The following is a 461,373-nucleotide window of genomic DNA, read 5'->3' as shown; positions in this document are numbered from 1 at the left end:
TCACCACGCCGCAACCGCTCAGTGCAACACTGGCGACGACGGCGGCGGTCAGTCCGCGCAGCCGGGCCATTCCGGGCAACCGCGATGTGGCTGCTTGCTGGAGATCTGTCATAACTTCTGCACCTTCTTTTCTTATTTTCGAGAGAAACGGGCCGTCCGGTCTGTCACCCGCACTCTGTTACAGTATGTAACCAGGTGCGCATTATGGCGGACAACCCCGTGTTTTTATGAGAACCGCACCGCAATTGGCAGCGAAGGCTGCCCTGACTTCCCCGGCGCGGGTTTGCACAAACGCACCGGAACCACTATAGATTGGTTCAGCCGGCGGCTGGCTTGCCGCCGGTGTATAACCAAAACAACGACAACAAGGAGTACCCGATGCGCAAACCTGAACTGGCAGCCGCCATTGCCGACAAAACCGGCCTCACCCGCGATAAAGCCAGCGAGGTGATCAATGCCTTCACGGACCAGATTTCGGCTGCAGCCTCCAGGGGCGAAGACACCACGCTGATCGGCTTCGGCACGTTCAACATTCGCGCCCGCGAAGCCCGCGATGGCCGCAACCCACAGACCGGTGCCACCATCCGGATTCCTGCCAGCAAGACCGTCGGGTTCAAGGCCGGCAAGGCCCTGAAAGACTCGATCAGCTGATCGGATCGGGCCCGCGGCTGCGGGCCTTTTCACCGTTTCTCTTCAGCATTTCTGCGCAAACCCTTCTCAGGACGCACACTCGGATCGGGCACCGTCCACGCGGCAACGAATGGCCTTCATCAGTCTGATCGCCCGCTCGTCATAGACACCGTCTTCCAGCAATGACAGGCGCACGTTGCGCAGCATCTTGTCGTACTCCGCCGTGTCTTCCTGTGGCAGGTGCATCCACACGTCGTCCGGGATTTCCGCTTCAGCCTGAGCAATGATTTTGTAGGCTTCATCGATGCGCTTGATCGACTGGTCCCGCACCATCTGGCCGGCCGCATCCGGGAAACGGTCACGGTGGATGATCACCTGGAAATTCATGTAGGCCAGGGCGTACTTGAACACGCCACCGTTCGGGGTCACGCCCTTATAGAGTTCAAGGGGGGTGTAGGCCACAGCCGGCGCATAGGCCAGATCCACGCTGCCGTTGTTGAACTTGCCGGCAAAGTTGGCGGAGTTGGACCCTACCACCGAGGCGCCTACATGACGCACCATGCGCACCGAGGCGCTATCAAAGTCGAGAGTCGCTATACGCTTGCCCTGCAGCTTTTCCACCGAATCGATGGCGCGGTCACGGGTGTGCAGGTAAACCGCCCCGCCGGGGAACACCCCGGCCACCTCGTAAGGTCCATCAATCAGAAGCTCGCGGGCCTTGGGCTGACTGAGGGTGTTGTACAGCAGGCGCATTTCCTCTTCGCCAGGCACGGCGCCCATGGCCTCGAGAGAACCGGTGAACTTGTTGAATTCACGGGCGCGGGTTCCGGTCAGCAGCACCGCATCGCATTGGCCGGCCTTGAAGTCTTCCGCGGCCACTTTCTCATCCGTGTAGGCGCGCAGATTCAGCTTGATGCCTTCTTTGAGGGCGACGGGCTGGAAAGTTTTGGTGATGGCGAACAGCGGGCCATTGGCACCCACCGGGTCAAACACACAAAAGCTTCTTTCGAGAGGGATTTCCTGGGCCTGGCTGACAGGCGCCAGCAAGAGACTGACACACAACGCGGCCGCGGCGGCCACCCTGTGCGGGAGGTTAGCTGATTTCACGGGGATAACTCCTGAATTATTATTGTCAGACGTCAGACACATCCTGTTGTATCCGATCATCGTGAGCTCCTTGACCGAGGTTAGGTCGGTCCCCACAAGAATACGTTGGCACAGGTGCCTGCCTTCAAGGGCTTTTCAGCAAAAAGGTGAGAATCTGTGATGGGTTCGACAGAGGTTGGGCAACCTCTGCCGCATTTCCGGAATGGGCAGCCCTCAGCGGGCATCCCCGCCCCAGGCCAGGTGCCCGTTGCAAAGCGTAAGTCGGACCACACCGGGCAATGCATTGCCCAGGATCGGCGCGTGGCGCCCGGCCGAAACCAGGGTGTGCGGGTCCGGCGTCCAGCGGGCATCCGGGTCGAACACGCACAGGTTGGCGGGCTCATCCTCCGCCAGAATGGCCGTTTCACCGAGGATGGCCGCGGGACCACTGGTCAGCGCCGCCAGCAGGCGAGGCAGGCTGAGTTCGCCACGGTCTACCAGCATCAGCCCCATGGACAGCACGCTCTCGATGGTGGACAGCCCCGCCTCGGTGGCCCCCAGCGGCGCCTGTTTGGCCGCAGAATCGTGAGGCTGATGCTGGCTGACGATGGCATCGATCACGCCGTCACGAACACCGGCCAGCAACGCCTGCCGGTCAGACTCGGCCCGCAGCGGCGGGCGCACGTGAAAACGGCTGTCAAAGCCGGCCAGAGCATGTTCGGTGAACAGCAACTGGTGCATGGCCACATCCGACGTCACCGCAATACCACGACGGCGGGCGTCCGCCACCATGTCGACACTGCGCGCCGAAGACAGCTGGCTCAGGTGCAGGCGAACGCCGGTTTCCTCCGCCAGCAGCAACATCTCCATCACGGCGGTGGTTTCCGCCACTTCCGGAATGCCGAGCAACCCGAGCCGCGACGCCACCAGACCGTCATGGGCGTAGCCGTCGGCGGCCAGAGCCTGATTCTCCGGGCTGAACATCACGGTCATGCCGAAGGTCTGGGCGTAGGCCATGCAGCGACGCAGAATACGCGCATTGCGAACCCCGCGACTGCCATTACCGAGGGCAACACAGCCGGCACCCGCAAGCCCTGCCATATCGCTCAGCAGCTCACCGTCGAGGCCACGGGTTATGGCGCCAATGGGCAGAACCCGAATGGGCGAACGGGCCTGGGCACCGTCACGGATCAGATGGGTGACCGCTCCGGAATCGTTAACCGGCGAGGTCTCCGGCGACGCGCAGACAGTGGTGAAACCACCCTTTGCTGCGGCCCGGGTTTCCGAGGCTATGTTGCCTTTCTGGCCATTGCCGGGTTCCCGCAGGTTGCAACACAGATCCACCAGCCCCGGCGCCACGATGCTGCCGGCGGCGTCGAACACCTCATCAGCGCTGACGGTGTCTGCCGCCGCGCCCAACGCAGTGATCACGCCGTCGGCGACCACCAGTGACGCCTTGGTCAATTCCTCACGGCCGGGCAACATCAGACGGCCATTGGTTATCTTCAGGGACAGCCCGGGGGTGTCATTGGTTACGCTCACGCCTGCGCCCTCCCGGCCTGTTTCTGATTACGCTCAGCGACCTGCCCACCCATGGCCATGGACATGACCGCCATACGGATAGCGATGCCGTTGGTGACCTGGTCCAGAATCACCGATTGCGGCCCGTCCGCCACCGCGGACTCAATTTCCACCCCGCGATTGATCGGCCCCGGGTGCATCACGATGCACTGGGGATGGGCCAGTGCCAGCTTGGCCTGATTGAGGCCGTAGAGGCGGTAGAACTCCCGCTCGCTGGGCAGCAGGGCACCCTCCATGCGCTCTTTCTGCAGCCGCAGCATGATCACCACGTCGAGGTCCTTCATACCCTTCTGCATGTCATATTCCACCGAGCAGCCGAGGCTCTCCACGTCGCGCGGCAAAAGCGTACCGGGGGCGATCACCCGCACTTCCGCCGCGCCCAGTTCGTTGAGCGCGCGGATCTGGGAGCGGGCCACACGGGAATGCAGCACGTCACCCACCACCGCGACTTTCAGGCCTTCGAAGCCACCCTTGTGCTGGCGGATGGTGAGCATGTCGAGCATGGCCTGGGTCGGGTGGGCATGCCGACCGTCACCGGCGTTGATGATGGCCACGCCCGGGGTCACGCTCTCGGCTATAAAGTGCGGCGCGCCGCTCTGGGAATGCCGCACCACAAACATGTCACTGGCCATGGCTTCGAGGTTCAGCAGGGTGTCCGAGAGGGACTCGCCCTTGGAGGTGGCGGAGGTGTTGATGTCCAGATTCAGCACGTCGGCCGACAGCCGCTTGGCCGCCAGTTCGAAGGTGCTGCGGGTGCGGGTACTGGATTCGAAAAACAGGTTCACCACGGTGCGGCCCCGCAACAGCGGCACCTTCTTGATGCTGCGCTCGCCCACTTCGATGAACGAGTCGGCGGTGTCGAGGATGTCCGTCAGCAGGGCGCGGTCGAGCCCGTCGAGGGTGAGGAAGTGACGCAGCTGGCCGTCTGCGGTCAGCTGCAGGGATCGGTTGGGTGCTTGTTCTACAGTCATGGGTCGCCTGTTCGCCTGTGCGCGTGGTCGTTTCGCGGTGGTTACTGCCCGGTTTCCTGCAATTCGATGTGGAGCGGCTCGGGGCCGCGGAGTTTCACCCGCTGGTGACTCTCCAGGGCCAGCACCTCGCCGGTGACATCCGGCTGGATCGGCAATTCCCGCGCCCCCAGGTCCACCAGAGTGGCGAGAATGATGCTGGCGGGCCGGCCATAATCGAAGACCTCGTTCATGGCGGCGCGAATGGTGCGCCCGCTCATAATGACATCGTCGATCAGGATGATGTCGCGGTCCTCGGTGCTGAACGGCAGGCTGGAGGGCATCACTTTCGGGTTCAGTCCGATGCGGCTGAAATCGTCGCGATAGAAGGAGATATCCAGTTCGCCATAGGGCTCTTCCAGGCCCAGACGTTTGCGCATGACATCCGCCACCCAGACACCACCGGTGCGGATACCGATCAGTGCCGGCGACGCCACACCCCGTGCGGCCATAATCTCACGCAGGCCGGCTTCGAGTTCATCCAACAGCCGGTTCATATCAAGCAATGCGGTCATCTATTCCCTCACTGTTGGCGAAACCAGGTTTCCAGAATCAGTACGGCGGCGCGATCGTCCACGCCGTGGCGACCGAAGTCGCGGCTGCCACCACTGGCCATGACCTCGCCCTTGGCTTCAAAACTGGTCAGGCGCTCATCCACCATTTCCACCGGTACATGGAAGCGGCCGTGCAGCCGTTTCCCGAATTTTCGGGCGCGGGCACACATGTCGTTTTCACTGTCATCCATATTCAGGGGCAGGCCAACCACCACCAGATCCGGCTGCCATTCTGCCAGCAACCGGGCGATCACCTCCCAGTCGGGGATGCCGTCACGGGCAGGTATCATGGCCTGGGGCTGGCCGGTGCCAAGCATCTGCTGGCCGGTGGCCACGCCAATGCGGCGGGTGCCGAAATCGAACGCCATCACCCGCTGGTTACCCGTCTCAGGCATGGCCGATCGACTCGCTCAGCTGGTTCAGATCAATGCCGATCAACTTCAACACCGCGCTGTAGCGCTCTTCCCACGGTGTGCGGAACAGCAGGTCAGTGGTGGCCGGGCAGGTCAGCCAGGCATTGCTGCCCAACTCTTCCTCCAGCTGACCCTCACCCCAGCCGGAGTACCCCAGGGCCACCAGAAATTCGTCCGGGCCTTCGCCACCGCCAATGCCTTCCAGAATATCCCGCGACGTGGTCAGCATGACGTCGTCGGTCACCCGCGCCGTGTTATGCCAGGTGGTGCCCGGACCGTGCAGCACGAAGCCGCGCTCAGGCTGCACCGGACCACCACTGAACACCGGCAGATCGAGCTCGCCGCCGTCCATGTCCAGCTGTTCGAGGATCTCACCCAGGTGAATGTCCAACGGCTGGTTGATCATCAGCCCCAGTGCGCCGTCGTCGGAATGTTCGCACAGGTAAATCACCGCACCGTGGAAGCGCGGATCTTCAAGATAGGGCGACGCCACCAGAAAGTGGTGCCGCAGACTGTTGGGAGAGTGTTTCGATGCCGTCATCCGGATGTCAGCCCCCGCCGCTGGAAAGACCAGGTTCGAATGATTTCCAGTTCATCCGCCTCTTCTCGCATTTCGTCCGGAAATGGCGCAAAGGGCGCAGCCATGCGGACGATGCCGATGGCGGCATCGTCCAGCACGGTGCTTCCGGACGACTGCAGGATAACCAGTTCCTTGATTGTGCCATCCTTCTTCAGAGACACCAGCATTCGCAGCGTACCGTAAATGCCTGCACGTCGGGCTTCCGTGGGGTAATTGATATTGCCCACGCGGGTCACCTTGCTGATCCAGTTCTGCACGTACCAGGCGTTACTTGAGCGCAGGGTGGAGGCAGCGGTCACCCGCATCACCCGCGGTTTCTTCGCGTAGGCCTGGCGCTGGGCATCCAGACGCGCCTCCAGGCTGGCAATCTCCAGACTACGTTCCATCAGACTCTTTTTTTGGCGCACCGGCAAGGGCTCATCGGTGGCTTCCACGGTTTCGTCTGGCTGGCTCACCTGACGCCGGCTGGCGGCCTGCGTCTGCACCACGGCCTGCTCCCGGCGGGTAACCGGTTCGGTCTGTGCCGGTGGCTCCGGCTGCACCTCGGCGATCTCGGGCTGGCTCACGTCCGTGGGCTGGGGCGAGGTCATCTCCCGCGCATCCTCCTCGGTGCCACTGCCCTGTTGGCTGGTCTGGGCAAGGAAATCCGCCTCGTCGGGATCGGTCTCGTCGTCAAACTGGGACAGGGTGATTTCCATGGTCTGCGCCGACGAGCGCGGCGACTCCGGCGCAAAGGTTATCCCCAGAACCACCACCGCATGAACCGCCAGCGCCATAAACAGCGTGAAGGAAAACCGGTCGAAATCGCTTACCTGTCCAGCCATTGCTACTTCAACCGCCCCTCAATGGCGCCCATCAACTGATCGGCAATGTCGATGCCGAAGGCGGAATCCAGCTCGCGAATGCAGGTGGGGCTGGTAACGTTGATCTCGGTGAGGTAATCACCAATCACATCCAGCCCGACGAACATCAGCCCCTTCTCTTTAATCACTGGCGCCACACGGTCACAGATCTCGCGGTCCCGCGCGGTCAGCTCACGGCCTTCGCCCCGGCCGCCGGCAGCGAGGTTGCCACGGTTCTCGCCATGGGAGGGAATACGTGCGAGGGCATAGGGCACCGGATCACCATCAATCAGCAGAATGCGCTTGTCGCCGTCGCTGATTTCCGGGATGAATTTCTGCGCCATCGCCTGATGAGCACCGTGCTGGGTGAGGGTTTCAATAATGACCCCCAGATTGGCGTCGTTTTCCTTGATGCGGAAAATCGAGCGCCCGCCCATGCCGTCCACCGGCTTCATGATGATGTCTTTATGTTCGGCGTAGAACTCCCGGAACCGGGCCGATGAACGGGTCACGATCAGCGGCGGTGTCAGGTCTTCAAACTGGGCGGCAAACAGCTTTTCGTTGCAGTCCCGCAGGGTGGCCGCAGGATTCACCACCAGCGCACCCTGCTGCTCGGCAGCTTCGAGGATGTAGGTGGCCATCAGGAATTCGCGATCCACCGGCGGATCCTGACGCATCAGGATCACGTCCAGGTCGCCCAGTGCCCGGTCCTGCGAAGCGCCGAAGGCATACCAGTTCTCCGGATCCATGTGCACCGTCAGGTCACGGGTATGCGCCCTCGCCTGCCCGCCCTTCAGATACATGTCCGGCAGCTCCATGTATTCGATTTCCCAGCCGCGTTTCTGAGCGGCAAGCAACATGGCCAGAGAGCTGTCTTTCTTGAAGTGGATCTTCTCGATGGGGTCCATCACGATCCCGAGTCGGACTGTCATAATGCCTCTTGAGCTCCAGGGTTTAAAAACACGAACCGGTCAGCAGAGCGAAGGATTGAATAAGTGCTATGCTGTGAACACAGATGGTATTGTACCCGAGCTTTGAATGCATCCGGAGAAATCCGCTGTGTATTACGTGACGTTGCGGGCAGAAGTACATTTAGTCACAAAGTTGTGCTTTTTATCCGGCGATCGATCCTCTATAAATAAGCGGGCTTTATAGAAGAACCTTAAGGTTTGTGTTAAAAACCACGTTTAAAATAATGACAGTCGCAGAGCGCAAGGCAGTTGGACAATGGATGACAACTTCGAGAATCTGAAGATTATGGTGATCGACGACAGCAAGACCATTCGTCGCACCGCAGAAACCCTTCTGAAAAAGGTCGGCTGTGAGGTCATCACCGCAACTGACGGCTTTGACGCTCTGGCGAAAATCGCCGATTCCCAGCCGGATATCATCTTTGTCGATATCATGATGCCCCGCCTGGACGGTTATCAGACCTGCGCCCTGATCAAAAACAATTCCTCTTTCAAAAAGACGCCGGTCATCATGCTCTCCAGCAAGGACGGTCTGTTCGACAAGGCCAAGGGCCGCATTGTCGGCTCTGACCAGTACCTGACCAAACCGTTCAGCAAGGACGAGCTTCTCAACACCATCCGCCAGTATGTACCGCAGGCGGAACAGTAAATCTGCCGAAGTAAAGAAACTCTGAGGAAATCATGGCCCGCATTCTGATTGTTGATGACTCCCCCACCGAGGTTAAAAAAATCTCAACCATTCTGGAAAAGCACCAGCATGAAGTAATGACTGCTGATAACGGTGCTGATGGCGTCGCCAAAGCGCGCGCTGAAACTCCGGATCTGGTTCTGATGGACGTAGTCATGCCTGGCCTGAACGGTTTTCAGGCCACCCGGCAGCTCACCCGCGCTCCGGAAACTGCCTCTATTCCGGTGGTTATTGTCACCACCAAGGATCAGGAAACTGACCGCGTCTGGGGTACCCGTCAGGGCGCCAAAGGCTATCTGGTCAAGCCTGTCAATGAAGATGATCTGATCACGACCATTAACAGTCTGATTGCCTGATCCCTAACCGTGGAGTAAGCATGTCCGCCCAGGCCGCCCCTTTTGCCGTTCTGACGGATATCGCCCAGCGCAGCCGGTCCATGGCGGCCGGTCTGCCGGAACAGCAAGAAGCCGTCGAACTCTGGAACGGCATCGGCTTTGTGCTGGCAGGGGAGCGCTACGTCGCGCCCATGGGCGAGGTCACTGAAATTCTCCATGTGCCCCGGTTTACGCACATTCCGGGGGTTCAGCCGTTCATGATGGGCGCCGCCAATGTTCGTGGCCGCCTCCTTCCCCTTGTTGATCTTGCTGGTTTCTTCGACATCCCCCGATCCTCACGCAGTCTGCGGGAGCGCCGGGTGCTGGTGGTGGAACAGGGTGATGTGTTCAGTGGACTGGTGGTCGACAGCGTGTCCGGTATGCAGTATTTCGCCAGGGACAACTTCGTGGCTTCGCCCGAAGGGGTTCCCGGCAGCGTTCAGCCGTTTGTGAATGGCGGTTATGAACGAAACGAAGAAGTCTGGAAAGTGTTCTCCGCCGCCGACCTGGTGGATGACGAACGGTTTCTGGACGTTGCGCAGTGGTAAGGATGATGACAATGGCAGGAGCATCATCCCTGCTGCCCAAGCTCGCAAAAGCAAACTTGCCAATATAATGAAAAGGCCGGGAGCCAGAAAATGAAAAACACAGCCGGAAGATTCAGTATGGGACAGGAGGGCAACAAACTCGTTGCCGGCCTGATTGCCGCACTGATTGCACTCACCGTCCTGCTTGTTGTGGTTCTGTTCATAATCAACAAGGACAGCCAGAACGATCAGGAATACATCGCCCACGCCTCCGAGCTGCGGGTACTGTCACAGGAGATCGCCAAGAACGCGACCGAAGCCGCCGGTGGCACCGCCTCCGCGTTCGATCAGTTGCGTCGTTCCCGTGACGAGTTCCAGCAACTGTGGTCCTACGTGGTTGATGGCAACCCGGAAACCGGCCTGCCTCCCAGCGAGATTGCCCGCCAGAGCAGCGTGCAAACCAACTGGGACGTGGTTCGTGACAACGCCGACAGCATCCTCTCCACCCGCGATGCGGTACTCGGCCTCCACGAAGTGGCACGCACCCTGAACGAAACCATTCCCCAGCTGCAGGTGGAATACGACGACATCGTACAGATCCTGCTGGACAACAACGCGCCGGCCGAACAGGTGGCACTGGCCCAGCGTCAGTCACTACTCGCGGAACGGATCGTACGCTCGGTCAACAACGTTCTTTCCGGTGATGAAGACGCGGTTATCGCCGCCGACCGTTTTGGCCGTGACGCCAGCCTGTTTGGCCGCGTACTGCAGGGCCAGGTGGAAGGCAATCCCGCCATGGGCATCTCCCGCGTAGACGACGAAGACGCCATCTACGGCCTGGAAGCGGTCGGCGAACTGTTCGAGTTCGTGTCCCAGAACGTTGACGCCATCCTTGAAGCTTCTCCCGACCTCTTCAAGGTGCGTACCGCGGCCTCGGACATCTTCCAGAATTCCCAGATCCTGCTGGACGACATCTCGGTTCTGGCCAACCAGTTTACCGGGCAGGCCGGCTCCCGGCTGATCAGCCCGACACTGGCGTTTATCCTGCTGGCCGCCATGGTCGGTATCGTTGTCCTGATCGGTGTAGTGCTCTACCGCGAAGCCCAGGAGCGTCTGGCAACCACCCAGGAACAGAATGAGCAGAACCAGAACGCGATCCTGCGACTGCTGGACGAACTGGCCGACCTGGCCGACGGTGACCTGACAACGGAGGCCACGGTTACCGAGGACTTCACCGGGGCCATCGCCGACTCCATCAACTACGCGATCGACCAGATGCGCGGCCTGGTTCAGGCGATTCGTGGCACCGCGGTACGGGTAGCCTCCGCCGCCCAGGAAACCCAGGCCACGGCCATGCACCTGGCGGATGCTTCCGAGCACCAGGCCCAGGAAATTGCCGGCGCCTCCGCTGCGGTTAACGAGATGGCGGTGTCCATCGACCAGGTATCTTCCAACGCTGCGGAATCCTCCGCGGTTGCGGAGCGGTCGGTTGCGATCGCCAAGAAAGGCGCGGAAGTGGTACAGAACACCATCCGCGGCATGGATAACATCCGTGAGCAGATCCAGGAAACGTCCAAACGGATCAAGCGCCTGGGTGAATCTTCCCAGGAAATCGGTGATATCGTATCGCTGATCAACGACATCGCCGACCAGACCAACATCCTGTCCCTGAACGCAGCAATCCAGGCCTCCATGGCCGGTGATGCGGGCCGGGGCTTCGCGGTGGTAGCGGACGAAGTACAGCGACTGGCGGAACGTTCCTCTGCAGCCACCAAGCAGATTGAAGCACTGGTTAAAACAATCCAGTCCGACACCAACGAAGCCGTTATCTCCATGGAACACACCACCGCCGAGGTGGTCCGTGGTGCCCGTCTGGCACAGGACGCGGGTATCGCCCTCGAGGAAATCGAGAACGTATCCATGTCTCTGGCGGAACTGATCCAGAACATCTCCAACGCTGCACGTCAGCAGTCGTCTTCGGCAGCACACATCTCCAACACGATGAACGTTATCCAGGAAATCACCTCCCAGACCTCCTCCGGTACCAACGCGACCGCGAAGTCCATCGGGAACCTGGCAGAAATGGCGTCCGAGCTGCGGTCCTCCGTTGCCGGCTTCACCCTGCCCGAGGAAGAAGGGTCGGAACAGTACGAAGAGGAAGACAGCGACGTCCCGGTGGTGGGCTGATCACACTGCCGAGGCGACTGACGGTTTATGGCTGAAACACGCAACGACCTGTCAACTGCCGAGGGCATCTGGTCCCTGCGCCGACTTCCCTATATGGATGAGGCGCAGTTCAGCCAGTGGCAAACACTGCTGGAACACCGAACCGGGATTACGCTTTCCTCCGGTCGCCGCTCGTTTCTCGAGACCAATCTCGGGATCCGTATGCGCGAAATCGGGTGCAGCAGTTATCAGGCCTATTACGAGAAAATCGTCTCCGGCCCCGATGCCATTGTCGAGTGGGCAACTCTGGTTGACCGCCTGACCGTTCAGGAAACCCGGTTCTTCCGGGATCCCGATGCCTTCCGGTTCGTCTCGGACTTTGTCCTGACCCGGCCCCGAGAACAGCTGAAACGGCGACCACTGGAAGCCTGGAGCGTGGGCTGCTCCACCGGAGAAGAGCCCTACACGCTGGCGATGGTGCTGAACGAATGCATGACCCAGCTGGAACTTCCGCCGCTGTTTGGCGTGACCGGCTCGGACATCAGCAAACCGGCGATTGAGAAAGCCCAGAAGGGCCTGTTCAACGCCCGCAAACTGGCGGGTATGAATGACGATCTCAAGGCCAGGTATTTCCGGCCGGCGGAGCGGAACTCCGTGGAAATGGTTGAGGGCATCCGCGAGCGGGTGTGCTTCACCCGACTGAACGTGCTGGACCTGAATCAGGCACCCATGCACGGCATGAACATTATCTTCTGCCAGAATCTGCTGATTTACTTCCGGCGCTGGCGCCGGCGGGAAATCGTCAAGCGACTTGCAGAGAGGCTGGCGCCCGGGGGGTTGCTGGTCCTGGGCCAAGGGGAGCTGACCGACTGGCAGCCCCCTGGCTTACAGAGGGTACCCTCGGAACATGTGCTGGCGTGGATCAAACGCCAGACTGACGAAGAATAACCGGAGTGGTTATGGGCAATCACCATGACAGCATCGCCCTGGACTGGGTTCGGGGCGAAATACAGGACACGCTGACCCAGGGTCAGCAGGCACTGGAAGCGTATGTCGAAAACCGCGACGATACCGCGCGGCTTCGCTTCTGCCTCAACTACCTCCATCAGGTGCACGGCACCCTGCAGATGGTGGAGTTGTATGGCGCTGCCCTGCTGACCGAGGAAATGGAGAAGCTCACCCAGGCGGTACTGAACGATACCGTTACCAACGTGGACGATGCCGTTGAAGTACTGATGCAGGCCATCCTGCAATTGCCCCAGTACCTGGAGCACCTTGCCAGCAGCAAGGACGACTTTCCCATGGTGCTGTTGCCGCTGCTTAACGACCTGCGTGCCGCTCGGGGTGAATCCCTGCTGTCGGATACCTCACTGTTCAAGCCGGACCTGGGCCCGTCGCGGCAACGTGCCGCCGCCAATGCCTCCCAGCGATTGCAGGACCCCAAAGTACTGGGTCACATCCGCAAGCTGCGCCAGATGTACCAGTTTGCCCTCGCCGGCGTGGTGCGCGAAGCCGACCTGGACGCCCATTTCGATTACATGCAGAAGGTCATCCAGCGCCTGATCCGTCTGTGCCAGAAAACGCCCCGCGGCGAACTCTGGAAGGCCGCCGGCGCGTTCGTGGAAACCCTCCAGCAACACGCCAACCCGGTCAATACCGCGGTCAAATCCCTGCTGCGGGAACTGGATGCGGAAATCCGCCGCCTCACCGATGAGCATGTGGACATTCTGCAACAGGCGGTGCCCGAGGCAATGCTCAAGCACTTGCTGTATTACGTGGCCCGCGCACGTGATCTCGACACGCCGCTGGTGTCCGACCTGCGCCGCCGTTATCAGCTGGATCAGGCATTGCCGTCCGAGGATGACGTGGACGCCGCCCGCACTCGGGTCTCCGGTCCCGGCCGTGAAGCCATCCACTCGGTGGTCAGCGCCCTCAACGAAGAGCTGGCCAAACTCAAGGATCAGCTGGATCTGTTTGTGCGCGCTGAACTGCGCCAGAACGATGAGCTTGAAGACCTGCTACCGGGCCTGAAACAGGTGGCCAATACCCTGGCGGTACTGGGCCTGGGCATTCCACGCCGGGTGGTGAACGAGCAGATTGAACTGGTGGAACGACTGGCCCGCCAGTCCGACGTCGTCGACGACGGCACGTTGATGGATATCGCCGGCGCCCTGCTCTATGTCGAAGCCAGCCTGGCCGGCCTGGACAGCGATCGTTACCAGCAAACCGGTGAGTCCGCCGATGGCGAACAGACCGTCAACATGGGCAGCCGCGAGCTGGGTGAAGCCAGTGAAGCGCTGCTGCGGGAATCCCGCAACACCCTGGAACAGGTGAAAACTGCAATCGTGAATTTCATCGCCTCCCAATGGGATGTGCGGGAAATCGAACACGTGCCCGGCCTGTTGCACAGCATTCGCGGCGGCCTCGGCCTCATTCCCCTTGAGCGGGTGGCCGACATGCTCGGTTCCGCCGAGCGCTACATCACCGACGTGCTGCTCGGTGGCCGTCAGGTACCGGACTGGAAACAGCTCGATACCCTGGCCGACGCGGTGACGAGCATCGAGTACTACCTTGAGCGTTTGGCCGAGGGTATCAGCGATAACGACAGCATTCTCCATGTGGCCGAGGACAGCCTGGCGTCGCTGGGCTTCCCGGTGGGCGCCGAACCGACCTGGCAGCAGGCCGGAGATAAAGACGTTCCCTTAGTGGAGACAGAGTTACCAGTGCTGGAAGAGCAGCCGGTGGCCGCAGAAAACAAGACCTCCGACGACGAACTGCTGGACGACGAGATTCTCGGCATCTTCGTGGAAGAAGCTGAAGAGGTTCTTGACACCATTCACGAGTTCTATCCACGGCTGCGCCAGAATCACGACGACCGTGAGGCCCTGACCGAAGTTCGTCGCGCGTTCCATACCCTGAAAGGCAGTGGCCGTCTGGTGGGCGCTGCCAGCATTGGTGAGCTGGCGTGGTCGGTGGAGAGCCTGCTGAACCGGGTGATCGATCAGACCATCAAGCCCAACGACGAGCTGTTTTCACTGATTGACGACGTCAATGCCCGCCTGCCCTCACTGATTCGCGAATTCCGCGAGGGTCAGAGCGGTGGCGACGTGGCACAGCTGATCGAGCGTGCCGAAGCCATGTCCACCACGCGCATATCCGATGGTGAACATGCGGCAGACACCGCCGTTGCGGAACCCGCCCCCGAGGTCGGCGAAGCACCGGTCGCCGCCGCATCGGCGTCAGCCGAAGACGATGACGACCTTATTGACGACGAGATTCTCGAGATCTTTATCGAGGAAGCCGGCGAGGTCCTGGACACCATTCGCGAATACCTGCCGATGCTGCTGCGGCAACACGACGACCGCACCGCGTTGTCGGAAGTTCGCCGTGCATTCCACACCCTGAAAGGCAGCGGTCGCATGGTCGGTGCCCTGGTGGTGGGTGAGCTGGCCTGGTCGGTTGAGAACATGCTGAACCGGATCATCGATGGCAGCATCTTCATGAACGATGACATCGCCACCCTGCTGGACGACGTCACCGCTGTGCTGCCGACACTGGTGGAAGATTTCGAAAAACGCCGCGCAGCAAGCGTGGACATTAGCGCACTCGAGGCCCGCGCCATCGCCCTTGCCAACGGCGAGATTCCCGACGCGACCAGCATGCCGGCGTCGGAACCGACCGACACCAGCGCTTACAGTGATTCTGAAGAACTGCTGTCGCTGATCTCCGATGTCGACGACAACGGTGTTGATCCGGTTCTGCTGGGCATTTTCGAGAGCGAAGCGCAAACGCACCTGCAGACACTTCAGGCATTTCTGGAAGGCGCGGGCGAAAAGGCCACCGTGGCCTACACCGACGATCTGTCGCGGGCACTTCATACCCTCAAGGGCAGCGCACACACTGCCGGCATCGCGCCCATCGCTGCGGTCATTACGCCGCTGGAGCGTTTCGTCAAGGAGGCGCGGGCCCAGAATAAGCGGGCCGATCGTGAAGTCACCGGGCTGATTGCCGACGCCTGTGAATTCCTCAATCAGGGCCTGAGCCAGCTCAGAGCGGACCCGCAAGCACCGCTGGCGGGCACCGACGACTATCTCGAGCGACTGGCACAGATTTCTGCCGACACCCTGCGCAGCTACACCAGTGACGACAACAAGCAGACCAGCCAGCCGTCCGCACCGCAACTCGTGCAATTGTTCCTCAATGAGGGGCTGGACATTCTGCTCGACGCCGACCGTATTCTGGACGACTGGGCCGCGGACCCGGGGCGGATTGCTGCGGTTGAAACTCTGCGCACCGAGCTCCAGCAGCTCACCGCAGGTGCCCGAGACACTGGCCTGGCCGATGTGGCCGGCCTGTCGGCGGCCTTGTCACAGACGTACGAGCAGGCCGCCAGCGGCAATGTGACGCCGGACGACACGCTCTTTACCGCCGTGCGCGCCGCCCACGAACAACTGATCAACATGATGGATCAGGTCGCCGCGGGCCTGGCCACCGAGTCGGGGGATGAACTCATCGGCGAACTGGAGGCCCTGGCTGCCGACGCAGGGGAGCCCACGCCGAAGGAACCCGACCCGTTCGAGCAAGAGTTCACCAACGACCTGGAAGAGATCGATCTCAGTTTCGACCTGGACGAAGCCGAGCTGCCGACCCTTGCCGTTGATGAACCGCCTCAGGAACAACACGACGCCGACACTGACGACGAAACGGATCAGGAACTGGCAGAAATCTTCCTGGAAGAAGCCCGTGACCTGATCAACAGTTCCGCGGAAACGCTCCAGAGCTGGAGCGACAACACGGGCAATTTCGACCAGTTACGCCTGCTCCAGCGGGATCTGCACACCCTCAAGGGGGGTGCTCGTCTGGCGGACATTCCCGCGGTCGGCGACCTGTCTCACGAACTGGAAACCCTGTTCGAGGGGCTGACCGAGCAACGGCTATCGATTACTGATGAACTGTCCGACCTGCTGTTCCGCAGCCATGACCGCCTCGCCGGAATGGTAGACGCACTGGAACAACAGGAAACCCCGCGCCCGGCGCCGGATCTGATCGGTGAAATCCATCAGTACATGGACAGCGCGACGGGCTCGCGGCCGGTGACCGATGTCAAAACCTCGGAGCCCGACACGGATGACGAACTGCCGCTGCCGGATCTGGACGAATCCGCCGAAGGTGACGACGAACCGACACCGGATCAGGCCGACGACGAGCTCCAGGCCTCTGATCTGTCTCACATGGACCCGGAACTGATCGGCATCTTCCTGGAAGAAGCCTACGACCTGATCAATTCCACCGGCAGCGCCCTGCACACCTGGAGTGAAGATCCCTCCAATCGGGACGTTGCCGCCGAGCTGCAACGGGATGTGCACACCCTCAAAGGTGGCGCCCGCATGGCCGGTGTCGATGCCATCGGCGACCTGACCCACGTTCTCGAGGATCTGTTCGAGAAGGTGGCGGAAGGTCAGCTGGACGCCAGTGACGCCATGAACGATCTGCTGTTCGCCTGTCATGACCGCCTCGCCCAGATGGTGGAACAGGTCGCCACCCAGCGACCGTGCCCGCCGGCAGACGAACTGGTAATGCAGGTGAAAGCGATTCTTGCCGGTGAATCCCTGGCGGAAGAGGATCTGACCGAAACAGCGGAACCGGCCGAAGCGCGGCCGGAGCCTGCAGACAGCGACGACTTTGATCTGTCGCCGGGCATGGCCGAGGCCATTCCCGAGGCCACCGACGACGAACTAATCGGCATCTTCCTCGATGAAGGCCTGGAGATTCAGGGCGCCATCAGTGAGTGCCTGGCCCAGTGGCGCGAGGAACCGGACGAGCTCACCGGGGTGACCCAGCTGCAACAGGAGCTGCACACCCTGAAGGGCGGTGCACGACTGTCGGATGTGGATCCGATTGCCGATCTCGCGGAAGCCTGGTCCGATGCCCTCGACCCGCTGATCAGCGGCGACAGCAATCAGGCCATCCTGCTGACCCTCAGTGACCGGGCGCTCACCCGCCTGAAAGAGATGCTGACCAGCCTGGAAGAAGGCGGAAAGCCGGTTGCCGATAACGATCTGTGGCGTGCCTTCCGCGACGCCCATCGGGACGCAGAGAACACTCACGCTGAGCCGACGGAATCCGAAGAGACCGAGGTGGATCCGGAAGTCCTGGAGATTTTCCTGGAGGAAGCCGGGGAAATTCTCGACCAGCTCGAGCACCTGCTCGATGACTGGCGCAAGGAACCGACCAACCACCATTTCAATCAGGAAGCCCAGCGGGCACTGCACACACTCAAGGGGGGCGCGCGGCTGTCACAGCTGCGCGAACTGGGCGACAAGGCCCACGCCTTTGAGACCCGGCTGATCGATCTCGGTGGCAACGCCCCGGACGACAGCACCTGGCAAGCCATCACCGCGGACAACGACACCATCGTGGCGTTAGTGGGCGGTATTCGCCAAAGCGTTGAACAGGGCAGCCCGATGCCGACCCCGGCACCGGAACAAAAACCGGAACCGCCCACCGACACGCCGGCCCCCGCCGCGACCAAACCAGCGGAACCGGCGCCGGCTCCGCAGACCGGAAAAGGCCTGGCCAAGCCGCGCAAAAAAGCCGCTGAGGCGCAACGTGCCGCCCAGGAAACCATCCGGGTCTCGGCACCGTTGCTGGACGAACTGGTCAACCTGGCCGGCGAGACCAGTATTACCCGTGGCCGCCTCGAGCAACAAAGCAGCGATTTCAGCCACACCCTGGATGAAATGGCCGCCACCATCGAGCGTCTGCGCGAGCAGTTACGGCGCATGGAAATCGAGACTGAAACCCAGATCCTGTTCCGTGCGGAAAAGGAACACGGGCCGGACTACGGCGACGATTTCGATCCGCTGGAAATGGACCGATACTCTTCGATCCAGCAGCTGTCGCGGGCACTGACCGAGTCGTCGTCAGACCTTGCCGACCTGCGGGAAACCCTGTCCGACCGGATGCGAGATACCGAGACCCTGCTGGTGCAGCAGTCACGCATCAACACGGAACTCCAGGAAGGTCTGATGAAGACCCGGATGATTCCGTTCTCCTCGATGGTGCCGCGCCTGCGCCGGATCGTTCGCCAGATCAGCGGCGAGCTGGGCAAGAAGGTGGAATTCGACGTCCGCAACCCGGAAGGGGAAATGGACCGCAATATCCTCGAGCGGATGATTGCACCGCTGGAGCACATGCTGCGCAACGCCCTGGACCACGGCATTGAAACGCCGGCCGATCGCAAAAAATCCGGCAAGCCGGACACCGGTGAAGTCACCCTGTCACTGACCCGCGAGGGCGGTGATGTGGTGCTGCGGATGATCGACGACGGTGCCGGCATTCCGTCCAGCGTGATCCGTGACAAGGCCATCCGCCAGGGCATGTTGGGCAAGGATGAAGAGCTGAGCGAGCGGGAAGTCCTGCAGTTCATCCTGCAACCGGGCTTCTCCACTGCCCAGCAGGTCACCCAGATTTCCGGCCGCGGTGTCGGCATGGACGTGGTGGCCAGCGAGATCAAACAGCTTGGCGGCAGCCTCGACATTGACTCCACCGTCGGCAAAGGCACCACCTTTACGGTGCGGCTGCCGTTCACCGTGTCGGTCAACCGTGCACTGATGGTCTCCACCGGTGAGGATTTCTACGCGATACCGCTGAACACCATCGAGGGTATCGTGCGGGTCAGCACCTATGAGCTCGAGGAATACTACAAGCCGGACGCCCCGATGTACGAGTACGCCGGCCAGCAGTATCGCCTGCAGTACCTGGGCAACCTGCTGAACAGTGACCACCACCCGAAACTCCAGGGCCAGGCCCTGCCGTTGCCGGTCATTCTGGTGCGCGGTGCGGAACAGCCTATGGCCCTGCAGGTGGACAACCTGATGGGCAGCCGTGAAATCGTGGTTAAATCCCTCGGGCCGCAGTTCAGCTCGGTACGGGGCGTGTCCGGTGCCACCATTCTGGGTGATGGTAACGTGGTGGTGATTCTCGACCTGCCGGCGATGATCCGCTCCGACATTCTGTCCGAGCGCCAGCGTCTGGCCAGCCTTGAGAAAGCCCGCGAATCCGCCCGCTACATTGAGCGCGCCACCGTGGTAATGGTGGTGGACGACTCGGTGACCGTGCGGAAAGTCACCTCGCGCCTGCTGGAACGCAATGGCATGGAAGTGGTGACCGCGAAAGACGGTCTCGATGCGGTTGCGCAGCTGCAGGATCACAAACCGGACATCATCCTGCTGGACATCGAGATGCCACGCATGGACGGCTTCGAAGTGGCAAGTTTTGTGCGCCACGACGACAACCTGCGCGACACCCCGATCTGCATGATCACCTCGCGAACCGGGGAAAAACACCGCGAGCGGGCATTGGCCATCGGCGTAAACGAGTATCTCGGCAAGCCGTTCCAGGAAACCGAGCTGCTTGAGACCATTTCCCGGCTGACCGGTAATCAGTGATGACCGGCCTTGCCGGCCGGCTCAGGGTCGGGATCGTGTCGGATATCGTCCTGCAGCGTCACCGTCTGCAGGCGGCCACGTCAAAGTTCGGCCTGGAGGTGTGTTTTTCCGGCGATCCGGAGCGTCTGCAGGGTTACCCGGAATTTCCGGAGGCCAGCCTCTGGCTGATCACTCTGGAAGACGAAGCCGACCACCCGGTACTGTTCGATCACCTGTTGGAAAACACCGATGTACCCGTGCTGTTCGGGCTGGACCCGGCACCCAAGCCAGGCTCCATCGACTATTTCCGCTGGGAACGGCGGCTGCTGAACAAACTGGAACAACAGCTGGGCCACCTGGAGGAGCTGGATTCGGAAGCGAGTCTGGAAGAACTCGCCGGGCAGGCGCCAACGGACACCCCGGCGCCCGTGCTGTCGCAATGGATCATACCGGCAGCGCCGGATTCCATAGCCGAGGAGATCTGGATTCTTGGTGCCTCACTGGGCGGTCCGGCGGCGGTCAAAACCTTTCTTGATTACCTGCCTGCAGGCCTGCCTGTGGGTTTCGTATACGCCCAGCACATCGATGGCAATTTCACCGAGGTTCTGACCCGGGTACTGGGCCGCCACGCCCACTATCAGCTGAAAAAAGCGCGCACCGGCTACCGCATCCGAAACGGCGATGTGGTGATGATGCCAGTGGAGCGGGAGTGGAACCTCGATGAGGCCGGTGCGCTGGCCGAAAAGGACTCGCCGTGGCCGGGCCCCTACGGGCCCTCCATCGACCAGGTCCTGCTCAACGTTGCCGATCATTTCGGCGCCCGCTGCCATGCTATCCTGTTCTCCGGAATGGGTAACGATGGCGCTATTGCCGCCCCGATGCTGAAGGCTTATGGCAGCAGGATCTGGGTGCAGGAAAGCAAAAGCTGCGGCAACAGCTCCATGCCGGACTCGGTCGCCGCGACCGGGTGCGCCTCCTTCTGTGGCACACCCGAACAACTGGCGCGGGAACTGGTCAAAACGATTGAAGAATCCTGCCTGCTTAAAGGCCGGCAAAACAGGGATTCCGCCTGAGGACATGAGTAATGAGTGAAAACAGCCAAACCCTCTCCTGCGTTATCATCCCGATGAACGGCCGACAGCTTTTGTTGCCCAACGTGACCATTGCCGAGGTGGTGGATTACGCCAGCAACGATGCCGGTGCCAACACGCCGGAGTGGCTGGTGGGCCACCTCGACTGGCGAGGACTGGCGCTGCCGGTAATTTCCTATGACGCCGCCAACGGCGCAACGCTCACCATTCCCGGTGACAATCGCGGCCGTATCGTGGTGCTGAACACGGTCAGCGACCACCACCAGCGAGTGCCTTTCATGGCGCTGGTAACCCAGGGCATTCCCAGCCAAACCCGCCTGACCGAAGAGCAGATTCGCCGTCTTGATGGCGAGGCAGGGCCTGCCGATCTGATGCAGGTGGTGGTGGAAGGGGATACTGCGTGGATTCCGAATCTGGAGTACCTGGAATCGCTGGCGGCAGACGCTGTTCGCTGATTGAAGCGCTGACCGGATCTGGCGGATGGCACTGTCCTTTGCAAATGTTATAATGTTGCAAATTTTCCAGGACAGCGCCCCATGTCTGCCAACGCTCTTCCCTATCGCCCCCACAATCACGATGCCTGCGTTTCCCGGGCACTGGCCGATGCCCGCGCCATTTGCCAGCAGAACAACGCCCGGCTGACACCGACCCGGGAACGGGTGCTTGAGCTGATATGGCAGTCTCACAAGCCACTGGGTGCCTACGATGTATTGGCGGTACTGGCGGAAGATGGCCACAACGCCGCCCCGCCCACCGTGTACCGCGCCCTGGATTTTCTGCAGCAGCACGGGCTGGTGCATCGCATTGCCTCACTGAATTCCTTTGTTGGCTGCACCCACGCCGGCAAGAATCATAACGGTCTGTTTCTGATCTGCCGCCAATGCAGTAACGTGCTGGAGCTGACAGCCCCCGCAGTTGCAAGCGCGGTTTCTGAAGCCGCCTCGGCCGAAGCGTTCAGCCCCGAGGACGTTACCATCGAAGTGGCCGGGCTTTGCCCACGCTGCCAGGCGGACGCCGGCAATGACTGAACCGCTGGTAACACTGGATCAACTGACCGTTGCGTTTGACGGCCGCCCCATCGTGGATCGGGTCAGCCTTACGCTGCATCGCGGCGATATCATCACCGTGATCGGACCGAATGGCGCCGGAAAAACCACCCTGATCAAGGCGATTCTGGGCATACAGAAGGTCACCTCCGGCTCGGTCACCCTCGCCGACCGCCTCACCGTGGGCTACGTGCCACAGCACCTGAACCTGGAAACCACGCTGCCCCTGAGCGTGCAACGGTTTATGAGCCTGAGCGGTCGCAGCCTGCAGGAGTGCCAGGCGGCCCTGGACAAAACCGGCGTCGGGCACCTGATGGGCGCCTCCATTCATCACCTGTCCGGTGGCGAACGGCAGCGCTTGCTGCTGGCGCGAGCGCTGGCACGCAAGCCCGACTTTCTGGTGCTGGATGAGCCGGCCCAGGGTGTCGATATCAATGGTCAGGCGGCGCTGTATGACCTGATTCGTCAACTCCGCGACGATCTGCACTGCGGCGTCATCATGATTTCCCACGATCTGCATCTGGTGATGGCCGCCACCGACAAGGTGATCTGCCTCAACCAGCATGTGTGCTGCAGCGGCTACCCGGCGGACATCTCCCACGATCCTGCGTTCATCGAAACCTTTGGACAGCCGGTTGCCGACAGCCTCGCGGTCTACCATCACCACCACAACCATCACCACGATCTGCACGGCGATGTGGTGGACGCAGAGCGCCACCATGACCACAAGGAGTGCGGCCATGCCCATCATTGACGCCGTGCTTGATGACTTTTTCTGGCGCGCATTGATCGGCGGCCTGGGTGTTGCACTGGTCGCCGGTCCCCTCGGCTGCTTTGTGGTCTGGCGCCGGATGGCCTATTTCGGCGACACCCTGGCCCACTCGGCGCTGCTGGGCATCGCCCTGAGTTTCCTGATCAGCGTGCCACTGAACGTGGGCGTGATCATCACCTGCGTGGTACTGGCCATTGCCCTGGTGCTGTTCTCCCGCAGCCGCACCCTGGCCACCGACACCCTGCTGGGTATCCTCGCCCACAGCGCGCTGGCCATCGGCCTGGTCACCCTCAGTTTCATGCCGGACGTGCGGGTGGATCTGACCGGATTGCTGTTTGGTGATCTGTTAGCCATGAGCCGCAACGACCTGCTGTGGATCTACGGCGGCGCGGCGGTGATTCTGGTGTTGTTGGCCACGCTGTGGCGAGGTCTGCTGATGAGCACCATTCACGAGGAACTGGCGCGGGTTGAAGGTATACCGGTGGAACGTCTGCGCCTGGTGCTGATGCTGATGTTCTCGCTGGTGATTGCCGTGGCCATGAAGATTGTCGGCGTACTGCTGATCACTGCGCTGCTGATTATCCCCGCGGCCACGGCCCGCCGTCTGGCGCATAGCCCGGAACACATGACCCTGCTGGCCATGGTGTTCGGCTTCGTCGCGGTGGGCGGCGGGCTGAGCCTGTCCTGGCACCTGGACACTCCGGCAGGGCCGTCCGTGGTGGTCACCGCATTCAGCGTGTTCCTGTTGATCTACGGCAGCGCCCGCCCCGCACGTTCCTGAACGCGGACGTTTCGCTGCGGGCAACACTGGTCTAAAGTGTAGGACATCGCTGATCGCCTGAACGGACCCGGCCATGGACAGCCCTCGCTCCGCAAACCACTTCGAGAGAAGCCCGGTTCAACGCACCTGGTCACTGTGGCGCCCGTTTCTTTGGGTGCCCCTTCTGGTGCTGGCCTTCGGGCTCGCCGTCACCGCCAGCACGGCCTACTTGATGGCCGACCACACCCGCACGCTGGCTCAGCAGGCCTATTCTGCCCAGCACGATGCCCTGGTGTCGCGCCTGCACGCCCGGGCTGCCGCGCAATCTCCGGAACCAAAGATCGAGGACTGGCTGGCGTCGGTGTTTCCAGACGCATCGCCGAATCTGCTGACCATCCGGGTGGATACCCTGGAGCGACACAGCAAAACGCCGTTGTTCCTGCGTGGCACTTCGGCGCCCCTGGACGGCTCACTGTCGCTGCGCTCCGAGGTCAATCTGCCGGATCATCACTGGCTGATCACCACCATTCCCGACACGGCCGTGCTGAGGGCGCAAACCAACCGTGTACGCATCGTCACCTGGCTTGCCGGAGCATTGATCACCGCGCTCGGGGTGGCGCTGACACTGCTGTTATGTGCCCGCATCGTCCGCTTGCGTGGGCAACTTGGCGGGCAACAGGTGTTGACCGAAAAACTGGAACAGCAACTGGACAACAACCAGGTGGAGAAATCCATCCTGCGTCAGGCCCTGAACGACAGTGAACAACGCAGTCGCGACCTGGTGGCACTGTCGGGTGCCATCGTTGGTGAACTGGACGAGCAGGGGCGAATCGGCTTCGTCTCCGCAGAAGTGGCCGAATGGCTGCAACGGGCACCCGCTGACCTGGCCGGAACCCGCTTTGAGGAACTGGTGAGCGCCCGCTCCCAGCCCAACCTCCAGCGGACCCTGGAAGCCGCCCGCAGCGAAAAAGCGCTGCAGCGGATTGATCTGGATCTGCTGTCCGCCGGCCCCGAGGCCAACGCGGTTCCGGTGACACTTCGGGTTCTCGCGCTGCAGGATCCGCTCCATGGTTTCACCGGTTACCGCCTCAGTGCGCGACCCGGGATGCATTGAGCTCCTGCGCCATGAGGATCAGAATCCTGTGGTTCAGCCAGTACAGCTGCTGCATGGACTACCGTTGCCACTGGTAGTGAATTGCAATATCATCATATTCGATAAACTGCATATGCAGAAAAACATATATTAATCTGCTGCTTTGTCTTTAGCGACGCAGCCACGAAAGGTGCCACAACCTGTAATGGTGCAGAAGCAATCAATCCGCCAAGCCGTCAGCTACGACCCCGCGGCCGTGTTCAAGGCACTGGGGGAAGAAAACCGGCTGGCCATCCTGCTGATGATCGAGCAGCAGACAGAACTTTGCGTGTGCGAACTCACCACCGCACTGGCCGCACCGCAACCGAAAGTCAGCCGCCATCTGGCCCAGCTGCGTGAACTGGCCCTGCTGGATGACGAACGACGCGGCCAATGGGTTTACTACCGATTGCATCCGGCCCTGCCAGAATGGGTTCACCGGGTACTGCGAGACACCGCAGCGGCCAACTCCCCGTTTCTCGAACCGAGCCTGACGCGGCTGGCCACCATGCCGGACCGCCCCGTAAAAATGGACTGCGCCTGATGGGATTATTCGAACGTTACCTGAGCCTGTGGGTCGCCCTGGCCATCCTGCTGGGCATCACCACCGGCACCCTGCTGCCAGGTCTGTACGAGTTCGTCGCCAACCTGACCTACGCCCACGTCAACCTGATGGTGGCGGTGTTCATCTGGGCCATGATCTACCCGATGATGGTGCAGGTGGATTTCACCGCCATCAAAAACGTCGGCCGCAAACCCCAGGGACTGATCCTGACACTGGTCATCAACTGGCTGATCAAACCCTTCACCATGGCGGCGTTGGGTTGGCTGTTCTTCAAGGTGCTGTTCGCCGATCTGGTGGACCCGGCCACCGCCACCGAATACATCGCCGGCATGATCCTGCTGGGCGTGGCCCCGTGCACCGCCATGGTGTTTGTCTGGAGCCATCTGACCAAAGGCGATTCCGGCTACACCCTGGTGCAGGTGTCGGTGAACGACATCATCATGATCTTCGCCTTCGCCCCCATTGCCGCGTTCCTGCTGGGCCTGTCATCAATCACCGTGCCCTGGGAAACCCTGCTGCTGTCGGTGATGCTCTATGTGGTTGCCCCGCTCATTGCCGGCATACTGACCCGCCGACACCTGTTACGTGGTGGTCACAATAAACTGGAACACTGGCTGCAACACAGCAAACCCACCACCGTGTTGGGGCTGCTGGCGACCGTGGCGTTGCTGTTCGGCCTGCAGGCCGACCGGATTCTGGACAACCCCTACGCCATCGGCCTGATTGCCATCCCGCTGCTGATCCAGAGCTACGGCATTTTCTTTATCGCTTACTTTGCCGCGCGCAAAATGGCGCTACCCCATAACGTCGCCGCGCCGGCGGGGCTGATTGGCACCTCCAACTTTTTCGAGCTGGCGGTGGCCGTGGCCATCAGCCTGTTCGGGCTGACCTCCGGCGCCGCATTGGCCACGGTGGTGGGGGTACTGGTGGAAGTGCCGGTAATGTTGTCACTGGTCGCCTTTGCCAACCGCACCCGGCACTGGTTTCCACAACCGTCGGTCTGAAAAACAGGCAATCACAGGGTCAGACGCGGCTGATTCGAATTATCAGAGTTCAGGAGAACCCCCATGAGCAAGATAAAAGTAGGTATCAACGGCTTCGGCCGCATCGGTCGGCTCGCACTGAGGGCGGCCTGGGAATGGCCGGAGATGGAGTTTGTGGCCATCAATGACCCCGGCGCAGATGCCGGCACACTGGCCCATCTGCTGAATTTCGACAGCGTGCACGGACGCTGGGATCACGAGGCCAGCTCCGACGGCACTCACGTGGTGATCGGAGAGCAACGTATCCGCGTGACCCATAACAAAACCATCGGCGAGACCGACTGGTCCGGCTGCGATCTGGTGATCGAGGCCAGTGGCATCAACAAAAAGGTCAGTGTGCTGCAAGCTTACCTGGACCAGGGCGTGAAGCGGGTAGTGGTGACCGCACCGGTGAAAGAGCAAGGCGCGAAGAATATCGTGGTGGGCGTGAATGACGACATTTTCGACCCGGCCAACGACCGCATCGTGACCGCCGCCTCCTGCACCACCAACTGCCTGGCGCCGGTGGTGAAGGTGATCCACGAAAATCTGGGCATAAAGCACGGCTCCATCACCACCATCCACAGCCTGACCAACACCCAGACCATTATCGACGCCCCCCACAAGGACCTGCGCCGGGCGAGGGCCTGCGGCAGTTCCCTGATCCCCACCAGCACCGGCTCCGCCACGGCCATTATCGAGATTTTCCCGGAGCTCAAGGGCCGCCTGGATGGCCATGCAGTGCGGATTCCGCTGATCAACGCATCACTGACCGACTGCGTCTTTGAAGTGAACACGCCCACCGACCGCGACACCGTGAACCAGCTGCTGAAAGCGGCGGCCGAGGGTGAGCTGAAAGGTATCCTGGGGTACGAGGAGCGCCCGTTGGTATCGATCGACTATAAGACCGACCCGCGCTCGTCGATCATTGATGCCCTGTCCACGCTCGTGGTCAACGGCACCCAGGTGAAGTTGTACGCCTGGTACGACAACGAGTGGGGCTACGCCAACCGTACCGCCGAGCTGGCGCGCCGGGTAGGCTCTGCCTGACATGAGGGCCGCCATCCGACAGTATCTGGTCATCACCGGCAACTACTGGGCCTTCACCCTCACCGATGGCGCCCTGCGAATGCTGGTGGTGCTGCATTTCCACCAGCTGGGTTACTCGCCCCTGGAAATCGCGCTGCTGTTCATCTTCTACGAGTTCTTCGGGGTGGTCACCAACCTGGTGGGGGGGTATCTGGGCGCACGCCTGGGCCTGAACCTCACCATGAACATTGGCCTGTTCCTGCAGATCGTGGCGCTGGCCATGCTGGCGGTGCCGGCCGCCATGCTCACCGTGCCCTGGGTGATGGCCGCCCAGGCCATGTCCGGCATCGCCAAGGATCTCAACAAGATGTCTGCCAAAAGCGGCATCAAGTTGCTGGTGCCGGATGAACAGCAAGGCACTCTGTATAAGTGGGTGGCGATCCTCACCGGCTCCAAGAACACGCTCAAAGGTGTGGGCTTTTTCCTCGGCGGTGTATTACTGATGACCGCCGGTTTCACGGGTGCCGTGATCATCATGGCGGTGGCCCTCGGGCTAGTCTGGCTGACCAGCCTGTTCCTGTTGAAACAGGAGCTGGGCAAGAGCACGGCCAAACCCAGGTTCCGAGAGATCCTGTCAAAGAGCCGCGCCATCAACGTGCTGTCCGCCGCCCGAATGTTCCTGTTCGGCGCCCGGGATGTGTGGTTTGTGGTGGCGTTACCGGTGTATCTGAACACGGTGTTCGGCTGGGATCACTCGCAGGTCGGTGGCTTCATGGCCAGTTGGATCATCGGCTATGGCTTCATTCAGACCCTCGCGCCAAAGATCACCGGTAGCAGCAATACCCACACCCCCGGCCGTGGTCCCGCCGTTGCCTGGGCGGCGGCACTGGCCCTGATCCCCGCAGCCATCGCCTCAGGGCTGACCGCCGACCTGCCCCCGCAACCGGTAATCATCGGCGGCCTGCTGCTGTTTGGCGTGCTGTTCGCCGTTAACTCGTCACTGCACAGCTACCTGATCGTCAGCTTCGCCCGCGGCGACGGCGTCTCGCTCGATGTCGGCTTTTACTACATGTCCAACGCCGCCGGCCGGTTGCTGGGCACCGTGCTTTCCGGTTGGGTCTACCAGAACCACGGCCTGGAAGCCTGCCTGTGGATCTCCGCAGCTCTGGTAGCCACCGCCGCCGCCCTGGCCGCCGGCCTGCCCCAAAAACAAGCGATCCGCCCCCAACAAGCGTAGAACCAACGGTCAAACACCCCAGTTGAAACAAGGGCCGTTGGGGGCCACCGAGTCAAAAAATTAAAAGAAACCCCGTTTCTCCTTTTTGACTCGGTGGCCTCCAACGGCCCGAAACTCCCAGGTTACCAGACCACACGGCCAACCAAATCAGAGCGGCCGAACCACCTCAGCCAAGCGCCCGCGCTCAACCAGCTCCATAAACTCATCCCCCAGCCGGTCACTCTCCACAATCGCCCGGCGCCAGGCCCGCTCGCGCCCCGCATCGTCGCCGACGTACTTCTCGAAATCCTTCCGGTCCGGCAACTTGCGATCCGGCAGTGACGCCAGATACTCCTGAGAGGGCGCCACCAACAGCACATCCTGCAGCCGCGTGGCATCCCCCCGACGCCAGGGCAACGTCTTGTCGAACCAGCCCGGCACCACCTTATCGGTAAAGTGCGGATACAGGATGATCCCCGGCTGCTCATAGGGCAGATCAAGGTGATAGTCCAACAATCCGCCGTCGCGGTAGACACCCTCCGGCGCCCCGGGGATATTGCGCACCCCCGCCATCACCAGGGGAATAGACGCGGACGCCAGCAACGACGGCAGCAGATTGTCCCGCGTCAGCGCCACCTCGTGGCTGGGGAAATCCACCAACTTCGACACCGGGGTTTTCAGCCGCGCGTCGTGAATAATGCCCCGCTCCATGTAACGGCCAAGATGGCGGCGACTCACCATATTGGCACTGATGGCATTCATGAGCCCCAGACTCAGCCGCCCGCGGGTGTCGTGCTCAAGCATGCCGCGGCTGCGCACCACCACCACATTCAAACGATAGAACGGGTGATTCAGCAGGTAGTCCTCGTGGCCGCCCAGCAGCTCTTCCAGAAACAGCACACTCTTGCGACTGACCTCCGCGGCGCTGACGCCCTTTGAAAACCGCTGGGAGGTGTACAACTCCGCCAGCTTTGCCAGCTGGGCTTTGGGGTTGTCCGTCGACGCCACCGCCGCAAACCGCCAGCTGCCAATCGAGGAGCCGATCAGCGAGCGCTCCTGCGGCACCCCGGGAAGCCAGTCGCCAAAAATCGCCTTGTCCAGTCCTGACAGCCCCAGCGCCTTAGGGCCACCGGCGGCGCCGGGAATGACATGCACATCTGCCGCCGACAATGGGTTGTCCTGCAGGCGTTGCAGAGCACGGCGGCCGGCGCGCACGGTTAATGCCGGCGCTCGGGTGTGGATGGCTGTCATGATGGTTCTCCCCAGTAATTTCGGGAGGAGTTTAGCGAACTGGCGGGTCAGCAGCCAGCCGGCTCTGAGCTCACGGCTTGCGGCGGAAATCCCGGTAGGCGGTAAACACATCCCAGGGGCTTTCGAAGTGCGGATAGTGGCCGACATTACGCAGGCTGACCACGTCAGCATTGGGCACCAGTTCACGGTAGCGTCGCGCCGTCGCCGCTCCGGACACCGGATCCGCCATGCCGGAGATTAACCGCATGGGCTGTTTTGCCTGCTGTAACGCGCCGACCCAACGATTGCGGTGACAGCGCCGCTCTTCCATGAAATGAATCAGTTGATGGAGAATGCCGCGGCCATTGTTGTAGGTCAGCAGGTGCCAGAAATCGTCCAGATCCTGACGATCGGGCGGATTGGCCGGCCCGAGCAGGCGGCGGAAATTACGTTCGAAGGTGCGGCGGGTCAAGCCACGGCTGATCAGGCCGCCCAGTGGGCTGTGCAGCAGTTTCTGAATCAGCAGGGGATGGTGCACTTCGGGAAACAGGGCGCCGTTGAGAAAGCACACGCTGGCGATGCGGAAACCGAGGCCACCCTCCTGTTCCCGGGCCAGCAACTCCTGGGTCACACTGCAGCCGTAATCGTGTGCAAGCAGATGCACGCTCGTTAGCCCCAGCCCTTCGATCCAGCCCTCGAACAGGTCGGCCTGATCCTCAATGCTGTAGTCGTAGCCGGCAGGCTTGTCGGAAAACCCGAAGCCCAGCATGTCGAGTACCAGGACATTGTGATTCTGGGTCAGCATGGGCCAGACCCGGTTCCAGTCCCAGCTTGCGGTCGGAAAACCATGCAACAGCACCAGCGGCTCGCCCTGCCCCGCCATGCGGCTGAATATGGCATGGCCCTCGTAGCTGAACCACTTACCGCCCTGTTGCCACCATTCCATTGTGCCTGTTTGCTGCTTCGCGTGGGCAGCCGCCGAATTACCGGCCATCACCTGATCCATGCACTGTTCCCGGAAAACCGTTACAGCCTGAAACTCTAGAACAAACCGCCGGGTACCGCCATAGTCGGTTGTGGAATTTGCGGGCGTCACCCCGGCCAGCGGTGGTCTTTTCCTGTCACCCGACCGTAAACCGTAGAGATGCCCGGCAATTTGCCTTAAGCTTTCGCCCTGATTCAGACACGGAACACCGGAACCGATTATGAGCACACCCCTTGACGATTTAGCGGGGCACTACCGCGACATTATTAACGGACTGGGCGAAGACACCGCCCGCGAAGGTCTTCAGGACACCCCCATGCGGGCTGCCAAGGCCATGCAGTTCCTGACTCAAGGCTATCAGCAGGACCTGAGCGAGCTGGTCAACAATGCGGTGTTTGAATCCGCCATGGATGAAATGGTGGTGGTTCAGGACATCGAGCTGTACAGCATGTGTGAGCACCATATGCTGCCGTTCATCGGCAAATGCCACATCGCCTACCTGCCCCAGGGCCGGGTGTTGGGGCTGTCCAAGTTTGCACGCATCGTCGACATGTATGCCCGCCGCCTGCAGATTCAGGAGAACCTGACCCGGCAGATTGCGGAAGCCATCGAGAGCGTGACCAACGCCAACGGCGTTGCCGTGGTCATCGAGGCCCAGCACATGTGCATGATGATGCGGGGCGTGGAAAAACAGAACTCCCGGATGAAAACTTCGATGATGCTGGGCGCTTTCCGCAAGTCCCAGGCAACACGAACGGAGTTTCTGAATCTCATCAGCCGCTGAGGCGGCACCGAAAACGCAGGAAATGGCATGACAGACGTCACCGGAGATCACCAGGCCACTGTACGCATCAAGAATCTGCTCCTTCGGGCCTACATCGGCATCAAGGAGGAGGAGATCAACAACCAGCAGGATGTGCTGATCAACGTCTGTTTGTCCTACGACGGCACCAACGCCATCAATGAAAACGACATTGCCGCCGCTCTCAACTACCGCACCATCACCAAGGAAATCATCCGCCATGTGGATGGCAACCGCTTCGCTCTGCTGGAGCGCCTGACCCACGAGGTGTTGGCGATTGTGATGGAGCACGCGGCCGTGACCTGGGCTGCGGTAGAAATCGACAAGCCCCACGCGTTACGCTACGCCGAGTCGGTGTCGGTGACTCTGGAAGCTCACCGCTCCAAACCCTGACTCACGGCCGCAAGTCGGCGCAGCACAAGAGCACCCGCACACCATGTCCCGATCCAACCCTGACCGGATGCGGCAGATTCTGTCGACCGTACGCACCATCGCCCTGGTCGGCGCCAGCGATAAATCCCACCGCCCCAGCCACGACGTCATGGCCTACCTGCAAAGCCGCGGCTACCGGATGATTCCGGTTAACCCGAAGCTGGCGGGTCAGACCCTGCTGGGGGAAATCGTGTATCCGGACCTTCACGCACTGCCGGTCAAACCCGACATGGTGGAGCTGTTTCTGGCTCCGGACCGCACTGGCCCGGTCATCGACGCCGCCATCGAACTCGAGGTACCGGTGGTGTGGATGCAGATCGGCGTGATCAACGAAGCCGGTGCCGATAAGGCAGAAGCGGCCGGGCTGATGGTGATCATGGATCGGTGCCCGAAACAGGAAATACCCCGGCTGGGGGTCCCGCCCGCGCGGTGACATCCGCACCGTCTCAGGGTCCCGGTGGCATTTCGTTACAAGAAGGCATATAACAAATACTGGTCGGCAACCGCAACGAACCCTCATAATCGGTCGATACCTGCCGATATGTTACGTTGTTGACGTACCGGAGCGGAGTCCAGCGTGGAGAAACCTGATTCAGTGACAAACAACGTCGTCAAGGGGCTGTTGCACCCTCTGTTGCCGGTGCTGATCATTCTGGTTTTTCTGGCCACCGCGTCCGGATTGAAATACGGCATCGAAAAACAGGATTGGAATCAGATTCAGTCCAGCCTCGACAACGAGGCCCAGGCCATGGCCACCAATCTGGAACGCGAGTTTCTGGTCCACCTGGAAGCCGTTCGCCGCTTAGCACGGCGCCTCGAAGCTAACCCTGACATGCCCGAAGAAATCTGGAGCCACGATGCTCGTAACTACCTTCAAGACTTCGGAATTTATCAGGCCATCGAGTGGATTGACCGGGACTTCATTATCCGCTGGCTTGAGCCCCTGTCCGGCAACGAAGACGTAGTCGGCTTCAATGTCGCGATCAACCCCGAGCGCCGACAGGCGCTGGAACAGGCCCAGGCCAGCGGCGAGATCGACATTTCCGGGGTGCTGAATCTGCGCCAGGGCGGCCGGGGGCTGGTCATTTACGTGCCGGTGTACGCCGGCGCCGACAATAAAGGGTTCGTTGCCGGTGTCTTCCAGATGGAGACCCTGGCTCGCCACTTGCTGACCAGCCGCGTGCTTGACGCCTTCCGGATACGCATCACCGACAATGGCAAACTTGCGCACGAACTCAACACCTCCAGCGAAACTGCACCGGCGTTTTCCCACTCGGTACCCGTGGCGTTACCCACGCTGGACTGGGCGCTAACAGTTACCCCGTCTGCGGCGTGGGTGGAATCCCAGCGCAGCGTCTGGCCGCTGGCAACGTTCATTTCCGTATTATTCATGGGCATTCTGACCAGCCTGACCACATTGCTGGTGCAGCTGATCCTCAAACGTAACCAGGCGCTGCTGAAAACCCGGCGGGAACTGGAATCCGAAATTGACCAACGCAAGGCGGTGCAGCAGGACCTGGCGCGACTGGAGTCTACCGATGCCCTCACCGGCCTGGCCAACCGCCGGTTCTTCATGGAAGACCTCACCCACACCCTCAATATTGCCGACCGGCAGATGCGACAGGTTGCTCTGGTGATGATGGATCTGGACCGCTTCCAGATGCTCAACGACTCGCTTGGCCACCAGTTCGGCGATGAGCTGCTGATCAAGGTGTCGGAACGGCTCAACGGCCTCAGCAACGAGAAAGTGTTGGTGGCCTATTCCGGTGGTGACGAGTTCATGATCTGCCAGCAGCACGTCGACGATCTTGACGATGTGATCAACCTGCTCGGCCAGATCAAGCAGATCTTTGCCGAACCCTTCGAGGTGCAGGGCGACGCTCACAGTGTGACCGCCACCATGGGAATCGCGGTCTACCCGCAAAGTGGTCTTGATGCCGATACCCTGCTGCGCAACGCCGATGTGGCGCTCTACCGGGCCAAGGATCAGGGCCGGAATACCTACCAGTTCTACACCGAAGGCATGCAGGATCGCGAGGTCATGCGGCTGGAGCTGGACAAGGACCTCAGCCAGGCTCTCGCCAACGACGAGTTCGTACTCTACTTCCAGCCCCAGTTGGAACTGGAAAGCGCAGAGATTCACAGCGTCGAGGCGCTGATCCGCTGGCAACACCCGCGCCGCGGCCTGCTCCCACCCATTGAGTTCATCCCCCTGGCCGAGGAAAGTGGCCGCATTACCGAGATCGGTCGCTGGGTGGTCATGGCCGCCTGCCGCCAGCTCGCCCGCTGGCAGGGTACCGACTTCGAGCATCTGCGGATTGCGGTGAATCTGTCGGGCCGCGAGCTGGACGACGAAGGCCTGGTGGACCATATCCGCGAGGCGCTGGAAAGCAACAGTGTGCCCTCCAGCCGGCTGGAAGTGGAGCTCACCGAAGAGATTTTCATCCAGAACATCGAGCACAACCGCGACCAGCTGTCGAAACTGCACCAGCTGGGCGTGCAACTGGCCATCGACGATTTCGGCGTTGGTTATTCTTCGCTCGGCTACCTGCGGGACTTCCCGGTGGATCTGCTGAAGATTGACCGCTCCTTTATCACCGAGGTCACCGAACGCCACGACGACGCCGTCATCACCCGCGCGGTGATCAACCTGGCGCACAACCTGGGCATCCGCGTGGTGGCCGAAGGGGTCGAAACCATGGAACAGCTGGTGTTCCTGAAAAACCAGCGCTGTGACCTTGCCCAGGGGTACCTGATCAGCCGGCCGGTGCCCGCCGCCGCGCTGGAGAAAGCCCTGTCCGAAGGCTCCATGATTACCGATACCCCGGCCCGGAGCGGATTGTAATCGTCACGCTTGTTCGCCAGAATTCCGGCAACACTTTCCGGGAATAACGCAATGACACAGACCTACCTCTCGCCCGAGCAGGACCGGGCACTGCGCCGCTGGGAGCGCTGGAACCGCAACTACTTTCTGTTCGCTTTCTTCGCGCTGGTAATCATTCTGATCTTCAGCAGCCAACTGGGATTATCCAGTGGCGACAGCTGGGGACCGCTGGGAGTTTTGCTGGCGGCCCTGGTGGCACCAATCATCGCCCTGCAACTGCGCCTTGCCTGCCCGGCCTGCGGCCACCGCATCGGCTGGCAGGCGAAGCTGATGGCGCCAGACCAGTGCCGTAGCTGCAGTGTCTTCCTGCGCGCAAGGAACACCTGAACGCCAACTGCCAATGTAACCCTTGACCTGTGAGTAGCTCACAGGTTTTAGACTATACTCATACCAAACCACCGTATGGGTAGAACGATGAAAGTCGTCGACATTGCCAAGGCCGCCGGGGTAAAACCCGACACTGTGCGCTTCTACACCCGCGAAGGGTTGCTCAGCCCGGCGCGTAATCCGGATAACAACTACCAGCAGTTCGATTCCGAAGATCTACGCCGCCTGCGTTTCGCCCGCAAGGCGCGGCAATTAGGCTTTTCATTACCCGAGATCCGGTCCATCCTGAATCAGGCCGATGACCACCATTCCCCCTGCCCGCTGGTGCGGGAGGTCTTCGAGCAACGGCTGGAGGAAGTGGAACGGGAAATCCGCGAACTCAACCAGCTGCGCGATCGCATGAAATCCGCGCTGACCGCATGGCAGGCCATGCCGGATGGCACCCCGGACGGCCACACCATTTGCCGTTTGATCGAACACTGGGATGAACCTGCCACCGTTAACGGCTTCAGGGAGTAAACCGACATGAATCAGACCGTCAAATTACGCCCCGCCCTCGCCATTTCCGGCGCCACCTGTCAGGGCTGCGCCAGCAAAATCCGTAAGGCGTTGCAGCCCCTGGTGAGCAACGGCGATCATGTCGCCGTCAATCTCGAAACCCAGATCGTGGCGTTGCCGGAAGACATTGATCTGGATGAAGCCGCGCGGCTGGTCAGCGACAGCGGCTATCTGGCAAAACCTCTGCCCCCCCACGGAGACGGTCACGGCGAAGAGCGGCAGGCCGGGCACGAGGAACACCCACACGAGTCCGAACCGGCTGCGGTCACCGTGGAGTCCACCGATGACCGGGAAGAACAGGCCGACACCCCGGCCGCCGGTGACCGGCAGATTCACCTGGCGGTCACCGGCGCCACGTGTGCGTCCTGCGTGAACACCATAGAGAAAGCACTGACGTCGGTGCATGGGGTAACCGCAGCCCACATGAACCTGGCAGACAACACCGCGACCGCCAGCGGTGATGCCGACCCCGCGGCCTTGATCAAGGCGGTGGAAAGCTCCGGCTACGGGGCCAGCGTGATCGAAGACGAAGACGCAGCCGACGACCGCCGCCAGCAGGACGATCGCAAGCAGTACAGGACCCTGCTGATCAAAATGGCCATCAGCCTGGGCCTGGGTGTGGCGCTCATGGTCTGGGGCATGGGCTTCGGATCGATGATGGTCAGCGCCGACAATCAGGTGACCTGGCTCAACCTGGGCGTGCTTACCCTGGGCGTGATGATTGCCACCGGTGGCCATTTTTTCATCGGCGCCTGGAAAGCCTTCCGCCACCATAACGCCAACATGGACACACTGATTGCTCTCGGTACCGGCACGGCCTGGCTCTACTCCATGGTGGTGACCAGTATCCCGGACGCCCTTCCGGAAATGGCGCGCCATGTCTATTTCGAAGCTTCCGCCATGATCATCGGCCTGATCAATCTTGGCCAGGCGCTGGAATTACGGGCCAAGGGCAAGACCTCCGAGGCGATTCGCCGTTTGCTGGACCTGCGGGCGAAAACCGCACGGGTGATTCGCGACGGTGAGGAACGGGACATGCCAGTGGAGGACGTACGCAAAGGCGATCATATTCGCGTACGCCCCGGGGAAAAACTGCCGGTCGACGGCGTGATTGCCGAGGGCAGCACCCGCATCGACGAAAGCATGCTGACCGGCGAGCCTATGCCCGTCAGCAAGGGTGAAGGCGACGACGTTTCCGCCGGCACCCTCAACACTCACGGCGCCATTATCTACGAAGCCACCCGGGTTGGCAGCGACACCGCACTGGCCCAGATCATCAAACTGGTGAAAAAAGCCCAGGGCTCGAAACCGGCGATCGGTCGTCTGGCAGACACGATCTCCTCGGTGTTCGTGCCCAGCGTGATGCTGATTGCGGTGGTGGCGGCGCTGGTCTGGTACAACGTCGGCCCGGAGCCTGCGGTGGTCCATATGATGGTGGCAGCCACCACCGTGCTGATCATCGCCTGCCCCTGTGCCCTGGGCCTGGCCACGCCGATGTCGGTGATGGTGGGTGTCGGCAAGGCCGCGGAATACGGCGCGCTGATCCGCCAGGGCGATGCGCTGCAAACCGCCGGCAAGGTGGACCTGGTAATTCTCGACAAGACCGGCACCATCACCGAGGGTCACCCAGCGGTGACTCGCCTGCACGCCAGCGATGGCGATGAGCAAGGTTTGCTGGCACTGGCCGCGGGCCTTGAGCGGCACTCCGAACACCCGCTGGCCGAGGCCATTATGGGCAAAGCCGAAAAAGGCAGCGTGCAACCAGAGAACGTCACCGGCTTCGAGGCACTGAACGGCAAAGGCGTGCAGGGCCAGTTTAATGGCCAGCCCCTGCGTCTGGGCAATCGCCGTTGGCTGGAGGCCGAAGGCCTGTCTGTCGAGGCGCTGGCCGAAGCGTCACAAGCCATTACCGAGGAAGCCGGCACGCCGCTGTTCCTGGCCCTGGGTACGGAGGTGCTGGGGGTGATCGGAGTGGCCGATGCCATCAAGCCGGACTCCAGAGCGGCCATCCGCCGCCTGCACGAGGCCGGGATCCGGGTGATGATGGTGACCGGCGATGTGAACGCCACCGCCAAAGCCATTTCGGCCAAAGCCGGCATCGACGACTACCGCGCCGAAGTGCTACCAGAAGACAAGGCCGAAGTGGTCAGCGCCATGCGCGGCAAAGGGTACACCGTGGCCATGGTGGGCGACGGCATCAACGATGCCCCGGCACTGGCGGCCGCGGACGTGGGCTTTGCCATCGGAACCGGCACCGATGTCGCCATCGAGAGCGCCGCCATCACCCTGATGCGGGGCTCGCTGCACGGCGTGCCGGATGCCATTGAGATATCCCGCGCCACCGTTCGTAATATTCACCAGAACCTGTTTGGCGCGTTCATCTACAACGCCCTGGGGATACCGGTCGCCGCCGGCCTGCTTTACCCCGTGTGGGGCATTCTGATGAGCCCCATCCTGGCAGGCGCGGCCATGTCGCTGTCGTCGGTCACGGTGGTCACCAACGCCAACCGTCTGCGGCTGTTCCGGACCAGCCAGACACCGAACACCGGTCAGCATGAGGAGCGGAACTGATGGAAACCTTCCTGGTCAACGCCAGTGGCGTGCTGTTGATGGCAGCGATTGTGTGGTGGTTCTGGCTGTCACCGTCCTCCGCTGGCGCTGCCGACGATCACAGCCATCATCATTGAGGAATACCCTATGACTCTGCGTAAAAAAGCGCTCGGCCTTGCCATTGCCTTCGGTTTCAGTGCCCTCGTCAGCAGCCCGTTGCTGGCAGCGGACGACACCGACAGTATCCATGTGTACAAGTCCCCCACCTGCGGCTGCTGCAGTGACTGGATCGATCACCTCGAAGACAACGGCTTTGAGGTCACGGCCACCGACACCAACGACATGGGCAAGATCAAGGCCGATGCCGGGCTGATTGCCGGGCTGGGCAGTTGCCACACCGCTTTTGTCGGTGACTATGTGATTGAAGGCCACGTGCCGGCGGATGACATCAAGCGCCTGCTGTCGGAAGCGCCCCAAGCCACCGGCCTGAGTGTTCCGGGCATGCCGGCAGGCTCACCGGGCATGGAAATGGGTGACCGCAAGGATCACTACAAGGTTATTCTGTTCAACGAGCAGGGCCAGACCCGGGTATTTGCCGAACACAACTGAGGCGCCACAGACCTGAATCGGGGCGTCGGGCTAGCTGACGCCCCGCCAGCGTTGCGGTTGTGTAAGAGGTCTGACGTGCCCGGCCATAACCGGTATACTTCGGCCCTGACACTCACAACTTCGCCAGCCAGGTTCCGTTCATGCTCAATGCCGACGCTCTCAGCCAGTTGCGCCAGCTGAAAACCGACATCAAAGAAAACAAGGTGGTCTTTCCCGGCACCGTCAAAGCCACCAACGGACGTTTCGGTTTCGTAGCGCTGGATGAGGGTCGGGACGTGTTCCTGCCGCCGGAAGAGATGCTGAAGGTGCTGCCCGGCGACCGCGTCAACGTCACCGAACAGGAAGGCGACAAGGGCAAGATCCAGGGCGTGATCGACGAACTGCTGGAAACCAGTCTCGACACCTTCGTCGGCCGCTATCTGATCAAGGGTAAAGGGCACTTCGTGGTGCCGGAAACCCCCGGCATCAATCGCTGGATCTTCATTCCGCCAAAAGAGCGGATGAACGCCAGTCCGGACGATTTCATCTACTGCCGCATTCACAAGCATCCGATCAAGGACGGCAAGGGCCAGGCCCAGATTCTCAAAGTACTCGGCAAACCCGGGGATGCCGGTATCGAGCGAGCGCTGACGCTGGCCACCTTCGATCTGCCGGATACCTGGCCGGAGGCGGTGCAGCAACAGGCGGAAGCTCTGAGTGAGGCCACCATCGAGGCGCGGACCGCGGATCGTGAAGATCGCACCGACCTGCCCTACGTCACCATCGACAGCCCCGGCACTCAGGACATGGACGATGCCCTGCTGGCGGAACCCAATGCCACCGGCTGGAAGCTGTCGATTGCCATCGCCGATCCTACCGCGGTGATCGAACCCGGCAGCGCGGCGGAGGCCGAAGCCTACCGCCGGGCAACGGCCATCTACTTCCCCGGTGAACCGCTGCCGATGCTGCCGGACAGCCTCAGCACCCGCCTGTGCTCGCTGATGCCGGAGGTCAAACGTCTGGCCCTGGTGTGCGATCTGCAGGTCAACAACGATGGCAGCCTGGGCGCGTACAGCTTCCACACGGCGGTCATCCAGTCCAAGGGCAAGCTCAGCTATGAGCTGGTGTCCAACCTGATCGAAGGCCGCGAAGACGACGATATCAAGGCGCTGCCGGACGCTGTCTCCAACAGCCTGGACCAGCTGCACCAGATCGCCACCGCCCTGCGCAAATGGCGCAACGAACACGCGCTACTGAGCGCCGATCGCCCGGAGTTCCGCCTGCGGCTGGACGAGAACAGACGGGTACGGCTGATTGAACCCTCGGTACAGAACGAAGCCCACCGGCTGGTGGAGGAATGCATGGTGGCTGCCAACCGCTGCGCGGCCGACTTCCTCAGTCAGCAGGCCAAAGGCCTGTTTATCCAGCATCCCGGCCTGCGGGATGACCGTGCCGACAACGTTCGCACCCTGCTCGAACGCTACGCACCGAACCTGTCAGGCGTGGATGCCACATCGGCCGCGGGTTTCCGCGAACTGATGAAACGCACCGACAATGTGAGCGCAGACGTCCCGGTCAAGGCCATCCTCTCCCGCCAGCTGGCCCGCGCGGAGCTGGCCTTTGACGCCGCGCCTCATCAAGGCATGGGGCTGGCGGCTTACACCACCTTCACCTCGCCGCTGCGCAAGTTCAGCGATTTCTACGTGCACCGTCTGATCAAGGCAGTGCTGTGGCAGGAAGCCATGGGCGAGCTAAGCGCCGAGCAGCTGGCGGAACTGCAGACCACCCAGATCCGCGCCCGCCAGGCCGCCAACAGTCTGGAAAGCTGGCTCAAGAGCGACTTTGCCAAAACCCTGGGCGACGACCCGATGACCGGTGTCATCAGCCGCACCGTGCCCGCCGGTTTCTTTGTGCGCCTGGACGCCAATGGCCTGGAAGGGTTTGTCAGTTGCCGCACCCTGGACGGCAAATACGGCTTCGATCCCGTCACCCTGCGCCTGATCCACAACAAGAACGGCCGGATTTTCCAGCTGGAACAGCCGGTCACCGTGACCTTCGCGGACGTGGATGAGGAACGGAAACAGATCAACTTCAAACTGGTGAGTGCCGAGGAAATCGTCGCCGGCAAAGATGCCGAGAGCACCGATACCGCAACTTGAAAAACCGAGGAGACGGGCGCATCGTACTCTTGAGGAGTTCATTTCACCGACGGAGGTGATCGCCCATGCCCATCAGCCCCGATGAGTTCCTGAAAAAGTACGGTTTCGACAAGGAAGAGGAAGAGCGAGACCACAGCCTGCGCCACAACGCCCTGGAGCATGCCAAACACCTGCGCCGGCCCCATGCCGGCACGCCCCATGACTGGGAAGAGTGGGAGCGCTACAAGCAGGAGCACCCGGAGGATGTGGAAGACAACGAGCGCTGACCCCATCAGCGCTCAAACTCGCCCCCCTGCGCCGACTCAGCGCCTGATTTTGCGAAATTTTACAATCTGCGCGCAACCTCATCTTTAATATAAAATTTAATGACTTGCATTCATTGTCGTCAAAGGCCACAACTCTTATCGGGCCAAACGATAGTCCTACCCTGCCTAGGGTATTCCCCGATCCCTCAACATGAAGTATCTGTAATGCAAAACAACGACTGCGTCACAATTCGCGGAATGTTGCAGCAAACATTGCGCGTCGTGCGATCGCATCATGAGACTCAGGTACCCAACCATGGAAAAAAGCTCCGCCCGCCAATGGAAAGCCGTTTTTACGGCAACACTAGCAACACTCGCGCTGTCAGGCTGTGCCGTCTATAAACTGGATGACAGTGCTCTCGATAAAAACGCCCAGGCCTATCAACAAACTACTCCCTTCACCACGGATTCCCCCATACTCGAACCATGGCTCATACCTGCGGCAGACGATTTACCGGCCGTGGAGGTTGTGCAGTCTCAGTCGGCCAATTACATCACCACATCCGGACTGAATTTTCTCGCATCGTTGCTCACCCTGACCTTGGTTCCCGCCGTCGATGGCCACGAGTACACCGACACTCTGCAGGTTGTTTGGGACGGCGAGACACTCGCCACCAGCTCGGCAAGCTACAGCATCAAGCAGTATTTCAGTGTCTACTTTCCGACGCCCATGCTTTTCCTCGGCTCACTCTATGAAACCGATCAGGCCGATCTTACGGACACCCTGGAGACCATCAGTGTCATTCATGCCCGCAACATCGCGGATACAATTGCCGGGCAGCAACCTCGGTTTGATCGAATAGCGAAAGACGATCCTGACGCCCTGGCAGCCTTTGTGAAAACCGGCGACGCTCCGTTATTCAATCCACTGGCAGTCGCCGGCATTGCCGCCCTTGCCCCCGTGGATAACCGCCTGGAGTACCATCGCACTTATGCTGAACTGCCCGGCTACATTAACGTGCTTCCACTGGAAGCGCAGGCTTGGCTGATTGGGCCTGACGGGCTAAAAGGCTGGCAAATCAAAGAAGCTCTGGATAATGGCGAGGAGGAAGCTGAGCTATTGCGCAAGGTCGTCAGCAGCTATCCGGCGGACTTGACTCAGTGGAACCAGGAAACCCGCAGAGTTGAGACCAGATACCGCACGGTGTTTGCTGACACCAATCCCCAGTTGGTCACAAACCTGCTGGAGACCTATGCCGAAAAGCGGGCCCAGTGGCCTTACTACCCCAACATGACTGACGAGCACCGTCGCACATTGGTGGAGAACGGTGTTCCGGCCAGCATCGTGAGCTACATGTCCAACACAGAGCGCTCAGCCGAGCTGATCGCAGCCGCGAAAACAGGCCCGCTGCAAGATGCCCAGGGGCAGATGCTCACCGAAGAGCAGCTTCTGGAAAGGCTGGTTCGCAAAGATAACGCTGGTCCCTACCTGAGCCCCTACACCAGCGATGATGTGTTCGCGGAATGGGTCAATCTCGCCAATAACGCGAGTATGGGGGCATCCGTCGGCACCGCCGCTGGCGCCATGGCCGGAGCCTATGCCGCTGAAAAGGCCCTGGATTTCGTGCCCTTCGGACTCGGTGGGCTGATCGGTGGCGCGGTGGGCGCTGAAATAGGCAAGGAAACCGGGCGGGAAACCGCGATCTCCGCATCCGGCGGCTGGGAAGCCATCAAGGCATCCTCAGACCGCAGCTTCGATTCGCTCACTGATATGGCCCGCTACCTGAAGCGAAAGTATGGCACCACTGCGAACTTCAACGACGCGGTGAAGGCCACCTCACAGATATACCCGGAGTTCGGTGCCGTACTGGCTTCCACTTACTGATCGGAGACTGACTATGAAGATGGATACCAAGACATGCCTGTTCACCGCTGTCGCGGCAACCACGCTCCTGCTAACCGGCTGCGCCGGCCAGATTGACAACACCCGTGGCAAAGCCACCGTGTACGAAGACGCCTCCACCACCGGGCGCGTGGGCGGTGTCGGCATCGAAAGCCAGGACATTGTGGCAGTCACCGACGAAATGATGCGCGACATGCTGGCCAACCGCATGCTGGCGGGCCGGGACATTCCGCCGCGGATCATTATTGATAACGAGTACATGCGCAACGAAAGCTCCTCAGTGGTGAACACCAATATGCTGACCGACCGTCTGCGCATTGAACTGAACCGCGCCTCCAATGGCCGGATGATTTTCGTGGGGCGTGAATACGCTGCCATGGTGCAGAAAGAACGCGACCTCAAGCGCGACGGCGCCGTGGATGGTGGCACCATCCGCGAGACCGCGGCACAGGCCGGTGCCGACTACCGTCTGGCCGGTCGAATCACCTCACTGGATGCCGCCGATCGCAGTGATGGCACCCAGTCACGTTACAGCCAGATCAGTTTCGAGATGGTCGATATGGAACTGGGCACCATCATCTGGAGCGGCCTCTACGAGATGCGCAAAGCAGGTCGGGACGATGTTGTTTATCGCTGAGCGCCGGCCGGCCCTGCTGGCCAGCGCCATTCTGTCGCTGTCGCTGGTGGGGTGTGCCACCGGCCCCAAGACCTACGATCGCTCGAGTCTGACTGCGGCCCAGGAACAGGTCATCGCCAGCAAACCCACGGTGGTACAGCAGGACTATCGCAACCTGTATGAGGAGGGGCGCCGGAACAAAGTGCTCAACCTGATGGAGATCGGCCTAAAGGCCTATCGTGCCGGCCACCTGGACGAAGCCAGAGCGGCACTGGATCGCGCCAGGGTCAGCATTGAGAGTATCTACGCCGATGACGACGCCGCCCGCAAGGCCCGCAGCGTCTGGTACGAGGAAGCCGAAAAAGACTTCAAGGGCGAGCCTTACGAGCGCTCCATGGTGTACCTCTACCTGGGCCTGATTTTTCTCGAGCAGGGCGATTATGGCAACGCCCGAGCCAGCTTTATCAGTGGTCTGCTACAGGACGCCTTTGCCGAGGAAGAGCAGAACAGTGCCGATTTCGCGGCGCTGATTTATCTTGCCGGCTGGGCTGCGCTGCGGATGGACAGCAACAAGCTGGCGGAAGAGCACTTTCAGGAACTGATGGCGTTCCGCCCGGATGCGCCCATTCCTGCTGACGACCATAACGCCTTGCTGATCGTGGAAACCGGCCAGTCACCCCGCAAACTGGGCGATGGCGTCGGCCATTACCAGCTGGTGTACCGCCGCGGCAAGGACTTCCCGGACGTGGGCGCGCAATGGCAGGCCGGCGAAACCTGGGAAACCTTATACCCGATGGAAGATATCTATTTCCAGGCGTCCACCCGCGGCGGTCGCGCCATCGACCGTATTGTTGAGGGCCAGGTCCAGTACAAAACCACCACCCGCGACATTGGCACCAACCTCAGCTCGGTCAGCCAGAACAGTCTGCTGGCGGGCGCCAGTGCCTCGGCTGGCGGCGTGCTGGGGGCCGGCTTTGCCGCCATCAGCCTGGTGAGCGTGGCGGCCCAGGGCATGTCCGCGGCGGCCAATGTGCGCGCCGATATCCGTTACTGGGAAGCGCTGCCAGACACCCTGCACATCATTCCACTGCGAGCGGAGCCTGGTCAGCAGGTCACCGTGCGCTTTCTCGACAAGAACGGCCAGCCGATTCCCGGTCTGACCGATACCACTGAGTTTCGCTTCGACGGCCGCGGCCAGGGACTGGCTCTCGCCACGTCCCGGCGACCCTGACAGGTACAGGAGAACACCGATGATCCGCACACTGATTGCCATCACTGCCGCAACCACCCTGCTGGTGGCCGGCTGCACCTCTCTGCCCAGCGACTCCACACGACTGGAAGGCCGCACCGCACCGGTGGAATACAACACCGTGGTGTTTACCGACTACGATCTCAGCCGCACCTGGACACAGGGCATTCTCGGCAGTGGCCAGACCTACCGCCTGTCGGTGGAGAACCATGGCCGGCGCCGCACCGAGACCGGCACCACCGAAGTGTATGCGGTGTTGCGCAACCACACCGACTTCGACTATCGCATTGAGGCGCGCACCCAGTTCTTCGATCAGGACGGCGTACCCGTGGATGCCAAACCGGTCTGGCAGCGCAGCACCATTCCTGCTAACAGCGTCAGTGCCTACAAAACCCTGTCCACCGGTACACAGTCGCTGCAGTACCGGGTTGAAGTGCGGGAGCTTGAATGATGAAACATGCCCTGATTGCACTGGTGGCCGCCGGCCTGTTGCCGCTGGCCGCCCAGGCCGCCACTGACCATGCCGCGGCCCCGATGAAGGCGGCGCCCCAGAAACCGCTGACGATGGATGATCTGCGCAATGAGGCCAACGCCTCCCAGCGTACCGAAACCGCGGAGGCCATCCTGCAGCGGTTCCGCGCCGGAGTCGGTAACGGCAATCCGCGCATGGCGGTGTTCTGGAACCGTGCGTTCAACGATCAGGTCAGTGACTGGGCCAGTCAGCGCCGGGTGGTGGTGTCCGGTCAGGGCAGCCTGAGGGGTGAGATTCCGGACGGCAAAGTCAATCTGGACGGCACGTCCAACGCCGCGGCGCAAGTGGAAACCCGCTCCGGCCGGCGCAGTGCGCCGATGGCGCCCGCGTTCGATCTCCAGAGCGGCTTCGTTTCCCAGCTGACGCAAGCCGGCGTCACCGTCGTTGACCGCGATGCCATCCTGCGCATCACCGATAACACGCTGGAGAACGGCGAATTCGCCCGCCTGTCACCGGATCAGGCCCGGCTGGAAATGCGCGCACTGGGTAAGCATGCGGATTATCTGATGGTGCTCAGCCAGGTCTCCGGCCGTGAGTTCCACGTTCGCGTTCTGGACGTCACCGATGGCGCCATTCGCGCCATGGTTAATTCCAACGGCGTGCCGCCGGAAACCGACGAAGACCGCCGCTGGGTCGCGACAGACCGGGGCTTCGAGAAGCTGGAACGACAGGTCTCCCTGCGCGATGTGGGCCAGGAACTGGCGCTGCAGACGCTGGATGCCATCAGTCAGTGAGTGGATCAGGAAAACAAAATGGCAGCATTCGTCTCACGCTCTTCAATCTCACTTTCGGCGATTGCCATCAGCGCTGCGCTGGTCAGTGGCTGCGCATCGGCCCCGACGTCGATGTCGTCCGCGAATCAGGACGGCGTCACGATGGCCCAGTTTATGGACAGCAGTCGCTGGGTGTGCACGCGCCAGACCTTCGCCGGCGAGACCATTACCATCCAGCCGCCCCGGGATCAGGTCACCGAAAGCATCGATGCCACAACCGCAGACTGGTATTGCAGTGGCGGCGGCTATTCTGCGGGGGCGGGCTTCGCGGTGCGGGAATTTCACGCCAATGTCACGGGCTACCCGGTTGCCGACACTGACCGTCCGGGCGATGGGTTGATCGGCGCCTCACTCCGTCAAGAGGCCGGTCAATTCGTTGTTGACTACCTGACACCGGGTGGCGCTGCCGCTCAAGGCGGTGAACTGCAGGTGGGTGACCGGATTTTAGCAGTTGCTGAAACCGCCGGTGATGACCTTCGCAGTGCTGAAGGGCTGGATTTGAGGCAGTTAGTCTGGCTGATCCGGGGCCAAGCGGGCAGTCAGGTCCAGCTCCAGGTGCAAGCACCCGGAGACGTTCACCCACGAGATGTCGTCCTCACGCGTGCACGGCCGGACCGAGATCAACGGCTGGCGGCTAAACAGCACCACGAGACAGCAAGACAGGAACAACAGGCCGCTGCCGCTCGGAATCTGGTGCTGCCCGACAATTCCGGCGCCTACCTGAGCCCCTATACCAGTGACGGCGTGACCGCCGAGTGGGTGAATAAGGCTCTAAATGCCAACCTGGGCGCCACCGCGGGGAGTGCCATCGGTGGCGTAGCGGGTGCCTACGCCGCCAACAGGGCCCTGGAAGCGATCCCCTATGCCGGTGTCTTCGGCGGCATGCTAGGAGCCGGCGCCGGTAAGTCGATCGGCCGGAACACTGCCATCGAAGCGTCCGGAGGCTGGGATTTTATCCGCACCACCTCCGATCAGAGTTTTCGATCGCTGACGGATATGGCCAGCTATCTGCGTACCACCTACGGTGCCGAAGCTTCGTTCAACGAGGTCATGCAAGCCGCTTCCCAGGTCTACCCGGAGCTGGCTGACGCCCTCGGGTCAAACTAGCGTCCGGCATCTGATGCGTAATCGCGCCCGCTTCGGTTTCCACATTGGCCGTGAGGCTTATCGGGCCAAAGCGATCACCATCCCCTGTTTCGGGTATCCCCCGATCTACCGGCATGAGGTAACTGTAATGCTCATCATTAATACTAAATTAGCGGATCGAGTGATGACCAAGAAAAAACTCCTATTCAGCCTTATCCCGGCTTCAACAGCGCTTACGGGTTGCGCGCCCACTCAGATGGTGAGCATGAACAACGGTATGACCGGCGGAACCATGGCAACGGTCAGTCATGTCGAACTGACAGAAATCTCGATGAACGACCAGGCGATGGTGTCAGGGCAACGTCAGACCTGTCTTCAGAGCGGCGCAATCGGTGAAAACCGCGCTTGCGCCAGCACGGCGCTACCCGCCATAGCCTCCAAGGCTATGTCCGATGAAGCCCTTGAAAACATTGTGCGCCGCGACAATCTGGGCGCCTTTGTGAGCCCGTACACATCCGATGGCGTGCTCGCGGAATGGGTCAATGTAGGCACCAACGCCAATATTGGCAGCACCGTTGGCTCGGGTGTTGGTGCTGCGGCAGGCAGCATGATTGCGGGTCAGTTACTGGATTCGGTGCCAGGAGCCAGTCTGCTCGGCGGCTTTTTCGGCTCCCAGGTAGGCAAAGACACAGGTCGAGACGCTGCCATTGCGGCTTATGGCGGCTTATGGCGGCTGGGAAGCCATACGTGCCTCATCTGACATGAGCTTCAACTCTCTCTCCGACATGGCCATGTATCTGACGCAAAAATACGGACAGGAGCCGACCTACGGCGATGCCATAAAGGTCACGCTTCAGTTATACCCTGAGCTGCAGAATGCACTTGCTGCAGCCTATTGATCGTCTCGGGCGGAATCTGGATTCCGCTTCGACGGCCGCAGGCTCTGGAGGATGCGTTCCCTCAGTAAGCGGTGTCGTTCAACATGTTGGTCAGCCGCTGATCCTTTGACCGCCACTGCTCCGCAAGCCAGTCTTTGACATTGCGGCGATGCTCGGCGTCCGCCGAGTAATCGCGCCCCTTCAAGTGCTCCGGGATGGTGACCGTCTGAATCTCCATTTTCACTTCCGTCACCCGGCCACAGATGAAATCCCAGAAGGTGGGCGCGCCATCGGGGTAGGCGATGGTGACGTCCACCAGGGTCTGAATGGAGTCGCCCATGGCATCCAGTACAAACGCAACGCCGCCGGCCTTGGGGGTGAGCAGGTGGGTGTAGGGTGATTTCTGTTTGTCGTGCTTGGCCCGGGTAAACCGGGTGCCCTCCACGAAATTCATCACGCTTACCGGGGTGTAGCGGAATTTTTCACAGGCGATGCGGGTGGCCTTGAGATCCTCGCCGCGCTTCTCCGGATGCTTGATCAGGTATTCACGGGTATACCGTTTCATAAACGGGAAATCCAACCCCCACCACGCCAGGCCAATCACCGGCACCCAGATCAGTTGCTGTTTCAGGAAAAACTTGAGGAAGGGGGCACGGCGGTTGAACACCCGCTGCATGGCAAAGATGTCGACCCAGCTCTGGTGGTTACTCAGCACCAGGTACCAGCTTTCACGCTGCAGATTCTCAGCCCCTTTCACATTCCAGCGGGTACCGTGGGTGAGCTTCATCCAGCCGGTGTTGCAGGCCACCCAGGATTCCGAAATCCAGATAATGACGCGGGTACAGAGCACGCGGAAGCCTTGATGGGGAACCAGCAGTTTCAGTAGCGCCGGAATGTAGAGCAGCAGGCACCAGAACAGGGTATTGAGTCCCAGCAGGATGGAGTTGATAACACCGATAACGGGAGCGGGCAGAAAGCTGAGCATGGTGGTCCTGTTGTGGTTGTTGTGTCCAGTGGGCAGCAATCATATCAATCACAGACGTCATTGGGCAGTGGCCCGAAGTGACCGGCGTGCCATCAGAATGTGACAATTGTGCCATGGCTCATTGCCGGCGGCGGCGGTAGCCTTCTCGCTCAGACTTCGGGGTCCGGGGTCTGGTGACCAATGCATTTACAGCGAGCTTCAATCCCATCATGGACATGCCCATGCCAAACCTTTTCAAGTCCGCTGCTGACAAGGCGGCCGGTCTTACCCGGCAGACCGCGCTTTACGCGGGTAATGCCTTCGATCGCGTTTTCCGCGCCGCCAGCCTGGTTCAGGCCGGGCAGACACCGTTCGAGACGCTGTACACCGACGGCTTGGTCAGCCTGCGCTATTACCCGCCGCTGGCGGAGGATGCCATCGAGCTGGATGGCAACACCATCGCGGTAGAGCGCACCGCTCACAAAACGCCCATCGTGATCGTGCCGCCGCTGGCGGTGAACATGCTGATCTACGATCTGTTTCCGCAGCGCAGCCTGGTGCGTTTCCTGCGGGCGAAAGGCTTCGAAGTGTATTTGATTGACTGGGGCATGCCCACGCGCCAACACAGTCACTACAACCTGCACACCTACGTGGCGGAGCTGCTACCGGCATACCTGAACCGGGTGCGTGAACACAGTGGCGAGCAGGAACTGTCGCTGCACGGCTGGAGCATGGGCGGCATGTTCACTCTGTTCTACTCGGCGCTGAGCAAGGATCAGCACATCCGCAACGCCGTGGTGCTGGGGCTGCCCATCGACAGCCACGCCTCCGGGCTGATGGGACTGATGTACCAGCGGGTGGCGGATGTGGCGGATTTTGTCCGCAAGCGCACCGGTTTTCGCATCCATGACGTCAAACCCCACTGGTTTCACACCCCCGGCTGGGCCAACACCATCGGCTTCAAGCTGACCAATCCGATCGGCAGTGTGATGGGCTACTGGGAGCTGATTGTGCGCCTGGGTGACCGGGAGTTTGTCAGCAACCACGCCACTACATCGGCGTTCCTGGATCGCATGGTCGCCTACCCTGGCGGCATCATTCAGGACACGGTGGTGCGCATCTGGATCGACAACCAGTTGTCGAACGGTGAAATCCAGATTGGTGAGGACGTTGCCCGTCTGGGGAATGTGAATGCCAACTTACTCGCCATCGCCGGTCAGGAAGATACTCTGGCAACTCCGGGCGCAGCCAAGCGGGTGATGGACCACGTCAGTTCCACCGACAAGGCGTTCCGGGTTGTGCCCGGCGGGCACATGGGGATTCTGGCGGGCAGCAAGGCGCCTTCGGAGAGCTGGCTGGAGTTGGCGGAGTGGCTGGCTGAGCGGTCTGACTGACGTTTTGCTGTTCCTGTCGGGGCCGGCAAAGCGTCTTCGAACGCAGGCAGGGAGAGGTAGGCGGCCCGGGTGGAAGTGGATTACACTTCGATCCATGAACAGCATCGATACATTGAATCTCGACACCCGGTCCCTGACCACCTTCCTCGCGGTGCTCGATGAGGGCAGCGTGTCCCGCGCGGCGGTTCGCCTCGGCGTCAGTCAGTCGGCGGTCAGCCATACCCTGGACCGTTTGCGGCAGTCGCTGGGTGATCCGCTGTTTGTGAAGTCCGGCCGCGGCATTGCGCCGACTCAGTACGCACTGGGGGCCGGGCCCCATATCCGGCAGATTCTGGACGATCTGCAGTCGCTGTCCAGCGGCCCACTGTTCACCCCGGCCACGGCCGAGTTCACCTTCACCATCGCGGCCAACGATTATCAGCGCGATCTGCTGCTGCCGGGACTGCTCCGCACGCTGCGTCAGGAGGCGCCAGGGATTCGGCTGCAGGTAGTTCCTTCCGGCATTCCCACGGCCGACATGCTGCGCAAGGATGTCTGCGATCTGATCATCTCGCCTCACGCGCCGGAAGCCACGGACATCATGCAGCGTGGCCTGATGGCAGACCGGATGGTGGTGTTCTACGATCCGGATCACCGGGCGCCGCCGCAGGACATGGCGGACTACCTGAAGGCCGACCATGTGTCGTTGCTGTTCGCCACCGGCGAAAAGCCGGCCCTGGAAACGTCGCTGAACACCCGCGGGCTGACCAGGCGTAATGCGGTGACGGTGTCCAACTTCTCCGGCCTGCCGGAGTTTCTGCGAGGCTCGGATATGCTGGCCACGGCGCCGGAACGGATGAGTGACCATTTACTCCGGGGCTTTGCCTGGGTGCCTCTACCCTTCGATTTCAAACCCTTCACCCTGCTGATGCTCTGGCATCGCCGCAATCAGAACGACCCCGCTCACCGCTGGCTACGCAACCAGGTGAACGCCGTGGCCGCGACCATGAATGGCCTTAACGATTAATCAATCGATTTTGCTCATACGTTGTATGAGGGTTCCGGTTGTTATCGGACATCGGTTCCAAGCGTAGACTTCTCTGACTTCGAGTAGGTCGCAGGTAGTAGGGAGGGGCTTGCTCATCTTTACATACGATCGGGAAATTTCATGCTTGCGCTGACCAGCGTTTGGACAACCATATTACTCGCCGCCGCTGTGGCTCTGGGGCCGTTGGCGACCGATATGTATTTGCCAGCGTTACCGCAGATTGGCGCCGATTTTGGCGCCGGTACCGATCAGGTGCAGCTGACACTGAGCCTTTACATGCTGGGCTTTGCCCTGGCGCAACTGGTCTGCGGCCCACTGGCAGACCGCTTTGGCCGCAAGCCCATCATGATTGGCGGCTTTCTGCTGTTTGCCCTCGCCAGTATCGGCTGTGCCTTCGCGACCAACATCGAAACCCTGATGCTGTGCCGCTTCCTGCAGGCCCTCGGTGGATCAGCCGGACCCGTACTCGGCCGTGCCGCGATTCGTGACATCTACACGCCACGTGAAGCCGCTCGCATCATGGCGATTCTGGCCAGCATCATGGCGCTGGCGCCCGCCGTTGCGCCAACCATCGGCGGGTTTATGGTTTCCGGCCTTGGCTGGGCGTCTATCTTTGTGGCACTGGCCGGATACGCACTGATCATGGCGGTGGTGGTGGCCTACGGCATTCCCGAGCCCATGCGCGCGGAACACCGCCAGCCACTGCGGATGTGCAGCCTGATGCGCAACTATCGCACCATCGCCACCGACATCAGTTTCCTCGGGTACACCCTGACCAACGCGCTGATCTTCTCCGGCCTGTTCGCCTTCCTGTCGGGCTCGTCCTTCGTGCTGATCGATTTTCTCGGCGTTGAACCCGAGCACTTCGGGCTGTTCTTCGCCTGCATCGTGGTGGGCTATATCACCGGCAACCTCACCGCCGTCCGCCTCGGCAGCGGGCTGATGCCGGATCAGATCCTGCTTCGCGGCCTGACCATTGCCGTTGGCGCGGGCGCGGTCATGGCCGGCCTCGCACTGGCTGAGGTCTACAGCGTGTGGGCCGTGATCCTGCCCCAGAGCCTGTTCATGATCGGCGTCGGCATGGTGCTGCCCCAGACCATGGCCGGTGCCATGGCCAACTTCCCCCACATGGCCGGTTCCGCCTCCGCCCTGTTCGGCTTCACCCAGATGGCCATCGCCGCCGTGGCCGGGGTACTCGTCGGCCACCTGCACAACGGCACCTCACTGGTCATGGCGACCGTTATCGCAGCCTGTGCGGCCGCTGCATTGGCCAGTTACCTGCTGCTCGTTCAACGCCATCCGGCAGTGGGCTTCGAGCCCGAGTCGGTTTCAACGCGTTAGCCAGAGGGATGGGCTTGAGCGTGTTTTGGGAAGTGCTACCCTGGCCGACGTCTCCCGAACTTGAGGTGCAAAACAATCCATTCTGCGCTAAACAGAGTAGGCTAGTCAGAACAAACCAGACAACAGGAGCATTCCATGAGCAACGTTAACCTTGACGGCAATCCCATCGAAGTCAGCGGCACCTTCCCCAAGGTCGGCGACAACGCCCCCGCACTGACCCTGACCAACACCAGCCTGGAAGACGTCAAACTCGACGCCTACGCCGGCAAGCGCAAAATCCTGAACATCATCCCCAGCATCGATACCGGTGTGTGCGCCGCCTCCACCCGCAAATTCAATGAACAGGCCAGTAGCCTCGACAACACCGTGGTTCTGGTTGTCTCTGCGGACCTGCCATTTGCCGCGGGTCGCTTCTGCGGTGCCGAAGGCCTGAAAGAGGTGATTCCGCTGTCCAGCTTCCGCAACTACAGTTTCCAGCAGGACTACGGCGTGGCCATCCAGAGTGGACCACTGGCCGGACTGTGCGCACGGGCGGTGATCGTCCTGGATGAGAGCGACAAGGTTCTGCACAGCGAATTGGTTGACGACATCAAGCACGAGCCGGACTACGACGCGGCGCTGAAGGCACTCTGATATTGGCCTGATCCTGTAGACTGTCGGGTTACGCTGCGCTGACCCGACCTACGGCGCCCTTCACGTTCCGATTCGAGCACCTGTCAACCAGTGAGTAACGCACCCGACACCCCCTCCCTTGCCCGCCAGCTCTTCACCATGACCTGGCCCATGTTGTTCGGGGTGCTCTCACTGATGACCTTCCAGCTGGCCGACAGCGTGTTTGTCGGCCAGCTTGGTCGTGATCCGCTGGCCGCTCTCGGCTTTACCGTGCCCATGCAACAGCTGGTCAGCGGTATGTACGTGGGTCTCGGCATTGCCACCACCGCCATTATCTCCCGCACCCTTGGTCAGGGTGATGACCTGCGCGCCCAGCGGCTGGGCGGTCTGGTGATCACGGTGGGTGCCAGTCTCGCGTTGTTGTTGTGTGCCTCGGTGTGGCTGTTGCAGGGCCCTATTCTGAACCTGCTGGGCGCGGAAGCCGCCCTGCGGCCGGTGATCAACCAATACTGGGCGCCCTGGCTGGTATCGGCGTGGACCGGCGCCATGCTCTATTTCGGATACAGCGTGTGCCGCTCCCACGGCGACACCCGTTTGCCCGGCTACCTGATGATCGCCACCAGCCTGCTCAACATTGCCCTTGATCCGTTGTATATCTTTGTCTTTGACTGGGGCCTGCCGGGGGCGGCCTGGGCAACCATTACCGCCTTCGGCATCGGCGCGCTGATCATTTACCCGGCGCTGCTAAAGCGACACTGGATCAGCTTTGAGCTGCGCCAGCTGAATCTGCTCAACACCCTGAAGCAGCTCAACGGCATCATGGCACCCGCCATGGTCAGTCAACTGATGCCGCCGGCGGCGGCCATGCTGGCCACTGCATTGGTGGCAGGATTCGGCTCGGCGGCGGTGGCTGCCTGGGGACTGGGCACGCGGCTGGAGTTTTTCTCCATTGTGGTGGTGCTGGCGCTGACCATGTCGATGCCGCCGATGATCGGGCGCATGCTGGGCGCCGGTGACATTGGCCAGATCCGCACGCTGGTGCGGCTGGCGGTGCGCTTTGTGGTGGCCTGGCAGCTGGCCATCGGACTGATCTGGGTACTGGCCTCCGGGCTGGTGGCGCAACTGTTCACCAGCGACGCCGAGGTGCAAGAGGTGTTGGGTAACTATCTGGTGCGGGTGCCGCTGAGTTACAGCGGGCTGGGGGTGTGCATGCTGATGGTGTCGGTGTGCAATGCCCTGGGGCTGTCGCTGCGGGCACTGCTGGTATCCACGCTGCGACTGTTCGTGTGTTTTCTGCCGCTGCTGTGGGTCGGGGCCCGGCTGGGCGATCTGACCGGGCTGATGAGCGGCGCGCTGCTGGGCAATCTGCTGGCCGGCACCATGGCCTATACCTTCTATCGTGCCGGCATGGCCAAACTGCAGCGCTCAGTCAAAGCGTGAGCGGAACGTCTCCGGCATCGGCACCACGGTCTTGCGCTGGTAATTGAAGAACACAAAACCGTACTTGGCCAGAGCCACCGGCTGCCCGCTGTCGGCTTTGCTGACACGGAACACGAAATCGCCACCGTACTTGTTGAAGTCCATCAGCCCCACTTCAAACCGCAGCATTTCCGGGAAGAAGGATTCCGACTGATACATAGTGGCCAGGTCAGTCACGATAATACCCACACCGTTCTGGTCGGCCTCCTGGATACCGTACTTCACCAGAAACTGGGCCCGCGCTTCGGAGAGCATGGAAATCAGTGCGTCGTTTCCCAGATGGTTGGCGCCATTGATGTCGGTGATGCGGACGGGCATCCGGGTTTCAAAACAAAACACGTCGTCCGGGAATGAAAGCTTTATACGAGCCAAGGTCGGGTACCTGTTTCTGTGCGAGTTCGGGTGAGAGCGGAATCATACGCTCTTGGACTTTAGTGGTCATCTCGGGACGCTCTGCCAGAAATGGGTTATCTTGCGTTTGAACTCATGCGCCTTTTGACTTGGAGGTGGTGAGGGCAGGAAAGGACTTTCCTACCCTCGTTCTAACCTTGTCAGCGCACTCAAGAATTAACAACGGAACGTCTATGGATATTCGCCCTGCTGCCACACTGGTTCTGACACGCGACACCACAGAAGGTCTGCAGGTGCTGCTGCTTCAACGTACCTGGGATGCGGTGTTCCTGCCTGGCTATTACGTGTTTCCGGGCGGTGCCGTGGATCAGCAGGAACCGTTGGCGCGGGAACATGCTCTGGGGCCGGCGGATGCGCAGATCAGTCAGACCCTGAGTCTGGATGAGGGCGGTGCGGATTACATGCTGGCCGCGGTGCGGGAGTGTTTCGAGGAGGCCGGGATTCTGCTGGCGGTGGACGCAGACGGGGCCACCATCGGTGGCCACCACCCAGTACACAAAGAGCGCCAAGCGCTGTTCGCCGGTGAGCGGTCACTGGCGCAGTTGTGTGCTCAGCACGAATTGGCCATTCCGCTGGATCGGCTGGCCTATCTGGGGCACTGGATCACGCCGCCGGGACCGCCACGGCGGTTCGATACCCGGTTTTTCGTGACCGTGGCGCCCGCAGACCAGACCGCCTGCCATGATGGCGTGGAGACCATCGATCATGTGTGGATGAGTCCGGCCGATGCGTTGGCAGAGCACCGCGACGGCAAGCGTTTGCTAGGGCTGCCAACGATCCGCACGTTGCGGATACTCAGCAGTTTCGAGTCCACCGAAGCGGTCATGCGCTATGCCCACGCCAACCCACCAGAGCCGTTCCCCGATCAGCCCTGGCCGGCGCTGAAAAAAGGCCAGCAGGTCATGCTGGAGCCGGGTTCGCCGGCTTATGACGAAGCTGCAAAACTGGATCCGGAGGGGGAGGGCTCGACCCACGCGGAGATCGTGCCGGGGCAGCCGGTGGAAGTGGCGGCCGGGGTGATCCGCTTAACAGCGCCGAACCCCGGGATGATGACCGGGCCCGGCACCAACACTTATCTGATCGGTCATGAGCGGTTCACCGTGCTGGATCCCGGTCCGGACCATGCGGCTCATATCGAGCGCATTCTGGAACTGACCGGCGGGGTCATTGATCAGGTGGTGGTAACCCACACCCATCTGGATCATTCGCCGGCCACAGCGGCGCTGAAAGCCCGTACCAACTGCCGGGTGTTCGGGCTGTCGGCACCCGCGGGGGCGTCTCAGGACCAAACGTTTGCACCCGATGACCAACCGGAACACGGTGATCTCATCGTCACCGAGGCCGGCATCCTGAAGACCCTTCATACCCCGGGTCACGCATCGAATCACATCTGCTATTTACTGCTGGATCAGCAACTGCTGTTTTCCGGCGATCACATCATGCAAGGCTCCACGGTGGTGATCAATCCACCCGACGGAGATATGAAAGCGTATCTGGAAGCGCTGTACGACCTGCTGGCGGAATCCATTCGTTTCATTGCACCGGCCCACGGCTTTCTGATGGGACATCCGGAGGCGGTGATCGACTACCTGATCACCCATCGTCTGGCGCGGGAGCACAAAGTAGCCAAGGCTCTGGCGCAGCTTGCGCCAGTGACCCTGAAAGATCTGACGGCGGTCGCCTACGACGACGTGCCGGCGGCGATCCACGGCCTTGCCGCCCGCTCGGCGCTGGCCCATCTGGTGAAACTGAAGGCGGATGGCAAAGCCCGGGAGAAGAACAGTGTCTGGTCGGTGACCGGAGAGAACCTCTGACTGAGCCCGGGGCGTACCCGGGCTGGTCGCTGTCGCCTATTTTTTGGCGATGATATAGACCGCGTGCACAATGCCGGGAATGTAGCCGAGAAGGGTCAACAGGATGTTGATCCAGAAATGCTTACCAATACCTACCTGTAGAAACACGCCTAACGGCGGTAACAAAATCGCAACCAGAATTCGCAAAAGATCCATACAGTTCACTCCCTTCAGCACGTATAAATGTCACAGGAACGTAAAACGGCGCCTGTAGATGTATGTATTACGCCATTTTGCGGAAATAAACAAAGACTTCATGAAGGTGGCATTAAACCTTTGTCACAGCCGTATTCATGTTCGCAGGGGCGCTTTATCCTAGTGGCCGTTTACGATGCCGGTTCCGGGAATGTGCCCTGACTGGCTGACGATCTGTGAGGAATTATGCTGTTTAACCGGTTCAACAACCTGTCATACACCCTACTGGCTGGCACTCTGACTGCAGCGGCGCTGACTGCCGCCCAGCCAGCGCTGGCTGACCAGGAAATCAGCGACAGGGAGGTGCTGGTTGCCGAACTGGCTGAGGATGAAAGCGTCGAAGACGTAGAAAATTCTCTGCCGCTGCGGGAGGCGACACCCAGGGCGGCACGCAAAAACCCCTCACAGGACGAACCGCCGGAAGGCGCCAACACAGACGAGCCGGCCAAGGTGGCTCCCGACATCGATCTCAAAGACATCGCAACTGTACCGGAACCGCCAGGCGAGGCAGCAGAAGCAACCGACGCTCCGGTACCGGAGCAGGCCACCGCCTTTGCGCTGCTGGGCTCCGAAGTCCGGCCCGGCACGTCGACCCGGCTGTCCTGGTCACCGAATATCCAGATCGCCGGCCTGTCCCAGCCCACCCCCGTGCTGGTGGTCAATGGCGTCAACCCCGGCCCCACCCTGTGCCTGACCGCCGCCGTTCATGGGGACGAGCTCAACGGTATCGAGATTGTGCGCCGCACGGTGTACGACCTCAATCCGGAAAAACTGTCCGGACGGGTCGTCGGTATTCCCATCGTCAACCTGCCGGGATTCCAGCAGGCCACCCGCTACCTGCCGGATCGTCGGGATCTCAATCGCCATTTCCCGGGTAGCCCGGACGGCAGCCTGGCAGATCGTATCGCGTACTCGCTGTTCGAGAACGTGATTCGCAAATGCGACATGCTGGTGGATATCCACACCGGTTCCCAGAAACGGACCAACCTGCCGCAACTTCGCGCGGACATGAACAACCCGGACGTGGCCGCATTCACCCGTGGCTTTGATCGCATGGCGGTCGTGCACAGCACCGGATCGTCCGGCATGCTGCGCACCGCCGCCGTCGACGCCGGCATCCGCACCGTGACCATGGAAGCCGGTGAATCTCACCGCATCCAGGAGCATCAGATCGATGCCGGTGTGAACAGCCTCACCAGCCTGCTGGACAAGGAAGGCATGATTTCGCGGATGTTTGTCTGGGGTGACCCCGAGCCGGTCTACTACGACTCCAACTGGGTGCGAGTGCCGAACGGCGGCATTCTGTTCAGCGAGGTGGATCTTGGTGCCCGGGTCAGCGAAGGCGAAGTGCTGGGCTATGTGGCAGACCCCATCACCAACGCCCAGCATCCGATACGCGCCATCAGTGACGGGCGCATCATCGGGATGGCGGTGGACCAGGTGGTGATGGCCGGTTTTGCCGCCTACCACGTTGGTACGGAGGCAGAAGTGCCCGGCGAGTAGTATGCTATCGGCTTCCGACGTGTTCCGGGCCCGCACCCCGGGGCACGAACGCCGCAACAGGAGCCGAACTACTCATATGGCACCCATGCAATCGTCAAAGTCGTTATGGCTGGCCTACGCGGGCCTGGTGCTGACCCCGCTGTTCTGGGCCGGTAACGCCGTCGTTGCCAAGGGCACCATTGAGAGTATCCCGCCTCTGTCCATGTCGTTCTGGCGCTGGGTCATTGCGCTGACGGTTTTGCTGCCTTTCGGTCTGCCCGGCATGCTGCGCCACCGCCGGGTCATCCGGCAGTATCTGGGGTCCATGGTGGCGCTGGCCACCTTCAGCGTGGCAGCGTTCAACTCCCTGCTGTACTACGCCGCCATCACCACCACAGCCACCAACATCGCGTTGATCAACGCCACCATTCCCATTTTTATCGCGTTGCTGGCCTGGTTGCTGCTCGGTGACCGCACCCGGCCCGTGCAGGTGCTGGGGATCGCGCTGGCGGTGCTGGGTATCCTCACCGTGGTCGCCCGCGGCCGGTTTTCCGTGCTGCTGAACCTGGAAGCCCAGCCCGGTGATCTGATCATGGTGGCCGCCGTGGCCAGCTGGGGCCTGTTCTCGGTTCTGCTGCGGCGCCAGGCAGTGCCACTGCCGGCGCTGACGTTTCTGACCACCCAGATAGCCCTGGGCACACTGATCATTCTGCCGTTCTATCTGGTCGAGTTGCTGGTGTTCAAAGGCGGCTTTGAGCTCGGCCAGGCCACCCTCATGCCACTGCTGTATTTCGCGTTTTTCCCCGGCATTCTTGCCTATGCCTTCTGGAACTTCGGTGTACACCGGATCGGACCGGCGCGGGCCGCCATGTTCATGTATCTGACCCCGGTGTTTGCCTCCGTCATGGCCGGCCTGTTTCTGGACGAACGGCTGGGGCTTTTCCACATCGTGGGTGGTCTGCTGATTCTTGCCGGGTTGTATCTGGCCACCCTTGCGGGCAAACCAACAGCGGCAGCGAACGCCCACACACCGCAGCAAGCTCCCGACCGCTAAAACAACAAAACCCGGGGTGTGACCCGGGTTTCGCGCAGTTCCACAACAGGGATCAGACGGTGCGGCGGCGAGCTCTCACACCCAGCCCCAGCAAACCCAACCCCAACAGAGCCAGCGTTCCCGGCTCCGGGACGGACGCAGCGTCGGTGATCAGCTCAATTTTCGCCTTCACCTTGGCGCCGTGTTTCCAGCCGTCTGCAGTGCCCCACAGATAGCCCTCATTGAACATGGCGTCGTAGAGAGTCACTCTCATCAGACCGCCATCGCCGAAGGCCAGATCCAGGGCGCTATCCCAGGTCAGCATGCCGGCCTGATAGCTGCCAAAGAAGCCGCCTTTGATGCCAACCGTGTCACCGGTGACAGAACCTGACAGCGCGTCCGGCGAGGTGAAATTGAAGTCCACGGAAATGTCTTTCGCGACCTGATCATCACCGTTTACCGCCGACTCATCGGTCCAGATCCGGAAAAGAGTGAAATACTCACTCTCACCTGCATCCAGTTCAAAAGCGAACGGATTTGCCGCTATATCAGTGGAGTCCACCACCAATCCGGGATCTGCTCCATGCAGATTCACCTGATAGCTGGCAGATATCAGCGCTGCACTTGCCAGCGTTGGTAAAAACAGAACCACAGCCAACAACGTGGCCAGTGTCGATTTTGGCATGCTTGCCTCCCTGGGTTATCCCCGTATTCCGTTAATGAATACTGCTCCATGGCAAAAGCATCCCGCGTACCGTTTGACGCTTAGTGGTGCGAAAACAATCACCTGAGATCACTCGGGGGATTCGGCAACAGGCCAACTGTAAAAGTTGCTGACAGCTTGTCGGGCCGTTGTTAACGGAACCTTGCGCTGACCGCCTGTTCCATACGCTCCAGCGCTTCCGCCAGCACGGCTCGGGGGCAACCGACGTTCATCCGCATAAATCCATGGCCGGCGTCACCAAAGCTGATGCCGGGGTTCATACCGATGCCGGCTTCTTCAATGAAGAATCGCTTGAGCTCGGGGTCCGTCAGCGCCAGCGCCCGACAGTCGAGCCAGAGCAGATAGGAGCCTTCCGGCTCGGTCACGGCAATCTCCGGTAAACGATGGCGCAAGTGCGCTGCGACGAAGTCGCGGTTGGCCTGAAGGTAAGGCAGCAGTTCGTCCAGCCAGGGCGCTCCGTTGCGGTAACCCGCCTCGAACCCGGTGACGCTGAACGGATTGCACTGGCTCATGTGCATCGAATCAAACACGGTTTTCAGGGCCTGACGGCGTGCCGGGTCCGGCACCACCAGTGCCGACAACCCGAGGCCCGGCATATTGAAGGTTTTGCTGGGAGCGACCGCGGTGATCAGTGCATCATCAGGTCCCCCCAGGCGAGCCAGCACGTGATGCCGGGGCTTGTCGGGGTACACCAGATCACAATGGATTTCATCAGACACCACCACCAGCCGGTGGCGACGGGCAATGTCCAGAACCTGCTGCAGCTCCTCCTCACGCCACACCCGACCGACCGGATTATGAGGGGAACACAGCAGCAGCAAACGGGCCTCCTCACGGGCAGCGCACGCCTCGAGATGTGCCAGATCCATGTGGTAGTAACCCCCCGTTTCCTGCAGGGGATTTTCGATCACGGTGCGGCCGGTCTGCCGGACCGAGCTGAAAAACGGCGGGTAAACCGGTGGCTGTATAATGACCCCCTCACCGGCGCCGGCAAACGCCAGACAGGCGGCGTGCAACGACGGCACCACGCCGGGCGCCATCAGAATCCACTCGCGCTCGATGACCCAGCCATGGCGATCGGCAAACCAGTCGATCATCGATTGATAGAGGCTGTCCGGGAACAGGGTGTAGCCATACACCGGATGTCGGGCCCGGGCTTCCAGCGCCTGGGTGACCGCTGCCGGCGCGGCAAAGTCCATGTCCGCCACCCACAGGGGCATTACGTCCTCCCGCCCGAAAACGGCTTTGCGGGCGTCGAATTTTACCGAACAGGTCTGTTCACGGCGGACAAGGTTGTCGAAATCGGTGGCCACAATCTACTCCGGTTGGTGTGAAACGACCCTCATTCTGTGACAGCCATATGGACCGCTGCAAGCCGCTGTCCTTGCGATACCGATGCCCCCTTGGGCTTTGGTCGAACATGGGCAGGTTTCACTTGCCCACCACCGTGGATACTTGCGAACCTAACGGTTTGTGCCCGCCGGGTGTTGCGGCGAACCTTTCGGAGCCTGAGAATGATTGGTCAGATCCTGTCCACGATGTTACCGGTGTTTCTTATTGCCGGTTGTGGCGCGCTGTATGGTCGCTACCGTACCCCGGATATCCAGGGTCTCAACAAGCTCAACATGGAACTGTTTGTGCCGCTGCTGGTGTTTGCTGTGCTGGCCGATCAGCAGGCACCGCTACAGGACTATGCCAGCCTGGCGCTGGCCGCCACCGTGGTCGTGCTCGGATCGGGCCTGTTGCTGTATCCGCTGGCACGGGTGCTGGACCTGAACCTGAAAACCTTCCTGCCGCCGATGATGTTCAACAACTCCGGTAACATGGGCATTCCTATCCTGGTACTGGCGTTCGGAGACGCAGCACTGCCGGCCGCGATCGTACTGTTCATCGTGGAAATGCTGCTGCATTTCTCCGTCGGCCTGTACATGCTGGACCCCCACACCTCGATCATTCAGCGCCTGCGCCTGCCCATTGTGTTTGCCAGTATTGCCGGCCTGACGGTGAACCTGGCGGGAGTGCCGATACCGGGCTGGCTGCTGGAATCCATGGATATGCTTGGCGGTATCTGTATTCCACTGATGCTGTTCGCCCTCGGGGTGCGCATGCTCGACGTGGATTTCCGGGACTGGAAACTGGGCATGCTCGGCGCCATCGCCTGCCCGGCGTCGGGACTGATTCTGGCGTGGCCGATGATCGCCCTGCTGGACCTGCCTGGCCTGCAGATCGCGTCGCTCTGGGTGTTCGCCGCCCTGCCACCGGCGGTGCTGAACTACATGGTGGCGGAGCAATACCAGCAGGAACCCCATAAAGTGGCCTCACTGGTGCTGATCAGCAACCTGGGCAGCCTGGTGGTGATGCCCGTGGTGCTCGGTCTGGTGTTTGCCGCCAGTTACGTGTGACACCCGGAAAACAGGCCAGAATCCGTGTCGGCCGCTTGCAACTGACCAGTCTTTGACCGATGGTTAGGGACAGATCTGATTGATTTCACTCTCGATACGGAGGTCTGTTCATGAGCGTTCTGCTCCTTCTGATCAGTGCACTGGTGCTAATTTATCTGGGAATTGGCGGGAAAACGGCGGCAGCCGTGATGGCCATTGCCACCGTGGCCGGCTTCTTCCAGGACGACTGGCATCTGCTCAGCCTGGTGTTCGGCGGTGGCCTGCTGGCCCTGGCCCTGCTGCTGGTGTTCCCGGGCGATCTTCGCCTCGACAAGCTAAGCCGCCCGCTGCTGGGCTGGGTTCGCAACCGTCTGCCAAAACTCTCCGAAACCGAATCCGAAGCCCTCAAATCCGGCTCCGTTGACTGGGACGGTGAGCTGTTCTCCGGACAGCCGCAGTGGTCGAAGCTGTTGGACGCCAAACCCGCCCACCTGACCAGCGAGGAACAGGCCTTTCTCGACGGCCCGGTGGAAAAACTGTGCGCCATGCTGGACGACTGGAAAATCACCCACGAGGAATACGATCTGCCGGACAAGGTCTGGAAGTTCATCCGTGAGAACGGCTTCTTCGGGCTGGTCATCCCCAAGGAGGACGGCGGCCTTGGCTTCTCCAACACCGCCCACTCGGAGATCGTGATGAAGATCTCCACCCGCAGTGTCTCTGCCGCCGTCACGGTGATGGTGCCCAACTCCCTCGGGCCCGGCGAACTGCTGATGCACTACGGCACCGACGAGCAGAAGCAACACTACCTGCCCCGATTGGCCGGTGGCGAGGAAATCCCCTGCTTTGCCCTGACTTCACCGGTGGCCGGCTCCGATGCCGGTGCCATCCCTGACAAAGGCATCGTCTGCAAGGGGCAATGGGAAGGCAAAGAAGTTCTCGGCCTGAAGGTCACCTGGAACAAGCGCTACATCACCCTGGCACCGGTGGCCACACTGATTGGTCTGGCCATCAAGGTGTATGATCCGGACAAATTGCTGGGTGATCAGGACGACATTGGCGTGACCTGTGTCATGGTGCCGCGGGAAACCGAAGGGGTGAACGCCGGTGCCCGCCACCTGCCGATGAACACGGTGTTCATGAACGGGCCCACCTGGGGCACCGAGGTGTTTATCCCCATGGACCAGGTGATCGGCGGCCAGGACATGCTCGGCAAGGGCTGGACCATGCTGCTGGAGTGCCTGTCGATAGGGCGCTCGGTTTCCCTGCCCGCGCTGGGCACCGGGGCCGGTAAAGTCGCCAGCCTGGCCACTGGCTCCTACGCCTTGACACGGGAACAGTTCGGCCGCTCCATCAGCCAGTTTGAAGGGGTGCAGGAAGCCCTGGAGCCCATCGCCGGCTACACCTACATGATGGATGCCGCACGTTTGCTGACCGCCGGCATGCTGGACCGGGGCGTGCGTCCGGCGGTGCCCTCAGCCGTGCTGAAATACCGCAACACCGATCTGATGCGCGAGGTGATCAACCACGCCATGGACGTTGTCGCCGGCCGCGGCGTGATCACCGGCCCCCGCAACTTCCTGGCCCGCGCCTACCAGGCTGTCCCCATCGGCATTACCGTGGAGGGCGCCAACATCCTCACCCGCAGCCTGATGATCTTCGGGCAGGGCTCGATTCGCTGCCATCCGTTTATCGTCGAGGAAATCGAAGCCGCCGGGATGGAAGATCAGGACAAGGCCGTCCGGAAATTCGATGGCATTTTCTATCGTCACATCGCGCACACCACCCGCAATGCGCTACGGGCGCTTGTGCTGGGGCTGACCCGGGGCATGCTGGAAACCGTGCCACGCCAGGGCGACATCAAGCCCTGTTACCGTCAGCTGGCGCGCTTCTCCGCCGCCTTTGCCCTGATGACCGACGTGACCCTGCTGACCGTCGGTGGTGGCCTGAAAGCGCGCCAGCGTTTGTCCGGCCGCATGGCGGACTGCCTGGTGCATCTGTACTACGCCACCGCGGTCATCAAACAGTGGCATGAGGAAGGCTACCCGGAAGACCAGCGCCCGCTGGTGGAGTGGAGCCTGAAAACCTGCCTGCGGGACCTGCAGGACGCCATGCGCGATGCCATCATCAACTTCCCGGTACCGGCCCTGCGCTGGCCGCTGCGGCTACTGGTGTTCCCGCTGGGCGCCACGGGGCTCAACGGTCCCGATGACAAGCTCGGGGCGCAGGTGGCAGACACCATCGTCAAGGACACCCCGGTACGCCAGCGGGTCAGCCGCGGTGCCTACATCAACACCGATCCGGACGATCCGCTGGGGCGGGTCCTCAACGCCTATCGCCTGGCCAATGAAACCGTGGATATGCGCAATCGCCTGCACGAAGCCATTCGCAGCCGCAACGAGGATGAGATCGACGGCATTGCCTTGCTGATGGGGCACCAGCGCAAGGAACTGGTGGACTGGGCCTGCGACAAAGGCATTATCAAGGAAGCCGAATGTGACAAACTTCTGGAAGCCCTGGAAGCGCTGTACGACGTCATTCGGGTGGACGCCTTCGAGGGCGACGGCCTGAAAGCCCTGTCGCGCTGCGCCAAGGGCAAACGCAAAGTGGTGGAGCGCCCGCCGCGGGACGAGGATTAACCCCCTCGCTCCCGCTTCGGCGGTAGCCAGCTGGACATCGCTGAAGTCTGGCCTGTGCTGTGTATGCTGGTGATCACATCCGGTGCAACTCCGGAGAAAGGCAGAGACGTTCTCTGGGCCGCACTAGACGCCGAGTGTGACGTCAGACGCCTCGTCACTCTCACTGACACTCCGCAGGCCGCCCTCCACCGCCTGCGCCACCAGCCAGCGCCGGAGCAACTGAATGCCCCGCTCCCGGCGCCGGCTGGTTTTCCAGGCAAAATAGAAACGGTCACCGGTGACCACGAAATGGCAGGGCAACTTCACGAAATCTTCGGAATCCTTCCGCGTGCTCAGCATGTAATCGTTGGTGAGGGCAATGCCCTGATGGAACCGCGCCGCCTCCAGCGACAGCAGCATGTGACTGGAGTGCAGCAAGCGACTGGACGCGGGCAACGCCAGACCGGCCTCGTGATACCACGCCTCCCAGTCACCCGCCTGCTTGTCGTAAATGCTGTGGGTAGACAGCAACGGGAACAACGCCACCTGCTCCGGCGTTAACGACACCGAACCCACCTCAGCCGACGCGTCATCCAGCGCCAGTTCCCGCCGGATTCGCTGCCAGAAATCCGGACTGCACACCGGGAACAGCCGCTCCTTGTAGAGCAGCTCGTAACTGAAGGCCGGCGACTCCGGTTTGATGGTAATAAAACAGTCCGCCACCCGGTCCGACAACACCGGATTCTCGCTGCTCATCTCCAGTGACAGCTCCACCTGCGGATGCGAGCGCTGCAGCTCCGGCAGCCTTGGAGCCAGCCAGCGCACCGCAAACGAGCTGAACACCGACAGCCGCAACCGCGACTCCTCATGCCCCAGCAACTGCTCACTGGCCCGCTCGATCTGCAACAGCGCGGAGCTGACCGCCTCCAGATACTGCCGGCCCTCTTCAGTCATCGCCAGATACCGCCCGGTGCGATTGAACAGGGTTTCCCCCAGGTAGGTTTCCAGCTGCTTGATCTGATGACTGACAGCGCTCTGGCTGACCGCCAGCTCTTCCGCCGCCAGCGAGAAGCTGTTGAGGCGGGCGACGGCCTCGAAGACCGGGAGGGATTTCAGTGGGGGTAGCTTCATTATCTAAATATCTAATGATTGGTGATTAAAGATCATTTTATCGGATATTAGCACAGCCCTAGAATGCCCCTCATTGCTCTTTGAACACGCCCAACGAAATGAGGCTGCCATCATGTCAGGAAAAACCGTAAACAGCGCCATCCTGTTGCTGGTGATCGGCAACGCCATGGCACTGATTTCAGACGTATTCATCAAGCTGCTGGAGCCGGGCGCGCCCATCTTCCAGTTTGCCTTCCTTCGCTGTGTGATCACCCTGCTGCTGTTGCTGCCGCTGGCCGGACAACTGAACCGCAAGGCCCTGTTCGCCGGTGTCGGAATCCACACCCTGCGGGCTCACATTCACCTGGCCGGCATCCTGTGCATGGTGGTAGCCCTGGGCCATTTGCCTCTGGCCACCGCCAACGCCATCTTCTACGCCGCCCCAATTCTGGTGATGGTGCTGTCCGTTTTCATCTTCCGGGAAAAACTGACACCGCTGAGCGTATTCGCCGTGTTCAGCGGCTTCACCGGCATCGTGGTGATCCTGCGCCCAATGGAGTTCAACTGGGCCGCCGTTGCCGCTCTGGCGTCTGCCTTTGCACTGGCCATCAACGCGGTAATGGTACGGCGGCTGCCGACACAGCAATCCACTGTCCACAAACTGTTTCTGAACTACGTGCTGATCCTGCCGGCCGCCGGCGCGCTGGCATGGTGGGAAGACGCCAGCTGGGACAGCACCATACTGATCAGCGCCCTGGGATCAGCGCTGTTTATCCTGGGGTACAACATCACCGTACTGCTGGCCTATCGTCAGGTGGATGCCAACCAGGTAACCAGCGCCGAATACACCGGGCTGATCTGGGCCGTGGGCATCGGCTGGATCTGGTTCGGCGAAGTGCCCGACCTGTACTTCCTGGCCGGCAGCATCATGATCGTGGTGCCCCTGATCATGATCGGGCTGAAGCACCGGCGCAGGGCGCCGGCTCGGGGCTTCAACCCCACCACTCAGCGGCGGGACGCCCCGATCAGCACCTGAGTATCACGGAGGCCCGCGCCCTGCGCTGCTCAGGTGTCGGGTTTCACCGTCGCGTGCAGGTGGGACTCGATGGCAAAGGTGTGAGAACAGTCGTCGCCCAGCCTTCTGAGCGAGTCCGCCAGGCGAAAGAGGTACTCGGAGTTGGGCCCACTCGGACCGACGGCTCTGGCAATCTGGCGTGCGATATCAACGTCCGCGGCTTCACCGAGAAAAGCCTCGTTGTCCTCGGTGGCAATGTAGACGAGGCCGTCAGTTTGACTGCCATCATCGAACGTCAACCCGACACTCAATCTCAGATACCCGTTTTTCTCACGGTGGTCCAGATGCTCAAACACGGCAGGAGAAACCCGGAAGGCCATACCCTTGCAGACAGCACCGGGTTTCTGGATCAGTGTGACGACCCGGCCCGGCGCCTCCGGCGTGCCACGATGGTCGTGTGAGCCCTGCCAGAACCGCCGGACCCAGCCATCAATCGATGCCGGGCGCTGCTCCAAAAAGGGGAAATCCACCTTATAGATCAGTGAGCCATACCCGAACAGCCAGATCGACTCCACGCCCTCAAAATTATGACGACGCCGGTTCAGTTCAATGGTATTGGCAGCCATAGCGGCCTCCTGGCGGGGTTGAGCAAACCGACTGTTACTCTAGGTCGAGGCGATAAAACCCGCAATACCGGTAAGCACGATTTCAGCGGCCATGGCCGACAGAATCAGCCCACTGATCTTGGACAGGATATTCAGGCCGGTTTTGCCGAGCACTTTCTCCAGATACCCCGACAACCGCAACAGAATCGCCAGAATCAGCAGCCCGGACACCAGGCCGAGCAGCCCACCGGCCACCTGCGGCACTGCCTTGAGCTCGGCCCCGTAGACCAGAATCGCACCGATGGTGGCCGGACCGATCATCACCGGAATCGCCAGCGGCACCACGGCAATGTCATCCCGATCCTCTTCCGGCAGACCGGTGGCATGGTTACGGGTGCCACTGGTGACCAGGCTGATGGCGGTCAGAAACAGCAGGCTGCCGGCACCGATGCGGAACGAGTTCAGGGTGATGCCAATGGCGCTGAACAACAGTGGGCCGGCAAAGAACAGTACCAGCCCGAGAATCAGGGCAGACACCGTGGAGCGGCGAATAATCGAGTTCTTCTCCGGCACCGGCAACCCCCGGGTCAGAGCCAGGAACATGGTCACCACAAAGAACGGCGCCAGCAGGAACAGGAAGCGAATGGTACTGCTGATGTAGGTACTGAAAAACACGTCAATCATTCGGAACATCCGGCCAGAGATCAAAGCGGTACAGCATAGCGACAGCGGTGCCCGGACGCCGTAAGGGACTGCCCCTATCGAGACGGCGCGACAAACACCCAGTTGGTGCCGACATCGTCGCATACGATGATGTCGGCATTGATCACCTCACACAGGGACAGGTCCTGTGGCAGGTTGTCGTGATAGCGGGCTTTGACTGCGAGGGTTTTTTTGTCCTGCTTGAGCAGGGTAAAGGTCTGCTCCATACGCCGGGCAAAGTCGATACCCGCGTCTTCGGTGGTGTGAAAGGCATGATAAAAGGCGGTGAAGCTCATGGTGTTGGCACCAAGGCCGATCTCCACCATCTTCGGTATGTAGCGATCATACGCGCCTGACAGGTAACGCCGGACCGCCTCCTGGTCACTGCGGTTGCCGGCAAACGGGGTAAGGCCGAGACGGTTATCCGGGCCCAGCACACCCTTTGCCAGGTTGCTGTTGGGCTGATTCGTGGCCAGTTCAAAATGGCGCTGTGGGCAGGTAATGCGCTGACCCTCCAGCCGGCAGCCGCTCAGTTGGCGGGCCGGATCGGGTCTTTCCGCCGGTTGCTCAGCGGCTGGTTCTGGTTTCGCTTGCGCGGGCGCTGGCGTCAACGACGTGCCGTCGATCTCCGGCACGTCAAGGCCAAGGCGAGCGGCAGGACGACGCAGCAGCAGCGCCTGCACCGCCGGGTCGTTGCGTTTGAAGTCGGTGAGCGAGGGCAACCCCGCGCCCTGCCCTTCACTGACCACTTTGCAGTACAGCGCCTCAAGTTCGGTTTTGGCGCTGTCCAGGCAGGCAGACCCGGTTGCACCGGCGGCCGTGGTGCAGAGCCCGAGCACCAGTAGCAGCAACGCCAGGCCCCTAGTCACCATCACGCTGTCCCAGCGCCACCCGCGCCATCAGGTCTTCCACCCGGCGGATGGTTTCGGCGTCGCCCTTCTTGCCCGTGAGCACCACCTGGGATCCGATGGTGGCCACGTACATCAGCAGGGACAGGTCGCGGATACGCTGGGGATTGCTGCTGAGCCGTTCATAGAGTTCACAGTTCTGACTGATCCGCGCTTCATCCACCTCGGTAACGAGATCCGCAGCGTAATCGTTCCGGCGGGCAAAATCCCGCACCGCCAGTTCCACCTGCAGGCGCCGGATGTTGCGGGAGGCATCGGTCAGCAGCAGCTCCAGAATCTGCCGCAGCTCGGTTTCCACATCCCCCCCTTTGGGCTTCCAGTACTGAAGTTCGTGGAGGCGGCGGTCTCGCCAGCGGTCGAGAAAGCTGACCACCAGATCCTCATGATCCCTGAAATGCCAGTAGAAACTGCCGCGGGTAACGCCAAGCTTCTTGGCCAGCGTCAGCACCCGCAGGTGACTGAAGCCGCCGGCCGCAATTTCTCCGGCCGCAGCATCCAGCCAGTCGTCGCGGGTCAGTTGCGCCTTCTCCGGCGTCTTGCGGCGGGAGCGTTTCGGCGGTTTGGCGTCCGTCATATTGGATTCTGGTCCTGCTGCTGGCGATTGGGAGTGGATTCTACATCAACGGCGGCCACAAGTTTGAAAGCGTTGACCCTGCCTGAAACATACATTAGTGTATGGACAAACAATACACCAGTGTATGGATAATTCAATACAGCGTCCGTGCACAACCCCGATTCAAACCGATGCCAATAACAGGGAGCTACCCTATGAGTACTGCCCATTACGATGTGAACGGCAACATCGCCGTCATTCGCCTCGACAACCCACCGGTCAACGGCCTCGGCTTCGACCTGCGCCGGGGCATCGTTGACGGCATCCGCCAGGCGGAAGCCGATGATGCCGTCCAGGCCGTGGTACTGATCGGCTCCGACCGCGCCTTCTCCGGCGGCGCCGACATCAGCGAGTTCGGCAGCGCCAAAGCCACCGCCGAGCCCAACCTGAACACCGTAATCAACTATGTCGAAAGCAGCCGCAAGCCGGTGATCGCGGCCATCAGCGGTGCCTGCATGGGCGGCGGTCTGGAGCTGGCCCTGGGCTGTCACTACCGCATTGCCAAACCGGACGCGCAGATCGCTCTGCCAGAAGTCAAACTGGGGCTGCTGCCCGGCGCTGGCGGTACCCAGCGTTTGCCCCGCGTGATCGGGGCCGAGCATGCCGTAAACATGATCGTCTCCGGCAGCGTTGTGCCTGCCAAACAGTTCAAGGGCAGCGCCCTGTTCGATGAGATTATCGACGGCGATCTGCTGGACGCCGCCATCGCCTATGCCACCAAGGTCGTCAGCGAAAACCTGCCACTGAAGAAAGTGCGTGACCTGAAAGCCAAACATCCGAATCCGGAAGGCTTCTTCATGTTCACCAAGAACACCGTCGGCGCCATGACCAAGAACTACCCGGCGCCGCTGAAGTGTGTCGAGGCCGTGAAAGCTGCGGTGACCCTGCCCTTCGACAAGGGCATGGAAGTCGAGCGCGAAGCGTTCGTTAACCTGATGCAGACTCCGGAATCCCGCGCTCTGCGCCACGCGTTTTTCTCCGAACGCCTGACCAGCAAGATTGCTGATGTGCCCTCTGACACACCGGTTCGCGACATCAAGAACGTGGGCGTGATCGGTGGTGGCACCATGGGTACCGGCATCAGCATCAACTTCCTCAACGCCGGCATCCCGGTGACACTGGTGGAAATGAAGCAGGAAGGTCTGGACCGTGGTGTCGCCGCCATCCAGAAAGTCTACGAAAGCCAGGTCAAGAAAGGCCGCATGAGTGAAGACAAGGCCAAAGCCAAATTGGCGCTGCTCAAACCCTCCCTCACCTATGACGACCTCAGCGACGTCGACCTGGTGATCGAGGCGGTGTTCGAGGAAATGGGTGTCAAACAGTCCGTGTTCGAGAAACTGGACGAAGTATGCAAGCCCGGCGCCATCCTGGCCTCCAACACCTCGACGCTGGACCTGAACAAGATCGCCAGCTTCACCAGGCGCCCGGAAGACGTCATCGGCCTGCACTTCTTCAGCCCGGCCAACATCATGAAGCTGCTGGAAGTGGTGCGTGGCGAGAAGACCGCCAAGGACGTACTGGCCACCGCCATGAAACTGGCCAAAGCCATCCGCAAGACCGCCGTGGTTTCCGGCGTTTGCGACGGCTTTATCGGTAACCGCATGATCAACCAGTACCAGCGCGAAGCCCTGCTGATGCTGGAAGAAGGCGCCAGCGTCCAGCAGATCGACAAGGCCATCGAGAAGTTCGGCTTTGCCATGGGCCCGCTGCGCATGGCCGACCTCGCCGGCGGGGACATCGGCTGGGCCATCCGCAAGCGCCAGTACGAGGAAAACCCGGACATGGTGAAGATGGTGGTCGCCGACCGCATCTGTGAAATGGGCCGCTATGGCCAGAAGACCGGCGCCGGTTTCTACCGCTATGAGCCCGGCAACCGCAACGCCCTGCACGATCCCGAAGTAGACAAGGTCGTGGACGAAGTCCGCGCCGAGCTGGGCATCACCCCGCGCCAGATCAGCAACCAGGAAATCGTCGAGCGTTGTGTCTATGCCCTGGTCAACGAAGGCGCCCAGATTCTGGACGAAGGCATCGCCCAGCGCGCCTCCGACATCGACATGGTGTACCTGACCGGTTACGGCTTCCCCGTGTTCCGCGGCGGCCCCATGCGTTACGCCGAGGAAGTCGGGCTACCCAACGTGGTGCGCGCCATGCAGGCCTTCACCGAAGACCGCCACACCCAGCCAGGTTTCTGGGAGCCAGCGGCGCTGCTGGCCAGGCGCGCTGAGGAAGGCAAGGGTTTCGACGCTAAATAACCGGTCCGCGAATTGATCCGGGGCTGCCTATCCCTTATCGAAGGACCGCAGCCCCGACCTGAGGAGAATTGTTATGTCTAATGATGTTGTCATCGTATCCACCGCCCGCACGCCCCTGGCCAAATCCTGGCGCGGCGGCCTGAACATGACCCACGGTGCGACCCTCGCGGGCCACGCCATCCAGCACGCGGTCGAGCGCTCGAAAGTCGACCCCAACGAAATCGAAGACGTGCTGATGGGCTGTGCCCTGCCGGAAGGTTCCACCGGTAACGACGTGGCCCGGATGGGTGCAATCCGTGCCGGCCTGCCGGTCTCCGTGGCGGGCGCGACCATAAACCGCTTCTGCTCGTCCGGCTTGCAGGCAATTGCCATGGCCGCTCATCACATTGCCGTTGACCGGGTACCGGTAATGGTTGCTGGCGGCGTGGAATCGATCTCAACCGTTCAGGCCAGCGTGAACCAGAACTACTTCATGGAACCCTGGCTGGCAAAGAACAAGCCGGAACTCTACTGGTCCATGCTGGACACCGCCGAGACCGTGGCCAAGCGTTACGGCATCAAGAAAGAAGACATGGACGAGTACGGCGTTCGCAGCCAAAACCTGGCTGATCAGGCTCGTCAGGACGGCAAATTCGACGACGAAATCGTACCGATCAGCACCACCATGGGTGTTGCCGACAAGGCCACCGGTCAGCTCAGCAGCCAGGAAGTGACCGTCAGCCAGGACGAAGGCATTCGCCCCGGTACCAACCTGGAAGGCGTCAGCAAAATCCGCTCCGCGATGGAAGGCGGCGTGGTCACCGCCGGCAACGCCAGCCAGTTCTCCGACGGTGCTTCGGCCTGTGTGCTGATGGACAGCAAAATTGCCGAACAGCGCGGCGCGACTCCGCTGGGTATCTTCCGTGGCTTCGCCGTGGCCGGTTGTGAACCGGACGAAATGGGCATCGGCCCGGTATTCGCGGTACCCAAACTGCTCAAGCGCGCCGGCCTCACGGTCGACGACATCGGCCTGTGGGAACTCAACGAAGCCTTCGCCGTTCAGGTTCTGTACTGCCAGCGCAAACTGGGCATCCCGATGGACCGCCTGAACGTCAACGGCGGCGCCATCGCCGTCGGTCACCCCTACGGCACCACCGGTTCCCGCCTGGTCGGCCACGCCCTGATCGAAGGCAAGCGCCGTGGCGTTAAATACGTCGTTGTTACCATGTGCGTCGGCACCGGTATGGGTGCGGCCGGTCTGTTTGAGGTTGCCTGAGGCCTGAGTGCACGGCGGAGCCCAAGCGTCACATGGATGTGCCGAAGGAGCGTGTTTTGAAAGGGGATATACCTGGTCGGCGCCACTCTCGGGCTTGAAGACGCGCTATCCCAAACTCTAAGGCGGCTCCTAAATAAGGAGCCAACGACCTCAACCAACAGAAGAGGTGCACCATGGATCTGAATTACACCCCGGAACAAGAGGCCTTCCGCGCCGAAGTTCGACAGTTTCTGGCAGACAACCTGCCAGACGACATCCGCGAACGGGTGCAGAAACGCCTACGCCCAGACAAAGCCATGACCGAGCGCTGGCAGAAAATCCTGTTTGATCAGGGCTGGGGCGCCTCCACTTGGCCGAAAGAATACGGCGGGACCGGCTGGAGCCCGATTGAGCAGATCCTCTTCGAGGAAGAATGTGCTCTCGCTGGCGCTCCTCGCCAGCTCGACTTCGGCCTGCGCATGGTCGCGCCGGTGATCATGACGTTCGGTAATGACGCGCAGAAACAGCGCTTCCTGCCGGGCATTCTCAGTGGTGAAGACTGGTGGTGCCAGGGCTATTCCGAGCCCGGTGCCGGTTCAGACCTGGCCTCGCTACGCACCTCCGCCAAACTCGAGGGCGACCACTACGTGGTCAACGGCCAGAAAACCTGGACCACCCTGGGCCAGCATGCGGACTGGATTTTCTGCCTGGTGCGCACCAGCACTGAGGGTAAACCGCAGCAGGGCATCTCCTTCCTGTTGATCGACATGAACACCCCCGGCATCGAGGTTCGGCCCATCATCATGCTGGACGGTGAGCATGAGATTAACGAGGTCTACTTCGACAACGTGAAGGTACCCGCGGAAAACCTGATCGGCGAAGAAAACCACGGCTGGACCTACGCCAAGTTCCTGCTGGGTCATGAGCGCACCGGCCTGGCCAACGTTGGTCAGTGGAAGGCGTTGATGAAGCGCCTCACGGCCGCGGCGCGGGAAGAGCAGGATGGCCAGCGGCCGCTGATCGAGAATACCCGCTTCCGCGACCGCCTGGCACAGCTGGATATGGAACTGCGGGCTCTGGAGCTGACCGTGTTGCGGGTGCTCACGGACAAGCGCGGTCCCGGGCCACAGGCGTCGATCCTGAAAATTCGCGGTACCGAGATTGGTCAGCAGCTGTTTGAAATGCTGATGGAGGCCACCGGCCAGGATGCCATCGCCCATATTCCGGACGCGCTGGAACTGGACTACAACGGCCCGCGCAGCGGTTCGATCGATGCCACCCCCGCCGCCGGCGATTACTTCAACATGCGCAAGCTGTCGATCTTTGGCGGGTCCAACGAGATCCAGCGCAATATCATCGCGCAACTCGTGCTGGGTCTGTAACCCATTCGGCAGCCTCGAAGTCTGGAGATAATTTTATGAATTTTGATCTGACCGAAGAACAGCAAATGCTGAGCGATTCTCTGCGCCGCTTTGTGACCAACGAATACAGTTTCGAAAAGCGCGGGAACATCATCCATTCCGGGTACGGCACCGATGCCGCCACCTGGTCCGCGCTGGCGGAGATGGGCCTGCTCGGGTTTACCTTTCCGGAAGACTACGACGGGCTGGGCGGCAACGCCATCGACACCCTGGTGGTGATGGAGAATCTCGGCCGCGGCCTGGTGGTGGAACCCTACCTGGCCACCGTGGTGCTCGCCGGCGGGCTGATCCGCGACGCCGGAAACGAGGCCCAGAAAGCCGACATCCTGCCCGGCATCGCCAGCGGTGAACGGCTGCTGGCCCTGGCCCATAGTGAGCCTGGGGCACGCTACAACCTTAGCCATGTGCGGACCTCCGCCCGTAAAGACGGCGACCGGTTCCTGATCAGCGGCCAGAAAACCGCAGTGTTGCACGGTGGCCAGGCCAGCCAGCTGATTGTTTCCGCGCGCACCCGTGGTGACGTCAACGAGGAAGCCGGGCTGTCCCTGTTTCTGGTGGATCGCCATGCCAACGGTGTCACCGTGGATGACTTTGCCACCCACGATGGCCACCGCACTGCCGAGATACGGTTCAACAAGGTGGCGGTCAGCGCCGACAACCTGATTGGCACCTTGGGAGAAGCCTTCCCGATCATCGAGAAAACGGTGGACCTGGGCATTGCCGCGCTGTGTGCCGAAGCTGTTGGCGCCATGGAAGCCATGAACGCCGCGACGCTGGAATACATCAAGACCCGCAAGCAGTTCGGCGTGCCCATCGGTAAGTTTCAGGCGCTCCAGCATCGTATGGCGGACATGTTTATCCACACCGAGCAGGCCAGAACGATGGCCATTCTCGCCGCCAGCGAAGCGGACTCCGGTGACCGCGCCCGCCGCCGTGAAGCCGTTTCCATGGCCAAGACCCTGGTGGGCCAGGCTGCACGGTTTGTGGGGCAGGAAGGGGTACAATTGCACGGTGGTATGGGCGTGACCGACGAGATGTTCGCCGCCCACCTGTTCAAGCGCCTGACCCTGATCAACCTGCTGTTCGGCGATGCCGATCATCACCTGGCACAGGTCAGCGACGGCTTGCTGGCGAAGACCGCCTGAACCCTCAAGGAGAGCATGATGAGTGTAAAACAGTTACTGGACCTGACCGGCAAGGTCGCCTTCATCACCGGCGGCTCCCGCGGCCTGGGCCTGCAGATGGCGGAAGCCCTGGGTGAACTGGGGGCAAAGATCGCCATCAGCGCCCGCAAGCAGCACGAACTGGATGAGGCCAAGGCACATCTGGAGAGCCAAGGCGTGACAGTGGTGACCATCGCCGCCGATCTCGGCAATCTGGAAGGCATTCCCAAAGTGGTGGATCAGGTCGTCGAACAGCTGGGGGACATCGACATCCTCATCAACAACGCGGGCGCCACCTGGGGTGCACCGGCAGAGGACTACCCGGCGGAAGGCTGGATGAAGGTGATGAACCTGAACGTCAACGCAAGCTTCTTTCTCACCCAGACCGTCGGCAAGCGCTGCATGATTCCCCGCAACACCGGCAAGGTGATCAACATCGCCTCCATCGCGGGCCTGTCCGGCAACCCGGAGGGGATGAAAACCATCGCCTACAACACCAGCAAAGGTGCCATGGTGAACTTCACTCGTGCGCTGGCGTCCGAATGGGGCCACTACAACATCAACGTGAACGCTCTGTGCCCGGGCTTCTTCCCGTCAAAGATGTCTCAGGGCCTGCTGGATGCTCAGGGCGAAACCATGCTGCAGCGTATTCCGTTGAACCGCTTTGGTGGCGAGGAGGACCTGAAAGGCGCTGCGGTACTGCTGGCCTCCGAGGCCGGGCGGCATATTACCGGGCAGTGCCTGGCTGTGGATGGAGGCACCCTGGTGAGTTAATCGCTGGGCTTACCGGTCAGTTGCAGACAGTAAAAAGGGGCCTCTTGGCCCCTTTTTACTGACGTTTCTCACGTTCTACCGGAATTCCTCAGGCGCTGGCAGCGACCCTGTCACCTGCCAGTTCGCCTGCCGGCTCACACACATACTGCGCCGCATCAAACCGCTTGGTCTGCTGGCGGAACTGCCACGTGAAGCCCGGCCACAGGGTGGTGTTCTTGCCATTTTCATTGACGTACCAGCTCTTGCACCCGGTCTGCCACACCGACTCACCCAGCTTGGCGTGAATGGAGGCGTTGTACTGGCTGAGCGCGTCTTCCTTCACTTCCACGCTCTTCCAGCCGTGCTTGTCCATCTTCTTCAGGGCATCCATCACGTACTGGATCTGGCTTTCGATCATGTACACCATGGAGCTGTGACCGAGGCCGGTGTTCGGTCCCATCAGCATGAAGAAGTTGGGGAAACCGGCAATAGCGCTGCCCTTGTAGGCTTCCGCGCCGTCTTTCCAGGCGTCCAGCAGATCCTCGCCATTGCGGCCGTAGACCATACCAGCGGGAATCGGGTCCTGGGCCTTGAAGCCGGTGCCGTAGATGATGCAGTCCACTTCCCGCTCGTTGCCGTTATTGTCGACAATCACGTTGCCGCGCACTTCGCGGATGCCGTCGGTGAGCACGTCCGTATTGTCCTGGGCCAGCGCCGGGTAGTAGTTGTTGGAGATCAGCACCCGCTTGCAGCCGAAGTGGAAGTCCGGAGTCACTTTTTTGCGCAGTTCCTTGTCCTTGATCTGGTTCCGAATGTGACGACGGGCCTGCAACTCGCCGATCTTGAGGATGCGGGGGTTACCGACAAAACCCAGCACCCGCGCTTCCAGCATCCAGTAGATACTCTGGCGGAAGGCGTTGAGGGTCTGCGGGAACTTGCGGAACATCAGCTTTTCCAGCGGACGGATCTCGCGGTCCGGCTTGGGCACAATCCACGGCGGCGTGCGCTGGTACAGATCCAGATGGCCAGCCTCTTTGGCCACTTCCGGCACGAACTGAATGGCCGAGGCGCCGGTGCCGATCACCGCCACCCGTTTGCCTTTGAAGTCGTAGCTGTGGTCCCAGTCCTGGGAGTGGAAACTGGTGCCGGTGAAGGTTTCGATGCCTTTGACGTTCGGGTACGCGGGGGTGCTCAGGCCACCCATGCCGGACACCACGATGTCAGCCTTGAACGAGCTGAACTTCGGCAGCTCCTTATCCTTGCGATCCAGCTTGTCGCCGGGATTCAGGCCCTTGTTCTGCATGTAGGCCCAGAGCTTCGGGCTGTCGCAGGTTTCCACCGTCCAGCTCTGGGTTTTCTCGTCAAAGCGGGCGCCGGCCACGTGGGTGTTCAGTTTGATGTGCTTGGTCAGCCCGTACTTTTCGGCACAGCGCTTGAGATACGCTTTGATCTCTTTCTGCTGGGCGTACATGCGGCTCCAGTCAGGATTCTGTTCAAACGAGAACGAGTACAGGGCGGATTGCACGTCACAGGCACAACCCGGGTAGTGATTCTCATGCCAGGTGCCGCCGATGTCGTCACTCTGTTCGAGAATGACGAAGTTGTCGTAACCCGCTTCCTTGAGTTTGATGCCCATGCCCAGCCCGGAGAAACCGGTACCGATAATGGCAATCTGTGCTGACTGATTCATAACCCTACCTCATTGTTCGCTGGCCATTCGGCCTTGCCTGTTGTTGTCTGTTTCGCCATGATGATTGACGGTATACACATGTATACACAACCAAGTAGACAGATGTATACTTTTTGAATTCAGAAAGGCCTCGTTTGGCCCAAGGAGACAACGGTTTGTCCCGACTCCACGGACCACGCGGGCAGGTCGAGCCGGGCCGTTGGGGCTTCCGAAAACCGCTGCAAGTACGTCCATGTACGCTTGCTCTCCGCCATCCATGGCTACGAGCATTTTCGGAATGCCCCAACGGCCCAACTCAACCATCAAACTTGGGTGGGAACTGTATGAACGTTTTGACTGGCGGGAAATTGAAACTGGTGCAGGCGGGCCTGCGCCTGATCACCGAAACCCGCAGCCTGACCTCGCTGGGCCTGCGGGAACTGGCCCGTGAGGCCGGACTGAATCCCAATACCTTCTATCGCCATTTCAAGAATCTCGACGAGTTCGGGCTGCAGGTTCTGGGGTACATCGCCGAGGACATGAAATCCGGTGTGCGGGAATTGCGGCGGATGGCGGCCAGTTCGGAGCAGGCGTCTCACGATACGGTGACTTTTGTGTACCGCTATTTCCAGTCCAATCCGGCCGCCACCACCGTCGCCGTCCGGGAACTGCATGGGCCCTCACCGCTGTTGCGGCGGGCGCTGGAAGCGCAGTTGAACGCCAGCGCCCGGGAAATGGCTGAAGACATCATCGACCGCCAGCTGGTCAGCGCCGTGCCGCCGGAGACCATCCATGAAATTTCCCGCATGACCATTCGCTACATTCTGATCCGCGCCATGGATTACATCGAAAAGCCGGAACAGCGGGAGAGCATTCAGCGGGAGACCGAGCGCTTTATCAACCGCCAGTTCCGCGGCGCCATGCTGGATAATCTGTCGCAGACCGAGGTGGAATCGCTGGCACAGTCCCGGGTTTGAGTGTCGGGCCGGGGTGTTTTCAACAACTCCGGGCAGATCTGGCAGCTTGAACTAGTATAGGGTTATTCAACGACTTGGTTCATCGGGCAATCCGGAGGTTGTACCCATCATGAAAATCGGAATTCCCAAGGAAATTTTCACGGATGAGCGCAGAGTGGCGGCCACGCCGCCGTCGGTCCACAAGCTTATCGGCCTCGGTTACGAGGTCGTTGTGGAGGCCGGCGCCGGCGAAGCCGCGCACTACGCCGATGACGCATACGAGAAAGTGGACGCCGTCATCGCCGCTGACACCACCGCCCTGTGGCAGCAGGCGGACGTGATCCTCAAGGTGCGTGCGCCCATGGACAACCCCGCCCTGGGCAAGCACGAAGTGGATCTGATGAAAGAAGGCGCGTTCCTGGTCAGCTACCTCTGGCCGGCACAGAACGCCGAGCTGCTGGAAAAACTCGCGGCCCGCAAGATCACCTCGTTTGCCATCGACAGCCTGCCCCGCATCAGCCGCGCCCAGAAAATGGATGCGCTCAGCGCCATGGCCAACATTGCCGGCTACCGGGCGGTGATCGAGGCGGCCAATAATTTCGGACGTTTCTTTACCGGGCAGGTCACCGCGGCGGGCAAGGTGCCGCCGGCGAAAATCATGGTGATCGGTGCCGGTGTCGCGGGTCTGGCGGCGATTGGCGCGGCCAACAGCATGGGCGCTGTAGTAAGGGCCTTTGATACCCGGCTGGAGGTAAAGGAACAGGTCGAGAGCATGGGCGCCGAGTTCCTGATGCTGGATTTCGCGGACGAGGACGGCAGCGGCTCCGGCGGCTACGCCAAGCAGATGAGCGACGAGTTCATCAAAGCGGAAATGGCGCTGTTTGCGGAGCAGGCAAAGGAGGTGGATATCATCATCACCACCGCGCTGATTCCCGGCAAGCCGGCCCCCAAACTGATCACCGAAGCCATGGTGAAATCCATGAAGCCGGGCAGCGTGATTGTCGACCTGGCCTCAGAGCGTGGCGGCAACTGCGAAGCCACCGAACCGGGCAAGGTGGCCACCAAGCACGGCGTTACCGTGATTGGTTACACCGACCTGCCCAGCCGCATGGCCAAGGTGGCCAGCGATCTCTACGCCACCAACCTGGTCCACCTGATGACCGAGCTGACGCCGGAGAAAGACGGCAAGCCGGTGGTGGATATGGAAGACACGGTGATTCGTGGTCTGACGGTGGTGAACGATAAAGACATCACGTGGCCACCGCCCCAGCCGGAGGCACCAGCCCAGCCTCAGCACAAGCCGGGTACAGAAGAGCCGTCTCCGGCCGAGGTCCAGGCAAAGAAGGAAGCCGCTGAACAAGCCGCCAGGAAAAAGAGCCTGATTGGCAAGGTGGCCCTGCTGGCGGTCACGGTGTTTGCGCTTTACGGCGTTGGCGCCCACGCGCCGGAAAGCTTCCTGAGCCACTTCACCGTATTCGTGCTGTCCTGCTTCATCGGCTGGCAGGTGATCTGGAACGTAACGCCATCCCTGCATACGCCGCTAATGAGTGTGACCAATGCCATCAGCGGCATCATCGTGATTGGCGCCATACTGCATCTTGCCCAGGCGGAAAGCTTTGTCGTCGGGATTTTGGCTTTTATTGCCGTACTGATTGCCAGTATCAACATCGGCGGGGGCTTCTACGTCACCCATCGCATGCTCAAAATGTTCCGCAAGTAGGAGGCGCCCAACATGAGTACAGGAATGGTGAGCGTGGCCTACGTGGTCGCGAGTGTGTTGTTTATCCTTAGCCTGGGTGGCCTCAGCCACCAGGAATCTGCCCGCCGCGGTAACCTATACGGTGTCGCCGGGATCATCATCGCTGTGGGTGCCACCCTGGCGAGCTTTGGCAGCGACGGCGGCATCATCGCCATTGCGATTGCCATACTGATTGGTGCCGGTATCGGCATCCCCATTGCCAACAAGGTGGAAATGACCCAGATGCCCCAGCTGGTAGCCCTGCTGCACAGCTTTGTGGGCCTGGCTGCGGTTCTGGTGGGCTTCTCAGGCTACATTGAACCGCTGGTTGCCACTACTGGCACCGAGCACACCATCCATCTGGTGGAAGTTTTTCTGGGCATCTTTATCGGTGCTGTGACCTTCACCGGTTCGCTGGTTGCCTGTGGCAAGCTGGATGGCCGCATCGACAGCAAGGCGCTGACCCTGCCAGGCCGGCATCTGATGAACCTGGCGGCCATCATCGCCTGCGTGGTGCTGGGCAGCTGGTTCCTGGGCACCGACAGCACGGGCCTGGGCATTCTCTATCTGGTCATCATGACGGTGATCGCCTGCGTGCTGGGCGTGCACCTGATCATGGCCATCGGAGGTGCCGACATGCCGGTAGTGGTGTCCATGCTCAACAGCTATTCCGGGTGGGCGGCGGCCTCGATCGGTTTCATGCTGGGCAACGACCTGCTGATCGTGGTGGGTGCCCTGGTGGGCAGCAGCGGTGCCATTCTCAGCTACATCATGTGCAAGGCCATGAACCGGTCATTCATCAGTGTGATCCTCGGTGGCTTTGGCCAGACCACCAGCAGCGCAAGCGCTGCCGATCCGGATCAGACCGTCCATGAGTCCAGTGCGGATGATGTGTGCGAGGAACTGCGCAACGCCGATTCAGTGATCATCGTGCCCGGTTACGGCATGGCCGTGGCCCAGGCCCAGAACGGCGTCAGCGAAATGACCAAAATCCTGCGGGAGCGTGGTGTGAATGTGCGGTTTGGCATCCACCCGGTCGCTGGTCGCCTGCCCGGCCACATGAACGTGCTGCTGGCGGAAGCCCACGTGCCCTATGACATCGTTCTGGAAATGGACGAGATCAACGACGACTTTCCAAGCACCGACGTGGTGCTGGTGATCGGTGCCAACGACACCGTCAACCCGGCCGCAGCGGAAGATCCCGGCAGCCCGATTGCCGGCATGCCGGTGCTGGAAGTGTGGAAATCCCGACAGGTGGTTGTCCTCAAGCGGGGCATGGCCACCGGCTATTCCGGTGTGGAAAACCCGCTGTTCTTCAAGGACAACACCCGCATGCTGTTTGGCGATGCCAAGGACAGCATCGACAAACTGGTGACCGGGCTAAGAGGCTGACGCGCCGGCACCGTTGGGTCTGACGACGGCTCAACGGTGCCATTTTCAACGGCGCGGCGGAAGGGGAGGCTCAGTACAGTTTGGCCAGGGACTTCTTGGCGAACGCTTCCACGTCGTTAAGCCGACCTTCTTTCACTTTCACCAGCCATTCCGGGTCCTGCAGCAAGGCGCGGCCGACCGCGATCAGCTCGAACTCGTGATTGTTCATGCGCTCCACCAGTTCATCAATGCCAGACTGTTCCACCGCCTCCTTTTTGCTCGCGAAGGTGCCGCTGATGAAGTCTTCGGTCAGGCCCACACTGCCCACCGACATGGTCGGCTTGCCGCTCAGTTTCTGGGTCCAGCCCGCCAGATTGAGGGTGGAACCTTCGAATTCCGGCTCCCAGAAACGGCGTGTGGAGGCGTGGAAAATGTCGACACCGGCGTCTACCAGAGGCTTGAGAAACTGCGCCAGCTCTTCCGGGGTGTTGACCAGTTTCGCTTCGTAGTCCTGCTGCTTCCACTGGGAGAACCGCAGCATGATCGGGTAATCCGGGCCCACGCGATGGCGTACGGCTTCGACAATTTCCACCACAAAACGTAGACGGTTTTCCATGCTGCCGCCGTACTCGTCGTCTCGCTGGTTGGTGCCCGCCCACAGGAACTGATCCAGCAGGTAACCGTGGGCGCCGTGGATCTCGACGCCGTCAAAGCCCAGTGCTTTGGCGTCCTGGGCGGCATCGGCGAAGGCGGTGATCACGTCGTCAATGTCGCCCTTGCTCATGGCCTTGCCGTTGGGCTTGCCCGGTGCGAACAGGCCGGACGGGCTGTAACCGGGCACGGAGGGATCCGGCTCAACACCTTCCTTGCGCACCGCACCCACGTGCCAAAGCTGAGGGAAAATGGCGCCGCCGGCTTCGTGAACGGCATCAACTACGCTTTTCCAACCGGCGAGGGATTCGTCGCCGTGGAAGAAAGGCACATTCGGGTAGCCGTTGGCACCCGGGTGATTCACGGTGGTGCCCTCGGTGATCAGCAGGCCAACCCCGTTCTCGGCACGGCGGCGATAGTACGCCACCACATCATCACCGGGGACATTGCCCGGGGAGAAGTTGCGGGTCATCGGGGCCATGGCCACGCGGTTGCGCAGCGTCAGGTTGTGAATTTCAAACGGTTCAAACATGGGACCGAGATTCATGCTCATGGACTATAGCAACCTCATCAATTTGGTTTCGTAAAGCAACCCTATTGAATCTGGTTTTAAAATGCAACCCTATTCTGTACACTCCGAAGCATGGCCAGAAAACGTTTTGATGATTCCAATTGCTCCGTTGCCCGCGCCCTTAATGAGGTGGGTGACTGGTGGTCGCTGCTGATCGTGCTGCATGCCATGCACGGCACACGGCGTTTCGTGGACTTTCAGCAGGAACTGGGCATTGCCCGCAACATCCTCTGTGACCGTCTGGCTCGGCTGGTGGACAACGAAGTTCTGAAAAAAGTGGATGTGGGCGAACACGGCTCCCGCTTTGAATACCGCTTGACCGAAAAGGGTCGTGACCTGTTCCCGATCGTGATTGCCCTGCGCCAGTGGGGCGACAAATGGAATCCCGCGCCGGATCAGGCGCCACTGGACCTGAGAGACCGTGAAACCGGCCGCACCATACTGCCGGTGGATGTCCGTGACGCTGACGGCAAGCCGCTGACCGTACGTGACGTCTTTGTGCCGGGCGATAACATCGGCCAGCTCAAACCATCGGACAGCAAAAAGAAGACTGGCTGACAATCCGCAGAAGGCCCCCAGCTGCCGTTTTTTTGAGTTGAATCAATCTCTCCGTGAGCTATTGAGCCACGGGCCCGCGCACTTGCTCTACATCAAGTTCTCTCCCGCGGTTGTCCTTAACCTGTAGCCATCGACTATTCAGGTTCAAGGAGATTGTGATGTCCCGTGCATTTACCCTCAGCGCTCTGGCTGCCGGCTTACTGGCGATGGCGCCCATTGTCCAGGCTTATGAAGCCGGTGATTTCATGGTGCGGATCGGTCCCGCCCACGTGGCGCCGGATGATTCCAGCAGCGATCTTGCCTTTGCCGGCAAAGGCCCTCTTGCGGGCCAGGATCTGGCGCTGCCAGGCACCGGTGTGGCGGTCGACAGTAACAACCAGCTGGGCATCACCGCCACCTATATGGTGACCTCCCACATCGGTATCGGCGTGCTGGGTGCCACTCCGTTCAAGCACAACATCAGCGGCGCCGATGGCCTGGAAGGCTTTGGCAAACTGGCAGAAACCAAACATCTGCCACCGACGCTGACCTTGCAGTACTTCCCCATGGACAGCGCATCGCGGCTGCAACCCTACGCCGGCGTGGGCGTGAACTACACCACCTTCTTCGAGGAAAAAACCACCGGCACGCTCAACACGGTGATCGACTCGGTGGCACAGGCCAACTTCGGCACACCGGCCGGCACCGTGGACGGTTCGAAACTGGATCTGGATGACAGTGTCGGGGTCGCCCTGGAGCTGGGCGTGGACTACATGCTGAGCGAGAATTTCGGTCTGAACGCGGCCATCTGGTGGGTGGATCTGGAGACCGACGCCACCATCACGGCGCTGGCGGGTGATGTGGAAGTGGGTGAAATCACCACCGAGGTTGAAATCGACCCGATGGTTTACATGGCGGGGTTCATCTACCGGTTCTGATCCAACCGGGCCAGATCCGGACAAAAAAAAGGGAGCCATACGGCTCCCTTTTTCTAACTGCGGTTTTAGAGTCTGGAGATGATCAGAAGCTCTTGCTCCAGCCCAGCCAGAACTCGGTCTTGTCCTTTTCTGCATTGTCCTCGTCAGCGTACTCAAAGTTGAAGCTGACTTCACCGAATTCACCGGCATCCTTGGCAATACCCGCGGCATAGTGGGTGTAGCTCGCGTTTTCAAAACCGGGGTCACCGTCCACGTCAAAGTCGTAGTAGCCCGCGGTCAGACTCAGGCTGAAATCGTTCGCCAACGGCACGCCAGCGGACAGGTAGTAGTAGATGTCACCAGCGTCGAAGGTCGCATCCTGGTTTTCACTGTGCACGGTGTATGCCACACCAGCGGCGAACATGCTGTAGCTGAGCTCACCATAGATCTCGCCGAAGTCGATGTTGGTTTGCTCATCCGGGTAGGCGTAGAAGATGTAGCCCACGTCATAACCGAGACCTTCAACTTCACCTGCGAAACCGGCATACAGGTCGAGCTCGTAAGTCGCGTCAGTGCCGAAGTCGACTGTAGATGCCCAGCTTCCAACGTACAGGCCGGACTCGTCGGCGTAATCGATGCCACCCTGAACGGCTGCTGCACCGTCGGTCTGAGTCACGCCACGGAAGATGTAGTTACTGACAACACTAACGTTGGCTGTGGTTTCTGCAGAGGCTACTGAAGGAACGGCAACGGCTCCGATGACACCAGCGCTCAACAAGGAAACCATCATTCGAAGGGATTGCTTTTTCATTGGACCACCTTAAAGGTTACAGTTTGGAAACACTCCTCTAAGGCTGAGCAACGACCGTGCCAAAACTTAATAAACTTTAAAAACAATAACTTGAGTAATTATGACGACCGCGTCATAGATTTGTAATACTGCCGAGCGCACTGTTTCAGGTCATGCGCTCCACAAACTGGCAAAATCGCGCACCATTGGATTGCACATAAAAAAGCCGTCGAGTTCAGAGCCTCGACGGCTTTTTAACAGCGCCCTGTGGATCAGGCGCTTTCACGTTGGGGTGAGCGCCTCGCCTGGCCGCCACCGCCGTTCTGGCCGCGACCACCACTGCGACCGCCGGGCTTGGGGCCAAAGCTGCGGCCATTGCCGCCGGGCTTACCGTTACCACCGCCATTACCGTTGCGATTGCGCGCACGGCTGGGATCGGCTTTGGCCTTCGGCTTGAGCGGCAGGTTGTTGGTCGGCTCAAAGCCTTCCATGCTCTTGCGCGGCAACTGCTTCTTGATCAGCCTTTCGATACCCGCGAGCATCTTGCCTTCGTCGGCACTGACCAGCGACAACGCGTGGCCGCTTTCGCCAGCACGACCGGTGCGGCCGATACGGTGCACGTAATCTTCCGGCACATTAGGCAGCTCAAAATTCACTACCTGGGGCAGCTGCTTGATATCGAGACCACGCGCAGCGATATCGGTTGCCACCAGCACCCGCACTTCGCCAGCCTTGAAATCCGCCAACGCGCGGGTACGGGCCCCCTGGGACTTGTTGCCATGAATGGCAGCGGCGGTGATGCCGTCTTTCTCCAGTTTCTGGGTCAGGCGGTTGGCACCGTGCTTGGTACGAGTAAACACCAGTACCTGTTCCCAGCTGTTATCACGTACCAGCTTGCTGAGCAGAGCGGTTTTCTGGCTCTGATCGACCGGATACACAGACTGAATAATGTTTTCCGCCGACGTGTTGCGGGCAGCGACTTCGACCTGCACCGGATTATTCAGCAGACCTTCCGCCAAGCCGCGGATCTCGCTGGAGAAAGTGGCAGAAAACAGCAGGTTCTGGCGTTTCGCCGGCAGCAACGCAAGAATCTTGCGGATGTCGCGGATAAAACCCATGTCCAGCATGCGGTCGGCTTCGTCCAGCACCAGGAATTCCACTTCGTTGAAGCGCACGGCATTCTGCTGGTACAGATCCATCAACCGGCCCGGTGTTGCCACCAGAACGTCAACGCCTTTGCGCAACTTCATCATCTGCGGATTGATTTTGACGCCACCGAAAACCACCGCGGCCTTGGTGGGAATGTATTTGCTGTAAAGATTCACGCTATCGTGAACCTGTGCTGCCAGCTCCCGTGTCGGCGTCAGAATCAACGCGCGGGGGCCTTTACCACTGCGCGGGTTTTCACCCAGGCGCTGCAGGATCGGCAAGGTAAACCCGGCAGTTTTACCGGTGCCCGTCTGGGCCGCAGCCATCACATCGCGACCCGACAGCACCGCAGGAATGGCCTGAAGCTGAATGGGCGAAGGGGTATCGTAACCCTGATCGGAAGTGGCACGGACGAGCTGCTCGGACAAACCGAGGGAAGAAAAATTCATATAAGTACTCTTGATTAATTCTGCCTCCACGAACACCGTCTTCGGCGAATGCGGGCAGATGCCATGAAAACTCATGGAAAAAAAGACGACTACGGTCACGCGCCGGTAACGGGGTGACGTCCTCTGACAGGTCGTATCGGATGGGTCGCAAAGCGGCACTGGGCCGGAGACTGCGGAAATCCTTAGAGGCAGGATGAGGGCACGTTAACAGAGGGCCCGCTAAATAGCTATAGGTGCTTTTCAGTAGGCCGCTATTTATTTTTCACGCAATGCCGCAGTTCCAGCCAGATCACCCAAGCCCGATTGTGAGGATGGAAGCGACCACGCTGGCAAGAACCAGTGCGCTCAATGACAACATCAGGCTCCACCGCAGCGAGGCATCTCGCGCCGGGTAACCGGTCAGCCGCTCCATGATCAGCGCGTTGGCCGCAAACGGGGTACCGAAGGCGGTTATCCCCCAACCCGAGACCATGGCGAAGCCCAGGCCCAACAGGGCACCGCCGGGCCACACCGAGCCCAGGATACCGCCCGCCAGGGTACCCATCACGATCGGGTTGACCCCCGCCAGCCCGGCGAGGAAAAAGCCCCAGGGCACCAGCGCCGCGAGCAGTGGCCAGGCCCAGGTGGGCAAACTGATCGAGCCGCCCATCTGGCCCAGCACCACGGCACTGATGATGGATCCGATAAACGCCGAACCGCCCACAATGGCCAGCTCGTTGCTGACGTTGGCCATATTCGGCAGCCTGGGGTTGTTGCCATTGAACCAGGACAACGCCCAGCCCACCACAACTGCCGACAGGCAGCTCAGCGTCACCGAGCGGGCATAACTCAGGCCATAAGTGTGGCTGAACAGGAACACTCCGACACAGATGGCGGCAATAATGCTGCCGAACCGCAACCAGCTCGCCCACCCGGCACGGTCCTCCGACGGCAGCGAGATCGCAACCGGCTCAGCTTCACGCCAGAAAAAACCGGCCAGCAAGATCAGCAAAGCGAACGGCAGCGCAACGGAAAGCAGCTGCGCACTGCTCAGACCGGGCAGCAATGTTAGGGTGAGCGCCACGGAAATCGACAGGGGTGACCAGATCGGCGACACGCCGAAGCCACGGAGCACAGCACGAGTGCCGTTGCGGGCGGCACTGCTGTCGCCATCGGTGCGAATGCGCTCGGCAATCAGGCTGCCCACCACGGCAACCGAACCGAAATTCAGGGGAACAGCCACCAGCGCGGTGCCGAATGTGACACTGGCATAGCGAGCGCGGGGCGGACCGCTGAATAAACTGGAGGAGATTCTTTGCAGGTCCCGGGAGCGGGCCAGGACCGACGACAATAAAAGCACCGCCAGGATCAGTCCTGCCAGGCGGGTCATGTTGGTGGCAGCACCGGCAATCAGCGCCGGATCACGCCCCAGCGCGAACACCAACGCCAACCCGGCCACCACGAACACACCCCGCGGCACCGTTCGCATGGAGCGCCAGCCCATCACCACGGCCAGACTGACCGCCAGCGCTCCCAACAGCCCCGCACCGGGCAAAAAAGCCAGCACGCCGGCAAGCAGCGCGGCGTAAGCAAGACAGGAACTGAACAAGGCGTGCATAAGGCATCCATCGGGCGTGAGGGTCCCAGTTTAGGGAAGCTCCGGAAAACCCGCCAGGCATCGCCACTGTCATTCGCTCTTAACAGGCCAATCATTCGCTGACCGGAGGTCCGGATATCGGTAAATACCTATTTTACTGTTTCATCGGTGATACAGTCGGGTGACCGATTCGTAACCTGTCGGACAATGCTTAAAAAATAGAGGTCTGTGATGACTCCGATTCTGAAGTACGCTGTGTCTGCCTGTCTTCTCACCACGCTGGTGGGATGTGGCCAGAGCGAAAGTACCGGTTCCAAGCCGGCCAAACAACTGGCCCCCCCCGCAGAAACCGGCATTCTGGAAGTCGCCACCCGAAATGGCTCCACCACTTACTATCTGGATCGCCACGAAAATCCCATCGGTCCCGAGCACAGCCTGATCAGCCGTTTTGCCGAGAGCCAGGGCTGGCAGGTGAACTGGACCATGTACGATTCCACCTCCGAGGTCATCAAGGCCCTGGAGTCCGGCGCAACGCATCTCGCCGCTGCCGGGTTAACACACCTGCCCTCGCGGACCGAACGTTTTACTCTGGGCCCCGCTCATACAGAGATCACCGAACAACTGGTGTGCCACCGGGAAATGCGCCCATTGCCCCGCACGCCTGATGCTCTGACCGACGTCGCCATCACCGTGACTGCGGATTCAAGCTATGTCGAAACCCTGAACGGCCTGGCGACGGAACACGAAGGCATCAAGTTCGAGGAAGACGACAGCCGAACCACGGAAATCCTGCTTGCCGCCGTGGCAGAGCAGTCACTGAAATGCACCGTTGCCGACTCCAACATCGTGCAGGTCATGCGCCGCCACTTCCCCAACCTTGAAGTTGCGATGAACCTGACCACCGGCAAAAACCTGGGCTGGTATCTTCCGGCCGGTGCCGCCGATCTGGCAAACAGTGCCCGTGAGTGGATGAACAGCACCGCCGGTGACGAGGCTATCGGCTACATGGAAAATCGTTACTACGCCTACATCGGTGAGTTCGATTTTGTCGACCTGCGGGCCCTTAACCGCCGCATCGACGACCGCCTGCCCGACTACCGCAGTCACTTTGCCGAAGCAGAAACCACCACCGGCATGCCTGCAGATCTGTTGGCAGCGCTGTCGTACCAGGAGTCCCACTGGGATCCCACCGCTGTGTCGCCAACCGGCGTACGCGGCATCATGATGCTGACCAAAAACACCGCTGAATCTCTTGGCGTAACCGATCGGCTGGATCCGGTTGCCGCCATTGATGGCGGCGCCCGCTACCTGGCCGACCGCCATCGTCGTCTGCCGGATACCATTCCGGAACCGGACCGCACTTTCCTGGCACTGGCCAGCTACAACATCGGCCGGGGGCACCTACTGGACGCCCGCCAGCTGGCGCGGGACCTGGGTAAAAATCCGGATTCGTGGGACGACATGAAAGAAGTTCTGCCCCTGAAAGCGGACAAGCGGTACTACCCGCAGACTCGTTACGGCTATGCCCGTGGCTATGAGCCGGTGCACTACGTGCAGCGCATCCGGAACTATCGCGATGTAATCAGCTCCTCGTTCGAATAACGCACCATGGATAGGAGAAAATAATGAAAACATGGAGCCGTCTGTTCGCTCTGGTTCTGCTGACACTGGCTGCAGGCCAGCTGTCAGCTCAATCCGAGCCCTTGAAGGTGGGGATCACCCCGGTGCCACCGTTTGTGGTGGAGGCAGAATCCGGTGAATGGGAAGGGATCAGTGTAGATCTGTGGCGGGAAGTCGCCGACGGCATCGGCCGTGATTACACTCTTGTTCCGCTCTCGTTCCGGGACTTGCTTGCTCAGGTGGAAAGCGGCGATATCGACGTCGCCGTCGGTGCACTGACCATGACCGCCGAGCGGGAGGTGAAGTTTGACTTCACCCACCCGTTCTTCCAGACAGGCCTGTCCATTGCCGTACCGCCGGCACCGGAGCAAGGCCTCTGGGCGAGCTTGCGGGCACTGATCAGTTGGCAGTTTGTCAGCGTGATCATTGCGCTCGGTGCGCTGCTGCTGGGCGTGGGCTTCGTGCTGTGGCTGTTCGAGCGCAAACGCAATCCGGAACAGTTCGGCGGTGATCCCATCAAGGGCATTGGCGCCAGTTTCTGGTGGGCCGCCGTCACCATGACCACCGTGGGTTACGGTGACAAGGCCCCGGTGTCCTTTGCCGGGCGCGCCGTCGCCCTGGCGTGGATGTTTGCCGGGTTGATCATGGTGGCCAGCTTTACCGCCGCTATCACCTCCTCACTGACCGTCAGCAACCTTCAGCATCAGATCCAGGGGCCGGAAGATCTGATCAGCGCCAATGTCGCGACCATCGCCGGAACGGCCAGCGAGGCTTATCTGCGGGACGAGCGCATTCGGCATCAACTCTATCCGGACCTGACCGCCGCCATGCTGTCGGTCGCCAATGGCGAGACAGACGCCGTGGTGTATGACCGGGCGCTGATGCAGTACCGCAATCTGCAGTTGGGCAAGAAACGGCTCACGCTGCTTCCGGACATTTTCCAGCAACAGCTTTACGGTTTTGCCTTGCCTGCGGGCAGCGAAATCCGTGGGCCGGTATCAGAGCGGGTACTGGCGGTAACGGAAACGGCGAGCTGGGAGGATACAATTCGCCGTTATCTGGGCAGGAAATAGTCGCCTTGGCAAGGACGTCCCTCAACCTGTAAATGACTCCAGAATGGCTTCCCAGCGGTCATAGATGAAAAAGTGGCCGCCATCGGGAAGCAGAGTCAGTTCGCTGTTCGTCAGCCATTCGTCCAGGCAGATGGCCTGTCTTACGGAGACCTGGCCGTCCAACTGACCGTGCCAGAGGTAGACCGGCAGCGCCAGTTGGTCAGGCGAGAGTTCCGGTGTTCGCGCAACAGCCTTGAGATCCTCCACGAAGCCACCTGAGCCACGACTGCACGACTCCGCCATGGCACGCGCATACTGATGCCGGGTTTGCGGATTTGCCAGCAGCTGCCGGTCAGCATCCGACCCCAGATGTTTTGCAGGGTTCCGCAGTATACTGCGGGCCATCTGGTTGAGAATCCGCTCCGCCAGTGACGGCGCCTTGTCCGCCAGCGTCACAGCCAGGCGAAACAACCCCTTCAATGGTCGCCCGCCCGGATCAGTCTGCGGCGGCGCCAGAGCCGAAACCAGACCCAGTCTCTCCACGCGCTCGCCGAGATGAGCCGCACAATGGAGCGCCAGAAAGCCTCCGAGGGAGTAACCCAGCAACAGAAAGCGATCGAGCTCCAGATGGTCGGCCAGGGCCGCAACATCTCGGGCCAGATCGTCCGTGGTGCGATCCTCCAGCGCATCAGACCGGCCGTAGCCCGGTCGATCCGGTACGATCAACCGCAGTTTCAGGCGATAGAGCACATCAAGGCTGCCAGGCACTTCCAGACGCGACCCGCGGACACTGTGGAAAAACACAATCGGACGCCCGTCAGGATCCCCGTATTGGCAATAAGACAGGGTTCGGCCGTCTGCCGTGACAAAATAGCGGGTTCCGCTTTCATCCTGCGCCGGGCCAGATCCACTGCGGTCGGCGACGGTTGGCAGGCTATTACCGATCGGCGCAAGGCCGGACAGAATCAACGACACCAGATCCGCCTGACGGTTAGTATCGGTCTTACGGAAGATTGATTTGAACTGGCTACGCACCGTATGTTCTGAAACACCCCGATGCGCCGCCATCTTGCTCAGCGACCACCCATCAATCAGATGCCGGGTGAGAGACGCCTCGGCTTCGCTCAGGCCGTACAGGTCGGCTACGGTTTGCTCATTCACCAGATTGTTGATTTCCGGATTCGAAATGAACAGCGTGACGGCAGACGGTTCCTGCTGATCGGTGGCTCTCACAACGTCGGCCGGACACACCATCAGCGAGATGGCACCACCGGGGCGCTGATCACTGAGCATCAGGGTATGACTGCTGCCCGCCTGCAATGACTGTTGAATCGCTTGGTGAAGGGCACGGTGCTGGTCGCGGTTATTGATGCGAACACGACCACCGTGACTGCCGAGAATACGGCTCTCCCGCAGGCTGATATCGGCCTGCCGGTTCATGGTGAGGATATTGAGGCTGTCATCCACCAGCGCAATGCCCACTGGCAGCATTTCCAGAGTCTGGCTCAGAAGGTCACGAGCGGCATCGCCCTGGCGCATGGCCTGCTCGATCTCCAGCGCCTGGCGGATATGGGGCAGCAACTCCTCCATGATTCGGCTACGGGCTTCACGATCCCCGTAGACCGCCTCTTCATCGAACGGGTTGGCCGTCTCCTTGAGGGCATGGACCAGTTCCGGCCAACGCTCGCGATCCTGCGCGGCCTGGTAGACCAGAAGAGCCAGTTCCGAGGTGGTGAAAGGCTGTGAAGACATAGCGCACTCTAATAGATTTTCTCAGCACCCTCTGGCCGGCTCTTGAACCGCTTGTGCAGCCACAGGTACTGGTCGGGATACTTGCGGATGGTGGACTCAATAAAGCGGTTCCAGGTTTCGGCGTCGCGGGCTGTGTCCTGGCCAAAATCCTCCTGAATGGGGGAGAACTCCACACGATAACGACCGTCGGGCAGCCGCAGGTGGCTGACACAGATCACCGCGGCGCCGGATTCCCGGGCAATGTAGCTGGGCGACGTAATGCAGCCGGCATCCACCCCGAAAAACGGCACGAACAGCTCGGTTTTACGGCCGAAATCCTGGTCGCAGGCAAACCACACCTGGCCACCTTCCTTCAGGAACGTCATCATCCGCGGTAACTGCCGCTTGGAAAAAGGCCGGATATTGAAGTGACGGCGCCGCCCGTTTTCGATCATGCGGTCGATAACCGGGTTGTTGTTGGGCCGGTACATGTACCCTGGTTTGTCCAGCTTGCAGGCGATCAGCGGCAGGGCGAAATCAAAAATGCTGTAGTGGCCACCGATCAGCAGTACACCGCGGTTCTGCGCTCTGGCGACCTCCAGATGCTCCAGGCCGAGCATTTCGGTGGTGTCGTAATAGCCCGACATGTCCCGCCACCAGGCGTGGGTACTTTCCAGAAAGCCGCGGGTGCAGGCCACAAAATTGTCCTGCACCAGCTGTTGTCGCGCGCTGTCATCCAGCTCGGGCAAGCAGGCACTGAGGTTGGTGTGGGCAACCCGTGAACGGGCTTTCAGCTTGCGCTCCAGAAAGCACCCGAGGCGCCGGCCAAACCGCTGTTTGGCCGACATGGGCAATAGCGACAGCAGGTACAGCGTGAAAACCATCAGCCATGACGGCCAGTAAACCGGGTGCCACAGGGGCTTGTTTCTTTTCTTGGCGGTGCGCGACATACAACGTAGCCTGTGCTCAAAATACGAGAGGCCAAGAGCCTGACACATTCTTGCACAGACTCATAGTTGACTATGGTAACCAGTTTGCGGCTTCCGGTTCTGTCACGAACCGAACAGCGCCGAACGTAACGGCCGCAGGAAGCCGACGCTACCGGCCTCGGAGTTGCTGCGGGAACGCTTGCCGTCAAACTCCAGGTAGCCGTCCTCAATGGGCTCGAAACGCAGCACCTTCACGTCTTCCAGGTAGTTCTGCGAACCTTTCCACGGGCCGTGGGTACCCTGCTTTGGCAGACGGTCCTCAGCACGTTTGATGTAGCCGGAACTGAGCGCGCCCAGAATGGTATCCTCGCCACGGCTGTTCTCTGTATCCCGCGGAATCACCACCCGCGTGCCCTTGCGGTCCATGTGATTGATCAGCCGGCACAGGTACTCGCTGGCAATGTCTGCTTTCAGGGTCCAGGAGATGTTGGTGTAACCGAAGATCATCCCGGCGTTGGGCACACCCTCCACCAATACGTTCTTGTAGATGATCTTGTCTTTCATCACCACTGGCTCACCGTCCACCGCCGGCTCGATCCCGCCCAGCATCTGGACCTCCAGGCCGGTGGCCGGAATGATGATGTCTGCCGCCAGCTCTTCACCGGATTTGAGGCGAATGCCGGTTTCGGTGAAACACTCGATGTGATCGGTGGCAATGTCGGCTTTACCCGCCTTCAGCGCCTTGAACAGATCGCCGTCCTTGACCACACACAGGCGCTGGTCCCAGGGATTGTAGTCCGGGGTAAAGTGGCGCATGTCAGCCTTGCCGTTCACCTGTTGCTTGATCACGCTCAGGAACAGCCGGCGCATGGCTTTCGGACTCTTGCGCGACCGCTCATACAGCAAGCGGGCAACGGAGATGTTGCGGGCGCGGGTCAGCTTATAGGCGGTCTTGGCGGGCAACACTTTCTGCAACGCCAGGGTGACCTTGTCGGTGGAAGGCAGCGGCATCAGGTACGTCGGCGAGCGCTGCAACATGGTGACATGAGCCGCCTTCTCCGCCATGGTCGGCACCAGGGTAATGGCGGTGGCACCACTGCCGATCACCACTACCTTCTTGCCGGTGTAATCCAGGTTTTCCGGCCAGTGCTGGGGGTGAACCACCTGGCCTTTAAAGTTCTCCTCACCGGGGAAGTCAGGCTTGTAGCCCTTGTCGTAGTTATAGTAACCGGTGCAGCCCACCATGAACCCGGCGGTGAAGGTTTCGGTCTCGCCGGTTTCCTCGCGCTGGGCCGTCACGTGCCAGCACTTGTCAGCGCTCGACCAGTCCGCAGTCTTGACCGCGAGACCGTAGCGGATGTGCTTGTCGACCCCGTTTTCCGCGGCGGTCTCTTTCACGTAGTTTTTGATGGAGGCGCCGTCCGCCAGCACCTTGCCACCGGTCCACGGGCGGAAATTGTAGCCGAAGGTGAACATGTCGGAGTCGGACCGGATGCCGGGATAGCGGAACAGATCCCAGGTACCACCCAGAGACTGGCGGCGTTCGAGGATGGCAAAGGATTTGCCCGGGCACTCGCGTTTCAGGTGACACGCCATGCCAATGCCGGACACCCCGGCGCCGATGATCAGTACATCAAAATGTTGTTGGCTCATGGTAGCGGCCTCGCTCCGTGTGGATTCTTATCAGGCCCTGACACAGGTTAGACAACGTGGGGCCAGCTATGAACCAACGGTAACGAGTTACGGCAACCAGGGAATTGGCCAAGCTCCCGGTTGCCGTATGTTCAACGGGTCAGTCCTCAGGCGGTATTTCCGGCGCTGGAGGGTACCGCTTGCCAATTGAACATACCGAGGGAACCCGGCGGCGCGCCTGAAAACCGTGAGCAAACCGGGCAACGGCCGTGGTGGAAATGGCTATTGCGTGTAGCTTGCTAATTGGCCACGATGAAGGTCCGATGCGCCGAACCTGGATAAGCCCTATGGAACGCTACCTTCAACCCACCGATTTTTTTGATTTCGACAACCCGGAACTGAAATCCTGGATTAGTGAGCAGCTTGACGGTGTACCGAACGACCCGGTGTCGCAGATCAGGGCGTTGTACCTCGCGGTGCGGGACAGCATCAACTACAACCCCTACGTGTTCCGCACCGATCCGGCCACGTTCAGCGCCAGCTACGCCCTGCAAAGCGGTGAGACCTACTGCATTCCGAAAGCGGTACTGCTGGGGGCGGCAGCCCGTTCCATCGGCATTCCCAGCCGTCTGGGTCTGGCGGACGTGCGTAACCACCTTTCCAGCCCCAGGCTGATCGAGTGGCTCCAGTCAGACATTTTCCGGATGCACGGTTTCATCGAACTGTACCTGGGTGGACGCTGGGTGAAGGCCACTCCGGCGTTCAACCGCCAGCTGTGCGAACTGATGAAAGTGGAGCCGCTGGAATTCGACGGGGTGAACGATTCCATTTTCCAGGAATTCACCGAGTCCGGCCGCGCGCACATGGAATATGTGAATGACCATGGCGTGTTCGATGACGTACCCCATGGGTTCATCGTTGAAGGCATCGAGGCCGCCTATCCCCATCTTTTTTCAGATGCGTCCGGGCAGTCTGCGACGTCCGGCAGTCTGCAAACCGATCTCGGTTGAAAGCGGCTCGGCGGATTCAGGGTTGCTGGCTGGCGCCAGCGTCAGCCGCGAGTGCAGCCATGAATCCGTCCATCACCTGATTTGCGCTGAATGCCTGCCCGTCCAGATCGGGATTATGAACCCGGCTGAAGGCGCGGAAATCCACCCTCCGCCAACTCTCCGGTCGCATCACCCGCTCCACCCTGTCCAGATTACTTGGTGTGGCCGGCTGAAGCTGATACTTCAGCGCAGCGGATGACGAGGCCGAGGCGAAATCGTAGCCTTTGTGGTAATCGTGCAGGAGCAAAAGCACCAGCCCGCCTCCCATAAAATGCCGGCCAAGGCTCACCGCAAGCTCCCCCCTGCGAACAGCCGCCAGTGCCTGAGGCTCCCAGTCCATACCGCCGACGACGATGTCCTGACCCGATGCTCTGCCGGTTTGCCTGATCGCGTCAATCGCGCCCATGGCCATGCCGTCGCTGGCGCTCCAGATAGCGGTGATGCCCGAATACCGCGATAACAGTACGCGGGTTTTTTCCTCCGCCTGTTGCCGGCTCCAGTCGGCGTAGATCAGTTGCATCAGCTTGATCTGTTCGCCGTCGGCCACCTTCTCCAACCCCAGATTCCGGTCCTTGGCGGCGGACGAGTCCAGCGTTCCGCTCAGCGCGATCATCCTGGTGGGTGCGCGGTGTTCGGCCTTGCTCAGTTGACGCGCCTGCCCGGCGAGGATGTCGGCAAGAACCTGTCCGGACTGCACGTTGTCCGGAACCACATGACCGATCCAGTTGGCCAGCGTCTCGCGCGGCAAGCCTAGCGTCGCCTGGGCGGCCTGTGGAATCTCGGTGTTGAAGGTGAAAGTCTTCACCCCCGCCTCATGGGCCAGGGTCAGCATGGGTTCGGTAACGTTTTCCTTGGCCATGAACACCAGGTAGTCCGGCCGCTGCTTCCGGTTGAGTACCCGCTCGGCGAGCTGCTGGTAGCTGAACCGGTGCCGGTCATGGTCAAAACGGACTTCCAGATCCATGTCGAGGTCAGCCGCAACCTCTTCCATGAATCCGGCGGTCATGGACCAGAAGTTGGAGTCGTCGGGGGACAGGAACACCACGTGAGGGCGCGGGTCAGCATCCACGGTGCGAATCACCAGACAACAGACCAGACCGATGCAAAGCAGACAGGCACGAGACAACATGCGGTTTTAATACCTCTTGGATAGCGCGGCAACCCGACACAGACCTGCAAGGCTATATGCGTGCCGGCGGGCAGACAAGGGGATTTCCCGCCGCCATAAAAAAGGCACCGGCGTTACCGGTGCCTGTTTCACAGTCGCGGGACGACGGGTTACGCCGCGGCGCTGTCGCTCTCTCCCTCACTGTCACTGTCGTCTGCGGAGTTCCGGATCAGGAAGTCGAAGGCGCTCAGGGCGGCTTTCGAACCCTCACCCATGGAGATGACAATCTGCTTGTACGGCACGGTGGTGGCGTCGCCAGCCGCGAATACACCCGGCAGGGACGTTTCGCCCCGCTCATTGACGACGATCTCGCCGTGCTGGCTCAGTTCGATGTCGCCCTTCAGCCACTCGGTGTTGGGCACCAGACCGATCTGCACGAACACACCTTCCAGCGCCACATGATGACTCTCATCGGTGTTGCGGTCGGTGTACTGCAGACCGTTCACCTTGCCATTCTCACCGGTGATCTCGGTGGTCTGGCCGGAAGTGATGATCTCCACGTTCTTCAGGCTGCGAAGTTTCTTCTGCAGCACTTCGTCCGCTCGCATCTCCGCGCCGAACTCGATCAGCGTGACATGGCCGACAATACCGGCCAGATCAATGGCCGCTTCTACACCGGAATTGCCACCGCCAATGACCGCCACGCGCTTGCCCTTGAACAGCGGGCCATCACAATGCGGGCAGTATGCCACGCCCTTGTTACGATATTCCTCTTCGCCCGGGACACCCATCTGGCGCCAGCGGGCGCCAGTGGAAAGCACCAGAGTGCGGGCTTTCAGAGACGCACCGTTGGCCAGACGCACCTCGTGCAGACCGCCTTTGCGAGCTGCCGGAATCAGCTTCTCGGCGCGCTGCATGTTCATGATGTCGACGTCGTATTCCTTGACGTTCTGCTCCATGGCGGCAACCAGCTTGGGGCCTTCGGTGTATGGCACCGAAATCAGGTTCTCGATGCCCATGGTGTCAGCGACCTGCCCGCCAAAGCGTTCCGCAGCGATACCGGTGGAGATCCCCTTCCGCGCGGCGTAGATGGCCGCGGCTGAGCCTGCCGGGCCACCGCCGACGACCAACACCTCGAACGCGTCTTTGCCGTTGATCTTCTCGGCTTCACGGGCGTCGGAGTTGGTATCCAGCTTGGCGACGATTTCTTCCATGGTCATCCGGCCCTGGCCGAACGTTGCACCATTCAGATAGACACTCGGCACCGCCATGACTTCACGCTTTTCCACCTCATCCTGGAACAGCGCGCCATCGATGGAGGTGTGCCGGATCTTCGGGTTGAGCACGCTCATCAGGTTCAGCGCCTGCACCACATCCGGGCAGTTCTGGCAGGACAGGGAGAAGTAGGTCTCGAATTCGAACTCACCGTCCAGCGACTGAACCTGCTCGATCACGTCCTGAGTGGCCTTGGACGGATGGCCGCCCACCTGCAGCAGCGCCAGAATCAGCGACGTGAACTCGTGGCCCATGGGGATGCCGGCAAAGCGTACACCGATGTCGGTACCCACACGGTTGATGGCAAAGGACGGGCGGCGTACGTCAGGATCTTCCTCAGTGCGCAGGCTGATCTTGGCGGACATCGGCTCCAGCTCTTCCAGCAGCTCACGCAGCTCCTGGGACTTAGGGCCGTCATCATAGGCGGCCACCAGCTCGATCGGCTGCTGCAGCTTGTCCATGTAGGCTTTGAGTTGTTCCTTGATGCTGGCATCCAACATAGTCGTGCTTCTCCTTTAAGATGCTGAAACGGGACAATAGATTAGATTGAAGCGAAGATACGGGTTGGCAAGCCAATGCTCAAATTAATTGCCCCAAACTGTTTGATAGGGCTTTGCTATGCTGATCCATTGACGACTCCGGGGTCTTGACCAATAGCGAATACCCAACGGCCGCTTGTCAGCGTATCGTGTGCCAGAGACACCGAACCATCACACTCTGGCATCCAGCATAGGCAGCGCATGTTTCTCGATCGTTTCCACTCCGTCCAGAACGGGCGCGTACACATCTCCGCTCCGCAGGCCAGCCAGTTCGCCAAAGAAATTGCGGGGGACTTCAACCCCATTCACGACCCGGATGCCCGCCGCTTCTGCGTGCCCGGCGACCTGCTGTTCGCCATCGTAGTGGCCCGCTTCGGGCTCTCGGAACACATGACCTTCCGTTTCCGCAGCCTGCTGGGTGCCGACGTGCCGCTGCAATTCGTGGACACCGCGAATGGCATAGACGTCTGCGATGACGCCGGCAAGGTCTACATCGAAGTGGCCCGCAGTGGTGCCCGCACCACAGACGAACAACTGATCGAGGACATCACCCGCGCCTACGTGGCGGCCTCCGGTAAAAACTTCCCCCATACCCTGAAACCGTTAATGGAATCGAACGGGGTGATGTTCAATCCCGACCGGCCGATGGTCATGTACGAGAGCATGAGCCTCACCCTCACCAGTCTGGAGCTGCCGTCGCCGGATCTCGAGCTGAGCAACGCCTCCCTGGACGCCGCCGGGAAGCGCGGCAACGTTCTGCTGGAATACCAGCTGATCGCCGGCGGCAACGCCGTGGGTGAAGTCAGCAAACGGCTGGTGCTGAGCGGCCTGCGCCCCTACTGCCCGGAGGCCATGGCCGGTGTGGTCGAAGAGTTCTATCGCCTCAAGGCACGGGGCACGGGGGCTGCACCGGACACAAAAAACCCCGGATAAACCGGGGTTTTCTGCTTCTGAGCTACTCGCAGGGAGTGGCTTAGATCTTGCCAACCAGATCCAGAGACGGCGCCAGAGTGGCTTCGCCTTCTTTCCACTTGGCCGGGCACACTTCGCCCGGATTGTTGCGAACGTACTGAGCCGCTTTCACTTTGCGAAGCAGGTCGTCGGCGTCACGACCGATGCCTTCAGCGGTGATTTCCATCGCCTGGATCACGCCGTCCGGATCGATCAGGAAGGTGGCACGGTCGGCCAGGCCCTGGCCTTCACGCATCACACCGAAGTTGTTGGTGATGGTGCCGGTCTGGTCGCCAACCATGTAATAGTTAATCTTGCCGATGGTCTCGGAGCTGTCGTGCCATGCTTTATGAGTGAAGTGGGTGTCGGTGGACACGGAGAACACTTCAACGCCCAGCTTCTGCAGCTCTTCGTACTTGTCAGCCACGTCGCCCAGCTCGGTCGGGCATACAAACGTGAAGTCGGCCGGGTAGAAGAAAAATACCGCCCACTTACCTTTTACATTTGCTTCGCTGATCTCAACAAACTCACCGCTCTTGAATGCGGTGGCGTTGAACGGCTTGATCTCGCTATTGATGATACCCATGTAAGCTAACTCCTGTTTAATGGATTCAAGGGTTGTTGGAAAGTCGAGTGTAAAGATACGGATTTTCTGTTCGTGGTTTAAATTGATTATTTCCAAACTCGGTATAGGGAACCCCTATCATTGGAAACCTCAGTCAAACAGACCCGAACGATCCTCAGTGCCCCCTACATGCGGGCTGTTTGCGGTAAATCAACCGCTGTGCCGGCCTTTCCCCGCAATCCTCGCCCACAGACGCCTCTCACACCATAACGGCGGTTTGTCACGATTTGACTACAGGATCATTGCCGGAACGTCACTAGGTACTGCTGCTGGCCTTTGTTAGCTTGGAGTTGAGAGCAGGCACCGGACCTGCGCTGTTTCCGGGTCTGTTTCAGGATTCAACCCTTACAGGAGTTCCGATATGCGTACACCTATGATCAAGGCAATGACCGCGTCCCTGCTGGCCGGCAGTCTGGCCCTGAGCACCTCCGCCCACGCCGTTGAGGGTCTGTATTCCGCCGATGAGCTGCTGGATGCGGATGTGTATGACAGCAGCGGCAAAGAAATCGGCGAGGTGGAAGACATTCTGCTCGGCGATGACATGGCCATTCACTCCCTCGTGATCAAGACCGGCGACGTGCTGGGCCTTGGCGGCCGCGATGTGGTGGCTGAACGCGGCAGTTTCACCGTGCGCCTGGAAGCGGACGATGACGGCATCGAGCGCTTCGACGATCTGGACTATCAGATCCACATGGAAGCCGACAGCAACGCGGTGAAAAATCTGCCGGAGTACGACGAAAGCTGGTGGAACCAGACCCGCAGCGGCCTGCGTCAGGCCTGGGAGAACACCAAGAAAACCAGTGAAAGCGCGTGGGAAAATACCAAGGAGGCAACGTCCTCCACCTGGCAAAACTTCAAGGACGGCGCCCGAGACATGAAAGAGCGCACCACCGAGTAACCCTGGCGCCACGCCCTGGATGGGCTATGATTTAAGCTCTGCAGGGAGGACAGAGCTCATGACACGGTGTCTTCTGCTACTCTTCTGCCTGTCCGTCACCGCTTGCGGCGGTGGTTCAGGCAGCGGCTCCGGAAGCACGCTCGGACTCTCCGAGCGACCGGGCAATACGCAATGCCTCGCCTTCGAAGGCTCGGGAGAAGTCCGGCTGAGCGCCGTGGCGCCCTCCCTCAGTTTCAGCCAACCCCTGCTGATGCTCCCCCATCCCGGTCTGGCCGGCATTGTCTATGTGGTGGAACAGGGCGGCGTAATCCACCGAGTCGAACTCGCCGGGCCCAGCCGCACCGAACTGGTGGACCTGTCCGACACCTATACCCTGAGTGACTGCGGCGAGTGCGGGCTGCTGGGCATGGCGTTTGATCCCGAATTCGCCAGAAACGGGTTGCTCTACCTGTCGTTCACCGAGGACACCGGCAGCGGCATGACCTCGGTGGTCGCCCGTTTCGAATCCGCCGACAACGGCAATAGCCTGCGGGTCGACGGCGCCGGCGCCCTGCTGCGCAGTGACTTGCTGCAACAATCCCAGCCTTTTTCCAACCACAACGGCGGCCACATTGTCTTCGGCCCCGACGACCGGCTGTACGTCGCCCTGGGCGACGGCGGCAGCGCCAACGACCCCACCAATCAGGCCCAGGATCTGTCCACACGGCTGGGCAGCATCCTCCGGCTCAATGCCGACGGCAGCCCGGCGGGCAGTGGCATATCGGGTGCTTTGCCGGAGATCTACGCCTACGGCCTGCGCAACCCCTGGCGCTTCAGTTTCGACCGCGCAAGCGATGAGCTGTGGGCCGGCGATGTGGGCCAGAACCGGTTCGAGGAAATCAACCGCATCAGCGCCGGCGGCAACTACGGCTGGCGCTGTTTCGAAGGCTTCGAGCGCACCGACAACAGCTGCGGTGCATCGCCCTCCGGCCCGTTTATCGATCCGATGGCGGCTTACGGTCGCTCCGAGGGCACCTCGGTTACCGGCGGCTACGTCTACCGCGGCAACAACATTCCTGCACTCCAGGGCCATTACCTGTTTGCCGACTTTGGCTCCGGCACACTGTGGGCGCTGGCACCGCAGGGCGACGGCAGTTTTCAGCGCCGCACCCTGCTGGAAACCGGCCGCAACGTGGCCTCCTTTGCCGAGGACACCGCCGGCGAGCTCTATCTGGTGACCTTCTCCGGCCTGTTCCGGATCGATCCGGTGAGCGAGGAAGTCGAGCTGCCCCAGCGGTTGTCCGACACCGGCTGCGTTCAGGCCAGCGCCCCCTGGCAGCCCGCCGACGGGCTGATCCCCTACACCGTGATTGAGCCCTTCTGGTCCGACGGGACCGACAAAACCCGCTACATGGCGCTGCCGGACAACACCCGCATCACCGTGGACAGCAGCGGTGATTTCGCCCTACCCCGGGGCTCGGTGCTGGTGAAGAATTTCCTGCTGGACCAGAGCCTGATTGAAACCCGGCTGTTCCTGCACAACGCCGATGGCAGCTGGTCCGGGTACAGCTACCAATGGGATGACGCCGGCAGCGACGCCGAACTGGTGGAGGGCAGCCAGGACGTGGACGTGGGCGGCCAGGTCTGGCACTACCCGTCAGCCGGTGAGTGCAGCCTGTGCCACACTGCGGCGGCGGGCTTCAGTCTCGGGCTGGAAACCTCACAGCTGAACAGCAATTTCACCTATCCGCAGACCGGGAATACCGCCAATCAGCTGACAACCCTGGCCGGCATTGGCGTGCTGAGCGAACCCATCACCTCGGCCCAGCGCAGCCAGACCCTGAGCCGCAGCACCGACGACAGCGCTACCCTCGGCCAACGGGCGCGCAGCTACCTGCACAGCAACTGCAGTCATTGCCACCGCCCGGGCGGCACCACCCAGAGCACGATGGATCTGCGCTTCGGCACCACGTTGGGGGATACCCGGACCTGCGGCATTTCACCCACCAACACCGATCCGGACCGACCCGGCGCGCAACTGCTGGCACCGGGGGACGCCGACAATTCGCTGCTATACCTGAGAATGCTTGCCGAAGGGTCATTCCGCATGCCGCCCATCAGCATCCTGCAGCCGGACACCGTGGGTGCCCAACTGATCGCAGACTGGATCAATCAGCTGGCCAGCTGCAACTGAGTCCTGCCGGCGGCGCTTTGGTCAGTCGCGTTCCGCAGTGGCCAGGCCTAGACCGGGTTGTCGTCGGTAAACGCGCCCCGGTGATACTCGATGGCAGCCTCAACTTCCTCGATGCCACACACCCGGGGGTCCGGCACCGAGCCGCCGGCCAGCATCTCCAGCACCGAATGCACGCCACGGGCCAGTGATTCCGTGTTGTAGCCACCCTCCAGAACGCACACCAGCCGCCCATCGCAGTGCTTCCTGGCCACCGCCTGCATCACGCTGGCCATGGCGGCGAAACCTTCGTAACTGACGTTCATGGCGAGATCGAACCAGTGCGCATCAAAACCGGCGGACACCAGAACCAGATCCGGTTTGAAATAGTCTGCTGCCGGCACCACGATCTCCTGCATCGCCTTGAAGTAGGCCACATCGCCGGCGCCGCCCGGCAGCGGCACGTTCACGGTGGTGCCCTCACCGCGCCCGGCACCCACCTCCGGTAACGAACCGGTACCGGGGTAGAAGGGCGCGGCGCGGTGGAGATCGATGAACAGGACATCGGGATCCGCCCAGAAAATGTCCTGGGTACCGTTGCCGTGGTGAACGTCCCAATCGAGAATCATCACCCGCTCACATCCCAGTGCCGCCTGAGCGTGGGCGGCCGCCACCGCCACGTTATTGAACAGGCAGAACCCCCGGGCCCGGGCCGGCTCGGCATGATGACCCGGTGGACGAACCACCGCGAAGGCGCTCTCCGTCTGGCCGGCCATCACCGCTTCCACCGCGGCAATGGCGGTACCGGCGGCGACCTCTGCCGCCTCCACGCTGCCGGGCGACACCGCTGTGGTGTCCACATCCAGCCAGGCACTTTCATCCCGCAGGGAAAAGATATCGTCGAGGAACGACATGGTGTGGACGCGCGCCAGTTGCTCCCGCGTTGCCGCTTGCCCGGGCGCGAAAGCCAGCCCGGCAATGGGTTCCTGCTCCAGCAGTTTCATGATGGCCTCGATGCGGCCCGGGTGCTCCGGGTACTTCCACTGCACGTTGAGGCCCGACAGGATGGTGCGTATGCGCTTGTCCAGCCGTCCCGGCAAGAACGCCGCATTTGCATCCGGAAAATGCTTCAAGACCCGGTCATCGTAAAACACGGTGATCCCTTTCCGTTCCGCCACAAAATCCCCCGTATTTCCGGTTTTTTTGCCCGCTGCACAGGACCCGGCATTCAATTCAGGGCCCTGTGCAAAGCATAGTCACAAATGCCGAAAACACCTCCCTCTGACGGGCGATGCTCCCCAACCTGGCCAGAAAGACGACCAATAATCCGAACAAGCATTCGATTTTTGGCGGTATCCGGCCGATGCAACGCAGTGACCGGCCGCCAACGCCGCCCCTTGCGGGTGTGCAGGTTCCGAATTGAACCCGAACAATCCATCGCCTTACTCTTAACCTCACACATTTTTTAAGCCGGGCTTGCACCTGTAACCCCGGCACCCGAGGAAATCACGATGAGCACCGCCACCGCAGAGACACTTGAATTCGCGGCCACTCCGGCACAAACCCGCGAAACCGACGTCCCGATCCGGCACATGAAATTCGATTTCGACGCCAAGGACGCCGACCCCAATTTTTACGTCAATACGGAGCTGGCTTCCGCCTACTTCGAGGCCTTGTCGATCTTTCTCACCTACGGCGAGGACCTGGTGATCGAAACGGCTCGTTACCATCGGGATTTCCTGACCGATCCGGTGCTGAAACAGCGGGTCACCTCCCTGATCGGGCAGGAAGCGCTGCACTCCAAGGTGCATGAGGAATGGAACGAGGTCTTGAAGGAACACCGCTTCCCGGTCACCTTCTACCGCTTTCTGGCCCGCAACGTGTTCAACTATGGCTTCCGACGCTTTCCGCAGCCGTTGCAGCTTTCGCTGATGGCCGGCATCGAGCACTTCACCGCCGTGCTGGCGGAATTCATGATGAAGCACGAGGAGAACTTCTTTCACAGCGAAGATGAAAAGCAGCGCGGGCTGTGGATGTGGCACATGCTGGAAGAGTCCGAGCACAAGGACATTGCCTACGACGTATTCCAGCAACTTTCCGGTAATTACGCGTTGCGCGTCAGCGGCTTCGCGCTGGCATTGATCACCATCTGGTTTCTGGTTCCGCTCGGCGGCGTGCTGATCCCGTTCATCCGCAAACCCAGCAACCTCATCAGCCTGCGTTTCTGGAAAGACGCCAAACGCAGCCTGGGTCTGATGATCGGTCGCGGTGATGGCGTTTACGGCAGTACCCTTGGCCACGTGTTCGATTACCTGCGCCCGGACTTTCACCCCAATGACCACGACACCTCGGAATACCTGGCCTACTACAAGGAACGCCTGCTCAATCCCGAGACCGGCCTGCTGGCCCCTTACCTGCTGAAGCAAATTGTCCCGCCGGTGCGGGCGTAGTCGGGTAAGGCCGTCCTTTCACATCACAGCATTCACTAACGGTTACGATTCATGGCAACTCCGAATATGAACGCCGCCGCCAACGCGGAACACATTTACGACACGTTTATCGTGGGCGCCGGCATTTCCGGCCTGGCCACCGCCATCAAACTGAAGAAAACCGGCTATCACAACTTCAAGATCATCGAGAAGGCCAGCCGAGTCGGAGGCACCTGGCGGGAGAACACGTACCCCGGCTGCGGTTGTGATGTGCCCTCATCGCTGTACTCCTATTCTTTTGCCCCCAGCAGTCGGTGGAGCAACTTGTTTGCCAAGCAGCCGGAAATTCTGGATTACCTGGAAAAGGTCAGCGACCAGTTCGGTATTAACCCGCTCATTGAGTTTGACAACGAGCTCGAACGCGCCGCCTGGGACAATGAACACCAACTCTGGCGACTGGACACCAGCAGCGGCCAGTACCTCTCCCGCACCGTGGTGTTCGCCACCGGCCCGATCACCGAATCAAAGATCCCGCCGATTCCGGGCCTGGATTCGTTCACCGGCGAGATGTTCCATTCCGCACGCTGGAACCATGACTACGACCTGACCGGCAAGCGCGTAGCCGTCATCGGTACCGGCGCCTCAGCCATCCAGTTCGTGCCCCGCATCCAGCCCAAAGCGGGCGAACTTCACGTGTTCCAGCGCACCGCCCCATGGGTACTGCCCAAGCCCGATATGGTGCTGGGCGACAACGGCAAGCGGGTAATCGATCGCTTTCCGGTGATCCAGAGCACCTGGCGCAAGGCCGTCGCGAGCTCACTGAACGTGATTAATTTCGGCCTGCGCAACCCGGCGTTCCTCAAACCGGTCAATGTGGCCGCCAGACAGCTGCTGAAACTGCAGATTCGGGATCCGCAATTGCGCAAGGCGGTGACCCCGAACTACGACATCGGCTGCAAACGCCTGCTGTTCGCCAACGACTATTACGAGGCGCTGCAGGCAGCCAACACCACACTGATTCCCAGCGGGCTGGTGAAGGTGGAAGGCAACACGGTGATTGCCGCCAATGGCGAACGTCGGGAAGTGGATGTGATCATCTGGGGCACCGGCTTTGACGTGTCGCACCCGCCCATTGGCAACAAGGTGTTCAACGCCAATGGTGAACGCTGGGCTGACCTGTGGAAAGACAGCTCGCCGGAGGCCTATCTGGGCACCACGCTTGCAAACTCGCCGAACGCGTTCCTGATTCTGGGGCCCAACGTGCTGGTGTACGACTCATTTATCCGCCTGGCGGAGGCGCAGCTCGACTACATCATCGACGGCCTGTGGAAAATCCGCGAAAAGGGCATCAGCCGGCTGACGGTCAAGCCGTCGGTACTGAAGCAGCACAATGAGCGGGTGCAGAAAAACCTGCAGACCACCGTGTTCAATGCCGGCGGCTGCAGCAGCTACTACCTCGACCAGAACGGCCGCAATTTCGCCGCCTGGCCCTGGTCACTGAGCGCCCTCAAGCGCCGCCTGAACGCGTTCCGGCTCAAGGATTACGAGGTGGAATTCGCCGCGCCCAACTTGTCCTGAGTGCGCAGCTCGAAATCGCTGGCGTCATGCCGCTCATGCAGCTGGCTTGACGGCTCACCCCACGCCCGGTTGACCATACGGCCCCGCTGCACGGCCGGGCGTTTGGCCAGCTCGTCGGTCCAGCGGATCACGTTGGTGTAGGTGTGGGCTTCCAGGAACTCGGCTGCTTCGTAGACCTTGTTCTTGACCAGCGCACCGTACCAGGGCCAGATCGCCATATCGGCAATGGTGTATTCATCTCCGGCAATGTACGGGTGGTCCGCCAGCTGGCGATCCAACACATCAAGCTGACGCTTCACTTCCATGGTGTAGCGGTTGATCGGGTATTCGTACTTCTCGGGCGCGTAGGCGTAAAAGTGGCCAAACCCGCCCCCCAGCATCGGCGCGCTGCCCATCTGCCAGAACAGCCAGTTCAGGCACTCGGCGCGGCCGGCCGGATCTTTGGGCAGGAAGGCGCCGAATTTCTCGGCCAGATACAGCAGAATCGAACCGGACTCGAACAACCGGATCGGCGGATTGGTGCTGTAGTCCATCATTGCCGGAATCTTGGAGTTCGGGTTCACACCCACAAAGCCACTGCCAAACTGATCGCCCTCGGTAATACGCACCAGGTAAGCATCGTACTCGGCGCCTGCAAACCCCATCTCCAGCAGCTCTTCCAGCATCACCGTAACCTTCACCCCGTTGGGCGTGGCGAGGGAATACAGCTGCAACGGATGCTTGCCAACCGGCAGCTCCTGGTCGTGGGTAGGCCCGGCGATGGGGCGGTTGATATTGGCAAAGGCCCCGCCGCTGGCGGCGTCCCATTTCCAGACTTTCGGTGGGGTGTAGGTGTGATCGGCCATAAAGAGTCCTGTCTGGTCAGATTGGGTGGATGATCGCGTTATACCCGTTACGAGGGGTCCTCACGACCCTTGTCGAGATCGTCTTTGGTTATCAAGACAACAACATACAACAGTCCAAAGACAGGAACGATGGAAAACACGAAACCGATCACCCCCGCCAGTATCGGGTTTGTGACTTTGCGACGGCCCAGGAAATAGCTCACCAGCCCCACAACGACCGCAAAAACAAGCATCAACTGACCCACAACCACCAGATCAAAATTCATATCAGCGTTTCTCTTTTAGTATGTATCGAACTCTGCGCATCGGGTTACGCCCCAACCGCCATATGACCCAGAACACCCAGCAAGAACCCGGCAACAGCGCCCAACGGCGGTGCCCAGTGGTTCTTCAGCCTGGACTGCGGTGCAATGTCCTCAAAGACGATGTACAGGATACCACCTGCAGCAAACAACATGATTCCGGAAACAATTTGCGGGTATCCGGACAGCACAAAGTAACCCGTAACGCCTGCGATGGGTCCCAACCCGGCCATAAGCGTAAACGCGCCAACGATCTGCCGCCGGCTGAACCCCGTGGACGCTGTAATTTCTCTGAAGGCATTGAAACCTTCCGGCAAGTTCTGCAATGCAATGATACCGGCAAGCAGTAGCCCGGCTTCTGCAGAGACCGTGAAGGTGGCACCCAGCGCCAGGGCCTCTGGCACAAAATCGGACAACATGGCGGTCAGTTGGCTGAAGGGTGTCTTGTTGGCCGCCAAACGGATATCGAGCACCATGAACAGGCCGCCGCCGCCCGCGAAACAGGCGGCCACCAGCAGTGGGGACAGATCACTCACGCCTTTCGGGACCAGAACCAGCGCCACGGCAGACAACAGGGCGCCGCCGCCAAAGGCAACCACACCGTGGCGCACTTCCGTTTCCAGCCAGCGCGGGCTGATTCGCTCTACCGCCGCAAGCGACGCTCCGATGGGCATCGCAAGCCCGGCGATCAAGGTGAGTATAACGATTTGAGTCAGATCACTCATGAGTGTCTACCTCACTCCGCAACGATGACGAACGACAGCGGCAATGGTGTGTCCGGTTGGACCGGTTCACGAAAGCACGCAAGGCTGTGAGCACCTTGCTTCGTGCAGGTTTTGATCGCTGACGGATTAACTCTGCTGGACCTATTGACGGTAGCGTGGCACGCCATGAGGACCTCTCAACGCAAGCCCATTAGCGTCCATGTAATGATTCAGGGTTTTGGTGCGACCATCGGCCAACATCACCAGCAGGACACGTGCAGAATGACGGTTACCGTACATGTCCTCCACGCTGCGAATCAGCGGCTGGCCCTGTTCATTGAGCATTGGCGCCCACTCTACGCCCCGGTATACCTCCTTCCAATCTGCGCTCATACTCTGCCCGTCGAGTTCGTGGGTGCAACCAGAACAGGCGCGCGTCAGCAGCTGCACGCTGCCGTCCGCATTAAGGCTGTAGCGAAAATCAGCGACGGCAGGGTCGCGATGGGTGTTGGCATAGACACCGGCATAGTAGGCGCGCTGTCCCTTGCTCACAGGGAGGATCTGCGTCTGACCGTCGCCAGCAGAGACGATGAAACTGTCCGGTTGCGCACGCCCGCCAGCGCTGACTGCGGCTTGGCTGGCGGCCGGTGGTGGCGATGAATAGGTCGGCTGATTAGCCGTTTCGCTTGATAGGTGCCGTGCGTAGACGTCGGCCGTAGCGCTACCCTGATTGGCTGCCTGAAAACGATCGGCGGCAAAGCTCTGCGTGCTTACGGTCTCGTTCTGGATATCGCGGGCCAGTGACGCCCCCAGGTCTACAGCGGCGGCCTCCGACATGCCTTGACTGAAACCAACCGCCGAAGCGGCCAGGCCACCGAATAACGAGGCGGCAAAGTTGTCTTTGGGTTCGACGGTGGCCACAGGGGGCGCGAGCCGCGGCTTGGGTGCATCCTTAATGAAGCGGCCTCCCGCCCGTGCCACGACTGCCTGAAATTCGTAATGATGCTCATCACCCGGCTTCATGTTCGCCGCCGAGGTGTCCATCGCCGTTCTTCCCGTCGGGCTTTGGTAATGCACATCCGCGCCAGCGGCGATCAACACCCTGGCGGCCTCTGCATTGCCTGCGACCCCGGCGGCCGCCAGTGGCGAGTAGGCACGCTTTGCAGTGGGGGTGTTGGGGTTGGCGCCCGCTTCCAACAACAGTTGCAGTATACGTGCAACGTCCTTGCTCGTACTGCGCGCGGCGGTATGAAGCAGAGTTTCGCCTTCTTCGCCTATTCGCACACCCCGAATTTCGGCGCCCTTGGCTAACAGTATCTTCGTCGCGTTGTGGCTGGAATTCCAGGCGGCAAAGGCAAGGGCTGTCGCGCCATTCGAGGCAGTGATGTCGGGATTTGCACCTCGCGCCAGCAGCAACTCGATCAGCGGGCCGTCATCCCTGCTAGCCGCGATCATCAACGGCGTTAAGCCGGTTCGTGGATGAGGCTGATCGATAGGCCAACCCTCGTCCAACGCCCACTCCACAGCTTGGCGACGATTGTTAAAACTTGCAGGATCCGCTGAAGAAGGTCTGTCAAACAGCGAGGGTCCCACCAGAATATGAAGGACCGGCTGAACACCAGGTTGTTCTCCGCGATCAAGCAGGAACTGCATGGCTGGGATGTTGCGGTGCTTCGCCGCCACCTCCATGGCCGAATCCCAGCGACCCTCATCCTCATGTTGGTACACCCGGTCGGTGGGGGCACCTCGCTCCACCATCAGGCGAAAAGACTCAATGCTAAAGTTCTGGCCGCCGGGGAGAATGGCGAGATACAGTGGGTAGTAGATGTCTCCGGGCTCAAAAAGATGCATTGAGCGAGGGTCTTTGCGTGTGATCTGGTCTACCTTTGCATGATCCCTGTAGAGGAGCGCCTCGGTAAGAGGAGGTAGAGAATTACAGGCACTCAAAGAGAAAACCATTAACAGCAGTGCAACAACACGCATCTTATGTTTCCTCAAGTTTTAACTGCTGACCAAGCGCACAATCAAGAGCACTGAAGAGGTCGAAACCGGCGCGGTGATCAGGAATGGCGTTCAGCATTCCGACGGCAACACCTCTCACCCCACGGGTTCCTGCCTCAAGAATATACGCAAAAATAATGAAAAGCACGACCGTGCCGGATGCCGATGGAGACCCGGCACGACAATGAGCAACACAGATCAACACCAGACAAAAAGGCAACGAATGACACCCGATCACCTGCGCACCCTGGTTGTTACCGGCAGTGACTTTTCTCCCTGGCTCGCGGCCGTAGCCGAACTGCGCATTCGGGTGTTTCGCGACTTCCCTTACCTCTACGACGGCTCGCTGGCGTACGAACGCCGTTATCTGCAGACCTATGTGGACTCCGAGACCTCGGTTTGCGTGTTGGCGTTGGACGGCGACCGGGTCATCGGTGCCTCTACGGGCCTGGCCATGACCGACGAAACCGAGGAATTCCGCCAGCCGCTGGTGGAGGCGGGGCTGGATACCGGGTCGGTGTTTTACTGCGCCGAGTCTGTGCTACTCCCGGATTACCGCGGCCATGGCCTGTATCGGACTTTCTTTGAAGAGCGGGAAGCCCGTGCCCGCCAGCTGGGCAAAACCCTCAGCGTATTCTGCGCGGTCCAGCGGCCGGACAAACACCCAATGAAGCCGACCGACTACCAGCCCCTCGGTCCGGTCTGGCAGCGCTTCGGTTATCAGCCCATGCCAGAGGTTCACGCGGCCTTTCCGTGGAAAGACATCGATCAGTCTGTGGAGACGGAGAAATCGCTGATGTTTTATCGGAAGGAGCTGAACTGCTGAGAGCGCCAGCCAATGGTGTAAACGATGCTTGCATGTATCCCAATATTCAGCTTACTTTAATTACGAAGGCCCCGGAGAATTCTTTACCGGCTCCTTGGATAGCCGGAGAAAATAGTTCGGAGCAACATAAGGGCCATTTTCGAGATCCGGAGACATCACACATGAGCGAAGGAGACGCCCATGGTCGTGTCGTTACTGGCCTATCTCGGTGTTGGCCTGCTCTATTACATTTCCGCACTGATCGGTGTGCACTTTCTCAGCCTGCCCTCAGGGGTCGTCGTTTTTTGGCCGCCTAATGCGGTATTACTGGCTGCATTCCTGACCCTGTCCTGGCGACACTGGCCAGGGCTCGCCATTATCGTGATACTGGCCGAAGTGCTGGCCGACCAATCCGTCTTCCCGGTTCACGCGGCCGTGCTTTTCGGGCTCGTCAACGTGGCTGAATGCGCCATAGCTGCGCTGCTTCTGCAGCGGTTCAGCCCCAGTGAGCGCAGCCATCCGGACTGGGCCGAGCCGCGTGCGTTGGCGCTGTTCATTCTCATCACATTTTTCGTTGCTTCCCCCATTGCCGCTCTGGCCGGCGCCTTCATCTATACCTCTGTCCTGCTTGATCCTTTGCCCTTTCTGGTGTTCTGGCGTATCTGGTGGTTCGGAGATGCAACTGGCCTGGTCGCGCTGACCCCCATCCTGCACATGATGTTCAATTACCGGGCTTACTGGCCCGATGCCCTGTATCGGTCGGCCGGCGGCATCGAGTGGGCAGGCTTGGTGATTACCGCGCTCTTCACCAGTTTTTTCGTGTTTTCGTTGGGTATCAGTGACGGGGATATGCTTGTCCTGTCGCCTTTGTTGGTGATGGTGGCGCCATTCTGGGCTGCGGTGCGCCAGGGGCCGATGCCCGCATCCGCTCTTACCGCAGCGGTTGTGCTCTATGGGGCGATCACTACCGCTCAAGGCCAAAGCCCTTTTTTAGCAGGCGCCCCGGAATCCGCCGCCATTCTGCTGCAAGAGGAGATAATGCTGTTTACCGTGATCGTGCTCTTCATCGCCGCCTTTGTGACCCAGATCCGCCGAAAAAGCGGTAGCCTGCATCTGTATAAAAGCGCCCTGGAAGCCACCAGTGAAGGCGTGCTGATCACCGAGGCCGGAGACGATCAGCCGATCATCTACTGCAACCAGGGTTTTATCGACATGACCGGCTATAAAAAAGAGGACATCCTTGGTCGTAACTGCCGGTTCCTGAACGGTGTTGAACACGATCAGCCCGAGGTCAGGAGAATCAGAGAGGCGATTCTGCGGGAGGAGCCGATCCGCATCACCGTGCGCAATTTTCGCAAGGACGGCACACTGTTCTGGAACAACCTCATCATCAATCCCATTCGTGATCGGCGGGGAAAAACTTCGCATTTTGTCCGGATCGTCAGAGATATCTCTCGGGAAATTGAACAGCAACGTCAACTGGAGAGCCTGCTCGCTAAGCTACGGGATGCCAATGAAACCCTCGAAAACAAAGTGTCCCTTCGCACCAGCGAGTTGGAGGAAGCCAACCATATGCTTGAACGCCTGGCCCTGACCGATGAGCTGACCGGTGTACACAATCGCCGCAACCTGATCAGCCGGGGCCATCTGGAAGTACTGCGCTGCAGCCGCTCGGGAAGCACCTTTTCCATCATGCTGCTCGACATCGATCACTTTAAGCAGCTCAACGATCAATATGGCCACGAAGCCGGGGACCTCATCCTCCAGGCCTTTGCCAAAGCGGTTCAGCAGACCATTCGCAAGGCGGACAGTTTTGGCCGCTGGGGTGGTGAAGAGTTCATGATCCTTGTCTACGACTCTGCGCAGATCGACTTGCGGGTCATGGGCGAGAAAATACTGAAAAGCATCGCAGAATGCCGGGTACTCTACAAAGGGCAGGCGCTGCGGGTCACGGCCTCTATGGGCATCGCCACCTGGCAGAACGGCAGTTTCGACCAGACGGTCTCAATGGCGGACAAGGCCATGTACCAGGCCAAGAATTCGGGGCGAAACCGGTTGGTCGTTTACCAGGACCAGCGCAAGATAAAACGACAATAAACCATACCACCGATTCGCGGCAGCGTGGCAGGTGATGGACGGCGACTGGGTCATCGGTGCCCCCACGGGTCTGGCCATGACCGAGGAAACCGAGGAAGTCCGGACCAACGCACGTTTCTATCGCTCGATCATTTCAACGATCTCATGGGAGGTCTGCGCCATCGGCTCAAAATGCGCTTGCTCACCGGCGGTGAGCACGGAGACATGACGCACCTGATAGATCGCATAGAGGGTGAGCACGCCCAGAATACCCGCCATGTACAGGGGCATGCCCTGAGGCCCCACCAGATTCATGATGACACCCACGATCAAAGGCGCCAGAGCAGCGCCTGCACCGTGCAGAACCAGCATGTCGGTCGAACCGGAAACCACCTCATCGGGGTGCAGCTGGTCGAGTAGCTGCGCCACGCCCAACGGGTAGAGCGAAAACGACAGCCCACCCCACAGAAAGAACACCGTCATCAGTGACCCGTTGCTCCAGGCAAACGGCATCATCAGGCACATGACGGCCGCCAGCGCGGCCACAACGATCAGCACTTTCCGGCGGTCCTGGGTATCCGAAAACCGGCCGATCGGGATCTGCAGCAGCGCACCGCCCACAATGGTCAGGCTCATCAACAGGCCCACCTCAGACAACCCGAATCCGAGCTTGCTGGCGTACAACGGGGCCATCCCCCAGAACGCACCCATCGCCAGGCCAGAGAGAGCCGAGGTAGCCACGGCCAGCGGCGCAAAGCCGATAATTTTTTTCAGGCTGCTCCTGGCACGCTCCGGAATGTGGGGCTGGCTGCGACTGCTGATGGTGATAGGCAGCAACGCCCAGCAACTGAGGACGGCCGACACCGAAAACAGCACGAACAGCTCACCCGGGCTCAGCCTGAGGAGCTGCTGCGCCAGAGCAATGCCGCCAAGATTGACCACCATGTAAATGGCGAACACCCGCCCGCGCTCGTGCTTCTCAGCGCGGGTATTAAGCCAGCTCTCCGTCACTGTCATCAGGGTGACCAACGACAGTCCGTAAATGAAGCGGAGCACCAACCACACCCAGGGATCGACCCACAGGGAATGCAGCAGCGCGATGGAGGCACACAGGGCCGCACAGAACGCAAAGGTGCGAATGTGCCCCATCCGCCGGATCAGGCGACCGCTGACAAAGATGCCGCAGGCAAAACCGACAAAAAACCCGGACATGATGACGCCGATACGGGCCGTGGAGAACCCCTGCTCGTTCGCCGTGACGGCCAACAAGGTGTTGAGCAGGCCGCTACCGAGCTGTAATAGCGCGACGCTGACGAGAATTGCACCAATAGGGCGCATGAGTGACCAGATACACACCTCCTGGGAATGGCCTTTGCGGCGGGATACCCGGTTGTCTTGCAATCGCTGCGCCATGGGGAGCCCCGATCAAACGGATTCCGGTATGAAAGGTGCAGAGAACTCCTGACATGAGTGAAAGCCTTCATAGGAGCAAACCATGTTATTGGCCACCGACCTCGATGGTACTTTTCTCGCGGGCGACCCCGAAAACCGCCTCAAACTCTACCGACTGATCGTCGCCCACCCCGAAATCGATCTGGTGTTTGTGACCGGTCGCGGACTGGAATCGGTGCTGCCGCTGCTGTCCGACCCAACGATTCCGCAACCGGACTACATCATCTGTGACGTCGGTTGCACGGTGGTCAACGGCCACTCGCAGCAGGCGATTCAGCCCTTGCAAGGCGAAATTGACGATCTCTGGCCCGGCGAGCAGATGATTGAAGATGTGCTGCAGTCGTTTGACGGTCTGCAGCGACAGGAAGTCCCGCAGGAGCGCCGGGTGTCGTATTTCTGCGCGAGCGATGTGGTCACCGATGAGATGATCGCCCGGGTCGAGGCCCTGTCCTGCAATGTGTTGTTCTCCGGCGGCAAGTACCTGGACATTCTGCCGCGGGGCGTGAACAAGGGGCGCACCCTGTCTCGCCTGGTGGAGCATCTGGACGTAGACCCGGAATCCGTGCTGGTCGCAGGCGATACTCTGAACGACCTGTCGATGTACGAGTACGGTTTCAAAGGCGTCTGCGTGGGGGAATCCGAGTCCGCGCTGCTGCAGGCCACCGAGCAGAAGGCACGGGTGCTGCATGCCGACGCGACCGGCTGTGGCGGCATCCTCGAAGCCTTCGAACACTTCGGCTATCTCGGCCATCTGGGCATTGAAGCGGAAGCGCCGGACGCCATGAACTCCGGCAAATCCGACCTGGTGATTGTTTACCACCGCCTGCCCTACGAAGAAGTGGTCGAAAACGGCGAGCTGATCCGCCGGCGCCCCAAGTCACCCAATGGCATCATTCCCACACTGTTGAGCTTCTTTGCCGACGGCAAGGCCGGGTCCTGGGTAGCCTGGTCGATTGACGACCCTGACCTTGGCCCCTTTCAGACCCACACCGAAGTCGATACCGACCGCTATGAACAACTGGTCGCGGCACGGGTGCCACTGAGCAAAGACGACGTCGACATTTTCTACAAGCGGTTCTCCAAAGAGGCGTTCTGGCCCACCCTGCACACCTTCTGGGAACGGGCCACCTTCCGCGATGATCACTGGCAGGTGTTCCTCAAGGTGAACAAGCGGTTTGCCGAGCGCACGGCCGAGGAAGCGGCGGAAAACGCGGTGGTCTGGATTCACGACTATAACCTCTGGATGGTCCCGGCGTATCTGCGCGAGATGCGCCCGGACCTCACCATCGCCTTTTTCCATCACACCTATTTTCCCTCGGCGGACGTGTTCAACGTGCTGCCCTGGCGCCGGGAAATCGTTGGCAGCCTGTTGCAGTGCGATCATATCGGCTTCCATATTCCGCGGCAGGCGGAAAACTTTGTTGATGTGGCTCGCGGTGTCACGCCCCTGGAAGTCACCGAAAAAGCAGGCTGTGCGCCACGGTTTCTGACCTACGGCTGTGCTGTGGGCCTTGATGAGATGAGCACCGAGATCAAGGTGAATGACCGCAAGATCGGGCTTGGCGCTCACCCGGTGGGGCTGGACCTGAACCGGGTGCGACAGGCCCTGACGCAACAGAGTGTGATTGACCGCATGGAAACCCTGCGTGAGGAGCTGATGGACGTGCGGCTGATTCTGTCGGTCGAGCGCCTGGACTTCACCAAAGGCATCATCGAGAAACTGGATGCGTACGAGCGCATGCTCAACGAGCACCCGGAGCTGGAAACCAAGGTCACCCTGATGATGGTCTGCGTGCCGGCGGCCGCCGGGATGACCATCTACGAAGAACTGCTGTCGCAGATCGAGCAAACCGTCGGTCGCATCAACGGCCAGTTCGCACAAGTAGGCTGGACCCCGGTGCAGTTCTTCTTCCGCGCGCTGCCGTTCGAGGAGCTGGTGTCTTACTACACCATGGCGGACGTGATGTGGATTACCCCGCTGCGGGACGGCCTGAACCTGGTGGCCAAGGAATACATCGCCACCCAGGGCCTGACCAATGGCAGCGGCCGGCTGGTGCTGTCGGAATTCGCCGGCGCCGCCGCCGAACTGCGCGGTGCCATTCTGGCCAACCCCCATCACCCCCAGGACCTGGCGGACACGTGCTACTACGCCCTGGCGATGAGCCGCAGCGAAGCGCAGAACCGGCTCAGCGAGGCCTTCGAAGTGGTCAGCCGTTATGACATCGATTACTGGGGGCGGGAATTCATCAACACGGCCGAACAACGACGCGCCACCAAACTGGGAAAAATTCTGCCCATTGGTCATTGCGCCGCCTGAACCGAGGACACCGAACCATGATGCTTAAAAATGCGGTGCAGCTGATCTGTTACCCGGACCGGATCGGCCATAACCTGAAAGACCTCTATACGGTGGTCGACACGCATCTGTCCGACGCCATCGGCGGCCTGCACATCCTGCCGTTTTTTCCGTCCAACGCCGATGGCGGCTTCTCGCCGCTCACCCACAAGGAAGTGGACCCGAAGGTGGGCACCTGGGACGACATCGAAGCTTTCACCGCAAAGTACGATCTGTGCGTCGACCTGACGGTCAATCACATATCGGATGAATCGCCGGAGTTCACCGACTTCATCGCCAACGGCTTTGATTCGGACTACGCCGACCTGTTTGTGCACGTGGACAAATTCGGCGAGATCTCACCCGACGACATGGCGAAGATTCACATCCGCAAGGAGAAAGAACCCTTCCGCGAAGTGACCCTGGCGGACGGCACCAAAACCCGGGTCTGGTGCACCTTCACCGAACAGCAGATCGACCTGAATTACGAGTCCGATCTGGCCTACCAGTTGATGGAAAGTTACATCGGGTTTCTGACCTCCAAAGGCGTCAACCTGCTGCGTCTGGATGCCTTCGGGTACACCACCAAACGGATCGGCACCAGCTGCTTTCTGGTGGAACCGGAGGTGTACCAGATCCTCGACTGGGTCAACCAGGTCGCCCTGAAACACGGCGCGGAATGCCTGCCGGAAGTGCACGACCACTCCAGCTACCAGTACGCCATCAGCCGGCGCAACATGCACCCCTACGGCTTTGCCCTGCCGCCGCTGTTGCTGTATTCGTTGCTGGACGCCAACAGCACCTACCTGAAAAACTGGCTGCGTATGTGCCCGCGCAACATGGTCACCGTGCTGGACACCCACGACGGCATCTGCATTCCCGATGTGGAAGGCGTGTTACCGGATGAGAAAATCCGAGTGTTGATCGACAACATCGACGCCCGCAGCGCAGACCCCATCATGCGGCGCTCAGCGGCCAACATTCACAGCGTGGGGGCCATCTATCAGCTAACCTGCACCTTTTATGACGCGCTGATGCAAAACGACGACGCCTACATCGCCGCCCGGGCCATCCAGTTCTTCACCCCGGGCATTCCGCAGGTTTACTACGTGGGGCTGCTGGCCGGCTGCAATGATCACGAACTGATGGAGGAAAGCGGCGAACTGCGGGACATCAACCGCCATTACTACAGCCTGGAAGAGGTGGAGCGGGACATCCAGAAACCGGTGGTGCAACGCCTGCTGGGCTTGATGAAATTCCGCAGCAACTACCCGGCCTTCGATGGGCACTTCGAGCTGAACTATTCCAACAACTCAAGCGTCGCCATGGCCTGGCGCCATGGAGACTATTACTGCCATCTGTTTGTGGATCTGAACTTCAAGACCGTGAAGGTCAGTTACGTGGAGGTGGACACGGGTGAGACCACCCAACTGGCGTGCTGAAACCGATCATAAGCCTTCAGTGTACTGAGGTGGGGCACCCACGCTTGGCGCTCGGCCGTTTGAATCTGAACCGCGGGCGGTAGCGAGTTCGGGTTATCGAGAGTGGCTGTCTGAACGTCAATAAGACCCGGCAGAACATCGGCATTTCGGTAGAACAGCCCTGTGCCACACTCTGGACAGAACGAACGCATGGCAGTGCCGGATGAATTGACTGTCTTCGGCACACCGGCTGTAACCTTGACCGATGATTCAGGAAACATGGCCCATGCAACCAGTGGTGCGCCAGCACTGCGCTGGCAATCCCTGCAATGACAAACGGCCACTAAATTTGGGCTGCCTGTAATGTCGTATTTAATCGATCCACACAAGCATTGACCGGTTTGGTTCATTGTCATTTCCTCGCGAGATAAACAGTGATGTTCTTCTTGAGCAGTGACGCCTAACGCTTTTAGCAGAGGCGTGATCTTGCACCACTTTGGTGGACAGTCATTTACCGGACACTAGAGGGGTGCAAGATCATTCCGCTGGCTGGGCCTCACAGCTTAGTACCGAAGCGGTTATTCAGCTTTTGAGGAAATGGTCCCGTGCATAGAAGAAGCGCCCTCGGTTGAGTAGTCGAGAATCATTTCTTTGGGCATGCTGCCGGTCTGATAGGTCTTGTACAGGTACCGGACGATAGCGGTTGGCACGCTCGACACAAAGTCAGTGTTAGGATCCTTCAGGCACAGCCGTGCGGAAGAGCCTGCCAACTCTGCAAGCTCAGCCTCTTTGCGGCTACCGCGCGCGCACGCCTTCCACAGGTAAGGCAGCTCCAGGCACGTTAACGCATCGAATACCCTGATCGAGCCAGCATTACCCTGCGCTCCAAAAAAGATGAGCGGCTCTGCAGGCAGACGGCTTGGCACCCGCAGCATACCGAAGTAGAGCGACAGCCGGAGAGAACGCAACATCAACTTCGAGATCGGCAGCGACGAAAATGTCCGCGCCCGGGCACCGCCGCCATAGGTCTCCAGCAGGTAAGCGATGATCGCACCCGAGTCAGACATTCGAGCGCCGGTGTTGGGGTCCTCCATGTACGGAAACATCAGTTGTCCGCTCTTCTCTTGGACCTCGTGCCGATAGCGGCTGTCGCCGGCCTTCGCATAAGCCTTGATGGTTACACGCGGTGTTGGATAGACCTGCGCGTCCAGGTCAAGTTCGCTGATCACCGCACGCACGCGTTGGCAAAAAGGGCACCCGTTGTACTCGTACAACACCAGTGGTTTGATTACCGGTGTAGCCGCTGCCTCGACGCTGGCGCCTCGCCCGTTGGTCCAATGCGTCAGCAGACGGCTGCTCAGAGAGTGCCAGGTGGAATAGAACCGGCCGGTAGGACTGTGGAAATTCACCATTTCGCACCTCTTTCTGTAACGTGAATCCAGTTTCCAACGCAGGAAGTCAGCGGGGCCTCCTGCTTTGCGGCCCAACGCCGGGCTCACGAGCCTGTTTGGAGCCGCGAAGCGGCGGAAAAGCGGTCGCTGTGCAGCCGATTGTTAAATCCTCTTATGTACGATATCCTGAACAGGAACAACATCCTGTACAGGAGCAGCCTTATGGATGCCATTAGCTACACAGCCGCTAGAACCAACCTAGCAAAAACCATGGAGCAGGTCTGTGAAGACCACTCACCTGTGATCATCACCCGGAGCAAGTCACAATCCGTGGTCATGATCTCTCTTGAGGACTATGAGGCGTTGCAAGAGACCGCATACCTCCTGCGCGCGCCAAAGAACGCCCGTCGTTTGTTGGAATCCGTTGCCGAGCTCGAGCAAGGCGGTGGTCAAGAAAGGGAACTTCTTGAATGAAACTCATCTTCTCCGAGAACGCCTGGGAAGACTATCTGTACTGGCAAAAAACTGATAAAAAAATCCTTCACCGAATCAACAAGCTGATCAAGGAAACCAAGCGCGAACCGTTCGAAGGTATCGGTAAACCGGAATCCCTCAAACATAGCCTCGCTGGTTACTGGTCCCGCCGAATTAACGAAGAACACCGCATCATTTACAAGGTCACGGATGACGCTTTGCTCATTGCCCAGCTCCGGTACCACTACTGATTTAACGCGAAGCTTAGCAGCAATTTTGGAGCCTCGGAGCGGCGGAAAAGCAGTCGCTGTGCAGCCGATTGTTATGCCCTGTGCCCGATTTCGGATACAGCATTCCACGGACGAATATTCTTCAGCTGATCCTCTAGCGCATCTTCCGCAATCTCAGTGTCGTAGGCTGCCTGAGCTCGCAACCAGTAGCCATTGGACAAACCAAAAAAACGACAGAGTCGCAGGTCCGTGTCTGCGGTTATCGAACGCTTTCCCGCAATAATCTGGCCGATCCTCTGAGCAGGCACCCCAATCTCTTTAGCCAAGCGGTATTGAGAAATACCCATCGGCTCAAGGAATTCTTCCTTCAGTAACTCGCCTGGCGTTACAGCTTCAATGTTGCGCATGAGTCACCTCCTAATGGTAATCAACAATTTCGATATCTTCCGCACCAGCTTTGGTCCAGCGGAAGCAAACCCGGAACTGCCTGTTGATTCGAATGCTGTGCTGACCTTGGCGGTCACCATGCAATGGCTCCAACATATTTCCGGGCGGTACTTTAAGATCATCCAACTGGCTTGCAGCCTGGAGTTGCCGAATTTTCCTCAAGGCAACTCGCTCAAAATTGACGAAGCGTCTGACGCGGCGTCCGCTTGCCAGCTTCTCGGTATCCTTACACTTGAACGATATGATCATAGGGGAATGATGACGCAGAGCGTTATTAACGTCAAGCGTTAGTATGCGGAAAAGTAGGCGGGGAGAGGGGCATAACGCCAGCCAGCATGCGCGGCTGCGAAATGGAGGCGAAGCCGCAATGTAGTAGGCGTCGCCGTGCCTGGCATTGTTAGGCAATCAATCACTGCTACTCCAGGAGCTCGGCTCTTTATAGCGCGCAAGCATGTCAGGTTGCTCTTGGGCAACTTTATAGAAGAACTCTCCCATTTGGTTTGTTAGAACTCTCAAAAAATACTCCAATTCTCTCAACTCTTTTTCACCCAGATGCAGGCCTTCATTGAACTGAAAGTGGGTGAAATTGAAACCCATATCCTTTATGGGAAAAGTAGTAACCCTGAAATGCATTTCTTCTTCGGCCGAGTGCGCCACAATTTTTCGTCGGAGTTCCAAGATTTTCTCAACCAAAGCTTTTTGATCTTGGCTCAGGGTGATACCGAGAGCACGCAAGCCAATCGTTGTTCCCTTTCTGGTGGTTTCGAAAGGGCGCGCCATTGAGATTATCAGAGTGGTCTCATAGCACCTGAATCGACGCAACTCGACTTTGCTGTACTTAGCATCGAAATCACAATCCTGAAGCAAAAACGTCAAAGCAGAGAGCGCCTGCTGGAAATCCCAAACAGAATAGATAGCCCTTTCGAGTTGTGCCTCAGTAATGTTCATAGTGCCTAACATTTGTATATGAGTCCCAATGATCACTTTTCCCATAACCCATATCTCAATTCAACAATTCCCCAAAATTAGGCAGAAAATCCTGTCAGGTCAATAAGTTCTGGCTGTTTTCCTGACAACCATCCCAAACAAAAATGATCACCACGACCACTATCCACTTTTTCGCGCATCTCTCCATCTCACTGATCTGAAAACGAAAATTACGGATTTCTAAAAACTCACCCAGTTCATGGTCGCAATGATCATTTTTCCAGTCTTTTGCCGGCCGGCTCTAGCGGTCAGGCAGAAGGTTGAGTGGTGGTAGCCGCCGAGGCCGGCGCTGGCGCTTTTGGCACGTAGGGGCGCACATCCCAGCAGAAGTAGCGTTTCAGCACGCTGTTGGCTTCGGGCGCTTTCTGGCGCCAGCCGTACACGTTGGGTTTGCGGGTTTCGATGGCCAGGGTACCGAATATCAGCCAGTCGTAGATCGCCAGGGTGGAGGTTACGTTGCGGGCGGAGTTTGGGCCGCGGGCGTGGTGGTGGTGGTGCTGGGTCGGAAACACCAGGATATGGGCCAGTGCCCACATGGTTTTGCGTACCCAGGCCCAGCGGTGGTTGTGGAAATACAGGTCGTAGTTCCAGTTCACGTGGGTGTGGGCGGCCCACAGGCCCTTGAAGGCGGTGCCAATCACGAACACCTCCACCAGCCCCAGATACAGGCACAGCAACTGGAAGGTGTAATTGGGCATGATCAGCCACCAAGCCCAGCCGTTCACGAAGGTCTGAGTGACGGTGAGCTGGCCTTTGTTGTCCAGGCCGCCGGACATGTGGTGGGGGCGGTGGTTCATCTTGTAGAAGGCCTGCACCCATTGCAGCACCCGGTTATTGGGGCGGCGGCTGTGGGCAAGCAGGTGGAAGCTGCCGTGAATGAACTCTTCCACACAGAAAAACACGATCAGCGTGGGCCAGAAATAGGCCTGCTCCAGCCACGCCAGCGATCCGGCGCTGCCGGGGATCAGCGTGGACAGGCCCAGGGTGAGCAACAGCAACACCAGCGGTCGCTGCACCGCCACCATCATGAAGGTGGCGAGGAAGGCCATGCGCCAGTCCTGCTGGTTTTTGCGGCCATCCCGGGTGCGGCCGCTGACCACCTCCCACAGGGCGGTGATCACAATAAAAGCCGTGACCAGCATCGTCAGTTTTTGATCGTCCATTGTTGTTGTCCCCACGCGGGTTGTTTGGATGTTATGACGGTACGGCGCTCTGGTATATTTTTCTAATCAAACTTTGGTATAAGTATTATCCATGAAGCTGAATTTACGAAGCGTGGACCTCAATCTGCTGCCGGTGTTCGACGCCATCATGGAGGCCGGCCAGCTGTCGCGGGCCGCCGATGCGCTGGGCATGAGCCAGCCCGCCATCAGCGCGGCCCTGCAGCGCCTGCGCCATACCCTGGGGGATCCGCTGTTTGTGCGCACCCGCCAGGGCATGATGCCCACCCCCCGCGCCCGCGAGTTGCACGCCAGCCTCAGCCAGCAGCTGGGCGCCCTGCGGGACACCCTGGACCCGGCCAACCGCTTTGTGCCGGCCACCAGCCAGCGCTGTTTTCGCGTGCTCAGTAACGATTACTTCGAGATGGTGGTGCTGCCATCACTGCTGACGCGCATCCGCCAGGAGGCGCCGAATGTGGTGGTGGAAGTGGCGCTGGCCGACGACAACATGCCCCGCAAGCTGACGACCGCACGAGCAGACATCGCGGTGGATGCCTTCGCCACGGAGAACGATCAGTTACGGCGACAGGTACTGCTGGAGGAGCGGTTAGTGGTGGTGGCGCGGCAGGGCCACCCGGTTATTCAGGGCAAATGCAGCAAGCAACAGTTCCTGCAGGCCGAGCATGTAGTGCTGCCGGACCGCAACCGCCGCCTGCCGCTGGATCAGATTCTCAATGAACCGGGCTGGCAGCGGCGCAGCGGCGCCCGGGTCACCCAGTTTGCCAGCATGCTGGCTACCTGCAGCCGCTCCGATATGATCGCCACGGTGCCCGAGCGCATGGCCCGCCAGTACGCCGGCGCCCTGGGCCTGCAGACGCTGGCATTTCCGGCGACCCTTCCGCCGCTGCCGGTCTACCTGCTGTGGGCGCCGGTGATGGACACCGACCCCGCCCATCAATGGTTCCGTCAGAGGCTGATGGACAGCCTCGGCGCCTGAGCGGCTACCACTCCAGCTGGGCGCCGGTCTGGTACTCGATCACCCGCGTTTCGAAGAAGTTCTTCTCCTTACGCATGGTGGCCTGCTCATCCAACCACGGCGACACGTTCTTCGCCCCCGGGAAAGGTTCGTCCATGCCCACGGTGCGGGCACGACGGTTGGCCACGAAACGGAACTGCTCGCTGTGGTACTCCGCGGAATAACCCAGGATGGGGTCTCGCAGGATGTAGTTGGCGTAGGCGGTCTCCGCCGCTTCGGACTCTTCCCACATCTGGCTGACCGCTTTGGGATCGAGGGTGATGTTCTCCTCTTCCAGAATCTGGTTCACCACCTTCAGGCCGAAGGAGAAGTGCATGGCTTCGTCCCGCAGGATGTACTGCAGCTGTTCGCCGGTGCCCCGCATCAAGCCGCGGCGTTGCAGCGCGAAGATGGGGCTGAAGCCGTTGTAGAACCAGGTGCCTTCGAACACCGCCGCGAAGAACAGGTAAGACATGACGAATTCCTCCAGATCGTCGCGGTTGCGCAGGTTCATGTCGGAACGCATGGCGGCATCCAGGCGGCGGTTGGCCATCTGGATCTTGCCATTAATGGCGGGCACCACGCGGTAACGGTTGTAGATCTCGCTCTGATCCAGGTTGAGGGTTTCGATGCAGTGCTGGTAGGCCCAGGTGTGCATGGCTTCCTCGTACACCTGGCGGGCCTGGTAGATCTGCAGCTCCGGCGCGCTCATTTTCTCCATCACCGCCAGGCCGATGTTGCGCATGGCCAGGATGTCGGACGTGGTGAGGTACGCCAGCACGTTCTCGTACACGTGCTTCTCCGGCGCGGTCAGGCGGTGGTGGTAGTCGTGAACGTCCTGGGCCATGTTCACGTCCAGTGGGGTCCAGTGGTTCTTGTTGGCGTTCATGAAGTACTCCCAGGCCCAGGGGTACTTGAACGGTGCCAGTTGGTTGATGTCGGTGTCACCGTTGATCACGCGCTTGTCGTCAACGTTGACGGGGGCCGGGCCGCTTGTGGCGGCCGGTCTGGTTTGGGTGTTTGGTTCGTCGTCCCAGTCCAGCATGGTTATGCCTCCCAAAGAAAAGTAAGTGGTTACTGACAGGCTTCGCAGTCGGGTTCGTCGATGCTGCACACCTGCGGCTGGGGTGCCATGGACAGCGACGCGGCGACCGGGGCGGATTTCTCGGCGCCGGTGGCGCCCAGGGAGCGCAGGTAATAGGTGGTTTTCAGGCCCCGTTCCCAGGCCAGTTGGTACAGCGCGTCCAGCTTTTTACCGCTGGGTTCGGCCATGTACAGGTTCAGGCTCTGGGCCTGGTCCAGCCATTTCTGCCGCCGGGCGGCGGCTTCCACCAGCCAGCGGGCGTCGATCTCGAACGCGGTGGCGTAGCGGGCTTTGAGTTCGTTGGGAATGCGGTCGATCTGCTGCACGCTGCCGTCAAAGTACTTGAGGTCGTTGACCATGACGTTGTCCCACAGGCCTTCGGCCTTGAGGTCACGCACCAGCGAGGGGTTCACCACGGTGAACTCGCCGGACAGGTTCGATTTCACGAACAGGTTCTGGTATGCCGGCTCGATGGACTGGGATACGCCGACGATGTTGGAAATGGTCGCCGTGGGCGCAATGGCCATCACGTTGCTGTTGCGCATGCCGTTGCGGGCGATCAGCTCCCGCACCGGGGTCCAGTCCAGGCGGGCGGTGGTGTTCACCACCAGGTCGCCGTCGCGGCGGGCGTCCTTCAGCAGGTTGATGGAATCAATGGGCAGAATGCCCTGTTGCCACAGGGAGCCTTCGTAGCTTTCATAGGCGCCGCGTTCACCGGCCAGCGTGGCGGAGGCGCGCAGGGCGAAATAGCTGAGCTGCTCCATGGCGGCATCGGCAAACTCCACCGCCTCCGCGCTGGTGTAGGGCAGGCCCAGCTGGTAGAGCGCATCCTGAAAGCCCATCAGGCCGAGGCCCACCGGGCGGTGCTTGAGGTTGGAGTTGCGGGCCTGGGGCACCGCGTAGTAGTTGATGTCGATGACATTATCGAGCATGCGCACGGCGGTGGTCACGGTGCGTTCCAAACGCTGCACGTCCAGTTCGCCATCGTGGATATGGGCGGCCAGGTTCACCGAGCCCAGGTTGCACACGGCGATTTCATCGGCGCTGGTGTTGAGGGTGATCTCGGTACAGAGGTTGGAGCTGTGCACCACCCCCTTGTGCTGCTGGGGTGAGCGCAGGTTGCACGGGTCCTTGAACGTGATCCACGGATGGCCGGTCTCGAACAGCACGGTGAGCATCTTGCGCCACAGCTGCTTGGCGGGGATCTTTTTGGACAACGTGATCCTGCCCTGCGCCGCCAGCGCCTCGTATTGCTCGTAGCGTTCGCGGAAAGCGTTGCCCACCAGGTCGTGCAGGTCCGGCACATCGCTCGGGGAGAACAGGGTCCAGTCGCGGTCTTCGCGCATGCGTTCGATCAGCAGGTCCGGCACCCAGTTGGCGGTGTTCATATCGTGGGTGCGGCGGCGTTCGTCACCGGTGTTCTTGCGCAGCTCAAGGAACTCTTCGATGTCCAGGTGCCAGCTTTCCAGGTAGGCGCACACCGCGCCCTTGCGCTTGCCACCCTGGTTCACCGCCACGGCAGTGTCGTTCACCACTTTCAGGAACGGCACCACGCCCTGGCTTTTGCCATTGGTGCCCTTGATGTGAGCGCCCAGCGCCCGCACCGGCGTCCAGTCGTTGCCCAGACCGCCGGCCCACTTGGACAGCATGGCGTTGTCGCGAATAGCGCCGTAGATGTCTTCCAGATCATCCCCCACGGTGGTGAGGTAGCAGGACGACAGCTGGGAATGGCGGGTGCCACTGTTGAACAGCGTGGGCGTGGAGGCCATGTAGTCGAAGGACGACAACAGGTTATAGAACTCGATGGCGCGCTCGTTGGGGTTGTCCTCTTTCAGCGCCAGGCCCATGGCCACCCGCATGAAGAACACCTGGGGCAGTTCCAGGCGGGCGCCCTGCCAGTGCAGGAAATAGCGGTCGTACAGAGTCTGCAGGCCGAGGAAGCCGAACTGCAGGTCCTGCTCGGGCTTGATCGCCGCCCCCAGGCGCTCCAGATCAAAACCCGCCATGGCGTCGTCCAGCAGTTCGTAGCGGATGCCGGCCCCGATAAAGGCGCTCAGGGCCTGGGGGTAGATCTCCGCCAGCGGCAGGCTGCGGGGCAGCTCCAGCGCCGTAGCATTTTCCAGTCGCAGTTGCTCCAGCAACAGCCGGGCGGTGACCGCGCTGTAATCCGGTTCCTGTTCGATGCGGCCGCGGGCGGTCATCACCAGCGCCGACAGTACGTCTTCCTCGGCGATGCCGTCATAGAGATTGCGCAACGCGTCTTCCACCAGGGTTTCACCGTCGATACCTTCCAGCCCTGCCGCGGCCTGCTCCACCTGCAGTTTCATCAGGCCCAGGTCCAGCGGTACGGTGTCGCCGTTGGCCTGTTTCACGGTCAGGTGCGGATGCGCTTCCATCGGCGCCTGGCGCGCGCGCTCACGGGCATGCTCTTCCCGGTACAGCACGTAGGCGCGGGCCACTTTCTGCTCTTCCGCCCGCATCAGCGCCAGCTCTACCTGATCCTGGATGTCTTCGATGTGGACCTTACCGCCGGCTTTCAGGCGCCGGCTGATGGCCTGGATCACCTGCTCGGTGACGCGCTGAACGCCATCGTGAATGTGGGCGGAGCCGGCGGCCTTGTCGCCCTCCACGGCGAGGAAGGCCTTGGTGACGGCCACACTGATCTTGGCGGAGTTGAATCCAACCAGGGTGCCGTTACGTTTAATGACCTGAAGGGTTTCGGTCTGGTTTGGCGTTGTGGTCTCGGGTTGAGAGGCAGGCTGGGCTTCGGCCAGGGCAGAGCTGGACATGTCGGTTCTCCTGAATACGCGTGGTTTCCATGTCCTTCGCGCAGGCAGAGAATCGGGTAGAGGGCATCGTCGGATTACGCTTGCGCTAATCCGACCTACGATTCTGCTCACCTTATACGCGAAGGTGCAGTTGTTTTCCCTGGCAGGTCTTCGGACTCAGGGGCGTGAACCGTGTGGTTCGGCCTTGCGTGGCGACTTCCCGGCGGTTGCCAGTGTCATAGTGCACGCTTGTTCCCCAATACCGCTGCGCGTCAGTTCCGGAGTTTCACCGGATTCCCGATACCGTCGGCGTGTTTACAAAACAAACACTACATCTGGTATTTGACCAAGGATGAGAACACTATATACATGAATATCAGACGCAACAAGGCACTTTTTAGCGACACACAGGTCACTGTGGGTAACGCTTCCATCACCAACAGGGGGACATTATGAGCCGACCGCTTTCGCTGACAGCCCTGGCGCTGGGGATCCTCATCGCGCTGCCCGCCGGGGTCTGGGCGGACACCCGCATCACGCCCTTTTCCACCATGGCGGATCTGGACGATGGCTGGGAACCGCTGGAATTCCCCAAGATTGATCGCCACACCAACTATCGCCTGGTGGAGGAAGACGGCACCCAGGTGATCGAAGCCAGCACCGACAACAGCGCCTCCGGCCTGATTGCCCGCCTGGATCTGGAGCCCGGCGAATCGCTGATGCTGACGTGGCGCTGGAAGGTGTCCAATGTCTTTGACCAGGGCGATGCCCGCAAGAAATCCGGCGACGACTACCCTGCCCGCATCTATGTGGCGTTCGAGTTCGAGCCGGAGAAAGCCAGCTGGTTCGAGCGCACCAAACGCAAAACCGTGGCCACCGTGTTCGGGGAGGAGCTGCCGGGCAATGCCATCAATTACATCTGGGCCAACCGGCTGCCACGGGGAGAAACCGTGGCCAACCCGTACTCGGAGGAAACCATGATGATCGCCGTGACCTCGGGTAACGAGCAGGCCGGTGAATGGGTAACGGTGAAACGGGATCTGGTAGCGGATTACCGCGCGGCGTTCGGGGAGGATCCGCCCCCCATACGGGGTGTGGCCATCATGTCAGACTCGGACAACACCGGGGAGTCGGCCACCGCCTGGTATGGTGATCTGGAACTGGGCCGCTGAGTTACGGCGGCAGGTCTTCGGGGAAACCGGGCAACACAAAGCCGGTGCTGAGCTTCCGGATCGGAGGAATCTCGCCCCGTTCCGCCAGCCGCAGGTAGGCGTCGTCGAACGCCTCCCGCAGGTCACTGGCGTCGTGGTTGACCAGTGAGAACAGCCACGCGGTGTTGCGGGTTCGCACTTCCGACTGCCGCAGCATTCGATCGGACGGCTGCCGCAGTATTTCCATCACCGGCTGCCGGTAGTCCAGCAGGTAATCGCCACGGTTGCGCTTCAGCATGTCGATGCCGGCGCGGTGGTTGGGGGCTTCGGTAATCTCGACGTTTTTTGCTGCCTGTAGCTTGTTCAGCAGGCCGCCGTAGGTGTAGCCACCGATCACGATCAGCCGGCGCCCCTCCAGATCCTTGAACTGAGCCAGCGGCGGCGTGCCCTCCACATACCAGGCGCTGAGCTGCACCGGTAACGGGCTGGCCCAGCTCTCCAGTACGTCATCACGCAGGCTGGGAATGCCGGTTAACCCGGGCCAGAGATCGACAGTGCCGTTCTGCAGGTACAGGTAGATCCGGCCAACCGGCAGGTAAACGAACTCCAGGGTAAAGCCGGCCTCAGCGGCCACTTTACGGGTCAGATCGATGAACAGGCCGGCGGCTTCGCCCTTGTCATTGCGGTATTCAATCGGTGGGAATTCGGCGTAGGCCACTTTCAGCACTGGCCGGGTGTCGGCGGCGGCGTGGGCCGTGCCCGACAGCAGCAGGGCCCCGCTTAACCATGCCATCAGCAGGATCACGCCAACACAGAACCGGTGCCACCGTCGGCCCATAACCATCGTCTTTTTGTTGTGGGTATCACCTTAGTCTAGCGCAGAATCACCAGAGGTTTTTCCGCGGTCTTGAGCATATTGGTGGTGGTGCTGCCGACCAGAAACTGACGAATGCGGGAATGGCCATAGGCGCCCATCACCAGCAGGTCGATGCCGTGCTCTTCCTGATAGGCGTGCAGGGTTTTTTCCACATCGCCGGCACGAATCGCCAGGTGCACTTCGCAGCCCTGCGCCGCCAGCAGGCGCTCGGCCTCCTTCAGTTGCTCCCAGCGATCGTTGGTGTCCGGTCCGATCATCACCAGGTGCAGCGGGAAACCCCGGAACACCGGGCTGCTGGCCAGCAGTTCCACCCCCTTGAACGCGGTGGCGGAACCATCGAACGCCAGCATCGCGCTGCGGGGCTCGGCGTAGTCGTCCGGAACCAGCATGATCGGCCGGTGTACGCTGCGGATCACGGTTTCCAGCTGGCTGCCGATGTGAATATCGCGCTCGGTACTGGTTTCGCCGTGCAGCCCCATCACCAGCAGGCGGGTTTCGTGCTCGATGGCCAGCAGAGAATCGGTCAGGTCACCGTGGCGCTGGCGCTTGATCACGTCTGCAACGCCGTGGGAGGTTACCCGCTCCTCGGCGGCATTCAGCATGTGATGGCCCTGCTCCAGCGCCAGCTTGCTGCGCTTCTGGTCCAGTTCCGCCAGCTCTTCCATCAGGTGTTCGCGGCTGCCCAGGCCGATGGTACCGGCCAGATCGGTTTCCGCCGGATAGCGCTCCTGATCCAGCACATGAAACAGCGTCACCGGCGCCTGCAGGCGGTGGCTGGCCCAGGCCGTGTAATCACACACGGCCTGGGCCGCTCGGGAACCATCAATGCATGCTACGACCCGGGTCATCGTTACCTCGTTGCTGTCTTGTACGGATTCAACAGTCATATCAGTGCCCCATCAGCTGGTCAACCGCATCCGGCTTGTCGTGCACACCGAAGCGGTCAACGATGGTGGCGCTGGCTTCGTTGAGGCCGAGGATCTCGACATCAGCACCTTCACGCCGGAACTTGATCACCACCTTGTCCAGCGCACCGACGGCGGTGATGTCCCAGAAGTGGGCGCGGCTGAGGTCGATCACCACTTTGTCCAACGCTTCCTTGAAATCGAACGACGCGGTGAATTTCTCGGAGGAGCTGAAGAACACCTGGCCCACCACCCGGTAGGTGCGGGTTCCGCTGGCGTCATCCAGGTCGGAACTGACGATCATGAAGTGACCGATCTTGTTGGCAAAGAACAGTGCCGCCAGCAGCACCCCGGCCAGCACGCCGAACGCCAGGTTGTGGGTGGCCACCACCACAATCACGGTAACCACCATCACGATGTTGGTGGAGAGCGGGTGCTTTTTCAGGTTGAGCACGGAGTCCCAGGAGAAGGTACCGATGGACACCATGATCATTACCGCCACCAGTGCGGCCATGGGAATCTTCACCAGCCAGGCATCGAGCACCAGCACCATCACAAGCAGGAACACACCGGCGGTCAGTGTCGACAGGCGGGTGCGGCCACCGGACTTGATGTTGATGATGGACTGACCAATCATCGCGCAGCCGGCCATGCCACCGAGCAGGCCGGAGCCGATGTTGGCGATGCCCTGGCCCTTGCACTCACGGTTACGATCACTGGTGGTGTCGGTGAGGTCGTCCACAATGGTGGCGGTCATCATCGATTCCAGCAGGCCCACCACCGCCAGTGCCACGGAATACGGCAGGATGATCATCAGCGTCTCGAGGTTCAGCGGAACATCCGGCCATAAGAAGATCGGCAGGGTATCCGGAAGCTCACCCATGTCACCCACGGTGCGGATATCCAGATTGAGGAACATGGCCACGGCGGTCAGCGAAACGATACAGATCAGCGGTGAGGGCAGGATTTTGCCCACGACCGGGAGCAGTGGGAACAGGTAAATGATACCCAGGCCGGCGGCGGTCATGGCGTAAACGTGCCAGGTAACGTTGGTCAGCTCCGGCAACTGGGCCATGAAGATCAGAATCGCCAGGGCGTTGACGAAGCCGGTGACTACCGAGCGGGACACAAAGCGCATCAGCCCGCCCAGCTTCAGGTAGCCGGCACCAATCTGCAACACACCGGTCAGCAGAGTGGCTGCCAGCAGGTATTCCAGGCCGTGCTCTTTCACCAGGGTGACCATCAGCAGCGCCATGGCACCGGTGGCGGCCGAGATCATGCCCGGGCGACCGCCGACAAATGCGATGATGACGGCAATACAGAATGACGCGTACAGGCCCACCTTGGGGTCGACGCCGGCAATGATGGAAAAGGCGATGGCTTCGGGAATCAGCGCCAGCGCGACTACGATGCCGGCCAGCAGGTCACCGCGTATGTTGGTGAGCCAGTTGTCTTGAATCGATTTGATCATAAACAGTTCCGCTTATTTCAGTACGTCAGAATGGCATGCTCCCCGCCTGGCCCGGAGACCTTCGGAGAGCAGATTACCAAGCTGTTCAGATGTGATTGATGACCATGTACAGGCCAACGGAGCCCATCACGATCATGTAGGGAAACGCCATCACCACCATGCGGCCGTAGGAAAGCCGTACCAGCGGTGCAATGGCGGAAGTCAGCAGGAACAGGAACGCGGCCTGTCCGTTGGGAGTGGCCACACTGGGCAGGTTGGTGCCGGTGTTGATGGCAATGGCCAGGGTCTGGAAGTGGTCGTAGCTGATGCTGCCGGCGTCCAGCGCCTGCTTGATCTCGCTGATGTAAACGGTGGCCACGAACACGTTGTCACTGATCATCGACAGCAGACCGTTGGCGATAAAGAACATGCCCGGCTGCTGTGACACGGGTAGCGACAGTACGTATTCGATGATCGGCTTGAACAGGTGCTGTTCATGAATCACCGCCACGATGGCAAAGAACACCACCAGCAGTGAGGTGAACGGCAGGGATTCCTGGAAGGCCTTGCCGATCTGGTGTTCATCGGTGATGCCGGTAAACGAGGTGATCAGGATGATCACCAGCAGGCCGATCAGCCCCACTTCCGCCAGGTGGAACGCCAGCCCCACCACCAGAATCAGGGCGGCAATGGCCTGGATCCACAGCGCCGCCTGATCGGCTTTGGTGCGTTTGTTGCGCTCGTTATCGGCAAACTCCTCCAGCACCCGGCGCACCGGCTTGGGCAACCGCCCGCCGTAGCCGAACCAGCGCAGTTTCTCCAGCAGCCAGCAGGTGAGCAGACCGGCAAACAGCACCGGCACACTGACCGGCGCCATATGCAGGAAGAACTCGGCAAAATCCCAGCCCACCACCTTGGCAATCAGCAGGTTCTGGGGTTCGCCCACCATGGTGGCCACGCCGCCCAGGGCGGTACCGATGGCGCCGTGCATCAGCAGGCTGCGCAGGAACGCGCGGAAGTTCTCCAGATCCTCCCGGTGCAGCTCGATCACGTGGTCGTCACTGCCGGCGTTGTGGTCCTTGTGCTGGTAGCCCTTGCCCGACGCCACCTTGTGGTACACCGAGAAAAAGCCCACCGCCACGCTGATGATCACCGCGGTCACGGTCAGGGCATCCAGAAACGCCGACAACAGCGCCGCCGCCGCACAGAACAGCAGCGACAACGCCGACTTGGAGCGCACGCCGACGAGGATCTGGGTGAAGGTGACCAGCAGCAACTCTTTCATGAAGTAGATGCCCGCCACCATGAACATCAGCAGCAGAATCACCGGGAAGTTGGTGAGCACCTCCAGATACACCGCATCCGGGGTAGTGAGGCCGATCAGTAACGCCTCAATGGCCAGCAGGCCGCCGGGCAGCAACGGATAGCACTTCAGCGCCATGGCCAGGGTGAAGATGAACTCAGCGATCAGCAACCAGCCGGTAACCACCGGGCCGAATACCGCCAGCATGATGGGGTTGATGACCAGGAACAGCAGGATGATCTGCTTGTACCAGACCGGTGCCTTGCCGAGAAAGTTGTGGGTGAAACCTGAGATGACCGTGTTGGGCATTACAATATCTTCTGAGTGATCGGGCGGGTAACCAGCAGCACAAACCGGGTCCCGCTGAGGTAACGTGTCAGCGGGACCCTCTTTTCTTTCCTACTCTACGGTGACGCTTTTCGCCAGGTTCCGCGGCTGGTCCACGTCGGTGCCCTTGAGCACCGCCACGTGGTAGGACAACAGCTGCAGCGGAATGGTGTAAACGATGGGTGCGGTAATCGGGTGCACCGAGGGGATCTGCATCACGTGGATGCCGTCCTGGGGCTTCACATCGGCTGCCTTGTCAGCAAACACGAACAGCTGGCCGCCGCGGGCGCGGACTTCTTCCAGGTTGGATTTCAACTTTTCCACCAGATCGTTGTTGGGCGCCACCGTGACCACTGGCATTTCACTGTCCACCAGCGCCAGCGGGCCGTGCTTGAGCTCACCGGCCGGGTAGGCTTCGGCGTGAATGTAGGAAATCTCTTTCAGCTTCAGTGCGCCTTCCAGGGCCACCGGAAACTGGGAGCCACGGCCGAGGAACAGACTGTGGTGCTTGTCCATAAAGGCTTTGGACATCTCGGCAATTTCGCCATCCAGCGCCAGCACCTGATCCACCTGACCCGGCAACTGATGCAGGGCCGCAACAATCTCGGTTTCGGTGTCCGCGCTCAGGCCGTTGTGGCGGGCCAGCGCCAGGGTGAAGATCAGCAGCGCGGTCAATTGTGTGGTGAAGGCCTTGGTGGACGCGACGCCGATTTCCGGGCCGGCCTGGGTCATGATCACCAGATCGGATTCCCGCACCAGCGAGCTGCCCGGTACGTTACAGATCGCCAACGCGGCGCGGAAACCGGCCTTCTTCGCCTGGCGCAGGGCGGCCAGGGTATCGGCGGTTTCACCGGACTGGGAGATGCACAGGAACAGGGTGTCGGGCTGGATCACATGCTTGCGGTAGCGGAATTCCGACGCCACCTCCACGGAGCAGGGCACGCCGGCCAGCTCTTCGATCCAGTAACGGGCCACCATACCGGCGTGGTAACTGGTGCCACAGGCGATGATCTGCACGTGGCGCACGTTCTCCAGCAGCTTTTCCGCGGAGGTGCCCAACGCCTGTTCCAGTACCCGGGTTTTGGTCAGCCGGCCTTCCATAGTGGCTTTGATCACCCGCGGCTGCTCGTAGATTTCCTTGAGCATGAAATGGCGGTATTCACCCTTGTCAGCGGAGTCGGCACCGTGTTCGAAACGGGTCACCGCACGTTCCACCGCCTGGCCGTCCCGATCGTGAATCGCCACCCGGTCACGACGGATGTCGGCGATGTCGCCTTCTTCAAGGAACATGAAACGGTCGGTGACCGGCAGCAACGCCAGCTGGTCGGAGGCAATGAAATTCTCGCCAATGCCGACGCCGATGACCAGCGGGCTGCCTTCACGGCATACAATCAGGTGGTCGGGCTCGTCGGCGTGGATCACCGCCAGGGCGTAAGCACCGCGCAGGCGAGTGATAGCGGCACGCACCGCGTCAATCAGGCTGCTTGCGCTGCGGTAGTGTTTCTCGATCAGGTGGGCGACCACCTCGGTGTCGGTCTGGGAGGTGAACTCGAAGCCGTCGGCTTTCAGTTCGTCCCGCAACTCCTGGTAATTCTCGATGATGCCATTGTGCACGATGGCCAGGCGATCGCCGGACATGTGGGGGTGGGCATTGAGCTTTGACGGCTCGCCGTGGGTGGCCCAGCGAGTATGGGCAATGCCCAGGGTACCCTGCAGTGCCTTGGTGCTGATGGCATCAGCCAGGGCCGCCACCTTGCCCACTTCCCGGGCCCGATGCACGGCGTTATCGCCGTCGATGATCGCCATACCGGCGGAGTCATAACCCCGGTATTCCAGGCGGTGCAGGCCCTCCAGAAGAATACCCTGCACCTCACGTTCCGATACCGCACCTACAATGCCACACATGTGTTCATCACCTGTCAGAAAATTTGCTGTGTTACCGGATAGTTCAGGACTTTTTAACCGGCCTGCTCCAGTCTGCGATATTGCGCTGACGCCCGCGGGCCACGGCCAGCTCACCGTCAGCCACGTCCCGGGTGATGGTGGACCCGGCACCGACGGTCGCGCCTTCGGCAACGTTTACCGGCGCCACCAGCGACGTGTTCGAGCCGACGAAGACGCCGTCGCCAATCACCGTCTGGTGTTTGTTCACACCATCATAGTTGCAGGTGATGGTGCCTGCACCCACATTCACATTACGCCCCAGTGTGGCATCGCCCACGTAGCTCAGGTGGTTGATCTTGCTGCCCTCACCAACCACGGCTTTCTTGGTTTCCACGAAATTGCCCACCTTGGTGTCGTCGGCCAGGCGGGTGCCGGGACGCAGCCGGGCATAAGGCCCGACCTGGGCGAAGCGGCCCACCTCGGCACCTTCGATCACGGAGTAGGCCTTGATGTCTGCGCCGGCCGCTATACGGGCATCACGGATCACACAGCCAGGGCCGATGGACACACCGTCGCCCAGCTCCACGTCACCTTCAAACACCACGTTGACGTCAATCAGGATGTCGTTGCCAATGGTCAGGTTGCCACGGACATCCACCCGGGCGGGGTCAGCCAGGGTAGCGCCTTCGGTCATCAGCCGGTCCGCTTCACGGCGCTGATACCAGCGCTCCAGTTCCGCCAGCTGGAGGCGGTTATTGACCCCCTGTACCTCGTACGCATTCCCGGGCTGCGACACCGCCACCGCCATACCGTGGTCCACGGCCATGGCAATAATATCGGTAAGGTAGTACTCGCCCTGGGCGTTGCGGTTCGATAACTGCGGCAGCCAGTCTTTCAGACGGCGGGCGGAGACCGCGAGGATGCCGGTGTTGACCTCGCGGATCTGCAGCTGGGTCTCGCTGGCGTCTTTCTGCTCAACGATCGCGGTCACCTGGTTCTGTTCATCCCGCAGAATCCGGCCGTAGCCCTGCGGGTTGTCCAGCGTGACGGTGAGCAGGCCCAGGGTGTCGTTGTCGATGCTGGAGACCAGCCCTTCCAAAGTATCCACACCGGTCAGCGGCACGTCGCCATAAAGCACCAGCACCCGCGCGTCGTCCGGCAGGTCCGGCAGCGCCTGGGCCACCGCGTGCCCGGTGCCCAGCTGCTGCTCCTGCAGCACCCAGTTGACCGGTTGGCCGGCAGTGGCCGCCTTGACCTGGTCTGCGCCGTGTCCGATCACCGCGTGAATCTGTTCGGCGCCGAGCTGACGGGCCGTGGCGATGACGTGATGCAGCATCGGCCGCCCGGCCACGCCATGAAGGACCTTCGGCAGCGCGGATTTCATTCTCGAACCCTGGCCGGCGGCCAGGATAACGACGTGTAACGGGCTCATAACAACAGACCCCCGGTTCTATGGTCGGGTTGGATAGGCATAAACGAAAAAACCGCGTCCCTGGCAGACTGCCGGTTTCCCTCGAATCGAGCGATTCGGAAAGAAACCTGCAATCCGCGTCAGGATGCGGCTTCAGATCAGGCGAACCCGAAACTGGCAATCGCTGTTAACGAATGTTTTTGCGCAGTTTCTGGATGGTGCGCAGCTGAGCGGCAGCTTCTGCCAGCTCGGCTGCGGCACGGGAATACTCGAATTCGCCCGTTTTGTTTGCCAGTGCCTTTTCGGCTTCACGCTGGGCTTCCAGTGCCGCTGCTTCGTCCACATCCTTCGCGCGAACAGCGGTATCGGCCATCAGAGTGATGATGTTGGGCTGCACTTCCAGGTAACCCCCGGAGACGTACAGCACTTCTTCAGCACCACCCTGCTTGACGATCCGCACGGAACCGGGCTTGAGCGCGGTCAGTAGCGGAGCGTGGCCATACTGGATACCCATCTCCCCTTCGGTACCGGTAGCGGTCAGCATCTCTACCAGTCCGGAGAAGATTTTTTCCTCGGCACTTACGACGTCACAATGTACGGTCATAGCCATTTCTTACGCCTCTTGGGTCAGAAAGTGAAGAAAGGTTACTTACCTTCCTTCGCCTTCATTGCCTTAGCTTTCTCAATCGCTTCCTCGATGCCGCCGCACATGTAGAACGCCTGCTCGGGCATGTCGTCGTAATCGCCGTTGAGAATACCTTCGAAGCTGGCGATGGTCTCTTTCAGAGACACGTACTTACCGGGGGAGCCGGTAAATACCTCAGCAACGTGGAACGGCTGGGACAGGAAACGCTCGATCTTACGGGCGCGGGATACTGTCAGCTTGTCTTCTTCTGACAGCTCGTCCATACCCAGAATGGCGATGATGTCCTTCAGTTCCTTATAACGCTGCAGAACGTTCTGAACACCACGGGCCACGTTATAGTGCTGCTCGCCGATCACCAGCGGATCCAGCTGACGGGAGGTAGAGTCCAGCGGATCGATCGCCGGGTAGATACCCTTGGAAGCGATGTCACGGCTCAATACCACGGTGGCGTCGAGGTGCGAGAAGGTGGTGGCCGGAGACGGGTCAGTCAAGTCATCCGCGGGTACGTATACCGCCTGGATGGAGGTGATCGAGCCGTTCTTGGTGGAGGTAATACGCTCCTGCAGCTCACCCATTTCCTGGGCCAGTGTCGGCTGGTAACCTACCGCGGAAGGCATACGGCCCAGCAGTGCTGATACCTCGGTGCCGGCCAGGGTGTAACGGTAAATGTTGTCTACGAACAACAGTACGTCACGACCTTCGTCACGGAACTTCTCGGCCATGGTCAGACCGGTCAGGGCGACACGCAGACGGTTTCCTGGGGGCTCGTTCATCTGCCCGTAAACCATCGCTACCTTGTCCAGTACGTTGGAGTCCTTCATCTCGTAGTAGAAGTCGTTACCCTCACGGGTACGCTCACCTACACCGGCGAAGACCGACAGACCGGAGTGTTCTTTGGCGATGTTGTTGATCAGTTCCATCATGTTGACGGTCTTACCAACACCGGCACCACCGAACAGACCAACCTTACCACCTTTGGCGAACGGGCAGATCAGGTCGATAACCTTGATGCCGGTTTCCAGCAGGTCGGCAGACGCGGCCTGGTCAGCGTAACCCGGCGCCTTGCGGTGGATACCCCAACGCTCTTCTTCGCCGATCTCGCCCTGTTCGTCGATGGGACGACCCAGAACGTCCATGATACGGCCCAGCGTCTTGGTACCAACCGGTACGGAAATCGGCTTGCCGGTATTCTCTGCTTTCAGGCCACGCTTGAGGCCTTCGGTGCTGCCCATGGCGATGGTACGTACAATGCCGTCACCCAGCTGCTGCTGGACTTCCAGAGTTGTCTCACCACCTTCAAGCAGCAGTGCGTCGTAAACGCCCGGAACGGAGTCACGTGGAAATTCCACGTCGATAACCGCGCCTATGATCTGAACGATGTGTCCGCTACTCATGCTCGGTTCCTCGTTATCTTGATAGTCAATAAAACCAGTAGGACTGTGGGCAGCGTCAGACCGAGGCCGCGCCGCTCACAATCTCCGAAATTTCTTGCGTAATGGCTGCCTGACGCGCCTTGTTATAAGCCAGCTGGAGCTCGCTGATAATGTCGCCGGCGTTATCTGTCGCGCTCTTCATGGCAATCATCCGGGCAGCCTGCTCGCAAGCCAGGTTCTCCACCACGCCCTGATACACCTGGGACTCGATATAACGTGGCAGCAGCCCATCAAGGATGGGGCGTGAATCTGGCTCGTAGATGTAATCCCACTGGTGACCGACTTCTTCGTCTTCGCCTTCCGGCAACGGCAAAAGCTGTTCTGATTGCGGCTGTTGCGTCATGGTGTTCACGAACCGGTTACCGACCAGGTACAGGCGGTCGATCTTGCCTGACTCGAAGGCATCCAGCATCACCTTGACGTTACCGATCAGCTGCTCTGCACTGGGGTTATCACCCAGGTGGGTCAGCGCGGCGACCACGTTTCCGCCGTAGTTGCGGAAGAAGGAGGCGCCTTTCTGCCCGATGGCACAGAGGTCGGTCTCAACACCCTTACTTTTCCATTCACGCATTTCGCGCACGAGGAGCTTGAACACGTTGCCGTTCAGGCCACCGCAAAGTCCCCGATCCGAGGACACCACGATGTAACCCACACGCTTGACGTCACGCTCCAGCATGAACGGGTGCCGGTAATCCTGGTTTGCCTTGGCAATGTGCCCGATTACCTGGCGCATCTTGTCCGCATACGGGCGGGTTGCCTGCATGCGTTCCTGAGCTTTACGCATTTTACTCGCCGCCACCATTTCCATGGCGGAGGTGATCTTCTGCGTGCTCTTGATGCTTCCGATCTGGTTACGTATTTCTTTTCCGACGGCCATAAGTCACTGCCTTTTCAAGTTAGACACTCATGTGAACCAACGGGCCCGCCGCAGCGGGCCTCGGGTTTACCAGCTTTGAGTGGTCTTGAATTTCTCCAGAGCAGCTTTCAGGCCGGCGGTAATTTCGTCGTTGAAATTGCCGTCTGCACCGATCTTGTCGAGCAGGTCTTTCTGTTCGGCACGCATCCAGTCAATCAGCTGCGCTTCGAACTTGACCACACTGCTGACCTCGACATCGTCCAGGAAGCCTTCGTTAGCTGCGAACAGTACGGTGCCCATCTCAGCAACGGACATCGGGCTGTACTGGTTCTGCTTCATCAGCTCGGTGACGCGCTGACCGTGCTCCAGCTGCTTCCGCGTGGCTTCGTCCAGATCCGAGGCAAACTGGGCGAACGCCGCCAGTTCACGGTACTGGGCGAGAGCCAGACGGATGTTACCGCCGAGCTTTTTCATGATCTTGGTCTGGGCTGAACCACCGACCCGGGATACCGAAACACCGGCGTTCATCGCCGGACGGATACCGGAGTTGAACAGGTTGGTTTCCAGGAAGATCTGACCGTCGGTGATGGAGATCACGTTGGTCGGTACGAACGCAGACACGTCACCAGCCTGAGTCTCGATGATCGGCAGTGCCGTCAGCGAACCGGTCTTGCCCTTCACTTCACCATTGGTGAGCTGCTCTACGTAGTCCGCGTTGACACGGGACGCGCGCTCCAGCAAGCGGGAGTGCAGGTAGAATACGTCACCCGGATAGGCTTCCCGGCCCGGCGGACGGCGCAGCAGCAGTGAAATCTGGCGGTACGCAACGGCCTGCTTGGACAGGTCATCGTAAATGATCAGAGCGTCTTCACCACGGTCACGGAAGTATTCGCCCATGGAGGTACCGGAGTACGGGGCGAGGAACTGCATCGCGGCCGGGTCGGCAGCACCGGCGGCAACCACAATGGTGTGGTCCATGGCGCCGTGCTCTTCCAGCTTGCGCACTACGGCGGCGATGGAAGACTGCTTCTGGCCTACGGCAACGTAGATACACTTGATGCCGGTGTTTTTCTGGTTGATGATCGCGTCGATGGCGACCGCGGTCTTACCGATCTGACGGTCACCGATGATCAGCTCACGCTGGCCACGACCGATGGGAACCATGGTGTCGATCGCTTTCAGACCGGTCTGAACCGGCTCGTCAACGGATTGACGTGCGATAACACCCGGGGCCACTTTCTCGACCGGGGCGGTCAGGGAGGTGCCCAGATCGCCTTTGCCGTCGATCGGGTTACCCAGACCGTCAACCACACGGCCCATCAGTTCCGGACCGACCGGAACTTCCAGGATACGACCGGTACAACGAACCTTCTGGCCTTCTGCCAGGTCTTCGTAGTCGCCCAGTACCACCGCACCGACGGAATCACGCTCCAGGTTCAGCGCCATACCGAATGTGCCGTTGGCAAATTCGATCATCTCGCCGTACATGACGTCGGCCAGGCCGTGGATCAGTACGATACCGTCAGAAACGGAGAGAATCGTACCTTCGTTCTTTGCTTCGGAAGAGATGTCGAGCTTCTCGATTCTCTTCTTGATGATGTCACTGATCTCGGATGGATTCAGTTGCTGCATGCCTTTGTCCTCAAACCTTGTGCTGAAATCAGGAGCCCAGAGCCTTGGCCATTCTGGCCAGCTTGCCTCGGACTGAAGCGTCGATAACCAGGTCACCCGTGTGAACAACTACCCCGCCGATCAGAGACTGATCGACAGCGGCTTCCAGGGAAACCTTGCGCTCCAGCTTTTTGGACAGTGCGTCGATCAACTGTTGCTGTTGCTCGGCGGTCATTTCATACGCCGTGTTCACCTTCAGATTCACCGTGCGATCAAGATCCGCACGATACTGGGCGAACAGGGCTGAAACTTCCGGCAACAGGGCCAGACGCTTTCTTTCAGCAAGAATCAACAGGAAGTTTCTGAGTGCTTCAGGCAGCGGCTCTTCAAAACAGTCTGCGAAGAGTTCCGCCTTGCGTTGCTCAGACAGGCCAGGATTGGCCAGGATGTTCTTTACCTCTTGGTCAGCCGCTACCTGAGCAGCGAAAGCCAGCGCCTGATCCCAATGATCAACGGCTTTCTGGTCTTGCGCGGCGCCAAAAACGGCTTTCGCGTAGGGTCGGGCTAACGTCGTCAGTTCTGCCATGATGACCCTCTTTTAGAGTTCTGCGGCCAGCTTTTCCAGCATCTCGCTGTGAGCTTTGGCGTCTACAGAGGTTTCCAGAATCTTCTCGGCACCGGCAACGGCAAGTGCTGCCACTTCTGCTCTCAGTGCGTCGCGAGCCTGAATACGCTCCTGTTGAATTTCCGCCCTGGCCTGCTCAATAAGCCGCTCGCCTTCCTTGCGGGCATCGTCTTTGGACGCCTCGACAATCTGGGCGGCACGCTTGTTGGCCTGGTCAATCAGGGCTGCAGCGTCTTCTTTCGCCTTGTGCAGTTCCTTGGAGGCTTTTTCCTGCGCAAGCTCGAGATCGCGTGACGCGCGATCTGCGGCAGAAAGGCCGTCGGCAATTTTCTTCTGGCGCGCTTCCATGGCAGCCGTGATCGGCGGCCATACATACTTGACGCAGAACCAGACGAAAATAGCGAAGGCAATCGATTGCCCTATCAACGTAAGGTTTATATTCACGGCAATGTACCTCTTGCTATTCGTTGCGTCCTGGTGTCCGGAGAACCGGGCGCGACCTCAGTTCAGTGAAGTGGCGCCCGCATCTTTCGGCTGATTAACCAGCAACAACGAAGATCAGGTACATCGCGATACCAACGCCGATCATGGGAACCGCGTCGAGCAGACCTGCCATGATGAATGTTTTGGTTTGCAGCTGGTTAGCCATTTCCGGCTGACGAGCAGTGGACTCGAGCAGCTTGCCGCCCAGCAGGCCGAAGCCGATGCCAGTAGCCAGAGCGCCCAGACCGATGATGATCGCTGCTGCAATAAATACCATTTCCATTGAAGACTCCTCAGTTTTCTCAGATAGTTAAGGGTTTGTGTATTAAAGCGTTTAATCAGTGATCTTCGTGCGCCGCGCTGAGGTATACCACAGTCAGCGTTGTAAAGATAAAGGCCTGCAGTACCACCACCAGGATGTGGAAGATGGCCCAGGGCACGTTCAGCGTCCACTGGATCCACAGCGGCAGCAGTGCAATCAGAATGAAGACAACCTCACCGGCGTACATGTTGCCAAACAAACGCAGCGCGAGGCTGATCGGCTTGACGATAAGTACGAGAATTTCCAGGAACAGGTTGAACGGAATCAGCGACCAGTGGTTAAAGGGCTGCATGGACAGCTCTTTGGTGAAACCGCCAATTCCCTTGACCTTGAGGCTGTAGAAAATGATCAGCAGGAAAACACCGATGGAGATACCGAAGGTACCGTTGGGGTCGGTGGTGGGTACAATCTTGAAGTACTCCAGACCCAGCGCGTGGGCAATGGAGGGAATGTAGTCGACCGGGATCAGCTTCAGACAGTTCATCAGCAGAATCCACACAAAGATGGTCAGTGCCAGCGGGGCAATCAGTGGATTGCGTCCGTGGAAACCGTCTCTGACCACACCCTGAATAAACTCAACGGTCATTTCTACCACGTTCTGCAGACCGCCCGGCACGCCGGTGGTCGCCCGCGCCGCGGCGAAGCGGAAAATACCGAGGAAAAGCATACCCATGAACAGGGACCAGCCCAGGGTATCAACGTGGAAAGCCATAAAGCCCATATCGGAGGCTTCCTGGGCGGTACGTGCGAACGTCCAGGTGGCCTCGTCAACAAGGGAACCGTCAGCGCGCTCGTAGCCTTCCGGGAGTTTTCCGTAGGTGAGGTTCTGTAGGTGGTGCTTTATATACTCTACTGGGGTATCAGCTGCCATACTGCTCTCGTCCAGTCATCGCTGTGGTTGCGGCCGGATGAGGAAGCGCAACACTGCACTCATCATAACCATCACAGCAAAAGTGAATAACAGAGCCGGTACGTGTACTGGCTCCATTAAGATGAAAACGGCCGCAAAGAACACTGCGGTAAGGGCGATCTTGATGCTTTCCGCCCTGAACATGTTGCCCACCATCCGGTGCGCGTTTCGGGCACCTTCAAACCGATACATCCGGTGAGCAAAATACGCGTTTGGTATGACAAATATAAGACCGCCGACAAAGGCGGAATAACCGGCCAAACGACTTTCAATGGTCCACAAAAGACTCAGAATGACGATCAGCGAAAACTCGATGGTGAGCCACCGGGCCAGGGGCAGGTGGGTGATTCGTGATCGGTTTTTACTCATACCACCTGCTGTCATTCCAAGCGCGCAAAATTATATGTGTTAACCGGTAGGTGTTCAACACAACCCGCACGAATTTTTGGTGGAAAAATAACCAGAATTCACGCCAGATCGCGGCACTTTCACACAAATTGTGCTTCCTGACCAACCCCGTCACGACATGTGGTGGTTTCAGTGACATACGGTACTTTGGAATGAATTGTCACAAACCCTAGCGGATATGGCCCAATATCCCGTCCAGTTCGTCAAGGGAACTGTACTCGATCACCAGTTTGCCCTTGCCCCGCTGACCGTGATCAATGGAGACCCGCGCTCCCAGGCGCTCGGCCAGATCGTCCTGCAGTGCCCGGATGTTCGGATCCACCTCACCGCTGCGTTTTTTGCGGTCCGGGGTTTCCTGCTGGATGCGACGAACCAGAGCTTCGGTCTGGCGCACAGACAGGGATTTCGCCACCACCTGTTTCGCCACCTGCATCTGCTGTTCCGGCGGCAGGGTCAGCATGGCGCGGCCATGACCCATTTCCAGATCACCGTGTTCCAGCATCAACCGCACGTCTTCGGTCAGGCTGATCAGGCGCAGCAGATTGGTAATGGTGGTGCGGCTCTTGCCCACCGCTTCCGCCACCTGGGCCTGAGTCAGACCAAACTCATCCTGCAGGCGCTGCAGGGCAAAGGCTTCTTCGATGGGATTGAGGTTCTCGCGCTGGATATTTTCAATCAGCGCCATGGCGATGGCGGCTTCATCCGGCACATCGCGGATGATGGCGGGAATGCTGTCCAGCTCGGCCATCTGGGTCGCACGCCAGCGCCGTTCACCGGCGATCAGCTCGTAACGGCCCTCGGCGATGGGGCGTACTACCACCGGCTGCATCACACCCTGCTGACGAATGGAGTCGGCCAGTTCCTGCAACGCCGCCGGGTCCATATCGCGGCGGGGCTGGAAGCGCCCGCGCTGGATCAGATCCACCGGTACTTCACGGAGTTCGCCGTCGTGGTCTTTCAGTTCCTGATCGAGATTGACCCTGGAACCCTGCAACAGCGCGCCCAGCCCGCGTTCACCCAGTCCTCGTTTCTTCGCCGCCATGGTGTTTGTCATTCTTCCCGGTGAAAATCAGTGTGCAAAGGTGAGCTAGTTTACACGGCAACGGCCGTGGATGTCTTTTGCGAGCCGTGGCGCCGCACCATTTCCCCGGCCAGCGCCAGGTACGCCACCGCGCCCTTGGACACCCGGTCGTACTTCAGCGCCGGCATGCCGTAGCTGGGCGCTTCCGCCAGCCGCACGTTGCGCGGAATCACCGCCTTGTAGACCTTGTCGCCGAAGTATTCGCTGAGCTGACCGGACACGTCGAGGGTCAGGCTGTTGCGAGGGTCATACATGGTGCGCAGGATGCCTTCCACCTGCAGATTGGGGTTCACCGTTTCCTGGATCTGCTCCACGGTGTTCATCAATGCCGCCAGGCCTTCCAGCGCGTAATACTCGCACTGCATCGGGATCAGCACCGTATCGGCGGCCGACAGCGCGTTCACCGTCAGCAGGCTCAGGGACGGCGGGCAATCGATGAGAATGTAGTCGTAGTTGTCGCGCACGGTGTTGAGCGCCAGACGCAGCCGGTGCTCGCGGCCGATCTCGTTCATCAGCTCCACTTCCGCGGCGGTGAGGTCACCGTTGGAGGGCATGATGTCGAATCCCGAGGCCTCGGCGGCGATGATCACTTTTGACGCCGGCGCGCGCTTGGTCAGCATGTCGTAACCGGACAGTTCCAGGGCATTCTTGTCAACACCGCTGCCCATGGTGGCGTTGCCCTGGGGGTCCATATCCACCAGCAGCACCCGCCGCTTGGTCGCAGCCAGTGAGGCAGCAAGGTTGACGCAGGTGGTGGTTTTTCCCACACCGCCTTTCTGATTGGTCACTGCAATCACGCGCGCCATGTCTTGCCTCCTTTGATCACTGGGGTTGGGCGTTACGGCTCAGGGTCAGCAGATGCCGCTCACCCTCGGAGCCCGGCACCTGCAACGAATGACGGGATGTCAGCTGCCATCCGGCTGGCAGAGCAGCCACTTCATCATCCGGAAACTGGCCTTTCATGGCAAGGAACTCACCGTCATTTGCCAGCAAATGGCCGCACCAGCTCACCAGGTTGTCGAGCGCGGTAAACGCCCGGCTGCTGATCTGGCTGAACAAGCGTTGCGGGTCGCAGCTTTCGGCGCGGCCATGGATGACCTCGACATTCTGCAGGCCCAGTTCCAGCACACACTGGGTAAGGAACCGGGTTTTCTTGCTGTTGCTGTCCAGCAGGGTAAACCGTTTCTGCGGCAGCACAATGGCCAGCGGAATGCCGGGCAGGCCGCCGCCGGCGCCCACATCCAGCAGATGGTCGGTGGTGACAAACGGCAGCACGCTGAGGCTGTCCAGCAATTGCCGCGACACCATCTGCCCGGGGTCACGCACCGCGGTCAGGTTATAGGCGCCGTTCCACTTGTTGAGCAGGGCCAGAAAGTCCAGCAACTGCTGTTGTGCGGAAGCCTCGAGCTCAAGGCCTATAGCCGCCAGACCGGTTTCGAGCTGGCGTTGCCAGAGTGCGTTGCTCATGGTCGCGGATCAGGCCGTCTGTTTGCGCAGCAGGTCGCGCTTTTTCAGATGCACCAGCAGCTGAGACACCGCCGCCGGGGTCACACCCTGAATGCGGGAGGCCTGGGCCACGGTTTCCGGACGCACGGTCTTGAGCTTCTGCTTGATCTCGTTGGACAGGCCGCCGATGGCGTCGTAATCCAGATCCACCGGCAGGGCCGTGTGCTCGTTGCGGCGCAGGCGTTCGATCTCGTCGGTCTGGCGCGAGATGTAGCCCTCGTACTTGATCTCGATTTCCACCTGATCGGCTACCACCGGGTCCTCCGCCTGCGCCGCACCGATGTCGGCGATATGGCGGTAGCCGATTTCCGGCCGACGCAACAGTTCCGCCAGCGACTGGTCGCGGGTCAGCGGCTGCTTGAGAAAGCCGTTGGCCCGTTCGCCGGCGTCGGTGTCGGGGTGAATCCGGGTGGATTCCAGACGACTGCGCTCACCGGCGATGGCTTCGCGCTTGACGTTGAACTTTTGCCAGCGGTCGTCATTCACCAGGCCGAGTTTGCGGCCGGTGTCGGTCAGGCGCAGGTCGGCATTGTCTTCCCGCAGGATCAGCCGATACTCGGCACGGCTGGTAAACATGCGATAGGGCTCGGAAGTGCCCATGGTGATGAGGTCATCCACCAGTACACCCAGATAGGCCTCGTCGCGGCGCGGGTACCATTCGTCTTTTTCCTGGGACTTGAGGGCGGCATTGATGCCGGCCAGCAACCCCTGGGCGCCGGCTTCTTCATAACCGGTGGTGCCGTTGATCTGGCCGGCAAAGTACAGTCCCTGGATAAACTTGGTTTCCAGGGTATGGCGCAGATCCTGGGGGTTGAGGAAGTCGTACTCGATGGCATAGCCCGGCCGGGTGATGTGGGCATTCTCGAACCCGGGAATCGACCGCACCGCTGCCAGCTGGATATCAAACGGCAGGCTGGTGGAGATGCCGTTGGGGTAGAGCTCATGAGTGGTCAGGCCTTCCGGCTCGACAAAGATCTGGTGGGAGTCCTTGTCGGCGAACCGGTTGACCTTGTCCTCGATCGACGGGCAGTAACGCGGGCCGATCCCCTCGATATTGCCGGCGAACATCGGCGAACGGTCGAAGCCACTGCGGATGATGTCGTGGGTCTGCTCGGTGGTGCGGGTAACGTAACAGCACACCTGCTGGGGATGCAGGTCCCGGCTGCCAACAAACGACATCACCGGAGTGGGGTCGTCACCCCACTGTTCCTGCATCACCGAGAAATCCACCGAACGGGCATCGATGCGCGGCGGTGTGCCGGTTTTCAGCCGACCCACATTGAACGGCAGTTCCCGTAATCGTCTGGCCAGGGCGTTGGCCGGGGCATCGCCGGCGCGACCGCCGGAATGATGCTCCATACCGATGTGGATAACACCACCGAGAAAGGTGCCGGTGGTCAGCACCACGGTTCTGGCATTGAAGCAGATGCCGGTCTGGGTCACCACGCCGGTGACCTGCTCGTTTTCCACAATCAGGTCGTCCGCCGCCTGCTGAAACAGGGTCAGGTTGGGCTGGTTTTCCAGGGTATGACGAATGGCGGCCTTGTACAGCACCCGGTCGGCCTGGGCACGGGTGGCACGCACCGCCGGGCCTTTGCGGCTGTTCAGCACCCGGAACTGGATACCGGCACGATCGGTGGCTTCGGCCATGGCGCCGCCCAGGGCATCAATTTCCTTGACCAGGTGACTCTTGCCAATGCCGCCGATGGCGGGATTGCAGGACATCTGACCCAGGGTTTCGATGTTGTGGGTCAGCAGCAGGGTTTGCGAACCCATGCGCGCAGCCGCCAGCGCGGCCTCGGTACCGGCATGGCCACCACCAATGACAATGACATCGAAACGGGTCGGAAAATCCACAGCTCACCTCGGGAATTCGGGCTTGAAAATAAGGATAAAAAACAGGGCGGCGAGTATAACGCCTCGCCCGGCAAATTGCAGTCGGAATGTGCAAATTTTAACCAGAATCGCCCGCGGGGAAAACCCGGGGCACCCGCGCCATGCCGATCAGGCCAGCCCCCATGCGGCTCAGGACATAAGTGTAATCCGAAACCTTTACGTTTTCAGAGGCTTGGATTCAGGTTCTCAGAAAACTTTTCAAGAAAGTTATCCACATCCACGAACACTTATTATGCAGCCTGAAATCAATGTTATCTCACTGTTTTATATGTAGTAAATTTTATTCATCCAACGCTTGTTCGAAGTTTATTCAAACCTTTATCCACAAGAGCGAATGATCACCCGGCGCGATAGCCGCCACACCAGTACCACCACCACCAGGTTGATGAGTGACAACAACAGCAGGAATCCGGGAATTCCGATGCCCAGAACGCCCAATATCACAATGCCGGTGAGCGCACTGACCACCATGAACAGCGCGTTCATGACGTTCAGGGCGGCGATGATCCGGGCGCGTTTGAAGCGGGGCGTTTCGTGCTGGATGAAGGCGTAGAGCGGCACAATAAACAGACCACCGCACACGCCGATGCCGAGCAGGTCGAGCAGCACCCGCAGGTAAACCGGATCGGACACCAGCGTCCACCAGGTGCTGGCCACCGGTTCCGCGGGCACCGCAAAGTACAGATCCACGCCGAACAACGACAACCCGGCAGCGCCCCAGGGCACGAGCTTCAGGGTGATGTGATGGCCGGTGAGCTTTTCACAGAGCATGGAACCGATGGAGATGCCGATGGTGAAAATGGCCAGCAACAGGGTCACCACGGTTTCATCCCCGAGCAGATTGGTCTTGGCAAAGTTGGGAAACTGGGTGAGATAGGCCGCGCCGAGGAACCAGAACCAGGAAACCGCCAGGATCGCCAACAAAACCGGGCGCTGCTCCGCGGCCAGGGTCATCAGACGCCAGGTTTCTTTCACCGGGCGCAAACGCTCCCTCGGCGCGGCACCGCGGTTATCGGTGGCCGGCACCTGCCGCGCGGCCAGATAGCCGAGAATCGCCATGGCCAGAACACCGATGGCCGTCAGCCGGGCGGCTGCTTCGAATCCCATCAGCACTCCCGCGGCGATGGTGCCCAGAAGTATGGCCACAAAGGTGCCCATGCCCACCAGGGCGTTGCCCCCGACCAGTTCGTCGTCCTCCAGCACCTGCGGCAGGATGGCGTATTTGACCGGCCCGAAGAAGGTGGATTGCGTGCCCATCAGGAACAGCAGCACCAGCAGCAACTCGTACCAGCCAAACCACAGCCCGACCGCCGCCGTGGCCATAATGCCGATCTCCAGCAGTTTCACCGCACGGATAATGCGGGATTTCTCCAGGCTGTCCGCCAGCTGGCCCGCCATGCCGGAAAACAGGAAGAACGGCAGGATGAACAGAAATGCGGCGAAATTAACCACCACGTCCACGGACAGGCCCATCAACCCTCCGGCACTGTAGGTGACCAGCAGCAACAGGGCGTTCTTGTAGAGGTTGTCATTGAAGGCGCCGGAAAACTGGGTCAGGTAAAACGGCAGAAAACGCCGCTGGCCCAGCAATCGGAACTGGCTGTGTTGGGTCATAAGCAGTCCTGTTCTAGTGCACCCGGGCAGCAACGTGCCCCACTGAAGTGCGATCTTTGGTGACCCGGGGCACCTTGGCCAATTACTGCCGCCTTTAACCCCATGATCGTGACGAAATATCGACGGTTGGCACGAATCTCGCGGTGGAAAATGAAAACCAGCACGGCGGTCCGGGTATTTATAGACCCGATTCGCCGTCATCACCAACGGCCAGGATGGCTTTACGTTAACGAAGGTTCCTGACCATGAGTCGTGTTGTTGCTCTTGCCCGGTCTGGCCTGGTTCAGAACCGGGCACCGGACGTTCCGGCGATCATCACTGAACACCGGTTCGACTCAGTGTATCAGCCCATCCTCAGCCCCACCCACCAGAAACTGGTGGGTTACGAAGCGCTGATGCGCGCCTCCCGCAACGGCCAGGCACTGTCACCCGCGGACATCTTCACAAAAGCCACCGAGCTTGGCCAGAGCGCCGAGCTCGACCGTTTCCTGCTGCACCTGCATCTGGACAACTTCCAGGCGGGGTCCCAACCGGCGTGGCTGTTCGTCAACATCAACCCGGACACCTGCATTCACCCGGAAGCCTCACTGGAGCGGCTCGCCCACCACTGCCGGCAATCCGGTCTTCACCCGGAACGTCTGGTGCTGGAGCTGGTGGAAACCGCCGCGGATGATCCCCAGGCGCTGCTGGCCTTTGTGGAACTGGCGAAAACCTTCGGCTTTCAGATTGCCATTGACGATTTTGGCATGGGCGACTCCAACTTCGAACGCCTGTGGCGTATGAATCCGCTGATTGTGAAGCTTGATCGCAGCCTGCTGGTGAATGCGGAGTGCCACACCCGCGCCCGCTTACTGCTGGAGAGCCTGGTGCGGATGATCCGTGAGAGCGGCAGCCTGGTGCTACTGGAAGGTGTGGAAACCGAAACCCAGGCCCGCATTGCCCTGGATACCGAGGCAGACCTGCTGCAGGGATTTCTGTTCGCGCGACCGGGCACCATTGACACCAGAACGGTGACCCGCGCCGAACAGGCCTTATACCGCACAATCGAATGTTCCAGTGCCTGCGGACTGCGGGATGTGCAACACCATGAAGGCTTTCTGCGGTTGCTGCGGCTGGAAATGATGGACGCCTGCTATCAACTGGCCCGCGGGCTGTCCTTTGACCAGGCCTGCACCAGCCTGCTGCAGATGGACGGGGTCAAACGCTGTTTCGTGCTCAATCAGGCAGGTGTGCAGCAGGGTAACCTTGCCCGGGCCACGCCGGACATCCGCCGCGGCAGTTTCAATCCGCTGTATCACTCGGCTGGCGCCTGCTGGTCACACCGGGAATATTTCCGCAACGCCCAGGCGCGGCCTCAGCACATCAGTGTCTCCCGTCCCTACGTGGCCTTGCCGGATGCCAAGCGCACGGTCACGCTGTCAACCAGCATCTGCACCGAACTCGGCCAGCAGGTGGTGTGTGTGGATCTGCACCCCGATGAACTGTTCGACGGACAATTGACCTTTCCCGCCACGCTGTAGCGCCGGCGCTCAGAAATCGTCGGCCCGTTTCTGTGGCGCCGCCGCCAGACCCTGGCCGCCGGCCGATCCCCGGGCCTGCCTTTCCAGTTCCAGCTCCACCGCGTTGGTGGATTTGGCGAAGCGCGCCAGCAGATTGTAAAGCACCGGGATGATGAACAGGGTGAGGGTGGTGGCAAAGATCAGCCCCCCGAGAATGACCACCCCGATGGACGCGCGGCTCTCTGCCCCGGCGCCGGTGGCAATCACCAGAGGAATGGCCCCGAATACGGTGGAGATGGTGGTCATCAACACCGGGCGGAAGCGCAGGATGGCGCCTTCAAGGATCGCGTCCTTCACCTCGTAGCCCTTGTCCCGCAGCTGGTTGGCAAACTCCACAATCAGAATGCCGTTCTTCGCCATCAGCCCCAGCAACATCACGATCCCGATCTGGCTGTAGATGTTAAGGCTGATACCGGACCAGAACAGCGCAAACAGGGCCCCGGTGATCGCCAGCGGCACCGACAACATGATGATCAGCGGGTGAATCCAGCTTTCGAACTGCGCCGCCAGCACCAGGAACACGATCACGAATGCCAGCCCGAACGTCAGATAGATCGCGGCAGAGGATTCCTCAAACTCCCGGCTCAGACCCTTGTAGCTGATCCGCGCCTCCGGCGGCAGGTTATCCACCGCCAGATTGTTCAGATACGTCAGCGCCGAACCCAGGTCATAGCCGTCGGCCAGTGAGCCGCTGATCACCACCGCCGGCAACCGGTCAATGCGCCGCAAGTCCGGGTTGGCACCAACCTCGCTCACCGACACCAGTGCCTGCAACGGGATCAGATCGCCCCCCGCCCGCGGTCGCAGGAACACCTGGCCCAGGTCTTCCGGGGTTGCCCGGTCGGCATCGGCCGCCTGCACGATGACATCGTATTCGCGGCCGCGGTCCACATAGGTGGTCACCTGCCGCGACGCCAGCATGGTCTGCAGGGTCAGGCCCACATCCTCGATGGTGATGTCCAGGTCGGCGGCGCGTTCGCGATCGATATTGACCCGCAGTTCCGGCCGGGTCAGTTCGAAGTCGGTTTCCAGATTCAGCAGGTTGGGGTTGTCCTTGGCCCGTTCCAGCAGCTCCTCGCTCCAGGCCTGCACCGATTCATAATCCGGGCCCCCCACCACGATCTCCACCGGCTGGTTGAAACCACGCTGGCCAAGGCCCGGCGGGTTGACCGCCACGGCGCGAATGCCGGGGATCTGTGATAGCTTGCCCCGCAACTCACTGGTCACCTGCTGCTGTTTGATGTCGCGTTCGTCCCAGGGGCCCAGACCCATGATCATGAACGCGTTATCCGCCTCGTTGCGGAACCCGACGATGGACAGTAAACGGTTGGCCGTGCCGTCTTGCAGATAAGGGATCAGTTGCTCCTCGGCTTTGCGCACGTGGTGATCGGTGTATTCAACCGTGGAGCCACGGGGCGCACTGACCGGCATGATGATCACACCCCGGTCTTCCGTGGGGGCCAGTTCCTGGGGCAGTTTCGGAAACACCACGGCAATCAGAACCATGCCCACCAGGCCGAGGCCGATCAGCAGGCCCGGCTGGCGTAACGAGAAACGCAGCATGCGCTCATAACCCCGGGTCAGCGCGTTCAAGCCGTTCTCGATAAAGCTCCAGGCGCGGTGACCCTCGGCGGTTTCGGGACTGTGTTTCAGCCACTTGGAGCACAGCATCGGCGCCAGTGTCAGTGCCACCAGGCTGGACACCACCACGGCCGCCGCCAGGGTAAAGCCGAACTCAGCGAACAGCCGGCCGATGTTGCCGCCCATGAATGAGATGGGCACAAACACCGCCACCAGGGTGAGCGTGGTGGCAATGACCGCGAAGGCGACCTGTTTGGCGCCACGATAGGATGCCAGCAACGGTGGTTCGCCATCGTCGATGCGGCGCTGGATGTTCTCCAGCATCACGATGGCGTCGTCCACCACCAGGCCGATGGCAAGAATCACCGCCAGCAGGGTCAGCACGTTGATCGAGAAGCCCAGTGCACCGAGACCGATAAACGCACCGATCACCGCCACCGGAATGGTGACCGCCGGGATCAGGGTGGCCCGCCACGAACGCAGGAACACGAAGATCACCAGAATCACCAGCGACACGGCGATGCCGAGGGTGATCATGACCTCCTTGATTGAGGCGCGAATAAAAATGGATTCGTCATAGCTTTCGGCAATGCTGACTTCCGGGGGCAGGGTATCGCGGATCTTCTCCAGCTCCGCGGTCACCAGATCGGACACCGCCACGGTGTTCGCCTTGGACTGGCGGATGATGCCCATGCCGATGGCGGTCTGGCCGTTGGCCCGCAACCGGCTGGTGTCAGATTCCACCCCCATCTGCACGTTGGCGACTTCGCCCAGACGCAACAGGTCATTGCCATCGCGGCGGATCACCAGCTCGCGGAATTCCTCCACGGTGGACAAGCGGCCCTCGGCGCGCACGGTGAAATCGCGGGTCGAGGATTCCACCGATCCCGCCGGCAGTTCGATGTTGTTGGCGCGCAAGGCGCGTTCCACTTCGGCCACGGTGATGTTGCGAGCGGCCAGCCGCTCCCGGTCGAGCCACACCCGGATGGCGTAGCGGCGTTCACCACCGATGCGCACATCGGCCACGCCATCGAGCACCGACAGGCGGTCGGCCAGCACCCGGTCGGCAAAATCGCTGAGCTCGGCGCTGTCCCACACATCACTGCGCAGGGTCACCCACATCATCGGGCGGGCATCGGAATCCGCCTTGCTGACCACCGGCGGATCGGCTTCTTCCGGCAACTCGTTACTGACCCGCGACACCGCATCGCGGACATCGTTGGCGGCAATGTCCACATTGCGGGAGGTGTTGAATTCGATGCTGGTGCGGGATTCCCCCTGTTCGGTGGAGGATTCGATCGAGCGGATGCCTTCGATGCCGCTGATGGCCCCCTCGATCACCTGCGTGATCTGGGTATCCACCACTTCCGCAGCGGCGCCGATGTAATCGGTGGAAATGGACACCACCGGCGGATCAATATCCGGGTACTCGCGCACCGGCAGGCCGAACAGGGCAGCCAGGCCGAACACCAGAATCAACAGGCTCAGAACCGTGGCGAAGACCGGCCGTTTGATGGAAATATCGGAAAGAATCATCCGTTACGACTCCAGCGAGCTGGCAAAGCGGTTTTCAGGAATCGCCTTGTCGTCTTCCACCACCTCAATGCGGTCGCCGCTGCTGAGCCGATCCTGGCCGGTGATGATCACCGGATCCTCGAGAGTCAGGCCCTCCGCCACTTCCACCAGACCGGGTTTGCGCGAGCCCAGGGTCACCGAAACCCGGCGCGCCTTGCCGTCTTCGGCAATGAACACATACTTGTCGGCACCGCGGAGCAAAACCGCCTGCTCGGGAATCACCAGCGCCTCACGCTCTCGCAGGGTCAGGTTCGCCGCCATGAACTGGCCCGGGCGCAGCTTGCCGTCCGGATTGTCGATCAGCGCCCGCACCGGCAGGGTGCGGCTGAGTTCATTAATGCGGGTGCCCAGCTCCACCAGCTCACCGTTGAAGCCCTCTTCCGGGTAGGCCGGAGAACTGCCACGAACCTGCTGGCCCAGGGTGATCTGGCCGAGAAACCGCTCCGGCACCGAAAAACCGAGCTCCATGCGATCGGTGGAATCCAGTGTGGCGACGGCGGTGCCGACACTCAGATATGCCCCCATACTGGTATCACTGAGCCCCACCACACCGCCGAATGGCGCGGTGATGCGGTGATTGTCGAGGCGGGTGCTGGCGGCCTCGAGCTGGGCCTGCGCCACTTCCAGGGTGGTGCGCAATTCGTCCACCTGGGACTGGGAAATGCTGTTGTTGGTACGCAGGCTGCGAGCCCGGTCATACTGGCGACGGGCATCGGCCACTTCCGCCTCGGACATGCGTACGTCCGCCTGCGCCTGCCGGTCATCCAGGCGCAACAGCAGATCGCCCTGATCCACTCGCTGGCCACTGCGGAGATTCAGCTCCACCACGCGGCCGCTGACCTCGGTGGTCAGTTCCACCGCATTCAGTGCCTTGAGACTGCCTACTGCATTGACCTGGTCGCGCACCGTGTCCCGGGTCGGATTCGCGGTATTCACCACGCTTGCCGGTCGCACCCGCTGGTCTCCGTCGTCTGATCCGCCATCCACATACTGGTACGTCAGCACGCCACCAACAGCAAAGGCCACCAGCACCAGCGCGATCAAACTTTGTTTCAGCATACGTCTCTCGATTCAGTGTTCAGGGTTTTTTGGAAATGACCAGCACCAATTCCCCGACATCAATGCCCCATTTGCTCATGGTGGTCTGGTTGATGAGGGTGTCTGGTGTGATCAGATACATCCAGTCGTCCATGCGGACGTCAATGGTGCCATCGCCGTATGCCACACGGAGAACATAGTTCAGATTGATAGCGTTGCCCTGCCAGCGCATGGTGCCGGGTTCCACCACATCGCCGGCGTCGGCGTGGTAGCCCTCGTCACTGGGCGTTAGCGTCCATACCCGGGTCTGCACCTCGCCGTCGTCGAAGCGGAATACTTCGTCCAGGGTGCCTACGCCGTTCTCATCCCAACTGGCATCAATGTCAGCATCAAACGTGCGGATCACCTCGCCGGAGAAGTCCTTGACCACGCCACGGGCGGAAAGTTCGCCCTCGAAAAAGCGGTCCGGCACCAGTTCCGGCCCGCGATCGCGGTAGTCGTCCAGAGACGGCCCGGCACAGCCGGCCAGAAACAGTACCGACAACCATAACCAGACCTGTGATTTCGGGCCAGCGGGTTTCTTCCAGAATCCGGGTATTTGCATGACTTTTACACTCTCCAAGGCAGGTGGATATCTGTTCGTTTCTTGTCCAGCAGGCTAGTTAATACGGGCCAATGGCCTGTTTCGATCAGCCCGTAAGCAGGCACTAACCGGCTATCGTCATTTCAGCCAATTGTCTTTTCTGACACCCCTCCGGGCGGTTTTCGTCAATGGAACGGTCGTTTGAATGCCGTAAAACACTAGGCATCGGAGGGGATGCTCCCCTCCCAGCCGATTTTTCATCAGGACAGAGGTACAGTTATGCCGGTTTACAAGGCGCCCCTGCGCGACATGAAGTTCCTGCTCAATGAAGTGTTTGACTACCCGAGCCACTATGCGTCCCTGAACAGCGGCGAAAACGCCACCCCGGACGTGGTGGAAGCCATTCTCAGCGAATGCGGCAAGTTGTGCGAGGAAGTCCTCAGCCCACTCTACCAGCCCGGCGATGAGGAAGGCTGCAAGCTGGAAGACGGCGTGGTCACAACCCCGAAAGGCTACAAGGAAGCATACGAACAGTACGCCATGGGCGGCTGGCAGGGACTGTCTGCACCCGAAGCCTACGGTGGCCAGGGACTGCCGGCCTCCATGGGCCTGCTGAAACAGGAAATGATGGGCACCGCCAACTGGCCGTTCTCGATGTATCCGGGCCTGTCTCTCGGCGCCATGAACACCATCTTCCTGCACGGCAGCGAAGACCAGAAGCAGACCTACCTGGTACCGCTGACGGAAGGCCGCTGGGGCGGCACCATGTGCCTGACCGAGCCCCAGTGTGGCACCGACCTGGGCCAGATGAAAACCAAAGCCGAGCCCCAGGCGGACGGCAGCTACAAGCTGACCGGCACCAAGATCTTCATTTCCTCCGGTGACCACGACCTGACCGAGAACATTGTCCACATTGTGCTGGCGCGGCTGCCGGATGCCCCCAAGGGTACCCGCGGCATCAGCCTGTTCATTGTGCCCAAGTTCCTGCCCGGCGCCGACGGCGGTGTGGGTGAACGTAACGGCGTGACCTGCGGCAGCCTGGAAAAGAAGATGGGGATCAAGGCTTCCGCCACCTGTGTGATGAACTTCGACGGTGCCACCGGTTTCCTGATCGGGCCGGAGAACGAAGGCCTGAACTGCATGTTCACCTTCATGAACACGGCCCGCATCGGCACCGCCATTCAGGGCGTGGGTCCGGCGGAACTGTCTTACCAGTGGGCGCTGGACTACGCCAAGGAGCGCCGTTCCATGCGCGCGCTGTCGGGCAAGAAAGACCCGGAGCACTCGGCGGATGCACTGATTCACCACGCCGACGTTCGCCGCATGCTGCTGACCCAGAAAGCCATCGCCGAGGGCGGCCGGGGCATGCTGTATTATGCAGCACGGGTGGCGGATCACATGGTAGAGGCCCACACCGAGGGTGATGAAAAGAAAGCCGAGAAGTTTGACGACAAGCTGGGCTTCCTGACGCCGATTCTCAAGGGCTTCCTGACCGAGCTGGGGAACGAGGCGGCCAACCTGGGCATTCAGGTGTTCGGTGGCCACGGCTACATCCGCGAGCACGGTATGGAACAGATTGCCCGCGATACCCGCATTGGCACCCTGTACGAGGGCACAACCGGTATTCAGGCACTGGACCTGCTGGGCCGCAAGGTTCTGCTGATGACCCAGGGCGGCGCGGTACGCGAATTCACCCTGATTCTCGCCAACTTCGCCCGCAAGCACCTGACCGACAAGCGGCTGCGTCCGTTCGCGGTGGAACTGCTCAAGCTCACCGCACAATGGAACCTGCTGACCGTGCGGCTGATGCTGGCCGCCCGTAAGGACCGGGACATGGTCAGCGCTGCTGCCAACGACTTCCTGATGTACAGCGGCTATGTGTTCATGGCCTACATCTGGGCGCGTCAGGCCGCCGTCGCGGCCGACAAGCTGGACAACGGCGGTGACGATGCCGAGGCGTTCTACAAGGCCAAGCTGGCCACGGCAGAGTTCTACTATGAGCGCCTGCTGCCAAGGGCCCAGGCCCATGCCACCAGCATGCTCAGCCCCAGCAAGAACCTGATGCAGCTGGACGCCGAGGACATGAGCTTTACCGCCTGACCGACCCGCAACGACCCCCGATAGAGACGCCGACGGCGGCCCTATCGGGGGTCGATTCTCCGCAACACCCCATAAAACGCGACAGTGTACCGCCAAGATCATTGACTTTGGTTAATTCATTAATGAGAATGCTTCGCATTATTTTTAGCATTCGGAGAAGAAGTCATGATCACACAATCCCGTTGCGGTTGGTCTTTCACACCCTCGGTACTGGCGCTGGCGATTGCCACCGCGGCTCTGGTCCCTGCCGCCGCCCATGCCCAGGACGGGCCGGTCAGGGATGACAAGGTAGAAGAACTGGGCGCCATCGAAGTGTCTGCGGACGCGCTACCGAACAGCGGCACCGCGCCGATTGACGGCTACGCCGCCGACACCACGGTGACCGGCACCAAAACCGCCACCGCCATCACCGAAACGCCGCAGTCCATCAGCACCGTTACCGCCGACGAGATCCGCGACCAGAACTCCGCCAACCTGGCGGAAGTGTTGCGCTACACCGCCGGTGCTCGCGGCGAGACCTTCGGTTTTGAACCCCGTACCACCTTCCTGCGCATTCGCGGGTTCGATGTGGCCACCAGCGGCATCTTCCGTGACAGCCTCAAACTGAGCAACCCGGACTTTGCCGGCGGCTACAGCCTTGAACCGTATGGCGCCGAGCGCATTGACGTGCTGAAAGGCCCGTCGTCGGTGCTGTATGGCCAGGCCGGGCCCGGCGGCCTGGTGAATTACGTGTCCAAGCGACCGACCTTCGACACCCGTCGTGAAGTCCGCCTCGAAGCCGGCTCCAACGAGCTGCGCCAGGGCCAGTTCGACATCAGCGGTGCGGTCAATGACAGTGACACCCTGGCGCTGCGGCTGGTGGGTCTGGTGCGGGACAGCGAAACCCAGGTGGATTTCGTCGACGATAACCGCAAATACCTGGCACCCAGCCTGACCTGGCAACCCACCGACGCCACCCGCTTCACCGTGCTGGCTCACCTGCAGTATGACGACACCCAGCCATCCCAGCGCTACCCGCTGCAGGGCACACTGGAACCCAATCCCAACGGCAGCATCCCCGACAACCGGTTCACCGGTGAACCCGGCTATGACGAATACGAACGCCGGGAAACCGCGGTGGGCTATGAATTCGAGCACCGGGTCAGTGATCGCGTCACTCTGCGCCAGAATGCTCGCAACTACCGCAACGACGTGGACGACCGAACCATTTACACCACCGGTCTGCAGGCGGATCAGCGCACGATTACCCGGTCACGGTTCGACAGTTTCGGCCGGATTGATGGTCTGAACCTGGACACTCAGGTAGAGTTCGGCTTCGGTACCGGGGCGGCGGACCACACCGTACTGGTGGGGCTGGATCACCAGGATGTGGACGTGCACTCCACCCAGTTTTTCGGCGCCGCCAGTGACCTGGATATCTTCGATCCGCAGTACGGCGCCCCCATTGCCGACGCCCCGATCTTCAAGGATCAGGAGGGCGAGCTCAAACAGACCGGAGTCTACCTACAGGATCAGATCCGCGTGGATCGCTGGACCGTCTCCCTCGGTGGTCGTTTCGATAAGGCGCGCACGGAGACGGTCGACAACCTGACCGCCACCACCGCAAGCCGCGATGACGAGGAGTTCAGTGGCCGAGCCGGCGTCACTTACCGCTTTGATAACGGTCTGGCACCGTACCTCAGCTACATGGAGTCGTTCCTGCCCACCACCGGCACCGACAGTAACGGCGAGCCATTTGCTCCGGAAACCGCCCATCAGTTCGAGGTGGGGATCAAGTATCAGCCGGTGGCGAGCACTCTGGTGACAATGGCCTGGTTCGACCTGACCCGCAAAGATTACCTGACGACCAATCCGGTGTCCTTCCTCAGTGAGCAGCAGGGCGAAGCCCGCTCCCGGGGTGTGGAACTGGAAGCCCGCACACGGGTGCTGCAGGGTCTGGATCTGATCGCCAGCTACACCTACACCGACGCCGAAATCACCAAAACGAGCAACCCGGTGGAAGACGGTGAACCACTGGAATACACTCCGGAACACGAGGCCTCACTGTGGAGCAAGTACCGCTTCCATGGCGGCCCACTGCATGGCCTAGGCCTTGGCGCGGGGGTACGCTACATCGGCGAGCGCTACGGTGCCCTGTTCAACGGTCCCAACGATACGCTGGAAGTACCGGAAGTCACCCTGGTTGACGCAGCGATCACCTACGACATCGGCCAGGTGTCTCTGGGACTGCACGCCCAGAACCTGCTGGACAAGGAATACGTGGCCACGGCCTTTGACAGCAGCGCCACCTATGGCCTGCGCCGTGAAGTCAGCGGGTCGGTTACCTACCGGTTCTGATCCACTTCCGGGCCTCGTCGCACGGACGCGACGGGGCATCCGGAGTCATTTACCGATACAGAAACTGCTGAAGATCTTGCCCAGCAGGTCGTCGGGGGTCATCACTCCGGTGATCTCGCCCAGCGCGTCCTGAGCCGCTCGCAGATCCTCTGCCAGCAACTCGCCGGCACCGAAACCATCAAGCTGACCCTGGCCCTGCAGCATGGCCGAGCGGGCACGCTCGAGCGCGTCCAGATGCCGGCGACGGGCCAGGAAACCACCCTCGGTGGTGGCGGCAAAGCCCATGCACTGTTTCAGATGATCCCGCAGGATTTCCAGACCTGCAGCCGATTTGGCGGCCAGACGAATCACCGGCGCCCCGGTCCCGTCCGGTTGCTCCAGTCCTACCGCTTCCTCGCTCAGGTCGACCTTGTTGCGAATCACCGTCACCGGTGCGGAGGGCGGTAGCTGATCAATGAAATCCGGCCAGATCCGGTGCGGGGTGGTTTCTGCGGTAGTGGTGGCGTCTACCATCAGCAGGATTCGGTCGGCCTGACGGATCTCGTCCCAGGCCCGGGCAATACCGATCCGTTCCACCTCATCGGGGCTGTCCCGCAAACCGGCGGTGTCGATGATGTGTAACGGCATACCATCAATGTGGATGTGTTCCCGCAGCACGTCCCGGGTGGTGCCCTCGATCGCGGTCACGATGGCGGCCTCACGGCCGGCCAGGGCGTTCAACAGACTCGATTTGCCGGCATTGGGTCGGCCGGCGATCACCACCTTCATGCCGTCCCGTAGAATCGTGCCCTGTTGTGCTTCTGCCAGGATGCCATCGAGATCGGCAATCAGCTGCTGCAGGTCAGCGGCAACCTTGCCGTCGGCAAGAAAATCGATTTCTTCTTCCGGAAAATCGATGGCCGCCTCCACGTAGATACGCAGATGGGTAACCGCGTCCACCAGGGTTTCAATGCGGCGGGAAAACACCCCCTGCATGGAACGCACGGCACATCGGGCGGCCTGCTCAGAGCTGCTTTCAATCAGGTCGGCAATGGCCTCGGCCTGAGCCAGATCAAGCTTGTCGTTGAGGAAGGCCCGTTCGGAAAATTCGCCGGGGCGCGCGAGGCGGGCGCCCAGTTCACAGACCTGACGTAACAACAGGTCCAGAATGACCGTGCCACCGTGCCCCTGAAGCTCGAAGACGTCTTCTCCGGTAAAGGAATGGGGGTTGGGGAAGAACAGACCGATGCCTTCGTCAATCAGCTGGTTGTGCTGATCGTGAAACGGGCCGTAGTGGGCATGCCGGGGTTTGGGTGGATAGCCCAGCATGGCATGGGCAATGGCGCCGGCGCGGGGACCGGATACCCGCACAATACCGACACCGGCCTGGCCGGGCGCCGTGGCAATGGCGGCAATGGTATCGGTGACGTGTTCCATGATGCGCTCTGTGTTCCTGTTCCGGGAGTTTGCGGGTTTATCCGGGTCCTGAACCAGCAGAGGCTCCGTGAAGGAGCCTCTGCCAGGGTACGGGTTCAGACTCTGGATCCGCAGATCAGTGCTTTCTGCCCGCCACTTCCGCTTCAATCTTCCGCGTAATGTACCACTGCTGGGCAATGGACAGAATGTTGTTCACCAGCCAGTACAGTACCAGACCGGCGGGGAACCAGAGGAAGAACACCGTGAAGATCAGCGGCATCGCTTTCATGATCTTGGCCTGCATGGGATCCGGCGGCGTCGGGTTCAGGCTCATCTGCAGGAACATGCTGACGCCCATCAGGATCGGCAGAATGAAATACGGATCCATGACCGACAGATCGTTGATCCACAGCATGAACGGCGCATGGCGTAACTGCACACTCTCGAACAGTACCCAGTACAGGGAGATGAACACCGGCATCTGCACCAGGATCGGCAGGCAGCCCCCGAGCGGATTGATCTTTTCCCGCTTGTACAGCGCCATCATCTCCTGGGACATGCGCTGACGGTCATCGCCATAGAGTTCTTTCAGACGGGTCAGTTGTGGGGCAACGGCGCGCATTCTGGCCATTGAGCGATAGCTGGTGGCCGACAGGTGGAAAAACACTCCCTTGACCACCACCGTCAGCAGAATGATGGCGACGCCCCAGTTACCCACCAGGCCATAGAACCAGTCCAGCACGATAAACAGCGGCAGAGCAATGAAGAACAGGAAGCCGAAATCAACGGTGCGGTCGAGGTTCGGTGCCACCGTTTCCAGACGTTCAATGATCTTCGGGCCAACATAGGCGCGGGCACCCACTTCCGCGGAATCCCCCGGAGCGACCGACGTAGCCGGATAGACAAAGCCCATCACATGCAGCGGGCCCCGTTGTGTCGACTGGAACTGTGCCGGCTGATCCCGCTCCGGGACCCAGGCCGCGATGAAGTAGTGCTGCAGGAAGGCCAGCCAGCCATTGGTGACGGACTGGTTGATGGGCTCTTCCGCGAGATCACTGAAGTCGTACTTTTCGTAGGGATCCTCAGGGGTGCTGACGACCATGCCGAGGAATGCCTGAATACCCAGGCTGTTCTGGGCCGTCGGGTCAGGCGCCCGGTCACGGACAATCTTACCGGTGAGGTTGGCCTGCCAGGCCTCCGAAGAGCGGTTGTTGATCAGGTAGCGCACGTCGATCTCGTAGCTGTTACGAGCAAACTGGTACTGCTTGGTGATTTCCACGCCGCTTTCGGTGGTGTAGGTCAGGTCGACGATCAATTCGTTGGCATCGTCAGACAGCTCGTAGCTGGCGGATGTGGCCTCGTATACCGGCGATGAGCCGTTGCGACGGCTGTCGATGCCGTTGCGGCCAATCAGCCCGCTTTCCATGACGTAAGTGCGGTTGCCGGAATTGGTCAGAATTTTCAGGGAGTCTTCACTACCCAGCGAACGGTCGTAGTCCAGCAGGGAGCTTTCCACCAGATTGCCGCCCACGCGGTCAATAGTCAGTTCCAGGACATCGGTACGCACGGTGATCAGCTTGTCACTGTTTTCTGACACCACGGGAGCGGAACTGACGCCGGGACTGCTGCCCTCGGGGGTGGAGAATTCTTCGTCAGCGACAGCGCCGGTATCGCCTTCCTCCGGCAACCGCAGATCTTCCCCGCTGCTATTTTGGGACACGCTGGCCTGTTCGGTGACCTGGGGTTGCTGTTGAGGCTGATGATAGTCTTCGTTCCAGGCAAGCACCATCAGATAACTGACAATTGCGAGGCCGGCAAACAATACAATGCGTTGAATATCCATAAACTTACTGTTCAGTCTGGTTCGAGTTATGGGAATGGGTGCCCGGTACCGGATCATAACCGCCTTCGGCCCAGGGATGACACCTCAACAATCGTCGTGTGGCAAGAAAAAGTCCTTTCAGCGCACCGTGGTGGTTGATGGCCTCAATTGCGTACTGGGAACAGGTTGGATAATGCCGGCAATGACTGGCCATCATCGGACTGATGGCGTACTGGTAAAAGCGGATCGGGAGAAGCAGCAGTTTGCGCATTAATCCGTTCCTTTACCGGCAGGGGAGGTGGCGGTTGATGACAGACTTTGACGGCTCTTTCTGATCAGGCGTGACCAGAGATCGTTCAAGGTTGCGGTCAGAGTCTGATTGTCGAGCTGAACCAGACCCTGCCGGCCAAGAACAATAATATCCAGTCCCGGTAGATCGGGCTGGAGCCTGAACGTTTCCCGTACACGTCGTTTGACACGATTTCGCTGAACGGCAAGTTTCAGGTTTTTCTTGGAAAACACCAGACCAACCCTGGCATGCCCCAGTGAATTGGGGGTAGCCAGGATCAGAAAATTCCGGTGCGGAACTCTGACTTGGACGTCGTCGAAGACCTTGCCGTAATCCCTGGGTGTGAGTAACCGATGGGATTTCGGAAATGCCAAAGTCTTCATGAGGCGAACGATGTCTTAAGCAGACAGACGCGCACGACCTTTTGCACGACGACGGGAAATCACTTTGCGACCGTTGGCAGTAGCCATGCGGGCACGGAAACCGTGAACGCGCTTACGCTTCAGTACGCTTGGTTGAAACGTTCTTTTCATGGTGATGATCTCACATTACAGGTATTGGGAAATTCATGGTTGGCTGGAAAATGAACAGCCAAAACAGGAGCGGCATTCTATGCAAACCCTGCGACGAATTCAATGGTTAATGCGTCATCCGCAGAGGATCGTGTCGATCTGAAGGGTCAGCAGCGGACAGTAATCATAGTAATAAGTCTTTTTTTAAATGTCTTAAGGATTAATTATTACTGTTATTACTGAGGCACTTTTCTGTGGATAGAGCCTGGTTCCGTCTTAAAAACAGGAAGTTGGTCGATTCATAAGGCAGTTGAAAAAGCGGCCTGAGGGCTGTGCACAAGCGATGCAGGAATTGTGGGTAACCTGGTCGGGGGTGAAAAACCGAAGTTATCCCTGCATTGGTCAAGTGGCTACACACAGGGTTGAGGGCAGGCTGTACACACAGGGCTGTGGGTAACCTTATCCACCACTATTTTTCTGTACACAACCCTGTAGGTAAGTCTGTAAAAAATTGAAAGAAAAGAAAATAAATTTCCACAGGCTGTTCATGAGTCGCTTTTCGCTCTTTTACTTGGGAGGCGTGCGGGTTAGAATTCCGGGTCATCTCTGGTAGCGGATTGCACCTGATTCGTTTTGAGAAATTCCTGAGGCATCGGAGGCAGGCTGTCGTGCCGAACACCATCTGGCATCAATGTCTAGAAGTACTCCGGGACGAATTTCCCGCCCAACAGTTCAACACCTGGCTGAGGCCCCTGCAGTCTGACCATCGTGAAGGTCAGCTGATGCTGTTCGCGCCCAACCGGTTTGTTATGGACTGGGTGAACGAGAAGTATCTCAGGCGGATCGAAGAGGTGTTGAAGGACCTTAATGGCGGCCAGGCTCCCCGGGTAAATATGAAAGTTGGCTCGGCACCCCGGGCCGGCGATCTGGTGCTGCGTTCTGACCCGGGTAACGACGCCGGCAGTGCAGCTCAGGAAGAGTCCGGCAGCCGGGTTACGGAAGAAGAGCGTGGGGTGGCGGCAACGGCTGTATCCTCGTCGGTGAGGCCGAAAGCCGCCAACGAGCGGCGCACGGTTCAGGTGGAAGGTGACATCAAGCACCAGAGTTTCCTCAACGAAGGGTTCACTTTCGAGACGTTCGTTGAGGGTAAATCGAACCAGCTGGCCCGAGCCGCGTCGATGCAGGTGGCGGAGAATCCGGGCGGTGCCTATAACCCGCTGTTCCTCTATGGTGGTGTGGGGCTGGGCAAGACCCACCTGATGCACGCCATTGGTAATGACATCGTGCGGCGAAATCCCAGGGCCAAGGTGGCATATCTGCGCTCCGAACGCTTTGTGGCGGATATGGTAAAAGCCCTTCAGCTGAATGCCATCAACGAGTTCAAGCGGTATTACCGGTCCGTGGACGCACTGTTGATTGATGACATCCAGTTTTTCGCTCGTAAGGAACGGTCACAGGAAGAGTTTTTCCACACCTTCAATGCCTTGCTCGAGGGTGGCCAGCAGGTGATCGTGACCTGTGACCGCTTCCCGAAAGAAATTGTCGATATGGAAGAGCGGCTGAAGTCCCGTTTTGGCTGGGGCCTGACGGTGATGGTGGAGCCACCGGAGCTGGAAACCCGGGTGGCGATCCTGATGAAAAAAGCGGAACAGGCGAACGTCAAACTCAGCAGCGAAGCGGCCTTTTTTATCGCTCAGAAAATTCGCTCCAACGTGCGAGAATTAGAAGGCGCGCTGCGTTTGGTGATAGCGAATGCTCACTTCACGGGATCGGAAATTACCCCGCCGTTTATTCGCGAGAGTCTGAAAGACCTGTTGGCGCTGCATGAGAAACAGGTCAGCATTGACAACATCCAACGCACGGTGGCGGAGTATTACAAGATCAAGGTGGCGGATTTGCTGTCCAAACGCCGCACCCGGACAGTGACCCGGCCGCGTCAGGTGGCCATGTCCCTGTCCAAGGAACTGACCAATCACAGCCTGCCGGAAATCGGCGATGCCTTCGGCGGCCGAGATCACACCACCGTATTGCACGCCTGCAAGAAGATTGTCGAACTGCAGGAGACGGATCCCAGTATCCGCGAGGATTATCAGAATTTTATGAGGCTGCTGACTACCTGATCCCGGGTTGGCGGCGGACAAACATTCACCTTCCAGAAAAAGAATGCTGAGTGCCATGAAACTGACGATCAGCCGAGAATCATTGCTTACCCCGTTGCAGTCGATCGCCGGGGTTGTTGAAAGGAAACAGACCATGCCGGTGCTGTCCAATGTGCTGCTGGTGGCTGAGGACAATACCCTCACCATGACCGGTACCAACATGGAAGTCGAGCTGGTGGGCCGGATTACACCGGTGCATGTGGATCAGCCCGGCAAGATCACGGTGCCGGCCCGCAAGCTGGCGGATATCTGCCGTGCCCTGGGCGATGAAGCACCGATTGAACTGGCGCTGGAAGGCGACCGGCTGCACCTGCGTTGCGGTGCCAGTCACTTCACGCTGTCGACGCTGCCGGCGGAACACTTTCCCAATGTGGAAGACGAGGCGGAAAGTTTCCGCATCGAGCTGCCGCAAAAGGAACTGAGCCGGATGCTGGACGCCACCGCGTTCGCCATGGCTCAGCAGGACGTGCGCTACTATCTGAACGGGCTGTTGCTGGAAGTGGACCAGGGCCATGTGCGGACCGTGGCCACCGATGGTCACCGTCTGGCGATGGCGCATTTTGACCTGCCGACAGGGTGTGATCTCAAGCAGGTGATTGTGCCCCGCAAGGGCGTGCTGGAGTTGGCGCGGTTGCTGGACGACGTGGAAACACCAGTGACCCTGGTGATCGGCGACAACCACCTGCGCGCCACGGTGGGCAGTTACACCTTTACCTCCAAGCTTATCGAGGGCAAGTTCCCGGACTACAACCGGGTGATCCCTCGCGGCGGCGACAAGGTGGTGCTTGCGGACCGGGCTACGCTCAAGAACACCCTGCAGCGCGCCGGCATCCTGTCTCACGAAAACATTCGCGGTGTGCGGCTGAATCTGGCGCCGAACGAGTTGCAGGTGTTTGCCAACAACCCGGACCAGGAACAGGCCGAAGACGCGCTGCCGGTGGAGTATCAGGGCGAATCACTGCAGATCGGCTTTAATGTAGGCTATCTGGTGGACGTGATGAACGCACTGGATGAGGAGCAGGTGAAGATCACCCTGTCGAATCCGAACAGCAGTGCGTTGATTGAAGCCCAGAACGACAACCGTTGCCTGTATGTGGTCATGCCGATGCGCCTGTAGGACACAATGAACCGGGCTACGGATGGCGTGACCATAGCAGTTGCAGTCAGGGATGGTACACATCGGGTTCAGCAAAAAGGTGAGTGACGAGATGGTTTTCGGAACGGTAAGTAACGGTATCAAAGGTGCATTCCGCATCGGCCAGACAGCGTCGGTGCTGGGGCGGACCGGATTAAACTGGCTGCGGGGCGATCGCCCGCCAACGCCGCGCCTGCTCAGGCAGACCTTTGAGTCGCTCGGCGCCACCTACATCAAACTGGGGCAATTCATTGCCAGTTCTCCGACGTTTTTCCCCAAGGAATACGTGGAGGAGTTCCAGTACTGTCTCGATAAAACCCCGAACCTGCCGTTCAGTGTGATTCGTAAAATTATTCGCGACGAACTGGGCCGGCCCATTGACCAGGTGTTCGCGGAAATCGACCCGGTGGCGCTGGCCTCGGCGTCGATTGCCCAGGTGCATGCGGCAAAATTGCTGACTGGCGAAGACGTGGTGATCAAAGTCCAAAAGCCGGGTGTGGAAAACATCCTGCTGACCGATCTCAACTTCCTGTACCTGTCTGCAAAAATTCTCGAGACGCTGGCGCCCAAGCTGTCCTGGACTTCGCTGTCCGGTATTGTGGAAGAGATTCAGCGCACCATGATGGAAGAGTGTGATTTCATCAAGGAAGCCAATAACCTGAAGGTGTTCCGCGAGTTCCTGAGCACCACCCATAATGAAGACGCGGCGGTGCCATTGGTGTACGAGCAGAGCAGTACCCGGCGGATTCTCACCATGGAACGGTTCCACGGTGTACCGCTGACCGATCTCGAGAGTATTCGCGGCTACGCCCGCGATCCGGAACGCACCCTGATCACCGCGATGAATACCTGGTTCTCCAGCCTGACCCAGTGCGAATTCTTCCACGCGGACGTGCATGCGGGAAATCTGATGGTACTGAAAGACGGTCGGGTCGGGTTCATCGATTTCGGTATTGTGGGTCGGATTCGACCGGACACCTGGCAAGCGGTCAGTGATTTTATTTCGGCCATTATGGTGGGTAACTTCGATGGCATGGCGGATGCCATGATCCGTATCGGCATCACCCACGAGCATGTGGAGACGTCGGCGTTGGCGGCGGACTTGCGCAAGCTGTATCAGCAGATGGATAAGATGGTTCCGGACCAGGTGCCCTATGAAGCTGATCAGGCGGACGACGACGTTAACAATATCCTGATGGATATGGTGAAGATCGGCGAGAGCCACGGTCTGCATTTCCCCCGCGAGTTTGCACTGTTGCTAAAACAGTTCCTGTATTTCGACCGCTATGTGCACATTCTGGCGCCGGAAATGGACGTGTTCATGGACGAGCGCCTGAACATGCTGCATTGATCCGACCAGCCGTTGTGCGATGCTCATAAGAGCAGGCATCACGGACGTCGCCAACGGGCTGAGGGTTTTGTACACTAAGGCAGCATTCGCTACGCGGATGCTGCCTTTTTGTTTTCTTACACACTCTGCGGAAGTCCTCTGACTCTATGGCGCTGGTCAAACTGCAAACGGAACACTTCCGCAATCTCGCCGCCTCACCCGTGACTTTCTCCCCTTCTTTTAACCTGCTGTTCGGTGAGAACGGCAGTGGCAAGTCCAGCGTTCTGGAGGCCATCGGTTACCTGGGCCTCGGTCGCTCGTTCCGCGTCAGTCGTCATCAGGCCGTGGTCAGTCATGGCCAGCAACGCCTCACGGTTTTCGGCGGGCTGGATCAGGGACTGGAGCCGGACAAAGACCGTCAGCAAAGCCCGGGTCAGTTGCGGCACCGGTTGGGTTTTGCGCGGGATGTTTCATCGAAAGAGACCACCTTGAGAGTGGACGGCGAGGCGGTGAAAAATCTCTCCGTCCTGGCCAGGCACCTGCCGGTTTCCGTGATTGATCCGGGGGTGTTCGAGATTGTGGCCGGGGGCCCTGGCAAGCGTCGTCAGTTTCTCGACTGGTCAGTGTTCCACGTGGAACCTTCGTTTGCCGGCGTGTGGCAGCAGTGTCAAAGAGTGACATCACAGCGGAATCAAACGCTGAGAAATGGTAGACTAGACGAGGCTTTAGTCCGGGTCTGGGACAACCAGTACACGGTTCTGGCCAAGCAGCTGACCGACGCGAGGCGCAGTGCCTTTGAGCTGTTCCAGACGGCGTTCCAGAGCCTTGTAAAAGAGGTGGACGCACCCTGGGTCGAAGGCATGAAAATGGACTTCTTTGCCGGGTGGGATACCAGCCTGCCGTTATCGGAAGTTCTTGCCGCGCATCGGGAACAGGAATTGCGGATGGGCCACACCCTGTATGGCCCGAATCGGGCCGACATCAAGTTGCGGTTCCAGGGGCGGCCAGTGGCCGAAACGTTTTCCCGCGGACAGCAGAAAACCCTGGTGATCCTGATGAAAATTGCTCAAGGCATGGTGCTGAGCCAACTGGGCAAACAGGTGACGTTTCTGCTCGACGATATCAATGCGGAGCTGGATGTTGGCCACCGATCCATGTTGGCCAGGAAGTTACACGAATTACGATGCCAGGTGTTTATTACCTCCATCGAATCGCCTCGGCCGGACGAACTCTGGCAGAACGCGAAACCGGACTATCGAATGTTCCACGTGGAACATGGACAATTGACGGAAGAATAAGACCCGGGTGGCAGAGGGTTGGCGTGGTCAGAACCCGCCATCAGAGCCGGACCCGGTAATCACCCTTCAGGAGTACCCTAATGAGCGAATCGAACTACAATTCCTCCAGTATCAAAGTCTTGAAAGGACTGGATGCGGTTCGGAAACGGCCCGGGATGTACATCGGCGATACCGATGATGGCACGGGCCTGCACCACATGGTCTTCGAGCTGGTGGATAACTCTATCGACGAAGCTTTGGCGGGGCATTGCTCGGAGATTGGGGTGATCATTCATCCGGACGAGTCGATCTCGGTGAAGGATAACGGCCGCGGCATCCCGACAGATCTGCACGAGGGAGAAGGGGTGTCCGCCGCGGAAGTCATCATGACGGTGCTTCACGCGGGCGGTAAGTTCGATGACAACTCCTACAAAGTCTCTGGTGGTTTGCACGGCGTGGGCGTGTCGGTAGTGAACGCGCTCTCCTCTACCCTGACCCTCACCATTCGCCGTGAAGGCAAGGTCTACGAGCAAAGCTACACCCACGGCGTGCCCAACGCGCCTCTGAGTGTGGTCGGTGATACCGATGCCAGTGGTACCAAGGTCCATTTCATTCCCTCGCCGGAAACCTTTACTCATATCGAGTTCCATTACGACATTCTTGCCAAGCGCTTGCGTGAGCTGGCTTTCCTGAACAGCGGCGTACGTATCCGCTTGACCGACGAGCGCAGTGGCAAGGAAGAGGTCTTTGAATATGAGGGCGGTCTGCGCGCGTTCGTTGAGCATCTGAACAGCAACAAAACGCCGATCAACCGGGTCTTCCATTTCAACAAGGATCGGGAAGACGGCACCTCGGTGGAAGTGGCCATGCAGTGGAACGACGCCTTCCAGGAGAACATTTACTGCTTCACCAACAACATCCCCCAGCGCGACGGCGGTACCCACCTGGCCGGGTTCCGCGCCGCCCTGACCCGTTCGCTGAACAACTACATCGAGCACGAAGGCCTGGGCAAGAAGGCCAAGGTCAGCACGTCCGGGGATGACGCCCGTGAAGGCCTGACTGCGATCATCAGCGTCAAGGTACCGGACCCCAAGTTCTCGTCCCAGACCAAGGACAAGCTGGTCTCCTCGGAAGTCAAAACCGCGGTGGAGCAGGAGCTGTACCAGGCCTTTGCCGACTTCCTTCAGGAACAACCGGGTGAGGCCAAACTGATCGTCAACAAGATGATCGAAGCGGCCCGTGCCCGCGAGGCTGCCCGCAAGGCGCGGGATATGACCCGCCGTAAGGGTGCGCTGGATATTGCCGGCTTGCCCGGCAAACTGGCGGACTGCCAGGAGAAAGACCCCGCCCTGTCCGAACTGTTCATTGTGGAGGGTGACTCGGCCGGCGGCAGCGCCAAACAGGGTCGCGACCGCAAGACACAGGCCATTCTTCCCCTCAAGGGCAAGATCCTCAACGTAGAGAAAGCGCGCTTTGACAAGATGCTGTCCTCGGTGGAGGTCGGCACACTGATTACCGCGCTGGGCTGTGGTATCGGCCGTGAGGAATTCAATCCGGAAAAACTGCGGTACCACTCCATCATCATCATGACCGACGCCGACGTGGATGGCTCACACATCCGTACACTGTTGCTGACGTTCCTGTTCCGCCAGATGCGCGAGATCATCGAGCGTGGTCACGTCTTTATCGCCATGCCGCCACTGTACAAGGTCAAGCGGGGCAAACAGGAGCAGTACCTTAAGGACGAGAAGGCCAAGGTGTCCTACCTGACCCAGACCGCTTTGGAGGGCGCTCAGCTGTACGTCAATCCGGAAGCCCCGGCAATCAAGGATTCCGCGCTGGAAACCATGGTGAAGGATTACCAGGCGGTGATGGCGATGATCGAGCGTTTGTCCCGAGCCTATCCCGCCAAGGTTCTGGAGCAGATGCTGCAGAACGTCACCCTCAAGCCTGACGACCTCCGGGACGAAGCGGCGGTAGCTCGCTGGGTGGCGCGCCTTGGCGATGGCCTGGATCTGGATACCCGTACCGGCACCAAATATACCTTCTCGGTGGAGAAAGATGGCGAGCGCAATCTGTACCTGCCGAAGGTGGTGATTTCAGTACACGGTATTCCGTATACCCATGTGTTCAATCACGAATTCTTCGAGTCGTCGTCGTACCTTTCCATTGCAAGAATGGGCGAAGCTCTGGACGGACTGGTGGAGGATGGCGCCTACATCCAGCGTGGTGAGCGCAAGCAGGCGGTGTTGTCCTTCGAGGGTGCGCTGGACTGGCTGATGAAGGAAGCTCAGCGGGGACTGAACATCCAGCGCTATAAGGGACTGGGCGAGATGAACCCGGAACAGCTGTGGGAGACCACCATGGATCCGGAGACGCGCCGCATGATGAAGGTGACCATCGAGGACGCCTTTGCGGCGGATCAGATCTTCACCACCCTGATGGGCGATGATGTGGAGCCGCGCCGGGCCTTTATCCAGACCAACGCGCTGGAAGTGACCAACCTGGACGTGTAGCGTTTCAGGAAGACGAAAAAAGGCGACCTTCGGGTCGCCTTTTTTTTGGAAATCCGTTAATTGCCGAGCAGTTATTGCTTACCGTTGGTGGAATCCGAGGAGTTACTGGCTTCGTGCTGGGCGGCGAGATGGGGCGCCATTACTTCTTCCAGGGTGTAGCCGGTGAGCCGGCGGATAGAGCGCCATAGGTAGTAAAAGATGGCGATCATCATGATCATCGACGGAATGGCGATCATCGGGTAGCTGACCAGGGTCATCCTGCCCAGTTCCTCATTAAACGCCTGCGTGCCTGAGGGACTGACCACAATCCATTTCGCCAGTACGTAGTTCATGATGGAGGAGAACAGGAAGGTCAGGCTGAAGAAATAGGTGGCCTTGAGCAAGCGATCTTCAAACTCGGCTTCGCTGCCCTGCTCTTTCAGTGAAGACTGAATCTTGTCCACGTTCAGCACGGAGGGGTTGTACAACAGGGTGCGTACCAGCGGGTATCGGGTGCGGGTGGAGATCAGCACCGCCAGGCCGATGATTGCCGGAATCCCGGCCTCCTTGATGGCCAGCCACCCGGCATCCAGCTCCAATAGCCCGATACCGCCGGTCAGCCCGACACTGATCAGACCCAGCACTGCGATGAAATTCTTCTTACGGTATTTGATCAGCTCATACAGCCCCCAGCCAAGGGGGAACGCCAGTCCGATCAGCAACGCGTTAACGCTGCCGAGGTGCTCATCACCGCTGAATTTCATCAGGATCACGGATGGAATAATAATGCTGACCAGCAGATCGACCCACGGCCTTGGCTTGTGATCCGGAATACTGGAAGAATTCTGAGAAGTCATGGCGTTGCCTGGTTGGTGGAACAGCGGCAGGCCTGCGGGCTCTGCCGGAAAACTCTCGGCAGTATACGATGAATCCACCGGTCGGGGTAAGCGGCTGTCGGCAGCGACAGAGAGGGTCTGAGCGACAACCCGGTGTCTGATGACAAGGGTATGCCGCCATAAAAAAACCGGACCCCTGCGGGGCCCGGTTTTTGAACATCAGGAACCGTCAGGGTGTTACGCCCCGACCTCCTTCAGACTTTCTTCCACAATGGCCAACCCTTCTTCCAGCACATCGTCTTCGATGGTGACCGGCATCAGGAAACGCAGGGTATTGCCGTACATACCGCAACTCAGCAGAATCAGCCCTTTCTCCTTGGCTTTCTTGGTTACTGCCGCCGCCATTTCCGGCATCGGTTTGCGGTTGGATTTGCTCTCGACCAGCTCAAACGCGGCCATTGGCCCCATGTTGCGGGCGTTGTCCACGTGCTCGAACTGCTCCTGCCACTGGCTGAACCGTTGCTTCAGTTTGTCACCCAGAGCCTGGGCCTTGCCCAGAATGTCGTCTTCCTTGAACACATCGAAGACCGCCAGTGCCGCTGCACAAGCCGTCGGGCTGCCGGTGTAGGTGCCGCCCAGCGAGTTCGGGCCAGAGGCATCCATGTGCTTGTCGGTGCCTACGATGGCCGAGATTGGCATGCCGTCCGCCATACTCTTGGCCATGGTCATCATATCCGGCTCAATGCCGCTGTGCTCGATAGCAAACATCTTGCCGGTCCGGCCGAAGCCGCTCTGCACTTCGTCCACCACCATAAGGATGTTGTTTTCGTCGCAGATCTTGCGGATCTCTTTCAGGAAGCTGGTTGGCGCGGCATAGAAACCGCCCTCGCCCAACACTGGCTCGATCACGATGGCGGCGGTGTTGTGGGCCGGCGAATCCGCCTTCATGGTCATCTTCAGACCGCGCAGTGCTTCGTCTTCGGACACACCGTGGTACGGCACCGGGTAAGGCGCGCGGAAAACGTTCCCGGGCATGGGTCCGAAATCGGTCTGGTAAGGCGCTGCCTTGCCGTTCATCGCCATGGTGTAGAAAGTCCGGCCGTGGTAACCGCCATCAAAACAGATCACGTTGGTTTTGCCGGTGGCAGCGCGTGCGATCTTCATGGCGTTTTCCAGCGCTTCGGCACCGGAGTTGGCCAGCATCACCTTGGCGTGACCCTTGACCGGTACCACTTCACTGAGTTTCTGTGCCAGCTTCACGTAGCCCTCGTAGGGCATCACCGTCTGACAGGTGTGCATGAGTTTGTCGAGCTGGGCCTTGATCGCTTCCACCACTTTCGGGTGGCGATGTCCGATGTTAAGGACACCGATGCCGCCGGCGAAATCGATCATGCGTTTGCCGTCCGCATCCCACAGTTCCGCATTTGTTGCGTGGTCGGCAAACTGTTCATTGGGGCTTGCCGCGCCCGCTGCAACGTAGCGTTCTTTGAGTGCCTGCAATTCTTTATTGCTCACTTTGCCATTCTCCCTGGTTTCAGGTTCGAAAGTTTCACCTACCAGTGTAAGTAGTACGGTGACAGGAAACAAACCGACTATGGTCGCCGTCAGGCGGCATGATCGCGAAACTGCAGTCTGGCCAGCCGTTGATAGAGGTCGTTGTTGCGCATCAGCTCGTCATGGGTACCGACCGCCAGCAGGCGGCCCTGATCCAGTACCGCGATGCGATCGGCGTCTCTGACCGTCGCCAGACGATGGGCGATCACCAACGTGGTGCGTCCCGCGGTCAGCGCCGGCATGGCCTGCTGGATAAGGTTCTCGCTTTCTGCGTCGAGGGCGCTGGTGGCCTCGTCCAGCAACAGCACCGGAGCATCCGCCAGTAGTGCCCGGGCAATGGCCAAGCGTTGCTTCTGGCCTCCGGACAGACCCAGCCCGGCATCGCCAAGGCGGGTGGCGTAGCCCTCGGGCAGGCTCTGGATAAATTCATCGGCGTGGGCAATCCGTGCCGCCTGCTCCACGTCTGCCTGGCTGGCTTCCGGCCGGGCGTAGCGAATGTTGTCCGCCACCGTGCCATGGAACAGGGCGGGATTCTGCGGCACCAGCGCAAAACACCGTCGCAGGGATTCCAGTGACAGCCCGGCACTGTCCAGACCATCTATCAGGATGCGACCCTCACCGGGCTGGTAGAAATGCAGCAACAAATCGAACAGCGTGGATTTACCCGCGCCGGACGGTCCGACAAGCGCCAGGGTTTCCCCCGCTTTCACCGTGAGTGTCAGGTCGCTCAGGGCGGGCTGCAGTGTACGACCGGGATAACTGAACCCCAGCTGTTCCAGCCGGATCTCGCCCCGCACTGGCTGCGGCAGCACAGTGTTGCCGCTGTTGCGGGCAAACGCCGCTTCGGTCTGTAACAACTCGAACAGTCGGGCCGCCGAGCCCGCCGCCCGCTGCAATTCGCCGATCACCTCACTGATGGCACCGGCCGCGATACCGACCAGCAGGCTGTAGAACACGAACGCCGCCAGCTCCCCGGGGCTGATGCGACCATGGATGACATCCAGTCCGCCGATCCAGATCACAATGCCGACGGCCCCCATCACCAGGGTAATCGCCAGTGTAGTGAGCCAGGCCCGCTGGCGAATACGTGCGCGGGCTATGTCGAAGGCCTTTTCCGAGACCTCGGCAAAAAAACGCCGGTCGTGGGGCTGGTGGTTGAAGGCCTGTACGGTTTTAATCTGGGTCAGATTCTCGCCCACGTAGCTGCCGACGTCCGCCACCCGGTCCTGACTCAGGCGCGACAGTTGTCGCACCCGCCGGCCAAAAAACAGGATCGGTGCGATCACCAGCGGGAAGCCCAGCAGAATAATGCTGGCCAGCTTGGCGTTGGTGATGAACAGCAGCAGCAGGCCACCGACCAGCATCAGCGTGTTGCGCAGGGCAATGGACACGGTGGAGCCAATCACCGATTGCAGCACGGTGGTGTCTGCGGTAAACCGCGACTGAATCTCCAGCGCCCGGTTCTGTTCGAAAAAACCGGGGTGCAGATCAATCAGATGGTTGAACACCTTCTTGCGAATGTCTGCCACCACCCGCTCACCGATCCATGACACCAGGTAGAAGCGGGTAAAGGAGCCTATCGCCAGCCCCAGCACCAGCACAAAAAACAGCCCAATGGCCTTTGCCAGGTTCTCCGGTGACTCGGTGGCTAATCCCTGATCCACCAGTATGCGTAAACCCTGACCAAGCCCCAGGGTAATGCCAGCGGTGAACACCAGTGCGACCAGAGCGCCGGCCACGGCTCTCCGATAGGGGCTGATAAATTCGACGACCAGTCTCAAGGCCTTGCGATGGCGGGTTTTAATGGTGTGCCTCCTGGGTGTGGGCTGCTGTAAACTTCAGCAACAATACGATCGGGATTCCGTACAAGACTTATCATACAGCTCGCTCGACTACTCCGTAACTGAAGGACACGACGTGCAATCATACGCCGACAACGACTACCCCGCCGACCACAAACCCGACTGGAAAGTGATTTCCGGCCTGTGGCCCTACCTGGCGGAATTCCGCGGCCGGGTGGCACTGGCGCTGGCCCTGCTGGTGCTGGCCAAACTGGCGACGGTGGCCACGCCTATTGCGTTGAAGTATATCGTCGATTATCTCGACCAGAACCGCGGTGCTGACATGCTGCTGTGGATACCGTTGGTACTGGTGGTCGGTTACGGTTCGCTGCGCTTCGGCGCTACCCTGTTCAGTGAACTGCGGGATGCGGTGTTTGCGCGGGTAGCGGAGCGGGCGATGCGGCGGGTATCGCTGCGGATCTTCGAACATTTGCACCAGCGGGAGCTGGGCTTTCACCTTGACCGCAAAACCGGGGGGCTGGCGCGGGATATCGAGCGCGGCACCAACGGCATCAGCTTTCTGCTGCGATTCACGCTGTTCAACATCGTGCCCACGATCCTCGAAATCCTGATGGTGGCCGGTATCCTGCTGGTGGTGTTCAACGTTGGTTATGTACTGGCAATTCTGGTGGCCGTGGTCGTTTACGTGGTGTTTTCCATCAGAATCACCGAGTGGCGCACCAAGTTCGTACGGGAGGCCAACGCCCGTGACAATCAGTCCAATTCAAGGGCCATCGACAGCCTGCTGAACTACGAGACGGTGAAATATTTCAATAACGAACGTTACGAAGCGCAGTTGTACGACCAGAACCTGGACGACTGGGAACAGGCGCGACTGAAGAACCGCCTGTCACTGGCCACCCTGAACGCCGGCCAGGCGCTGATTATCGGTGTGGCAATGATCGTGATCATGGCCATGGCGGTGGCCGAAGTGGCCAGTGGCGAAATCACCCTGGGCGACTTCACCATGATCAATGCCTACCTGCTGCAGCTGTTTATTCCTCTCAATGCCCTCGGATTTGTCTACCGGGAGATCCGCCAGGCACTGGTGAATGTGGAGCGGTTGTTCAAACTGCTGGGCGACGAGCCGGCGATTCAGGATGCGGCGGGGGCGACGGCGCTGGTTGTGGAGAGGGCCGAGGTGCAGTTTGACCACATCCACTTTGCCTACCGACCGGACCGCCCGATCCTGCAGGATGTGAATTTCTCCATACCGGCTGGCCACACGGTAGCGGTGGTGGGCGCCAGCGGTGCCGGCAAATCCACCCTCGCCCGCTTGCTGTTCCGCTTTTACGACGTGGCTCAGGGATCGATCCGCATTGACGGTCAGGACATCCGCCAGGTGACCCAGGCCAGCCTGCGCTCAGTCATCGGAGTGGTGCCCCAGGACACGGTGCTGTTCAACGACACCCTGTACCGCAATCTGGCCTATGGCAATCCGGCGGCCAGCGAGGAACAGGTGTATCGGGCCGCGCGCCTGGCGCACCTGGAAGACTTTATCCACAGCCTGCCGGACGGCTACGACACCAGAGTGGGTGAGCGCGGCCTGAAACTGTCCGGTGGCGAGAAACAACGGGTGGCCATTGCCCGGGTGATTCTTAAGAACCCGCCGCTGCTGATTCTGGATGAGGCCACCTCGTCGCTGGATTCGCTGTCGGAACAGGCAATCCTCAGCGCACTCAAGGAGGTCAGCCAGCAGCGCACTACCCTGGTCATCGCCCATCGGCTGTCCACCATCCGTGATGCCAATACCATTCTGGTGATGGACGGCGGTCGCATTGTCGAGAGCGGCAGTCACAACGAGTTGTTGGTCGCTGGTGGCCACTACGCTCATCTTTGGGAGCAGCAGCATCGGAGTGGCGAACAGAGTGGCGAACAGTAAGGGGAGGGGCCCTTCCAAAACCGTGCGGAGCCAGGGATGGCGGAGCCCGAGCGTCACATGGATGTGCCGAAGGAGCGTGTTTTGGAAGGGCCCCTCCCCTTACTGTCGCATCAGGCCTGGGTGTCAGCCTTCTTCAAGCCGTAGCGCCAGCCCAGAGGCCCGCACTACTTGCTGCGCCACACCGTCTTTTAATACCTGGGCGTCGCCGGTGATCAGGCTGAACCAGTTTCTGGCGCGGGTAACGCCGGTGTAGACCAGTTCCTTGGTCAGTACCGGGCTGAGGCGATCCGGCAGTACCAGGCAGGTGTGGTTGAACTCCGATCCCTGGGATTTGTGCACGGTCATGGCATACACCGTCTCCAGTTGTTGCAGCCGGCTGGGGGAAATCCAGCGGATGCCACCGGCACTGTCGCTGCTGGGGAAAGCCACCCGCAAGGTGTCTTTGGGCGTGCCGGAGTCGTTGCGGTCCCAGGGCACGTTGAAGGCAATGCCGATATCCCCGTTCATCAACCCCAGGTTGTAGTCGTTGCCGGTGACCAGCACCGGCCGCCCGGGGTACCAGCCTTCCGCTCGTGGAATCCACTGTTCTGCCAGCAGGTGCCGCGCAATGCGCTCGTTCAGCCCCTCGACACCCCAGGGCCCCTTGCGCAGGGCGCAGAGAACCTGGAAGTCGTTGAACGCCTCGAGCACCTCAAGCGCCAGGGCATCCCAGTCTTCCCGGGGGCTGTCCGGGGTCAGCGGGTGGTTCTGCATGCGCTCAAGGTAGTGCCGATAGCCGACCGGTGGCGGTAATTCAGCGCGGTTCACCACCCGGCCCTGCCCGGCGTTGCGGAAGCTGGCCGGGGTGCCGCTGATGGCGTGCTGGCAGATCCGCTCCAGGGTGGCCTCGGCATCGGGCCTGGCGGTGTGGCCGTTGAGCCAGATCACATCGTCGAAGACGCCGTCGCGGATCTGTCGCAGCATGGCGGTGTCCAGCGAACGGGTGTTGACCGCTTCCGCCAGGGCGCGAATGCCGCTGTCGGACTGGAAGCGGTAACTCTTGCGCAGCATGGCAACGGCCTGGTCCATGGCCTGGCCGTGGGGATCGATCAGGGTTTCGGGTACCCGGTCACCGGTGATGGCGGTCAGCCAGTGCGCGGTGTCCGGCACGTAATGGCCGGCAAGCGCACGCTGGCACAGTTCGCCGAGTACGGCACCGGCATCCACCGAGGCCAGCTGGTCCTTGTCGCCCAGCAGAATCAGCTGGGCGCTGGCGGGCAGGGCGTCGAACACCGAGGCCATCAGGTCGACATCCACCATGGAGGCTTCGTCGATCACCAGGATATCCACCGGCAGCGGATTGTCCCGGTGATGGCGGAAACGACGGCTGTCCGGCCGGCTGCCGAGCAGACGGTGCAGGGTGGTGACCCGGGTGGGAATGTCCGCCAGCTGCACCCGGCCCGGCAGGTCTGCCAGTGGCAGGCGGCTGACGGCACCGCCAATGGATTCGTTCAGGCGCGCCGCGGCCTTGCCGGTAGGCGCCGCCAGCCGGATCCGCACTTTGCGCCCTGCCCGTTCCGGCGCTGCTCCGGCCACCGCCTGCAGCGCGGCCAGCAGATTCACCACGGTGGTGGTTTTACCGGTCCCGGGTCCGCCGGTGATGACAGCGAAACGATTGCGGGCGGCCAGGGCACAAGCCAGCTTCTGGTAATCCACCGCGTCGGTGGCGTGGAACAGCTGACCGAGGGCGGTGGCCAGGGTCCGTGCCGGCCCCGACTGGGGGTCGGCCAGGGCCGAAGGGTGCGTCAGCCGCTGGTGGATACCGTCGGCTATGCGTTGCTCGTAGCGCCAGAAACGGCGCATATAGAGACGGCTGTCGTTGAGCACCAGCGGGGTCGTCAGTGAGCCATCACTTACCGCCATAGAGCTGACCAGGGCCAGCTCACAGTCCGAGAGGCTGACACGGGCCAGGACGTCAGCGGGTTTCAGCCGGCTCAGCTCTGCCGTCTCGGTATCGCTGAGCAGATCGCGCACCGGTTCTTCCGGCGGCAGTGACAGGGTGTTGCCGGCATCCGCCAGCAGGCTGGTCAGATCCACGCAGACGTGGCCCCGCCCTACCTGATGGGAGGTCAGCGCCGCCAGCAGCAACACCAGTGGGCGGGGACGGTCGCCCTGCTCCTCCGACAGCTCGCGGATCAGCCGCGCAAAAGCCAGGTCCAGCGGGCGAATCCATTCGGCCTGTTGCCACTGCAGCAGCAGGGCTTCGGTCGTGTCCAGGCTGGAGAGTGGGCGGCTATCCATCATCGGTTCCGCGTTGTCGCCCAGGTCCAGGGCGATCTGATGGTCGCTGTGCCCACCGTGCTTGCGGCTCATGGCGCCACCTCCCCGCTGTGGCCATCGAACAGTGCATCCAGTTGTTCCATCAGCACTCGCGGCGGTTTGTCGGTAAAGGCGCCGCCGCTGGCGGAGTCAACACCGCGCAGGAACAGGTACACCGCGCCGCCGATGTGGCGGTCGTAGTCGTAATCCGGCAACCGTGCTTTCAGCAAGCGGTGCAGTGCCAACAGGTACAGCACGTACTGCAGATCGTAGCGTTTCTCCAGAATGGCATCCCCCATGGCCTGGTCGGTGTAGGCGCTGTCATCCTCGCCGAGGGTATTGGATTTGTAGTCGAGCACGTAGTACTGGCCCTGGTGCTCGAACACCAGATCGATGAAGCCCTTGATCATGCCGTTGAAGCGGTTCTCCTCGACCTGTGGCCGGTCGGCGCCGTTCAGGGTGTGTCGGGTGACCAGCCGGTCGAGGGTGCGGATACTGACGTTCCGGCTTTCAAACCAGAACTCCAGTTCCGGGCGCAGGGTGGTCAGGGCCGACAGGCTGACGGCGGTGTCGCCGGCCCGGTCCAGCCGCAGTGGGCGGTCGATCAGCGCCAGCAGCCACTGTTGCAACGGTGCCACCCAGTCGTTCCAGCCCCGGGTGCTGCAGCGCCGGGTGAGCTGTTCCCGCAGCGTGGCGGGGTGCTCTAGTATGCGCTGGAAGCCGTGCTGGGTGCACCACTCCAGCAAGTCGTGCAGGAAGGTGCCGGGGCCGGCGCCTTTCGGAAAGTGATGGTGATTGCGGGTGTCCGGCGTGGGGGCCGAGTCGCCGTCCTCGCCGTTGCCCTGGCTGCTTTCTTCCAGCAGGTTCTGGGTCTGGGCGTCTTCCACCTCACCGCTGAAGGCGATGCCGGTGCCGGAGCGCCCGCTGTATTCGATGGAGGAGTAACTGGCAATCCACCAGTCTTCCCTGGCCTCACGGGTGGATTGCAGCGCCGGCCCCAGGGCGTCTGGAGCCGGTGGCGTGTACTGGGCCGCCTCCGCCTGCGGCAGAGGGGTGACGGCGATGGTCGCCCGGCCTTCGGCCAGCTGGTCCAGGCAGGCGGTGATGCGATTGCGCCCGTCACCCCCGATCAGATAGCCCAGGCCACTGTGCTGCCAGTCTTCGAGCGCCGCCGCGCCGACCCAGGTGGCGAAGCGCGCGCGAGTCAGGGCGACGTAGAGTTTGCGGATGTCCTCGCCCAGGCGCTCCCGGTCTGCCCGGGCGACGTCTTCCGGGCTCGGGTCGAACACAGTGACCGGTTGGCCCTGGCCATCGTGGTAGCGTACGAAGGCCTGTTTTTCGTTTTGGGCGCGAAAGGCGGTACCGAAGGGCAGGAACACCAGCGGGTATTCCAGACCCTTGGATTTGTGCACGGTAATCACCTTGACCAGCCCGGCGTCGCTTTCCAGGCGCAGGGTGCGGTGTTCGTCTTCTTCGTCTGCCGCGCGCAGAATCTGGGTGTAGTGGTGGACCAGGGCATGTTCGCCGTCCAGCTGCAGGCTGTCCTGCTGCAAGAGTTCGGCAATGTGCAGTATGTCGGTCAGCCGGCGTTCACCGTCGGCCCGTTGCAGCAACCGCCCGGGCACCTCGAAATCCATCAGGAAGCTGCGCAGCATCGGCAGCACACCCTGTTTCTGCCACTGCTGCTGGTAGCCCATGAAACGCTCGATTTCCCGCTCCAGCACGAGTTCATCGGTGAGCAGTGCATTCAGCGCCTGCCAGCTCTGTCCGAGTGTCGGCGTCGCCAGCGCCGCCCGGGTGAAGGCCAGCTGGCGCGGCTCGGCAAAGGCCCGCAGCCAGCACAGCATTTCCCGGGCTTCCCGTGAGATCAGCACGGAATCCCGGTCAGACAGATACACACTCTTGATGCGCCGGCGTGCCAGGGCGTCGCGCACGGCGGCGGCCTCGTTGCGGTTGTTGACCAGAACAGCGATGTCCTGCGGGGCAACCGCTTGCAGGTCATCGGGCTGCTCGGCCAGGGCAAAACCGGCCTGCTGTTTTTGCCCCAGGGTCAGCAGGCGGGCGATCTCACTGGCGCAGCTGTCGGCCACCTCGGCGGTGGCGTGGCCTTTGGCAAGGGCTTTCGGTTTGCCGCTGCCTGCGGATTCGTGATCCGATTCGCGATCGGAGTCGAGTGTCCAGAACGTCAGACTGGGTTGCACCTGGCCGTTCACCGACCAGAGCCGTCGGGTGCCGTTGGCCGCCACGCCCTGGAACGGTAATGGTGAGGTGTCGCCCTTGCCGAACAGGAACGCGCCGTCGCTACTGTGCTGATCGCTGTGTTCGAACACCCGGTTGACGGCCTCGACCATGGGCTCGGCAGAGCGGAAGTTGGTGCCCAGGGTCCAGGTGCGCTCCTGCACGCCCACGCGGGCCTGCAGGTAGGTGTGGATGTCCGCGCCGCGGAAGCCGTAGATGGCCTGTTTCGGGTCACCGATCATCAGCAGGCAGGTGGCCGGATCACTGCCCGCCACGTTGTAGATGCGGTCGAAGATGCGGTACTGCACCGGGTCGGTATCCTGGAATTCATCAATCAGTGCCACCGGGAACTGGCGTCGGATGGTGGCGGCCAGCTGGTCGCCACGGGGACCGTGCAAGGCGTCGTCGAGTCGGGTGAGCAGGTCGTCGAAGCCCATTTCCGAGCGCCGCTGTTTCTCCGTTTCCAGCCGGGCCGCCATCCAATGGCTGGCGTGGCGCAGAATATCGGACTTGGCACTGGGCGGGTTCAGGCTGAAATCCAGCAGCGCATTGATGGCGTCGAACGCCGGGTGATGGGGCGCCGGGTCCTCGCCTTTGAGGATGTTGTTGAGGCCGTGGGGGGTCTGGTTCTTGAATCCGGCCTTGTCGAGCCCCTGCGGTAGCAGCTCATCGGAGTCGGCCCAGGCGATCAGGATGTCCCAGCTGGCAACCATCGCTTTCTTGCTGCCACCGTGCAGCCGCCTGGCTTTCTGCAGGTCGTCCAGCAGCGCCAGTACGTCGTGCTGCCAGTCAGCCCAGGGCTGTGCTTTCAGTGCGCGGGAGCGTTCCAGACGCTGGTTCACCACCCGGTCAATCGCCTGCTGCACGTTGTCCGGCGGGGTGCCGAGGCTGTCCGGGTCGTCCATCAGGTTGCGCACCGCCTTGCGCAGATCCGCGGGGGTTTTCCAGTGGCTCAGGGCTTCGTCCATCAGCGCCGCCGGCAGTGGATACACAAAGGTGCGCCAGTAATCCCGGGCAACGTCGTCCAGCAGTTCGCTCTGGTCGGTCTCCAGGGTAAGCTTGAACAGGCTGCCGCTGTCGAAGGCGTGTTCACTGAGCATGCGATTGCAGAAGCCGTGGATGGTGGACACCGCCGCCTCGTCCATCCACTCTGCCGCCAGCAGTAACTGCTTGCGACAGACCGGCCAGCTGGCCGGGTCCGGGTAGCTGTGATCCCGTAGCCGGTGGATCAGAGCGGTTTCTGCGGACGGCTCCAGGCTCTCGGCGGCGTCCGAGAACACCTCGGCGGCCTGGGTCAGCCGGGTACGGATGCGGTCCCGCAGTTCCTTGGTGGCCGCCTCGGTAAAGGTCACCACCAGCAGATTGGGCGGCAGCAGGTTGTGCAGCGGGCTGTCATTCGCCTGGCCGTGACCCAGCACCAGACGCACATACAGAATGGCGATGGTGAAGGTCTTGCCGGTGCCGGCACTGGCTTCAATCAGCGCACTGCCGTTCAGCGGCAGTGCCAGCGGGTCCAGGTTGGGGTTGCGGTAAGTCATGCCTCACCCCCGATCTGTTCGGCCGCGGACTTGCCCTGCTCTGCTTCCCACAGTGGCACATAGAGTTCGTGCAGCAAGGCCTCGAATTCGCCGCTGGCCAGCAGCAACTCCGGGGTTTCGAAGGCACCAAGCAGGTAGCCAGTGTCCCGCTCCAGGGCGTTGCTGTAGGTCTGCTCCGCATCGCGGATGGCACGCTCGTGATCACCAACGAATTTCCTGCTCTGGTAAAAACTGTAGATCCAGGCGAAGCCGGCCTCACAGTGAATCGGCAAGGCCCGGGTGGTGGCGTCCATCCAGCGACTCAGGATCGCCTCGAAGCGGGGCCGCGCCTGCTCCGCTGGCATCGCGGCAAAATGGAAGCGGCGCCCTTCTTCCTTGCCCAGGATCAGGGTCTCAAACGGCTGCCCGCTGAGCTGGCCGGCGAGGTGAATCAGCCAGTCCCGCATCAGGTTGGCGTAGCGTACCTTCCTGCTGTAACCGGCGCCGGTGAGCAGGCTCGAACTGGCCACCACCAGCCGGCACAGCTGGCCCTCCCGATTGCTGCGCAGGCCGTCGATGAGCTCCGCCACCTCCATGGAGCCCATGGTGTTGTCATAGCGGTAGTCAAAGGGTAAAGGCTCGGAGAGGGCTTCCGGCCAGTCTTCGAGTGCGCTCTGATAGCGTTCGAACAGATCCGGCAAGCGCCCTGAAAGCTCGGTGCGCAGCCGGTGCTCGGTCACCCCCATGCCAAGGTCGCCGCGCCGCGCCATGCGATCGAGGGTACTTTCCATGCGCTGGACCAGCTCCTCCCCGGAGCCGGCCTTGAGCAGCGCTTGCTGAACCAGTTCGGTGTCCAGCCGCCAGCGGTCAAGGCCGCTCAGGTCGAAGTTCTCGTTGTCGGTGTCGTCGTCTGCCACCTCGTCAAAGCGTACCTGCAGGCGACGCTGGTAGAAGGTGTCGATGGGTTTTTTCAGGAAACCGGCCAGATCGTTCAGGCTGATGGGCTCCTCCGGGCTCTGGAATGGCAGTGTCTGCCGGTCCTGCACCAGAGTGTCCACCCCATGGGCACTGCGCCATTCTCGCTCGTAGGTGAACAGGCTGCGGGCCTGCAACACCTCGGCCAGCGGCCGGGGTGGGCTGTGCTCGCCCGGCGCCAGGCCGTTGGCCTGGGGAAAGTAGTCGCGGCTGAACGGTTGCAGCGGGTGCCGGGTGGTCAGCGCCCGGGTCGCGGATGCCCCGGGCGCGCCGGCTACGGCCCACAGGCTGTCGAGATGGTCCTGCAGCTGGCCTACCAGCACCGAAGGCGGGCGCTCGGAGTCATCGCGAATGCTGCGGCCCACCCAACTGATGTACAGCTGCTCCCGCGCCGACAGCAGCGCTTCCAGGAACAGGTAGCGGTCGTCTTCCCGGCGCGAGCGATCCCCCGGGCGAACATCCTGGGCCATCAGGTCAAAGTCCACCGGCGGCCGCGAGCGGGGGTAGTCGCCGTCGTTCATACCCAGCAGGCACACCCGGCGAAACGGAATGGCGCGCATCGGCATCAGCGTGGCGAAGTTGACCTTGCCGGCCAGGAAACGCTGGTTCAGGCCGCCTTCGTCGAGGCCATCCAGCAGCACATCCTTGACGATGTTCAGTGGCAGCGGCTGCGCGTGCAGCCCGGCGGCGTGGGCGTCTTCCAGCCATTGTTCCAGCTGGCGGCGGAAGCGATTGAGCAGTAACAGGTCACTGCCTTCAACCTTGTGGAAAAACTGGCCGAGCATGGCGGAGAACAGGGCTTCCCAGTCACCGGGTGTACGGGTGCTTTGCAGTGCCTGCCACAGGGCTTCCAGCTGGTGCACGAATTCACTCAGGCGCCCGGCCAGGCCGGCTTGCAGGCCGCCGATTTCACCGTAGGGCTCCACTCCTGCCCAGGGATCATCCGTGCCCATGCCGTAACCGAGGAGCATGGCTCGCAGGCCGGACTGCCAGGTGTTGCGGTCCAGCTCCACCGGTAAATCGAGGCTGGCCCGGTGCTGGCCGTGCAGGCCCCAGCGGATATTCGCTCCCTCCACCCAGCGCCGGGCCTGCGGAATCTCATCCTCGCGAATGCCGAAGCGGTCGCGGATGCCGGGCACTTCCAGCAGGCTGAGGATCTCGCTCACGGCGAAGCGGCTGCGGGGCAGCGACATCAGGGTTTCCAGAGCAATCAGCACCGGCTCGTGGTGACGCTGGCCCTGGTCGGAAATGGTGAACGGAATGTGGCGTTTGTTGCCGGCGGCATGAAGGCCGAACACCGCCTGGATATGGGGCGCATAGATATTGATGTCCGGCACCATAACGATGACGTCCCGCGGCCGCAGCTCGGGGTCGGCGTTGAACGCGGCCAGCAGCTGGTCGTGCAGGATCTCCACTTCCCGCTGCGGGCCGTGGGCGTCGTGGAACACCAGGGAGTGGTCGTGGCGCGGATCCAGCTGGCGCTGCTGCGCGCGGATCTCCTGCAGCGGCGTCAGGTTGTGAATGTCGTTCTGCAGCTGGTGCAGAAGGCAGGGGGATTGCGGGTCGCCGTGATCCGTAAAGATGTCGATCTTCTGGCCCGGGGTCTGGAAACTGGCGCGGTAGTCATCCGGGTTGTCGAACTCATCCAGCAGGCGGATGTAGTCGCGGCCCTGTTTGCCCCAGGCCGCCAGCAGCGGGTTGGCGTGCTGGTGCAGCTGGTCCGGATCATCGATCCGCGACAACACCGGATGGACTGCGCCCCGCTTGCGCTCGGCCTTGAGCAGTTCGCGGTCGCTGATGATGTCGGCCCAGTAGTAGTGGCAGGGATTGTGAACACAGAGCACCACCTGGCTGAAGCGGCTGAGCACGTATAGGGCTTCCAGGGCCTGCCGCGGCAACGACGACACCCCGAACACCACGATGCGTTGCGGCAGCCGCGCCGGATTGGCCGGCGTGCTGATACGCTGGCCCTGCGCCATGAAACGGGTGTGAATTTGCGACCGGCTGGTATCGGCGGCCTCGCCCACGTCGGCCACCAGTTTACGCCAGAGCAGGGGCTGCCAGCGGGTTTCCGGATCCAGCGCTTTGTTCTCGCCGCGGGCGGTGATGGTCACGTCCCTGCCCTGTTCCCAGGCCGCTAACCAGTCGGCGCGGAACACCTGATACTGGTCAAACAGATCGGCGACTTTTTCCGCCAGCTGGAAGTTGCGCAGATCGGTATCGCTGCCATCCAGAAACCGCGCCAAGGGCGTGAACGCCTCATGCTGCCCGACCAGCGTCGGCAACAAGCGATACAGTCGCCATACCAGCCGGCGTTTGTCGAAGGGGGACTGCTCCGGTACTTCGCCGTCGGGCAGCACCGCACGGTAGGCCTGCCAGATAAACCGTGCCGGAAACAGGAAGTCCATGCCGGCGGCAATGCCCAGTCCGCCTTCCACGCCATCCTCGGTGCGCGTCTCCGCCAGCGCCAGCTTCAGCCACTGGGCGATGCCGTTGCTCTGCACCAGAAAGGTTTCGCTCTGCAGCGGTGGCATCGGGTTCTGGCGGCAGATGTACACCACCGCCCGGCGCAGATCTTCCAGGTGGTTGGCGTGAATGGCGTGGAAGCCGGCCTCAATGGCGGCGGGTGCAGGGGTGGACGAAGCGGCCATGGGTTTCCTTGTCGGGTGTTCGGTTCGTGCCTGAGGTCACAGGTTACCGCATGTGACCCCAGATGCAGACACCCAGCAATGTCTGATTACAGGAAAGTTATGGCCAGTGTGGTGTACTGCGGCGACACAGGGTGTCGCCGCGGTGGATCCGGTGCAAGTCCGGGGGAAGGCAGTACAGTCGGTGCTAGAGCGGGACCCGCATGGTTTCCGAACTGCTGTCCGGCATGCCGATCATTTCGTCGGTGCCGGTGGGCGGGATCACTTCGGTGTGCTCAACGCGGTAGCCGTGAAAATAGTCCCGCACCGCGCAGGCACCGGTAAACATCACCGGTTTGTCGTAGGGATCGGTCAGAACGTAGCCTTCGCCGTCCAGATAGAAACGGGCCATGTAGTAGCGGCCTTCCATCGAGACGATTTCCAACAGCGAGATGGTGTCGTGTTTGTGGGTTTTCAGTTGGCCAGTGTCCATGTGCATCGGAAGTCTCCCGCGCGTTTGTTGTCGTAAAGAGAGTTACGGAATCACGGTGAAAACAGGTCAATAAACGAGCAACTATGAGCAGGATTGAATTGGTCAGGCAGGCGGTGGATGAGCATTTGGCTGATCCCTACGACCTGCTGGCGGTACGACTGATGTTCCCCCCGGACCGGGAGGCCGTAAAGATCGATCAGGAAATCAGGGACCTCTATGTCTATCCGGAACGGCTGGAGAGCGGTTATCGGGACGAGTGGCGGGCGCTGGCCACGCGAGCCCTGTTCCGGCACGCCTTCGACGATCACTGGCGCTCGGACCCGGACAACCTGAACCGGTACCTGGCTTACCTGCGGGATCAGGCCATTCCCCGCTGCATCCATGAGCACATCGGACTGTTCCGGACATTGGGAGAAGTGCTCGCCATTGCCCGTGCGGACAATGCGGTTGCCTTTCCTGACCCCACCCGGCAGGCGCTGATGGAGCTGATCTGGCCCGAGGGGCGACGGTCCTGAAGCGACCAGGGAAAGAGCGTGGAAAGAATCCGTGGTACGTCGGCATCCGTATTGATTAAAATATAAACAATGAAGGGGTAACACTATGGACCGCAACGCCATCCGTCTCCGCACCAGGGCGATACCGATATTACTCGGTGGCCTGATGGTCGCGCTGATCTGGTCATCCCAGTCCCTCGCCGGCGATAAGGAAGCCGACATCCGGGAAGCCATCCTCAGCCAGATCGAAGCGTTCGCCAATGAAGACAGCGAGCAGGCCTGGGCCCATGCCTCGGAAGGGATCAAGCGCCGTTTCGGTTCCTCACAGGTGTTCCTGGACATGGTGCGTGAGGCCTATCCCGCCGTGCACAGTGCCACCGCCATCGAGTTCGCCGAGCGTGTGCCCCACGGCACGTTCGAGATTCAGGCGGTCAGGTTGCAGGGACCGGAAGGTGGACGCTGGGACGCTTATTACAACATGGTGCTGATTGAGGGCGAGTGGAAAATCGCCGGCGTCCGGTTGCAGCCGGCGGAAACCGGAATCTGACGCTCGCTGCAGCATCAGACAAGATGACGCCCTCCGTCCAGTGGAATGGTTCGGCCGGTGATGTAGGGATTGCTCAACAGAAAATTGAGTGTCTGCACCGCGGCATCCACCCCCGGCTCGATAGCCATCAGGGACTTTTTCAGGGTTTTCTTGCGATATTCTTCGTTGTCACCGTCGTTAAACAGGATCAGCGATGGCGCCACACTGTTCACTTTAATCCCGGGTGCCAGCAGGCGTGAGAAGGAAAGCGTCAGGTTCGCCAGTGCTGCCTTGCTGGCGGCGTAGGCAATGTGCTTTGCACTGCCCTTTTCCACCACGTAGTCGGTCATGTGAATGATGTCGGTGGTGGTGTCGCCCTGCTCAAGCAGATCCCGGCACGCCAGATTGATGCAGTATGGCGCCATAACATGCACCTGCATCATGGCTTGCATGATGTCGCTCGGATCGGTGTCCGGCCGCTCTGGCATCCAGTCCGAGGCATTGTGAACAATCGCCCGCAACCGGTCGGTTGTCTGCCGCAAGGTGTTGATAAACGCATTTACCCCTTCCTTGGTCGAAAAATCGGCGTGCAGGCACTGGGCTCCGGCTTTCTGCAGGGCATCCACCGCGGGGCGATAGGTTCGATAGGTCACAATCACCGGTTGGCCCTGCGCAAGGCAGGCCCGGGCGAACGCGAGGCCGATGCGCTGGCCGGCGCCGGTAATCAGGATGGGAGCGGTCATAGGACGGTTCAGGCCTTGGTCTGGTGTGTGTCAGATTGAGATACGACCGAACCGGTCGGGCGGAGCTATTGGCGCCTCGACATTTCTTTCCTGCATGCAGTCTGAGTACCGGGGGACAGATCACGGATTATGTGCGACCATTTCGCGACCCATGAGTCATCAGGCGATGCGATAATCCCCACTATGCCCGCACGTACACCGACGGATGCACGGCCTGCGAGTGCCGGTCTGGAAAACCCGTTGTACTATCTCGAAAACATTGAAACCGTGGTCGAGTGGGTGACGGTTTACCACGGCGATTTGCTGACGGCGCCGGAGCGCCAGCGACTGGCCGACTTCCGGGCCTTGCCCACACCAGCTCGCGCGCTTCTGACGCGCATGATCATGCGTACCGGCGACCTGTTCCGGGTCGACAAGCTGCGTTACCCCGAGGTTGAGGGGGGCGAGCACCGGGTGATTGATCACCTTGTCCAGACCGAATGGCTGGATCCCGCGCCAACGGTATCGCTTCCGGAGTTATTCCGGCTGTTCACGCTGGCCGAACTGCGTCCGGTATTCGCCGACACCCTGGCTGCCCTGGGTTTTCCCAGAACCCTGCCTAAAGGCCAGATGCTTGACCGACTGCAGACGGTTTACCACGCGCCCCGATCGGTGCTCGAGTGGCTGGGCGGCCCTGCCCCGGTGGTGCGTCTTGACTGCATGGCACTGTTCGACAGAATAAGGCTGATGTTTTTCGGTAACCTGCGCCAGAGCTGGTCTGACTTTGTATTGGTTGAGTTGGGCCATCAGCGCTATGAAACCGTGCGCTTCACGCCCGACTCCCGAGCCTTTGCGAGCCGGGAGGAAGTCGATCTGTATCTGGCCATGGACCAGTGTCGCCAGCGCCTCGATGACGGCGTGGCCCTCGGTGACGTCTGGGCAGCGGTGCCGCCGCCGTCGGATAACCGCTGGCTGAGCCGCCGTCGCGACCGGCTGCTGCTCGAGTTGGGACGCGTGGCGGAGCGCAGCGGGGATCGAGATCTGGCGTTGCAGGCGTTTGCGGCCAGCGGTCACCGGGAGGCCAGCCTCAAACGCCTGCGCCTGTTGGAGCGACTGAAGCGGTTTGACGAGGCCTGGATCATTGCGCAACGCTGGCAGCAGCAGGCGTTGAGCGATGCCGAGATGCAGGGCCTGACCCGCCTCCTCAAACGGTTGGGTCCCAAAGTGGGTCACCCTGCGCCGCAGGCACCCGCGGCCGCTGCTATTGCCGCCCACACATTGATTCTGCCAAAACCCCAGACAGGCTCTGTCGAGTACGCGGTCAAACAGCAACTCTGGCAAGACGACGCTCCGGTGTATTACGTCGAGAATACGCTGATCAACGCTTTGTTTGGCCTGCTGTGCTGGGACGCCATCTATCAGCCGTTGCCGGGAGCGTTCTTTCACCCGTTTCATGTGGGTCCGGCAGACCTGACCGGAGAGGATTTCATCGCCCGGCGCGCCGCGGCGTTTGACGCCTGTCTGGATCTGCTGAGGCACGGCAATCATGGGTCCGTGATTCGCCGCAATTTTGCGGCCAAGCAAGGCATCACCAATCCGTTTGTGGTCTGGCCGGTGATTCAACAGGAGTTGCTGGACATGGCATTGCGTTGCTTGCCGGCCAGTGACCTGGACCGGATTTTCCGCAGGTTGATGGGCAATCTCCGAGAGCATCGCAGTGGCTTGCCGGATCTGATCCAGTTCTTTCCGAACCGGCCGGAGGGCGAGGCCTGCTATGAGATGATTGAGGTGAAGGGGCCTGGGGACCGCCTCCAGGATCACCAGATCCGCTGGCTCGAGTTCTTTGCCGCTGAGGGTATCCCGGCCCGGGTCTGTTACGTGCGCTGGCACGACGGTGAGGCCCCGGCATGACGCTGACGGTCGCCGTCCGCACCCTCTGCGAGTTCGCCGCCCGCAAGGGCGATCTGGACTTCCGCTATACCCCGGCGCCCAGCGCCGAGGAGGGCATTGCCGGCCATCAGGCGATTCAGTCCCGCCGTGGTTACGGCTACAAAAGCGAGTATTTACTGACCGGAGAATGTCTGGGGTTGAGACTGACAGGGCGTGCCGATGTCTACAACCCCCATCGTGGCCGGCTGGAGGAAATCAAGACCCACCGCGGTGACCTGTCACGCATTCGGCAACATCAGCGGGCGCTCCATCGCGCCCAGTTGCGGGCCTATGGGGCCCTGCTGTGCCGGCAGGAAGATCGCAACACCGTGGAACTGGCGCTGATCTACTACGACACCGGCAAGGACAAAGAAACCCCGGTGGTGGAAACCGCCGGCGCCGACGAACTGTGGCAGGAACTAGAGGGGCTGTGCGGTCAGTATCGGGCCTGGGCCGAGCAGGAAGCGCACCATCGGGAACAGCGGGACGCCCTGCTCTTGCAGCTGAGGTTTCCGTTTCCGGCGTTTCGCCCCCGCCAACGCCAGCTGGCGGAGACGGTGTACAAGAACTCGGTAAAGTCCGCCACGCTGTTGCTGGAGGCGCCCACGGGTCTGGGCAAAACCCTGGGTACCCTGTTCCCGGCGTTGAAGGCGATGCCGGCGGCCGGGCAGGACCGGCTGTTTTACCTCACCTGCCGCAATACAGCACGCAGCCTCGCGATGGAGGGCGTCGCCCGTTTGCAGGCGGCGCAGGCGGTGTCCCGGTGGCCGTTGCGTACCCTGGAACTGGTGTCGAAAGACGACGCCTGCGAGCACCCGGACACAGCCTGCCATGGTGACTCCTGCCCGTTGGCGAAAGGCTTTTTTGACCGGCTGCCCGATGCCCGCGCCGAGGCGGCACAGACCGAAGGCACTCTCGATCAGGGGGCGTTGGCGAAGATCGCCACCGGTCACGACATCTGCCCTTATTTTCTGGCTCAGGAAATGGCGCGCTGGAGCGATATGGTGGTAGGCGACGTCAACCGGTTGCTCGATCAGTCTGCCCTGCTCCACGGACTGATCAGGCAGAACAACTGGAAAGCCAGCGTGCTGGTGGACGAGGCCCACAATCTGGTCGACCGCGGCCGCGGCATGTACTCGGTGCGACTCGACCAGCAACGGCTGTTGCGCGTGAAAAAGACCGCCCCCAAAGCGCTGAAGCCGGCCATCGACCGCACCGCCCGGGCCTGGCAGAGCCTGATCCGTGACCACCCGCGGGATGACAACGCCCCGGTATTTCTGGATACCTTGCCGGCGTCGCTGGTGGGTGCGCTGCAGGCGATGGTTTCTGGCCTGTCCGATTACCTGGCGGAGCATCCACCGGATCTGGCGCTGCAGGACATACTGTTCGAGAGTGTCGGCTTCATGAAGCTGGCGGAAGTGTTCGGAGATCATTCCCTGTGCGAATTTACCCGCCGCGGGCGGGGTCGGGCCAGCCTCACCATCCAGAACCTGATCCCGGCGGATTTTCTGCGGGATCGGTTTGCGGCGGCGCACTCGGTGCTGCTGTTTTCGGCGACCCTGAGTCCCGGTGTCTATTACCGCGATTTGCTCGGCCTGCCGCCGGATGCGCGCTTCACCTCCCTGCCCAGCCCGTTCACTGCTGACCAGTTGCATGTGCAGTTCACACCGGGCATCAGTACCCGCCAGGCTCACCGCGAGGCCTCGCTGGCGCCGATTGCTGCGCTGATCGCCCACCAGTTCCGCGAGCGGCCGGGGCATTATCTGGCGTTTTTCAGCAGCTTCCAGTACGCCCGTCAGGTCAGTGATGCACTCGCCACCGCCGCCCCGGACGTGCCCCAGCGGGCGCAGCAACCGGGCATGTCGGCCCAGCAACGCCGTGAATTCCTGGCGGGGTTCCGGCAGCCCGAGGGCAGTGTGGCGTTTGCGGTGTTGGGCGGGGTTTTCAGTGAAGGCATCGATCTGCCCGGTGAGCAACTGATCGGGGCTTTTGTGGCGACGCTTGGTCTGCCGCCCTTTGATGCCTGGCATGAGATCCTGAAGGCGCGGCTGGAGCAGCGTTTCGGTGCCGGCTACGACTACACCTATCAGATTCCCGGCCTGCAGAAAGTCGCTCAGGCCGCCGGGCGGGTGATCCGTACTCCGGAGGACCGGGGCGTGATCTGGCTGATCGATGATCGCTTCCTGCGCCCCGCCACCCGGGCCCTGTTGCCGCGCTGGTGGTTTCAACCCCCGGATTCGTCCGTGCGGCAGGGTTCCCCTGCGCCGCAGGGACTAGGACGGGGAATGCTGCCGCAGTGATGATTCCAGGTTCTTGGTGTCGGTAATATCCACCAGCGTGACCACCACGCCGTCGATCACATTGTCGAGCCGACGGTACGGTATGATGCGGACTGCGAACCAGCGGTCGTCGGTGGTGGAGACCTGTCTCTCGTTCACCGCCAGGGTGTCCAGGGTGTGCTGTGCGTCTTGCTGAAGCTCGGGATAGTGCAGGCTGGTGGCCAGCTCAATAAGCGGGCGGCCGATATCGCTTTTGCGCAGGCTGACAATGGCTGATGCCCGCTCGGTGTAGCGCCGCACGTTGAGATCGAGATCGAGGAACAGCACCGCAATCTCGATACTGTTGAGCACATTCTGCATATCGCTCTGGGCCAGGGCCAGATCATCCAGTTTGGTCTGCAGCTCGGTATTGATGGTTTGCAGTTCTTCGTTCATCGACTGCATTTCCTCTTTCGAGGTGGTCAGCTCCTCGTTGGCAGACTGCAACTCCTCATTGGTGGACTGAAGCTCTTCGTTGGAAGCCTGCAACTCCTCCCGGGACTCTTTCGCCTGCTGCCGCAGGGTGTCGATTTCCCGCTCGTATTGCTGCAGCTGCGCGGCGTGATCGGTCTCTCCGCCTGCGACGGCCTTGCGATGGCGGCGGCTGACCTGACCCGGTGCATCGCGGAACACCACCATGGTCATGCCGCTCATGGCCTCCGGCTCACGAAACGACTGAATGGTGACATCCACCGCCTGCAGGCCAGAGCCGGTCTTTACCAGCACACCGCTGAGCTCCACCGGTTCCGGTTGCGCCACTGCCTGCTTCAAGGCGGTGTAGAGCGGGCCACGCAGCCCTTCGCGGGCCATGGCGTGGATGTTCCAGTTGGCTTTGCCAGCAGCGGGTTCCAGATACTTGCCGGTGCGCCCGCTGATGTACACGATGTCGGCATCGGCATTGAGCACCACCGCCGCCGGTGAATAGACCTGCAGCAACACATGGTCCGCGGCGGACTGCAGGTTATTGAGGGTTTCCTGTGGCGGAACCGGGTTGGAGGGCACGGGTTGCTCCTTGAACAGGGTGGACAACGGCGGAAACGATTTTAGCAGGAACTCGGAGTGCCGTACGGATTCATAGGGTTTGCTGCGGTACAGCCGCATTTTCGGCTTCAGCGGCGCAAACAGGTGATTCAACCGGCCCACGGTCTCGGAGCTGCCCAGCATCAGCAAACCGTTGGGTCGCAGGCTGTAGTGAAACAGCGGCAAAATCCGCCGCTGCAGCTTGAGATCGAAATAAATCAGCAGGTTGCGGCAGCTGATCAGATCCAGCTTGGTGAACGGTGGGTCCAGGATGACATCGTGGCGGGCAAACAGCACCTTGTCCCGTATGCCCGGATTGATCTGGTAGTAGCTGTCGTGCCGGGTGAAAAAGCGCGCCAGTCGCTCCTCGGACACCACGTCCCGGATGCTGAGAGGGTACTGTCCGCGCCGCGCCACGGTGATGGCATCCGGGCTGATGTCGGACGCAAAGATCTGCAGATTCAGTTCCCGCCCGGGTTCGGTATGATCCAGCGCCTCGGTGAAGGCCATCGCCAGAGAGTAGGCCTCCTCCCCGGTTGAGCACCCCGCCACCCAGGCGCGCAGGGTGTGCTCGCGGGGCACGCTGGCAAGCAATTCCGGCAGGCCGGTTTCGATCAGGTAGGCCCAGGTGTCCTGATCCCGGAAAAACTGGGTCACCCCGATCAGTAACTCCCGGAACAACAGCTCCACCTCCTGCTCGTTGTCCTCCAGAAAGCGGATGTAACCCTTCAGCTCGGCAATACCGTGAATCGCCATGCGGCGTTCTATCCGACGATTCAGGGTGGTGGGCTTGTACAGGGAAAAATCGTGCCGGGTGTGTTGCAGCAGCAGGCTGAGGATCGGATCCAGGTGGCTCAGTGTGGCCCGAGGTGCGGGGGTGGCGCTGTCGCCCGGCTCAGGCACCCGGCGGGTGTAGGCCAGAATGCGCGCCGGCAGCTCGTCTGCGGGGGCCACGATGTCGGCACAGCCTGCGGCGATGGCGCTTTTCGGCATGGCGTCGAACTGGGCCGAACTTGGCGTTTGCACCACCGACAGCCCACCGGTGGCTTTGATGGCCTGCAGGCCCAGGGTGCCATCGGAGCCCATGCCCGAGAGCACCACGGCAATGGCGCGCTCGTTCTGGGCGCTGGCCAGCGAGGAAAACAGCACGTTGATCGGCAGGCGAAGCCCTCGCGGTTGCGCGGGTTCCTCCAGCCTGAGGGTGTCGTCCTGCACCCGCAGCTCACGGTTCGGTGGAATGACGTAGATGGAATCCGCACGGATGGCCATGTTCTGCTCGGCCTCGAACACCGGCATGTCGGTACAGCGCTGCAGCAGTTCCGGTAACAACGCTTTCTGGGTCGGGTCCAGATGCTGGACCACGAGGAATGCCATACCGGTGTCACAGGCGGTATGGCGAAAAAAGTCCTCCAGCGCGACCAGCCCCCCGGCAGACGCGCCGATGCCAACAATCCGCATCAGAACGTCGCGGAGTGGGGCGGGAATTCGCTCAGAATCATCAGAATGCTGTCGCCGGCAGCGGCAGGCCGTGCGCTGATAACCAGCGGACGATGATCCGGGAGTTCAACGGACAGGTTAGCGGCCACCTCTGTGCCGGGCATAGCGTCTCCGGTGCGCCTGAGCAGGGTTGCCAACGGCTGCTCCTGTCCTGCTGCCAGCAGCGCAGACAGGGCCTTGCCGGTCAGTGGCAGGGCGGCCTCCCCGAACAGGGTCTCGGCGGTCCGGTTGCCTTCAATGATTTCACCGTCGGTGGCGACAATCAGATAGGCGGCGGGCGCCTGCTCATAAAGCGATTTGTAATGGGCCAGCTCTTCCACAATTTCCAGTTCGTTAGCCTGAAGCTGCTCGTACAGCAGATCCAGCTCCACCTGATAGGTCTGAAGTTCGTGCAGCAGCTTGAGGGCGTCGGCCGCGGAGTCGGGCTGGCTGGCGCGCTCGTACAGCAACTGCAAGGCATCCACACTGAGGGTACCACCGTGATTGCGCGGTGGCACACCGTGCTCGATCAGGTCCCTGGCGCTGCGCCGCAGCCGGTCGTGGCTCTCGGCGTTCCGGTATCCGTGTGTGTCGGCCATCGTATCTCCTTGTAAGGGCCCCTGAACTACGCCCTGCAACATGTGCCTTCCAAAACTGGCGTTCTGATTAGGTCAATTGAGTTTACTCCACCTTGCAGCGCCCGAATAGCAGGCGTTCGCTGTTTTCGACAACCGGACTCTGTTGTGTGCGTTAGCGTACCGACGCTGCCCTACCCCGGCCCTAGTGTGAATGACAAGGAGCGACTCTCGACCGCTCCGTGGCATAAGGAGCCACGCTATGAAACGACACTGGATTCGTCAGGCCGCTGAACGTATCGGCCTTTTTACCACCGTATTGCTGGCCTCCCTCACGCTCGTCGCCTGTGCTTCTGCCCCATTGCCGCCGACCGAGTCGCTGAACATGGCCAGGGAGTCCATCGCCACCGCGGAACAGGCGGAGGCACGGCGTTACGCCGGTGCCGAGCTGGAGGAGGCAAACCGCCACCTGACCGAAGCGGACAAGGCGGTGGCGGCAGAACGGATGGCGGAAGCCGACCGACTGGCCCGGCAGGCCCGAGTGGCGGCAGAGCTGGCAATCGCCCGAACCGAAGCGGCGAAAGCGGCGGCCATCAATCGTGAAATGGGGCGTGGTGCCGAGGCTCTGGACGAAGAGATGCAGCGCCAGGGAGAACAGCCATGATGACCTTATCGTTCCTGAAACCGGCGCCGGGCCGGAATGCCGCCCTGGCGGCAGTGCTGGCATCGGTGCTGTTAACCGCCTGTGCCACCGGGCCGGCCAGTCCCGAGGGCTCCGAAGATGTGCGGGCCAAGCTGACCGCATTGCAGCAGAACCCGGACATGATGACCCATGCCCGCATTGAGTTGCGGGACGCGGAGGCGGCGGTGGAGCTTGCCGAACAGCCGCTGGACAACGACCAAGAGACCCTGGCGGCCTACCGGGTCTATATGGCCGACCGGATGGTGGAGATCGCCCGCGCCAAAGGCGAGACCCGGCTTATGGAGGCGGATCGGGAGCGTCTGGGCGAGCAGCGGGATGCGGCCCGACTGGCGGCGCGAACCCGTGAGGCGGATCGTGCCCACGCCGATGCCGAGCAGGCGCGCAGTTCGGAAGCGGGGGCCGCGGCTCAATCGGCCCGTGAGGCGGAGGAGCTGCAACGGCAAATCGATACGCTCGAAGCTGAGGCCACCGAGCGTGGATTGGTGCTGACGCTGGGGGATGTGCTGTTTGCCACCGGCAGCGCCGAGATCCAGGGCGGCTCGAACCCGAATCTGGAGAAACTGGTGAATTTCCTCAACCAGTACCCGGATCGCCAGGTAGTGATTGAGGGCCACACGGACAACGTGGGCAGTGCCCTGTTCAATCAGAACCTGTCGCGGCAGAGGGCAGAGTCGGTGCGGCGGTTTCTGACCGGACGCGGTATCGACAGCCAGCGGCTGACGGTGTCCGGCTTCGGATACGAACGGCCGATCGCCAGCAACGACAGCGCAACCGGCCGCCAGCAGAACCGGCGCGTGGAAGTCATCATCGAAAACAGGGAGTAACGCATGTTGCGATATCGCGACTTTTTCCCGGCCGCTGCCGACAAGCAGACCAACGTCGGCCCGGGAAAAGGCATTCCGCTCAGTGACGCCTTGCCACTGGCCATCCTGATGACCGATCAGGATGGCAAATGCCTGTACAGCAATGTCGCCTATCAGAAACTCTGCGGCTGGTCCGCAGACGAGCTGGTCGGGTCCCACTGGGCCGCGGTGATACACCCGCTGGATCACGATAAAGCGCTGCGGCACTGGCAGGCGGCCGTCCGGGGGCAAACCCCGTTTCTGACCGAGGCACGGTTGAAGCGGGCTAACGGCGAGGTGATCTGGACCCGTCACAACGCCGCACTGCTCACCGACAACACCCCCGCAGACGGGTACGTTCACACCGTTGAGGACATCACCACCTACAAGGCTTACGAGCGCGCGGGAAAAAAGGCCGAGGAGCAGCTGTTCGAGGAAAAGGAACGGGCCCAGGTGACCCTGGATTCCATCGGCGATGCGGTGCTGAGCACCGATATGCAGGGGCGGGTGTCCTACATGAACGTGGTGGCCGAGACTCTGACCGGGTTCAGCCGCTACGAGGCCATTGGCCGGCCCTTGAGCGATGTTTTCCGGGTGGTGGATGCCAATACCCACCAATCGAAGCCGGACCCTGCGCGGCGGGCCATTCAGTCAGACAGCATTGTGGCGCTGGAATCCAACGCTTTGCTGGTGGCCAAGGACGGTGTGGAGCTGGCGATTGAGGACTCCGCAGCGCCGATCCATAACCGGCATGGTGTGGTAGTGGGCGCGGTGATCGTGTTCCACGACGCCCGCTTCTCCCGCGAGACCACGGCCCGTATGGCACACCTGGCCCAGCACGATGCCCTGACTGGCCTGCACAACCGCACTGCTTTCTACGAACGTTTTGAACAGGCGCTGGCGCTGGCACAGCGGCATGGCAAGCAGATGGGCCTGTTGTTTATCGATCTTGATGATTTCAAGGTCATCAACGACGACCTCGGCCACAGCAGCGGCGACCTGATGCTTGCTGCATTAGCGGGCAAGCTGAAGATGTGTGTGCGTACCACCGATACGGTCTGTCGTTACGGCGGTGATGAGTTTGTGGTGCTGCTGAGTGAGATCAACGAACCCGGTCATGCGTTCGCGGTGGCGGACAAGATCCGCGAGGCCGTTGCGACGCCCATGATCATTGCGGGAGAGGAGGTGGCGCTCCAGCTCAGCATCGGCGTGAGCATCTTCCCGGAGCACGGCGAAACCGCCGAGGAGCTGTTGCGCAAAGCCGACAACGCCATGTACCGGGCCAAGACTCTGAATCGGCAGCCCGACGAGGCCAGTCTGGCGGCGCCAGCCGCCCTGTACCGTCCCGGCTAGTAATTGAGCTTCTGGGTGGTAAGGCGCTCGGTTTCCCGCTTGACCACGCCGTAGCATTCGCAACACAGGGTTTCCAGTTTGGCTCGGTCAAGCACGTCGATGTGGCCACGATGGTATTCGATGACCCCCAGTTTCTGCAGTTTGCCGGCGGCTTCGGTAACTCCCTCACGGCGCACCCCCAGCATATTGGCGATCAGCTCCTGGGTCATGGTCAGCTGGTTGCCCGGAAGGCGGTCAAGAGACAACAGCAGCCAACGACACAGCTGCTGATCGATCGAGTGGTGGCGATTGCACACCGCCGTCTGGGACATCTGGGTAATCAGCGCCTGGGTGTAACGCAGCATCAACATCCGCACTTCGGCGTGGTTGTTGAACTCCAGCTTGAGCTCGGTGGAGGGCATGCGGTAGGCAACGCCCTTGCTCTGCACAATGGTCCGGGTTGGCGTACTTTCCCCGCCCATGAACACGGCAATGCCTGCCAGCCCCTCGTTGCCCACCACGGAAATTTCCGCGGAGGCGCCGTTAAGCATCACGTACAGCAGCGAAATGATGCAATCGGTCGGGAAATAGACAAATTCGATGGACTGGCCGGACTCGTAGATGACGTCGCCCAGGTTCAGGTCAACCCGCTTGAGACGTGGGAAGATCCGCGCTTTCGCACTGTCTGGCAGAGCCGCCAGTAAATGATTCTGGTCGGGGTGTGTCGGTGTGTCTGGCATAGCCATGTCCCTGGCTGAGCAGTGGGTGTTCTCCAATAGACCACTGACGCTAACACAAAAAATGTATTCTTACTGCCGCAATTTTTGCAAGAACGATAAAGAGTGGCCCTCGCGGAGGGCCATCCGGGATCAACCGAAGTGGAAGAACGCCAGCTTGTTGCCGTCGGGGTCTTTCACATAGGCGCCGTAGAACTGGTCCGGAATGCGCTGCCCCGGCTCGCCGTCGCAGGTGGCGCCCAGCTCAATGGCCTTGTGGTAGTGGGCATCCACGGCCTCTTTGGAACCCGGCTGGAGGGCCAGCATGTTGCCATTGCCCGGGTGGTTCGGCTCGCCATTGAAGGGTTTGCACACCGCCAGCATGGGCGAGCCCATGTTCTTGCCGATAAACGCGATGCGATCCATGTCCAGCAGCACTTTTGCGCCCAGATCGCCAAGCAGGTCGCTGTAGAACTGCTTGGCCTTCGCCATATCACTGACGCCGAGGGTGACGTATCCGATCATTGGTGTTCTCCGTGGTTGGTTGTTACAGGGCTAGGAAATACGTTGAAGCTTAGTCTATCGGATCGTCCTGTCATCCCAGGTGAAGTTGGCGGCCCACTCCATGGCCTGTTGCAGCGGCAGCGGCTGGCTGTAGAGAAAGCCCTGGCCCAGTTCGCAGCCCTGTTCAATCAACCGCGCCTCGACTTCTGACGACTCAATCCCCTCCGCCACCAAGCGACGTTTGAAGCTTTTTGAAAGGCTGATGATGGCACTGACAATCATCCCGCTGTCGGCATTTTCCAGCATGTCGAGGACGAACGAGCGGTCGATCTTGATCTCTTCCGCAGGCAGACGGCGGAACAGGTCCAGCGACGAATAGCCGGTGCCGAAATCGTCCAGCGACAGTTCCACCCCCAGCTCGCGACAGGCGCTCAGGTTCTCCATCGCGCGGTCGGTGTCATCCAGCGCGGTGGTCTCCAGGATTTCCAGAATCAGGCGGCCGCGGATGTCCGGCGGGCAGTCTGCCAGGGCGTTGGCCAGATCGTCCCCGAAGCCGGGCGTGAGGAAGTGGAACGGGCTGAGGTTGACGCTCAGGGTGTAGGGCAGCGCCTGTCGGTCAAACGCCTGCAGCCGCGCGACCGCTTCCCGCAGCACGAAATTGCCGACGCTGCGGGCGTACTCGGTGTATTCGATGTGCTCCAGGAACTGCCCCGGGCTCATCAGCCCTTCTTCGGGATGATTCCAGCGGATCAATGCCTCAAAGCCGGCAATGCGCTGTTGCCGGAAATCCATTTTGGGCTGGTAGTAGAGTTCGAGCTGGCCGAGGTTCAGGGCGTCGTCGATCTGCTCCAGCACCTTGACCCGCTCCTTGCGGGAGAAATGGGTATCCAGGTCAAACAGGGTATAATTGTTCTTGCCCGCTTCCTTGGCCGCGTACATGGCCTGATCGGCGTGGCGGATCAGCAGGTCGGCATCGGCGTTGTCATGGGGGTACACCGTGACCCCCATGCTGCCGGACAGCTGCAGTACATGGTGCTTGTAGGCGATGGGTTGGCGGATGGCTTCCAGCAGACGGGCGTAGACCTTTTCGTTGTCCACATCCCGCAGGATGGCAACAAACTCGTCGCCACCCAGGCGCGCCACCACGTCGTGGGCACGCACACGACCCAGCAGTCGTCCGGCCACGGACTTGAGTACGGCGTCGCCGACAGCGTGGCCATGGGTGTCGTTGATTTCCTTGAAACCGTCCAGATCGATAAAGCACACCGACACCAGGCCATTGCGCTGGTTGGCCTCATACAGTTCCTGCTCGAACAGCTCCGTCAGCCGGCGCCGGTTGGGCAGTCCGGTGAGGGCATCGTAATTGGCCGCTTTTTCCAGGCTTTTCTGGTGCTCTCGCTTCTCCTGGTACAGACGCTTGCGCTCGATCAGGTTACCCACGGTCTGCATCAGCGGCTCCAGCTCTTCCGCCAGCCGGGCCTTGTAGCCGTCAAAGCGGTTGGCAAGACCGATCAGACCGATCTGCTGATCGCCAGAGAACACCGGGATGCCGATGTAGGCACTGATCGGCGGATGGCCCGGGGGCAGCCCGCCGCGCCGTGGATCCGTGGCCAGGTCATTGGCGACAATCACCTCACCGGTCACCATTGGTAAGCCAAGGACATTGTCGAGGCGGTCGAAAATCAGGCCCCGTCGCTCAACCTCCTGGTACAGCGCCTGGGTTTCCGGGCTCCAGGCGATGTTGGTGATGGCACCGATTTTCAGGTAGGGCTGTTTATCTGCCCGATACAGCACTTCGCCGATGAACCCGAACTGGCTGCCGGTGAGGCCCAGCAGATCGCTGAGCATCAGCTCGAAGGCGGCCCGTTCGTTTTCACTGGTGAGAAACACATTCTGGGCCCGGTGAATGGCCCGGCTCAAATGGGCAACCGGGACATACTCGTTATTGTCCGCCGACAGAAAAGCCCGCTCCAATTCGTCCTCCACAAGGCTTGCCAGATTGCGAAGCACGTCGAGATCGACCTCGCTGAAATGGCGGGGCTTGTCGTCAATGATGCACACCGTGCCGATCTTGTAGCCGCTGGGTTCCCGCACCGGCATGCCGGCGTAGAAACGAATGAAGGGCTTGCCCGTCACAAAGGGGTTCTTACTGAACCGCGGGTCTTTGGTGGCGTCCTCCACCAGAAACAGCTTGTCCTGCTGGATGGCGTAATCGCAAAAAGCTACCGAACGGGGGGTCTGTGACACTTCCAGGCCCTGGCGGGATTTAAACCACTGGCGTTCGGCGTCTATGATCGAAAACAGTGCAGTTTTTACGCCGTAATACTGGCGCGCAATCCGCGTCAGCCGCTCGAAGCGCTCCTCCGGTGGGGTATCGAGAATGCCCAAACGCTCGAGCGCAGCGAGTCTCCGCTTTTCGATGCCCGGACTAACCATTGTCATGCTCCGAAAAAAGGTACCAATAGAAACGTTACCGCGATTGAGTCGCGTAAGCTCGACATTTCAGCGCTTGATTGCAGCCGCGGATGAATACTCTGCCGTGGGTCAGACAGATCAGCTCGTCCCATGCTGCAACAGGCCAGTGAGTCAGACATCAGCGGGTGGGATTTGCAGGGAAAGATCCGGAGAACGGAAAGGCAAACGGAGATGGATACAAAGCGGGAAAGTGGTCGGCGTGGCAGGATTCGAACCTGCGACCCCTTCGTCCCGAACGAAGTGCGCTACCAAGCTGCGCCACACGCCGATCAACGGGCGGTATTATACGGATTCGCTTTGCTTTTACCAGCCCTCCGCCGATAAAAGCGCGTCGGTGAATGCGCTGAGATTGTCGTACACGCTGACCTCGGCACCCGGGATGGGTCGGGCCTCCAGATGGCGTTCGGTGTCCCGGCCGTTGCCGGTTCTGACCAGCACCGGACGGCAGCCGGCGGCGTGACCTGCTTCCAGATCCTTGCGGCTGTCGCCGGTCATGATGGCGCCGTGCAGGCTGTCGAGGTGAAAGTGCCCGCGGATCTGCTCCAGCAGCCCGGTCAACGGCTTGCGGCACTGGCAATGATCGTCCGGATGGTGGGGGCAATAGGCGATGAAGTCGATGCAGCCACCGGCGGCCTCCACCAGCCGCTCGAGCTTGTTGTGCATGGCGTCGAGGCCGTCGGTGTCGTAGAAACCACGGGCGATGCCGGACTGGTTGGTGGCAATGGCAATGCGGTGCCCGGCGTTGCAGAGCCGGGCAATCGCGTCAATGCTGCCGGGGATGGGCACCCACTCATCCGCTGAGCAGATGTAGTTGCCATCGTAGTGGTTGATGACGCCATCCCGGTCCAGAATGATCAGCATGGTGTTTCTACGGTTGCCTCTGTCTCAGCTCGCTGTCGGCAGCAGAGAAATATCGGCTACCCGCAGGAACAGGTTTCGGAGCTGGTTGAGCATCGCCAGACGGTTGTGACGGATGGCCTCATCCTCCGCCATCACCATGACGTCGTCAAAGAATTTGTCTACCGGCTCCCGCAGGCTGGCCAGCGAGGTCAGTGCCGCCGCATAGTTGCCCTGCTCGAACAGCGGCAGCACCTTGTCTGCCTGCTGGCTGATGTGCTCGGCCAGGGCCTGCTCGGCCTGATCCTGCAGCAGGTTCTTGTCCACAGTCTCGCCCACGGTGTCGCCACCCTGTTTGGTGAGAATGTTGGACACCCGCTTGTTGGCGCCGGCCAGTGCCAGGGCTTCGGGCAACTGGCGGAAGGCCTCCACCGCTTTCACCCGACGGTCAAAGTCCAGCGGCTTGGTGGGCCGGCGGGCGTGCACCGCCAGGAACACTTCGGCGCCGATGCCCTGCTCGTCGTAGTGGGCGCGGAAGCGCTCGAGCATGTAGTCCACCACGGTGGCAGCGGTGTTCTGCTCGGTCAGCACGGTAAAGTTGTCTTCTGCCCACTGACAGCAGGTTTGCAGATCCAGCGGCAGTTCCCGTTCGATGATGATGCGCAACACACCCAGGGATGCCCGGCGCAGCGCGAATGGGTCGCGGGTGCCGGACGGCGGCTGATTGATGCCGAACAGGCCGACCAGCGAGTCGAGGCGATCGGCAATGGCGACGGCACATCCGGTCAGGGTGGTGGGCAGGTCGTCACCGGCAAAGCGCGGCATGTACTGCTCATTCAGCGCCTTGGCAACGTCACCGGCTTCGCCGTCGTGCTCGGCGTAGTATTGCCCCATGATGCCCTGCAGATCGGTGAACTCCAGCACCATCTCGGTCACCAGGTCGGTCTTGGCCAGCATGGCAGCGCGCTCGGCCAGCGCCGGGTCACTGCCGATGGCGGCGGCAATTTTCTTCGCCAGCGCGGCCACACGCACCGATTTGTCGTAGAGGCTGCCCAGCTTTTCCTGGAACACGATCGGCTTGAGCTGATCGATGCGGTCTTCCAGCCGGGTCTTGCGGTCGGTTTCGTAGAAGAAGGCGGCGTCTGACAGGCGCGGGCGGATCACCTTCTCATTGCCGGAGATGACCTGAGCCGGGTCTTTGCTCTGCAGGTTGGCCACGGTGATGAACAGCGGCAGCATGTCGCCGGCGGCGGTGACCACGTGGAAATATTTCTGGTGTTCTTTCATGGAGGAAATCAGCGCTTCCGCCGGTACCTCCAGGAAACGCTCCTCGAACCGGCCCATCAGCGGCACCGGCCATTCGTTCAGCGCGGTGACTTCGTCCAGCAGGTCCTCGTCAATCACCGCCTTGCCGCCGGCTTCTTTTTCCGCCAGGGCGATGACGCCGGCACGAATCTGCTCGCGGCGTTTGGCGAAATCGGCAATCACATAGCCTTCCTGCTTGAGCACCACTTCGTAGTCGCCCGGTGTCGGCACGATCAGCGATTTCGGGCAGTGGAAGCGGTGGCCACGGGTCTTGTTGCCCGGGTTCAGCCCCATGATCGGGGTGTCGATGATCTTGTTGCCGAACAGCATGATGGCCCAGTGCACCGGGCGCACGAATTCGGTGCGGTAGGAACCCCAGCGCATGCGCTTGGGAATCGGCAGACCGGCGAGCGCTTGTTCCACCAGTTCCGGCATCAGTTCCACGGTTGGACGACCGTTTTCCACGGTACGGAACACCACCCAGGCACCTTTATCGGTTTCCAGAGTGTCCAGCTGGTCCGGGGTGACGCCCAGTGAGGTGGCAAAGCCGGTCAGCGCGCGGGTCGGGTTGCCGGCGTCGTCAAAGGCCGCTTTCACGGCAGGGCCGCGCTTTTCCACCGACTTGTCGGGCTGGGCGTCGGCCAGGTTGCGTACACGCACCGCCAGGCGCCGCGGTGCGGCAAAGCTTTGCACCTCGCCAAAGCCAATGCCGGCGTCGGTCAGGCCCTGGGTAATGCCGGCGGTCAATGCGTCAGAAAGCGGTTTGAGGGCCTTGGGGGGCAGTTCTTCGGTGCCCAGTTCGACCAGAAAATCCTGTGTTGCCATGATTATGCGTTCCCCTGTTCCTGCTTGGCTTTCTTCGCTTTCTTACCCTTTTTGCCGTTGGCCTTGTCATCGGCGGCATCGGCCGCGGCCAGGACTTCCTTGCGCAGGGCCTCGGGGGCCAGCGGGAAGCCGAGTTTGCGGCGGCTGTTGAAGTAGGCCTGGGCTACGGCGCGGGCAAGGGTGCGAACGCGCAGGATGAACCGCTGGCGCTCGGTCACGGAAATGGCGTGACGGGCATCCAGCAGGTTGAAGGTGTGGGAGGCTTTCAGTACCTGTTCGTAGGCCGGCAGGGCCAGGCCGGCCTCAATCAGCCGGGCGCTCTCGCGCTCATGGACATCGAAGCTGTGGAACAGGAAGTCGGTGTCGGCGTGCTCGAAGTTATAGGTGGACATCTCCACCTCCTGCTGATGGAACACGTCGCCGTAGGTGACCACGCCGTCGGGCCCCTGTGTCCACACCAGGTCGTACACGCTGTCGACGCCCTGCAGGTACATGGCAATGCGCTCGAGGCCGTAGGTCAGCTCACCGGTGACCGGGTAGCATTCCAGGCCGCCCACTTGCTGGAAGTAGGTGAACTGGGTGACTTCCATGCCGTTGAGCCAGATTTCCCAGCCCAGACCCCAGGCCCCCAGGGTGGGAGATTCCCAGTTGTCTTCCACGAAGCGGATGTCGTGCACCAGCGGGTCGAGCCCCAGCGCTTTCAGGGAATCCAGGTACAGCTCCTGAATGTTGTCCGGTGACGGCTTCAGCACCACCTGGAACTGGTAATAATGCTGCAGGCGGTTGGGGTTTTCGCCGTAGCGGCCGTCCGTGGGGCGGCGGCTGGGCTGAACGTAGGCCGCGTTCCAGGTTTCCGGACCGATGGAACGCAGGAAGGTGGCCGGATGAAAGGTGCCGGCGCCCACTTCCATGTCCAGCGGCTGGAGCACCACGCAGCCGTGCTGCGCCCAGAAATTCTGCAGGGCCAGAATCAGACCCTGGAAAGTTTTGACGTCCGGGGTATTGTTGATAGTTACCTTGTCTGTCACGACGATTGCCTGCTGATCAGTCTGTGTGTGGCGCCCCGTTCTTGAGCCGGGGCACGCTGAAAAAAGGCGCATTATACGCTGGCCAGACGTGTATTTCTAAACGGCGTTCACCGCCTTGTTTTTGCTAGAAGAACGTGAGCCCCACCTGGAACAGTTTTTCCACGTCGCGGATGCGGGTCTTGTCCACCAGGAACAGGATCACGTGGTCATCCGGCTGCACTCGCAAGTGATCGTGGGCGATCAGTACTTCGTTGCGGCGAACGATAGCGCCGATGGTGGTGCCTTCTGGCAGGGTGATTTCGTCCAGCCGCTTACCCACCACCTTGGACGAGCGGTGATCACCGTGGGCGATGGCCTCAATGGCTTCCGCCGCGCCCCGACGCAGGGAGTGTACGTTGACCACATCGCCGCGGCGGACGTGGGTCAGCAGGCTGCCAATGGTGGTTTGCTGGGGCGAGATGGCCACGTCGATGTCGCCGCCCTGGATCAGGTCCACGTAGTCCGGGTTGTTGATCAGGGTCAGCACCTTGCGGGCGCCGAGGCGCTTGGCCAGCAGCGAGGCCATGATGTTGGCTTCGTCGTCGTTGGTAACGGCGCAGAACACATCGGTGCTTTCGATGTTTTCTTCCAGCAGGATGTCCTTGTTGGCGGCGTTGCCTTCCAGCACCACGGTCTTGCGCAGGTTTTCCGACAGCATCACGCAACGTTCGCGGTCACGCTCCAGCAGCTTGACCTGATAGCGGTTCTCCAGGGTGTGGGCCAGGCGCTGGCCGATGTTGCCGCCGCCGCAGATGAAAATACGCTTGTAAGGTTTTTCCAGCGGTTGCAGCTCGCTCATCACCGAGCGGATGTGGTCCGAGGCGGCAATAAAAAACACCTCGTCGCCGTCTTCGATCACCGTGTCGCCCTGGGGCATGATGGCCCGGCCCTTGCGGAAGATAGCCGCCACGCGGGTATCGATCTTGGGCATGTGGGTGCGCAGGTAAGACAGTTCGTGGCCCACCAGTGGCCCGCCTTCGGTGGCGCGGATGGCCACGAGCCGGGTCAGGCCCTTGGAGAATTCCAGTACCTGCAGCGCGCCCGGGTATTCGATCAGCCGGGTAATGTGTTTGGTCACCAGATGTTCCGGGCTGATCAGCACGTCGATGGGGAAGCCCCGCAGGCTGTCCAGGTCCTTTTGCTGATCCCGCTGATAGAACAGTTCGGCTTTGGCCAGATAAGCGTTGGCCCGTACCCGACAGATGGTGGTCGGTGTCTTGTACAGCAGTTTGCCCACCTGGCAGGCCACCATGTTGGTCTCGTCGCTGTTGGTGACGGCGATCATCATGTCGGCGTCTTCTGCGCCGGCCTGCCTCAGTACCGTCGGAAATGAGGCCTTGCCCTGCACGGTGCGAATGTCCAGACGATCCTGCAGTTCCCGCAGGCGGGTGCTGTCGCTGTCAATCACGGTGATGTCGTTGGCTTCGTTGGCGAGGTTTTCCGCCAGTGTGCCACCCACCTGGCCGGCACCGAGAATCAGGATTTTCATAGCTCTGGTTTCTCCAACACGGCGTAGAAGAAGCCGTCATGGCTTGCGGAATCGGGTAACAGTTGTCTTCCTGCGGTCATGTCGCGACCCCAGGTGAATTCTGGTGCCAGCAGCGTTGCGGCGGGCTGCTGTTTCAGATAGCGCTGGATTATACGGTGATTTTCCTGGGGGAACACCGAGCAGGTGGCGTACACCAGCCGGCCTCCCGGCTTGAGGACAGACCACATGGCCTCCAGCAGGCCAAGCTGGATTGAGGCCAGCGGCACAATGTCGGATTCCCGCCGCAGCAGCTTGATGTCCGGGTGGCGCCGGATGACGCCGCTGGCGCTGCAGGGCACGTCCAGCAGGATGCGATCGAAGGCCTCGCCGTCCCACCAGTCCGCCACTGCTGCAGCATCCGCCTGTTTCAGGGTGGCTTGCAGATCGAGCCGGTCGAGGTTTTCCTGCACCCGGGGCAGACGCTCGGCGGATTCGTCAATGGCCACCACCTCGCCGAGGTCACCGCAGGCTTCCAGAATGGCGCAGGTCTTGCCGCCGGGCGCGGCGCAGGCATCGAGTACCCGCTGGCCCGGTGCCAGATCCAGCAGCGTGGTACACAGCTGGGCGGCTTCGTCCTGCACGCTGACGGCGCCGTCGGCAAACCACGGCAGGCGGTCCACCGGTACCGGTGTCTCGAGCTGGATGCCGTAGGGGGCGAACGCCGTGGCTTGCGCCGCTATGCCGGCCTCGGCCAGCTGTGCCAGGTAGTCGTGACGGCTGAAGCGCAGGGCATTGACCCGCAGGGTCATGGGGGCCTGGGCGTTATTGGCGTCGAGGATGGCCGGCCAGTCATCGGGCCAGTTGTGGCGCAGCTTTTCCACCATCCACAGGGGGTGGCTGAAGCGGGCGGCGTCGGTCGAGGCTTCCGGCGCGCCTTCCCGCTCGGCACTGCGCAACACACCGTTGACCAGGCCGGTCAGGTTGGGCATGCCCAGGGCGCGGCAGGCTTCCACGGTCTCATTCAGCACCGCGTAGGTGGCCTGCTGGCTGTGGCGGAGCTGGAACAGCGCCACCAGCATCAGATGATGAACGACCCGGTCGGGTTTGCGCAGCGGCTTGTTGAGACGCTGGTTCAGTTCGTCGTCAAGGCGGTGGAACCAGCGGCAGGTTCCGTAACAGATGGCCTGCAGTTCGGGGCGTTCGTTCGGGGCCAGCCGGTTCAGCGCCAGTGGCAGGCACTGGGTCAGCGACTGGCCGTTCTCCACCGATAGCAGGACCTGAGCGGCCAGGGCGCGCATGGGCTGGCTGCGGTCGTTCATTCAGTTCAGCTCCTGGCCTGGCAGCAACAACTCTTTGCCGCCGTTGATCAGGTCGTTGGGGGTCTGGGCCCGGGCGCCGGGCAGCTGCAGGCTGGTGATCCTGAGCACACCGGTGCCGCAGGCCACGTCGATGCCGTCCCGCTGCCGTTTCAGCACCGTGCCGGGTACCTGCCCCGGGGATTCGTCGAGGGCACTGGCCTGATGGATGCGCACCCGCTGCCCGTTGAAGTCGGTGTAGGTGCCGGGCCAGGGGTTGAAGGCGCGTACCAGGCGCTCGATGGCGCTGGCTTCCAGATTCCAGTCGATGTGGCCCTCGTCCTTGGACAGTTTGTGGGCGTAACAGGCCAGATCATTGTTCTGCGCTTCCCCTTGCAGCTCACCTTTTTTCAGCAGCGCCAACGCCTTGACGATGGCTTTGCCACCCTGTTCCGCCAGGCGGTCGTGCAGGCTGCCGCCGGTGTCGCCGTCTTCAATAGCGGTGATCACCTTCAACAGCATGGCGCCCGTGTCGAGGCCCTCGTCCATCTGCATGATGGTGATACCGGTCTCCGGGTCGCCGGCTTCGATGGCCCGGTGAATGGGGGCGGCGCCGCGCCAGCGGGGCAGCAGCGAGGCGTGGATATTGAGACAGCCGTGGCTGGGAATCGCCAGAACCGCCGGCGGCAGGATCAGGCCATAGGCGGCCACAATCATCACGTCGGGGCGCAGGTCCCGCAACTGCTGCTGGGCTTCCGGGGTTTTCAGGGAGGGCGGCTGGAACACCGGAATGTTGGCGTCCAGGGCCACCTGCTTGACCGGCGTGGGGGTCAGCTTGCGACCGCGGCCAGCGGGGCGATCGGGCTGTGAGTAGACGCCCACCACGTCATGGCGGTGGTCCACCAGCGCTTTCAGGGCGGTGGCTGCAAAATCCGGGGTGCCGGCAAACACGATGCGCACGGTGATGTCGTCTCTGTTCCGTTGAATACGAAAAAACCGGGCTTTCACCCGGTCTGTGCTGTCTGGCCATGCTCTGGACAGCGATCAGGTGATCGGCCAGACCGAGCGCCCGCGATCAGGCACTCTTCTTGTGCTGCTTTTCCAGCTTCTTGCGAATCCGGTTGCGCTTCAGCGAACTCAGGTAGTCCACGAACAGCTTGCCGTTAAGATGATCCATTTCGTGCTGAATGCACACCGCCAGCAGGCCCCGGGCCTCGAGTTCGAAGGGCTGGCCGTCGCGATCCAGGGCGCGGATCATGCAATGCTCGATGCGCGACACGTCTTCGTAAAAGCCCGGCACCGAGAGACACCCTTCCTGCATGTCTTCAAGCTCGCCATCGAGCACTTCCACGCTGGGGTTGATGAACACACGCGGCTCGCTCTTGTCTTCGGACAGATCCATTACGATGATCTGCTTGTGCACGTTTACCTGGGTCGCCGCCAGACCAATGCCGGGCGCATCGTACATGGTCTCGAACATGTCGTCGATGAGCTTGCGGTCGGCGTCTGTCACCTCTTCCACCGGTTTGGCGATGGTGCGCAAACGGGGATCCGGGTATTCGAGTATCTCTAGAATCATGCTGCTCGTACTTTTGGCCTGTGAACCTGAATGACACCGTTATGTTTTGTAACAGTGTGACTGCGCTCTCCGAAATGCGACAGCGTACTGCGCAAATTACATCTCCGGGACTATGATGTTCGGACAGTTTGTATTATCCCCCATCTTGATGATTGAGTACAAACTGATCAGTCAATAGTCAAAAACTCTTGACGATGCGGTAGAATTTACTGGAAGAACAAAAGATAACATCACAATTTGCGTGACTTCTTCTATAGTATCGGAAACAGCAACACAATAAGCTGCACCCGACAGGCTGCATATCAAGAACAGAATCAATTGATTCAAGGCACGCGATCAAGGACTTAGACAATGAGGAAACTGCTGTACGCTCTGGCAGCAAGCATGCTGCTGCTAACCTCCTGGGCTCATGCGCAACCGGAGCTCAGGTCCGATCATCCCGAGCGTTACACTGTCGTGAAGGGTGACACCCTGTGGGACATCTCCGCCCGTTTTCTGAACAACCCCTGGTACTGGCCGGAAATCTGGCACGTTAACCCACAGGTGCAGAATCCTCATCTGATCTACCCGGGCGACCGATTGGCGCTGGTGTACATTGATGGCAAGCCCCGGGTCACTAAGGTCAGCAGCAGCGACGTGGTCAAGCTGTCCCCGCAGATTCGCTCCGAAGCCATTGATACGCCGATTCCGGCGATTCCGCTGGACGCGATCAGCAGCTTCTTGTCGGAAACCCGCATTGTCTCTCCTGAAGAACTCAATGGCGCGCCCTATGTGCTTGAGGGCGAAGACGGCCGCATCATCACCGGCGCCGGCGATCGGGTCTACGCCCGTGGCGAGAAGCCCGCCGACCGCGTGGGCATTTTCCGCCGCAGCAAGGAGTTCCGGGATCCCGACAGCGGTGAGTTCCTGGGCCTGGAAGCGCGCAGCATTGCCAAGGGTGAGGTGAACGCTGAAAACGGCGACGTGCTGACGCTGAACCTGACCAGCTCCAGCGAGGAAGTTCGCATCGGCGATCGTCTGCTGGTCAGTGAGGACCGCCGCCTGACCACCAACTTTGTGCCCAGCTCGCCGGAAGACGCGATTGAGGGCGTCATGATATCCGTGGAGGGTGGTGTCAACCAGATTGGCCAGTATGACGTAGTGGCCATCAACCGCGGCGAGCGTGACGGCCTCGAGCCGGGCAACGTCATGGCGGTGCTGAAGAGCGGCAACCTGGTGCGCGATCCGGTCACCAACGAAACCATCGAGCTGCCCTCCGAACGTGCCGGCCTGCTGATGGTGTTCCAGACCTACGAAAAAATGAGCTACGGTCTGATACTGCGAGCCTCCCGGGTTCTTTCCGTGGGTGACAAGGTGACCAACCCCTGAGGTAGGCCATCCACGGCACGCAGATCCCGCAACGGGAGTCGCCACCGGCTCCCGTTTTTTATGACATAATCCCCATCGCCGGCGCCAGGATGGCAGCAGCCGGCTTGCAGCCAGAAGCTGCAGAATCAACCAGCCAGGGAAGGATGGTCCATGTCTGAAGTTTCCCCCGTTGTCACGATTGAAGAGCCCGCCGCGGCGTTTTTCCAGTGTGCTGACAGCCCCTGGCTGATGCTGAGCTGTCTGCCCAAATTCGGTTTGCGCCGCCGCCACGCGGTTGCATCGGTGATGCCGGATCTGAGCGGGCTGCTGGCTGCCAACGCCGCGACCCTGAAAGCCATGGGGCTGCCCCGTGAGATCATTGAGCCGGTACAGGCGTGGCAGCAACAGGACTGCGGCCATCCGGTGGTGGCCCGGGCCCGTGCGATCCGCAACGCCTGTCAGGCTCAGGGCATCTGGCTGTTGACCCTGGGTGACGCGGATTACCCGGAACCGCTGCACCACATTCACGACGCCCCCCTGGTGCTCTATTGCCAGGGCCGCCGCCCGCTGTTGCAGCGTAACCAGATCGGTATTGTCGGCAGCCGCAACGCCACCCGCGCGGGCCTCGATCACGCCCGCAGGTTCGCATCGGCTCTGAGCGATCAGGGTTTCCTGGTGACCAGCGGACTGGCCCTGGGCATTGACGGTGCCGCCCACGCCGGCGCCCTCGACGCCGGGCATGAAACCCTGGCGGTTATCGGCAGCGGGCTTGACCGGCTCTACCCGAGCCAGCACCGCAAGCTGGCCCAGCGGATTACCGGGCAGGGCTTGCTGATGTCGGAGTACCCGCCCGGCGAGCGGGCCCGCGCCGCCCACTTCCCTCAACGTAACCGCATTATCAGTGGCATGAGCCGAGGCGTACTGGTGGTGGAAGCCAGCCTGCGCAGCGGATCGCTGATCACCGCCCGGCTTGCGCTGGAACAGGGGCGTGAGGTGTTCGCCATCCCCGGATCGGTGCACAGCCCGGTGGCACGGGGCTGCCATCATCTGATCAAGCAGGGCGCGCGGCTGGTGGAAACGGTGGACGATGTGCTGGAAGAACTCGAGGCCTGGTGTAGCGCCCCGGACGTCCCCGCCGGCAGGCCGCAACAGGCGGCTGCGGCCGCTGATCTGCATCCCAGGGAAATCGCGGTGCTGGAGGCTTTAGGGTATGATCCGCAGTCAACCGATCAACTGTGTTCAGAAACCGGATTGCCCGCCGATCAGTTGATGCAGTCGCTGCTGTTACTGGAACTGCAGGGGCTGGTCAGCTCGGTTCCGGGAGGTTTCCAGAGGATAGCCTGAGCCATGCCGAACTCATCCAAACCCCTTACCGACTGGCAACTGCACTGTGCCCGCCGCACCCTGTTCGGTGGTGGTGTCATCGCCTACCCGACCGAAGCGGTGTGGGGTCTGGGCTGTGATCCCTGGGATGCCGAGGCGGTGGACCGCATTCTCGATCTGAAACATCGTCCGATGGAAAAAGGCGTGATTCTGGTGGCGTCGTCGGTGGATCAGGTGCGGTTCCTGTTGGATCCGTTACCGCTGGATCTGCAGCGGGAAGCCGAGAGCCACTGGCCCGGGCCGGTGACCTGCCTGCTGCCGGACGTGCAACAGCAGATCCCTGAGTGGGTGCGCGGGCGCCACAGCTCGATTGCGGTGCGGGTTAGCAGCCACCCGGTGGTTCGCGCCCTGTGTGACGCCGCCGGCATGCCGCTGGTGTCCACCTCCTGCAATCCGGCGGGGCGTCAGCCGGCCCGTTCCATCTGGCAGGTGCGCCGCTATTTCGGCGACACCCTGGACTGGATCGTACCCGGGGATCTGGGCGGCAACCGTCAGCCCAGCCGGATTCTGGATATCGTCAACGGCCGTCAATTGCGGTAGGAGAAGTCAGATGTCGCAGCAACCCGACAGCAACGCCGTCAAACACTACCTGCTGACACTGCAGGAAACCATTGCCCAGCGCCTGGGTGCGGTGGACGGCGAGGCCACCTTCATCACCGATGCCTGGGACCGGCCCGAGGGCGGCGGTGGCATCAGCCGTGTGCTCACCGACGGCGCGGTGTTCGAGAAAGGCGGAGTGAACTTTTCCCACGTGATGGGTGACACCATGCCCCCGTCGGCCACCGCGCATCGCCCTCATCTGGCTGGTGCACCCTGGCAGGCCATGGGGGTGTCGCTGGTGATCCATCCCCATAACCCGATGGTGCCGACCTCCCACGCCAATGTGCGGTTTTTCATCGCCACCCCGAAGGACGCGGAGCCGGTGTACTGGTTTGGTGGCGGCTATGACCTCACCCCGTATTACGGCTTTGACGAGGATTGCGTGCATTGGCACCAGACCGCCCGTAACGCCTGCCAGCCGTTTGGTGACGAAGTCTACCCGCGCTTCAAGCACTGGTGTGACGAGTACTTCTATCTCAAACATCGGAACGAGCCACGGGGTATTGGCGGCTTGTTCTTCGACGACCACAACACCGGCGATTTTGGCCGCGATTTCGGCCTGATGCAGGCGGTAGGCAGCAGTTATATCGAGGCTTACGAGCCCATCGTGCAGCGTCGCAAGCATCTGCCCTACACCGACCAGCAGCGGGATTTTCAGCTCTACCGCCGCGGTCGATATGTGGAGTTCAATCTGGTTTACGATCGCGGCACGCTGTTTGGCCTGCAGTCCGGTGGCCGCACCGAATCGATCCTGATGTCACTGCCGCCGCTGGTGCGCTGGGACTACAACCGCAGCGCCGCGCCCGGTTCCGAGGAGTCGCGGCTGACGGAGTATTTCCTCACTGATCGTGACTGGCTGGAGCTGAACCATGAACAATGACCTGTACGCGGTGGTGGGCAATCCCATCAGCCACAGCAAGTCACCGCGCATCCACAGCCTGTTCGCCCGGCAAACCGGTGAACCGGTGGAATACACCGCCATTCAGGCGCCACTGGACGATTTTGCCGGTACCGTCCGCAACTTCTTTGCCCGTGGTGGTCAGGGTCTGAACGTGACGGTGCCATTCAAGGAGCAGGCCTGGTCGCTGGCGGACCGGCGCACGCCGGAGGCGGAAAAAGCTGGCGCCGCCAACACCCTGTATATAAACGGCGAAGGCTTGCTCACCGCCGACAACACCGACGGCACAGGTCTGGTCACTGACCTGACCCGCACTCACAACGTCAGTCTGCAGGGCAAGCGGCTGCTGGTGCTGGGTGCCGGCGGCGCAGTGCGAGGCGTGCTGGGGCCGCTGATGGCCACCGGCCCGGCCGCCATCACGGTGGCCAACCGAACGGTGTCCAGGGCGCAGGCACTGGTGGACCTGTTCCGTGATGAGGCCGCCGGTGTGGCGCTTTCGGCCTGTGGTTTCGCGGCCCCCGCAGAGCCCTTCGATGTCATCATCAATGGCACCAGTGCCAGTCTGCAGGGCGATCTGCCCCCGTTGTCGCCGAATGTGATCGGTGCCGACACTGTGGTTTACGACATGATGTATTCTCTGACCACCACCACCTTTAACCAGTGGGCGCTGGATCAGGGTGCACACCGGGTGTACGACGGCCTCGGCATGTTGGTGGAACAGGCGGCGGAAGCTTTCCGCATCTGGCGGGGTATCCGCCCGCAGACCACGGCGGTCATGGACGAGTTGCGTAACGACTGAGCCGGGCCGCCCGGGATGGGCTATGCTCAGGGTCTAAACACTCGATAGGTTCCCGATGGACATTCTTACCCTTGTGGGTCTGGTAGCGGGCGTGGTGATCGTGGTGTTGGCGATGCTGGCCAATGCCTCGCTGCTGACTTTTCTCAATCTGCCGGGCCTGGCCATTGTGCTGGGCGGAACCTTCGCCGTTACCCTGATCAAGTTCCGTCTGTCGTCTGTGGTGGGGGCGTTCCGGCTGGCGTTTGCCGCGGCGTTTACCGACCGGGTACCAAGCCCGGCCGCACTGGTTCGTGAGGTGGGGGCTCTGGCCATGGTGGTGCGCAAGGAAGGCATCCTCGGTCTGGAGAATCACCAGACCGACAACGTCTTCCTGCGCAAGGCCATCAATTTGTGTGTCGACGGCCACCCGCCGGAGCTGGTGGAAGAAGCCCTGGCCCAGGAAACGCGGCAGACCGCCGAGCGTTACGAGGTGGCCGAGCGGGTGTTCCGCGGCATCGGCGAATCCGCCCCCGCCATCGGCATGCTCGGCACCCTGGTCGGCCTGGTGCAGATGCTCAACACCCTCGACGATCCCTCCTCCATCGGTCCTGCCATGGCCATTGCCCTGCTGACCACGCTGTACGGTGCCTTTCTGGCCCAGCTGATTGCCCTGCCGCTGGCGGACAAGCTGCAACTCAAAGCCGAAGATGAAGGGCGCAACCACCTGCTGATCATTACCTCCATCCGCAACATCATGCGCGGTGAGAATCCGCGGGTCATGACCGAACTGCTGTCGTCGTTTGTCACTCCGGATCAGCGCACCGGCCTGGCCCCGGAGCGGGAGGCCTGACGCCTTGGAACACGTGTGGAAAAAGGACAAGCTACGGCTGCGAAATCAGACCCCTGCATGGATCGTGACCTTTGCCGATCTGGCCACCCTGCTGCTGACGTTTTTCATCCTGTTGCTGTCGTTTGCCGAGATGGACGTGGAAAAATACCGCGCCATGGCGAACTCCATGGCGGTGGCTTTCGGCAGTGACAATGTGGTGGCCGAGGGGGTCGGTGGCTCGCCGTTGACGTTGATTGAAGCTGACACGGTGTCGTTGCCGGAACCCAGTGACTCGATGGTCAGCGAGCCGGACTTCATTGATGAACGGACCGACAGCGTCGAGACCACCGGCGTGCCCGCCGGCATTGTGAATCTGGCCTCGCGCATGATCCGTGAGCTGGAGCGCGAGGTGGCGTCGGAAGCCCTGAGTGTGAACTACGATGAAAACCAGGTGGTGATCCGCTTCTCGGAAGAGGCTACTTTCCGCTCGGGGGATGCCGCCATCAAGCCTGAAATGCTACCGATCATTGATCGGGTTGTGGGGGTGCTGGCGGACTGCCGTGGCGATGTGCTGGTGTCCGGTTTTACCGATGACCGCCCGATTGCCAGCAGTCGCTACCGTTCCAACTGGGACCTGTCGGCCGCGCGGGCGGTGTCGGTGGTCCACGAGCTGGTGATGAACCGCCAGGTACCGGCGGAGCGGGTGGTTGCTGCAGGCCGTGCCGAAACCAACCCGCTGGCGCCCAACGACAGTGCGGAGAACCGCGCCAAAAACCGGCGGGTGGAGATCGCCATCCGTAACCCCGAATGTGCGAACGGCTCGCCGGCCGCGGAGCCTGGAGCGCCGGTGGACATCATGCCCTGAGGCGCTTATGCCCGGGTGAAAGCTTCTCATAGTCAATTCAACTAACTTCTTTGCATTCATATCCTTATACTGTGCCCCCTGTTTGAACCAACAACCGGACAACCACCGGGAGAGACCATGAGCGGACCAGACAAACCAAAAGTCATTGGCGAAGAGTGGAGCGACGAGCGAGTCAGGAGTTTCCTCGCCATCGAGCCGGCAGCGCCGGGTATCGATGCCGATTTCCTGGTATTGCAGAAAGCCTATCAGGCCATGCGTGCGGGGGATTTCGAGCGGTTTATCGGATTTTTTGTCGCCGCCGGCCGCAACCTCAATGCGGTGGGCGAATCCGGAGAAACCATTCTGGACCATATCCAGGCCCATCGTCGTAGCACCGAATACGCCGCCGCGCTGCAAGCCGCAGGCGCCAAAACCCGGGCCGAAGCCGGGAGCTGAGCGCTCCCGGCCAGGTGCGGTGCGTCCGGACCGTTACTGAACCTGAACCTCGATGGCTTTGGGTTCGGCAGGTTCGGACTTCTGCAGGGTCAGTGACAGGATACCGTCCTTGAAGTTGGCGTGGATGCTGCCCTCGTCCACATTGTCCGGCAGCGTAAAGCGACGCAGAAAACTGCCATACACGCGCTCGATGCGGTGGTGTTTCCGGTCGTTACTCTCTTCTTCGTGCTTGCGTTCGCCCTGAATACTGAGCACGCCATCGTGCACCGTGACTTTCACATCCTCTTTGGCCATGCCCGGTAATTCGGCTTCGATGGTGAACGCTTCCGGGGTTTCCTTGATATCCACGGCCGGGGCCCAGTCGCTGCGACTGAACAGATCTTTTCCTTCCCGTTCGCCATTGCTGCGGGTCAGGCCGAACAGCCGGTTGTAACGGTTCATCAGGTCATCGAATTCGTTGACCGGATTCCAGCGGGTCAGATTGCTCATGATGAAACTCCTCCTGTGTCGAATCTGAAATTGTTGAGACATCTCAGCTTCGCTCGCGGAACAGCTCCATACCGGTGGCGCCAACCGGAAGGACTCCGTGAACTTCTGCTATTGCTGAATGTAGGTCCGCCTGCACGGTTTTCAAGCCCCCAAGGGAGCGAGTTTGATCTGCGTCAGTTCCCGGAAAAAATGTCCTGAAACACGCGGCGGAAGCGGTTCATTGGCAGGCCGGCAGTGTCCAGTTCCGGCAGGGCACCGGTCTGAAATCCCGGTAGCCCCATGTGCAGAAAAGGCTCCACCAGCGCGGGGTCGGCACTGATGATGTGGATGACCGAGTCGCGGCTGGCGTTGTCGCCGGTGATCAGCGGCGCCGGCTGGTGGTCACCGACGATGATCAGCAGGGTGTTGTCATCCATGAACTGATCGGCGTAGCCGGTGATGACTTCCAGGGCGTAGTCGAGGGCCTGGCTGTAATGGGCACGTACCCGGTCCGGGTCCCGCCACAGGCTGGCGGGCGCCTCGCCGCTGTCGCGCCAGGTGTCAAAGACCTGACCGTTGCCGATCTCGCTCCAGTCCTCCAGTACCGGCAGAATGGGCACCCAGGGGGCGTGGCTGCTGATCAGCGCCATTTCGGCGAACAGCGGCTGCGGTGATGGTCGGCGCAGCTCCTGCTCGAACCAGGACCAGGTGTACTGGTCCGGCATGGTTACCCAGTTGAAGGGCGGTCCCTGGTAGCCCATGGAGCCGGCGTCGTAAATGCGGTCGTAGCCGAAGCGCCGGCCTTCCGGCCATGGGCGGGTAATCGCCGGCATCACCGCCACGGTGTTGTGCCCGGTCTGCTTCATGTCGTCGATCAGTGTGGTGTGCCGGCTGCTGAGAAGAATATCGTAGTCGAGCTGGCTGTCGACCCATTGCCCGCTGAGCAGGGTCATATGGGCAAGCCAGGACTGGCCTCCTTGCACCGGCGAGGTCAGGCGCCCGCTCACCAGATGCAGGCCCCGTTCCCGCAGCGTGGCTTCCATGCGCTCGAGGCGCGGCACTATTCTCGGTCCATAACGGGGGTCGGTGAGGGCCGAGATACCATAGGATTCCACGAAGCCGAGGATCACATCCTTGCCAGCCAGATCGGCCAGGGTCCGGCTGCCCAGGCTCTCACCCTGCGCGATACCCAACTGGAATGATTGCGTGGCCTCGTGGGTGTCGGTCGCCAGCGCCACCTGCCTGCCCAATAACGCTGTGCCGGTTGCTGCGATGGGCGCCGGCAGCGCGAATGTCAGGCCGGTGAGCCCGACCGCCGCGGCGATCAGCATTCTGGGAGCCTGCCGGGGGGTGTGGTGGGCCAGTCGTTGCAGCAGGGAGGCAAACAGCGTGCCCAGCGCGATCAGAATCACCAGCAATAACACCAACACCATGACCGCCAGCGCGGTGCCCAGATTGGTATGCAGCAGGTGGTAGGCTGCGCCGGCGACGCCGAGTTCCAGATACAGATTCAGGGGGCGCCCGAGGGTTTGCTGCACCAGCAGGTCCACCACCACCAGGGCGGCCACGAAGGCGTAGGTTATACCCGCCACCATGGCCAGCCGGCGTTGCAGGCTGCCGGGGGGTAAAGCCGCGAACAACCCCCACAGAAACAGAGTTTCCAGCGCCAGCCAGGGTGTGTAAGCAAAGCCGGATACGGTAAGGGCCACCAGCATCAGGTTCAGGATCAGCGCCAGAAACAGCGAGGTTTTCGTCATCAGTGTTGTTCCGTCAGAACGTTCGTTCTGTAAGTGGCGGCGGGGAATACTGGTACAGCCAGGTTTCCGTCAGCGCCTGCGCGCCGAGGCGCAGAAACAGCCGCAGCTCCACAGGCTCGGCGGTGTCATCCGGCACCAGGTCGAACATGGCGCGATATCCATTGAGAGCATGAAGCGGGCGGGCGGATACCAGCTCAACCCGGCCGCGACTGGCGCTCACAATGGCCTCTACATTGGTGTTGTTGGCCAGCATGGCTAACTGGCCACCGGAAAAATCCACCGCAAAGCGGCGCGAAAAATAACGCCGGGGCTGGCCGACGACGCCACCAATACCGGTGCGGGTGGCGCGGGTGGTGGCCAGCTCTGGCGCCGGGTGCGGGTGATGCTCGCCCCAGGTCAGCCGGTAATCCAGACGGTGTTCGTTGCCCGGTTTCAGAGGTTGGTGCGGGTGCCAGAAGGCGACGATGTTGTCGAAGGTTTCGTCGTCGGTGGGTATCTCCACCAGCACCACGTCACCGCTGCCCCACCCCTGTCGGGGCTCTACCCACAGGCTCGGCCGGCGCTCATAAAACACACCGTCGTCCTGATAGTGGCTGAACTCCCGGTCCCGCTGCATCAGCCCGAAGCCCCGGGGGTTGTCATCGCGGAAATGGCTGACCCGCAGGGTGCGCGGGTTGACCAGTGGTCGCCACAGCCGTTCACCGGCACCGGTCCAGAGCGCGAGGCCGTCGGAGTCGTGGATTTCCGGCCGCCAGTCGTTGGCTTTACGGCGGTCGTTCTCCCCGGTCTGGTACATGCTGGTCAACGGTGCAATGCCGATGCGCTCGATGGCCTGACGTGGGTACAGGGAGGCACTGATGTCCATTACCATGTTCTTTCCGGGCCGCAGCCGGAAACGGTAGGCCCCGGTGATGCTGGGGGAATCCAGCAGGGCATGGACCACCACGTCGGTGGCGCCTGCCGCCGGGGTTTCCAGCCAGAATGCGGTGAAATCCGGGAACTCCTCCTCCCGGGGCAGGCCGGTATCGATGGCCAGGCCGCGGGCGGACAGTCCGTACTGCCGCGATTCGCCCACGGCGCGAAAATAGCTGGCCCCCAGGAAGGCAACCAGGTCACGGCGGAAATCCTGATGGCCATGGATGCGGAAGCCCGCGTAGCCCAGATCTTCCGGCAGGTCGTCGGTACGGATCCCATCGCCGTGCTCGAAATGATCCGCGCGATAGGGAATCGGTTGGGCGACCCCGTCGCGAACTTCGAAAAACTGCACCGGCTTGCGAAAATACAGGCCAAGGTGAAAAAACTGCGCCCGGAATGGGCTGCCGTTCCCCCGCCACAACGCGTGATCGGGCCTGAAGCGAATGCTCTGATAGTCGTCCCAGCTGAGGTTGTTCAACGCCGCAGGGAGGCCGGCCTGTCTGGACTGATACGGCTTTGCGGCAAGCGCGCGGGCATGCTGACGAAGCCAGTCGTGACTGAACGGCTGGCCGGCGTTGTCCGGCGCTGTGCCCGTGGCCGCCTGAGTCAGCGGCATGCGGGCCAGAGGCAGGGCGCAGCCCAGCAGCAGGCCGAGTTTCAGTAGCGTGCGTCTATCCACGGAAACTCCCTGTGAAATACAACGGTTGACGGGGTGTCTTCTGCGCCCCGGTCGGGTCCGGAATCGGTACGGCCGGGCGTCGCTGCAGAGTGGGCGTGCCGGTTGCCCTGTTCAAGCTTGCCAAGTAGTTGACCCCAGTGGCTGTCTGACGGCGCCTGCCAGACCCGATCGTGCAACTGGCGCAGGGCATCGCCGTGATCGCAGATCAGGCTTTGTTCGCGCCAGGTCAGGGCGTCCGGTCCCTCCTGCAGGCAGCGGTGCACCAATGCGTCCAGAATCCTCCGTTTGCGTCCGGATGCGCCGGGTCTTTGCCGCGCCGCTGCGTGCAGGTTGGCGGTGGGGAACACCACGGCCTGCTGGAAACGGCTCAGGCCGGCGGACGGCTCAGGGGTTGCCGGGGCGGTGTCGGCCAGGCGCACCACTGCCGGCGCGCGGGTGTTCACCACCGTGGGCAGTGACCGGGGGGATGCGTATCGACTGAGCAGCACGGCCATGACCGGTGCCAGTACCAGCGGCAGGGTGATGGGCAGGGTCCACAGCCAGAGCATGTTCCCTGAGGCAGCGCCGACCGCCAGCAGTGCGCTGCCTGCCAGCAGACCCGGGCCGTGGGCGGCCAGTGCCCTGCGCCAGGAGGTCCGGTCCGTGCGGTTCTGCCCGGCCCATAACACCGGAAGATTGGCCAGTGCGGTCAGCACAAAGCGGCTGTGGGCCACCATGCGGACCGGGGCCAGCAGCAGCGACACCAGGGTTTCCCCGATGGCGCTGGCCAGCAAACGGCGGCGACCACCAAAGGCCTTGCCCTGCCCGGCCAGTAACACGTCGGCGATGGCCAGCACGCGCGGTCCGAACAGCATCGACACCGTGCTGGTGGTCAGTACCCACGCCGCGACACCGGCGCCGCTGTGGTGAGCATCGCTCAGGGTGGAGACCATCGCCGGCTGCAGGGCCACCACCGCAGAAAGCGTCAGGAACGCCAGCCATAAGGGGGAGGCCACATAAGACATGACACCGGTAAACAGCGCCATGCGGTGGGCAAAGGTCAGCCCGGGTTCGAACAACAGGATCCAGAGATGTTGCAGATTACCGCGGCACCAGCGGCGGTCCCGCACCAGATCGTCTTCAAGACTCGGCGGGGATTCCTCGAAACTGCCGGCCAGTTCCGGCACCAGCCAGGTGTCGTAGCCGGCCCGCCCGAGGTAGGCGGCTTCGACGAAATCGTGGCTGATCACCGGGCCACCAAACAGTCCCGGGCCCCGGAGCTTGCGCAATCCGCAATGGCTCATGAATGCCTCAACCCGGAGAATGGCGTTGTGGCCCCAATAGGCCGCCTCGCCCATCTGAATCGCCGCCAGCCCGCGGGTATACAGCGGGCCGTAGGCGTGACTGGCAAACTGCTGCAGGCGGGCAAACCAGGTACTTGCCCGCGCCAGCCGGGGAGCGGTCTGCAGTATGCCGGTGCGGGGTGCGTGTTCCATCACCTGCACCAGCCGGGTCAGACACTCGCCGCTGAGCAGGCTGTCGGCGTCCAGTACCACCAGGTAGCGATACGCCCTGCCCCAGCGGCGCAGGAAATCCGCCACATTGCCGCTTTTGTAGTTGAGGTTGACGGTACGCCGGCGATAGAAAATACGGTCGCTGCCCAGCTCCCGGCACAGCGCCTGCCAATGAGCCCGTTCCGCCAGCCAGACCTCGGGGTCCCGGCTGTCCGAGAGAATGTAGAATTCGAAGTGTTGCAGCTGGCCGCTGCGTTCCAGATCCCGATAGATCGCCTTGAGGCCGTCCAGGGTGCGTTGTACCGGTTCATGATAAATAGGCATGACCACGGCGGTGGCGGCGAGCGGGGTGTCGTCAAGCCCGCTGGCGGCCAGACGATGGCCTGGGTTGAAAGGGTCGCCGCCGCGCAGGCGCATCAGCACGCCGGTCAGGGCTGTCCAGAAGCCCACCGCAATCCACAGTTGCAACAGGGCGAACAGACCGATGATGGTCAGGCCCGTCAGCGTGGTGGCGTCCGGCAGAATCTGCGCCAGTAACGCTACTGCCAGCGTGGTCTGTGTAAAGACCACCAGGGCGAGCACCGCACGGCGGCGTATCGCAACCGCTTTCCAGTTGGAGGCATTATCCGCCATGGTGGAAGTAGCCCATGCTGGTCCGCCGCAGTGGCGGCTGTTGCGGCCGCGTCGCAGCCTGCTGGCGGTCGCTCCAGTCAAGCGCCAGCGATCTCACCTGGTCGTCGGTCGACACCCGGCCAGCGGCGAGCGCTTGCGCGATGACCCGGGCAAGATCCTGACGCTGAGGCTGAGACAACGGCGCAGCGATGGCGTCCAGATACAACCGCGTTCGGTCTAACAGGGGAAAATCCAGTTCCTTCACCATTGCCTCCGTAGAAAACGGTCCGTGATCGCGGACCGGAAAGCGGTGACACAGCAACTCCTGCGAACTGTCATCGCAGGGAAACATACGGCGAAGGCGGGGAAGTCAGACCACCCGGTTACTGATCATTAAGGTATTGGTCTTTCAGCTTGACGTAATTGGCAGCGGTGTAGCGGAAGAAAGTCAGCTCCTTTTCGTTCAGCGGCCGCGCCTGTTTGCAGGGCGAGCCCACATACAGATAGCCGGACTTCAGGGTTTTCCCCGGCGGTACCAGGCAGCCTGCGGCCACGATTACATCGTCTTCCACCACGGCACCGTCCATGATGATGCAGCCCATACCCACCAGCACCCGGCTGCCGATGGTGCAGCCGTGCAGCAAAGCCTTGTGGCCCACGGTGACGTCATCGCCGAGCGTCAGCGGGTAGCCCCCGGGGTTGAAATCGCTGGCGTGGGTGATGTGCAGCACCGAACCGTCCTGCACGCTGCAGCGGTGGCCGATGCGGATGTTGTGCATGTCACCCCGCACCACCGTCATCGGCCAGATGGAACAGTCATCCCCGGTTCTGACGTCGCCGATGACCACCGCGCTGGGGTCAATCCAGGCGCGCTCGCCAAATTGTGGCGTGATACCCTTGTGAGAACGTACATTCGTCATTACATATACCTGTAGAGCGTTTACCCGGAGGCTCGGGGTGCCTGTGGGAGGGGCCTTTCCCCGAGGTCTGACAAGCCGACGCTACCTCACAAATTGATAGTTGAGAAGGGGACCTATGAATAACCCGCTACTGACCGACGACCTGCTGCCGAAGTTCGACCATGTCCGCACCGAGCACATGGACACGGCGATTGACCAGATTCTCAGTGAAAACCGCATGAAAATCGCCAGTCTCGCCCAGAATGAAGACCCGGACTGGACCACCCTGGCGCAGCCGATGCAGGAGCTGGAAGACAAGCTCAGCAACGCCTGGTCGGTGATTTCGCACTTGAACGGCGTGATGAACAACGACGAGCTGCGCAAGGTCTACAAGCGCTGCCTCGAAAAACTCACCGAGTACAGTACCGAGTTGAGCCAGAACGAAGCCCTGTGTAACGCCTACAAGAAACTGGCAGCGCGTGAGGATTTCGGTCAGCTGAGCGAGGCCCAGCGCAAGTCGGTAGAGAATACCCTGCGGGACTTCCACCTGGGTGGCGTGGATCTGCCCGCGGAGCAGAAAAAACAGTATGCGGAATTGTCCCGGGAGCTGGCGGAGTTGTCCAACCGGTTCAGCGATAACGTGCTGGATGCCACCCAGCACTGGTACAAACACATAACCGACGTTGATCAGCTGGTGGGTCTGCCGGAGAGCGCCATTGACGGCGCCAGACAGGCGGCCAAACAGAAAGACCTTGATGGCTATGTGATCACCCTGGATTTCCCCAGCTTCTTCCCGGTGATGACCTACGGTGACAACCGCGACCTGCGGCGCGAAGTCTACGAAGCCTTTGTGACCCGTGCCTCCGACATGGGCCCGGACGCCGGTACCTGGGACAACACGCCGGTGATGGCGGAAATCCTCAAGCGTCGCCATGCCCTCGCCCAGTTGCTGGGCTTTGACAACTACGCCGAGCGCTCGCTGGCCACCAAAATGGCCCGCAGCACCGACGAAGTGCTGGACTTCCTCAACCAGCTGGCGACCAAAGCCAAGCCGCAGGCGGAGAAGGAGTTTTCCGAACTGCAGGCGTTCGCCAAAGACGAGTACGGGGTCAACGATCTGCAGGCGTGGGATGTGGGCTATTACAGCGAAAAACTGCGCCAGCAGCGCTACGACATCTCCCCGGAAACCCTGCGTCCCTGGTTCCCGGTGGACAAGGTGGTGCCGGGTCTGTTCCGCGTGGCGGAAAAGCTGTTCGATGTCCAGATCGAGGCAAAGCCCGAGGTGGAAACCTGGCACGAGGACGCCACCGCCTACTGCATCAGCCGCAATGGCGAGCCGCTGGCCTGGTTCTATCTTGACCTCTTTGCCCGCCAGGGCAAGCGTGGCGGCGCCTGGATGGCGGATTGCCGGGTACGCTGGCAGAACCTGCGCGGGCAGCTGCAACTGCCCGTGGCGTTCCTGACCTGTAACTTCACCCCGCCGGTGAACGGCAAGCCGTCCCTGCTGACCCACGACGAAGTGACCACCCTGTTCCACGAATTCGGCCACGGCCTGCACCACATGCTGACCCAGGTGGATGTGATTGATGTGTCCGGTATCAACGGCGTGGCGTGGGACGCGGTGGAACTGCCCAGCCAGTTCCTGGAGAATTGGTGCTGGAACCCGGAGTCCCTGGCGCTGATCGCCTCGCACCACGACACCGGGGAACCGCTGCCGGACGATCTGTTGCAGAAACTGCTGGCGGCCAAGAACTTCCAGTCCGGCATGGCCATGGTGCGCCAGCTGGAATTCTCCCTGTTCGACTTCCGCCTGCACGCGGAATTCACCAGCGACGCCCCCACCAACCCGCTGGATATGCACCGTACCGTGCGGGAAGAAATCGCAGTGGTCCAGGCTCCGGCGTTCAACCGCTTCCCCAACAGCTTCTCTCATATCTTCGCGGGCGGTTACGCCGCGGGTTACTACAGCTACAAGTGGGCAGAAGTACTGGCAGCGGATGCCTTCTCGTTGTTTGAGGAGCGCGGCATCTTCGATCCGGAAACCGGCAAGGCCTTCCTGCACAACATCCTTGAGAAAGGCGGGTCCCAGGAGCCGATGGAACTGTTCAAGGCCTTCCGCGGCCGCGAACCGCAGGTGGATGCGTTGTTGCGGCAGAACGGCATCACCGGGGAGGCTGCTTGATATGGCAAGCCCGAAACGCTTTATCGCCGGTGCCGTTTGCCCCCGCTGCGCGGAGATGGACAAGATCATGATGTTCACCACCGACGATGACGATCAGGTGCGCGAGTGCGTGGCCTGCGGTTTCACCGATGCGGTGTCGGACGTGGAGCAGCCCGCTGCGCCCGAGCTGGAGACGCGGGTGAACAAGCGCAAGAATGAAGACGACCATACGGTGAAGCAGGTGGTGTTTTTCAAGTCCGGATCTGAGGACTGAGGTCTGGGATTGGCCTTGTAGCCTGCTTGTTGGGAGGGTGAGACCCTCTCACCCCACAGGCTACAAAAGCAGGCACGCACCAAACTCAAAGCACCATAGCCGCCAACCACCCGAACCCGAGTAACGGCAGGTTATAGTGCAGGAACGTCGGCACCACCGTGTCCCAGATGTGGTTGTGCTGGCCGTCCACGTTCAGGCCGGCCGTGGGCCCAAGGGTGGAATCGGACGCCGGGGAGCCAGCATCGCCGAGGGCACCGGCGGTGCCGACCAGGGCGACGATGGCCAGCGGGCTGAAGCCCATCTGCAGGGCCAGGGGCACATACAGGGCGGCGATGATGGGGATGGTGGAGAATGACGAGCCGATGCCCATGGTGATCAGCAGGCCCACCACCAGCATCAGCAAGGCGGCCATGGCCTTGTTGTCACCGATGGTGGCCGCCGAGCTTTCCACCAGCGTCTTGATCTCGCCGGTTTCCCGCATTACCTCGGCAAACCCGGAGGCTGCGATCATGATGAAGCCAATCATTGCCAGCATCTTCATGCCCTCGGTAAACAGGTCGTCGGCCTCTTTCCATTTGACCACTCCGGACACATTGAACAGCACGAAACCGGCCAGGGCGCCGAGAATCATCGAGCCCAGCCAGAGCTGGACCACGAAGGCCGTGACAATAGCGACCAGCGCCATGAACAAGGTGCGGCTGTTGTAGTGCACATCGACCCGCTCGGTTTTTGCCAGCGTTTCTATATTGTAGTGGCGATCACCGCGGTAGCTGAAGAAGACCGCCACCAGCAGGCCACAGAGCATGCCGAGGGCCGGCAGGGCCATGGCAGACATGACGTTCAGATCGCTGGCATCGACGCCGTTGTCGCCCACATTGGCCAGCAGGATTTCGTTCAGGTAGATGCCGCCGAACCCCACCGGCAGGAACATGTACGGGGTGATCAGACCAAAGGTCAGTACACAGGCGACCAGACGGCGGTCCATGTTCAGTTTCGCCATCACGTACAGCAACGGTGGCACCACCAGGGGTATGAACGCGATGTGGATCGGCAGGATGTTCTGGGATGAGATGGCAATGGCCAGCAGCAGGCCGATGATGAGGAAGCGCAGCCCGCCAACGGCCATGCCCGGGTTCTGGCGGCCGACCAGTGCCAGCGCCTTGTCGGCCAGGGCGTGGGCAAGACCGGACTTGCCGATGGCCACGGCAAACGCGCCCAGGGTGGCGTAGGACAGTGCCACGGTGGCACCGCCGCCAAGACCGTTATTGAAGGCCTCGATGGTGGCTTCCAGGGACAGCCCCGCGATCAGGCCGCCGGATACGGCACCGATGATCAGGGCAACAACAACGTGAATGCGGCACAAACTCAGCACGAGCATGATGGCAACCGCAGCAACAACGGCATTCATGGCAAAACTCCGGATAGGAATTACAGGTTTACCCGGCCCCTTGTGGGGGCCGGCATCATGAAAAGCGCGCTAATGTGCAGGAAATCGTTGCAGCAGTCAAAACCGGATGAAGTCAGTCTTCACTGACCCAGGCAAAGCGGGGAATCTGCTCACCGGCAACATCCACGGTCTCCTGGAACATGGCAAGCGGGCGAACCCAGAGGCTGTGGTCACCATACAGGCAGCGATACACCACCAGTTTCTCCTCGGTTTCACTGTGGCGGGCAACCTCGAGTACCTGATAGTCCTTTCCCTTGTAATGGCGATACCTGCCCGGGCGCAATTCTGGTTTTTTGTCCGTCATCGGCGGTCTCCGGAGCGGATTGACGTTATTGACCCCGGCGGAAGACGTTCCGCCGGTAAGCGTCTGAAGTTAACACCAATCTGACAGGGATGCATGAGGGCTGTCGGCGGATCAGGTGTCGGTGCTGTGGGAGCTCAGTGGCAGGGCGGCGAGCCCGCCGAGCTCATCCAGCGTGCGGACGAGGCGCTCTACGCCGCCAAGAAAGCCGGTCGAAACCGGGTCAGCCGGTGGGTCAGTTCTTCAGTTTATAGCGACCCGGTCCGAGGAACATCAGGGCAATCGCAGTAAACAGGAAGAAGCCCTGCAGCTCCAGCGCCCAGCCTCCGTTGCTGCCCAGCGCCATCAACTCGTGGCCGTGCACCAGCGCAATGGCCACCAGCATGTTGAAGGCAATCAGCAGCGCGCCAATGCGGGTCTGGTAACCCAGCACCACCATCAGCGGCGCCAGCAGCTCGCCGATGAAAACGCCGTAGGCAAAGAACGCAGGGATCCCGTGACTGGCCAGCTGACCTTCAATGAAGCCGACACCGTGGAACAGTTTGGCCACGCCATGAAACAGCATGAGGCCGCCGAGCGTCAGGCGAATGATCAGTTTTCCAAGGTCTGCGTTATCCAGCATGGGAGTCTCCTTTCAGGTCATCATCGGTAGGCATTCAGAAAGGCGCTAGATTACCTGCAATCAGAGGCTGTTGCCCAGCGAGAAACGAATGTGGTTGCGCACCAGCAGGTTTTCCCAGTAGTGCCGCATCCAGTCCCAGGCGGCGTTCCTGGCGTGCTCCACAAACGGGTCGAGATTGAGTTCGTAATAGTCCGGTGTGCCGGCGATCTGGAGAACGGTCAGCGTGATGGCGTCGTCGAGTTCGTTGGCGAAGGGCTCACCGATCAGCTGGTGTACCAGGAGGTTGGCCTGGGTGGTCTCGATGTCCACCAGGTCACTGGCGCGGATGGAGCGGTTGTTCTCATACATCTCCTCCATCAGACGATGGCACAGGTAGGCACGGATCAGCAGGCCGTCGAGACCGTCATAGCGCACCAGCAGCACCGACGGCTGAGTGAAATAGCGGGTGGCGGCATCGATGAACGGAGCGAACAGATCGGCCTTGTCGGCTTCCCGGGCGCAGGCTTCCACGCACTCGATCAGCCGCGGTGCCATTTCGATGTATTCCACCGCAAACTGGAACAGGCAGGTAGCCGGCTGGTATCCCTCTATGGTGATGGTGCCCGGCAAGGACGCAGCTTTCTCCCCCAGCTGGCGAAGAAAAGTGCCGGAGCGGGCTTCCTGCCGTCGTGCCTGGTCAATAATGTTGAGGACTGCCTGTGGTGTCATTTCAGGGATTGCCGGTGTCTGAACGAGATGAGGTCGCAAGGCGCCTCCCATGGTTCACAAAAGGGTCGCTGGGGGCAGGTGAGCAGGGGCTGGCTACCGCGACAAGCCTGCCGTTTAGAATTATTGTAGTCGAGATTTTCCAGCCTGCTTTTCGATAATCGTCACTGGGGAGTAAACCAGCGATCACGGCGGCTGTGGGCCAGAAACAGGCCGCCCATGGTGAGGGCACGGGCCACCATCAGGCAGATCAGCGAGAACCACAGGCCGTGATTGCCCCAGCCTGTGGTCAGCCACCAGACCGGTAGGAATACCACCAGGGCTGAGAACAGCATGGTGTTCTGCATGTCGCGGGTTCGGGTGGCGCCAATGAATACGCCGTCCAGCAGGAAGCCCCAGACCGCAGTGAGCGGGAGCGCCCACAGCCACGGCAGGTACTGCCAGGCCGTGGTACGAACCTCGTCAATGCCGGTGAGCAGGCTGATGAGATGGCGCCCGCCCAGTACAAAGGCCACGGTGAAGATGAGCGAGCCATACAGTGACCAGCGCAATGCGGTGCGGAACACCAGCCGGAAGCGTCGGCGGCTACCCTTGCCGACGGCTTCCCCGATCAGCGCTTCGGCGGCATTGGCGAAACCGTCGAGGCCGTTAGAAATCACCAGCAGAAAGGTGATCAGCACCGCGTTGGCGGCGAGGATGGTATCTCCTTGCCGTGCACCCTGGGCGGTAAAAAACGCCAGCACCAGCAGCAACGCAATGGTTCGCACCATGATGTAGCGATTGACCTGAAGAATCCGCGCATAGTCTGACAGCTGGCCCATCAGCGCGCGGCTGAAGCCGTGGTCCGCCGGCAGGCGCAGCAGGACCAGGCGAAACCCGATCGCCGCCGCTGAATATTCCGCAATGACGGTGGCAATCGCCACGCCCTGGCTGTTCCAGCCGAACACCGTGACGAACAGCACGTCCAGAACGATGTTCAGGCTGTTGGCGACAATCAGCATGATCATGGGTGCACGGGCAAACTGGGTGCCGATCAGCCAGCCCACCAGGGTGTACTGGCACAACACCGCCGGCGCGCTCCAGATCCGGATGGCCGCGTAGCCGGCGGCCAGTTCGGTAACCCGTTCACTGGGGTTCATCAGGGTCAGGCCCAGCTGAATCAGCGGTTGGTGGAACAGAATCAGCAATAGCCCGATGCCGACAGCCAGAACCAGCGAGCGCACCAACAGGGCCACCTGACCGAATTCGTCGCGCTTGCCCCAGGCCTGAGCTGCGAGGCCAGTGGTGCCCATACGCATGAAGCCGAAGGTCCAGTACAGAATGCTGAACAGATTGGCGCCCACCGCCACGGCCCCCAGATATTCCGGGCTGTCCAGGTGGCCGAGCACAGCGGTATCCACCAGACCCAACAGAGGGACGGTCAGATTGGTCAGCATCAGTGGCCAGGCGAGGGCCCACAGCCGGCGGTCTGTGACGGAGAGCGAGAAACGCTTATTCAATTTGATTCTTAAAGATACCTTCTTAGTACTTTTGGGTTTAGTCGTTTTTTAGCTTTTCTTTGATCTGTGTCTATACTCCACACTGAGTTATCCATAAGCAGACTTCCACTCTGAACCGATTGCGTGTGCGAGCGCCGCCGGAACGGAGGGATCGAACGCCAAAATCCGACAAGAATAACACTCTGTGGAGACACAGTATGCGCGTGCACGCTAAGCGGGCAGGTGTCCTTTTGGGCGGCCTGATGTTCCCCGCCTGGTCCATGGCGGACTGGACGTTGAACATGGCACCCGGGGTCACCGGTACCAGTAATGAAATTTTCAACCTTCATATGACCATTCTCTGGATCTGTGTCGCCATCGGCGTCGTGGTATTCGGGGTGATGTTCTGGTCAATCTTCGCTCACCGAAAGTCCAAAGGCGCCAAACCGGCGAATTTCCACGAGAACACCCTGGTGGAAATACTCTGGACCATCATTCCGTTCGTCATTCTTGTGGTCATGGCCATTCCCGCCACCGCCACGCTGGTTGATATGTACGACACCACCGAATCGGATGTTGACATCAAGGTCACCGGCTACCAGTGGCGATGGAAGTACGACTACATCGAGGAAGATTTCGGTTTCTTCTCGAACATGTCGACCAGCAAGGACGAGATCTACAACCGCGTCGCCAAGACCGAGAATTACCTGCTGGATGTCGACAACCCGCTGGTGATTCCGGTGGGCAAGAAGGTGCGGCTGCTGCTGACCGCCAACGACGTGATCCACTCCTGGTGGGTGCCCGCTTTCGGTGTCAAGAAAGACGCCATTCCCGGCTTTATCAACGAAACGTGGACTCGCGTGGACGAGCCCGGTATCTACCGCGGCCAATGCACCGAGCTGTGCGGCAAAGACCATGGCTTCATGCCAGTAGTGGTCAAGGCGGTGCCCCAGGAAGAATACGATCAGTGGGTCGCGGACCAACGGGCGGCGGCCGAGCGCGAGCGCGAGCTGACCAGCAAAGACTGGAGCATGGCCGAGCTGATGGAGCGTGGCGAGAAAGCCTATGCCAGTGCCTGTGCAGCTTGTCACCAGGCTGACGGCAGCGGCGCGCCACCGGCATTCCCGGCGCTGAAGGGAAGTCAGATAGCAACCGAAGACATGCAGGCTCACCTGAACGTCGTGGTGAACGGGGTTCCCGGAACCTCGATGCAGGCTTTCGGCGACCAGCTCAGTGAAGTGGATCTGGCCGCGGTGATCACCTACGAGCGTAACGCCTGGGGTAACAACACCGGCGAGATGATCACACCGAAAGAAGTATTCGAGTACAAGAATCAGGAATGATTCCTCAAACGACATCACCAGCCGGAATAACAGGCGGTAACGGGGGTTTTTCATGAGTGCGGTTGCAGATACCCACGCCCAGGATCATCATCACCACGGCCCGGCCAAAGGCTTCAGCCGGTGGTTGCTGACGACCAACCATAAAGACATCGGGTCCATGTACCTGATCTTCAGCTTTGCCATGTTCCTGCTCGGGGGCTCCATGGCCATGGTCATCCGGGCGGAGCTGTTCCAGCCCGGGTTGCAGATTGTCGAGCCGGAATTCTTCAACCAGATGACCACCATGCACGGTCTGATCATGGTGTTCGGTGCCGTGATGCCGGCCTTTGTGGGGCTGGCTAACTGGATGCTGCCACTGATGATCGGCGCACCCGACATGGCGCTGCCACGGATGAACAACTGGAGTTTCTGGTTGCTGCCGTGTGCGTTCCTGATCCTGGTGTCCACGCTGTTCATGTCCGGCGGTGCACCGAACTTCGGCTGGACCTTCTACGCGCCCCTGTCGACGACCTACGGGCCGCCAAGTACCACCTTCTTCATTTTCGCGGTACACATCATGGGTGTGTCGTCGATCATGGGTGCGATCAACGTGATTGCTACCATCCTCAACATGCGGGCACCGGGCATGACCCTGATGAAGATGCCGCTGTTCGTTTGGACCTGGCTGATCACCGCGTTCCTGCTGATTGCCGTCATGCCGGTACTGGCGGGCGTGGTCACCATGATGCTGATGGATATCAACTTCGGCACCAGCTTCTTCGATGCCTCGGGCGGCGGTGATCCGGTGCTGTTCCAGCACGTGTTCTGGTTCTTCGGTCACCCGGAGGTCTACATCATGATCCTGCCGGCGTTCGGCGCGGTGTCCCATATCATCCCGGCGTTCTCCCGCAAACCGTTATTCGGTTATGCCTCCATGGTGTACGCCGTCGGTGCAATTGCCCTGCTGTCGTTCGTGGTCTGGGCGCACCACATGTTCACCGTGGGTATACCGATCGCCGGCCAGCTGTTCTTCATGTATGCGACTATGTTGATCGCGGTGCCCACCGGGGTGAAGGTGTTCAACTGGGTGGCCACCATGTTCCGTGGTTCGCTGACCTTTGAAGCGCCGATGCTGTTCTCGGTGGCCTTCGTGATCCTGTTTACCATCGGTGGCTTCTCAGGCCTGATGCTGGCCATTGCACCGGCGGACTTCCAGTACCACGACACCTACTTTGTGGTGGCCCACTTCCACTATGTGCTGGTGCCGGGTGCGATCTTTGGCATCTTCGCCTCGGCCTATTACTGGCTGCCGAAGTGGACCGGGCACATGTACGACGAAACCCTGGCCAAGACCCATTTCTGGCTGTCGTTCGTGGGCATGAACCTGGCGTTCTTCCCTATGCACTTCCTCGGATTGGCCGGCATGCCGCGACGGATTCCGGACTACGCACTGCAATTCGCTGACTTCAACATGGTGTCCAGCGTGGGTGCGTTCATGTTCGGCGCGTCGCAGCTGTTGTTCCTGCTGATCGTGGTGAAGTGCGTGAAAGGTGGCGAGAAAGCCTCTGCCAAGCCCTGGGACGGCGCCGAAGGGCTGGAGTGGACGGTGCCTTCACCGGCGCCTTACCACACCTTCTCGACGCCGCCCGTGGTCAAATAACCGGAGCACCAGGCCATGACCGACGCAAATCAGACCCCGCAACAGCCACGCCGCACCAATGTGCGGGTGGTTGGTTGGTGTATGGCCGGCGTGCTGGGCATGTTTGCCTTCGGGTTCGCCATGGTGCCGCTGTACGACGTGTTTTGTGAAATTACCGGGATCAACGGCAAAACCGGTGGGCGTTACGAATCCACCGTAGCCGTCGAGCGGGATGAAAACCGCACGGTCAGGGTGCAGTTCCTGGCCCAGAACGGTCCCGACATGCCCTGGACGTTCCGGCCGGTGACTCGCAGCATCGAAGTGCACCCGGGCGAGCCGGTGACCATCAATTATTTTGCCCAGAACCCGACGGACCGGGCCATGGTCGGTCAGGCGGTACCCAGCCTGTCACCGTCAGAGGGCACCCTGTACTTTCACAAGACCGAATGCTTCTGCTTCAACCAGCAGCCACTGGAGGCTGGTGAAAGCGTCGAGATGCCACTGATCTTTATCGTGGATAAGGACCTGCCGGAGCACATCACCAAGCTGACCCTGTCATACACGCTGTATGACCAGGACGTCGCGCCGGCCGTATCCGACAATTCCCGGGTCAGGAAAACAACAAACGATAACGGATAAGCCATCGGAGACTGACATGGCGGATAACCAGACCTATTACGTTCCCGAACAAAGCAAATGGCCGATCATTGCAACGGTTGGCCTGGGTGTGACCCTGTACGGGGTTGCCGCCATCATGGTGAATGGCAAACAGGGCGAGTCGACCACCGGATCCTGGATCATGTTCCTGGTCGGTTCGGTGATCATGGCCTATATGCTGTTCGGCTGGTTCGGACACGTGATCAAGGAAAGTCGCGCGGGCCTCTACAGCCCGCAGATGGATCGCTCTTTTCGTTGGGGCATGAGCTGGTTCATTTTCTCGGAAGTGATGTTCTTTGCCGCCTTCTTCGGCGCCCTCTTCTATGCCCGGGTGTTTGCAGTGCCGTGGCTCGGTGGCGAAGGCGACAGAGGCAGCAGCAACATGCTGTGGGAAGGTTTCCAGGCCACCTGGCCACTGATCAGCAACCCGGATCCGGGCGCCTATCCGGGCCCGAAAGAAGTGATCGGGCCCTGGGGTCTGCCGCTGATCAACACCATTTTGCTGGTGACCTCGTCCTTCACCGTGACCGTGGCTCACCATGCGATCAAAGAGGATAATCGCCAGAAACTGAAGCTCTGGCTGGCGATGACCATCGGCCTCGCGGTGGTGTTCATGTTCGTACAAGGCTACGAGTACCTGCACGCCTACCGCGATCTGGACCTGACCCTGCAATCGGGCATCTATGGCAGCACCTTCTTCATGCTGACCGGTTTCCACGGTGCCCATGTCATGCTGGGCACACTGATGCTGGCGATCATGCTGATCCGCATCAACAAGGGTCATTTCACGGCCGAAAAGCATTTCGGATTCGAAGCCGCGGCCTGGTACTGGCATTTTGTGGACGTGGTCTGGCTGGGTCTGTTCGTGTTCGTTTACGTCATCTGACCGGGCGTCAGGGGGTCGGGTTCAGCACCAGGCCCCCTTGCCAGAGGGAGATCAGGATTACCAGCAACAGCACCACACTCAGCGCTACCCGCACCGTCAGTGAGTTCACCACCCGGTTGGTTTTGCCGCCGTCCTTGATCAAGAAGAACAGCCCGCTGAACAGACTGAAGACGACAGCCAGCATGAGTAGGATTACAACGGCTTTCAGCATGGGAGTTTCCGTGTCTGATGGTGTTTATTGTCAGGTCACTATAGCAGAGCAATCAGGTTCAGGGTTTGTCTGAGCGCCGGCACTGGCAGTTCGACTGGCGCCTGCTCCTGTTTGCCGGGTTGTTTCTGCCGTTGCTGATCAGTCTCGGTGTCTGGCAACTGGGGCGGGCGGAAGACAAACAGCAGCAATTGCAGCAGTGGCAGCAACAGGCCAACAACCTGAGCTGGCTCCAGCAGGAATCCCGGGGTCTGAGTGACGGGCGCCCGGTGAGCCTTCAGGGTCGCTACAGCGACAGGACCTGGCTGTTGGATAATCGCACCCGTGATGGCATCCCCGGCTACGAGGTACTGACCGTGTTTTACCCGACGGAGGGTCGCCCGGTGGTGGTGAACCGTGGCTGGATACAGGCGCCGCGCACCCGCAGCGAACTGCCTGCGATCAGCTCGCCGGCGGGCACGGTGAGCATCGCCGGTCGTGTCGCCGCCTTTCCCGAGCCGCCGGTGCTGGCCAGCAACGAGGCCCGGACAGAGGGCTGGCCGCGCCGGGTACAGACTCTGCCGCCGGCACTGGCAGCGCAACAGGAGACGGAACTGGCCAATGCGGTGGTCCGGCTGTCGGACCGCGACCAGCCCGGGGCCTACCGGGCAGACTGGGCGCCGGACCTGATGGGCCCGCAGACCCACTACGGATATGCATTTCAGTGGTTTTCACTGGCCGCCGCACTGGTTATATTGACCGTGGTAGCGAGTTACCGAAAAACAGGAGCCAATAATGACAACGACAATGGCTAAAGGGACTTCCGGGCACCACAGTGAAGGCCCCACTCCCGAACAGGTCCGCCGTGGCCGCAGAACAGCCTTGCTGCTGTTTCTGATCGGTTTCGGCCCGATGGTGTTTGCCACCATCATGTATTACACCGGCTGGCTCAACCCGGCCGGCCACACCAACAACGGCGAGCTGGTTCTGCCGCCGGTCCCGGTGACCGAATTCCACCTGCAGACCTCTGAAGGCGAGCTCCTGGCCGATCGTTTCGGTCCTGAACATGCCGACGCCGAGTGGATGATGCTGGTGGTCGCCGGAGATTGCACCGAGCCATGCGAAAATCTGTTGTATCTCGCCCGTCAGGTCAATATTGCCCTCGGTAAGCATGCCGATCGCATAACCCGCGCAGCCTGGCTTGGCTCGGTGCCGTCGTCACTTGAAACCCGGTGGGGCGATGAGTACAGCGCCATGGAACGTCTGCAGCTGCGCGGCGGAGAAGCCCAGGCCTGGCCAGCGGGCATTCGGCCGCAGCAGGAGCCGCGGATCCTGCTGATCGATCCTTTCGGCAACGTGATGATGCATTATGGCAATGAGCACTCCGGCAAGGCGCTGCTCAAGGATCTGAAGCATCTGATGAAACTGTCCCAGATTGGCTAATCTGATGTGTGGAGGAAGTGGACTTTGAACCAGCCTCAGGCTTCTCTTTCCCACCGTGCCCGTGTTCTCGGGCGCTGGTCGCTGTTTGCCACCCTGCTGGCATCTGTGGTGATCATGTTGGGCGCGTGGACACGACTGGTGGATGCCGGTCTCGGCTGTCCGGACTGGCCCGGCTGTTACGGCTTCCTGTCCGTGCCCCAGAGTGCGGAAAGCATTGCCATTGCCAACGCCCGCTTCCCGGACACACCGGTGGAAGTGGAAAAGGGCTGGCCGGAAATGATTCACCGTTATGCCGCCGGTATTCTTGGCCTGGTGGTGTTCGGGCTGGCGGCTTACGCCGTTCGTCATCGCCGCGAGGATCTGCCGGTCAAACTGCCCGTGTTCATTGCCGGGTTCATCGTGCTTCAGGGCGCGTTTGGCATGTGGACGGTCACCCTGAAGCTCTGGCCACAGGTGGTTGCGCTCCATCTGTTGGGTGGCTTCACCACCATCAGCATGCTCACCCTGTTGACTCTGCGCCTGCGTGGCCGGCAGAAGGACACCCCTGAACCGGACCGGGGCCGCCGCCCCGCCGGCCGCTTCCGGCCGTGGCTGTTCGGCGGCCTGGCGCTGGTGGTGATGCAAATTGCGCTCGGTGCATGGACCGCCGCCAACTACGCTGCGGTCGCGTGCCCGGAGTTGCCCACCTGCCAGGGTGAGTGGTGGCCCGCGGACATGGATTTCCAACACGGTTTCGATGTTGCCCAGCACGTGGGCCCCAACTATCTGGGTGGCCAGCTGACCGCCGATGGCCGGGTTGCCATTCACGTTACTCACCGGGTCGGTGCGGTGCTGGTCCTTGGCTATTTCACTGTGCTGCTGGCGCTGATGTGGCGTCGCTTCCGCGGCAGTCCCCTGGGGTGGCACGTGCAGTTGGTGGCCATCGTTCTGGTCGCACAGATTGCTTTGGGGCTTGCTAACGTGGCCTTCCATATACCACTCTCTATTGCGGTGGCTCACAACGCCATGGGCGCCGGTTTGCTGCTGACAGTGATCAACCTGCTGTGGCGACTGAGAGAACAACCGCAAACCCATGCGGTAAACCGCCAGAACACAACAACAATCAACCGAGAGGTGACGGCATGAGCGAGCATGCGGAAACACTGCCGGCCCAGAGCGCTGCCAGTAATACAGACACCACCATTTCATGGCGGGACTTCCTGGAACTGACCAAGCCACGCGTTGTGGCCCTGATGATCCTGACCTCGGTGATTGGCATGCTGCTGGCGGCGCCCGGCGTCCCCGGTTGGCAGGTGCTGCTGTACGGTAACCTGGGCATCGCCTTGCTCGCCGGGGCGGCGGCGGTGGTGAACCACGTGGTTGACCAGAAAATTGACACAGTGATGGCCCGCACCCGCAAACGACCGGTGGCCACCGGCAAGATCAGCCCGCTGGACGCTATGGTGTTCGCCACCTTGCTGGCGGCGTCCGGCATGGCCGTGCTGGTGTGGCAGGTCAATGCGCTGACGGCCTGGCTTACGCTGGCATCGCTGGTTGGATACGCCGGCGTCTATACCCTCTTTCTCAAGCGTGCGACACCGCAGAACATTGTTATCGGCGGCCTCGCCGGTGCCATGCCGCCCCTGCTGGGCTGGACCGCGGTAACCGGTCAGGTGGATGGCCATGCCCTGTTGCTGGTACTCATCATCTTCGCCTGGACGCCGCCCCATTTCTGGGCGCTGGCAATTCATCGCAAAGAGGAATACGCCAAGGCCGGCATTCCCATGCTGCCGGTGACCCACGGCAACAAGTACACCGAGCTGCACATTGTTCTGTACACCTTCATGCTGCTGGCCGTGAGCGTGCTGCCGTTCGTCACCGGCATGTCCGGGGGCATTTACCTGGTGGGTGCACTGGCTCTGGGGCTGCGTTTCCTGCAGTACTCCATCCGCCTGCTGAGAGGCGATGACCGCCGGGTGGCGCTCAATACTTTCAAGTACTCGATTACTTACCTGATGGCCCTGTTTGTGGTGCTGCTGGTAGACCACTTCGTGTTCTTCTGACCCAACGACCGAGAGAGATTGCATGAACGGCTCGATTCGCCTGACCCTGATTATTCTGCTGCTGGTCGTGATGCTGGTATTCGGGCTGGTGGTCGGGCGGCAGGTATTCAGTGTTGGCGAACAGGAACCTGTGCCGGCGCCGGAACTGACCGAATTGAACACTTACGTGTACGATATCGGGCGCCCGCTGCCGGAGTTCGAGCTGCTGAACGAACAGGGCGATACCGTCACCCGCGAAAACCTCAAAGGGCGCTGGACCTTCGCCTTTATCGGCTACACCAATTGCCCGGACATCTGCCCGGCGGCCATGGCCAACCTGCGGCAAACGGATAACCTGCTGTCGGAGGAACTGCCCCAGCCGGACTATCTGCTGATCACCGCCGATCCGGACAACGACACGCCCGAACAGCTCCGCAATTACACGGATTTTTTCGGCGAGAACTTCCACGGCCTGACCGGTGATATCGACACCCTGCGCGAGGTGGCCAAAAGCCTGAATGCGGTGTTCGTTCACCGCCAGGTGGACGGCGAGCTGCTGGTGGACCACAGCGGCCATTTCGCGTTGCTGAATCCGGACGGTGACATGATCGCGGTGCTCCAGCCGCCCCATGATCCAGAAGCCCTGGCGGAAGCGTTCGAGCGCATCTACGAGTGGTCGAAAGCCAGTCACCCGCGGGCGGGCTGAACCGCCCCCGCCCAAGGTCTCGCTGACATCATCCTGCCATTGGCTTAAACTGCGCCCCTGTTTTCCTCAGGGTTGCCCGTTATGACCACGTTGCCGCAGACTGCCCCATCTCCCCGCGAACTCTTCTCCGTGCTTGCTGCCGGGGCGATGGTGTTGCTGGTGGTGCACGGCCTCGGCCGGTTCGTTTATACCCCGCTGTTACCCCATTTGGTGGATGATGGTCAGTTTGGCGCCGGTGAGGGCGCAGCGGTCGCCACCTGGAACTACCTGGGTTACCTGATGGGGGCACTGCTGGCCATCCGCTGGCATCGTGTCGACCAGATACGCACCCTGTTGCCGGTGTCGCTGGCGGTGCACGTTGCCACCACCCTGATCCTGACCCAGACCGATCACCTCACCGTCATATCCGCCACCCGTTGGCTGAACGGCGTCGCCAACGGCATCGTGTTTGTGCAGGCGCCGGCCCTGATTCTGGAGTGGCTGGTTCTGCGTAACCGGGCAGCCATGAGCGGGCTGGTGTACATCGGCGTAGGTCTGGGGCTGTTGCTCTCCAGCGGTGTGGTGACCGGCAGCAATGACTGGCTTCAAGGAGCCGGGCGGTGGTGGCCGGTGGCCCTCCTGTCCGTGCCTTTGGCGTGGTGGGGCGCTGCGCGCCTGATGGCACTGGAGCTGCCGGTGCGCGAGGGCGCCGCCAGCGGCAAGCCGGTCAAAACCACCACGCCGTTGCTGGATCGCGCCAGTATCCCGCTGTTTCTGTCCTACGCCGGCGCCGGCCTCGGATACATCCTGCCCATGACCTTTTTGCCGCTGCTGGCGAAACTACAGCTGCCATCCGGGCACTGGCTACTGAACGGCACCTGGCTCATTGTTGCTCTGGTGACCATTCCCGCGCCCTGGCTCTGGAACCGGCTTGGCGCCAGACTGGGCGACCTGCCGGCGCTGAAGCTGAATTTCATCATCCAGCTGGCCGGTGTGCTGGCGGCGGTGGTGCTGCCCAGCGAGATCGGCCTGATTCTGTGCGCCGCCCTGGTGGGGAGCACTTTCCTCGGCACTGTACTGCTGACCCAGCGCATTGGTCGCGCCCTGCATCCCCATCAGGGGCCCCGTTTGTCGGCAGCCATGGTGGCGCTATATGGCTTCACCCAGATGGTGGGTCCATGGCTGACCAAGCAGTGGCTGGATGCGGGGGGTACGCTGGTCAGCGCATTCGGGATCGGAGTGGCGGCGTTGGCGTTCGGGCTGGTGTTTGTGTTTTTTGTGCCTGCTTCGGAATAGGTCGGATAAGGCAAAACCGTAATCCGACAAACAGCTCAAACTCCAAAAACCGTTTCTCTCAGACAAACCCAAGTTCAACCATGGTAAGTTGACGCGACAACCGGAATACCCTCCCCCAACCAACGCAGTCCTGACCAAACAAAAAACATGCTCCCCATCAACAACATCCTTCCAAAGCTCACCGCCACTCTGGCCGAAACCACCACGGTGCTGCTCCAGGCTCCCCCCGGTGCCGGTAAAACCACCCGTGTGCCACTGGCCCTGCTGGATGCCCCCTGGCGCGGTGATCGCAAGATCCTGATGCTGGAGCCGAGGCGCCTGGCGGCGCGGTCGGCAGCCCGCTTCATGGCCGGTCAGCTGGGAGAAAAACCCGGGCAGACCGTGGGCTATCGCACCCGGTTGGACACCAGGGTATCGGCGCAGACCCGCATTGAAGTGGTGACCGAGGGCATTCTGACGCGGCTGATCCAGAGCGATCCGATGCTGGAAGACTACGCCGCGGTGATCTTTGACGAGTTCCACGAGCGCTCCCTGCAGGCGGATCTCGGCCTTGCCCTGGTGCGGGAATCCCAGCAGGCGTTGCGGGAGGATCTGCGGGTGCTGGTGATGTCCGCGACGCTGGATACCGCCCCCATTGCAAACATTCTTGGTGATGTGCCGGTGCTCAGCAGTGCGGGGCGTGCGTTCCCGGTCGAGGTGCTGTACCGGCCGCTGCCCCGCCAGGGCCGGGTGGTGGATCAGGTGGTTGCGGTGGTTCACGAGGCGCTGCAGGAGCAGTCCGGTTCTTTGCTGGTGTTCCTGCCGGGTGCCGGGGAGATCCGCCGGGTGGAGCAACAGCTGCGGGATCGGTTGCCGCCCGAGGTAGTGATCGCCCCGTTGTACGGCAACCTGAAGTCTGCGGAGCAGGACCGCGCCATTACACCGGCGACCGGTGGCCAACGCAAAGTGGTGCTGGCCACCGCCATTGCCGAAACCAGTCTGACCATTGAAGGTGTGCGGGTGGTGATCGACAGCGGCCAGCAGCGCCGTGCCGTGTTTGATGCCAACAGCGGCATGACCCGGTTGGTGACCGGCCGGGTGTCGAAAGCCTCAGCGGAGCAGCGCAAAGGTCGGGCAGGCCGGATCGAGCCCGGCGTGTGTTACCGGTTGTGGCGTGAATCGGAGCAGTTCGGGCTGGCGGATTACACCGCTCCGGAGATTCTCGAGGCGGATCTCGCACCGCTGGTGCTTGAGCTGGCCCAGTGGGGGGCCCGTGACGCCACCGGCGTGGCGTGGATCGATGAACCCCCGCGGGCTCACTGGCAGCAGGCGGTGGCCCTGTTGCAGTGGCTGGACATGCTGGATGCGGACGGGGCCATCACCGATCATGGCAAAGCCGCCCGCGAACTGGGCATTCACCCCCGCCTCGCCCACATGGTGTTGCACGGGCGATCCCTCGGGTACGGGGTGCTGGCCGCCGAACTCGCCGCCTTGCTGGGTGAGCGCGACCTGCTGGGCCCCGGTTCCGACGCCGATATGCACGAGCGCATTCGCGTGCTCCACGGCGAGCGCGGCCACCGTTCAATCGATCCGGCCCGTCTGCAGGCGGTGGGCCAGGCGGCGCGGCGTCTGGCCGTTCAATCGAGCGGCGGCCCGCAAACGCCAACAGAAACCGAAATCGGCCGGCTACTGGCGCTGGCTTACCCCGATCGCATCGCCCGCCGGCGCTCCGGCGATGCGCCGCGCTATCAGCTCAGCAACGGGAAAGGCGCGGCCTTGCGTGACGGGGATTCACTGGCACGGCACGACTGGCTGGTCGCAGCCGAGCTGGATGGCAAGGCGCGGGAGGCGACCATCTACCTGGCGGCCCCGTTGGATCTGGCGGATCTGGAACAGGATCTGGCCAGCCACATCCGCGACACGGAAGAGGCTCACTGGGATGACGCCCGCGGCACCGTGGTAGCCCGCAAGGTCCGAAAACTGGGCGAGCTGGTGCTGCAGGAAAGAGCGCTGGCCCAGGTGGCGCCCGAACTGGTCCAGCGGGGCCTGTTGAACGCCATCCGCAAGAAAGGGCTGGAGAGTCTGCCCTGGACCGAGAGCAGCCGCCAGTGGTGCGCCCGCGTGCAGCTGCTGGCGCACACCTGCCCGGAAGACGGCTGGCCCGACACCTCTGAACCAGCGTTACTGGCCAGCCTGGAGCAATGGCTCGGACCGTTCATGGCGGGAATGGGGCGCTGGTCGGACCTGCGCCGGATGGAGCTGATGTCTGCCCTCAACAGTCTGCTGGATTACCCGCAACAGCAACAGCTTCAGACCCTCGCACCGGTCGCACTTGCTATCCCGACCGGACAGTCGGTACGCCTGGATTACACCGCCGACAACGGCCCGGTGCTGGCCGCCAAGCTCCAGGCCCTGTTCGGCTGGACCGAGACCCCGAGAGTGGCCGGCGGACGGGTACCGGTGGTGATCCACCTGCTGTCACCAGCACAGCGACCACTGGCCGTCACCGCCGATCTGGCCAGCTTCTGGCGTAACGTCTATCCGGAGGTTCGCAAAGATACCCGTGGCCGCTATCCCAAACATCCCTGGCCGGAGGACCCTCTGACTGCCGTGGCGCAGCAGGGCACCAAGAAGCGTCCGGCTCGGTGATTTTTTGGGGTTTCTGTTTTGGGACTGCGGGTTGGGGGGGTGATCGGGGTAGAGGGGGCCTACCCCGTTCTCCCAGCTCACCCAGTCCTACCCAAAGCCAGACCCAAAAAACAACTTGCCAACCACCAGCCGCTGTATAAAATGCGCTCAATTCCACCCTGAGTGCCGCTGCATCATGCACCTTGTTTCCTTCGATATCTTCCGGACGCTGGGCTTCCCAAACACCACCGTCCTCAAACCCGATCAATTCCTTCGCCACAAAGAACTGCTGCGTGACGCAGACTGGGTTCTGTTTCCGGAATACTGGCAGCTGAATGCCCTGGTTCATGGCCTGAAGTGTCGGGTATTTCCGAGTGTTGCCAGCTACCGCATTGGCCACGATAAGGTAGAGATGACACGGGCGTTCCAGACGGTCGCACCGGAGCACACCCCCTGGACGGTGATCGAGGCGAACGGTCCGCAGGAGCGTGATCTGATCTGGAACACCATGACCCACCCGTTCGTGGCCAAGTTGCCGAAGGCCAGTATGGGCGAGGGAGTCTGGCTGATCGAAACCCGGGATGACTGGCGTCGTTACTGCGAGGATACGCCGGTGCTGTATGCCCAGGAGTATCTGCCCATCGATCGGGATGTGCGGGTTGTGGTCGTCGGTGATCAGGTGGTCACCGCCTATTGGCGCACCCAGGCGGATCAGGGTTTTTACAACAACGTGGCCCGGGGCGGGCGTATTGATACCAGTCCGGTGCCGCTGGTAGCGACGGAGCTGGCGTTAAGGTTGGCACGGGAGCTGGGCGTGGATCACGCCGGCTTTGATATTGCGCTCGTTGGCGGCTATCCCTACGTACTGGAATTCAACCGCCTGTTCGGCAATCAGGGGCTGGGCCAGGGCAGTGAGCTCAAGGAGGCGATACTGGGGTATCTGGGGCGGCAGTGGGAACCGGAAGATCCGGACGGCCCCACCGAGCCGGAGCCACTCTGGCCCATTGCGGTCTAGGCTTGCCCTTTCTTCCACAGTGAAACCGGTCTATGGTTTCAGGTGTTTACCGCATTCCAAACGGAGGAAAGAGAATGGGCACAGCAAAAATCATGGGCGTGGTGTTGTTAGTGGTCGGCGTACTGCTGCTGTTTTTCGGATGGCAGTCGTCTGAGTCGGTCGGCGATCAGATCTCCGAGACGCTCACCGGCCGCTTCACCGATGAAACCATGTGGTACCTCATCGGTGGCGCTGCGGCGGTGGTGGCGGGTGCCTTTCTGGCGCTGGTAAAGCGCTGAGGATCGCGTCAGGCTCTTTTGGCCGTCGCAGAACTGGCACCCTTGACGTCGTCGTCGGCGACGGCGTTCAGTGTGCGGATGGAGGTTGCCAGGTCGCCAACCCGCTGGGTGGTTTCGGCCACCAGACGGTTGATCTCATCCGCCGACTGGCTGGTTCTCTTCGCCAGTTGCCGTACTTCGTCGGCCACCACGGCGAAGCCCCTGCCCGCTTCCCCCGCTCGGGCTGCCTCAATCGCGGCATTCAGCGCGAGAAGATTGGTTTGCCCGGAAATCTCGTTGATCACGCTGACAATTTTCGAGATCTCGTTGGAAGAGCTCAGCACCAGTGACATTTCACGATCGGTCACCTGGACCGCTTCCATCTTCGAGTTGATGTCGATGCCGTAGGTGACGATGTAGCGCACGTTGCCAGTGAAATCCGCAATCGGGCAGACGGTGGAATCAAACCAGTGCTCCGCGCCTCCGGCATTGCGGATACTGAAGCTCTGCTGGACCTGCTCACCGTTCAGAACCCGGTCGAAAACCTCTTTCCCGAGGATTTCCCGCAGGTTGCCGACGCGTTTGACCAGATCGTTTTCGCTGGCATCCCCCAGGTGCGACACCAGATAGTGGTTGGCCCGCACCAGTCTGCCCTCGAGGTCCCACTCACCCACCCCGTTGCTCTCACTGATCGCTTCGAAGCGGCGGGTGAACTCCAGGGATTGCTCTTTGGTCTGGGTGACGTTGGCCTGTATCGAAATATAGTGGGTCAGCTTGCCGCTCTCGTTGAACACCGGGTTGATCGCCAGTGACACCCAGTAGGGTTTCTGATCGCGGTCGTAGTTCAGAATTTCGTCGTAGAAGGGCTCGTTATTGCGGATTTTGGTGCGGATTTTCTCGACGGTTGCTTCATCGGTATGAGGACCCTGCAGCAGGTCGCCGGGACTTTTGCCCTGCACTTCGTCCAGATGGTAGCCGGTCAGCTGTGTGAAGCCGTGGTTGACGTACACAATGTGCCGGTTCGGATCGGTGATGATGACGGCGTTGTCGGTCTCATTGGCCACCATTGACAGCATCTGAAACTCGGCTCGGCGCGTCACCTCCTCGGTCACGTCTTTCAGGAACGCGGTGTAGAGAATGCGGTCGTCCAGACGGATCTTGGAAAGTGACAGCGAGGCCCAGCGTTTCTCGCCATTTCTGCGGAATACGGGTACCTCCCGGGTGGTGCCGACGATCTTGTCCACGCCCGTGCGGCGATTGGCGTTCACCAGATCGTCGTGCCGGGCCTGAATGTCATGGGGTACCAGCATTTTCACGTTCTGGCCGATCATTTCCGTGCGATCGTAGCCCCAGAGTTCTTCAGCCGCCGCGTTGGCGAAGGTGATGTTGTTGTCTTCATCAATGGTCACCACGGCGTCAAGTGCCTGTTCCAGTGTCTGATTGATGATCTCGCGGTTTGAACGCTCGGCTGAAATGTCGCGCACGAACGCGGTGTAGGTAATCGAGCGGCCCTGAACAACCTTGCTCAGCGCCAGGTTCGCCCACAACGTTGTGCCATCCTTGCGGGTCATCAGCACATCGCGACTGGTGCCGACGATAATGTCTTTGCCGGTTTCCCGGTTCTTCCCGATATAGCTGTCGTGTTCGCCCTGAATGTCGCGGGGTACCAGCATTTTCACATTTTGGCCGAGCACCTCGCTGCGCTGGTAGCCCCAGAGCTTTTCGGCGGCGGCGTTGAAGAAGGTGATGCAGTTTTTTTCATCGATACTGACGACTGCGTCAAGCGCTTGTTCCAGGACTTGTTTACGATCATTTTTCGCAAAAAACATAGATTGCCGCCGTCATGATGGGGTGTAAGTCTTAAATTAAAGGAGGTTTGCAGGTATTTCACAACTTCTTTTGTAGCTTTCTGCGACAGGATGTGTCGAAAGCCGGCGGCTTCGTTACGGTCGACACCAAAAACTCAATCTTGCCGGTGCCGATTTATGGGTAGATATGCGCATATCGGGGCCTATAAAAAAGCCCGATGATCGCGCCAATCCGGGGTACTTCAGTCAGGCTGAGGCGCCCCTTTTTTTATGCCGGTTTGCCCTCTGGAGGGAAACGCCATCCATGATCGAGTCTGCCAACGTTCATCTCGCTGATTATTACGATGCCGATACTTTTGCCCGTATCAAGGCCTTTGCGGACACCAAGGAAACGCCGTTCGTGGTGATCGATACGGCCACCATTGATCGCCAGTACGACCAGCTGGTGGAAGGTTTCCCGTACGCCAATGTGTACTACGCGGTGAAAGCCAACCCTGCGCCGCAGGTGTTGACCATGCTGCGTGACAAGGGCGCCAGTTTCGACATCGCATCCGTGTATGAGCTGGACAAGGTCATGGGTCTGGGTGTTTCCGCTGACCGCATCAGCTATGGCAACACCATCAAGAAGGCGCGGGACGTTCGCACCTTTTACGAGAAGGGTGTGCGCATGTTCGCCACCGACTCCGAAGCAGACCTGCGTAACATTGCCAAGGCGGCCCCGGGGTCGAAGATCTACGTGCGTATTCTCACCGAGGGCACGTTGACCGCGGACTGGCCACTGTCTCGCAAGTTTGGTTGTCAGACCGATATGGCCATGGATCTGCTGATTCTGGCCCGTGATCTGGGTCTGGTGCCTTACGGTGTGTCTTTCCACGTGGGTTCCCAGCAGCGTGAAATCGGCGCCTGGGATGCTGCGTTGAGCAAGGTCAAGGTCATCTTCGAGCGCCTGAAGGAAGAAGACGGCATCGAACTGAAGATGATCAACATGGGCGGTGGTTTTCCGGCCAACTACATTACCCGTACCAACGAGTTGAAGGTGTATGCGGAAGAGATCCGACGCTTCCTCCACGAGGACTTCGGCGATGACCTGCCGGAGATCATCATTGAGCCGGGCCGTTCGCTGATTTCCAACGCTGGCATACTGGTGAGTGAGGTGGTGCTGATTTCCCGCAAGTCCCGCACCGCGCTGCACCGCTGGGTGTTTACTGATGTGGGCAAGTTCGGCGGGCTGATCGAAACCCTCGACGAAGCCATCAAGTTTCCGATCTGGACCGAGAAAGTCGGTGAGGGCGAGGACTGCGTGATAGCCGGGCCGACCTGTGACAGTGCCGACATCATGTACGAGCACCACAAGTACCCGTTGCCGCTGAACCTGGCCATCGGTGACCGCATGTACTGGTTGTCTACCGGTGCCTACACCACCACCTACAGCGCGGTGGAGTTCAACGGTTTCCCTCCGTTGAAGGACTACTATCTGTAACGTCTGACGGAGGCTGCCCGGCCTCCGCTTCAGGTTCCGGATTGTTGTCCGGGATCGGCTCCGGACGTGGGTCCGCTGGCGGATAGAGCAAGGCCAGCGGGTTCTCCCGCACCACCTGAAACCAGGCCCGGATCAGTTTCGGGAAACTGGATATTCGCGTCCCCCTCGCCCGCAGCGCGACGTTGAGTGCCAGGGTGAAGCTCACCACCAGATTCACGCCCCCGATAAGCAACGCAAACCCGGTGAACATCGCAAACACTTCTACGCTCGGTATGAACACCGACATGGCATAGCCCACGTCGGCCGACGAAAATGCGACATGGCGAATATCGATGGGCAGGCCTGACAGATAGCCGATGTAACCGGTCACCCCCAGCAACACCCCGAAGACAAAATTGCTGATCAGCGCGCCGTAGTGCTCGTCCACGTAGCTGGCGAATTTTTCCCGCACGGACAGCGGCATTAATCGCCGCAACAGCGGATGCTGCCGCAAGCGGCCGGCCAGATCCAGATAGGCGGCGCGGTTGTCGAAATACCCCGCCACCAGCCCGGAAACGAACAGCCATACCCCGGCAATGGCGGCATACACCAGTGCCAGGCTCTGCCACGGGTGAATGCCGGCAAGCATGTAATCGTAGCGATTGGTACTGATCAGCGGCACACCCTCCAGGCGGGTGTAGCACCAGCCGATAGCGAAGGCCACCGTCAGCGCCACGGCGACATTACCCAGGATGGCCACAAACTGGGTGCGCCCCACCCGCACCAGCAGCTCGGCGAGTTTACGGGCATTGGCGCGGCCGTGCTCGCCCTGTTCCACCTTCTCGGCAATGCTGGCGGCGGTCATGGCAGGCTGCTTGGTGGCGACGGTGCAGTGGAGCATGTGAATCAGCATGAAGCCCAGTCCGTAGTTGAGGCTGACCCAGAGGGTCTCGATACCCTTGCCCAGCCCAAGCTGAAGAATCTGGATCTTGATCAGGGCCATGAACGCAATGATCAGACCGCCCCCGGCGCCGGACGCCAGCATCGCCTGATATTCACGACGGCTGCCGGCAATGTAGTGTTCACCGTGATCGCTGGCGTTTTCTGCGACACTGCGGGACATCAGCCTGAGGTTGTCCCGCCACAGGGTACGGACCCCGTGGCGCTCTGCGCTGGCCTGCACCAGGGTCTTGAACAACTCGATGGATCGGCGGGTGCGCTTGTCTTTGTCGGCGGGGTCGAGTATGTCCAGCAGGTGTTCTATGCGGGTCAGGGTCTGGCTCAGTCGTTCCAGCAGGTGGGTGAGCCCCATGGTGGAACCGGCGGTCACCGAGCGTCGCTGCAGGCGCGCGATCTCGTCCCGGCATTGCTCAATCAGCACCAGCGCGTGGTCGTGATCAAGATGGATCTCTGTGTCGTCCTGCAAACCGCGAACGTAGGACTGAACAAACGCCGCGAGTTCCCGTTGCAGGGCCACAAAAGCGGACTCGCGATCCACCACCCGGGGGTTGAGTCGCACGATGTTGGGCTCCAGCTCTTCCGCGGCGACCCAGATCGACAGCATCTCGATGGCATTGAGAATCTGCGTGCACACCCGTATGCGGGTGCGCTCCAGTGCCGGCGGTGAGAAGTGCCACAGGGTACCCAGCAGCTTCAGCAACGCCTCATCGGGCACTTCGTGGATCCAGGCTTCGTCACCTTTGCGATTGAACACCAGAAACAGCACATCCTTGACGTTATTTCGGTCGGCCGGGGCCGGATTCACCCGCTCGTACAGGCGCTCACTGATCTCCTTGAAAAAACCGCGGCGGGAGTAAAGCCCGAGGCCAGACAGCAACTGGAAGAACTGGGCATTGTCGAGCCAGTTCTGCAGTCGTGACGAGACCGCCAGGTGGACGTCGAGGCTCTCCGTCAACGCGGCTTCCAGCTGTTCCATGCGGGTCAGGGTGCTGTTGATGGTTTCCCGTGGGCGGGGGCGCACCCAGTCAATCACCAGCGACAGGGTTTTCAGTGCGCTGGTGTCTTCATCGGCCAGTTGGTTGATCAGGGCTGCCAGTGACACGGCGACGTCCTTGCGGTTGGATGGGTGAGGGAATCGGTTCAATCATACGCCGGGGTCTGGTGTTCCGGTTGTCGTTGGTGAGGCTTTTCGGGTCAGATCCAGGGTAAAAATCAGCGGCAGCACCAGAATACTGTACACCACCATGGTCACAACGGCGTGGCTGACGTTTCCGGTCCAGTCGGCAATCAGGCCACCGGCCATCGGCACCGCGAACGCCAGGGTATAACCCACCAGGAAATTGCCGGCAGACAGCTGACCGGTTTGCTCCGAGCTGACCAGCAGGGGTGGCAATGCCACCAGCAGAATCAGCAGGATACCCGCTACGAAACTCATCAGGGTGGCGCTGGCAATGGCCCACCAGCCGGGCAGCAGCAGCGTGCCGGTGGTGCCGGCGATGCTGATCACCGCCATGATCAGAATCAGGCTTCGGCGGCCAACCCAGGCGCGCGCCATCTTCAGCATCACCAGCGAAGCGGCCACCTGGGCCAGGTTGAACCAGAACAGCGATTCCGCCAGCCGGTCACCCTGCCCCCGCTGCTCCAGCAGGGCGCCCATGTAGGCATTGAGACCGAAGAACATGGAGCCGGACAGCCCCAGTAACAGCCCCACTTTCAGGGTCAACGGGTTCTTCCAGTCCGGTAGCCAGGCCACCTTGCGTACCGGTCGGGCGCGATCCCGTCTGGGCAGGAACAGCAACGCGGCCACCACCAGCGCGGGCAACGACCAGGCGATCAGGGTGGCGCGCCAGCTGTTGTCCAGTAATGGCATCAGAACGGGCAGGGTAATGCCGGCGCCAATAAACTCGCCCATCAGCATGCCGTTCATGTAAATGGCGGAGCCCACGGCCAGGTGATGGGGTTCGAGCCAGCGCGGTAACAAGGCTGGCAAGGCGGGCTGCATCATCGCAACGCCGAGCCCCATCACGGCACAGGCGAGCATCAGGGTGGTGGCGTCGGGAACCAGGCCACGGCCGGCGGAACCGATCACCATGATCACCATGGCCAGCGCGAGGGTATTGCGGGGACCCAGGCGGGAAATGGCCAGGGAACCGGGCATGGCGCCGACAGCCAGCATCAGGATCGGCAGAGTCGTGAGGGCGCCCGTCAGCGCCTGTGACAGTGCCAGTTCGTTACCGATGAACGGGGCCAGCGGGGGCGCGACCAGCACGGGTATGCGTAGGTAGACTCCGGCAAGCCAAAGCAGTACCGCCACCGGCAGCAGGCTGGCTGGCGGTGGCGGTAGGGTTGCGGCCTGGCGTTCAGCCACAGGGCCGCGAATCAGTCTTCGCTGGTGTCGGGCAGATAGGCGCCATCTTCGTCATGCACTTCGCGACCCGTCACTGGCGGGTTGAAGGAGCAGATCAGGCGCATGTCCTCGGTGCCGCCGCGCAGGGTGTGCTGGTCATGCTTGTCGAGCGCGTACAGCGTGCCGTCGGAAATCTCGTGGGTTTCGCCGGTGGCTTTGTCCGTGATACTACCGTTGCCGGCAACGCAATACACCGCTTCCAGGTGATGCTTGTACCAGAGATTGAGTTCAGCGCCGGCAGGGATAATGGTTTCGTGGAAAGAGAAACCCATGCCATCTTTTTTCAGCAGCATGCGGCGGCTGGTCCAGCCGGGGCCGGTGACTTCGCGTTCGGTACCGATGATGTCTTGCACTCGTACGATTTTCATCCGCATTCCTCATTGGGTGATGGAATAGCTTTACAGTATAAACATCTCCGTTACATCCGATTCAACCGCCAATCGTCGTAGATGGTCATCGCCTGCTCGATCGCCGCGATGAAATCCGCCCGCAGCCGGTCGTCCGGCGCACGCTGTTTGCGGCACCGTTCGAAGACTCGTTGTATGTCCTGCCGGCTCTTGCGGTCCAGGGTTTCCAGCCAGTGGCTGTCGGACGGTTCCAGGTCCAGCGGATCGCGGCCGGCGTGATTGCGGTGGCTGATATGCCACCAGTGGTCCACCGCTCGCCCGAGCACCACGTAGCCGAACTGGCTGTCCTGCACCGGGCCGAAGCTGGCGGTCTTCAGGCCGTTTTGCAGCGCGCCGATGTTCAGCGCCGGCAGTGCCAGGCGGTCGCCGTAGAAATAACTGCCCGCCGCGCCAATCAGGCCGCCTACCAGCGCGCCCGCGCCCAACGAGTGGCCCAGGGTCAGCGCATCAATGCCGGCGCCGCCAGCGGCACCGGCACCGAAGCCGGCGGTGGCCAGGTAGCGTTTGTTGACGGCCCACACCTTGCGGCTGTCTTCGCTGAACAGGTCATGCTCGTTGTGCCATTCCAGCTCCGCTTCCTGGCGCTGGATCCGGTTGTGCTGATAGAGATGCTCGACGGACACCCGCAGGGTTTGTTCCCGCTGCCGCTGCCGCTGGTACCAGCGCCGCCGTAACCCGTCTGCCAGGTTCTCGTCGCTGGTGCCGGCCACCTGGTTGAGGGTCAGGGTGCGTTTCTCCTGGAAGCTCATCAGGTCTTCCAGTGCCCGCGCGATCAGCGCTGCAGCCTGGCGTTTGCGCTGATCGCGCTGCTGGGCCAGAAACCGGGTGGCCTGCTCCAGCGGCCGCTCCCAGGCCGGTTCCAGCTGGCCAAAGGCCCGTAACAGGCCGAGATGTTGGTCGAACGGTGCACGAACGGCATTGAACTTGCGCACAACCTGGAAGAACTGGCCCAGCGCTGCCTGCCAGGTGTCACTGTAGTCGTCAGGCCCGATGCTGTTGATCAGCGCCAGGCTCGGACGACCGGTCCAGCGCAGGATGGTCATTTCCGCTTCATGCTCGGCGCTGTAGGGTACCGAGCCGTCCACCACATAGATAATACCGGCACCCTTGATCAGCGGTGCCAGCAATTCGCACTCGTCGTTGAAGCGGGGATTGTCCCGGTGCTGGGTGACAAAGGCGGCCACGGTTTCCGCCCGGTCCGAGGCCGACACGCTGTGGGCCTCCAGCCAGGCCAGCACCCGGCGCGGCCGCTGGAAACCGGGTGTGTCCACCAGGGTGTAGAGCGTTTGTCCATCCACCGTCAGCGGGTAGTTCTGGCGCTGTCGCGTGGTGCCGGGCTCGAGCGCAATGGCAATGGCGTCGTTCTGTGACAGGGTGGCCACCACGCTGGATTTGCCCTTGTTGGGGTGGCCAACCACCGCAAAGACCGGGGCGTTATCCATGGCTCTGGTCTTCCCGGCCGTAGGGGTTGCGTTGTGTCAGTTGCGGCTGGCTGATACCGACAAACCCGTGACCCAGCCGTTCGGCAAACCGCAGCCATTGCTGTATCTGGTGCGCGGGTGGCTCGCCCACACCGGAGGCGGCCAGGGGCACAATGGCCACGTGGCTGGCGGCCGGCCAGTGCTCCTGCGCCTGCTGAAGAAAATCCTGGAGTTCACCGGTGGGTGGCTCCCAGCTGCGGGTGACCAGAATCACCGCGGGTCGTGAAATTTGCTGCAGATGCGTCGCCACCGTTGCCAACGCATGGGCGTCGTCACTGAGCGAGGCGCGACCGCCGGCCTTGAGCACCACCGTATCCGGGCCCCGGAGGGCGTCTGGCAACTCCGGCTCGCCGGCACCGGCCCAGCAAATCACGGTGTCACTTTCTGGCAACGGCCGGAGTTGATTGTCGGTGGCAGTATCCGGCTGGTGTTCGGCATCGTTGTGGGCGTTGCCGGTTTCCAGTGTCGGTGTTTCCATGCGGTACCGCAGGGCAGTCTGCCCCGGGTGCTGGCGCAACAGCCGGCGCGCGCGCTGATGGAGTTGGAGCTGGGTGATGGCGACCAGGGCCAGGCGCAGCAGAATCGCATAATACAGCCAGACCATCGCAACGAAAGGCCACCAGGCGCCGAGCGTTGCGGGATTGACCTCTCCCGCTCCGCCGCTGGCGCGAAAAAAGCGGGTGGCCTCAACCAGGGCCGCATCCGGGAATGCCGCTGGCCAAAGCCCCTGCCATGGCGCGGCGATGGTCTGCACCAGCGCAAGAAAACCCGCGTTTTCAGTGTTCAGTGTGGTACTCCAGCCAAACGCCAGATCTTGCAGAACGACCATTACCAGCAGCGTGAACAGTCCGCTGACGCCGAAAGCGAGGCCGCCGCAATGGGCAGCACGGGCCATCAACTGGGGTTGAAGTTTACGCAGGGCACCAGACAGTTGGGCGTGGCGTGAATCTGACAATCGCCTCAGCAGCGGGCGCCAGGGTTGCCAGCCGGCCAGGCACTGGACGCTGGTGAGCACGGCCAGCAGGCCCTGCAGCAGCACGAATCCCAGAATGACGGTGATATTGATGCGCTGACCACCGTCGTAGAACAGCAGGCCGAGCATGGCAAGAAGCCCCATCACCGCGCCGACACCCATGAAACCCAGGGTGATGCGCCGCCAGCGCCGTACAAGCTGGTTGCCCACCGTCGGGCCGCCCGCGTCATTGAACCGATCCAGATAAGCCAGCCATTGGCGGGGACCGGGTTCGAGGCCGTCCTGGTGGCAGGTCAGGGCAAATTTGCGATCACGACGGTGCAGGAACGCCGGCGGCTGGTCCTGATCCCGGCGTACCCTGGCGTCAAAGTCCATTAACAGGCGGATGGGGCTTTCGGTCATTCAACATCCCGGTGGCAAGTTCGGTCGATTGTCCCTGTGAATGCTAGGATATAGGGATTCCCGCTGCCGATACCAGACATACCATGCCCCATCACCTGATGAATCTTCGCCATGTACCCGATGACGAAGCCGATGAAATCCGCGAGTTATTCGAAACCCACGGTGTGCGCTATTACGAGACGCCGCCCAGTCGCTGGGGTATCAGCATGGGCGGGTTCTGGGTGCACGATAACGACGAGGCCAGCCGCGCCCGGGCGTTGCTGACGGAGTATCAGCAACGCCGGCTGGCACGGCAGCGGCAGGAGTACGAGCAGCGTCTGGCCGAGGGCAGAACCGGCGGCTTCTGGTTCCGGCTGCGGGAAAAGCCGGTCACAACGCTGGCGGCCTGCCTGGCCATTGTGGTTATTGCGGCGTTGAGCCTGCTGCCGTTTGTGCGGATTGGCTAGTCATTGCCCTGGCGGAATGTCGTAACAGGAAATCGGTGGCGCGGTCCACGGCGTTCCCGGAGGTCAGAAAGCTGGTGAGGTGGCCCCGCAGGTGCATCTCATAAAACTCGTTTTCAATACCGTGGTTGTCCAGCTCGTCTCTCAGCCAGCGCGCCTGTTTGGCGGGCACCAGCATGTCCATGGCGCCGTGAAACAGGAAGAAAGGGGGCGCGTTGTCGGTCACATGGGTAATGGGTGACGCCTGGTTGTAGACCTCCGGCAGGTCCGGTTGCTCGCCGCCCAGGAACTGGCGGATCAGTTTGCCGGAGCCAAACGCCCGCAGATCGGCGGGAATGCCGCCTGCCACGACCGCGATCGGTCGCGTGTCCGGCCCGCCGTGAGGCGCGTTGAGTTCGCTGTCGGAACTGGCCACCAAAGCCATCAGCGCCACCAGATGCGCGCCGGATGAAAAGCCAAAGGCGCTGATGCGGCCAGTGTCCAGATCGTACTGGCCAGCCTGGTCGTGGAGCCAGTGCATGGCCAGCTGCAGATCATGAAGTTGCGCCGGGAAGGTGTGTTCCGGTGCGAAGCGGTAATCAATGTTCAGCACGGCAAAGCCGCGGCTGGCGAGATCTTCGGCGATGCCGCTCATGTCTGCCCGGGAGCGTCGCTCCCAGCCACCGCCGTGCACCAGAAGCACCGTCGGGTTGCCACCGGCCCGGGCTTGCGAGGGTCGATAAAGATCCGCGTTCAGCTTTTCCGGCCAGTGGTCTGGTGTGTAGGTCAGGTTTCTGGTCACATCATAACCGGTGTCCGGCCAGGCCGGTGCGGCTTTATCCGGCGCGCCATGGTGAGAGGCACACCCGGACAGTCCAACGAGAGCCATCAGGATCATCAACGGGGTTTTCGGGAACATCCTTATCAAGGCATCGATCCTCGGCAGCAGTGATTAACCTGTATCTGTACGTGAAAACGGGTGCGGCGGATGCCTGTTTGCTGCGGAAACGGTGGAAGTGTCCCGGATTCAGGACAATCGCTGCAGGGTTTTGTACCATGCAGGATACTCTCGATTGCGGTAACCGGACCATGAAGCAGCTCTTCAGTCAGAACAACAAGAATGGCTTGACCCTGGATCTGATCGAGGCCCTGTTCCCGATGTTCGAGGAGGCCAGCGCCGGCGCCATTGCGGTGGATCGTGACTGCCGGATTACCTGGATCAACGCCAGTTATGCCGGCCTGCTGGGCCTCGATGAGCCGCCGGCGGTCATCGGCCGCTACGTGCGGGATGTGATTCCGCACACCCGCATGCCCGAGGTGGTGGAGACCGGCAAGCCGCTGCTGCTGGATATCATGGAGCACCAGCAACAGCAGCTGGTGGTGACCCGCCTGCCGTTTTTTGACGATGCCGGTGAAATTCTCGGTGCGGTGGCGTTTGTGCTGTATGACGACCTGCAACCGCTGACGCCCCTGGTCAGCAAATACCGACGCCTGCACCAGGACCTCGCCGCCGCGCGCAAGGCACTGGCCAAAAAAGCCCGGGGTACCCGCTACAGCCTGGGAGACTTCGTCGGCGCCAGTGCGGCGGCGCTGGAGGTCAAGCGCCGTGCCCGCCTGGCCGCCGGTCGCGACATGCCGGTGCTGCTGTTGGGTGAAACCGGCACCGGCAAGGAGGTATTGGCACAGGCCATTCACACCGTGTCGGCGCGGGCCGACAGGCCCTTTGTGGGGGTGAATGTGGCGGCCATTCCCGACAATCTGCTGGAAGCCGAATTCTTTGGCGTGGCCCCCGGTGCCTACACCGGCGCAGACCGCCGCAGCCGTGAGGGCAAGTTCCAGCTCGCCAATGGCGGCACGCTGTTCCTGGATGAAGTGGGTGATATGCCGTTGCCGTTGCAGGCCAAACTGCTACGGGCTTTGCAGGAAGGTGAGATCGAGCCACTCGGCTCCAACAAGGTGATAGCCGTGGATGTCCGGGTCATTGCTGCGACCAGTCGCAATCTGGAAGCGATGATGGCCGAGGGCAGCTTTCGTTCCGATCTGTATTACCGGCTCAACGTGCTGGAGATCCCGATTCCGCCCCTGCGGGAGCGGCTGGCGGATCTGGGTGTGCTGTGTGAGGCGCTGTTGGAGGATATCTGCAATGGCGTGGACATCCGCGGCGAGATCACCGACGCCGCGGTTTCTGCGCTGGGCAGCTATGACTGGCCGGGTAATATCCGCGAGCTCAGGAATGTGCTGGAGCGTGCGCTGACCATGGGCGAGGAAAGCGGCCTGCTGGACGCGGACGCCATCTTCAAGGTGCTGCCACGCACCGGATCCCGCCCCCAACCCGGCCTGTCGTCACGGCCAGTGCGGCCACTGGCCCGGGTCATGGCCGAGGCCGAGGGCCAGGCGATCGAATCCGCGCTGGTGGCGTCCCGGGGCAATCGTACCCGCGCCGCGAAGCTGCTGGGCATTTCCCGTTCGGTGTTGTACGAAAAGCTCTCCAGAATGTCCTGAGTTCCGGACACCTGTTCCGGGATCAGGACAATCACCTACGACCTAGGTCTTACTGTGTCCGGAATTCCGAACGGTTCGGTCATCATCCGGACTTGCATGACTCTCCTAATATGCTGATTTTACGTATTTTTCTCCGGCTGGCATGACGCCTGCTAATTCCCCTGTGCAGGACGTCAGAACAACGCAGTTAACAAGACTGGCGCTCAACGTTGGACCCACAATTTGTCTGTCTGTCTCGTTTTCTGCGATGTCTGACTACACTCAGACCAGGACCTTCAGTCCCGAACTGGCGGCCGGAAAAAACAACAATGTTAGGAGACATGCCAATGACACTCTTCAAGGCGCTCGCCGGAATCACCGGTGCGATTGCCCTGTCCACCGGATCGGCATTCGCGGATGACCTTCGCTGGAAAATGCCCGTTGCCTTTGCCACCAATCTTCCCGGCCTGGGTTCGCCTGCCGCCTGGGTTGCAGACAATCTCACCACCGCCTCTGATGGCAGCATTCAGGTTCGTGTGTATGAGCCCGGCAAGCTGGTGCCACCGTTCGACATTCTTCAGGCCGTATCGGACGGCAAGGTAGAGGCAGGCTACACCTGGATCGGTTACGACCAGGGCAAGGTGCCGGCCATTCCCCTGTTCGCCGCCGTCCCTTTCGGTATGAAGCCCTGGGCCTACACTGCCTGGTATTACTACGGTGGCGGCCACGATATGCTGCAGGAAGTCTACGCCAACAAGGGTTTTGATGTGCATGCGCAGCTGTGCGGTATTATCGGACCGGAGACCGCGGGCTGGTATGCCGAGCCCATCAAGACACTGGAAGACTATAAAGGCCTGAAAATTCGCTTTGCGGGCCTGGGTGGCAAGGTGCTGGAAAAGCTGGGCGCCTCGGTCACCATGATGCCCGGCGGTGAGCTTTACCAGGCACTGGAAAAAGGCACCATCGATGCCACCGAATTCTCCATGCCCGCCATCGACCAGATCCTTGGCTTCAACCAGGTGGTCAAGTACAACCTGTTCCCGGGTTGGCACCAGCAGTTCACCGCCCAGTACATGCTGATCAACAAGGATCAGTGGGACAAGACCACCGACGCACAGAAAGCGCTGGTTGAGGCCTCCTGTACGGCGGCAACAACGCTTGGTCTGGCCGAGGGTGAATACAAGAACGGCAAGGTCCTGGCCGAGTTCCAGGAAAAAGGCGTTCAGGCGGATCAGATCCCCCGTGACGTTCTCAAAGAGCTGCAAGCGGTTACCGAGGAAGTGCTGAAAGAAGAAGCGTCCAGGGATGCCGATTTCAAGCGTGTCTACGAAAGTCAGAACGAGTTCCTGGAAACCTACGAGGTCTGGGATACCCGCGCCTACGTGCCTTCGGACCTGTAAGGTCGGGGCCGCGCCCGAGACACCGGATCGGGTCCGGTGCTCTCTGATCAAGTCTGGATGGCCCTTCGGGGCCATCCTTGTTTCATCATCGGCTTTCTGAGCGAGGAACGGGTTTATGACGGTGTCTGGTAACGACTCACCGCAGCCGGCGCGGCCATCCATGTCCGCCACCGACGAATTCCTTCACCATCACACGGAGCTGCCAACCACCCGGCTCAGCCAGGGCATGGACCGGATGATTGCGGCCATCGGCAAGAGTGCTTCCTGGCTCTGGCTGGTGGTGACCGGTGTGATTATCTATGCCGTGGTTGGCCGCTATGCCTTTGGTCTGGGCTCGGTGACGCTGGAGGAAGTGCAGTGGCATCTGGCGGGTGCCGGCTGGCTGCTGGGACTGGCCTACACGCTGGTGGTGGACGACCACGTCAGGGTGGATGTGATTCATGAGCGTCTGTCTCTCAGAGGCCAGGGCTGGGTGGAACTGTTGGGGCTGTTGTTCCTGCTGTTGCCGTTTCTGGGGCTGGCGATCTACGAGATGGTGCCTTACGCCTACAGCTCCTGGCAGCAGGGCGAAACCAGCCAGGCACCGGCGGGGCTGCCCTACCGCTGGATCCTCAAGGCCGTGCTGGCTGTGGCGTTCATGCTTCTTGCGCTGGGAGCGCTGTCTCGCCTGCTGAAAGTGACTGCCCTGCTTTTTGGCTTTCCGAAGCCGATCCGGACCGGGTCCGGGCATAACAAGAACGAGGATGTGTCCTGATGGAGTTAGAAACCCTGTTTGTGATCGGCATGTTCCTGACTTTCGGGGCACTGCTGATGACCGGTTATCCGGTGGCCTGGGTGTTGGGTGGAACGGCCGTTATCTGGACCCTGGTTGGTGTGGTCGCGGTTGAAAACTTCGGTGCCAATCTCTGGTTTGATTACCCGTCCTCCATGGGGCTCGTACCCGAGCGCATTTGGGACGTGGTAAATAGTGAAACCCTGGTTGCCCTGCCGATGTTCATTTTCATGGGCATCATGCTCGATCAGTCCGGCGTGGCCGAGCGACTGATGAACAGCATGGTCAAGCTGTTCGGGGCGGTACGCGGTGGTTACGCCGTCACGGTGGTGGTGATCGGTGTCTTGCTGGCGGCCACCACCGGCATCATCGGCGCCTCCGTGGTGCTGTTGGGCATGCTGTCGCTGCCGGTAATGATGGAGCACAAGTACGACAAGGGCTTTGCCGTGGGCACGGCGTGCGCCACCGGCACTCTGGGCATCCTGATCCCGCCGTCCATCATGCTGGTGCTGATGGCCGACCGGCTGGCGGTGCCCGAAGCGTCCGTAGGTGATCTGTTTATGGGGGCGTTTCTGCCCGGCCTGCTGCTGGGTGCCATGTATGTAGCTTATGTGATGATCCGCCCGCTGTTTCAGCCCCACATTGCGCCGGTGCCTGAGGGCACTCAGAAAGTGTCCTGGCGCATTGTCTGGGAAGTGGCCAAGGCCGTAGTGCCCACCGCGGCGCTGATTCTGGGGGTGTTAGGGTCGATTTTTGCCGGTGTGGCGACACCCACGGAGGCCTCCGGCGTGGGCGCGCTGGGTGCCCTGCTGCTGGCGCTTATGTCCGGTCGCCTGAGCCTGAAAGTGCTCAACTCCTCGATGCAGCAGACCACTCGCACCGCTGCGTTCATTTTTGCCATCTTTCTGGGCGCTACGGCGTTCTCGGTGGTGCTGCGGGGTCTGGGTGGTGACCAGGTGATCGAGAATGCTTTGCTGGGGTTGCCGTTCGGACCTTACGGTGTGGTACTGACCATTCTGTTTGCGGTGTTCCTGCTGGGCTTCTTCCTGGACTGGGTGGAAATCACGCTGATCATACTGCCGCTGGTGGCTCCGGTGGTGCAGGCCCTCGGATTCGACCTGGTGTGGTTCACCATCCTGTTTGCCATGTGCCTGCAGACTTCATTCCTGACCCCTCCGGTGGGCTTTGCCCTGTTTTACATCAAGGGTGTGGCGCCGCCGGAAATCGACGTGATGGACATCTACAGGGGGGTCGTTCCTTTCATCATCATCCAGTTGGTTGCCCTGGCCATTGTTTTCCTGGTGCCCGAGATTGCGACCTGGCTGCCCAGCGTGGCTTACGACTAAGGAGAGTACAATCATGCGTTTACACAACCGGATAGCCCTGATCACCGGGGCAGGTCGCGGGATCGGCCGCGCCATTGCCGAGCGGTACGGTCGCGAAGGCGCGCGGGTGGCGGTGGCCGACCTCACCCTGGAGAGTGCCCGGCAAGCCGTCGATACCATCGAGCAGGCGGGTGGCACCGCCATGGCGCTGGCCATGGACGTTACCGATGAGCACGCGGTGGAGGCGGGCGTTGCCGCCATTGTGGACCGCTGGGGCGGCCTCGACATTGCCCTGGCCAACGCCGGCGTCCAGCACATCGATCCGCTGCACAAACTGGCGTTTGCGGACTGGAGCAAGGTGATGAGTGTCCACCTGGACGGTGCGTTTCTGGTGACAAGGGCTGCGCTCAAGCAGATGTACGCCGGTGGTGGTGGCACCATGCTGTATATGGGGTCGGTTCACTCCCTGGAAGCCTCGCCATTGAAGGCGCCCTACGTGGCGGCCAAGCACGGCATGCTGGGCCTTTGTCGGGCCGTGGCGAAGGAAGGCGCCGAGCATGGCGTGCGCAGCAATATCATCTGCCCCGGCTTTGTGCGTACCCCGCTGGTGGACAAGCAGATCCCCGAGCAGGCACGGGAACTGGGCATTTCCGAGGACGAGGTCATCAGCAAGGTGATGCTGAAAAATACAGTGGACGGGGAATTCACGACTCTGGAAGATGTAGCGGAACTGGCGGTGCACCTGGCTGCCTTCCCGTCTGCGGCGCTGACCGGCCAATCCATCGTGGTCAGCCACGGCTGGCACATGCAGTAATCATCAGGAGAGACGGATGAGCAACACAGAACAGTCCCCGGTGGTCTGGTCCCCCTCGCAAGACACCCTGAGCCACTGCCGGATGGCGCGCTTCCGCAGCTGGCTGGAAGGCCAGGGCTTCGGGCCTTTTGCCGATTACCATGCCCTGCATCAGTGGTCCATCGACGAGTTGGAGACCTTCTGGGCGAAAGTCTGGCAGTATTGCGGCCTGGTCAGCGATACCCCGGCGGATCAGGTGCTGGGCAGCCGTGCGCTGCCCGGCGCCCAGTGGTTCCCGGGCATGAAAGTGAACTTTGCCGCCAATCTGTTGCGCCTGGCGAACGGCGAACACGCCGACCGTGAAGCGGTGGTTGCCTATTGCGAAACCCGCCCTGTGCTGCGCCGCAGCTACGCCGAGCTGAAAGCGGACGCCGGCGCGCTGGAAGCCTTCCTGCGGGCTAAAGGCATTGAACAGGGCGATCGCGTGGCCGGTGTGGTCACCAACGGCTACGAAGCCCTGGTCGGCATGCTGGCGGCGACCAGCCTCGGTGCCATCTGGAGCTCCGCCTCTCCGGATTTCGGCGTCGGCGCGATTCTCGACCGCTTCGGTCAGATCGAGCCATCGGCACTGATTGTGGTCAACGGTTACGGCTACGGCGGCAAGGTGTTTGCCCGCCAGACCGAGTTCGCCGAGCTGATCGCCGGGCTGCCAACATTGAAGTGCGTGGTCAGTGTCCAGCAGCTGCCGGAGCAAGCGCCCATCCCGGGTGCGCTGGTGACACCCTGGCAAGAGGCCCTCACCTTCGGTGCCGGTTCGGCGCCATCGTTCACGCCGTTGCCGCCTGATCACCCGGTCTACATCCTGTATTCCTCCGGCACCACCGGTAAACCCAAGTGCATCGTGCACGGTGCTGCCGGCCTGCTGGTCAACCACGCCAAGGAACTGATGCTTCATGGCGATGTGGGCCCCGAGGACCGCTTCCTCTATTTCACCACCTGCGGCTGGATGATGTGGAACTGGCAGGCTTCTGCTCTGCTGACCGGCGCGGCGGTGATCACCGTGGACGGCTCCCCCGGCTACCCGGACCTGAACTATTTATGGCAGCTGGTGGCGGACGAGAAGGTCACCCATTACGGCACCAGCGCCCGCTTTATTGCCGGTTGTCGCAAGGCGGAACTGGCACCGGCGCGCACCCTCGACCTCAGCGCCCTGCGCGTGGTGTTCTCCACCGGCTCACCGCTGTTGCCGGAAGACTACGACTGGGTCTACCGCGACGGTGCCCCCAACGCACTGCTGGGGTCAATCGCTGGCGGTACCGACATCTGCGGCTGCTTCGTGGGCGCCACCCCGCTACTACCGGTGCGCCGCGGTGAAATCCAGTGCCGCTTCCTCGGCGTTGACGCCGTAGCCTATGATGAGAGTGGTCAACCAGTCAGCAAAGGCCGGGGTGAACTGGTCTGTCGCCAGCCGCTACCGTCCATGCCGGTGAGCTTCTGGCAGGACCCGGACGACGAGCGCTACCGCGACGCCTACTTCAACACCTTCCCCGGTGTCTGGGCCCACGGCGACTACATTGAATTCACCGAACATGGCGGTGCCATTATCTATGGACGCTCTGACGCCACCCTCAACCCGGGTGGCGTCAGAATTGGCACCGCAGAAATCTACCGTCAGGTGGAAACCGAAGCCGCAGTGAAAGACAGCCTGGTTGTTGGCCGCCAGATCGACGGCGACGTGGAAGTCGTGCTGCTGGTGGTTCCGGCTGACGGCGAGACCCTCGGTGAGGACCTGGTCAAGCGACTGAAAACCCGCATCCGCGAGGGCGCCAGCCCGAGACACGTGCCCCGGCATGTGATTACCGTGCCAGACGTCCCCTACACCCGCAGTGGCAAGAAGGTGGAACTGGCGGTCGCGCGGTTGATCAACGGCTCCGCCCGCAGTGACAACCGCGATGCCATGGCCAACCCGGAAGCGCTGGATCAGATTCGCCAGAGCCTGGCGGAGGCAGGTTTGTTGCCGAAGACATAATCGGAGGGCGCTTCGTCGGATTACGCCTATGGCTAATCCGACCCACGATGTCAGGACGGCGCCCCCTCCCGGGTCTCTCAAGGAGTGCGGGCGGGGGGAATTCCCAAAACAGTCAGGAAAGCCCCGCTTTCCGTTTTGGGTGTTCCCTCCGCCCACACTCCGAGCCACCCGTTCCGAGCCACCCACTCCGAGCCCGCCGGAGAGGCCCCCGTCGCAAAAGTCCGAAAGTTTCGTAAATTCCCGGCAGTTCACCATCCTGTAACAGGTTTTAGCGCATTTTTAGTCCGTTCTTATACTAAGATCGTACCCAGAATCCGCGAAAAAATGGTATCTTACTAGGTCTATCAAAAGTTCCCGTATCAGTCATTGCTCAGGTCGGGCGTTCACAAGACCCCTGACCCTGCCATGGCCGTCCTGAACTCACACATTAGCCTGAGGACGAAAATGACAACATCCAAAGTCAAGATTATCTACACCCTGACCGACGAGGCTCCCGCCCTCGCGACACGGTCCCTTCTTCCCATCCTTGAAACCTACGCCAAGCCGGCCGGCATCGAATTTGAAACCAGTGATATCTCACTGGCGGCACGTATTCTGGCCGGGTTTCCCGACTATCTGGAAGAAGACCAACGGGTGCCGGACGCTCTGGCAGAGCTGGGCGAATACACCAAAGACCCGGACGCCAACATCATCAAGCTGCCGAACATCTCAGCCTCCATCCCGCAGCTGCGGGCGGCCATCAAGGAGCTGAACAGCCAGGGTTACAAGCTTCCCGAGTACAAGGAACACCCTGAGACCGACGAAGAAAAAGAAGCCCAGGCCCGCTACTCCAAAGTTCTCGGCAGCGCCGTCAATCCGGTGCTGCGTGAAGGCAATTCTGATCGTCGTGCCCCGGCCGCGGTCAAGGCGTTTGCCCGCAAATACCCCCATTCCATGGGTGAGTGGAGCCCGGCTTCCCGCACCCACGTGGCGCACATGCGCGGCGGCGATTTCTACTCCAACGAGCAGTCCGTCACCCTCGACAAGGCCACCAACGCCCGTATCGTGTTCGAAAACGCCAAGGGCAAACAGACGGTGCTGAAAGCGGAACTGCCGCTGCTGGAAGGCGAAGTAGTCGACGGCATGTTCATGAGCAAGAAGGCGCTGATCAAGTTCTTCGAGGACGCTCTCGCTGACTGCGAGAAGACCGGTGTCATGTTCTCCCTGCACGTCAAAGCCACCATGATGAAAATCTCCCACCCGATTGTTTTCGGCCACGCGGTGAAGGTTTTCTACCGGGAGCTGTTCGACAAGTATGGTGACCTGTTCAACGAAATCGGTGTGAACCCCAACAACGGCCTGTCGTCGGTGATCGAGAAGATCAAGCAGCTGCCGGAATCCAAGCAGGAACAGATCCAGGAAGACCTGCACGCGTGCTACGAGCACCGTCCGGAAATCGCCATGGTGGATTCGGTCAAGGGCATCACCAACCTGCACGTCCCCAGCGACGTGATTGTGGACGCCTCCATGCCGGCGATGATCCGTAACTCCGGCAAGATGTGGGCCCGCGACGGCAAGCTCAAGGACACCAAGGCGGTGATGCCGGAGTCCACTTACGCCACCATTTACCAGGAAGTGATCAACTTCTGTAAGACCCACGGCGCCTTTGATCCCACCACCATGGGCACGGTGCCGAACGTCGGTCTGATGGCACAGAAAGCGGAGGAGTACGGCTCCCACGACAAGACCTTTGAAATCAAGGAAGACGGCCTGGTACGCGTGATCGCTGAAGACGGCACCGTGCTGACCGAGCACAAGGTCGAGCAGGGTGACATCTGGCGCGCCTGCCAGACCAAGGACCTGCCGATCCGTGACTGGGTCAAGCTGGCGGTCAACCGGGCACGTGCTACCGGCATGCCGGCGCTGTTCTGGCTGGACGACGAGCGTCCCCACGATGCCGAGCTGATCAAGAAGGTCAACACCTACCTGAAAGAGCACGACACCGACGGTCTCGAGATCATGATCAAGTCGCCGGTGCGCGCCATCCGTTGGACCATGGAGCGCCTGATTCGCGGCCTCGATACCATCTCCGTGACCGGTAACGTACTGCGTGACTACCTCACCGACCTGTTCCCGATTCTGGAGCTGGGCACCAGCGCCAAGATGCTGTCCATCGTGCCGCTGCTGAATGGCGGTGGCCTGTACGAGACCGGCGCCGGTGGCTCTGCGCCCAAGCATGTGCAGCAGCTGCTGGAAGAAAACCACCTGCGCTGGGATTCCCTCGGTGAGTTTCTCGCCATTGCGGTGTCGCTGGACGAGCTGGGCGAAAAACACGGTAACGACCGCGCCCGTCTGCTGGGCCAGACCCTGGACAAGGCCACCGAACGCCTGCTCGAGAACAACCAGTCGCCGTCACGGGTGACCGGCGAGCTGGATAACCGCGGTTCCCATTTCCATCTGTCCCGCTATTGGGCGGAAGAGCTGTCGAAGCAGGACAGTGACCAGGAGCTGAAGGCATTCTTCGGCAAGCTGTCCAAGCAGCTGGAGGAGAACAAGGACCAGATCCTTGAAGAAATGAGTGTGATCCAGGGCCATCCGGCGGACATTGGCGGTTATTACCACCCGCCCGCGGACAAGGTGTGCGCCATCATGCAGTCGAGCGAAACCCTGAACCGGATCCTGGCGGACGCCCGTGCGTCAGTGAAGTAATCGTCAGACGGCTATCGAGAGCCGGGCAGCCGCGAGGCTGTCCGGTTTTTTTGTGCCCGGTTTCAGGCCTGCAGTGGGGCAAAGCCGGCGCCGGTCAGCCTTGCCAGGTCCCGCGGCGATAGCTCGATCTCCAGGCCGCGGCGCCCGGCACTGACGAAAACGGTGTCGAATTGCTCCGCCGAGTGGTCAATAAACGTCTTCAGCGGTTTTTTCTGGCCCAACGGGCTGACACCGCCCAGAACATAGCCGGTGCTGCGCTGCACATGCTGCTTGTCGGCCATGGCGGCTTTTTTGCCATGCGCCGCCCGTGCGATCTGTTTCAGATTGAGCATGGCGCTGACCGGCACCACGCCAACCGCCAGTTCCCGACCGTCGATCGCCACGACCAGGGTTTTGAATACCCGGTCTGGGGCAACGCCTAACTTGTCCGCCGCTTCATGACCATACGATGCGCTGCCGGGATCGTGCGGGTATTCGTGCAGGGTGTAGTCGATGCTGGCATTCCGGGCTGCGTTGATAGCCGGTGTCATGGTGAGTTCCCGTTAGTGTGATCCGTGCATGCCTGAAGATTTGCCGCATTTGTTATCAATTGCAACCTGCCCTCGACGAACCCGTGGGGAGTGACTACTTTTCATACAGTGATGTCCCTTTCCCCATTATGAGTCTTCTCTACTCCCCATGACCAGTATCCGGACTGTGGCTGAATGAACACCCTCAAAAACCAGCACACTCCCTTGCTGCGAGCCCTGTGGGTGGTGCTCCTCTATCTCTGTGCAGGGTGGTTGTGGATCACCTTCTGGGACGCCGCGGCCCGCGCCTGGTTTACTGATCCGACAACCCTGACTCAGGTGGAGACCTGGAAAGGTCCGCTGTTTGTGTTGTTTACAACGGCCGTGCTTTTCGTGGTGCTGCTGCGTCAGCTGCAGAAGGACCGACGGCTGCTGCAGCTCCAGCATCGCCAGCGGGAGGCGTTGCGACGGCGAGAGCGGCAGCTCACCGTCCTGATGGACAACCTGCCGGGGATGGCATATTGCTGCCGTTTTGACGAGCACTGGACCATGCTGTTCGTGTCCAGCGGGTGCCGCGACCTGACCGGTTATGAGCCTGAGGAACTGATTGAAAACCGTCTCACCAGCTACGCCAGCCTGATTGACGAGGAGTGCAACGACGGTTTAACCGAGGCGGTTCGGCAGGCGGTGGATCGGGGCGAGCCGTTTGCAGTGGAGTACACCCTTGCCCGCAAGGATGGCAGCCAGATCTGGGTGTGGGAGCGGGGCCGCGGTGTGGAGGATGAGAGCGACGGTGGGATGTTGCTGGAGGGTATTGTGCTGGACATCTCCGGCCGCAAAGCACTGGAAAACGAGCTGGCGGAGCTGGCCACCCGTGACCCGCTCACCGGGCTGTATAACCGGCGGGAAATGACCCGGCTGCTGGATGAGGAAATGACCCGGGCTGCCCGTTACGACCACACAATGGCATTACTCTGGATCGATTTTGATCACTTCAAGGCCATCAACGATTCGTTTGGCCACGCCGCCGGTGACGCGGTACTCAAGAACGTCAGCGATCGGATGCGCAGCGGCATACGCAGTGTGGATGCAATCGGTCGTTTTGGGGGCGAGGAATTTGTTATCCTGCTGCCCGAAATGGGGGAGCAGGAAGCGCTGGAAACCGCTGAGCGTCTGCGCCAGCTGGTCAGTGACCGGCCGGTGCCGCTGGATAGCGGGGCTTCTGCGATGCTGACCATCAGTGTTGGCGTGGCGGTGTTTCCAATCCACGCCCACAGCCCCGGCGCCTTGTGCGCCGTGGCGGACAAGGCCATGTATCGGGCCAAGGAAGCCGGTCGCAACTGCGTGATCATGGCACCGTCGCCGGAACGGGCTCATAATGCCTGATCGCAGCCGTTGGAAAGACTGACAGCGTCGCCACCGCCCTCCGGCCAATGATCCGGCCCTTGCCTACGGCGATCATAAAATAAAAACCGCAACCCGAACCAAAGGTTACCGATGAATCGAATTGCCCGTCGTGCACTGCATACCTGCCCGGTACCGAAAGACCTGTCTGCCATTACCTATCGCGATGCCGCCGGTGAAAACCCCGAGGCTGCAGGGGTTTCCACCCAGGCCACGGACGCGATTTGGCAGGGCGTGGAGAGGCTGTACCGCACCGGTGTGCACCCGGGTATCCAGCTGTCGGTGCGACACCGGGGCGAGCAGATTCTGCACCGTGCCATCGGACATGCCAGTGGCAACGGCCCCCACGATCCGCCCAACGCGGTCAAGGTGCCAATGACCACAGACACCCCGATCTGCTACTTCTCGGCATCCAAGGCGGTCACCGCACTGCTGATGCACATACTGGCGGAGCAGGGGCTGATCAATCTGAGTGATCCGGTGTCCTACTATTGCCCGGAATTCGCCGCAGCCGGCAAGCGCACCATCACCATTCATCAGATTCTGTCCCATCGCGGCGGCATTCCGGGGATTCCCCGGGAAACCCCCATTGATGTGCTCTGGGACCGTGACGAAATCTGGCGGGTGTTGTGTGCCGCCAAACCGGTCGAAGTGGATGGCGCCAAGGTGGCGTATCACGCCATCACCGGTGGTTTTGTATTGCAGCGGGTGCTGGAAAAAGTCACCGGCGACACCATTGAGAACTTCCTCGACATCCACCTGCGCCAGCCCATGGGCATGCGCTGGTTCACCTACGGTATTGCGACGGATCAGCTCAACGAACTGGCCAGTAACTACGCCTCGGGGCCTACCCCACGATTCCCGGTATCCTGGATTGTAAACCGCGCGCTGGGTGGCGACATTCGTACCGTGGAGCAGGTGGTGAACGATTCGCGGTTCCAGGAAGCGGTCATTCCTGCGGGTAATCTGTGCGGTACCGCCGAGGAAATCGGCCGCTTTTTCCAGATGATGCTCAATGGCGGGGTCTGGAACGGCAAGCGCATCTGCAGTGAGCTGACGGTGCGCCGGTCCATCCAGCAATTCGGCTCCTTGCAGATTGACCGCACCATGATGGTGCCCATGCGTTTCAGTGCCGGGATGATGCTGGGGGGCAACCCCTTCGGCTTGTGGGGTCAACAGAGCCGCTACGCCTTTGGTCACATCGGTCTGATCAACAAGCTGTGCTGGGCCGATCCCGCGCGGGACATTTCCGTCAGTCTGTTGAACACTGGTATCCCGATTGTGGGCCACCATCTGCCGGCGCTGGCGAAGTTTGTCTACACCGTGTGCGACCGTTTGCCGCTGATCCCGGAAAGCCAGCGGCCTCTGATCGCCGCCTGAAGCGCCTTCAGAGCGTGCGCAGCTGGTCTTCCAGTATACCCAGCACCGAAGACAGGATGTCGCGGAAATCCGTCAGGGTCTGGGTACGCTGGATGACATCTTCCCGGCTTTCATCAAGCCGTTCCAGCTTGGGCACGACACGGCGGATTCCCTCGGTGATCACCTCGTAGGGATAGTGGTGGTCCATCACGCTGAGCTTGTTCATTTCCGCCACTTCCTGGCTGAAGATGCTGATGATGTCATACAGCATGTCCTTGTGCTCAATACTGCTGGCTTCCCAGTAAGCGTCATCAAGCAGTTCAAGTAGTGAAAGGTATTCCCGCAGTGTGTCGGCAACAGAAGTCTGGCTCATGGGGTTGCTCGTCCATTTGAAATGTCGGTGCGTAGTGAGAGCAACTATAGCAGGAGATGTTTGCGCTGTTTCTGCCGGGGCCACGGTGTGCTTACAAAAATATGAAACTCTATTCATTTTTATTGAGTTCTGTCAGACAGTCATGCAGAATCCCGGGGCGTATCACGGACATACCACACTCAACGGAAGAGAAGCGTGATGGACAAGCACTCACACACGGCGACCGATCCGGATCGTCAGCGCGCGGTCAACCTTGACCACCATGACAGCGTGCGCTCCCACGTGCGGGAGCAGGTGAGCTCGGAAGTTGAGCGCCTGGAACGTCGTATCGAAACCCTCCGCCTGACCCGGGCCCCCCACGCTGCGATTATGATCTCCGCCTATCAACGGGTGCTGGACCGCAAGCGAGGTTTCCTGCAGAACTGGGATTTACGCGACAGCGGTTACTGACGCCCTGCAATGGCCACCGTGTTGTAGCGGACGGCCTCCTCACCATTTTGCTGGTTACCACAATGCTGCGGATTCGCCGTGCGCCCACCGTCCTCCTCGATCGTGGGTGGTTCGTCGGTTGAGGTGAATATCCTGACCGTCGCCTCGCCGTAGGTCAGCACCGCTTTGACACAATCCGGCTCTTCACCATTGATCACCAGTTCTTCTGCAGCGGTCAACGTCAATGTATCCCGCTGCGTGCCGATAAATTCCTGAAGAAACTCCGCATTGCCCAGAGTGCGACCGGTGTAACTGGTGGCCGAGAACTCCGGCTGATTGAAACCGCTGGTGCCGAACGTGCGGGTGTCGTAGCGACCACTCCAGGAGGCGCTGGCCACTTCCGCGGGGTCGGTTTCGCCGTCAGCCGGTGGGCGGGCCACAAACTGGGTGGCGCGAAACACTTTTTTCAATGTGGGGTTGTAGGTCCAGTCCAGCATGACGTAGATCCAGGTGCTATCGGCCGCGGAGGCTGTGGTGTCCGGGCCGGTTTCGGTAAAGCGGACCAGGGCCTCATTGGCAGGCGTGTTGTAGCTGGCGGCTTCATCGTCTTCGATGCTGTCCCGCATCAGCCGCCGACCCTCGTTGAAGTTATCCACCGCGCCGGCGGCAATCACCTCGTTGATTAGATCCAGCGGGTTGCGTACGGCGGTGTAGTCGCTGCTGTCCTCGTTCGGGATGGTGCCCAGAAAGGCATCCAGGTGTGCGCGTAACGCCATGGCGCTGCCGTTATCCGCGCCTTCATCGACCGGTTCGATGCCACGGTAGAAATCCCGAAAGGCGGTGCGTTGCAGGGTGGACGCCAGCCCTTCGGTGTCCTGCAGTCGGAAGGTTTCCAGTGGCAGGTCGACGTCGGTAGCCGGGTTCAGGTAGCCACTGTCGCTGGAGCTGTCCGGGCCACACCCTGCGAGAATGAAACCGGTCATGGAGATGGCGGCGAATAGGCAGGAATGTCTCATTAAGGAAGGCCCCGGGATGCGAAAATCGTGTGTAACGGCTAAAGTGACGGACTGCGGTGCGGAAATATTCCGCGCCGGACTGACTGCTGACAATAAAGCATAAGGCAGGCGTCTACCCTCGCGGAGATCACATTTTGCAGCAATGGCAATCCCTGAGTCGCCGGAGCGTTCTGGCCATCCTGGTGCTGCTGGCATTGACCCTGCCGGGGCTGGCATCAGCCAGCAAACAGTGCCACGACGGGCATATCGTGTTGAACAGCGCCACCACCAGTGTCCGCGATCTGGGCAGTTGCATCTGGTACCTCGAGGACCCTGATCACAGCCTGGGCTTCAACGATGTCGTGGGGGAAGCCGACCACGGCTTTACCCGTCACAACGGCGGGGTTCTCAACTTCGGTTACACTCAATCCGCCTACTGGGCGCGATTCGATCTGCGTGTGGGTGCCGGTGCGGCCTTGTCGGACTGGATCCTCGAACTGGCCCTGCCGCTGGTTGATGAGGTGGTGCTGTACGTGGTGCAGGATGGCGAATTGCTGGAACAGCGCCGGGCCGGCTACGAGGGCGACTGGTCTTCCCGCGACCTTGCCGTGCCTAATCCGACCTTCCGCCTGTCGCTGGAAACCGGCGCGCCGGTTCGTATCTATCTGCGCATCACCAACACCAATACGTTCCGCCTGCCGATCACGCTCTGGCACCCGGACAGTTACATCGAGAAGGTGTCCGTTGACGAGGTCATGCGGGGCATTCTTCTCGGCAGCATTCTGGCGATCTTCGCCTACAATCTGTTCGTCGCGGTGTCGGTACGGGAACGCAGCAACATCTACTATGTGCTGTATCTGATCTCCGCCGTTGTCTTTATTGCCACCGAGCAGGTCCACGGCACTCAGCTGTTTGACGAGCGGCCCGCGTTCCTGAACAAGGAATATCTCCATTTCCAGATCATGACGACCTGGTTCTGGGGCCTGCTGATGGCGCGCTCGTTGCTGGAAACCCGTCAGCGTGCGCCGGATCTGGACCAGGTCATCCGCCTGTGTCTGTACTCCGTGGTACTGACCTTCGTGCTGTCACTTTTCCTGCCTTACCATGTGGCCATGGAGTGGATCGTGCTGGGCTCCATTGTGCTCAGTGCACTGATGATTCTGGTCAGCTACCTGTCGTGGCGTTATTACAACCCGGCGGCACGTTCCTATTTCTTTGCCTGGACCCTGGCGTTGGTGGGTTTTGGCATCTACGCCCTGACGGTAATGGGGTATCTGCCGGTGAACATGTTCACCTCCTATTCGCCGCAATTCGGCCTGACTGCGCAGATTATCCTGTTTTCCTTCGCGCTCGCTGATCGTATCAAGCAGGTGCAGGGTGAAGCCCTGGGCTGGAGCCAGCGTGCGCTGGCTAACCTGCGCCGCTACCAGTCGTTGTTCGACAACGCCATCGAGGGGGTTTTCCAGATGTCTCTGGACCGGCGGTTTGTCACCGCAAACCCGGCCATGGCCCAGTTGATGGGCTATCACAGCAGCCGCGAACTGCTGGATGAGAATCCCGATGTGCTGGATACCTGCTTTGCGGATGAGCGTGTACGCCGGCGTGTGGTGGAACAGCTGGAAACCCGGGGCACGGTAAAAGGTATCGAGGCCCGCTACCGGACACATGCCGGTGACGAGCGTTGGGCCACCATCTCGCTGCACACAGTGTATGACAATGATGGTGTGCCCACCCACCTGGAAGGCACCTGCATTGATGCCACCGAGCGCCATCAGCGCCAGCACATCGAGCGTGAACGGGAGCAGGAGCGCCTGGAGAAAGAGTTGGCCCGCAATTCGGCAGAAGCCAAAAGCCAGTTCCTGGCCAACATGAGCCACGAAATCCGCACTCCGCTGGCCGCCGTCATCGGTTACGGCGAGACCCTGCTGGAGCCCGATCTGAGCGAACAGGAGAAGCGCAGCAGTGCGGAAACCGTGGTACGCAGCGGGCGTCACCTGCTGGATCTGGTGAACGACATCCTGGATCACTCCAAGATCGACGCCAACAAGCTGGATGTGGACATCGTGACCGTCAATCTGCCGGAACTGCTGGACGAAATTCGCGCCTTCTTCGCCCCCCGGGCGAGGGAGAAAGGCCTCGAATTCGCCATTCGCTGCGATTACCCGCTACCGGAGACGCTGCGCACCGATCCGACCCGCTTCAGACAGATCATCATCAACCTGTGTGGAAATGCGCTGAAATTCACCGAAAAAGGCTCGATTTCCCTGGAGGTCAGGTGTGATCAGACGCGCGAGCAACTGGTGGCCCGGGTGGTGGATACCGGTATTGGCATGAAGCCGGAGCAACTGGGCCGGCTGTTCGATCCTTTTGCCCAGGGCAGTGCGGCGATAGCCCGCCAGTACGGTGGCACCGGCCTGGGGCTGAGCATTTCCCGACGGCTGGCGGAACTGCTGGGCGGCGACATTGCCGTTAGCAGCACTTACGGTGAGGGCAGTGAATTCGAACTGAGGATCAACACCGGTGCCCTCGATGGCGTGCATTTCCTGCGGGATGCGTCGGAACTGAGCCAGCGTCGACGCACACTGCCCATGGTGGTGGCGCCGCAACTGGCCGGTCGGATCCTGTGCGCCGAAGACAACGAAGTGAACCGGCGGCTGGTATCGCTGCTGGTGAGTCGAACGGGCGCTGATATCGTCCATGTGGGTAACGGGGCGGAGGCTCTGGAAGCAGCCATTCGCGAGCCCTTCGATCTGATTCTGATGGATATCCAGATGCCGGTCATGAACGGCCGCGATGCCACCGCCGCGCTGCGGGAAGCGGGCATCAACACCCCGGTGATCGCGCTGACCGCGAACGTGATGACCGAGGACATTGCCGACTATCGCCTGGCCGGCTGCAATGAGCACCTGGCCAAGCCCATTGACAAGCAGCGATTCTATGAAGTGCTGGCCCGGTACCTGAGAGTCCAGCCGGATCAGGGCGTTGGGGCTAACCGCCGGTACCATGGCACAGCCCTGGTGGCCGAAGATAACGACGACAACCGGCAACTGGTGGAGCGGATGTTGCGCCGTCGCGGGCTGGAGGTGGTCGCCGTGACCAGCGGTGATGAGGCCGTGCGGGCGGCGCTGTCGGAGTCGGTGGATCTGGTGCTGATGGATCGCCATATGCCCGGGCTGGACGGAGTCGAGGCGACCCGACTGCTGCGGCAGACCGGGTTCAGACGCCCCATCGTGGCGTTTACCGCGGGCGATCAGCGGGAGATCGAGGCATTGCAGGCGGCCGGGTGCGACGCCGTGCTCAACAAGCCGATGGACACCGACCATCTGCTGGCCCTGCTGGAGCGGACGCTGGGCCGCCATGATGGTGCCTCCGGGACAACCGATTCGAATCCGGATGACGGCCTGCGGAAGCTGGTAAATCAGTTCCTGTCGGGCCTGCCGGGGCGACAGCACGCCATGCACCAGGCACTGAGGGCGCACGATGTGGCCAGCCTTCGGGGTGAGGCCCACCAGATCAAAGGCACGGCCGGGGCCATGGGTTACCCGGCGATGACCCGGCAGGCCGGGGCACTTGAGGCCAATCTTAAAACCGGTGATCCGGACTGGGAACGGATTCGCAGCGACCTGGCCGGGCTCGATGCGATGATTGGCCGCGCCCTGGCAAGCCCGGAAGAGCGCACATGATCCGACAGCGGACACGACAGAACCACGGGATAACGTACGATGAGTGACAATCAGCAGCACGGCGAACAATACTCACTGAGCATGATGTACGGGACCTACGCCGACATTCTGTTCGTTCTTTTTCCGTTTCTGGTGATGACCATGCAACGGCTCTGGGACGGGAATCTGGCGGACATACTGATGCGCCCGGATCTCAGCATCGCCGCCGCCATTCTGGCCGGGCTGGCCATTGGTAAGTTTGTACTGGGGCTGGTGACCAACCGGGACCTGGGGCGCTACAAGGAACGCATTGTGTTTTTCATTGCGCTGACCCTGTTCGTGGTACTGGGCCCTGCCATCATCCTGATGCTCAGTATTGTTGGTAGCGACGACGTGCCGGGGTTCGTGGCGTTTGTGCAGCCGGTTCTGCTGATCATTGCCATCTCGCTTTACACCACAGCAGTCAGCATCAGCAACATTTTGACGCGCCAGGGCATGAGCGGAGAAGCTGCGCGCGGCCTTCATGGTGGTGACGGCGATCATGCACCGGTACGGAACGAGCCCCTCGCGATTCCGCGCCGCTCTGGCGGTGACACGGTCTGACTGAATACGCAAAGAACAGGAGAGAATCGATGAACGATCTCAGGGTGTTGGTGGTTGAAGACGAGCCGGTGATGCGTGAGAACCTGGTGCAGATGTTATTCATGGCCGGTGCCACGGGTGTGGAATCGGCAAAGGATGCGGCGGGTGCGCGGGCGGCCTATGATGCCAACGAGTTCCAGATTGTGCTGCTGGATATCGGCCTGCCGGATGGAAACGGCCATGACCTGATGCTGGAATTCAAGCGCCTCAAGGAAAGTCAGCACATTGTGCTGGTGACGGCCGACGACTCCATTGACAGCATTCAGAAGGCCATCAGTGCCGGTGCCAACGGTTATGTGGTGAAACCCTATTCCCAGGAAAAGATCCACGATGTGGTGAACAACTACGCCATGGTCCACAGTGGCGATCTGGCGATGCAGGGCCTGAACCGTCCCCATTGAACGGTACAGGCCCGGTATAGCGGCCGATCCGATCAGGCGACCTGACGGGCAATCCAAGAGTCATAGCGGGCGGCCAGCGCCCGTACATAGCGTGCTTCCGCACCTTCCAGCCGGGACAGCACGCCATTGAATATCCAGCCCCGCTCATACAGACCGAGCACCCGCTGTTCGTCATCGAGATTGACCCGCTGATTCAGTTTTTTGCAGATGGCATCCAGCAGCGGCAGCTTCTCGGGGCGCCTGATGGGGCCATGCTGAGTGCCGGCTGGCTTGTGTGCTGCACGTGTCGGTGGATGTCTTCTCATGATGTTCTCCTTGTCGTTTTGCGGCTGCAAAAACAAAAAACCCCGGTGCTGGAGCAACCGGGGTCTGACGGAGAGGCTGGCCCGGTCGCTCGAATGGCTCCCGGGACTGACCGAAAGCCGTTAGCTGTCTTTCACCATGACGAGAACACACTGGCGTGCGAGAGGGCCCGCGCCGGTGTGAACAAAAGCATGTCGGATAATCTGTTGCATGGTGTCTGGCTCTTTGCCGGCGGTGCCGATGGCACGTTCAGGCCGGGTTATGGGTTTCGGTACGGTTAACAGTGTATCGGGTGCAGGGCGGTTTGCAAGGGCGAAAGCGCTTCGGCAAACCCGTACAGACCGGGTTGTGAAAAGCCGAGACAATAGTGACTGTCACGTGTTTTTACGTTGTGCAATCCAGGGTGTCTGTGACCTCTTTTTCCGGACATCCCATGGATCTCTCCTTTCGACGCAGCCCCTCGGGGCTGCGTTTTTTTTGGCCCGCAGGAAATTCCGTTCACATGTTTTGGTCGAGATGGTTCTGATTGCCGGTCAGGCCTGGCGACTGTGGCCGGGGGGTGAGTCCAGACGGTCCGCGTTCAGATTGATCTGCTGCCAGGTGTGGTGCAGGATCAGTGCGTCATTGGCGGCGCGATGCACGGGTAACCCCAGTTCGCGAATCACCTCCTGACGCAGGGCGGACCAGTGACGGACCTGAACCGGGTTCAGCAGCATGGAAATGGACTCAAGCTGGAACGTTGGCACAATACCGGACACCCGGAACAATCGGTGCAGCCAGAAGCTGTCAAAAGTCCAGGCGTCACAGAACACCTGATCCGGTAGCAGTTCGTTCAATTGCCGGGCCACGTCGGAAATGTGGGTGCCTTCGGTTTCGAGCGTGCTGCGGTCGATGCCGTGAATCTGCTCGGCGCTGTCTGACCAGTCCTGCCAGAGCACGTGGGGGCGGATCAACCAGCTGTGCAGCTGTCCGTCAGGCAGGCAGATACCTACCTCGATCGGGTAACTGGCAATGAGATCAAGGCTGGAGGCCTCGAAATCAATGAAGGCTGGATTGAGGTCAGAATTCATTCGTCCCGGTTTTTATTGATGTATCGAACGCCAAGTTTACCCGCCCCGCTGTCCCGACGCGAACCCATCGTGTGATTCCACTGTTACAATATGCTCATCGAATATAAAAACCCGATGACAACGAGACGCTTGCCGGGTGCCTTTCTGAAAAAATGGGAAATATGGAAAAGCCGATGTCTGAAACCGTAGTTGTTATCTATTCCGGAGGGATGGATTCGTTCACGCTGGTGCACCTGGCTCGTGCCCGTGGCCATCGGGTTCACGCCCTGTCGTTTGACTACGGCCAGCGCCACGTCCGTGAGCTTGAGTGCGCTCGCGACGTCTGCGCGCGGGCGGGCATCCCTCATCAGGTGCTGGACATCCGGGCGTTGAGTACTGTGATGGCCGGGTCCGCGCTGACCTCGGAGGTGGCGGTACCGGAAGGTCACTACGCCGAGGATTCCATGAAGGCGACGGTGGTGCCCAACCGCAATATGATCCTGTTATCGCTGGCCACCGGCTACGCGGTCACCGCCGGTGCCAATGCCGTCTGGTACGGCGCCCACGGCGGCGACCACGCCATCTATCCCGATTGCCGACCGGAATTTGTTGAAAAAATGGACGCGGTTTGCCGTGTCGCCAATTATCAGCCAGTGGCGATTGAGGCGCCGTTCATGGCCATGGACAAGTCCGCCATCCTCACCGAGGGCCTGAAGCTGAATCTGGATTACAGCCAGACCTGGACCTGCTACAACGGCCGTGAACGGGCCTGCGGCGTCTGCGGTTCCTGCGTGGAACGGCAAGAGGCGTTTGCCGCCCATGGTCTGACCGATCCACTTCCCTACGAGGAGCGCGGTTGATGTATCGGGTCAAGGAGGCGTTCTACACCCTTCAGGGCGAAGGTGCCCAGGCTGGTCGCGCTGCCGTGTTCTGCCGCTTCAGCAAATGCAATCTGTGGACCGGGCGGGAAAAGGACCGGGCGCTGGCGGTGTGCGATTTCTGCGACACCGACTTTGTCGGCACCGATGGCCAGAACGGTGGGCGCTTTGAAACCGCAGACGCGCTGGCGGACCATATCCGCAGTCTCTGGCCGGATGCACCCGGACGCCCGTATGTGGTGTGCACCGGGGGTGAGCCGCTGTTGCAGTTGGACGAGCCGTTGATCGAGGCGTTTCACCGCCGCGGTTTCGAGGTGGGGGTGGAGACCAACGGAACCTTGCCGGCCCCGCAGGGCATCGACTGGCTGTGCGTCAGCCCGAAGGCCGATGCGCCGGTGGTGATCGAACGCTGTGATGAGCTGAAACTGGTCTATCCCCAGCCCAAGGCCATGCCAGAGCGTTTCCAGAATCTCGCTGCCAGCCACTATTTCCTGTCGCCGATGGCTTCGCCGTCGGCGCCGGAGAGCGGTCCGGACGCGATAAAGCAGAGCAATACCCGGAAGGCGACGAACTATTGCCTGGCCAATCCGCGCTGGCGACTGACCCTGCAGATGCACAAGATCATCGGCATCGACTAGTCACCTCACCAGGCGCCGGTGTGTCAGGCGCTTGCACGCACGGAGTGCAGGCGTGATTTCAGTGCGGGTTGCAGGGACTGGCTGCGATAATGGCTCGGGCTGGTGCCGGTCCAGCGTTTGAACGCCCGGGTGAAGTTGGCGGCGTCGGCGTAACCCAGCGCGTCGGCAATCTGGCTCAGGTTCATGCCAGTGTTTTTCAGCAGTTCCCCTGCCCGTTGCAGTCTCACGTGGTCCACCAGATTCTGGAAGCTGGCGCTCTCTTCCTGCAGCCGCCGTTTCAGCGTGCGTTCAGATACGAACAGGGTGGCGGCCACCCGGGCCAATTTGGGCGGGAACGGATGGCTGGTCTCGATTACCCGGCGCACCCGGCAGGCAAAGCCGGCGTCTTCGGTCAGCTGTTTCAGCGCCTCTTCGCACTTCGCCCGTGACGAGGCAGCCAGTTGGGCATCGCTGAAGCGAACCGGCAGTGACAGCTGGGAACGCGGAATGACCAGTGCATCCTCTGCGGAGTCATAACGTACCGGCACCGGAATATGCTGGCGGAAACGCTGAAAGTAGGCCGGTTCAGCACCACGCCGCAGAATGGCGGAGCCGGGCACCGGTGTGCCTGTCAGCTGCGCCCCCATGGACACGCAGCCGAACAGCATGGCGTCCATGATGAAGCCCTGCAGCGGCCCGAGATCCACGCCGCAGGCGACATTGAACAGTACGTTGTCGCCCTCTTGCCGCCGGCTGACTTTCAGGTGCGGGGCACGCAGAGTGAGGTAGCGGGTCATCAGTTCCAGGGCTTCGTCCAGCGAACGGCTACTCATCACCGCGGTGCCGAGGGCGCCGTGCAGAGGCAGTTTCAGTTCCCGGGCCAGCATGATGCCGAGCCCCGGTTCACCACTTTCAATGATGGCGCGGGTCACAAACTCGCTGGCCTGGGCCTGGCTGACGCGCAGGTCGGTGGATTTCAGGCGAGCCGGATCAAGACCCACCCGCAGCAGCAGTGCCCGCTCGTCCACCCCGATGGTGTTCAGCAGTTCCGCCAGCAAATGCAGGTATATGGCCGGCATGCCCAGATCTTGAACGGTCGATACTGAGGCGCGCATGGTTTTTCCTCGTTATATTCTGTTCTTGTTATGTAAGGGAATCACTTCTTGACCAGATTATGACCGCTCCCGTGGTCTGGCCCCATGACTTCGCTGACGGGTCAAGAGGCCATGGGGGCCAATCACTGCTGATGACGTTGAATAAATCCGGCAAGCGTGGCCGCCGAACGGCCGGGGTTTTCCAGCATCGGCAGGTGGCCAACGCCGCGGAATACGTGAATGTCGGCGCCTGGCGTGGCGGTGCGGAACCAGTCAACACAACGGGTGGGCGTGATCACGTCGCGGTCGCCCCACTGCACCTGCAGCGGTGGTGTGCTGTCACCGAGATAACGGGCGGGCGCCAGCGCATCCGCCACCATGTCATCGAATATGTGGCGCAGGGCCTGACTACGCTGCAGCAGATCCGGACCCAGCAGGCCGGTCATCGCCAGCCCCATGACCGTGGGCTTGCCATTGCCGACGCTGTTGAACATCCGGTACACGCCAGACCAGTCACGGGGAATCAGAATGTCGTCGCGGTCGGACTCGAACGGTGCATCGATATCCACACCATCATGCTCTGGAATCCCGGCACTGTTCAGCAGGGTGACCGAGCGCGGTGCCGGCTCCATGCGATGGGCGAGTACCGCCGCGATGGCACCGCCCATGGAACTGCCGGCCAGGTGGATGTTGTCTGTGGGGAAGGTGTCGAGCCAATCCCGCAGCCGCAGGGCCTGCGCTTCGTAACGATAGCTGGCGCCGGGATGATACTCGCTCTCACCGAGGCCGGGAACGTCAGGCACCAGGAGGTGCCAGTGGCGGGGCAGCTTCTGCAACCAGAAGGCCCAGTTCTCTTTCATGGCGGCAAAGCCATGAATCAGCACCACGGTGGGAGTCGACGACGACGGTTTGCCCCGCTCCAGGTACACCATGCGATGGCCATCGATCTGTACTTCCTTTCTTTTCGCCTGCACTAACCAGCGCTGTCCAGTTCGTGCCAGGGGCCATAAATTCGGGGTGGGTACCTTCATGGGATGTGTCCGCAGTCATAGAGTGGTACCAGTGTACCGTTATGCCGAACGTGGGCGATGGCTTTGCCGCCAGCGAATGGCGGCATCCGAGCAACAGATCGAGGGTGGTCAGAGTGCGAAATCGATGATCAGCGGGTTGTGGTCAGAGGCACGCCAGGGCTCGGAAGCGGTGGTTCGTTGGCGGTAGTCCAGCGCGGCGGGTTCCTCTGCGTTGATCGCCCATGCCTGGGCATGAACGACCCGCGGCACAAGGGTGTCTGATGCCAGCGCATAATCCAGGCTGCCCTTTCGTCCTTTATAGCGGTAGGTGGTCTGGGGGCAGTGGTTAGCCGAGCAGGGATAAAACCGGTGAATCAGGCTGCGGAAGCCGGCCTCCCGCAGCACGTCGACCGGGGTTTCCCGGGCGTAGCTGTTGAGGTCGCCGGTAATCAACGTGCCGGCTACCGTGCTGGTGTCGGAAAACGAGCGGGCCCAGTCGACGAGTGCGCGCGCCGCGCGCTCGCGGCTGTGGCTGAAGCAGCCTTGCCCATCCTGTTGGTCGCGATCCGGTCCGATGGCGCCACGGCAGGCTTTGGACTTCAGATGCGGCACGATGATTCTCACGCCCTGAGGGCGATCCAGTGGTCGCAGAATCTGGGCCAGAGGTGGTCGTCCCTGCCGTGCGAAGACGCTGGAGGTCAGCCGTGATGGGGCGCCGACCGTTGCCACCCGGTCACGCCGATAGAGCAGTGCCGTGCGGATGGCATCGTTGCCGGCGGATTCGTCTCCGCGCACATGGCGCCACTCCGGCCCCAGGGCGCGTGCCAGGCTGGCGACGGCGCTGTGCTCGCCGTCGCCATCATTCTCCACTTCGGCCACAGCAATGACGTCGGGGTCCGGCGCGCTCAGGGCGGCAACCAGCCGGCGGGTCTGGCGCTGGAACTGGGCGACCGTGGCGGCGCCCCTGGCGGTCGGGAAGTCGCCGCCACGGCCATCGCCATTGAAATAGTTCTCAAGGTTGAGGGTGATCACCCGCAAGGTGACGTCAGGATCACGGGAAGGCACCGTCGGGCGAGGGTGCGTGCTGTGGAATTCCGGGGTGACCGCGGGTTGCAGTCGCCAGGCACCGAAACGGAAATCAAGAACACCCTCCAGTCCGCTCACGGTGTCGCCGGTTCTGACGGTGTTGGCCATCGACAGGGCCGGGGCGGGCCAGGGCACTGGAACGGGATGACGTACACCGTGGTTGTCATCCAGTACCAGGCGCTGTTGCTGTTGCTGCTGCTCCAGCCGATAAGCCTCAGGGCCGGGTGGCAGAATCTCGGTAGGCACGGGCTGGGGCGCCGCCGCGAGCGTCAGCTCGCCATAGCGGGCCAGGTGATAGCTGTCGATGACGGTCAGGGGCTGAAGGATCCGTACACGCATGTTTTCGAGCGCTTCGGGAGATGACTGTCCGTCCGGCCACGGCAGCTCCACCGATACCGGTTCGGGCAGCCGGGATGGACCGCAGTCCTGCAGGTAGTCGACATCGGTTAGCTCGGTGAGGCTGTGGAACTCCTTGACCCGTCCGCGTACCCGGATCCGATGTCCGGGTTGGCCGGCACGGTGACCGGTATGGATGAACAGGGCCTCGGAAGTTAATGGGTTGTTGTCGGTATCGCCGTCGGCCTGTTGCAGATAAAACCCGCGAAACCCGCCCTTGTGGCGTGAATCGAGCGTGAGTATGCCCTCGACAGTCACCTGCTCACCCGCCAGATGGGAGCGGTCGCCACTGCCCTGGACCTGGTGGATAGCGGTGGCCGGCGCGCCGCAGTCGTCAGCCATCGTGCTGGCCGGGATTGTCATCCCGGCCAGCACGCTGGCGACGATTACAGGGGTCCGTGGGGGGGTGTTATTGATCACTCGCTGAGTCTAGCAAAATCCCGCAACGGCTTTTACCGATTTCTGGAGGTGGGGATTGCTGAGCTGCACCTGTTCCGGGTTGGCCAGTTCCAGCTGCTGAACCAGCGGGTCCGGGTGGGGGGTGTCGACGGCGATACCGAGTCGGGACAGCAGGTATGGCGCCAACGCAGCCCGGGTCCGGATTTCAAGCCGGTGGTCTGTCATGCCGTAATCGGTGGCGATGATGTCCCGGCATTCACGGCTCAGCCGGCTGTCCGGGGTCAGCACCAGCGTCACTTCCTGATTCCAGTCGTCGTCCAGGTGAACGCTGTGGCGGGCGCGCTGACGCACCGCCTCCGGTTTGCCGCGGAATCGGCTCAGGGCAAAATCGCTGAAGGTGCCGGTGGTGTCACACCAGGCACGCAGGTACCAGTTGCGGCCCACGCACACCAGTGTATGCGGTTCCAGCACCCGTTGGGTGGTGGCCGGTTGTGCCAGCGATGCGTAACCGGTACGCAATTGTCGGCCGTGGCGTGTGGCGGTGACCACCGCCCGCATCACATCCGGTTCCACCACGCGGTGTGGCCCCTGCACAACGGTGCTGTCGGGCAGGCTGATGTTCAGTGACTCGAACGTATCGCTCAGGTGTTCCTGGCGGGCAAGCAGATCCAGATACTCGCTTGCCTGACCGCGGGTCACCACGGGGCGGAAGTTGGTTGCCGGCACATAGCCTTTCAGGTGCCGGTCGTACACCAGGTTGTCGGGCGCAAGCTCCCGCAGATAGGTGTTGATGTCCTTGGAGGCTTGCTGCCGACCGATGCCAAAACTGTGGCAAATGTGGTTGGTTGTCAGCCGGCCTTCCCACAGGGCAATAATTTCGATCAGGCGGTAGCGAAGCAACAGATCCCACCGGATGGGCCAGTCCGTCTTTTTCATAACAGGCGCTCACGGGTTTAATGAATAACTTCAATAATGTTAACCGCTCCTTCCGGACCCGTCTGTTACGTCACCTTAATGTGAAAAAATGTTAAATCCGGTCATGCCGGGCGCGCCAGCGCGATGACACGACGCGATTTTCAGTCCCGCGAACGACTGCGGGAAGTGCGTAGTGGTGTGCTCCGCAAAGGGCTGATTTAATGCGCGGTCGGCAAACTCCGGCTCCTGCTGCTATGTTTTGTCAAAACCCATTTTGTCCCAATTATTGAACCCTTTCAGTTCAAGTCCGGAGCCCAGCAATGACCCGCATGGTCACATCCCTTTCTGCGTTAATTCTTAGTATTGTTTTGCTGGTCAGTGGCAACGCGTTCCTGATGACCCTGCTGGGGATCCGCCTGAGCATTGAGTCTGTGCCACCGGATGTCATCGGTTGGGTGCTGGTGTGCTACTCCATCGGTTTCGTGCTGGGTACCCTGTACGTGCAGAAAATTATTACCCGGGTCGGGCATATTCGCGCCTTTGCGGTCTTTGCTGCGGTTGCTGCGGTCGCGTCGTTGATGTATCCGATGGCGGTGTCGATGGTCTTCTGGGCGTTTTTACGGGCAGTGTCCGGTTTCAGTATCGCCGGCGTGCTGGTGGTGATCGAAAGCTGGTTCAGCAGTCGCGCTACCAATGCCAACCGGGGGGCGCTGTTTGCGGTGTACCAGATCGTATTCTACCTGTCGGCCGCCGGCGGACAGCTGGTGGTCAATATCGGTGATCCGTCCAATTTCATGCCGTTTTCCATTGCCGCCATGCTGCTGGTGCTGGCACTGATCCCCCTGTCGCTCACCCGGATGGAGGCACCGCTGATAGAGCAGGCGGAACGCCTGTCGTTTTTCACGCTGGCGCGGGAGTCGTTCACCGGCGTATCCGGCGCGTTGATCTGTGGTGTTCTGATCGGCTCCTTCTACGCCCTCGGCCCGGTCTACGCCACTATGGTCGGCCTCGACGTGGCCCGCACGTCCACGTTTATGGCCAGCGCCATTGTCGCGGCCATGATCGTGGCCTGGCCCCTTGGCCGCCTGTGCGACCGCTTTGACCGAAGGCGGGTGATGTTCTGGATTGCCCTCGCCGCGGCTACGTCTGCTGGCCTGGTGGGTGTGCTCGGGGCCGAGACGCTGTGGCTGTTGACCATTCTGGTGGGGTTGTTCACCGGACTCTCGGCTGCGCTTTATCCGGTGGCGGTGGCCATTACCAACGATCGCATGGAGAGCAATCGCATCGTTGCTGCCAGTGCCACGCTGTTACTGAGTTACGGCATCGGCAGTGTGATTGGTCCGATCGTAATGGCCGAGCTGGTCAGCCAGTTGGGCCCCCGTGGACTGTTCCTCGGCAACGCCGGGTTTCTGGTATTGCTGGCGGTGATCACCAGTTATCGCATCAGCCACACCGACGATGTCGCGGTCGAAGATCAGGAGCACTTCGTGCCGACCATGCCCGAATCGTCTGCGGTGCTGACGGAAATGGACCCCCGCAACGAATCATTCCACGAGTCGCCGGAAGTCGTGGAGATGCACGAGGAAGAATTGCGTCAGGCCGGCTGATTCCGCCAACCCCAGTGCCGACGGGCCTTGCTGGCCCGTCGCGCGTCCGCCTCTCGGTTTTCCCCCATGTTGTTTCTGTATCCAAATCTGTTTTTATCTCAATGGTTAGCTTACTATTGGTAACTTTATCAGTTGATTAGTCTTTTACCGGAGTCCCGATCATGAGAGATCAGTTTCCCTTTGCCGTTGCCCGGGTGACCCGTCGCTGGCGCAAGCTGCTGGACGAGCGCCTGAAGGATCTGGGTGTCACCCAGGCCCGCTGGACCACCATGGTCTACCTGCAGCAGGGCGGAGAGGGTCTGACCCAGCGCGAGCTGGCCAGCCTGATGGCCATCGAGAACCCCACCCTGGTGCGCTTGCTGGACAGTCTTGAGCAGCAGAACCTGATTGAGCGACGGCCCTGCCCCAATGACCGCCGGGCGCGCCGGCTGCACCTGACCGACAATGGCCGGGCATTCATGGACGACCTCACCGAACGCGCCGCGAAACTGCGGGAAGAAATGCTCGACGGCGTCAGTGACGAAGACATCGGAAGTGCCATCACGGTTTTCCACAAGATCATGGAAAACGCCGAAAAGCAGAAGTAATCCGTCCCCGAAGGAGCCTTTGCCCTGAGCGACAACACGGTTGAAGGGTTGCGTGCCCGGTATGGCGAACGCTGGCGCTGGCTGGCGGTGTTCACCGTGATGCTGGGCACCATGGCCACGGTACTGAGCGCCACGGTGGTGAACGTCGCCCTGCATGACATCATGCTGGAATTCGGTATCCGTCAGGGCCAGGTGCACTGGCTGGCCACCGGATTCATCGCCGCCATGACCACCACCATGCTTGCCTCCAGCTGGCTGCTGGACCATTTTGGCGTGCGCAAGACCCTCGGTGTGGCCATGGCGCTGTTCAGCGCCATTTCCATTGCCGGTGGCTTTGCCACCTCGCCGGAACAACTGATCGTCGCCCGCATCGGTCAGGGCGCCATGGCCGGTCTGATGCAGCCCATGGGTATGTATCTGCTGTTCCGCGTATTCCCGCGGGAGCGACGCGGCCACGCCATGGGGATCTATGGCATGGGGGTCATTCTGGCCCCTGCTCTGGGCCCGGTACTGGGTGGTTTTCTGGTGGACCAGCTGGACTGGCGTTACGTGATGTTTGCGCCGGCCCCGGTGACCCTGATCGGGGTACTGATGGCCTGGCGGTTTCTGCCACTGCCGGTGTCTCGCCCGGCTCCCTACCGTTTTGATCTGCCCGGGCTCATCCTGCTGGGGACCACCATCGGGCTGGCACTGGACGCCCTTAATCGTCTGCAGATGGTCGCCGGCCAGGGCGCACTGATTGCCCTCGAGGCAGCGGCGGCCGCTCTGGCCCTGGGGCTGTTCGTGGTCCGTGAGCGCAAGGCCCGGCACCCCCTGGTCAACGTCGGGCTGCTGCGCAAGCCGGCGTTTCTGTTTGCCAATCTCGGAGCCATGGCGCTCGGGCTGGCGCTGTTCGGGTCGACCTACCTGGTGCCGCTGTTCGTGCAGACCGCGCTGGGTTTCTCTGCCACCGAGGCGGGGCTGCTGATGTTGCCGGCGGGAATCGTGTTGGGCATCACCTTTCCCCTCGCCGGTCGTCTGGCGGACCGCAAAAGCGCGCGTTCCCTGGTGGTGTTCGGTATCGCGGTGTTTGCCCTGTCGGCGGTGTTGTTTGCCCTGTCGGACCTGGAGCTGGCGTTCGGTTGGCTGGCCCTGTGGACGGTGATCGGCCGGGTGGGTATCGGCTTTATGTTACCAGCGCTCTCCACCGGCGCGTTGAATCCGCTGAAGCCCGAGGAGCTGGGGGCCGGCTCCAGTACCATCAATTTTACCCGGCAACTGGGGGGGGCTTTCGGCGTCAACCTGGTGGCCCTGACCATCGAGTTCGGCGAACACAGTGGCGGTGAGCCCACCATCACGGCATTTCACGCCGCCTGGTGGCTGGTGGCGGTGTTTGTGGCCATGGCGGCGATACCGGTCTGGAAAATGCGGGCCTAGTTGCCCGTGATCCTGCAATCCATTATTATGGCCGCTCTCTTCAGGGGAGTAGCCTCTGTTCCGGACAGCTGTGTTCCGGGCAGATGGTAGTCAACATACTTGGAGCTCAATCTCCATGGCTACCATGTTTCACCGCAACAAGGGTGAAATTGGCAAGACCTGAGGCAGTGTCACCTCCGGAGGGCGGAAGGTGGGCTGTCTCATGTCTGAACATCCGCCCCGGAGCTTTTCATGGACGCATTTCTCGCTTCAACGGTTGCCGTCGCGATTGCCGAAATCGGTGACAAGACCCAGCTGCTGTCTCTCTTTCTGGTTGCCCGTTACGCGCAGCGGCTCCCCATCATTCTGGGTATTTTTGTCGCCACCCTTCTCAACCATGCGCTGTCGGCACTGCTGGGCGCCTGGGTCGCTGAGTGGATACCTGCGGCGTGGTTGCCCTGGATTCTGGCTGTCAGTTTCGTGGCCATTGCGTTGTGGCTGCTGATCCCCGATAAGGACGACAGCGAAAACTCCCGTTTTCTGGGTATGGGCGCGTTCATGGCCACCACCGTGATGTTTTTTGTGGCGGAAATCGGTGACAAGACCCAGGTGGCTACTGTGGTGCTGGCTGCAAGGTATACCGAAACGTTCTGGGTTATCATGGGCACAACCGTCGGGATGCTCCTGGCCAACATACCGGTTATCATGGCCGGCAGATGGCTGATGGATCGCCTGCCGCTGGCAACAGCACGCGTTGGCGCCAGTATGTTGTTCGTGGTTCTGGCGATTGTGACCGTATGGGCGGCACTGCGGTGAAGCAGGGTGCCGATCAATCGAATTTGTTGGGTGGAAGACACGCTATGTGGTTTAAACGACTCCTGGTGCTGGTAACCGTCGGGCTGGTGCTTTCCGGGGGTGCGGCCTATGGGGCCGAGCAGGACAAGACCCGCATCATCGACGCGGACGCCGAGCCCGACCGCGAGCCGCGGGTACCCACCTTCGCCATCAACGAAGATCTGGCGGGGCGCCTGGGCGTGATGACCACCCGCTATGAAGACACCTTTGCGGCCATCGGAAACGACATCAGCCTGGGGTATCTGGAGCTGGTCAAGGCCAACCCCGGCATTGATCCATGGCTGCCAGGCGACGGCACCCGCATTACCCTGCCCCGCCAATACGTTTTGCCGGATGTGGAACGTAAGGGCATCGTGATCAATCTGGCGGAATACCGCCTGTATTACTTCACGGGCGAGGGTGTGCAGGTCTACCCCGTGGGTGTGGGTACCGACGACAACCCGTCGCCGCTCACGGACGCCGAAGTCACCATGCCGCTGGAGTCGCCGGCCTGGTATCCTCCCGCCAGCATCCGTGCCGAGTACGAAGCCTCCGGTGACTACCTGCCGCGCATGATCCCGCCCGGTCCGGACAACCCGTTAGGCACGCACGCGCTGATGCTGAGTGAAAAGGGCTATCTGATCCACGGCACCAACAAGCTGTTCGGGGTGGGCATGCAGGTCAGCCACGGCTGTTTCCGCATGTACAACGAAGACATCTCGCGGTTTGTCTATCAGGTCAGCAAAGGCACACCGGTGCGGGTGATCAAGGAGCCGGTCAAGATCGGCACATCCGGTGGCGAGGTCTGGCTGGAAGTGCATCGCCCTCACGAGGACTACAGCGACAAGGATCGCGAGTGGTTGTGGCAGGAGGTCAATAAAACCGTTGATGCTTTCGTTCAGCGCCGTCCCGACGTGGAAATCCAGCGCAGCGCGATCGAGCTGGCCGTCGACCAGGCCGACGGCCTGCCCACAATGGTCGGCGAGCGGGTGCGCCAGGTGGCCGCGGAAGAGCCCGGGCGTGACAAGCCGGCACCGGCCGCCACCGACGAGGACGAGGACAAGCAACAACTCTGGTTCTGAACCCACCCGGCAGCGCGCGCTCTGCCCCGGGACCGAACGTACGCTCTTCTGCGTGAGTGTGGCGATTTGTAACCCGGATCCGGATTGCCCACTATACTGACAGTGGGGGTCACCCGTCGGGTGGCCCATTCGCCATTCATTACCCTGTGCGGGGAGTCACGATGGGCGCGAATCATCCGGGAAAAACGACCGTCTCCAAACATTTCTCCAAACCCTTCGCCCGTTCACTGACGGTGTTTCTTGTGGGTGCTGTGCTGGCGCTGGCCTCCCTCGCCCATTCCGTTTATGCTCAGCAAAAAGAGGGCGGCACGGCACTGGTTCTGTCGGTGGAAGGTGCCATCGGGCCGGCAACCATGGACTACCTGGTGCGTGGCTTCCAGCGGGCCGAATCGGAAGACGCCGCTCTGGTCATCATTGAGATGGATACCCCCGGCGGGCTGATGGACTCCATGCGCGGCATAATCAAGGAAATTCTGGCCTCAACGGTGCCAGTGGTGACCTACGTGTCGCCGGAAGGCGCGCGCGCCGCCAGCGCCGGAACTTATATTCTTTACGCCAGCCACATTGCCGCCATGGCCCCGGCGACCAATCTCGGGTCCGCTACGCCGGTGCAGATGGGTGGCATGCCCGGCATGGACGAGGCGCCGGAGGATCCGCCGCAATCCGTCCCCGAAGACACGACAACTGAAGGATCCCGGAAACAGCCAGAAGGCGAGGCCACCGACCGCAAACGGCGCGGCGAGACTGCCATGGAGCGCAAGGTGCTGGAAGACGCGGTCAGTTACATCCGCGGTCTGGCACAGCGCCATGGCCGCAACGCCGATTGGGCCGAAGAGGCGGTGCGTGAAGCGGTCAATCTGGGTGCTGAGGAAGCACAGGATAAACAGGTGGTTGATGTAGTGGCGGCTAACCTCTCTGACCTGTTGGTCCAGATTGATGGCCGCACCGTGCGGATGGCCGACGGCGAGCGCACCTTGCAGACCGCCGGCCTGAAGCTGGTGCGGGCCGACCCGGACTGGCGTACCCGCCTGCTGTCGGTGATCACCGATCCTAATGTGGCCTATTTCCTGATGATCATCGGCTTTTACGGCATCATCTTCGAGCTGTCCAACCCCGGCGCCATCTTCCCCGGAGTGATCGGCGCTATCAGTCTCATTCTTGCCCTGTTCGCGTTCCAGGTGTTGTCGGTGAACTATGCCGGGCTGGCGCTCATACTGCTCGGCCTGGCCTTCATTGTCGGGGAGGCCTTCATGCCCAGTTTCGGGATATTGGGCATCGGGGGGATTATCGCTTTCATCACCGGGTCGGTGATCCTGATGGATGGCAGCCATCGCGATATTTCCCTGCCGATGGTCGGTGGCACCGCCGCCGTTGCCGGCGGGTTCATCCTGTGGACGGTGACCCGCTTCATCGGCCTGCGCAAACGGGATCCGGTCAGTGGCACGGAGCAGATGCCTCATGAGCAGGTGGTGGCGGTGGACGACTTCGCCCCGTTCGAGGACGGCTACCGTGGCCATGTGCGCATGAGCGGAGAACGCTGGAACTCGGTCAGTACCGAGCCGGTGAGGCAGGGTCAGCATGTGCGCGTCGTTGAAATTAACGGGTTGACGGTACGAGTGACCCTGACAGAGCCCGTCGGCTGACCGGAGACATTCACACAGAAAGAGCAACCAGCGAAGGAGACAGTATGTTCACAGGCGATCTGATTCCCTATCTCGCACCCATTGTGGTGCTGCTGCTGATCCTCGGGTCAGCCATCAAGATTCTGCCGGAATACGAGCGCGGCGTGGTGTTTTTTCTGGGTCGTTTCCAGGGAGTAAAGGGCCCCGGCCTGATCATCGTGATTCCCGGCATCCAGCAGATCGTCAGAGTGGACCTGCGGGTGATCACCCTGGATGTGCCGAGTCAGGACGTCATCTCCAAAGACAACGTGACGGTGCGGGTCAACGCCGTGTTGTATTTCCGCGTGGTGGATCCGGAGCGGGCGATCATCCGGGTGGAGGATTTCGGTGCCGCCACCAGTCAACTGGCGCAGACCACCCTGAGATCGGTACTGGGTAAGCACGACCTTGATGAAATGTTGTCAGAGCGAGACAAGCTCAATATCGATATCCAGGAAATCATCGATGCCCAGACCGAAGAGTGGGGTATCAAGGTCGCCAATGTCGAGATCAAGCACGTGGACCTGAACGAGTCGATGATAAGGGCCATTGCCCGTCAGGCTGAGGCCGAGCGCGAGCGTCGGGCGAAAGTCATTCATGCGGAGGGTGAACTGCAGGCATCGAAGAAGCTGGTGGAAGCCGCGGATGTGATGTCAACGAACTCCGGCGCCATGCAACTGCGCTATCTGCAAACGCTGGCCGATATGAGCAATAACAATTCGTCGACCATTGTGTTCCCGTTGCCCATGGACATGTTGAAATCGTTCATGGAAAAACAGCGGCAGGGCCTGGACTCATCCGGACGTAAGGATGCGCCGGACTGACGGAAGCATTGCAGGCATAAAAAAGGCCGGCGTTAGCCGGCCTTTTTTATTACGTCTCAGCCTTACTTCTGGCTGGCACGCTCGAGCATACGCTTGGCGCGCTCGTTTGCTTCGTCAGCGGCCTTTTGGGCAGCTTTCGCAGCAGCCAGTGCTTCGTCTGCAGTCTGCTGGGCAGAGCGTGCAGCGCTGGAAGCGCTGTTAGCGGTGTTCAGAGCATTTTCAGCAGTTTGCTCAGCGGAGCTAGCGTTAGCATTCGCTTCGTCGATAGCACCCTGATCAGTAGTGGCACAGCCAGCGGTCAGTGCGGCGGCCATTGCAAACCCTGCGATCGTCAGTTTACGCATATCTTATCCCCTTATAGGTCGTTATATTTCCTGTGATCCAGAAGTCTGGATGACTTCCTGTCAAACCGGGCCCGATAGGCATTGACTACCGGAGTCGTGAAACAGTGTAAAACACTCTACGGGAAAATGTTAACTAAGGATACGTAAAAGTTCTTGGGTTATGACAACAACTTAATAAAAAAGAAAGTTTGATAACCGTCAGAAACGTATCAGGGGAGTATACGAATGGGGGTCCCATCGGCGACCAGTTGCCAGATCTCGTCCATCTCTTCATTGGTGACGGCGATGCACCCGTTGGTCCAGTCCAGACCGGTGTAAGCGAACGCCATATCGCCGGCTTCATTGGGCAAGCCATGAATCATGATGCTGCCACCGGGGTCCAGGCCCCAGGCGCTGGCCAGTTCCCGGTCCCGCACGTTGGGATAGGAAATGTGAATCGATTTATAGAAATCGCTGTCGGAGTTGCGCCAGTCCAGCTCGTAATCCCCTTCCGGGGTGCGTTCGTCGCCCTCGTACAGTTTGTGGCCTTCGGGGTTGTCGCCCAGTGAGATCCGGTAACTGCGAACGACGTCGTCATCGTCCATCAGATACAGCCTGCGTTCACTTTTATGTACCAGTACTTTGGTGATCGCGGCCAGTTCGTCCGTGGCGGGCTCGTCTGTCGGCATCCGGGTGTCGGCACGGGCCAGCAGATCTTCTGCATAGACACCCTGCATTGGCACGACAAGGCTGACGGCAAAGATGAACAGACTGAGGTAATAGCGGAACGTCATGGGCATAACTTACTAATGATTAATGTTGGTCTGGCACAGTTTATAGCATAGCCAACCCTTGGAAAGGGAGTTGGTTTTGTTAACTTTCTTGACGGTTGCCTAACCGGACCGGGTTTTTTCCTGGCTGTCCATCTTCAGACCAACCTTTGTGACGCGGTCTGCTTCGGTGGCCCTGGCCACCAGCGTGACCGGGCCCAGAACCACCCTGTCGCCGACCACCGGGTGTCCGCGAGTTCGCCGCGCAAAGCACTCCGCGAGGGACAGTTCGGGGGGTAGCTCGTCGAATTCGATACCGTACACCTGCTCCACGTCTCCTAACAACGCGTCGCCATTGAGGACAAAGTCGCCGAAGAAGGCTCGCTCGGCGAGGTGTTTCGGGGCGTGGCGCCCACTGAGCGCCTTGCCCAATTCGGACAACGCGGCGGGAGTGGCGAACATGGCAATGACATCGCCGCTGAACACGTCCATTTCGGGGCTGGGCTGGTGGCAGATCCGCTCGCGGAACACCCCGGCAATGGCCGTATTCGCGGGCAGGCGCAGCTGGCCCAGGGGTCTGGGCGTGTTCCAGCTCTCCCCCCTCAGCGGAAACAGCATCAGCTCATGATCGCCGGTGGCCGGAACGTCCAGTGGCAGCCGGCGGTAAGGGTCTTCGCCGGCTGGCACCTCCAGCCCGAGTTTGCGTGCCAGCGGCGCCATGGTGGTGCCCTGCACGATCAACGACACCAGCACAATGAAGAACGCGGCGTGAAAAATCAGTTGGGAGTCAGGCAGATCCGCGATGATCGGGAACAACGCCAGTACGATGGGCACTGCGCCCCGCAAACCCACCCAGCTGATAAAGCCCAGTTCGCGCCGGTTGAAGCCGAACGGCCAGAGAGTGATCAGCACGGTCAGCGGTCGGATCAGGAAAATCAGCGCCAGCGCGAGGATCAGCCCGGCCCCGGCCAGTTGCCAGAGGTCGCTGGGGGTGACCAGCAGGCCCAGAATGAGGAACAGGCTGATCTGGGACAGCCAGGCCAGGCCGTCGTGCACCTGCAGAATCATTGGCATCATCCGCACCGGCCGGTTTCCGATCACCACCCCGGTCAGGTAGATGGCAAGAAACCCGCTGCCACCGATGGCATTGGTGCCGGAGAATACGGCAATGCCTGCTGCGGCGACCAGCAGGGGGTAAAGAGAGGGGGTCAGGCGGATGCGGTTGGCCAGCTCCACCACCGCGTAGCCACCGATCAGTCCGGCGGCGGCGCCAATGCCGAACTGCTCGGCCAGCATGATCACAGCGGTCCAGCCGGCGCTCTGACCCTCGCTGGCAATCATCGTGACCAGCATCAGGGTAAGGAAAATGGCCATCGGATCGTTGCTGCCGGACTCGATTTCCAGGGTGGCGCTGACCCGTTCGTTCAGGTGCAGGCCACGGCCCTGCAACAGCGAAAAAACCGCGGCGGCGTCGGTGGATGAAATGATGGCGCCGATCAATAATGCGGTCAGCCAGTGCAGGTCGAACACCCACCACGCCACCAGACCGGCGCCGCCGGCGGTCAGGAATACGCCGACGGTGGCCAGCATCAAAGCCGGCCGCAACCCCACGCGGAATGTTTCCGCGCGGGTGCGCATGCCGCCGTCCAGCAGGATCACCCCCAGGGCGAGGTTGGCGATCACAAAGGCCAGCTCGAAGTTATCGAAATCAATGCCGCCAGGGCCGTCTTCACCCATGATCATCCCGACGATCAGGAAAATCAGTAGCACAGGCATGCCCACCCGGCTCGACAGCGGGCTGAGTACAATGCTGATGACCAGCATCAGTGCGCCAATCAGGGTGAACGTGGGGTCCATCGGGTCTCCATTTGCCAGGATTACAGCATATCAGGACTGTCACAGTGGCGGTGATCGGATTTCCGGCTACAGGGGCTTGCCGGCCGCGGGTCGCTCCGCTTATATTGCCGGAGCGGCAGCCGAATTGCGGGTGTAGTTCAATGGTAGAACGGCAGCTTCCCAAGCTGCATACGAGGGTTCGATTCCCTTCACCCGCTCCAGCCTGCGCCCGGGCACCCGCGTCAGTGGAGTTTCAGGCGAGGATGCATCGCGCGGCTGATGCGGTCCATCAGCCAGATAATGCCGGTGCGGAGAAACCCGTGCAGGGCGACCTGGTGCATACGGTACAGGGAAACATAGAACAACCTCGCCACCCTGCCTTCAATATACATGCTGCGCCCCGACAGATTGCCCATCAGGTTGCCCACTGTGGTGTAGCGGCTGAAATTGATCAGTGAACCGTGATCGTTATATACGAACGGAATCGCGGGCTTGCCCTCCAGCCGGTTGCACAGGGTTTTGAACAGCGCATCGGCTTGCTGGTGGGCGGCCTGGGCTCTCGGAGGCACGGTCAGCTCGCTGTCGGGCTGTGGGCAGGCCGCGCAGTCGCCGAAGGCATAGATGTCGGGGTCGGCGGTGGTTTGCAGGGTCTGCTCCACCACCAACTGATTGCTACGATTGGTTTCCAGTCCTTCCAGGGCGGTCAGAAAACCGGGTGCCTTGATGCCTGCGGCCCAGATGGTCATTTCCGAGGGCAGTTCGGTGCCATCTTTCATGACCACACTCCCGGCGCGGATTTCGTTGACCGGCTGGCCGGTGAGCACCTTCACGCTCTGGCGTTCCAGCTCCCGGGTTGCAGCTGCAGAGAGCCGCCCGGGGAGCGCCGGTAAAATCCGGTCAGCGGCTTCGATCACGGTAATCGACACGTCGGAAGCCTGCAGGTGATTCATGCCGTACACCGGCAATTCCCGCGACGCCAGGCGCAGCTCGGCGGCCAGTTCGACACCGGTGGCGCCAGCACCGATGATGTTGATGTGCAGGGTGTGCTGGCCACCTTGCAAGGCTTCGTGATTCTTCCTCAGGAAGGCGTTCAGCATCAGATTGTGGAAGCGCCGCGCCTGCTTGAGGCTGTCCAGGAACAGACAATGCTCCTGCGCGCCGGGTGTCCCGAAATCGTTGGCGGTACTGCCAACGGCCATCACCAGGGTGTCGTAGGCGATGCGGCGCTCGGGCACCACTTCGGTGCCGTCTTCATCGTGAAACGGGGCAATCACCAGGTGTTTCGTCTGGCGATCAAGCCCGGTCATGCGGCCCAGCTGGAACTCATAGTGATGCTTGCGGGCGTGGGCGCGGTAGTTGATCTCATTGGCGTTGGCGTCGAGAGAGCCGGAGGCCACTTCGTGTAGCAGCGGTTTCCAGACATGGGTCAGTCCGGAATCCACCAGAGTAATCCGTGCCCGTTTTTTCCGACCGAGTCTGTTGCCCAGGCTGGTGACCAGTTCGAGACCGCCGGCGCCGCCGCCAACGACCACGATGTGATGAAGGTTATCCATAACAATCATACCTTGAAGTGAAGAGAGCCAAGCGCTCTCAGGCGAAAGCGCTTGGCTGTCCTCACTGGCGTACGGAACCGACGGGGTGATATTACGGCAAAACCAAGTCTAACGTTGGCGGGGTGATGGAGACAATTCTACCAACGTACCACCGTCCCGAAATCAACAGACTGTCTTAATGATGGGTGCGGTAACTGTCCAGAATGGATGCCATATCGCCACCGAGCTGTTGCAGCGCTTCGGCGCGAAGATCGCGCTCGCCCATGGCCCGCAACCCCATGATCTGTGCCTGGATGAGCCGCGCCAGACGTTGGCAATCCGTGTTGGGTGCCAGCTCCCCCCGCGCTCGGGCCTGTTCCAACAGCTCGGTAAGTGAGCGCTCGATCGCGGCCAGAATGCTGTTGGCCTGCTCGGCGAGCACGCCGTGGGTATAGGTGGCTTCCAGCAGTGTCTTGACGATCATGCAGGCTCGAGCCGGCGCCGCGAGTGCCGGGTTGCAGCTGGTGGCAATGTTGCGCAGGTAATCCTGCAGGCCGTCAACGAGGGAGTCGTACTGCTCCAGATGCAGGGCCAGCCCGTGGCCAGCTTGCTCGGCGTAGCTGGCCAGCGCTTCGGCAAACAGGTCGTCTTTGCTGCCGAATGTGGCGTAGATACTGCCGGGACGCATGTCCAGTGCCTGCTCGACCTGTTTCATGGAGCTGCCATGGTAGCCCTTCTGCCAGAACAGACCCACGGCCTTGTCGAGAGCGGTTTTGCGATCATAGCGTGCGTGTCTGGCCATACAACGATACACCGGTACCCTGTGTTGAATAGTCGCTCAAGTGTAGCGTGCGCGGCTATTCAATAACAACAACCGTTATCATTCAGGTGTCGCCCGCATCCGTTGCCAGGATATGGGCCTGCTTGATCCGCTGTTTGGTTTTCAGCCGTTTATCCACGCACTCCTCGTCATCCCGCAGAATGACCACACACTCCAGGCACTGAATGCACTCGTCGTAGTCTACCCGGCCGTCCTTGCGAATGGCGTTGATGCCGCAGGCGTTCTTGCAGTGCTGGCAGGGATTGCCGCATAGCTCCACCCGATCCAGCCAGCTGAACAACCGGAATCGGCCCAGCACCGCCAGACCGGCACCCAGCGGGCACAGATAGCGGCAATAGAACTTGTGTACAAACATGCCGATGATCAACAGGCCAACGGCGTAGGCCACGAAAGGCCAGTAGCGCATAAATAGCAGCGTGATGCTGGTTTTGAAGGGCTCCACTTCCGCCAGTTGCTCCGCCAGGGTAAGCGAATAGAACGCAGTGCCCACCAGTCCCAACAGAATCGGGTACTTGATAAGAATCAGGCGCCGGTGCCAGCGCTCCGGGATCCTGAGCTGGCGGATGCTCAGTTTTTCTCCCAGCCACGCCGCCATTTCCTGCAGTACGCCGAACGGGCATAACCAGCCGCAGAACAGTCCTCGCCCCCAGATAAACAGCGTCACAAAGGTGTAGGTCCAGAGGATGAAAATGACCGGGTCGAGCAGGAACACGTTGAGGGAGAAACCGTCCCAGATCGCCAGGAACAGGGTGTAGATGTTGACAACGGAGAGCTGCCCCTGAGCGTAGAAGCCGATAAAGAACAGGGTAAAAAACAGAAATCCCCAGCGGAAACGATGCACCAGTTTCGGGTGTCGGCTCAGCGTCCGCTGTCGGGCAAAGAACACGGTCAGTGTCGTCAGACCCAGCACCAGCAGCGCAATTTGCCACCAGCGTTCCTGCCACAGGCCGACCCAGACGGGCGCGCGGGTGTCTTCGGGATTGGGGGCCACCGCCACCGTCTCGAACATGTCCCCGTCAAACCGCACGGGCAAGTCGAAGCTGGCACGGTCCACAATCAGGTGGTTGCGGGCAAGTTCGATGTTGAACTGCAGTGTCGCTTCGGCGCCCGGATTGAACCCAGCATTGCCGCCGATGCGGAACAGGGTGTGTACTCCCAGCGCCGGCATGCCCGGCGCCTCGATGGTGAGATTCTGGTCAAGCAGGTTGAGATCCCGCAGCTCCACCGCGAGGTTGTTCTGGACCAGGCCGATCCGGTCGGGGGAGCTGCCGGGTACGAAATCCGCGGCAAGGTGGGGATAGCGACCGCCCGACATTACCGCAAGAATCTGAACCTGGTCGCCCAGGCGCCCCATCAGTCGCTGATAGCCTTCGTCGCCCAACAGATTGCGGCCCACCATGGGAGCATTGAGATAGCCGAAGAACAGGTTCGCAAAGGGTTCGCCGGTGTCCGGTGCGACGTTTTCGGGGTAGTTCGCGAGGGGTCTTCCGAGTTCCGCCTCAACCTGCCCGACGGTTATTGTCCCACGACCGAGGTAGCCCCGTTCGACCAGCTGCTGCCAGTCCAGAGGTTCAAAGAAATTCGCTCTGGCCCGGGTTGGCGCGCTCTGGGCAAAACCGTCCAGCTTATTACGGGCCACTTTCAGCGCCGAGGACAGCACCGTGTCATTGATAATCAGAACCGACACAGTGGCCTTGCTTACCCCGTCAAAATGCACCACGTTGCCATCACTGCGGGCGCCCGAGCGGTTAGTATTGGAGGTGTTGACGATGATCTGTTCCCGCAGCGAGCGGCCCTGGTACTGGTCAACGAATTCGAACAGAGGCGCTTCACCCAGGCCGTGAAGAAAGACCGGCTCATGGTGATGCAATACCTTCACTCCGGTAAACCGGCCGCGAGCGTCCAGTCCGACCAACAGGCGGATGGGTTTTCCCGCGAAGCCCTGAAGCCGGCTGTGGTCGATGGATTCGTAGGCGTAGCCAAGCAGCTCCTGCAACTGGTACACCGGATAGACCGGGAAATCAGGCAGCTTTTCTTCAATCACCGTTGCTGACGGAAACAGCTCCTGAATCAGTGCCCGTTTGGTGTCTGACAGCTCCGCATGGGCCGGAGAGGCCAGTAACAGGCAGGCGAAAAGGAGCAGGATGCGCCCAGCCATGGGTTACCCCTGTGTTTATGTTGTTTTGATTCCCCATGCTAAAGACTCTGCCCTGGGTCTCAATGCGACCTCAGAGCCAGCTGACTGCTACTTTGTGATAAGAGGTGGTGGTGAAAGGCCGTGACTGGAGGCAGACTCAGCCCAGGCGGCGCACCCGGGTCATCAGACCGCACCAGTCAATGGGCAGGCGATGCTCGAGCTCCGCCAGCAGCGGATCCTTCGAGTGCACCGATTCGAAGTGCCGTTTGCTGGCGTAGACCACGGTATTCTTGCTCTTGCTGGTGAACATCAGCAGCACGGCAAAGTGCTGCTTGAGCTGGCGGAAGTAGGGCCCTTCGGGGTCCGGGGTGCGGTGGTAGTTCAACACCAGCCAGCCGTCGCCGTCGAGCACCCGCGCACAGTCCTCCACAAACTGCTTCTGGGCCTGGGCCGGGCTCATGCGGTCGGCGTTGTAGAGATCCGCCAGGATCATGTTGGTGCTGGCATCCGGCAGCCGTTCAAGGGCATCCCGTGCGTCGGCAATGGTCACGGTCAGGCGCTGGCTGTCGGGCAGATCAAAAAATTCGCGCGCGGTATCCAGCACCGCTTGCCGCAACTCCACCGCATGCACCCGGCACGCCGGGTATAGATGCAGCAGGGCGCTGGCCATCACCCCGCCGCCGAGACCGAGCACGGTGACGTGCGCCGGGTTAGCGAACACCGCCGGCAACAGCATGGCGCGGTTGTATTCATGAACCGGCAGATGCGGGTAGCGCCGATCAATCTTGCTCTGCTCGAACATCGAATTGAAGGTCAGCACCCGGTGTTTGCGGTAATCAATAACCAGAATGCTGCCAAGAGCATCCCGGGTGTGGTGAATGATTTCGCCTTTGTTGAACATCCGGGTGTGAGGCTCGCCTGGTTGTTGTGGTTTCCTGCCATGAGCAGGTAGACCTGTTCTGTGTGACGGCGGTTGGCATCTGCTAGTCTGGACAGACGTATATCACCGTTGTTAAAACCGTATTATCACAGAACAGGCCCGTCGCAGACACTGTCGGCGAGCTTAGCGCCCATGATCAACAGGAGGCAAAGCCGTGAAACTGGACGTTCGAGGAATTGAAGAAGGTCAGCCTGTTCCGGAGGCGTTTGCCTTCGGTGTCTACAGTGAGGCCGACCATATGAGCTTCGGCCCCAACCGCAATCCCGAAATGGCCTGGGACGAAGCCCCCGAGGGCACCCGGAGCTTTGTCGTGATGATGTCCGATCCCGACGTGCCCAGTGTGGCAGACGATGTGAACCAGGAAGGCAAGATTGTATCGAAAGACATACCGCGGGTGGATTTCTTCCACTGGTTGCTGGTGGATGTGCCGGCCAACATCCGTCTTATTCCCGAGGGCGAAGACAGCGATGGCGTGCGCCCCAAGGGCAAGGAGTGCGGCCCGGGCCCGGTGGGCATTCGCGGGGTGAATAACTACACCCAGTTCCTCGCTGGCAACCCGGATATGGCGGGTGTGTACGCCGGCTACGATGGCCCTTGCCCGCCCTGGAACGATGAAATTATCCATCACTACCACTTCGAGGTGCACGCACTGGATGTGGAAAGCCTGGGTCTGCAGGGTGAGTTTGACGGCAACGATGTGCGCGAAGCCATGGCCGGGCATGTGCTGGCCAGTGCCCGCGTCACCGGCACTTACACCCTGAATCCGGACCTTCGTCAGTAGCTCTGTCGCACCGTTCCCACGAATGTGGCCGGCCCGGCAACCGGGCCGGATTGCCGCGTTCGGTCATCAAACTGTCGTCTTGCTGTCACCCTGCCGTCACCGCCCGCTGACAGAGTGTTGTCATCCGGAACGGTTGAATGGCGGGAGACGACATGAGGAACTACCGGAGTGTGTTCATTTCCGATGTGCACCTGGGCACGGCGGATTGCCAGGCGGAGTATCTGCTGGACTTTCTGACCCAGGTGCGGTGCGAAACCCTCTATCTGGTCGGTGACATCGTCGATCTGATTGCCATGCAGCGGCGCGTGCATTTTCCGCCCTCCCACCACGCGGTCATTCACAAACTCATGGAGCTGGCTGCCACCGGAACCCGGGTTGTTTATGTGCCCGGCAATCACGACGATGTTCTGCGCCGTTTTTGCGGCCAGACCATTGCCGGCATCGAGCTCCATTACAAAGCGATTCACACCACCGCCGATGGCCGTCGATTCATGGTCTGTCACGGCGATCAGTTTGATCAGGTGGTGCGCTGCAGTCCGCTGATGCTGCTGGTGGGCGATCGGGCCCACGGCGTCCTCTTGCGACTGAACCGCTGGTTCAACGCCTGGCGCCGCATCAAGGGTAAGCCCTATTGGTCGCTGGCATCCTGGGTCAAAAGCCGGATCGGCAAGGCACGTACCTTTATTCGTCGGTTCGAGCTCGCGGCGCTGACGGTGGCCGAGAAGGGCAACTACGATGGCTTTATCTGCGGCCATATCCATTCCGCCGGATTCTTGCGCAGCGAGGACGGGTTGTACTGCAACGATGGCGACTGGGTGGAACATTGCACCGCGCTGGTGGAACGGGAGAACGGCCGGCTGGAACTACTGCACTGGTCCGAGTCACCGGTGGTGCTGGCGGTCGAACCTGATGCACCCCATCCGGAGGTGTGCGGCGATGCCCGCCCCATCCTGGATGTGGTTCCCGCCGGGTTTGTGGAACAGGTGAACCGCCTGGCCAGTTGATCCCGGCCGGGCCCCGAGTCATCGGTTCTGTACGATGGCCGCGCGGCGGGTAGAATACGGTGATGAACCGTTCACCGTGGATTTTCCGTGTCTCCCTTCTTGCCATCGTGGCCTTGCTGATGGCCGCGATCTGGCTGCTGCTGCGTCAACTGGGCATGCCCGCGAGCCTCTCCCCGGGGGCGTTGTCAGACTGGCTTGCCCAGCAGGGCGCCTTCGGACCGCTGTTTCTGATGTTGATGATGATTCTGGCGGTGGTGGTGGGTCCGATTCCCACCCTGCCCATCAGCGCCGCGTCCGGACTGGTTTACGGGGTAGTCGGGGGCACCGCCATTGCGGTGGCCGGCGCGCTTGCGGGCTCTCTTATCGCTTTCTATCTGGCGCGCGTGCTCGGGCGTGAAGCTGTCCAGCGCAAACTGGACAACAACCCGGTGTTTTCCGCGCAGGGTTCCCAGCGATTTCTGTTTATCGCGGTGGTGTTGACACGGTTGATCCCCCTGTTTTCCTTTGCCCTGATCAGCTACGCCGCCGGGGTCACGGCGATTCACCTCTGGCGCTACACCCTGGCCACGGCACTGGGCATGCTCCCCATGACCTTTGTGTTTGCCGGCCTGGGTCAGGGTTTCGAGCTGAATCCGGTGGTGACCGTAGTCGCGGCCATCACGATCCTGGTGGTGATGAGCGCGCTACCGCTGTATCTCGGCCGACGCCCGCATTCCCGGCTGGCAGCCTGGCTGGAACTGAATCGCAGGGAGTGAGCGATAGACAGCCTCTTGGCTCGTTCTCCTGCCCCCCCTGGGTGACTATGTGCCATTCACCAGTGACTCACTATCTGTAAAAAGAGCTTTGGCGTCCGTCACCCGGGCCAGCCAGCTCAAGGGGATACCCTGTTCGCCGCCAACCCCGTGAATCGCCGCCATGGCTGGGCCGATAATCCAGCTGCGGCCGCAGGAGTCGCCGCCACAGTGGATGTTGGCGCGGACGGCTTCGGTATAACGGCTGGCATGGCTGAGGATGTGAAAGATCACCGGCATGGCCTCATGCAGGTAACAGGTGCGGCCGAAGGTGTCGCCGGCTTTGACTGCATCCAGTGACGAACCGGACAGGGCATGGCTCAGGTTATCCTGATCCGGCGCCCCGGTCCTGGCAGCTTCCAGGGCTGACGACATGGGCTTGCCCTGAAAAAGCTGGTCCAGAAGGGTCGCTGCGCATTTTGCCCAGGCCACCGCCTCGTCGTTGTGATTGGTCACCCGTACCGCCGCTTCGGTAACCTCCATCAGTTTATCGCTGCCGCAATAGCAGGCGACCAGTGGCGCCAGTTTGGATACGGCGGGCAGTTGCATGTCATCGGCACCGCTTTGTGGCAGCAGGTGCTGGTCGATGGTTTCAGCAATGTGAACGCCTGCTTCCTGAATGTCGGTTTCATGATAGGTCAGGTCGATGGCTTGGCGAACCGGCGCTGCCAGTTCCTTGCCCGTCAGGCAGCGGGTGTAGGGCAACACTTTCTGCACCAGTATCCGCTTCTGCTGATCGGTGAGATCAGCCTTCGTGGTCGCCAGGGCCTGGTCGATGGCGTTCTGTTCAATGTTGTTCAGATTATTCAGGGTCACCCGTGTCGGGTTATCCAGAAAGCCGATCCATGGCCCGCCCGGCCCGAAGAAACTCCGGAAACGCCGCTGGTAATCGCGGATATCCAGCTTGCCGTCACTGGCCAGGAGGCTGTCGATCAGCACCCCGGTGGCCGCGCCATAGTGGCTGATATCGCCGGACTGTTTTCCGTCGTGGGCAAAGTACCCAAAGCCGCCCGTAAAATAGCTGGCCTTCGGCGTCAGGAATTCCGGTGACTGGCCGCCCACCTCATGGATTCGCTGGCTGTCGTAAAGCCAATGCAGTCCCAGGCTGGCGGCGTCCGCCACCCAGCCGCCGGCCAGGGCAGTGATGACAGCGGGTTGTCTGTTGCTGGGCAGATTGCTGATCATGGGGTGCCTCCGGTCAGTCAGGTGCGGATCGTACGGTTTCCATACGCAAGGTGTACGGGGAATGCGTACGGGTAGCAAGCGAATGGGGACTTGTTCTGAACGGCTGGGCCGGAGCAGGTGCTGACGATGCGTCGCGGTGTTGCCCATGGTCAGGTCGGCCCGGACATCTGTGTGCCTGGTGCCGCGATACGGTTTCTTTTTATAGTGAATTGTGTGAGTGAATGTTCAAGAATGGTGGCTGGCCATCGAATCGCGCATCGTTTCCCCGTACGGATCGGACTGATAACGTCTGTGATCAAATTGTTAGAGAATATTGAGCGGAGTTTGACACTTTTCATGATGCGATCCCGTAAAACGGGGACAGAGGGCAACGGCGCGAGGTAAGTTTCAGTGTTTCTGTAACACTTTCACCAATCCCGTGTCTTAGCGGCATCAGGTATCAAGCTCAGATCAAAAGGATAGCTTCATGACGTTGAAAAAATGGATTCTGATCGCTGTGATTGCGGCGGTTGTCATCGGGTTTATTGCCAGCGGCGGTGGCGAGGTGCTCACGCTGCAGAACCTCAAGGATAACCAGCAACTTCTGGGCAACTGGATTGAACAGAACCTGCTGGTTGCGGTGCTCGGGTATGTGGTGATCTACGTGTTGGTAACAGCCCTTTCGCTGCCCGGGGCGACCATCATGACCCTCGCGGGGGGCGCGTTTTTCGGCAACCTGTATGGTCTCGCCGCAGTTTCCCTTGCCTCGACCGTTGGTGCGTCACTGGCCTTTGTCGTGGCCCGTTTTCTGATGCGTGACACCTTGCGCCGGCGCTACGGGGAAACGGTAGCGAAAATGGATCGTGGCATTGAAAAGGACGGTGCATTTTACCTGGCCACCCTGCGCCTGGTGCCGGTGTTTCCGTTCTTCCTGATCAATCTGGCCATGGGCCTGACGGGGATGAAGCTGCGCACCTACGCCCTGGTAAGCTGGCTGGCGATGCTGCCGGGTACCTTTGTCTATGTGAATGCAGGCACTCAGCTGGGACAGATTCAGTCCACCGGCGATATTGTCTCCGCAGAGTTGCTGCTGTCGTTTGCCCTGCTTGGGATCTTTCCGCTGATCGCCAAGTTTGTGGTGGGCATGATCCGCCGCCGCAAGGTGTACGCCGGCTGGAAGAAGCCGGAGCACTTTGATTACAACCTGCTGGTCATCGGCGGCGGGTCCGCAGGGCTGGTGTCCTCCTACATTGCCGCCGCGGTGAAAGCCAAAGTGGGCCTGATCGAAAAGCACAAAATGGGGGGTGACTGCCTGAACACCGGTTGCGTGCCCTCGAAAGCGTTGATTCGCAGTGCCAAGGCGGCGGATACCATGCGTCATGGCAACCGGTACGGCCTCGAATCAGTGCCGGTGAAGGGCTCGTTCAAAAACATCATGAGTCGCGTGCAGGAGGTGGTGGCCAAGGTTGAGCCCCACGACTCACCCGAGCGTTACCGCAACCTCGGCGTGGATTGCATCTTCGGCGAGGCCAGTTTCGTATCTCCCTGGGAGCTGGAAGTAAAACACAACGACGGTCGCACCGAGCGACTGACCGCGCGCAGTATCGTGGTGGCCACCGGTGGCAAGCCAGCCATGCCACCGATTCCGGGACTGCAGGACATGAACCCCCTGAACTCGGACAACCTGTGGCAGTTGCAGGACCAGCCGCAGCGGCTGCTGGTGCTGGGCGGTGGCCCCATCGGGTCCGAACTCGCCCATGCCTTTGTGCGCCTGGGCAGCCAGGTGATTCAGGTGGAAATGGGCGATCGCCTGCTGGCGAAAGAAGACGACGATGTCTCGGAGCTGATCAGGGCGCAGTTCGAGAGAGACGGTATCGATTTGAGGCTGGGCCATGCAGCCAGGGAATTTGCGGTGGAAGACGGCGAGAAGGTGGTGTATTGCGAACATCAGGGCGAACGCGTGCGCATCCCCTTTGACGAGGTACTGGTCGCTGTGGGGCGCGCCGCCAACACCACCGGTCTGGGGCTGGAGAACATCGGGGTCGACACCCTGCCCAACGGCACCGTACCGGTGGAAGAGGACATGAGTATGCGGTTCCCGAACGTGTTCGCCTGCGGCGATGTCGCCGGGCCGTATCAGTTCACCCACGCCGCGGCTCATCAGGCCTGGTATGCGGCGGTGAATGGCCTGTTTGGTCAGTTCAAGCGCTTCAAGGTGGATTACCGTGTCATGCCCTGGGTGACCTTCACCTCGCCAGAAGTGGCGCGGGTGGGCCTCAGTGAGGCGGAAGCCAAAGCACAGGGCGTCGCCTACGAGGTGACCCGTTACGGCCTGGACGATCTGGATCGGGCCATCGCCGAGAGCGAAGACTACGGCTTTATCAAGGTGCTGACGCCGCCGGGCAAAGACAAGATTCTGGGCGCTGTGGTGGTGGGCTCCCACGCCGGTGAGATACTGGCCGAATTCACCCTGGCGATGAAGCACGGGCTGGGGCTAAACAAGATACTGGGTACCATTCATCCGTACCCCACCTGGAACGAATCGGCCAAGTACGCCGCGGGCGAATGGAAGCGAGACCACGCGCCCGCAGGCATTCTGAAACTGCTGGAGAAGCTGCACGGCTGGCGTCGTGGCAAAGGTCGGAACCCGCAGGAAAAACGTAAAGAGATAACAACAAGTTGAACAAGATCGGGTGCCAGGTGTAACGAAACCGCCGCACCCGTGTCTGACAACCGACACCATTGAAACTCCGAGGAGCATCCATGCCCCTGACCGAAACCCGACCGCCCCGCAGTAAGCGCATTCCGGCCGTGGAAGTTCTCGAACCCCGGGCGTCCGACAGCTGGACCCACACTCGCAACGGCGACCCGCGGGGCTACATTGATGCGGACAAGTTGAAAGAGTTGTGGATCCACACCGGCACTGCCTGCAACCTGGCCTGCCCCTTCTGCCTCGAAGGTTCGCACCCCGGCGACGGGCGTATCCCGGGTATGAAGCTCAGTGACGTGAAACCGTTCATTCACGAAGCCATCGACATGGGCGTGGAGCAGTTCTCCTTCACCGGTGGCGAGCCGTTCGTGATTCGCGATTTCGTTAACATTCTGGATTATGCCAGCCAGCACCGGCCCTGCTTCGTGCTCACCAATGCCACCGAACCGCTGCTGAAACGCCGCCACCAGGTGCTGCCGCTGCTGGACAACCCCTATCCGATTCATTTCCGCGTCAGCCTGGATTTCCCGGATCGCGCCCGCCACGACAAGGATCGTGGCGAAGGCAGCTTCGATCAGGCGCTGGAAGGCATCCACTGGCTGATCGAGCAGGGTTTCAAAGTATCCATTGCCCGCCAGACCGATCCGGATGAACTACCGTCCCGCGTCGAGGCCGCGTTCCGTGAGATCTTCCGGGAGTGGAATATCCCGGACGATCTGTCGTTTACCGCGTTTCCCGACCTCGGGGCGCCGGGTTCGGAGGATGGCAGCCCGGAGATCACCGAAACCTGCATGGAGAAGTACCCGACCCGGGAAGCCCGTTCTCATTTCATGTGCACCTACACGCGCATGCTGGTGAAGAAGGGCGAGCAGGTGCGGGTGTATGCCTGCACCCTGGTGGACGATGATCCCCAGTACGATCTGGGCGGCACGCTGGCCGAGAGCATGGAGGAACGCATCATGCTGCGGCATCACCGGTGTTTCTCCTGTTATCGATTTGGCGCCAGTTGTTCGGCGCCCGGATGACGTGAGATGACCGACGGCTATTTCCAGAGGTGGAGGCCGGCCAGGGGGGAATGAGTGTCCAAAACATTAAAAGAAGCCACGCTTCTCCGTTTTAGACACTCATTCCCCCCTGGCCGGCCTGCCCCCAAACCAAAAAATAACGAACCGGAAACGAACAATGAACTTCACTGAAGCCTCCCTGTTCTGGGGATTCCTGTTAGTGTACGGCGTGGTTATGTATGTCTTGTCGCCTAAGAGCAAGAACGCCAATTCGTTCTACAGAGGCGCGGATGACAACGGCAACCCGGTGGGTCAGTGGTCACTGACTGCCAGTATCTTCATCAGCTGGATTTTCGCCAAGTCGGTCACCAACGCCGCCAACCTCGGTGCCGCCTATGGCGTGGTTGGCGGATTGGCGTATGCCAGTTACTGGCTGTCCATCCCCGTGGCCGGTTATGTGATCTACCTGATCCGTACCCAGACCGGCGCCCGCAGCCTGCAGGACTTTCTGACGTCCCGCTTTGGCCGGCTCGCCAGTCTGGCGTTTGCGGCGGCCATCCTGATCCGGCTGTACAACGAAGTCTGGAGCAACACCGCCGTTGTCGGCGGTTACTTCGGGCTGCCCGGAGAGTGGGAATACTACTCCGCGGCGATGCTGTTCACCGTGTTTACCCTGGCCTACAGCCTCAAGGGTGGTCTGCGGTCGTCGATCTTCACCGATGTCATTCAGGCGTTCGTGTTTGTGTTTTTCGTCGGGGCGGTGTTGTTCCTGATTATTCCCGCCAACGACACCAGCGCGCTACTGACCAACGGCGAATTCAGGCTTAACGCCGGCTTTGACCTGCTGCTGGTGGCTCTGCTGCAGCTGTTCAGTTACCCCTTCCACGATCCGGTGCTCACCGATCGGGGCTTCGTGAACAAAGAAAAGACCATGCTCAAGAGCTTTGTGGTGGCCGGGCTTCTGGGCTTTGTGGCGGTGTTTATATTCAGCCTTGTAGGTGTTCATGCCCGTCTGAACGGTATCGACGCCATGGGCAATGCGCCTGCGGCTGTGGGACAGTCATTGGGGCTGGCGGCGCTGTTCTTCATGAGCGTGGTGATGATGACTTCAGCAGGCTCAACGCTGGATTCCACCTTTTCATCGCTCGCGAAATCCCTGGCCGTGGATCTGCCCCGGCTGGCCCGCCGGGCCTCGGATAAATTACCGAGTATGCGGGTCGGTGCGCTGGTGATGATCGTGTTTGCGCTCCTTGGCAACCTGCCGATGTTTGCCGGCACTGACATCCTCAAGGCTACGACCATCTCCGGTACGATGGTCATGGGTCTGGCGCCGGTGTTTCTGTTCTACGGTTTCACCCGCTGGTCGCCCTGGAGTTTCCATCTGAGCTTCTGGACCGGCCTGTCGCTGGGTGTGCTGCTGACGGTGGGGCTGATTCCCGCAAGCTGGGCGATTGGTGAGGGTGCCTACGCCATGCTGCTGGGCGTTAATGCCTACGGTTTTCTGATCTGTACGGCAGGCTTCTTCCTGCCCCTGGTGCTGCGGCGACTGGCCGGCCGCACGCTGGCCGCCGGCGAGGCCTGAGGGGGCAACATGACGGAAGGCCGCAGCTGTCCGTTGGCATACCGTTACGATCCGGCCACGCTAGCGGAGAACCCGACGCGGGTGTCCGAGGATGTGTTGTATGTGATCGGCGGTCTCTACGGCAATCCCTATGCCCTGGATGAGATTGAGGAAATGGCCCTTGCCGAGGAGCGGCAGGGTCATCGTGTGAAGTTGGTCTTCAATGGCGACTTTAACTGGTTCAATGCCAGCGATGCCCTGTTTCGTGACATCAATAACCGGGTGCTGGACCACACCGTCAACCTCGGCAATGTGGACTATGAGCTGGCCAATCCGAGTCCGGGTGCCGGTTGCGGTTGCGCCTATCCGGCGTTTGTTGATCAGGGTGTGGTTGAGCGCTCCAACCGGATGATGGAGCGGTTGCAGGCCACCGCCGGCGAGCATCCGGACATTCTCAAGCGCTTGTCGCTGTTGCCGCGTTATCGGTGTCTTATATTTGGAGGCCTAAAGGTTTTGGTGCTTCACGGCGATCCGGAGTCTCTGGCGGGCTGGGGGCTTGCCTACGAATCTTTCGCCGCGGGCAACGAAGCCCGGCTGGCAGACTGGTTCCGCGCCAGCGGTGTGGATCTGATTGTTTCCACTCATACCTGTCTGCCGGTTCTCTGGAAAGGAACGGTGGACGGTCGTTCCTGCGCGGTGGCCAATAACGGTGCGGCGGGTATGGGCAACCTGGTGTCCGACCCCCGTGGACTGATTACCCGCATTGGATTTACAAGCCCCGTGGCTGAGCCTGTGGCCGGTATTGAGAGTCACGGTCTTAATGTCACGCTGCTGCCGGTGGCGTACCCGTTGCAAGCCTGGTTACAAGCATTTGACCAACTGTGGTCGCCGGGTTCAGCGGCCGCCATCTCCTACCGCGATCGTCTGGTCAGAGGGACTTCGCTGATGCCGGAGCGCATTGTTTTCCCGGCGCTTCCTTAACCGTTTTGTCACTGGCGGTTGCTTTAATAGAGGCTATTCTTAAACAACGGGTCGGGCGTCTGTGGCGTGCACCCAGCGGCCCCAACTTGAAATATATTTTGTGGTCTATATAATTTAGCCCTAACTTTTTGACGCGAAACCATCACGCTATGACATCAGAAGGATCGAATACCACCGCCATCACCCTCCGTACACCGGTCAAGGATGATGGCTACAGGCTCCATCGATTGGTGGCGGAATGCCCTCCGCTGGACCCCAACTCGATTTACTGCAACCTGCTGCAGTGCAGCCACTTTGCCGACACCGGCGTGGCCGCGGAGAAGGACGGCGATCTGGTCGGCTTTATCTCCGGATACATCCCTCCCCAACAGCCCGACACCGTATTCGTGTGGCAAGTGGCAGTTCATGAAAAAGGTCGTGGACAGGGCCTGGCCAAGCGGATGCTGAAAGAGATTGTGGGCCGCGATGCGTGCAAACGTGTAACGCACCTGGAAACCACCATCACCGAGGACAACGAAGCCTCCTGGGCGCTGTTCCGTTCGTTCGCGCGTGACCTGGGGGCCGAGCTCACCTATCACGAGCATTTTGAGAAAGAGACCCACTTCGGCGGCAAGCACGATTCCGAGTTCCTGCTGCGCATCGGGCCTTTCACCAAGCCAGCCTGAGCGTCTGTCAACGACGCAGGCATTACTGACCGCTTTCTGGATGAGCCGGCAGACCACTGAGGCAGGTCTGTCGCCACGGCTCTGACGAATGTGTGGCTGGCTGATCGCGACTGTACCCGACGGGCTGCCCACAGACACCTCGAACCTGACATGCTAAGAGGCAAGACAATGGAACTTTTCAAGTCGACCGAATCTGAAGTACGCGTTTATTCCCGCGCTTTTCCGGTGATTTTCAATCGCGCCAAGAATGCGCATCTGTACACCGAAGACGGCAAGGAATACCTGGACTTTCTCGCCGGTGCCGGCTCCCTGAACTACGGCCACAATAACGACATCCTGAAGCAGGCGCTGCTCGAATACATCGAAGCCGATGGCGTGAGCCAGGGCCTGGATATGTTCACCACGGCCAAGCACGACTTCATTGAGTCCTATAAGAAGTACATTCTGGATCCCCGCGGCCTGAACTACAAAATGCAGTTCACCGGCCCCACCGGTACCAACTGCGTGGAAGCGGCCATGAAGCTGGCGCGCAAGGTCAAGGGCCGTAACGGCATCATCTCGTTCACCAACGGTTTCCACGGGGTCACCATGGGCGCCGTGGCGGCGACCGGCAACAAACACCACCGTGGTGGTGTGGGCACGCCGCTGGGCAATGTTGATTTCATGTTCTACGACGGTTACCTGGGCGACGACGTCGACAGCCTGGCCATCATGGACAAGCTGCTGAACGACGGTTCCTCCGGTTTCGAGCTGCCCGCAGCCGTAATTGTCGAGGCGGTGCAGGGCGAGGGTGGTCTCAACGCCTGCCGTGCCGAGTGGCTGAAAGGCTTGTCAGAGCTGTGCAAGAAGCACGACATTCTGCTGATTCTGGACGACATCCAGGCGGGTAATGGCCGTACCGGCGAGTTCTTCAGCTTCGAGTTTGCCGGCATCAAGCCGGACATTGTGACGGTGTCCAAGTCCCTCAGTGGCTACGGCCTGCCGATGGCACTGGTACTGTTCAAGCCGGAGCTGGACGTATGGGATCCGGGCGAGCACAACGGTACCTTCCGTGGCAACAACATGGCCTTCATCACCGCCCGCAGTGCGGTTGAAACCTATTGGCGCGACGATGCCTTCGCAAACGAAGTGAAGGCGAAGACCAGGATTCTGGGTGATGCACTGCAGGCGATTTGCGACATGTACCCCGGTGAGTTCAAAATGAAGGGACGCGGTTTGATGCGTGGTATCGAAGCCACACACGCGGACATCACCGGCGCGATCACCAAGCGGGCCTTCGAGCACGGTCTGATTATCGAGACCAGTGGCCCCAACGATGAAGTCATCAAGTGTCTGATGCCGCTGACCACCAGCGAAGACGACCTGAGAAAGGGTGCCGCGCTGCTGGCCAGAAGTGTGGACGAGATCATGCAGGAAGGGATCAGCGAGGCGTCGTAAGGCGCCACCTCCATCTGGACATTCATTCTGCAGGACAGCGAAGACAATACTATGACGACGCACTTACATACCGTAGAGAAGATTGGCGGCACCTCGATGAGCAATTACGAGGCGGTCCGTGACAACATCATCATCGGTGCCCGCAGCAAAGACGACCTGTACCAGCGCATTTTCGTGGTGTCTGCCTACGCGGGCGTAACCAACGAGTTGCTGGAACACAAGAAAACCGGCGAGCCCGGCGTTTACGCCCTGTTTGCCGACGCCGAGTCCGACTGGGCCTGGGGCGATGATCTCACCAAACTGGTGAAGTTCCTCACCGATCTGAACGGCGAGCTGTTCGAGGATCCGATGCTGAAACAGCAGGCGGACCAGTTCATCACCGATCGCATCGAGGGGGTGCGGGGCTGCCTGATTGATCTGCAGCGCCTCTGTTCCTACGGCCAGTTCCAGCTGGAGGAGCATCTGCTGACGGTGCGGGAAATGCTGGCCGGCATCGGCGAGGCTCATAGCGCCTTCAACACTGCACTGAAACTCCAGCAAGAGGGCATCAATGCCCGTTTCGTGGATCTCACCGGCTGGCGCGACAACGAGCTGCTGCCGCTGGATGAGAAGCTGAAGCAGACATTTGATGCAGTTGACCTGTCCCGTGAGCTGCCGATTGTTACCGGCTACGCCCAGTGCAGGGAAGGTCTGATGCGGACCTTTGACCGGGGCTACAGTGAGATGACCTTTAGCCGGGTGGCGGTGATCACCGAAGCTCGTGAAGCGATCATCCATAAGGAATACCACCTCAGTTCCGCCGACCCCAACATTGTCGGGGCCGAGAAGGTGGTGCCTCTGGGGCGTACCAATTACGACGTGGCCGATCAGCTGGCCAACCTCGGCATGGAGGCGATTCACCCCCGTGCTGGCAAGGGTCTGCGCCAGAACGAGATTCCGCTGCGGGTGATGAACACCTTCGAGCCGGAGCACACCGGTACCCTGATCACCGGCGATTACGTCAGTGAGAAGGCCCAGGTGGAAATCATTGCTGGCGCCAAGGGCGTGTTTGCGGTGGAAGTGTTCGATCAGGACATGCAGGGCGAACCCGGTTCCGATCGCCGCATCCTGGACGTGCTGAGCCGCTTCAAGGTGCGGTTCATGTCCAAGGACACCAACGCCAACACCATCACCCACTACGTGGGCAGCACCCTGAAGCACGTCAAGCGGGTGGTCAAGGCGCTGAAAGAAGAGTTCCCCAACGCCGAAATCAACACCCGCAAGGTAGCGGTGGTGTCGGCCATCGGCAGTGATATGAAAGTGCCGGGCATCCTCGCCCGTTCCGTTAAATCGCTGGCCGACGGGGAAATCAGCATTCTGGCGTTGCACCAGTGCATGCGCCAGGTGGATATTCAGTTTGTGGTGGACGAAGACGATTACGAGAAAGCCATCGTGGCGCTGCACGGTGTGCTTATTGAACCCCACAATCACGAATACGCCATCGTCGCGGCCTGACCCGCGACCGCGGATGGCCCCGCACCCAACCGTCAGGTTGGTCGGGGCATCCGTCGTTGTCCTGCCACCGACCCCTACGTAGTTGTCCCTATCGCCCACCCGGCGCACCCCGGTGGGGAATCCACGCCCTGACCCTGATCGTATCTCTAGTACATTCATAATCGGTACCAAAGCCATGAGTAAATCCGAGAGGCTGGGACCGTCTCCGACCATGAGCTCGACCGGTGAAACGGATTCCCTGGTTGGGCTGTACTTCAGGGATGCGTCCCGTTACGAACTGCTGGGCGACAAAGGCGAGCGTCGACTGGTTCGCCAGCTCACCCGCTGCTATCAGGTCATCGCCCGGGAACTGGCGTTGCCGGGGGAGACTCCGCAAACCTACCGCGAAATCGTTGGCAGCCTGGGCGATGCGTGTGCGTTCACCACCCGGTGTCGGCGTGCCTACCATCTGGCCCGTGCCTGCCGCAGCAAACTGGTGGAAAGCAACCTGCGTCTGGCAGTGCACATTGCGCGTCGGTATGGCCATCACGGCATTCCCATGGCGGATCTGATTCAGGACGCCAACGTGGGTCTGATCAAGGCGGTGGAACGCTTTGATCCTACCAAAGGCTTCCGCTTTTCCACCTACGCCTACTGGTGGATCAGCGAAGAGGTAAAACGCTGCCTGCAGCGGGGCTCACGGCTGGTTCACACGCCGGAAAACGTCGTGGATGAGATCCGTCAGTTGCGCAAGGTGTCCATGCGCCTGCATCAGAGCCTCGGCCGCGCGCCCCTGCAAAGCGAGCTGGCCCGGGAAATGGAGGCCTCACCGTCCCGTATCGGTGAGCTCAGAGCGTTGGCGAACCGTGAGGTGTCTGTGGATGCGCCGGTTTCGGAAAGCGCTGGAATTACCCTCGGTGACAGTCTGAGTGGCGATGAGCAGATGGCTCCGGATCACTCGATGGTGCAGCGTGATCGCAAGAAATACCTGTCGGACATTCTCGGCAAGTTGTCGGATCGCGAGAAGGCTGTGCTGTCACGGCGATTCGGTCTGGGCCTGCCGGAACCGGAGACGCTGCAGATCATCTCCGATGACCTGGGTATCAGCCGGGAGCGGGTGCGTCAGATCGAGAAGGGAGCCATTCGCAAATTGCAGGCCACCCTCGGTGTGGACGAAATGAAGCGTATGGAAGGAATGTGAACGGGGTGATTCAGTGCGCCATGATAAACCAGGCGCCCGCAATCACCTGACATGCCAACACCACGGACGTCAGTGCCAGCCTGAGCCTTAGATACCAGGCTGGCCAGTAACCCTTCATCCAGCGAGCGTCGACAATATACAGCGCCAGATAGGCGACGGTGTAAATGCCGATTTGCCAGCGCACGGCCAGCAACAGCCCCACCCCCGCAGCGACGAAAAACACCTGGCTAAGCACCATGGTAACCAGCGGCGATAACGGGTAGCAGCGGTTTTCCAGCTGCATGGCGATGGGCCAGTAAACACCGGCCATAAAGGCAAGAATGCCGGCACTGTAGAGGTAGAACCAACCGATCACCGTCACGCTGTAGGCCGGCATGAGGAACAGACTGAGGATACTCGCCAGAAACGGGATCAGTCCGAGAACGCCAACCAGAATCGCCAGTCGTGCAACAGCGATCACGATCCTCGCCCCTGTACCCGGATTCTCATAGGCTCGATGCCAGCGGGCTCCATACCCACCATTTCATGGTAGGCCGACGGGTGAACCACATCGGTTCTGGCTATGCTGAAGGCACCCAGGGCGTCCTGAATCTGCCAGCTGCTGCGAAACAGCCGCGTTTTACCGTTCTTGTCAGAGAGGATAAGCAGCTGGTCCCCGATCCTGAGGCGGGCCATGTACTGTTGGCCCTCGATAGAAATAATCTCCAGCAGATCAATAGTGTGATGATTGCTGTTGTTGAGTTGATCGAAGGTTATTCTCACCGTGGTGCTCCAGAGGTGAAATGGTACCGGGGAATTTACGACCGCCAGTGGTAATAGGATCAATTACCCAGTTCCCGGCAGACTTCATGCTGGGGGCAGTCCACCAGGTGATCGTTCACCATGCCGGTGGCCTGCATGAAGGCGTACACAATGGTTGGGCCGACAAAATTGAAGCCGGCGTTCTTGAGCGCCCGTGACATGGCCTCCGCCTCGGCTGTGGTTACCGGAACGTCGGAAAAGCTATGCCAGCGGTTCTGGAGCGGTTTGCCACCTACAAAGGACCAGAGGAATTCGCTGAAATCCGCGCCCTGCTCCTTCATCTGAAGAAAACTGCGGGCGTTGCGAATGATCGAGTGCACCTTGAGGCGATTTCGGATGATGCCGGGGTTGGCGAGCAGTTCCTCGATCTTCTGGTCGTCATAGCGGGCGATCCGTTGTGGATCAAAATCGTCGTAGGCCTGCCGGTAGCTGTCCTGTTTGCGCAGTATGGTGATCCAGCTCAGACCGGCCTGCTGTCCATCCAGGCAAAGCTTTTCAAACAGCGCGAGTTCGTCGTACTCCGGGCGCCCCCACACGGTATCGTGGTAGTGAACGTAGAGGGGATCCGTGCCGCACCAGGGGCAGCGTCTGTTGTCGTCCATCAGGATTCCTCGCAAGGGCGGATGCGTGGCGTCACCGGCTGATGCCAGTTCATGATCAGGGGCTCAGCCTGTGGCCACAGAGCAGTCAGGTCAAGGTTTGTTGGCACCTCTGCCAGCAGCCGCCCGCCAGGCCGGGAAAATCGCTCATCGCAGTAGACCAGAGTGACCAGGAAGCCCGCCACAGTGCCACTGGCCGCCTGCCAACCGGGCTCATCGCGATCCCCGGACAGGTGAAAATCGGAGCCCACTTCCAGCGTCTGAAGGTTGCCGGCAATGCCCCGGCCGGTGGCTTTCAGCCACGCTTCTTTCAGGGTCCAGACCCGCAGGAAGTCCTCATGGCTGTCGTTGGCGAGCAGCCAGCGTTGTTCGGCTGGGGTAAACCAGCGCCGCACCACTTTCTGCCACTGGGGATGACGGTTGAGGGGTTCGATATCCAGTCCGATACCGGCGCGGCCACTCACTGCGCAGGCGGACAGCCGCTGACTGTGGCTGAGAGACAGATGCCAGCCGGCGGGAGTTGCCGACGCTGTCGGCCGTCCGGCCACCGGCGCGCAGCCCGCGGGCGGGCAATGGGCACTGCTGGCGATGGCCTGTCGTAGCAGCCAACGGCTGCTCAGGTACTCCCGCCGCCTCGGGCCGGAGAACTTTGCCACGGTTGCCCGCTCATAGTCGGTAAGCCAGGCCGGGCTGGGCAGATCCGGTGCTTCCGGTTCACGGCACAGCCAGATCGATGGCGCACCGTCCGGGCGGTTGTCAGGGCTGCAGTCGCTGGATGTGCCAGCCATCGCCTTCCCTTACGTATTCGAAGCGGTCGTGGAGACGGCTGGGACGGCCCTGCCAGAATTCGATGCGCTGGGGCACCACCCGGTAGCCACCCCAGAAACTTGGTAGGGGTACGTCTCCGTTGCCGAATTTCTCTTTGATTTCCGCCACTTTTTGCTCGAGCAGCCCGCGGGAGGTGATCACCTTGCTCTGCTCCGAGACCCAGGCGCCAATTTGACTGCCCCGGGGCCGTGACGCGAAATAACGTAGGGATTCGGCTTTGCTGACTCGTTCCACGGCGCCCTGAATCCGTACCTGCCGGTTCAGGGCAATCCAGGGAAACAGCAGCGCCGCCTGCGGATTCTGCGCCAGTTCCGCGGCCTTGCGGCTGCCATAATTGGTGTAGAACACGAAGCCCTGCTCGTCGAAATACTTCAGCAGAACCGTGCGCAGGTCAGGCATGGCATCGTGCCCGGCGGTGGCCAGCGACAGGGCGTTGGGTTCCAGAATACCGGCCTCACGAGCATGCTCGAACCAGCTCTGAAACTGCCGGATCGGGTTGTCATCCAGGGCATCGCGATCCAGGCCTTCGCTCTCGAAATCACGACGCATATCGCCGATGTCCATAGTGTTTCCTCTGTCGCGTGTTGGTAGCACCAAAAATACGAATCATGAGGATATCGGGTTCAGCGCCGGCTGTCGCGATCACGGTGAACGGACTGCCGCTGCTGACAAACGGGTGTCGGGCCGACTATCCTTGTAAACAGGCACGCGGGTAAGATTGCCCGGGAATTCCGCCGTCTATGAGGAGAAGTCCGTGGCTCAGAGCCGTCAACGCAGTCGCACCCCCAGAAATCTGTTGATCGGGGTCCTGGTTCTTTTTGTGCTGTACACCCTGGCAGGCTTTCTGCTTCTTCCCTGGTGGCTGGAAAAGTCGCTGCCGGAGCAGCTGGATCAGCGCATGGGGTGGCAGGCGGCGGTGGCCGACATCCGTGCCAACCCGTTTGCGTTGAGTGTCGAGGCCACGGGACTGGAAGCGGTGGACAGCGGCGGTGAGCCGGTGGTGGCGTTTGAACGGCTGCGGCTGGATCTGAATTTCTTCCAGCTGGTGCGGGGCATTGTCGGGTTCGAGGAGATTCAGCTGGACGAGCCGTTCATCCGCGTTGACTTACTGGAGGACTACGGCGTCAACTTTGCCAGAGACTGGCAGAGCGCCAATCCCGGCGAGGTCACCGAGCCACCGGCCGGGGACGACGAAGCCAGCGAGCCACTGCCGCTGTATTTCGGGCAGATCTTGGTCAATGGTGGTGAGATGCTGTTCCGCGATTTCAGTCAGCAGGAAATGGCGGAGTTCCGCATTGAACCCCTGGACCTGACACTCAACGATTTTGCCACCTGGCCCCGTGAGGATCAGGGCAGCGACTATTCCCTGATGGCGGCGTTGGGTAGCCAGACCATTGAGTGGGAGGGTGATCTCAGTGTGGCCCCGTTCTACTCCCGGGGATCTCTGCGGCTGTCATCCGTGGGCTACGATACGCTGGCGCATTTCCTGGCCCCTTACCTGCCGTATGATCTGCGCGGCGGCAGTGTCACCGTGAGCTCTGACTACGTCGTCCAGGCCGGCGACACCTTCTACCTGGAAACCACCAATGGCGAGTTTGCCCTCGAAGATCTGGCTATTGCCCTGGACGAGGACAGTGAGCAAGCGCGGCTGAGTGCCGGCAAACTGGCGGTGGATGCCATCCGCTTTGACCTCACGGGTCGGGAAATCAACGTGGGTCAGGTGTCCCTGGAAAATCTCGATCTGGCCCTGGCGCGGGATGAGAACGGTCAGATCGACTGGCTTGCCCCGTTGGCATCCGCCGACGGCAACAGCGACACTGGCGACGGAGAGGCGGCGGCCGAATCCGAAGCCCCGCTCCGCTGGTCCCTGGCCGGTATCTCGTTGACCGGCAGCCGGGTGCTGTGGCAGGACCGGCAGCCGGAATCTGCCGCCGAGATCGCCCTCGAGCAGCTGTCGTTGTCCACCGGCACCCTCAGCCATGAGCTGGCGGAGCCGGTGAGTTACCGGGTACAGGGCACTCTGGCCAGTGGCGGGCGGTTGTCGCTGGATGGGCAGGTCACTCCGTCACCTTTCACTCTTGAGGCGGCGATTTCCGGCACAGACGTGGCGATTGCTGCCTTCCAGCCCTATGTCCGCCAAGCCGCGAACATCGAGATTGCCAGCGGCCTGCTGGGGCTGGACGGCAATCTGGATCTCGACGGTCAGAAAGATCCCCTCACCGGCACCTTCAGCGGCACCGGTGAGTTGACCGGGCTCAACATGCGGCTGCCGGAGGCGTCGGATGAACTGGTGTCGTGGCAGAGCCTGCGACTGGCACCCATCGAGTACAACGTCTACCCCGCGCGCCTGGAAATCGGCACTGTTACGCTCACCGAGCCCTCGGTCAACGTGGTGCGGGAGAGCGACGGTCTGCACAACCTCGAGCGCATCATCCGGGCATCGGATAACGACGACAGCGAAACATCCGGCGACGACGCCGGTGGCGAGCCGGACTTCATCTTCCGAATAGATCAATTGCTGCTGGAGCGCGGAGAGGTTTCCTACACCGACCGGTCCCTCGAGCCGGCCTTCTCCACCACTCTGCAGGCGCTCAATGGCAGTGTTAGCGGTATTGCCAATGTGTCCCCCCAGCAGGGGGACATTGTCGTCCGCGGATTGGTGAACGGCAGCTCCGAACTGACCTTTGATGGCTCCCTCGGGACCCTGGGCACGGACGACATCAGCACGTTGACCGTGGGAATGAAAGGTGCGTCGCTGCCGAATTTGTCACCGTATTTCGGGCGTTACCTTGGTTACGGGGTCAACAGTGGCAAGCTGGATCTCGATGTGAACTACGAGATTTCCGGCAGCCGGATTGAGGCCAGCAACCTGATCATCATGGATCGACTGGAACTGGGCCAGCCGGTAGTCAGTGATCAGGCCACTGGTGCGCCAGTCAAACTGGGCCTGGCATTATTGCGGGATCGCAAGGGGATGATCGAAATTGATCTGCCGATCAGCGGTGATCTTCAGGACCCGGATTTCAGCGTTGGTAATGTCGTCATGCGGGCTTTTGTGAACCTTCTCAGCAAGGCCGCTGCCTCTCCTTTCAGTGTGTTGGGCTCGGTTGCCCAGCTGGCGGGACTGTCCGGTGATCAGCTCAGCGAAGTGCGGTTTGTGGCAGGCACTGCCGAGCTGGCCGAGGGCGACCGGGTCAAACTGGATGCCCTGGCGGACGCTCTGACCGAGCGACCGGCGCTGTTGCTCAATATTCGTGGTGGTGTGGCACCGCAAGCTGATGGCCTGGCGTTGTTACGCCAGCGGCTGACCCGGCAGCAGGGCGGAGCCCTGTCTGAAACCGACTGGGCTGAGGCGCGGGAGGCGTTTCTTGCCGGGGAGCGCTCACTACCGCCGGAAGCCCTCGGAAATCTGGCGTCGGCACGGGGCGCCTGGCTGAAAAAAGAGATGCTTGAAGCGTACGATGTGGCGGCGGACCAGCTGTTTTTGCTGGACCCGCAGCGTGACGCCAGAGCAGACGAACAGGGCCTGGTGGCGGTGCAGTTTGCTTTGGACGCCCGTTAGCCTCTCACGGCAGGTTCTGCTGGAACGGGAAACCCGTGAAAAACCCCGGTGGTAGCTGCAGGCCCCACTTCTCCACCAGTATGCGGTAACGGCCACTTCGCACCAGAGGTTCAAGTAGCCGGATCATATCGGCGGCATTCACCGGGCCGCCGGCGCGGGTAATAATGGCCAGACGGTATACCTGATCCGGTCGCTCGGAAATCAGCAATCGTTCCCGGTCTTCGGGGTGCTGCGCCAGATGTTGCTGGAGGTAGGAGCGACTGACAATCGCCACCTCGGCAACGGAGGGCCGGTCGGCCTTGATCAGGTTGATGTTGCGGCGGTGGCTGTCGGAGAACTCGATGTCGAAGCGCTGTTCCAGTTTTTCGCTGTCGATCTCGAAATCCGCAAAGCCATAATGATAGCCCGACATGGTCACGATGCTGCGTTCCTGGAGGTTGTCGAAGAACCCGGTGTCCCGTCCCGGTTTTCTCAACGCCAGATACAGCTCTTCGTCGGTCAGAATCGGGATAGTGGCTTCATGCGGGTAGTCGTGCCAGCCCCAGGCCGGGCTCTCAAAGAAGATGACGTCGTACAGGCCGGCTGTGAAGTCCAGATAGCGGCGCATGGGCGACGTGTGCACAACTTTGAAACGGACATCCGGGTGGGCAGTGTCAAGGTGCTGCAGGGTGTCCGCCAGCAGCCCTTCCACTTCGCTTTCAGAGCCGATACCGGCAATGGGCGGGAAGTTGTAGACTCCCACCTTGATTTCCAGCTCGGCGCGGGCAACGGGCACAGTAAAGCCCACCGCGCAGAACAGCAGGGCGAGCAAGGCAGGTTGGAATCGGTTGTTTCGCGGCAAGGAAGAGTCCCGGGTGGCCAAGTTCTGAGCGTTCGTTCAGATTAACACCCGGAGATTCCTGTCAGAAAGGGTCAAATTATAAACTTATGCAAAACGGAGCGTTTACTGTGCAGCCCACTCTGAGCCATTTTTTTGCTTACGTTTCCCGGTTGCGCTGGATCAAGCGCTGGGGGCTGATGCGCAACGCCATCGAAGAGAACGTGGCCACCCATTCCTGGGAGGTGGCAACCCTCGCCCACGCCCTGGCGTTGATCCGCAATCGTCACTTCGGCGGCACCGTCAATGCCGACCGTATTGCTGCAGCGGCGTTGTACCACGACGCCACGGAGGTGATCACTGGCGATTTGCCAACGCCGGTGAAGTATCACTCACGGGTGATGCGAGAGGCGTTCGGGGATATCGAGCACAAGGCCGAGGCGGAGTTGCTGGCGTTATTGCCGGCGGACCTGCGGGAGGATTTCGCACCCTACGTGCGGGAGTCGCAGCTGTCGGCGGAAGAGAAGGAACTGATCAAGGCGGCGGACCGGTTGTCGGCGCTGCTGAAATGCGAAGCCGAGATGCGGGCCGGTAACACCGAGTTCGAACCGGCCGCCGAGCAGATTGCGCGGCGGCTGGAACAGGATGGCCTGGCGGAGGTTGCCTACTTCATGGAAGTGTTTGCCCCCGGTTACCGGCAACCTCTGGACAATCTTCTGGGCTGAGCCGGTCTGATCACCAGCGATCAGGCGCCGCCGGATGCCACCATGCCGCCGCGCAGACCGTCACGTTGCGCCGACTGGCGGACAATGTCCTCCGGGCTGCCGGCCAGTTCCCGGAACATGCCCATGGAGCCGAGCAGCGCGGAGGACTCGTAGGGCACGAACACCCGCTCGCCATCCTTGGCCATGTTCGGCAGAACCTTAATGTAGCTCTGGCCGAGCAGGTAGCCGACAACGGTCTGCTTGTTTTGTTCGGTTTCGCCGATGGCACTCAGCACCAGGCGGATGGATTCCTGCTCACCCTGGGCGCGCAGAATGGCCGATTCTTTGTCGCCCTGGGCATTGAGGATCGCGGATTCGCGCTGGCCCTGGGCCATGGCGATGGCGGCGGACTTCTCGCCCTCGGCTTCGGTGACCGTGGCCCGGCGCTTACGCTCGGCGGCCATCTGCAGGCGCATGGCCTCTTCCACTTCTTCCGGCATACTGATGTCCTGCACTTCCACGCGGGTCAGTTTGACCCCCCATTTAGAGGCAGCCTCTTCCATTTCCGCCTGGATCGCGTTGTTCACTTCGCTGCGGGATTCGAACAGCTTGTCCAGCTCCATCTTGCCCACGACCGAACGCAGGGTGGTTTTCGCCAGTACTTCCACCGCCTGGCTCATGTTGGCCACCTCGTAGACGGCGCGGCGCGGGTCGATGATCTGGTAATACAGGGCACCGTTGATGTTCACCGTGACGTTGTCGGTGGTCACCACCGGCTGACCGGGAAAGTCCATCACCGTCTCGCGGCGGTCGATGCGGGTTTCAAAGCTGCTGCTGGGATGGTATTCGTCGCCGATGCGCACATAGCGGGTCATGGTGATGGCGCGCGGGCGCTCGATGAACGGAATGATGATGTTGACGCCGCTTTCCAGAATCCGGTTAAAGGACCCCAGCCGCTCGATTACCATCACTTCGGACTGGCGCACGATAACGAGGCCCTTGGCGATGATGGCGATGCCGATAGCCAGCAGAACGAGACTGATAACCAGGCCCGGCGAGAGAAATGCTTCCATACGTGTTACTCCGTGGGTTTGACGCTGTGAACGACGGCGGTGGTGCCGTCGAAGGTTTCGAAAATGACGTCCGTGCCGGCGGCCAGCTCGGCGCTGAACCCGTCACTGGTGCGAATACGGTAGAAGTCGCCGTTGATCTTGATGCCTACGGCGCCGTCGAAGTCACGCCGTTCGCATTGATAACGGCGGCCCTGTTCCACGCCGGTGCCGGTGGTGCCGTAGGCTACCCCTTTGGGTGAGAAGCGCGGGCGGATCCAGCGAATGGCCACCGGTACCAGGATGCCCGAGAACACACCCATGGCGACCAGTTGCCATTCAAACGGAATGCCGAGAAACGCCAGCAGGGCCGTCAGCGCGGCAGCCACGCCCAATGCCAGCAGTGCCAGCACGCCGGAGGTCAGCTCCGCGAGGCTCAGAGCCAGAGCCAGGATCAGCCAGAAATGCGTGAGACTCCATTCCATACAAGCAGTGTCCGTCAGAGAAAGGTTGAAATTGAAGGACCGATTGTAGCACGCCGGTTCGGGTTGGCCTGAGTGCCCGCTGTGACGAACCTCTGATGCCATGGCCAGAAAACCGTCAGGTGCTAGAGTGTCGAGTATAGACATCTCCCCAAACAAAACCGATAAGAGGCAATGGCCATGAAAGATCTGAACAACAAGGTTGCGGTGGTAACCGGCGCGGGCTCTGGTATTGGCCGTTCGCTGGCAAAATCCCTGGCAGCCCGCGGCTGCCGGCTGGCATTGTCTGACGTCAATGAGACCGGCCTGGCGGAAACCGTCAGTGAACTGGGCGGTGCCGATGTCAAAACCTACAAACTGGATGTATCGGATCGCGATGCCATCTATGCCCACGCCGAGCAGGTCGCAAAGGACTTCGGTCAGGTCAATCTGGTGATCAATAACGCCGGTGTGGCCCTGTCCGCCTCAGTCAGCGAGATGAGCGATGACGACTTCAAATGGGTCATGGACATCGATTTCTGGGGCGTCGCCCACGGCACCCGGGCGTTCCTGCCGCATCTGATTGCGTCCGGTGACGGTCACGTGGTGAACATTTCCAGTGTGTTTGGCCTGATCAGCGTGCCCAAGCAAAGCGCCTACAACGCGGCCAAGTTCGCAGTACGCGGCTTTACCGAAGCCCTGCGCCAGGAAATGAACCTGGAAAACCAGCCGGTGGCGGTCAGCTGCGTCCATCCCGGCGGCATCCGCACCAACATCGCCAATGCCGCACGCATGGGCAAGTCTGAAAACGCCGATGCCCAGCGCAAGGGCTTCGACAAGCTGGCCAGGACCACGCCGGACAAGGCCGCAGAGATCATTATCAAAGGTATCCTGAAAGACGAGTCACGCATCCTGGTAGGCCCGGATGCCTGGGGCATTGACGCTATCAACCGACTGCTGGGCTCAGCCTATCAGCCGCTGGTTGAGCGTTTCTCCCGCAAGAATCTTTACGTCTGAGCCAGGCCGCCGGCATCAGTGGGTTTCCCGATGAGGTGAAACCTGCTGTATATTTTACATACAGATTTAAGCTTCTATACTTGCTGTTGTTCCAGGGAAGGAGACAGCATGACTACGACACATCATTCCGACTTGGGAACGGCTCTGGAGCAAAGCCGTTCGGGTCTCCGCGATAATCACCGCCGCTCACTGATGCGGCTGCTGTTCCTGATCACCGGGTCGTCCCTGCTGGTGTTTTCGGGCCTGCAGGCCGTGAACGGTTTCTGGTGGGTGGCCGGCACCGAACTGTTGGCCAGTGCCCTGCTGTTTTTCGGCTTTGCTCGTTTGCGTGATAGCGCGCACCTGCAGGGGTGGATTTATGGCTATCTGACGGCGCTGTTCTCATTTTTTCTGGCCATCATGCTGTTTCCCGACGCCTCCGTATCGGCGTTCGCCTGGGTGCTGATGATGCCGGTGCTTGCCTATCTGCTGCTGGGAAAGCGTGAGGGCTTCCTGCTCAGCGTGCCCTTCGTGCTGGCCGGCGGGGTGGTCTATTACCTGCATCTGGGCCAGGTCGACAGCGCCTACCTGATGATCGACCTGCTCAACATGACCCTTTGCGGTGCGCTGATGCTGGTGTTCATCCATCTGTACGAAATCCGGCGCGAGGAAGCCGAACAACGGCTGGTGGATATGGCTCAGAGTGATTTCCTGACCGGGCTGGCCAATCGCAGCAGCTTTCAGAGTACCCTGACCCGCACCATCGCCGAGTGTGAGCGCAGCGGCGGCGGCTTTGCGCTGGTGATTATGGACATCGATCACTTCAAAGTGGTCAACGACACCCTGGGGCACGATGCCGGCGACCTGGTGCTCAAAGACATTGCGTTGAGCCTGGGGGAGCGGTTGCGTAGCACTGATTTCGTGGCACGTCTTGGGGGGGAGGAATTCGGCCTGATCCTGCGGGACGTCAAGTCAGCCGGCGCCTGCGAACTGATGGAGGAACTGCGGCAGCGCATTGCGGATCGGGAGCTGGTTTACGGGGATGCGCAGGTTCGTGTGACGGCGTCTTTCGGCATCGCCCATTGGCCCGAGCATGGCCGGCAGGCCGAAACCCTGTTCCGCGTTGCCGACCGGTGCCTTTACAGCGGTAAAAGCGCCGGCCGGAATCGCGTGGCCCGACCGCTTACTGCAGGGTCCGGCGGTTTCCCTTCTGATACTGCGGCGCAATGTGCGCGCTGATTTCTTCCTTGAAGCGGGCAATCAGTTCGCTGTTATCGTGATCCCAGGGGTGGAAGCCCGGTTTGAAGTATTCCAGCCAGGTGGGGATCAGGCTGGAGAAGGTGCCGTCTTTACCCCACATGCGCCAGACACTCTTGGCGGCGTCTTTCAGTGAGAAGTTGCTGCGATCATTCAGCACCATCCGGGTGGTGAAATAGCTGGCAACCACGCCCAGAGCGGCGGTACTGAAGGCCAGATAGAACGCGCGCTCGGCGTAGGTGCCGCCCACTTCCTGAAACACATCGTAGGTCACCGCTTTGTGCTCGGTTTCCTCGATGGCGTGCCACATCCACAGCGGACGCATGCTCTCGTGCATGTCTTCACGCACGTCGCTGCGCTCCAGCAGCATGTCTGCCATCATCGCGGTCAGGTGCTCCAGGCCGCAGGTAATGGCCAGCTGGTGGCGTTTCGGCAGCTTTTTGGTGATACCGAGAATCACTTCCAGCTGCTTTTCCAGTTCCTCCACCGGCATGCCGCGATCCCGCACGTGCTGGTTCATGGTGTCATGCTCCAGCGAGTGCATGGCCTCCTGACCAATGAACCCGCGCACTTCCGCTTTCAGCTTGGGATCGGAGATCTGGTCGCGGTAGTAGCGCACCGAATCCACGAAAAACTGTTCGCCCTGGGGAAACAGTACCGACAGCGCATTCATGGTGTGGCTCAGTAGATGGCTGTTATTGAGCCAGTACTGCGGCACCTGTTCACCGAATTCAAAACCCATGCGCTGAGGCTTGATGGAGACGTTCTCCGGCGTATTGGACACCGGGGCCTTGGATTCTGCAGTTTTTGTTCTCAGCATGGTTACACTCCTCTGCGATTGAACGCTTTGGCTGATGTCATGAATCCAGTGTGGGTAAGTCAACGCTTTAAGAGAAGGCGCGAACGGGACGGCCATCGTTCAGGTTGGGACAGACCGAGGCCGATCCCATTGACTATGATGACGCCATTACAGGTGTACCCAGTCCCAGTGTTGCCCGCGGCTGCTTCTGTTAGCATCGGGAAATAAGGTGCGTGTTTTTCACCCTCATACCCACAAGGACAAGCTATGGCAACCACCGGCCCGGACAAAGAACGGCAAATGCTGGGGTTTTTCCTGGTGCCTGGCGTGTACATGCGGGTTCTGGCCGAAACCGTAAGGCAATTGGGCCACAATGATCGGGTTCTGTATGAGGGTTTGAGCTTCACGCTTCAGGATCTCAAGGCCAACGACAGCCGGGTGTTCGTGACCGACGCCATCCTGATGGCCCAGCGGGCACTCGATTTGGCTGGCAAGGATGGCCTCAGCTTCGCGCTGGCACGGGAGCTGCGGGTAACCATCCACGGTACCCTCGGCTTCGCCGCCCTGACCAGCCCGACCTTTGCCGGCGCCCTGGACTCCGTGCGCCGCTACCTGCAGTTGCGGGCGCCGTTTCTGAGCATGAGCCAGTCCGAAGCGGGGGAAAACGTACTGGTGCAACTGCGTACTGAGTTCAATATGCCGGGGCTGTACCCGTTCCTGGCGGAAACCGTGAGTGCCACCCTGATTCTGCTTACCGAGCAGTTGCTGGACCGCGAAGACGCCGAAAAACGGGGCTTTGCCCTCACCGATGGCAAACTGCCGGGCGTGGCGGTGCACCTGAGCAAACCAGAACCGGAATATTACGCCCGCTATGCCGCTCAGCTGCCGGTGCGATTCGAGTACGGCAAGCCCGAGGAAATGATGGTGTTTCCGAAGGCTCTGCTGGAGGTGCGCATGCGGCTGGCGGATGCCGACGCCTCGCGCATGGCTAGTGATCAGTGCGAGTTCGAGCTACAGAAGGCGCTGAAGGACCAGGGTGACATTACGTTGGCGATCCGCAACATGCTGCGAATGATGCCGGGCCCGCTGCCCTCACTGGAGGACATGGCCGAGCGTTTCTGCGTGTCGTCAAGGACGTTGAAGCGGCGGCTGGCGGAGAAGGATACGTCCTACCGGGAAATTGTCGAGCTGGTACTGAAAGACCGCGCCATTCAGTTGTTGCGGTACACCAACCAGTCGGTGAGCGAGATCGCCTACGAGCTGGGTTATGCGGACCTGTCCAATTTCAGCCGGGCGTTCCGCAAGTGGACCGGCAAGTCGGCCAGCGAGTTCCGCGAGGACGGTCCTGATCCGGCTCCGGAGCTTGGTCCTTGACGGGGGGTTGGAGTATTTTTCCCAAGGGAAAAATACTCCAACCCCCGGCCACACTCCAAATTACTAGGCTAGGTCAGAACCAGAACCCAGCTCAGAGCCAAAAGGAGACCACCATGGAAGCCAGACCAGACACCCATAGCAAACTCTTCGGTTACCTGCTCTGGATCTTCGGGTTCCTCGGGGCCCATCGCTTTTACTACGGCAAACCCATCACCGGCACCATCTGGTTTTTTACCTTGGGCTTGCTGTTCATCGGCTGGATCATCGACCTGTTCCTGATCCCGGCGATGGACCGGGAGGCGGATCTGCGATTCCGGGAGGGTGAGGTCAACTACAACATCGGCTGGCTGCTGTTGACCTTCACCGGGGTGTTTGGTCTGCACCGGATGTACATGGGCAAGTGGATCACCGGCATTATCTACCTGCTGACCGGCGGGCTGTTCCTGGTTGGCGTGCTGTACGACTTCTGGACGCTGAACGGCCAGATTTCAGAGCGCAACCAGGAAATGAAGTTCAACTGATGCCCCCGGCCACCTCCAGCTCCGCCAGGCCTTCTTCCAGATAGTCCAGCATCCGTTGAAGGCTCGGGAGGGTGCGGCGGCAGCCGATCAGGCCGAACTCGATCTGGTCGCAGTAGCTGGTCAAGGTCATGTTCAGGGCCATTCGGTCCATGGCGATGGAGACTGGATACATGCCTTCCAGCCTGGCGCCGTTCCAGTAGCGCTCCTCTGACGGGCCCGGTACGTTGGAAATCACCACATTGAAAGTCTGCCATTTCGGCGCCATGCCGGTGAGCAGGTTGAACGCAGCGGGCGCCAGCGTCAGGGCGGTGTAGTTGAGGATTTCTTCCGGTGACATGCTGGCGTAGCGGTCCTTGGCCAGCTTCACATCCTGGTGAATATGCATCAGCCGGTCGGCCGGGTCGCTCAGGTGGGTGCCGAGGGAGGCCAGGATGATGCCCACCTGGTTGCCCGCCTCGCTGTCGTCCCGGCGCAGGGACACCGGCACCATGGCAATCAGCGGCTGGGCCGGCAGGGCGTCCAAGTTCATCAGGTAGGTGCGCAGGGCGCTGGCGCACATGGCCATGACGACGTCGTTGACCGTCACGCCGTAGGCCTGACACACAGTACGGATGCGTTTCAGGCAGTAGGACTGGGCGGCGAAGCGGCGGGAGCCGGTGATTTTCTGGTTCAGCAGGCTGCGCGGGGCGTGGAACACCGAGCTGTACGCCGGGTCTTTCCGGGCATGGTTGATGGTCTTCAACAACTCCCGGGCCACAGTAGGCACCGTGCCCAGCTGTTTGCCGGACTCGCCGATAAGATGGCCGAGACTGCCCCACAGCGACGGTCTGCCGTCTTCTCCCTCTTCCCGTTTTGCCCTGGGTGGCAATGCCCAGATGGGTGGCATGTCGCGTTGTGCCGGGTCGCCGGAAAGCATCCGCTGGGCCATGCGCATGGCAGACACGCCATCGAACAGCGCATGATGCACCTTGGTGTAGACCGCGAACTGGCGATCCCGCAGGCCCTCGATCAGGTGGAACTCCCACAGTGGCCGTTCACGGTCCATCAGGTGGGAATGCTCCGCCGACACAAACGCCAGCAGTTCGCGAACCCGCCCCGGCGTGGGCAGGGCTTCGAAGCGGAAATGGTGCTCCAGATCCAGGTGTTCGTCGTGTACCCACACTGGTTGAGTGAACCGGCTGTCCAGCCTGCGGTCAAACGGCGGAGTCACGGTGCTGTGGTTGCGTAGCGAGTCGGCCAGTTGCGCGACATAGTCATCCGGCGCGTCGTCCGGAAATGAGAACAGTTGCAGGCCACCCACATGCATGGGCTGCTGGCGTTTTTCCAGCCAGAGGAACAGTTGGTCTGCGGGGCTGAGGGGCTTCATTTTTTATCCTTGTTGGGTGCTTTTTGCCGATGGTAACCCAGGCAGGTGTTGTCGCGATTGGCTTTTCGGCAGGTCGGTCCATTCACCGTGGTCAGGTCTGAATGGCTGGCGTCTGCGTAATTTTTAAGCCAGTTTAGATCAAAAACCCACGCAATGAGTCGGGAGGCGTCGACGTGCCGAAGTTTTTTCGGGGGATATCCATGTTGGCGAGGATGCCAGTGGTTGTGATGCTGTCTGTGATGATGATGGGTCAGGCGCTGGCCCAGGATCGCCCCCGGGTACAGCTGGAAGCGGTGGAAGAAGCCGATATTCTCCAGGAGGTTCGTCTCAACGGTACCGTCAACCCGCTGCGGTCATCCGCCCTGTCTGCTGCCGTGTCCGGTCTGGTGGATCGGGTTGGCGTGGAAACCGGTAGCCGGGTCAGCAAGGGTGATGTGCTGATCGAGCTGGACGATGAGCTGGCCGATTACGAGCTGGCCGCCGCCACGGGCGAAGTGCAGGAAGGGCAGGCCCGGCTGGCGGAGGCGCAACGGCGGCTGGAGGAAGCGCGGTCAGTGGGTGCCGGTCGTAACATCGCAGCGACCGAAGTGAGCGCGCGCGAGAGCGAAGTCGCCGGTGCCAGGGCCCAGCTGGCGCGGCTGCAGGCGGAGCGTGACCGGATGCGGGCCAATCTGAGACGGCACCGCATTGAGGCGCCGTTTGGCGGTGTGGTCAGCGAACGCTTCAGCGATCTGGGCGAGTGGGTGAATCCCGGCGACGAGCTGTTGCAACTGGTGGATACTGAGAGCCTGCGCCTGGATTTCCGGGTGCCCCAGGACTATTACCGCCGCATTACGGACAGCGCCGAGTTGCGGGTGTACAACGCCGGTGTCGATGTCACGGTACGGATCGATTCCCTGGTGCCGGTCAGTGACCCGCAAGCACGCACCTTCCTGCTGCGGGCGACCGGGCCGGAGGAACTCACGGTGCTGCCGGGCATGGCGGTGACCGCAACCCTGAGAGTGGCCAGCGGCGAGCGCGGCCTGAGCGTATCGCGGGATGCCCTCAACCGCTATCCTGATGGACGCACTACCGTGTGGATTACCACGTCGTCCGGTGACGGGGTGTACGCCGTTAACGAAAAGCGGGTGAGTATCGGTAGCGCCTTCGGAGGGCGCGTCGAGATCACCGACGGGCTGGACGGTGGCGAACAGGTGGTGGTGCGGGGCAACGAATCCCTCAGTGAGGGGATCGACGTGCAGCTGGCTGACCGGGAGACCAAGTGATGTTTGCCGGTATTATCCGCCACGGCACACTGGTGGCGGTGGTCACCCTGATCATTGCCATTCTCGGGGCGGCCGCCGCGCTGCGCATTCCGGTGCAGATGATTCCGGATCTGGAAGTGCGCACGGTGACGGTGGAAACCAGCTGGCCGGGCGCCACGCCCCAGGACATCGAGAAGGAAATCCTCATCGAGCAGGAGCGCTTCCTGCGCAATGTGCCGAATCTGAGCCGGATGATGGCTACGGCCTCCAGCGGCGGTGCCGAGATCGAGCTGGAATTTCCCTTCGGCGTGGACATCACCGAAACCCTTATCCAGATCAACAATGCTCTCAGCCAGGTGTCCGACTACCCGCGCAATGTCGATGAGCCGCGCATCGTGGCGGCGTCGTTCTCAGCCAACGCGTTCATGTATTTCCGGGTCTCCACGCTGGAAGGCAATCCCCGCGAACTGGATATCGAGCTGATGCGGGATTTCGTGGAGGACCGGGTGCGGCCGCGCATGGAAAGTGTGGCGGGTGTCTCGGAAGTCACGGTGGGTGGCGGTGCCGACCGCCAGATGCAGATCATTGTCGACGAAGCCCGCCTGGCCCAGCGCGGGCTGAGCCTGGTGGACCTGCGCGATGCCATTACCGCCCGCAACCAGGACATCTCCGGCGGTGAAATTGATTCCGGTAAACGGCGCTACCTGTTGCGCACCGTCGGGCGCTTTGAGGACAAGGACGAGCTGGAGAGACTGGTGGTCTCCCGCAGCGGCGACAGCGTGGTGCGGTTGAGTGACGTGGCGCGGGTGCAGCAGGATCACTCCCGCATCCGCGAGCTGTCCATTATCAATGGCCAGCGGGTGATCGGCCTGCAGGTGCGACGGGAAAACGGATCCAACGTCATCGACATCAAGCGCGCGATGATGGTGGAGGTCGACGCTATCAACGACGAGGTTCTGGAGCCGGCGGGCATGGAACTCGGCCTGACGGCGGACGACGCCCGCTACGTGGAGGCCTCCGTCGCCAACGTCTGGACCAACCTGGGCATTGGTGCGGTGTTCGCCACTCTGGTGATGTTCCTGTTCTTGCGCTCGTCGCGGGCGACCTTTGCCGGTGTGGTGGGTATTCCCTTGTGCGCCATTGCGGCGTTCATTGGCCTGATGATCGCCGGCCGCACCATCAACGTCATCTCTCTGGCCGGCATCGCCTTTGCCATCGGTATGACCGTGGACAACAGCATCGTGGTGCTGGAGAACATCGAGCGCCACCGGCGCCTGGGGCTGGACCGGTTCGAGTCGGCCCTCAAGGGGGTGCAGGAGGTGTGGCCGGCGGTACTGGCGTCCACCATGACCACCATTCTGGTGTTTTTGCCGATTCTGTTTATTCAGGAAGAGGCCGGGCAGCTCTATTCCGATGTGGCCATTGCCATCTCCGCGGCCATCATGGCCTCCATGCTGGTGGCGGTGACGGTGATACCGGCGCTGTGCGCGCGGCTGAACTTCGGCGACCGCAAGGTGACGACTGACGACTACGGCAATGCCCTGTCGGGCGGCTGGTCGTCAGGGATCATGTCGGCAGTGACCTGGCTGGCGGGCACGCCGTTGCGACGGGTGGTGGTGATCGTCGCCACCGCGTTGCTGAGCCTGTGGGTCATTCTGGTGCTGACGCCACCGGCGGAATACCTGCCGGAGGGTGAGGAACCAAAAACCTTTGCCGCCATGAGTGCGCCACCGGGGTACAACCTGGATGAAATGCAGGCCATCGCGCAGCAGGTCGAGGATCATTTCCTGCCCCACGTGAATGCCGATGGCGAGGCCTACGCCGCCGGAGAAACCCGGGTGCCGCCCATGGCCTATCTGAACATGCAGGTCAGCACCGAGCGCCTGCGCATCATTGCCGAAACCCTGAACCCCCGCCACATCGAAGCGCTGATGGACGAGCTCACGCGTTTCTACGAGCAGTTTCCCGGCATGCGGGCGTTCGCCGCCAAGGGCTCAATCATCTCCAGCAACGACGGCGGTACCCGCAGCATCAACCTGGACGTGTCAGGACCGGACCTGGTCTCGGTGTACAAGGCGGCCAACGCCATCTACGCCCGTGCGGAGGAGATTTTCGACAACCCGCGGATCCAGAGCCAGCCGTCTACCCTGTCCCTGGCGCAGCCGCTGATCCGGATCCGCCCGGACTGGGACCGCGCCGCGGAACTGGGCCTGGACACGGAAGCCATCGGCTTCACCGTGTCGTCCCTCACCGAGGGCGCCTACGTGGACGATTTCTTGCTCGATGACGATAAGATCGACATCTATCTGTATGGCAGCGACGGTCGCAACCCGCAGCTGAGCAACCTGCCGGATGTGATGGTGCACACGCCCCAGGGCGCCACGTTGCCGCTCTCCAGCCTGGCGGAAGTGGAAGAAACCGTGGACACCAGCACCGTGCGCCGGGTGGATGGCCGCCGCACGGTGACTCTGAACGTGATTCCCCCCGGGGACGTGCCGCTGGAAGCCGGTGTTGAACGGGTCAAAACGGAACTGCTGGAGAAGATGCGGGAGAGCGGTGACCTGCCGGCGAACGTCAATGTGGACATTTCCGGTGCCAGCGACCAGCTCAACGCCACCCGCGATGCGCTGACTGGCAACTTCCTGATTGCCATTGCCATTGTGTATCTGCTGCTGGTGGCCATCTTCGCCCACTGGGGCTTCCCGCTGCTGATCATGACCGCGATTCCGCTGGGCGTGGCTGGCGGTATTGTCGGGCTGGCGCTGATGAATCTGGTGGGTGGCCTGTTACCGAAGATGGGTCTGCTGCCCCTGAGTCAGCCCTTCGACATGATCACCATGCTGGGTTTCCTGATCCTGATGGGCACGGTGGTGAACAACCCGATCCTGATCGTCGATCAGGCCCGCCAGAATCTGCGCCACAAGGGCGTGTCGGTGGTGGATGCGGTCACCGCCGCGGTGCAGACTCGCTTGCGGCCGGTGGCGATGACCACGCTGACCACCATTTGCGGCCTCTCGCCGCTGGTGTTCCTGCCCGGGGAAGGAACCGAACTCTACCGGGGCGTGGGTGCCATCGTCCTGTTTGGCCTGGTGGGAGCGGCTACGGTGACGCTGACGTTCCTGCCGGCTTTGACGGTGTTTGTGTTGCAGTGGCGGGAGCGGCGTGGTGGCTCTGACTCCGCCGTGGGGTAGCGGCCTTTTGGGTTGGGAGCTGCCGCCGCTTCGGGGGTGGCCCCCATTTTCTCCTTGGAAAAAGAACTCGCTGCGCTCAGACACCTTTTTCCTGGCGGAAAAAATGGAAACCACCCCCGAATCAGCTCGTTCCGGCTTTGTGAAAGGCCGCTTTTAGGCCGCAGCGGTTTCGGTCTGTTTTGCTGGTACTTCCAGTCTGATGTGGTCACCGTCCAGTAGCACCGGGTAGGTTTTGATCTTGACCGTTTCATCCTCCAGGCATTGGCCGGTGGTCAGGCTGAAGTGTTGTTTGTACAACGGCGACGCTACCACCGGTTCGCCCTTGATGTCGCCGGTGATACCCCGGGCCAGGACGTTTGAACCGCTGAACGGATCGGTGTGGCTGATTGCAAACAACGCCGGCAGCCGGTGCGGTAAATAAAACACCGCGACGGGACCGTCTTCAGTCCATACCGCAACACCGGATTCCGGCACCAGATCTTCCACCTTACAAACTACATTCCAGCTAGTACGAGCCTTCATAACAATCTCCCAAGCAATCTTTTTGATATCTCAGTGTGGTCACGTGAGTGAGGGGGTATGGGGTGCTTTTCTGGCCGGGAAAAAGATGTCTGAGCGAAGCGAGTTATTTTTCCCAGAAGAAAAGTACCCCGTACCCCCTCGCTCATCCCCTCAACCAACAGGCTAGGCAGTCTCAGACTCAGACTCTGATTCCAAAACAGGCCGCCGCTGATCCCGCTCGGTGGTCCACTGCTGCACCGGATCGGTTTTCTCAGGGGCGTTGACGAACTCACGGAACCGCTTGCGTTTCTCCGGGTCTTCCACCGCCGTTTTCCACTCGCATTGGTAGGTGCCCACCAGGCCTTCCATGTGTTCTTCCAGCTCCGCGCCCAGGCCGAGGCTGTCTTCCAGCACCACCTGTTTGAGGTAATCCAGGCCGCCTTCCAGGTTCTCCATCCACACGCTGGTGCGCTGCAGCCGGTCCGCGGTGCGAACATAGAACATCAGCACCTGGTCGATGGTGCGGATCAGCGCCTCGTCAGACAGATCGGTGGCGAACAGATCGGCGTGGCGCGGGCGCATGCCGCCGTTGCCGCACACGTACAGGTTCCAACCGTTCTCGGTGGCAATCACGCCGATGTCCTTGCTCTGGGCCTCGGCGCATTCGCGGGTACAGCCGGAGACCGCCATCTTGATCTTGTGGGGCGAACGCAGGCCCTTGTAGCGGTTCTCCAGGAAGATCGCCATGCCCACGCTGTCCTGCACGCCGTAACGGCACCAGGTGCTGCCGACGCAGGATTTCACCGTGCGCAGGGACTTGCCGTAGGCGTGGCCGGTCTCGAAGCCGGCGGCGATGAGCTTCTCCCAGATCGCCGGCAGCTCGCTCAGGGTGGCACCGAACAGGTCGACCCGCTGACCGCCGGTGATCTTGGTGTACAGGTTGTACTCCTTGGCCACTTCGCCGAGCACGATGAGTTTATCCGGGGTGATTTCCCCGCCGGGGATGCGCGGCACGATGGAGTAGGTGCCGTTTTTCTGCATGTTCGCCATGAAGGTGTCGTTGGTGTCCTGTAGCGGCACGTGGTCGGTGGCCAGGATGTGCTCGTTCCAGCAGGTGGCGAGGATGGATGCCACCGTGGGTTTGCAGATGTCGCAGCCGTGACCCTTGCCGTGGTCGCGGATCAGGGTGTGGAAGGTGCGAATGCCGTTCACCTTCACCAGGTGGAACAGTTCCTGGCGGCTGTATGGGAAGTGTTCGCACAGGTCCTTGCTGACCTCCACACCGCGTTTTTCCAGTTCGCTGTCCACCACGTTTTTCAGCAGTGCGGCGCAGCCACCACAGCCGGTGCTGGCCTTGGTTTCGCCCTTTACGCTGGCAAGATCGCTGCAGCCGGCGTCAATGGCGCCGCAGATGTCGCCCTTGGTGACGTTGTGACAGGAGCAGATAGAGGCGGTTTCCGGCAGCGCGTCCGGGCCCAGTGCCGGGGCGCCGCCCTGGCTTTCCGGCAGGATCAGGGTTTCCGGGTTGTCCGGCAGGGTGATGTCGTTGAGGGCGTACTGCAGCAAGGTGTCGTAGTGGCTGTTGTCGCCCACCAGGATGGCACCGAGCAGAGTTTTGCCGTCTTCGCTGATCACCATGCGGCGGTAATGTCCCACTTTCTCGTCGTTGAAACGGATGTTGCGGGCGCCCGGGGTCTGGGCGTGGGCGTCACCGATGGAGCCCACATCCACGCCCAGCAGTTTGAGTTTGGTACTCATGTCGGCGCCGGTGAAGGCCGCCTCGCGGTCGCCGTTGAGGGCCGCGGCCAGGGTGCGGGCCATGGTGTAACCAGGCGCCACGAGCCCGAAAATACGCTCGCTCCACAGGGCGCACTCACCAATGGCATGAATGTGCGGGTCGGAGGTGGTGCATTGATTGTTGATCACGATGCCACCCCGCTCGCCGATGTCCAGACCGCTGGCACGGGCCAGGGTGTCTTGGGGGCGGATGCCGGCGGAGAACACGATCAGGTCGGTTTCCAGATGGCTGTCGTCGCTGAAGTTCATACGCAGGCGGGCGTGCTCGCCGTCGACAATCTCGGTGGTGGCCTTTTCGGTGTGCACCTGCACGCCCAGCTCCTCGATCTTACGTTTGAGCAGGGCACCGCCGTCGGTGTCCAGTTGAACCGGCATCAGTCGCGGCGCAAACTCCACCACATGGGCGTTCACCCCCAGACTCTTCAGGGCGTTGGCCGCTTCCAACCCAAGCAGGCCTCCGCCCACCACCACGCCGGTCTTGACGCCCGCGGCACTGGCCCGAATACGGTCGAGGTCCTCCAGGGTGCGGTATACCAGGCAGTGGGGATGCTCATTGCCCTTGATCGGCGGCACGAACGGGTAGGAGCCTGTGGCCAGCACTAGCTCGTCGTAGGCATAGTCACCCATGGGCGTGGTGATGGTCTGGTTTTCGCGGTCAATGGCGGTGACCTGCTCGCCCAGGTGCAGATCGATGTGGTTTTCGGCATACCATTCCGCAGTGCCCATGGCGAGGTCGGCGTGGGTGGAACCGCCGAAATATTCGGACAGATGCACGCGATCGTAGGCCAGCAGTTTCTCCTCACCAAAGACCTTGATGTGGAAACGATCGGCCGCCGCGGTGGCGGTCAGCTGCTCGAGGAAATGGTGGCCTACCATGCCGTTACCGATCACGATCAGGGTGTGCTTGCTCATGGGTGTTCCTCTTTCTTGCACCGGCGCCATCACGCGGCGTCGCAGTAGGGTTTGCCAAAGGCCAGATGGGCCCGGTAGGGGCTGATGTCATCGCCTTGTTGAATGCGTTCGCTGTACCAGGGGCCATCGGTGGTTTCACCGAACAGCACCGCGCCGGTCAGACGCTGGTCGCGGACCAGCAGCCGGCAGTAATGTCGGGTTTCATGGTCCTGCCAGATCACCGATTCGGTGTCGCCGTCTGGCTGGGTCTGGCCGCAGGAAAATATGGGAATGCCGCTGATTTTCAGGCGGGTGGCAATCACGGCAGGCTCGAACGCGGCGGTGCTGGCGTTGTCACACAGCACCTGTGCCAGAACCTCGGCCTGCTGATAGCCGGGTTGCACCAGGCCGAAGGTCTGCCCGCCTATCTGGCAGCATTCGCCGAGAGCAAAAATGGCCGGGTCGCGGGTTTGCAGCCGGGAATCGACAGTAATGGCGCGGGCGCAGTTCAGGCCGGCGGAATCGGCCAGCCCGATGTTGGGGGTGATACCGGCGGCAATCACCACCAGATCGGTGCTGATCAGGGTTTCGTCGTCCAGTTGCACTGCGCGCACCGAGTCCCGCCCCAGCAGCGCCACTGGTGATGTGCGGGTGCGGATGGTCAGCCCCCGCTCGGCCAACGCCGTTTCCAGCAGATTACCGCCGGTGGGGTCGAGCTGACGGTTCAGCAGATGGTTGCTGCGATGCAGTACGGTCACGGCCATGCCACGGCTACGCAGCCCCTCGGCGGCTTCAAGACCGAGAAAACCGCCGCCGATGACGACCGCGCGACGGTGGCGCTGGCTGATATCAATGAGTTTGCGGGTGTCACGCAGGTCGCGAAAGCCCACCACACCCTCCAGATCCTCACCATCAATGCCGAGACGGGCCGACCGTGAGCCGGTGGCGATTACCAGGCTCGAGTAGCTCTGGACCCGTCCGCTGGCGGTGACGACCGTTTTGGTGTCGCGATCGATCGCGGTCACCGGGTCACCCTGATGTACCTTGATGTTGTGGCGGTGATACCAGTCGGGCGGCTGCAGGCACAGGCTGTGTTCACTGGCGTCGCCGGCAAGCAGTGCCGACAGCTGGATGCGGTTGTAGGCCGGGCAGGCTTCGCCGTTGAATACCACGATGCGTCGGAACGGCTGGCGCGGTTGCGCCACCAGTCGCTCCAGCAGACGTTGCGCCACCATGCCGTGGCCGCAGACAACCAGAGTATTCAGAGAGTTATGCCCGGCGGTGGTCATGTTCGCTGTCCTTTCCCGGCGTGATTTCAGCCCAACAAAAAAAAGCCGGAGCATCTCCTCCCCGAAGGGACTCGATGGTCCGGCGCCAATGCCAACAACAATGATCTGATGGTCCGGCCAGTCCATAGCCGGGACATTCTTCCCTACGTCTGCTACTGCTAACTCTGTGCCAGTTTTACGAATGCAATATAAACAACAGGTTAGGCGTTCTCTTCCGCAGGCCGGGCCTGAGTCGTGCGCCCGGACGGGGCGGTGTGCACCGCGAAGGTGCTGGCGGCCGCATCCGTTTCGTCAGCGTTGTTGTCGGCGCCGGAGGTGTCCCGGGGCGGTGTGTGTTTAGCGGGAAAGCTCTGCTTTTCATACAGGAACGACAACACCGCCTGGCGATAGTGCACGTACTCCGGATGATCCGCCAGGGCTACCCGGTTGCGGGGTCGGGGCAGCTTGATGTGCAGCTCCTCACCGACGGTGGCCGCTGGACCGTTGGTCATCATCACGATGCGGTCAGACAACAGCACCGCCTCATCCACGTCGTGGGTAATCATGATCACCGTGCTGTTCAGATCCTGCTGGATCTCCATCAGCGAGTCCTGCAGGTGCGCGCGGGTCAGCGCATCCAGCGCGCCGAACGGTTCATCCATCAGCAGCACACTGGGCTTCATCGCCAGTGCCCTGGCAATGCCCACCCGTTGTGCCATGCCACCGGAAATCTCACCGGGGCGCTTGTCCAGAGCGTGCCCCATGTTCACCAGATTCAGGTTGTGCAGAATCCAGTCGCGGCGCTCGGCTTTGCTCATGGATTTGCGGAACACCTGTTGTACCGCCAGTTCGACGTTCTGGTACACCGTCAGCCAGGGCATCAGTGAATGGTTCTGGAACACCACGGCGCGCTCCGGCCCCGGGGTGTTGACCTCGTGGCCATCCAGCACACAGCCGCCACGGCTGGCTTGCAGCAGCCCGGCGACGATATTCAGCACCGTGGATTTACCACAACCGGAGTGTCCGATCAGTGACACAAACTCCCCTTTGCGGATCTTCAGGTCCACGTTCTCCAGCGCGATGAACGGTCCGCCGGGGGTGTCGAAAGCCATTTGAACGTTGGTTAATTCGAGATGGGGCTTGCTCATAGCTGTTTCCTCAACTGACATTATTCGTTCCAGGCCACTTTCTTCTGCACCAGCAGCATGATCCGGTCCAGCAGAAAGCCAATAAAGCCGATGGCCAGCACCGCCACCATGATCCGGCTCAGGGACTGGCTGCTGCCGTTCTGGAACTCATCCCAGACAAACTTACCCAGTCCAGGGCTTTGGGCCAGCATTTCGGCGGCGATCAGCACCATCCAGGCAATACCCAGCGACACCCGCAGGCCGGTAAAAATCATCGGAATCGACGACGGCAGCACCACCCGGCGAACGTGGGTCCAGAACGACAGCTGCAACACCTTGGAGACGTTCAGCAGATCCGGATTGACCGCGGCCACACCCACGCTGGTATTGATCAGGGTGGGCCACAGGCTGCACAGGGTCACCGTGATCATCGAAGTCAGGAATGACTTCTCGAACATCGGGTCATCACTGACGTAGGTGGCGGAGACCACCATGGTCACCAGCGGCAACCAGGCCAGCGGCGACACCGGCTTGAAGATCTGGATCAGCGGATTGACCGCCGCCGAAAAATGCCGGTTCAGACCGATGATGATGCCCAGCGGGACTGCGATCAGCGTGGCCAGCACAAAACCGGCCAGCACGGTGCCCAGGCTGGTGACGATCTGGTCGAAAAACGTGGGGGCGCCCGGATAGGAGCGAATCCGCACCTCGGCATCGGGGTTGTCCGCCAGAATGCGTTCGTTGCGCTGCTCCTGCATGGTGACGAATTTTGCTGCCCGGTCCCGCTGATCACTGTGCTCCTGCCACAGCTGGCCGGACTGCTCCAGCACCTGGGCCGGCCCCGGGAACGCCCCGAGGGAGGTCTGGACCTGAGGCGCGGCCAGATGCCAGAACCCCAGAAACAGCAGGATACCGATGGCCGGCAACAGCAGCTGACGGGCAGCGCCCGCCAGGTTGCGTGCGGTCAGTTTGTCGCTGACCGACCGCAGCCAGAGCTGGGCCTGAACCGGCAGCCGGGTCTGATTGCGGGTCTGATTGAGTGTTGTCATGCGATGTCTCCTGCCCCCCGGTCTCAGGGAGTTTCTGAACCTTTCAGCCCGATCTTGAAGCTGTCGATATAGGCGTTCGGCGTTTTCGGAGTGAATGCCACGCCGTCGATCAGTTCGCCCTGGTAGGGACGGGCGAAATTCTCGCCTTCAAGGTCCGGGAAGTCCTCGGCACTGAGGGTGCCGTCGGCGATCAGTGAGCGAGCTGCCTCGGCGTAGATGTCGGCGCGATACACTTTGGCAGCGGTCTCCATGTACCAGTCATCCGACTTGGGTTCCGGAATCTGGCCCCAGCGGCGCATCTGGCTGAGATACCAGATGGCATCGGACGGGTACGGGTAGGTGGCGAAGTGGCGGAAGAATACGTTGAAGTCCGGTACCTCACGCACGTCGCCTTTCTCATACTCGAAGGTGCCGGTCATGGAGTTGGCAATGACTTCCTCGTCGGCACCCACGTAGCTGGAGCGGGCCAGGATTTTTACCGCCTCCGCGCGATTGGCGTTGTCATTTTCGTCAAGCCAGTGGGCCGCGCGGATCAAGGCTCGCAGCAGGCGCAGGTGGGTATTGGGGTATTGCTCCGCCCAGTCTTCGGTCACACCGAACACTTTTTCCGGGTTGTTGGGCCAGATCTCGTAGTCGGTGATCACCGGCACGCCGATGCCTTTGAACACGGCCTGCTGATTCCACGGCTCGCCCACGCAATAGCCCTGAATGGTGCCTGCTTCCATGGTGGCCGGCATCTGCGGCGGTGGAGTAACCGAGAGGTGGACGTCCGCCCCCAGCGTTCCGCTGGTGTCGCCGCGCTGGGGGGCATACAAGCCGGGGTTCAGACCTCCGGCGGCCAGCCAGTAACGCAGCTCGTAATTGTGGGTAGAGACCGGGAACACCATGCCCATGCGAAACCGCTCACCCTTGTCGCGGTACTGTTCAATCACCGGCTTGAGCGCAACGGCGCTGATGGGGTGGGCCGGCTTGCCGTCAGCGTTATCGTCGATGTGCGGGCGCATCTGCTCCCACACATCGTTGGAGACCGTGATGCCGTTGCCGTTCAGGTCCATGCTGAAGGCGGTGATGATGTCGGCCTGGGTGCCGTAGCCGATGGTTGCGCCCAGGGGCTGACCCGCCAACATGTGGGCGCCGTCGAGGGAGCCGGTGACCACACCATCCAGCAACACTTTCCAGTTGGCCTGGGCTTCCAGTTCCACAAACAGGCCTTCATCCAGGAAGAAGCCTTGCTCCCACGCGATCGCCAGTGGCGCCATATCGGTGAGTTTGATAAAGCCCAGCTTCAGGTCCGGCTTCTCGGCCGGTCCGATCTCGGCTTCGACGCTCGCTGCGCCGGCCAGAAGCAGGGTGGTGGCGGTCAATACTCTGAATATCCTTGGTCCGGATGTCATCGGTGTCTCCTGACGTTTTTTCAGTCCCAAAAAAAACGCCTGCTGCCCTGAAGAGGGAAGCAGGCGTCTGTGCCTGGGAGTTCAAGTTGTGATCAAAGTTTTAGTCGTTGCCTGTCCAAGGTGTTGCAGGCCTTGTGCCAGTTTTTTATCACAATGAAATTAAAGGATATTTTGTTTTCAGGGCCAGTCAGAAGCATGAGAAGCACCGGGTTTCGGAGCGATTTTGGTGCGTCAGGCCTCATTTGCGGGCAGTGAGGACGCAGGCCCATCGGACGGCCAGGCGTGACGCTGGTCGCCCAGCAGGTAATCGCCGGCAACGTTCACCGGTCCGAACTGCCCGCTGAGGGTGAACGGGTGGTGATGCTGGCCCTCGGTCTTGCTGTCGATCACCGGCGTGTCGATACCCAGGGAAGCAGCCGCGTCGCGGAAAATATCGGGCCGGACAATGCGCCGCAGTGCCTGGCTATCAATGGTGTCCAGCTGCCGGTGGGCAATCAGACGCGTAGCCAGCCAGTGGGCCTGTGACAGCCACGGAAAATTCGCGGAATGACAGAAGAAATGCTGATGCAGCCCGGGATGAAACGGGCTGCGGCCATCGGAATGCAGTGGGAATTGCTCGCCGATGTTGCGATCAAAATACTCGCCCAGGTAGTCCGGCCGGGAGAGGACACGGGCCAGCATGGCGTGGTTGTCGGGGCAGTCCAGCCAGCGGCAGGCCGCCAGCAGAGCACGGATCAGGTGGTGGTGCATTTCCTGGTGCTGTTCGGCCCAGTCGCTACGAACCCCGATCACCTTTTCCGGGGCGTTCTGCCAGATCTGGTGACCCGAGTGCAGGATGTGCCCGAGCCGGCGGCGCTCGAGCACGCTGTTCCAGGGTTCGCCGACACAACAGCCCTCAATGGCGCCGCTTTGCAGCGCGTCCATCATCTGGACTGGTGACACCGGGATGATATGAAAATCCTGTCCGTTAACGGCTCCGCCGGAATCCAGCCAGTCCCGCAACTGCAGGTCGTGGCTGGACCAGGGTGCCACCGAGGCCAGCCGCACCGGCTGCTGGCGCTCCCGCGCCAGGGCAACCAGGGCGCGGGCGGTTTCGATGGGCTTCAACAGATTGGTGCCGGTTCCCAGGATCTGGTCAAACAGACCGTTGCCCAGGGTAATGCCGTTACCATTACGGCTTAGCACCATGCCGGTGGTGATCGGTATCGGCGGCCGATCGGCGGCAAGCGACATGCTCAGGGGCATGGGGGCGAGCATCTGCCCGCCTTCCAGCAAGCCGAAACTGACCTTATCCCGCAGTGAGGCCCAGGAGCTTTCCCGCACCAGTTCCACCCGCAGCCCCTCGGCATCAAACAGCCCGAGTTCCTGCGCCATGATCAGCGGAGCGCTGTCCAGCAGGGGTACGAAGCCGAGCCTCAGATTAAAGCTGGTGCGCGGGCGTATGGGGGTGGGATTCACCATGAAAGAGCGGTTACCTCATCAGCCTCAGGAGGCCTGGCGGATCGCAACGTTGTCGGCCGGCTCGCCAATCAGCGCGATGATGCGCCTGGCCATATCGGACAGCCTCTCGCTGTGATCCATGGCGGTGGAGCGCAGGATCTGGAAGGCGGTGTCTTCGTCACAGCCTTCCCGCTTCATGATCAGTCCTTTCGCCCGTTCGATGATCTTGCGGTCTTCCAATGCGTTGCGGGTCTGGACCAGTTCTGTGCGCAGGGCCTGAAACGACTCGAATTGGGCAATCGCCGAATCAATGATCGAACGCACGCTGTCCGGCTTGACGCCATCTACCACATAGGCGCTGACGCCGGCGCGGACCGCTGCCTGAATGGTGGCACGATCGCCGGGTTGGTCGGCGAAGAACACAATGGGCCGCGGGGCGTGGTCGTTCAGGGTGCTCATGTTTTCCAGGGTGTCGCGGTCCGGTGATTCCATATCAATGATCACCATGTCCGGCTGGTCCCGCGCCACAGCGGCGGTCAGGCCGGTGGCATTGGGGCGCTGGCGGATGACTTCGTGGCCACTGTGGGTCAGCGCCGCGCACACCTGGCTGGCGCGTTCCGGGTTGTTGTCTATCAGGAGTATGCGTAGGGACTCTGATGACTGCATGATGCTTCCTCAAGTTCTCTTTGCGTATGACAGAAGCACAGCAATATGTCTGCCACAGACCGCGAAAAGCGTTAAAACAGAGGTTTAGATGCCTTTTATCGCGTACCGGGCAGGTCCGGATGCTGCGGGCGTGCATCGCGCTTGTGCGCCGTTGGCGTGCCGTGCACCAGAATGTCGCGACGTTGCCTCGGTCGGGCCAGCAGCTTTGACGGATTTACAGGGCTTTCCGGGCTTTGGCCCCTGATTTGCTACATTTAAGCCATTGCGATAAAAATCTGAGACCTTCCGACCACATCGGGTCGGAATAATCCCTGACACAGGCAACGAAGCCCGCCATGTTCCCGGCCGTGAATACGCCCGGAATATGCCGGGCTTTTTTGTTGCCGTCTGATAGCCGGAGCGCCCATGCCGACGCCGATCCATGATCAATCAACGCCAATCAATACCACCTGCCCCTACTGCGGAGTTGGCTGTGGCGTGTTGGCAACGGCTGACCCGGCGCCCACGGTCACCGGCGACGCCGAGCATCCGGCCAATCAGGGCCGGCTGTGTGTGAAAGGCGCCAGTCTTGGCGAGACCCTGGGCGATCATGGCCGGCTGCTCATCCCCAAAGTGGGCGGCGCTGAGGTCTCATGGCCGGTGGCCCTGCAGGCTGTCGCCTCGGCCATCCGGGCGGCTACGGACACCTATGGCCCGTCGTCCGTGGCGTTTTACCTGTCCGGCCAGTTGCTGACGGAAGACTATTACGTGGCCAACAAGCTGGCCAAAGGCTTTATCGGCACGCCCCATGTGGACACCAATTCCCGTCTTTGTATGTCATCGGCGGTGGCCGCACACAAGCGTGCGTTCGGCGGCGACCTGGTGCCCGCCTGTTATGAGGATCTGGAACTGGCCGACCTGCTGGTACTGACGGGTAGCAACGCGGCCTGGGCTCACCCGGTGCTGTACCAGCGCATGAAAGCGTCGGCCCGCCCCGGGCGCAAAGTCGTGGTGATCGATCCCCGCCAGACCGCCACCACCGAGCTGGCGGACCTGCACCTAGCCCTGCGACCGGGTACCGATACCATCCTGTTCAACGGTCTGTTGGTGTGGCTGGCGGCCACCGGTGAACTGGATCAGGCCTACGTGGCACAACACTGTGCCGGTTTTGACGAGGCGCTCGCGGCCGCCACGGTGGCGGCGCCCAGTGTGGCGGCGGTGGCGCAGGCATGTGATCTGCCAGTGGCGGATGTGGAAACCTTCTACCACTGGTTTGCGGCGGAGCAGCGCACGGTCACGGCGTTCTCCCAGGGTGTCAACCAGTCGGTTGCGGGCACCGACAAATGCAACGCCATCATCAATTGCCATCTGGCCACCGGGCGGGTGGGCAAACCCGGCGCCAGCCCGTTTTCTCTGACCGGCCAGCCCAATGCCATGGGAGGCCGTGAGGTGGGTGGTCTGGCCAACACCCTCGCGGCCCACATGGATTACGACACCCCCGACGCGAAAGCCCGGGTTGCCCGCTTCTGGCAGTGTGAGGCGGTGGCCGATGGCCCAGGGCTGAAGGCGGTGGATCTGTTTGATGCCGTCGAGCGGGGCGAGATCAAGGTGCTGTGGGTGATGGCCACCAACCCGGCGGTGAGCCTGCCCGAGTCCGACCGGATTCGCCAGGCACTCAAGCACTGCCCGACGGTGATCGTGTCCGACTGTGCCGCGCACACCGATACCCTGGACTGTGCCGATATTGCCTTGCCGGCTGCCGGCTGGGGCGAAAAGGACGGCACCGTGACCAATTCCGAGCGCTGTATTTCCCGTCAGCGCCGTTTCCTGCCATTGGCCGGTCAGGCCCGGCCGGACTGGTGGATTGTCTCCGCGGTGGCGGGGCGGCTGGGGTACGGCGACCGGTTTGACTATCAGGGCCCGGCGGATATTTTCCGTGAACACGCCAGGCTCTCGGGGTTCGAGAACCCGGGCAGCCGCGTGTTCGATATTTCCGGGCTGGCAAAGTTGAGTAATGAAGCCTACGACACGCTACTGCCGACCCAGTGGCCGGTGCCGGCCGCTGGCGCCCGCTCGCCCCAACGGCTGTTTGGCGATGGCCGGTTTGCGACCGAAGACGGTCGTGCCCGATTCGTGCCGGTGCACTCGATCCTGCCGTCCCAACAACCCTGTGATGCCTACCCGATGATTGTGAACACCGGCCGTATCCGCGACCAGTGGCACACCATGACCCGCACCGCCCGCGCCCCACGGTTACTGGCGCACCGTGCCGAGCCGTTCATTGACGTGCACCCGGACAATGCCCGTGAGCTGGGGTTGGTAAGTGGCTCACTGGCGCTACTGGAGGGCGAGCGCGGGCGCTTTCTGGGGCGGGTCAATATTCACGATGGTCAGCGTGCCGGCGAGGTGTTTGTGCCCATCCACTGGAACCGCCAGTTCTCCGGAGACGCGGTGGCAACGGTACTGACCGACAGGGTGGTGGATCCGGTTTCTGGCCAGCCAGAGGCCAAACATGGCCGCGCCCGGCTGCGGCCATGGCGAGCGCGCTGGCATGCCCGCCTGCTGGTGCGGGGAAATCGTTCGCAACGCTGGCAAGCCGATTACTGGACACAACAGCCATTGGCTGGCTGCACCAGCTGGTGGCTGGCCGGCAAAGCGCCGGTGGATTGGCCAGTGGACGGTCGCGACTGGCTCGGTGGACCGCCGCAACTGGTGATGCAGGACAGTCGTCAGGGCCGCTTCCGCGCCGCTCGGCTGGTGGACGGGCGGCTGGAGGCGGTGTTACTGGTGGAGCGTGATCCTGCCCTGTTACCGGCGGTGGACTGGTTGGCCGGAGTGTTCGCCGAGGACGAGATCAGCGCGACCACCCGCCGGCAATTGCTGGCGGCCCGCGCAGTGGATACCGAGGATATTGGCGCGCTGGTGTGCAGCTGCTATCAGGTGGGCGAGAAGCAGATTGAACGGGCCATCGCCGGGGGTGCTGGCAGTGTGGAAACCCTGGGCGCGAAACTGCAATGCGGCACAGGTTGCGGTTCCTGCCTGCCGGAACTCAAGGCGTTGATAGCGGATGCCGGCGGATTGGCTCAGGAGGCCGGCGCCGGGTCTGCCCTGCTGAGCAGTGACACCGGTACCCGGTAGCGCAAGCCCCGGGACGGACCGGTGCCCTCCACGGTGCAGGTCTTGCGGTTGACGCGGATAATGTCGCCCCGGTGCTGACGGCGCCCGCTGCCAAACTGGACACTGTCCCCCACCTGCCAGTTGGCCGCCAGTTGCCGCAGGTGAGGGCTCTCAAAGCGCTGATGGGGTAATTCGATACCCGCCTGCTCGGCCTGCCGCTGCAGGTAATCCCGCGCCGCCTCCGCGCCACCACTGGCGTGCAACTGATCCAGAATCTTGTAGAAGTGCCGGTTGTGAACCGAGCCGCGGAAGCGTTTGCCGGCGTTGTGTTGCAGCAGATGGGCAAACTCGTGGCAGCAGGTGTGCGCCAGCAGGTTCAGGGTGGTCAGTTCACCCCCGAAGTATCCCCGCTGCTGAATCTCGCGTCCGGACAGCCAGCCGGCGGCGGAGTGAGCCTCATGCTTGGCCACGATCATGCGTATGCCGTAGGTGATCTGATGCTGTTTACGCTGCGGGTCAAAGCGATGATAGGTGGCCTGACCGGAGCCGACGCGGCAATGCAGGGAGCTGCGGGTGGATTGCTGACGAAGCCAGGGCTCTGCCGGTGCCCAGAGAATCGTGCGGGTGGTGTCGCACATCAGGGTGCCGAGGGCACGTGCGGTGGTCTGTTCAGCCATGATGTATCCGCTGCAACCTGAAAGGTTGTGAAAGTGACGTGTGCAGCGGTGATGATACCGCCAGTTCGCGGCGGGGTAAAAACAACAACGACCAGCAAAGGCTGGCCGTTGGTCTCGCAATGTGCGGAAACGCTTACGCTTCGAACGGGGAGCGCCAGTCGTCGGCGCCGGAAGTACCGGCAACGGCATGCTCCCAGGTGACCTTGCGGTAGGCCACAGATACTTCCACCAGTTGGGTGAACTCGGCCTTGGTCGGATCCTGGCAGTGGGGCATCTTGCAGTCGATGTTGATGATGGTGGCATCTTCCAGGATGGTGGAGAAGAAATGCTCCTGCTTGCCTTCAACAGACGTGCGGTACCACTTCATCTCTACTTTCGGCAGCATCTCACCGGACGCCAGGGCGTTGTACATCAGCGGGGTGGCTTTGTTCAGGGCCGCGGTGAATTTGAACGGCTTGTGAATGCGCTGACCCGCCGGCTGGCCGGACTGGGGATCGGTGGGAACGGTGACAACGTGGTTGAATTCCTGAACCAGTACTTCGTCTTCGTGACCTTCAACGTAGATGTTGCCGACGGAATCGGAAGTGAATGCACCTGCGGTGATGTTTCCCTGGGTCTGGCCTTCGATGCTGATATAACAAGGAGTTGGCATAGTCTGCTCCATGACGTGTGAGTGAGTAATGTCCCCGGGCTCTTCCCTGGACGGAAGAAAGGATTACAAGAGCTGTGCCAGATCAATAAATAATAATAAAAACAGATAATTAAGGTTTTTTGAGACACGTGCCGCTGCAGCTGAGGCAAGACTTTGCTTTGGCGCGGGCGAGAGTTTGCTGGCCGGGCAACCGTTTGCCCGGCTTATGCGGGCGGTCAGCGCAGGCTGAAGCGAACCGGCAGGGCATACCGGAAGCGCTCGCCGGTCATGGAGTCCGGCACTTCCGGTAGTGGGGCGGCCTGCTCCAGCATTTCTATGGCAGCGTCATCCAGCAACCTGTGCCCGGAAGACTGCCTTAATGAATGATCGACCAGCGTGCCGTCACGACTGAATTCGAACACAATCACCGGCGAGCCCTGCTGGCCCAGGCGGCGGGCGCGGCGGGGGTATTCGTAGAAGCGGCTGAGGTGTCGGCTCAGCCGGCTCAGATACTCGTCCACGTTGCGGGAGGCTCCAGCGCTGAGTTCCACCTGCTGGTTCTGGTTCCGGGTGTCCGGGTTCTGCTCGGTGGTTTCGCCGGCCTCCTGGTCTGCGGCCGGCTGCTCCGTCTGTTCCGGGGTTTGCGGAGTCGGCTCTGGCTCTGGTTCGGGCTCGGGCTCGGGTTCCGGTTCGGGCTCGGGCTCGGGCTCGGGCTCGGGCTCAGGTTCTGGCTCAGGTTTCGGTTCCGGCTCTTTGGACTCTGTTGGCGCGGGCTTTTTACGGGGCGCTCCGGCCAGAGAGATCTTCATGGCGGGCGCGGCAGTCACAGCGGCTTCGCCCAGCGGTTTGAGCGTGGGCACGCTTTTGGGTGCGGCGAGGGCAATAGCCACGGCCGTGATCAACACCGACAGCATCAGGAAAGTGGCACGAACCCTGTTTCCCGCGGTCATGATCCGGAGGGCTCCGTTAACAGGATCACGTCGGTGTAGCCATTGTCTTCCAGTGTGCGCAGCAGGCTTTCCAGATCCGACATGGCGACGTCTCCGGCGGCGGCGATTCTCAGGGGGCGGTTGTCGTCCGGTGTTGGCAGTCTGGCTGGCAGGTCCTCGCGGGTTACGGTGTCTCCATCCACCTGCCACTGCAGATCAGCAGTGACTGCCATGTCTGCTTCTGGCGCCTGCCGCTGGTCAGCGCGGGCGGCGGCCGGTAAGTCGGGCAGTGGCGTGTCGGCCAGCTGCCCGGCCACAATAAAGAACATCAGCAGCAGGAACACCAGGTTGATCAGAGGCAACAGCGCGTCTTCCACCCTCTCCATCAGTGATTTGCCTGAGGTGGCGGGTGGCGGAACCAGATCGGTCATGGCTGGCTCTCCGGCGTGGTTGTGCGCTTCCAGTGGGCCGTGAGGTTGGCGTCAGCGGTGTTGCTGCGGGTTTGATTGAGTGTGCTCAGCGTCCGGGTGAAGTCACTCAATGAGGTATTCGTGGCGGTGCTGACGTTGATCTCATGGATGTTCCGCGCGTTCAGTGTCGCCGTCAGCTCTTCGAGCCCATAGCGCGTGTCTCCCCACTCCAGCGAGCCATCGGCCAGCACCCTCACCTCCGGGATCGGCTCACCCGTGGTCGGGCTGGTGTTGCCCGTCTGGTTGGCCAGCTCGATATGGTCCACCGGTAACAGCCTGCTGGTCAGCATGAAAAACACCAGCAGTATGAAGACCACATCGATCAGCGGGGTAATACGGATCGGTAAGGGGCGGCTGGGCCTTGGTTCAACCAGCTGCATGGGCAACGCGACTCTCGGTTTCGGTTTCCGTTACCGTGTGGGGCCGGCTGACTTCTGCCGGCTTGCGGGTCGCCGGGGAGGACAGTTCCACCTCGGCAGTATCGGAGTCAGAGGATTCTGCGCGGTGTTCAACGGCGAAAATGCTGACCAGGGCTCCGTTCATGGTTTTATGAATACGGCGCAAGCGGAACTCGATCCAGGCGGCCAGCGCAGCGAACGGGATGGCGACAACCAGTCCGGCGGCGGTGGTGGTCAGGGCCTCATAGATCCCGCCACTGAGTTGGGTGGCATTGGCGCGACCTTCGGTGGCAGCCATGGCACTGAAGGCCTCCATCATGCCCAGCACGGTACCCAGAAGGCCGAGTAGTGGCGCGAGGGCGGCGATCACTTCAATGATCTTCAGGGGCGCCTCAAAGGGCTCCAGTGCCCTGTGGGCATCTCGCGTGGCGGTTTCCCGTACCTGTTGTGGGCTGCGCCGGGCCAGCTGGCTTTCCATGGTGTTGATCACCAGGTGGTGCAGTGGGTTGAGCCCTGACCAGAATGTCTGCTGCTGTCGCAGCTGGCGCGGGGCCCGATCTGACGGGTTTTGTTGCCAAAAGGTAATCGATTTTTTAAGTTTGGAGCTCAGTCTGGGCGTGTAAAACGTGCCAAACAGCATCAGGTAGACAAAGGTCACTGCACCGGCCGCCGCCAGAGCAATGAGTACCACCATGACCGGACCACCCATGCCAATCAGCTGGTTCAGCGGGCTTGAAAGCGTCGCCAGGGATTCGGGGGCGGTGGTCAGTGGTAGGTCGGACATGAAAATCGCCTCGGTACTTGAAGTAGATCTAAATAATAACGATTATCACTAAATTTTCAAGTCCGTAATCCGGGCTCAGGGCGGTCTCTGTTAAAATCCTGAAACTGTTTTCATTGCCTGAACGTCTCTGTACCAACGTGTGTATAGACCTGGTTGATTGCAGGTTGCCCTACCCTGTCTGTCCGGAGTAACGCTGTTGTGCTGATCAAACGCTGGTTTGGCAGTCTGGTAAACCGAGCCGTTGCATTGGTTATTCTGGTGATCGTGCTGTCCGCGGTGATGGTCACCATCGCCGGTACACTCATGAGCCGCGGCGAGCTGGAGTCCCAGGCCGAAGCCGAAGTGGCCACCATTGTCGGCCTGCTGGCGGAGGACCTGGACGAAAAGCTGTCGCGCCGGCGCGAGATCCTGGCCAACATCGCCCAAAACCTCACTATGGGTGAGGAGGTACTGGCGGCGCGGGCCAGGGTGCTGGTGCGTCGCGAAGTGGCGTTGCGACACTTGTTCAACGGGGTCTATCTGATCGACGCGGACGGCCGTGTCATTGCCGAATATCCGGAAGAGTTCGAGCAGGTGGGGCAGGACGTCAGCCAGCGAGCCTATTTCCGCGAAACCACACAGACGCTGACGCCGGTGATCAGCCAACCCTATCGGTCGTTCTATCAGGATCTGCCTGCGGTCATGATTACCGCGCCCATCTTCGACCATAAAGGCCGGTTTATCGGCATGATTGGTGGCTCGACCATGCTCAGTGGCCGCAATTTCCTGGAGCGGGTCGGTGAGGTTCGTATCGGCCGGTCCGGGTATGTCAGTGTGGCCACCCGCAACGGCATTACCCTGGCCGACGGCAAGATACGCCGGGTGATGGCGCCGGTGGATGCCACCAACGAGTCGGTGGCGCTTGCCATGACCGGCTTTGAGGGGGTGTTGCGCTCCGAGGATGGCGCCGGCAATCAGGTCATCATGGCGGTGCGCCAGATGGCTGAGGTGCCCTGGTATGTGGCCGGGGTGTGGCCGCTGAAAGACGCGTTTGCGCCGGCCAACCGGCTGGTGGATAACCTGCTTTGGGTGCTGCTGGCGGTCATTGCGGTACTGGCGCCACTGGCACTGATCGTGTTCCGGGGATTGATGGTGCCGCTGAACGTGCTGGGGAATCAGCTCGCCGAGCGTCATCTCGGGGTGCGCACCACCCCGGTGGATGTGTTCGGGGCTCCGGAAATCCGCCAGGTGGCGGAAACCTTCAATACCGTGATGGAAGAGCGTGATGAGGTGCTGTCCTCGCTGGCGGAACGTGAGGCGTTTTTCCGCTCGCTGACCCAGAGTGCGCCCATCGGGATCGTACAGACCGACGTGCTGGGGCGCATCGAATTCGTCAATCCTGCGTTTGAAACAATCACCGCCAACAACGGCCACGCGCTGCTTCATCAGTACCTTATTGCCGGGGTGTATGAAGACGACCGGCAAATGGCGCTGGCGGAGTGGTCGGCGGCACTGCGCAATCATGAGGTGTTTCACGGTCGTTTCCGCCTGAAACGCAGTGATTCTGACCTGCCGGTGTGGGCGGATGTGATGACGGCGGCCATCGAAACGCCGGAAAAATCCCTGGGTACCATCACGGTGGTGCGGGATATCACCCGCGAACTGGCGGTTGAAGACGCCCTGCGGGAAGAACAGCAGCGTGCCGACAGCATTCTTGCCGTGCTTCAGGAGGGTGTGCTGATGGTGGATACCCGGGGGGTGATCCGCTACGCCAATGGTGCGGCCTGCGCCTTCGTGGGTAACGGGGAAAACTGCGAGGAGCACAATTTCTTCGAGCGGGTGGTGATCGAGGACCGGTCGCGGCGGCTGACGTCCGCGGATTTCCTGGCCGGTGAGAATTTTGCCAACCTCTACGTGACCCTGCGCAACCGTCGCGACCAGGAATTCGATATCGACCTCACCATGCTGCACCTGCGCAAGGGCCACGAGAACGAGCGCCTGGTGTTTGTGTTACGGGATGACAGCGAGCGTCGCCGCCAGGAAGAACGGCTGTCCTGGGAGGCCACCCACGACAGTCTGACCCAGTTGATGAACCGTCGTGCCTTCAATGCTTCGCTGATGAAATGTCTCACTGGCGCGGCAAGACAGGAATCTGCCAGCGTGCTGATGCTGATCGACCTGGATTATTTCAAGCCGGTCAACGACGAAGGCGGTCATCTGCTGGGGGATGATCTGCTGAAGCGGTTGGCGGATCTGTTCAGGGAATCCGTGCGTCAGTCCGACACCGTGGCGCGACTGGGCGGCGACGAATTCGGCATTATCCTGCCGGCGTGCGGGCTGGAGCGGGCGGAATCCCTGGCCGAGCGCATCCGCGCCGGTGCCCAGGATCTGCGTATCGAGCAGGATGGCAAGTTCTACGGTGTGACCACCAGCATTGGTCTGACGGCACTCTCGCCGGATGACCCCGGCCCGCGGGAAATCATGGCACGGGCGGATCAGGGCTGCTATATCGCCAAGGCCGAAGGGCGCAACAAGGTCATTGTGGTGCCCGTTGCGGGTGCCTGACCCGGGCACCGTCAGGCCATTGCCGCACTAAGGGCCTGCCAGAGCAGGCGTAGCGCCAGCACCGTGAGTAACAGGTTGAAGGCCTGACTGAACAGCCGGTTACTCATGGTTCTGAGCACATGAAGACCGACCCAGGTGCCCAGGAAGCCGAAGGCGATCATGCCGAGGATGAACGGCAGCCAATCCCGGAAGACAAATCCCGCCACGCCGAACACCAGCGCCTTCGGGGCATGCTGCAGGCACATGGCCGTGGCGAAGGTGGCGACCGTCGTGAACCGGTCGCTGTGCATCTGCTTGATAAACGCTGCCACCAGGGGCCCGGTCGCGCCCACGAACAGGCTGACAAAGCTGGTTGCGGCGGAGGCCAGGAACACCCCGAATGGCCCGAAAGCGCCTTTTGGCAGGCTCGGGCCCCAACACAGATACAGCACGAACAGGGCGATGGACAGCTGCCACAGGTGCGCCGGCAGGTCCACCAGCAGCCAGGCGCCCAGGGCGGCCCCCACCAGCACGCCGGGGGCAAACGCAGCGATGGTTCGCCAGTCGGTGTGGCGCCAGGTAAGCACGGCGCGCCCGCTGTTGGAGCCCAGCTGGATCATGCCATGAACCGGAATGATCGCCGCCGGTGGCACCCACATGGCCATGAGCACCAGCAGCAATACTCCACCGCCGGCGCCCAGGCTGGCGGTCATCATGGACGTCACGGCAGACGCCAGTAACAGAAATGCCGCCACCGGCACCGACAGGCTTTCAGGAATCAGGGTCAGGTCCAAGCGGTGATCTCGCTCATGGTTGGCAGAACTCCGAACTGCCGAGCTCCGGGTTTTTGCACAGGGCTTCCGTGGCCAGTTGCACATCGGCAACGTAATACAGTGACGCCAGCCCAAACCGGTCTCTTCCGAGGTTGTGGAAGATCATGCCAAAGGCGATGTCGCCGGCGGTGTAGCTGTCGTGGTTGTCGGCGAAGTAGGCGGCCGGTCTGGACAGGGTGTCGTCGTCCATCAGGGCCTGCACCCGTGCCGCGCCGCCGTGGTATGCCTGCACCAGCAGGAGGGTGAACAACCGGTCCTGCTTTTTCGGTGGCAAATGACCGAAACGTTCCTCGAACACCGGGCGCAGGTTGCGGGCGTTCTGGTTCATCAGCTTCAGGGCGCAGTCAATCTGCGCCAGGCGGTGCCAGTAGTTGGCGGGCTGGATCCGGCAATCATCAAGGGCCGGAGGCGATAACTGCAGGATACCCCGGGCGTTGGCCTGGGAGTGTGCCCGTTGCCGGCCGCCGCTTTCGATCAGAACCTGCCCTCCCAGGTAGCGGGGGAGCTCCGGTGGCAGGTCGAGGCGTTGCTGTTTTGCCCGCGTCTGATAGACGTAGAGCAGCGCCTCGTGGAGCGTTCCCGGCTGGTCGGCGGAGCCGAATCTCAGGTCGTCCCAGGCGCCCCACATCCGATCCTCAGGCTGCGTACCGAAATAACGGGCCACAGCCTCATCAATGTTGACGTGGGGCTGGTCGCAGGCCAGCGCGAAGGGATAGCCGGTGGTGTCAGGAGCACCCTTTGCCCATGCATCGGCTCGCCCGCTGTCTGCCAGGCGCGCGCGGGTCTTGTTCAGCCGCTGCTGGGTTTTTTCACGGCTGTCGGCGTCGTTCATGTACCCGAGAAACTGTCCACGCATGTTGTAGAGAATGTGGCGTTCGCGCTCGGCGCAATAGCCGGTCTCTTTCAATACCCAGCGGCGGATGGTGACAATGTTCTCGTAGACACCCTGACTGACCCAGTAGGGTGAACTGCGCACGATGTCTTTCCAGTCCGCGACCGGTTCGTTGGCACTGGCTGTCGGTAGCGCCGTTGCCAAAACCAGCAACGGGACAAACAGGACAAGCTGGCGGCAGCGCTTGAGTCTGATGGTCATAAACGTTATACCCATGGGTCTCCAGAGCTCAGAATAACAAATGGAAGCGATGATGAAGCAATCCGAATACCTTCGATACGACGCCGTTGCACTGGCTGATCTGATTCGCCGCGGAGAAGTGTCTTCCCGCGAGGTGTGTGAAGCCGCCGTGGAACGGGCAGCGCAGGTGAATGGTAGCCTGAACGCCATCTGTTACCCCCAGTTTTCCGACGCCCTTGAGCAGCCCCATCCCCAGGATGCGCCTTTTTCCGGCGTGCCGTTATTGCTCAAGGATCTCGCGCAGGAGCAGGAGGGACATCCGTGCACGTATGGTAGCCGCGGTTTCAAGGCCAACATTGCTGCGAAAAACTCGGAGTTTGTCCGCAGGGCCCTGGGCGGCGGCCTGGTGATCCTGGGGCGCACAGCAACCCCGGAGTTCGGCCTGAAGGCGGTCACTGAATCGCGGCTCTGGGGCCCGTCACGCAACCCCTGGGATACCCGGCTCACGCCCGGCGGTTCCAGTGGTGGTTCCGGCGCGGCAGTGGCTGCCGGCATCGTGCCCATGGCCGGCGCCAACGATGGCGGCGGCTCCATCCGCATTCCCGCGGCCTACAACGGATTGTTCGGGCTCAAGCCCTCCCGTGGCCGTATTTCTTCCGGCCCTTTCATGGGTGAGGCCTGGACCGGGGCCTCCTCGGATCACGTGGTCAGCCGCACGGTACGCGACAGCGCCACCATGCTGGATGTGGTGGCCGGGCCGGCCAGCGGTGATCCGTTCGTGATTCCGCCACCGGCGGAACCCTTTGCCCGCTTGATGCAGAAAACCCCGGGGCCGCTGCGGATCGGGGTGTTCACGTCCTCGCCCTACCATACCGAGGTCGCGCCGGAGTGCGTAGCCGCGGTGGAGGAGACCGCACGCATTCTGGAAAACCTCGGGCATCACGTGGAATATGCCCGCCCGGAATTCGACGGTATGGCGCTGGCTCGCTGTTACCTCGGACTGTACTTCGGCGAGGTGTCGGCGCTGATCGAAAAAGCGAAAACGCAACTGGGCGCCAAGGATGAGGACTTTGAACTGGATACCCGGCTGATCGGCATGCTGGGGCAGACCATGCCGCTGGCGGAGTACGTCAGCCGTCGTCAGCAATGGAACGAGTTTGCCCGTGCGCTGGGTGCCTATTTCAGCCGCTTTGACCTGTATCTCTGCCCCACCACCGGGCAGTTGCCGGCCCATATCGGAGAGCTGGACACCCCCGCGCACCTGCAGTTTGCGGCGCGCCTGATGCTGACGCTCAAGGCAGGAAGGCTGGTGCACAGGAGTGGACAGGTGGATCAGATGGCCCTGGAAAGTCTGGCCAGAACCCCGTTTACCCAGCTGGCCAACCTCACCGGGACACCGGCCATGTCTGTGCCGATGCACTGGACCTCCGCCGGGCTGCCGGTGGGCGTTCAGTTTGGTGGGTGCCATGGCAGCGAGGGCACACTGTTCCAGTTGGCGGCACAACTGGAAGAGGCCAGTCCCTGGTTCTCCCGGTACGAGCGTCTGGACGCGGGTATCGCGTGATGGCCGAGTGCCCGCGGGCCAGATGAATCGCGCTGTTGTGATCCGACATCGGAAATGCCACGTTTATCTTTGTAGGCGTAACAGGCTATGCTGTAAGTCAGGAGGGTGCCAGCCTTCCTGACAGACCCTGATGGCATCGAGGAGGCGAGCGCATTATGAACCAACCGATGGCAATCGACGAACTGGTATCAGTAGCACAGGCCGAAGCCATGGGGGAGCTTGACGCCCCGATGATGGCGATTGTCCTGTCCAGCGAACAAAGCTACGATTTGCCCATCAATTCCCTTGAAACCGATGCCGACAAGGCCCGCTGGGGATTAATCCTGCGCGCCGCCCGCGAGCATGTGGAAGCGGATGCCGTGGCGGTGCTCTACCCCGCCTGGACCACCATTCGCCACAAAAAGCCCGAGAAGGAGACCGTCGAGGCGGCCGAAGACCCGGCAGAAGACAGCGGCGAAGACGCCGAACCGTCTGGCCCCATTGACACGCTGTTCGTGCAGTTGCACACCCGCGATCACGTCTACTGGCGCGGGTTCGAGCAGATTCGTGACCCCAAGCACCAGCGCATTATCGGGTTCCGGCGCATCAAGGCGCTGTCGACCGACTACAAACGGGATGAGGCGCCGTCGGTGGCCGCATGGCTGAGCACGTTGTTCGAGCCATTGCCGGACGAAGGCGAGGAGACCGATGTGGATCGGGAACTGGCGGATCTGCTGGAGGAGCCGGAAGTGAGCGCCGCACTCTACCCACGGCAGATGCGCGCCTTGCATTGATTCCCCGCTGACCCGCGGTCGAAAAAAAACATCTGGCGGTCGCTACGACGCCAGATGTTTTTTTTGAGCCAACGTCAGATACTGGCCGCCCGTTCGGCGACCCAGTAAAGGCTCAGCCCGCCCACCGCCAGCAGAATGGCGGGCACCGCGGCCCGTTCGTAGAGTCTGAACCGGCTAAACAGGTACAGCGTCGGAAACAGCACCAGCAACAAGCCAAGCTGTCCCAGTTCCACGCCCAGATTGAAACCGGCCAACGCCACCGCCAGTTGTGATACTCCCGACGTCAGATCCCCCAGCACGCTGGCAAAGCCGAAGCCGTGGATCAGCCCGAAGCCGAAGGCCAGCTTCCAGGTTTTGCGACCCAGGATGGGCCAGACCACGTTCAGCGCCGCTATCGCGATGGACAGGGCGATCACCGTTTCCACCCAGGCGATGGGTAACGTCACGATGTTCAGGGCGGCCAGCGCCAGTGTGATGGAATGGGCCACCGTAAAGGCTGTGACAATGCCCACCAGCTCAAGCAACCGGGCTTTGAGCCCGCGCTCCGCGACCATGCCCCCGGCTGATTGGCGGCGGTTCAGCGGCAAGGTCGCCGGCAGCATCAACACCAGCAGGAACAGGATGTGGTCCAATCCGATCAGCAGATGGATAACCCCCTCGTAAAGAAAGGTCACGAACAGCTGCAGGACGTTCCCTGCGACACTGCCGCTGTTTTCCAGCGCCAGGGTCCGGTCATCGGGGCCCAGCACCCCCAGGCGTTCGTCCTGACTGTCGGTAATGCTGACCAGGCTGCGATGCAGCGGATCCCGGTCAAACAGCAAGCTGTATTCCAATGTGGCCGGTGGCTGATTGTCTAGGCAGGCGACCTGATAGCGCCCGGCCGCATAGGGGCCATCGCTGTGGCGGGAGAGCCCCCACTGTTGCCCCACCAGCTGACAGCGGCCGGCGCTGTTGCTGAGCGTCAGACCCTGTTCCACCAAGCGCGTGATGTCGGCGCGGGCGCTGCGGACTTCGGCACCGTTGAGCTGACCGTCGCCATTCCCGTCCAGCGGCAGCAGCAGCGCAAGATCCCTGAGGGCCAGGTCGATGCGCACCTGGGACTGGGTCTGGTCCAGGTAAATAAAGCTGTCGCTGGCCTTGTGCGCCCAGCCAGCGGAGGGCAGTGCTAACGACAGGAGCAGGGCAAGGCTGAAGGTCAGCCCGGATAGTGAGCGTTGCCTCATGAGCGTGTCTCCGGATAGCGGGCGTCGGTCTGGTTGTGACGCTGCAGCCAGGCCCGGACTTCCGTGATGGCGGCGTCATCGCCTGCGGCCTCGGCGGCGCGGAGCAACAAGCGGGTGTCCAGCGGCTCACGCTGATCCTGCCAGTTTTCGCGGGCATAGCTGAGGGCGGTCTGGTTGTCGCCCTCGACATCCAGCGCATAACGCGCAAGGTCGCGCTGATGGAGCAGGTTGCCTCGCCAGCGGGCTTCTGCGAAGCGTTCGTTCAGCATGGCGGTCAGGCGGTCAGCATCGGCATGATCCAGTTGCTTCATGGCGATGGCGCGGATGACTGCGAGTGAGTCGACCTGCTCGTACTGCTCTGTCAGTGCGATGACGGCTTCCGGGTCGCCCTTGTTCAGCAGCCAGTCAGCCAGCTGTGCACGCGAGTAGAGATCGTCCGGCGCCAGCACCAGAACGCGTCGCCAGTGTTGCTCGGCGGCCACAAGACCCAGCTGCGCTGCGATATCGGCGAGCGTACCCTCGGCCCAGAGCAGGCTGGTGGTGTCAGCACCGGACGCGCGGTTTGTGAGGGTCAGTAACGTATCGTACGCGGTCTGCGGGTTGCCGGTGCGTGCCTCAACCTGTGCCAGGCAGCTGCCGGCAATCAGGCCGGGAAACACGGTGGCGAGCTGGTTGCACTGGTCCAGGGCTGGAGTGTAGCGGCCTTGCACCAATTCCAGGTTGGCGAGGGTCAGGCTGGCTTGCACCGTCTGCGAGCGATCATCCGATTGCTGGATAACCTGTGTCAGTTGCTGACGGGCAGCGTCAAAGCGGTGCAGGCTCTGGTCGAGCGTCGCACTCAGAATGTGTAGACGGTCGGTCATCCGCTCTTGCGGCCAGCTGTTCAGCAAAGCCTGCGCGTAACCGAGGTATCGGGGGTCGCCCAGAGAACGGGCTTCGGTCAGATACGCCTGGACGCGGTCGGCTGCATCGCGGGCGGTTTGTGGTGGATTATCGGGAGTCTGGGCACCGCTTGGCAGGGTGATCAGAATTTCCTGATCGTCAAAGTCTGTTTCAATCGCAGCGGGAGCGGCCATCACGCTTTCCATAGCCAGTGCCGTCATCAGCACCGCGATGGAAAAAACCCTGCGCCGAGGCGCAGGGTGGAGGGCCGTCAGCCCCGGTTCGGAGACAGGCTGACGGCAGAGCCCCGAGGATTCAAAACAGGTCGTCGAACGCCCGTTCGTTGTCCTGGTCATTGAAGCGGAACTCCAGTCGGTTGATATTTACTGGCGCGCGAGTCGCGCTGGTTTGTTTGATCTCATTTTTCACAAAGGTTGTGTAATCCACCGAGATACTGAGATCTTGATCCGGTGCGTTATTTTTGCTGGATCCGCTGAAACAGCCGGTCAGCGCCAACGACACGATCAGGGTAATGCCGATTCGCAATGTCATGGTGGTTCTCCCTAGATACCGCTATCGTTGGGTGAGCCGGCGAGCGGAGTCGCGAGGTATGGGAAGGCGTCATCCAGTTCCGCCGGATCCAGCAGGACGCCGTCGGTCAGCGGTGCGTCCTTGTTCGGCGCATCGTCGGTCAGTGCACCCATGACAACCCGGAGGGCAACGTCGACGGTATCGTCGATCGGACGACGACCGTTGGGGAAGCCGGCATTATCGCCTCCCAAAACACCCAGATCATCTTGTCCAGCTAATGGGAATGCGGCAATTGCCGGATTGAGACGCAACATTTCCGAGCCGGTGACGCCTACCGGTTGGTTCAGATTCGGTACACCGGTCAGGAACGCGGTGACCAGATCGTTTCTCGGGGTTTCTGGCGCTACCGCGACACCGGCAAACAGAATCTCCAGCAGTGCCGGCAAGGTCGGGTTGGTCACGTAGGTGGCAAACTGACCGTCGTTCATCGGTTCACTGGCGTTGAAGCGATCCTTGTCTTTCAGGCCAATAACCACTTCGTTGACCAGGGGCATACCCAGACGTGACACCTGAGTGAAGGCGCCACCCTCAACGGTCGCACCCTTGCCATTGGCGGTGGGTGCCGGGTTGATCACCCGTGCCTGGCGCACGCTGGCCGTGGTCCAGCCACCGATGACCGGATCGCCGGACGCGGTCTCGGCACTGCCGGTCAAGCAGGCGGTGGGCACTTCCAGGGCGAACGAAGTGATGTTCTTGTCCGCGAGGTCGCCGTCACCTTCACCGTCTCGTGCTCCCAGAGGATTGGTGTTGACCAGGTCGAAGATCTCGCCCAGGTTGACCGCAAAGGCCTCTTTGCGCTGACCGACGAAGACTCGGCCGTCGGTGGTGCAGCCCGGAATGGCGATGTCGAAGATGTGCTGTTTGGCGTAAGCTTCGTAACCGCCAGGGAAAGACTTCTCGCCGATGTTATCCAGCGGTTTGGCAAAGGTTTCCATGCCGGTGGTGACGTTGGTAGCGGCCTGACGGGTACCGCTGCGACGGTCACCGCGAATAACCGTCACGGTATAGTCCTGGCGCATCTGCACGTTGGCATTGTTACTGGCATCGCCAATGTTTTTCAGCGGCACAGAAACCATTTCGCCGCCGATGTCCAGCTGGATATCGTTCAGGATGTCTTCCATCTGGAACTGGAAGGTGATGTCTTCCTGGGCGTTGCCGGAGTTATCGATATGAATCTCGTAGATCGCGTCCTCGTCCAGATCGAAATAGTTAGGCCCGCCATAGGCGTCCTGGAGGGGGAGGTAATTGGCGATCAGGGTGACAAAATCCGCCCGCCCCGGCTCGTAGCTCCGGAACATGTAGAAATCGGTGCCATCAACCTTGGGCACTTCGGTGATGAAAGGTGCCTCTCGATGGCTGGAGGCAGACGCCGTACCTGCTGTCAGGCAGAGCCCGGCAACCGCAAGGGCGAGGCCGGAGCGCTTTATTACTGTATTCATTCCGCTTTCCTCATTTTATTTGGGTATTGCCTTAGAAGTAACGTGGTGGTGCCATAAAAAGTTGCAGAGCGCAGCTAAAAAATCTGGTGCGCTGAATCGCCTGGCCTATGCAACCCTGACGGGTGTTGCTACGTAAAAAAGGTACAAGGGCTCAAACTGAGAACGGAGATGACAATGACAATCACAACCCGTGACCCGGACCGTGAAGAACTGATGCGCCTGTTATTGGCGATTGCGAGGAGCGACCGGCGTGCGTTCCAGCAGCTTTACCAAAAAATTTCTGCACGCATGTTCGGGCTGTGTATGAAGCTGGCGGGTCAGCGGGAGGTCGCCGAGGAGGCATTGCAGGATGCCTTCGTGCAGATCTGGCATCACGCCAGCGAATACCACAGCGATCGGGGCTCGCCCCTGAGTTGGATGCTGACCATTGCACGCTACCGCACGCTCGATCTGATGCGTTCCCGGGCGGTGCGGCGCACCGGTGGTGAGGAGCATCTGGAACATCTGGAAGATCAGCGCAGCGGACCGCTGGATGAATCTCTGCGTAACGCCGGCGCCAAACAATTAACCGGCTGTCTCGATGAGCTCAGTGATGTGCAGCGTGACAGCATCCTGTTGTCTTATTATCGCGGGCTTACCCATGACGAACTGGCCATGGCGTTGAGCTCTCCCATCGGAACGGTGAAAAGCTGGATTCGCCGCGGGCTGATGGCATTGAAGAGGTGCCTGGAACGATGAAAAAAACGCCGGAACGCATAGAGAGCCTGGCAGCGGAATACGTGTTGGGCTCCCTCAAAGGCCGGGCGCGCAGCCGCTTTGAACGCTGGATGATGGAGTCGGGACGGGTCCGTCAGGAAGTCTGGTACTGGGAAGAAAAGCTGGGTCAGCTGAGTGATCAGGTGCCGGCCCGGGAGCCGCCCGCCTCGGTCTGGCAGGCAATTGAGCACCAGCTTTGGCCGCAGAAGCCGGCCGTATCGTCAACCGGGGGGCGAGGGCTCTGGCCTGCCTGGAGTCTTATGGCAACGGCGGCGGCGCTGGTGCTGGCGGTCATCCTGGTTCAGCAGCCAGACCCGCAGGCCCTGCCGGAGCCCGGTTCACGGCTCTCCGGAGCCATCGTGCAGGCCGATGTCAGTGATCCGCTGTGGCTGGTGAGTGAATCGGGTGGACAGCGTCACCTGCGCATGCGATCGGTGGCGGCCAGCTCGGCACAGACTGGAAAGGACTATGAGCTCTGGGTCGTGCCGGCGGAGGGCAATCCCCTGTCGTTGGGGGTGGTGTTGGTTGGCGACGTACTTCAGGTGGAACTGACGGACGAGGCCCGCACCATGCTTAACGAGAGCCGCACCCTGGCCATCAGTCTGGAGCCCGAGGGAGGGTCACCCACCGGCGCCCCCACCGGCCCGGTGCTGCACGTCACCAGGCTGCATGAGCTGTAGCTCTGGTTGGGCTCGGGGCAGGTATTCAACTTGACGCCAGCAGCGCGACGCACAGCTGGGCGTTCTGGACAAAGTGGCCGAAGGCGGTCAGTTGTTCCTCGGAGGGCACATAATCGCCTGCCGCGTTGTCAGCGTAGAACAGCCCGACAAGGCGGCCCTTGGCCGTGAGAGGGCCGATCAGGGCCGGCACCTTGCCGAGCCAGCGATCGTAGGTGACGCCCTCCTCGACCGGACGGGGCTGATAGACGCCGCAGCTGGCGTGGGGCAACAGGCGGCCCAGTGCGCCGGTACCATCTTTGGCGATAACGAAGTCCTCGCGCCAGGTTTCCGTGCCGCGGCCGCCGACTTTGCGGGGCACCAGATTGTGCCCGCTTTTGTCCCCCATCAGCAGGGCCACCCGCTGCATCCCGATGGCCCGGTGTATGCCTTCGATCACCAGTTGGCAGACCTCGTTGAGATCCGGCTTCTCGGTCAGGCTCACCGTCAGGTCCCGCAGGATCTGCAGTTGCAGGTTCGGATCCATCGCCGGTGCGCGAGCTGACTGGCTGCCAGAGCCATCCTGGCTGCCGGGCATCAGTGCTGTGACCTGGGGAATGCCAAGGGATACCGCGACTTTCGCCGCCTCCTGCGCGTTCACCTTGAGCTGATCGCGCACGACCGCCGGTGTTTCGCCAATGTCTTTGCCCAGCTGCTCCAGCACGGCATCCATCTCGACGCCGCGCCAGCCCTTCTCGGACAACACAGCCATCTCCACCGAGTGGCGCACCAGGCTGGCGGCCATGGAAGTGGCTTGCCCCGGTGCGACCACCTCGCGGATAAACGGTCCCAGCGACCAGGCGTCCACCAGACCACGGGTGATCTCCGTGAACGTGGTGTGGAGTACCGCTTTCTGAGCCTCCACCGGGGGTTCTTCCAGCCGCAGCCGCTGTTCCAGTTCCTCGGCCTGCTCGGTCTCGCAGGACCAGAACGCCAGTTCGCCGATATTCATCAACAGGGCGCCAATGAACACCTCTTCCAGGGCATGCTCGGTGCGTTTGGGCATCAGGCAGCGGGCCTGAACCGCGGCGTGTATGGCGCGAGCGAGGCATCTCAGCAAATGCGGGCGGTCATTACGCTGCAGCAGCGAATCCACCAGCAGCGAGGAAATGGCCATGGATTTCACCGAATCGAAACCGATCAGGGTAATGGCCCGGCTCACGGTGCTGACCTGGGTGCGGGTCTGGTTGTAGAACACGGTGTTGGACAGTCGCAGCACCTGGGACGTCAGTTGCGCGTCATTGAGAATCACGTTGGCCAGTTCATTGACGGTGCTGTTGGTGCTGTCGGTGAGCTCGTTGATGCGTTTCAGGGTATTGGCCAATACCGGAAGCTCTACCTTACTGAGGTAGGTCACCCATGCCTGGGCAGAATTCATCCTTGCGGGCGACTGTTCGTTATTGGTGGTCACTGAGTTTGGACTCTCCGCCGCGCGCCTCGGGATTGAAAAGGTTCTTTTAAGGGTTGAGTTTAGCCCAGGGTCGCCGGATGTGTCAGGTAACAAAACGTGTACGGGGATGTACCAATTGGGTCGATTCGGGTTTGGCGGGTGAATGGGCTATAATCGCGCCTTTTACCGGTGCGCCCACAAGGTGCTCACAAGGCGCTCATAAGGCAAGAATGTGATTGTATTTGACCAGGTCCAGAAATCGTACCAGGTAGGCGGGCGGGCGATCCCTGCGTTACACCCTACCAGCCTGACCATCGAGACCGGCGAGGTATTCGGCATTGTCGGGCACTCCGGCGCGGGGAAATCCACCCTCGTTCGGCTGATCAATCTGCTGGAACCGCCCACCGGCGGCAGAATTCTGGTGGATGATGACACCATCACCCACTACGACGCCGCCGAACTGCGCGCCTTCCGCCGCAAGGTCGGCATGATTTTCCAGCATTTTAATCTGTTGTCGTCGAAAACCGTGGCCGACAACATTGCCTTTCCGATGAAGCTGGCAGGCATCTATTCGCGCGCCGAGATTCGTCAGCGGGTCGAGGAACTGCTGGCACGGGTCGGCCTTGCGGACCACGCCAGCAAGTACCCGTCACAGCTCTCCGGCGGCCAGAAACAGCGGGTGGGTATCGCCCGCGCCCTGGCATGCCGCCCCACCATCCTGTTGTGTGATGAAGCCACCAGCGCCCTCGACCCGCAGACCACCCAATCGGTGCTGCGTCTGCTGGCGGACCTGAACCGGGAACTGGGGCTGACCATCGTACTGATCACCCATGAGATGGACGTGGTGCGTCGGGTCTGTGACCGGGTGGCGGTGATGGACGCCGGCGAAGTGGTGGAAATGGGTGCCGTCAGCGATGTGTTTCTCCATCCTCAACACCCCACCACCCGGGACTTCGTGTTTGAAAGCGAGAATATTGACGGGGATGAAATGCAGCAGGACCTGCAGAAAGCCAATGGTCGTATCCTGCGCCTGACGTTCCGTGGCGAATCCACCTTCAAGCCGTTGCTGGGCAGCGTGGCACGGGAATCCGGCGTGGATTTCAGCATATTGTCCGGGCGCATTGACCACATCAAGGACACTCCCTATGGCCAGCTGACCCTGTCCCTGGTGGGCGGAGACCTTGACGTGGCGATGCAGGCGCTGGAAGCGGCCGACGTTCATGTGGAGGTGGTGCGCTGATGGACGCTTTACTGAGTAACGTGGACTGGGCGGAAATCGGTATCGCCAGCTGGGACACCCTGGTGATGGTGGGACTGTCACTGCTGTTCAGCGTGTTGATCGGCCTGCCGGTTGGCGTACTGCTGTTCCTGTTCGGCAAACGCCAGCTGCTCGAGCAGCCGGTGGCCTATGCGGTGCTGTCTTTCGTGGTCAACGTGCTGCGATCCGTGCCGTTCATCATCCTGCTGATCGTGATGATTCCGTTCACGGTGATGCTGATCGGCACGTCCCTCGGCGTCGCGGGTGCCATCCCGCCGCTGGTGGCCGGTGGTGCCCCGTTCTTTGCGCGACTGGTGGAAACTTCCTTGCGGGAAGTGGATCGCGGCATCATCGAAGCCACGCAGGCCATGGGCGCCAGCATCCGCCAGATCATTTTCGGTGCCCTGCTGCCGGAAGCGCTGCCGGGCATCATCGCCGGCATTACCGTCACGGCGATCACCCTGGTGTCCTACGCGGCTATGTCCGGTGTGATTGGCGGCGGCGGTCTCGGCGACCTGGCCATTCGTTTCGGTTATCAACGGTTCCAGACCGACGTCATGGTGATTACTGTAGCGCTACTGGTCATTTTCGTTCAGCTGCTGCAAATGGCGGGCGACCGTCTGGTTCTGTATTTCAGCCGGAAGTAAATCGACCGTGGGCCGTACTCACACGCTGGATTGATTGCTCATAATTTCTTACAGGAGAACATGCTTATGAACTTCAAGAAAAGCCTGGTGGCACTGGCCGCCGCTGCAACCTTCTCCGGTGCAGTTGCCGCCGACACACTGTCTATCGCGGCTACCCCGGTGCCCCATGCCGAGATCCTGGAATTTGTAAAGCCGCAGCTGGCGGAACAGGGTGTCGAGCTGGACGTGAAGGTGTTCACCGATTACATCCAGCCCAACATTCAGGTGGATCAGAAGCGGATGGACGCCAACTTCTTCCAGCACCAGCCCTACCTGGACGAATTCAATGACGGTCGCGGTACTGACCTGGTCACTGTCACCGGTGTGCACGTGGAACCGTTCGGCGCCTATTCCAGCAAGATCGAATCGCTGGATGACCTGAAAGAAGGCGGCGTTGTGGCTATCCCCAACGATCCCACCAACGGCGGTCGCGCTCTGCTGCTGCTCCAGAAAGCCGGCCTGATCACGCTGGAAGACGAAAGCAAGATCACCGCGACCCCCCGTGACATTGCCGACAACCCGAAGGATCTGGACTTCAAGGAGCTGGAAGCTGCGACCCTGCCGCGTATTCTGGGGCAGGTGGATGTGGCGCTGATTAACACCAACTACGCTCTGGAAGCGGGCCTGAATCCGTCCGAGGATGCGCTGATCATCGAGGGCTCCGAATCACCCTACGTGAACATTCTGGTCGCCCGTCCCGACAACAAGGACAGCGAGGCTATGCAGAAGCTGGCGGCCGCGCTGAAGTCCGATGCGGTAAAAGACTTCATTATGGAGAAGTATGAAGGCGCGGTTGTTCCTGCCTTCTGATCTTTGCTGAGTCTGAAAAAGGCCGGGTTCCGTTGGAATCCGGCCTTTTTCGTGTCTCGATTGGCCGAAATGACGTTGTAGGTGTCGCCCATGTCATAGAGCCTTGCTGTTCATTCGGTGTACAAGTGTCGTTGGATGCAATAACAACAATCGCAAGGAACATGACGATGACACTGACCGCCTCCGTCCGGGCCTGGCCCCGGCTTCCGGCCCTGTTTCTGTTACTTTCTGTGTGTGCGCTGGCGTCGCCGGCCCAGGCCGGCCTGTTCGGTCTCGGGCAGGATGCCAGGGACACCAACCCGGGTAAGACCCGGTCGGTCATCTTCGTTGGCAATAACTGGGAAGGCACCGTTGACGTAATCGATGCGCAGACCTACAGCAAGGTCGGCCGCATCAATGGCATTCCCGATAAGCGCCAACGGATGACGGAAATTCTTTTCAATCCGGTGCGACTGGTGTTTTTCCAGGCCGTTCGCCTGTTTATCGGCGAGGGTAACGACCAGTTCGTGGATGATATGTACAGTACCCCGGATGGCCGCCTGCTGGTGGTGTCCCGCCCCAGTTTTGCCGACGTGGTCGGTATTGAGGTTGCCAGCGGCGACATTGCCTGGCGTTTTGAAGTGGATGGTTACCGTTCTGACCATATGGCGCTATCGCCGGACGGCACCCGGGTGGCGGTATCGGCGTCTACCGGCAATGTGGTGCATGTGCTGGACGTGGAGACGGGTGAGGAAGTCGGCCGCTTCCCGACCGGTAATTCACCCCACGAAAACCTCTATTCCGAAGACGGCAAGCGCATCTACCACGCCAGTATCGGCTATGTGTTCACGCCGCTGGATCAGGATCTGATGGAATTTACTAAAGGCGAACGGCTGTTCCAGGTAGTGGACGCTGAGAGCCTTGAAATCCTCAAGCGGTTTGACATGAAGGATAAACTGGAAGACGCCGGTTACAGCGATCTGAGCCCGGCCATCCGGCCCATGGCCCACACGCCGGACGAGCGGTTTTTTTATTTCCAGCTGTCGTTTCTCCACGGTTTTATCGAGTACGACATGGAAGCAGACCGTGTGACCCGCCGGGCGGAGCTGCCCAACCTGATTCCCGATGTGCCGCAGGAGGTGTACATCAACGATTCCGCCCACCACGGCATTGCCATGAACGGCCGCGGTGACACCCTGTGCGTGGCTGGAACCATGAGCGACTATGTGGCCATCGTGGATCGCGAGACGTTCAACCACGACATTCTCACCGGCCTGGGCGAGAAGCCCTATTGGGTTACCACCAACGAGGCCGGCGACCGCTGCTATATATCCTGGAGTGGCACGGATCAGATCTCAGTGATTGATATTGATACCGCCACCGAGATTGTCCGAGTGGACGTTGGCGACCACCCCCAGCGCATTCGCGAAGGCCGGGTGCCGCGGGACTGGTAAACAGAAAGGCCGGGCATGTGCCCGGCCTTTTCATTGCGGATGCGGATGATGGCGAGCGGGTGCTCAGTCACCGCTCCAGTTGGCTTTCGGGTCCGGTGTCATCCGTAGGTAGGATTTCACCGCCTTGTAGCCTTTCGGGAACCGTTGCTTGATTTCATCCTCATCCTGCAGCGACGGTACGATCACCACATCATCACCACGCTCCCAGTTGCCCGGGGTCGCCACCTTGTGCTCGTCAGTGAGCTGCAGCGAGTCAATCACCCGCAGCACCTCGTTAAAGTTACGGCCGGTGCTGGCCGGGTAGGTGATGATCAGGCGGATTTTCTTGTTCGGGTCAATCACGAACAGGGAACGCACGGTCAGCGTGTCGTTGGCGTTGGGGTGAATCATGTCGTACAGATCCGCCACGGTGCGGTCGTGATCGGCGATGATCGGAAAATTCACCGCGCAGCCCTGGGTTTCGTTGATGTCCTTGATCCAGTCTTTGTGGGAATCGACCGGGTCGACGCTCAGGGCGATGGCCTTGACGTTGCGCTTGGCAAATTCCTCTTTCAGTTTGGCGGTCAGACCCAGTTCGGTGGTGCACACGGGGGTGAAGTCAGCCGGGTGCGAGAACAGCACGCCCCAGCCATTACCGAGCCAATCGTGGAAGCGGATGGTGCCGTCGCTGGAATCCTGTTCGAAATCCGGTGCGGTATCTCCAAGACGTAAACTCATAGCGTTCTCTCCTTTGCGTGGTTTAGCAAACCTATACGATACTTCTTGGTGACGGATGAGGTGAATACAAGGGGATCGGATTCACCTCATCCGTATTCTCAGCTCCGGACGCCCAGGGCTTTTTCCTTCTCGAAGTGCTCGCGGGTGAGTTTGAAAACCACCGGGCTGAGCAGCAACAGTGCAATCAGGTTGGGCAGTGCCATCATGGCGTTGAGGGTATCCGCCACCAGCCAGATAAAGCCCAGGTTGATGGTCGCGCCCACGGGAATGGCCAGAATCCACAAAACCCGGTAAGGCACGATGGCCTTCACGCCGAACAGGAACTCCACGCAGCGCTCGCCGTAGAACGACCAGCCGAGAATGGTGGTGAAAGCAAAAACCGCCAGGGCAATGGCGACCACGTAGTTGCCGAAGCCGGGCAGGCCGCTCTCGAACGCCAGTGACGTCAGGGAGGCGCCGGTTTCCCCGGAAATCCAGGCGCCGGAGGTGATGATCACCAGGCCGGTGATACTGCACACAATGATGGTGTCGATAAAGGTGCCCAGCATGGCCACCATGCCCTGGGTGACCGGGTTCTTGGTCTGTGCCGCAGCATGGGCAATGGGGGCAGAACCGAGCCCGGCCTCGTTGGAGAAAATGCCGCGGGCGACCCCGAAGCGGATCGCCGCCCACACGGCGGCCCCGGCAAAGCCACCTTCGGCGGCCACCGGGCTGAACGCGTGGGTGAAGACCAGACCAAAGGCGGCCGGAATCTGGTCGGCGTTTATGGCTAACGCCACCAGACCCACCAGCACGTAGGAAATGGCCATCAGCGGCACCAGAGCGCTGGCCACATGGCCGATGCGGCGAATGCCACCGATCAGCACCATGCCCACCAGCACCATCAGGATCAGTCCGGTCAGCCAGGTGGGCATGTTGAAGTTGGTCTGCAGTACATCCGCCACCGAGTTGGCCTGAACCGTATTGCCGATGCCAAACCCGGCGATGGCGGCGAAGATGGCGAAGACCACGCCCAGCCAGGCCCATTTCTTGCCCAGGCCATTGCGGATGTAATACATCGGGCCACCCACGTGGGCACCGCGTTCGTCCACTTCGCGGAAACGCACGGCCAGTACCGCTTCGGAGTACTTGGTCGCCATGCCCACCAACGCTGTCAGCCACATCCAGAACAGGGCGCCGGGACCGCCCAGGAACACGGCAGTGGCGACACCGGCAATGTTACCGGTGCCGACGGTGGCAGACAGCGCGGTCATCAGCGCCTGGAACGGCGGAATTTCACCGTCGCCTTCCGCGCCGGAGGCGGAGCGGCCTTTCCACATCAGCCTGAAGCCGGCGCCAAGCTTGAGGATCGGCATCAGCTTCAGGCCAAGGCTGAGGAAAAGCCCCACACCGAGGATCATGACCAGCATGGGCGGGCCCCAGACCAGTCCGTTAACGGTACCTATAAAGTTTTCAATGGCTTCCATGGGATCTCCCTGAGTTTTGCCAACGTTTGCCAAAGAGTGTGGTGAGCATTCATTGCCCGTATAAGGGCATAACTGATTGAGTTTAGTCAGATATTTTCATCTGTAAACCGTTTGCCGCGTGAATTTGCCGGGGTAAGGGGCGTTTCCGTCAAAAGGGTGATTGGATTTGGTGCCGGATGGGGTACTGTTGAGTCTGATGAGACTGACGTCCGTATCCATTCGCTTTTTTTTGAGGGGCTCCATGCCACAGACCGCCTTTACGCCGGCGCAGCCGGCGACCGCAACCCTGAATTCAGCCACGGCAGACAGCCGCGTTGTTGATGCCAACGGCCTGTCGTTCTGTGTCGAGACGCGTGGCAACCCCGAGGGCGAGCCGGTGCTGTTCATCATGGGCCTGGGCGCCCAGATGACGCTCTGGCCAGAGGCGCTGCTGGACCATTACGTCGACGAAGGCTACTACGTGATCCGGTTCGATAACCGGGACATCGGCCTGTCGTCCCACCTCAAGGACCGCCTCGAGGGCCACCCGGTGTCGATGATGGCCCGCTCCCGCGTGGGGCTGCCCATTCCCGCCCCCTACACCTTGCGGGATATGGCCGGGGATGCGGTGGGTGTGCTTGACGCCCTGGGCGTTGGCAGTGCCCATCTGGTGGGCGTGTCCATGGGCGGCATGATCAGCCAGGTGGTGGCGTCGGTCTGGCCAGAGCGGGTGCGCAGCGCAACCCTGATCATGACCTCCACCAACAGCCCGCGCTTGCCCATGCCCCGCTCAAAACTGATCTGGCGGCTGGCCGGCATCGGTGCCAAGGGGCACGATGAGGCCGCGGTGGTGGCCCGCTCCCTGGAGTTCTGGAAAGTGATCCAGAGCCCGGCGTTTCCGCCTGACGAGGAGGATGTGCGGGCACGGCTGATCCGGGACTATCGCCGTAGCTATCACCCGGCGGGTATCCTGCGCCAGACCCGCGCCATTCTGGCTACCGGCAGCCTGTCGTCCCTGAGCCGCCGCATCCGGGTTCCCACGGCAATTATCCACGGTGCCGCCGATCCTCTGGTGCGGCCGGTGGCGGCGGAACAGCTCAAGTATCTGATTCCTCACGCCCGTCTGGAACTGATTGACGGCATGGGCCATGACCTGCCGGCGCCGCTGCTGGCGCGTTTTGCCGACATCGGGCTTTCGGTGGCGCGGGCGCCGGCCTGAGACGGACAGTGATGCGGGGCAGGCTATCCACAATTAGCCCCTACTTCCCGCTTTCATTTCCGGCGCAGTTGCCTATGTTTATAGGAGATCGGATCGGTCTTCCGACGGTGTATTGACTGGATAACGGGTGAGGAGAGTTACCCATGCGCTCATTGAAAGTATCGGATGTCATGTGGAATCACATCGAGCCTGTGCGATGTGGTACAGCCCTTACGCGGGTGGTAAAAGTGCTGCTGCAGAATCACGTCAGCGGGTTGCCGGTGGTGGATGACCATCGTAAGGTGATTGGCTTCATTTCCGAGCAGGACTGCATCCACGCGCTGCTGGTCAGCAATTACCATTGCGAGGGGGATCCCATCGTGGACGACGTCATGTTCCGCGAGCCGATCACCATTTCGCCGGAAATGGCGATGGTGGACCTGGCCCAGAATCTGGGTGCTGGAAAGCCCAAGGTGTTTCCGGTGGTGGATCATGGCCGGCTGATTGGTATAGTGACCCGCACAGCCATACTGGCGGAACTGGCCAGATCCGGCTGCGGCATCGAGCTTCCAAAGTTTGCTGCGGCGGAAGACTGACCTGCGCTGACAACCGACCGAGGACACCATGGAACTGCTATCGACCACCGCCTGTTTCGAGGGTGAACACCGTCGTTACCGGCATACCTCTGCGGCCCTGGGCTGCGACATGGAATTTGCCGTTTTCCTGCCACCGGTCGCCGTTGGCAGCCAGCCACGCAAGGTTCCGGTGCTGTACTGGCTGTCAGGGCTGACCTGCACCGACCAGAACTTCATGCAGAAGGCGGGCGCCCAGAAACGCGCAGCCCGGCTGGGCATGGCCATTGTCTGTCCCGACACCAGTCCCCGGGGGCTCGGTTTGCCCGGCGAGGACGACAGCTACGATTTCGGCAGCGGAGCCGGCTTCTACATCAACGCCACCGAGCAGCCCTGGGCGCCCCACTACCGGATGTACGATTACGTGACCCGCGAACTGCCGCAACTGGTGGAGGCAGAATTGCCGGTGACGGACCGGCGGTCCATCAGCGGTCATTCCATGGGCGGCCACGGAGCACTGATTTGCGCCCTGAAAAATCCCGGGCACTATGCCTCGGTGTCGGCGTTTGCCCCGATCTCCAATCCGACGGAGTGTGCCTGGGGGCAAAAAGCCTTTACCGGCTATCTGGGGGAGGATCGGAGCCGCTGGGAGGAGTGGGACGCCACGTTACTGATTCCGACCGCACGGGAACGGCTGCCGCTACTGATTGATCAGGGCACGGCGGATGAGTTTCTCGAAACCCAGCTGAATCCCGAAGCGCTCGCGGATGCCTGCGAGAAAGCACATCACCACATCAACCTGCGGATGCACCGTGGCTACGACCACAGCTACTTCTTCATTGCCTCGTTTATTGATGATCACCTGGATCACCACGGCGCCGCGCTGGGTTTGACGTAAAACGTCCCGGCATTGTTGGCGCGGTCAGGAAAGTCCCCACAGCAGACTGAAGTCCATGGACGGCATGACTTCAGGTTCTTCCATGGCCAGAACGCTGTACAGCGGTTCACTGGAGTCGCGCTCGATCGTATGGCTGTAGCGCTTGCCTTTGGGGCTGAAGATGGCCTGAACAAAGGGCCCGCGGTGTCGCACCGGGCGGCGGGTAACCAACCCCACCTCGTCATTGCTCAGGCGCACCAGGGTACCGGGCGGATAGTCGGTCAGAATGGTCAGCAGGGCCCGGGGGATGGCCGGACGCAGGATCTGACCGTCCGCCAGGGAAGCGATCAGTTTGCGGGCGTCGGTGGCGTTCATCCGTTCACGGTAGGCGCGCTTGGTGATCATTGCCACGTAGCGCTCGGCTAACGACAGCATCTCTGCTTCCGCGCAGATGTCGGTGCCGCTCAGGCCCTTCGGGTAGCCGGTTCCGTCAGCCTGTTCATGGTGCTGGGCGATAATCTCGAGCAGCGCCTTGTTGCGGATACCGGCGGCATGAAGTGCCTGCATACTGCGTTGGGGATGCTTTCGGATGACCGCGCGCTGCTCGTCGTTGAGAATCACGCGCGAGGCGTTGAGTTGATCCGCTACCGGCACCAGGCCGATGTTAGCGACCAGCGCTGCACTGGTGAGCATGCTGGTGCGGGCCTTGTTGAGGCCAAAGGCGCGGGCGACGGAGTGGCACAGAAGGCCGTAGAACAGGATCTGTTCGTGAATGGTGGGTTCGACGGAATACAGGTGGACCAGTGCGAGGCTGGCATCCGGGGATTCGTCGCAGATGCGTTCGATTACCCGGGTCAGCCCCAGCAACCGTTTGAGGGCGTTTTCCTCGCCCGCGGTGATCGCCTTAAGCGTGGTTTCCAGGGTTTTCAGGAGTATCGGGTATTCCGCGAAGGGGTTCAGTTGCCCGGTGGCGTCCGGCTCGTCCTGGGCGCGCTCAATGACCCGCGGATGGAACAGTCCGCGTTCGAAAAGCTGCTCCAGCTGCATGTTGCTCTGAATCACATAGCCCTGGCACAGCAGCACAGTGCCGTCGGCATCATAGACGGTCCACGGCAGGGGTTTGCCCACCACCAGAGCGCCGGGGGCGATACGAACAAGAGTCGACACGGATTGTTTCCCAGAATGTTGTTTTTCAGATGCTCGATTCTAACTCTGAATCGATGTTCAACTCCATACGCATGTCTGCAGGATGTTGTGGCGTAGCCGCAAGAGAACAAACCACTGGCCGGCGTCTAATTTTGTTAAATTTGGTAGTGGTGCAGCGAACGTTCAATGCGCTTGCGGTATTCTAAGAAAGCGTTGTGATGGGCCCGGGTATTTGCGGGGCCCAGTATGCTGCACCTGACAACAAGACCGAACTGGACGCTGCATGTTTTACCGCCTGAAAACCGACTTCCGGTTATCGATCATTACAATGCTTGGCGCGAGCGCAATCCTCGGGATTACGCCTTTCGCCATCATGCGGTTCCTGCGGGGCAATTTCGTTGCCGGTGTTGTGGACACCGGTATCCTGTTCGGGATCGTTGGCGCCCTGGCTTATGCCTGGATCACCGGCGACACTCGCCGCAGTGGCCTGTTCCTGGCGGTGCTCTGCTGCAGTGGTGCGGTGTTTGTCGGGGCCGTGGTCGGAGAGCCGGGGCTGTTCTGGCTTTACCCGTGCCTGGTGACGTCGTTCTTCCTGACCAGCCCGAAGATTGCCACGTTCATCAACATAGCGTCGGTTGTGGCGCTGCTGGTCCACGGCATGGCATTTAATTCCGATCTGCAGATGTGGTCGTTCGCCGCCACCGCGTTTGTGGTCAGTGCCTGCGCCTACGTGTTTGCCTACCGCAATGACGATCAGCGCCGCCGGCTGGAACATCTGGCCACCATTGATCCCCTGACCGGTGTCAAGAACCGTCGCTCCATGGATGAAGAGCTGAAACTGGCGCTGTACAGCGCCGACCGCAACCGGACCTCCTACGGTCTGGCGCTGTTGGATATTGACCACTTCAAGCGCATTAACGACACCTATGGCCACGGCGTGGGCGATCAGGTGCTGTCGGAACTGGTGGCGATGATCGAGCAGAATACCCGCAAAACGGACCAGCTGTTCCGTTATGGTGGCGAGGAATTCGTGTTGCTGTTGCCCGGTGTCGACAGCACCGGGCTGCGGGCGGTGGTGCACAACCTCCAACAGGTATTGCGCAAGTACATGCACTGCCCCGGTGGGCCGGTCACGGTGTCGTTCGGTGTTGCCAGCCTACGGCCGGGCGAGTCGGTGGATGCCTGGCTGGCCCGGGCCGATGCGGCCTTGTACCGAGCCAAGGAAGCCGGTCGCGACCGGGTCGTGTTTGCTGATCAGGAGCGAGGCGAGCTGGGCGCTGCGGCGGGCGCGTAAAGAAACAGTCTGAGCCCGAGCAACACACCGGCGGAAGCCAGCCCGCCGGTCAGCCCTACCCAGAATCCTGCTGCCCCCATGGCCGGCACCAGCCAGTCGGTGAAGGTCAGTACATAGCCCAGCGGCAGTCCCACGCCCCAGAACGAGAACAGCATGATCAGCATCGGGATGGCGGTGTCCTTGTATCCTCGCAAGGCGCTGATGCAGGTGACCTGAATCACGTCGGCGATCTGGAAAAACGCGGCAAACACCAGCAGGCTGATGGTCACGTCCTGAACTGCGGCATCGCTGGTGTAGAGCGCTGCAATTCCCTCGGAAAACACAAACAGCAGGATCGCGAACACCAGCGCCACCGCCGACGCCAGGATCAGCGAACTGCGGGAGATCAGGCGGGCGGTATCGGGAGCGCCGGCGCCGATCAGGAAGCTGACCCGCAGTGTCAGCGCCATGCCAATGCTCAGTGGCAACATGAACAGCAACGACACCACGTTCAGAGCGATCTGGTGCCCGGCAACCACCACCGGCCCCAGTGGCGCCAGGAACAGGGCGATCACCGAAAACAGGCTGGCCTCGACAAAGATGGTAAAGCCGATGGGAATGCCCAGTTTCAGCACGTAGCGAATACCCGCCAGGTCCGGTTTTGCCCAGTCGGCCAGCAAATGAAAATGCCTGTAGACTGCACTGCGGTTGAGGTACACCAGCAGCGCAATGGCGGCGGTGCCGTTGGACAACGACGTGGCCCAACCGCAGCCCACGCCACCCATGGCCGGCAGTCCCAGTTTCCCGTAAATGAAAATGTAGTTCAGTGGCAGGTTGATCAGCGTGCTCAGCACCGAGAACGCCATGATCACGCGGGTGTGACCCAGGCCATCGGTGAGCCCCCGCAGTGCCGTCATCAGCAGCATCGCCGGCACCCCCCAGGCGAACGCGTCGAGATAGCCCTGGGTGATGCCGGCGGTGCGCGGTTCGAGGTTGAGCAGACTGAGTACCGGGTGCACATGGGTCAGCAGCAGGATCATGATGACCGACCCGGCCGCCGCGATGTACAGCCCCTGCCAGGTTGCCGGCATGATTTTCTCTGTCGTGCGGGCGCCGTTGTATCCGGAAATGATGGGCTGCAGCGCGCCCAGCAACCCCATGAAAAACAGGAACAACGGCATCCACAGGCTGCTGCCGATGCCGACGGCGGCCAGATCTTCTGCGCTGGCATGGCCGGCCATCACGGTATCAATGACGCCGTTGGCCATTTGCGCTACCTGAGCGATGAGGATCGGCCCCCCCAGGATGGCGAGGGTTTTCCACTCGGTGAACGTGCGCCGTATCAGGGGCTGTCGGGTCGCCGGGAGTGGCTGATGGATATCGTCCATGGGCGAGAGCGGGCCTTGCATCGGGTGAATGGTATGAAAAGGCTAGAAGCCGAAAGCGGGCATCTTACCCCATCGTCGCCCATGCGGGCATTGCGCCTTTCCATTACCTCGTAGTGGTCTTTGCGGCCGGGAGTCTGCGAACTGGCATCCGCGCGCCAGTACTGGCAAAATCCCCGCCCAATGGCTGGCGCGACGCTGCCGGCACGCCTTTTTTGACACGATTCCTCAGCCCAAACGCACAGGATGAAAACATGACTGACAACAACCCGGCCGCACCCCAGCGCGGCATGTGGTCCTCGCGGCTGGCCTTTATTCTGGCCGCGACCGGCTCCGCTGTGGGCCTCGGCAATATCTGGAAGTTTCCCTATGTGACCGGTGAGAACGGGGGTGGCGCTTTTGTGATGGTGTACCTGTTGTGCATCGCCATTATCGGTATTCCCATCATGATGGCCGAGGTCTTTATTGGCCGGAACGGTCGCCACAACCCGATCGCCAGCTTTCGCCTGGTAGCCGAGCGCAACCTGGCATCACCGGCGTGGCGGGTGTCCGCGATTGTGGGCGTGCTGGCCGCGTTTATTATCCTGTCGTTCTATTCCGTGATCGGCGGTTGGGCTGCGGCGTACATCGGGCACGCCGCGACCGGCGACTTCACCGGCCAGAGTGCTGACGCCATTGGCACTCTGTTTGGTGATCTGCTTGCCAGCCCGGGCGTGTTGCTGGCCTGGCACACACTGTTCATGGCGCTGATCATTGTGGTGGTGGCCCGGGGTCTCAAGTCCGGCCTCGAGCGGGCGGTGAATATCCTGATGCCGGCGCTGTTCGTGCTGCTGCTGATTACCGTCGGCTACGCGGCCACCACAGACGGCTTTGGCCAGGCGGTGAGTTTCCTGTTCACCCCCGACTTCAGTGCGCTGACTGTCGACGGTGTGTTGATTGCCCTGGGCCACGCATTCTTCACCCTCAGCCTGGGTATGGCCATCATGATGGCGTACGGCTCCTACCTCAGTCGTGATGTGTCCATTGGCCGTACCGCCGTGACCGTCTCTATTATGGATACCGTTGTGGCCCTGCTGGCGGGCCTGGCTATTTTCCCGGTGGTCTTTGCCAACGGCCTGGAAGCCGGTGCCGGCCCAGGCCTGATTTTCCAGACCCTGCCGCTGGCGTTTGGCCAGATGCCCATGGGCGGCCTGTTTGGCACGCTGTTCTTCGTGCTGCTGCTGTTTGCCGCCTGGACTTCCGGCATCTCCCTGTTGGAGCCGGTCGTGGAATGGGTGGAAGAGAACCTGTCCGTGGGACGCTCTGGCAGCGCTGTTCTGGTGGGCGGTGCCTGCTGGCTGCTGGGTGTGGCGTCGATCCTGTCCCTCAACGAATGGTCCGGGTTTGCACCGCTGGGCATGTTCGAGCGTTTTGCCGGTATGACCATCTTTGATCTGCTGGATTTCTTTACGGCGAACGTCATGTTGCCGCTGTCCGGCCTGCTGACCGCGGTCTTCGTTGGCTGGTTCGTGGCGAAAGAATCCCTGAAAGTGGATCTGGCACTGGAGGGCGGCAGCTTTACCCTCTGGTACAACCTGATCCGTTACGTGACACCCATCGCGGTGGCTATCGTGTTTGCCTACAACCTGCTGGCATAACCCGTAAAAAAAGGGGGTGGCACATGGTGCCGCCCCCTTTTTTCTCTTCCGAACGAAGTCCCGTCAATAGTCGCCGTCAGATGCGGTGACTGCCCGCAGCGTGTCCATGTGGGGTCGCACGGCCCGCTTGTCCGCCTCCGGAGCCTGTCTGGCGGTTTCCATTGCCGACGTTGCCCCCCCATCATCGCTCGCATCTGTTCTTTCTGAGCTTCGCTCAGGTTGGGGTTGTTGTTGATTTCGTCCATCACGCCGGCCATTTCCAGGGCCATTTCGGGATGCTGGTCCTCCATTTCGATGGCCATCCAGGCCTGGAACACACGGTCACCGGTAGCGCCCCATTCTTCCATGGAATCAAAGCCATGATCCGCCACAATGACTTCCATGCGATCGTAGGTTTCGTGGCCCCGCATCTGCGCAACGGAATCGGAGAAGATCGTCGAGAAATCCGGCATTTCGGCCATGCCTTCCGAGTTCGGCAGTTCCTGATTGAGCTCTTCGAAGTCGTCTTCCAGGGTCTCGGCGTCTTGCAGGGTGTTGATAAAGGCACGGACCCGCTCATCGGTCAGGCTGTCAGCGTTGGCGCCGAGTGGCAACAGCAGGGCGAGGGCGAGAGCCAGGCAGGATAAAGTAACGCGTTTCATAAATGTCCTCCGTGATCAGGGTGCCCCCGAATCCGTGTGCCGGGGGCGTGTCTATAAAATAGACGCTGGTTCCTGAAACGCGCAACTCCGGAGCGGCGGTTTACGCCGCCCCTGAGAGGCCTTGTCAGTGGGCGTACGAGAGTGAGGCGTAGCGCTCGAGATGAAAGTCGTCGTCGCCGAGTTGATGATTGATGGCGATCAGCCGCTTGGCGTAGTGGGCGAAATTGTACTCCCAGGTCATGCCAATGCCGCCGTGGGACTGGATACCTGCTTCCGAAATGAACTGGCCAGCGCGGCCAATCACATTCTTGGCGGCGGCTAACACCCGGCGACGCTCAAGGCTCTGGTCACCGTCGGCAACACTGGCGGCAAGGATCGCCATGGAGCGGGCCTGCTCCAGTTCCGACATCATGTCCACCATGCGATGCTGCAGCACCTGGAACTTGCCGATGGGCACGCCAAACTGCTTGCGCTGTTTGAGGTAGTCCAGCGTCAGCTCGTTGGCCACCTCCATGACCCCCACGGCTTCGGCACACAGGGCGGCAATCGCCCGGCCGGCCTGGTATTCGATCACGCCTGCGGCCTGACCCTCTTCGCCCAGCCGTGCGTCAGCGCTGACCTGGACCTGGTTGAGGGTGATATCACAGCCTCTGGCGCCGTCGATGGTGGGGTAGCTGCGGCGCTCCACACCGGCGGTGTCCGGAGACAGCACAAACAGGCTGATGCCATCGGCATCCGCGGTGTCGCCGGCCGTGCGGGCAGACACCACGATCAGGTCCGCGCAGTGGCCGCCGATCACCACCGCCTTGCGGCCGTTCAGAACATAGCCCTCGCCGTTGCGTTCGGCGCGGGTTTCCACACTGTTCAGGTCGTAGAAACTCTGGGGCTCCTGCAGGCCCACCGCGGCTTTCTGTTCTCCGCTGGCTATCCCCGCCAGCCAGCGTTCTTTCTGGCTGTTGCTGCCGGCCTGGGCGATCAGGCCGCCGGCGAGGATGACCGACTGCAGGTAGGGCTCCAGGCACAGGCCGCGCCCTAGCTCGGTCATCACCGACTGTACCTCCACGCCGCCGCCGCCAAAGCCGCCCAGGGATTCGGAAAAGGGCACCGCGGTCAGGCCGAGCTCGCTGAGCTGCGCCCAGAAATCGGCACTGAACCCCAGGTCGGAGGCGCTGAACGCCAGCCGTTTTTCGAAACTGTATTCACCGCGCACGAGCCGCGCCAGGGTGTCCTGCAGCATCTGCTGCTCTTCGTTGAGCTGGAAATCCATGGTCGCCTCCTTAGAGCCCGAGAATCATTTTCGACACGATGTTTTTCTGGATCTCGTTGGATCCGCCGAAAATCGACAACTTGCGATTGTTGAAATACTGGGCCGCCAGCGGCGCGGCATGCTCATCCGACAGGAACTCGCCGTCATACTCCAGGTTCAGCTCTTCTTCCACAAAGGGCAGCGCGTAGGGGCCCAGTGCGCGACGCGCCAGGTCGGTGATGGCCTGGCGGATTTCGGTGCCTCGCACCTTCAGCATCGAGCTCTCGGCGCCGGGCATGCCGCCACCCTCCACCGATGCGATGATGCGCAGGTTGCTGATGGATGCCGCCATCAGGTCAATCTCCACCTGTGCAATGCGCTGGCTGAAGGTGGGGTCCTGCAGCAGCGGGCGGCCATTTCTGAGCCGGCGGGACGCCAGCGCCTTGAGGTGCTCCAGCGCCGCCTTGGACAGCCCGATCCCGGCCAGGCCAGTGCGCTCATAGGTCAGCAGATACTTGGCGTAGGTCCAGCCCTTGTCTTCCTCGCCCACCAGATTGTCCACCGGCACCCGGACATCCTCGAAAAACACCTCGTTCACCTCGTGCTCGCCGTCCAGGGTGATGATCGGCCGCACGGTGATGCCGGGCGTGGCCATGTCGATCAGCAGGAACGAGATGCCTTCCTGAGCCTTGACCTCGGTATTGGTGCGCACCAGGCAGAAAATCCAGTTGGCGTGCTGGCCCAGGGTGGTCCAGGTTTTCTGGCCATTGACCACGTAGTGATCGCCGTCACGGACCGCGCGGGTTTTCAGTGACGCCAGGTCGGAGCCGGCGCCCGGCTCGGAATAGCCCTGGCACCACCAGTCTTCGCCGCTGAGAATGCGCGGCAGGTAGGTGCGCTTTTGCTCCTCGGTGCCGAACCGGATGATCACCGGCGCCACCATGTTGACGCCGAACGGAATGGAGCGGGGTACACCATAACGCCCGGACTCTTCATCCCAGATGTGCTTCTGTACCGGGGTCCATTCCACGCCACCGTAAGCTTTCGGCCAGTGGCTGGCGTACCAGCCCTGGGCACTGAGGATGCGCTGCCAGCGCTGGTGGTCGGCTTTGGTCAGCCGGCGATAGCCTTTGACCCTGGCGGCGATATCGGCAGGCAGGCTGGCCTCGAGAAAGGCCCGCACTTCGTCGCGGAACGCCAGCTCCTCGGGTGTGTAGTTCAGATTCATGGGGTCGCCTCCGGAATCAGCTGAAGGCCTGCAGGCCGGTTTGGCCACGGCCGAGAATCAGCGCGTGGATGTCGTGGGTACCTTCGTAGGTATTCACCGATTCCAGATTCATCACATGGCGAATCACGTGGTATTCGTCCGAGATGCCGTTGCCGCCGTGCAGGTCCCGGGCGACCCGGGCGATGTCCAGTGCCTTGCCGCAGTTGTTGCGTTTCAGCAGCGAGACCGCGTCCGGGGTGGCGATACCCTGATCCATCATGCGACCCAGCTGCAGAGCGGCCAGCAGGCCCAGAGTGATTTCGGTCTGCATATCCACCAGTTTCTTCTGCACCAGCTGGTTCGCCGCCAGCGGCTTGCCGAACTGTTTGCGATCCAGGGTGTACTGGCGCGCGGCATGCCAGCAGAATTCAGCGGCCCCGAGGGAGCCCCAGCTGATGCCGTAACGGGCCTTGTTGAGGCAGCTGAACGGACCCTTGAGACCGTCGACATCCAGTTTGTTGTCATCCGGTACAAACACGTCGTCCATGAAGATGGAGCCGGTTTCCGACGCCCGCAGCGAGAACTTGCCTTCAATGCGGGGAGTGTCCAGACCCTTGCCGCCGCGTTCGATCACAAAGCCCGCCACCTTGCCATCGAGTTTTGCCCACACCACGAAAACATCGGCAATCGGTGCGTTGGTGATCCAGGTTTTCGAGCCGCTGAGCAGGTAGCCGCCATCCACCTTGCGGGCGCGGGTTTCCATGTTGCCGGGGTCGGAACCGTGATTGGGTTCGGTCAGACCGAACGAGCCTACCAGCTCGCCGGAAGCCAGCTTGGGCAGGATCCGCCGCTTGAGGGCTTCCTGGCCATAGGAAAAGATCGGGTACATCACCAGTGACGACTGCACGCTCAGCGCCGAACGATAGGCCGAGTCCACCCGCTCAACTTCGCGGGCGATCAGGCCGTAGCAGACGTGGCTCAGCCCGGGGCCGCCGTATTCCTCCGGTAGGGTGGCGCCGAGCATGCCCAGCTCACCCATGTCGTTGAAAATGCGACGATCGAACTGCTCGTGGCGGTTGGCCTCGAGAATGCTGGGCATCAGGCGCTTGTCGCAGAAGGCGCGAATGCTGTCGCGCACCTGGCGCTCCGATTCGTCCAGCAAGCCGTCGATGTTCAATAGGTCGTTCCAGGGTGCCTGGCTCATGAGTCGTCTCCGAAATCCGGTAAAGTGGGTTGCCGCTCTCAGGGTCGGCAATCAGTGTTCAATGCGTTCGATGATGGTGGCAATGCCCTGGCCGATACCGATGCACATGCTGACCAGGGCATATCGACCACCGGTGCGTTCCAGCTGGCGCAGTGCTGTCAGGGTCAGGCGCGCGCCGGAGGCCCCCAGCGGGTGGCCAACGGCAATAGCGCCACCGTTGGGGTTGAGCCGTGGGTCGCTCTGGTCGATGCCGAGTTTGTGGGCGCACCCGAGCACCTGGGCCGAGAACGCTTCATTGATTTCAATCACATCCATATCCGCCAGACTCAGTCCGGCACGGGCCAGGGCTTTCTGGCTGGCCGGTACCGGGCCGAACCCCATTACCCGGGGCGGTACACCGGCGATGGCATTGGTGACGATCCGCGCGCGGGGGCGGATGCCGGCCCGCTTGCCCGCGGCCTGCGAGCCCAGAATCAGGGCCGCGGCGCCATCGTTGATACCGGAGGCATTGCCGGCCGTGACCACACCACCCGGGAACAGAGGTTTCAGACCGGTGAGCGCGTCGAAATCCGAGCCGGGGCGTGGATGCTCATCCCGGTCCACGGACTCCGCCGGCTGCTTGCGCCCGCGGGGCACCTCAACCGGGGTAATCTCGTCAGTGAAGAAGCCCGCGGTCAGCGCAGCCTGATAGCGTTGCTGGCTTTGCGCGGCAAAGCGGTCAATGTTGTCCCGGGTCAGCGCCAGCTCGCTGGCGATGTTCTCGGCGGTTTCCGGCATGGTCTCACCGCCGAACGCTTCGATCAGGCGGGGGTTGGGAAAGCGTGCGCCGAGGGTGGAGTCGAACACCTCGAAGGCGCGGGAGAAGGCCGTTTCGCCTTTGGCGATCACAAACGGTGCCCGGGTCATGCTCTCAACCCCGCCGGCCACAAACAGTTCGCCCTCGCCGCAGCGGATAGCCCGAGCGGCATCCATCACCGCCGCCAGTCCCGAGCCACACAGCCGATTCACAGTCAGACCACCGGTTTCCAGGGGCAGCCCGGCCAGCAGGGCGGCGTTGCGGGCAATGTTGCGGGCATCCTCTCCGGCCTGGTTGGTGCAGCCGGCAATGACATCCTCGAACTCCGTGGGCTCGAAGCCGTTGCGGTCCACCAGCGCCGCAATCACCCGGGCGAGCAGATCATCCGGACGAATCGCTGCCAGCGCGCCACCGAACTTGCCGAACGGGGAGCGCAGGCCATCGTAAATGTATGCATCGGAGCTCATATCACCGCCTTCCAGTCGAACCTGTCATCGTGCTTTTAATTTCGCTGTGCGAAATCGGGTTTTAAAAAAGTGGATTTTAGATTAGTGTGTGGGCCACACTATTGCAAGCAGCCACCGTTCAAACTGAGTGATACCGTTGCGTAAAACCGTTGAGTGACCAAGATGGATACCGAGTCCGGTAAAGACCGAAAATTTGTTGAAGCGTTGGCACGGGGCCTGAACATCCTGCGGGTGTTTGGTGACGGCCCGGTGATGATGGGCAACCAGGAGCTTGCCCGGCTGACCGGGTTACCCAAGCCGACTGTCTCCCGCATGACCTACACTCTGACCAGGCTGGGGTACCTGAACCAGCACCCGGATACCGACAAATACCAGCTCGGGTCCGAAGTGCTGTCGCTGGGCTATACCTATGTTGCCAACCTGCGGGTGCGGCAACTGGCCAAACCCTACATGGATGAGTTCGCGCGGGAGTATGGTATGTCGGTGGGCCTGACCTGCCGTGACCGCATGCACATGATCTATGTGGAAAACCGCATGCCGCCGGTCAAGGCGTTGCTGCGGGTGGATCTGGGGTTGCGCCTGCCATTGGCCACCACGTCAGCGGGCCGCGCCTTCATCGCCGGCCACAGTGCCAAAGGGCGTGAGCAGTTGCAGGAGGAACTGGCGGCGTATTACGGCGCCGAAAAGTGGCAGGAAAAGCAGCCCGGGCTGCTGGACGCACTGGCCATGTATGACCGGGAAGGCTTTTGCCTGTCGCTGGGGGAGTGGGACCGGAACATTGTGTCTGCCGGTGTGCCCATCGGTTTGCAGGACGGCACCCAGATGGCACTGACCTGCGCCGCCCCGGCGTATGAGATTGGCGCCGAACGGCTGAAACACACCATCGCCCCAAGGCTTGCCGGCCTGGCGGGCGACATTCAGGCTCTCGGGGCCTGAAGCAGAAGGAGCAAGCAATGACTGACCGCACGCCAACACAGCCCGGTTCAACCGCGCAACCCCGCAGGATCGTCACGGTGGGTATCATCGGGGCCGGCACCATGGGTGGTGGTATCGCCATGAACTTCGCCAACGCCGGCCTCAAAGTGACCCTGGTGGAGGCGGCATCGGACGCACTGGACCGCGGGCTGGCCGTGGTACGCCGCAACTATGAGAATTCGGCCCGCAAAGGCCGCATCACGCCCGAGCAGGTGGAAGAACGCATGGCGCTGATCCGCCCCAGCCTGAGCTATGACGACCTTGCGGATGTCGACCTAGTGATTGAGGCGGTCTTCGAGAACATGGAGGTCAAGCAGCAGATCTTTGCCCGGCTGGATCGGGTCTGCAAGCCGGGCGCCATTCTGGCCACCAACACCTCGACGCTGGACATCGATACCATTGCCGCCGCCACCGAACGCCCGGAGGATGTGGTGGGTATGCATTTCTTCAGCCCGGCCAACGTCATGAAATTGCTGGAAAACGTCCGTGGTGAGAAAACCTCGGCCGAGGTCAGGGCCAGTGTGATGGCGATTGCCCCGGTGATTGGTAAGGTCGCGGTGATGGTCGGCAACGGCTACGGCTTTGTAGGTAACCGCATGTTGCACAAGCGCGGCGCCGAGGCCGTGGCGCTGGTCAATGAAGGCGCCAGCCCGCAGCAGGTGGACCAGGTGCTCACCGGGCTGGGTTATCCCATGGGACAGTTTGCCATGTCCGATCTGGCCGGCATTGACGTGGGCTATCGCATCCGCGAGGAGCGTCGTAAGTCCGGTGAAGACGTGCCGGCCAGCTGGCTCGACAAGCTGGCCGAGAACGGCCGACTGGGCCAGAAAACCGGGGCCGGCGTGTACCGGTACGAGGAAGGCAGTCGCACGCCTGTCCCCGACCCGCAGGTGGACCAGCTGATCGCCGACTTCCGTCGGGAGCAGGGCATAACGCCGCGCGAGATCAGTGATCAGGAAATTCTCGAGCGCTGCATGTACGTGATGATCAACGAGGGCGCCAAAATTCTTGAGGAAGGCATTGCGGATCGCCCGGCCGACATCGACACCGTGTGGATCTACGGCTACGGTTTCCCGAAGGATCTCGGTGGCCCGATGACCTGGGCCGACAGCATCGGCCTGAAGACCATTCTGGAAACCATCACCCGCTTCCATGATACCCGCGGGGGGGAGCAATGGCGGCCGGCGCCGCTGTTGGCGCAGCTGGCGCAGGAAGGCCGCGGTTTCGTCGATCACTAAAACCACAGGGGAACAGAACACGATGGACAGAAAAGCAAAGGCCGTGGTCTGCCGCGAGTGGGGCCAGCCCGTTCAGGTTGAAACCATCACCGTAGAAGGTCCCCGGCGGGACGAAATCACTATCAGAGTGGCTGCCTGCGGCGTGTGCCACAGCGACCACTCTGCCACCACCGGCAAGATCCCGTATCCGGCACCGTTGGTGCTCGGCCACGAAGCCGCCGGCGTGGTGATCGAGGTGGGCGAGGGGGTGACCGCATTCAAGGAAGGTGACCATGTGGTCAGCACCTTCATCTCCATGTGTGGCAAGTGTCGCCAGTGCGTTCGCGGCCGCCCGGTGCTGTGCGAACATGCCCGCAAGGCCATGGTCACGCTGCCCGATGGCAGCGTGCGCACCAAAGGCGCAGACGGTGAAGATCTCAATGTGTTCGGAGCCTGTGGCGTGATGGCCGAATACGCCACCCTGCATGTGGACAACTGCGTCAAGGTGGACGACACCGTGCCGATGCAGAACGCGGCCCTGGTGGGCTGTGCGGTGATCACCGGCGTCGGCGCCGTGTTCAACACGGCGCAGGTGGAACCCGGTTCCCGCACGGCGGTGTTCGGCATTGGCGGTGTTGGCCTGAACGCCGTTCAGGGCTGTGCCACTGCTGGCGCGGAAATGATCGTCGCGGTCGATAACAGCGAGAAAAAACTCCAGATGGCGCGGGAATTCGGCGCCACCCACACCGTGAACATCAGCGACGTGGACGACGCCGCCCGGGCGGTGAAGAAACTCACCGGCGGTGTCGATTACGCCTTCGAATGCGTGGGTGTCGGCGCGGTGGTGGAGCAGGCCTACAAATGCCTCGGCCGCGGCGGCACCGCCGTGGTGGTGGGCGTGTCCGACCCGAAAGACAAAACCACCATCACTACCCTGACCCTGCCCGCGGACGAACGCGTGCTGAAGGGCAGTTGGCTGGGTTCCGCCCGCCCCCAGTATGATTTCCCCCGGATTCTCGGGCTGTACAAAGCCGGCAAACTCAAACTCGACGAACTGGTCACCCAGACCTACGCCATCGAAGACGCCGCGCTGGCGTTCGAGGACATGCTGGCGGGCAAGAATGCCCGTGGCGTCATTGTTTTTGATGAGACCAAGGAGTGACGACATGAACAACCTGAGCAAGAACTACATCAATGGCGAGTGGGTGAGCTGGAGCGGCCCGACCCTCGACGTGCACGAAGCGGGCACCGGTGATGTCATCGCGAAAGTCCCGGCCTCCGGCCGTGACGAGATGGAGCAGGCCATTGCGGCCGCCGATGCGGCGTTCGCCGACTGGTCCGAAAGCTCGCTGGATCAGCGCATCAAGGTTTTGGAGCAGCTCCATGCCGGGCTGAAGGAGCGCGCAGGAGAAATCGCGGAAACCGTGTGCCGCGAAGTGGGTATGCCCATCAAACTGGCCACCGGTATCCAGGCGGGCCTGCCGGCAACGATCACCAAAACCTACCTCAGGATGCTGCCGGACTTCCCGTTCAGCGAGCAGTGTGGCAATTCCGAGGTGCAGTACGCGCCGGTGGGTGTGGTGGGCTGCATCACCCCGTGGAACTATCCGCTGCACCAGGTGATCCTGAAAATCGTACCGGCCATCGCCGCCGGCTGCACTGTGGTCCTCAAGCCCGCCGAAATCGCGCCCCAGAGCGCCTACATTCTGGCCGAGATTCTCGACGGCACCGATCTGCCCAAGGGCGTATTCAACCTGGTGAGTGGCGAAGGCCAGACCGTGGGCGACACTCTGATCAAACACCCGGCCGTGCGCATGGTGTCCTTCACCGGGTCGACCCGCACCGGTGGCCTGATTGCCCATGCCGCCGCCGATGACTTCAAACGCATCGCCCTGGAAATGGGCGGTAAATCCGCCTCAGTGATCCTGCCGGATGCCAATCTGGCCGCCGCCGTCAAAGGTACCGTTAACAACTGCCTGCTCAACTCCGGCCAGACCTGCACCGCGCTGACCCGCATGCTGGTGCCGGCAGACCTCCACGACGAAGCCTGCGAACTGGCGGCCGCGGCCGTTGCCAGAATGACCCCCGGTAACCCGCTGGAAGAAACCACCCGCCTGGGCCCGCTGGCTTCGGCCCAGCAGCGTGACAAGGTGATCGATTACATCAAGCTCGGCATCGAAGAAGGCCACACATTGGTTGCCGGCGGACCGGAAGCGCCGGAAGGCTGTGACAAGGGCTACTTCGTCAAAGCCACCGTGTTCGGTAACGTCAAACCGGGCAGTCGTCTTGAGCAGGAGGAAATCTTCGGGCCGGTGCTGTGTGTGATTCCCTACCAGGACGAAGCCGACGCCATTCGCATCGCCAATGGCACTCAGTACGGTCTGTCCGGCGCGGTCTGGTCCGCGGATGCCGACAGGGCGAAGAAGGTGGCCGGCAAATTGCGCACCGGGCAGGTGTTCGTCAATGGCGGCGACTTCAACCCCTTGGCACCGTTCGGTGGCTTCGGTCACTCCGGCATCGGCCGCGAATTCGGCAAATGGGGGCTGGAGGAGTTTCTGGAAGTGCGGTCGCTGCAGCTGTAACGGTTTGATGCCCGGGATCCAGGCTCAGGCCTTCCCGCCCAGCAGAATCCGCACCGCTGTGCAGGCATCCTCCAGTTCCTCCTCCCGGGGCTCACGGCCGTTGATGACGTCACTGTACAGGCAGGATTCGGCCAGTCGTACCATGAAGTAGGACAGGCTGTTGATGTTGAGGGGCGGATTGATGTGCCCTGAGGCAACCTGATCCCGGAGCGTGCGGGTATTGGCCTCCACGGTCCGGCTGTGAATGGTGGACTGGGACGACGTGAGGATTTTCAGGGCGTATTCGGGGTCCTCGTGGATAAACCGGCGCAGGGGCTCGGAATGCAAGAGTGTCGAGTTGATGTAGCGGTAGACCCCGACAACAAAGTCGACGCCTTGCCCCGGTGTTTTGCTCAACGCTTCCAGCCGCAGCGGTTCGTACAGTGACCAGAGTACTTCGCCCAGCAGCAGCTCCTTGTTGCCCACCCAGCGAAACAGCGTGGCCCGCCCGATATTCAGCTCCGCCGACAGCGACGCCAGGTGAATGCGTTCGCCCTTGAGCCACAGGCTGCGGGCACGGCGGAAGGCATCGGCGCGCGTTGCTCTTGTTGTGGTGTTTTCCGTCACGGCAACCTCATTGTGCTGAACCGTTGAAGTCTAGCGACAAACCGGATACCCCGCCAAACAGATCCGCCCCGGGCCGGCGTGACACATTTGTGAACTTTCCGCTATACACTGTCTGACAGCCTATGATGATCCTGTAACGGTGTATACCCGGGAAGCTATGACACGAAACATACTGATTGTTGAGGATAACCCTGGCATCGGCGAGCTGGTGCGAATGCAGGTGGCGGACCTGGGGATGAACCCGGTGTTGTGTGACCGCGGCGATACCGGCTTGCAGCGTTTCCGGGAAGGTGACATCGATCTGGTGGTGCTCGACCTGATGCTGCCCGGGCTGGACGGCCTGGCGGTGTGTCGCGAGATTCGCTCCGGCCCCGGTTACGTGCCGGTACTGATGCTGACGGCGAAAAGCACCGAGCTGGACCGGGTACTGGGCCTCGAAATGGGGGCGGACGACTATCTCACCAAGCCGTTCAGCGTGGCGGAACTGAGTGCGCGGATCAAAGCCCTGTTCCGCCGGGTCGATGCCATGGCCGTCGCACCCGGTGCTGCTGAATCGTCGGACCCGCAAGTGGTTGTTGTGGAGGGCTTGCACCTGGATCCGGTGCGCCGCCGGGTTCAGGTGCACGGTGAGGCGGTCGAGCTGACCGCCCGCGAGTTTGACCTGTTGTGGCATTTTGCCCGCCAGCCGGGGCGGGTGTTCAGCCGGACTCAGTTACTGGATGCGGTCTGGGGGTATAACCACGAAGGATACGAGCACACCGTGAACACCCACATCAACCGCCTGCGCAACAAGATTGAGCGTGATCCCGCCAACCCGGTCTTTATCCAGACCGTGTGGGGCGTCGGTTACCGCTTTATGGACGGATCATGACCCGGTTTCCGCTGAAAACCCTGTACGCGCGGCTGGCACTGGGACTGTTCCTGTTGCTGATGACGGTGGGCATCAGCTATGCCTTCCTCAGCGGCTATACCCTGCGGGAGTACCAGGCTTCGCTGAATCAGGAACTCAATCGGGATCTGGCACGCAACCTGGTCGCCGATCGCAATCTGGTGGATGAGGGGCGGCTGAATGAGGCGGCCCTGCAGGAGCTGTTCAGCCTGTACATGACCATCAACCCGAGTATTGAGATCTATCTGCTGGATCGCGCCGGGCAGATCCTTGCGTACTCCGCAGACCCCGCCAGAATCAAACGTAAACGGGTGTCGCTGGAACCCATCAGGGCCTTGCTGGCAAACCAGGAGGAATACCCGGTGCTGGGCGACGACCCGCGCAGCCACGACCGCCGCAAGGTGTTTTCGGTGACGCCGGTGCCCTCTGCCGACGCGCCGGAGGGGTATCTGTACGTGGTGCTGCGGGGTGAGGAGTACGACATGGCAGAAACCATGGCCCGCAGCGATCAGTTTATCGCGATGGGGGCCTGGGCGCTGGCCATCAGCCTGGTGCTGGGGTTGCTGGCCGGGCTGGCGGTGTTCCGGCTGCTGACCCGGCGGCTGGTGCAACTGACCGATCGGGTCGAGGCTTTTGCCGGCAGCGATATGCGGGATGCGCCGGAGACCTCCTCAGGCAATCCGGCCGTGGCGACGCGGGACGAGATTGATCACCTGGCGTTGCGATTTGAACAGATGGCGGACCGCATTGCCACGCAGATGGAACAGCTCCGGGACAAGGACACCCAGCGCCGGCAATTGGTGGCGCGGGTGTCACACGATCTGCGCACGCCGCTGGCGTCTGTGCAGGGCTACATTGAGGCGCTGGGCCTGAAACACGACCGCCTCAGCGCCGACGAGCGCCAGGCCTGGCTCGATATTGCCCTGAAAGAAAGCCATCGCCTGGGCCGCCTGGTGGACGAACTGTTCGAATTGGCGGCGCTGGATGCGAGGGAGACCACGCCCAACCCGGAACCCTTTGTGCTGGCCGAACTCGTGCATGACGTTGCCCAGAAACACGGCCCGGCTGCCGCCAGCAAACAGGTGCGCCTGGACGTTGACGGCCAGCCGCCCATTGCCATGGCACTGGGGGATCTGGCCATGACTGAGCGGGTACTGGACAACCTGATCGGCAATGCCATCGTCTTCAGCCCGGAAGGGGGGCGGATAACGCTCGGCCTGGCGGGGGATGAGCATGGGCTGGAGGTGGCGGTGCAGGATCAGGGGCCGGGTATCCCTGAACCGGATCTGCCCCATGTTTTCGAGCCCTTCTACCGCGGCAGTGGCGGAGAGGCATCCGGCCACAGTGGGCTCGGCCTGGCCATCGCCGAGCGGCTGATGACGCTGCAGGGCGGATCGGTGCAGGCGGCGAATAACCCGCCGGGCGGTGCACGGTTCACCCTGCGCCTGCCCGCCGCGAAGGTTTGAGCGTCCGTTTGCCGCGTGCGGTCATCGGGTCACCGTGATCAATTCGTAACATCCTGGTGACGCCCGCGTGATTTCACGGTCACACAATCAAGGCTGGAATCTCATAAACGGAGAGAGAATCATGAAACGCACAGTTACCTTTGGATTGGCGGCGCTGCTGATTGCCCTGGCAGGGGCCGGTGTCAGCGCCACCGATCGCAACGACAACGACTCGGCTTATGCACCCGATGATCCGGATCTGGCGGTCGCGACCTTCGCCGGCGGCTGTTTCTGGTGTGTCGAGGCGGCCTACGAGGAAAATGTACCGGGTGTGGTGGAAGCGGTGTCCGGCTACAGCGGTGGCGATGAGCAGAACCCGACCTACAAGCAGGTGGCCGGCGGCCGCACCGGACACACCGAAGCGGTGCAGGTCTACTACGACCCGCAGGTGATCAGCTACGAAGGCCTGTTGCAGGCCTTGTGGCGCACGGCCAACCCCACCGACGTAAACGGGCAGTATGTGGATCGTGGCCAGCAGTACCGGCCCGCGGTCTTCTACCACAACGACGCCCAGAAACAGGCGGCCGAGGCGTCGGTAAAGGCGCTGGACGTGTCCGGGCGCTATGACGACCCGGTGGCGATCGAAATCGTGCCCTTCGACACCTTCCACGACGCCGAGGAGTACCACCAGGACTACTACAAGAAGAATCCGCTGCGGTACAAGTTCTACACCCACAATTCCGGTCGCTATCAGTTTATCGACGAAGTCTGGGGTGACGACCGCAGTGTGGACTACTCACAGTATCGACCGGACGCCGACGGCATGAAGGCGAGCGGTGCGGAAAGTGGCGAGGGAAGCGATATGGCCGGCGACGAGAGCGCGTCGGCATCCTGGCAGTCGTTCAACCGACCGTCTGACGAAACCCTGAAGCAGCAGCTGACCGACGAGCAATACCGCGTGACCCAGGAAGACGGCACCGAGAAGCCCTTCGACAACGCCTACTGGGATGAGAAGCGCCCCGGCCTCTATGTGGACGTGGTGTCCGGAGAGCCGTTGTTCTCCTCACGGGACAAATACCGCTCTGGCACCGGCTGGCCGAGCTTCACCCGCCCGCTGTCGTCTGATGCGGTGGTGGAAGAGGCCGACCGTTCCCTGTTCATGACCCGCACGGAAATCCGCAGCGCCATCGCGGACTCCCACCTCGGACATGTGTTTGATGATGGCCCTGCGCCGACCGGTCTGCGCTACTGCATGAACTCCGCGGCACTGCGTTTTATCCCGCTGGCGGACATGACTGAGGCCGGCTATGGCGATTACATCAGTGCGGTGAAAGCCGACGGCGACAACCCGGTGGCGGCGTCACAACCATAGATCACTGACCGGTGTCTGCGGGCCGAAATGGTGGAGCACCTGCGCCTGCAGCAGTTCGGCCGTGGCGATGGCATCAATCAGCGCGTTGTGGGCGGCGTAGTGCGGTAAGCCGTAGCGCTGGCGGCTGTCAGCGAGCCGAATGGACACCGGTTTCTTGCCGGTAAGTTTTTGCCACCGGGTGGGGATGCGGTCGGGGTGCAGGTGCGCCTCGATGGCCATGGTGTCGATCAGCGGAAAGTGAATGCCCTCCCCCAGGCGCCACTGCATCGCGACATTGAAGAATTTCCGCTCGATACTGCGGTAGTGAACCACCGCAATCCGCCCGGCCATGGCCTCCAGAACCTCATTGAGCACGTCATTCAGATCCGGCGCCTGGTCGATGTCGGTGTGGGTGATGCCGTGAATGGTGATGGAGGTCTGGTGCAGGGGCAATTGCGGCCGCACGACCCAGTGGCGGCCCATACCCAGCTGGATGCCGGCCAGTGTGAAGGGCACCAGGCCGATACTGACAATGGAGTGTTTGTCCGGGTCCAGCCCCGTGGTCTCGAAATCCAGCGCCACCAGCGGCGCCTCGGCAATGGCCGTTTCCGGGGCCACACAGCCGGCCTGATAGAACGTCTGCAGGCGCCCATCGCGGGCCTGCTCCTCCAGCTGTGCAAGCTCGTCGGGCCAGTGCGTCTTGCGGGTATCACCAAGCTCAGACATGCCGGCTGACCTGCGCGGTGTAACGGAATTTCAGGAACTTCTGGGCATTACTGACCACCTGGAAGGCGTCTTTCAGGTGGCTGCGCTCGAACGGTGAGAGGTCTTCCGGGCGCACATTGTTGTCCGGCTCACGCCCCGCCTCGATGGCCAGTGCCTGGTGGCGAATACGCACAATGGAGATGAATTCCAGCGCGTCCCGCAGGTTGCCGACACCGTCCTCGGGGATCAGCTTGGTCTCGGCGATAGCCTTGAGTCGCTCGAACGAGTTTTGTGCGCGGGAACCGCAAGCCAGGGCGTGCACGCGGATCAGATCCGACAACGGCGCCGTACCCCGCCGTTTGAGGTTGAACGTCTTGTTGTGTTTGCCGTCCTCTTCCATCACAAAGGTGCGGAAAAATCCCAGCGGCGGTGTGCGGTTCAGGGCGTTGCGCGCCAGCAGGGCAAGGAAGCGCTGGCTGCCTTGGGCCTGTTCCGCCACCAGCGTTTTCAACTGCTCGGCAAAATCGTTTTCGCCGTAAATGCCATCAAGATCGAAGAAAATGTTGCTGTTCAGCAAGGCCTCCCCGCTGGGCTCCTGGATCCAGTTGGTGAAATAGGTTTTCCAGACTTTCAGCGGTTGCCGCCACTTCTGGTTGGTGGCCATGATGTCGCCGGTGCAGTAGGTGTAGCCACAGGCATCAAGACCGTCGCTGACAAACTTGGCCAGCGCCAGGAAATAGGCATCGTGCTCTTCCGGTACAAAGCTGTCGTCCAGGATCATGGCGTTGTCCTGGTCGGTCACCACCAGCTGTTCATCCCGTGCCATGGAGCCCAGCGCCATGAAGCAGTAGGGCACCGGTGGCGGCCCGAGCTTCTCTTCACCCAGCGCCAGCAGGCGCTGGGTGAAGCTGCGGCCGATACCCGCCATGGCGCTGCCGATCATGTGGGAATTGGCGTCTTCATTGACCATGCGCACGAAACTGTCGCGCACATCAAGGCTGATTTTCTTCAGGCCCTTGATGTCGTTCTGATGGTAGATGTTGCCCACCAGGTACAGGCTGCTCTGGCTCTCGTACTTGACGATATCCGCCAGGGCGATCACGCCCCGCACCTCGTCGTTGTCCATCACCGGCAGGTGGTGCACGTTGTTGTGCAGCATGGTGAGCATGGCTTCGAAGATAAAGCTCTGGGCCTTGGTGACGATCAGTCCCGCACTCATGATTTCGCTGACCGGCGTTTCCGAGGGCAGGGCTTCGGTCACGGCTCGGGTGCGCAGGTCGCGGTCGGTGATGATGCCTTTCAGCCTGGGCCGTTTGCCTTCCTCATCCATCAGCAACAGCGCCGACACCCCCTGCTCGGTCATGATGCGGGCGGCTTCCTGCAGGCGCACGGTGCAGGGTGCCGACACCGGTGCCCGGGAAATCAGCCGGGTCACCCGTGACGTCATCAGTTCGTTGGATTTCTCACGCCGCGACAGTGCGGAGCGCAGGCGGCTGCGGTCTTCAACTTCCACAAAGTCGGCGAAGGTCTCATCGCGCTCCCACAGGTACTGGAACACCTGGTCGGGAATCCGGTAGACGAGACAATCCTCAATGGCCCGCGCCGGAAAGCGCACGGTCTTGTTCATCAGCAGGCCGAACTGGCCGAAGATTTCACCCTCGGTGATGCGGTTGTAAAGCTCGCCGGAGCGCCGGTAGATTTCCACCGCCCCGCTGCGGATGTATAGCAGCCAGTTGTTGCGTTGGCCGAATTCGAGGATGTCACTGCCAGCGCGGTAATAGGCAATTTCGATGCTCGCCACCACCCTGTCGAGCATCTCTTCCGGCAGCTCGTCGAACGGCGCGTGCTGGGCCAGATGGTTGCGGATGTCGATCAGTTCTGCCTGCATGAAATCTCCCTGAAAGGCCGTCGGGTGTGGCGTTCTCACGGAGCAATATAGCAGTGGCTGCGGCCGAGGGCCACGAACGGCGGGCGAGAAACAGGGGCCGCCGCAAGGCGCGGCGACCCCGATTGGCTCAATTCAGTGACTGGAAAATACTGCCGTTGCCGCAGGCATCGCCATTGGCGTAGTTGTTGGTCACCACCTGGTTGATCCAGTAGCTGATCAGCTCCGCGCCTTCGGTGTGGGTGACACTGCGGGCGATGGGCGGCATGCGCCGTTGCGGATCGCTGCTGTCTTCCACCCGGCAGGCCAGAATGGAGCTGTCGGCATCGCCCGGCACCACAATGTGCTGGCGGCCACAGGAACCACCGCCGGTGGCAGTGGGTTTCTTGCAGATGCCGTAGCCGGCGTCCAGCTCGCGGTAGTGATCCAGGTAATACCCGGTGTTGGAGGCGGCGCCGCGGTCGTTGTGGCAGTGCTGGCAGTTCACTTCCAGATAAGCCCGCAGGCGGGCTTCCACATCGGCATCGGAGCCGGCCGGTTCACCGCTGTCGCCGGCCAGGTTCCAGTGGGGCAGGCGCTCGATGTTGGTGGCAACGCCGCGACCATCAATCTGCAGGTCCGGCACATTGGTGAGAATGCCCTGCTCCTGCCAGTACCGGAGCTGATTGACCCGCGGGAAACCGCCTTGTCCGCGGGTGCCCATGAAGGCGGATTCCGGGGCGTAGGCGCGGTTCAGGTTGCGGGGTTTCGGGCCAATGGGGGCGCTGCCGGATTCCACATCGTCGTTGCTGTGGCAGGTGATGCACTGGTTGGCGTTGGGTACGGCGTAGTGGTCGGTACTGCCGGCCATCAACTCGCCGGTGATGTCGTCCTGGTAGTGCCAGCTCACCGCTCGGGTGCCGCCGCCCAGCGCGAGCTTCGCCACCGGCTGGCCGCTGCCGTCATGCTCCCAGATGTAGGTGGTGCCATCCCAGAACGCCTTGCCACTCTCACTGACCCGCTTGATCAGCAGGCGGGTTTCCACCAGCTCTTCGGTGCCTGTGCTTTCATCGGTAAAGGCAAAGGTCTTGGCAATCACCGTACCGGTAGGGAAGTGGATGGTGCCGTTGACGTTGCTGCCGCCCTGGCCATCCATGTACACCGCCTTGGTACCCGGCGGCACGAAGGCAACCCGGTACTTGGTGGCGTAGTCGGAGAACAGTTTGCTGTTGAGCACGTAAGGCACGCCGCCGTCATTGGGGGTGCTGCGGGGGTCGTGGGCATCGGCGAACAGGTTGTACTGATCCAGCGTCGGGCAGTTTACCTCCAGCGCCGCCCGGTTGACGCTGCCGGGCTGGCCACCCTGGTTGCAGAGGCGGTTGATGAATTCTTCGCTGGGGGCCGGATCCACGGTGCCGCTGGGTTCGAACGGCGGAATCTGCACCCTGGGTAGCGGCGGCAGCACCTTGCCGAAGCGGGCCTGGCAATCGTGCACCGACTGGTCGGTGTCGGCGACCACGCCGGTCAGCCCTTCCAGTACTGACTGCAAGCCCTCCAGGCTGAGAATGCTGCTGTCCTGCTCGGCGGCGGCCAGTACCAGTTCCAGCCCCTGGGTGCCGTGGAAGTTCATGTAGGCCTGGCTGTCGTCCGCCAGGTCATTGTCATGGAAGCACGAGCCCCACTGCGGCAACTTGCGCTGGCCATTGGCGTCAAATTTGTAGGCGTTGTAGTGGCAGGCCGGGTTCGGATGCTGGTTGGTGTGGATGGGCTTGCCGCTGGCATCCGCCGGCACCGGGTCACCGTTGGCGTCCACCGGGTAGGGGCAGTCCGCGTCCAGCTCATCCAGCAGACCATCCCAGATGATGTGGGCGCCTTTGCCGGGGTTGGTGATGTTCTTCAGGCCGATCAGGGTGGGCAGTATGGTCTCCACCTCGCCCTCCAGCAGCACCTTCTCGAAGTTGGGCGGCGGCAGGTCGTAACCGGAATTGCGCATCACGTTGTTGTGGATGTGGAAGCCTTCGGTGTAGGGGTCCAGCTTCTTGTCCGAGGTTTTGTTCTTGCCGTCGATCAGCTCGTAGCTGGTGTAGATGACCGCGGCGGTGCTGTGATCCTCGAAGGTGTTGTTGAGCACCTCGATGTTGTCGTAACCGAGGGTGATCAGGCCGGTGCCCCGGGGGACCGCAGACACCAGGCCACTGTGGGCAAAGTTGTAGGTGTTGTTGTTGCGGGCCACGTTGCCGAGCATCACCGAGGTGTCGCCGTACTGGGTGATGTTTTCCAGGTCGTAGATCAGGAAGCCCCCGGTGTTGCACTCCGCGAGGTTGCTGTCGTATTCCCCGCCCTGAACGTTCTCGATCTCGAACCCCATGACGTTATACAGCGCGCGGCTGTTGCGGATGATGGCGGTGTTGGTCTGGCCCACATAGATACCGGCGTCGGAGGCACCGATGGATTCGGAGTTATCCACCAGAATGTTCTCTGACTCCACCGGATAAATGCCATAGCGCCCGCTGGCGGAGCTGGGAATGTAATCCGGGGTGGGGTCGCCCTCGTTGAACGGCGGGTTGGTGCACTGTACCTGCAAGCGCTCGCTGTAGTTGCTGGCGGTGATCGGCTCGCCGCCGCCGGACCAGATGGCGCGCACGTTCAGCAGGGTGCCCCATTTCACCCCCTTGAGTTTGAAGGCGTCGCCGGGGGAGTCTGCAATGGTCAGGTCCTGCACGGTGATGCCGCGCACATTGAGGGCTTCCAGGCCGGTCACGTTGTCGCTGTCGCGGAACGACAGCACCGTGCTGTCCTTGCCGCAGCCCTTGATCAGCACGTCTTCGGTGGCCTGGATCAACAGGCCGTGGTTCAGTTCAATGAAGCCGCAGCCGAAGGCGAGGGTGTCGCCGGGGCGCAGCTGGATCATGGCGTTGACCATGTCATGGGTGGCCTCGGGCCCGGCTTCGACCAGGAAGGTGCGGCCCTCGCTGAACCGGTCGACCTGGTCGCCGGCGACGTTGTTATTACCGGAACTGTCGCTGGCTGCTGCGGAATCCGACGAACCGCCGCTGCCGCCCAGGCAGCCGGACAGCATCAGCACGGCCGCAGCCAGGGGAATCAGGGTAAAGCGCCAGGCGATGCTCTGGTGCTGAGTGGTCTTGGAGATCATGGCTCTGTCCTTGTTTTTTGTTGTTACAGCGGTGCCTGCTCAATCCGTTCCCACATCCGCAGATAGGCCTCGGCGGAGGTGAACAGCTGGTTGATGGCGTCATCAATCTGTTCGGGATCGGTGTCGCTGTTGCGGATCATGTCCTCGATCTGATCCGGATAAAGGCCGTAATGGGCAACACCGCGGCCATCGTAGAGGCTGAACGCGCGGTCGCCGGTGCGTTGCACATCGAAGCGGACCCGGCCGTCGATGGAGGTGAACGGATACAGGCCGGCCTCGTCCTCGGGGATGCCCGGGTTAGACGCCAGTTGGGCGATGCCGTTGACGTCAGACGCAAAGCCGGCACCGCCGAACGGGCCCACCATGAAGTCGTCATCGCGAGCGCGATTGCCGTCACGGGTCAGCTTGCGCACCCAGTCTTCACGGGTGCCGCCGAATGAGGCGGTAATGCCACCCTGGGCGGCAATGCGATCCCGCAGCGCTTCGGTGCCGCCCCAGCCACCGTGGCTGTTGATGATCGGGTAGCCCAGCGGGCGGGTGATTTCCAGAATGCGGGCGGCGGCCTTGCGGCTGATGTGGTCGGTTTCGATCATCATCTTGCGGCGCACCAGCTCCTCGATCAGGAAGTCGCCGAGATCGCTCAGGCCACGGCGGTTACACAGCTGGTCGGTGCCACGGCGGGGATCGAGTGCGGCCATTTCTTCCGGGGTTTCCGGGAAGCGCTCGCCCAGGTAGTCCAGTTGGAACAGCAGCTGGTCGAACAGGCCGAATGGCTGCAGGTCGGCGTTCTGGTCCGGCTCACCGCCGGTGTACTCGACGTTTTCCGGGCACTGCTCGAATTCCACGGGGTGCCCGGTTTCCAGCAGGTTGCCGGCGTAGAGCACCGGCCCGATACCGACGCCGGTGGACAGATCCGGCAGGTGACCGCCAAAGGCGTTGTCGAACTTATGCACCGGGAAGATGTTGCGAACGCCCAGCTGATAGAACTGGTCCAGACGCTCCACGATTTCCTCCCGGCTGCATTCCGCTACGCCCAGGAACTCGCCGCACTTGAACACCTTCGACATTTCGATGCCGAGCACCACCGCCAGTTTGCCGTCATCGATGACCTCTCGGGCGCTGGCCGGGCTGGTGACAATCTGGAACCAGCCCTCGCCCGGGCCGCCGTGCTGGGCATCAATGTAATCCTGCATCTCGTACATGCGCTGGATCTGCAGCAGAATGGATTCCATGGGATCGCAGTCGTTATCTTTCTGTGGGTTGATGCGGCAGAGAATCTCGTTGTGTACCAGGTGGTTGACCAGAATCTTCATGCCCGCCAGATGGGCTCGTTCCATCCAGCGGTAATAGCTCTGGTGATGCTGCAGAGAGTTGAAACGGGGCCAGTCATTGAACGTGGGCCAGCCCTGGGTGTCGTGCGGGCCGATGCCACTGGTGGCCAACTCCACAAAGCCGGTGGCACCCCATGGGCCATGAACCGCCTCGCAGTCGTGGAGGGCGTGGGTAACGCCGAAGCGGTGGAAGGGGGCACCATAGTTGACCCGGCCGCCAATGAACTCGTAGGCGGAAATGTGGGAATGGGTGTCGACGAAGCCGAACACGTCGTCCTTGTCGATGCCTTTCACCTTGCTGAAGCGGTCCACCTCTTTGAGGTAGGTGGCCGGTCCCTGTGGATCCAGCATCTCGGCGTTCAGTTCCGCTTCCGGATAGGTATCACAGCCGGAGGCCTCTGCCAGGCTAAAATGGCCGGATTCATCCGCGGCGGACGGTGAGACCAGCGCCAGCCCGTCTTCCCGGGCCGAGAGCATCAGCCCCGTGACGTCAGAGGCCAGAGTATACAGCTGCTCCTGGTCCTGACGCTGCAGTTGCCAGACCGCCAGATCGCTCGGCGCATTCACCATCGCCAGCGCAGGGTTCACGGTGGTATCGCCAATCCGATCGCCGGTAAACTCCAGGCTTTCGCCGATGGCGCGGAGCGCGTCACCCAGCGGCGACACGGGGTCGAGCACCAGGTTGGTGGTGTCGCCAAGGCCGGCAACCAGGTAACTGATCTCGCCAATGAAATTGCCGGCGCCATCGAGGAATTCGCCCGCCGGATCGCTGATGCCCAGCAGCTCGAAGCGGCCGGTTTCGCCGCTGTTGCGCTGGTATCCGGACATCATCAGATAAGCCCCGAGCCGGGTTGGGCGCATGCGGAAGGCGGTCGCCTGGCTGGCCTCGGTGGTGACCGAGTACTGCCCGGTTTGCGGGTCCGCTGTCAGGAAGTTGCCTTGTGCCTGCAGGGTGTAGCACCCGTTGGCGAAGCTGTAGCGGTCGATGGTGGCTGGCTGACGGGCAGCGGTTTCGTTGTCTGAGGCAACGGCCGGGGTGTTCGGGGTTGTTGATGGTCCCTGCGCAGAGCTGTCGTCACCGCTCCCGGAGCCGCCGCCACAGCCGGTGATCAACAGCGCGCCAGCCAATGCCCATGCTGCAGGCATGGGTCGTTTATAGTTGTTCATGTGAACCTCTCATTTGTCTTTATTACCGGTTGCCCGGTAAACCGTTTTTTATTGTTGAGGCATTTCTATTATTGTTGTGATCACCCGGAGCGGTCGGCGCAAAGGGTAACGTGACAGTTTGTAACATATGGTCAAAATGTGACCTGCGTCACATTGGGCCATTTTTGAGCGCGGGTGATCCAATGGGTGCCTGCCTGCGTCACCAGTTCGCCAAGGAGTCGTCATGAAGGTTTCGAGAACTCTCGTTCTGGGGGGGATCCGATCGGGAAAAACTGCGATGGCGGAGACGCTGGCGGCAGACTCCGGGTGTGACGTGGTGTATGTCGCCACCGCAACCGTGGGTGATGACGAAATGGCGCAGCGGGTACAGCGGCATGTGGCCAGCCGGCCCCCTCACTGGGGGTTGGTGGAGGCCCCGCTGCAGCTCGCTGATGTTCTGTCAGCTGCCGCAAGCAAGCCGGTTCCGCCGTTTCTGTTGGTGGACTGCATGAGCCTGTGGATCAGCAACCTGCTGTTTGCGGGTGAAGAAACTTTTGGCCGGGAGCGCGAGGCCTTTCTCGAGGCAGTAAGGGAGTACCCCGGCAGCCTCGCGATTGTGAGTAATGAAGTGGGGCTGGGCACCATCGGCATGGATCCCCTGACCCGTCGATTCTGCGATGAACTGGGCTGGCTCAACCAGGCATTGGCGGGCACCTGTGACCGGGTGGTGATGAGCGTGGCGGGATTGCCGTTGTGGCTCAAGGCGTGAGCGCGATCAGGTGCCGTGGCTCAGCAAGCAGCTGAGAACGCCGTGATCGGACTGGTCGATGCGTACCCGGCTGCGACAGGCATAGGGCACGGCCAGCGCCGCGAAACTGCGGTCCAGGGGAATGCCCATCACCTCCGCCAGGACCATGCGAATCACCCCGCCGTGGCACACCACCAGTATCTGCTGGCCGGCGGCCTCAACGGTCCAGTGCTGCCAGGCCTCCCGGACCCGGGTCTGGAATTCCGCCAGCGGCTCTCCACCCGGGGGCAGGTGGGTGACCGGGTCGCTCCAGAAGCGAGTCAGTGCATCCGGGGTCTCGGCCATGATGGCGTTGGCGGTGCGCCCTTCCCAGGCTCCGAAACTGATTTCCCGCAGGCGATCATCCACTTCCAGCGGCAGCTGCCGGGCGGAAGCCAGCTCTTCCGCAAACCGGCGGCAGCGCAGCAGCGGTGAGGTGACCACCCGATCCCACTGATCCGTGGCGGTGATGGCCGAGCGCATCTGCTGCCAGCCCAGATCGCTGAGCGGGTCGTCCTGACTGCCCCGAAACATCGGGCCACCGGCGGGCTCGCCATGGCGGATCAGATCAACCGTTGTGGTGCTGTTTTTCATACGGATCCTTCAGGAGGTGGCGTTTTTATTGCTGACACCGGCATCGGCAAAGCTGGCCATGGTGTTGTGCAGAGCACAGGCTGACCGCAGCAGGGGAACCGCCACGGCCGCACCACTGCCTTCACCCAGGCGCATACCCAGATCCAGCAAGGGGCTGGCATCCAGCGCGTCCAGTATTCGGGCGTGCCCCGGCTCTGCTGAGCGGTGAGCGAACAGCAGCCAGTCCCGCAGGCCCGGCTGCTGGTGCACGCCGACCAGCGCGGCGACCGAGACAATGTAACCGTCCACCAGCACCGGAATACCCCGCGCCGCGCAACCCAGCAGGGCGCCGGTCAGTGCGGCAATTTCGAAGCCGCCGAGTGAGGCCAGAACCGTCAGGGGGTCGGTGCTGTCGCCGTGTCGTGCCAGGGCCCGAGCGACCACCTGAGCTTTATGGGAAACCCCCGCCCTGTCCAGCCCCGTACCGGGGCCGACCAGGTGTTCCGGCGTGGCCTTCAGCAGGGCGCAAGCCAGGGCGGCGGCACTGGTGGTATTGCCGATGCCCATGTCACCACCGATAAACAGCCGGCATTCTGCGTTGGCGGCACGCTCGGCCGCCGCATCGCCACTGGCCAGCGCGGCACACACCTGGTCTTCCGTCATCGCGTTGGTCACCGCCAGGTTGGCGGTCGCCGGCGCAATCTGTTCATTACGCACGCCGGGTAACCCCGGCACTTCGCCCACCGTGCCCAGGTTGACCACCTCCAGCAACGCTCCCAGCTGGTTTGCCAGAACGCTGATGGCCGCGCCGCCTCCGGCGAAGTTGGCGATCATCTGCGCCGTGACTTCCTGTGGAAACGCGGACACACCCTCTTCGCAGACACCGTGGTCGCCGGCGAATACGGTGATCTGCACCGGGTCCACTGTCGGTTGTTCCGCCCCTTGCAAGCCGGCCAACTGGATGGCCAGTTGTTCCAGCTGCCCGAGGGAACCCGGTGGCTTGGTCAGCACCTGCTGGCGCTCTGTTGCCAGCCGGGCACTCTGTGCATTGGGTGTGGACAGCCGCTGGGTCCAGCTTGGAGGCAGATTGGGCATGGGTAATTCCTGGCGGGTGAAAACAGGGAATGGTCTACCCCGCCCGAAAAGGTGTCAAGGCCGACAGTGACTCGGTTAAACTCCAGTCTGCTCAACGAATTCCTTGCTCCCAAGTTTTGTTTGCTTAAGAGAGATGCTGCCGATTTGAGCGCCTTTATGTTCTCTGTGATTGTGTGCCTTGCCGCCGTGTTGCTGGATCGCTGGCTGGGGGAGCCCCGCCGTTGGCATCCGCTGGTGGGGTTCGGGCGTGTGGCCACGGCGCTGGAGCGACGGTTGAACCGCAAGCCGGAGCAGGCAGGCCGCTCAATGGCTCTGGGGCTATTAGGGCTGCTGGCGGCTGTTTTGCCGGTGCTTATCCTGGCTGAGCTGCTGCGATTCACTCTGAGCGGATGGGCTTATCTGTTGTTCCAGACTGTGGTGTTGTATGCCGCCATCGCGATCCGCGGGCTGACAGAGCATGGCCGCGCGGTGTCAGACGCCTTGCATGGCGGTGACCTGGCGCTTGCGCGGGACCAGGTGGGCCGGATTGTCAGCCGCAAGGCCAGTGAGCTGGATGAGCACGGCGTCGCGACCGCGGCCAGTGAATCCATGCTGGAGAACGGGGCAGATGCGGTGTTTGCCAGCCTGTTCTGGTTTCTGGTGGCGGGTGTCCCCGGGGTATTGCTGCACCGGATGGTCAACACCCTGGATGCCATGTGGGGGTATCGCAACCCACGGTTTCTGTATTTCGGGCGGGCGGCGGCGCGGCTGGATGACGTGCTGAACTGGATACCGGCCCGGCTCACCGCGCTGACCTTCATCCTGCTGGGCAACACCTGCGCAGGGTGGCAGTGCTGGCGCACGCAGGCGGCGGTCTGGGACAGCCCCAACGCCGGCCCGGTGATGGCGGCGGGTGCTGGTGCGCTGGGGGTTTCGCTGGGTGGCCCGGCACCCTATGCCTCCGGTGTCAGGCCGCGGCCGGCCCTGGGCCGTGGCCCGGCGGCCACGGCGGCGACCATCGATGACGCCATCGGTCTGGTGCGCCGGGGCGTGTGGCTCTGGCTTGCTGTGCTGGGCACGGTGGCCATACTGTTTAATCTGGTTTCGGGGGGCGCGCTGTGAGTATGCCGGACAAGCCCCATCACGGTGGCCGGTTAAATGAGGCCGCGCGGCGCTGGGGCATTCCCCGCAGTGACTGGCTGGATCTGTCCACCGGCATCAATCCGCAAGGCTGGCCGGTGCCCGACCTGCCCGCAGACATCTGGCAACGGCTGCCGGAAAGCGACGACGGCCTGGAACAGGCTGTATGTCACTGGGCCGGTGCAGGGGAAAGCGCCCGTTGCGTGGCGGTACCCGGGAGCCAGGCGGCTATCATGGCGCTGCCTGGCCTGCGTTCGGTCTGCCGCGTGGGGGTTCCGCAGCCCGGGTACCGCGAACACGGTTACTGGTGGGCCCGCGCCGGCCATCAGGTGGTTCCTCTCAACCCGCAGCACATGGCCGGTGACGACGAACGCTGGCTGGATGAGCTGGATGTTGTGGTCTGGATCAACCCCAACAATCCCGACGGTCGGGTGATTCCTGCGGACCGACTTGCCCGCTGGTGTCAGCGGTTGCAGCAGCGCGGCGGCTGGCTGGTGGTGGATGAGGCCTTTGCCGACGGATACGACAACATCAGCCTGGCGCCGTATACCGGCATGCCGGGGCTGGTGGTGATGCGGTCGCTGGGCAAGTTCTTCGGTCTTGCTGGGGTGCGGGCCGGCGCAGTGTTGACGGAGGTGCCTGTTGCCGCAGCGCTGGAGGATGCCCTTGGTCCCTGGCCGCTGAGCGGCCCTGCCCGCTACGTGATGGCAGCGGCGCTGGCGGACGTCCCATGGCAAGCGGCAACCACACAGCGGCTGCAGCGAGACAGCCGCCGTCTGCATGAGCTTCTGGCCGGACACGGCTTGCCCGGCAGCCAGGGTACGCTGCTGTTCCGCTACCTTGCGCATCCCCGCGCATTGGCGATCACCGAGTCACTGGCCAGCCGGGGCATTCTGGTGCGTTCCTTCGATGCTCTCCATGCCCCGGATTCGCTGCCGGCGCTTCGGCTGGGGCTGCCCGGTCACGAGGATGAGTGGCAAACGCTGGCGCGGGGGCTGGCGGCTCTGGCAAATGTGATTGACCAGTGAGTGAGCAGTTGCTAGCCTTGCCGCTCGTTTTCAGGTGCTGCCGTGTAACGCTGCACGGAGTGAAACGGGAAGCCGGTTAAAGTCCGGCGCTGCCCCCGCAACGGTAAATGAGTTACAAGCGATCGAACGCGCCACTGTGCCTTGTGCATGGGAAGGTGATCGCTCCGGTTCATTCAGGTGAACCGCTCATAAGCCCGGAGACCGGCCTGTTAACACACCAGACGCTGCGGAGGGCAGCGGCGGTGGGTGAACCCAGCCTGTGTTCCATTCGCGGGCCGTCTCTGCCCACCTCCGTTCTGAACAGACCCTGTCTGTGCTTCGCAGCACCATAAAAACAAACCATACGGGTGCGTATGGTGTGCTAGCGAGTTCTCAATATGCGTTTTTCCAAGGCCATGCCGGTGCTGTTGGTGTCCGGCGTTCCTCTGGCGTTTTTGCCCATGTCCCCGGTGTCTGCTGATGATACCGCCACCTCCGAACTGGATCCTATTGTGGTGACTGCCACGCTTGGCCCCCGAACCATCGGCGAGAGTCTGTCGTCGGTGACGGTGGTAGAGGAAGACGCCATTCGCCGCCAGGCCCCGGTTGAATTCAAGGATCTGCTGCGCGGCCAGCCCGGTGTTGATGTGGTCACCAACGGTTCTTATGGCAAGAACACCAGCGTTTACACCCGGGGCACCACCACCGATTCCACCGTGTTTTTGATCGATGGCGTGCGCCTCAGGTCCGCTACCAGCGGTGGTGCCCCCTGGCAGTACTTCCCCACCGATCTGGTTGAGCGGGTGGAAATCGTGCGTGGCCCCCGCAGTGCGCTCTACGGCGCAGACGCGGTCGGCGGCGTCATCCAGGCTTTTACGCTGGATCCCGACTATGGCCGCAAAGGCTGGGTCGAAACCGGCGCCGGTAACTTTAATACCCAGAAAACCAGTGCCGGCGCGTCCGCCAGTGTCGGATCCACCCGCTTCAGCCTCAGTGGCCTGCATCAGGAAACCGACGGCACCGCCGTTGTGGAAGGTGGCGAAGACAAAGGCTTTCGCAACAGCGCAGGCGTTGGCCGTATCGTGCACGAGTTGCCCAATGGCGGCGAAGCCAGTGCGGTGATGGTGCAATCCGAAGGCAGCACCGCGTTTGACGGGGGTGACTCCGACTTCCTGATCCGCACGGTCGGGTTGCGGCTGGACACTCCGATCAGTGACTACTGGAACAGTTCCATTCAGCTGTCGGAATCGACCGATGAGCAGGATAACTTCTTTGACTTTGGTGACACCTTCTTCAACACCAAAACCCGCACCGCCCGCTGGGAAAATACTTTCACTGCCGGAGTTCACGAATTTGCGGTCGGGGGTGAGCTGCAATCCGATGAAGTGGACAGCTCCATCGAGTTCGATGAAGACAGCCGTTCCAACGCGGCCCTGTTCGGCCAGTTACGCCTCAACTTCGGGCCAACGGATGTGCAGCTGTCTCTGCGCGGCGATGACAACGAAGCCTATGGCCGTCAGGAAACCGGTGGCATTGCGCTCGGCCATTCCTTTGACCGCTCGCATCGGGTGCGCGTGAGCTACGGTACCTCGTTCCGGGCACCGACCTTCAACGACCTCTATTACCCGCTGGAGGTCTTCAGTTTCGGCGGAACCTACGCCGGTAACCCGGACCTCAAGCCCGAGGAAGGCCGCAGCGGTGAGATCGGCATCAGCGGTCGGTACGAGCGCTGGTATTGGGATGTGGCCGTGTATCAGCTGGATGTGGATGACCTGATCGATCTGCAGTCTGACGGCGGCGACCTGCGCCCGGTGAACGTCAATGAGGCGCGGATTCGCGGCATCGAACTGGGTTCCGGTTTCCGCGCCAACGACTGGGACCTGGCGGTGAGTCTCACCCTGCTCGATCCCCGTGATCGTGACACCGACAACCGTCTGCGCCGACGCAGCCACCAGTCCCTGCGAGTGGATCTGGACCGGGCACTGGGTGCCTGGACCCTGGGTGGCACCGTGCAGGCCAGCGGCTATCGCTACGACGATGCCGCCAACGAGGACCGTTTGCCGGGCTATGCCACACTCGATCTGCGGGCCGGCTGGGAGTTTGCCCGTGACTGGCATGCCCGCCTGACGCTGCAGAATGTCACCGACAAGGAATACGCCACGGCGTTGCGTTTTGACGGCGCTGACTACCTGGCCGCCGGCCGGGCCGGTTTCCTGTCGGTTCGTTACGACTTCCGATAACCTTCACAAGAAGGATTCCGACCGGACCGCGCCATGCCCAATGCCCTCAGAACACTGACCTTTACCGTGACCGGCGCGCTGACCCTGTGGCCGGCACCGGTGCTTGCCGGCCCGGTGTGTGCCACGGATGATACCGGCACCGAAGTCTGCCTGGCGCAGCCGGCGAGTCGCATCGCGGCGTTGTCTCCCGGCGCCACCGAACTGGTCTGGGCCGCCGGTGCCGGCGACAAGGTGGTCGCGGTGGTGTCCTTCAGTGATTACCCGGACGCCGCCAAAGAGGTCACTTCCGTGGGCAGCCACACCCGCATGGATCTGGAGCGGCTGATGCAACTGCAGCCGGATCTGGTGATCGGCTGGGTAACCGGTAACCCGCCGGAACAGCTCGAAGCCCTGGCGGAACTGGGGTTGCCGGTATTCTCCATTGAACCCCGCACCTTTGAGGCGGTATCCCACACCATCGAGCGGCTGGCCACCTTGGCCGGCACCGAAGCGGACGGGTTCGCGGAAGCCGGGCGCTTCCGCCAGGGCATCGCCGGGCTGGAACGCGAATACCGTGATGCGGAGCCGGTGCCCGTGTTCTATCAGGTCTGGGACGAACCCCTGATGACGGTGAACAACGAGCATCTGATCGGCAAGGTGATCACCCTGTGTGGTGGCGTCAATGTGTTTGGCGATCTGGATCGCCTGGTGCCACGGATCAGCCCGGAGGCGGTGATCGGTGCCAACCCGGAAGCTATCCTCGCTGGCGGCATGGGGGAAGAGAACCGGCACTGGCTGACCCGCTGGGAGGCGTTTCCCGGTATCGAGGCCACCACTCGAGATAACCTTTATTTCATTCCGCCCTCCCTGGTGCAGCGCCCGACGCCGCGCCTGCTGGAAGGCTCCCGACTGTTCTGCCAAAAACTGGACGAAGCCCGTGGCAAGCGCTGAGCGGAGGCCATCGTCATGAGCCGGCCGTTGCTCAAGCCGCTGCTGATTCTGGCGCTGGCGAGCCTGGCGGCCATGGTGCTGTCGGTGGGTACCGGCAGCGTCAGCGTGGCGCCGGGACAGGTGCTGGCGGTGCTACTGGGGGAGGGCAGTAACCTCGAGCAGACCCTGGTGCTGGAACTGCGCCTGCCCCGCACCCTGTCGGCATTTGCCACCGGCGGACTGCTCGCCGTGGCCGGGGCATTGATGCAGGTGCTGCTGCGCAACCCGCTGGCCGACCCCTACGTGCTCGGTCTGTCCGGCGGCGCTGCTGTGGGCGCGCTGTTGGCGATGCTGGCGGGGCTGGGCGGTTTGATCGTGTCCGGTTCGGCGTTTGCCGGCGCCCTGCTGGCGACCCTGATGGTGTTCGGCCTGGCCCACGGTACCGGCAGCTGGACCCCGTCGCGGTTACTGCTTACCGGTGTGGTGGTGGCCGCCGGTTGGGGCGCGGTGATCACCCTGATGCTGGCCATCAGCCCGGCCCAGCGTCTGCCGGGCATGTTGTACTGGCTGATGGGGGATGTGTCCTACGCCCGCTCGCCGTGGCCGGCGCTGGGTTTGCTGTTTCTGGTGTGTCTGCTGGTGCTGCCACTGGGCCGCAGCCTGAACGTGCTGGCCCGCGGCCCTATGCAGGCGGCGGCCCTCGGCGTGGCAGTGCGCCCGCTGGAGTGGACGATCTACATCCTTGCCAGCCTGCTGACCGCGACCGCCGTCACCATGGCCGGCAGCATCGGCTTTGTCGGGCTGGTGGTGCCCCATATGCTGCGGCTGGTGCTGGGCAATGACCAGCGCCTGATTCTGCCGGCCTGTGCCCTGGCCGGCGGCACCCTGCTGGTGCTGGCGGACACCCTGGCACGGATAGTGATTGCGCCGGAGCAGTTGCCGGTGGGGGTCATTACCGCCCTGCTGGGGGTGCCGACATTCCTTTACCTGCTGTACCGGAGCCGCTGATGAATCCGTTACGGGCAAAAGAACTGGTGATCGACATCCCCGGCCGCGGCGACGGCCAGCCTCTGAACTTTTCGGTGGAGCCGGGGCAGATGTGGGGCGTGCTGGGCCCGAACGGTGCCGGCAAGACCACTCTGCTGCATACTCTGGCCGGTCTGCGCGCGCCGCGGCATGGGGCCGTTCATCTGGGTGAACAGTCACTGACCGAACTCCGGCGCCGGCGGATTTCCCGGCACCTGGGGCTGGTGTTTCAGGAGCGGCAGGACGGCTTTCCGGCCACGGTGCTGGAAACCGCGCTGATTGGTCGCCACCCCTGGCTGTCGCCCTGGCAGATGGAATCCGGGGATGATGAGCGCCTCGCGCGGCAGGCCCTGGAGCAACTGGATGTGGGCCATTTGAGCGACCGCCTGGTGAACACACTCTCCGGTGGCGAACGCCAGCGCGTGGCCATCGCCACCGTGCTGACCCAGGCGCCGGATATCTGGTTGCTGGATGAACCCAGCAATCACCTGGACCTGCACCATCAGGTTTCGGTGCTGGAGTTGCTCACCGATCAGGCCCGTGGCGGGCGATCGGTGTTCATGTGCCTGCATGACCTGAATCTGGCGGCCCGCTGGTGTGATCATCTGTTGCTGCTCTACCCCAATGGCGACGTGTGCTGGGGGCCGGCGGAGCGGATGCTGGTGCCCACGGCGCTGGAACGGCTGTATGGCCAGAAACTGATCACCGTGGAAGCCGATGGCGCACCGGTGTTTGTGCCGGTCAGATCGTGAACCCCGGAAGGCCTGACCCTTCATCGCTGAACCCTGAGGAGACACACCATGCGTGAACGTGCCAAAGACTCCGAACGCCATGCCCGCCGCATGGAAGCCAAGCAGAGAATCATGCAGGAGCGCATCGCCCGCGCCCAGAAAGAGCAGGGCGTGCTGCTGGTGCTGACCGGCCCCGGCAAGGGCAAGAGCAGCTCCGGTTTCGGTATGGTGGCGCGGGCCCTGGGGCACGGCATGAAAGTCGGCATCGTGCAGTTCATCAAAGGTGCCTTCAGTACCGGCGAACACGCGTTCTTCCGGGATCTGCCCAACGTGGACTACCACGTGATGGGCCAGGGCTACACCTGGGACACCAAGAACCGGGAGCAGGATGTGGAAGCTGCCGGCGCTGCCTGGGAAGTGGCTGCCGCCATGCTGAAGGATGACCGCTACGACCTGATCCTGCTGGACGAACTCAACATCGCCCTGAAGTACGACTACATCGACCTGGACCGGGTGCTGGATGATCTGCAGGCGCGGCCGGAGATGCAGCACGTGGTGGTCACCGGCCGGTCCGCACCCCAGGAATTGGTGGATCTGGCGGACACGGTGACCGAGATGGGTGTGGTCAAGCACGCCTTCAAGGATCAGGGCGTGAAAGCCCAGAAAGGCGTAGAGCTGTAACAGGCCGGAACCCCATGACCACACTGATGATACAGGGCACCACCTCCGACGCCGGCAAGACCACGGTGGTGGCCGCCTTGTGCCGCTGGCTGGCGCGCCAGGGCGTGTCGGTGGCGCCGTTCAAGCCCCAGAACATGGCCCTGAACAGTGCCGTGACCGTGGACGGCGGCGAGATCGGTCGCTCCACCGCGCTGCAGGCCCTGGCCTGTGGCCTGGAACCCCACAGCGACATGAACCCGGTGCTGCTCAAGCCCCAGAGCGACTGCGGCGCCCAGGTGATTCTGCGGGGCCAGGTCCACGGCAATATGGACGCGCTGGACTATCACGCCTACAAGGCGGAGGCGATGGCGTCGGTGATGGCCGCCTGGCGGGATCTGAGTGCACACTATGACGTGATCATCGCCGAGGGCGCCGGCAGCCCCGCCGAGATCAACCTGCGCGCCAACGACATTGCCAACATGGGCTTCGCCGAAGCGGCGGATTGCCCGGTGCTGCTGGTTGGCGATATCGACAAGGGCGGCGTTTTTGCGCAACTGGTGGGCACCCTGGCGCTGATCTCCGACAGTGAACGGGCACGCACCCGCGGGTTTATCATCAACCGCTTCCGCGGCGACATTGGCCTGCTGGAACCGGGGCTGGACTGGCTGGCTGAACGCACCGGCAAACCGGTGACCGGCGTGCTGCCCTACCTGCACGGGCTGGTGATCGACGCCGAAGACAGCTTGGGCACCAGCGGCCGCAGCGAGGCCGGTGCGCTGAACGTGATCGTGCCGGTGCTGCCCCGCATCAGTAACCACAACGACTTCGACCCCTTGCGCCTGCATCCGGGGGTCAATCTGCAGTTTATCGGTCCCGATCAGCCGATTCCGCCGGCCGACCTGATCCTGCTGCCCGGCAGCAAAAGCACCCGCCACGACCTGCAGTGGCTGCAGGCGCAGGGCTGGCCCGCGGCCATCCGCAAGCACCTGCGCTACGGCGGCAAGGTGTTTGCCATCTGCGGTGGCTTCCAGATGCTGGGCACCGCGGTGGACGACCCGGACGGACTGGAAGGCGAGGCCGGCCGCAGCGAAGGCCTGGGCCTGCTCGACATGACCACCCGCATGGTGGCCGGCAAGCAGCTGAAGAATGTGAGCGGCACTCTGGCCCTGGGCCCCGATGCCGTTCACTTCACCGGTTACGAAATGCACAACGGCGTGACCACCGGTCCCGCACTGGCGCGCCCACTGGCCTTACTGGATGGCCGGCCGGATGGCGCCATCAGCGCGGATGGTCAGGTGGCGGGCACCTACGTGCACGGCATTTTCGATCAACCGGACGCCTGCCGCGCGATCCTGCAGTGGGCCGGACTGGTGGCGGGCACCGAGCTGGCCGCCGCGGCCGTGGATTATCAGCAGCACCGGCAACAGCAACTGGACCGGCTGGCGGACCTGGTGGAAGACCATCTGGATACCGACTGGCTGCGCGACCTGCTGGGCCTTGGCAAACAGGACACCCAACACCCATGACCGATCACAACCGACCCTTCAGCGACGACGAGCGGGATGGCTTGTACCGTGCCATCTACGAACGGCGGGATGTGCGCTCCCAGTTCCTGCCGGATCCGATCCCGGCGGACGTACTGGCCCGGTTGCTCAATGCCGCCCACCACGCGCCCTCGGTGGGGTTCATGCAGCCGTGGGATTTTATCGTGATCGACAGCACCGAGGTACGAAAGGCCGTTCTCGACAGTTTCGAGGAAGAAAACCGCAAAGCCGCCGATAACTACCGCGGCGAACGCAACAGCCGCTACAAAAGCCTGAAGCTGCAGGGCATTCTGGAAAGCCCTATCAACCTCTGCATCACCTGCGACCGCGGCCGTGGCGGCACCCACGTGCTGGGCCGCAACTCCATCGTCGAAACCGATCTGTTCAGCACCTGCCTGGCGGTTCAGAACCTGTGGCTGGCCGCCCGGGCCGAGGGCATCGGCGTCGGCTGGGTCAGCATTCTGGATCAGCACCGGCTTGCCCGCACCTTGCAGCTGCCGGAGCAGGTGTATCCCCTGGCTTATCTCTGTCTGGGGTACGTCAGCGAGTTTCTGGATCAGCCGGAACTGCAGGCCAAAGGCTGGCGTTCACGGTTACCGCTGGAAGAGCTGGTGCATGGCAACGGCTGGGGCCAGCCCCTCGACAATGCACCGCTGAGCGCGGCGATCAAGACCCGGCAGGAAGACTGAGCCGGCTCAAAGCGCTGCGCCCGCCGTGCGGGTCACGCTCCGCTGGCAAGGCCCAGTAGCAGCACCAGTTCGGCGAACACCACGCTGGCACCCAGAGTGTCACCGGTGTAACCCCCCAGCTGTTTTTGCAGGTACAGGCCCCAGGCGGTGGCGACTCCGGCGGTGGCCACCACACTCCAGAGCAGGATGCTGACCGCGAACCCCGCAAGCAGCGCCGCCGCGGCAGCGGTAAACGCAGCGGCGTACAGCAGCCGGGTGCGGGAGAAATCGTCCGCCACCGGTTTGCTCTTGCTCTTGTCCGGATCGGTGACATACGGCAGGAACGCCATGATCAGCAGCGGCGTGAGCCGCGCCACCATGGGTGACAACAGCAGCGCCAGCCACACCACCCGGGAATCGGCCAGCAAGGCCACTTTCAGTGCCAGCGCAATGATCAGCGCCACTGTGCCGTAGGTGCCGATGCGGCTGTCTTTCATGATCCGCAGCCGGGCCTCCAGCGAGTAGCCGCCACCAAGCGCGTCGACGCTGTCTGCCAGCCCGTCCTCATGAAAAGCCCCGGTAATCCACAGGTGAAACCCGGTGACCAGAACCAGGCACACCAGCGGGCTCCAGACCTGGGCCAGCGCGAGATAAAGCCCCGTGTAAAGCCCCCCAAGCAACAGGCCGACCACCGGAAAGTACACGGCACTCTGGTTCATCAGGCGGTCGGAGTAATCGATGCGCACAAGCATGGGAATACGGCTGAGGAATCCAACGGCCAGCCAGAAGGCCTGCCATTCTCTGCTGATGATCTGCTTCATGGTCGCTGGGCTTTTGGCTCTTGATTGGATGGCGGGAGTCAGTGGAATGCTAGTGTAACACTGCGGCACCTATGTGCCTGCTCAGGCATCCAGAGGGCTGCTGATGCCTCGCTCATGAGTGCCGACCACATGGGTGTAAATCTGTGTAGTGGAAATGTCATTGTGCCCCAGCAATTCCTGAATGCTGCGGATATCGGTACCGCGCTTCAGCAGATTGGTGGCGAAACTGTGGCGAAAAGTGTGGCAGCTGGCTTTTTTGCGGATACCGGTGGCGCGAATGGCGTCGTTCACCGCACGGCGAACCTGCTGCTCACCAAGGTGATGACGGCGACGAATGCCTGAGCGCGGATCAACCGACAGCCGCAGCGCCGGAAACACATATTGCCAGGCGGGACTGCGAGCCGCCCCGGGGTACTTCTTGTTTAATGCCTGGGGCATGTAGACCTCTCCGAAGCCGTCTTCCAGGTCTTGTTGGTGAAGCGCGAGAGCGTACTCCACCTGATTCTTCAGGCTCTCACAAATAGAGGCGGGCAAGATCGTACGTCGCCATTTGTCGCCCTTGGTTTCACGCACAAACAGGCACGGTTCCGAAAAGTCCACATCCTGAACCCGCAAGCGCGCTGCCTCCATCACCCGCAAACCAGAGCCGTACATCAGGCTGGCGACCAGCCGGTGGATGCCCTGCATATTCGACAACACGGTCATCGCTTCCTCGTGACTGAACACCGTCGGCAACTTGCGGCCCCGGGAAGTATTGATGAACTGAAGCTCGCCCAGCTCTCTGCCTAGAAACTGGTGATACATGAAAACCACCGCATTCAGAGCCGTTTTCTGTGTGTTCACCGCCACATTGCGGTTATTCGCCAGATGACTCAGCCAGGCATTTACCTCTTCCGCCCCCATGGATTCCGGATGGCGCTTGTCGTGGAACCGGATAAATTCCCGTACCCAGTTGCAGTAGGTTTTCTCCGTGCGGTAAGCCAGGTGCCGGGCGCGAATAAATGCGCGGAAGCGGTCCATGAAACGGGTCGGGATAGCGGGCAGTGGGACTGGAATGTCATCCATGAATACAAGTCCTGTTTTATGCTGTATATCCATACAGTTTATGTGGGGCTTGTGGTGTTGGCAACTGGAAAAATGATCATTGCGACCATGAACTGGGTGAGTTTGTGAAAATCCGTAATTTTCCTTTTCTGATCAGTGGGATGGAAAGGCGCCGGAAAAAGTGGATAGTGGTCATTATGATCATTTTTGTTTGGGACGGTTGTCAGGAAAACAGCCAGAACTTATTGACCTGACGGGGTTTTCTGCCTAATTTTGGGGAATTGTTGAAATGAGATATGAGTCATGGGAAAAGTGATCATTGGGACTCATATACAAATGTTATGCGCCAATGCATCATGGCGGTTTAGGTAAACTATAAATTGAAAGTCAGTGCCACGGAAAGGGCAGTCATTCTGTAGCGTTTACTCAACGCACATATCTGGTAGTTTATTTCTTGGTAGTCATGTTTGGCGTCATCGCTGTTGCTGTGTGGTTGCCACAAGCAGCGTAAATTGTCGCCATAACAAGTGAAGGCACGCGACCCAATACACTCCGCCTGAGTTTTGTGCGGAAAAATACTCGCACAAAACCCAAGCTCCGGCATTGGGCGCGTGCTTCAAGCGTTAGCACTACAAGGAGGTATTGAGTTTGCCTGAAAGATTAGAACTTACCAAGAACGCTCAATTCTATGTCCCTAAGAATACAATTGATGATTCAGTCATAAATGACATACTTGGCGCTGCTGTTGATAATATGGATACAGGTGCGCAGTTTGTTGTGGATTTATTCAGGGAGGAAAAGAGTGTCGAAGAGTCTGATTTGAACTACAAGTGCTCCGTTCGAGTATTTCCCTCCGTTCGACCAGTATATTTTATTGATGAAGCCCTAGAAGACAGGGTTTATGCTTTTATCTTAATGATAGAATATAAAAACTATTTAGCTATCTTTAAGAAGAGCTGTGCAAATATATCAGAACTCATTAAAGAACATTTTACATTAGTTGATAGTAGTGGATTGACCGCCACATTTAATGATAACGATGTTGAATTTCAAAAAATTGCTTTAAGAAATATGACTGTTTCAGATAGAGCTATGAGAGCTCGATCTTATGAGGCGGCTGATCTAAAGGGTTTACTTTCAACGCATTCTGCCGGGAGGTCAATTCCGTTCTATTTAAAGCTGAGACAAGGGGCCATCACCAAGACAATTTCTGGTACAGGCCGCCTCGTTGAGTCATCTCAAAGAAAATCTCTGGATGAAATTGCGGAATGGGTAAAAGAACAAGTTGAGTTAATTGAAAATCCATCAAATGAAAATAATTTTCTTGATTCATTCGCAAAAAAGGTTGAGCTAAGTGATGTGCTGGATATATGTGAACCTAGCGCTATTCTTGTAGAGAGTACGCCCCTTTATGAAAGAATTGAAAGGGATGGTCTTACTTTAAAGTACAAGACAGCTCGAAATGTAAATGTGGTCGTATCGTCAAGGGTTAAAAATAAACTTTTCGCCGCTCTTGAGAATGTATATGAACTCGACTCTGAGTGTAAGGTTGTCGGAAGGGAAACTTGTTAACGACTTAGGAAGAATGAAAAAAGCTTAACTTTAACATCTAAAGCCCTGACTAAGTTTCGAGTTATTGAAAATGGAAAAGAAATTACGCTGCAGAAGTTTATAGTCAAGAATGGATTTTACAGCGTAACTTTTACAGACCCAAAGTTTATGTATTTTATGGGGTCTTGCTTTGAGGATTCTTCAGGTATTTCTGAAATAAATAGTATTTTGGAAATATTGCACCCTAAACCTGAAATACCTACAGTAACTTCAGAAAAAGGCAGCTTTACTACAGCGAGTACAGAGTTTGATGCTGATTCAATGTTCGGCGTGGTTGAGAGCTTACATCAAGGTGATGATTATATCCTTTGTGATGATTTAGGCATTGAGTGGGCTGACCATATAACTTTAAATAAAACTGAATCTAACATTAATTTTATACATTCAAAGCACGGCAGTAGTAGCACCTCGGCAAGCAACCTTCATGATGTAGTTGGGCAAGGAATTAAGAACTTAGGGAATATGTATTTTACAAAAGAACAGATGGTAGAGCGTATAAACGGGAAGTTCTCAAATAAATATAATAGCAATGGCAACAACACAAGTATCACCAGAATACGAAAAGGGGACGCTGCATTAGCAGAAGGTTACTTAGATGGGTTGTTAAAAGACTATAAACTTCATAGGAAGTGTATTTTAAGCTGTTCTTTTCTATCCAAATCAGCAGTGACCATTGAGTTTTCAAAAATTAAGCGCGGAGAGTCAGTGTCAGGACATGTAATTCAGCTCCTCTGGATTATTTCATCATTCGCACATGCTGTTAAGGATATGAATGCAATCCCAATCATATATTGTGCAGACTAATAGTGCTAACAAGGCCAGGCACGCGACGGCTACTGCATTGCGGCTTCGCCTCCATTCCGTAGCCGCGCATGCTGGCTGGCGTTAAATCAGTAGTGGTACCGAAGCTGGGCGAGGAGCAAAGCGTCATCCGTGACCTTGTAAACCATTCGGTGTTCTTCGTTGATTCGGTTAAGAGTCTTTTTATCGGTTTTCTGCCAGTACAGATAGTCTTCCCGGGCGTTCTCGGAGAAGAGTAATCTCCTTCAAGAAGGTCCGATTTATACCTTCCCAGAGAGTTGGCTGAGATGCTGTGAAGCGGCAAGCTATGGTAGTGTCTCACCGGTTCAAGGCTCCCCATTAACGTTATCCGATGACAACCTAGGAGAACCCCATGATCTGGACTGTTTATCTTTCCGGCGAAATCCACACGGACTGGCGCGAACAGATTAAGGCCCGAGCAGAAGCCGCGGGCTTGCCGGTGGAATTCACCGCCCCGGTCACTAATCACGAAGCCAGCGACGCAGCAGGCGATATGCTGGGTAAACCAGACGTAGGCTTCTGGCGTGATCATCAGTCATCCAAAGTAAACGGTATTCGCACTAAGATGATGCTTGAGCAGTGCGACCTGGCGGTCATTCGCTTCGGTGACAAGTACAAACAGTGGAACGCAGCCTTTGACGCCGGTTACTGTGCCGCTATGGGTACGCCCTATGTCACCCTGCACAATGACGACATTGTTCACCCGCTGAAAGAAGTAGATGCATCCGCCATGGGGTGGGCGCAGACGCCTGAGCAGGTGGTTGAGATTCTGAAGTACGTTACGACAGCCCAGTAGAATCTGGCGTCTCTAACTGCGAAGGACGGCCAATGAGAATTCAGGATCTTCCGGGCATAGAGCTTCCAATCATTCAAGCGCCAATGCCGCGCCCACCATTACCCGGGATCAGCTGATCCGGACTCATGATTTTTGGCATCCTTTCAGGCCAGATCCTGCCCCGGTGGATTGAATACGTGGCGACCGCGGTAGACACTGGAGTCCATACACTCGTGTGATGGACAGGGTAAGGTGGAGCAGCCGGGATATGAAACTGACCAGTATTGAAGAGGTGCAAAAAAGAGTCGGCGTTCTGCCTGCTCCTCGAGACCTGAAAGTCATCGACCATGTGGACGAGCATGCCAGGCGTTGGCTGTCCTACGCCAATTTCGCGTTCATCGGATTTGGCAGGGCCGGGAATATCCAGCTTACACCAGCGGGGAGCGAGCGAGCCTTTGCAACGGTAGTGGATTCCGGACATCTGCAGATTCCCCTCGCCGTGCTGGATGATGCGAACATCGTTGAGCCTGGTCTGTCTTTTGGTTCGTTGTTCATGGTGAGCGGTATGGACGAGACCTTGCGGGTCAACGGCACGGTGTCCCACGTAGCCGATGGCTATGCGACCCTGAAAGTAGCCGAGTGTTACCTGCATTGCGCCAAATCGTTCCGCCGCTCCGATTTCTGGTTGCCATCGTCCGTAGGGCAGTCACAGGGGGAGCTGTCAGATTTCATCAGGCAGTCCAGATTTCTGGTGTTGGCGAGCATCAACAGTCGTGGGGAGGCGGATGTCAGTCCCAAGGGTGACCCGGCGCATCTGCTGATTCAGGAAGATGAGGGTGTCCTTTATCTCTCTGATCGACCGGGTAACCGGCGGATAGACAGCTTCCGTAACATTCTTGAGCAGCCGGGGGTGAGCGTTCTGGCCCTGATGCCGGGCTGTGAAGATGTGCTTGAGCTCAGGGGCAAAGCGGAGCTGTGCAGTGATGATCACCTCCTGCAGCGATTCGAAATAAACGGCAAAAAGCCAAAGCTCATCATTAAAATACGACCGGCCTCACTGCGGATAAGGCCGAGCCCTGCGATTACCAGGTCTGCTCTTTGGCCCTCGAAAAAAGGCCCCGGAGACCTGGTGCCCTCAGACATTTTCAAAGCGCACATACAACGAAGCAAAGACAGCTCACTGAAAGCAAAGGTGGCCCGTGCCGCGGTGTCTTTGCCTGGCGCCATGGAGAAGGGGCTGGAGCTGGACTATAAAAAGAACCTGTACTGACCCGGTTGCGGACCACACCCGCCTCGTGCGCGCTAACGCCGGTTGGTGAGGCGATCGATCAATTTGAAGGAACTCTGGATCGCCCGGTTTCTTACTTTGGATGAGAGGGCGTCCACGCGTCGTAACGCGTCCGAGCGATTGGACGGCTCCAGCCGCACTGCATCACCCTCGCGGATCATGCCGGGTTTCAGCACGGAAATGTTCACGCCCAGGTGGCGCTGGGTGTGAGCTTCCAGGGCGCGGAGTACTTTGGCGTCTTTTGTGATGGCAACCTGTGGTTGAGCGGGCATGGAGCAGCGCACGGTGCGCGACACCACTTTCAGCACGACCTCACCGATGTAGAGCTTACCGTCTACCCATTGAAATTCTTCAAACCCGGCGACGCCCTGAGGTGTTTCTATAAGCAGGTTGGGCCGGAAGCGCTCAACCCGGAAATCCCCCTCGGGCTCCAGTTCCTTCAATGTTTCAAGGGATCCGCTGGTCAGTAAGTGCAGGGGATAAACGTCGTGATAACGCCCCAGCGGCGTTGTGAAAATGGCCAGTTCCATCATCATTCGCCAGCTGACCGAGGACATATCCGGCAGCTCTTTGGTGGCAAACTGTTTTTTCATCGCCGTGGCGCCCGCCGGCTGACGGGTTTGCCAATCGCCTCGCTCAATACGGCGTTCACATTGTCATCGGTGCTGTTCACCGTGCGGCCATCCGGCAGCTCGATGGTCACAGGGGGAACGCGGTCTGAGTTCGACGCCTCTGGGTACCGGGCTTTAAACTTCAGGAGTTTGGGGAGTTTTCTGACGGTGCTCAGCTCCCCGAGGGATTCATCTTTCAGTGCCCAATGACGGTCGCCCGACATTCCGGCTTTACCGATGAAGCTTTCGGTGACTCTGGCGCCCTCCATGGACTTGACTGGATAACGCCACAACTCTTTGACCCGACCGACTTCTATCCGCTCTTTCACGCTTGGTACCTGTTTTTCAAGTTGCTGTCGTTCGGAGTGCAACGACGGTTGCCCTGTTTTCAAGGATGTCGCGACGGCTTAACGAAGCCAAGGCTACACCGGGCCCGATACACCCGATAAGATAGAAGAGTTCATGATTGATCAAAAGCCTTATGGCCTTAAAGTTACGTTTCTCACCCAATCAGGAGAGTTCTGGAATGCCCGAGTCAATCTTCAAGGCAAGTTTGGTCCTCGCCCTTCTTTTCTTCACGGGCTTTTTTGCGTTGGTTGTCGTGCCTCCGCTTCTTGAAAATCCCGATGTATGGGGCGCTTTGGCGGCGGGCTTTGTTAACCCTTACGCCAGCGGTTACTCAACAGACGTGCTTGTTTGCTGGTTCATTCTTGCCAGTTGGGTGGTTTACGAGGCCAAAACGCTTTCCGTCCGTAACGGCTGGGTATGCCTGGTTCTTGGTGTGGTACCGGGGGTGGCGGTCGGGTTTGCCGCGTATTTGTTGCTGCGAGCACGGCAGATCAAGCAGGTCAGACGCAGCAATCCATAACCCAATAAAAACGGAGCCATACCCATGACGGAATACTTCATCCAGGCCTTTATCTATCTGCTGGCGGCGGTAGTCGCGGTGCCGCTGGCCAAGCGCCTGGGGCTGGGGTCGGTGTTGGGCTACCTGGTGGCCGGTGTGGTGATCGGGCCGGTCACCGGCCTGGTGGGCCAGGAAACCGCCACTATCCAGCACTTCGCGGAATTCGGGGTGGTGATGATGCTGTTTCTGGTCGGCATGGAGCTGGACCCGAAATCCCTCTGGGCCATGCGGGTGCGTTTGCTGGGCCTGGGAGGCCTGCAGGTGGTGCTGACCTCTCTGGCGGGTATGGCCATCGCCTGGTGGCTGGCATTGCCATGGCAGACCACGGTGGCGGTGGGGCTGATCTTCTCGCTGTCGTCCACCGCCATCGTTTTGCAGACCCTGAACGAGAAAGGCTTGAGCAAGACTCAAGGCGGCCGCAGTGCCTTCTCGGTGTTGTTGTTCCAGGACATTGCCGTTATTCCCATGCTGGCGGTGATTCCGCTGCTGACTATTGCCGGGCTGGCCGCGGTGGGGGGTGGCGACGCCGGGCATCACGGCAGTTTCAGTCTGGTGGCGGATCTGCCCGGCTGGGCCCACGGGTTGGTGGTGATCGGCGCCGTGGCGTCGGTGATTGTCGGCGGTCATTACCTGAGCCGCCCCCTGTTCCGCTACGTGGTGCAGTCCGGTATGCGGGAGGTGTTTACCGCCATGGCGCTGATGCTGGTCATCGGCATCGCGGCACTGATGAGCCTGGTGAACCTGTCGCCGGCTCTGGGCGCGTTCCTGGCAGGTGTGGTGCTGGCCAACAGTGAGTTCCGCCATGAGCTTGAAGCCAACATCGAGCCGTTCAAGGGGCTGCTGTTGGGCTTGTTTTTCATCACCGTGGGTGCCGGCATTAATTTTGAGGTGCTGTCGGCACAATGGGGCACGGTGCTGGCGCTGGGGTTGCTGGTGATTGCGGTGAAGGCGGGCATCTTGCTGTTGCTTGCGCTGCTGTTCCGGATCCGTGGCCGCGATGGCTGGCTGTTTACGCTGGGGCTGGCGCAGGCCGGCGAGTTCGGGTTCGTGCTGCTGACCTACAGCATGCAGAACCGGGTAATACCCACGGACATTGCCCAGGTCCTGGCGCTGGTGGTGGCGCTGTCGATGTTCCTTACGCCGTTGTTGTTCATCGCCTACGACCGCCTGATTCTGCCGCGCTACCGCGATGCACAAAACCAGGAACAACGGGCGGCGGATACCATTGAGGAGCAGGCTCCGGTGATCGTGGCCGGTGTGGGGCGCTTCGGCCAGATTGTTTGCCGCTTGCTGCGGGCCAACAACATCCCGATCGTGGCGCTGGATCTGGCACTGGACCAGATCGAAAACCTGCGCCGCATCAATATCAAAAGCTACTTTGGCGACGCCAGCCGGATGGACCTGCTGGAAACCGCCGGTATCGCCAATGCGCGCTTGCTGGTGGTGGCGATTGACAACCGCGAGCGGGCCGTGGCGCTGGTGCATCAGGTCAAACAGCACTTCCCGGGGGTGTGGGTGTTGGCGCGGGCGTTTGACCGGGGCCATGGCTACGATCTCAGGGCGGCGGGCGCCGATGACGTGATCAGTGAAACCTACCATTCCGCCCTCGAACTTGGCGGTCAGGCGTTGACGGCCTTTGGTGTGCATCCCCTGCGCGCGCGGCAGATGACCTGGGCTTTCGTCAACAACGAAAAGGCGCACGAAGCGGAACTGGCGGACGCGTGGCAAGACATCGAGTCCGGCATCAGTTTCAGCCCGCGCTATGGCGAACTGTTTATGAAGCTGGAGGAGGCACTCAGTGACGTGATGAAGCAGGAATGGGAGGCGCCGAGCCAGGCGGAGGTGCCCTTGTGGGCGCCGCCGGAACGCGCACAGCGCCCGGCGACCGCCCCAAGGGTTGATGAGTGACCGGTCAGGCGCGGGCGACTTCCGGCTGCGGTCGGCCGCCGGGGAAGGCCAGCCGCAGATTTTTCAGCCAGGTGGTGCCGAACTGGCGCCACAGCGACGCCCGGTTGTACGGCAGGCCGTAGCGGGCCGCCACCGCACGCACCCGTTGCGAGGCTTCCGGATAGCGGTTGCTGCACATGTCCGGGAACAGGTGGTGCTCGATCTGGTGGCTCAGGTTGCCGGACAGCACATGGAACAGGCTGCCACCGGTGATGTTGGCGGAACCCAGCAGCTGGCGCAGATACCACTGGCCGCGGGATTCGCCTTCTACCTGATCGGGGGTGAAGTTGTACACGCCCTCCGGGAAATGGCCGCAGAAAATGATCATGAAGGACCAGATGTTGCGAATGATGTTGGCAACGAAGTTCGCCCCGGCGACCAGCCCGAACACCAGCAGTGGCGAGGCTGGCACGACGAACGAAATCGGAATCGCCACCAGTGCCGCCAGCCCCGGCCACATGATGTAGTCTTTGCGGACCTGTCCCCAGATCTTGCGCCCGATACGGCGCGCCAGGGGCTTGAGTTCCGCCGGTTTCTTGCGACCCTCAACCACGTCCACCAGGGCCTGCTCATGCAGCGCCACACCTTCCTCGAAGAACAGCATCAGCAACAGGAAGTACACCGGCTGGGGCAGGTATTTCGGGTGCCATTTCTGTAACGGCGTGACCCGCATGATGCCGTACCCCACGTCCAGATCCTTTTCCAGCACGTTGGTCCAGGTGTGGTGCACCACGTTGTGGGAATGCATCCAGCGGTCCGAGGGGCTCATGGTGTCCCACTCCCAGGTGTTGGACTGGATCTCCGGATCCTTCATCCAGTCCCACTGGGCGTGCAGCACGTTGTGGGCGATCTCCATGTTTTCCAGGATCTTGGCGATGCCCAGCATGAAGGTGCCCAGCCCCATGATCAGCAGCGTGGCGGTCCAGCCCGCCAGGGCGTGGGGCCAGGCCGGCAGGAAGAACAGGCCGGCGTACATGAACAGGCGGCCGATCAGGGCCATGCTGCGCTGGGTGCGGATGATGCCGAGAATGTACTGGCGATCACTCTCGCCCCGGCTTTGCATGATGTCGTCATAGATCGACTCCATCTCGCGGCCGAATTCGTCGATCTGCTCGTCGGTGAGATCCACCGGCAGCGGTTTTTGGGTAGCCATGGTCTGTACTCCTAAAGATCCAGTTCGCAGTCACCCGCGGCCGCACAAACGCAGGTTTGCACGATGGCCCCGGTTTCGTTCAGCACTTCGCCGGTGCGCAGGTCGCGCACACATCCGGAGAGCAACCGGGTGTTGCAGGTATGGCAGATGCCCATGCGACAGCCATGGGGCGGATTCATGCCGGCGTCTTCGGCAACTCGCAGCAGGTTGGTCTCGCTGTCGGCGTCCACCGCCATATTGCTCCGGGCAAAGCGGACCTTGCCGCCCACCGCGTCCTGTGGAATCTCGGCAAAATCCGCCAGAAAGCGCTCGATGTGCAATCGGCGGCTGAGGCCGGCCTGCTCATACAGGCTCTCCAGGGCCGCCAGTAGCCCTGGCGGTCCGCAGGCGTAACAATCCCGCTCTTTCCAGTCGGGACACAGGGTGGCCAGCTGCTCTTCACTGAAATAGCCCTGGCTCTGTTTGTGCTCGCCGAATTCCTGGGTGTGTACTTCGTGCAGGTGATACTGCTTCTTGTCAGCGGCGAGCTGTCGCAGTTCCTTGCTGAAGATCACATCGAATTCGTGGGGGGCGTAATGTATGTGCACCGTGTCTGGCAGCCGCTGCTGGACGACCAGGCTTCTCAGCATGCTCATGGCCGGGGTGATGCCACTGCCGGCGGTGATGAACAGCGGCTGGATCGGTGAGGCATCGGGCAGGTAGAAGTCGCCCTGTGGCAGGCCGATGGGTAAGTAATCGCCCACTTTGATGTTGCGGACGATGTGCCGGGACACGCGCCCGCCCTCGATGATTTTCACCGTAATGGTAAAGCAGTCGTCGTTACGTTCCGGCGGCGACGAAATCGTGTAGGTGCGGGTGTAGTGCCGGCCCTCAATGGGAATGCCGATGCGAACGTGCTGGCCTGGCCGGTTCAGCCGCCAGTTCACACCGGGCCGCAGGGTGAGGGTGCGGGCGTCTTTGGTTTCGTCCCACACATCCACTACCTGTGCCTGCATCTGGTGGGTACTCCAGAGCGGGTTGACCAGTTCCACATAGTGGGACGTGCGCAACGGGTAGGCAAACATGTCGAGGACCCCGGTCAGCCTCTGGCGCCAGGTCGGTTGGTTTTCAGGAGTCTGCTGAGCTGAATTGGTCATCATTATTATTCTCTGGAAGCATGCTTTGAAGCGCTTATTGTTTGCAATGTGACATAGTTCAAGCTAGTTCACGGGGTGCGAGCTCACCACTTTTGTCGCAGGAACGGATAGCAGAAGGCCTGATAAGCCAAGAGCCAGACTAATCCCGGTTCGAATCCGCAATGCACCCCGGGGCGCCGGCATTGCGTGGCGCTGCATAGCGAAATGGATCTGCTAAGCTTCAAGAGAGTTGTCTCCCAGAGGGCAATCATCATGTATGAACGCGCAAAGGACTTATTGCATCAGTTCGAGCAGCTGCCTTTGATCAGCGAAGCGCTCGACCGGCGTTACGCCAAGCGTTTTGCCAGCGCGAACAACGCCAACCTGTTTCGCGGTGTCTACCCGGATTTTGCAACCGCCACCGCAGATGCGCCTGCCAGCAAACCCATCGGATACGATAACGAAGCCCCGGCGTCGGCGGAGATGTACCGTTTCCGCATGCGGGCCATCTCGCCGTGCGATTACCCGGTGGCCTTCTGGCTCAACAAGTTGATGCAGCCCGACCAGCGGTTGCTCGATTTCGGTGGTCATGTGGGCGTGCTGTATTACGCCCTGTCGCGGTACCTCGCCTTCCCGGAAGGCTTTGAATGGCAAATATACGATGTGCCGGCGGTGGTCCGGGAAGCGCGGAAATTTGCCATGGCCAATCACACGGCGGCCACCCTGAGTTTCTGCGATGACCTGAAACAGGCGCCGCCATGCGATTGGGTGCTGTTCTCCGGTTCGTTGCAATACGTGGAGGATTCCCTGAGTGCCATCATCGGACAGCTCCGACATCGACCGACGTACGTACTGATCAATATGCTGCCGGTTCACCCGACCCGGGGGTTTGTGACACTGCAGAATATCGGTACCGCGTTCTGTCCGTACAAGATCTACAGTGCGGTGGAGCTGGCGGCGGAGATCGGCAAACTTCATGGAGAGGTCGTGGATCACTGGAAAAACGCAGACAAGGCCTGCGCCATTCCGTTCCACGCGGAGCATTCTCTGGAGTATTACTGCGGTGAGCTTATCCGGCTGGATGCCGTGCACTGACGGCAATCCGGCGGTGGCAGAGCGCAAGGTCGCGGCATTTGTCGCCTTGCTCTACACTTCTTGAGTACGGATAGCGGGTACGTACCGGATGGAGCCGTTTGTTTCATGCATGATGAGCAGTCCGCAGGCAGCCCGGAGCATCAGTCGCCGGCGTTTTTCAACAAGCTGACGGGCAGTGTGCCGGGGATCATTTTCACCTACTGGCTGAGCGCGGACGCGCTTGAGCATAGGTACCCTTATGTCAGCGATAAACTGAAGGATCACTTCGGGATCGAGCCGGCGCAGCTGCAAGCTGACGCGGGTGCGCTTTTTGCGATCATCCACACGGACGACATGGCAGAGGTGCAGAACAGCATTCTCAATTCCGCGACGAATCTGGTGCCGTGGAAGTGCCACGCCAGATTGCGGCTGCCCTCCGGGGAGTTCCAGTGGTTCGAAGCCCACTCCGAACCCGAGCGCCAGCCCGACGGCAGCACATTGTGGTTTGGCCAGTTCCATAACATCCAGCATTACAAGGTACTGGAGGAATCTCTGCGGGAAAGCGAGGCGGAGTTCTCGTTTCAGGCCGGGTTTCAGAAGCTGATCGCGAAGCTGTCGACTGAGTTCATCAACCTGCACTTCGGCACCATTGATGAGTGTATTGAAGAGCTGCTGGAGACCATCGGCGAGTTCTTTGCGGTGGATCGCTCCTACCTCTACGAATTTTCCGATGACTATCTGGCCATGACTAACACCCACGAATGGGTACGATCCGGTGTGCCGGCGTTGAGAGACAGCCAGCAGAACGTGCCGATTAAGGACTTCCACTGGTGGCACCGGCAGATCGACGCCATGGTGCACAACAGCCGGGTGGTGTTTATTCCGGACGTTTCCCGACTGCCGCCGGAGGCCAGTGAAGAAAAGGCACTGCTGGAGGAACAGGGGGTGCATTCCATGTTCTGTGTACCGGTGACCATCCGTGGCCGGGTGACCGGGTTTTTCGGGGTGGATTCCCTGAGTCCGCGCCAGTGGCGGGAGGATCAGGCGGATCTGCTGACCATTGTCTCCGGCCTGTTATCGGGCTCATTGGAGCGGCATCGTCTGGAGCAGGAGCTGTTGCATCAGTCCATCCGGGACCCCCTGACGGGCCTGCATAACCGTCGTTATCTGATGCCGCGGCTATACGAGATGCTGGGCAGCGCAGTGCGGCATCACAACACCTTTGCCATCGCCATGTTCGACATTGATCACTTCAAGCAGATCAATGACACCCACGGGCACCTTGGCGGGGATTTCGTGCTGACGGAGTTTGCGAGGATTCTGGAGCATACCACCCGTTCCACCGACGTGGTTGCCCGGTTTGGCGGGGAAGAGTTCGTGGTGGCCTTTGTATTGGACGAAGCCGATGAGGTGACAACCCTGGTGGGCCGAATACTGAAGGCGGTTCGCAAACACCCGTTTGTGTTCGAGGGGTTGCCGATTGACGTCACTGTCAGTGCCGGTATTGCAGGCGTAATCGATATGCCGTCGGTGCCGTCCACGCCCGATCCAGTCATCGGTAAGGCGGACCACCATCTGTATATTGCCAAACAGGCAGGCCGGGATTGCTTCGTGGATGCATCAGGAGTTATCCGCATATAAGAAAAGATCATTTCACCTCATATTCAAAAACGGTATATGCTTATATCCTAAATATCGTTTTTACGCCGAGGTGAGCCCATGAACCGTCCTCTGGTTCAGCATTTTTTCGACGAACCGACCAATACTTTCAGCTACGTGGTCCGTGACCCCGACAGTGACGCCTGTGCCATCATCGATTCGGTGCTGGACTTCGACTACGCCGCCGGCCGCACCGACGTGCGCTCAGCCGATGCCATCGTCGACCACGTTCGTCGTGAACGGCTCACGGTGGAGTGGATTCTGGAAACCCACGTGCACGCGGATCACCTGTCGGCGGCACCGTATCTTCATGAGCGGTTGGGTGGCCGCACCGGAATTGGCGCCCACATCGTTGAGGTGCAGGCCATATTCGGTAAGGCCTTCAACGCCGGCACCGACTTTGCCCGGGATGGCAGCCAGTTTGACCGGCTGTTCAGGGAAGGCGACCGGTTGGAGATCGGCAACCTCAACGTCGAGGTTTTGCACACCCCCGGCCACACGCCGGCTTGCCTGACCTACGTGATCGGTGACGCCGCGTTTGTCGGTGACACCCTGTTCATGCCCGATTACGGCACCGCCCGCTGTGACTTCCCCGGTGGCGACGCCCGAACCCTGTACCGTTCGATCCGGAAGGTGCTGGCTCTGCCGCCGGAAACCCGGATCTTCCTGTGCCACGACTACAAGGCGCCGGAACGGGAAACCTATCAGCACATGACCACGGTGGCGGAGCAACGAAGGCAGAACGTGCACGTTCACGAGGGCGTCACCGAAGACGAGTTCGTGCGGATGCGTACCGAACGGGATGCCACCCTGGACATGCCCCGGCTGATTCTGCCGTCGGTGCAGGTCAACATGCGGGCCGGCCACCTGCCGCCGGCAGAAGACAATGGGCAGGTGTACCTCAAAGTGCCGGTCAACCTGTTCTGAGCCCCTCATGAGCCTGAAACGTCACCTTCCGCTGCTGCAATGGCTGCCGCAGTATCGTAAAGAACAGGCGGCCAGCGACCTGGTAGCCGCGGTGATCGTCACCGTTATGCTGATTCCCCAGTCGCTGGCGTACGCCTTACTGGCCGGGTTGCCCGCGCAAGTGGGCCTCTACGCCAGCATTCTGCCGCTGGTGCTCTACGCGGTGTTCGGCACCAGCCGCACGCTGTCGGTTGGCCCTGTGGCGGTGGTGGCGCTTATGACGGCGGCGGCGCTGGCACCGATTGCCGCGCCGGGCAGCCCGGAGTATCTGGCGGGCGCGGTGCTGCTGGCGGTTATGTCAGGCCTGATGCTGACCGCCATGGGGCTGATGAAGCTGGGCTTCTTGGCGAATTTCCTCAGCCACCCGGTGATTTCCGGCTTTATCACCGCCTCGGGGCTGGTGATTGCCGCCAGCCAGATCAGGCATCTGCTGGGTATTGAAGGGGCTGGCCACAATCTGCTGGAGATTGGCGAGTCGCTGGCGGGCAACCTGGGCCAGACTCACGGGCCAACGTTGCTGATGGGGACCGGTACCCTGCTGTTCCTGATATTCGCCCGCACCCACCTCAAGTCATTACTGGTGCGCTCTGGCGCCAGTGCCCGGGCGGCCGACATCGCCACTAAAACCGCGCCGATTCTCGCGGTTCTGGTGACCACATTGCTTGCCTGGGGGCTGGGCCTCGGGGCTCTGGGCTTCAGCCTGGTGGGCCAGGTACCTTCCGGATTGCCGCAGCTGACCCTGCCTTCCATGGACGTTGTGGTCTGGAAACAACTGGCGGTGGGTGCACTGCTGATCGGCGTTGTGGGCTTTGTGGAGTCGGTATCGGTGGGACAGACGCTGGCGGCCAAACGGCGTCAACGCCTCGACCCGGACCAGGAACTGATCGGCCTTGGCGCCGCCAATCTGGGCGCGGGTTTTTCCGGTGGCATGCCGGTAACCGGCGGATTCTCCCGCTCGGTCGTGAACTTTGATGCCGGCGCGAAAACGCCGGCCGCGGGGGCCTACACCGCGGTGGGAATTGCGCTGGCAACACTGGTGCTGACACCGGCCATCGCCTATCTGCCGACCACAACGCTGGCCGCCACGATCATTGTCGCCGTAGCCACACTGATCGACTTTCCGGCATTGCGGCGCACCTGGCGATATTCCCGCCCCGACTTCGGTGCCATGCTGGCGACTATCGTGCTGACCCTGCTGCACAGTGTGGAGGCGGGCATTGTAGCTGGCGTGGGGCTGTCCATCGGGCTGTTCCTGTATCGCACCAGCCGGCCCCACAGTGCGGTAGTCGGGCGGGTGCCGGGCACCGAGCATTTCCGCAATATCAATCGCCATCAGGTGGAAACCAGCCAGCAGGTGACTTTTCTGCGGGTCGACGAGAGTCTGTACTTTGCCAATGCCCGCTTTCTGGAGGAGACCGTGATGGATCTGGTCACCCGTCAGCCGCAGGTGAAAGACCTGGTACTGGTGTGCCCTGCCGTTAACCTGATCGATGCGTCTGCGCTGGAGAGTCTGGAAACCATCAATGAGCGTATGACGGATGCAGGTGTGCGTTTGCACCTGTCTGAGGTCAAGGGGCCGGTGATGGACCGGTTGAAAAACACCCAGTTGCTCAGCCGCCTTGGCGGTCAGGTGTTCCTGAGTACGTTCGAAGCCTGGCGCGCACTGGTGACGCCCGCGGAGATGCCGCTCACCAGCGCCCGCTGATACACTGAGTGCCCGGGAGAAGAGGGCAAAGCATTCATGGGCATGACGGACAATCTGTTGTCCACAGCGCAGCTGATGGTCACCGCACTGCTGTTTTTCGGGGTGTTGGTGGTGGCGGTCCGCCAGGTGGATTGGCACGCTCTGCGCAAGGACAACGCACTGCAGCACTCATTCTTCGGGGCGGCCGTGGTGCTGGGATTTCTCTGGCAGCTGAGGGCCGGGCTGTCGCCGGGCCTGTCGATCCATGTGTTCGGTATCACGGTGGTCACCCTGATGCTGGGCTGGGGCCTGGCGGTTCTTGCGGGCCTGTTGGCGTTGGTGATCACGGTGATCACCGGGCGTGAGCCGCTGTTGATGTTTGCCGCCAACGGTCTGGTCACGGTGATGGTGCCGGCTCTGGTCAGCCACGGCATCATGCTGTGGGAGCGCCAGCGCAATTTCCGCAATTTTTTCGCCTATATTTTTTTCTGTGGCTTCTTCGGCGCCGGCATAGCCGTGGCGTGCGCCGGGTTAGTGATGTGCATGATGTTATGGAGTGCCGGTGTGTACGACCTCAGTGAGCTGGTCCACGAATACATCCGCTACCTGCCGCTATTCATGATTCCGGAGGGATTCGCCAACGGCGCCTTTGTGACCGGTCTAATGGTGTTTCATCCGGATCGCCTCACCACACTGGATCAGAGTCGATACCGCTAGAGCAAACGGTCAAAAAACAAAACCCGCTTCCTTTCGAAAGCGGGTTTTGCGTCAGCCCCCTTTTACAGGGTATTCAGGCATCGGTGTTAACGAACGCCGGCACGTCTCAACGCCGCCGGTGTGAACTCGTTGGAGCGGGCGGTCACGTCAAAGGTGTAGGGGTCGTCTTCCTCGTTGGTCAGACCCAGGGCAAGGTAACGGCCAGACAGCAGGTCGTACAGGGTTTCCACGGCGTAACTGGGCACGCCGATATCGTAACCCTGAAGCATGTGCGCTTCCGCCACGCGCCACAGCTCACCGCGGCCGTCGTAGTGATCGATCACCGCAATCTGCCAGGAATCTTCATCCACATAGAAGTCACGCTGGCCATAGATATGGCGCTCGCCGTCCTTCAGCTTGGCGCGAACGTGCCACACCCGATGAAGTTCATAGCGCAGCAGCTCCGGATTGAGGTGGCCCGGTTGCACGATGTCGTCATAGGTCAGGCTGCGGTCGGTCAGGCGGTAGGAGTTGTAGGGAATGTACATCTCCTTCTTGCCCACCAGCTCCCAGTCGTAGCGGTCCGGTGCGCCGTTGTAGAGGTCGAAGTTATCGGTGGTGCGCTGGCCATCGGCCGCAGTGCCGGGGCCGTCATAGGCGACCTGGGGAGCGCGGCGAACCCGGCGCTGGCCGGAATTGTACAGCCACGCCCGGCGGGCCTCCTCAACCTGGTCCAGGGTTTCGTGCACCAGCAGCACGTTACCGGCCAGCCGTGACGGCGCGGTGATCACCTGTTTGAAGTAGAACAACACGTTGTCGTCCTGACCCGGTTCATAATCCGCCAATGCCACACGGTCGGCCAGATGCTCGGTGAATTTGACCGGGCTGAAATCGCCGTTGGCCTGGGGGGTCACCTGTGCAACGTTGCGGATGATGGAGCCGCCCCGATAACGGGTGATATGGTTGAAAATGACCTCAACCCCTTTCTTCGGAATCGGGAAAGGCACGCCGGTCTGGTAGTTCCTGAGGCCGTTGCCATCGGCAGTCAGCGAAACCGTGGTCGCGTTCTCAGCGGCCTTGTCCATCAGCCTGTCCGGGTAGGCGGCTGTGCGTCGGGTCTGGTAGACCGGAATGAAGAAGCTGTCATAGGCTTCGATTGTGGCGATCTGGCCCGGCGAGAGCCGGTCCTTGTATTCATCGACATTGCTCTGATCAATCTTGAACAGCATCTCGTCGTTGGGGAACGGATCCGGGTAAATGCCCTCTTCGGGCTGGTTTACCGGTGGCGAAGTCAGCCCGCCGGTCCATTCCGGAATTTCGTCACCGTTACCGGCCTTTTCGGCGCCGATGGGGGTGAGCTCTTTGCCGAGTTTTGCCGCTTCCTCAGCGGAGACAGCCGCAAGGGCTGCCCCTGAGCTGAACAGGTACATGGCAATGGCACTGCCAATGAGGTGTTTACGGTAATTATTCACAAGTGACTCCTTTGTGATTGTGGTTCGTGTATCAGAATGAGTAGGAAACGCTCGCCGCAACAAAGTCCCGGTCCGAGATTTCGTTGTAATCACCGCCAAAATAGGAGGTGTAGCTGATGGAAGCGGAGTAGGTGTTCTGATAGTTGGCGTCAAGACCCAGACTCACCGACTTGTTGCCTTCCTTGAAGTTGCCGCCCGGATCCGGGGCATAGCCCTCGACATCGTGGGTGAAGAACAGCTTCGGCAGCAGGTTGATGCCGGCGATGGCATTGGAGTAATCCAGGGCGAACAGGGTCCGGTAGCCCCAGGAGAACGACGTGGTGAAGCCGTCAGAGCCACAGTTGGTGGGGTTGATGTTCAGCCGGGTGGTTTCGTCACCGGGGCCCTGGCTGCACAGGTCGCCGCTGAAGGACGGGCCGTCCAGCGGGACTGGGCCAACACCAAAGAGGCCCGACCGTCCATAGCGGGCTTCGCTTTTATCCGGCAGATCGTGCACATAGGTGGCGCCAATCTCGGCAATGGCTATCAGTCGGCTGGCACCCAGCACCCGGTCGACAAAGTGGATCAATGTCGCCTGGGCCTGGGATACGTTATACCGGTCGTAACCGTCAACGGCCTTGCCGGCGTAATTGAAGTCGGGATCGTTTTCCCGAACCTGCTGCTCCAGCTTGCTCACCACCTGACCGTCCGGGCCGCGTTGTTGCAGGCCACCGTAAATCAGCTCAAAGGTGTTCCACTGAATCGGCATGTTGGGGCGGAAGCTGTACTCGGCGCCCAGCGAGGTACCGGTGGGCAGTGTAGTGTTGATGCTGATGCCGTACAGATCGATCCCCTTCGGGTAGTCGATAAAGTAGCTGGGAAAGCGGGTGAACGGCTCGTTGGGATCGTTGATCTGGTTTGCTGTCGGGCTCTCCGGGTTGTTGACCACGCCGCTGATGTAGGGCAGGCGGCTATGGTAGCGGACGTAGTAGAAGCCCAGCTCGGAATCGAGAGCCGGGACAAACCAGCGCACGGCGGCGCCGAACTGGTCTCTGTCACCAGGCTCCACGTCGCCCCGCCGGGGCGCCACAAAGCCTTCTTCAAAGGCCTGGGCATCGGGCACCTGCCCCGCCAGAAGCACTGGGCCACAGCCGTCCGCCGCGACATCCGCAGACGAGAAATAGGTACCGCAGTCATCCACCCTGAACGGTTCCCATTCGGTCTGGACGAAGGCCTCAACGTTGATTTCTGGGGTGATGCCGACGGAGGTGTACAGCATATTGACCGGCAGCAGAACGTCTTTTAACTCGGCGCCGGGTGTGCGGAACGCTGGCACATCGATCGGGTTGATGGTGTTGATACCGCCGAGGATAAAGGTGCTCTCACCCCAGCTCAGTACCTGGCGGCCGTAGCGTACCGAAATCGGGGTGTTGCCGGCGTACCAGTCGGTAAAGATGTAAGCGTCCAGCAGATCCGCGCCGGCGGCGTTATCTTTGGCCTCCGGATTGAGTTCGCGGCGTTGCCCGACGGGATCTACTGCGCGCTCGTTGTCTTTGAGCTCGAAATCGTAGAAGTAGCTGCCACGGATCAGCGCGCCGATCCGGGTGAGATAATCGCTGTCCGGGCTATAGTCCAGGAAAAGTTCGGACCGCCCCCGCAGGATCTGCGAGTAGGGGTCACCCTTCTCGAAGTTGAGGTTGCCATCGTCAAAATTGTTGGAGGATGCGCCGGTATTGCTGTAGGCGAATTCGGTACCGAGGTTGCCCTGGGTGATCAGATCCGGGTCCTGATCTTCAACACGCACGCCGATGCCTGCCGTCAGGGTGGTGCTGAAAGAGGCGTCGATGCCGTAGAGATCAAAACTAAAGGCCATGGCGGAGGTCGACACCATGGATGACAGCGCCGCCGTAGCCAGCGACAGTCGGGTTCGGGTAAAGCGGGAAGAATTTCTTGTTGTCATTTCTACTGCTCCAGTTCTTTTATTCTTGGGGCCCCGCACGCACTTTGTTGCGGGGCCCGGGGGCGACGTTTTAACGTTGCCGTCAGATCAGACCGCCGAAGAGACCGTCAAGCAGGCCGCCGCCATCGCCACCGTCTCCGCCGTCGGATCCGTCACCGTCAGCCGGCTCGGCGCCGCCGTCGGTGGCACCGTCACACTCTGCATCGCCCGGCGCGTTGCCCACGCCCTGCACCACGCAGTCGTTGGTCACGTCCACGGTAAACGGGGTGTCGGCGTCCACGCGGCTGCGGAACAGAGCCACCAGTTGCGTCGTCATTTCGTCAAACACCGCGCTGGAGCTGAATGGGTCAGAGCCCTTCTGGCCGGCAGAAATCGGGTTGCCGTGTGAGCCTTCAAGGTAGCGGGTGATGATCGGGCGGGTGCCATCATCGCTGCCGTCCTCGTTGTCGATGCTGACCGCGCCCATGAAGCGAGCCATGGGATCGGTGCCGGCCAGCGGCGCAGGACGACTGTCGATCTGGAAGCCTGTTGAGGTCACCAGTTCGAGGGGACCCTGATCGTACAGCTGGTCGTCTGCGGCGTTGGGGATCGTCGGATCAGACGGGCGATCGGCATCGCCTTCAAGACCGACGATGGACGTCAACAAGGTCGCCTCATTGCCGCTCTCCTGGAACAACGGCGCAAAGGCGACCGGGTCGGTGGAATCCAGCAGGGCCTGGAACACATTGAAATAGATGTTCAGTTCCGTTCTGCCTTGAGCCAGAAGGCCGTCAGACGCCGCATCAAGAGCGGGCAGCAACACCGGGGCGATGGTTTCTCGGGAGTTTTCCGCGATGCGCGAGAACTGGCCCCCGGTATTGAACAGGATCGACCCCAGAATCGGGTTAAGGTCGGGATTGTCCTGCGCCGCCAGATTGTTGATCACCGGATAGGGCACACCACCCATCCCGCTCAGCGAGTGGCTGATGAAGTACACCCGGTCGGTGTTCATGCTGGTGCCGTCGGCGCAGGGGCCGTCCGCCGCGCATTGATTGATGGCCGCTTCAATAGCCGGCAACAGCGCGTTGATGTTCAGCAGATCCAGCGCACCCTGACGCATATTGTCGCGGGTGTTGGCAAAGTTGGTGAAGTTGAGGAACAGACTGCCCGACTCCGGATTGGCCACCTGATCCCTGGCCACCGCCTGCATGGCATCGTTGGCGGTGAAACCGAAGTGCCTTTCGGTGGCGTCGGCAGACGCACCGGGCTGCTGGGAGATTTCGACCATGCCGGGCGTTGTTGCCGGGTCGTTCTCGTCCCGGGCGCTGGTGGCGGCTTCGCCGAACACACCGTTCAGCGGTAGATCGATGCCGACGGTGATGAAACAGTTGTCGCTGTTACTCGGTGCGCCACCGCTGTCTGCCAGGCAGAGAAGTGCCGCGGCTGTGGCCATCGGCAGAATCGCCGAGCGGTCCTGGGTAGCGGCGTGCTGGTAGATAATCACCGGATAGCCTTCTGCAGGCGGGCCACCAAAGAGGGGGTTGGTGTCGGGCGTGCCAACGATAATGGGAATCTTGGTGTCTGCTCGCTTCTGGATAAACGGGAATCTGTAGCTCACCCTGTTGGACTGCGCTTGCGGCAGGTCGGTATTTGCACTGAAGTCCGCCGGCTGCCATGAGCCAGTCTGAAGCGGGCTGCCATCAGTGCCGTTGGGCAATTGCTGATAGTAAGGCAGCGTGATTTCACCTTCGTAGACCTGAAGGTCGATGTCATCGATCACGATCAGATTGGCCTGTTGGCCCAGCGACGGATTGATCTCACGCCCCAGTTTCTGGCTGAAGAAACGCACCGGTGATGGCTCGCCGGATGCCGGATCGTAAGCCGCAGGAATGTCCAGAATCTCGGCGGCGTCGGCCGCCAGCTCGGCCGCCCGGGCCGAAACATTCACTGAGTCTTCCACGGCCTGGGTGGCGGTTGCCTGAAGGATGAACGCCAACCGGCGGTCGTCATCCTCAGAAGCCACCAGATCGCTGTACAGCACACGCACGCTGTTTCCGTTCGCCGCGACAAGAGTATCAGCGAGCTCGGCGTCGAACAGGCGATAGGTGTCATCGGTCAGCAGATCAAATATGCGCGAGTTGATTTGCTGGTCCTCTGCAGACGCCCCGCTCAGTGGCTGACCGGACAGGTTGAAGTCCCCTGCCACCATTGCGTTCAATACCGCCTGTTTGCGGTCGATGAGCAGATGATTGCGGAACCAGCTGGCGGGTGCCGCGTTGGCCAGCAGAATATCCTCCACCGCCGTGGTGGTGAAGCTGATCGCAAAGGTCACGTCGTCAAATGTGGGTATAGCGTCCACGCTAAGCCCGCTGTCGCTGCGTACCTGGCGTTTGAAGTCGAAGAAGTCAGAGCCCAGTGCCCGCGCCGGCAACATGGAGTCGCGGAAGGGCTGAAGCGCCGGGTTGCTGAGTACAAAGTCGGGGTCGGACGCGGTCTGGAAGCGGATTTCCTGAACCAGCGGGTCGCCGTTCTTGTCCAGGATGTCGTTGCTCAGTACCACCGCGTATTTGGTTTTCGGTTTCAGCGGTTGAACCGGAAGAATGCGGATGGCGTTGTTTTCGGCACCACCGGCGGCTCCGGCCGGACCGTTGGCGTCCACAGTAATGATTTCAATGCGGAAACGCCGTTCCAGCAATTCCTGATAAATGGCCTCAGCGGCTGCGGTATCGCCTTGCGCTTCCAGGCGCTTGGCGTGGCGGTACTGTTCAGCGGCGACCACGCCACCGACTTCCCGCGGTTGCTGGAAGACAGCGTCACCCGTGGGGTGTTCGATCTCCAGCACGAACACGTTCTGGTCCGGGTTGGGGACAACGTCACCGTCCACCTCAACAAAATTGCGGGCGTCCAGGGTCTGATTCGGATCCAGACTGTCGCTGATCTTGATGTCGAAAGGCGCCAGCACGGAGTTGCCGTCAACGAAGCCCAGCCCGGTGGTGACCGGATTGGTGGGGTCGGTGCCGTTGAGCATGGTGCCGTCGTTTTCCGGGTTCAGGAAAAACAGCGGATCGCTGGGAAGCGGGAACTCGGTGTCCAGAGGACGGAAGATGGGTTTGGTGCCATCCTGACTGAATCTGGGGTTATCGATCTCGAAGATCGGGTTGGCGTTCTTTCCGGTCTGGCCGCCACTGTCAAGGCAACCCGCTAGCACGGTACTACCTGCAACAACCGCCAGGAGCGATTTCTTGTTGAAACTGACCATCTTGGTACCTTTCCGCTTGTTATTGTCGTTCGAGGCGGTGGCCGCCTCTGAACCAAAACGAACGGCGCTTAGAAAAGGTTCCAGAAAAATGTCAATAAGATGTTTGTAGTGAGTTGTGCGTAGTTTGGTGGGCCCGGCATTTCCTCACGGACGACCGGGAATTGATCCGGTTTGGCCACAGTTCGTATGTAGAGGTAACCGGGCTGCATGTTGCGTGCGTTATTGAGAGTCAGGTTGTGAGTCTTCGGATGGCGGTTTCCCGTTTTCGACAGACAGCGGGTAACGTTAGCCCCGGGTGGATCCATGCCACCCGGGGTTTTTTTTGATACTCAGGAATGCGTCGGCTGTACTACACTCTGGCGCAACAACGGGTGTTAACGGGTTGGCCAATAGCGCTGCATTTCGACGAACAGGAACGAGGCGCTCCAGGTGATCAGCACCAGGCCGGTTAGGGCTTCGATGCCGGTGAGAAAACGCAGGATGCCCATGGCTTCGATGTCGCCGTAGCCCAGGGTGGTGAACGTGGTGAAGGAGAAGTAAACGCAGTCCAGCAGGCTGCCGCTGAAGTTACCGGCCAGTTCGCCCCACCCCTCGGCGTGGTGCATCACGTAGAAGGCCAGGCCGAAGATCCAGACCTGGAGCGTATGGGTCGCAAGAATGCCCAGCACGCCGGTGATAAGACGGAAATGGTGACTCTGGCGCATTCTCGCCAAAAAACCGCTGAGGCGCAGCAGGGCTTCGTTATGAATGACCACCACCACAACCACGATGAGTGCGTTGATCAGGGTCGCATTCAGCAGATGGAGTTGTTCGGTCAACGCCAAGGGTATCGCTCTCCGTTTGTGCGGCGGCAGATATCGCTGTGCTCAAGCCACAAAGATGAGATCCTGCCGATCCAATGACACGTTCTGATTGTATTCTGATTGTATAGTAGCGTGAGTTGAACCGCCCAAGCGGCATTAATCACCTTAGCCGGCCAGTATGTCATGTCCAAACGACTCATCCCCTTTCTGATCATTGCCGTCGGCATCGCCGGCTTTCTGTTGTTGAAAATGACACGTCCCGAGCCCGTCGAGGTCACTGCCACGGAACGCAGTTGGCGCGTGGATGTCCAGGCTGTCGAGCCCGGGATCCACACTCCGGTGTTGGCGCTCTATGGTGAGGTGCTTGCGCCGGAGCAGCTGACGGTGACCGCAACTCTGGCAGGGCGCATCGGCGAACGGCCGGTCGCCGAGGGCCAGCAGGTGAGCGCGGGCGATTTGCTGGTGGCGCTGGACGACGCAGATATTGGTCCGGCACTGGCCCAGGCTGAGGCGCAGGTGGCCGATCTGGAGGCGCAGATCCGCTCGGAGCAGGTGCGCTATCGCACCGATCGGGCGGCACTCGCCAGTGAGCAGGCCATTGTTGACAACGCCCGCCGGCAATTGGAGCGCACCCGCGCTCTGGTCGATCGCAATCTGGCCTCCCGGGAGGCTCTGGAAGCGTCCACCGACGCCGCCGCCCGCGCGGAGCTGACGGTCAACACCCGGCAACGGGCGGTTGAGGAACGCCCCGCGCGGTTGCAGAGCCTGCAGGCGAAACAGGCCCAGGCCGTGGCCAACCTGGAAAGCACCCGGCGGGATGCGGCTCGAGCGCGAATGGTGGCACCCTTCGACGGTATCGTGACTGGAGTCGAGGTGGCGCGGGGGGATCAGGTCAGCCGCAATGAGCCGTTGCTGTCACTGTACCCAATTGACGGCCTGGAGCTGCGGGCGCGGGTGCCCGACGTGTTCCTGGCGGAGTTGCAGCGCGCCCTGGCCGCGGGTGAGTCGTTAATGGCCACCAGTGCCGATGGTCAGCACCGCTTCCGTCTGGCCCGTTTCGCCGGCACCAGCGATGCCTCCGGCACCGAGGCCATTCTCGAGCTTGAGGGTGAGCCTGACGGTCTGCGCCCGGGCGCACTGATGCCGGTCACCCTGGAACGAGCCCCGCGGAACAACAGCGTGAGTATTCCGTTCAGTGCGCTCTACGGCGCTGACAGTGTGTATTTGCTGACCACAGACGGTCGCATGGAACGCGCCACCGTGGAGCGAATCGGCGAGGCCCGGGGCGACAACGGTGAGCGCCGCTTGCTGGTATCCGGAAACGCACTGGTTGCGGGCGCTCGCCTCATCACCACCCATCTGCCCAATGCCATCACCGGCCTGAAGGTGGATGTGGCGAACACCGGAGCCTCCGGGGAATGAGGCGGAAAAAGGGTGTGATCGGTTTCTTTGTGCATCACCGGGTGGCGGCCAACCTGGTGATGCTGGTGATGCTGCTGGGCGGCGTGCTGGCGCTGACGCGCATGAATATTCAGTTTTTTCCCACCTTCGCTCTCGACGTGGTCAGCGTTCGCGTGGTGTGGAGTGGCGCTTCCGCTGAAGACGTGGAGCAGGGCATCACCAATCCCCTTGAGCAGCGCCTGCGCAGTGTTGATGGGTTGAAGCGAATGACCTCCACCTCGGCCCAGAGCGTGTCGTCCATCACCCTGGAATTCGAGGAAGACAGCAACCCGATTCAGGCGCTGGACGACGTCCGTCAGCAGGTGGATGAATTCACCAATCTGCCCGCCGAGGCCGAGGAGCCTCAGGTCACCCGGCTGGAGCGCTACGAACCCGTGGCCAGGTTGCTGGTGTCCGGCGAGGTGGACCGCCGTGAATTGCGGCAACTGGCCTACCGCTTCGAAGACGAACTGCTGCAGCGGGGCATTGACCGCGTGTCTATCCGCGGCTTGCCCGAGCAGCAGATCAGTATCGATGTGCCCATTGAGCGCCTGGAAACCCTGGGTCTGTCCCTCGACCAGATTGCCGAGCGGGTGGGGGCCATATCGCGGGATCTGCCGGCCGGGATGATGGGTCAGCAGGATGCCACCCGGGAGTTGCGGGCGGTGGAACAGCGCCGCAGCCCGCAGGCCTTTGAAACGGTTTCCGTGCTCAGCGGCGAACGCATTCAGTTGACCCTCGGCGACATTGCCATCATCCGGCAGGAAGCCCGGGAAAGTCAGCTCACTCTGGACCGGGACGGCCGGCCAGCGGTTGAACTGCAGTTGCAGAGAGCGGAGAACGGTAACTCCCTGGCGGCCGCAGAGGTTCTCAAGACCTGGCTGGAAGACACCCGACCCTTGTTGCCGCCCACGGTGACAATGGAGGTCTATGACGAAACCTGGCAACTGCTGGATGATCGTATCTCGCTGCTGGTGAAGAACGGTCTGGGCGGCCTGGTGCTGGTGGTTTGCCTGCTGTACCTTTTCCTCCCGGGCCGGGTGGCGGTCTGGGTGGCGATCGGTATCCCCACGGCCTTCCTCGCTGCGCTGGCGGTGCTGTGGCTGATCGGTGGCTCCATCAACATGATTTCCCTGTTTGCCCTGATCATGGCGCTGGGGGTGATCGTGGACGACGCGATTGTGGTTGGTGAAGACGCCGACGCCCATGCCCGCATGGGGGAGGAAGCCCTTTATGCCTCCGAAGGCGCAGCGAAGCGCATGGTGTGGCCGGTTCTGGCGTCATCGCTCACCACCGTGGCCGCCTTCATGCCGTTGCTGGTGGTCGGCGGTGTCATCGGTAACATTCTTGGTGATATCCCGCTGGTGATGATCTGTGTGCTGATCGCTTCGCTGCTGGAATGTTTCATCGTGCTGCCGGCCCACCTGCGGCACGCCTTCGTTCCCCGCCGCAAAAAACGCGGCCGCCAGAAAGACGTGGAGCCGCCGCAGCCGGGCCCGGTCACCCGGTTTCGCAATCGGTTCGAGCAACGTTTCGATCACTTCCGGGACGGCCGTTTCCGTGCGTTCTCCCGTTTTACCCTCGCCAATCGTGGCGCGACGCTGGCGGCTGCGCTGGCGTTGGCACTGGTCACGGTGGGTTTGCTGGCGGGCGGGCGGCTCGGGTTCAACTTTTTCCCTACGCCGGAGCCGTCGGTGCTGTACGCCAATGCCAGCTTTGTGGCGGGCACCAACCGGAAAACCGTGGACAGGTTTCTGGCCGATATGCAGCGCACGCTCAATGACACCGAGGAGGCCCTGGGCGGTGATCTGATCCTGCATGCAGTCACCACCCATGGCAGCACCCAGGGCGCGGAGGGCTCGTCACGCGCTGGTGACGAGCTGGGGTCCATGATGGTTGAGCTGGTGCCCTCGGACCGGCGGAATGTGCGCAACCCCACCTTTATTACCGAGTGGCGTGAGCGCCTGAATCTGCCGGCCGGGCTGGACTCCCTGAACATCTCCGAGCGTCAGTCCGGGCCGCCCGGTCGTGACATCAATGTGCGGCTCACCGGTGAAAGTGCCCTCGACCTCAAACTGGCGTCGGAATCCCTGGCGGAGTCGGTGCGCAGTCTGCCCGGAGTGCTGGATGTGCAAGACGACATGCCCTGGGGCCGGGAACAACTGGTGTATCAGGTCAGCGCCTATGGCGAGGCGCTGGGGCTGACCACCACGGATCTGGGCCAGCAGTTACGGGCGGCGTACGACGGTCGCATTGCGCAGATCTACCAGGATGGCCGCGACGAAGTGGAGGTGCGGGTGCAACTGCCCCGGGCCCAGCGGGAGAGTATGGCGTCGCTGGCGCGCATGACGGTGCGGGTGCCGGATGGCCGCTTTGTGCCCCTGACCCAGGTGATGAACCTGGACCACCGCCAGGGCTTCGAGGCCCTGCGCCATGCCGACGGCGAGCTGGCGGTGGAGGTCACTGCGTCCCTCAACACCCGCATCAGCACGGCGGATCAGGTGCTCGGCAACCTGGCGGACAACGTGCTTCCCGAGCTGGTGCGGAAATACAACCTGCAATACAGTTTTGAAGGTCGCTCCGCGGATCAGCGGGAAACCATGGCGGACATGAAAACCGGTCTGATGATTGGTCTCGGGCTCATGTACGTGGTGCTGGCCTGGGTGTTTGCCTCCTGGAGCCTGCCATTGATTGTGATGGCGATCATTCCGTTTGCCCTGGTGGGTGCGCTGCTTGGCCACTGGATCATGGGGTTGCAGCTGACCATCCTGTCGTTGTTCGGGCTGTTCGGTCTGTCGGGCATTGTGGTCAATAACGCCATCATCCTGGTGGCGTTCTACGGCGATGCTCGCAAGAAGGGGCTGGGCATCAACGATGCCCTGAACGAAGCCGCAGTTCAGCGGGTGCGCGCGGTCCTGCTGACCTCGCTCACCACCATTGGCGGGTTGTTACCCTTGCTGTTCGAAACCTCCCTGCAGGCGCAGTTCCTGATCCCCATGGCCACCTCCATCGCATTTGGGCTGGGTCTGTCTACGCTGCTGGTGCTGGCAGTGATTCCGGCGCTGTTGTCGTATCTTGAGCAGTTCCGCGAATGGCGCGCGCGTGATCGCGGGGAAGCTGCCGAACCCATCGCTTAAAGAGGCTGAAGCCATGACAGAACCCGTGATCCGGGTGACCCACCTGAGCAAGCGTTTTGCCGGTGCCGGCGATACGGTCACCGTGTTGTCGGAGCTGTCCTTCTCACTGCCGGACGGTGGCTCGCTGGCGCTGACCGGTCGCTCGGGCTCGGGCAAAAGTACCTTGCTGAACCTGCTCTGTGGTCTGGAAACACCGGATCAGGGGGAGGTGCAGGCGTTCGGTGAGACTTTCCCGGCGGCCGGTGGCCGGTCGCCGAAGGCGGCTTCCGAACGGTGGGCGCGGCTGAGACGCCGTGACATTGGCGTGGTGTTTCAGGATGCCAACCTGATGCCGGCGTTGTCTCTGGGGGACAACGTGCGTTTCCGCGCAAGGCTGGCGGGGCAAACGCAAGCCAGCTCTGCACACTGGCTTGCTCAGCTGGGCATTGGTGAACTGGCAGATCGCTACCCGGATCAGGTGTCCGGCGGCCAGCGCCAGCGTGCCGCCCTGGCCATGGTGTTTGCCATGAACCCCGGGCTGATACTGGCGGACGAACCCACCGGCAGCCTGGATCACCATACCGCCGATGCAGTGGCAGACAGCCTGTTCAGCCTGCAGCAAAGTACCGGTTGTGGGTTGATTCTCGCCACCCACGATCCGGCGCTGGCCGCGCGCTGCCAGTACCGGCTGGATCTCGGGCACGACCAGCCCGTGCTCACCGCTTCCAGTGCCGCTCCGAGCCCGTCATGACATTGTTTGTCGCGCTGTTCAGCCATTACCGTCGGCATCCGCTGCAACTGCTGGCGTTGGCGCTGATGATTGTGCTGGCGACCACCTTGTGGACCGGCGTCAGCAACCTGACCGAGCGCGCGCGGGCCAGTCTGGCCCAGAGCGAACGGGCGGTGGCGGGGCAGCAACAGCTGGTGCGGGTTGACGGCCAGGCGGTGTCGGTGCGGGACTTTGCCGTGCTGCGGCGCCAGGGCCTGTGTGTGATGCCCTGGCTGGAAGTGCGGCGGCCGGCCCCGGCCGGGCGGGTCATCGGCGTGGATCCGTTTGCCGGTGGCTGTTTCGGGGACCAGGTGCCCGGCCAGGCTGGTGGCGACGCCCTGATCGGCGAACCTTTCCTCGATATCGGCGACGCGGCAGCGCTGGTGGATCAGGACAACCCTGGCACGCTGTCGCTGCTGGTGCCGGTCACGGTGCTGCCGGCTGAGCTGCCCCCCGGCTATGAGTTGAAAGACTTTTCCCTGGGCCCGGCAACCGGAGAGCTGGGCGAGAGTTTCCTGCTCAATCTGGATGCACTAGGGGTGCTGGTCTTGTTGATTACCGCTCTGCTGGTGCGCAGTGTGTACCAGATGGGCCGGGTGCAGCGCCGGGAGAGTTTTGCCCTGCTGGCGCGTTTCGGGGTACCCCCCGGCCGGGTCCAGCGCCTGTTGCTGATGGAGATGGTGGTGTTGGCGGCGCTCTGCGTGCTGCCGGGAATCTGGCTCGGGCGATGGCTGGCGGCGGTGCTGGGCGGCGGCTTTGGTCAGGCCCTGGAAGGCCTGTTTGACACGCCGCTGTATGCGGTGGAGGGTGGCGGCTTCGCGTTGCCCGCGGTGGTGATGGTCACCATGGTACTGGTGGCCTGCTTTACTGACCAAAGGCTATGGGCAAAGCTGCCCGGTGTGTCCGCTGCCGGGCCGTCGCTCTGGCTTGCGATGCTGTTTCTCGGGGTGGTGATGGTCGGCGTTACCCCTGGCCTGACCTGGCTGTTCACCGGCATCGCCCTGGTGTTTGTGGCCGTGGGCGTATTAACGCCCCGCCTGTTGTCGGCTAGCGCCCAGTGGTGGTCGGATCGGGCCGAGGGGCTGGTGCTGTGGCAGCGTCGGGAACTGGCCGTGTTGTTTCGCCGCCTGGCGCTGCCGGTGGTGGCGCTGCAGTTTGCCGTGGCCATGGTGCTGGCGGTGCAGGCCCTGGTGACCACCTTCGAAGACACGTTCGAGGCCTGGCTGGCGCAACGGCTGGAGGCGGAGTTCTATGTGGAAGTGCCGGACGAGGCCCGGGCCGCAGACGGTGTCCGTTACCTGGAAAGTCGCACGGAGCTGGGCGACTGGCATCTGGTGCAGCGTGGCACTGCCCGGTTAAGCGCGGCGGCCGGGTCCGGCGCGCCGGTGGAGGTGGATCTGTTTGCCATTGCCCCCATCGGGCCCCTGGTCACTGGCTGGACGTTGCAGGCGTCGGTGGCCGATGCCTGGAGCAAGCTGGCGGCCGGTGAGGGGGTGATGGTGAACGAGCAGCTGGCGCGGCGGGAGGGCCTCAAACCCGGTGATTCCCTTGGCCTCACGGTGGGGGGGCAGGCCCGGGAATTCACGATACTGGGCGTCTATGCGGATTACGGTCGGCCCGCCGGCGAGATCCTGGCGGCCGGGCAGCGTCTGCCGCAGGCGTTCCGGCCGCAGTTCGAGAGCCTGTCAATGAACCCGGGAGACGTGACCATGACGGAGATCAAGCAGGGCCTGACGGAGGTCTGGAACGCCGGGAAGCTCACGGTGCGGGACAATCGCAGCATCCAGGCTCTGGCGTCCGGGGTGTTTGATCAGACGTTCCTGCTGACCCGTGCCATTACCGTGCTGACCCTGGTGCTGGCCGGTACGTCGTTGTTGATGATGGGGTGGGTCTTCTTTTCGTCGCGGGCCTGGTACTACCGCCTGTTGTCGGTGTGGGGCCTGTCACGGCGGGAGGTGGCAGCGCAGCTGCGGTGGCTGGCGCTGGTGCTCACCGGCACCGTGGCTCTGGTGGCGTTACCGCTGGGCGTGTGGCTGACCTGGGTGTTGGTGGGCCGGATCAATCCCCTGGCCTTCGGCTGGTCGCTACCCATGGCGGTATATCCGGGATTCTGGTTGGAAATGCTGGTGCTGTGCCTCGCCATTGGCCTGGCCATTGCCACATTGATGCGCCGGCAGCTGCGTGGTGTGGCTGCGGTGCCGGCCATGGCCAATGTGGCAGGTGGGGGTGAGCGATGATGGGATTCCCGGGTTCGCTGCGGCGGGCTGCACTGGTGCTTTGTCTGGCGTTGTCAGCGTGTTCGGAGTCTCCGCCGTCTTCCGGTTTTGCCGGGCTGGGTGAGCAGGCGGATGCGGGCGAGTTTGCCCAGCCTGCACCCGGGGACCGGCTACGTTTTCCGGAAGACTTCGGCCCTCACCCACGCCATCGCATTGAATGGTGGTATCTGACCGCTAACCTCACCACTGATCAGGGTGAACCGCTGGGACTGCAATGGACTCAGTTTCGCCAGGCTCTGGTGGCCCGCGACGCCGATGCACCGGCGCCCGCCGCCAACCGTTGGCCCATGGAGGCGGGCTGGATGGCCCACGCCGCCGTGTCTTTCCGGGAACAGCACGGGTTCGCGGAAAAGCTGGCCCGGGGTGATATCGGGCAGGCCGGCGCCACGGCCGAGCCGTTCAACGTGTGGCTGGATGACTGGCACTTGCAGGCCCTGGAAGAAGGGCAATGGCGCTTGCAGGTCAATGGTGAGGGGTGGTCTTACGATCTGCGGTTAACAGTGCAGCGAGAGCCGGTTGCCCATGGCGACCATGGGTTCAGCGCCAAATCCGCCAGTGGCGAGGGCTCGATGTATTTCAGCCTGGTGAATCTGGCGATTGCCGGTGAGGTAACACTAAACGGAGAGGTTCACCGGGTGTCCGGGCTCGGCTGGTTTGATCGGGAGTGGAGCAGTCAGTTTCTGAAAGCCGGCCAGCAGGGTTGGGACTGGTTTGCACTGCATCTGGACGGTGGCTACAAGCTTATGGCGTTTCGCCTGCGCGAGGACGAAGGCGCGTTTGTATCCGGTAGCTGGATCAACGCCAACGGCGACGTGGAATCGCTGGGCGCTGGTGACCTGTTGCTGGAACCGGCCGGTTGGCAGACATCGCAACATGGCAGAGTGCCGGCGCAGTGGCGGTTGCGCATTCCACCGCATGAGGTGGATCTGCTTATCGAAGCACCCGCAGGTGACTATTGGAACAATGGGCTTTTCCCCTATTGGGAGAGCCCGGTGTCGGTCACCGGTTCCCACGGTGGTGTGGGTTACATGGAACTGACGGGCTACGGCGGCTGAGGGCCGCCGGCAACGCCCACCAAGCCGTGCGCCTCACCTTACCCGGGGCGGCTGAAGGCCTTCAATCAACGCCTGAATGCCCTGGTGCCATTGCTGGCGGAGCTGATGAAAGTAGTCATCGTATTCACCGACCCGGTCTGTAAAGCAGGGCTTAAGCTCGTCGTTGCGGTAGATCGCCACATCAATGGGCATCCCCACCGACAAATTGCTTTTCATGGTTGAGTCGAAGGAGATCAATGCACACTGATAGGCCCGGTCGAGAGAGGATTGGTAGCTCACCACCCGGTCCAGTATCGGTTTACCGTACTTGGATTCGCCAATCTGGAAATACGGCGTTTCTACCGTGGCTTCAATGAAGTTGCCTTCGGGGTAGATGTTGAACAGTCTGGACTCTTCACCGCTTATCTGGCCGCCGAGAATCAGCGAGCAGCTGAAATCCACGTGATTGATCCTGCCATCAGGGTTGTCACGGTGGACCACTTCGCGAATGGTTTTGCCTACAATCTCGGCCGTTTCAAACATCGACGTGGTGGAAAACACATTGGGTTCTTCGGAACCCGCGCGCTTCTCCAGCAGGCTGATCACACTCTGGCTGGTGGCCAGATTGCCAGCAGACAGGATGACCAGTTCCCGCTCGCCCGGCTGCTCGAACACATGCATTTTACGGAAGGTGGAAATCTGGTCAAAGCCCGCGTTGGTGCGGGAATCGGATGCGAACACCAGGCCATCGGCCAGGCGCATCGCCACGCAGTAAGTCATGGGGGCTGCCCTCGGGTCGTCGGAATCCGCCCAGTGTAATCCTTTCTGCGAGGAAAACATGATTTGGCGTGTGTGTTTTCAAAGCTTTTTGTTACTGGCCATCACCGGCCAGGGTCACCCAGGCGCGAGTGTGCAGGTTTTCCATGCCGCCGCCACTGCGGATGCCGCGCACCGGTGCGGCGTCGCGATAATCCAGTCCCGTCGCCAGTTTGATGTGACTCTCTGCCACATTGAGCAGATTGACCACATCAAAGGTGTGCCAGTTGTGACCCAGCCAGGCCTCAGCCCAGGCGTGGGTGGAGAGGTGGTCTTCGCTGAACGTGTGGATGTAGCCACTGACGTAGCGCACGGGCACCCCGATGTGGCGGCAGCAGGAAATGAAGATGTGGGTATGGTCCTGGCACACGCCGGCTTTCTGTTTGAAGGCCTCGGCTGCAGTGTGGGTGACCTTGGTGGCACCGGGCATGAACTCGATGTGCTCCAGAATGCGGTTCATCATCCTCACCAGGCTGCGCTTGTTCGGTGAGAACTGGCTGGCGAACGCCTTGATGGCTTTGTCTGCCTCGGTTAGCGGGGTGTGGCGCAGGAAGACCGCCGGCGGAAACGGGGAATCGTCCCTGGTCAGCGGTTTGCCGGTCAGGTCCACTATGCCTTCGGCGGTGAGGGTGATCTCGGAGACCGCTTTGTCCATGGTCATCACCGTCACCAGGTTACCGAAACCGTCGGTCATCTGGCTGGTTTCGCCGGGGGTGGTGAGATGCCATTCCAGTATTTTCTGCTGCGGTGTGTTGCGGGGTGTCAGGCGCAGGTACTGAATGCCGTTGTGCATGGGCGCATCGTAGGTGTAGGTCGTGTCATGGCGGATGTTCAGTTTCATTGTTACCACCCCATGTAGTCTTTCTGGATCTGGCCGGTGATGCGCTGGATACGTGCCAGAAAATCGGTCAGATACTCGTGAAGCCCGCGTTCCTCGATGTACTCGCGGTCGCCGAAACGGATGTTGGCGTACAGGCTGGTGGCCAGGCGCCGTGCACGGCGCGCCTCGCCGCTCTCGATCTGCTCCAGCAAGTCGGAGATTTCCTGCAGGCAGGCGTGCAGAGAGCGGGGCACGTCCCGCTTGAGGATCAGCAGTTCCGCCACGTTCATCGGTTCGATGTTGTGTCCGTAGGTATTCTGGTAAGCCTCGAAAGCTGCCAGTGAGTGCAGCAGAGCTGTCCATTCAAAGAACGACTGGGTCGGGTGGCCCTCCAGGGATTTGGTGGCCATGCGATGGCGAATATCCAGCACCCGCGCGGTGGTGTCTGCCCGCTCGATAAAGGTGCCCAGGCGCAGGAAATTGAAGGCGTCGTTGCGCAGCAAGGTGCCGTAGGCAGCCCCCCGGAATACGTTTGATCTCTCACGAGTCCAGTCAAATACCCGGCTGGCGCTGGATTCGGTCACGCCCTTCTTGCGTAATTCCTTGAGTTCCATCCATGCCAGGTTGATGCTTTCCCACACGTCTGCCGACAGGTTACCGCGCACGTGCAGGGCATTGTCACGGGCGCTGCCGATGATGCTGAACACACTGGCGGGGTGGCGATCGTCCAGCAGCAGGAAGTCGATCAAGTTCTGGGGGGTGGTCTCCTTGTACAATTCCTGAAACACCGCCTGGGTGCCGGTGACCAGCAAGGGTACCGAGAGCTGCTCTTCGCGATCTTCTGGCACATCGATGAGTGCCATGGTGAGGCTGACATCCAGCAGGCGGGCCTGGGTTTCGGCTCGTTCCAGGTAGCGGGCCATCCAGAACAGACTTGATGCGGCACGGCTCAGCATGGGTCGTCCTCCAGTACCCAGGTGTCTTTGGTGCCACCCCCCTGGGACGAATTTACAATCAGTGAGCCTTCTTTCAGCGCCACTCGGGTAAGCCCCCCCGGTACCATTTGCACCTTTTTGCCAGAGAGCACGAACGGGCGCAGGTCGAGATGCCGGGGCGCCACGCCCTGATCAACGAAGGTGGGGCAGGTAGACAGGCTCAGCGTGGGTTGGGCGATGTAGTTGTCGGGCCGGGCTTTCAATAGCGAACGGAAGTGGCTGAGCTCTTTCTTGCTGGCCATAGGTCCGATGAGCATGCCATAACCGCCGGCCCCCTGAGTTTCCTTGACCACCAGATCCGCGAGATTGTCGAGGATGTAACTGAGATCCTTGGGTTTCCTGCCCTGCCAGGTGGGTACGTTTTTCAGGATTGGCTCTTCGCCCAGATAGAAGCGGATCATGTCCGGGACAAAGGGGTAGATGGCCTTGTCGTCGGCAACGCCGGTGCCCATGGCGTTGGCCAACACCACATTGCCGGTGCGGTAGGCGGCATAGAGCCCCGGTACGCCGAGCATGGAGTCGGGGTTGCCGGCCAACGGGTCGAGGAAGTCGTCGTCGACCCGGCGGTAGATCACATCCACCTGCTGGGGCCCCACGGTGGTTTTCATGTAGACCCGGTTCTGGCGAACGAACAGGTCCGCCCCTTCCACCAGTTCAATACCCATTTGCCGGGCCAGGAACGCGTGTTCGAAGTAGGCGCTGTTGAAGCGGCCCGGGGTGAGTACGACCACTGTGGGGTCGGGTTTCAGGGAGGCGGCGCGCAAGGTTTCACCAAGCAGTGCCGGGTATTGCTCCACCGGCGCAACCGGCGCCTGTGCGAACAGCTCGGGGAACAGGCGCATCATCATGCGGCGATTTTCCAGCATGTAAGACACACCGCTGGGGCACCGCAGGTTGTCTTCCAGCACGTAGAAGTCGCCGTCGCTATGGCGGATCAGGTCAATGCCAGCAATGTGGGAGTACAGATTGCGGGGCAGCTTCAGGTTCTGCATGCCGGGCTGGTATTGGGGATTGGCGAAGACCTGCTCGGCGCTGATCACCCCGGCACGGATAATATCGAAATCGTGGTAAATGTCGAACAGGAACCGGTTCAGCGCCTGAACCCTCTGGCGCAGTCCGGCTTGCAGGCGCTGCCAGTCGCTGGCGGAGATCACCCTCGGGATCAGGTCGAAGGGGATCAACCGGTCAGCACCCTGATCTTCGCCATACACGTTGAAGGTGATGCCCAGGCGCTGAAAGAGGACATCCGCCTCACGGCGCTTTTCGGCCAGCATGGCTTCTTCCGACTGCATGAGCCAGTTTTCCAGTACCCGGCAGCTTGGGCGTACCCGGTTATTCTCGTCGAACAGCTCGTCGTAGATACCCTCGGGCGGGGTTTGAATCAGCATAACCATGAACCTCTCCTGAACACGCCCCTCACCGGATGTGAAGAGTCGATATCCAGCTGTTCCGTTATAAAAGAAACAGCAAAAGGCAGGCCATCCTGGTTGAAAGTGTAAAGTTTCTGGCCGGAAGGCTCGGATTAAGCAAAGGTCAGGGGGAGGGCAGTGTCAATTCCGGGGGAAGGGGAAGGTGAGTTCACAGGGAAAGTGGAGGGTGAAGCGGTGGAGTGCCAGCCGCTGTTTGCGCGGCTGGCACTTACGGTTTATTCCTGTGAGGTAGAGCCAATCTTGTGGATGCTGACATCCGCCCCGTTGAATTCTTCTTCCTCGCTCAGGCGCAGGCCGGAGAGGGCTTTGACGATGCCGTAGACGATCAGGCCGCCCACGAACGCCACCAGTACACCGGCAACAGAGCCGACAATCTGAGACATCAGGCTGAC

Annotated in this window: 393 protein-coding genes, 2 tRNA genes, 1 pseudogene and 2 riboswitches (2 of these 398 only partly in view); of the genes and pseudogenes, 202 read left to right on the top strand and 194 right to left on the bottom strand. The window is 61.0% G+C overall.

All coding sequences use genetic code 11. The annotated features are described in order from the left end of the window. A protein-coding gene (locus R0125_RS12910) for a hypothetical protein (protein WP_317238445.1) crosses the window boundary here: on the bottom strand, positions 1-112 show its start. Its footprint begins 953 nt before the window's first position; only the first 112 of its 1,065 coding nucleotides appear in the window; the start codon lies at positions 110-112; its stop codon lies beyond the left edge, outside the window. 266 nt (positions 113-378) lie between these two features. Between R0125_RS12910 and R0125_RS12905 the strand changes: the two genes are divergently transcribed. Further along, complete coding sequence (locus R0125_RS12905; protein WP_317238444.1) at positions 379-651, top strand: HU family DNA-binding protein; 273 nt, start codon at positions 379-381, stop codon at positions 649-651. Between the two features lie 66 nt (positions 652-717). Here R0125_RS12905 and R0125_RS12900 read toward each other — a convergent pair whose 3' ends face one another. From R0125_RS12900 to gshB, 8 genes are all read right to left on the bottom strand, one after another. After that, positions 718-1,737 (bottom strand): putative solute-binding protein, encoded by a 1,020-nt coding sequence (locus R0125_RS12900; RefSeq protein WP_317238443.1) that lies wholly within the window; start codon positions 1,735-1,737, stop codon positions 718-720. A 213-nt stretch (positions 1,738-1,950) separates the two neighbouring features. Then, positions 1,951-3,201, bottom strand: a complete 1,251-nt coding sequence (locus R0125_RS12895) for a dihydroorotase (RefSeq protein ID WP_410797654.1) — start codon at positions 3,199-3,201, stop codon at positions 1,951-1,953. A 53-nt stretch (positions 3,202-3,254) separates the two neighbouring features. Further along, entirely contained in the window at positions 3,255-4,268 is a 1,014-nt protein-coding gene (locus R0125_RS12890; RefSeq protein WP_317238441.1) for an aspartate carbamoyltransferase catalytic subunit, read from the bottom strand. Positions 4,269-4,309: 41 nt separating this feature from the next. Continuing rightward, the gene (gene pyrR, locus R0125_RS12885; RefSeq protein WP_248181960.1) at positions 4,310-4,819 is read right to left on the bottom strand and encodes a bifunctional pyr operon transcriptional regulator/uracil phosphoribosyltransferase PyrR; all 510 of its coding nucleotides are present in this window, start codon (positions 4,817-4,819) and stop codon (positions 4,310-4,312) included. Positions 4,820-4,827: 8 nt separating this feature from the next. Beyond that, positions 4,828-5,253 carry a Holliday junction resolvase RuvX gene (ruvX, locus tag R0125_RS12880; RefSeq protein WP_317238440.1) on the bottom strand — a complete coding sequence of 142 codons (426 nt, stop codon included), beginning with the start codon at positions 5,251-5,253 and terminating at the stop codon, positions 4,828-4,830. Next, complete coding sequence (locus R0125_RS12875; protein ID WP_248181958.1) at positions 5,246-5,812, bottom strand: YqgE/AlgH family protein; 567 nt, start codon at positions 5,810-5,812, stop codon at positions 5,246-5,248. The genes ruvX and R0125_RS12875 overlap by 8 nt, the downstream gene beginning before the upstream one ends. Then, positions 5,809-6,675: an energy transducer TonB gene (locus tag R0125_RS12870; RefSeq protein ID WP_248181957.1), complete on the bottom strand. Its 867-nt coding sequence runs from the start codon at positions 6,673-6,675 to the stop codon at positions 5,809-5,811. Before R0125_RS12870 ends, R0125_RS12875 begins: the two co-directional genes overlap by 4 nt. A gap of 2 nt (positions 6,676-6,677) precedes the next feature. Beyond that, the gene (gene gshB, locus R0125_RS12865) at positions 6,678-7,625 is read right to left on the bottom strand and encodes a glutathione synthase (protein ID WP_317238439.1); all 948 of its coding nucleotides are present in this window, start codon (positions 7,623-7,625) and stop codon (positions 6,678-6,680) included. 295 nt (positions 7,626-7,920) lie between these two features. Between gshB and pilG the strand changes: the two genes are divergently transcribed. From pilG to arsJ, 16 genes are all read left to right on the top strand, one after another. Next, on the top strand, positions 7,921-8,313 hold the full coding sequence (gene pilG / locus R0125_RS12860) for a twitching motility response regulator PilG (protein ID WP_008175635.1): 393 nt from the start codon (positions 7,921-7,923) through the stop codon (positions 8,311-8,313). A gap of 32 nt (positions 8,314-8,345) precedes the next feature. After that, positions 8,346-8,708: a PleD family two-component system response regulator gene (gene pilH / locus R0125_RS12855; RefSeq protein ID WP_248181955.1), complete on the top strand. Its 363-nt coding sequence runs from the start codon at positions 8,346-8,348 to the stop codon at positions 8,706-8,708. A 20-nt stretch (positions 8,709-8,728) separates the two neighbouring features. Beyond that, positions 8,729-9,274 (top strand): chemotaxis protein CheW, encoded by a 546-nt coding sequence (locus R0125_RS12850; protein ID WP_248181954.1) that lies wholly within the window; start codon positions 8,729-8,731, stop codon positions 9,272-9,274. A 90-nt stretch (positions 9,275-9,364) separates the two neighbouring features. Continuing rightward, positions 9,365-11,440, top strand: coding sequence for a methyl-accepting chemotaxis protein (locus R0125_RS12845; RefSeq protein WP_317238438.1), 2,076 nt, complete (start codon positions 9,365-9,367; stop codon positions 11,438-11,440). Positions 11,441-11,467: 27 nt separating this feature from the next. Next, positions 11,468-12,367 carry a CheR family methyltransferase gene (locus R0125_RS12840; RefSeq protein WP_248181952.1) on the top strand — a complete coding sequence of 300 codons (900 nt, stop codon included), beginning with the start codon at positions 11,468-11,470 and terminating at the stop codon, positions 12,365-12,367. 11 nt (positions 12,368-12,378) lie between these two features. Beyond that, entirely contained in the window at positions 12,379-19,869 is a 7,491-nt protein-coding gene (locus tag R0125_RS12835) for an Hpt domain-containing protein (RefSeq protein WP_317238437.1), read from the top strand. Next, entirely contained in the window at positions 19,869-20,921 is a 1,053-nt protein-coding gene (locus tag R0125_RS12830) for a chemotaxis protein CheB (RefSeq protein WP_317238436.1), read from the top strand. Before R0125_RS12835 ends, R0125_RS12830 begins: the two co-directional genes overlap by 1 nt. An 11-nt stretch (positions 20,922-20,932) precedes the next feature. Continuing rightward, complete coding sequence (locus R0125_RS12825; protein ID WP_317238435.1) at positions 20,933-21,394, top strand: chemotaxis protein CheW; 462 nt, start codon at positions 20,933-20,935, stop codon at positions 21,392-21,394. A gap of 81 nt (positions 21,395-21,475) precedes the next feature. After that, positions 21,476-21,967 (top strand): Fur family transcriptional regulator, encoded by a 492-nt coding sequence (locus tag R0125_RS12820; RefSeq protein ID WP_248181948.1) that lies wholly within the window; start codon positions 21,476-21,478, stop codon positions 21,965-21,967. After that, positions 21,960-22,739, top strand: a complete 780-nt coding sequence (znuC, locus tag R0125_RS12815; protein ID WP_317238434.1) for a zinc ABC transporter ATP-binding protein ZnuC — start codon at positions 21,960-21,962, stop codon at positions 22,737-22,739. Before R0125_RS12820 ends, znuC begins: the two co-directional genes overlap by 8 nt. Next, complete coding sequence (locus tag R0125_RS12810; RefSeq protein ID WP_248181946.1) at positions 22,726-23,538, top strand: iron chelate uptake ABC transporter family permease subunit; 813 nt, start codon at positions 22,726-22,728, stop codon at positions 23,536-23,538. The genes znuC and R0125_RS12810 overlap by 14 nt, the downstream gene beginning before the upstream one ends. A gap of 73 nt (positions 23,539-23,611) precedes the next feature. Further along, positions 23,612-24,631 carry a PAS domain-containing protein gene (locus tag R0125_RS12805; RefSeq protein ID WP_317238433.1) on the top strand — a complete coding sequence of 340 codons (1,020 nt, stop codon included), beginning with the start codon at positions 23,612-23,614 and terminating at the stop codon, positions 24,629-24,631. A gap of 184 nt (positions 24,632-24,815) precedes the next feature. Then, positions 24,816-25,193, top strand: coding sequence for a metalloregulator ArsR/SmtB family transcription factor (locus R0125_RS12800; RefSeq protein WP_248181944.1), 378 nt, complete (start codon positions 24,816-24,818; stop codon positions 25,191-25,193). After that, a complete protein-coding gene (arsB, locus tag R0125_RS12795; RefSeq protein ID WP_317238432.1) occupies positions 25,193-26,218 on the top strand; it encodes an ACR3 family arsenite efflux transporter in 1,026 nt (341 codons plus the stop codon). The genes R0125_RS12800 and arsB overlap by 1 nt, the downstream gene beginning before the upstream one ends. A 63-nt stretch (positions 26,219-26,281) precedes the next feature. After that, on the top strand, positions 26,282-27,286 hold the full coding sequence (locus R0125_RS12790) for an ArsJ-associated glyceraldehyde-3-phosphate dehydrogenase (protein ID WP_317238431.1): 1,005 nt from the start codon (positions 26,282-26,284) through the stop codon (positions 27,284-27,286). Between the two features lies 1 nt (position 27,287). Then, a complete protein-coding gene (gene arsJ, locus R0125_RS12785) occupies positions 27,288-28,502 on the top strand; it encodes an organoarsenical effux MFS transporter ArsJ (protein WP_317238430.1) in 1,215 nt (404 codons plus the stop codon). A 147-nt stretch (positions 28,503-28,649) separates the two neighbouring features. On the opposite strand, the gene R0125_RS12780 is transcribed toward arsJ, so the two are convergent. Beyond that, entirely contained in the window at positions 28,650-29,732 is a 1,083-nt protein-coding gene (locus R0125_RS12780) for a patatin-like phospholipase family protein (protein ID WP_317238429.1), read from the bottom strand. A gap of 70 nt (positions 29,733-29,802) precedes the next feature. After that, entirely contained in the window at positions 29,803-30,717 is a 915-nt protein-coding gene (locus tag R0125_RS12775; RefSeq protein WP_317238428.1) for an alpha/beta hydrolase, read from the bottom strand. A 199-nt stretch (positions 30,718-30,916) separates the two neighbouring features. Between R0125_RS12775 and folE the strand changes: the two genes are divergently transcribed. The 17 genes from folE (at position 30,917) to R0125_RS12690 (ending at position 48,160) form a co-directional block, all read left to right on the top strand. Next, on the top strand, positions 30,917-31,480 hold the full coding sequence (folE, locus tag R0125_RS12770) for a GTP cyclohydrolase I FolE (RefSeq protein ID WP_248181938.1): 564 nt from the start codon (positions 30,917-30,919) through the stop codon (positions 31,478-31,480). Positions 31,481-31,507: 27 nt separating this feature from the next. Continuing rightward, a complete protein-coding gene (gene folX / locus R0125_RS12765) occupies positions 31,508-31,891 on the top strand; it encodes a dihydroneopterin triphosphate 2'-epimerase (RefSeq protein ID WP_317238427.1) in 384 nt (127 codons plus the stop codon). 43 nt (positions 31,892-31,934) lie between these two features. Further along, complete coding sequence (locus R0125_RS12760) at positions 31,935-32,363, top strand: CoA-binding protein (RefSeq protein ID WP_317238426.1); 429 nt, start codon at positions 31,935-31,937, stop codon at positions 32,361-32,363. 162 nt (positions 32,364-32,525) lie between these two features. Next, positions 32,526-34,775 carry a putative bifunctional diguanylate cyclase/phosphodiesterase gene (locus R0125_RS12755; RefSeq protein ID WP_317238425.1) on the top strand — a complete coding sequence of 750 codons (2,250 nt, stop codon included), beginning with the start codon at positions 32,526-32,528 and terminating at the stop codon, positions 34,773-34,775. Between the two features lie 51 nt (positions 34,776-34,826). Further along, positions 34,827-35,141 (top strand): hypothetical protein, encoded by a 315-nt coding sequence (locus tag R0125_RS12750; RefSeq protein ID WP_248181934.1) that lies wholly within the window; start codon positions 34,827-34,829, stop codon positions 35,139-35,141. 87 nt (positions 35,142-35,228) lie between these two features. Beyond that, on the top strand, positions 35,229-35,660 hold the full coding sequence (locus R0125_RS12745) for a MerR family transcriptional regulator (protein ID WP_248181933.1): 432 nt from the start codon (positions 35,229-35,231) through the stop codon (positions 35,658-35,660). A gap of 6 nt (positions 35,661-35,666) precedes the next feature. Continuing rightward, the gene (locus R0125_RS12740; RefSeq protein ID WP_317238424.1) at positions 35,667-38,270 is read left to right on the top strand and encodes a heavy metal translocating P-type ATPase; all 2,604 of its coding nucleotides are present in this window, start codon (positions 35,667-35,669) and stop codon (positions 38,268-38,270) included. Positions 38,271-38,396: 126 nt separating this feature from the next. Continuing rightward, positions 38,397-38,858: a DUF411 domain-containing protein gene (locus tag R0125_RS12735; RefSeq protein ID WP_317238423.1), complete on the top strand. Its 462-nt coding sequence runs from the start codon at positions 38,397-38,399 to the stop codon at positions 38,856-38,858. Positions 38,859-38,998: 140 nt separating this feature from the next. After that, a complete protein-coding gene (locus tag R0125_RS12730; protein WP_317238422.1) occupies positions 38,999-40,996 on the top strand; it encodes a VacB/RNase II family 3'-5' exoribonuclease in 1,998 nt (665 codons plus the stop codon). A gap of 65 nt (positions 40,997-41,061) precedes the next feature. Next, positions 41,062-41,262, top strand: a complete 201-nt coding sequence (locus R0125_RS12725) for a hypothetical protein (RefSeq protein WP_248181929.1) — start codon at positions 41,062-41,064, stop codon at positions 41,260-41,262. Between the two features lie 295 nt (positions 41,263-41,557). Further along, the gene (locus R0125_RS12720) at positions 41,558-43,126 is read left to right on the top strand and encodes a carboxyl-terminal protease-like protein (RefSeq protein WP_317238421.1); all 1,569 of its coding nucleotides are present in this window, start codon (positions 41,558-41,560) and stop codon (positions 43,124-43,126) included. Between the two features lie 13 nt (positions 43,127-43,139). Next, positions 43,140-43,781: a penicillin-binding protein activator LpoB gene (locus R0125_RS12715; protein WP_248181927.1), complete on the top strand. Its 642-nt coding sequence runs from the start codon at positions 43,140-43,142 to the stop codon at positions 43,779-43,781. Next, positions 43,765-44,991 carry a hypothetical protein gene (locus tag R0125_RS12710; RefSeq protein ID WP_317238420.1) on the top strand — a complete coding sequence of 409 codons (1,227 nt, stop codon included), beginning with the start codon at positions 43,765-43,767 and terminating at the stop codon, positions 44,989-44,991. The genes R0125_RS12715 and R0125_RS12710 overlap by 17 nt, the downstream gene beginning before the upstream one ends. A 19-nt stretch (positions 44,992-45,010) precedes the next feature. Next, positions 45,011-45,460, top strand: a complete 450-nt coding sequence (locus tag R0125_RS12705; RefSeq protein ID WP_317238419.1) for a YcfL family protein — start codon at positions 45,011-45,013, stop codon at positions 45,458-45,460. Further along, positions 45,457-46,275, top strand: a complete 819-nt coding sequence (locus R0125_RS12700) for a hypothetical protein (protein ID WP_317238418.1) — start codon at positions 45,457-45,459, stop codon at positions 46,273-46,275. Before R0125_RS12705 ends, R0125_RS12700 begins: the two co-directional genes overlap by 4 nt. Before the next feature lie 18 nt (positions 46,276-46,293). After that, complete coding sequence (locus R0125_RS12695) at positions 46,294-47,421, top strand: PDZ domain-containing protein (RefSeq protein ID WP_317238417.1); 1,128 nt, start codon at positions 46,294-46,296, stop codon at positions 47,419-47,421. Between the two features lie 13 nt (positions 47,422-47,434). Beyond that, positions 47,435-48,160, top strand: a complete 726-nt coding sequence (locus tag R0125_RS12690) for a hypothetical protein (protein WP_317238416.1) — start codon at positions 47,435-47,437, stop codon at positions 48,158-48,160. Positions 48,161-48,360: 200 nt separating this feature from the next. On the opposite strand, the gene R0125_RS12685 is transcribed toward R0125_RS12690, so the two are convergent. Beyond that, a complete protein-coding gene (locus tag R0125_RS12685; protein WP_317238415.1) occupies positions 48,361-49,263 on the bottom strand; it encodes an acyltransferase in 903 nt (300 codons plus the stop codon). Positions 49,264-49,484: 221 nt separating this feature from the next. Here R0125_RS12685 and R0125_RS12680 point away from each other — a divergent pair, with 221 nt between their 5' ends. The 5 genes from R0125_RS12680 to R0125_RS12660 all read left to right on the top strand — a co-directional run bounded on the left by R0125_RS12680 (position 49,485) and on the right by R0125_RS12660 (position 55,056). Beyond that, positions 49,485-50,636: an alpha/beta fold hydrolase gene (locus tag R0125_RS12680; RefSeq protein ID WP_317238414.1), complete on the top strand. Its 1,152-nt coding sequence runs from the start codon at positions 49,485-49,487 to the stop codon at positions 50,634-50,636. Positions 50,637-50,730: 94 nt separating this feature from the next. Further along, positions 50,731-51,642, top strand: coding sequence for a LysR family transcriptional regulator (locus tag R0125_RS12675; protein ID WP_317238413.1), 912 nt, complete (start codon positions 50,731-50,733; stop codon positions 51,640-51,642). Positions 51,643-51,783: 141 nt separating this feature from the next. Then, entirely contained in the window at positions 51,784-53,004 is a 1,221-nt protein-coding gene (locus R0125_RS12670; protein WP_317238412.1) for a Bcr/CflA family multidrug efflux MFS transporter, read from the top strand. 135 nt (positions 53,005-53,139) lie between these two features. Beyond that, positions 53,140-53,637: a thiol peroxidase gene (tpx, locus tag R0125_RS12665; RefSeq protein WP_248181918.1), complete on the top strand. Its 498-nt coding sequence runs from the start codon at positions 53,140-53,142 to the stop codon at positions 53,635-53,637. 138 nt (positions 53,638-53,775) lie between these two features. After that, positions 53,776-55,056, top strand: coding sequence for an MATE family efflux transporter (locus R0125_RS12660; protein WP_248181992.1), 1,281 nt, complete (start codon positions 53,776-53,778; stop codon positions 55,054-55,056). Here R0125_RS12660 and R0125_RS12655 read toward each other — a convergent pair. Beyond that, on the bottom strand, positions 55,042-55,467 hold the full coding sequence (locus tag R0125_RS12655; RefSeq protein WP_317238411.1) for a thioesterase family protein: 426 nt from the start codon (positions 55,465-55,467) through the stop codon (positions 55,042-55,044). The two genes, R0125_RS12660 and R0125_RS12655, sit on opposite strands and share 15 nt — an antisense overlap. Before the next feature lie 212 nt (positions 55,468-55,679). Between R0125_RS12655 and R0125_RS12650 the strand changes: the two genes are divergently transcribed. Beyond that, complete coding sequence (locus R0125_RS12650) at positions 55,680-57,320, top strand: MBL fold metallo-hydrolase (RefSeq protein WP_317238410.1); 1,641 nt, start codon at positions 55,680-55,682, stop codon at positions 57,318-57,320. A 36-nt stretch (positions 57,321-57,356) separates the two neighbouring features. Here the strand turns inward: R0125_RS12650 and R0125_RS12645 are convergent, their stop codons facing one another. After that, entirely contained in the window at positions 57,357-57,515 is a 159-nt protein-coding gene (locus R0125_RS12645; RefSeq protein WP_248181915.1) for a YqaE/Pmp3 family membrane protein, read from the bottom strand. A 225-nt stretch (positions 57,516-57,740) separates the two neighbouring features. Between R0125_RS12645 and R0125_RS12640 the strand changes: the two genes are divergently transcribed. Further along, on the top strand, positions 57,741-59,057 hold the full coding sequence (locus tag R0125_RS12640) for a succinylglutamate desuccinylase/aspartoacylase family protein (RefSeq protein WP_317238409.1): 1,317 nt from the start codon (positions 57,741-57,743) through the stop codon (positions 59,055-59,057). Between the two features lie 76 nt (positions 59,058-59,133). Beyond that, the gene (locus R0125_RS12635; protein ID WP_248181913.1) at positions 59,134-60,090 is read left to right on the top strand and encodes a DMT family transporter; all 957 of its coding nucleotides are present in this window, start codon (positions 59,134-59,136) and stop codon (positions 60,088-60,090) included. Positions 60,091-60,142: 52 nt separating this feature from the next. Here R0125_RS12635 and R0125_RS12630 read toward each other — a convergent pair whose 3' ends face one another. Together R0125_RS12630 and R0125_RS12625 are read right to left on the bottom strand one after the other, a co-directional pair. Further along, positions 60,143-60,754, bottom strand: a complete 612-nt coding sequence (locus R0125_RS12630) for a PEP-CTERM sorting domain-containing protein (RefSeq protein ID WP_248181912.1) — start codon at positions 60,752-60,754, stop codon at positions 60,143-60,145. Positions 60,755-60,924: 170 nt separating this feature from the next. Beyond that, on the bottom strand, positions 60,925-62,106 hold the full coding sequence (locus tag R0125_RS12625) for a MalY/PatB family protein (protein ID WP_410797641.1): 1,182 nt from the start codon (positions 62,104-62,106) through the stop codon (positions 60,925-60,927). A gap of 201 nt (positions 62,107-62,307) precedes the next feature. On the opposite strand from R0125_RS12625, the gene R0125_RS12620 reads away from it, so the two are divergent. Both R0125_RS12620 and R0125_RS12615 read left to right on the top strand, forming a co-directional pair. Beyond that, positions 62,308-63,195, top strand: coding sequence for an AEC family transporter (locus R0125_RS12620; RefSeq protein ID WP_248181911.1), 888 nt, complete (start codon positions 62,308-62,310; stop codon positions 63,193-63,195). Between the two features lie 110 nt (positions 63,196-63,305). Next, the gene (locus tag R0125_RS12615; RefSeq protein WP_317238408.1) at positions 63,306-65,813 is read left to right on the top strand and encodes an acyl-CoA dehydrogenase; all 2,508 of its coding nucleotides are present in this window, start codon (positions 63,306-63,308) and stop codon (positions 65,811-65,813) included. Positions 65,814-65,936: 123 nt separating this feature from the next. Here R0125_RS12615 and R0125_RS12610 read toward each other — a convergent pair whose 3' ends face one another. Next, positions 65,937-66,923: a LysR substrate-binding domain-containing protein gene (locus R0125_RS12610; protein ID WP_248181909.1), complete on the bottom strand. Its 987-nt coding sequence runs from the start codon at positions 66,921-66,923 to the stop codon at positions 65,937-65,939. 112 nt (positions 66,924-67,035) lie between these two features. On the opposite strand from R0125_RS12610, the gene R0125_RS12605 reads away from it, so the two are divergent. Continuing rightward, entirely contained in the window at positions 67,036-67,938 is a 903-nt protein-coding gene (locus R0125_RS12605; RefSeq protein ID WP_317238407.1) for a DMT family transporter, read from the top strand. Between the two features lie 29 nt (positions 67,939-67,967). On the opposite strand, the gene R0125_RS12600 is transcribed toward R0125_RS12605, so the two are convergent. From R0125_RS12600 to R0125_RS12585, 4 genes are all read right to left on the bottom strand, one after another. Beyond that, on the bottom strand, positions 67,968-68,543 hold the full coding sequence (locus R0125_RS12600) for a gamma-glutamylcyclotransferase (protein ID WP_317238406.1): 576 nt from the start codon (positions 68,541-68,543) through the stop codon (positions 67,968-67,970). A 39-nt stretch (positions 68,544-68,582) separates the two neighbouring features. After that, entirely contained in the window at positions 68,583-69,206 is a 624-nt protein-coding gene (locus tag R0125_RS12595) for a MarC family protein (protein ID WP_317238405.1), read from the bottom strand. A 74-nt stretch (positions 69,207-69,280) separates the two neighbouring features. Then, on the bottom strand, positions 69,281-70,096 hold the full coding sequence (locus tag R0125_RS12590) for a hypothetical protein (RefSeq protein WP_317238404.1): 816 nt from the start codon (positions 70,094-70,096) through the stop codon (positions 69,281-69,283). Beyond that, complete coding sequence (locus R0125_RS12585; protein ID WP_248181902.1) at positions 70,086-70,706, bottom strand: TetR/AcrR family transcriptional regulator; 621 nt, start codon at positions 70,704-70,706, stop codon at positions 70,086-70,088. The genes R0125_RS12590 and R0125_RS12585 overlap by 11 nt, the downstream gene beginning before the upstream one ends. Positions 70,707-70,900: 194 nt before the next feature. On the opposite strand from R0125_RS12585, the gene R0125_RS12580 reads away from it, so the two are divergent. From R0125_RS12580 to R0125_RS12560, 5 genes are all read left to right on the top strand, one after another. After that, positions 70,901-72,997 (top strand): 3-hydroxyacyl-CoA dehydrogenase NAD-binding domain-containing protein, encoded by a 2,097-nt coding sequence (locus R0125_RS12580; RefSeq protein WP_317238403.1) that lies wholly within the window; start codon positions 70,901-70,903, stop codon positions 72,995-72,997. 73 nt (positions 72,998-73,070) lie between these two features. Beyond that, on the top strand, positions 73,071-74,252 hold the full coding sequence (locus R0125_RS12575) for an acetyl-CoA C-acyltransferase (protein WP_317238402.1): 1,182 nt from the start codon (positions 73,071-73,073) through the stop codon (positions 74,250-74,252). Between the two features lie 173 nt (positions 74,253-74,425). Further along, positions 74,426-75,613, top strand: a complete 1,188-nt coding sequence (locus R0125_RS12570) for an acyl-CoA dehydrogenase family protein (protein ID WP_317238401.1) — start codon at positions 74,426-74,428, stop codon at positions 75,611-75,613. A 35-nt stretch (positions 75,614-75,648) separates the two neighbouring features. Continuing rightward, positions 75,649-76,797, top strand: a complete 1,149-nt coding sequence (locus tag R0125_RS12565; RefSeq protein WP_317238400.1) for an acyl-CoA dehydrogenase — start codon at positions 75,649-75,651, stop codon at positions 76,795-76,797. A gap of 18 nt (positions 76,798-76,815) precedes the next feature. Further along, positions 76,816-77,589 carry an SDR family oxidoreductase gene (locus R0125_RS12560; protein ID WP_317238399.1) on the top strand — a complete coding sequence of 258 codons (774 nt, stop codon included), beginning with the start codon at positions 76,816-76,818 and terminating at the stop codon, positions 77,587-77,589. An 88-nt stretch (positions 77,590-77,677) separates the two neighbouring features. Here the strand turns inward: R0125_RS12560 and R0125_RS12555 are convergent, their stop codons facing one another. Beyond that, positions 77,678-79,258, bottom strand: coding sequence for an NAD(P)/FAD-dependent oxidoreductase (locus tag R0125_RS12555; protein ID WP_317238398.1), 1,581 nt, complete (start codon positions 79,256-79,258; stop codon positions 77,678-77,680). Positions 79,259-79,581: 323 nt separating this feature from the next. On the opposite strand from R0125_RS12555, the gene R0125_RS12550 reads away from it, so the two are divergent. The 3 genes from R0125_RS12550 to pntB all read left to right on the top strand — a co-directional run bounded on the left by R0125_RS12550 (position 79,582) and on the right by pntB (position 83,323). Further along, positions 79,582-80,214 carry a TetR family transcriptional regulator gene (locus R0125_RS12550; protein ID WP_248181895.1) on the top strand — a complete coding sequence of 211 codons (633 nt, stop codon included), beginning with the start codon at positions 79,582-79,584 and terminating at the stop codon, positions 80,212-80,214. 109 nt (positions 80,215-80,323) lie between these two features. After that, positions 80,324-81,913 (top strand): Re/Si-specific NAD(P)(+) transhydrogenase subunit alpha, encoded by a 1,590-nt coding sequence (locus R0125_RS12545; RefSeq protein WP_248181894.1) that lies wholly within the window; start codon positions 80,324-80,326, stop codon positions 81,911-81,913. 12 nt (positions 81,914-81,925) lie between these two features. Further along, positions 81,926-83,323, top strand: a complete 1,398-nt coding sequence (gene pntB / locus R0125_RS12540; protein WP_248181893.1) for a Re/Si-specific NAD(P)(+) transhydrogenase subunit beta — start codon at positions 81,926-81,928, stop codon at positions 83,321-83,323. 70 nt (positions 83,324-83,393) lie between these two features. Here pntB and R0125_RS12535 read toward each other — a convergent pair whose 3' ends face one another. Continuing rightward, a complete protein-coding gene (locus R0125_RS12535) occupies positions 83,394-84,506 on the bottom strand; it encodes an NADH:flavin oxidoreductase (protein WP_317238397.1) in 1,113 nt (370 codons plus the stop codon). Positions 84,507-84,596: 90 nt separating this feature from the next. Here R0125_RS12535 and R0125_RS12530 point away from each other — a divergent pair, with 90 nt between their 5' ends. Then, complete coding sequence (locus R0125_RS12530) at positions 84,597-85,082, top strand: winged helix-turn-helix transcriptional regulator (RefSeq protein ID WP_248181891.1); 486 nt, start codon at positions 84,597-84,599, stop codon at positions 85,080-85,082. 158 nt (positions 85,083-85,240) lie between these two features. After that, entirely contained in the window at positions 85,241-85,999 is a 759-nt protein-coding gene (locus R0125_RS12525) for an OmpW/AlkL family protein (protein WP_317238396.1), read from the top strand. Positions 86,000-86,081: 82 nt separating this feature from the next. Here the strand turns inward: R0125_RS12525 and R0125_RS12520 are convergent, their stop codons facing one another. The 3 genes from R0125_RS12520 to R0125_RS12510 all read right to left on the bottom strand — a co-directional run bounded on the left by R0125_RS12520 (position 86,082) and on the right by R0125_RS12510 (position 89,963). Then, complete coding sequence (locus R0125_RS12520; RefSeq protein WP_317238395.1) at positions 86,082-86,789, bottom strand: TorF family putative porin; 708 nt, start codon at positions 86,787-86,789, stop codon at positions 86,082-86,084. A 251-nt stretch (positions 86,790-87,040) separates the two neighbouring features. Further along, entirely contained in the window at positions 87,041-88,366 is a 1,326-nt protein-coding gene (locus tag R0125_RS12515) for a DEAD/DEAH box helicase (RefSeq protein ID WP_248181888.1), read from the bottom strand. Positions 88,367-88,655: 289 nt separating this feature from the next. Then, entirely contained in the window at positions 88,656-89,963 is a 1,308-nt protein-coding gene (locus R0125_RS12510; protein WP_317238394.1) for a hypothetical protein, read from the bottom strand. A 210-nt stretch (positions 89,964-90,173) separates the two neighbouring features. On the opposite strand from R0125_RS12510, the gene mltF reads away from it, so the two are divergent. Continuing rightward, positions 90,174-91,544 carry a membrane-bound lytic murein transglycosylase MltF gene (gene mltF, locus R0125_RS12505; protein ID WP_317238393.1) on the top strand — a complete coding sequence of 457 codons (1,371 nt, stop codon included), beginning with the start codon at positions 90,174-90,176 and terminating at the stop codon, positions 91,542-91,544. 23 nt (positions 91,545-91,567) lie between these two features. Next, on the top strand, positions 91,568-92,635 hold the full coding sequence (locus R0125_RS12500; RefSeq protein ID WP_317238392.1) for a transporter substrate-binding domain-containing protein: 1,068 nt from the start codon (positions 91,568-91,570) through the stop codon (positions 92,633-92,635). 21 nt (positions 92,636-92,656) lie between these two features. On the opposite strand, the gene R0125_RS12495 is transcribed toward R0125_RS12500, so the two are convergent. The 3 genes from R0125_RS12495 to R0125_RS12485 all read right to left on the bottom strand — a co-directional run bounded on the left by R0125_RS12495 (position 92,657) and on the right by R0125_RS12485 (position 96,927). After that, on the bottom strand, positions 92,657-94,366 hold the full coding sequence (locus tag R0125_RS12495) for an alpha/beta hydrolase (RefSeq protein ID WP_317238391.1): 1,710 nt from the start codon (positions 94,364-94,366) through the stop codon (positions 92,657-92,659). An 8-nt stretch (positions 94,367-94,374) separates the two neighbouring features. Continuing rightward, positions 94,375-95,295 (bottom strand): lysophospholipid acyltransferase family protein, encoded by a 921-nt coding sequence (locus R0125_RS12490; protein WP_317238390.1) that lies wholly within the window; start codon positions 95,293-95,295, stop codon positions 94,375-94,377. 102 nt (positions 95,296-95,397) lie between these two features. Next, positions 95,398-96,927: an NAD(P)/FAD-dependent oxidoreductase gene (locus R0125_RS12485; protein ID WP_317238389.1), complete on the bottom strand. Its 1,530-nt coding sequence runs from the start codon at positions 96,925-96,927 to the stop codon at positions 95,398-95,400. Between the two features lie 326 nt (positions 96,928-97,253). Here R0125_RS12485 and R0125_RS12480 point away from each other — a divergent pair, with 326 nt between their 5' ends. Continuing rightward, a complete protein-coding gene (locus tag R0125_RS12480) occupies positions 97,254-97,916 on the top strand; it encodes a transglutaminase-like domain-containing protein (RefSeq protein ID WP_317238388.1) in 663 nt (220 codons plus the stop codon). A gap of 16 nt (positions 97,917-97,932) precedes the next feature. On the opposite strand, the gene R0125_RS12475 is transcribed toward R0125_RS12480, so the two are convergent. Together R0125_RS12475 and ahpF are read right to left on the bottom strand one after the other, a co-directional pair. Then, positions 97,933-99,084: an ABC transporter substrate-binding protein gene (locus R0125_RS12475; RefSeq protein ID WP_317238387.1), complete on the bottom strand. Its 1,152-nt coding sequence runs from the start codon at positions 99,082-99,084 to the stop codon at positions 97,933-97,935. A gap of 149 nt (positions 99,085-99,233) precedes the next feature. Continuing rightward, positions 99,234-100,838 carry an alkyl hydroperoxide reductase subunit F gene (gene ahpF, locus R0125_RS12470; protein WP_317238386.1) on the bottom strand — a complete coding sequence of 535 codons (1,605 nt, stop codon included), beginning with the start codon at positions 100,836-100,838 and terminating at the stop codon, positions 99,234-99,236. Between the two features lie 240 nt (positions 100,839-101,078). Between ahpF and R0125_RS12465 the strand changes: the two genes are divergently transcribed. Next, entirely contained in the window at positions 101,079-101,810 is a 732-nt protein-coding gene (locus R0125_RS12465; RefSeq protein WP_317238385.1) for a DUF3581 domain-containing protein, read from the top strand. 40 nt (positions 101,811-101,850) lie between these two features. Here the strand turns inward: R0125_RS12465 and ahpC are convergent, their stop codons facing one another. Continuing rightward, entirely contained in the window at positions 101,851-102,414 is a 564-nt protein-coding gene (gene ahpC / locus R0125_RS12460) for an alkyl hydroperoxide reductase subunit C (RefSeq protein ID WP_248181876.1), read from the bottom strand. A gap of 400 nt (positions 102,415-102,814) precedes the next feature. Between ahpC and R0125_RS12455 the strand changes: the two genes are divergently transcribed. Both R0125_RS12455 and R0125_RS12450 read left to right on the top strand, forming a co-directional pair. Continuing rightward, entirely contained in the window at positions 102,815-103,351 is a 537-nt protein-coding gene (locus tag R0125_RS12455; RefSeq protein ID WP_317238384.1) for a PRC-barrel domain-containing protein, read from the top strand. A 58-nt stretch (positions 103,352-103,409) separates the two neighbouring features. After that, positions 103,410-105,524 (top strand): PQQ-dependent sugar dehydrogenase, encoded by a 2,115-nt coding sequence (locus R0125_RS12450; RefSeq protein ID WP_317238383.1) that lies wholly within the window; start codon positions 103,410-103,412, stop codon positions 105,522-105,524. Positions 105,525-105,571: 47 nt separating this feature from the next. Here R0125_RS12450 and R0125_RS12445 read toward each other — a convergent pair whose 3' ends face one another. Continuing rightward, a complete protein-coding gene (locus R0125_RS12445; protein ID WP_248181873.1) occupies positions 105,572-106,678 on the bottom strand; it encodes a histone deacetylase in 1,107 nt (368 codons plus the stop codon). Between the two features lie 333 nt (positions 106,679-107,011). Here R0125_RS12445 and R0125_RS12440 point away from each other — a divergent pair, with 333 nt between their 5' ends. Together R0125_RS12440 and R0125_RS12435 are read left to right on the top strand one after the other, a co-directional pair. Further along, the gene (locus R0125_RS12440; RefSeq protein ID WP_248181872.1) at positions 107,012-107,950 is read left to right on the top strand and encodes a metal-dependent hydrolase; all 939 of its coding nucleotides are present in this window, start codon (positions 107,012-107,014) and stop codon (positions 107,948-107,950) included. Positions 107,951-108,001: 51 nt separating this feature from the next. Then, positions 108,002-109,507 carry an NAD(P)/FAD-dependent oxidoreductase gene (locus tag R0125_RS12435; RefSeq protein ID WP_317238382.1) on the top strand — a complete coding sequence of 502 codons (1,506 nt, stop codon included), beginning with the start codon at positions 108,002-108,004 and terminating at the stop codon, positions 109,505-109,507. Here R0125_RS12435 and yghU read toward each other — a convergent pair. The 4 genes from yghU to R0125_RS12415 all read right to left on the bottom strand — a co-directional run bounded on the left by yghU (position 109,471) and on the right by R0125_RS12415 (position 113,341). Continuing rightward, positions 109,471-110,352 (bottom strand): glutathione-dependent disulfide-bond oxidoreductase, encoded by an 882-nt coding sequence (gene yghU / locus R0125_RS12430; RefSeq protein ID WP_248181870.1) that lies wholly within the window; start codon positions 110,350-110,352, stop codon positions 109,471-109,473. The two genes, R0125_RS12435 and yghU, sit on opposite strands and share 37 nt — an antisense overlap. Before the next feature lie 47 nt (positions 110,353-110,399). Then, positions 110,400-110,618, bottom strand: coding sequence for a hypothetical protein (locus R0125_RS12425; RefSeq protein WP_248181869.1), 219 nt, complete (start codon positions 110,616-110,618; stop codon positions 110,400-110,402). A gap of 44 nt (positions 110,619-110,662) precedes the next feature. Further along, positions 110,663-111,379 carry a ZIP family metal transporter gene (locus tag R0125_RS12420; protein ID WP_317238381.1) on the bottom strand — a complete coding sequence of 239 codons (717 nt, stop codon included), beginning with the start codon at positions 111,377-111,379 and terminating at the stop codon, positions 110,663-110,665. Between the two features lie 141 nt (positions 111,380-111,520). Beyond that, the gene (locus R0125_RS12415) at positions 111,521-113,341 is read right to left on the bottom strand and encodes an ankyrin repeat domain-containing protein (RefSeq protein WP_317238380.1); all 1,821 of its coding nucleotides are present in this window, start codon (positions 113,339-113,341) and stop codon (positions 111,521-111,523) included. Positions 113,342-113,582: 241 nt separating this feature from the next. On the opposite strand from R0125_RS12415, the gene R0125_RS12410 reads away from it, so the two are divergent. Together R0125_RS12410 and R0125_RS12405 are read left to right on the top strand one after the other, a co-directional pair. Then, positions 113,583-114,185: a GNAT family N-acetyltransferase gene (locus R0125_RS12410; protein ID WP_248181867.1), complete on the top strand. Its 603-nt coding sequence runs from the start codon at positions 113,583-113,585 to the stop codon at positions 114,183-114,185. A 180-nt stretch (positions 114,186-114,365) separates the two neighbouring features. Then, on the top strand, positions 114,366-116,261 hold the full coding sequence (locus R0125_RS12405; RefSeq protein WP_317238379.1) for a diguanylate cyclase: 1,896 nt from the start codon (positions 114,366-114,368) through the stop codon (positions 116,259-116,261). A gap of 117 nt (positions 116,262-116,378) precedes the next feature. Here the strand turns inward: R0125_RS12405 and R0125_RS12400 are convergent, their stop codons facing one another. Further along, positions 116,379-117,590, bottom strand: coding sequence for an MFS transporter (locus R0125_RS12400; RefSeq protein ID WP_410797653.1), 1,212 nt, complete (start codon positions 117,588-117,590; stop codon positions 116,379-116,381). A gap of 145 nt (positions 117,591-117,735) precedes the next feature. On the opposite strand from R0125_RS12400, the gene ggpS reads away from it, so the two are divergent. Together ggpS and gtfA are read left to right on the top strand one after the other, a co-directional pair. Next, entirely contained in the window at positions 117,736-120,009 is a 2,274-nt protein-coding gene (gene ggpS / locus R0125_RS12395) for a glucosylglycerol-phosphate synthase (RefSeq protein WP_317238378.1), read from the top strand. 17 nt (positions 120,010-120,026) lie between these two features. Beyond that, the gene (gtfA, locus tag R0125_RS12390; protein ID WP_317238377.1) at positions 120,027-121,469 is read left to right on the top strand and encodes a sucrose phosphorylase; all 1,443 of its coding nucleotides are present in this window, start codon (positions 120,027-120,029) and stop codon (positions 121,467-121,469) included. On the opposite strand, the gene R0125_RS16630 is transcribed toward gtfA, so the two are convergent. After that, the gene (locus R0125_RS16630; protein ID WP_410797633.1) at positions 121,424-121,858 is read right to left on the bottom strand and encodes a GFA family protein; all 435 of its coding nucleotides are present in this window, start codon (positions 121,856-121,858) and stop codon (positions 121,424-121,426) included. The two genes, gtfA and R0125_RS16630, sit on opposite strands and share 46 nt — an antisense overlap. A gap of 168 nt (positions 121,859-122,026) precedes the next feature. Further along, complete coding sequence (locus R0125_RS12385; protein ID WP_317238376.1) at positions 122,027-122,860, bottom strand: glutathione S-transferase N-terminal domain-containing protein; 834 nt, start codon at positions 122,858-122,860, stop codon at positions 122,027-122,029. A 201-nt stretch (positions 122,861-123,061) separates the two neighbouring features. Between R0125_RS12385 and R0125_RS12380 the strand changes: the two genes are divergently transcribed. Together R0125_RS12380 and R0125_RS12375 are read left to right on the top strand one after the other, a co-directional pair. Further along, positions 123,062-123,313: a type II toxin-antitoxin system prevent-host-death family antitoxin gene (locus R0125_RS12380; RefSeq protein ID WP_317238375.1), complete on the top strand. Its 252-nt coding sequence runs from the start codon at positions 123,062-123,064 to the stop codon at positions 123,311-123,313. Next, positions 123,310-123,564 carry a Txe/YoeB family addiction module toxin gene (locus tag R0125_RS12375; RefSeq protein WP_317238374.1) on the top strand — a complete coding sequence of 85 codons (255 nt, stop codon included), beginning with the start codon at positions 123,310-123,312 and terminating at the stop codon, positions 123,562-123,564. The genes R0125_RS12380 and R0125_RS12375 overlap by 4 nt, the downstream gene beginning before the upstream one ends. 71 nt (positions 123,565-123,635) lie before the next feature. Here R0125_RS12375 and R0125_RS12370 read toward each other — a convergent pair whose 3' ends face one another. From R0125_RS12370 to R0125_RS12355, 4 genes are all read right to left on the bottom strand, one after another. Next, positions 123,636-123,950 carry a HigA family addiction module antitoxin gene (locus tag R0125_RS12370; RefSeq protein ID WP_106670515.1) on the bottom strand — a complete coding sequence of 105 codons (315 nt, stop codon included), beginning with the start codon at positions 123,948-123,950 and terminating at the stop codon, positions 123,636-123,638. Positions 123,951-123,960: 10 nt separating this feature from the next. After that, on the bottom strand, positions 123,961-124,239 hold the full coding sequence (locus R0125_RS12365) for a type II toxin-antitoxin system RelE/ParE family toxin (protein WP_106670514.1): 279 nt from the start codon (positions 124,237-124,239) through the stop codon (positions 123,961-123,963). A gap of 156 nt (positions 124,240-124,395) precedes the next feature. After that, positions 124,396-124,983, bottom strand: a complete 588-nt coding sequence (locus R0125_RS12360) for a hypothetical protein (RefSeq protein WP_317238373.1) — start codon at positions 124,981-124,983, stop codon at positions 124,396-124,398. Positions 124,984-125,225: 242 nt separating this feature from the next. Next, positions 125,226-126,140 (bottom strand): sterol desaturase, encoded by a 915-nt coding sequence (locus R0125_RS12355; RefSeq protein WP_317238372.1) that lies wholly within the window; start codon positions 126,138-126,140, stop codon positions 125,226-125,228. A 91-nt stretch (positions 126,141-126,231) separates the two neighbouring features. Between R0125_RS12355 and R0125_RS12350 the strand changes: the two genes are divergently transcribed. Beyond that, a complete protein-coding gene (locus R0125_RS12350) occupies positions 126,232-127,134 on the top strand; it encodes a LysR family transcriptional regulator (protein WP_317238371.1) in 903 nt (300 codons plus the stop codon). A gap of 4 nt (positions 127,135-127,138) precedes the next feature. Here R0125_RS12350 and R0125_RS12345 read toward each other — a convergent pair whose 3' ends face one another. Both R0125_RS12345 and R0125_RS12340 read right to left on the bottom strand, forming a co-directional pair. Beyond that, the gene (locus R0125_RS12345) at positions 127,139-128,197 is read right to left on the bottom strand and encodes a ribonucleotide-diphosphate reductase subunit beta (RefSeq protein ID WP_317238370.1); all 1,059 of its coding nucleotides are present in this window, start codon (positions 128,195-128,197) and stop codon (positions 127,139-127,141) included. Between the two features lie 29 nt (positions 128,198-128,226). Further along, on the bottom strand, positions 128,227-131,025 hold the full coding sequence (locus R0125_RS12340; RefSeq protein WP_317238369.1) for a ribonucleoside-diphosphate reductase subunit alpha: 2,799 nt from the start codon (positions 131,023-131,025) through the stop codon (positions 128,227-128,229). Between the two features lie 123 nt (positions 131,026-131,148). Continuing rightward, positions 131,149-131,353, bottom strand: a riboswitch (cobalamin riboswitch). Positions 131,354-131,456: 103 nt separating this feature from the next. On the opposite strand from R0125_RS12340, the gene R0125_RS12335 reads away from it, so the two are divergent. Continuing rightward, positions 131,457-132,176 (top strand): DUF3047 domain-containing protein, encoded by a 720-nt coding sequence (locus R0125_RS12335; RefSeq protein ID WP_317238368.1) that lies wholly within the window; start codon positions 131,457-131,459, stop codon positions 132,174-132,176. A gap of 1 nt (position 132,177) precedes the next feature. Here the strand turns inward: R0125_RS12335 and R0125_RS12330 are convergent, their stop codons facing one another. The 20 genes from R0125_RS12330 to R0125_RS12235 all read right to left on the bottom strand — a co-directional run bounded on the left by R0125_RS12330 (position 132,178) and on the right by R0125_RS12235 (position 153,703). Beyond that, positions 132,178-132,993 carry a substrate-binding periplasmic protein gene (locus tag R0125_RS12330; protein WP_317238367.1) on the bottom strand — a complete coding sequence of 272 codons (816 nt, stop codon included), beginning with the start codon at positions 132,991-132,993 and terminating at the stop codon, positions 132,178-132,180. A 35-nt stretch (positions 132,994-133,028) separates the two neighbouring features. Further along, the gene (locus R0125_RS12325; protein ID WP_248181989.1) at positions 133,029-133,880 is read right to left on the bottom strand and encodes a universal stress protein; all 852 of its coding nucleotides are present in this window, start codon (positions 133,878-133,880) and stop codon (positions 133,029-133,031) included. Between the two features lie 40 nt (positions 133,881-133,920). Beyond that, a complete protein-coding gene (locus R0125_RS12320; protein ID WP_317238366.1) occupies positions 133,921-135,408 on the bottom strand; it encodes a SulP family inorganic anion transporter in 1,488 nt (495 codons plus the stop codon). Positions 135,409-135,493: 85 nt separating this feature from the next. Beyond that, positions 135,494-136,999, bottom strand: a complete 1,506-nt coding sequence (nhaB, locus tag R0125_RS12315; protein ID WP_248181854.1) for a sodium/proton antiporter NhaB — start codon at positions 136,997-136,999, stop codon at positions 135,494-135,496. A 90-nt stretch (positions 137,000-137,089) separates the two neighbouring features. Beyond that, a complete protein-coding gene (gene glmS, locus R0125_RS12310; RefSeq protein ID WP_317238365.1) occupies positions 137,090-138,922 on the bottom strand; it encodes a glutamine--fructose-6-phosphate transaminase (isomerizing) in 1,833 nt (610 codons plus the stop codon). 43 nt (positions 138,923-138,965) lie between these two features. Next, positions 138,966-140,333, bottom strand: a complete 1,368-nt coding sequence (gene glmU / locus R0125_RS12305; protein WP_317238364.1) for a bifunctional UDP-N-acetylglucosamine diphosphorylase/glucosamine-1-phosphate N-acetyltransferase GlmU — start codon at positions 140,331-140,333, stop codon at positions 138,966-138,968. A gap of 166 nt (positions 140,334-140,499) precedes the next feature. After that, positions 140,500-140,922: a F0F1 ATP synthase subunit epsilon gene (locus tag R0125_RS12300; protein ID WP_248181851.1), complete on the bottom strand. Its 423-nt coding sequence runs from the start codon at positions 140,920-140,922 to the stop codon at positions 140,500-140,502. Positions 140,923-140,957: 35 nt separating this feature from the next. Further along, positions 140,958-142,352 carry a F0F1 ATP synthase subunit beta gene (gene atpD / locus R0125_RS12295; RefSeq protein ID WP_248181850.1) on the bottom strand — a complete coding sequence of 465 codons (1,395 nt, stop codon included), beginning with the start codon at positions 142,350-142,352 and terminating at the stop codon, positions 140,958-140,960. A gap of 55 nt (positions 142,353-142,407) precedes the next feature. After that, positions 142,408-143,268: a F0F1 ATP synthase subunit gamma gene (gene atpG / locus R0125_RS12290; RefSeq protein ID WP_248181849.1), complete on the bottom strand. Its 861-nt coding sequence runs from the start codon at positions 143,266-143,268 to the stop codon at positions 142,408-142,410. Positions 143,269-143,334: 66 nt separating this feature from the next. Then, positions 143,335-144,879, bottom strand: a complete 1,545-nt coding sequence (gene atpA / locus R0125_RS12285) for a F0F1 ATP synthase subunit alpha (protein ID WP_248181848.1) — start codon at positions 144,877-144,879, stop codon at positions 143,335-143,337. Between the two features lie 28 nt (positions 144,880-144,907). Further along, entirely contained in the window at positions 144,908-145,444 is a 537-nt protein-coding gene (locus R0125_RS12280; RefSeq protein ID WP_248181847.1) for a F0F1 ATP synthase subunit delta, read from the bottom strand. A 12-nt stretch (positions 145,445-145,456) separates the two neighbouring features. Then, positions 145,457-145,927, bottom strand: a complete 471-nt coding sequence (locus R0125_RS12275) for a F0F1 ATP synthase subunit B (protein WP_248181846.1) — start codon at positions 145,925-145,927, stop codon at positions 145,457-145,459. A 94-nt stretch (positions 145,928-146,021) separates the two neighbouring features. Beyond that, positions 146,022-146,249 carry a F0F1 ATP synthase subunit C gene (atpE, locus tag R0125_RS12270; protein WP_203299202.1) on the bottom strand — a complete coding sequence of 76 codons (228 nt, stop codon included), beginning with the start codon at positions 146,247-146,249 and terminating at the stop codon, positions 146,022-146,024. A 55-nt stretch (positions 146,250-146,304) separates the two neighbouring features. Beyond that, on the bottom strand, positions 146,305-147,159 hold the full coding sequence (gene atpB / locus R0125_RS12265) for a F0F1 ATP synthase subunit A (RefSeq protein ID WP_248181845.1): 855 nt from the start codon (positions 147,157-147,159) through the stop codon (positions 146,305-146,307). Positions 147,160-147,174: 15 nt separating this feature from the next. Further along, complete coding sequence (locus R0125_RS12260; RefSeq protein WP_248181844.1) at positions 147,175-147,567, bottom strand: ATP synthase subunit I; 393 nt, start codon at positions 147,565-147,567, stop codon at positions 147,175-147,177. 208 nt (positions 147,568-147,775) lie between these two features. Next, positions 147,776-148,648: a ParB/RepB/Spo0J family partition protein gene (locus tag R0125_RS12255; protein ID WP_248181843.1), complete on the bottom strand. Its 873-nt coding sequence runs from the start codon at positions 148,646-148,648 to the stop codon at positions 147,776-147,778. A gap of 50 nt (positions 148,649-148,698) precedes the next feature. Further along, complete coding sequence (locus R0125_RS12250; RefSeq protein ID WP_248181842.1) at positions 148,699-149,493, bottom strand: ParA family protein; 795 nt, start codon at positions 149,491-149,493, stop codon at positions 148,699-148,701. A gap of 16 nt (positions 149,494-149,509) precedes the next feature. Then, the gene (rsmG, locus tag R0125_RS12245; RefSeq protein WP_317238363.1) at positions 149,510-150,154 is read right to left on the bottom strand and encodes a 16S rRNA (guanine(527)-N(7))-methyltransferase RsmG; all 645 of its coding nucleotides are present in this window, start codon (positions 150,152-150,154) and stop codon (positions 149,510-149,512) included. A 9-nt stretch (positions 150,155-150,163) separates the two neighbouring features. Then, positions 150,164-152,050, bottom strand: a complete 1,887-nt coding sequence (gene mnmG / locus R0125_RS12240; protein WP_317238362.1) for a tRNA uridine-5-carboxymethylaminomethyl(34) synthesis enzyme MnmG — start codon at positions 152,048-152,050, stop codon at positions 150,164-150,166. Positions 152,051-152,407: 357 nt separating this feature from the next. Beyond that, a complete protein-coding gene (locus R0125_RS12235; RefSeq protein ID WP_317238361.1) occupies positions 152,408-153,703 on the bottom strand; it encodes an MFS transporter in 1,296 nt (431 codons plus the stop codon). A gap of 245 nt (positions 153,704-153,948) precedes the next feature. Here R0125_RS12235 and R0125_RS12230 point away from each other — a divergent pair, with 245 nt between their 5' ends. Continuing rightward, the gene (locus tag R0125_RS12230; protein ID WP_317238360.1) at positions 153,949-155,223 is read left to right on the top strand and encodes an EAL domain-containing protein; all 1,275 of its coding nucleotides are present in this window, start codon (positions 153,949-153,951) and stop codon (positions 155,221-155,223) included. A 9-nt stretch (positions 155,224-155,232) separates the two neighbouring features. Here the strand turns inward: R0125_RS12230 and R0125_RS12225 are convergent, their stop codons facing one another. From R0125_RS12225 to R0125_RS12215, 3 genes are read right to left on the bottom strand one after another with little or no spacing between them, the layout of a single operon-like run. Continuing rightward, positions 155,233-158,379 (bottom strand): efflux RND transporter permease subunit, encoded by a 3,147-nt coding sequence (locus R0125_RS12225; RefSeq protein ID WP_317238359.1) that lies wholly within the window; start codon positions 158,377-158,379, stop codon positions 155,233-155,235. Between the two features lie 3 nt (positions 158,380-158,382). Then, a complete protein-coding gene (locus R0125_RS12220; protein WP_317238358.1) occupies positions 158,383-159,477 on the bottom strand; it encodes an efflux RND transporter periplasmic adaptor subunit in 1,095 nt (364 codons plus the stop codon). Between the two features lie 19 nt (positions 159,478-159,496). After that, the gene (locus R0125_RS12215; RefSeq protein WP_317238357.1) at positions 159,497-160,060 is read right to left on the bottom strand and encodes a DUF3833 domain-containing protein; all 564 of its coding nucleotides are present in this window, start codon (positions 160,058-160,060) and stop codon (positions 159,497-159,499) included. Positions 160,061-160,318: 258 nt separating this feature from the next. Between R0125_RS12215 and R0125_RS12210 the strand changes: the two genes are divergently transcribed. Continuing rightward, positions 160,319-162,139, top strand: a complete 1,821-nt coding sequence (locus tag R0125_RS12210) for an acyl-CoA dehydrogenase C-terminal domain-containing protein (protein ID WP_248181834.1) — start codon at positions 160,319-160,321, stop codon at positions 162,137-162,139. Between the two features lie 165 nt (positions 162,140-162,304). Continuing rightward, positions 162,305-164,476: a TonB-dependent siderophore receptor gene (locus R0125_RS12205; protein ID WP_317238356.1), complete on the top strand. Its 2,172-nt coding sequence runs from the start codon at positions 162,305-162,307 to the stop codon at positions 164,474-164,476. 45 nt (positions 164,477-164,521) lie between these two features. Here the strand turns inward: R0125_RS12205 and mnmE are convergent, their stop codons facing one another. The 5 genes from mnmE to rpmH form a co-directional block, all read right to left on the bottom strand. Beyond that, a complete protein-coding gene (mnmE, locus tag R0125_RS12200) occupies positions 164,522-165,892 on the bottom strand; it encodes a tRNA uridine-5-carboxymethylaminomethyl(34) synthesis GTPase MnmE (protein ID WP_317238355.1) in 1,371 nt (456 codons plus the stop codon). A gap of 115 nt (positions 165,893-166,007) precedes the next feature. Continuing rightward, entirely contained in the window at positions 166,008-167,714 is a 1,707-nt protein-coding gene (yidC, locus tag R0125_RS12195) for a membrane protein insertase YidC (protein ID WP_317238354.1), read from the bottom strand. Between the two features lie 4 nt (positions 167,715-167,718). After that, positions 167,719-167,964: a membrane protein insertion efficiency factor YidD gene (yidD, locus tag R0125_RS12190; protein ID WP_248181830.1), complete on the bottom strand. Its 246-nt coding sequence runs from the start codon at positions 167,962-167,964 to the stop codon at positions 167,719-167,721. Then, positions 167,964-168,365 carry a ribonuclease P protein component gene (gene rnpA / locus R0125_RS12185; protein WP_317238353.1) on the bottom strand — a complete coding sequence of 134 codons (402 nt, stop codon included), beginning with the start codon at positions 168,363-168,365 and terminating at the stop codon, positions 167,964-167,966. The genes yidD and rnpA overlap by 1 nt, the downstream gene beginning before the upstream one ends. 15 nt (positions 168,366-168,380) lie before the next feature. After that, positions 168,381-168,515 (bottom strand): 50S ribosomal protein L34, encoded by a 135-nt coding sequence (rpmH, locus tag R0125_RS12180; RefSeq protein ID WP_008172542.1) that lies wholly within the window; start codon positions 168,513-168,515, stop codon positions 168,381-168,383. Positions 168,516-169,162: 647 nt separating this feature from the next. On the opposite strand from rpmH, the gene dnaA reads away from it, so the two are divergent. The 5 genes from dnaA to gyrB all read left to right on the top strand — a co-directional run bounded on the left by dnaA (position 169,163) and on the right by gyrB (position 176,911). Next, the gene (dnaA, locus tag R0125_RS12175) at positions 169,163-170,614 is read left to right on the top strand and encodes a chromosomal replication initiator protein DnaA (RefSeq protein ID WP_317238352.1); all 1,452 of its coding nucleotides are present in this window, start codon (positions 169,163-169,165) and stop codon (positions 170,612-170,614) included. A 55-nt stretch (positions 170,615-170,669) separates the two neighbouring features. Then, a complete protein-coding gene (gene dnaN, locus R0125_RS12170; RefSeq protein ID WP_317238351.1) occupies positions 170,670-171,770 on the top strand; it encodes a DNA polymerase III subunit beta in 1,101 nt (366 codons plus the stop codon). A gap of 91 nt (positions 171,771-171,861) precedes the next feature. Continuing rightward, a complete protein-coding gene (locus tag R0125_RS12165) occupies positions 171,862-173,139 on the top strand; it encodes an ABC1 kinase family protein (RefSeq protein ID WP_248181826.1) in 1,278 nt (425 codons plus the stop codon). Between the two features lie 146 nt (positions 173,140-173,285). Continuing rightward, positions 173,286-174,416 carry a DNA replication/repair protein RecF gene (gene recF, locus R0125_RS12160; protein WP_317238350.1) on the top strand — a complete coding sequence of 377 codons (1,131 nt, stop codon included), beginning with the start codon at positions 173,286-173,288 and terminating at the stop codon, positions 174,414-174,416. Positions 174,417-174,496: 80 nt separating this feature from the next. After that, on the top strand, positions 174,497-176,911 hold the full coding sequence (gene gyrB, locus R0125_RS12155) for a DNA topoisomerase (ATP-hydrolyzing) subunit B (protein WP_317238349.1): 2,415 nt from the start codon (positions 174,497-174,499) through the stop codon (positions 176,909-176,911). Positions 176,912-176,982: 71 nt separating this feature from the next. Here gyrB and R0125_RS12150 read toward each other — a convergent pair whose 3' ends face one another. From R0125_RS12150 to R0125_RS12140, 3 genes are all read right to left on the bottom strand, one after another. Next, a complete protein-coding gene (locus R0125_RS12150; RefSeq protein WP_317238348.1) occupies positions 176,983-177,747 on the bottom strand; it encodes a VC0807 family protein in 765 nt (254 codons plus the stop codon). A gap of 216 nt (positions 177,748-177,963) precedes the next feature. Then, a complete protein-coding gene (locus R0125_RS12145) occupies positions 177,964-179,241 on the bottom strand; it encodes an aspartate aminotransferase family protein (RefSeq protein ID WP_248181822.1) in 1,278 nt (425 codons plus the stop codon). Between the two features lie 89 nt (positions 179,242-179,330). Continuing rightward, complete coding sequence (locus R0125_RS12140; protein WP_317238347.1) at positions 179,331-181,061, bottom strand: ABC transporter transmembrane domain-containing protein; 1,731 nt, start codon at positions 181,059-181,061, stop codon at positions 179,331-179,333. 136 nt (positions 181,062-181,197) lie between these two features. On the opposite strand from R0125_RS12140, the gene R0125_RS12135 reads away from it, so the two are divergent. Further along, entirely contained in the window at positions 181,198-183,003 is a 1,806-nt protein-coding gene (locus R0125_RS12135) for an ABC transporter ATP-binding protein/permease (RefSeq protein ID WP_317238346.1), read from the top strand. Between the two features lie 123 nt (positions 183,004-183,126). Here R0125_RS12135 and recD read toward each other — a convergent pair whose 3' ends face one another. The 4 genes from recD to R0125_RS12115 all read right to left on the bottom strand — a co-directional run bounded on the left by recD (position 183,127) and on the right by R0125_RS12115 (position 193,157). Then, entirely contained in the window at positions 183,127-185,355 is a 2,229-nt protein-coding gene (gene recD, locus R0125_RS12130; RefSeq protein ID WP_317238345.1) for an exodeoxyribonuclease V subunit alpha, read from the bottom strand. Next, positions 185,352-189,077 carry an exodeoxyribonuclease V subunit beta gene (gene recB, locus R0125_RS12125; RefSeq protein ID WP_317238344.1) on the bottom strand — a complete coding sequence of 1,242 codons (3,726 nt, stop codon included), beginning with the start codon at positions 189,075-189,077 and terminating at the stop codon, positions 185,352-185,354. Before recB ends, recD begins: the two co-directional genes overlap by 4 nt. Next, positions 189,074-192,682: an exodeoxyribonuclease V subunit gamma gene (recC, locus tag R0125_RS12120; protein WP_317238343.1), complete on the bottom strand. Its 3,609-nt coding sequence runs from the start codon at positions 192,680-192,682 to the stop codon at positions 189,074-189,076. The genes recB and recC overlap by 4 nt, the downstream gene beginning before the upstream one ends. Positions 192,683-192,866: 184 nt before the next feature. Further along, positions 192,867-193,157, bottom strand: coding sequence for a DUF6482 family protein (locus R0125_RS12115; RefSeq protein ID WP_317238342.1), 291 nt, complete (start codon positions 193,155-193,157; stop codon positions 192,867-192,869). A 77-nt stretch (positions 193,158-193,234) separates the two neighbouring features. Between R0125_RS12115 and R0125_RS12110 the strand changes: the two genes are divergently transcribed. Then, positions 193,235-193,666, top strand: coding sequence for a hypothetical protein (locus tag R0125_RS12110; RefSeq protein WP_248181815.1), 432 nt, complete (start codon positions 193,235-193,237; stop codon positions 193,664-193,666). Between the two features lie 85 nt (positions 193,667-193,751). Beyond that, the gene (locus R0125_RS12105; RefSeq protein WP_317238341.1) at positions 193,752-194,192 is read left to right on the top strand and encodes a DUF4864 domain-containing protein; all 441 of its coding nucleotides are present in this window, start codon (positions 193,752-193,754) and stop codon (positions 194,190-194,192) included. Positions 194,193-194,206: 14 nt separating this feature from the next. Here R0125_RS12105 and folM read toward each other — a convergent pair whose 3' ends face one another. Beyond that, a complete protein-coding gene (gene folM / locus R0125_RS12100; protein WP_317238340.1) occupies positions 194,207-194,914 on the bottom strand; it encodes a dihydromonapterin reductase in 708 nt (235 codons plus the stop codon). A 183-nt stretch (positions 194,915-195,097) separates the two neighbouring features. Here folM and R0125_RS12095 point away from each other — a divergent pair, with 183 nt between their 5' ends. Together R0125_RS12095 and R0125_RS12090 are read left to right on the top strand one after the other, a co-directional pair. After that, positions 195,098-196,804 (top strand): VRR-NUC domain-containing protein, encoded by a 1,707-nt coding sequence (locus R0125_RS12095; RefSeq protein ID WP_317238339.1) that lies wholly within the window; start codon positions 195,098-195,100, stop codon positions 196,802-196,804. Beyond that, positions 196,801-199,122 (top strand): ATP-dependent DNA helicase, encoded by a 2,322-nt coding sequence (locus R0125_RS12090; protein ID WP_317238338.1) that lies wholly within the window; start codon positions 196,801-196,803, stop codon positions 199,120-199,122. Before R0125_RS12095 ends, R0125_RS12090 begins: the two co-directional genes overlap by 4 nt. Here the strand turns inward: R0125_RS12090 and R0125_RS12085 are convergent. Continuing rightward, entirely contained in the window at positions 199,096-201,618 is a 2,523-nt protein-coding gene (locus R0125_RS12085; RefSeq protein WP_317238337.1) for a chemotaxis protein CheB, read from the bottom strand. The two genes, R0125_RS12090 and R0125_RS12085, sit on opposite strands and share 27 nt — an antisense overlap. Beyond that, positions 201,618-202,235, bottom strand: a complete 618-nt coding sequence (locus R0125_RS12080) for a PAS domain S-box protein (RefSeq protein WP_317238336.1) — start codon at positions 202,233-202,235, stop codon at positions 201,618-201,620. Before R0125_RS12080 ends, R0125_RS12085 begins: the two co-directional genes overlap by 1 nt. A gap of 238 nt (positions 202,236-202,473) precedes the next feature. On the opposite strand from R0125_RS12080, the gene R0125_RS12075 reads away from it, so the two are divergent. Genes R0125_RS12075 through R0125_RS12065 form a run of 3 tightly spaced genes read left to right on the top strand, consistent with a single transcriptional unit; the run spans position 202,474 to position 205,109 of the window. Next, positions 202,474-202,875, top strand: coding sequence for a DUF4398 domain-containing protein (locus tag R0125_RS12075; protein ID WP_317238335.1), 402 nt, complete (start codon positions 202,474-202,476; stop codon positions 202,873-202,875). Next, a complete protein-coding gene (locus R0125_RS12070) occupies positions 202,872-203,738 on the top strand; it encodes an OmpA family protein (protein WP_317238334.1) in 867 nt (288 codons plus the stop codon). The genes R0125_RS12075 and R0125_RS12070 overlap by 4 nt, the downstream gene beginning before the upstream one ends. 3 nt (positions 203,739-203,741) lie before the next feature. Next, the gene (locus R0125_RS12065; RefSeq protein WP_317238333.1) at positions 203,742-205,109 is read left to right on the top strand and encodes a diguanylate cyclase domain-containing protein; all 1,368 of its coding nucleotides are present in this window, start codon (positions 203,742-203,744) and stop codon (positions 205,107-205,109) included. On the opposite strand, the gene R0125_RS12060 is transcribed toward R0125_RS12065, so the two are convergent. The 11 genes from R0125_RS12060 to def form a co-directional block, all read right to left on the bottom strand. Beyond that, entirely contained in the window at positions 205,106-205,828 is a 723-nt protein-coding gene (locus tag R0125_RS12060) for a Crp/Fnr family transcriptional regulator (protein ID WP_317238332.1), read from the bottom strand. The two genes, R0125_RS12065 and R0125_RS12060, sit on opposite strands and share 4 nt — an antisense overlap. Before the next feature lie 129 nt (positions 205,829-205,957). Continuing rightward, on the bottom strand, positions 205,958-206,329 hold the full coding sequence (locus R0125_RS12055; RefSeq protein ID WP_317238331.1) for a VOC family protein: 372 nt from the start codon (positions 206,327-206,329) through the stop codon (positions 205,958-205,960). Between the two features lie 54 nt (positions 206,330-206,383). Next, positions 206,384-208,750, bottom strand: a complete 2,367-nt coding sequence (locus R0125_RS12050; RefSeq protein WP_317238330.1) for an EAL domain-containing protein — start codon at positions 208,748-208,750, stop codon at positions 206,384-206,386. A 224-nt stretch (positions 208,751-208,974) separates the two neighbouring features. Continuing rightward, positions 208,975-209,051, bottom strand: a tRNA-Pro gene (locus R0125_RS12045). 35 nt (positions 209,052-209,086) lie between these two features. Further along, on the bottom strand, positions 209,087-209,644 hold the full coding sequence (gmhB, locus tag R0125_RS12040; protein WP_317238329.1) for a D-glycero-beta-D-manno-heptose 1,7-bisphosphate 7-phosphatase: 558 nt from the start codon (positions 209,642-209,644) through the stop codon (positions 209,087-209,089). A 24-nt stretch (positions 209,645-209,668) separates the two neighbouring features. After that, positions 209,669-211,750 carry a glycine--tRNA ligase subunit beta gene (gene glyS / locus R0125_RS12035; RefSeq protein WP_317238328.1) on the bottom strand — a complete coding sequence of 694 codons (2,082 nt, stop codon included), beginning with the start codon at positions 211,748-211,750 and terminating at the stop codon, positions 209,669-209,671. 2 nt (positions 211,751-211,752) lie between these two features. Next, a complete protein-coding gene (gene glyQ, locus R0125_RS12030; RefSeq protein WP_248181988.1) occupies positions 211,753-212,760 on the bottom strand; it encodes a glycine--tRNA ligase subunit alpha in 1,008 nt (335 codons plus the stop codon). A 142-nt stretch (positions 212,761-212,902) separates the two neighbouring features. After that, positions 212,903-214,306: a Trk system potassium transporter TrkA gene (gene trkA / locus R0125_RS12025; protein WP_248181796.1), complete on the bottom strand. Its 1,404-nt coding sequence runs from the start codon at positions 214,304-214,306 to the stop codon at positions 212,903-212,905. Next, positions 214,303-215,604: a 16S rRNA (cytosine(967)-C(5))-methyltransferase RsmB gene (gene rsmB / locus R0125_RS12020; protein ID WP_248181795.1), complete on the bottom strand. Its 1,302-nt coding sequence runs from the start codon at positions 215,602-215,604 to the stop codon at positions 214,303-214,305. Before rsmB ends, trkA begins: the two co-directional genes overlap by 4 nt. After that, the gene (fmt, locus tag R0125_RS12015; RefSeq protein WP_317238489.1) at positions 215,605-216,540 is read right to left on the bottom strand and encodes a methionyl-tRNA formyltransferase; all 936 of its coding nucleotides are present in this window, start codon (positions 216,538-216,540) and stop codon (positions 215,605-215,607) included. Positions 216,541-216,655: 115 nt separating this feature from the next. Next, positions 216,656-217,159, bottom strand: a complete 504-nt coding sequence (gene def, locus R0125_RS12010; protein WP_317238327.1) for a peptide deformylase — start codon at positions 217,157-217,159, stop codon at positions 216,656-216,658. A 351-nt stretch (positions 217,160-217,510) separates the two neighbouring features. Here def and R0125_RS12005 point away from each other — a divergent pair, with 351 nt between their 5' ends. The 8 genes from R0125_RS12005 (at position 217,511) to R0125_RS11970 (ending at position 224,294) form a co-directional block, all read left to right on the top strand. Beyond that, positions 217,511-218,527, top strand: a complete 1,017-nt coding sequence (locus tag R0125_RS12005; protein ID WP_317238326.1) for a LysM peptidoglycan-binding domain-containing protein — start codon at positions 217,511-217,513, stop codon at positions 218,525-218,527. Positions 218,528-218,677: 150 nt separating this feature from the next. Further along, positions 218,678-219,850, top strand: a complete 1,173-nt coding sequence (gene dprA, locus R0125_RS12000; protein ID WP_317238325.1) for a DNA-processing protein DprA — start codon at positions 218,678-218,680, stop codon at positions 219,848-219,850. 3 nt (positions 219,851-219,853) lie between these two features. After that, on the top strand, positions 219,854-220,429 hold the full coding sequence (locus R0125_RS11995) for an L-threonylcarbamoyladenylate synthase (protein WP_317238324.1): 576 nt from the start codon (positions 219,854-219,856) through the stop codon (positions 220,427-220,429). Between the two features lie 10 nt (positions 220,430-220,439). After that, positions 220,440-221,369, top strand: coding sequence for an oxygen-dependent coproporphyrinogen oxidase (gene hemF, locus R0125_RS11990; protein WP_317238323.1), 930 nt, complete (start codon positions 220,440-220,442; stop codon positions 221,367-221,369). After that, positions 221,359-222,186 (top strand): shikimate dehydrogenase, encoded by an 828-nt coding sequence (gene aroE, locus R0125_RS11985; protein WP_317238322.1) that lies wholly within the window; start codon positions 221,359-221,361, stop codon positions 222,184-222,186. Before hemF ends, aroE begins: the two co-directional genes overlap by 11 nt. A gap of 55 nt (positions 222,187-222,241) precedes the next feature. Then, a complete protein-coding gene (locus tag R0125_RS11980; RefSeq protein WP_317238321.1) occupies positions 222,242-223,015 on the top strand; it encodes a motility protein A in 774 nt (257 codons plus the stop codon). 4 nt (positions 223,016-223,019) lie between these two features. Continuing rightward, complete coding sequence (locus tag R0125_RS11975) at positions 223,020-223,859, top strand: flagellar motor protein MotB (RefSeq protein WP_317238320.1); 840 nt, start codon at positions 223,020-223,022, stop codon at positions 223,857-223,859. A gap of 117 nt (positions 223,860-223,976) precedes the next feature. Beyond that, on the top strand, positions 223,977-224,294 hold the full coding sequence (locus R0125_RS11970; protein ID WP_317238319.1) for a PA4642 family protein: 318 nt from the start codon (positions 223,977-223,979) through the stop codon (positions 224,292-224,294). A 33-nt stretch (positions 224,295-224,327) separates the two neighbouring features. On the opposite strand, the gene R0125_RS11965 is transcribed toward R0125_RS11970, so the two are convergent. The 6 genes from R0125_RS11965 to R0125_RS11940 form a co-directional block, all read right to left on the bottom strand. Beyond that, the gene (locus R0125_RS11965) at positions 224,328-224,783 is read right to left on the bottom strand and encodes an Hsp20/alpha crystallin family protein (RefSeq protein WP_317238318.1); all 456 of its coding nucleotides are present in this window, start codon (positions 224,781-224,783) and stop codon (positions 224,328-224,330) included. A 173-nt stretch (positions 224,784-224,956) separates the two neighbouring features. After that, entirely contained in the window at positions 224,957-226,519 is a 1,563-nt protein-coding gene (locus tag R0125_RS11960; RefSeq protein WP_317238317.1) for a sulfatase-like hydrolase/transferase, read from the bottom strand. Between the two features lie 13 nt (positions 226,520-226,532). Beyond that, positions 226,533-228,113 (bottom strand): glucan biosynthesis protein, encoded by a 1,581-nt coding sequence (locus R0125_RS11955; protein ID WP_410797629.1) that lies wholly within the window; start codon positions 228,111-228,113, stop codon positions 226,533-226,535. Beyond that, on the bottom strand, positions 228,092-230,239 hold the full coding sequence (gene mdoH / locus R0125_RS11950) for a glucans biosynthesis glucosyltransferase MdoH (RefSeq protein WP_317238316.1): 2,148 nt from the start codon (positions 230,237-230,239) through the stop codon (positions 228,092-228,094). Before mdoH ends, R0125_RS11955 begins: the two co-directional genes overlap by 22 nt. Further along, positions 230,229-230,483 carry a hypothetical protein gene (locus tag R0125_RS11945; RefSeq protein ID WP_317238315.1) on the bottom strand — a complete coding sequence of 85 codons (255 nt, stop codon included), beginning with the start codon at positions 230,481-230,483 and terminating at the stop codon, positions 230,229-230,231. The genes mdoH and R0125_RS11945 overlap by 11 nt, the downstream gene beginning before the upstream one ends. A gap of 118 nt (positions 230,484-230,601) precedes the next feature. Beyond that, the gene (locus R0125_RS11940; RefSeq protein ID WP_317238314.1) at positions 230,602-231,138 is read right to left on the bottom strand and encodes a gamma carbonic anhydrase family protein; all 537 of its coding nucleotides are present in this window, start codon (positions 231,136-231,138) and stop codon (positions 230,602-230,604) included. A gap of 115 nt (positions 231,139-231,253) precedes the next feature. On the opposite strand from R0125_RS11940, the gene prlC reads away from it, so the two are divergent. Then, a complete protein-coding gene (prlC, locus tag R0125_RS11935; RefSeq protein WP_317238313.1) occupies positions 231,254-233,299 on the top strand; it encodes an oligopeptidase A in 2,046 nt (681 codons plus the stop codon). 1 nt (position 233,300) lies between these two features. Continuing rightward, positions 233,301-233,552, top strand: a complete 252-nt coding sequence (locus tag R0125_RS11930; protein WP_248181782.1) for a YheV family putative zinc ribbon protein — start codon at positions 233,301-233,303, stop codon at positions 233,550-233,552. Between the two features lie 85 nt (positions 233,553-233,637). On the opposite strand, the gene R0125_RS11925 is transcribed toward R0125_RS11930, so the two are convergent. The 5 genes from R0125_RS11925 to R0125_RS11905 form a co-directional block, all read right to left on the bottom strand. After that, positions 233,638-234,960 (bottom strand): Na+/H+ antiporter family protein, encoded by a 1,323-nt coding sequence (locus R0125_RS11925; RefSeq protein ID WP_317238312.1) that lies wholly within the window; start codon positions 234,958-234,960, stop codon positions 233,638-233,640. A gap of 112 nt (positions 234,961-235,072) precedes the next feature. Then, positions 235,073-235,303, bottom strand: a complete 231-nt coding sequence (locus tag R0125_RS11920; RefSeq protein WP_248181780.1) for a DUF1653 domain-containing protein — start codon at positions 235,301-235,303, stop codon at positions 235,073-235,075. A 232-nt stretch (positions 235,304-235,535) separates the two neighbouring features. Further along, on the bottom strand, positions 235,536-235,922 hold the full coding sequence (locus tag R0125_RS11915; protein ID WP_317238311.1) for a DoxX family protein: 387 nt from the start codon (positions 235,920-235,922) through the stop codon (positions 235,536-235,538). Positions 235,923-235,982: 60 nt separating this feature from the next. Further along, complete coding sequence (locus R0125_RS11910) at positions 235,983-236,630, bottom strand: hypothetical protein (protein ID WP_317238310.1); 648 nt, start codon at positions 236,628-236,630, stop codon at positions 235,983-235,985. Between the two features lie 161 nt (positions 236,631-236,791). After that, positions 236,792-238,063, bottom strand: coding sequence for an MATE family efflux transporter (locus tag R0125_RS11905; protein WP_317238487.1), 1,272 nt, complete (start codon positions 238,061-238,063; stop codon positions 236,792-236,794). Positions 238,064-238,323: 260 nt separating this feature from the next. Between R0125_RS11905 and coxB the strand changes: the two genes are divergently transcribed. Genes coxB through R0125_RS11885 form a run of 4 tightly spaced genes read left to right on the top strand, consistent with a single transcriptional unit; the run spans position 238,324 to position 242,609 of the window. Next, on the top strand, positions 238,324-239,448 hold the full coding sequence (gene coxB / locus R0125_RS11900) for a cytochrome c oxidase subunit II (RefSeq protein WP_317238309.1): 1,125 nt from the start codon (positions 238,324-238,326) through the stop codon (positions 239,446-239,448). A gap of 52 nt (positions 239,449-239,500) precedes the next feature. After that, entirely contained in the window at positions 239,501-241,087 is a 1,587-nt protein-coding gene (ctaD, locus tag R0125_RS11895; protein ID WP_248181776.1) for a cytochrome c oxidase subunit I, read from the top strand. 15 nt (positions 241,088-241,102) lie between these two features. Further along, a complete protein-coding gene (locus tag R0125_RS11890) occupies positions 241,103-241,705 on the top strand; it encodes a cytochrome c oxidase assembly protein (RefSeq protein WP_248181775.1) in 603 nt (200 codons plus the stop codon). A gap of 16 nt (positions 241,706-241,721) precedes the next feature. Next, complete coding sequence (locus R0125_RS11885; protein WP_248181774.1) at positions 241,722-242,609, top strand: cytochrome c oxidase subunit 3; 888 nt, start codon at positions 241,722-241,724, stop codon at positions 242,607-242,609. A gap of 7 nt (positions 242,610-242,616) precedes the next feature. Here the strand turns inward: R0125_RS11885 and R0125_RS11880 are convergent, their stop codons facing one another. Continuing rightward, positions 242,617-242,820, bottom strand: a complete 204-nt coding sequence (locus tag R0125_RS11880) for a twin transmembrane helix small protein (RefSeq protein WP_248181773.1) — start codon at positions 242,818-242,820, stop codon at positions 242,617-242,619. A gap of 65 nt (positions 242,821-242,885) precedes the next feature. Here R0125_RS11880 and R0125_RS11875 point away from each other — a divergent pair, with 65 nt between their 5' ends. From R0125_RS11875 to R0125_RS11835, 9 genes are all read left to right on the top strand, one after another. After that, positions 242,886-243,611: an SURF1 family protein gene (locus tag R0125_RS11875; RefSeq protein WP_248181772.1), complete on the top strand. Its 726-nt coding sequence runs from the start codon at positions 242,886-242,888 to the stop codon at positions 243,609-243,611. Continuing rightward, positions 243,592-244,239 (top strand): hypothetical protein, encoded by a 648-nt coding sequence (locus R0125_RS11870; RefSeq protein WP_317238308.1) that lies wholly within the window; start codon positions 243,592-243,594, stop codon positions 244,237-244,239. Before R0125_RS11875 ends, R0125_RS11870 begins: the two co-directional genes overlap by 20 nt. A gap of 24 nt (positions 244,240-244,263) precedes the next feature. Continuing rightward, entirely contained in the window at positions 244,264-245,364 is a 1,101-nt protein-coding gene (locus R0125_RS11865; RefSeq protein WP_282448293.1) for a COX15/CtaA family protein, read from the top strand. Beyond that, a complete protein-coding gene (gene cyoE, locus R0125_RS11860; RefSeq protein ID WP_248181770.1) occupies positions 245,361-246,281 on the top strand; it encodes a heme o synthase in 921 nt (306 codons plus the stop codon). Before R0125_RS11865 ends, cyoE begins: the two co-directional genes overlap by 4 nt. A gap of 22 nt (positions 246,282-246,303) precedes the next feature. Beyond that, complete coding sequence (locus R0125_RS11855; RefSeq protein ID WP_317238307.1) at positions 246,304-246,966, top strand: SCO family protein; 663 nt, start codon at positions 246,304-246,306, stop codon at positions 246,964-246,966. An 81-nt stretch (positions 246,967-247,047) separates the two neighbouring features. Further along, positions 247,048-248,241, top strand: coding sequence for a YbfB/YjiJ family MFS transporter (locus R0125_RS11850; protein WP_317238306.1), 1,194 nt, complete (start codon positions 247,048-247,050; stop codon positions 248,239-248,241). Positions 248,242-248,388: 147 nt separating this feature from the next. Then, positions 248,389-250,869 (top strand): ATP-dependent helicase HrpB, encoded by a 2,481-nt coding sequence (hrpB, locus tag R0125_RS11845; RefSeq protein WP_317238305.1) that lies wholly within the window; start codon positions 248,389-248,391, stop codon positions 250,867-250,869. A 175-nt stretch (positions 250,870-251,044) separates the two neighbouring features. Further along, complete coding sequence (locus R0125_RS11840) at positions 251,045-251,863, top strand: hypothetical protein (RefSeq protein WP_317238304.1); 819 nt, start codon at positions 251,045-251,047, stop codon at positions 251,861-251,863. 74 nt (positions 251,864-251,937) lie between these two features. Continuing rightward, positions 251,938-252,141 (top strand): DUF3185 family protein, encoded by a 204-nt coding sequence (locus tag R0125_RS11835; protein WP_248181765.1) that lies wholly within the window; start codon positions 251,938-251,940, stop codon positions 252,139-252,141. An 8-nt stretch (positions 252,142-252,149) separates the two neighbouring features. On the opposite strand, the gene R0125_RS11830 is transcribed toward R0125_RS11835, so the two are convergent. Continuing rightward, the gene (locus R0125_RS11830) at positions 252,150-253,949 is read right to left on the bottom strand and encodes a PAS domain S-box protein (protein WP_317238303.1); all 1,800 of its coding nucleotides are present in this window, start codon (positions 253,947-253,949) and stop codon (positions 252,150-252,152) included. A gap of 283 nt (positions 253,950-254,232) precedes the next feature. On the opposite strand from R0125_RS11830, the gene R0125_RS11825 reads away from it, so the two are divergent. Further along, entirely contained in the window at positions 254,233-255,408 is a 1,176-nt protein-coding gene (locus R0125_RS11825; protein ID WP_317238302.1) for a type III PLP-dependent enzyme, read from the top strand. On the opposite strand, the gene R0125_RS11820 is transcribed toward R0125_RS11825, so the two are convergent. The 5 genes from R0125_RS11820 to R0125_RS11800 are packed head-to-tail and all read right to left on the bottom strand — an operon-like array spanning position 255,371 to position 262,017. Then, entirely contained in the window at positions 255,371-257,449 is a 2,079-nt protein-coding gene (locus R0125_RS11820) for a site-specific recombinase (RefSeq protein WP_317238301.1), read from the bottom strand. The genes R0125_RS11825 and R0125_RS11820 overlap by 38 nt on opposite strands. A gap of 42 nt (positions 257,450-257,491) precedes the next feature. Beyond that, entirely contained in the window at positions 257,492-258,715 is a 1,224-nt protein-coding gene (locus R0125_RS11815; protein ID WP_317238300.1) for a CynX/NimT family MFS transporter, read from the bottom strand. Between the two features lie 11 nt (positions 258,716-258,726). Next, the gene (locus tag R0125_RS11810) at positions 258,727-259,122 is read right to left on the bottom strand and encodes an ectoine synthase (RefSeq protein WP_248181760.1); all 396 of its coding nucleotides are present in this window, start codon (positions 259,120-259,122) and stop codon (positions 258,727-258,729) included. 50 nt (positions 259,123-259,172) lie between these two features. Further along, positions 259,173-260,603 (bottom strand): GTPase/DUF3482 domain-containing protein, encoded by a 1,431-nt coding sequence (locus tag R0125_RS11805; protein ID WP_317238299.1) that lies wholly within the window; start codon positions 260,601-260,603, stop codon positions 259,173-259,175. Beyond that, positions 260,596-262,017 carry a DUF2868 domain-containing protein gene (locus tag R0125_RS11800; RefSeq protein ID WP_317238298.1) on the bottom strand — a complete coding sequence of 474 codons (1,422 nt, stop codon included), beginning with the start codon at positions 262,015-262,017 and terminating at the stop codon, positions 260,596-260,598. The genes R0125_RS11805 and R0125_RS11800 overlap by 8 nt, the downstream gene beginning before the upstream one ends. An 83-nt stretch (positions 262,018-262,100) precedes the next feature. On the opposite strand from R0125_RS11800, the gene R0125_RS11795 reads away from it, so the two are divergent. After that, complete coding sequence (locus R0125_RS11795; RefSeq protein ID WP_248181757.1) at positions 262,101-262,463, top strand: DUF6164 family protein; 363 nt, start codon at positions 262,101-262,103, stop codon at positions 262,461-262,463. On the opposite strand, the gene R0125_RS11790 is transcribed toward R0125_RS11795, so the two are convergent. Next, positions 262,420-263,358, bottom strand: coding sequence for an alpha/beta hydrolase (locus tag R0125_RS11790; RefSeq protein ID WP_317238486.1), 939 nt, complete (start codon positions 263,356-263,358; stop codon positions 262,420-262,422). The genes R0125_RS11795 and R0125_RS11790 overlap by 44 nt on opposite strands. A gap of 137 nt (positions 263,359-263,495) precedes the next feature. On the opposite strand from R0125_RS11790, the gene R0125_RS11785 reads away from it, so the two are divergent. The 7 genes from R0125_RS11785 to R0125_RS11755 all read left to right on the top strand — a co-directional run bounded on the left by R0125_RS11785 (position 263,496) and on the right by R0125_RS11755 (position 273,927). Continuing rightward, positions 263,496-264,941: a sigma-54 interaction domain-containing protein gene (locus R0125_RS11785; protein WP_410797622.1), complete on the top strand. Its 1,446-nt coding sequence runs from the start codon at positions 263,496-263,498 to the stop codon at positions 264,939-264,941. Between the two features lie 326 nt (positions 264,942-265,267). Continuing rightward, positions 265,268-266,320 carry a TRAP transporter substrate-binding protein gene (locus R0125_RS11780; protein WP_317238297.1) on the top strand — a complete coding sequence of 351 codons (1,053 nt, stop codon included), beginning with the start codon at positions 265,268-265,270 and terminating at the stop codon, positions 266,318-266,320. A 115-nt stretch (positions 266,321-266,435) separates the two neighbouring features. Next, positions 266,436-267,074, top strand: coding sequence for a TRAP transporter small permease subunit (locus R0125_RS11775; protein ID WP_248181756.1), 639 nt, complete (start codon positions 266,436-266,438; stop codon positions 267,072-267,074). Then, a complete protein-coding gene (locus R0125_RS11770; RefSeq protein WP_248181755.1) occupies positions 267,074-268,438 on the top strand; it encodes a TRAP transporter large permease subunit in 1,365 nt (454 codons plus the stop codon). Before R0125_RS11775 ends, R0125_RS11770 begins: the two co-directional genes overlap by 1 nt. 13 nt (positions 268,439-268,451) lie before the next feature. Further along, positions 268,452-269,231, top strand: a complete 780-nt coding sequence (locus R0125_RS11765) for a 3-hydroxybutyrate dehydrogenase (RefSeq protein ID WP_317238296.1) — start codon at positions 268,452-268,454, stop codon at positions 269,229-269,231. A 16-nt stretch (positions 269,232-269,247) separates the two neighbouring features. Then, on the top strand, positions 269,248-271,239 hold the full coding sequence (locus tag R0125_RS11760; protein WP_317238295.1) for an acetoacetate--CoA ligase: 1,992 nt from the start codon (positions 269,248-269,250) through the stop codon (positions 271,237-271,239). A 444-nt stretch (positions 271,240-271,683) separates the two neighbouring features. Beyond that, positions 271,684-273,927, top strand: a complete 2,244-nt coding sequence (locus tag R0125_RS11755) for an NADP-dependent isocitrate dehydrogenase (protein ID WP_248181752.1) — start codon at positions 271,684-271,686, stop codon at positions 273,925-273,927. A gap of 62 nt (positions 273,928-273,989) precedes the next feature. On the opposite strand, the gene ybaK is transcribed toward R0125_RS11755, so the two are convergent. Next, positions 273,990-274,457, bottom strand: coding sequence for a Cys-tRNA(Pro) deacylase (gene ybaK / locus R0125_RS11750; protein WP_248181751.1), 468 nt, complete (start codon positions 274,455-274,457; stop codon positions 273,990-273,992). A gap of 174 nt (positions 274,458-274,631) precedes the next feature. Here ybaK and R0125_RS11745 point away from each other — a divergent pair, with 174 nt between their 5' ends. Both R0125_RS11745 and R0125_RS11740 read left to right on the top strand, forming a co-directional pair. Next, on the top strand, positions 274,632-275,822 hold the full coding sequence (locus R0125_RS11745; protein ID WP_317238294.1) for a sensor domain-containing diguanylate cyclase: 1,191 nt from the start codon (positions 274,632-274,634) through the stop codon (positions 275,820-275,822). A 111-nt stretch (positions 275,823-275,933) separates the two neighbouring features. Next, the gene (locus tag R0125_RS11740) at positions 275,934-277,220 is read left to right on the top strand and encodes a serine hydrolase domain-containing protein (protein WP_248181749.1); all 1,287 of its coding nucleotides are present in this window, start codon (positions 275,934-275,936) and stop codon (positions 277,218-277,220) included. A 7-nt stretch (positions 277,221-277,227) separates the two neighbouring features. Here the strand turns inward: R0125_RS11740 and R0125_RS11735 are convergent, their stop codons facing one another. After that, complete coding sequence (locus R0125_RS11735) at positions 277,228-277,572, bottom strand: hypothetical protein (protein WP_248181748.1); 345 nt, start codon at positions 277,570-277,572, stop codon at positions 277,228-277,230. 198 nt (positions 277,573-277,770) lie between these two features. Between R0125_RS11735 and R0125_RS11730 the strand changes: the two genes are divergently transcribed. Continuing rightward, the gene (locus tag R0125_RS11730; RefSeq protein WP_248181747.1) at positions 277,771-278,022 is read left to right on the top strand and encodes a hypothetical protein; all 252 of its coding nucleotides are present in this window, start codon (positions 277,771-277,773) and stop codon (positions 278,020-278,022) included. On the opposite strand, the gene R0125_RS11725 is transcribed toward R0125_RS11730, so the two are convergent. Further along, entirely contained in the window at positions 278,016-279,017 is a 1,002-nt protein-coding gene (locus tag R0125_RS11725) for a hypothetical protein (RefSeq protein WP_248181746.1), read from the bottom strand. The genes R0125_RS11730 and R0125_RS11725 overlap by 7 nt on opposite strands. A gap of 134 nt (positions 279,018-279,151) precedes the next feature. Between R0125_RS11725 and R0125_RS11720 the strand changes: the two genes are divergently transcribed. From R0125_RS11720 to R0125_RS11710, 3 genes are read left to right on the top strand one after another with little or no spacing between them, the layout of a single operon-like run. Next, a complete protein-coding gene (locus R0125_RS11720) occupies positions 279,152-282,679 on the top strand; it encodes a response regulator (RefSeq protein WP_410797620.1) in 3,528 nt (1,175 codons plus the stop codon). Between the two features lie 39 nt (positions 282,680-282,718). Next, a complete protein-coding gene (locus tag R0125_RS11715) occupies positions 282,719-283,261 on the top strand; it encodes a hypothetical protein (protein ID WP_248181744.1) in 543 nt (180 codons plus the stop codon). A gap of 29 nt (positions 283,262-283,290) precedes the next feature. Next, positions 283,291-283,701: a response regulator gene (locus tag R0125_RS11710; protein ID WP_248181743.1), complete on the top strand. Its 411-nt coding sequence runs from the start codon at positions 283,291-283,293 to the stop codon at positions 283,699-283,701. Between the two features lie 32 nt (positions 283,702-283,733). Here R0125_RS11710 and R0125_RS11705 read toward each other — a convergent pair whose 3' ends face one another. Both R0125_RS11705 and R0125_RS11700 read right to left on the bottom strand, forming a co-directional pair. Further along, positions 283,734-284,006, bottom strand: a complete 273-nt coding sequence (locus R0125_RS11705; protein WP_248181742.1) for a hypothetical protein — start codon at positions 284,004-284,006, stop codon at positions 283,734-283,736. Between the two features lie 531 nt (positions 284,007-284,537). Then, a complete protein-coding gene (locus tag R0125_RS11700) occupies positions 284,538-285,074 on the bottom strand; it encodes a hypothetical protein (RefSeq protein ID WP_248181741.1) in 537 nt (178 codons plus the stop codon). A 173-nt stretch (positions 285,075-285,247) separates the two neighbouring features. On the opposite strand from R0125_RS11700, the gene queC reads away from it, so the two are divergent. Both queC and queE read left to right on the top strand, forming a co-directional pair. Further along, positions 285,248-285,913, top strand: coding sequence for a 7-cyano-7-deazaguanine synthase QueC (queC, locus tag R0125_RS11695; RefSeq protein ID WP_317238293.1), 666 nt, complete (start codon positions 285,248-285,250; stop codon positions 285,911-285,913). Further along, on the top strand, positions 285,913-286,569 hold the full coding sequence (gene queE / locus R0125_RS11690; RefSeq protein ID WP_317238292.1) for a 7-carboxy-7-deazaguanine synthase: 657 nt from the start codon (positions 285,913-285,915) through the stop codon (positions 286,567-286,569). Before queC ends, queE begins: the two co-directional genes overlap by 1 nt. A gap of 23 nt (positions 286,570-286,592) precedes the next feature. Here queE and R0125_RS11685 read toward each other — a convergent pair whose 3' ends face one another. From R0125_RS11685 to R0125_RS11670, 4 genes are all read right to left on the bottom strand, one after another. After that, a complete protein-coding gene (locus tag R0125_RS11685; protein ID WP_317238291.1) occupies positions 286,593-287,663 on the bottom strand; it encodes an AraC family transcriptional regulator in 1,071 nt (356 codons plus the stop codon). Positions 287,664-287,785: 122 nt separating this feature from the next. Beyond that, on the bottom strand, positions 287,786-288,616 hold the full coding sequence (locus tag R0125_RS11680) for an alpha/beta fold hydrolase (protein WP_317238290.1): 831 nt from the start codon (positions 288,614-288,616) through the stop codon (positions 287,786-287,788). A gap of 165 nt (positions 288,617-288,781) precedes the next feature. Then, positions 288,782-290,476 carry an ExeM/NucH family extracellular endonuclease gene (locus R0125_RS11675; protein ID WP_317238289.1) on the bottom strand — a complete coding sequence of 565 codons (1,695 nt, stop codon included), beginning with the start codon at positions 290,474-290,476 and terminating at the stop codon, positions 288,782-288,784. Between the two features lie 87 nt (positions 290,477-290,563). Next, positions 290,564-291,469 carry a helix-turn-helix transcriptional regulator gene (locus tag R0125_RS11670; protein ID WP_317238288.1) on the bottom strand — a complete coding sequence of 302 codons (906 nt, stop codon included), beginning with the start codon at positions 291,467-291,469 and terminating at the stop codon, positions 290,564-290,566. 299 nt (positions 291,470-291,768) lie between these two features. Between R0125_RS11670 and R0125_RS11665 the strand changes: the two genes are divergently transcribed. The 7 genes from R0125_RS11665 to R0125_RS11635 all read left to right on the top strand — a co-directional run bounded on the left by R0125_RS11665 (position 291,769) and on the right by R0125_RS11635 (position 299,438). Beyond that, positions 291,769-293,055, top strand: a complete 1,287-nt coding sequence (locus R0125_RS11665) for an MFS transporter (protein WP_248181734.1) — start codon at positions 291,769-291,771, stop codon at positions 293,053-293,055. A 161-nt stretch (positions 293,056-293,216) separates the two neighbouring features. Beyond that, complete coding sequence (locus R0125_RS11660; protein WP_317238287.1) at positions 293,217-293,642, top strand: MarR family transcriptional regulator; 426 nt, start codon at positions 293,217-293,219, stop codon at positions 293,640-293,642. A 24-nt stretch (positions 293,643-293,666) separates the two neighbouring features. Beyond that, the gene (locus R0125_RS11655; RefSeq protein WP_248181979.1) at positions 293,667-295,058 is read left to right on the top strand and encodes an MDR family MFS transporter; all 1,392 of its coding nucleotides are present in this window, start codon (positions 293,667-293,669) and stop codon (positions 295,056-295,058) included. Positions 295,059-295,289: 231 nt separating this feature from the next. Further along, positions 295,290-295,853 (top strand): TMEM165/GDT1 family protein, encoded by a 564-nt coding sequence (locus tag R0125_RS11650; RefSeq protein ID WP_248181732.1) that lies wholly within the window; start codon positions 295,290-295,292, stop codon positions 295,851-295,853. Between the two features lie 44 nt (positions 295,854-295,897). Next, positions 295,898-296,953 (top strand): L,D-transpeptidase family protein, encoded by a 1,056-nt coding sequence (locus R0125_RS11645; protein WP_317238286.1) that lies wholly within the window; start codon positions 295,898-295,900, stop codon positions 296,951-296,953. Between the two features lie 161 nt (positions 296,954-297,114). After that, entirely contained in the window at positions 297,115-298,596 is a 1,482-nt protein-coding gene (locus R0125_RS11640) for a nodulation protein NfeD (RefSeq protein ID WP_317238285.1), read from the top strand. Between the two features lie 44 nt (positions 298,597-298,640). Continuing rightward, positions 298,641-299,438 carry a slipin family protein gene (locus tag R0125_RS11635; protein ID WP_317238284.1) on the top strand — a complete coding sequence of 266 codons (798 nt, stop codon included), beginning with the start codon at positions 298,641-298,643 and terminating at the stop codon, positions 299,436-299,438. Between the two features lie 62 nt (positions 299,439-299,500). Here the strand turns inward: R0125_RS11635 and R0125_RS11630 are convergent, their stop codons facing one another. The 3 genes from R0125_RS11630 to R0125_RS11620 form a co-directional block, all read right to left on the bottom strand. Then, positions 299,501-299,782 (bottom strand): Lpp/OprI family alanine-zipper lipoprotein, encoded by a 282-nt coding sequence (locus R0125_RS11630; protein WP_248184539.1) that lies wholly within the window; start codon positions 299,780-299,782, stop codon positions 299,501-299,503. Positions 299,783-299,991: 209 nt separating this feature from the next. After that, entirely contained in the window at positions 299,992-300,498 is a 507-nt protein-coding gene (locus R0125_RS11625) for a murein L,D-transpeptidase family protein (protein WP_248184770.1), read from the bottom strand. Between the two features lie 156 nt (positions 300,499-300,654). Further along, positions 300,655-302,388, bottom strand: a complete 1,734-nt coding sequence (locus R0125_RS11620; protein ID WP_248184542.1) for a potassium/proton antiporter — start codon at positions 302,386-302,388, stop codon at positions 300,655-300,657. Positions 302,389-302,514: 126 nt separating this feature from the next. Between R0125_RS11620 and R0125_RS11615 the strand changes: the two genes are divergently transcribed. Next, positions 302,515-302,588, top strand: a tRNA-Gly gene (locus R0125_RS11615). Between the two features lie 21 nt (positions 302,589-302,609). Here the strand turns inward: R0125_RS11615 and R0125_RS11610 are convergent. The 4 genes from R0125_RS11610 to R0125_RS11595 all read right to left on the bottom strand — a co-directional run bounded on the left by R0125_RS11610 (position 302,610) and on the right by R0125_RS11595 (position 307,778). After that, positions 302,610-303,920, bottom strand: coding sequence for an NAD(P)/FAD-dependent oxidoreductase (locus R0125_RS11610; RefSeq protein WP_317238283.1), 1,311 nt, complete (start codon positions 303,918-303,920; stop codon positions 302,610-302,612). Positions 303,921-304,095: 175 nt separating this feature from the next. Continuing rightward, complete coding sequence (locus R0125_RS11605; RefSeq protein WP_248184550.1) at positions 304,096-304,701, bottom strand: TetR/AcrR family transcriptional regulator; 606 nt, start codon at positions 304,699-304,701, stop codon at positions 304,096-304,098. An 82-nt stretch (positions 304,702-304,783) separates the two neighbouring features. Continuing rightward, positions 304,784-306,898, bottom strand: a complete 2,115-nt coding sequence (locus R0125_RS11600; protein ID WP_317238282.1) for a 4Fe-4S binding protein — start codon at positions 306,896-306,898, stop codon at positions 304,784-304,786. Between the two features lie 136 nt (positions 306,899-307,034). Next, complete coding sequence (locus tag R0125_RS11595; RefSeq protein ID WP_248184556.1) at positions 307,035-307,778, bottom strand: spermidine synthase; 744 nt, start codon at positions 307,776-307,778, stop codon at positions 307,035-307,037. Positions 307,779-307,971: 193 nt separating this feature from the next. On the opposite strand from R0125_RS11595, the gene R0125_RS11590 reads away from it, so the two are divergent. From R0125_RS11590 to R0125_RS11580, 3 genes are all read left to right on the top strand, one after another. Next, the gene (locus R0125_RS11590) at positions 307,972-308,598 is read left to right on the top strand and encodes a YbhB/YbcL family Raf kinase inhibitor-like protein (RefSeq protein ID WP_317238281.1); all 627 of its coding nucleotides are present in this window, start codon (positions 307,972-307,974) and stop codon (positions 308,596-308,598) included. A gap of 152 nt (positions 308,599-308,750) precedes the next feature. Further along, positions 308,751-309,602 carry a UDP-2,3-diacylglucosamine diphosphatase gene (locus tag R0125_RS11585; RefSeq protein WP_248184559.1) on the top strand — a complete coding sequence of 284 codons (852 nt, stop codon included), beginning with the start codon at positions 308,751-308,753 and terminating at the stop codon, positions 309,600-309,602. 62 nt (positions 309,603-309,664) lie between these two features. Beyond that, positions 309,665-310,357 (top strand): TVP38/TMEM64 family protein, encoded by a 693-nt coding sequence (locus tag R0125_RS11580; RefSeq protein ID WP_317238280.1) that lies wholly within the window; start codon positions 309,665-309,667, stop codon positions 310,355-310,357. Between the two features lie 45 nt (positions 310,358-310,402). On the opposite strand, the gene R0125_RS11575 is transcribed toward R0125_RS11580, so the two are convergent. Beyond that, complete coding sequence (locus R0125_RS11575; protein WP_248184562.1) at positions 310,403-311,578, bottom strand: ADP-ribosylglycohydrolase family protein; 1,176 nt, start codon at positions 311,576-311,578, stop codon at positions 310,403-310,405. A 466-nt stretch (positions 311,579-312,044) separates the two neighbouring features. On the opposite strand from R0125_RS11575, the gene R0125_RS11570 reads away from it, so the two are divergent. From R0125_RS11570 to R0125_RS11535, 8 genes are all read left to right on the top strand, one after another. Continuing rightward, complete coding sequence (locus R0125_RS11570; RefSeq protein WP_248184563.1) at positions 312,045-314,240, top strand: FAD-dependent oxidoreductase; 2,196 nt, start codon at positions 312,045-312,047, stop codon at positions 314,238-314,240. Between the two features lie 80 nt (positions 314,241-314,320). Then, positions 314,321-315,292 (top strand): radical SAM protein, encoded by a 972-nt coding sequence (locus R0125_RS11565; RefSeq protein WP_248184564.1) that lies wholly within the window; start codon positions 314,321-314,323, stop codon positions 315,290-315,292. A 157-nt stretch (positions 315,293-315,449) separates the two neighbouring features. Then, positions 315,450-316,853: a sodium:solute symporter family transporter gene (locus R0125_RS11560; protein ID WP_317238279.1), complete on the top strand. Its 1,404-nt coding sequence runs from the start codon at positions 315,450-315,452 to the stop codon at positions 316,851-316,853. A gap of 9 nt (positions 316,854-316,862) precedes the next feature. Then, positions 316,863-317,813: a hypothetical protein gene (locus R0125_RS11555; protein ID WP_317238278.1), complete on the top strand. Its 951-nt coding sequence runs from the start codon at positions 316,863-316,865 to the stop codon at positions 317,811-317,813. A 149-nt stretch (positions 317,814-317,962) separates the two neighbouring features. Further along, on the top strand, positions 317,963-318,478 hold the full coding sequence (gene ectA, locus R0125_RS11550; protein WP_317238277.1) for a diaminobutyrate acetyltransferase: 516 nt from the start codon (positions 317,963-317,965) through the stop codon (positions 318,476-318,478). 168 nt (positions 318,479-318,646) lie between these two features. Next, on the top strand, positions 318,647-319,915 hold the full coding sequence (gene ectB, locus R0125_RS11545; protein WP_317238276.1) for a diaminobutyrate--2-oxoglutarate transaminase: 1,269 nt from the start codon (positions 318,647-318,649) through the stop codon (positions 319,913-319,915). A gap of 51 nt (positions 319,916-319,966) precedes the next feature. Beyond that, positions 319,967-321,409 (top strand): aspartate kinase, encoded by a 1,443-nt coding sequence (locus R0125_RS11540; protein WP_248184575.1) that lies wholly within the window; start codon positions 319,967-319,969, stop codon positions 321,407-321,409. 175 nt (positions 321,410-321,584) lie between these two features. Then, positions 321,585-322,589 (top strand): RNA polymerase sigma factor RpoD/SigA, encoded by a 1,005-nt coding sequence (locus tag R0125_RS11535; RefSeq protein WP_317238275.1) that lies wholly within the window; start codon positions 321,585-321,587, stop codon positions 322,587-322,589. Between the two features lie 10 nt (positions 322,590-322,599). On the opposite strand, the gene R0125_RS11530 is transcribed toward R0125_RS11535, so the two are convergent. From R0125_RS11530 to pdxH, 5 genes are read right to left on the bottom strand one after another with little or no spacing between them, the layout of a single operon-like run. Continuing rightward, complete coding sequence (locus tag R0125_RS11530; RefSeq protein ID WP_248184580.1) at positions 322,600-323,049, bottom strand: DUF3429 domain-containing protein; 450 nt, start codon at positions 323,047-323,049, stop codon at positions 322,600-322,602. Further along, positions 323,046-323,351, bottom strand: a complete 306-nt coding sequence (locus R0125_RS11525; RefSeq protein ID WP_317238274.1) for a DUF6482 family protein — start codon at positions 323,349-323,351, stop codon at positions 323,046-323,048. Before R0125_RS11525 ends, R0125_RS11530 begins: the two co-directional genes overlap by 4 nt. A gap of 59 nt (positions 323,352-323,410) precedes the next feature. After that, positions 323,411-323,992, bottom strand: coding sequence for a DNA-3-methyladenine glycosylase I (locus R0125_RS11520; protein ID WP_317238273.1), 582 nt, complete (start codon positions 323,990-323,992; stop codon positions 323,411-323,413). After that, positions 323,992-324,777, bottom strand: a complete 786-nt coding sequence (locus R0125_RS11515; protein ID WP_317238272.1) for a 4'-phosphopantetheinyl transferase family protein — start codon at positions 324,775-324,777, stop codon at positions 323,992-323,994. Before R0125_RS11515 ends, R0125_RS11520 begins: the two co-directional genes overlap by 1 nt. Then, positions 324,746-325,381 (bottom strand): pyridoxamine 5'-phosphate oxidase, encoded by a 636-nt coding sequence (gene pdxH, locus R0125_RS11510; RefSeq protein ID WP_248184591.1) that lies wholly within the window; start codon positions 325,379-325,381, stop codon positions 324,746-324,748. The genes R0125_RS11515 and pdxH overlap by 32 nt, the downstream gene beginning before the upstream one ends. Positions 325,382-325,571: 190 nt before the next feature. Between pdxH and R0125_RS11505 the strand changes: the two genes are divergently transcribed. Continuing rightward, positions 325,572-328,379 (top strand): DUF748 domain-containing protein, encoded by a 2,808-nt coding sequence (locus R0125_RS11505; RefSeq protein WP_317238271.1) that lies wholly within the window; start codon positions 325,572-325,574, stop codon positions 328,377-328,379. Positions 328,380-328,383: 4 nt separating this feature from the next. Here the strand turns inward: R0125_RS11505 and R0125_RS11500 are convergent, their stop codons facing one another. Next, positions 328,384-329,220: an amino acid ABC transporter substrate-binding protein gene (locus R0125_RS11500; protein WP_317238270.1), complete on the bottom strand. Its 837-nt coding sequence runs from the start codon at positions 329,218-329,220 to the stop codon at positions 328,384-328,386. Positions 329,221-329,306: 86 nt separating this feature from the next. Here R0125_RS11500 and yfbR point away from each other — a divergent pair, with 86 nt between their 5' ends. Continuing rightward, complete coding sequence (gene yfbR, locus R0125_RS11495) at positions 329,307-329,921, top strand: 5'-deoxynucleotidase (RefSeq protein WP_248184597.1); 615 nt, start codon at positions 329,307-329,309, stop codon at positions 329,919-329,921. Positions 329,922-329,941: 20 nt separating this feature from the next. On the opposite strand, the gene R0125_RS11490 is transcribed toward yfbR, so the two are convergent. Together R0125_RS11490 and R0125_RS11485 are read right to left on the bottom strand one after the other, a co-directional pair. After that, on the bottom strand, positions 329,942-330,973 hold the full coding sequence (locus tag R0125_RS11490; RefSeq protein WP_248184599.1) for an SPFH domain-containing protein: 1,032 nt from the start codon (positions 330,971-330,973) through the stop codon (positions 329,942-329,944). Positions 330,974-330,978: 5 nt separating this feature from the next. Then, positions 330,979-331,434 carry a nodulation efficiency, NfeD-like protein gene (locus tag R0125_RS11485; protein ID WP_317238269.1) on the bottom strand — a complete coding sequence of 152 codons (456 nt, stop codon included), beginning with the start codon at positions 331,432-331,434 and terminating at the stop codon, positions 330,979-330,981. Positions 331,435-331,611: 177 nt separating this feature from the next. On the opposite strand from R0125_RS11485, the gene R0125_RS11480 reads away from it, so the two are divergent. Continuing rightward, entirely contained in the window at positions 331,612-332,427 is an 816-nt protein-coding gene (locus R0125_RS11480) for an SDR family NAD(P)-dependent oxidoreductase (RefSeq protein ID WP_317238268.1), read from the top strand. A gap of 108 nt (positions 332,428-332,535) precedes the next feature. Beyond that, positions 332,536-333,645 carry a diguanylate cyclase gene (locus tag R0125_RS11475; protein ID WP_317238267.1) on the top strand — a complete coding sequence of 370 codons (1,110 nt, stop codon included), beginning with the start codon at positions 332,536-332,538 and terminating at the stop codon, positions 333,643-333,645. Here the strand turns inward: R0125_RS11475 and R0125_RS11470 are convergent. Next, entirely contained in the window at positions 333,590-334,483 is an 894-nt protein-coding gene (locus tag R0125_RS11470; protein ID WP_317238266.1) for a metal-dependent hydrolase, read from the bottom strand. The genes R0125_RS11475 and R0125_RS11470 overlap by 56 nt on opposite strands. A 246-nt stretch (positions 334,484-334,729) precedes the next feature. Between R0125_RS11470 and R0125_RS11465 the strand changes: the two genes are divergently transcribed. Then, a complete protein-coding gene (locus tag R0125_RS11465) occupies positions 334,730-335,836 on the top strand; it encodes a helix-turn-helix domain-containing protein (RefSeq protein ID WP_317238265.1) in 1,107 nt (368 codons plus the stop codon). A 113-nt stretch (positions 335,837-335,949) separates the two neighbouring features. Then, the gene (locus tag R0125_RS11460; RefSeq protein ID WP_317238264.1) at positions 335,950-336,357 is read left to right on the top strand and encodes a TM2 domain-containing protein; all 408 of its coding nucleotides are present in this window, start codon (positions 335,950-335,952) and stop codon (positions 336,355-336,357) included. On the opposite strand, the gene R0125_RS11455 is transcribed toward R0125_RS11460, so the two are convergent. Further along, positions 336,350-337,723: a wax ester/triacylglycerol synthase family O-acyltransferase gene (locus R0125_RS11455; protein ID WP_317238263.1), complete on the bottom strand. Its 1,374-nt coding sequence runs from the start codon at positions 337,721-337,723 to the stop codon at positions 336,350-336,352. The two genes, R0125_RS11460 and R0125_RS11455, sit on opposite strands and share 8 nt — an antisense overlap. Positions 337,724-337,896: 173 nt before the next feature. Between R0125_RS11455 and R0125_RS11450 the strand changes: the two genes are divergently transcribed. Beyond that, positions 337,897-338,988: an efflux RND transporter periplasmic adaptor subunit gene (locus R0125_RS11450; RefSeq protein WP_317238262.1), complete on the top strand. Its 1,092-nt coding sequence runs from the start codon at positions 337,897-337,899 to the stop codon at positions 338,986-338,988. After that, positions 338,988-342,158, top strand: coding sequence for an efflux RND transporter permease subunit (locus R0125_RS11445; RefSeq protein ID WP_317238261.1), 3,171 nt, complete (start codon positions 338,988-338,990; stop codon positions 342,156-342,158). The genes R0125_RS11450 and R0125_RS11445 overlap by 1 nt, the downstream gene beginning before the upstream one ends. A 153-nt stretch (positions 342,159-342,311) precedes the next feature. Here R0125_RS11445 and nirD read toward each other — a convergent pair whose 3' ends face one another. From nirD to R0125_RS11405, 8 genes and pseudogenes are all read right to left on the bottom strand, one after another. Next, positions 342,312-342,680 (bottom strand): nitrite reductase small subunit NirD, encoded by a 369-nt coding sequence (gene nirD / locus R0125_RS11440; RefSeq protein ID WP_317238260.1) that lies wholly within the window; start codon positions 342,678-342,680, stop codon positions 342,312-342,314. 162 nt (positions 342,681-342,842) lie between these two features. Then, a complete protein-coding gene (nirB, locus tag R0125_RS11435) occupies positions 342,843-345,368 on the bottom strand; it encodes a nitrite reductase large subunit NirB (protein WP_317238259.1) in 2,526 nt (841 codons plus the stop codon). Between the two features lie 29 nt (positions 345,369-345,397). Next, positions 345,398-346,636 (bottom strand): NAD(P)/FAD-dependent oxidoreductase, encoded by a 1,239-nt coding sequence (locus tag R0125_RS11430; protein ID WP_317238258.1) that lies wholly within the window; start codon positions 346,634-346,636, stop codon positions 345,398-345,400. A 350-nt stretch (positions 346,637-346,986) separates the two neighbouring features. Then, positions 346,987-347,727 (bottom strand): annotated as a pseudogene (locus tag R0125_RS11425) (ABC transporter ATP-binding protein); the annotation flags it as partial. A 56-nt stretch (positions 347,728-347,783) separates the two neighbouring features. Further along, positions 347,784-348,791, bottom strand: a complete 1,008-nt coding sequence (locus R0125_RS11420) for an ABC transporter permease (RefSeq protein WP_248184626.1) — start codon at positions 348,789-348,791, stop codon at positions 347,784-347,786. A 23-nt stretch (positions 348,792-348,814) separates the two neighbouring features. Next, complete coding sequence (locus R0125_RS11415; protein ID WP_317238256.1) at positions 348,815-350,185, bottom strand: CmpA/NrtA family ABC transporter substrate-binding protein; 1,371 nt, start codon at positions 350,183-350,185, stop codon at positions 348,815-348,817. Between the two features lie 231 nt (positions 350,186-350,416). After that, entirely contained in the window at positions 350,417-351,646 is a 1,230-nt protein-coding gene (locus R0125_RS11410; RefSeq protein WP_248184629.1) for a CmpA/NrtA family ABC transporter substrate-binding protein, read from the bottom strand. A gap of 24 nt (positions 351,647-351,670) precedes the next feature. Beyond that, on the bottom strand, positions 351,671-352,291 hold the full coding sequence (locus R0125_RS11405) for an ANTAR domain-containing response regulator (RefSeq protein ID WP_248184633.1): 621 nt from the start codon (positions 352,289-352,291) through the stop codon (positions 351,671-351,673). A 405-nt stretch (positions 352,292-352,696) separates the two neighbouring features. Here R0125_RS11405 and R0125_RS11400 point away from each other — a divergent pair, with 405 nt between their 5' ends. After that, positions 352,697-355,408, top strand: coding sequence for a molybdopterin-dependent oxidoreductase (locus R0125_RS11400; protein ID WP_317238255.1), 2,712 nt, complete (start codon positions 352,697-352,699; stop codon positions 355,406-355,408). On the opposite strand, the gene R0125_RS11395 is transcribed toward R0125_RS11400, so the two are convergent. From R0125_RS11395 to R0125_RS11370, 6 genes are all read right to left on the bottom strand, one after another. Then, positions 355,354-356,064 (bottom strand): hypothetical protein, encoded by a 711-nt coding sequence (locus tag R0125_RS11395; RefSeq protein WP_317238254.1) that lies wholly within the window; start codon positions 356,062-356,064, stop codon positions 355,354-355,356. The two genes, R0125_RS11400 and R0125_RS11395, sit on opposite strands and share 55 nt — an antisense overlap. 133 nt (positions 356,065-356,197) lie before the next feature. Next, positions 356,198-356,716, bottom strand: coding sequence for an Hcp family type VI secretion system effector (locus tag R0125_RS11390; protein WP_317238253.1), 519 nt, complete (start codon positions 356,714-356,716; stop codon positions 356,198-356,200). Between the two features lie 215 nt (positions 356,717-356,931). Continuing rightward, the gene (locus tag R0125_RS11385; RefSeq protein ID WP_317238252.1) at positions 356,932-357,645 is read right to left on the bottom strand and encodes an energy transducer TonB; all 714 of its coding nucleotides are present in this window, start codon (positions 357,643-357,645) and stop codon (positions 356,932-356,934) included. After that, positions 357,642-358,055, bottom strand: coding sequence for an ExbD/TolR family protein (locus tag R0125_RS11380; protein WP_248184645.1), 414 nt, complete (start codon positions 358,053-358,055; stop codon positions 357,642-357,644). Before R0125_RS11380 ends, R0125_RS11385 begins: the two co-directional genes overlap by 4 nt. Next, the gene (locus R0125_RS11375; RefSeq protein ID WP_248184647.1) at positions 358,052-358,474 is read right to left on the bottom strand and encodes an ExbD/TolR family protein; all 423 of its coding nucleotides are present in this window, start codon (positions 358,472-358,474) and stop codon (positions 358,052-358,054) included. The genes R0125_RS11380 and R0125_RS11375 overlap by 4 nt, the downstream gene beginning before the upstream one ends. Continuing rightward, positions 358,461-359,276, bottom strand: coding sequence for a MotA/TolQ/ExbB proton channel family protein (locus tag R0125_RS11370; protein ID WP_317238251.1), 816 nt, complete (start codon positions 359,274-359,276; stop codon positions 358,461-358,463). The genes R0125_RS11375 and R0125_RS11370 overlap by 14 nt, the downstream gene beginning before the upstream one ends. Positions 359,277-359,474: 198 nt before the next feature. On the opposite strand from R0125_RS11370, the gene R0125_RS11365 reads away from it, so the two are divergent. Continuing rightward, on the top strand, positions 359,475-361,820 hold the full coding sequence (locus R0125_RS11365; protein WP_317238250.1) for a GGDEF domain-containing protein: 2,346 nt from the start codon (positions 359,475-359,477) through the stop codon (positions 361,818-361,820). Positions 361,821-361,831: 11 nt separating this feature from the next. On the opposite strand, the gene R0125_RS11360 is transcribed toward R0125_RS11365, so the two are convergent. After that, positions 361,832-362,593 carry a sulfite exporter TauE/SafE family protein gene (locus R0125_RS11360; protein ID WP_317238249.1) on the bottom strand — a complete coding sequence of 254 codons (762 nt, stop codon included), beginning with the start codon at positions 362,591-362,593 and terminating at the stop codon, positions 361,832-361,834. Between the two features lie 13 nt (positions 362,594-362,606). Next, positions 362,607-363,725 (bottom strand): hypothetical protein, encoded by a 1,119-nt coding sequence (locus R0125_RS11355; RefSeq protein ID WP_317238248.1) that lies wholly within the window; start codon positions 363,723-363,725, stop codon positions 362,607-362,609. Positions 363,726-363,765: 40 nt separating this feature from the next. Between R0125_RS11355 and R0125_RS11350 the strand changes: the two genes are divergently transcribed. Next, positions 363,766-365,268, top strand: coding sequence for an amidase (locus R0125_RS11350; RefSeq protein ID WP_317238247.1), 1,503 nt, complete (start codon positions 363,766-363,768; stop codon positions 365,266-365,268). Positions 365,269-365,423: 155 nt separating this feature from the next. Then, positions 365,424-366,041 carry a hypothetical protein gene (locus R0125_RS11345; RefSeq protein WP_248184659.1) on the top strand — a complete coding sequence of 206 codons (618 nt, stop codon included), beginning with the start codon at positions 365,424-365,426 and terminating at the stop codon, positions 366,039-366,041. A gap of 74 nt (positions 366,042-366,115) precedes the next feature. On the opposite strand, the gene R0125_RS11340 is transcribed toward R0125_RS11345, so the two are convergent. From R0125_RS11340 to R0125_RS11325, 4 genes are all read right to left on the bottom strand, one after another. Next, the gene (locus R0125_RS11340; protein WP_317238246.1) at positions 366,116-367,264 is read right to left on the bottom strand and encodes a HupE/UreJ family protein; all 1,149 of its coding nucleotides are present in this window, start codon (positions 367,262-367,264) and stop codon (positions 366,116-366,118) included. After that, positions 367,261-368,367, bottom strand: a complete 1,107-nt coding sequence (locus tag R0125_RS11335; protein ID WP_317238245.1) for a tetratricopeptide repeat protein — start codon at positions 368,365-368,367, stop codon at positions 367,261-367,263. Before R0125_RS11335 ends, R0125_RS11340 begins: the two co-directional genes overlap by 4 nt. A gap of 94 nt (positions 368,368-368,461) precedes the next feature. Next, positions 368,462-368,698 (bottom strand): hypothetical protein, encoded by a 237-nt coding sequence (locus R0125_RS11330; RefSeq protein WP_248184669.1) that lies wholly within the window; start codon positions 368,696-368,698, stop codon positions 368,462-368,464. 11 nt (positions 368,699-368,709) lie between these two features. Then, positions 368,710-370,176, bottom strand: coding sequence for a DUF4331 domain-containing protein (locus R0125_RS11325; RefSeq protein ID WP_317238244.1), 1,467 nt, complete (start codon positions 370,174-370,176; stop codon positions 368,710-368,712). A gap of 174 nt (positions 370,177-370,350) precedes the next feature. Here R0125_RS11325 and R0125_RS11320 point away from each other — a divergent pair, with 174 nt between their 5' ends. Then, entirely contained in the window at positions 370,351-370,914 is a 564-nt protein-coding gene (locus R0125_RS11320; protein ID WP_248184673.1) for a sigma-70 family RNA polymerase sigma factor, read from the top strand. Further along, entirely contained in the window at positions 370,911-371,612 is a 702-nt protein-coding gene (locus R0125_RS11315; protein ID WP_317238243.1) for an anti-sigma factor domain-containing protein, read from the top strand. Before R0125_RS11320 ends, R0125_RS11315 begins: the two co-directional genes overlap by 4 nt. Before the next feature lie 25 nt (positions 371,613-371,637). Here R0125_RS11315 and R0125_RS11310 read toward each other — a convergent pair whose 3' ends face one another. After that, positions 371,638-373,059: an HDOD domain-containing protein gene (locus R0125_RS11310; protein ID WP_317238242.1), complete on the bottom strand. Its 1,422-nt coding sequence runs from the start codon at positions 373,057-373,059 to the stop codon at positions 371,638-371,640. A 211-nt stretch (positions 373,060-373,270) separates the two neighbouring features. Here R0125_RS11310 and R0125_RS11305 point away from each other — a divergent pair, with 211 nt between their 5' ends. From R0125_RS11305 to R0125_RS11290, 4 genes are all read left to right on the top strand, one after another. Beyond that, the gene (locus tag R0125_RS11305; RefSeq protein WP_248184678.1) at positions 373,271-374,278 is read left to right on the top strand and encodes a methionine ABC transporter ATP-binding protein; all 1,008 of its coding nucleotides are present in this window, start codon (positions 373,271-373,273) and stop codon (positions 374,276-374,278) included. Beyond that, positions 374,278-374,943: a methionine ABC transporter permease gene (locus R0125_RS11300; RefSeq protein WP_248184680.1), complete on the top strand. Its 666-nt coding sequence runs from the start codon at positions 374,278-374,280 to the stop codon at positions 374,941-374,943. The genes R0125_RS11305 and R0125_RS11300 overlap by 1 nt, the downstream gene beginning before the upstream one ends. A gap of 66 nt (positions 374,944-375,009) precedes the next feature. Continuing rightward, the gene (locus tag R0125_RS11295) at positions 375,010-375,792 is read left to right on the top strand and encodes a MetQ/NlpA family ABC transporter substrate-binding protein (RefSeq protein ID WP_248184682.1); all 783 of its coding nucleotides are present in this window, start codon (positions 375,010-375,012) and stop codon (positions 375,790-375,792) included. 167 nt (positions 375,793-375,959) lie between these two features. Continuing rightward, complete coding sequence (locus R0125_RS11290; RefSeq protein WP_317238241.1) at positions 375,960-377,225, top strand: hypothetical protein; 1,266 nt, start codon at positions 375,960-375,962, stop codon at positions 377,223-377,225. A gap of 63 nt (positions 377,226-377,288) precedes the next feature. Here R0125_RS11290 and R0125_RS11285 read toward each other — a convergent pair whose 3' ends face one another. Then, positions 377,289-377,942, bottom strand: coding sequence for a peroxiredoxin (locus tag R0125_RS11285; RefSeq protein WP_248184688.1), 654 nt, complete (start codon positions 377,940-377,942; stop codon positions 377,289-377,291). Between the two features lie 98 nt (positions 377,943-378,040). Then, positions 378,041-379,408, bottom strand: a complete 1,368-nt coding sequence (locus tag R0125_RS11280) for an alanine/glycine:cation symporter family protein (protein ID WP_248184694.1) — start codon at positions 379,406-379,408, stop codon at positions 378,041-378,043. Between the two features lie 241 nt (positions 379,409-379,649). On the opposite strand from R0125_RS11280, the gene R0125_RS11275 reads away from it, so the two are divergent. From R0125_RS11275 to fghA, 3 genes are all read left to right on the top strand, one after another. Continuing rightward, entirely contained in the window at positions 379,650-380,606 is a 957-nt protein-coding gene (locus R0125_RS11275; protein ID WP_317238240.1) for an alpha/beta hydrolase, read from the top strand. A gap of 143 nt (positions 380,607-380,749) precedes the next feature. After that, a complete protein-coding gene (locus R0125_RS11270; RefSeq protein WP_248184700.1) occupies positions 380,750-381,181 on the top strand; it encodes a CBS domain-containing protein in 432 nt (143 codons plus the stop codon). Between the two features lie 28 nt (positions 381,182-381,209). Further along, positions 381,210-382,055, top strand: a complete 846-nt coding sequence (gene fghA / locus R0125_RS11265; RefSeq protein WP_317238239.1) for an S-formylglutathione hydrolase — start codon at positions 381,210-381,212, stop codon at positions 382,053-382,055. Positions 382,056-382,079: 24 nt separating this feature from the next. Here fghA and R0125_RS11260 read toward each other — a convergent pair whose 3' ends face one another. After that, the gene (locus R0125_RS11260) at positions 382,080-383,201 is read right to left on the bottom strand and encodes an HD-GYP domain-containing protein (protein ID WP_317238238.1); all 1,122 of its coding nucleotides are present in this window, start codon (positions 383,199-383,201) and stop codon (positions 382,080-382,082) included. A gap of 262 nt (positions 383,202-383,463) precedes the next feature. On the opposite strand from R0125_RS11260, the gene R0125_RS11255 reads away from it, so the two are divergent. Next, the gene (locus tag R0125_RS11255) at positions 383,464-384,474 is read left to right on the top strand and encodes a GGDEF domain-containing protein (RefSeq protein WP_317238237.1); all 1,011 of its coding nucleotides are present in this window, start codon (positions 383,464-383,466) and stop codon (positions 384,472-384,474) included. Here the strand turns inward: R0125_RS11255 and R0125_RS11250 are convergent. Next, positions 384,435-385,841, bottom strand: coding sequence for an MATE family efflux transporter (locus R0125_RS11250; RefSeq protein WP_317238236.1), 1,407 nt, complete (start codon positions 385,839-385,841; stop codon positions 384,435-384,437). The two genes, R0125_RS11255 and R0125_RS11250, sit on opposite strands and share 40 nt — an antisense overlap. Before the next feature lie 251 nt (positions 385,842-386,092). Here R0125_RS11250 and R0125_RS11245 point away from each other — a divergent pair, with 251 nt between their 5' ends. Further along, on the top strand, positions 386,093-387,475 hold the full coding sequence (locus R0125_RS11245; protein WP_248184709.1) for a sodium-dependent transporter: 1,383 nt from the start codon (positions 386,093-386,095) through the stop codon (positions 387,473-387,475). On the opposite strand, the gene R0125_RS11240 is transcribed toward R0125_RS11245, so the two are convergent. The 5 genes from R0125_RS11240 to R0125_RS11220 form a co-directional block, all read right to left on the bottom strand. Beyond that, positions 387,457-388,116 carry a hypothetical protein gene (locus R0125_RS11240; RefSeq protein WP_317238235.1) on the bottom strand — a complete coding sequence of 220 codons (660 nt, stop codon included), beginning with the start codon at positions 388,114-388,116 and terminating at the stop codon, positions 387,457-387,459. The two genes, R0125_RS11245 and R0125_RS11240, sit on opposite strands and share 19 nt — an antisense overlap. Before the next feature lie 124 nt (positions 388,117-388,240). Continuing rightward, positions 388,241-389,383, bottom strand: a complete 1,143-nt coding sequence (locus tag R0125_RS11235; RefSeq protein WP_317238234.1) for an acyl-CoA dehydrogenase — start codon at positions 389,381-389,383, stop codon at positions 388,241-388,243. 10 nt (positions 389,384-389,393) lie between these two features. Next, positions 389,394-390,590, bottom strand: coding sequence for an acyl-CoA dehydrogenase family protein (locus R0125_RS11230; RefSeq protein WP_248184715.1), 1,197 nt, complete (start codon positions 390,588-390,590; stop codon positions 389,394-389,396). Between the two features lie 16 nt (positions 390,591-390,606). Next, positions 390,607-391,773, bottom strand: a complete 1,167-nt coding sequence (locus R0125_RS11225) for an acyl-CoA dehydrogenase (RefSeq protein WP_248184718.1) — start codon at positions 391,771-391,773, stop codon at positions 390,607-390,609. Positions 391,774-391,824: 51 nt separating this feature from the next. Continuing rightward, entirely contained in the window at positions 391,825-393,036 is a 1,212-nt protein-coding gene (locus R0125_RS11220) for a 3-oxoadipyl-CoA thiolase (protein WP_248184719.1), read from the bottom strand. Between the two features lie 162 nt (positions 393,037-393,198). On the opposite strand from R0125_RS11220, the gene R0125_RS11215 reads away from it, so the two are divergent. From R0125_RS11215 to R0125_RS11200, 4 genes are read left to right on the top strand one after another with little or no spacing between them, the layout of a single operon-like run. Continuing rightward, positions 393,199-393,972: an IclR family transcriptional regulator gene (locus R0125_RS11215; RefSeq protein WP_317238233.1), complete on the top strand. Its 774-nt coding sequence runs from the start codon at positions 393,199-393,201 to the stop codon at positions 393,970-393,972. 17 nt (positions 393,973-393,989) lie between these two features. Continuing rightward, positions 393,990-395,249, top strand: coding sequence for a 3-hydroxyacyl-CoA dehydrogenase (locus R0125_RS11210; RefSeq protein ID WP_317238232.1), 1,260 nt, complete (start codon positions 393,990-393,992; stop codon positions 395,247-395,249). 22 nt (positions 395,250-395,271) lie between these two features. After that, positions 395,272-396,390 carry a Zn-dependent alcohol dehydrogenase gene (locus R0125_RS11205; RefSeq protein WP_317238231.1) on the top strand — a complete coding sequence of 373 codons (1,119 nt, stop codon included), beginning with the start codon at positions 395,272-395,274 and terminating at the stop codon, positions 396,388-396,390. A 4-nt stretch (positions 396,391-396,394) separates the two neighbouring features. Beyond that, a complete protein-coding gene (locus R0125_RS11200) occupies positions 396,395-397,810 on the top strand; it encodes an aldehyde dehydrogenase family protein (RefSeq protein ID WP_317238230.1) in 1,416 nt (471 codons plus the stop codon). Positions 397,811-397,834: 24 nt separating this feature from the next. Here the strand turns inward: R0125_RS11200 and R0125_RS11195 are convergent, their stop codons facing one another. Next, positions 397,835-398,416 carry a QsdR family transcriptional regulator gene (locus tag R0125_RS11195; RefSeq protein ID WP_248184727.1) on the bottom strand — a complete coding sequence of 194 codons (582 nt, stop codon included), beginning with the start codon at positions 398,414-398,416 and terminating at the stop codon, positions 397,835-397,837. 157 nt (positions 398,417-398,573) lie between these two features. On the opposite strand from R0125_RS11195, the gene R0125_RS11190 reads away from it, so the two are divergent. The 3 genes from R0125_RS11190 to msrB all read left to right on the top strand — a co-directional run bounded on the left by R0125_RS11190 (position 398,574) and on the right by msrB (position 402,122). Continuing rightward, positions 398,574-399,287: a response regulator transcription factor gene (locus tag R0125_RS11190; RefSeq protein ID WP_248184729.1), complete on the top strand. Its 714-nt coding sequence runs from the start codon at positions 398,574-398,576 to the stop codon at positions 399,285-399,287. Continuing rightward, on the top strand, positions 399,284-400,771 hold the full coding sequence (locus R0125_RS11185; protein WP_317238229.1) for a sensor histidine kinase: 1,488 nt from the start codon (positions 399,284-399,286) through the stop codon (positions 400,769-400,771). The genes R0125_RS11190 and R0125_RS11185 overlap by 4 nt, the downstream gene beginning before the upstream one ends. A 121-nt stretch (positions 400,772-400,892) precedes the next feature. Continuing rightward, positions 400,893-402,122, top strand: coding sequence for a peptide-methionine (R)-S-oxide reductase MsrB (gene msrB / locus R0125_RS11180; protein ID WP_317238228.1), 1,230 nt, complete (start codon positions 400,893-400,895; stop codon positions 402,120-402,122). Here msrB and R0125_RS11175 read toward each other — a convergent pair. From R0125_RS11175 to R0125_RS11160, 4 genes are all read right to left on the bottom strand, one after another. After that, positions 402,111-402,827 (bottom strand): 3'-5' exonuclease, encoded by a 717-nt coding sequence (locus R0125_RS11175; RefSeq protein WP_248184734.1) that lies wholly within the window; start codon positions 402,825-402,827, stop codon positions 402,111-402,113. The two genes, msrB and R0125_RS11175, sit on opposite strands and share 12 nt — an antisense overlap. After that, the gene (locus R0125_RS11170) at positions 402,820-404,694 is read right to left on the bottom strand and encodes a putative nucleotidyltransferase substrate binding domain-containing protein (RefSeq protein WP_317238227.1); all 1,875 of its coding nucleotides are present in this window, start codon (positions 404,692-404,694) and stop codon (positions 402,820-402,822) included. The genes R0125_RS11175 and R0125_RS11170 overlap by 8 nt, the downstream gene beginning before the upstream one ends. A 127-nt stretch (positions 404,695-404,821) precedes the next feature. Continuing rightward, positions 404,822-407,824 (bottom strand): parallel beta-helix domain-containing protein, encoded by a 3,003-nt coding sequence (locus R0125_RS11165; protein ID WP_317238226.1) that lies wholly within the window; start codon positions 407,822-407,824, stop codon positions 404,822-404,824. 23 nt (positions 407,825-407,847) lie between these two features. Continuing rightward, positions 407,848-410,322, bottom strand: a complete 2,475-nt coding sequence (locus R0125_RS11160; RefSeq protein ID WP_317238225.1) for a hypothetical protein — start codon at positions 410,320-410,322, stop codon at positions 407,848-407,850. A gap of 223 nt (positions 410,323-410,545) precedes the next feature. Here R0125_RS11160 and cobU point away from each other — a divergent pair, with 223 nt between their 5' ends. After that, complete coding sequence (gene cobU, locus R0125_RS11155) at positions 410,546-411,070, top strand: bifunctional adenosylcobinamide kinase/adenosylcobinamide-phosphate guanylyltransferase (protein WP_317238224.1); 525 nt, start codon at positions 410,546-410,548, stop codon at positions 411,068-411,070. A gap of 6 nt (positions 411,071-411,076) precedes the next feature. On the opposite strand, the gene R0125_RS11150 is transcribed toward cobU, so the two are convergent. Both R0125_RS11150 and cobT read right to left on the bottom strand, forming a co-directional pair. Then, positions 411,077-411,682: an alpha-ribazole phosphatase family protein gene (locus tag R0125_RS11150; RefSeq protein WP_317238223.1), complete on the bottom strand. Its 606-nt coding sequence runs from the start codon at positions 411,680-411,682 to the stop codon at positions 411,077-411,079. 9 nt (positions 411,683-411,691) lie between these two features. After that, the gene (cobT, locus tag R0125_RS11145; RefSeq protein WP_317238222.1) at positions 411,692-412,756 is read right to left on the bottom strand and encodes a nicotinate-nucleotide--dimethylbenzimidazole phosphoribosyltransferase; all 1,065 of its coding nucleotides are present in this window, start codon (positions 412,754-412,756) and stop codon (positions 411,692-411,694) included. A gap of 156 nt (positions 412,757-412,912) precedes the next feature. Here cobT and cbiB point away from each other — a divergent pair, with 156 nt between their 5' ends. From cbiB to bluB, 9 genes are all read left to right on the top strand, one after another. Then, positions 412,913-413,857: an adenosylcobinamide-phosphate synthase CbiB gene (gene cbiB, locus R0125_RS11140; RefSeq protein ID WP_317238221.1), complete on the top strand. Its 945-nt coding sequence runs from the start codon at positions 412,913-412,915 to the stop codon at positions 413,855-413,857. A 2-nt stretch (positions 413,858-413,859) separates the two neighbouring features. Beyond that, positions 413,860-414,903, top strand: coding sequence for a threonine-phosphate decarboxylase CobD (cobD, locus tag R0125_RS11135; protein ID WP_248184772.1), 1,044 nt, complete (start codon positions 413,860-413,862; stop codon positions 414,901-414,903). Between the two features lie 15 nt (positions 414,904-414,918). Next, positions 414,919-415,128, top strand: a riboswitch (cobalamin riboswitch). 152 nt (positions 415,129-415,280) lie between these two features. Continuing rightward, positions 415,281-417,122, top strand: a complete 1,842-nt coding sequence (locus R0125_RS11130) for a TonB-dependent receptor domain-containing protein (RefSeq protein WP_248184751.1) — start codon at positions 415,281-415,283, stop codon at positions 417,120-417,122. A gap of 33 nt (positions 417,123-417,155) precedes the next feature. Beyond that, on the top strand, positions 417,156-418,052 hold the full coding sequence (locus tag R0125_RS11125; RefSeq protein ID WP_317238220.1) for a cobalamin-binding protein: 897 nt from the start codon (positions 417,156-417,158) through the stop codon (positions 418,050-418,052). Positions 418,053-418,067: 15 nt separating this feature from the next. Beyond that, complete coding sequence (locus R0125_RS11120; RefSeq protein WP_317238219.1) at positions 418,068-419,039, top strand: iron ABC transporter permease; 972 nt, start codon at positions 418,068-418,070, stop codon at positions 419,037-419,039. Next, a complete protein-coding gene (locus R0125_RS11115; RefSeq protein WP_317238218.1) occupies positions 419,039-419,809 on the top strand; it encodes an ABC transporter ATP-binding protein in 771 nt (256 codons plus the stop codon). Before R0125_RS11120 ends, R0125_RS11115 begins: the two co-directional genes overlap by 1 nt. 48 nt (positions 419,810-419,857) lie before the next feature. Then, positions 419,858-420,469, top strand: a complete 612-nt coding sequence (gene cobO, locus R0125_RS11110) for a cob(I)yrinic acid a,c-diamide adenosyltransferase (protein WP_317238217.1) — start codon at positions 419,858-419,860, stop codon at positions 420,467-420,469. A gap of 14 nt (positions 420,470-420,483) precedes the next feature. Beyond that, positions 420,484-421,974 (top strand): cobyric acid synthase, encoded by a 1,491-nt coding sequence (locus R0125_RS11105; protein WP_317238216.1) that lies wholly within the window; start codon positions 420,484-420,486, stop codon positions 421,972-421,974. Further along, the gene (bluB, locus tag R0125_RS11100; RefSeq protein WP_317238215.1) at positions 421,971-422,681 is read left to right on the top strand and encodes a 5,6-dimethylbenzimidazole synthase; all 711 of its coding nucleotides are present in this window, start codon (positions 421,971-421,973) and stop codon (positions 422,679-422,681) included. The genes R0125_RS11105 and bluB overlap by 4 nt, the downstream gene beginning before the upstream one ends. Before the next feature lie 32 nt (positions 422,682-422,713). On the opposite strand, the gene R0125_RS11095 is transcribed toward bluB, so the two are convergent. Continuing rightward, positions 422,714-423,481, bottom strand: a complete 768-nt coding sequence (locus R0125_RS11095; RefSeq protein WP_317238214.1) for an adenosylcobinamide-GDP ribazoletransferase — start codon at positions 423,479-423,481, stop codon at positions 422,714-422,716. A gap of 81 nt (positions 423,482-423,562) precedes the next feature. Then, positions 423,563-424,546, bottom strand: coding sequence for an integron integrase (locus R0125_RS11090; RefSeq protein ID WP_317238213.1), 984 nt, complete (start codon positions 424,544-424,546; stop codon positions 423,563-423,565). 627 nt (positions 424,547-425,173) lie between these two features. On the opposite strand from R0125_RS11090, the gene R0125_RS11085 reads away from it, so the two are divergent. Further along, complete coding sequence (locus R0125_RS11085; RefSeq protein WP_317238212.1) at positions 425,174-426,097, top strand: hypothetical protein; 924 nt, start codon at positions 425,174-425,176, stop codon at positions 426,095-426,097. A gap of 147 nt (positions 426,098-426,244) precedes the next feature. Then, a complete protein-coding gene (locus R0125_RS11080; protein WP_317238211.1) occupies positions 426,245-426,940 on the top strand; it encodes a hypothetical protein in 696 nt (231 codons plus the stop codon). Between the two features lie 86 nt (positions 426,941-427,026). On the opposite strand, the gene R0125_RS11075 is transcribed toward R0125_RS11080, so the two are convergent. Then, positions 427,027-427,143 carry a type II toxin-antitoxin system YoeB family toxin gene (locus tag R0125_RS11075; protein ID WP_317238483.1) on the bottom strand — a complete coding sequence of 39 codons (117 nt, stop codon included), beginning with the start codon at positions 427,141-427,143 and terminating at the stop codon, positions 427,027-427,029. 167 nt (positions 427,144-427,310) lie between these two features. Here R0125_RS11075 and R0125_RS11070 point away from each other — a divergent pair, with 167 nt between their 5' ends. Both R0125_RS11070 and R0125_RS11065 read left to right on the top strand, forming a co-directional pair. Next, positions 427,311-427,754 (top strand): YtoQ family protein, encoded by a 444-nt coding sequence (locus R0125_RS11070; RefSeq protein ID WP_317238210.1) that lies wholly within the window; start codon positions 427,311-427,313, stop codon positions 427,752-427,754. 247 nt (positions 427,755-428,001) lie between these two features. Beyond that, a complete protein-coding gene (locus tag R0125_RS11065) occupies positions 428,002-429,003 on the top strand; it encodes a pyridoxamine 5'-phosphate oxidase family protein (RefSeq protein ID WP_317238209.1) in 1,002 nt (333 codons plus the stop codon). A gap of 32 nt (positions 429,004-429,035) precedes the next feature. On the opposite strand, the gene R0125_RS11060 is transcribed toward R0125_RS11065, so the two are convergent. Further along, on the bottom strand, positions 429,036-429,614 hold the full coding sequence (locus R0125_RS11060; RefSeq protein WP_317238208.1) for an MOSC domain-containing protein: 579 nt from the start codon (positions 429,612-429,614) through the stop codon (positions 429,036-429,038). Continuing rightward, positions 429,611-429,961, bottom strand: a complete 351-nt coding sequence (locus R0125_RS11055; protein WP_317238207.1) for an MOSC N-terminal beta barrel domain-containing protein — start codon at positions 429,959-429,961, stop codon at positions 429,611-429,613. The genes R0125_RS11060 and R0125_RS11055 overlap by 4 nt, the downstream gene beginning before the upstream one ends. Positions 429,962-430,158: 197 nt before the next feature. Here R0125_RS11055 and R0125_RS11050 point away from each other — a divergent pair, with 197 nt between their 5' ends. Next, the gene (locus R0125_RS11050) at positions 430,159-430,500 is read left to right on the top strand and encodes a DUF2834 domain-containing protein (protein ID WP_317238206.1); all 342 of its coding nucleotides are present in this window, start codon (positions 430,159-430,161) and stop codon (positions 430,498-430,500) included. A 24-nt stretch (positions 430,501-430,524) separates the two neighbouring features. Then, positions 430,525-432,447, top strand: coding sequence for a monovalent cation:proton antiporter-2 (CPA2) family protein (locus R0125_RS11045; protein ID WP_248183105.1), 1,923 nt, complete (start codon positions 430,525-430,527; stop codon positions 432,445-432,447). Between the two features lie 4 nt (positions 432,448-432,451). Here R0125_RS11045 and R0125_RS11040 read toward each other — a convergent pair whose 3' ends face one another. Beyond that, positions 432,452-433,639 (bottom strand): fatty acid desaturase family protein, encoded by a 1,188-nt coding sequence (locus R0125_RS11040; RefSeq protein ID WP_248183108.1) that lies wholly within the window; start codon positions 433,637-433,639, stop codon positions 432,452-432,454. 11 nt (positions 433,640-433,650) lie between these two features. Continuing rightward, positions 433,651-434,778: a ferredoxin reductase gene (locus R0125_RS11035; protein WP_317238205.1), complete on the bottom strand. Its 1,128-nt coding sequence runs from the start codon at positions 434,776-434,778 to the stop codon at positions 433,651-433,653. A 249-nt stretch (positions 434,779-435,027) separates the two neighbouring features. Between R0125_RS11035 and R0125_RS11030 the strand changes: the two genes are divergently transcribed. The 5 genes from R0125_RS11030 (at position 435,028) to R0125_RS11010 (ending at position 440,854) form a co-directional block, all read left to right on the top strand. After that, the gene (locus tag R0125_RS11030) at positions 435,028-435,849 is read left to right on the top strand and encodes a methyltransferase, TIGR04325 family (protein ID WP_317238204.1); all 822 of its coding nucleotides are present in this window, start codon (positions 435,028-435,030) and stop codon (positions 435,847-435,849) included. 105 nt (positions 435,850-435,954) lie between these two features. Next, positions 435,955-437,469, top strand: coding sequence for a diguanylate cyclase (locus R0125_RS11025; RefSeq protein WP_317238203.1), 1,515 nt, complete (start codon positions 435,955-435,957; stop codon positions 437,467-437,469). 78 nt (positions 437,470-437,547) lie between these two features. Next, positions 437,548-438,414 carry an MBL fold metallo-hydrolase gene (locus tag R0125_RS11020; RefSeq protein WP_317238202.1) on the top strand — a complete coding sequence of 289 codons (867 nt, stop codon included), beginning with the start codon at positions 437,548-437,550 and terminating at the stop codon, positions 438,412-438,414. Positions 438,415-438,421: 7 nt separating this feature from the next. Continuing rightward, positions 438,422-440,158 carry a sulfate permease gene (locus tag R0125_RS11015; RefSeq protein WP_317238201.1) on the top strand — a complete coding sequence of 579 codons (1,737 nt, stop codon included), beginning with the start codon at positions 438,422-438,424 and terminating at the stop codon, positions 440,156-440,158. Positions 440,159-440,194: 36 nt separating this feature from the next. Beyond that, positions 440,195-440,854, top strand: coding sequence for an energy-coupling factor ABC transporter permease (locus tag R0125_RS11010; protein ID WP_317238200.1), 660 nt, complete (start codon positions 440,195-440,197; stop codon positions 440,852-440,854). Positions 440,855-440,940: 86 nt separating this feature from the next. Here the strand turns inward: R0125_RS11010 and R0125_RS11005 are convergent, their stop codons facing one another. From R0125_RS11005 to R0125_RS10990, 4 genes are all read right to left on the bottom strand, one after another. Continuing rightward, positions 440,941-442,263, bottom strand: a complete 1,323-nt coding sequence (locus R0125_RS11005; RefSeq protein ID WP_317238482.1) for a DUF1329 domain-containing protein — start codon at positions 442,261-442,263, stop codon at positions 440,941-440,943. Between the two features lie 73 nt (positions 442,264-442,336). Next, positions 442,337-444,244: a DUF1302 domain-containing protein gene (locus tag R0125_RS11000; protein ID WP_317238199.1), complete on the bottom strand. Its 1,908-nt coding sequence runs from the start codon at positions 444,242-444,244 to the stop codon at positions 442,337-442,339. A gap of 82 nt (positions 444,245-444,326) precedes the next feature. Beyond that, positions 444,327-447,482 carry a hypothetical protein gene (locus R0125_RS10995; RefSeq protein WP_317238198.1) on the bottom strand — a complete coding sequence of 1,052 codons (3,156 nt, stop codon included), beginning with the start codon at positions 447,480-447,482 and terminating at the stop codon, positions 444,327-444,329. Positions 447,483-447,856: 374 nt separating this feature from the next. Further along, entirely contained in the window at positions 447,857-448,282 is a 426-nt protein-coding gene (locus tag R0125_RS10990; protein WP_248183385.1) for a potassium channel family protein, read from the bottom strand. Between the two features lie 186 nt (positions 448,283-448,468). Here R0125_RS10990 and R0125_RS10985 point away from each other — a divergent pair, with 186 nt between their 5' ends. From R0125_RS10985 to R0125_RS10965, 5 genes are read left to right on the top strand one after another with little or no spacing between them, the layout of a single operon-like run. Further along, a complete protein-coding gene (locus R0125_RS10985) occupies positions 448,469-449,707 on the top strand; it encodes an efflux RND transporter periplasmic adaptor subunit (RefSeq protein ID WP_317238197.1) in 1,239 nt (412 codons plus the stop codon). After that, a complete protein-coding gene (locus tag R0125_RS10980; RefSeq protein WP_317238196.1) occupies positions 449,704-452,862 on the top strand; it encodes an efflux RND transporter permease subunit in 3,159 nt (1,052 codons plus the stop codon). The genes R0125_RS10985 and R0125_RS10980 overlap by 4 nt, the downstream gene beginning before the upstream one ends. A gap of 13 nt (positions 452,863-452,875) precedes the next feature. Continuing rightward, complete coding sequence (locus tag R0125_RS10975) at positions 452,876-453,592, top strand: ABC transporter ATP-binding protein (RefSeq protein WP_317238195.1); 717 nt, start codon at positions 452,876-452,878, stop codon at positions 453,590-453,592. Next, on the top strand, positions 453,589-455,847 hold the full coding sequence (locus R0125_RS10970) for an FtsX-like permease family protein (protein WP_317238194.1): 2,259 nt from the start codon (positions 453,589-453,591) through the stop codon (positions 455,845-455,847). The genes R0125_RS10975 and R0125_RS10970 overlap by 4 nt, the downstream gene beginning before the upstream one ends. After that, positions 455,844-456,941, top strand: coding sequence for a lipocalin-like domain-containing protein (locus R0125_RS10965; protein ID WP_317238193.1), 1,098 nt, complete (start codon positions 455,844-455,846; stop codon positions 456,939-456,941). Before R0125_RS10970 ends, R0125_RS10965 begins: the two co-directional genes overlap by 4 nt. Positions 456,942-456,974: 33 nt before the next feature. Here the strand turns inward: R0125_RS10965 and R0125_RS10960 are convergent, their stop codons facing one another. The 5 genes from R0125_RS10960 to R0125_RS10940 all read right to left on the bottom strand — a co-directional run. Continuing rightward, complete coding sequence (locus R0125_RS10960) at positions 456,975-457,700, bottom strand: proteasome-type protease (RefSeq protein ID WP_248183155.1); 726 nt, start codon at positions 457,698-457,700, stop codon at positions 456,975-456,977. A gap of 91 nt (positions 457,701-457,791) precedes the next feature. Then, entirely contained in the window at positions 457,792-458,577 is a 786-nt protein-coding gene (locus R0125_RS10955) for a transglutaminase family protein (protein ID WP_248183157.1), read from the bottom strand. A gap of 2 nt (positions 458,578-458,579) precedes the next feature. Beyond that, the gene (locus tag R0125_RS10950) at positions 458,580-459,512 is read right to left on the bottom strand and encodes an alpha-E domain-containing protein (RefSeq protein WP_248183160.1); all 933 of its coding nucleotides are present in this window, start codon (positions 459,510-459,512) and stop codon (positions 458,580-458,582) included. Further along, positions 459,506-460,939, bottom strand: coding sequence for a circularly permuted type 2 ATP-grasp protein (locus tag R0125_RS10945; protein ID WP_248183386.1), 1,434 nt, complete (start codon positions 460,937-460,939; stop codon positions 459,506-459,508). Before R0125_RS10945 ends, R0125_RS10950 begins: the two co-directional genes overlap by 7 nt. 257 nt (positions 460,940-461,196) lie before the next feature. After that, positions 461,197-461,373: the end of an ammonium transporter gene (locus R0125_RS10940; protein WP_248183162.1), read on the bottom strand. It continues 1,032 nt past the right edge of the window; the window shows 177 of its 1,209 coding nt (coding positions 1,033-1,209); its start codon lies off the right edge, out of view; the stop codon is at positions 461,197-461,199.

Origin of the sequence: Marinobacter sp. M-5 (assembly GCF_032911545.1) — a bacterium.
Lineage (GTDB): Bacteria > Pseudomonadota > Gammaproteobacteria > Pseudomonadales > Oleiphilaceae > Marinobacter > Marinobacter goseongensis.
Note: the sequence above shows the minus strand (reverse complement) of the source record. Positions and strands in the feature narration are given on the sequence as shown.

Bases quoted from the DNA above. Each gene is read 5' to 3' on its own strand.
- R0125_RS12905 (WP_317238444.1), top strand. From the start codon at position 379: ATGCGCAAACCTGAACTGGCAGCCGCCATTGCCGACAAAACCGGCCTC.
- R0125_RS12895 (WP_410797654.1), bottom strand. From the start codon at position 3,201: ATGTTGCCCGGCCGTGAGGAATTGACCAAGGCGTCACTGGTGGTCGCC.
- R0125_RS12890 (WP_317238441.1), bottom strand. From the start codon at position 4,268: ATGACTGTAGAACAAGCACCCAACCGATCCCTGCAGCTGACCGCAGAC.
- pyrR (WP_248181960.1), bottom strand. From the start codon at position 4,819: ATGACCGCATTGCTTGATATGAACCGGCTGTTGGATGAACTCGAAGCC.
- ruvX (WP_317238440.1), bottom strand. From the start codon at position 5,253: ATGCCTGAGACGGGTAACCAGCGGGTGATGGCGTTCGATTTCGGCACC.
- R0125_RS12875 (WP_248181958.1), bottom strand. From the start codon at position 5,812: ATGACGGCATCGAAACACTCTCCCAACAGTCTGCGGCACCACTTTCTG.
- R0125_RS12870 (WP_248181957.1), bottom strand. From the start codon at position 6,675: ATGGCTGGACAGGTAAGCGATTTCGACCGGTTTTCCTTCACGCTGTTT.
- gshB (WP_317238439.1), bottom strand. From the start codon at position 7,625: ATGACAGTCCGACTCGGGATCGTGATGGACCCCATCGAGAAGATCCAC.
- pilG (WP_008175635.1), top strand. From the start codon at position 7,921: ATGGATGACAACTTCGAGAATCTGAAGATTATGGTGATCGACGACAGC.
- pilH (WP_248181955.1), top strand. From the start codon at position 8,346: ATGGCCCGCATTCTGATTGTTGATGACTCCCCCACCGAGGTTAAAAAA.
- R0125_RS12850 (WP_248181954.1), top strand. From the start codon at position 8,729: ATGTCCGCCCAGGCCGCCCCTTTTGCCGTTCTGACGGATATCGCCCAG.
- R0125_RS12845 (WP_317238438.1), top strand. From the start codon at position 9,365: ATGAAAAACACAGCCGGAAGATTCAGTATGGGACAGGAGGGCAACAAA.
- R0125_RS12840 (WP_248181952.1), top strand. From the start codon at position 11,468: ATGGCTGAAACACGCAACGACCTGTCAACTGCCGAGGGCATCTGGTCC.
- R0125_RS12835 (WP_317238437.1), top strand. From the start codon at position 12,379: ATGGGCAATCACCATGACAGCATCGCCCTGGACTGGGTTCGGGGCGAA.
- R0125_RS12830 (WP_317238436.1), top strand. From the start codon at position 19,869: ATGACCGGCCTTGCCGGCCGGCTCAGGGTCGGGATCGTGTCGGATATC.
- R0125_RS12825 (WP_317238435.1), top strand. From the start codon at position 20,933: ATGAGTGAAAACAGCCAAACCCTCTCCTGCGTTATCATCCCGATGAAC.
- R0125_RS12820 (WP_248181948.1), top strand. From the start codon at position 21,476: ATGTCTGCCAACGCTCTTCCCTATCGCCCCCACAATCACGATGCCTGC.
- znuC (WP_317238434.1), top strand. From the start codon at position 21,960: ATGACTGAACCGCTGGTAACACTGGATCAACTGACCGTTGCGTTTGAC.
- R0125_RS12810 (WP_248181946.1), top strand. From the start codon at position 22,726: ATGCCCATCATTGACGCCGTGCTTGATGACTTTTTCTGGCGCGCATTG.
- R0125_RS12805 (WP_317238433.1), top strand. From the start codon at position 23,612: ATGGACAGCCCTCGCTCCGCAAACCACTTCGAGAGAAGCCCGGTTCAA.
- R0125_RS12800 (WP_248181944.1), top strand. From the start codon at position 24,816: ATGGTGCAGAAGCAATCAATCCGCCAAGCCGTCAGCTACGACCCCGCG.
- arsB (WP_317238432.1), top strand. From the start codon at position 25,193: ATGGGATTATTCGAACGTTACCTGAGCCTGTGGGTCGCCCTGGCCATC.
- R0125_RS12790 (WP_317238431.1), top strand. From the start codon at position 26,282: ATGAGCAAGATAAAAGTAGGTATCAACGGCTTCGGCCGCATCGGTCGG.
- arsJ (WP_317238430.1), top strand. From the start codon at position 27,288: ATGAGGGCCGCCATCCGACAGTATCTGGTCATCACCGGCAACTACTGG.
- R0125_RS12780 (WP_317238429.1), bottom strand. From the start codon at position 29,732: ATGACAGCCATCCACACCCGAGCGCCGGCATTAACCGTGCGCGCCGGC.
- R0125_RS12775 (WP_317238428.1), bottom strand. From the start codon at position 30,717: ATGGATCAGGTGATGGCCGGTAATTCGGCGGCTGCCCACGCGAAGCAG.
- folE (WP_248181938.1), top strand. From the start codon at position 30,917: ATGAGCACACCCCTTGACGATTTAGCGGGGCACTACCGCGACATTATT.
- folX (WP_317238427.1), top strand. From the start codon at position 31,508: ATGACAGACGTCACCGGAGATCACCAGGCCACTGTACGCATCAAGAAT.
- R0125_RS12760 (WP_317238426.1), top strand. From the start codon at position 31,935: ATGTCCCGATCCAACCCTGACCGGATGCGGCAGATTCTGTCGACCGTA.
- R0125_RS12750 (WP_248181934.1), top strand. From the start codon at position 34,827: ATGACACAGACCTACCTCTCGCCCGAGCAGGACCGGGCACTGCGCCGC.
- R0125_RS12745 (WP_248181933.1), top strand. From the start codon at position 35,229: ATGAAAGTCGTCGACATTGCCAAGGCCGCCGGGGTAAAACCCGACACT.
- R0125_RS12740 (WP_317238424.1), top strand. From the start codon at position 35,667: ATGAATCAGACCGTCAAATTACGCCCCGCCCTCGCCATTTCCGGCGCC.
- R0125_RS12735 (WP_317238423.1), top strand. From the start codon at position 38,397: ATGACTCTGCGTAAAAAAGCGCTCGGCCTTGCCATTGCCTTCGGTTTC.
- R0125_RS12730 (WP_317238422.1), top strand. From the start codon at position 38,999: ATGCTCAATGCCGACGCTCTCAGCCAGTTGCGCCAGCTGAAAACCGAC.
- R0125_RS12725 (WP_248181929.1), top strand. From the start codon at position 41,062: ATGCCCATCAGCCCCGATGAGTTCCTGAAAAAGTACGGTTTCGACAAG.
- R0125_RS12720 (WP_317238421.1), top strand. From the start codon at position 41,558: ATGGAAAAAAGCTCCGCCCGCCAATGGAAAGCCGTTTTTACGGCAACA.
- R0125_RS12715 (WP_248181927.1), top strand. From the start codon at position 43,140: ATGAAGATGGATACCAAGACATGCCTGTTCACCGCTGTCGCGGCAACC.
- R0125_RS12710 (WP_317238420.1), top strand. From the start codon at position 43,765: ATGTTGTTTATCGCTGAGCGCCGGCCGGCCCTGCTGGCCAGCGCCATT.
- R0125_RS12705 (WP_317238419.1), top strand. From the start codon at position 45,011: ATGATCCGCACACTGATTGCCATCACTGCCGCAACCACCCTGCTGGTG.
- R0125_RS12700 (WP_317238418.1), top strand. From the start codon at position 45,457: ATGATGAAACATGCCCTGATTGCACTGGTGGCCGCCGGCCTGTTGCCG.
- R0125_RS12695 (WP_317238417.1), top strand. From the start codon at position 46,294: ATGGCAGCATTCGTCTCACGCTCTTCAATCTCACTTTCGGCGATTGCC.
- R0125_RS12690 (WP_317238416.1), top strand. From the start codon at position 47,435: ATGCGTAATCGCGCCCGCTTCGGTTTCCACATTGGCCGTGAGGCTTAT.
- R0125_RS12685 (WP_317238415.1), bottom strand. From the start codon at position 49,263: ATGCTCAGCTTTCTGCCCGCTCCCGTTATCGGTGTTATCAACTCCATC.
- R0125_RS12680 (WP_317238414.1), top strand. From the start codon at position 49,485: ATGCCAAACCTTTTCAAGTCCGCTGCTGACAAGGCGGCCGGTCTTACC.
- R0125_RS12675 (WP_317238413.1), top strand. From the start codon at position 50,731: ATGAACAGCATCGATACATTGAATCTCGACACCCGGTCCCTGACCACC.
- R0125_RS12670 (WP_317238412.1), top strand. From the start codon at position 51,784: ATGCTTGCGCTGACCAGCGTTTGGACAACCATATTACTCGCCGCCGCT.
- tpx (WP_248181918.1), top strand. From the start codon at position 53,140: ATGAGCAACGTTAACCTTGACGGCAATCCCATCGAAGTCAGCGGCACC.
- R0125_RS12660 (WP_248181992.1), top strand. From the start codon at position 53,776: ATGACCTGGCCCATGTTGTTCGGGGTGCTCTCACTGATGACCTTCCAG.
- R0125_RS12650 (WP_317238410.1), top strand. From the start codon at position 55,680: ATGGATATTCGCCCTGCTGCCACACTGGTTCTGACACGCGACACCACA.
- R0125_RS12645 (WP_248181915.1), bottom strand. From the start codon at position 57,515: ATGGATCTTTTGCGAATTCTGGTTGCGATTTTGTTACCGCCGTTAGGC.
- R0125_RS12640 (WP_317238409.1), top strand. From the start codon at position 57,741: ATGCTGTTTAACCGGTTCAACAACCTGTCATACACCCTACTGGCTGGC.
- R0125_RS12635 (WP_248181913.1), top strand. From the start codon at position 59,134: ATGGCACCCATGCAATCGTCAAAGTCGTTATGGCTGGCCTACGCGGGC.
- R0125_RS12630 (WP_248181912.1), bottom strand. From the start codon at position 60,754: ATGCCAAAATCGACACTGGCCACGTTGTTGGCTGTGGTTCTGTTTTTA.
- R0125_RS12620 (WP_248181911.1), top strand. From the start codon at position 62,308: ATGATTGGTCAGATCCTGTCCACGATGTTACCGGTGTTTCTTATTGCC.
- R0125_RS12615 (WP_317238408.1), top strand. From the start codon at position 63,306: ATGAGCGTTCTGCTCCTTCTGATCAGTGCACTGGTGCTAATTTATCTG.
- R0125_RS12610 (WP_248181909.1), bottom strand. From the start codon at position 66,923: ATGAAGCTACCCCCACTGAAATCCCTCCCGGTCTTCGAGGCCGTCGCC.
- R0125_RS12605 (WP_317238407.1), top strand. From the start codon at position 67,036: ATGTCAGGAAAAACCGTAAACAGCGCCATCCTGTTGCTGGTGATCGGC.
- R0125_RS12600 (WP_317238406.1), bottom strand. From the start codon at position 68,543: ATGGCTGCCAATACCATTGAACTGAACCGGCGTCGTCATAATTTTGAG.
- R0125_RS12595 (WP_317238405.1), bottom strand. From the start codon at position 69,206: ATGATTGACGTGTTTTTCAGTACCTACATCAGCAGTACCATTCGCTTC.
- R0125_RS12590 (WP_317238404.1), bottom strand. From the start codon at position 70,096: ATGGTGACTAGGGGCCTGGCGTTGCTGCTACTGGTGCTCGGGCTCTGC.
- R0125_RS12585 (WP_248181902.1), bottom strand. From the start codon at position 70,706: ATGACGGACGCCAAACCGCCGAAACGCTCCCGCCGCAAGACGCCGGAG.
- R0125_RS12580 (WP_317238403.1), top strand. From the start codon at position 70,901: ATGAGTACTGCCCATTACGATGTGAACGGCAACATCGCCGTCATTCGC.
- R0125_RS12575 (WP_317238402.1), top strand. From the start codon at position 73,071: ATGTCTAATGATGTTGTCATCGTATCCACCGCCCGCACGCCCCTGGCC.
- R0125_RS12570 (WP_317238401.1), top strand. From the start codon at position 74,426: ATGGATCTGAATTACACCCCGGAACAAGAGGCCTTCCGCGCCGAAGTT.
- R0125_RS12565 (WP_317238400.1), top strand. From the start codon at position 75,649: ATGAATTTTGATCTGACCGAAGAACAGCAAATGCTGAGCGATTCTCTG.
- R0125_RS12560 (WP_317238399.1), top strand. From the start codon at position 76,816: ATGAGTGTAAAACAGTTACTGGACCTGACCGGCAAGGTCGCCTTCATC.
- R0125_RS12555 (WP_317238398.1), bottom strand. From the start codon at position 79,258: ATGAATCAGTCAGCACAGATTGCCATTATCGGTACCGGTTTCTCCGGG.
- R0125_RS12550 (WP_248181895.1), top strand. From the start codon at position 79,582: ATGAACGTTTTGACTGGCGGGAAATTGAAACTGGTGCAGGCGGGCCTG.
- R0125_RS12545 (WP_248181894.1), top strand. From the start codon at position 80,324: ATGAAAATCGGAATTCCCAAGGAAATTTTCACGGATGAGCGCAGAGTG.
- pntB (WP_248181893.1), top strand. From the start codon at position 81,926: ATGAGTACAGGAATGGTGAGCGTGGCCTACGTGGTCGCGAGTGTGTTG.
- R0125_RS12535 (WP_317238397.1), bottom strand. From the start codon at position 84,506: ATGAGCATGAATCTCGGTCCCATGTTTGAACCGTTTGAAATTCACAAC.
- R0125_RS12530 (WP_248181891.1), top strand. From the start codon at position 84,597: ATGGCCAGAAAACGTTTTGATGATTCCAATTGCTCCGTTGCCCGCGCC.
- R0125_RS12525 (WP_317238396.1), top strand. From the start codon at position 85,241: ATGTCCCGTGCATTTACCCTCAGCGCTCTGGCTGCCGGCTTACTGGCG.
- R0125_RS12520 (WP_317238395.1), bottom strand. From the start codon at position 86,789: ATGAAAAAGCAATCCCTTCGAATGATGGTTTCCTTGTTGAGCGCTGGT.
- R0125_RS12515 (WP_248181888.1), bottom strand. From the start codon at position 88,366: ATGAATTTTTCTTCCCTCGGTTTGTCCGAGCAGCTCGTCCGTGCCACT.
- R0125_RS12510 (WP_317238394.1), bottom strand. From the start codon at position 89,963: ATGCACGCCTTGTTCAGTTCCTGTCTTGCTTACGCCGCGCTGCTTGCC.
- mltF (WP_317238393.1), top strand. From the start codon at position 90,174: ATGACTCCGATTCTGAAGTACGCTGTGTCTGCCTGTCTTCTCACCACG.
- R0125_RS12500 (WP_317238392.1), top strand. From the start codon at position 91,568: ATGAAAACATGGAGCCGTCTGTTCGCTCTGGTTCTGCTGACACTGGCT.
- R0125_RS12495 (WP_317238391.1), bottom strand. From the start codon at position 94,366: ATGTCTTCACAGCCTTTCACCACCTCGGAACTGGCTCTTCTGGTCTAC.
- R0125_RS12490 (WP_317238390.1), bottom strand. From the start codon at position 95,295: ATGTCGCGCACCGCCAAGAAAAGAAACAAGCCCCTGTGGCACCCGGTT.
- R0125_RS12485 (WP_317238389.1), bottom strand. From the start codon at position 96,927: ATGAGCCAACAACATTTTGATGTACTGATCATCGGCGCCGGGGTGTCC.
- R0125_RS12480 (WP_317238388.1), top strand. From the start codon at position 97,254: ATGGAACGCTACCTTCAACCCACCGATTTTTTTGATTTCGACAACCCG.
- R0125_RS12475 (WP_317238387.1), bottom strand. From the start codon at position 99,084: ATGTTGTCTCGTGCCTGTCTGCTTTGCATCGGTCTGGTCTGTTGTCTG.
- ahpF (WP_317238386.1), bottom strand. From the start codon at position 100,838: ATGTTGGATGCCAGCATCAAGGAACAACTCAAAGCCTACATGGACAAG.
- R0125_RS12465 (WP_317238385.1), top strand. From the start codon at position 101,079: ATGTTTCTCGATCGTTTCCACTCCGTCCAGAACGGGCGCGTACACATC.
- ahpC (WP_248181876.1), bottom strand. From the start codon at position 102,414: ATGGGTATCATCAATAGCGAGATCAAGCCGTTCAACGCCACCGCATTC.
- R0125_RS12455 (WP_317238384.1), top strand. From the start codon at position 102,815: ATGCGTACACCTATGATCAAGGCAATGACCGCGTCCCTGCTGGCCGGC.
- R0125_RS12450 (WP_317238383.1), top strand. From the start codon at position 103,410: ATGACACGGTGTCTTCTGCTACTCTTCTGCCTGTCCGTCACCGCTTGC.
- R0125_RS12440 (WP_248181872.1), top strand. From the start codon at position 107,012: ATGAGCACCGCCACCGCAGAGACACTTGAATTCGCGGCCACTCCGGCA.
- R0125_RS12435 (WP_317238382.1), top strand. From the start codon at position 108,002: ATGGCAACTCCGAATATGAACGCCGCCGCCAACGCGGAACACATTTAC.
- yghU (WP_248181870.1), bottom strand. From the start codon at position 110,352: ATGGCCGATCACACCTACACCCCACCGAAAGTCTGGAAATGGGACGCC.
- R0125_RS12425 (WP_248181869.1), bottom strand. From the start codon at position 110,618: ATGAATTTTGATCTGGTGGTTGTGGGTCAGTTGATGCTTGTTTTTGCG.
- R0125_RS12420 (WP_317238381.1), bottom strand. From the start codon at position 111,379: ATGAGTGATCTGACTCAAATCGTTATACTCACCTTGATCGCCGGGCTT.
- R0125_RS12415 (WP_317238380.1), bottom strand. From the start codon at position 113,341: ATGCGTGTTGTTGCACTGCTGTTAATGGTTTTCTCTTTGAGTGCCTGT.
- R0125_RS12410 (WP_248181867.1), top strand. From the start codon at position 113,583: ATGACACCCGATCACCTGCGCACCCTGGTTGTTACCGGCAGTGACTTT.
- R0125_RS12405 (WP_317238379.1), top strand. From the start codon at position 114,366: ATGGTCGTGTCGTTACTGGCCTATCTCGGTGTTGGCCTGCTCTATTAC.
- ggpS (WP_317238378.1), top strand. From the start codon at position 117,736: ATGTTATTGGCCACCGACCTCGATGGTACTTTTCTCGCGGGCGACCCC.
- gtfA (WP_317238377.1), top strand. From the start codon at position 120,027: ATGATGCTTAAAAATGCGGTGCAGCTGATCTGTTACCCGGACCGGATC.
- R0125_RS16630 (WP_410797633.1), bottom strand. From the start codon at position 121,858: ATGAACCAAACCGGTCAATGCTTGTGTGGATCGATTAAATACGACATT.
- R0125_RS12385 (WP_317238376.1), bottom strand. From the start codon at position 122,860: ATGGTGAATTTCCACAGTCCTACCGGCCGGTTCTATTCCACCTGGCAC.
- R0125_RS12380 (WP_317238375.1), top strand. From the start codon at position 123,062: ATGGATGCCATTAGCTACACAGCCGCTAGAACCAACCTAGCAAAAACC.
- R0125_RS12375 (WP_317238374.1), top strand. From the start codon at position 123,310: ATGAAACTCATCTTCTCCGAGAACGCCTGGGAAGACTATCTGTACTGG.
- R0125_RS12370 (WP_106670515.1), bottom strand. From the start codon at position 123,950: ATGCGCAACATTGAAGCTGTAACGCCAGGCGAGTTACTGAAGGAAGAA.
- R0125_RS12365 (WP_106670514.1), bottom strand. From the start codon at position 124,239: ATGATCATATCGTTCAAGTGTAAGGATACCGAGAAGCTGGCAAGCGGA.
- R0125_RS12360 (WP_317238373.1), bottom strand. From the start codon at position 124,983: ATGGGAAAAGTGATCATTGGGACTCATATACAAATGTTAGGCACTATG.
- R0125_RS12355 (WP_317238372.1), bottom strand. From the start codon at position 126,140: ATGGACGATCAAAAACTGACGATGCTGGTCACGGCTTTTATTGTGATC.
- R0125_RS12350 (WP_317238371.1), top strand. From the start codon at position 126,232: ATGAAGCTGAATTTACGAAGCGTGGACCTCAATCTGCTGCCGGTGTTC.
- R0125_RS12345 (WP_317238370.1), bottom strand. From the start codon at position 128,197: ATGCTGGACTGGGACGACGAACCAAACACCCAAACCAGACCGGCCGCC.
- R0125_RS12340 (WP_317238369.1), bottom strand. From the start codon at position 131,025: ATGTCCAGCTCTGCCCTGGCCGAAGCCCAGCCTGCCTCTCAACCCGAG.
- R0125_RS12335 (WP_317238368.1), top strand. From the start codon at position 131,457: ATGAGCCGACCGCTTTCGCTGACAGCCCTGGCGCTGGGGATCCTCATC.
- R0125_RS12330 (WP_317238367.1), bottom strand. From the start codon at position 132,993: ATGGGCCGACGGTGGCACCGGTTCTGTGTTGGCGTGATCCTGCTGATG.
- R0125_RS12325 (WP_248181989.1), bottom strand. From the start codon at position 133,880: ATGACCCGGGTCGTAGCATGCATTGATGGTTCCCGAGCGGCCCAGGCC.
- R0125_RS12320 (WP_317238366.1), bottom strand. From the start codon at position 135,408: ATGATCAAATCGATTCAAGACAACTGGCTCACCAACATACGCGGTGAC.
- nhaB (WP_248181854.1), bottom strand. From the start codon at position 136,999: ATGCCCAACACGGTCATCTCAGGTTTCACCCACAACTTTCTCGGCAAG.
- glmS (WP_317238365.1), bottom strand. From the start codon at position 138,922: ATGTGTGGCATTGTAGGTGCGGTATCGGAACGTGAGGTGCAGGGTATT.
- glmU (WP_317238364.1), bottom strand. From the start codon at position 140,333: ATGAGCCCGTTACACGTCGTTATCCTGGCCGCCGGCCAGGGTTCGAGA.
- R0125_RS12300 (WP_248181851.1), bottom strand. From the start codon at position 140,922: ATGGCTATGACCGTACATTGTGACGTCGTAAGTGCCGAGGAAAAAATC.
- atpD (WP_248181850.1), bottom strand. From the start codon at position 142,352: ATGAGTAGCGGACACATCGTTCAGATCATAGGCGCGGTTATCGACGTG.
- atpG (WP_248181849.1), bottom strand. From the start codon at position 143,268: ATGGCCGTCGGAAAAGAAATACGTAACCAGATCGGAAGCATCAAGAGC.
- atpA (WP_248181848.1), bottom strand. From the start codon at position 144,879: ATGCAGCAACTGAATCCATCCGAGATCAGTGACATCATCAAGAAGAGA.
- R0125_RS12280 (WP_248181847.1), bottom strand. From the start codon at position 145,444: ATGGCAGAACTGACGACGTTAGCCCGACCCTACGCGAAAGCCGTTTTT.
- atpE (WP_203299202.1), bottom strand. From the start codon at position 146,249: ATGGAAATGGTATTTATTGCAGCAGCGATCATCATCGGTCTGGGCGCT.
- atpB (WP_248181845.1), bottom strand. From the start codon at position 147,159: ATGGCAGCTGATACCCCAGTAGAGTATATAAAGCACCACCTACAGAAC.
- R0125_RS12260 (WP_248181844.1), bottom strand. From the start codon at position 147,567: ATGAGTAAAAACCGATCACGAATCACCCACCTGCCCCTGGCCCGGTGG.
- R0125_RS12255 (WP_248181843.1), bottom strand. From the start codon at position 148,648: ATGGCGGCGAAGAAACGAGGACTGGGTGAACGCGGGCTGGGCGCGCTG.
- R0125_RS12250 (WP_248181842.1), bottom strand. From the start codon at position 149,493: ATGGCGCGCGTGATTGCAGTGACCAATCAGAAAGGCGGTGTGGGAAAA.
- rsmG (WP_317238363.1), bottom strand. From the start codon at position 150,154: ATGAGCAACGCACTCTGGCAACGCCAGCTCGAAACCGGTCTGGCGGCT.
- R0125_RS12235 (WP_317238361.1), bottom strand. From the start codon at position 153,703: ATGACCCAACACAGCCAGTTCCGATTGCTGGGCCAGCGGCGTTTTCTG.
- R0125_RS12230 (WP_317238360.1), top strand. From the start codon at position 153,949: ATGAGTCGTGTTGTTGCTCTTGCCCGGTCTGGCCTGGTTCAGAACCGG.
- R0125_RS12225 (WP_317238359.1), bottom strand. From the start codon at position 158,379: ATGATTCTTTCCGATATTTCCATCAAACGGCCGGTCTTCGCCACGGTT.
- R0125_RS12220 (WP_317238358.1), bottom strand. From the start codon at position 159,477: ATGCTGAAACAAAGTTTGATCGCGCTGGTGCTGGTGGCCTTTGCTGTT.
- R0125_RS12215 (WP_317238357.1), bottom strand. From the start codon at position 160,060: ATGCAAATACCCGGATTCTGGAAGAAACCCGCTGGCCCGAAATCACAG.
- R0125_RS12210 (WP_248181834.1), top strand. From the start codon at position 160,319: ATGCCGGTTTACAAGGCGCCCCTGCGCGACATGAAGTTCCTGCTCAAT.
- R0125_RS12205 (WP_317238356.1), top strand. From the start codon at position 162,305: ATGATCACACAATCCCGTTGCGGTTGGTCTTTCACACCCTCGGTACTG.
- mnmE (WP_317238355.1), bottom strand. From the start codon at position 165,892: ATGGAACACGTCACCGATACCATTGCCGCCATTGCCACGGCGCCCGGC.
- yidC (WP_317238354.1), bottom strand. From the start codon at position 167,714: ATGGATATTCAACGCATTGTATTGTTTGCCGGCCTCGCAATTGTCAGT.
- yidD (WP_248181830.1), bottom strand. From the start codon at position 167,964: ATGCGCAAACTGCTGCTTCTCCCGATCCGCTTTTACCAGTACGCCATC.
- rnpA (WP_317238353.1), bottom strand. From the start codon at position 168,365: ATGAAGACTTTGGCATTTCCGAAATCCCATCGGTTACTCACACCCAGG.
- rpmH (WP_008172542.1), bottom strand. From the start codon at position 168,515: ATGAAAAGAACGTTTCAACCAAGCGTACTGAAGCGTAAGCGCGTTCAC.
- dnaN (WP_317238351.1), top strand. From the start codon at position 170,670: ATGAAACTGACGATCAGCCGAGAATCATTGCTTACCCCGTTGCAGTCG.
- R0125_RS12165 (WP_248181826.1), top strand. From the start codon at position 171,862: ATGGTTTTCGGAACGGTAAGTAACGGTATCAAAGGTGCATTCCGCATC.
- recF (WP_317238350.1), top strand. From the start codon at position 173,286: ATGGCGCTGGTCAAACTGCAAACGGAACACTTCCGCAATCTCGCCGCC.
- gyrB (WP_317238349.1), top strand. From the start codon at position 174,497: ATGAGCGAATCGAACTACAATTCCTCCAGTATCAAAGTCTTGAAAGGA.
- R0125_RS12150 (WP_317238348.1), bottom strand. From the start codon at position 177,747: ATGACTTCTCAGAATTCTTCCAGTATTCCGGATCACAAGCCAAGGCCG.
- recD (WP_317238345.1), bottom strand. From the start codon at position 185,355: ATGAGCCGCAAGCACGGTGGGCACAGCGACCATCAGATCGCCCTGGAC.
- recB (WP_317238344.1), bottom strand. From the start codon at position 189,077: ATGACTTACCGCAACCCCAACCTGGACCCGCTGGCACTGCCGCTGAAC.
- recC (WP_317238343.1), bottom strand. From the start codon at position 192,682: ATGGCCGCTTCGTCCACCCCTGCACCCGCCGCCATTGAGGCCGGCTTC.
- R0125_RS12115 (WP_317238342.1), bottom strand. From the start codon at position 193,157: ATGCACATGGACACTGGCCAACTGAAAACCCACAAACACGACACCATC.
- R0125_RS12110 (WP_248181815.1), top strand. From the start codon at position 193,235: ATGAGCAGGATTGAATTGGTCAGGCAGGCGGTGGATGAGCATTTGGCT.
- R0125_RS12105 (WP_317238341.1), top strand. From the start codon at position 193,752: ATGGACCGCAACGCCATCCGTCTCCGCACCAGGGCGATACCGATATTA.
- folM (WP_317238340.1), bottom strand. From the start codon at position 194,914: ATGACCGCTCCCATCCTGATTACCGGCGCCGGCCAGCGCATCGGCCTC.
- R0125_RS12095 (WP_317238339.1), top strand. From the start codon at position 195,098: ATGCCCGCACGTACACCGACGGATGCACGGCCTGCGAGTGCCGGTCTG.
- R0125_RS12090 (WP_317238338.1), top strand. From the start codon at position 196,801: ATGACGCTGACGGTCGCCGTCCGCACCCTCTGCGAGTTCGCCGCCCGC.
- R0125_RS12085 (WP_317238337.1), bottom strand. From the start codon at position 201,618: ATGCGGATTGTTGGCATCGGCGCGTCTGCCGGGGGGCTGGTCGCGCTG.
- R0125_RS12080 (WP_317238336.1), bottom strand. From the start codon at position 202,235: ATGGCCGACACACACGGATACCGGAACGCCGAGAGCCACGACCGGCTG.
- R0125_RS12075 (WP_317238335.1), top strand. From the start codon at position 202,474: ATGAAACGACACTGGATTCGTCAGGCCGCTGAACGTATCGGCCTTTTT.
- R0125_RS12070 (WP_317238334.1), top strand. From the start codon at position 202,872: ATGATGACCTTATCGTTCCTGAAACCGGCGCCGGGCCGGAATGCCGCC.
- R0125_RS12065 (WP_317238333.1), top strand. From the start codon at position 203,742: ATGTTGCGATATCGCGACTTTTTCCCGGCCGCTGCCGACAAGCAGACC.
- R0125_RS12060 (WP_317238332.1), bottom strand. From the start codon at position 205,828: ATGCCAGACACACCGACACACCCCGACCAGAATCATTTACTGGCGGCT.
- R0125_RS12055 (WP_317238331.1), bottom strand. From the start codon at position 206,329: ATGATCGGATACGTCACCCTCGGCGTCAGTGATATGGCGAAGGCCAAG.
- R0125_RS12050 (WP_317238330.1), bottom strand. From the start codon at position 208,750: ATGACAATGGTTAGTCCGGGCATCGAAAAGCGGAGACTCGCTGCGCTC.
- gmhB (WP_317238329.1), bottom strand. From the start codon at position 209,644: ATGCTGATCATTCTGGACCGGGATGGCGTCATCAACCACTACGATGGC.
- glyS (WP_317238328.1), bottom strand. From the start codon at position 211,750: ATGGCAACACAGGATTTTCTGGTCGAACTGGGCACCGAAGAACTGCCC.
- trkA (WP_248181796.1), bottom strand. From the start codon at position 214,306: ATGAAAATCCTGATTCTCGGTGCCGGCCAGGTGGGTGGCACACTGGCG.
- rsmB (WP_248181795.1), bottom strand. From the start codon at position 215,604: ATGAACGACCGCAGCCAGCCCATGCGCGCCCTGGCCGCTCAGGTCCTG.
- def (WP_317238327.1), bottom strand. From the start codon at position 217,159: ATGATTCTAGAGATACTCGAATACCCGGATCCCCGTTTGCGCACCATC.
- R0125_RS12005 (WP_317238326.1), top strand. From the start codon at position 217,511: ATGAGGAAACTGCTGTACGCTCTGGCAGCAAGCATGCTGCTGCTAACC.
- dprA (WP_317238325.1), top strand. From the start codon at position 218,678: ATGTCTGAAGTTTCCCCCGTTGTCACGATTGAAGAGCCCGCCGCGGCG.
- R0125_RS11995 (WP_317238324.1), top strand. From the start codon at position 219,854: ATGCCGAACTCATCCAAACCCCTTACCGACTGGCAACTGCACTGTGCC.
- hemF (WP_317238323.1), top strand. From the start codon at position 220,440: ATGTCGCAGCAACCCGACAGCAACGCCGTCAAACACTACCTGCTGACA.
- aroE (WP_317238322.1), top strand. From the start codon at position 221,359: ATGAACAATGACCTGTACGCGGTGGTGGGCAATCCCATCAGCCACAGC.
- R0125_RS11980 (WP_317238321.1), top strand. From the start codon at position 222,242: ATGGACATTCTTACCCTTGTGGGTCTGGTAGCGGGCGTGGTGATCGTG.
- R0125_RS11970 (WP_317238319.1), top strand. From the start codon at position 223,977: ATGAGCGGACCAGACAAACCAAAAGTCATTGGCGAAGAGTGGAGCGAC.
- R0125_RS11965 (WP_317238318.1), bottom strand. From the start codon at position 224,783: ATGAGCAATCTGACCCGCTGGAATCCGGTCAACGAATTCGATGACCTG.
- R0125_RS11960 (WP_317238317.1), bottom strand. From the start codon at position 226,519: ATGACGAAAACCTCGCTGTTTCTGGCGCTGATCCTGAACCTGATGCTG.
- mdoH (WP_317238316.1), bottom strand. From the start codon at position 230,239: ATGGCGGATAATGCCTCCAACTGGAAAGCGGTTGCGATACGCCGCCGT.
- R0125_RS11940 (WP_317238314.1), bottom strand. From the start codon at position 231,138: ATGACGAATGTACGTTCTCACAAGGGTATCACGCCACAATTTGGCGAG.
- prlC (WP_317238313.1), top strand. From the start codon at position 231,254: ATGAATAACCCGCTACTGACCGACGACCTGCTGCCGAAGTTCGACCAT.
- R0125_RS11930 (WP_248181782.1), top strand. From the start codon at position 233,301: ATGGCAAGCCCGAAACGCTTTATCGCCGGTGCCGTTTGCCCCCGCTGC.
- R0125_RS11925 (WP_317238312.1), bottom strand. From the start codon at position 234,960: ATGAATGCCGTTGTTGCTGCGGTTGCCATCATGCTCGTGCTGAGTTTG.
- R0125_RS11920 (WP_248181780.1), bottom strand. From the start codon at position 235,303: ATGACGGACAAAAAACCAGAATTGCGCCCGGGCAGGTATCGCCATTAC.
- R0125_RS11915 (WP_317238311.1), bottom strand. From the start codon at position 235,922: ATGCTGGATAACGCAGACCTTGGAAAACTGATCATTCGCCTGACGCTC.
- R0125_RS11910 (WP_317238310.1), bottom strand. From the start codon at position 236,630: ATGACACCACAGGCAGTCCTCAACATTATTGACCAGGCACGACGGCAG.
- R0125_RS11905 (WP_317238487.1), bottom strand. From the start codon at position 238,063: ATGCTGACCAATCTGACCGTCCCTCTGTTGGGTCTGGTGGATACCGCT.
- coxB (WP_317238309.1), top strand. From the start codon at position 238,324: ATGCGCGTGCACGCTAAGCGGGCAGGTGTCCTTTTGGGCGGCCTGATG.
- ctaD (WP_248181776.1), top strand. From the start codon at position 239,501: ATGAGTGCGGTTGCAGATACCCACGCCCAGGATCATCATCACCACGGC.
- R0125_RS11890 (WP_248181775.1), top strand. From the start codon at position 241,103: ATGACCGACGCAAATCAGACCCCGCAACAGCCACGCCGCACCAATGTG.
- R0125_RS11885 (WP_248181774.1), top strand. From the start codon at position 241,722: ATGGCGGATAACCAGACCTATTACGTTCCCGAACAAAGCAAATGGCCG.
- R0125_RS11880 (WP_248181773.1), bottom strand. From the start codon at position 242,820: ATGCTGAAAGCCGTTGTAATCCTACTCATGCTGGCTGTCGTCTTCAGT.
- R0125_RS11870 (WP_317238308.1), top strand. From the start codon at position 243,592: ATGACAACGACAATGGCTAAAGGGACTTCCGGGCACCACAGTGAAGGC.
- cyoE (WP_248181770.1), top strand. From the start codon at position 245,361: ATGAGCGAGCATGCGGAAACACTGCCGGCCCAGAGCGCTGCCAGTAAT.
- R0125_RS11855 (WP_317238307.1), top strand. From the start codon at position 246,304: ATGAACGGCTCGATTCGCCTGACCCTGATTATTCTGCTGCTGGTCGTG.
- R0125_RS11850 (WP_317238306.1), top strand. From the start codon at position 247,048: ATGACCACGTTGCCGCAGACTGCCCCATCTCCCCGCGAACTCTTCTCC.
- hrpB (WP_317238305.1), top strand. From the start codon at position 248,389: ATGCTCCCCATCAACAACATCCTTCCAAAGCTCACCGCCACTCTGGCC.
- R0125_RS11840 (WP_317238304.1), top strand. From the start codon at position 251,045: ATGCACCTTGTTTCCTTCGATATCTTCCGGACGCTGGGCTTCCCAAAC.
- R0125_RS11835 (WP_248181765.1), top strand. From the start codon at position 251,938: ATGGGCACAGCAAAAATCATGGGCGTGGTGTTGTTAGTGGTCGGCGTA.
- R0125_RS11830 (WP_317238303.1), bottom strand. From the start codon at position 253,949: ATGTTTTTTGCGAAAAATGATCGTAAACAAGTCCTGGAACAAGCGCTT.
- R0125_RS11825 (WP_317238302.1), top strand. From the start codon at position 254,233: ATGATCGAGTCTGCCAACGTTCATCTCGCTGATTATTACGATGCCGAT.
- R0125_RS11810 (WP_248181760.1), bottom strand. From the start codon at position 259,122: ATGAAAATCGTACGAGTGCAAGACATCATCGGTACCGAACGCGAAGTC.
- R0125_RS11805 (WP_317238299.1), bottom strand. From the start codon at position 260,603: ATGGATAACGCCCCGGTCTTTGCGGTGGTTGGCCACCCCAACAAGGGC.
- R0125_RS11800 (WP_317238298.1), bottom strand. From the start codon at position 262,017: ATGACCGAAAGCCCCATCCGCCTGTTAATGGACTTTGACGCCAGGGTA.
- R0125_RS11795 (WP_248181757.1), top strand. From the start codon at position 262,101: ATGCCCCATCACCTGATGAATCTTCGCCATGTACCCGATGACGAAGCC.
- R0125_RS11790 (WP_317238486.1), bottom strand. From the start codon at position 263,358: ATGTTCCCGAAAACCCCGTTGATGATCCTGATGGCTCTCGTTGGACTG.
- R0125_RS11785 (WP_410797622.1), top strand. From the start codon at position 263,496: ATGCAGGATACTCTCGATTGCGGTAACCGGACCATGAAGCAGCTCTTC.
- R0125_RS11780 (WP_317238297.1), top strand. From the start codon at position 265,268: ATGACACTCTTCAAGGCGCTCGCCGGAATCACCGGTGCGATTGCCCTG.
- R0125_RS11775 (WP_248181756.1), top strand. From the start codon at position 266,436: ATGACGGTGTCTGGTAACGACTCACCGCAGCCGGCGCGGCCATCCATG.
- R0125_RS11770 (WP_248181755.1), top strand. From the start codon at position 267,074: ATGGAGTTAGAAACCCTGTTTGTGATCGGCATGTTCCTGACTTTCGGG.
- R0125_RS11765 (WP_317238296.1), top strand. From the start codon at position 268,452: ATGCGTTTACACAACCGGATAGCCCTGATCACCGGGGCAGGTCGCGGG.
- R0125_RS11760 (WP_317238295.1), top strand. From the start codon at position 269,248: ATGAGCAACACAGAACAGTCCCCGGTGGTCTGGTCCCCCTCGCAAGAC.
- R0125_RS11755 (WP_248181752.1), top strand. From the start codon at position 271,684: ATGACAACATCCAAAGTCAAGATTATCTACACCCTGACCGACGAGGCT.
- ybaK (WP_248181751.1), bottom strand. From the start codon at position 274,457: ATGACACCGGCTATCAACGCAGCCCGGAATGCCAGCATCGACTACACC.
- R0125_RS11745 (WP_317238294.1), top strand. From the start codon at position 274,632: ATGAACACCCTCAAAAACCAGCACACTCCCTTGCTGCGAGCCCTGTGG.
- R0125_RS11740 (WP_248181749.1), top strand. From the start codon at position 275,934: ATGAATCGAATTGCCCGTCGTGCACTGCATACCTGCCCGGTACCGAAA.
- R0125_RS11735 (WP_248181748.1), bottom strand. From the start codon at position 277,572: ATGAGCCAGACTTCTGTTGCCGACACACTGCGGGAATACCTTTCACTA.
- R0125_RS11730 (WP_248181747.1), top strand. From the start codon at position 277,771: ATGGACAAGCACTCACACACGGCGACCGATCCGGATCGTCAGCGCGCG.
- R0125_RS11725 (WP_248181746.1), bottom strand. From the start codon at position 279,017: ATGAGACATTCCTGCCTATTCGCCGCCATCTCCATGACCGGTTTCATT.
- R0125_RS11715 (WP_248181744.1), top strand. From the start codon at position 282,719: ATGAGTGACAATCAGCAGCACGGCGAACAATACTCACTGAGCATGATG.
- R0125_RS11710 (WP_248181743.1), top strand. From the start codon at position 283,291: ATGAACGATCTCAGGGTGTTGGTGGTTGAAGACGAGCCGGTGATGCGT.
- R0125_RS11705 (WP_248181742.1), bottom strand. From the start codon at position 284,006: ATGAGAAGACATCCACCGACACGTGCAGCACACAAGCCAGCCGGCACT.
- R0125_RS11700 (WP_248181741.1), bottom strand. From the start codon at position 285,074: ATGAATTCTGACCTCAATCCAGCCTTCATTGATTTCGAGGCCTCCAGC.
- queC (WP_317238293.1), top strand. From the start codon at position 285,248: ATGTCTGAAACCGTAGTTGTTATCTATTCCGGAGGGATGGATTCGTTC.
- queE (WP_317238292.1), top strand. From the start codon at position 285,913: ATGTATCGGGTCAAGGAGGCGTTCTACACCCTTCAGGGCGAAGGTGCC.
- R0125_RS11685 (WP_317238291.1), bottom strand. From the start codon at position 287,663: ATGCGCGCCTCAGTATCGACCGTTCAAGATCTGGGCATGCCGGCCATA.
- R0125_RS11675 (WP_317238289.1), bottom strand. From the start codon at position 290,476: ATGGCTGACGACTGCGGCGCGCCGGCCACCGCTATCCACCAGGTCCAG.
- R0125_RS11670 (WP_317238288.1), bottom strand. From the start codon at position 291,469: ATGAAAAAGACGGACTGGCCCATCCGGTGGGATCTGTTGCTTCGCTAC.
- R0125_RS11665 (WP_248181734.1), top strand. From the start codon at position 291,769: ATGACCCGCATGGTCACATCCCTTTCTGCGTTAATTCTTAGTATTGTT.
- R0125_RS11660 (WP_317238287.1), top strand. From the start codon at position 293,217: ATGAGAGATCAGTTTCCCTTTGCCGTTGCCCGGGTGACCCGTCGCTGG.
- R0125_RS11650 (WP_248181732.1), top strand. From the start codon at position 295,290: ATGGACGCATTTCTCGCTTCAACGGTTGCCGTCGCGATTGCCGAAATC.
- R0125_RS11645 (WP_317238286.1), top strand. From the start codon at position 295,898: ATGTGGTTTAAACGACTCCTGGTGCTGGTAACCGTCGGGCTGGTGCTT.
- R0125_RS11640 (WP_317238285.1), top strand. From the start codon at position 297,115: ATGGGCGCGAATCATCCGGGAAAAACGACCGTCTCCAAACATTTCTCC.
- R0125_RS11635 (WP_317238284.1), top strand. From the start codon at position 298,641: ATGTTCACAGGCGATCTGATTCCCTATCTCGCACCCATTGTGGTGCTG.
- R0125_RS11630 (WP_248184539.1), bottom strand. From the start codon at position 299,782: ATGCGTAAACTGACGATCGCAGGGTTTGCAATGGCCGCCGCACTGACC.
- R0125_RS11625 (WP_248184770.1), bottom strand. From the start codon at position 300,498: ATGCAGGGTGTCTATGCAGAAGATCTGCTGGCCCGTGCCGACACCCGG.
- R0125_RS11620 (WP_248184542.1), bottom strand. From the start codon at position 302,388: ATGGACCCCACGTTCACCCTGATTGGCGCACTGATGCTGGTCATCAGC.
- R0125_RS11610 (WP_317238283.1), bottom strand. From the start codon at position 303,920: ATGGATAACCTTCATCACATCGTGGTCGTTGGCGGCGGCGCCGGCGGT.
- R0125_RS11605 (WP_248184550.1), bottom strand. From the start codon at position 304,701: ATGGCCAGACACGCACGCTATGATCGCAAAACCGCTCTCGACAAGGCC.
- R0125_RS11600 (WP_317238282.1), bottom strand. From the start codon at position 306,898: ATGGCTGGGCGCATCCTGCTCCTTTTCGCCTGCCTGTTACTGGCCTCT.
- R0125_RS11595 (WP_248184556.1), bottom strand. From the start codon at position 307,778: ATGTTCAACAAAGGCGAAATCATTCACCACACCCGGGATGCTCTTGGC.
- R0125_RS11585 (WP_248184559.1), top strand. From the start codon at position 308,751: ATGAGGAACTACCGGAGTGTGTTCATTTCCGATGTGCACCTGGGCACG.
- R0125_RS11580 (WP_317238280.1), top strand. From the start codon at position 309,665: ATGAACCGTTCACCGTGGATTTTCCGTGTCTCCCTTCTTGCCATCGTG.
- R0125_RS11575 (WP_248184562.1), bottom strand. From the start codon at position 311,578: ATGATCAGCAATCTGCCCAGCAACAGACAACCCGCTGTCATCACTGCC.
- R0125_RS11570 (WP_248184563.1), top strand. From the start codon at position 312,045: ATGACGTTGAAAAAATGGATTCTGATCGCTGTGATTGCGGCGGTTGTC.
- R0125_RS11565 (WP_248184564.1), top strand. From the start codon at position 314,321: ATGCCCCTGACCGAAACCCGACCGCCCCGCAGTAAGCGCATTCCGGCC.
- R0125_RS11560 (WP_317238279.1), top strand. From the start codon at position 315,450: ATGAACTTCACTGAAGCCTCCCTGTTCTGGGGATTCCTGTTAGTGTAC.
- R0125_RS11555 (WP_317238278.1), top strand. From the start codon at position 316,863: ATGACGGAAGGCCGCAGCTGTCCGTTGGCATACCGTTACGATCCGGCC.
- ectA (WP_317238277.1), top strand. From the start codon at position 317,963: ATGACATCAGAAGGATCGAATACCACCGCCATCACCCTCCGTACACCG.
- ectB (WP_317238276.1), top strand. From the start codon at position 318,647: ATGGAACTTTTCAAGTCGACCGAATCTGAAGTACGCGTTTATTCCCGC.
- R0125_RS11540 (WP_248184575.1), top strand. From the start codon at position 319,967: ATGACGACGCACTTACATACCGTAGAGAAGATTGGCGGCACCTCGATG.
- R0125_RS11535 (WP_317238275.1), top strand. From the start codon at position 321,585: ATGAGTAAATCCGAGAGGCTGGGACCGTCTCCGACCATGAGCTCGACC.
- R0125_RS11520 (WP_317238273.1), bottom strand. From the start codon at position 323,992: ATGGACGACAACAGACGCTGCCCCTGGTGCGGCACGGATCCCCTCTAC.
- R0125_RS11515 (WP_317238272.1), bottom strand. From the start codon at position 324,777: ATGGCTGGCACATCCAGCGACTGCAGCCCTGACAACCGCCCGGACGGT.
- pdxH (WP_248184591.1), bottom strand. From the start codon at position 325,381: ATGGACATCGGCGATATGCGTCGTGATTTCGAGAGCGAAGGCCTGGAT.
- yfbR (WP_248184597.1), top strand. From the start codon at position 329,307: ATGCAAAACGGAGCGTTTACTGTGCAGCCCACTCTGAGCCATTTTTTT.
- R0125_RS11490 (WP_248184599.1), bottom strand. From the start codon at position 330,973: ATGGAAGCATTTCTCTCGCCGGGCCTGGTTATCAGTCTCGTTCTGCTG.
- R0125_RS11485 (WP_317238269.1), bottom strand. From the start codon at position 331,434: ATGGAATGGAGTCTCACGCATTTCTGGCTGATCCTGGCTCTGGCTCTG.
- R0125_RS11480 (WP_317238268.1), top strand. From the start codon at position 331,612: ATGAAAGATCTGAACAACAAGGTTGCGGTGGTAACCGGCGCGGGCTCT.
- R0125_RS11475 (WP_317238267.1), top strand. From the start codon at position 332,536: ATGACTACGACACATCATTCCGACTTGGGAACGGCTCTGGAGCAAAGC.
- R0125_RS11470 (WP_317238266.1), bottom strand. From the start codon at position 334,483: ATGCTGAGAACAAAAACTGCAGAATCCAAGGCCCCGGTGTCCAATACG.
- R0125_RS11465 (WP_317238265.1), top strand. From the start codon at position 334,730: ATGGCAACCACCGGCCCGGACAAAGAACGGCAAATGCTGGGGTTTTTC.
- R0125_RS11460 (WP_317238264.1), top strand. From the start codon at position 335,950: ATGGAAGCCAGACCAGACACCCATAGCAAACTCTTCGGTTACCTGCTC.
- R0125_RS11455 (WP_317238263.1), bottom strand. From the start codon at position 337,723: ATGAAGCCCCTCAGCCCCGCAGACCAACTGTTCCTCTGGCTGGAAAAA.
- R0125_RS11445 (WP_317238261.1), top strand. From the start codon at position 338,988: ATGTTTGCCGGTATTATCCGCCACGGCACACTGGTGGCGGTGGTCACC.
- nirD (WP_317238260.1), bottom strand. From the start codon at position 342,680: ATGAAGGCTCGTACTAGCTGGAATGTAGTTTGTAAGGTGGAAGATCTG.
- nirB (WP_317238259.1), bottom strand. From the start codon at position 345,368: ATGAGCAAGCACACCCTGATCGTGATCGGTAACGGCATGGTAGGCCAC.
- R0125_RS11430 (WP_317238258.1), bottom strand. From the start codon at position 346,636: ATGACCACCGCCGGGCATAACTCTCTGAATACTCTGGTTGTCTGCGGC.
- R0125_RS11420 (WP_248184626.1), bottom strand. From the start codon at position 348,791: ATGACAACACTCAATCAGACCCGCAATCAGACCCGGCTGCCGGTTCAG.
- R0125_RS11415 (WP_317238256.1), bottom strand. From the start codon at position 350,185: ATGACATCCGGACCAAGGATATTCAGAGTATTGACCGCCACCACCCTG.
- R0125_RS11410 (WP_248184629.1), bottom strand. From the start codon at position 351,646: ATGGTGAATCCCACCCCCATACGCCCGCGCACCAGCTTTAATCTGAGG.
- R0125_RS11405 (WP_248184633.1), bottom strand. From the start codon at position 352,291: ATGCAGTCATCAGAGTCCCTACGCATACTCCTGATAGACAACAACCCG.
- R0125_RS11400 (WP_317238255.1), top strand. From the start codon at position 352,697: ATGCCGACGCCGATCCATGATCAATCAACGCCAATCAATACCACCTGC.
- R0125_RS11395 (WP_317238254.1), bottom strand. From the start codon at position 356,064: ATGGCTGAACAGACCACCGCACGTGCCCTCGGCACCCTGATGTGCGAC.
- R0125_RS11390 (WP_317238253.1), bottom strand. From the start codon at position 356,716: ATGCCAACTCCTTGTTATATCAGCATCGAAGGCCAGACCCAGGGAAAC.
- R0125_RS11385 (WP_317238252.1), bottom strand. From the start codon at position 357,645: ATGACCGCGGGAAACAGGGTTCGTGCCACTTTCCTGATGCTGTCGGTG.
- R0125_RS11380 (WP_248184645.1), bottom strand. From the start codon at position 358,055: ATGACCGATCTGGTTCCGCCACCCGCCACCTCAGGCAAATCACTGATG.
- R0125_RS11375 (WP_248184647.1), bottom strand. From the start codon at position 358,474: ATGCAGCTGGTTGAACCAAGGCCCAGCCGCCCCTTACCGATCCGTATT.
- R0125_RS11370 (WP_317238251.1), bottom strand. From the start codon at position 359,276: ATGTCCGACCTACCACTGACCACCGCCCCCGAATCCCTGGCGACGCTT.
- R0125_RS11355 (WP_317238248.1), bottom strand. From the start codon at position 363,725: ATGACCATCAGACTCAAGCGCTGCCGCCAGCTTGTCCTGTTTGTCCCG.
- R0125_RS11350 (WP_317238247.1), top strand. From the start codon at position 363,766: ATGGAAGCGATGATGAAGCAATCCGAATACCTTCGATACGACGCCGTT.
- R0125_RS11345 (WP_248184659.1), top strand. From the start codon at position 365,424: ATGAACCAACCGATGGCAATCGACGAACTGGTATCAGTAGCACAGGCC.
- R0125_RS11340 (WP_317238246.1), bottom strand. From the start codon at position 367,264: ATGAGGCAACGCTCACTATCCGGGCTGACCTTCAGCCTTGCCCTGCTC.
- R0125_RS11335 (WP_317238245.1), bottom strand. From the start codon at position 368,367: ATGACGGCACTGGCTATGGAAAGCGTGATGGCCGCTCCCGCTGCGATT.
- R0125_RS11330 (WP_248184669.1), bottom strand. From the start codon at position 368,698: ATGACATTGCGAATCGGCATTACCCTGATCGTGTCGTTGGCGCTGACC.
- R0125_RS11325 (WP_317238244.1), bottom strand. From the start codon at position 370,176: ATGAATACAGTAATAAAGCGCTCCGGCCTCGCCCTTGCGGTTGCCGGG.
- R0125_RS11320 (WP_248184673.1), top strand. From the start codon at position 370,351: ATGACAATCACAACCCGTGACCCGGACCGTGAAGAACTGATGCGCCTG.
- R0125_RS11315 (WP_317238243.1), top strand. From the start codon at position 370,911: ATGAAAAAAACGCCGGAACGCATAGAGAGCCTGGCAGCGGAATACGTG.
- R0125_RS11300 (WP_248184680.1), top strand. From the start codon at position 374,278: ATGGACGCTTTACTGAGTAACGTGGACTGGGCGGAAATCGGTATCGCC.
- R0125_RS11295 (WP_248184682.1), top strand. From the start codon at position 375,010: ATGAACTTCAAGAAAAGCCTGGTGGCACTGGCCGCCGCTGCAACCTTC.
- R0125_RS11290 (WP_317238241.1), top strand. From the start codon at position 375,960: ATGACACTGACCGCCTCCGTCCGGGCCTGGCCCCGGCTTCCGGCCCTG.
- R0125_RS11285 (WP_248184688.1), bottom strand. From the start codon at position 377,942: ATGAGTTTACGTCTTGGAGATACCGCACCGGATTTCGAACAGGATTCC.
- R0125_RS11280 (WP_248184694.1), bottom strand. From the start codon at position 379,408: ATGGAAGCCATTGAAAACTTTATAGGTACCGTTAACGGACTGGTCTGG.
- R0125_RS11275 (WP_317238240.1), top strand. From the start codon at position 379,650: ATGCCACAGACCGCCTTTACGCCGGCGCAGCCGGCGACCGCAACCCTG.
- R0125_RS11270 (WP_248184700.1), top strand. From the start codon at position 380,750: ATGCGCTCATTGAAAGTATCGGATGTCATGTGGAATCACATCGAGCCT.
- fghA (WP_317238239.1), top strand. From the start codon at position 381,210: ATGGAACTGCTATCGACCACCGCCTGTTTCGAGGGTGAACACCGTCGT.
- R0125_RS11255 (WP_317238237.1), top strand. From the start codon at position 383,464: ATGTTTTACCGCCTGAAAACCGACTTCCGGTTATCGATCATTACAATG.
- R0125_RS11250 (WP_317238236.1), bottom strand. From the start codon at position 385,841: ATGGACGATATCCATCAGCCACTCCCGGCGACCCGACAGCCCCTGATA.
- R0125_RS11245 (WP_248184709.1), top strand. From the start codon at position 386,093: ATGACTGACAACAACCCGGCCGCACCCCAGCGCGGCATGTGGTCCTCG.
- R0125_RS11240 (WP_317238235.1), bottom strand. From the start codon at position 388,116: ATGAAACGCGTTACTTTATCCTGCCTGGCTCTCGCCCTCGCCCTGCTG.
- R0125_RS11235 (WP_317238234.1), bottom strand. From the start codon at position 389,383: ATGGATTTCCAGCTCAACGAAGAGCAGCAGATGCTGCAGGACACCCTG.
- R0125_RS11230 (WP_248184715.1), bottom strand. From the start codon at position 390,590: ATGAATCTGAACTACACACCCGAGGAGCTGGCGTTCCGCGACGAAGTG.
- R0125_RS11225 (WP_248184718.1), bottom strand. From the start codon at position 391,773: ATGAGCCAGGCACCCTGGAACGACCTATTGAACATCGACGGCTTGCTG.
- R0125_RS11220 (WP_248184719.1), bottom strand. From the start codon at position 393,036: ATGAGCTCCGATGCATACATTTACGATGGCCTGCGCTCCCCGTTCGGC.
- R0125_RS11215 (WP_317238233.1), top strand. From the start codon at position 393,199: ATGGATACCGAGTCCGGTAAAGACCGAAAATTTGTTGAAGCGTTGGCA.
- R0125_RS11210 (WP_317238232.1), top strand. From the start codon at position 393,990: ATGACTGACCGCACGCCAACACAGCCCGGTTCAACCGCGCAACCCCGC.
- R0125_RS11205 (WP_317238231.1), top strand. From the start codon at position 395,272: ATGGACAGAAAAGCAAAGGCCGTGGTCTGCCGCGAGTGGGGCCAGCCC.
- R0125_RS11200 (WP_317238230.1), top strand. From the start codon at position 396,395: ATGAACAACCTGAGCAAGAACTACATCAATGGCGAGTGGGTGAGCTGG.
- R0125_RS11190 (WP_248184729.1), top strand. From the start codon at position 398,574: ATGACACGAAACATACTGATTGTTGAGGATAACCCTGGCATCGGCGAG.
- R0125_RS11185 (WP_317238229.1), top strand. From the start codon at position 399,284: ATGACCCGGTTTCCGCTGAAAACCCTGTACGCGCGGCTGGCACTGGGA.
- msrB (WP_317238228.1), top strand. From the start codon at position 400,893: ATGAAACGCACAGTTACCTTTGGATTGGCGGCGCTGCTGATTGCCCTG.
- R0125_RS11175 (WP_248184734.1), bottom strand. From the start codon at position 402,827: ATGTCTGAGCTTGGTGATACCCGCAAGACGCACTGGCCCGACGAGCTT.
- R0125_RS11170 (WP_317238227.1), bottom strand. From the start codon at position 404,694: ATGCAGGCAGAACTGATCGACATCCGCAACCATCTGGCCCAGCACGCG.
- R0125_RS11165 (WP_317238226.1), bottom strand. From the start codon at position 407,824: ATGATCTCCAAGACCACTCAGCACCAGAGCATCGCCTGGCGCTTTACC.
- R0125_RS11160 (WP_317238225.1), bottom strand. From the start codon at position 410,322: ATGAACAACTATAAACGACCCATGCCTGCAGCATGGGCATTGGCTGGC.
- cobU (WP_317238224.1), top strand. From the start codon at position 410,546: ATGAAGGTTTCGAGAACTCTCGTTCTGGGGGGGATCCGATCGGGAAAA.
- R0125_RS11150 (WP_317238223.1), bottom strand. From the start codon at position 411,682: ATGAAAAACAGCACCACAACGGTTGATCTGATCCGCCATGGCGAGCCC.
- cobT (WP_317238222.1), bottom strand. From the start codon at position 412,756: ATGCCCAATCTGCCTCCAAGCTGGACCCAGCGGCTGTCCACACCCAAT.
- cbiB (WP_317238221.1), top strand. From the start codon at position 412,913: ATGTTCTCTGTGATTGTGTGCCTTGCCGCCGTGTTGCTGGATCGCTGG.
- cobD (WP_248184772.1), top strand. From the start codon at position 413,860: ATGCCGGACAAGCCCCATCACGGTGGCCGGTTAAATGAGGCCGCGCGG.
- R0125_RS11130 (WP_248184751.1), top strand. From the start codon at position 415,281: ATGCGTTTTTCCAAGGCCATGCCGGTGCTGTTGGTGTCCGGCGTTCCT.
- R0125_RS11125 (WP_317238220.1), top strand. From the start codon at position 417,156: ATGCCCAATGCCCTCAGAACACTGACCTTTACCGTGACCGGCGCGCTG.
- R0125_RS11120 (WP_317238219.1), top strand. From the start codon at position 418,068: ATGAGCCGGCCGTTGCTCAAGCCGCTGCTGATTCTGGCGCTGGCGAGC.
- R0125_RS11115 (WP_317238218.1), top strand. From the start codon at position 419,039: ATGAATCCGTTACGGGCAAAAGAACTGGTGATCGACATCCCCGGCCGC.
- cobO (WP_317238217.1), top strand. From the start codon at position 419,858: ATGCGTGAACGTGCCAAAGACTCCGAACGCCATGCCCGCCGCATGGAA.
- R0125_RS11105 (WP_317238216.1), top strand. From the start codon at position 420,484: ATGACCACACTGATGATACAGGGCACCACCTCCGACGCCGGCAAGACC.
- bluB (WP_317238215.1), top strand. From the start codon at position 421,971: ATGACCGATCACAACCGACCCTTCAGCGACGACGAGCGGGATGGCTTG.
- R0125_RS11095 (WP_317238214.1), bottom strand. From the start codon at position 423,481: ATGAAGCAGATCATCAGCAGAGAATGGCAGGCCTTCTGGCTGGCCGTT.
- R0125_RS11090 (WP_317238213.1), bottom strand. From the start codon at position 424,546: ATGGATGACATTCCAGTCCCACTGCCCGCTATCCCGACCCGTTTCATG.
- R0125_RS11080 (WP_317238211.1), top strand. From the start codon at position 426,245: ATGTATTTTATGGGGTCTTGCTTTGAGGATTCTTCAGGTATTTCTGAA.
- R0125_RS11070 (WP_317238210.1), top strand. From the start codon at position 427,311: ATGATCTGGACTGTTTATCTTTCCGGCGAAATCCACACGGACTGGCGC.
- R0125_RS11065 (WP_317238209.1), top strand. From the start codon at position 428,002: ATGAAACTGACCAGTATTGAAGAGGTGCAAAAAAGAGTCGGCGTTCTG.
- R0125_RS11060 (WP_317238208.1), bottom strand. From the start codon at position 429,614: ATGAAAAAACAGTTTGCCACCAAAGAGCTGCCGGATATGTCCTCGGTC.
- R0125_RS11050 (WP_317238206.1), top strand. From the start codon at position 430,159: ATGCCCGAGTCAATCTTCAAGGCAAGTTTGGTCCTCGCCCTTCTTTTC.
- R0125_RS11045 (WP_248183105.1), top strand. From the start codon at position 430,525: ATGACGGAATACTTCATCCAGGCCTTTATCTATCTGCTGGCGGCGGTA.
- R0125_RS11040 (WP_248183108.1), bottom strand. From the start codon at position 433,639: ATGGCTACCCAAAAACCGCTGCCGGTGGATCTCACCGACGAGCAGATC.
- R0125_RS11035 (WP_317238205.1), bottom strand. From the start codon at position 434,778: ATGATGACCAATTCAGCTCAGCAGACTCCTGAAAACCAACCGACCTGG.
- R0125_RS11030 (WP_317238204.1), top strand. From the start codon at position 435,028: ATGTATGAACGCGCAAAGGACTTATTGCATCAGTTCGAGCAGCTGCCT.
- R0125_RS11025 (WP_317238203.1), top strand. From the start codon at position 435,955: ATGCATGATGAGCAGTCCGCAGGCAGCCCGGAGCATCAGTCGCCGGCG.
- R0125_RS11020 (WP_317238202.1), top strand. From the start codon at position 437,548: ATGAACCGTCCTCTGGTTCAGCATTTTTTCGACGAACCGACCAATACT.
- R0125_RS11015 (WP_317238201.1), top strand. From the start codon at position 438,422: ATGAGCCTGAAACGTCACCTTCCGCTGCTGCAATGGCTGCCGCAGTAT.
- R0125_RS11010 (WP_317238200.1), top strand. From the start codon at position 440,195: ATGGGCATGACGGACAATCTGTTGTCCACAGCGCAGCTGATGGTCACC.
- R0125_RS11005 (WP_317238482.1), bottom strand. From the start codon at position 442,263: ATGTACCTGTTCAGCTCAGGGGCAGCCCTTGCGGCTGTCTCCGCTGAG.
- R0125_RS11000 (WP_317238199.1), bottom strand. From the start codon at position 444,244: ATGACAACAAGAAATTCTTCCCGCTTTACCCGAACCCGACTGTCGCTG.
- R0125_RS10995 (WP_317238198.1), bottom strand. From the start codon at position 447,482: ATGGTCAGTTTCAACAAGAAATCGCTCCTGGCGGTTGTTGCAGGTAGT.
- R0125_RS10985 (WP_317238197.1), top strand. From the start codon at position 448,469: ATGTCCAAACGACTCATCCCCTTTCTGATCATTGCCGTCGGCATCGCC.
- R0125_RS10980 (WP_317238196.1), top strand. From the start codon at position 449,704: ATGAGGCGGAAAAAGGGTGTGATCGGTTTCTTTGTGCATCACCGGGTG.
- R0125_RS10975 (WP_317238195.1), top strand. From the start codon at position 452,876: ATGACAGAACCCGTGATCCGGGTGACCCACCTGAGCAAGCGTTTTGCC.
- R0125_RS10970 (WP_317238194.1), top strand. From the start codon at position 453,589: ATGACATTGTTTGTCGCGCTGTTCAGCCATTACCGTCGGCATCCGCTG.
- R0125_RS10965 (WP_317238193.1), top strand. From the start codon at position 455,844: ATGATGGGATTCCCGGGTTCGCTGCGGCGGGCTGCACTGGTGCTTTGT.
- R0125_RS10960 (WP_248183155.1), bottom strand. From the start codon at position 457,700: ATGACTTACTGCGTGGCGATGCGCCTGGCCGATGGCCTGGTGTTCGCA.
- R0125_RS10955 (WP_248183157.1), bottom strand. From the start codon at position 458,577: ATGAAACTGAACATCCGCCATGACACGACCTACACCTACGATGCGCCC.
- R0125_RS10950 (WP_248183160.1), bottom strand. From the start codon at position 459,512: ATGCTGAGCCGTGCCGCATCAAGTCTGTTCTGGATGGCCCGCTACCTG.
- R0125_RS10945 (WP_248183386.1), bottom strand. From the start codon at position 460,939: ATGCTGATTCAAACCCCGCCCGAGGGTATCTACGACGAGCTGTTCGAC.